The sequence below is a fragment of the Leifsonia sp. ALI-44-B genome, assembly GCF_001984125.1.
In the GTDB taxonomy this organism is placed as follows: domain Bacteria; phylum Actinomycetota; class Actinomycetes; order Actinomycetales; family Microbacteriaceae; genus Okibacterium.
The window spans coordinates 167,954-615,662 of sequence record NZ_MTQL01000007.1; the positions used below are offsets into that span (position 1 = coordinate 167,954).

General features: G+C 68.2%; 436 protein-coding genes and 2 pseudogenes (2 of these 438 cut by a window edge). 211 read left to right on the forward strand and 227 right to left on the reverse strand.

Annotated features, from left to right (window positions below):
- On the forward strand, positions 1 to 1,216 hold the 3' portion of the coding sequence (locus ALI44B_RS07740; protein WP_077054175.1) for a sensor histidine kinase. The gene continues 5 nt to the left of window position 1, outside the view; 1,216 of the gene's 1,221 nt are visible here — the last part of the coding sequence; its start codon lies off the left edge, out of view; its stop codon occupies positions 1,214 to 1,216.
- Positions 1,213 to 1,878, forward strand: a complete 666-nt coding sequence (locus tag ALI44B_RS07745; protein ID WP_077054176.1) for a response regulator — start codon at positions 1,213 to 1,215, stop codon at positions 1,876 to 1,878. The genes ALI44B_RS07740 and ALI44B_RS07745 overlap by 4 nt, the downstream gene beginning before the upstream one ends.
- Positions 1,879 to 1,915: 37 nt before the next feature.
- On the opposite strand, the gene ALI44B_RS07750 is transcribed toward ALI44B_RS07745, so the two are convergent.
- Positions 1,916 to 3,037 (reverse strand): phosphotransferase family protein, encoded by a 1,122-nt coding sequence (locus tag ALI44B_RS07750; RefSeq protein ID WP_083709738.1) that lies wholly within the window; start codon positions 3,035 to 3,037, stop codon positions 1,916 to 1,918.
- Between the two features lie 120 nt (positions 3,038 to 3,157).
- On the opposite strand from ALI44B_RS07750, the gene ALI44B_RS07755 reads away from it, so the two are divergent.
- The 4 genes from ALI44B_RS07755 to ALI44B_RS07770 all read left to right on the forward strand — a co-directional run bounded on the left by ALI44B_RS07755 (position 3,158) and on the right by ALI44B_RS07770 (position 6,358).
- The gene (locus ALI44B_RS07755) at positions 3,158 to 4,270 is read left to right on the forward strand and encodes a hypothetical protein (RefSeq protein ID WP_077054178.1); all 1,113 of its coding nucleotides are present in this window, start codon (positions 3,158 to 3,160) and stop codon (positions 4,268 to 4,270) included.
- A 158-nt stretch (positions 4,271 to 4,428) separates the two neighbouring features.
- Positions 4,429 to 5,187, forward strand: coding sequence for a DeoR/GlpR family DNA-binding transcription regulator (locus ALI44B_RS07760; RefSeq protein WP_077054179.1), 759 nt, complete (start codon positions 4,429 to 4,431; stop codon positions 5,185 to 5,187).
- A gap of 39 nt (positions 5,188 to 5,226) precedes the next feature.
- Positions 5,227 to 5,958 (forward strand): alpha/beta fold hydrolase, encoded by a 732-nt coding sequence (locus ALI44B_RS07765; protein ID WP_077054180.1) that lies wholly within the window; start codon positions 5,227 to 5,229, stop codon positions 5,956 to 5,958.
- Between the two features lie 61 nt (positions 5,959 to 6,019).
- On the forward strand, positions 6,020 to 6,358 hold the full coding sequence (locus tag ALI44B_RS07770; RefSeq protein ID WP_077054181.1) for a helix-turn-helix domain-containing protein: 339 nt from the start codon (positions 6,020 to 6,022) through the stop codon (positions 6,356 to 6,358).
- Between the two features lie 61 nt (positions 6,359 to 6,419).
- Here ALI44B_RS07770 and ALI44B_RS07775 read toward each other — a convergent pair whose 3' ends face one another.
- From ALI44B_RS07775 to ALI44B_RS07785, 3 genes are all read right to left on the reverse strand, one after another.
- Positions 6,420 to 6,758, reverse strand: coding sequence for a sugar phosphate isomerase family (locus ALI44B_RS07775; protein WP_238592160.1), 339 nt, complete (start codon positions 6,756 to 6,758; stop codon positions 6,420 to 6,422).
- Positions 6,755 to 7,042: a type II toxin-antitoxin system Phd/YefM family antitoxin gene (locus ALI44B_RS07780; protein WP_077054182.1), complete on the reverse strand. Its 288-nt coding sequence runs from the start codon at positions 7,040 to 7,042 to the stop codon at positions 6,755 to 6,757. The genes ALI44B_RS07775 and ALI44B_RS07780 overlap by 4 nt, the downstream gene beginning before the upstream one ends.
- Before the next feature lie 333 nt (positions 7,043 to 7,375).
- Positions 7,376 to 8,197 (reverse strand): sulfite exporter TauE/SafE family protein, encoded by an 822-nt coding sequence (locus ALI44B_RS07785; protein ID WP_077054183.1) that lies wholly within the window; start codon positions 8,195 to 8,197, stop codon positions 7,376 to 7,378.
- A 78-nt stretch (positions 8,198 to 8,275) separates the two neighbouring features.
- On the opposite strand from ALI44B_RS07785, the gene ALI44B_RS07790 reads away from it, so the two are divergent.
- Positions 8,276 to 8,653 carry an ArsR/SmtB family transcription factor gene (locus tag ALI44B_RS07790; RefSeq protein WP_077054184.1) on the forward strand — a complete coding sequence of 126 codons (378 nt, stop codon included), beginning with the start codon at positions 8,276 to 8,278 and terminating at the stop codon, positions 8,651 to 8,653.
- A gap of 17 nt (positions 8,654 to 8,670) precedes the next feature.
- On the opposite strand, the gene ALI44B_RS16130 is transcribed toward ALI44B_RS07790, so the two are convergent.
- Positions 8,671 to 8,820 (reverse strand): hypothetical protein, encoded by a 150-nt coding sequence (locus ALI44B_RS16130; protein WP_179100235.1) that lies wholly within the window; start codon positions 8,818 to 8,820, stop codon positions 8,671 to 8,673.
- Here ALI44B_RS16130 and ALI44B_RS07795 point away from each other — a divergent pair.
- From ALI44B_RS07795 to ALI44B_RS07805, 3 genes are all read left to right on the forward strand, one after another.
- Complete coding sequence (locus ALI44B_RS07795) at positions 8,806 to 9,723, forward strand: cation diffusion facilitator family transporter (protein ID WP_143459108.1); 918 nt, start codon at positions 8,806 to 8,808, stop codon at positions 9,721 to 9,723. The genes ALI44B_RS16130 and ALI44B_RS07795 overlap by 15 nt on opposite strands.
- A gap of 81 nt (positions 9,724 to 9,804) precedes the next feature.
- The gene (locus tag ALI44B_RS07800) at positions 9,805 to 11,301 is read left to right on the forward strand and encodes a DHA2 family efflux MFS transporter permease subunit (RefSeq protein ID WP_077054186.1); all 1,497 of its coding nucleotides are present in this window, start codon (positions 9,805 to 9,807) and stop codon (positions 11,299 to 11,301) included.
- A 26-nt stretch (positions 11,302 to 11,327) separates the two neighbouring features.
- Positions 11,328 to 11,717 carry a MerR family transcriptional regulator gene (locus ALI44B_RS07805; RefSeq protein WP_077054187.1) on the forward strand — a complete coding sequence of 130 codons (390 nt, stop codon included), beginning with the start codon at positions 11,328 to 11,330 and terminating at the stop codon, positions 11,715 to 11,717.
- 78 nt (positions 11,718 to 11,795) lie between these two features.
- On the opposite strand, the gene ALI44B_RS07810 is transcribed toward ALI44B_RS07805, so the two are convergent.
- The 5 genes from ALI44B_RS07810 to ALI44B_RS07830 all read right to left on the reverse strand — a co-directional run bounded on the left by ALI44B_RS07810 (position 11,796) and on the right by ALI44B_RS07830 (position 15,694).
- Positions 11,796 to 12,296 carry a hypothetical protein gene (locus ALI44B_RS07810; RefSeq protein ID WP_077054188.1) on the reverse strand — a complete coding sequence of 167 codons (501 nt, stop codon included), beginning with the start codon at positions 12,294 to 12,296 and terminating at the stop codon, positions 11,796 to 11,798.
- Entirely contained in the window at positions 12,296 to 12,655 is a 360-nt protein-coding gene (locus ALI44B_RS07815) for a cupin domain-containing protein (RefSeq protein WP_238592161.1), read from the reverse strand. The genes ALI44B_RS07810 and ALI44B_RS07815 overlap by 1 nt, the downstream gene beginning before the upstream one ends.
- A 70-nt stretch (positions 12,656 to 12,725) precedes the next feature.
- Positions 12,726 to 13,166, reverse strand: a complete 441-nt coding sequence (locus tag ALI44B_RS07820; protein WP_143459110.1) for a hypothetical protein — start codon at positions 13,164 to 13,166, stop codon at positions 12,726 to 12,728.
- Positions 13,167 to 13,333: 167 nt separating this feature from the next.
- On the reverse strand, positions 13,334 to 14,437 hold the full coding sequence (locus ALI44B_RS07825) for an arsenic resistance protein (RefSeq protein WP_238592162.1): 1,104 nt from the start codon (positions 14,435 to 14,437) through the stop codon (positions 13,334 to 13,336).
- A 54-nt stretch (positions 14,438 to 14,491) separates the two neighbouring features.
- Complete coding sequence (locus tag ALI44B_RS07830) at positions 14,492 to 15,694, reverse strand: ROK family transcriptional regulator (RefSeq protein ID WP_077054191.1); 1,203 nt, start codon at positions 15,692 to 15,694, stop codon at positions 14,492 to 14,494.
- A gap of 163 nt (positions 15,695 to 15,857) precedes the next feature.
- Here ALI44B_RS07830 and ALI44B_RS07835 point away from each other — a divergent pair, with 163 nt between their 5' ends.
- The 6 genes from ALI44B_RS07835 (at position 15,858) to ALI44B_RS16390 (ending at position 21,423) form a co-directional block, all read left to right on the forward strand.
- Entirely contained in the window at positions 15,858 to 16,898 is a 1,041-nt protein-coding gene (locus tag ALI44B_RS07835; RefSeq protein WP_083709741.1) for a substrate-binding domain-containing protein, read from the forward strand.
- 151 nt (positions 16,899 to 17,049) lie between these two features.
- Entirely contained in the window at positions 17,050 to 18,030 is a 981-nt protein-coding gene (locus ALI44B_RS07840) for an ABC transporter permease (protein WP_077054192.1), read from the forward strand.
- Positions 18,027 to 18,815: an ATP-binding cassette domain-containing protein gene (locus ALI44B_RS07845; RefSeq protein WP_077054193.1), complete on the forward strand. Its 789-nt coding sequence runs from the start codon at positions 18,027 to 18,029 to the stop codon at positions 18,813 to 18,815. The genes ALI44B_RS07840 and ALI44B_RS07845 overlap by 4 nt, the downstream gene beginning before the upstream one ends.
- A gap of 1 nt (position 18,816) precedes the next feature.
- Positions 18,817 to 19,728, forward strand: coding sequence for a sugar phosphate isomerase/epimerase family protein (locus tag ALI44B_RS07850; protein WP_083709743.1), 912 nt, complete (start codon positions 18,817 to 18,819; stop codon positions 19,726 to 19,728).
- Positions 19,729 to 19,736: 8 nt separating this feature from the next.
- Complete coding sequence (locus tag ALI44B_RS16385) at positions 19,737 to 20,603, forward strand: sugar phosphate isomerase/epimerase family protein (protein ID WP_077054194.1); 867 nt, start codon at positions 19,737 to 19,739, stop codon at positions 20,601 to 20,603.
- Between the two features lie 121 nt (positions 20,604 to 20,724).
- Complete coding sequence (locus ALI44B_RS16390; RefSeq protein WP_238592229.1) at positions 20,725 to 21,423, forward strand: nucleoside/nucleotide kinase family protein; 699 nt, start codon at positions 20,725 to 20,727, stop codon at positions 21,421 to 21,423.
- A 79-nt stretch (positions 21,424 to 21,502) separates the two neighbouring features.
- Here the strand turns inward: ALI44B_RS16390 and ALI44B_RS07865 are convergent, their stop codons facing one another.
- Positions 21,503 to 22,063 (reverse strand): CGNR zinc finger domain-containing protein, encoded by a 561-nt coding sequence (locus tag ALI44B_RS07865; RefSeq protein ID WP_083709744.1) that lies wholly within the window; start codon positions 22,061 to 22,063, stop codon positions 21,503 to 21,505.
- Positions 22,064 to 22,136: 73 nt separating this feature from the next.
- On the opposite strand from ALI44B_RS07865, the gene ALI44B_RS07870 reads away from it, so the two are divergent.
- Positions 22,137 to 23,120: a DMT family transporter gene (locus ALI44B_RS07870; RefSeq protein WP_083709746.1), complete on the forward strand. Its 984-nt coding sequence runs from the start codon at positions 22,137 to 22,139 to the stop codon at positions 23,118 to 23,120.
- Here ALI44B_RS07870 and ALI44B_RS07875 read toward each other — a convergent pair.
- On the reverse strand, positions 23,093 to 23,494 hold the full coding sequence (locus tag ALI44B_RS07875) for a hypothetical protein (protein ID WP_143459112.1): 402 nt from the start codon (positions 23,492 to 23,494) through the stop codon (positions 23,093 to 23,095). The two genes, ALI44B_RS07870 and ALI44B_RS07875, sit on opposite strands and share 28 nt — an antisense overlap.
- Positions 23,495 to 23,568: 74 nt before the next feature.
- On the reverse strand, positions 23,569 to 24,042 hold the full coding sequence (locus tag ALI44B_RS07880; RefSeq protein WP_077054197.1) for a VOC family protein: 474 nt from the start codon (positions 24,040 to 24,042) through the stop codon (positions 23,569 to 23,571).
- 97 nt (positions 24,043 to 24,139) lie between these two features.
- On the opposite strand from ALI44B_RS07880, the gene ALI44B_RS07885 reads away from it, so the two are divergent.
- The gene (locus ALI44B_RS07885) at positions 24,140 to 25,120 is read left to right on the forward strand and encodes a helix-turn-helix transcriptional regulator (RefSeq protein ID WP_077054198.1); all 981 of its coding nucleotides are present in this window, start codon (positions 24,140 to 24,142) and stop codon (positions 25,118 to 25,120) included.
- Between the two features lie 2 nt (positions 25,121 to 25,122).
- Here ALI44B_RS07885 and ALI44B_RS07890 read toward each other — a convergent pair whose 3' ends face one another.
- The 7 genes from ALI44B_RS07890 to ALI44B_RS07920 all read right to left on the reverse strand — a co-directional run bounded on the left by ALI44B_RS07890 (position 25,123) and on the right by ALI44B_RS07920 (position 32,586).
- On the reverse strand, positions 25,123 to 25,455 hold the full coding sequence (locus ALI44B_RS07890) for a hypothetical protein (RefSeq protein WP_077054199.1): 333 nt from the start codon (positions 25,453 to 25,455) through the stop codon (positions 25,123 to 25,125).
- A 182-nt stretch (positions 25,456 to 25,637) separates the two neighbouring features.
- The gene (locus ALI44B_RS07895; protein ID WP_077054200.1) at positions 25,638 to 26,600 is read right to left on the reverse strand and encodes a sugar kinase; all 963 of its coding nucleotides are present in this window, start codon (positions 26,598 to 26,600) and stop codon (positions 25,638 to 25,640) included.
- Positions 26,597 to 27,286 carry a bifunctional 4-hydroxy-2-oxoglutarate aldolase/2-dehydro-3-deoxy-phosphogluconate aldolase gene (eda, locus tag ALI44B_RS07900; protein ID WP_083710128.1) on the reverse strand — a complete coding sequence of 230 codons (690 nt, stop codon included), beginning with the start codon at positions 27,284 to 27,286 and terminating at the stop codon, positions 26,597 to 26,599. The genes ALI44B_RS07895 and eda overlap by 4 nt, the downstream gene beginning before the upstream one ends.
- Entirely contained in the window at positions 27,276 to 28,517 is a 1,242-nt protein-coding gene (gene manD, locus ALI44B_RS07905; protein WP_077054201.1) for a D-mannonate dehydratase ManD, read from the reverse strand. Before manD ends, eda begins: the two co-directional genes overlap by 11 nt.
- 52 nt (positions 28,518 to 28,569) lie before the next feature.
- Complete coding sequence (locus ALI44B_RS07910) at positions 28,570 to 29,961, reverse strand: MFS transporter (RefSeq protein ID WP_077054202.1); 1,392 nt, start codon at positions 29,959 to 29,961, stop codon at positions 28,570 to 28,572.
- Between the two features lie 100 nt (positions 29,962 to 30,061).
- Positions 30,062 to 31,066: a zinc-binding dehydrogenase gene (locus ALI44B_RS07915; RefSeq protein WP_077054203.1), complete on the reverse strand. Its 1,005-nt coding sequence runs from the start codon at positions 31,064 to 31,066 to the stop codon at positions 30,062 to 30,064.
- The gene (locus ALI44B_RS07920; RefSeq protein WP_077054204.1) at positions 31,063 to 32,586 is read right to left on the reverse strand and encodes a mannitol dehydrogenase family protein; all 1,524 of its coding nucleotides are present in this window, start codon (positions 32,584 to 32,586) and stop codon (positions 31,063 to 31,065) included. The genes ALI44B_RS07915 and ALI44B_RS07920 overlap by 4 nt, the downstream gene beginning before the upstream one ends.
- A gap of 96 nt (positions 32,587 to 32,682) precedes the next feature.
- On the opposite strand from ALI44B_RS07920, the gene ALI44B_RS07925 reads away from it, so the two are divergent.
- Complete coding sequence (locus tag ALI44B_RS07925; protein WP_077054205.1) at positions 32,683 to 33,657, forward strand: LacI family DNA-binding transcriptional regulator; 975 nt, start codon at positions 32,683 to 32,685, stop codon at positions 33,655 to 33,657.
- Positions 33,658 to 33,753: 96 nt separating this feature from the next.
- Complete coding sequence (locus ALI44B_RS07930) at positions 33,754 to 34,653, forward strand: hypothetical protein (protein WP_077054206.1); 900 nt, start codon at positions 33,754 to 33,756, stop codon at positions 34,651 to 34,653.
- Positions 34,654 to 34,720: 67 nt separating this feature from the next.
- Here the strand turns inward: ALI44B_RS07930 and ALI44B_RS07935 are convergent, their stop codons facing one another.
- From ALI44B_RS07935 to ALI44B_RS07945, 3 genes are all read right to left on the reverse strand, one after another.
- On the reverse strand, positions 34,721 to 35,020 hold the full coding sequence (locus ALI44B_RS07935; RefSeq protein ID WP_143459114.1) for a hypothetical protein: 300 nt from the start codon (positions 35,018 to 35,020) through the stop codon (positions 34,721 to 34,723).
- 242 nt (positions 35,021 to 35,262) lie between these two features.
- Positions 35,263 to 36,534, reverse strand: a complete 1,272-nt coding sequence (locus ALI44B_RS07940) for a type II toxin-antitoxin system HipA family toxin (protein ID WP_077054208.1) — start codon at positions 36,532 to 36,534, stop codon at positions 35,263 to 35,265.
- Positions 36,524 to 36,760 carry a helix-turn-helix domain-containing protein gene (locus ALI44B_RS07945; protein ID WP_077054209.1) on the reverse strand — a complete coding sequence of 79 codons (237 nt, stop codon included), beginning with the start codon at positions 36,758 to 36,760 and terminating at the stop codon, positions 36,524 to 36,526. The genes ALI44B_RS07940 and ALI44B_RS07945 overlap by 11 nt, the downstream gene beginning before the upstream one ends.
- 171 nt (positions 36,761 to 36,931) lie before the next feature.
- On the opposite strand from ALI44B_RS07945, the gene ALI44B_RS07950 reads away from it, so the two are divergent.
- From ALI44B_RS07950 to ALI44B_RS07990, 9 genes are all read left to right on the forward strand, one after another.
- On the forward strand, positions 36,932 to 38,989 hold the full coding sequence (locus ALI44B_RS07950; RefSeq protein ID WP_077054210.1) for a bifunctional rhamnulose-1-phosphate aldolase/short-chain dehydrogenase: 2,058 nt from the start codon (positions 36,932 to 36,934) through the stop codon (positions 38,987 to 38,989).
- Between the two features lie 10 nt (positions 38,990 to 38,999).
- Positions 39,000 to 40,544: a rhamnulokinase gene (locus tag ALI44B_RS07955; RefSeq protein ID WP_077054211.1), complete on the forward strand. Its 1,545-nt coding sequence runs from the start codon at positions 39,000 to 39,002 to the stop codon at positions 40,542 to 40,544.
- A 9-nt stretch (positions 40,545 to 40,553) separates the two neighbouring features.
- Positions 40,554 to 41,504, forward strand: coding sequence for a 2-hydroxyacid dehydrogenase (locus tag ALI44B_RS07960; protein WP_077054212.1), 951 nt, complete (start codon positions 40,554 to 40,556; stop codon positions 41,502 to 41,504).
- Positions 41,505 to 41,589: 85 nt separating this feature from the next.
- Positions 41,590 to 42,438, forward strand: coding sequence for a FadR/GntR family transcriptional regulator (locus ALI44B_RS07965; RefSeq protein ID WP_077054213.1), 849 nt, complete (start codon positions 41,590 to 41,592; stop codon positions 42,436 to 42,438).
- 66 nt (positions 42,439 to 42,504) lie between these two features.
- Positions 42,505 to 43,761, forward strand: a complete 1,257-nt coding sequence (locus ALI44B_RS07970) for an alpha-hydroxy acid oxidase (RefSeq protein ID WP_077054214.1) — start codon at positions 42,505 to 42,507, stop codon at positions 43,759 to 43,761.
- A 246-nt stretch (positions 43,762 to 44,007) separates the two neighbouring features.
- Positions 44,008 to 45,474 (forward strand): ArnT family glycosyltransferase, encoded by a 1,467-nt coding sequence (locus ALI44B_RS07975; RefSeq protein ID WP_077054215.1) that lies wholly within the window; start codon positions 44,008 to 44,010, stop codon positions 45,472 to 45,474.
- A gap of 155 nt (positions 45,475 to 45,629) precedes the next feature.
- Entirely contained in the window at positions 45,630 to 46,175 is a 546-nt protein-coding gene (locus tag ALI44B_RS07980) for a GNAT family N-acetyltransferase (RefSeq protein WP_353615671.1), read from the forward strand.
- Positions 46,176 to 46,193: 18 nt separating this feature from the next.
- Complete coding sequence (locus tag ALI44B_RS07985) at positions 46,194 to 47,744, forward strand: serine hydrolase domain-containing protein (RefSeq protein ID WP_077054216.1); 1,551 nt, start codon at positions 46,194 to 46,196, stop codon at positions 47,742 to 47,744.
- Between the two features lie 207 nt (positions 47,745 to 47,951).
- The gene (locus ALI44B_RS07990; RefSeq protein WP_238592163.1) at positions 47,952 to 49,247 is read left to right on the forward strand and encodes an AI-2E family transporter; all 1,296 of its coding nucleotides are present in this window, start codon (positions 47,952 to 47,954) and stop codon (positions 49,245 to 49,247) included.
- A 129-nt stretch (positions 49,248 to 49,376) separates the two neighbouring features.
- On the opposite strand, the gene ddaH is transcribed toward ALI44B_RS07990, so the two are convergent.
- Complete coding sequence (gene ddaH / locus ALI44B_RS07995; protein WP_353615672.1) at positions 49,377 to 50,261, reverse strand: dimethylargininase; 885 nt, start codon at positions 50,259 to 50,261, stop codon at positions 49,377 to 49,379.
- A 223-nt stretch (positions 50,262 to 50,484) separates the two neighbouring features.
- On the opposite strand from ddaH, the gene ALI44B_RS08000 reads away from it, so the two are divergent.
- On the forward strand, positions 50,485 to 50,922 hold the full coding sequence (locus ALI44B_RS08000; RefSeq protein ID WP_077054218.1) for an Lrp/AsnC family transcriptional regulator: 438 nt from the start codon (positions 50,485 to 50,487) through the stop codon (positions 50,920 to 50,922).
- A gap of 102 nt (positions 50,923 to 51,024) precedes the next feature.
- Here the strand turns inward: ALI44B_RS08000 and ALI44B_RS08005 are convergent, their stop codons facing one another.
- From ALI44B_RS08005 to ALI44B_RS08030, 6 genes are all read right to left on the reverse strand, one after another.
- Complete coding sequence (locus tag ALI44B_RS08005; protein WP_077054219.1) at positions 51,025 to 51,435, reverse strand: hypothetical protein; 411 nt, start codon at positions 51,433 to 51,435, stop codon at positions 51,025 to 51,027.
- A 143-nt stretch (positions 51,436 to 51,578) separates the two neighbouring features.
- Entirely contained in the window at positions 51,579 to 53,432 is a 1,854-nt protein-coding gene (locus ALI44B_RS08010; RefSeq protein ID WP_077054220.1) for an alpha/beta fold hydrolase, read from the reverse strand.
- Positions 53,429 to 53,764 (reverse strand): hypothetical protein, encoded by a 336-nt coding sequence (locus ALI44B_RS08015; protein ID WP_077054221.1) that lies wholly within the window; start codon positions 53,762 to 53,764, stop codon positions 53,429 to 53,431. The genes ALI44B_RS08010 and ALI44B_RS08015 overlap by 4 nt, the downstream gene beginning before the upstream one ends.
- 109 nt (positions 53,765 to 53,873) lie before the next feature.
- On the reverse strand, positions 53,874 to 54,518 hold the full coding sequence (locus ALI44B_RS08020; RefSeq protein WP_077054222.1) for a response regulator transcription factor: 645 nt from the start codon (positions 54,516 to 54,518) through the stop codon (positions 53,874 to 53,876).
- Between the two features lie 127 nt (positions 54,519 to 54,645).
- Positions 54,646 to 55,959, reverse strand: coding sequence for a sensor histidine kinase (locus ALI44B_RS08025; protein ID WP_077054223.1), 1,314 nt, complete (start codon positions 55,957 to 55,959; stop codon positions 54,646 to 54,648).
- A gap of 136 nt (positions 55,960 to 56,095) precedes the next feature.
- Positions 56,096 to 56,746 (reverse strand): DedA family protein, encoded by a 651-nt coding sequence (locus tag ALI44B_RS08030; protein WP_496507429.1) that lies wholly within the window; start codon positions 56,744 to 56,746, stop codon positions 56,096 to 56,098.
- 143 nt (positions 56,747 to 56,889) lie between these two features.
- On the opposite strand from ALI44B_RS08030, the gene ALI44B_RS08035 reads away from it, so the two are divergent.
- On the forward strand, positions 56,890 to 57,351 hold the full coding sequence (locus ALI44B_RS08035; RefSeq protein WP_077054225.1) for an SRPBCC family protein: 462 nt from the start codon (positions 56,890 to 56,892) through the stop codon (positions 57,349 to 57,351).
- A 23-nt stretch (positions 57,352 to 57,374) separates the two neighbouring features.
- Positions 57,375 to 57,719, forward strand: a complete 345-nt coding sequence (locus ALI44B_RS16135) for a TraR/DksA family transcriptional regulator (protein WP_238592164.1) — start codon at positions 57,375 to 57,377, stop codon at positions 57,717 to 57,719.
- 61 nt (positions 57,720 to 57,780) lie between these two features.
- Here the strand turns inward: ALI44B_RS16135 and ALI44B_RS08045 are convergent, their stop codons facing one another.
- From ALI44B_RS08045 to ALI44B_RS08055, 3 genes are read right to left on the reverse strand one after another with little or no spacing between them, the layout of a single operon-like run.
- Entirely contained in the window at positions 57,781 to 58,587 is an 807-nt protein-coding gene (locus ALI44B_RS08045) for a glycosyltransferase family 2 protein (RefSeq protein WP_083709749.1), read from the reverse strand.
- A complete protein-coding gene (locus ALI44B_RS08050) occupies positions 58,584 to 60,074 on the reverse strand; it encodes a PIG-L family deacetylase (RefSeq protein ID WP_083709751.1) in 1,491 nt (496 codons plus the stop codon). The genes ALI44B_RS08045 and ALI44B_RS08050 overlap by 4 nt, the downstream gene beginning before the upstream one ends.
- A complete protein-coding gene (locus tag ALI44B_RS08055; RefSeq protein ID WP_143459118.1) occupies positions 60,071 to 61,177 on the reverse strand; it encodes an acyl-CoA dehydrogenase family protein in 1,107 nt (368 codons plus the stop codon). The genes ALI44B_RS08050 and ALI44B_RS08055 overlap by 4 nt, the downstream gene beginning before the upstream one ends.
- 96 nt (positions 61,178 to 61,273) lie before the next feature.
- On the opposite strand from ALI44B_RS08055, the gene ALI44B_RS08060 reads away from it, so the two are divergent.
- The 3 genes from ALI44B_RS08060 (at position 61,274) to ALI44B_RS08070 (ending at position 64,039) form a co-directional block, all read left to right on the forward strand.
- Positions 61,274 to 61,468 carry a hypothetical protein gene (locus ALI44B_RS08060; protein WP_077054226.1) on the forward strand — a complete coding sequence of 65 codons (195 nt, stop codon included), beginning with the start codon at positions 61,274 to 61,276 and terminating at the stop codon, positions 61,466 to 61,468.
- 104 nt (positions 61,469 to 61,572) lie between these two features.
- Complete coding sequence (locus tag ALI44B_RS08065; RefSeq protein WP_077054227.1) at positions 61,573 to 62,763, forward strand: zinc-dependent alcohol dehydrogenase; 1,191 nt, start codon at positions 61,573 to 61,575, stop codon at positions 62,761 to 62,763.
- A gap of 232 nt (positions 62,764 to 62,995) precedes the next feature.
- Entirely contained in the window at positions 62,996 to 64,039 is a 1,044-nt protein-coding gene (locus ALI44B_RS08070) for a homocysteine S-methyltransferase family protein (RefSeq protein ID WP_077054228.1), read from the forward strand.
- Between the two features lie 62 nt (positions 64,040 to 64,101).
- Here the strand turns inward: ALI44B_RS08070 and ALI44B_RS08075 are convergent, their stop codons facing one another.
- Positions 64,102 to 64,677, reverse strand: coding sequence for a VanZ family protein (locus tag ALI44B_RS08075; protein ID WP_083709753.1), 576 nt, complete (start codon positions 64,675 to 64,677; stop codon positions 64,102 to 64,104).
- A 127-nt stretch (positions 64,678 to 64,804) separates the two neighbouring features.
- Here ALI44B_RS08075 and ALI44B_RS08080 point away from each other — a divergent pair, with 127 nt between their 5' ends.
- On the forward strand, positions 64,805 to 65,269 hold the full coding sequence (locus tag ALI44B_RS08080; protein WP_077054230.1) for a GNAT family N-acetyltransferase: 465 nt from the start codon (positions 64,805 to 64,807) through the stop codon (positions 65,267 to 65,269).
- A 71-nt stretch (positions 65,270 to 65,340) separates the two neighbouring features.
- On the opposite strand, the gene ALI44B_RS08085 is transcribed toward ALI44B_RS08080, so the two are convergent.
- Entirely contained in the window at positions 65,341 to 66,051 is a 711-nt protein-coding gene (locus tag ALI44B_RS08085; RefSeq protein ID WP_077054231.1) for a TetR/AcrR family transcriptional regulator, read from the reverse strand.
- A 97-nt stretch (positions 66,052 to 66,148) separates the two neighbouring features.
- Between ALI44B_RS08085 and ALI44B_RS08090 the strand changes: the two genes are divergently transcribed.
- Complete coding sequence (locus tag ALI44B_RS08090) at positions 66,149 to 67,177, forward strand: NADP-dependent oxidoreductase (RefSeq protein ID WP_077054232.1); 1,029 nt, start codon at positions 66,149 to 66,151, stop codon at positions 67,175 to 67,177.
- A gap of 196 nt (positions 67,178 to 67,373) precedes the next feature.
- Here the strand turns inward: ALI44B_RS08090 and ALI44B_RS08095 are convergent, their stop codons facing one another.
- Positions 67,374 to 68,228, reverse strand: coding sequence for an SDR family oxidoreductase (locus tag ALI44B_RS08095; protein WP_077054233.1), 855 nt, complete (start codon positions 68,226 to 68,228; stop codon positions 67,374 to 67,376).
- Between the two features lie 170 nt (positions 68,229 to 68,398).
- Between ALI44B_RS08095 and ALI44B_RS08100 the strand changes: the two genes are divergently transcribed.
- The 3 genes from ALI44B_RS08100 to ALI44B_RS08110 are packed head-to-tail and all read left to right on the forward strand — an operon-like array spanning position 68,399 to position 71,594.
- Positions 68,399 to 68,767 (forward strand): winged helix-turn-helix transcriptional regulator, encoded by a 369-nt coding sequence (locus ALI44B_RS08100; protein WP_077055457.1) that lies wholly within the window; start codon positions 68,399 to 68,401, stop codon positions 68,765 to 68,767.
- The gene (locus ALI44B_RS08105; protein ID WP_077054234.1) at positions 68,764 to 69,273 is read left to right on the forward strand and encodes a GNAT family N-acetyltransferase; all 510 of its coding nucleotides are present in this window, start codon (positions 68,764 to 68,766) and stop codon (positions 69,271 to 69,273) included. Before ALI44B_RS08100 ends, ALI44B_RS08105 begins: the two co-directional genes overlap by 4 nt.
- Positions 69,274 to 69,323: 50 nt before the next feature.
- Positions 69,324 to 71,594, forward strand: a complete 2,271-nt coding sequence (locus ALI44B_RS08110; RefSeq protein ID WP_077054235.1) for an ATP-binding cassette domain-containing protein — start codon at positions 69,324 to 69,326, stop codon at positions 71,592 to 71,594.
- Between the two features lie 60 nt (positions 71,595 to 71,654).
- On the opposite strand, the gene ALI44B_RS08115 is transcribed toward ALI44B_RS08110, so the two are convergent.
- Complete coding sequence (locus ALI44B_RS08115; RefSeq protein ID WP_077054236.1) at positions 71,655 to 72,143, reverse strand: hypothetical protein; 489 nt, start codon at positions 72,141 to 72,143, stop codon at positions 71,655 to 71,657.
- A 74-nt stretch (positions 72,144 to 72,217) separates the two neighbouring features.
- Positions 72,218 to 73,528 (reverse strand): serine/threonine-protein kinase, encoded by a 1,311-nt coding sequence (locus ALI44B_RS08120; RefSeq protein ID WP_179100237.1) that lies wholly within the window; start codon positions 73,526 to 73,528, stop codon positions 72,218 to 72,220.
- A gap of 268 nt (positions 73,529 to 73,796) precedes the next feature.
- Here ALI44B_RS08120 and ALI44B_RS08125 point away from each other — a divergent pair, with 268 nt between their 5' ends.
- A complete protein-coding gene (locus ALI44B_RS08125) occupies positions 73,797 to 74,255 on the forward strand; it encodes an Hsp20/alpha crystallin family protein (RefSeq protein WP_077054237.1) in 459 nt (152 codons plus the stop codon).
- 120 nt (positions 74,256 to 74,375) lie between these two features.
- Here ALI44B_RS08125 and ALI44B_RS08130 read toward each other — a convergent pair whose 3' ends face one another.
- Entirely contained in the window at positions 74,376 to 75,053 is a 678-nt protein-coding gene (locus ALI44B_RS08130) for an HAD family hydrolase (RefSeq protein WP_077054238.1), read from the reverse strand.
- 170 nt (positions 75,054 to 75,223) lie between these two features.
- On the opposite strand from ALI44B_RS08130, the gene ALI44B_RS08135 reads away from it, so the two are divergent.
- Positions 75,224 to 75,607, forward strand: a complete 384-nt coding sequence (locus ALI44B_RS08135) for a GntR family transcriptional regulator (RefSeq protein WP_077054239.1) — start codon at positions 75,224 to 75,226, stop codon at positions 75,605 to 75,607.
- 76 nt (positions 75,608 to 75,683) lie between these two features.
- Positions 75,684 to 76,004 (forward strand): DUF7882 family protein, encoded by a 321-nt coding sequence (locus ALI44B_RS08140; RefSeq protein ID WP_077054240.1) that lies wholly within the window; start codon positions 75,684 to 75,686, stop codon positions 76,002 to 76,004.
- A gap of 34 nt (positions 76,005 to 76,038) precedes the next feature.
- Here the strand turns inward: ALI44B_RS08140 and ALI44B_RS08145 are convergent, their stop codons facing one another.
- The 3 genes from ALI44B_RS08145 to ALI44B_RS08155 all read right to left on the reverse strand — a co-directional run bounded on the left by ALI44B_RS08145 (position 76,039) and on the right by ALI44B_RS08155 (position 79,258).
- Complete coding sequence (locus ALI44B_RS08145; protein ID WP_496507434.1) at positions 76,039 to 77,484, reverse strand: DHA2 family efflux MFS transporter permease subunit; 1,446 nt, start codon at positions 77,482 to 77,484, stop codon at positions 76,039 to 76,041.
- Between the two features lie 80 nt (positions 77,485 to 77,564).
- The gene (locus ALI44B_RS08150) at positions 77,565 to 78,572 is read right to left on the reverse strand and encodes a LacI family DNA-binding transcriptional regulator (RefSeq protein WP_077054241.1); all 1,008 of its coding nucleotides are present in this window, start codon (positions 78,570 to 78,572) and stop codon (positions 77,565 to 77,567) included.
- A gap of 23 nt (positions 78,573 to 78,595) precedes the next feature.
- On the reverse strand, positions 78,596 to 79,258 hold the full coding sequence (locus ALI44B_RS08155) for an HAD family hydrolase (protein WP_077054242.1): 663 nt from the start codon (positions 79,256 to 79,258) through the stop codon (positions 78,596 to 78,598).
- Positions 79,259 to 79,507: 249 nt separating this feature from the next.
- Here ALI44B_RS08155 and ALI44B_RS08160 point away from each other — a divergent pair, with 249 nt between their 5' ends.
- From ALI44B_RS08160 to ALI44B_RS08180, 5 genes are all read left to right on the forward strand, one after another.
- Positions 79,508 to 80,803 (forward strand): ABC transporter substrate-binding protein, encoded by a 1,296-nt coding sequence (locus ALI44B_RS08160; protein WP_077054243.1) that lies wholly within the window; start codon positions 79,508 to 79,510, stop codon positions 80,801 to 80,803.
- A 79-nt stretch (positions 80,804 to 80,882) separates the two neighbouring features.
- Positions 80,883 to 81,497 carry a 2'-5' RNA ligase family protein gene (locus ALI44B_RS08165; protein ID WP_077054244.1) on the forward strand — a complete coding sequence of 205 codons (615 nt, stop codon included), beginning with the start codon at positions 80,883 to 80,885 and terminating at the stop codon, positions 81,495 to 81,497.
- Entirely contained in the window at positions 81,494 to 82,420 is a 927-nt protein-coding gene (locus tag ALI44B_RS08170) for a carbohydrate ABC transporter permease (protein ID WP_077054245.1), read from the forward strand. The genes ALI44B_RS08165 and ALI44B_RS08170 overlap by 4 nt, the downstream gene beginning before the upstream one ends.
- Positions 82,417 to 83,343, forward strand: a complete 927-nt coding sequence (locus tag ALI44B_RS08175; RefSeq protein ID WP_077054246.1) for a carbohydrate ABC transporter permease — start codon at positions 82,417 to 82,419, stop codon at positions 83,341 to 83,343. Before ALI44B_RS08170 ends, ALI44B_RS08175 begins: the two co-directional genes overlap by 4 nt.
- Before the next feature lie 69 nt (positions 83,344 to 83,412).
- A complete protein-coding gene (locus ALI44B_RS08180) occupies positions 83,413 to 84,033 on the forward strand; it encodes a hypothetical protein (RefSeq protein WP_077054247.1) in 621 nt (206 codons plus the stop codon).
- Positions 84,034 to 84,046: 13 nt separating this feature from the next.
- Here the strand turns inward: ALI44B_RS08180 and ALI44B_RS08185 are convergent, their stop codons facing one another.
- Both ALI44B_RS08185 and ALI44B_RS08190 read right to left on the reverse strand, forming a co-directional pair.
- Complete coding sequence (locus ALI44B_RS08185) at positions 84,047 to 88,123, reverse strand: proline dehydrogenase family protein (protein WP_077054248.1); 4,077 nt, start codon at positions 88,121 to 88,123, stop codon at positions 84,047 to 84,049.
- 114 nt (positions 88,124 to 88,237) lie between these two features.
- Positions 88,238 to 88,606 (reverse strand): hypothetical protein, encoded by a 369-nt coding sequence (locus tag ALI44B_RS08190; RefSeq protein WP_077054249.1) that lies wholly within the window; start codon positions 88,604 to 88,606, stop codon positions 88,238 to 88,240.
- 151 nt (positions 88,607 to 88,757) lie between these two features.
- Between ALI44B_RS08190 and ALI44B_RS08195 the strand changes: the two genes are divergently transcribed.
- Positions 88,758 to 89,207: a hypothetical protein gene (locus ALI44B_RS08195; RefSeq protein ID WP_077054250.1), complete on the forward strand. Its 450-nt coding sequence runs from the start codon at positions 88,758 to 88,760 to the stop codon at positions 89,205 to 89,207.
- A gap of 28 nt (positions 89,208 to 89,235) precedes the next feature.
- Here the strand turns inward: ALI44B_RS08195 and ALI44B_RS08200 are convergent, their stop codons facing one another.
- From ALI44B_RS08200 to ALI44B_RS08215, 4 genes are all read right to left on the reverse strand, one after another.
- Positions 89,236 to 90,180 carry a DNA-3-methyladenine glycosylase family protein gene (locus ALI44B_RS08200; protein ID WP_077054251.1) on the reverse strand — a complete coding sequence of 315 codons (945 nt, stop codon included), beginning with the start codon at positions 90,178 to 90,180 and terminating at the stop codon, positions 89,236 to 89,238.
- Positions 90,181 to 90,263: 83 nt separating this feature from the next.
- Positions 90,264 to 91,325 carry a hypothetical protein gene (locus tag ALI44B_RS08205; RefSeq protein ID WP_077054252.1) on the reverse strand — a complete coding sequence of 354 codons (1,062 nt, stop codon included), beginning with the start codon at positions 91,323 to 91,325 and terminating at the stop codon, positions 90,264 to 90,266.
- A gap of 119 nt (positions 91,326 to 91,444) precedes the next feature.
- Positions 91,445 to 91,921 (reverse strand): PaaI family thioesterase, encoded by a 477-nt coding sequence (locus tag ALI44B_RS08210; RefSeq protein ID WP_077054253.1) that lies wholly within the window; start codon positions 91,919 to 91,921, stop codon positions 91,445 to 91,447.
- A gap of 37 nt (positions 91,922 to 91,958) precedes the next feature.
- Positions 91,959 to 92,525 carry an acyl-CoA thioesterase gene (locus ALI44B_RS08215; RefSeq protein ID WP_077054254.1) on the reverse strand — a complete coding sequence of 189 codons (567 nt, stop codon included), beginning with the start codon at positions 92,523 to 92,525 and terminating at the stop codon, positions 91,959 to 91,961.
- Positions 92,526 to 92,747: 222 nt separating this feature from the next.
- Here ALI44B_RS08215 and ALI44B_RS08220 point away from each other — a divergent pair, with 222 nt between their 5' ends.
- From ALI44B_RS08220 to ALI44B_RS08265, 10 genes are all read left to right on the forward strand, one after another.
- Positions 92,748 to 93,803 carry an NAD(P)-dependent alcohol dehydrogenase gene (locus ALI44B_RS08220; protein ID WP_077054255.1) on the forward strand — a complete coding sequence of 352 codons (1,056 nt, stop codon included), beginning with the start codon at positions 92,748 to 92,750 and terminating at the stop codon, positions 93,801 to 93,803.
- Positions 93,804 to 93,978: 175 nt separating this feature from the next.
- Positions 93,979 to 94,983 carry an aldo/keto reductase family protein gene (locus ALI44B_RS08225; protein WP_077054256.1) on the forward strand — a complete coding sequence of 335 codons (1,005 nt, stop codon included), beginning with the start codon at positions 93,979 to 93,981 and terminating at the stop codon, positions 94,981 to 94,983.
- Between the two features lie 27 nt (positions 94,984 to 95,010).
- The gene (locus tag ALI44B_RS08230) at positions 95,011 to 95,262 is read left to right on the forward strand and encodes a type II toxin-antitoxin system Phd/YefM family antitoxin (RefSeq protein ID WP_077054257.1); all 252 of its coding nucleotides are present in this window, start codon (positions 95,011 to 95,013) and stop codon (positions 95,260 to 95,262) included.
- A complete protein-coding gene (locus ALI44B_RS08235; RefSeq protein WP_077054258.1) occupies positions 95,247 to 95,651 on the forward strand; it encodes a PIN domain-containing protein in 405 nt (134 codons plus the stop codon). Before ALI44B_RS08230 ends, ALI44B_RS08235 begins: the two co-directional genes overlap by 16 nt.
- A gap of 35 nt (positions 95,652 to 95,686) precedes the next feature.
- A complete protein-coding gene (locus ALI44B_RS08240) occupies positions 95,687 to 96,883 on the forward strand; it encodes a glycosyltransferase (protein WP_143459120.1) in 1,197 nt (398 codons plus the stop codon).
- Positions 96,884 to 96,961: 78 nt separating this feature from the next.
- Positions 96,962 to 97,807, forward strand: coding sequence for a DUF6518 family protein (locus tag ALI44B_RS08245; RefSeq protein WP_143459122.1), 846 nt, complete (start codon positions 96,962 to 96,964; stop codon positions 97,805 to 97,807).
- A gap of 55 nt (positions 97,808 to 97,862) precedes the next feature.
- On the forward strand, positions 97,863 to 98,675 hold the full coding sequence (locus ALI44B_RS08250; protein WP_077054261.1) for a PIG-L deacetylase family protein: 813 nt from the start codon (positions 97,863 to 97,865) through the stop codon (positions 98,673 to 98,675).
- 20 nt (positions 98,676 to 98,695) lie between these two features.
- Positions 98,696 to 99,400: an NUDIX domain-containing protein gene (locus tag ALI44B_RS08255; RefSeq protein WP_077054262.1), complete on the forward strand. Its 705-nt coding sequence runs from the start codon at positions 98,696 to 98,698 to the stop codon at positions 99,398 to 99,400.
- A gap of 147 nt (positions 99,401 to 99,547) precedes the next feature.
- On the forward strand, positions 99,548 to 100,627 hold the full coding sequence (locus ALI44B_RS08260; RefSeq protein WP_077054263.1) for an inositol-3-phosphate synthase: 1,080 nt from the start codon (positions 99,548 to 99,550) through the stop codon (positions 100,625 to 100,627).
- A gap of 155 nt (positions 100,628 to 100,782) precedes the next feature.
- Positions 100,783 to 102,258 (forward strand): anaerobic C4-dicarboxylate transporter family protein, encoded by a 1,476-nt coding sequence (locus tag ALI44B_RS08265; protein ID WP_077054264.1) that lies wholly within the window; start codon positions 100,783 to 100,785, stop codon positions 102,256 to 102,258.
- A 95-nt stretch (positions 102,259 to 102,353) separates the two neighbouring features.
- On the opposite strand, the gene ALI44B_RS08270 is transcribed toward ALI44B_RS08265, so the two are convergent.
- On the reverse strand, positions 102,354 to 103,472 hold the full coding sequence (locus tag ALI44B_RS08270; RefSeq protein WP_238592165.1) for an N-formylglutamate amidohydrolase: 1,119 nt from the start codon (positions 103,470 to 103,472) through the stop codon (positions 102,354 to 102,356).
- A 16-nt stretch (positions 103,473 to 103,488) separates the two neighbouring features.
- Positions 103,489 to 104,598: a bifunctional 2-methylcitrate synthase/citrate synthase gene (locus tag ALI44B_RS08275; protein WP_077054265.1), complete on the reverse strand. Its 1,110-nt coding sequence runs from the start codon at positions 104,596 to 104,598 to the stop codon at positions 103,489 to 103,491.
- A gap of 132 nt (positions 104,599 to 104,730) precedes the next feature.
- Here ALI44B_RS08275 and ALI44B_RS08280 point away from each other — a divergent pair, with 132 nt between their 5' ends.
- Together ALI44B_RS08280 and ALI44B_RS16140 are read left to right on the forward strand one after the other, a co-directional pair.
- The gene (locus tag ALI44B_RS08280; RefSeq protein WP_077054266.1) at positions 104,731 to 105,066 is read left to right on the forward strand and encodes a hypothetical protein; all 336 of its coding nucleotides are present in this window, start codon (positions 104,731 to 104,733) and stop codon (positions 105,064 to 105,066) included.
- Positions 105,067 to 105,140: 74 nt separating this feature from the next.
- Complete coding sequence (locus ALI44B_RS16140) at positions 105,141 to 105,701, forward strand: hypothetical protein (protein WP_083709762.1); 561 nt, start codon at positions 105,141 to 105,143, stop codon at positions 105,699 to 105,701.
- Between the two features lie 86 nt (positions 105,702 to 105,787).
- Here ALI44B_RS16140 and prpB read toward each other — a convergent pair whose 3' ends face one another.
- From prpB to ALI44B_RS08310, 5 genes are all read right to left on the reverse strand, one after another.
- Positions 105,788 to 106,687 (reverse strand): methylisocitrate lyase, encoded by a 900-nt coding sequence (gene prpB / locus ALI44B_RS08290; RefSeq protein ID WP_077054267.1) that lies wholly within the window; start codon positions 106,685 to 106,687, stop codon positions 105,788 to 105,790.
- Positions 106,688 to 106,706: 19 nt separating this feature from the next.
- Positions 106,707 to 108,230 (reverse strand): MmgE/PrpD family protein, encoded by a 1,524-nt coding sequence (locus ALI44B_RS08295; RefSeq protein WP_077054268.1) that lies wholly within the window; start codon positions 108,228 to 108,230, stop codon positions 106,707 to 106,709.
- A gap of 70 nt (positions 108,231 to 108,300) precedes the next feature.
- Entirely contained in the window at positions 108,301 to 109,224 is a 924-nt protein-coding gene (locus ALI44B_RS08300) for an SDR family NAD(P)-dependent oxidoreductase (protein ID WP_077054269.1), read from the reverse strand.
- 2 nt (positions 109,225 to 109,226) lie between these two features.
- The gene (locus ALI44B_RS08305) at positions 109,227 to 110,408 is read right to left on the reverse strand and encodes a thiolase family protein (RefSeq protein ID WP_077054270.1); all 1,182 of its coding nucleotides are present in this window, start codon (positions 110,406 to 110,408) and stop codon (positions 109,227 to 109,229) included.
- Positions 110,409 to 110,410: 2 nt separating this feature from the next.
- On the reverse strand, positions 110,411 to 110,953 hold the full coding sequence (locus ALI44B_RS08310) for a YbhB/YbcL family Raf kinase inhibitor-like protein (protein WP_077054271.1): 543 nt from the start codon (positions 110,951 to 110,953) through the stop codon (positions 110,411 to 110,413).
- A gap of 198 nt (positions 110,954 to 111,151) precedes the next feature.
- Between ALI44B_RS08310 and ALI44B_RS08315 the strand changes: the two genes are divergently transcribed.
- The 8 genes and pseudogenes from ALI44B_RS08315 (at position 111,152) to ALI44B_RS08350 (ending at position 118,027) form a co-directional block, all read left to right on the forward strand.
- Positions 111,152 to 112,309: an AI-2E family transporter gene (locus ALI44B_RS08315; protein WP_143459124.1), complete on the forward strand. Its 1,158-nt coding sequence runs from the start codon at positions 111,152 to 111,154 to the stop codon at positions 112,307 to 112,309.
- A 169-nt stretch (positions 112,310 to 112,478) separates the two neighbouring features.
- Positions 112,479 to 113,207 carry an alpha/beta fold hydrolase gene (locus tag ALI44B_RS08320; RefSeq protein WP_179100238.1) on the forward strand — a complete coding sequence of 243 codons (729 nt, stop codon included), beginning with the start codon at positions 112,479 to 112,481 and terminating at the stop codon, positions 113,205 to 113,207.
- 102 nt (positions 113,208 to 113,309) lie between these two features.
- Positions 113,310 to 114,104, forward strand: a complete 795-nt coding sequence (locus ALI44B_RS08325; protein ID WP_077054273.1) for a hypothetical protein — start codon at positions 113,310 to 113,312, stop codon at positions 114,102 to 114,104.
- Positions 114,101 to 114,520 carry a phage holin family protein gene (locus ALI44B_RS08330; RefSeq protein ID WP_077052955.1) on the forward strand — a complete coding sequence of 140 codons (420 nt, stop codon included), beginning with the start codon at positions 114,101 to 114,103 and terminating at the stop codon, positions 114,518 to 114,520. The genes ALI44B_RS08325 and ALI44B_RS08330 overlap by 4 nt, the downstream gene beginning before the upstream one ends.
- Entirely contained in the window at positions 114,517 to 115,137 is a 621-nt protein-coding gene (locus ALI44B_RS08335; RefSeq protein WP_238591945.1) for a DUF3618 domain-containing protein, read from the forward strand. Before ALI44B_RS08330 ends, ALI44B_RS08335 begins: the two co-directional genes overlap by 4 nt.
- Positions 115,138 to 115,272: 135 nt before the next feature.
- Positions 115,273 to 116,160: a M23 family metallopeptidase gene (locus tag ALI44B_RS08340; protein ID WP_077054274.1), complete on the forward strand. Its 888-nt coding sequence runs from the start codon at positions 115,273 to 115,275 to the stop codon at positions 116,158 to 116,160.
- A 29-nt stretch (positions 116,161 to 116,189) separates the two neighbouring features.
- Positions 116,190 to 117,112: pseudogene (gene trhO / locus ALI44B_RS08345) on the forward strand (oxygen-dependent tRNA uridine(34) hydroxylase TrhO).
- A 267-nt stretch (positions 117,113 to 117,379) separates the two neighbouring features.
- Positions 117,380 to 118,027, forward strand: a complete 648-nt coding sequence (locus ALI44B_RS08350) for a DUF998 domain-containing protein (protein WP_179100239.1) — start codon at positions 117,380 to 117,382, stop codon at positions 118,025 to 118,027.
- Positions 118,028 to 118,039: 12 nt separating this feature from the next.
- Here ALI44B_RS08350 and ALI44B_RS08355 read toward each other — a convergent pair whose 3' ends face one another.
- Positions 118,040 to 118,558 carry a GNAT family N-acetyltransferase gene (locus ALI44B_RS08355; RefSeq protein WP_238592166.1) on the reverse strand — a complete coding sequence of 173 codons (519 nt, stop codon included), beginning with the start codon at positions 118,556 to 118,558 and terminating at the stop codon, positions 118,040 to 118,042.
- A 55-nt stretch (positions 118,559 to 118,613) separates the two neighbouring features.
- Between ALI44B_RS08355 and ALI44B_RS08360 the strand changes: the two genes are divergently transcribed.
- Genes ALI44B_RS08360 through ALI44B_RS08370 form a run of 3 tightly spaced genes read left to right on the forward strand, consistent with a single transcriptional unit; the run spans position 118,614 to position 120,897 of the window.
- Positions 118,614 to 119,003, forward strand: a complete 390-nt coding sequence (locus ALI44B_RS08360) for a hypothetical protein (RefSeq protein ID WP_143459125.1) — start codon at positions 118,614 to 118,616, stop codon at positions 119,001 to 119,003.
- On the forward strand, positions 119,000 to 120,277 hold the full coding sequence (locus ALI44B_RS08365; RefSeq protein WP_077054277.1) for a low temperature requirement protein A: 1,278 nt from the start codon (positions 119,000 to 119,002) through the stop codon (positions 120,275 to 120,277). The genes ALI44B_RS08360 and ALI44B_RS08365 overlap by 4 nt, the downstream gene beginning before the upstream one ends.
- Positions 120,274 to 120,897 (forward strand): hypothetical protein, encoded by a 624-nt coding sequence (locus tag ALI44B_RS08370; RefSeq protein ID WP_353615673.1) that lies wholly within the window; start codon positions 120,274 to 120,276, stop codon positions 120,895 to 120,897. The genes ALI44B_RS08365 and ALI44B_RS08370 overlap by 4 nt, the downstream gene beginning before the upstream one ends.
- Positions 120,898 to 120,912: 15 nt before the next feature.
- Here the strand turns inward: ALI44B_RS08370 and ALI44B_RS08375 are convergent, their stop codons facing one another.
- Positions 120,913 to 122,157 (reverse strand): GTP-binding protein, encoded by a 1,245-nt coding sequence (locus tag ALI44B_RS08375; RefSeq protein ID WP_143459127.1) that lies wholly within the window; start codon positions 122,155 to 122,157, stop codon positions 120,913 to 120,915.
- A gap of 48 nt (positions 122,158 to 122,205) precedes the next feature.
- Here ALI44B_RS08375 and ykgO point away from each other — a divergent pair, with 48 nt between their 5' ends.
- Together ykgO and ALI44B_RS08385 are read left to right on the forward strand one after the other, a co-directional pair.
- A complete protein-coding gene (gene ykgO / locus ALI44B_RS08380; protein ID WP_077055463.1) occupies positions 122,206 to 122,328 on the forward strand; it encodes a type B 50S ribosomal protein L36 in 123 nt (40 codons plus the stop codon).
- Between the two features lie 74 nt (positions 122,329 to 122,402).
- Complete coding sequence (locus tag ALI44B_RS08385) at positions 122,403 to 123,359, forward strand: L-lactate dehydrogenase (protein ID WP_077054280.1); 957 nt, start codon at positions 122,403 to 122,405, stop codon at positions 123,357 to 123,359.
- A 79-nt stretch (positions 123,360 to 123,438) separates the two neighbouring features.
- On the opposite strand, the gene ALI44B_RS08390 is transcribed toward ALI44B_RS08385, so the two are convergent.
- From ALI44B_RS08390 to ALI44B_RS08405, 4 genes are read right to left on the reverse strand one after another with little or no spacing between them, the layout of a single operon-like run.
- Positions 123,439 to 124,368: an SDR family oxidoreductase gene (locus ALI44B_RS08390; RefSeq protein WP_077054281.1), complete on the reverse strand. Its 930-nt coding sequence runs from the start codon at positions 124,366 to 124,368 to the stop codon at positions 123,439 to 123,441.
- 50 nt (positions 124,369 to 124,418) lie between these two features.
- A complete protein-coding gene (locus ALI44B_RS08395; RefSeq protein ID WP_143459129.1) occupies positions 124,419 to 124,913 on the reverse strand; it encodes a hypothetical protein in 495 nt (164 codons plus the stop codon).
- Positions 124,913 to 125,575 carry an Asp23/Gls24 family envelope stress response protein gene (locus ALI44B_RS08400; protein ID WP_143459132.1) on the reverse strand — a complete coding sequence of 221 codons (663 nt, stop codon included), beginning with the start codon at positions 125,573 to 125,575 and terminating at the stop codon, positions 124,913 to 124,915. The genes ALI44B_RS08395 and ALI44B_RS08400 overlap by 1 nt, the downstream gene beginning before the upstream one ends.
- Complete coding sequence (locus ALI44B_RS08405; RefSeq protein WP_238592167.1) at positions 125,572 to 126,171, reverse strand: RNA polymerase sigma factor; 600 nt, start codon at positions 126,169 to 126,171, stop codon at positions 125,572 to 125,574. The genes ALI44B_RS08400 and ALI44B_RS08405 overlap by 4 nt, the downstream gene beginning before the upstream one ends.
- Before the next feature lie 218 nt (positions 126,172 to 126,389).
- Between ALI44B_RS08405 and ALI44B_RS08410 the strand changes: the two genes are divergently transcribed.
- From ALI44B_RS08410 to ALI44B_RS08435, 6 genes are all read left to right on the forward strand, one after another.
- Positions 126,390 to 126,842, forward strand: a complete 453-nt coding sequence (locus ALI44B_RS08410) for an Asp23/Gls24 family envelope stress response protein (protein WP_077054283.1) — start codon at positions 126,390 to 126,392, stop codon at positions 126,840 to 126,842.
- The gene (locus ALI44B_RS08415; RefSeq protein WP_077054284.1) at positions 126,839 to 127,030 is read left to right on the forward strand and encodes a DUF2273 domain-containing protein; all 192 of its coding nucleotides are present in this window, start codon (positions 126,839 to 126,841) and stop codon (positions 127,028 to 127,030) included. Before ALI44B_RS08410 ends, ALI44B_RS08415 begins: the two co-directional genes overlap by 4 nt.
- Positions 127,027 to 127,419 (forward strand): hypothetical protein, encoded by a 393-nt coding sequence (locus tag ALI44B_RS08420; protein WP_077054285.1) that lies wholly within the window; start codon positions 127,027 to 127,029, stop codon positions 127,417 to 127,419. Before ALI44B_RS08415 ends, ALI44B_RS08420 begins: the two co-directional genes overlap by 4 nt.
- Complete coding sequence (locus ALI44B_RS08425; RefSeq protein WP_077054286.1) at positions 127,416 to 127,994, forward strand: hypothetical protein; 579 nt, start codon at positions 127,416 to 127,418, stop codon at positions 127,992 to 127,994. Before ALI44B_RS08420 ends, ALI44B_RS08425 begins: the two co-directional genes overlap by 4 nt.
- Positions 127,994 to 128,605 (forward strand): Asp23/Gls24 family envelope stress response protein, encoded by a 612-nt coding sequence (locus ALI44B_RS08430; protein WP_077054287.1) that lies wholly within the window; start codon positions 127,994 to 127,996, stop codon positions 128,603 to 128,605. The genes ALI44B_RS08425 and ALI44B_RS08430 overlap by 1 nt, the downstream gene beginning before the upstream one ends.
- A gap of 134 nt (positions 128,606 to 128,739) precedes the next feature.
- A complete protein-coding gene (locus tag ALI44B_RS08435; protein ID WP_077054288.1) occupies positions 128,740 to 129,756 on the forward strand; it encodes an MDR family oxidoreductase in 1,017 nt (338 codons plus the stop codon).
- A 40-nt stretch (positions 129,757 to 129,796) separates the two neighbouring features.
- Here ALI44B_RS08435 and ALI44B_RS16145 read toward each other — a convergent pair whose 3' ends face one another.
- From ALI44B_RS16145 to hemE, 12 genes are all read right to left on the reverse strand, one after another.
- A complete protein-coding gene (locus tag ALI44B_RS16145) occupies positions 129,797 to 130,930 on the reverse strand; it encodes a hypothetical protein (RefSeq protein WP_077054289.1) in 1,134 nt (377 codons plus the stop codon).
- A gap of 202 nt (positions 130,931 to 131,132) precedes the next feature.
- The gene (gene hemL / locus ALI44B_RS08445) at positions 131,133 to 132,467 is read right to left on the reverse strand and encodes a glutamate-1-semialdehyde 2,1-aminomutase (RefSeq protein WP_077055466.1); all 1,335 of its coding nucleotides are present in this window, start codon (positions 132,465 to 132,467) and stop codon (positions 131,133 to 131,135) included.
- Between the two features lie 125 nt (positions 132,468 to 132,592).
- Positions 132,593 to 133,567, reverse strand: coding sequence for a porphobilinogen synthase (gene hemB, locus ALI44B_RS08450; RefSeq protein WP_077054290.1), 975 nt, complete (start codon positions 133,565 to 133,567; stop codon positions 132,593 to 132,595).
- Between the two features lie 77 nt (positions 133,568 to 133,644).
- Complete coding sequence (locus ALI44B_RS08455) at positions 133,645 to 134,442, reverse strand: uroporphyrinogen-III synthase (RefSeq protein ID WP_077054291.1); 798 nt, start codon at positions 134,440 to 134,442, stop codon at positions 133,645 to 133,647.
- Positions 134,439 to 135,413 carry a hydroxymethylbilane synthase gene (gene hemC, locus ALI44B_RS08460; protein WP_077054292.1) on the reverse strand — a complete coding sequence of 325 codons (975 nt, stop codon included), beginning with the start codon at positions 135,411 to 135,413 and terminating at the stop codon, positions 134,439 to 134,441. The genes ALI44B_RS08455 and hemC overlap by 4 nt, the downstream gene beginning before the upstream one ends.
- On the reverse strand, positions 135,410 to 136,627 hold the full coding sequence (locus tag ALI44B_RS08465; protein ID WP_077054293.1) for a ferrochelatase: 1,218 nt from the start codon (positions 136,625 to 136,627) through the stop codon (positions 135,410 to 135,412). The genes hemC and ALI44B_RS08465 overlap by 4 nt, the downstream gene beginning before the upstream one ends.
- Positions 136,624 to 137,385, reverse strand: coding sequence for a hydrogen peroxide-dependent heme synthase (gene hemQ, locus ALI44B_RS08470; RefSeq protein ID WP_077054294.1), 762 nt, complete (start codon positions 137,383 to 137,385; stop codon positions 136,624 to 136,626). Before hemQ ends, ALI44B_RS08465 begins: the two co-directional genes overlap by 4 nt.
- Before the next feature lie 171 nt (positions 137,386 to 137,556).
- Positions 137,557 to 137,805, reverse strand: a complete 249-nt coding sequence (locus tag ALI44B_RS08475; protein WP_077054295.1) for a DUF3618 domain-containing protein — start codon at positions 137,803 to 137,805, stop codon at positions 137,557 to 137,559.
- Positions 137,792 to 138,202, reverse strand: coding sequence for a phage holin family protein (locus tag ALI44B_RS08480; RefSeq protein ID WP_077054296.1), 411 nt, complete (start codon positions 138,200 to 138,202; stop codon positions 137,792 to 137,794). The genes ALI44B_RS08475 and ALI44B_RS08480 overlap by 14 nt, the downstream gene beginning before the upstream one ends.
- Positions 138,203 to 138,214: 12 nt before the next feature.
- The gene (locus ALI44B_RS08485; protein ID WP_077054297.1) at positions 138,215 to 138,607 is read right to left on the reverse strand and encodes a hypothetical protein; all 393 of its coding nucleotides are present in this window, start codon (positions 138,605 to 138,607) and stop codon (positions 138,215 to 138,217) included.
- Positions 138,608 to 138,691: 84 nt separating this feature from the next.
- Positions 138,692 to 140,296, reverse strand: a complete 1,605-nt coding sequence (locus tag ALI44B_RS08490) for a protoporphyrinogen/coproporphyrinogen oxidase (RefSeq protein ID WP_077054298.1) — start codon at positions 140,294 to 140,296, stop codon at positions 138,692 to 138,694.
- A complete protein-coding gene (gene hemE / locus ALI44B_RS08495; protein ID WP_077054299.1) occupies positions 140,296 to 141,444 on the reverse strand; it encodes a uroporphyrinogen decarboxylase in 1,149 nt (382 codons plus the stop codon). Before hemE ends, ALI44B_RS08490 begins: the two co-directional genes overlap by 1 nt.
- A gap of 127 nt (positions 141,445 to 141,571) precedes the next feature.
- On the opposite strand from hemE, the gene ALI44B_RS08500 reads away from it, so the two are divergent.
- On the forward strand, positions 141,572 to 143,035 hold the full coding sequence (locus tag ALI44B_RS08500) for a glutamyl-tRNA reductase (protein WP_496507435.1): 1,464 nt from the start codon (positions 141,572 to 141,574) through the stop codon (positions 143,033 to 143,035).
- Between the two features lie 184 nt (positions 143,036 to 143,219).
- On the opposite strand, the gene ALI44B_RS16515 is transcribed toward ALI44B_RS08500, so the two are convergent.
- Both ALI44B_RS16515 and ALI44B_RS08510 read right to left on the reverse strand, forming a co-directional pair.
- Positions 143,220 to 143,753: a DUF4190 domain-containing protein gene (locus ALI44B_RS16515; protein WP_077054301.1), complete on the reverse strand. Its 534-nt coding sequence runs from the start codon at positions 143,751 to 143,753 to the stop codon at positions 143,220 to 143,222.
- Positions 143,754 to 143,879: 126 nt separating this feature from the next.
- Positions 143,880 to 145,262 (reverse strand): glycine--tRNA ligase, encoded by a 1,383-nt coding sequence (locus ALI44B_RS08510; protein WP_077054302.1) that lies wholly within the window; start codon positions 145,260 to 145,262, stop codon positions 143,880 to 143,882.
- Between the two features lie 260 nt (positions 145,263 to 145,522).
- On the opposite strand from ALI44B_RS08510, the gene ALI44B_RS08515 reads away from it, so the two are divergent.
- The 4 genes from ALI44B_RS08515 to ALI44B_RS08530 are packed head-to-tail and all read left to right on the forward strand — an operon-like array spanning position 145,523 to position 148,805.
- Positions 145,523 to 146,758, forward strand: coding sequence for an LPXTG cell wall anchor domain-containing protein (locus ALI44B_RS08515; RefSeq protein WP_143459134.1), 1,236 nt, complete (start codon positions 145,523 to 145,525; stop codon positions 146,756 to 146,758).
- A 9-nt stretch (positions 146,759 to 146,767) separates the two neighbouring features.
- Complete coding sequence (locus tag ALI44B_RS08520) at positions 146,768 to 147,181, forward strand: NUDIX domain-containing protein (RefSeq protein WP_077054304.1); 414 nt, start codon at positions 146,768 to 146,770, stop codon at positions 147,179 to 147,181.
- A 2-nt stretch (positions 147,182 to 147,183) separates the two neighbouring features.
- Positions 147,184 to 147,981, forward strand: coding sequence for an alpha/beta fold hydrolase (locus ALI44B_RS08525; RefSeq protein WP_083709768.1), 798 nt, complete (start codon positions 147,184 to 147,186; stop codon positions 147,979 to 147,981).
- Positions 147,978 to 148,805 (forward strand): esterase/lipase family protein, encoded by an 828-nt coding sequence (locus ALI44B_RS08530; protein WP_143459139.1) that lies wholly within the window; start codon positions 147,978 to 147,980, stop codon positions 148,803 to 148,805. Before ALI44B_RS08525 ends, ALI44B_RS08530 begins: the two co-directional genes overlap by 4 nt.
- Positions 148,806 to 148,874: 69 nt before the next feature.
- On the opposite strand, the gene ALI44B_RS08535 is transcribed toward ALI44B_RS08530, so the two are convergent.
- Both ALI44B_RS08535 and ALI44B_RS08540 read right to left on the reverse strand, forming a co-directional pair.
- The gene (locus ALI44B_RS08535) at positions 148,875 to 149,786 is read right to left on the reverse strand and encodes a serine hydrolase (RefSeq protein ID WP_077054305.1); all 912 of its coding nucleotides are present in this window, start codon (positions 149,784 to 149,786) and stop codon (positions 148,875 to 148,877) included.
- Between the two features lie 13 nt (positions 149,787 to 149,799).
- A complete protein-coding gene (locus ALI44B_RS08540; protein WP_077054306.1) occupies positions 149,800 to 151,824 on the reverse strand; it encodes a M13 family metallopeptidase in 2,025 nt (674 codons plus the stop codon).
- Positions 151,825 to 151,902: 78 nt separating this feature from the next.
- Here ALI44B_RS08540 and ALI44B_RS08545 point away from each other — a divergent pair, with 78 nt between their 5' ends.
- The 3 genes from ALI44B_RS08545 to ALI44B_RS08555 all read left to right on the forward strand — a co-directional run bounded on the left by ALI44B_RS08545 (position 151,903) and on the right by ALI44B_RS08555 (position 155,476).
- Entirely contained in the window at positions 151,903 to 153,231 is a 1,329-nt protein-coding gene (locus ALI44B_RS08545; protein ID WP_077054307.1) for an MATE family efflux transporter, read from the forward strand.
- Between the two features lie 153 nt (positions 153,232 to 153,384).
- Positions 153,385 to 154,491, forward strand: coding sequence for an endo alpha-1,4 polygalactosaminidase (locus tag ALI44B_RS08550; protein WP_202969373.1), 1,107 nt, complete (start codon positions 153,385 to 153,387; stop codon positions 154,489 to 154,491).
- Between the two features lie 40 nt (positions 154,492 to 154,531).
- Positions 154,532 to 155,476: an AraC family transcriptional regulator gene (locus ALI44B_RS08555; protein ID WP_083709769.1), complete on the forward strand. Its 945-nt coding sequence runs from the start codon at positions 154,532 to 154,534 to the stop codon at positions 155,474 to 155,476.
- Positions 155,477 to 155,595: 119 nt separating this feature from the next.
- On the opposite strand, the gene ALI44B_RS08560 is transcribed toward ALI44B_RS08555, so the two are convergent.
- Together ALI44B_RS08560 and ALI44B_RS08565 are read right to left on the reverse strand one after the other, a co-directional pair.
- A complete protein-coding gene (locus ALI44B_RS08560; RefSeq protein ID WP_077054309.1) occupies positions 155,596 to 156,975 on the reverse strand; it encodes a maltokinase N-terminal cap-like domain-containing protein in 1,380 nt (459 codons plus the stop codon).
- A 218-nt stretch (positions 156,976 to 157,193) separates the two neighbouring features.
- Entirely contained in the window at positions 157,194 to 157,823 is a 630-nt protein-coding gene (locus tag ALI44B_RS08565) for a hypothetical protein (protein ID WP_077054310.1), read from the reverse strand.
- A 214-nt stretch (positions 157,824 to 158,037) separates the two neighbouring features.
- Here ALI44B_RS08565 and ALI44B_RS08570 point away from each other — a divergent pair, with 214 nt between their 5' ends.
- Genes ALI44B_RS08570 through ALI44B_RS08590 form a run of 5 tightly spaced genes read left to right on the forward strand, consistent with a single transcriptional unit; the run spans position 158,038 to position 162,678 of the window.
- Positions 158,038 to 158,991: an ABC transporter ATP-binding protein gene (locus tag ALI44B_RS08570; protein WP_077054311.1), complete on the forward strand. Its 954-nt coding sequence runs from the start codon at positions 158,038 to 158,040 to the stop codon at positions 158,989 to 158,991.
- Positions 158,988 to 159,932 (forward strand): ABC transporter permease, encoded by a 945-nt coding sequence (locus ALI44B_RS08575; RefSeq protein ID WP_077054312.1) that lies wholly within the window; start codon positions 158,988 to 158,990, stop codon positions 159,930 to 159,932. Before ALI44B_RS08570 ends, ALI44B_RS08575 begins: the two co-directional genes overlap by 4 nt.
- Positions 159,933 to 159,968: 36 nt before the next feature.
- Entirely contained in the window at positions 159,969 to 161,513 is a 1,545-nt protein-coding gene (locus ALI44B_RS08580) for a sensor histidine kinase (protein ID WP_077054313.1), read from the forward strand.
- Positions 161,510 to 162,169 (forward strand): response regulator, encoded by a 660-nt coding sequence (locus ALI44B_RS08585; protein ID WP_077054314.1) that lies wholly within the window; start codon positions 161,510 to 161,512, stop codon positions 162,167 to 162,169. The genes ALI44B_RS08580 and ALI44B_RS08585 overlap by 4 nt, the downstream gene beginning before the upstream one ends.
- A complete protein-coding gene (locus tag ALI44B_RS08590; RefSeq protein ID WP_077054315.1) occupies positions 162,166 to 162,678 on the forward strand; it encodes a methylated-DNA--[protein]-cysteine S-methyltransferase in 513 nt (170 codons plus the stop codon). Before ALI44B_RS08585 ends, ALI44B_RS08590 begins: the two co-directional genes overlap by 4 nt.
- A gap of 36 nt (positions 162,679 to 162,714) precedes the next feature.
- On the opposite strand, the gene ALI44B_RS08595 is transcribed toward ALI44B_RS08590, so the two are convergent.
- The gene (locus tag ALI44B_RS08595) at positions 162,715 to 163,260 is read right to left on the reverse strand and encodes a hypothetical protein (protein ID WP_077054316.1); all 546 of its coding nucleotides are present in this window, start codon (positions 163,258 to 163,260) and stop codon (positions 162,715 to 162,717) included.
- A gap of 204 nt (positions 163,261 to 163,464) precedes the next feature.
- Here ALI44B_RS08595 and ALI44B_RS08600 point away from each other — a divergent pair, with 204 nt between their 5' ends.
- The 4 genes from ALI44B_RS08600 (at position 163,465) to ALI44B_RS08615 (ending at position 168,379) form a co-directional block, all read left to right on the forward strand.
- Complete coding sequence (locus ALI44B_RS08600) at positions 163,465 to 164,361, forward strand: glucose 1-dehydrogenase (RefSeq protein WP_077054317.1); 897 nt, start codon at positions 163,465 to 163,467, stop codon at positions 164,359 to 164,361.
- A gap of 91 nt (positions 164,362 to 164,452) precedes the next feature.
- The gene (locus ALI44B_RS08605; RefSeq protein ID WP_077054318.1) at positions 164,453 to 165,745 is read left to right on the forward strand and encodes a cytochrome P450; all 1,293 of its coding nucleotides are present in this window, start codon (positions 164,453 to 164,455) and stop codon (positions 165,743 to 165,745) included.
- Positions 165,746 to 165,753: 8 nt separating this feature from the next.
- Positions 165,754 to 166,731 (forward strand): aldo/keto reductase, encoded by a 978-nt coding sequence (locus ALI44B_RS08610; protein ID WP_077054319.1) that lies wholly within the window; start codon positions 165,754 to 165,756, stop codon positions 166,729 to 166,731.
- A gap of 154 nt (positions 166,732 to 166,885) precedes the next feature.
- Positions 166,886 to 168,379, forward strand: coding sequence for an MFS transporter (locus ALI44B_RS08615; protein WP_238592168.1), 1,494 nt, complete (start codon positions 166,886 to 166,888; stop codon positions 168,377 to 168,379).
- Between the two features lie 135 nt (positions 168,380 to 168,514).
- Here the strand turns inward: ALI44B_RS08615 and ALI44B_RS08620 are convergent, their stop codons facing one another.
- The gene (locus ALI44B_RS08620; protein ID WP_077054320.1) at positions 168,515 to 169,294 is read right to left on the reverse strand and encodes an HNH endonuclease family protein; all 780 of its coding nucleotides are present in this window, start codon (positions 169,292 to 169,294) and stop codon (positions 168,515 to 168,517) included.
- A 198-nt stretch (positions 169,295 to 169,492) separates the two neighbouring features.
- Between ALI44B_RS08620 and ALI44B_RS08625 the strand changes: the two genes are divergently transcribed.
- From ALI44B_RS08625 to ALI44B_RS08635, 3 genes are all read left to right on the forward strand, one after another.
- Positions 169,493 to 169,792, forward strand: coding sequence for a hypothetical protein (locus tag ALI44B_RS08625; protein ID WP_077054321.1), 300 nt, complete (start codon positions 169,493 to 169,495; stop codon positions 169,790 to 169,792).
- Positions 169,793 to 169,799: 7 nt separating this feature from the next.
- Positions 169,800 to 171,743 carry an alpha/beta hydrolase gene (locus ALI44B_RS08630; protein WP_077054322.1) on the forward strand — a complete coding sequence of 648 codons (1,944 nt, stop codon included), beginning with the start codon at positions 169,800 to 169,802 and terminating at the stop codon, positions 171,741 to 171,743.
- A 117-nt stretch (positions 171,744 to 171,860) separates the two neighbouring features.
- On the forward strand, positions 171,861 to 172,352 hold the full coding sequence (locus ALI44B_RS08635) for a hypothetical protein (protein ID WP_143459141.1): 492 nt from the start codon (positions 171,861 to 171,863) through the stop codon (positions 172,350 to 172,352).
- A gap of 69 nt (positions 172,353 to 172,421) precedes the next feature.
- Here the strand turns inward: ALI44B_RS08635 and ALI44B_RS08640 are convergent, their stop codons facing one another.
- Positions 172,422 to 173,693, reverse strand: coding sequence for an amidohydrolase (locus ALI44B_RS08640; protein ID WP_077054324.1), 1,272 nt, complete (start codon positions 173,691 to 173,693; stop codon positions 172,422 to 172,424).
- 28 nt (positions 173,694 to 173,721) lie between these two features.
- Positions 173,722 to 174,771 carry a LacI family DNA-binding transcriptional regulator gene (locus tag ALI44B_RS08645; RefSeq protein ID WP_077054325.1) on the reverse strand — a complete coding sequence of 350 codons (1,050 nt, stop codon included), beginning with the start codon at positions 174,769 to 174,771 and terminating at the stop codon, positions 173,722 to 173,724.
- Between the two features lie 69 nt (positions 174,772 to 174,840).
- On the opposite strand from ALI44B_RS08645, the gene ALI44B_RS08650 reads away from it, so the two are divergent.
- The 6 genes from ALI44B_RS08650 to ALI44B_RS08675 all read left to right on the forward strand — a co-directional run bounded on the left by ALI44B_RS08650 (position 174,841) and on the right by ALI44B_RS08675 (position 181,262).
- On the forward strand, positions 174,841 to 176,088 hold the full coding sequence (locus ALI44B_RS08650; protein ID WP_077055471.1) for an MFS transporter: 1,248 nt from the start codon (positions 174,841 to 174,843) through the stop codon (positions 176,086 to 176,088).
- Between the two features lie 279 nt (positions 176,089 to 176,367).
- Positions 176,368 to 178,278, forward strand: coding sequence for an LPXTG cell wall anchor domain-containing protein (locus ALI44B_RS08655; protein WP_077054326.1), 1,911 nt, complete (start codon positions 176,368 to 176,370; stop codon positions 178,276 to 178,278).
- A 203-nt stretch (positions 178,279 to 178,481) separates the two neighbouring features.
- A complete protein-coding gene (gene nucS / locus ALI44B_RS08660; protein ID WP_077054327.1) occupies positions 178,482 to 179,177 on the forward strand; it encodes an endonuclease NucS in 696 nt (231 codons plus the stop codon).
- Positions 179,178 to 179,284: 107 nt separating this feature from the next.
- Positions 179,285 to 179,974: an HAD hydrolase-like protein gene (locus ALI44B_RS08665; RefSeq protein WP_077054328.1), complete on the forward strand. Its 690-nt coding sequence runs from the start codon at positions 179,285 to 179,287 to the stop codon at positions 179,972 to 179,974.
- Between the two features lie 48 nt (positions 179,975 to 180,022).
- On the forward strand, positions 180,023 to 180,574 hold the full coding sequence (locus ALI44B_RS08670; RefSeq protein ID WP_077054329.1) for a cysteine hydrolase family protein: 552 nt from the start codon (positions 180,023 to 180,025) through the stop codon (positions 180,572 to 180,574).
- 16 nt (positions 180,575 to 180,590) lie between these two features.
- Positions 180,591 to 181,262, forward strand: coding sequence for an SIMPL domain-containing protein (locus ALI44B_RS08675; protein ID WP_077054330.1), 672 nt, complete (start codon positions 180,591 to 180,593; stop codon positions 181,260 to 181,262).
- Between the two features lie 126 nt (positions 181,263 to 181,388).
- On the opposite strand, the gene ALI44B_RS08680 is transcribed toward ALI44B_RS08675, so the two are convergent.
- The 4 genes from ALI44B_RS08680 to ALI44B_RS08695 form a co-directional block, all read right to left on the reverse strand.
- A complete protein-coding gene (locus ALI44B_RS08680; RefSeq protein ID WP_077054331.1) occupies positions 181,389 to 181,949 on the reverse strand; it encodes a DUF1990 domain-containing protein in 561 nt (186 codons plus the stop codon).
- 38 nt (positions 181,950 to 181,987) lie between these two features.
- Positions 181,988 to 182,839, reverse strand: coding sequence for a siderophore-interacting protein (locus ALI44B_RS08685; RefSeq protein ID WP_077054332.1), 852 nt, complete (start codon positions 182,837 to 182,839; stop codon positions 181,988 to 181,990).
- Between the two features lie 91 nt (positions 182,840 to 182,930).
- The gene (locus ALI44B_RS08690) at positions 182,931 to 185,693 is read right to left on the reverse strand and encodes an amidase (RefSeq protein ID WP_077054333.1); all 2,763 of its coding nucleotides are present in this window, start codon (positions 185,691 to 185,693) and stop codon (positions 182,931 to 182,933) included.
- A 113-nt stretch (positions 185,694 to 185,806) separates the two neighbouring features.
- The gene (locus ALI44B_RS08695) at positions 185,807 to 186,415 is read right to left on the reverse strand and encodes a TetR/AcrR family transcriptional regulator (RefSeq protein ID WP_077054334.1); all 609 of its coding nucleotides are present in this window, start codon (positions 186,413 to 186,415) and stop codon (positions 185,807 to 185,809) included.
- Positions 186,416 to 186,491: 76 nt separating this feature from the next.
- Here ALI44B_RS08695 and ALI44B_RS08700 point away from each other — a divergent pair, with 76 nt between their 5' ends.
- Positions 186,492 to 188,996, forward strand: a complete 2,505-nt coding sequence (locus ALI44B_RS08700) for an MMPL family transporter (protein WP_077054335.1) — start codon at positions 186,492 to 186,494, stop codon at positions 188,994 to 188,996.
- 54 nt (positions 188,997 to 189,050) lie between these two features.
- On the opposite strand, the gene ALI44B_RS08705 is transcribed toward ALI44B_RS08700, so the two are convergent.
- Positions 189,051 to 190,055 carry an alcohol dehydrogenase catalytic domain-containing protein gene (locus tag ALI44B_RS08705; RefSeq protein WP_083709775.1) on the reverse strand — a complete coding sequence of 335 codons (1,005 nt, stop codon included), beginning with the start codon at positions 190,053 to 190,055 and terminating at the stop codon, positions 189,051 to 189,053.
- 61 nt (positions 190,056 to 190,116) lie between these two features.
- Complete coding sequence (locus ALI44B_RS08710) at positions 190,117 to 191,463, reverse strand: MFS transporter (RefSeq protein WP_202969374.1); 1,347 nt, start codon at positions 191,461 to 191,463, stop codon at positions 190,117 to 190,119.
- A gap of 255 nt (positions 191,464 to 191,718) precedes the next feature.
- On the opposite strand from ALI44B_RS08710, the gene ALI44B_RS08715 reads away from it, so the two are divergent.
- The gene (locus tag ALI44B_RS08715; RefSeq protein ID WP_077054338.1) at positions 191,719 to 192,465 is read left to right on the forward strand and encodes a GntR family transcriptional regulator; all 747 of its coding nucleotides are present in this window, start codon (positions 191,719 to 191,721) and stop codon (positions 192,463 to 192,465) included.
- Positions 192,466 to 192,478: 13 nt separating this feature from the next.
- On the opposite strand, the gene ALI44B_RS08720 is transcribed toward ALI44B_RS08715, so the two are convergent.
- From ALI44B_RS08720 to ALI44B_RS08735, 4 genes are all read right to left on the reverse strand, one after another.
- Positions 192,479 to 193,795 (reverse strand): FGGY-family carbohydrate kinase, encoded by a 1,317-nt coding sequence (locus ALI44B_RS08720; protein WP_077054339.1) that lies wholly within the window; start codon positions 193,793 to 193,795, stop codon positions 192,479 to 192,481.
- Positions 193,796 to 193,883: 88 nt separating this feature from the next.
- A complete protein-coding gene (locus ALI44B_RS08725; RefSeq protein WP_077054340.1) occupies positions 193,884 to 195,323 on the reverse strand; it encodes an FGGY family carbohydrate kinase in 1,440 nt (479 codons plus the stop codon).
- Positions 195,320 to 196,768 (reverse strand): FGGY-family carbohydrate kinase, encoded by a 1,449-nt coding sequence (locus ALI44B_RS08730; protein WP_077054341.1) that lies wholly within the window; start codon positions 196,766 to 196,768, stop codon positions 195,320 to 195,322. The genes ALI44B_RS08725 and ALI44B_RS08730 overlap by 4 nt, the downstream gene beginning before the upstream one ends.
- A 16-nt stretch (positions 196,769 to 196,784) precedes the next feature.
- Complete coding sequence (locus ALI44B_RS08735) at positions 196,785 to 197,624, reverse strand: class II fructose-bisphosphate aldolase (RefSeq protein ID WP_077054342.1); 840 nt, start codon at positions 197,622 to 197,624, stop codon at positions 196,785 to 196,787.
- A 316-nt stretch (positions 197,625 to 197,940) separates the two neighbouring features.
- Between ALI44B_RS08735 and ALI44B_RS08740 the strand changes: the two genes are divergently transcribed.
- Positions 197,941 to 198,507: a dihydrofolate reductase family protein gene (locus ALI44B_RS08740; protein ID WP_077055472.1), complete on the forward strand. Its 567-nt coding sequence runs from the start codon at positions 197,941 to 197,943 to the stop codon at positions 198,505 to 198,507.
- A gap of 44 nt (positions 198,508 to 198,551) precedes the next feature.
- On the opposite strand, the gene ALI44B_RS08745 is transcribed toward ALI44B_RS08740, so the two are convergent.
- A complete protein-coding gene (locus tag ALI44B_RS08745; protein ID WP_077054343.1) occupies positions 198,552 to 199,490 on the reverse strand; it encodes a ketopantoate reductase family protein in 939 nt (312 codons plus the stop codon).
- Positions 199,491 to 199,571: 81 nt separating this feature from the next.
- On the opposite strand from ALI44B_RS08745, the gene ALI44B_RS08750 reads away from it, so the two are divergent.
- The gene (locus tag ALI44B_RS08750; protein ID WP_077054344.1) at positions 199,572 to 200,120 is read left to right on the forward strand and encodes a TetR/AcrR family transcriptional regulator; all 549 of its coding nucleotides are present in this window, start codon (positions 199,572 to 199,574) and stop codon (positions 200,118 to 200,120) included.
- 54 nt (positions 200,121 to 200,174) lie between these two features.
- Here ALI44B_RS08750 and ALI44B_RS08755 read toward each other — a convergent pair whose 3' ends face one another.
- The 5 genes from ALI44B_RS08755 to ALI44B_RS08775 form a co-directional block, all read right to left on the reverse strand.
- Positions 200,175 to 200,618 carry a VOC family protein gene (locus tag ALI44B_RS08755; protein WP_077054345.1) on the reverse strand — a complete coding sequence of 148 codons (444 nt, stop codon included), beginning with the start codon at positions 200,616 to 200,618 and terminating at the stop codon, positions 200,175 to 200,177.
- Between the two features lie 41 nt (positions 200,619 to 200,659).
- A complete protein-coding gene (locus ALI44B_RS08760; RefSeq protein WP_083709778.1) occupies positions 200,660 to 201,403 on the reverse strand; it encodes a D-alanyl-D-alanine carboxypeptidase family protein in 744 nt (247 codons plus the stop codon).
- An 86-nt stretch (positions 201,404 to 201,489) separates the two neighbouring features.
- Positions 201,490 to 202,176: a response regulator gene (locus ALI44B_RS08765; protein WP_077054346.1), complete on the reverse strand. Its 687-nt coding sequence runs from the start codon at positions 202,174 to 202,176 to the stop codon at positions 201,490 to 201,492.
- The gene (locus ALI44B_RS08770; protein ID WP_077054347.1) at positions 202,169 to 203,422 is read right to left on the reverse strand and encodes a sensor histidine kinase; all 1,254 of its coding nucleotides are present in this window, start codon (positions 203,420 to 203,422) and stop codon (positions 202,169 to 202,171) included. The genes ALI44B_RS08765 and ALI44B_RS08770 overlap by 8 nt, the downstream gene beginning before the upstream one ends.
- Positions 203,423 to 203,528: 106 nt before the next feature.
- The gene (locus ALI44B_RS08775) at positions 203,529 to 204,392 is read right to left on the reverse strand and encodes an alpha/beta hydrolase (RefSeq protein WP_077054348.1); all 864 of its coding nucleotides are present in this window, start codon (positions 204,390 to 204,392) and stop codon (positions 203,529 to 203,531) included.
- A gap of 50 nt (positions 204,393 to 204,442) precedes the next feature.
- Between ALI44B_RS08775 and ALI44B_RS08780 the strand changes: the two genes are divergently transcribed.
- Positions 204,443 to 205,333: an alpha/beta hydrolase family protein gene (locus ALI44B_RS08780; RefSeq protein WP_077054349.1), complete on the forward strand. Its 891-nt coding sequence runs from the start codon at positions 204,443 to 204,445 to the stop codon at positions 205,331 to 205,333.
- On the opposite strand, the gene ALI44B_RS08785 is transcribed toward ALI44B_RS08780, so the two are convergent.
- The 7 genes from ALI44B_RS08785 to ALI44B_RS08815 form a co-directional block, all read right to left on the reverse strand.
- Positions 205,256 to 206,347: an ROK family protein gene (locus tag ALI44B_RS08785; protein WP_077054350.1), complete on the reverse strand. Its 1,092-nt coding sequence runs from the start codon at positions 206,345 to 206,347 to the stop codon at positions 205,256 to 205,258. The genes ALI44B_RS08780 and ALI44B_RS08785 overlap by 78 nt on opposite strands.
- A 3-nt stretch (positions 206,348 to 206,350) precedes the next feature.
- On the reverse strand, positions 206,351 to 209,176 hold the full coding sequence (locus tag ALI44B_RS08790; RefSeq protein WP_077054351.1) for a CIA30 family protein: 2,826 nt from the start codon (positions 209,174 to 209,176) through the stop codon (positions 206,351 to 206,353).
- Positions 209,177 to 209,213: 37 nt separating this feature from the next.
- Positions 209,214 to 211,721, reverse strand: coding sequence for a glycoside hydrolase family 2 protein (locus ALI44B_RS08795; protein WP_077054352.1), 2,508 nt, complete (start codon positions 211,719 to 211,721; stop codon positions 209,214 to 209,216).
- Complete coding sequence (locus ALI44B_RS08800; protein ID WP_077054353.1) at positions 211,718 to 212,542, reverse strand: carbohydrate ABC transporter permease; 825 nt, start codon at positions 212,540 to 212,542, stop codon at positions 211,718 to 211,720. The genes ALI44B_RS08795 and ALI44B_RS08800 overlap by 4 nt, the downstream gene beginning before the upstream one ends.
- Positions 212,539 to 213,477, reverse strand: a complete 939-nt coding sequence (locus ALI44B_RS08805) for a carbohydrate ABC transporter permease (protein WP_077054354.1) — start codon at positions 213,475 to 213,477, stop codon at positions 212,539 to 212,541. Before ALI44B_RS08805 ends, ALI44B_RS08800 begins: the two co-directional genes overlap by 4 nt.
- A gap of 80 nt (positions 213,478 to 213,557) precedes the next feature.
- Positions 213,558 to 214,859 (reverse strand): ABC transporter substrate-binding protein, encoded by a 1,302-nt coding sequence (locus ALI44B_RS08810; RefSeq protein WP_238592169.1) that lies wholly within the window; start codon positions 214,857 to 214,859, stop codon positions 213,558 to 213,560.
- A 175-nt stretch (positions 214,860 to 215,034) separates the two neighbouring features.
- Positions 215,035 to 215,904 carry a LacI family DNA-binding transcriptional regulator gene (locus tag ALI44B_RS08815; protein WP_077054355.1) on the reverse strand — a complete coding sequence of 290 codons (870 nt, stop codon included), beginning with the start codon at positions 215,902 to 215,904 and terminating at the stop codon, positions 215,035 to 215,037.
- 138 nt (positions 215,905 to 216,042) lie between these two features.
- Here ALI44B_RS08815 and ALI44B_RS08820 point away from each other — a divergent pair, with 138 nt between their 5' ends.
- Together ALI44B_RS08820 and ALI44B_RS08825 are read left to right on the forward strand one after the other, a co-directional pair.
- Complete coding sequence (locus tag ALI44B_RS08820; RefSeq protein ID WP_179100241.1) at positions 216,043 to 217,272, forward strand: ROK family transcriptional regulator; 1,230 nt, start codon at positions 216,043 to 216,045, stop codon at positions 217,270 to 217,272.
- Positions 217,273 to 217,372: 100 nt separating this feature from the next.
- On the forward strand, positions 217,373 to 218,389 hold the full coding sequence (locus ALI44B_RS08825) for a glycosyl hydrolase (protein WP_077054356.1): 1,017 nt from the start codon (positions 217,373 to 217,375) through the stop codon (positions 218,387 to 218,389).
- 22 nt (positions 218,390 to 218,411) lie between these two features.
- On the opposite strand, the gene ALI44B_RS08830 is transcribed toward ALI44B_RS08825, so the two are convergent.
- From ALI44B_RS08830 to ALI44B_RS08865, 8 genes are all read right to left on the reverse strand, one after another.
- The gene (locus ALI44B_RS08830; protein ID WP_077054357.1) at positions 218,412 to 220,013 is read right to left on the reverse strand and encodes a carboxylesterase/lipase family protein; all 1,602 of its coding nucleotides are present in this window, start codon (positions 220,011 to 220,013) and stop codon (positions 218,412 to 218,414) included.
- 154 nt (positions 220,014 to 220,167) lie between these two features.
- Positions 220,168 to 222,294 carry an RICIN domain-containing protein gene (locus tag ALI44B_RS08835; protein ID WP_083709786.1) on the reverse strand — a complete coding sequence of 709 codons (2,127 nt, stop codon included), beginning with the start codon at positions 222,292 to 222,294 and terminating at the stop codon, positions 220,168 to 220,170.
- Between the two features lie 71 nt (positions 222,295 to 222,365).
- Positions 222,366 to 223,892: an arabinosylfuranosidase ArfA gene (arfA, locus tag ALI44B_RS08840; RefSeq protein ID WP_077054358.1), complete on the reverse strand. Its 1,527-nt coding sequence runs from the start codon at positions 223,890 to 223,892 to the stop codon at positions 222,366 to 222,368.
- Entirely contained in the window at positions 223,885 to 225,264 is a 1,380-nt protein-coding gene (locus ALI44B_RS08845; protein WP_077054359.1) for a family 1 glycosylhydrolase, read from the reverse strand. The genes arfA and ALI44B_RS08845 overlap by 8 nt, the downstream gene beginning before the upstream one ends.
- A 5-nt stretch (positions 225,265 to 225,269) precedes the next feature.
- The gene (locus ALI44B_RS08850) at positions 225,270 to 226,247 is read right to left on the reverse strand and encodes a carbohydrate ABC transporter permease (RefSeq protein ID WP_083709789.1); all 978 of its coding nucleotides are present in this window, start codon (positions 226,245 to 226,247) and stop codon (positions 225,270 to 225,272) included.
- Complete coding sequence (locus ALI44B_RS08855) at positions 226,247 to 227,200, reverse strand: carbohydrate ABC transporter permease (RefSeq protein ID WP_077054360.1); 954 nt, start codon at positions 227,198 to 227,200, stop codon at positions 226,247 to 226,249. The genes ALI44B_RS08850 and ALI44B_RS08855 overlap by 1 nt, the downstream gene beginning before the upstream one ends.
- 126 nt (positions 227,201 to 227,326) lie before the next feature.
- Positions 227,327 to 228,574, reverse strand: a complete 1,248-nt coding sequence (locus ALI44B_RS08860) for an ABC transporter substrate-binding protein (protein ID WP_238592170.1) — start codon at positions 228,572 to 228,574, stop codon at positions 227,327 to 227,329.
- A gap of 344 nt (positions 228,575 to 228,918) precedes the next feature.
- Positions 228,919 to 229,944, reverse strand: coding sequence for a LacI family DNA-binding transcriptional regulator (locus tag ALI44B_RS08865; protein WP_077054362.1), 1,026 nt, complete (start codon positions 229,942 to 229,944; stop codon positions 228,919 to 228,921).
- A gap of 175 nt (positions 229,945 to 230,119) precedes the next feature.
- Here ALI44B_RS08865 and ALI44B_RS08870 point away from each other — a divergent pair, with 175 nt between their 5' ends.
- A complete protein-coding gene (locus ALI44B_RS08870; RefSeq protein ID WP_077054363.1) occupies positions 230,120 to 230,563 on the forward strand; it encodes a helix-turn-helix domain-containing protein in 444 nt (147 codons plus the stop codon).
- A 124-nt stretch (positions 230,564 to 230,687) separates the two neighbouring features.
- On the opposite strand, the gene ALI44B_RS08875 is transcribed toward ALI44B_RS08870, so the two are convergent.
- Complete coding sequence (locus ALI44B_RS08875; RefSeq protein WP_077054364.1) at positions 230,688 to 232,040, reverse strand: MFS transporter; 1,353 nt, start codon at positions 232,038 to 232,040, stop codon at positions 230,688 to 230,690.
- 138 nt (positions 232,041 to 232,178) lie between these two features.
- Here ALI44B_RS08875 and ALI44B_RS08880 point away from each other — a divergent pair, with 138 nt between their 5' ends.
- Positions 232,179 to 234,533, forward strand: coding sequence for an FAD-dependent oxidoreductase (locus tag ALI44B_RS08880; RefSeq protein WP_077054365.1), 2,355 nt, complete (start codon positions 232,179 to 232,181; stop codon positions 234,531 to 234,533).
- A 39-nt stretch (positions 234,534 to 234,572) separates the two neighbouring features.
- Positions 234,573 to 235,355: an IclR family transcriptional regulator gene (locus ALI44B_RS08885; RefSeq protein WP_077054366.1), complete on the forward strand. Its 783-nt coding sequence runs from the start codon at positions 234,573 to 234,575 to the stop codon at positions 235,353 to 235,355.
- Positions 235,356 to 235,384: 29 nt separating this feature from the next.
- On the opposite strand, the gene ALI44B_RS08890 is transcribed toward ALI44B_RS08885, so the two are convergent.
- The 7 genes from ALI44B_RS08890 to ALI44B_RS08920 form a co-directional block, all read right to left on the reverse strand.
- Entirely contained in the window at positions 235,385 to 236,164 is a 780-nt protein-coding gene (locus ALI44B_RS08890; RefSeq protein ID WP_077054367.1) for a glucosamine-6-phosphate deaminase, read from the reverse strand.
- Between the two features lie 44 nt (positions 236,165 to 236,208).
- The gene (locus ALI44B_RS08895; protein WP_077054368.1) at positions 236,209 to 238,074 is read right to left on the reverse strand and encodes a copper homeostasis protein CutC; all 1,866 of its coding nucleotides are present in this window, start codon (positions 238,072 to 238,074) and stop codon (positions 236,209 to 236,211) included.
- Positions 238,071 to 239,105, reverse strand: a complete 1,035-nt coding sequence (locus tag ALI44B_RS08900) for an asparaginase (RefSeq protein ID WP_202969376.1) — start codon at positions 239,103 to 239,105, stop codon at positions 238,071 to 238,073. The genes ALI44B_RS08895 and ALI44B_RS08900 overlap by 4 nt, the downstream gene beginning before the upstream one ends.
- Positions 239,106 to 239,173: 68 nt before the next feature.
- Positions 239,174 to 240,094 carry an amino acid ABC transporter permease gene (locus ALI44B_RS08905; RefSeq protein ID WP_083709792.1) on the reverse strand — a complete coding sequence of 307 codons (921 nt, stop codon included), beginning with the start codon at positions 240,092 to 240,094 and terminating at the stop codon, positions 239,174 to 239,176.
- Positions 240,091 to 240,735, reverse strand: a complete 645-nt coding sequence (locus ALI44B_RS08910) for an amino acid ABC transporter permease (protein WP_077054369.1) — start codon at positions 240,733 to 240,735, stop codon at positions 240,091 to 240,093. Before ALI44B_RS08910 ends, ALI44B_RS08905 begins: the two co-directional genes overlap by 4 nt.
- A 117-nt stretch (positions 240,736 to 240,852) precedes the next feature.
- Positions 240,853 to 241,809, reverse strand: a complete 957-nt coding sequence (locus tag ALI44B_RS08915) for a glutamate ABC transporter substrate-binding protein (protein WP_238592171.1) — start codon at positions 241,807 to 241,809, stop codon at positions 240,853 to 240,855.
- Between the two features lie 53 nt (positions 241,810 to 241,862).
- A complete protein-coding gene (locus ALI44B_RS08920) occupies positions 241,863 to 242,591 on the reverse strand; it encodes an amino acid ABC transporter ATP-binding protein (RefSeq protein WP_143459316.1) in 729 nt (242 codons plus the stop codon).
- A gap of 243 nt (positions 242,592 to 242,834) precedes the next feature.
- On the opposite strand from ALI44B_RS08920, the gene ALI44B_RS08925 reads away from it, so the two are divergent.
- Positions 242,835 to 244,037 carry an ROK family transcriptional regulator gene (locus ALI44B_RS08925; protein WP_077054371.1) on the forward strand — a complete coding sequence of 401 codons (1,203 nt, stop codon included), beginning with the start codon at positions 242,835 to 242,837 and terminating at the stop codon, positions 244,035 to 244,037.
- A 102-nt stretch (positions 244,038 to 244,139) separates the two neighbouring features.
- Positions 244,140 to 244,373 (forward strand): PLDc N-terminal domain-containing protein, encoded by a 234-nt coding sequence (locus ALI44B_RS08930; protein WP_077054372.1) that lies wholly within the window; start codon positions 244,140 to 244,142, stop codon positions 244,371 to 244,373.
- Between the two features lie 68 nt (positions 244,374 to 244,441).
- On the opposite strand, the gene ALI44B_RS08935 is transcribed toward ALI44B_RS08930, so the two are convergent.
- The 4 genes from ALI44B_RS08935 to ALI44B_RS08945 all read right to left on the reverse strand — a co-directional run bounded on the left by ALI44B_RS08935 (position 244,442) and on the right by ALI44B_RS08945 (position 247,097).
- Positions 244,442 to 245,122, reverse strand: a complete 681-nt coding sequence (locus tag ALI44B_RS08935; RefSeq protein WP_179100242.1) for a DUF6584 family protein — start codon at positions 245,120 to 245,122, stop codon at positions 244,442 to 244,444.
- Positions 245,123 to 245,213: 91 nt separating this feature from the next.
- A complete protein-coding gene (locus tag ALI44B_RS16150; protein WP_179100243.1) occupies positions 245,214 to 245,381 on the reverse strand; it encodes a hypothetical protein in 168 nt (55 codons plus the stop codon).
- Between the two features lie 148 nt (positions 245,382 to 245,529).
- On the reverse strand, positions 245,530 to 246,339 hold the full coding sequence (locus ALI44B_RS08940; RefSeq protein ID WP_077054374.1) for an SRPBCC family protein: 810 nt from the start codon (positions 246,337 to 246,339) through the stop codon (positions 245,530 to 245,532).
- Between the two features lie 38 nt (positions 246,340 to 246,377).
- A complete protein-coding gene (locus tag ALI44B_RS08945; protein WP_077054375.1) occupies positions 246,378 to 247,097 on the reverse strand; it encodes a maleylpyruvate isomerase N-terminal domain-containing protein in 720 nt (239 codons plus the stop codon).
- A 79-nt stretch (positions 247,098 to 247,176) separates the two neighbouring features.
- Here ALI44B_RS08945 and ALI44B_RS08950 point away from each other — a divergent pair, with 79 nt between their 5' ends.
- Positions 247,177 to 247,641: a hypothetical protein gene (locus ALI44B_RS08950; RefSeq protein WP_077054376.1), complete on the forward strand. Its 465-nt coding sequence runs from the start codon at positions 247,177 to 247,179 to the stop codon at positions 247,639 to 247,641.
- Between the two features lie 46 nt (positions 247,642 to 247,687).
- On the opposite strand, the gene sigJ is transcribed toward ALI44B_RS08950, so the two are convergent.
- From sigJ to ALI44B_RS08970, 4 genes are all read right to left on the reverse strand, one after another.
- Positions 247,688 to 248,560, reverse strand: coding sequence for an RNA polymerase sigma factor SigJ (sigJ, locus tag ALI44B_RS08955; RefSeq protein ID WP_077054377.1), 873 nt, complete (start codon positions 248,558 to 248,560; stop codon positions 247,688 to 247,690).
- Positions 248,557 to 249,681, reverse strand: coding sequence for an NAD(P)/FAD-dependent oxidoreductase (locus tag ALI44B_RS08960; RefSeq protein ID WP_077054378.1), 1,125 nt, complete (start codon positions 249,679 to 249,681; stop codon positions 248,557 to 248,559). The genes sigJ and ALI44B_RS08960 overlap by 4 nt, the downstream gene beginning before the upstream one ends.
- Positions 249,682 to 249,746: 65 nt before the next feature.
- Entirely contained in the window at positions 249,747 to 250,481 is a 735-nt protein-coding gene (locus tag ALI44B_RS08965; RefSeq protein ID WP_077054379.1) for a hypothetical protein, read from the reverse strand.
- Between the two features lie 97 nt (positions 250,482 to 250,578).
- Positions 250,579 to 251,976 (reverse strand): DUF1254 domain-containing protein, encoded by a 1,398-nt coding sequence (locus tag ALI44B_RS08970; RefSeq protein WP_077054380.1) that lies wholly within the window; start codon positions 251,974 to 251,976, stop codon positions 250,579 to 250,581.
- A gap of 174 nt (positions 251,977 to 252,150) precedes the next feature.
- Between ALI44B_RS08970 and ALI44B_RS08975 the strand changes: the two genes are divergently transcribed.
- A complete protein-coding gene (locus ALI44B_RS08975; protein WP_077054381.1) occupies positions 252,151 to 252,723 on the forward strand; it encodes a hypothetical protein in 573 nt (190 codons plus the stop codon).
- A gap of 119 nt (positions 252,724 to 252,842) precedes the next feature.
- Here ALI44B_RS08975 and ALI44B_RS08980 read toward each other — a convergent pair whose 3' ends face one another.
- The 3 genes from ALI44B_RS08980 to ALI44B_RS08990 form a co-directional block, all read right to left on the reverse strand.
- Complete coding sequence (locus ALI44B_RS08980; protein WP_077054382.1) at positions 252,843 to 253,079, reverse strand: DUF1059 domain-containing protein; 237 nt, start codon at positions 253,077 to 253,079, stop codon at positions 252,843 to 252,845.
- An 81-nt stretch (positions 253,080 to 253,160) separates the two neighbouring features.
- Positions 253,161 to 254,024: a sigma-70 family RNA polymerase sigma factor gene (locus ALI44B_RS08985; protein WP_077054383.1), complete on the reverse strand. Its 864-nt coding sequence runs from the start codon at positions 254,022 to 254,024 to the stop codon at positions 253,161 to 253,163.
- Between the two features lie 68 nt (positions 254,025 to 254,092).
- Positions 254,093 to 255,541 (reverse strand): choice-of-anchor A family protein, encoded by a 1,449-nt coding sequence (locus ALI44B_RS08990; RefSeq protein WP_238592232.1) that lies wholly within the window; start codon positions 255,539 to 255,541, stop codon positions 254,093 to 254,095.
- Positions 255,542 to 255,959: 418 nt separating this feature from the next.
- Between ALI44B_RS08990 and ALI44B_RS08995 the strand changes: the two genes are divergently transcribed.
- The 3 genes from ALI44B_RS08995 to ALI44B_RS09005 all read left to right on the forward strand — a co-directional run bounded on the left by ALI44B_RS08995 (position 255,960) and on the right by ALI44B_RS09005 (position 262,900).
- Positions 255,960 to 260,141, forward strand: coding sequence for a beta strand repeat-containing protein (locus tag ALI44B_RS08995; RefSeq protein WP_077054385.1), 4,182 nt, complete (start codon positions 255,960 to 255,962; stop codon positions 260,139 to 260,141).
- Between the two features lie 116 nt (positions 260,142 to 260,257).
- Positions 260,258 to 261,811, forward strand: a complete 1,554-nt coding sequence (locus ALI44B_RS09000) for a SpaH/EbpB family LPXTG-anchored major pilin (protein WP_077054386.1) — start codon at positions 260,258 to 260,260, stop codon at positions 261,809 to 261,811.
- A gap of 168 nt (positions 261,812 to 261,979) precedes the next feature.
- Positions 261,980 to 262,900, forward strand: a complete 921-nt coding sequence (locus ALI44B_RS09005; protein WP_083709797.1) for a class C sortase — start codon at positions 261,980 to 261,982, stop codon at positions 262,898 to 262,900.
- Positions 262,901 to 262,914: 14 nt separating this feature from the next.
- On the opposite strand, the gene ALI44B_RS09010 is transcribed toward ALI44B_RS09005, so the two are convergent.
- Positions 262,915 to 263,922: a LacI family DNA-binding transcriptional regulator gene (locus tag ALI44B_RS09010; protein ID WP_077054387.1), complete on the reverse strand. Its 1,008-nt coding sequence runs from the start codon at positions 263,920 to 263,922 to the stop codon at positions 262,915 to 262,917.
- Positions 263,923 to 264,200: 278 nt separating this feature from the next.
- On the opposite strand from ALI44B_RS09010, the gene ALI44B_RS09015 reads away from it, so the two are divergent.
- From ALI44B_RS09015 to ALI44B_RS09030, 4 genes are all read left to right on the forward strand, one after another.
- Positions 264,201 to 266,309, forward strand: a complete 2,109-nt coding sequence (locus ALI44B_RS09015; RefSeq protein WP_083709798.1) for a glycoside hydrolase family 127 protein — start codon at positions 264,201 to 264,203, stop codon at positions 266,307 to 266,309.
- Between the two features lie 116 nt (positions 266,310 to 266,425).
- Positions 266,426 to 267,721 carry an ABC transporter substrate-binding protein gene (locus ALI44B_RS09020; protein WP_083709800.1) on the forward strand — a complete coding sequence of 432 codons (1,296 nt, stop codon included), beginning with the start codon at positions 266,426 to 266,428 and terminating at the stop codon, positions 267,719 to 267,721.
- 25 nt (positions 267,722 to 267,746) lie between these two features.
- Positions 267,747 to 268,742, forward strand: a complete 996-nt coding sequence (locus ALI44B_RS09025; protein ID WP_238592172.1) for a carbohydrate ABC transporter permease — start codon at positions 267,747 to 267,749, stop codon at positions 268,740 to 268,742.
- Complete coding sequence (locus ALI44B_RS09030; protein WP_083709801.1) at positions 268,735 to 269,688, forward strand: carbohydrate ABC transporter permease; 954 nt, start codon at positions 268,735 to 268,737, stop codon at positions 269,686 to 269,688. The genes ALI44B_RS09025 and ALI44B_RS09030 overlap by 8 nt, the downstream gene beginning before the upstream one ends.
- Here ALI44B_RS09030 and ALI44B_RS09035 read toward each other — a convergent pair.
- Complete coding sequence (locus tag ALI44B_RS09035; protein WP_077054389.1) at positions 269,669 to 270,130, reverse strand: hypothetical protein; 462 nt, start codon at positions 270,128 to 270,130, stop codon at positions 269,669 to 269,671. The genes ALI44B_RS09030 and ALI44B_RS09035 overlap by 20 nt on opposite strands.
- A 69-nt stretch (positions 270,131 to 270,199) precedes the next feature.
- Positions 270,200 to 270,913 (reverse strand): helix-turn-helix transcriptional regulator, encoded by a 714-nt coding sequence (locus ALI44B_RS09040; protein ID WP_077054390.1) that lies wholly within the window; start codon positions 270,911 to 270,913, stop codon positions 270,200 to 270,202.
- A gap of 103 nt (positions 270,914 to 271,016) precedes the next feature.
- Between ALI44B_RS09040 and ALI44B_RS09045 the strand changes: the two genes are divergently transcribed.
- Together ALI44B_RS09045 and ALI44B_RS09050 are read left to right on the forward strand one after the other, a co-directional pair.
- Entirely contained in the window at positions 271,017 to 271,775 is a 759-nt protein-coding gene (locus ALI44B_RS09045; RefSeq protein ID WP_077054391.1) for an alpha/beta fold hydrolase, read from the forward strand.
- A 295-nt stretch (positions 271,776 to 272,070) separates the two neighbouring features.
- Positions 272,071 to 272,910, forward strand: a complete 840-nt coding sequence (locus ALI44B_RS09050; protein WP_143459148.1) for a hypothetical protein — start codon at positions 272,071 to 272,073, stop codon at positions 272,908 to 272,910.
- Positions 272,911 to 272,922: 12 nt separating this feature from the next.
- Here the strand turns inward: ALI44B_RS09050 and ALI44B_RS09055 are convergent, their stop codons facing one another.
- From ALI44B_RS09055 to ALI44B_RS09065, 4 genes are all read right to left on the reverse strand, one after another.
- On the reverse strand, positions 272,923 to 274,113 hold the full coding sequence (locus ALI44B_RS09055; RefSeq protein ID WP_179100244.1) for a helix-turn-helix domain-containing protein: 1,191 nt from the start codon (positions 274,111 to 274,113) through the stop codon (positions 272,923 to 272,925).
- The gene (locus tag ALI44B_RS15900; RefSeq protein WP_143459150.1) at positions 274,076 to 274,783 is read right to left on the reverse strand and encodes a hypothetical protein; all 708 of its coding nucleotides are present in this window, start codon (positions 274,781 to 274,783) and stop codon (positions 274,076 to 274,078) included. The genes ALI44B_RS09055 and ALI44B_RS15900 overlap by 38 nt, the downstream gene beginning before the upstream one ends.
- 77 nt (positions 274,784 to 274,860) lie before the next feature.
- Complete coding sequence (locus tag ALI44B_RS09060; RefSeq protein ID WP_077054394.1) at positions 274,861 to 276,456, reverse strand: endonuclease NucS domain-containing protein; 1,596 nt, start codon at positions 276,454 to 276,456, stop codon at positions 274,861 to 274,863.
- Positions 276,457 to 276,605: 149 nt separating this feature from the next.
- Positions 276,606 to 276,827, reverse strand: a complete 222-nt coding sequence (locus ALI44B_RS09065) for a hypothetical protein (protein ID WP_077054395.1) — start codon at positions 276,825 to 276,827, stop codon at positions 276,606 to 276,608.
- Positions 276,828 to 277,134: 307 nt separating this feature from the next.
- Here ALI44B_RS09065 and ALI44B_RS09070 point away from each other — a divergent pair, with 307 nt between their 5' ends.
- The 3 genes from ALI44B_RS09070 to ALI44B_RS09080 all read left to right on the forward strand — a co-directional run bounded on the left by ALI44B_RS09070 (position 277,135) and on the right by ALI44B_RS09080 (position 279,691).
- Entirely contained in the window at positions 277,135 to 277,590 is a 456-nt protein-coding gene (locus ALI44B_RS09070; RefSeq protein WP_238592173.1) for a hypothetical protein, read from the forward strand.
- Between the two features lie 170 nt (positions 277,591 to 277,760).
- Entirely contained in the window at positions 277,761 to 278,819 is a 1,059-nt protein-coding gene (locus ALI44B_RS09075; protein ID WP_077054396.1) for a PASTA domain-containing protein, read from the forward strand.
- Positions 278,820 to 279,094: 275 nt separating this feature from the next.
- A complete protein-coding gene (locus ALI44B_RS09080) occupies positions 279,095 to 279,691 on the forward strand; it encodes an SRPBCC domain-containing protein (protein ID WP_077054397.1) in 597 nt (198 codons plus the stop codon).
- Positions 279,692 to 279,785: 94 nt separating this feature from the next.
- Here ALI44B_RS09080 and ALI44B_RS09085 read toward each other — a convergent pair whose 3' ends face one another.
- Positions 279,786 to 280,217, reverse strand: coding sequence for a MepB family protein (locus tag ALI44B_RS09085; RefSeq protein WP_077054398.1), 432 nt, complete (start codon positions 280,215 to 280,217; stop codon positions 279,786 to 279,788).
- A gap of 42 nt (positions 280,218 to 280,259) precedes the next feature.
- The gene (locus ALI44B_RS09090; RefSeq protein ID WP_077054399.1) at positions 280,260 to 281,444 is read right to left on the reverse strand and encodes a zinc-binding alcohol dehydrogenase family protein; all 1,185 of its coding nucleotides are present in this window, start codon (positions 281,442 to 281,444) and stop codon (positions 280,260 to 280,262) included.
- Positions 281,445 to 281,598: 154 nt separating this feature from the next.
- On the opposite strand from ALI44B_RS09090, the gene ALI44B_RS09095 reads away from it, so the two are divergent.
- Positions 281,599 to 282,177, forward strand: a complete 579-nt coding sequence (locus ALI44B_RS09095) for a TetR/AcrR family transcriptional regulator (protein WP_077054400.1) — start codon at positions 281,599 to 281,601, stop codon at positions 282,175 to 282,177.
- A gap of 127 nt (positions 282,178 to 282,304) precedes the next feature.
- Here ALI44B_RS09095 and ALI44B_RS09100 read toward each other — a convergent pair whose 3' ends face one another.
- The 10 genes from ALI44B_RS09100 to ALI44B_RS09145 form a co-directional block, all read right to left on the reverse strand.
- Entirely contained in the window at positions 282,305 to 283,072 is a 768-nt protein-coding gene (locus ALI44B_RS09100) for an SGNH/GDSL hydrolase family protein (protein ID WP_077054401.1), read from the reverse strand.
- A 12-nt stretch (positions 283,073 to 283,084) separates the two neighbouring features.
- Positions 283,085 to 284,050 (reverse strand): universal stress protein, encoded by a 966-nt coding sequence (locus tag ALI44B_RS09105; protein WP_077054402.1) that lies wholly within the window; start codon positions 284,048 to 284,050, stop codon positions 283,085 to 283,087.
- Positions 284,051 to 284,183: 133 nt separating this feature from the next.
- Positions 284,184 to 285,098, reverse strand: a complete 915-nt coding sequence (locus ALI44B_RS09110) for a M23 family metallopeptidase (protein WP_143459152.1) — start codon at positions 285,096 to 285,098, stop codon at positions 284,184 to 284,186.
- A 93-nt stretch (positions 285,099 to 285,191) separates the two neighbouring features.
- Complete coding sequence (locus ALI44B_RS09115) at positions 285,192 to 287,300, reverse strand: glycoside hydrolase family 32 protein (RefSeq protein ID WP_077054404.1); 2,109 nt, start codon at positions 287,298 to 287,300, stop codon at positions 285,192 to 285,194.
- A gap of 28 nt (positions 287,301 to 287,328) precedes the next feature.
- Complete coding sequence (locus tag ALI44B_RS09120) at positions 287,329 to 288,288, reverse strand: carbohydrate kinase family protein (RefSeq protein ID WP_077054405.1); 960 nt, start codon at positions 288,286 to 288,288, stop codon at positions 287,329 to 287,331.
- Complete coding sequence (locus tag ALI44B_RS09125; RefSeq protein WP_083709807.1) at positions 288,285 to 289,343, reverse strand: glycoside hydrolase family protein; 1,059 nt, start codon at positions 289,341 to 289,343, stop codon at positions 288,285 to 288,287. Before ALI44B_RS09125 ends, ALI44B_RS09120 begins: the two co-directional genes overlap by 4 nt.
- Before the next feature lie 8 nt (positions 289,344 to 289,351).
- Complete coding sequence (locus tag ALI44B_RS09130; protein ID WP_083709809.1) at positions 289,352 to 290,374, reverse strand: carbohydrate ABC transporter permease; 1,023 nt, start codon at positions 290,372 to 290,374, stop codon at positions 289,352 to 289,354.
- A gap of 2 nt (positions 290,375 to 290,376) precedes the next feature.
- Positions 290,377 to 291,351, reverse strand: coding sequence for a carbohydrate ABC transporter permease (locus ALI44B_RS09135; RefSeq protein WP_077054406.1), 975 nt, complete (start codon positions 291,349 to 291,351; stop codon positions 290,377 to 290,379).
- A gap of 73 nt (positions 291,352 to 291,424) precedes the next feature.
- Positions 291,425 to 292,717 (reverse strand): sugar ABC transporter substrate-binding protein, encoded by a 1,293-nt coding sequence (locus ALI44B_RS09140; protein WP_077054407.1) that lies wholly within the window; start codon positions 292,715 to 292,717, stop codon positions 291,425 to 291,427.
- 100 nt (positions 292,718 to 292,817) lie between these two features.
- The gene (locus ALI44B_RS09145; protein WP_077054408.1) at positions 292,818 to 293,849 is read right to left on the reverse strand and encodes a LacI family DNA-binding transcriptional regulator; all 1,032 of its coding nucleotides are present in this window, start codon (positions 293,847 to 293,849) and stop codon (positions 292,818 to 292,820) included.
- A gap of 253 nt (positions 293,850 to 294,102) precedes the next feature.
- On the opposite strand from ALI44B_RS09145, the gene ALI44B_RS09150 reads away from it, so the two are divergent.
- The 3 genes from ALI44B_RS09150 to ALI44B_RS09160 all read left to right on the forward strand — a co-directional run bounded on the left by ALI44B_RS09150 (position 294,103) and on the right by ALI44B_RS09160 (position 297,420).
- Positions 294,103 to 294,354 (forward strand): hypothetical protein, encoded by a 252-nt coding sequence (locus ALI44B_RS09150; RefSeq protein WP_077054409.1) that lies wholly within the window; start codon positions 294,103 to 294,105, stop codon positions 294,352 to 294,354.
- A gap of 298 nt (positions 294,355 to 294,652) precedes the next feature.
- Entirely contained in the window at positions 294,653 to 295,885 is a 1,233-nt protein-coding gene (locus tag ALI44B_RS09155) for an LPXTG cell wall anchor domain-containing protein (protein WP_143459154.1), read from the forward strand.
- Positions 295,886 to 296,160: 275 nt separating this feature from the next.
- Positions 296,161 to 297,420 carry an LPXTG cell wall anchor domain-containing protein gene (locus tag ALI44B_RS09160; protein WP_077054411.1) on the forward strand — a complete coding sequence of 420 codons (1,260 nt, stop codon included), beginning with the start codon at positions 296,161 to 296,163 and terminating at the stop codon, positions 297,418 to 297,420.
- A 103-nt stretch (positions 297,421 to 297,523) separates the two neighbouring features.
- Here the strand turns inward: ALI44B_RS09160 and ALI44B_RS09165 are convergent, their stop codons facing one another.
- Positions 297,524 to 298,129 carry a TetR/AcrR family transcriptional regulator gene (locus tag ALI44B_RS09165; protein ID WP_077054412.1) on the reverse strand — a complete coding sequence of 202 codons (606 nt, stop codon included), beginning with the start codon at positions 298,127 to 298,129 and terminating at the stop codon, positions 297,524 to 297,526.
- A 67-nt stretch (positions 298,130 to 298,196) separates the two neighbouring features.
- On the opposite strand from ALI44B_RS09165, the gene ALI44B_RS09170 reads away from it, so the two are divergent.
- Both ALI44B_RS09170 and ALI44B_RS09175 read left to right on the forward strand, forming a co-directional pair.
- Positions 298,197 to 298,754, forward strand: a complete 558-nt coding sequence (locus ALI44B_RS09170; RefSeq protein WP_077054413.1) for a hypothetical protein — start codon at positions 298,197 to 298,199, stop codon at positions 298,752 to 298,754.
- A gap of 55 nt (positions 298,755 to 298,809) precedes the next feature.
- A complete protein-coding gene (locus tag ALI44B_RS09175) occupies positions 298,810 to 299,418 on the forward strand; it encodes a hypothetical protein (protein ID WP_077054414.1) in 609 nt (202 codons plus the stop codon).
- Between the two features lie 12 nt (positions 299,419 to 299,430).
- Here the strand turns inward: ALI44B_RS09175 and ALI44B_RS09180 are convergent, their stop codons facing one another.
- Positions 299,431 to 299,949, reverse strand: a complete 519-nt coding sequence (locus tag ALI44B_RS09180) for a MarR family winged helix-turn-helix transcriptional regulator (RefSeq protein WP_179100245.1) — start codon at positions 299,947 to 299,949, stop codon at positions 299,431 to 299,433.
- A gap of 63 nt (positions 299,950 to 300,012) precedes the next feature.
- Between ALI44B_RS09180 and ALI44B_RS09185 the strand changes: the two genes are divergently transcribed.
- Positions 300,013 to 302,079 carry an MMPL family transporter gene (locus tag ALI44B_RS09185; RefSeq protein WP_077054415.1) on the forward strand — a complete coding sequence of 689 codons (2,067 nt, stop codon included), beginning with the start codon at positions 300,013 to 300,015 and terminating at the stop codon, positions 302,077 to 302,079.
- A 113-nt stretch (positions 302,080 to 302,192) separates the two neighbouring features.
- Here ALI44B_RS09185 and ALI44B_RS09190 read toward each other — a convergent pair whose 3' ends face one another.
- Positions 302,193 to 302,456 (reverse strand): GlsB/YeaQ/YmgE family stress response membrane protein, encoded by a 264-nt coding sequence (locus tag ALI44B_RS09190; RefSeq protein ID WP_077054416.1) that lies wholly within the window; start codon positions 302,454 to 302,456, stop codon positions 302,193 to 302,195.
- Between the two features lie 176 nt (positions 302,457 to 302,632).
- Here ALI44B_RS09190 and ALI44B_RS09195 point away from each other — a divergent pair, with 176 nt between their 5' ends.
- Positions 302,633 to 305,347 carry an excinuclease ABC subunit UvrA gene (locus tag ALI44B_RS09195; protein WP_179100246.1) on the forward strand — a complete coding sequence of 905 codons (2,715 nt, stop codon included), beginning with the start codon at positions 302,633 to 302,635 and terminating at the stop codon, positions 305,345 to 305,347.
- A 10-nt stretch (positions 305,348 to 305,357) separates the two neighbouring features.
- Here ALI44B_RS09195 and ALI44B_RS09200 read toward each other — a convergent pair whose 3' ends face one another.
- Positions 305,358 to 305,672 carry an ArsR/SmtB family transcription factor gene (locus ALI44B_RS09200; protein WP_077055486.1) on the reverse strand — a complete coding sequence of 105 codons (315 nt, stop codon included), beginning with the start codon at positions 305,670 to 305,672 and terminating at the stop codon, positions 305,358 to 305,360.
- Positions 305,673 to 305,765: 93 nt separating this feature from the next.
- Here ALI44B_RS09200 and ALI44B_RS09205 point away from each other — a divergent pair, with 93 nt between their 5' ends.
- Positions 305,766 to 306,839 (forward strand): SDR family oxidoreductase, encoded by a 1,074-nt coding sequence (locus ALI44B_RS09205; RefSeq protein WP_077054417.1) that lies wholly within the window; start codon positions 305,766 to 305,768, stop codon positions 306,837 to 306,839.
- A 20-nt stretch (positions 306,840 to 306,859) separates the two neighbouring features.
- On the opposite strand, the gene ALI44B_RS09210 is transcribed toward ALI44B_RS09205, so the two are convergent.
- A complete protein-coding gene (locus tag ALI44B_RS09210; protein WP_083709812.1) occupies positions 306,860 to 307,291 on the reverse strand; it encodes a GNAT family acetyltransferase in 432 nt (143 codons plus the stop codon).
- A gap of 42 nt (positions 307,292 to 307,333) precedes the next feature.
- Positions 307,334 to 308,527, reverse strand: coding sequence for an Rv1352/Rv1906c domain-containing protein (locus ALI44B_RS15905; RefSeq protein WP_143459156.1), 1,194 nt, complete (start codon positions 308,525 to 308,527; stop codon positions 307,334 to 307,336).
- A 236-nt stretch (positions 308,528 to 308,763) separates the two neighbouring features.
- On the opposite strand from ALI44B_RS15905, the gene ALI44B_RS09220 reads away from it, so the two are divergent.
- Positions 308,764 to 309,861, forward strand: a complete 1,098-nt coding sequence (locus tag ALI44B_RS09220; protein ID WP_077054419.1) for a type I restriction endonuclease — start codon at positions 308,764 to 308,766, stop codon at positions 309,859 to 309,861.
- Between the two features lie 149 nt (positions 309,862 to 310,010).
- Here the strand turns inward: ALI44B_RS09220 and ALI44B_RS09225 are convergent, their stop codons facing one another.
- Positions 310,011 to 310,862: a tetratricopeptide repeat protein gene (locus ALI44B_RS09225; RefSeq protein ID WP_077054420.1), complete on the reverse strand. Its 852-nt coding sequence runs from the start codon at positions 310,860 to 310,862 to the stop codon at positions 310,011 to 310,013.
- Between the two features lie 152 nt (positions 310,863 to 311,014).
- Positions 311,015 to 311,857: an alpha/beta hydrolase family protein gene (locus ALI44B_RS09230; RefSeq protein WP_077054421.1), complete on the reverse strand. Its 843-nt coding sequence runs from the start codon at positions 311,855 to 311,857 to the stop codon at positions 311,015 to 311,017.
- A 119-nt stretch (positions 311,858 to 311,976) separates the two neighbouring features.
- On the opposite strand from ALI44B_RS09230, the gene ALI44B_RS09235 reads away from it, so the two are divergent.
- Together ALI44B_RS09235 and ALI44B_RS09240 are read left to right on the forward strand one after the other, a co-directional pair.
- Positions 311,977 to 312,594 (forward strand): MarR family winged helix-turn-helix transcriptional regulator, encoded by a 618-nt coding sequence (locus ALI44B_RS09235; RefSeq protein ID WP_077054422.1) that lies wholly within the window; start codon positions 311,977 to 311,979, stop codon positions 312,592 to 312,594.
- A gap of 8 nt (positions 312,595 to 312,602) precedes the next feature.
- Positions 312,603 to 313,502 (forward strand): NmrA family NAD(P)-binding protein, encoded by a 900-nt coding sequence (locus ALI44B_RS09240; RefSeq protein WP_077054423.1) that lies wholly within the window; start codon positions 312,603 to 312,605, stop codon positions 313,500 to 313,502.
- Between the two features lie 358 nt (positions 313,503 to 313,860).
- Here the strand turns inward: ALI44B_RS09240 and ALI44B_RS09245 are convergent, their stop codons facing one another.
- Positions 313,861 to 314,493: an isochorismatase family protein gene (locus ALI44B_RS09245; RefSeq protein WP_077054424.1), complete on the reverse strand. Its 633-nt coding sequence runs from the start codon at positions 314,491 to 314,493 to the stop codon at positions 313,861 to 313,863.
- A gap of 177 nt (positions 314,494 to 314,670) precedes the next feature.
- On the opposite strand from ALI44B_RS09245, the gene ALI44B_RS09250 reads away from it, so the two are divergent.
- The 6 genes from ALI44B_RS09250 to ALI44B_RS09275 all read left to right on the forward strand — a co-directional run bounded on the left by ALI44B_RS09250 (position 314,671) and on the right by ALI44B_RS09275 (position 320,852).
- The gene (locus ALI44B_RS09250; protein ID WP_077054425.1) at positions 314,671 to 315,615 is read left to right on the forward strand and encodes a GlxA family transcriptional regulator; all 945 of its coding nucleotides are present in this window, start codon (positions 314,671 to 314,673) and stop codon (positions 315,613 to 315,615) included.
- A 165-nt stretch (positions 315,616 to 315,780) separates the two neighbouring features.
- Entirely contained in the window at positions 315,781 to 317,493 is a 1,713-nt protein-coding gene (locus ALI44B_RS09255; RefSeq protein ID WP_077054426.1) for an amidohydrolase, read from the forward strand.
- A 110-nt stretch (positions 317,494 to 317,603) separates the two neighbouring features.
- The gene (locus tag ALI44B_RS09260; protein WP_077054427.1) at positions 317,604 to 318,500 is read left to right on the forward strand and encodes an ABC transporter substrate-binding protein; all 897 of its coding nucleotides are present in this window, start codon (positions 317,604 to 317,606) and stop codon (positions 318,498 to 318,500) included.
- Positions 318,501 to 318,502: 2 nt separating this feature from the next.
- Complete coding sequence (locus tag ALI44B_RS09265; protein WP_077054428.1) at positions 318,503 to 319,516, forward strand: amino acid ABC transporter permease; 1,014 nt, start codon at positions 318,503 to 318,505, stop codon at positions 319,514 to 319,516.
- An 86-nt stretch (positions 319,517 to 319,602) separates the two neighbouring features.
- Positions 319,603 to 320,355 carry an amino acid ABC transporter ATP-binding protein gene (locus tag ALI44B_RS09270; RefSeq protein WP_077054429.1) on the forward strand — a complete coding sequence of 251 codons (753 nt, stop codon included), beginning with the start codon at positions 319,603 to 319,605 and terminating at the stop codon, positions 320,353 to 320,355.
- 86 nt (positions 320,356 to 320,441) lie between these two features.
- Positions 320,442 to 320,852: a hypothetical protein gene (locus ALI44B_RS09275; protein ID WP_077054430.1), complete on the forward strand. Its 411-nt coding sequence runs from the start codon at positions 320,442 to 320,444 to the stop codon at positions 320,850 to 320,852.
- A gap of 33 nt (positions 320,853 to 320,885) precedes the next feature.
- Here the strand turns inward: ALI44B_RS09275 and ALI44B_RS09280 are convergent, their stop codons facing one another.
- The 3 genes from ALI44B_RS09280 to ALI44B_RS09290 are packed head-to-tail and all read right to left on the reverse strand — an operon-like array spanning position 320,886 to position 323,151.
- Entirely contained in the window at positions 320,886 to 321,314 is a 429-nt protein-coding gene (locus tag ALI44B_RS09280) for a hypothetical protein (RefSeq protein WP_077054431.1), read from the reverse strand.
- 37 nt (positions 321,315 to 321,351) lie between these two features.
- Positions 321,352 to 321,810: a hypothetical protein gene (locus tag ALI44B_RS09285; protein WP_143459158.1), complete on the reverse strand. Its 459-nt coding sequence runs from the start codon at positions 321,808 to 321,810 to the stop codon at positions 321,352 to 321,354.
- 45 nt (positions 321,811 to 321,855) lie between these two features.
- Positions 321,856 to 323,151 carry an MFS transporter gene (locus ALI44B_RS09290; protein ID WP_077054433.1) on the reverse strand — a complete coding sequence of 432 codons (1,296 nt, stop codon included), beginning with the start codon at positions 323,149 to 323,151 and terminating at the stop codon, positions 321,856 to 321,858.
- 100 nt (positions 323,152 to 323,251) lie between these two features.
- Here ALI44B_RS09290 and ALI44B_RS09295 point away from each other — a divergent pair, with 100 nt between their 5' ends.
- Positions 323,252 to 323,857, forward strand: coding sequence for a CGNR zinc finger domain-containing protein (locus ALI44B_RS09295; RefSeq protein ID WP_077054434.1), 606 nt, complete (start codon positions 323,252 to 323,254; stop codon positions 323,855 to 323,857).
- A gap of 10 nt (positions 323,858 to 323,867) precedes the next feature.
- On the opposite strand, the gene ALI44B_RS09300 is transcribed toward ALI44B_RS09295, so the two are convergent.
- Positions 323,868 to 325,244 carry an MFS transporter gene (locus tag ALI44B_RS09300; RefSeq protein WP_083709818.1) on the reverse strand — a complete coding sequence of 459 codons (1,377 nt, stop codon included), beginning with the start codon at positions 325,242 to 325,244 and terminating at the stop codon, positions 323,868 to 323,870.
- Positions 325,241 to 325,849, reverse strand: a complete 609-nt coding sequence (locus ALI44B_RS09305; RefSeq protein WP_077054435.1) for an ArsR/SmtB family transcription factor — start codon at positions 325,847 to 325,849, stop codon at positions 325,241 to 325,243. The genes ALI44B_RS09300 and ALI44B_RS09305 overlap by 4 nt, the downstream gene beginning before the upstream one ends.
- A 71-nt stretch (positions 325,850 to 325,920) precedes the next feature.
- Between ALI44B_RS09305 and ALI44B_RS09310 the strand changes: the two genes are divergently transcribed.
- Genes ALI44B_RS09310 through ALI44B_RS09320 form a run of 3 tightly spaced genes read left to right on the forward strand, consistent with a single transcriptional unit; the run spans position 325,921 to position 327,992 of the window.
- Positions 325,921 to 326,379 carry a hypothetical protein gene (locus ALI44B_RS09310; RefSeq protein WP_077054436.1) on the forward strand — a complete coding sequence of 153 codons (459 nt, stop codon included), beginning with the start codon at positions 325,921 to 325,923 and terminating at the stop codon, positions 326,377 to 326,379.
- The gene (locus ALI44B_RS09315) at positions 326,376 to 326,852 is read left to right on the forward strand and encodes a DUF805 domain-containing protein (protein WP_077054437.1); all 477 of its coding nucleotides are present in this window, start codon (positions 326,376 to 326,378) and stop codon (positions 326,850 to 326,852) included. The genes ALI44B_RS09310 and ALI44B_RS09315 overlap by 4 nt, the downstream gene beginning before the upstream one ends.
- Before the next feature lie 21 nt (positions 326,853 to 326,873).
- A complete protein-coding gene (locus ALI44B_RS09320) occupies positions 326,874 to 327,992 on the forward strand; it encodes a LacI family DNA-binding transcriptional regulator (RefSeq protein ID WP_083709820.1) in 1,119 nt (372 codons plus the stop codon).
- Here ALI44B_RS09320 and ALI44B_RS09325 read toward each other — a convergent pair.
- From ALI44B_RS09325 to ALI44B_RS09340, 4 genes are all read right to left on the reverse strand, one after another.
- Positions 327,989 to 330,775, reverse strand: a complete 2,787-nt coding sequence (locus tag ALI44B_RS09325) for an alpha-L-rhamnosidase (protein ID WP_077054438.1) — start codon at positions 330,773 to 330,775, stop codon at positions 327,989 to 327,991. The genes ALI44B_RS09320 and ALI44B_RS09325 overlap by 4 nt on opposite strands.
- A gap of 2 nt (positions 330,776 to 330,777) precedes the next feature.
- Positions 330,778 to 331,770, reverse strand: coding sequence for a carbohydrate ABC transporter permease (locus tag ALI44B_RS09330; protein WP_083709821.1), 993 nt, complete (start codon positions 331,768 to 331,770; stop codon positions 330,778 to 330,780).
- Between the two features lie 2 nt (positions 331,771 to 331,772).
- The gene (locus ALI44B_RS09335) at positions 331,773 to 332,657 is read right to left on the reverse strand and encodes a carbohydrate ABC transporter permease (protein WP_077054440.1); all 885 of its coding nucleotides are present in this window, start codon (positions 332,655 to 332,657) and stop codon (positions 331,773 to 331,775) included.
- A 128-nt stretch (positions 332,658 to 332,785) separates the two neighbouring features.
- Positions 332,786 to 334,096, reverse strand: coding sequence for an ABC transporter substrate-binding protein (locus tag ALI44B_RS09340; RefSeq protein WP_238592174.1), 1,311 nt, complete (start codon positions 334,094 to 334,096; stop codon positions 332,786 to 332,788).
- 206 nt (positions 334,097 to 334,302) lie between these two features.
- Between ALI44B_RS09340 and ALI44B_RS09345 the strand changes: the two genes are divergently transcribed.
- Both ALI44B_RS09345 and ALI44B_RS09350 read left to right on the forward strand, forming a co-directional pair.
- The gene (locus tag ALI44B_RS09345) at positions 334,303 to 337,539 is read left to right on the forward strand and encodes a discoidin domain-containing protein (protein WP_077054441.1); all 3,237 of its coding nucleotides are present in this window, start codon (positions 334,303 to 334,305) and stop codon (positions 337,537 to 337,539) included.
- A gap of 53 nt (positions 337,540 to 337,592) precedes the next feature.
- On the forward strand, positions 337,593 to 338,639 hold the full coding sequence (locus ALI44B_RS09350; RefSeq protein ID WP_077054442.1) for a family 43 glycosylhydrolase: 1,047 nt from the start codon (positions 337,593 to 337,595) through the stop codon (positions 338,637 to 338,639).
- A 74-nt stretch (positions 338,640 to 338,713) separates the two neighbouring features.
- Here the strand turns inward: ALI44B_RS09350 and ALI44B_RS16520 are convergent, their stop codons facing one another.
- Complete coding sequence (locus ALI44B_RS16520) at positions 338,714 to 341,452, reverse strand: hypothetical protein (protein WP_077054443.1); 2,739 nt, start codon at positions 341,450 to 341,452, stop codon at positions 338,714 to 338,716.
- A 104-nt stretch (positions 341,453 to 341,556) separates the two neighbouring features.
- A complete protein-coding gene (locus ALI44B_RS09360) occupies positions 341,557 to 343,392 on the reverse strand; it encodes a S53 family peptidase (RefSeq protein WP_077054444.1) in 1,836 nt (611 codons plus the stop codon).
- Between the two features lie 259 nt (positions 343,393 to 343,651).
- On the opposite strand from ALI44B_RS09360, the gene ALI44B_RS09365 reads away from it, so the two are divergent.
- The 3 genes from ALI44B_RS09365 to ALI44B_RS09375 all read left to right on the forward strand — a co-directional run bounded on the left by ALI44B_RS09365 (position 343,652) and on the right by ALI44B_RS09375 (position 345,403).
- On the forward strand, positions 343,652 to 344,611 hold the full coding sequence (locus tag ALI44B_RS09365; RefSeq protein ID WP_143459160.1) for a hypothetical protein: 960 nt from the start codon (positions 343,652 to 343,654) through the stop codon (positions 344,609 to 344,611).
- A 116-nt stretch (positions 344,612 to 344,727) separates the two neighbouring features.
- The gene (locus ALI44B_RS09370; RefSeq protein WP_143459162.1) at positions 344,728 to 345,195 is read left to right on the forward strand and encodes a hypothetical protein; all 468 of its coding nucleotides are present in this window, start codon (positions 344,728 to 344,730) and stop codon (positions 345,193 to 345,195) included.
- A gap of 1 nt (position 345,196) precedes the next feature.
- Positions 345,197 to 345,403, forward strand: a complete 207-nt coding sequence (locus ALI44B_RS09375) for a helix-turn-helix transcriptional regulator (protein ID WP_077054447.1) — start codon at positions 345,197 to 345,199, stop codon at positions 345,401 to 345,403.
- A 41-nt stretch (positions 345,404 to 345,444) separates the two neighbouring features.
- On the opposite strand, the gene ALI44B_RS09380 is transcribed toward ALI44B_RS09375, so the two are convergent.
- The 8 genes from ALI44B_RS09380 to ALI44B_RS09415 all read right to left on the reverse strand — a co-directional run bounded on the left by ALI44B_RS09380 (position 345,445) and on the right by ALI44B_RS09415 (position 351,610).
- Positions 345,445 to 346,215, reverse strand: coding sequence for an ABC transporter permease (locus ALI44B_RS09380; RefSeq protein WP_077054448.1), 771 nt, complete (start codon positions 346,213 to 346,215; stop codon positions 345,445 to 345,447).
- A 6-nt stretch (positions 346,216 to 346,221) separates the two neighbouring features.
- Positions 346,222 to 346,980: a hypothetical protein gene (locus tag ALI44B_RS09385; RefSeq protein WP_077054449.1), complete on the reverse strand. Its 759-nt coding sequence runs from the start codon at positions 346,978 to 346,980 to the stop codon at positions 346,222 to 346,224.
- On the reverse strand, positions 346,977 to 347,714 hold the full coding sequence (locus ALI44B_RS09390; RefSeq protein WP_077054450.1) for an ABC transporter ATP-binding protein: 738 nt from the start codon (positions 347,712 to 347,714) through the stop codon (positions 346,977 to 346,979). The genes ALI44B_RS09385 and ALI44B_RS09390 overlap by 4 nt, the downstream gene beginning before the upstream one ends.
- A gap of 63 nt (positions 347,715 to 347,777) precedes the next feature.
- Positions 347,778 to 348,431, reverse strand: coding sequence for a response regulator transcription factor (locus ALI44B_RS09395; RefSeq protein ID WP_143459165.1), 654 nt, complete (start codon positions 348,429 to 348,431; stop codon positions 347,778 to 347,780).
- On the reverse strand, positions 348,428 to 349,600 hold the full coding sequence (locus ALI44B_RS09400; RefSeq protein ID WP_083709824.1) for a sensor histidine kinase: 1,173 nt from the start codon (positions 349,598 to 349,600) through the stop codon (positions 348,428 to 348,430). The genes ALI44B_RS09395 and ALI44B_RS09400 overlap by 4 nt, the downstream gene beginning before the upstream one ends.
- 27 nt (positions 349,601 to 349,627) lie before the next feature.
- A complete protein-coding gene (locus ALI44B_RS09405; protein WP_077054452.1) occupies positions 349,628 to 350,047 on the reverse strand; it encodes a TetR family transcriptional regulator C-terminal domain-containing protein in 420 nt (139 codons plus the stop codon).
- Positions 350,048 to 350,141: 94 nt separating this feature from the next.
- Complete coding sequence (locus tag ALI44B_RS09410; protein WP_077054453.1) at positions 350,142 to 350,576, reverse strand: DoxX family protein; 435 nt, start codon at positions 350,574 to 350,576, stop codon at positions 350,142 to 350,144.
- Positions 350,576 to 351,610: a LacI family DNA-binding transcriptional regulator gene (locus tag ALI44B_RS09415; protein ID WP_077054454.1), complete on the reverse strand. Its 1,035-nt coding sequence runs from the start codon at positions 351,608 to 351,610 to the stop codon at positions 350,576 to 350,578. The genes ALI44B_RS09410 and ALI44B_RS09415 overlap by 1 nt, the downstream gene beginning before the upstream one ends.
- A 102-nt stretch (positions 351,611 to 351,712) precedes the next feature.
- Here ALI44B_RS09415 and ALI44B_RS09420 point away from each other — a divergent pair, with 102 nt between their 5' ends.
- Positions 351,713 to 353,056: an MFS transporter gene (locus ALI44B_RS09420; protein WP_077054455.1), complete on the forward strand. Its 1,344-nt coding sequence runs from the start codon at positions 351,713 to 351,715 to the stop codon at positions 353,054 to 353,056.
- The gene (locus tag ALI44B_RS09425; RefSeq protein WP_077054456.1) at positions 353,053 to 354,297 is read left to right on the forward strand and encodes an enolase C-terminal domain-like protein; all 1,245 of its coding nucleotides are present in this window, start codon (positions 353,053 to 353,055) and stop codon (positions 354,295 to 354,297) included. The genes ALI44B_RS09420 and ALI44B_RS09425 overlap by 4 nt, the downstream gene beginning before the upstream one ends.
- On the opposite strand, the gene ALI44B_RS09430 is transcribed toward ALI44B_RS09425, so the two are convergent.
- Positions 354,282 to 355,115, reverse strand: a complete 834-nt coding sequence (locus tag ALI44B_RS09430; RefSeq protein WP_083709830.1) for a GntR family transcriptional regulator — start codon at positions 355,113 to 355,115, stop codon at positions 354,282 to 354,284. The genes ALI44B_RS09425 and ALI44B_RS09430 overlap by 16 nt on opposite strands.
- 132 nt (positions 355,116 to 355,247) lie before the next feature.
- Here ALI44B_RS09430 and ALI44B_RS09435 point away from each other — a divergent pair, with 132 nt between their 5' ends.
- The 5 genes from ALI44B_RS09435 to ALI44B_RS09455 are packed head-to-tail and all read left to right on the forward strand — an operon-like array spanning position 355,248 to position 358,965.
- Positions 355,248 to 355,691: a PTS sugar transporter subunit IIA gene (locus tag ALI44B_RS09435; RefSeq protein ID WP_083709831.1), complete on the forward strand. Its 444-nt coding sequence runs from the start codon at positions 355,248 to 355,250 to the stop codon at positions 355,689 to 355,691.
- Positions 355,691 to 356,173, forward strand: coding sequence for a PTS sugar transporter subunit IIB (locus ALI44B_RS09440; RefSeq protein ID WP_077054458.1), 483 nt, complete (start codon positions 355,691 to 355,693; stop codon positions 356,171 to 356,173). Before ALI44B_RS09435 ends, ALI44B_RS09440 begins: the two co-directional genes overlap by 1 nt.
- The gene (locus tag ALI44B_RS09445) at positions 356,170 to 356,952 is read left to right on the forward strand and encodes a PTS mannose/fructose/sorbose/N-acetylgalactosamine transporter subunit IIC (protein WP_077054459.1); all 783 of its coding nucleotides are present in this window, start codon (positions 356,170 to 356,172) and stop codon (positions 356,950 to 356,952) included. Before ALI44B_RS09440 ends, ALI44B_RS09445 begins: the two co-directional genes overlap by 4 nt.
- On the forward strand, positions 356,942 to 357,841 hold the full coding sequence (locus ALI44B_RS09450) for a PTS system mannose/fructose/sorbose family transporter subunit IID (RefSeq protein ID WP_083709832.1): 900 nt from the start codon (positions 356,942 to 356,944) through the stop codon (positions 357,839 to 357,841). The genes ALI44B_RS09445 and ALI44B_RS09450 overlap by 11 nt, the downstream gene beginning before the upstream one ends.
- A 50-nt stretch (positions 357,842 to 357,891) precedes the next feature.
- Positions 357,892 to 358,965 (forward strand): SIS domain-containing protein, encoded by a 1,074-nt coding sequence (locus ALI44B_RS09455; RefSeq protein ID WP_179100247.1) that lies wholly within the window; start codon positions 357,892 to 357,894, stop codon positions 358,963 to 358,965.
- 57 nt (positions 358,966 to 359,022) lie between these two features.
- Here ALI44B_RS09455 and ALI44B_RS09460 read toward each other — a convergent pair whose 3' ends face one another.
- The gene (locus tag ALI44B_RS09460; protein ID WP_077054461.1) at positions 359,023 to 359,691 is read right to left on the reverse strand and encodes an SDR family NAD(P)-dependent oxidoreductase; all 669 of its coding nucleotides are present in this window, start codon (positions 359,689 to 359,691) and stop codon (positions 359,023 to 359,025) included.
- Positions 359,692 to 360,059: 368 nt separating this feature from the next.
- Between ALI44B_RS09460 and ALI44B_RS09465 the strand changes: the two genes are divergently transcribed.
- The 3 genes from ALI44B_RS09465 (at position 360,060) to ALI44B_RS09475 (ending at position 362,236) form a co-directional block, all read left to right on the forward strand.
- Positions 360,060 to 361,181 (forward strand): epoxide hydrolase family protein, encoded by a 1,122-nt coding sequence (locus ALI44B_RS09465; RefSeq protein WP_077054462.1) that lies wholly within the window; start codon positions 360,060 to 360,062, stop codon positions 361,179 to 361,181.
- A gap of 63 nt (positions 361,182 to 361,244) precedes the next feature.
- The gene (locus ALI44B_RS09470) at positions 361,245 to 361,760 is read left to right on the forward strand and encodes a tetratricopeptide repeat protein (RefSeq protein ID WP_077054463.1); all 516 of its coding nucleotides are present in this window, start codon (positions 361,245 to 361,247) and stop codon (positions 361,758 to 361,760) included.
- The gene (locus tag ALI44B_RS09475; protein ID WP_143459166.1) at positions 361,757 to 362,236 is read left to right on the forward strand and encodes a hypothetical protein; all 480 of its coding nucleotides are present in this window, start codon (positions 361,757 to 361,759) and stop codon (positions 362,234 to 362,236) included. Before ALI44B_RS09470 ends, ALI44B_RS09475 begins: the two co-directional genes overlap by 4 nt.
- On the opposite strand, the gene ALI44B_RS16155 is transcribed toward ALI44B_RS09475, so the two are convergent.
- Complete coding sequence (locus ALI44B_RS16155) at positions 362,233 to 362,406, reverse strand: hypothetical protein (protein ID WP_179100248.1); 174 nt, start codon at positions 362,404 to 362,406, stop codon at positions 362,233 to 362,235. The genes ALI44B_RS09475 and ALI44B_RS16155 overlap by 4 nt on opposite strands.
- Before the next feature lie 41 nt (positions 362,407 to 362,447).
- Positions 362,448 to 362,858, reverse strand: coding sequence for an NAD(+)--rifampin ADP-ribosyltransferase (gene arr / locus ALI44B_RS09480; protein ID WP_077054465.1), 411 nt, complete (start codon positions 362,856 to 362,858; stop codon positions 362,448 to 362,450).
- A 152-nt stretch (positions 362,859 to 363,010) separates the two neighbouring features.
- On the opposite strand from arr, the gene ALI44B_RS09485 reads away from it, so the two are divergent.
- Positions 363,011 to 364,447: a 3' terminal RNA ribose 2'-O-methyltransferase Hen1 gene (locus ALI44B_RS09485; RefSeq protein WP_077054466.1), complete on the forward strand. Its 1,437-nt coding sequence runs from the start codon at positions 363,011 to 363,013 to the stop codon at positions 364,445 to 364,447.
- Positions 364,444 to 367,014 (forward strand): polynucleotide kinase-phosphatase, encoded by a 2,571-nt coding sequence (locus ALI44B_RS09490; RefSeq protein WP_077054467.1) that lies wholly within the window; start codon positions 364,444 to 364,446, stop codon positions 367,012 to 367,014. The genes ALI44B_RS09485 and ALI44B_RS09490 overlap by 4 nt, the downstream gene beginning before the upstream one ends.
- Positions 367,015 to 367,024: 10 nt before the next feature.
- On the opposite strand, the gene ALI44B_RS09495 is transcribed toward ALI44B_RS09490, so the two are convergent.
- The 3 genes from ALI44B_RS09495 to ALI44B_RS09505 form a co-directional block, all read right to left on the reverse strand.
- Entirely contained in the window at positions 367,025 to 368,314 is a 1,290-nt protein-coding gene (locus ALI44B_RS09495; protein ID WP_077054468.1) for a CPBP family intramembrane glutamic endopeptidase, read from the reverse strand.
- Between the two features lie 125 nt (positions 368,315 to 368,439).
- Positions 368,440 to 369,072: a superoxide dismutase gene (locus ALI44B_RS09500; protein ID WP_077054469.1), complete on the reverse strand. Its 633-nt coding sequence runs from the start codon at positions 369,070 to 369,072 to the stop codon at positions 368,440 to 368,442.
- A gap of 39 nt (positions 369,073 to 369,111) precedes the next feature.
- Positions 369,112 to 369,621 carry a flavin reductase family protein gene (locus ALI44B_RS09505; protein WP_077054470.1) on the reverse strand — a complete coding sequence of 170 codons (510 nt, stop codon included), beginning with the start codon at positions 369,619 to 369,621 and terminating at the stop codon, positions 369,112 to 369,114.
- Positions 369,622 to 369,679: 58 nt separating this feature from the next.
- Here ALI44B_RS09505 and soxR point away from each other — a divergent pair, with 58 nt between their 5' ends.
- Complete coding sequence (soxR, locus tag ALI44B_RS09510) at positions 369,680 to 370,126, forward strand: redox-sensitive transcriptional activator SoxR (protein WP_077054471.1); 447 nt, start codon at positions 369,680 to 369,682, stop codon at positions 370,124 to 370,126.
- 4 nt (positions 370,127 to 370,130) lie between these two features.
- Here soxR and ALI44B_RS09515 read toward each other — a convergent pair whose 3' ends face one another.
- On the reverse strand, positions 370,131 to 370,715 hold the full coding sequence (locus ALI44B_RS09515) for a helix-turn-helix domain-containing protein (RefSeq protein ID WP_202969378.1): 585 nt from the start codon (positions 370,713 to 370,715) through the stop codon (positions 370,131 to 370,133).
- A gap of 47 nt (positions 370,716 to 370,762) precedes the next feature.
- Here ALI44B_RS09515 and ALI44B_RS09520 point away from each other — a divergent pair, with 47 nt between their 5' ends.
- Entirely contained in the window at positions 370,763 to 371,728 is a 966-nt protein-coding gene (locus ALI44B_RS09520; protein ID WP_083709835.1) for a class I SAM-dependent methyltransferase, read from the forward strand.
- Positions 371,729 to 371,736: 8 nt separating this feature from the next.
- On the opposite strand, the gene ALI44B_RS09525 is transcribed toward ALI44B_RS09520, so the two are convergent.
- Positions 371,737 to 372,423: a YitT family protein gene (locus tag ALI44B_RS09525; protein ID WP_077054473.1), complete on the reverse strand. Its 687-nt coding sequence runs from the start codon at positions 372,421 to 372,423 to the stop codon at positions 371,737 to 371,739.
- Between the two features lie 134 nt (positions 372,424 to 372,557).
- Here ALI44B_RS09525 and ALI44B_RS09530 point away from each other — a divergent pair, with 134 nt between their 5' ends.
- On the forward strand, positions 372,558 to 373,121 hold the full coding sequence (locus ALI44B_RS09530; RefSeq protein WP_077054474.1) for a GIY-YIG nuclease family protein: 564 nt from the start codon (positions 372,558 to 372,560) through the stop codon (positions 373,119 to 373,121).
- Between the two features lie 250 nt (positions 373,122 to 373,371).
- Here ALI44B_RS09530 and ALI44B_RS09535 read toward each other — a convergent pair whose 3' ends face one another.
- From ALI44B_RS09535 to ALI44B_RS09550, 4 genes are all read right to left on the reverse strand, one after another.
- Complete coding sequence (locus ALI44B_RS09535) at positions 373,372 to 373,830, reverse strand: hypothetical protein (RefSeq protein ID WP_077055496.1); 459 nt, start codon at positions 373,828 to 373,830, stop codon at positions 373,372 to 373,374.
- Positions 373,831 to 373,935: 105 nt separating this feature from the next.
- The gene (locus ALI44B_RS09540; protein WP_077054475.1) at positions 373,936 to 374,400 is read right to left on the reverse strand and encodes a VOC family protein; all 465 of its coding nucleotides are present in this window, start codon (positions 374,398 to 374,400) and stop codon (positions 373,936 to 373,938) included.
- The gene (locus ALI44B_RS09545) at positions 374,339 to 374,776 is read right to left on the reverse strand and encodes a MerR family transcriptional regulator (protein WP_077054476.1); all 438 of its coding nucleotides are present in this window, start codon (positions 374,774 to 374,776) and stop codon (positions 374,339 to 374,341) included. Before ALI44B_RS09545 ends, ALI44B_RS09540 begins: the two co-directional genes overlap by 62 nt.
- A 363-nt stretch (positions 374,777 to 375,139) precedes the next feature.
- Positions 375,140 to 376,006: a CPBP family intramembrane glutamic endopeptidase gene (locus tag ALI44B_RS09550; RefSeq protein WP_077054477.1), complete on the reverse strand. Its 867-nt coding sequence runs from the start codon at positions 376,004 to 376,006 to the stop codon at positions 375,140 to 375,142.
- Between the two features lie 140 nt (positions 376,007 to 376,146).
- Here ALI44B_RS09550 and ALI44B_RS09555 point away from each other — a divergent pair, with 140 nt between their 5' ends.
- Complete coding sequence (locus ALI44B_RS09555) at positions 376,147 to 376,485, forward strand: cupin domain-containing protein (RefSeq protein ID WP_077054478.1); 339 nt, start codon at positions 376,147 to 376,149, stop codon at positions 376,483 to 376,485.
- Positions 376,486 to 376,609: 124 nt separating this feature from the next.
- Here the strand turns inward: ALI44B_RS09555 and ALI44B_RS09560 are convergent, their stop codons facing one another.
- The 3 genes from ALI44B_RS09560 to ALI44B_RS09570 form a co-directional block, all read right to left on the reverse strand.
- Positions 376,610 to 378,709, reverse strand: coding sequence for a serine hydrolase domain-containing protein (locus ALI44B_RS09560; RefSeq protein WP_083709839.1), 2,100 nt, complete (start codon positions 378,707 to 378,709; stop codon positions 376,610 to 376,612).
- A 163-nt stretch (positions 378,710 to 378,872) separates the two neighbouring features.
- On the reverse strand, positions 378,873 to 379,115 hold the full coding sequence (locus ALI44B_RS09565; protein WP_077054479.1) for a hypothetical protein: 243 nt from the start codon (positions 379,113 to 379,115) through the stop codon (positions 378,873 to 378,875).
- On the reverse strand, positions 379,103 to 379,729 hold the full coding sequence (locus ALI44B_RS09570) for a TetR/AcrR family transcriptional regulator (protein ID WP_083710144.1): 627 nt from the start codon (positions 379,727 to 379,729) through the stop codon (positions 379,103 to 379,105). The genes ALI44B_RS09565 and ALI44B_RS09570 overlap by 13 nt, the downstream gene beginning before the upstream one ends.
- 117 nt (positions 379,730 to 379,846) lie before the next feature.
- On the opposite strand from ALI44B_RS09570, the gene ALI44B_RS09575 reads away from it, so the two are divergent.
- Positions 379,847 to 380,791 carry an alpha/beta hydrolase family protein gene (locus ALI44B_RS09575; protein WP_077054480.1) on the forward strand — a complete coding sequence of 315 codons (945 nt, stop codon included), beginning with the start codon at positions 379,847 to 379,849 and terminating at the stop codon, positions 380,789 to 380,791.
- 137 nt (positions 380,792 to 380,928) lie between these two features.
- Here ALI44B_RS09575 and ALI44B_RS09580 read toward each other — a convergent pair whose 3' ends face one another.
- The 3 genes from ALI44B_RS09580 to ALI44B_RS09590 all read right to left on the reverse strand — a co-directional run bounded on the left by ALI44B_RS09580 (position 380,929) and on the right by ALI44B_RS09590 (position 382,808).
- Positions 380,929 to 381,552, reverse strand: coding sequence for an RNA polymerase sigma factor (locus ALI44B_RS09580; protein WP_202969379.1), 624 nt, complete (start codon positions 381,550 to 381,552; stop codon positions 380,929 to 380,931).
- Positions 381,549 to 382,166 carry a hypothetical protein gene (locus tag ALI44B_RS09585; RefSeq protein WP_143459169.1) on the reverse strand — a complete coding sequence of 206 codons (618 nt, stop codon included), beginning with the start codon at positions 382,164 to 382,166 and terminating at the stop codon, positions 381,549 to 381,551. The genes ALI44B_RS09580 and ALI44B_RS09585 overlap by 4 nt, the downstream gene beginning before the upstream one ends.
- A gap of 108 nt (positions 382,167 to 382,274) precedes the next feature.
- Entirely contained in the window at positions 382,275 to 382,808 is a 534-nt protein-coding gene (locus ALI44B_RS09590) for a helix-turn-helix domain-containing protein (RefSeq protein WP_077054483.1), read from the reverse strand.
- Positions 382,809 to 383,079: 271 nt separating this feature from the next.
- Here ALI44B_RS09590 and ALI44B_RS09595 point away from each other — a divergent pair, with 271 nt between their 5' ends.
- Positions 383,080 to 383,325 carry a hypothetical protein gene (locus ALI44B_RS09595; RefSeq protein WP_077054484.1) on the forward strand — a complete coding sequence of 82 codons (246 nt, stop codon included), beginning with the start codon at positions 383,080 to 383,082 and terminating at the stop codon, positions 383,323 to 383,325.
- Positions 383,322 to 384,320, forward strand: a complete 999-nt coding sequence (locus tag ALI44B_RS09600) for an SRPBCC family protein (RefSeq protein WP_077054485.1) — start codon at positions 383,322 to 383,324, stop codon at positions 384,318 to 384,320. Before ALI44B_RS09595 ends, ALI44B_RS09600 begins: the two co-directional genes overlap by 4 nt.
- Positions 384,321 to 384,382: 62 nt before the next feature.
- On the opposite strand, the gene ALI44B_RS09605 is transcribed toward ALI44B_RS09600, so the two are convergent.
- From ALI44B_RS09605 to ALI44B_RS09615, 3 genes are all read right to left on the reverse strand, one after another.
- Positions 384,383 to 384,757 carry a VOC family protein gene (locus ALI44B_RS09605; protein WP_077054486.1) on the reverse strand — a complete coding sequence of 125 codons (375 nt, stop codon included), beginning with the start codon at positions 384,755 to 384,757 and terminating at the stop codon, positions 384,383 to 384,385.
- 76 nt (positions 384,758 to 384,833) lie between these two features.
- Positions 384,834 to 385,541, reverse strand: coding sequence for a helix-turn-helix transcriptional regulator (locus ALI44B_RS09610; protein ID WP_077054487.1), 708 nt, complete (start codon positions 385,539 to 385,541; stop codon positions 384,834 to 384,836).
- A 162-nt stretch (positions 385,542 to 385,703) separates the two neighbouring features.
- Positions 385,704 to 386,357, reverse strand: coding sequence for an FMN-dependent NADH-azoreductase (locus ALI44B_RS09615; protein WP_077054488.1), 654 nt, complete (start codon positions 386,355 to 386,357; stop codon positions 385,704 to 385,706).
- Positions 386,358 to 386,480: 123 nt separating this feature from the next.
- Between ALI44B_RS09615 and ALI44B_RS09620 the strand changes: the two genes are divergently transcribed.
- Positions 386,481 to 386,975 (forward strand): winged helix-turn-helix transcriptional regulator, encoded by a 495-nt coding sequence (locus tag ALI44B_RS09620; protein WP_238592176.1) that lies wholly within the window; start codon positions 386,481 to 386,483, stop codon positions 386,973 to 386,975.
- 44 nt (positions 386,976 to 387,019) lie between these two features.
- Here ALI44B_RS09620 and ALI44B_RS09625 read toward each other — a convergent pair whose 3' ends face one another.
- Positions 387,020 to 387,646 carry a 2'-5' RNA ligase family protein gene (locus ALI44B_RS09625; protein WP_077054489.1) on the reverse strand — a complete coding sequence of 209 codons (627 nt, stop codon included), beginning with the start codon at positions 387,644 to 387,646 and terminating at the stop codon, positions 387,020 to 387,022.
- Between the two features lie 163 nt (positions 387,647 to 387,809).
- On the opposite strand from ALI44B_RS09625, the gene ALI44B_RS09630 reads away from it, so the two are divergent.
- Entirely contained in the window at positions 387,810 to 388,562 is a 753-nt protein-coding gene (locus ALI44B_RS09630) for a cyclase family protein (RefSeq protein ID WP_083709841.1), read from the forward strand.
- Between the two features lie 84 nt (positions 388,563 to 388,646).
- Here ALI44B_RS09630 and ALI44B_RS09635 read toward each other — a convergent pair whose 3' ends face one another.
- Positions 388,647 to 389,045, reverse strand: coding sequence for a hypothetical protein (locus ALI44B_RS09635; RefSeq protein WP_077054490.1), 399 nt, complete (start codon positions 389,043 to 389,045; stop codon positions 388,647 to 388,649).
- Between the two features lie 194 nt (positions 389,046 to 389,239).
- A complete protein-coding gene (locus ALI44B_RS09640; RefSeq protein ID WP_077054491.1) occupies positions 389,240 to 389,965 on the reverse strand; it encodes a LuxR C-terminal-related transcriptional regulator in 726 nt (241 codons plus the stop codon).
- A gap of 415 nt (positions 389,966 to 390,380) precedes the next feature.
- Here ALI44B_RS09640 and ALI44B_RS09645 point away from each other — a divergent pair, with 415 nt between their 5' ends.
- The 5 genes from ALI44B_RS09645 (at position 390,381) to ALI44B_RS09665 (ending at position 394,332) form a co-directional block, all read left to right on the forward strand.
- A complete protein-coding gene (locus ALI44B_RS09645) occupies positions 390,381 to 390,566 on the forward strand; it encodes a hypothetical protein (protein WP_077054492.1) in 186 nt (61 codons plus the stop codon).
- A gap of 82 nt (positions 390,567 to 390,648) precedes the next feature.
- Complete coding sequence (locus tag ALI44B_RS09650) at positions 390,649 to 391,158, forward strand: PH domain-containing protein (RefSeq protein ID WP_077054493.1); 510 nt, start codon at positions 390,649 to 390,651, stop codon at positions 391,156 to 391,158.
- A gap of 23 nt (positions 391,159 to 391,181) precedes the next feature.
- Positions 391,182 to 392,618, forward strand: coding sequence for a PH domain-containing protein (locus tag ALI44B_RS09655; protein WP_179100249.1), 1,437 nt, complete (start codon positions 391,182 to 391,184; stop codon positions 392,616 to 392,618).
- Positions 392,615 to 393,514, forward strand: coding sequence for an ABC transporter ATP-binding protein (locus ALI44B_RS09660; RefSeq protein WP_077054495.1), 900 nt, complete (start codon positions 392,615 to 392,617; stop codon positions 393,512 to 393,514). The genes ALI44B_RS09655 and ALI44B_RS09660 overlap by 4 nt, the downstream gene beginning before the upstream one ends.
- Complete coding sequence (locus ALI44B_RS09665; RefSeq protein ID WP_077054496.1) at positions 393,511 to 394,332, forward strand: hypothetical protein; 822 nt, start codon at positions 393,511 to 393,513, stop codon at positions 394,330 to 394,332. The genes ALI44B_RS09660 and ALI44B_RS09665 overlap by 4 nt, the downstream gene beginning before the upstream one ends.
- On the opposite strand, the gene ALI44B_RS09670 is transcribed toward ALI44B_RS09665, so the two are convergent.
- Complete coding sequence (locus tag ALI44B_RS09670) at positions 394,333 to 394,548, reverse strand: hypothetical protein (protein ID WP_179100250.1); 216 nt, start codon at positions 394,546 to 394,548, stop codon at positions 394,333 to 394,335. It abuts the gene before it with no gap.
- A 129-nt stretch (positions 394,549 to 394,677) separates the two neighbouring features.
- On the opposite strand from ALI44B_RS09670, the gene ALI44B_RS09675 reads away from it, so the two are divergent.
- Positions 394,678 to 395,526 (forward strand): TetR/AcrR family transcriptional regulator, encoded by an 849-nt coding sequence (locus tag ALI44B_RS09675; RefSeq protein WP_077054498.1) that lies wholly within the window; start codon positions 394,678 to 394,680, stop codon positions 395,524 to 395,526.
- 6 nt (positions 395,527 to 395,532) lie between these two features.
- On the opposite strand, the gene ALI44B_RS09680 is transcribed toward ALI44B_RS09675, so the two are convergent.
- Positions 395,533 to 396,255, reverse strand: coding sequence for a FadR/GntR family transcriptional regulator (locus ALI44B_RS09680; protein ID WP_179100251.1), 723 nt, complete (start codon positions 396,253 to 396,255; stop codon positions 395,533 to 395,535).
- Between the two features lie 193 nt (positions 396,256 to 396,448).
- On the opposite strand from ALI44B_RS09680, the gene ALI44B_RS09685 reads away from it, so the two are divergent.
- The 13 genes from ALI44B_RS09685 (at position 396,449) to ALI44B_RS09745 (ending at position 410,972) form a co-directional block, all read left to right on the forward strand.
- Positions 396,449 to 397,831: a GntP family permease gene (locus tag ALI44B_RS09685; RefSeq protein WP_077054499.1), complete on the forward strand. Its 1,383-nt coding sequence runs from the start codon at positions 396,449 to 396,451 to the stop codon at positions 397,829 to 397,831.
- Positions 397,832 to 397,916: 85 nt separating this feature from the next.
- A complete protein-coding gene (locus ALI44B_RS09690) occupies positions 397,917 to 398,504 on the forward strand; it encodes a gluconokinase (RefSeq protein ID WP_077054500.1) in 588 nt (195 codons plus the stop codon).
- Positions 398,505 to 398,620: 116 nt separating this feature from the next.
- Positions 398,621 to 400,363: a cation:proton antiporter gene (locus ALI44B_RS09695; protein ID WP_077054501.1), complete on the forward strand. Its 1,743-nt coding sequence runs from the start codon at positions 398,621 to 398,623 to the stop codon at positions 400,361 to 400,363.
- Positions 400,364 to 400,582: 219 nt separating this feature from the next.
- Positions 400,583 to 401,608 carry an iron-siderophore ABC transporter substrate-binding protein gene (locus ALI44B_RS09700; RefSeq protein ID WP_077054502.1) on the forward strand — a complete coding sequence of 342 codons (1,026 nt, stop codon included), beginning with the start codon at positions 400,583 to 400,585 and terminating at the stop codon, positions 401,606 to 401,608.
- Positions 401,608 to 402,651 carry a FecCD family ABC transporter permease gene (locus ALI44B_RS09705; protein ID WP_238592177.1) on the forward strand — a complete coding sequence of 348 codons (1,044 nt, stop codon included), beginning with the start codon at positions 401,608 to 401,610 and terminating at the stop codon, positions 402,649 to 402,651. Before ALI44B_RS09700 ends, ALI44B_RS09705 begins: the two co-directional genes overlap by 1 nt.
- Entirely contained in the window at positions 402,648 to 403,739 is a 1,092-nt protein-coding gene (locus ALI44B_RS09710; protein WP_083709852.1) for a FecCD family ABC transporter permease, read from the forward strand. The genes ALI44B_RS09705 and ALI44B_RS09710 overlap by 4 nt, the downstream gene beginning before the upstream one ends.
- On the forward strand, positions 403,736 to 404,539 hold the full coding sequence (locus tag ALI44B_RS09715) for an ABC transporter ATP-binding protein (RefSeq protein WP_077054503.1): 804 nt from the start codon (positions 403,736 to 403,738) through the stop codon (positions 404,537 to 404,539). Before ALI44B_RS09710 ends, ALI44B_RS09715 begins: the two co-directional genes overlap by 4 nt.
- A gap of 199 nt (positions 404,540 to 404,738) precedes the next feature.
- Positions 404,739 to 405,245, forward strand: coding sequence for a hypothetical protein (locus ALI44B_RS09720; protein WP_077054504.1), 507 nt, complete (start codon positions 404,739 to 404,741; stop codon positions 405,243 to 405,245).
- Positions 405,246 to 405,310: 65 nt separating this feature from the next.
- Positions 405,311 to 406,051, forward strand: coding sequence for a TetR/AcrR family transcriptional regulator (locus ALI44B_RS09725; protein WP_077054505.1), 741 nt, complete (start codon positions 405,311 to 405,313; stop codon positions 406,049 to 406,051).
- Entirely contained in the window at positions 406,048 to 406,902 is an 855-nt protein-coding gene (locus ALI44B_RS09730) for a 3-hydroxyacyl-CoA dehydrogenase (protein WP_077054506.1), read from the forward strand. Before ALI44B_RS09725 ends, ALI44B_RS09730 begins: the two co-directional genes overlap by 4 nt.
- A gap of 300 nt (positions 406,903 to 407,202) precedes the next feature.
- On the forward strand, positions 407,203 to 409,407 hold the full coding sequence (locus ALI44B_RS16160) for a DUF7927 domain-containing protein (protein WP_077054507.1): 2,205 nt from the start codon (positions 407,203 to 407,205) through the stop codon (positions 409,405 to 409,407).
- 257 nt (positions 409,408 to 409,664) lie between these two features.
- Positions 409,665 to 410,090: an iron chaperone gene (locus ALI44B_RS09740; RefSeq protein ID WP_077054508.1), complete on the forward strand. Its 426-nt coding sequence runs from the start codon at positions 409,665 to 409,667 to the stop codon at positions 410,088 to 410,090.
- A 9-nt stretch (positions 410,091 to 410,099) separates the two neighbouring features.
- The gene (locus ALI44B_RS09745; RefSeq protein WP_083709854.1) at positions 410,100 to 410,972 is read left to right on the forward strand and encodes an SDR family NAD(P)-dependent oxidoreductase; all 873 of its coding nucleotides are present in this window, start codon (positions 410,100 to 410,102) and stop codon (positions 410,970 to 410,972) included.
- Positions 410,973 to 411,031: 59 nt separating this feature from the next.
- Here the strand turns inward: ALI44B_RS09745 and ALI44B_RS09750 are convergent, their stop codons facing one another.
- Entirely contained in the window at positions 411,032 to 411,823 is a 792-nt protein-coding gene (locus ALI44B_RS09750) for an alpha/beta fold hydrolase (protein ID WP_077054509.1), read from the reverse strand.
- A 37-nt stretch (positions 411,824 to 411,860) separates the two neighbouring features.
- Between ALI44B_RS09750 and ALI44B_RS09755 the strand changes: the two genes are divergently transcribed.
- From ALI44B_RS09755 to ALI44B_RS09770, 4 genes are all read left to right on the forward strand, one after another.
- The gene (locus ALI44B_RS09755; protein WP_077054510.1) at positions 411,861 to 412,475 is read left to right on the forward strand and encodes a TetR/AcrR family transcriptional regulator; all 615 of its coding nucleotides are present in this window, start codon (positions 411,861 to 411,863) and stop codon (positions 412,473 to 412,475) included.
- A gap of 305 nt (positions 412,476 to 412,780) precedes the next feature.
- Entirely contained in the window at positions 412,781 to 414,250 is a 1,470-nt protein-coding gene (locus tag ALI44B_RS09760) for an anthranilate synthase component I family protein (RefSeq protein WP_077054511.1), read from the forward strand.
- 86 nt (positions 414,251 to 414,336) lie between these two features.
- The gene (locus ALI44B_RS09765) at positions 414,337 to 415,056 is read left to right on the forward strand and encodes a GAP family protein (protein WP_077054512.1); all 720 of its coding nucleotides are present in this window, start codon (positions 414,337 to 414,339) and stop codon (positions 415,054 to 415,056) included.
- A 125-nt stretch (positions 415,057 to 415,181) separates the two neighbouring features.
- Positions 415,182 to 415,889, forward strand: coding sequence for a mechanosensitive ion channel family protein (locus ALI44B_RS09770; protein ID WP_077054513.1), 708 nt, complete (start codon positions 415,182 to 415,184; stop codon positions 415,887 to 415,889).
- On the opposite strand, the gene ALI44B_RS09775 is transcribed toward ALI44B_RS09770, so the two are convergent.
- A complete protein-coding gene (locus ALI44B_RS09775) occupies positions 415,867 to 416,760 on the reverse strand; it encodes an EamA family transporter (RefSeq protein ID WP_238592178.1) in 894 nt (297 codons plus the stop codon). The two genes, ALI44B_RS09770 and ALI44B_RS09775, sit on opposite strands and share 23 nt — an antisense overlap.
- Positions 416,761 to 416,828: 68 nt before the next feature.
- Between ALI44B_RS09775 and ALI44B_RS09780 the strand changes: the two genes are divergently transcribed.
- Positions 416,829 to 417,704, forward strand: coding sequence for a LysR family transcriptional regulator (locus ALI44B_RS09780; RefSeq protein WP_077055506.1), 876 nt, complete (start codon positions 416,829 to 416,831; stop codon positions 417,702 to 417,704).
- A gap of 24 nt (positions 417,705 to 417,728) precedes the next feature.
- Here the strand turns inward: ALI44B_RS09780 and ALI44B_RS09785 are convergent, their stop codons facing one another.
- The 7 genes from ALI44B_RS09785 to ALI44B_RS09815 form a co-directional block, all read right to left on the reverse strand.
- The gene (locus ALI44B_RS09785) at positions 417,729 to 419,294 is read right to left on the reverse strand and encodes an aldehyde dehydrogenase (NADP(+)) (protein ID WP_286140769.1); all 1,566 of its coding nucleotides are present in this window, start codon (positions 419,292 to 419,294) and stop codon (positions 417,729 to 417,731) included.
- Positions 419,295 to 419,374: 80 nt separating this feature from the next.
- Positions 419,375 to 420,517 (reverse strand): mandelate racemase/muconate lactonizing enzyme family protein, encoded by a 1,143-nt coding sequence (locus ALI44B_RS09790; RefSeq protein WP_286140770.1) that lies wholly within the window; start codon positions 420,515 to 420,517, stop codon positions 419,375 to 419,377.
- On the reverse strand, positions 420,514 to 421,452 hold the full coding sequence (locus ALI44B_RS09795) for a dihydrodipicolinate synthase family protein (protein WP_077054514.1): 939 nt from the start codon (positions 421,450 to 421,452) through the stop codon (positions 420,514 to 420,516). The genes ALI44B_RS09790 and ALI44B_RS09795 overlap by 4 nt, the downstream gene beginning before the upstream one ends.
- Entirely contained in the window at positions 421,449 to 422,816 is a 1,368-nt protein-coding gene (locus tag ALI44B_RS09800; protein ID WP_077054515.1) for an MFS transporter, read from the reverse strand. Before ALI44B_RS09800 ends, ALI44B_RS09795 begins: the two co-directional genes overlap by 4 nt.
- Positions 422,817 to 422,987: 171 nt before the next feature.
- The gene (locus ALI44B_RS09805) at positions 422,988 to 423,626 is read right to left on the reverse strand and encodes a GntR family transcriptional regulator (RefSeq protein ID WP_077054516.1); all 639 of its coding nucleotides are present in this window, start codon (positions 423,624 to 423,626) and stop codon (positions 422,988 to 422,990) included.
- A gap of 99 nt (positions 423,627 to 423,725) precedes the next feature.
- Positions 423,726 to 424,187, reverse strand: a complete 462-nt coding sequence (locus ALI44B_RS09810) for a hypothetical protein (protein ID WP_143459173.1) — start codon at positions 424,185 to 424,187, stop codon at positions 423,726 to 423,728.
- A 114-nt stretch (positions 424,188 to 424,301) separates the two neighbouring features.
- Positions 424,302 to 425,888 carry a Na+/H+ antiporter gene (locus tag ALI44B_RS09815; protein ID WP_077054518.1) on the reverse strand — a complete coding sequence of 529 codons (1,587 nt, stop codon included), beginning with the start codon at positions 425,886 to 425,888 and terminating at the stop codon, positions 424,302 to 424,304.
- Positions 425,889 to 426,070: 182 nt separating this feature from the next.
- On the opposite strand from ALI44B_RS09815, the pseudogene ALI44B_RS16400 reads away from it, so the two are divergent.
- A pseudogene (locus tag ALI44B_RS16400) lies at positions 426,071 to 427,081 on the forward strand (acyltransferase family protein); the annotation flags it as partial.
- Positions 427,082 to 427,326: 245 nt separating this feature from the next.
- Here ALI44B_RS16400 and ALI44B_RS09825 read toward each other — a convergent pair.
- Entirely contained in the window at positions 427,327 to 428,769 is a 1,443-nt protein-coding gene (locus tag ALI44B_RS09825; RefSeq protein ID WP_077054520.1) for an MATE family efflux transporter, read from the reverse strand.
- Between the two features lie 213 nt (positions 428,770 to 428,982).
- Complete coding sequence (locus ALI44B_RS09830) at positions 428,983 to 429,429, reverse strand: MarR family winged helix-turn-helix transcriptional regulator (RefSeq protein WP_077054521.1); 447 nt, start codon at positions 429,427 to 429,429, stop codon at positions 428,983 to 428,985.
- Between the two features lie 154 nt (positions 429,430 to 429,583).
- Here ALI44B_RS09830 and ALI44B_RS09835 point away from each other — a divergent pair, with 154 nt between their 5' ends.
- Positions 429,584 to 429,811 (forward strand): hypothetical protein, encoded by a 228-nt coding sequence (locus ALI44B_RS09835; RefSeq protein ID WP_077054522.1) that lies wholly within the window; start codon positions 429,584 to 429,586, stop codon positions 429,809 to 429,811.
- Between the two features lie 110 nt (positions 429,812 to 429,921).
- A complete protein-coding gene (locus ALI44B_RS09840; protein ID WP_077054523.1) occupies positions 429,922 to 430,377 on the forward strand; it encodes a MarR family winged helix-turn-helix transcriptional regulator in 456 nt (151 codons plus the stop codon).
- A gap of 18 nt (positions 430,378 to 430,395) precedes the next feature.
- Here ALI44B_RS09840 and ALI44B_RS09845 read toward each other — a convergent pair whose 3' ends face one another.
- From ALI44B_RS09845 to ALI44B_RS09885, 9 genes are all read right to left on the reverse strand, one after another.
- Positions 430,396 to 432,465: an ABC transporter ATP-binding protein gene (locus ALI44B_RS09845; protein WP_286140771.1), complete on the reverse strand. Its 2,070-nt coding sequence runs from the start codon at positions 432,463 to 432,465 to the stop codon at positions 430,396 to 430,398.
- Positions 432,462 to 434,198 carry an ABC transporter ATP-binding protein gene (locus tag ALI44B_RS09850; RefSeq protein WP_077054525.1) on the reverse strand — a complete coding sequence of 579 codons (1,737 nt, stop codon included), beginning with the start codon at positions 434,196 to 434,198 and terminating at the stop codon, positions 432,462 to 432,464. Before ALI44B_RS09850 ends, ALI44B_RS09845 begins: the two co-directional genes overlap by 4 nt.
- A 183-nt stretch (positions 434,199 to 434,381) precedes the next feature.
- On the reverse strand, positions 434,382 to 435,356 hold the full coding sequence (locus ALI44B_RS09855; RefSeq protein ID WP_077054526.1) for an NAD-dependent epimerase/dehydratase family protein: 975 nt from the start codon (positions 435,354 to 435,356) through the stop codon (positions 434,382 to 434,384).
- Positions 435,353 to 438,190, reverse strand: coding sequence for an alpha/beta fold hydrolase (locus tag ALI44B_RS09860; protein WP_077054527.1), 2,838 nt, complete (start codon positions 438,188 to 438,190; stop codon positions 435,353 to 435,355). Before ALI44B_RS09860 ends, ALI44B_RS09855 begins: the two co-directional genes overlap by 4 nt.
- An 8-nt stretch (positions 438,191 to 438,198) precedes the next feature.
- Positions 438,199 to 439,221 (reverse strand): 3-oxoacyl-ACP synthase III, encoded by a 1,023-nt coding sequence (locus ALI44B_RS09865; protein ID WP_077054528.1) that lies wholly within the window; start codon positions 439,219 to 439,221, stop codon positions 438,199 to 438,201.
- A 241-nt stretch (positions 439,222 to 439,462) separates the two neighbouring features.
- Complete coding sequence (locus tag ALI44B_RS16525) at positions 439,463 to 440,080, reverse strand: response regulator (protein ID WP_077054529.1); 618 nt, start codon at positions 440,078 to 440,080, stop codon at positions 439,463 to 439,465.
- Positions 440,077 to 441,384, reverse strand: coding sequence for a sensor histidine kinase (locus tag ALI44B_RS09875; protein WP_077054530.1), 1,308 nt, complete (start codon positions 441,382 to 441,384; stop codon positions 440,077 to 440,079). The genes ALI44B_RS16525 and ALI44B_RS09875 overlap by 4 nt, the downstream gene beginning before the upstream one ends.
- Positions 441,385 to 441,782: 398 nt before the next feature.
- Positions 441,783 to 442,670: an aldo/keto reductase gene (locus tag ALI44B_RS09880; RefSeq protein WP_077054531.1), complete on the reverse strand. Its 888-nt coding sequence runs from the start codon at positions 442,668 to 442,670 to the stop codon at positions 441,783 to 441,785.
- Positions 442,667 to 443,701: an NADPH:quinone reductase gene (locus tag ALI44B_RS09885; RefSeq protein WP_077055509.1), complete on the reverse strand. Its 1,035-nt coding sequence runs from the start codon at positions 443,699 to 443,701 to the stop codon at positions 442,667 to 442,669. Before ALI44B_RS09885 ends, ALI44B_RS09880 begins: the two co-directional genes overlap by 4 nt.
- Before the next feature lie 173 nt (positions 443,702 to 443,874).
- On the opposite strand from ALI44B_RS09885, the gene ALI44B_RS09890 reads away from it, so the two are divergent.
- From ALI44B_RS09890 to ALI44B_RS09905, 4 genes are all read left to right on the forward strand, one after another.
- Positions 443,875 to 444,657 (forward strand): isocitrate lyase/PEP mutase family protein, encoded by a 783-nt coding sequence (locus ALI44B_RS09890; protein WP_077054532.1) that lies wholly within the window; start codon positions 443,875 to 443,877, stop codon positions 444,655 to 444,657.
- 323 nt (positions 444,658 to 444,980) lie between these two features.
- Positions 444,981 to 446,204, forward strand: a complete 1,224-nt coding sequence (gene manA / locus ALI44B_RS09895) for a mannose-6-phosphate isomerase, class I (RefSeq protein ID WP_077054533.1) — start codon at positions 444,981 to 444,983, stop codon at positions 446,202 to 446,204.
- A gap of 197 nt (positions 446,205 to 446,401) precedes the next feature.
- Positions 446,402 to 447,415, forward strand: coding sequence for an SIS domain-containing protein (locus tag ALI44B_RS09900; RefSeq protein WP_077054534.1), 1,014 nt, complete (start codon positions 446,402 to 446,404; stop codon positions 447,413 to 447,415).
- 129 nt (positions 447,416 to 447,544) lie between these two features.
- Positions 447,545 to 447,709, forward strand: partial view of an ABC transporter substrate-binding protein gene (locus ALI44B_RS09905; protein WP_143459175.1) — the 5' portion only. 1,155 nt of this gene lie beyond the right edge of the window; 165 of the gene's 1,320 nt are visible here — the first part of the coding sequence; its start codon is at positions 447,545 to 447,547; its stop codon lies off the right edge, out of view.

Genomic DNA, 447,709 nt, shown 5'->3' on the forward strand with positions numbered 1-447,709 from the left:
CCCATCGCCGCGTCGGCCGAGCGTCACGGATGTCCTCGTGGCGCTCGGCACGGGCGTCGCGACGGTTGCCGCCGTCGCGGCCGCACCCGAACTGCTCGCGCCCGACCATCTCGTCGTCGTCGACCCGGTCTCGTGGTGGGTGACGGGCGCGGCCCTCGTCCTGCAGGCCGTCGCACTGTGCTTCGCCCGCCCCTACCCGCGCTCGGTGCTGCTCGTGACGGCAGCCCTCGCCTTGCTCGTCGGAGTCTTCGCGCCGACGGGCATCGCCAACATCACCGATGCCGCCGTGCTCGTCGCGGTTGTGCGTGCCGCGCTCCTCGTGCCGGCCCGCGAGTTGCGCGTGCTGCTGCCGATCGCGGCCCTCTCCGTCGCCGTCGGGCAGGGCGGCGATATCGTCGGCTCGAGTGCGGTGCCCCTGCCGACCGTGATCGGCGCCGCCATTCTGCAGGCCATCGCGATCGTCGGACTGCCCTCCGTTGGCGTGCTCGCGGTCACGGCCCGCCGCGACGCCCAGCGCGCCCGCACCGGCGAGTCTGCAGCCATCCAGCGGGAACGCGACGCCCTCGTGCAGGCCGCCGTGGCCCAGGAACGCACCGGCATGGCTCGCGAACTGCACGACATCGCGGCGCACCACGTGTCGAGCATCGCGCTCATGTCGGCGGCCATCGAGCGACAGATCGACACCGACCCCGCGCTCGCGAAACGCCAGGTGCGGCAGGTGCGTGAGCAGAGTCGCGTGCTGCTCGACGACCTGCGCCGCCTCGTGGGCCTGCTGCGCCGGGATGCCGACGCCCCCGATGCCATCGAGACGCTGGAGACCATCCCCGCCCTCGTCGACACCGCCCGCTCGACCGGCCGCGAGGTCGACCTGCGTGTCTCGGGTGGCGGCGGCGACATCGGCCCGCTCGCGCAACTGGTCGCCTATCGCATGGTGCAAGAGGCGCTGGCCAACGCGGCCCGACATGCCCCGGATGCCGCCTGCGCTGTCGAGCTCGACGGCAGCGCATCCGACCTGTTCGTGGTGACCGTGCGCAACACCCCGCCCGCCTCGCCGGCCACGCCCACGCGCGAGGGTTTCGGCCTGCTTGGCATGCGCGAGCGAGCTGCCCTCGTCGGCGGCACCCTCGACGCCGGCGCCGACCCCGACGACGGCTGGACCGTGCGTCTCATCCTCCCCTCGGAGCCGCCCGCCGACTCCCGAAAGGACCCCGCATGATCCGAGTGCTCGTCGCCGACGATCAACCGCTGGCCCGCGCCGGGCTCGCCGCGCTGCTCGCCGCCGAACCCGATATCGACGTCGTCGCGACGGCCGCCGACGGCGACGAGGCGCTGGCGCTGGCCCTCGAATTGCGCCCCGACGTGGCCTGCCTCGACATCCGGATGCCGGGCCAGACGGGCATCGACGTCACGCGCTCGCTCACGGCGCTCACCGCCGACCATCCGGTGCCCGTGCTGATTCTGACGACCTTCGACATCGACGACTACGTGTTCAATGCACTGGAGGCCGGGGCATCCGGTTTTCTGTTGAAGGATGCCGAACCCGACGAGATCATCCGCGCCGTGCGGCACGTGGCAGCGGGAAACGGCACCCTCGACCTGGCCGTGACGCGGCGCGTGCTGCAAGAGTTCACGCGGCGCCGCACGCTGCAGGCCGTGTCGACGACGAGCGAGGCGGCCGGCCAGCTCACGCCGCGCGAACGAGAGATTCTGCAACTGCTGGCGCAGGGCATGTCGAACGACGAGATCGCTGCGGCGCTCACCGTCGAGGTAACGACCGTGAAGTCGCATCTGGCGCGCATCCTGCCGAAGTTGGGCGTGCGCTCGCGTTTGCAGGCGGTTGTGTGGGCGTATCAGAACAAGGTGGTGCTGCCGAAGTAGTGGGCCGGGCCTGACCGGGCCCCGTGGCTCGGCGACGTCATTCCGGCAGGCCCTCTCGAGCCCCTGTTCGGAGCGCTTCGAGGTTGAGCGAAATCCAGGCGGCGACGCGTTCGCGATGCGGTTCGACCCAATCACCCTCGTAGGCGCGCGGCACGGTCTCGATGAACATGATGAGGCCGAGGTAGATCGACCAGAGGCGAGCGCGGGCGATGGCCGCGGCGTCGGGCAGAAGGGGGCAGCCAGCCGTCTTCTCATAGGCGTTCACGAACGCGGCGTTGTCAGCCACCCAGGTCTCGACGTCCTCGAGCAGCGCGACGGAGGCGAGGTCGGCCGTCGGGTCGGCGACGAGCGCACGTTCGGCGTCGATGACGGCGGTGAAGTGGCCGCCCGAGACGAGCAGATTGCCCGGCCAGAGGTCGAAGTGGACGAGGGTCGGCTGGGTCACCTCGTCGAAGGCAGCCGCGAACAGGGCGAGTTCGTCGACCAGGGCGAGGGCATCGGATGTTTCGCTGCCCACACCGTCCCGCGCGGGGCCGCCGAAGCCGCCGAGGTCGACCCGCCAACGCTCGGCATCGGCGACCACGTTGCGGATGAGCTTGCCGAACGTTTCGCGCAGGCTCGACGATCTGGTCGACGCCCGAAACGGGTAGCCGAACAGCGAGAGCTCGTCGCGCTCGGACGCCCTCGCCGCCGTGCCGGCCAGATGCAAGCGCGCGAGGAGCGTCCCGTGCTCGGCGGGGCTCGGTCGCTCTGAGGCATGCTCGACCTCGCTGAGGGGAACGCCCGGTTCGTGCGAGAGGACGAGGGCCAGGACATCCGTGTTCGGCACTCGACCGGGCGGCGGGCCACCCAGGACCGTCTCGTCGCTCGTTTCGACCGCGGCGAACTCGCGATGCAGGACGCTCGGAACAGGAAGGCCCGCCGCCCCGAACGCGTCGAGGGCGAGCGCTTCCGTGGCGAGAAGGGCGCGCTCATAGGTCAGGGCCGTCGCGTCGTCGGGGGCACGTTTGGTCACCACCGACCGCGCCGGCTGGATCTCCGTGGCCGCCAGCCACACACGCTCGACGGCGTTCGCCGTGCCCGCCCCGAGGGCTTCGCTCCGGGCGACCCCACCGTGCGCCGCCAACCAATGCTCGACCGTTGCTTCGCCTGCCACCATGCCGACACACTAACGGGCTTGCTCAACCCGACGACCGGAACAGCGCCCGCCGTCCCGCCGCCGATCCGCGGATATTGTTGAGGGCGTCTCATTTCGCACGGATGCCCGAAAGGCCCTGGCATGTCCCTCGATCGTCCCGCCGGCGCATCCCCCTGGCGCGTGAGTGCGTTGCCGAAACCGCTCGACACGACCGCTCTGACCACTCCGCTCCCCCGGCAGGAACGCACGCGGCGCTGGCGCGAACTCGTCGCCGAGCAGCCCAAGATGCGCGACACCATCGGCCGCATGCGCCGACTCACGGCCACGATCGGCGCTCTGGGCGGCCTCGCCGGCGTGCCCCTGATGGGCCTCATCGCCATCCTGGCGTTCGGCGAGGGCGACGAGGAGGGCGCGCGGATCGCCATCGGTCTCGCATCGATGGTCGTCATGACGGCTCTGCTCGCCGTCGTCCTCGTGCGAGTGGCCGTGCGGGTCTGGGCGCGCCGCACGATGCGTCGGACACACATTCGCCTGGCGAACTTCGCTGAAGCCAACGGGTTCGACTACCTCGCCGGCCCCGTGGCCGCACAGCGGGAGATGCCGTGGCGCCGACGCGGTTCGCTCAACCTCCACCGCGTGCTGCGCAGCCGCGAGGAGCGCGGCATCGAGATCGCCGACTACGAGATCCAGGGCAACTCGCAGAACCTCGCCGCACAGTTCGGCGGATTCTGCGCGCTTCGGCTTCCCACTCCGCTGCCCCACATCATGTTGCGCGCGCGGGGCGGTCGCCGCCCGGGCATGAGCTCGGCGGGCGCCCCGCGCGACCTGCAGCACCTCAGCCTCGAGGGCGACTTCGACCGCCACTTCGCGCTGTTCTGCCCGCAAGGTTACGAAGCGGATGCCCTCTACCTCTTCACACCCGACGTCATGGCGCGTCTCATCGACCACGTCCGTGACCTCGACGTCGAGATCGTCGACGACTGGATGATCCTCTCGACTCCCCGTGACCTCGTCACGACCGACCCCGCCGACTGGGCCGCCATCGCAGCCGCTGTCGACGCCGTCGACGACCGCGTCGAGCGCTGGGCTTCCTGGCGCGAGACCCGTCCCGTCTCGGAGGCCGACGCGATAGCGGCCCGCGCGGTCGCCACCCCTGGCCGCCGCCTCAAAACGAGGCCCAGCGTCGACAACATCCTCATCTCCTGCTCCCTCGGCCTCTTCGCCGTTTGCGTCATCGTGGCGTTCTGGCGCTAGCCGCTGCGGATCAGCTGGAGTGTGGCTTGTCCCGCTGAATCACTCTGGCGCGGGCATGCGCTGTGGAACCTCCGCGCGGTGTGTCATTCTGTGGGGGATCACACGAACGGTCCCGGCCGTCGACACCGCGCCCCGCGCATCCGCTGCAGAGGAAGAACATGGCCACCACAGGAACGCTCGGCGCCGAAGAACGTCGAGCCCACCTCACGGCGATCCTCGAACGTGACGGGCAGATCCGGCTGGAGGCCGCGGCATCCGAGCTGGATGTCTCGGCCATGACGGTCCGGCGCGACCTCGCCGATCTCGAGGCCCTCGGGCTCCTGCGCCGCGTGCGGGGAGGCGCGATTCCGACGCTGCAGCCGCGCACGTTCCGCGAGCGCACCGCTACCGGGGCACGCGAGAAGGCGCTCATCGTCGAGAAGGCCCGCACTCTGCTGCCGAGCGACGGCGCCATAGCCATCGACGCGTCCACGACGGCGGGCGGCATGGGGCGACGACTCGAGAACGGGCCACTCACGGTGGCGACGAACTCCTATGACAACTTCCTCACGGCGCGGCAGAACCCGGATGTCACGGCCATCCTGGTCGGCGGCACGGCCGAGGTGCGCACCGACAGCTTCGTCGGGCCCATCGCCTGTCAGGCCGCGGCATCCGTTCTCTATCGCCGGTTCTTCCTCTCGTCGGCTGCGGTCGACCCCGAGCTCGGCACCTCAGAGGTCACGCTGGAGGAAGCGCAGGTCAAGCAGGCGTTCGCCCGGGCCAGCGACGAGACAGTGCTGCTCGTCGCCTCGTCAAAGCTCGGCCAGCGCGCCTTGGCGGTCGGGTTCGGCCTGGATGACATCGACCTGCTCGTCACCGAACTCGACCCGTCCGACCCGTTGCTCGACCCCTACCGCGGGCGCGTCGAACTCCTGTGAACCCGGCCGGCTCCACAGCCGCCGCGACATAATGGCCCCATGCACCTGACCACCTCGACCACGGGCACAGGCCCTCGCCACGTCGCCCTCGTGCACGGCCTCGGCGGCAACGGCGCCACGTGGGCACCCCTGATCGAGCGGATGACCGCGACCGGCCGGTACACCGTGACGACCGTCGATCTGCGCGGCCACGGCAGCAGCGATCGCGCCCCCAGTTACGCCCTCGACGAGCTGGCCGACGACCTGGTCGAGAACCTGCCGCACGGCCTCGACAGCGTGGTCGGGCATTCGCTCGGCGGCTCGGTGCTCGTGCGCGCGGTCGGCCGGCTCGCCCCCGCGCGGGCCATCTACCTCGACCCCGGTTTTCACCTCACGCTGCCGACGACCGGTCTGCGCGGCCGTCTCTTCTGGGCCGCGCCGCTCGTGACGCTCGGCTTCGCGCAGCTGCGACAGTCCCGCCAGAGTGCCGCCGCGAAGGCCCTCTACAAACCCGCCGTGCGGGAATCGATCGCCCGGGCCCAGCGTGAGTTCGACCGGGGCATGGCGATCGGGGTGTTCCGGGATGTCGCGTTCCACCCCCTCGCGCCCGCCGCACCCGAGGTTCCCTCGACGATCGTGCTGTCGGATGACTCCCCCGCCGTCCTGCCCGACACACTCGCCGCCGAGCTCGAAGGCCTGGGCTGGGACATCCGCCGCCTGCCCCGCGTGCACCACGACATGCAGCTCGAAAACCCGGATGGCACGTTCCAGATGATCGAGGACGTGCTCTGATCTGAGCCGCTCGGACGGCTTCGACAGCGGCCCCGCGCCCGGCCTCGGCTACCCTGGGCAGATGGACACCAACGCTCTCCGGCACTTTCTCGCGGTCGCCGACGAGGGCGACTGGTCACGCGCCGCCAACGCCGAACACGTTTCGCGAGCAACCATCCAGGCCTCTGTCGCGTCCCTCGAGGCCGAGCTCGACGAGAAACTCGTCGTCGAGGACGAGAACGGCGCCCTGACTCTCACCGCCCCCGCGCTCGCTTTCCGCGGCCCGGCCCGCGCCCGCGTTGCGGCAGCCCCGGCACCCACACCGAAGGCTGGCGGCAAGGCCAAGGCCTCGAAGGGCCGCGGTCGCGCCCCCATCGTCAAGGGCCAGCCCAAGCCCTACCCTAAGCGCCAGGGCCGCTAGCTTTCAGCGCTCCGCTTGCCTCACGCCAAGCGCCTCGCCCAGAACCGCCCGGACCGATCGCTCACGAACGCTCGAGATTGTTCACCGCTCGGATGTAGGCGTCCAAGCTGTAGCGCTCACCCGTTGACACGGCTTCGACAGTGATCGCGTCGACCTCGGTGGGGAGCAGCCGATAAACCAAGCGATAGTTCGGCCGAGGGTGGTCCGGGCGCTCATCGAAGTAGACCTTTCGGCAATCGCTGAGATCGCCGATGCCCACCCGCTTGTCGAGCGGCCTGCCCTGCAGACGCCCGTCCGCAATATGTGAGAGAAGCTCGAGTACGACGAGCTGGAGTTTCCGGGTGGGCAGCTTGTGCAGGTCGGCTTCGAATCCTCGAAGCGCCCGAAGCCCCAGCCTCACTCGCCAGGAACCTGCAGGCCGAGACGGGCGGCGATGTCGGCGAGAGGCTCACTGTCGCCCGCGTCGATGCGGGCGCGAGCGGTGCGAGCAATCTCGAGGTCTTCGAGCAGAGGAAGCATCTCGCGGTAGAGGCCATACGGGATGACAACAGCTTCGGGTTTACGGTGCGATCCGAAAATCAGCGGCTGAGCATTATCGCTTGCCCGAAACGAGTCGACGGTCTTGCCGAGCAGCTCGCGCGCCTCACGGCTTGTGTGCACGGTCGGCGGCTCGAGAAGGGACATGGGCCCACTATACCGCGCATGCGTCACCAAATGTGTACACGAATGTGCCTCATCTCTTGAGCCCGTCCGAGATTGCCTGCACGGTGGGTGCGTGTTGAGGCAAACGCGAGCAAGCCGGTTAACGCAGCGCCACATCACATCTGCATCACGGATCCCTCAGCTCGGCCACCCGCTCCTCAACGCCTGTTGAAGACCACTACAGTGTGAGAGATGCGAAGACTCTGAGGAGAACTCGCTCTGTGGCGCTGGCCTCCAAGTTATTGGGGTTCGGGGGCGTCTACGAGTGGTGGGGTGTTCCCGGGAAGGCGTGCCCCGCCGCTCTACTCCCTCGCGCTACAGCGAGGTGAACTGCACCACGGTGTCCCACGCGAGCTTGACGATGAGCAGCGACAGAACGACGAGGAAAACCCGGCGCACGAAGCCGCTTCCGTTGCGCGTCGCCATCCGCGCGCCGATGAAGCCGCCAGCCATATTTAGTGCGGCCATTGCGATACCCAGGGCGAGCAGGATCTCGCCGTGCGTCCCATAGACAGCGAGGGCGGCGAGGTTCGTGGTCAGGTTGGCGATCTTGGCGTTGACGCTGGCCTGCAGAAAGCCGTAGCCGAGCACGGCGACGAGCAGGATGACGAAGAACGATCCGGTTCCCGGCCCGAGCAAGCCGTCATAGAAGCCCACCAGCATGCCGATGGCCGCGGAACGCCACGCGATGGACGCGGCGGCCGTGTGTTTCGGCTCGTGATGCAGGCCCATCTTCGGCTTGAGCAGCGTATAGATGGCGACGGCGACCACGGCCACGAGCACCACGGGCGTCAACACCTCGCGCGGAACGAAGCGCGACAAAGATGCCCCGACGGCCGAACCGGCGAACGCGCCGACGATCAGCGGAATCAGGAGCGGCAACTGCACGCGCACCCGCCTCAAGTACACCCAGCTCGCCGACAGCGTTCCGAAAAATGACGAGAGCTTATTGGTGCCGAGCACATACGGCGTCGGGATGTCGGCGGGCACGGCAATCACGAGGGCCGGCAGTTGAATCAACCCACCGCCCCCGACCACGGCATCCACCCACCCGGCGAGGCCGGCCGCGATCAGCAGAAAAGCGAGAGCCGCCGCTGAAACGGGAAGCCATTCGGCGAGCGCAGGACCATCGAACACGTTCCATTCTCTCCCTTTCGGGCACTCGCCGCTTTCACGCACTCAGGCACATCCGCGCCCGAGTGATACTATCTGCGTATGGATGCAGATAAGCAGGTTTGTGGGCGCAATCCCGACAGTCAATTCGTCGAGCTCGCAGTCGAGGTCTTCGCGATGCTCGCCGACGCGACGCGAGTGCGCATGATCCTCGCTCTCCGCGACGGCGAACGATCGGTGAACGAGCTCGCCGAGATCGTCGGGAAGACGCCAGCATCCGTGTCGCAGCATCTGGCAAAACTGCGCCTGGCGCGTTTCGTGGCCACTCGTCAGGACGGCACACGCGTGATCTATCGCCTCGAGAACGAGCACGCGAGCCAGCTCGTCTCCGACGCCATCTTCCAAGCCGAGCACTCGCTCGGCGGCACGCCCCGTCACCACCACGCCGACGCTTCGCCCGAAAGTGAGACACTCGCGTGACCGAGCGCTCGCATCACTCACACGGGCACGACGTGGATGCTCACGAGCACGGGGACGGCTCGAGCGAGGGTGGCCACGGCCACGATCACGGCCCATCCGGGCACACGCATGCGCATCCGACCGGAGTGAAGGGCATCCTCGCCGGCGTCTTCATGCCACACAGCCATGACGCCGCCGACTCCATCGACGATGCACTCGAGGCGAGCACCCAGGGCATCCGCGCGTTGAAAATCAGCTTGTTCATCCTGCTCGGCACGACCGTGTTGCAGCTGGCCGTCGTGTTCATCTCGGGTTCGGTGGCGCTGTTCGCCGACACCATCCACAATTTTTCTGACGCCCTCACGGCCATCCCGTTGTGGGTGGCGTTTATTCTCGGGCGTCGGGCCGCGAGCCGCCGGTATACCTACGGCTACGGTCGCGCAGAAGACCTGGCCGGGTTATTCATCATCGCTGTCGTCGCACTCTCAGCGGTCGTGGCGGCGTGGCAATCGATCGAGCGGCTCATCAACCCGCAGCCCCTGCAGAACCTCTGGTGGGTGGTCGCGGCCGGCGTGATCGGCTTTGCGGGCAACGAGGCCGTCGCCATCTACCGCATCCGCGTGGGCCAGCGCATCGGATCGGCCGCGCTCGTTGCCGACGGGGTGCACGCCCGCACCGACGGTTTCACCTCACTCGCCGTCGTCGTCGGAGCCGTCGGCGTGATGCTGGGCTTCCCCCTCGCCGACCCCATCATCGGCTTGATCATCTCGGCGGCCATCATGGTTCTGCTCTGGGGCACCGTCAAAAGCCTCGGCCGCCGGCTCATGGATGGCATCGAACCCGAACTCGTCGAGAACGCGCAGCGAGCCCTCGACGAGACGCCCGGCGTTCTCGCGGCTCACAGCGTGCAACTGCGCTGGGTGGGCCACAGGCTCCAAGGGGCGGCGACCATCGTCGTGCCTGACGCACCACTTTCCCGCACCGAGATCGTCGTCGACGACGCTCGACACCACCTCCGGCATGCGCTCCCCAACCTGGACGCCATGACCATCAGTGCGACCACCGACAGGGAACCCCTTCCGCGACCGTGAGGATCCACGGCGAGGGAGTGCCCGACGAGGCGCCCTAGCCAATTTGACATTGACATTAGTGTCAATGTTGACGATGGAGGGATGACCTCTTCACCACGCACCCGCGAGCCCCTGGCGACGGCAGATCGATTGGGCCCCGGAGACGCCCTCGTGATCAGCCTCCTCATGGCGTCGACATTCCTCGTCCTCCTCAACGAGATGCTTCTGGGCGTCGCCCTGCCCACACTCATCGCCGACCTCGACATCACCCCATCGGCGGGTCAGTGGTTGACGACCGGATATTTGCTCACCTTGGCCGTGCTGATCCCGGCAACCGGCTTCATCATGCGGCGCTTTCACCTGCGGGCGATCTTCTTGACCGCGCTCTCGGTCTTCATCCTCGGAACGGTGATTGCCGCAGCAGCTCCCGGGTTCGAAGTTCTCCTGACCGGCCGAATCATCCAGGCGGTCGGCACAGCAGTCTTCGTGCCCCTGCTCATGACCACGGCCATTCGATTGATCCCAGAAGCTCGGCGAGGCCGCGTGATGGCACTGGTGACCGCGGTTCCGGCCATTGCCCCCGCCGTCGGACCCGCCGTGTCGGGCCTGATCTTGACCTATCTGCCCTGGCGGTTCCTGTTCATCCTGGTTCTCCCCCTCGCCGTGATCGCCCTGATCGCAGGGGCCCTGAAGCTCCGAAACATCGCGACGCCCGAGCACGCGTCGCTCGACCTGTTGTCGCTGGCATTGTCGGCCATCGGTTTCGGCGCGCTCGTTCTCGGCCTGTCTCTCATCGGCGAGTCCACGTCGGGTCACGCCCCGCTGCCGCCGGTGATCCCCATCCTGATCGGCACGATCGGTGTGGCCGCATTCGTGTGGCGTCAGGTAGCGCTCCGTCGGCACGGCGACCCGTTCCTCGACATGCGCATTTTCCAGAGCCGAACGTTCACCGTCGCCATCCTCGTCATGCTCTTCGTCGCCATGAACGGCTTCGGGGTGGCGCTCGTCCTCCCGTTCATCCTGACCGGCGCGCTCGGGCTCGATACTCTCGCCATCGGACTCTTCCTCCTCCCCGGAGGCGTGATCATATCGGCGGTTTCTGCGCTGGGCGGTCGCGTGTACGACCGGTGGGGCCCTCTGCCCCTCGCCATCCCCGGTGCTGTGATCTGGGCGGCGAGCATCTGGTTCCTCAGCACCCTGAACGGCGACAGCAGCGTCTGGGTGTACCTGGCCGGCTACCTGGTGATGACGGCAGGTCAGGCGATGATTTGGGCGCCGGTCACGACTCTGGCCCTATCGTCGCTCCGCTCCGATCTCTACCCGCACGGGAGCGCCGCGTTCTCCACGGTGCAGCAACTGGCGGGTGCCGCGGGCGGCGCAATCCTCATCTCGGCCTACACGATCGGCTCTCATGCGGCCGATGCGAGCAGGTTGACCGTCGCCGAGACCGTTTCGGCGGGCCACACGGCCCTCGTCACCGCGGGGATCATCGCCATCCTCGGCCTCATCGGCACACTGTTCATCGGTCGGCGCCGACCGGCTGAGACGGCGAAGGCGGGAGAGTCCGCCCCCGAGGAAACTACGTTGACAATAATGTGAGGGTCAACAACAGAGGAAGGAAGAGCATGCGCATCGGAGAGCTTGCGAAGAAGACGGGCGTGCCGCCGCGCATGCTCCGCTACTACGAAGAACAGGGTCTGATCGCACCCGACCGACTCGACAACGGGTACCGGGATTACGCGGACTACCTGGTCGACCGCGTGAACAAGATCAGGGGCCTGGCCGACACGGGCATCCCCTCGCGCATCATCCTCGACATCCTGCCCTGCCTTGACCAGCCGCAAACGATCGTGGTGCGCAATCCGGAACCCGGCCTGCTCGACCTCTTGTCCGACGAACGCGACCGGATGTCGCAGAAGATCGAATTCCTCATCAAGAACCGCGACGCTCTCTCGCAATACGTCGATGCCCTCGAGATCGCGCTGTCCGAATCGCGGCTCGCCAGCGCGAGCTAGACCGACTCCCCGCGCCCTCCGCGGTTTCGGACCCCCGGCTGGTCTCGCAACACGCTTCAGCGAGCCACCGGCCGAAAATCACTGGGCGCTGCACGGGCCCGAGGCGGACAGGATGATGACCGGTCCGCCCTCGGGCGTGGTCGCGAACTCGCCCAGACGCATGTAGTAGTCGTCCGAGAAGAAGGCGACCGCTGTCGTTGCATCCGACGAACCGTCGGCAGCGACCTTCTTCTCGACGCGCCATCCGTCACGATCGGCATACATGGCGGCCGCGTCATCCAACCAGGCACTGCGATCGAAATCCTCGGGAACATGGACGCTCAGGACGCCATCGAACTGAACGACATCCTCACTTTCGCAGTGGATGAGCGTGTAGTCCTCCGTGGCCGTCGAGAGATAAGTGGCGGGCAACGTCTCGGCCATTTCGCTCCGCAATTCGAGGGCTTCCGCCTTCGTGGATTCGAGACTGGGCGCGCTCTGGAAGATTCCGCAGCCCGCGAGCCCGAGCACGACGGCGGCACCGATCGCCCCGGCAGCTGCTCGACGCAGGATGCCGGCCCCCTCATCAATCGGTCGCATCAGCGAAAATCACCCACCTGGCGCTCGAGCGGCACGGTGCGCTCGACCACGACGTCGCCGGTGTGGGCGGTGGTGACGGTCTCGATCAGGACGATCTCGACCTCCTCTTCGGCGACGGGGTTATGCTGCACGCCGCGCGGGACGACGTAGAACTGTCCGGGCGTGAGGACGACCTCCTGATCGTCGGGGAGCTGGATGCGGAGGCGGCCCGATACGACGAGGAACATTTCATCCTCTGCCTCGTGGGCATGCCACACCAGCTCACCCAGCAGCTTCGCGACCTTCACGTATTGGTCGTTCACACGGCCGACCACCCGTGGCGTCCAGTGCGCATGAACCTCTCGCAGTTCGGCAGCCACGTCTATCCCAGAAAGAGCAGTCATAGAGTCATTATCGGCCGTCATCGTTGCCGGAATGGCATTAGCGGATTCAGAGATAACTGCAGGGGCCCGAGACGGACAAGACCATGACCGGCCCCCCTTCGGAGGTGTCCGCGACTCCGTCGACGCGCAAGTAGTAGCCGCCTTCCGAGGCGAAGGCGACTCCCGAGGTCGCATCGGAAGATCCGTCAGCAGCGACCTTCTTCTCAACCCGCCAACCGGGGCGATCCTCGTACATCGCGGCCGCCTCATCCAACCACGCCGTGCGATCGAAATCTTCGGCGACGCTGACGATCAGGACGCCATCGAACTGGGCAGTGTCACTCCCGTCACAAGGGAGGATGTGGTCCTTCACCGTTCCTGCCGCCACATCGGCTGCGGGCAGCATCTCTTCGAATTCACTGCGTAGCTCGAGGGCATCCGCTTTCGTGGATTCGAAACTCGGGCCTTGCGGGACTACTCCGCAACCCGCGGCCGTGAGTACGAGCACGACTCCTCCCAGGCCCAGAGCCGCGGGACGGAGGACGCCGCCGCTCACTCGACCCGCCGCCCGCCGTCGTGGCAGGAGGACTCGGTCGGTCAGGGATCGTTGCCGGAAAGAGGTTCGGGTATCGGTCACTCGGTCACCCTGTCACACCCACGGTCAGCGCTCCAGCGTCATCCGCCGTGCGTGTCCCGATCCCGGCTCGGCGGCTCGACCTGGCGCGCCCGCACCAGGCGCGGCACGAGGCGCACGAGCACGACCATGGCGATGAGTTCGACGAGGGTCTGCGTGACCACGGCGAGCGGGGCGAGATCGAACGCGGCGGGAAGCGCCAGCGCCAGCGGGAGGACGACGAGCGAATTGCGGGTGACCCCGCTGAACGTGAGGGCGCGGGCCGAGGGGACGTCGAGTCGGGCGAGACGGGCGGCCAGGCATCCGAGCGGCGCCATCACCACGACGAACGCGGCGTAGAGCGGGATGAGCCCGGCGAGCCGACCCAGGTTGGCCGCGACCGGCCCGATCTGCGACGCCACCACCACGAAGAGCGTGAGCATCATGAGCGGCACCATCGCCGCCTCGAAAACCGAGAGGATGCCGCGAGCGAACGTTTGCGAAGGACGAGGGGCGCCGATGCTCACGACCGCTGCGGCGGACGCGCTGACCGACGCATCCGCCGATCTCGCCGTGTCGACAGCACCCGTCTGGACACTCACGCTCTCCCCCGACCCCGCAAGCCACTGCACGATCGCGGCGACGATCAGCGGCACCACGATGAGCCACACGAACGCCTCGACGAACGGCCCCGGCTCGATGACCGACACCGCCTCGGGCCCCGCGAAGGCCAGCAGGTAGAGCGGCAGAAGCAACAACTGCGCGAGCACGAGCAACGGCGCCGCGGCCAACAGACGATCGGATGCCCCGCCCGCCAGCCCGGCGAACACGATCACATAATCCACACACGGCGTCAGAAGCACCAGCAGCACCCCGACGAGCAGCGCATCATCAGAAGCGACGAACCGGCTGAGCCCGAACACGACCCCGGGCACGACGACGAAGTTCAGCACGCCGAGCACCGAGACGAAGCGGATGTCGCGGGCGGCGCGCCCCAGCATCCGAAACGGCACGGCGAGGAAGGTCGCGAGAAGCAGCAGCGCGAGAACCGGTGTGACGAGGACATCCAGCGCGCGGGCGGCCGGCACGAGCAGCCCGACCACCACGGCGGCAACGATCGCTGCGAGGTAGAGCAGCACCTGATGTCGCGAAAGCCAGAGGGTCACCCGTTCATCATCGCCCAACCCGCGCACCACAACCGACGGCCTTGGGCAGCATGCTCAGGAGACGGTCGCGGCCTCGATGTCGAGCGGGCGGCCGGCGATGCGTTCGAGCAGGTCGTCGATGTGGTCGGCCGCGAAGATGCGGTCGGCCGTGATGAGCGCGAGGCCGACGACGCCGCCGAATTCGCCCAGGTGCGACACGGCGACGGTCAGGTTGCGCGTGGCGAGCGGCATCGAGCGCTGATAGACGCGCTCGCGCACACCCGACAGCAGGATCTCGCCGCACTCCGACAGCTGCCCCGACACCACGATCGATTCGGGGTTGAGGATGCTGACGAGGTCGGCAACGGCGTCACCGAGAACGCGCCCGGCCCGGCGCATGAGGCGCACCGCGTCGAGGTTGCCCTGTTTGACCAGCGACACGACGCCCGCCACGTCGTCGACCTCGACCCCCGCGGCGTGCAGGTCGCGGATGAGCGCCCAGCCCCCCGCATACGCCTCGACGCAGCCCACGTTGCCGCAGCGGCACGGCAGCTGCTCGGAGGACTCCGCAATGGCGGCACGTGTATGGCCGATATCCCCCGCCGCCCCCTCGCTGCCGCGGATGATCTGGCCGTTGAAGACGAGACCCGAGCCGATGCCCGTGCCCACCTTCAGGCTGATGAGGTTGTCGTGGTGGTGCGGCCGCGCTTCGGCGACGGCGCGCGAGTTGGCGTCGTTCTCGACGATGACGGGCACGCCATAGCCCGAGAACCACCCGGCGATGTCGAAGCCATCCCACCCCGTCATGATGGGCGGGTTGACCACGCGCCCGGCGGCGAATTCGACGGGTCCCGGCACGGCGATGCCGACGCCCCAGACCTCGGCTGGCGCCCGTGTGGCCGGGTCGATCAGCAGCTCGGCGAGCGCAGCATCGACCTCGCCCAGCACGCGTTCGGGGCCGTCCCACACGTTCACCGTGACGCGCGTGTGCCGCAGGGGTTCGCCCCCGAGATCGCAGACGGCGACGACGAGACCGGTCGCCCCGATATCCGCTGTGGCGATGACGGCGCGGTCGCGGTTGAGCACGAAACGGCTGGATGGCCGCCCCCCGGTCGACTCCCCACCCTCCATCGCCGCGATCAGCCCGGCTTCGTGCAGGGCGCCCAGGCGGTGGTTGACGGTCGAGCGCGACAGCCCGGACGTCTCGATGACGTCGACCCGGCTGAGTTCACCGTGCTCGCGAAAGAGCGCCAGTATCTCGCCGATATGGGTTCGCATGTCTTTCACTTTACGCAGAGCTCCGTCGCTGTCCGTGGCCGTCTTTTCCCAGACTAACGGCAACATCGTTAAGTTAGGCAACTTTTGTGTTGCAAAAACTCAAAAGTGAGCGTAGTTTCTCTCAGGAAGGCACACAGTAGTGCTCCTATCCCCAAGGATGACAATGTTCAGCAAAGACGCAACATGGCTCAGGACCGCCCGCATCGCCGTCCCCCTCGGCGTAGCGGCGCTCGTGCTCACCGGCTGCTCGGGTGGCGGGGCCACCGGCGGCGACGGAACCTCCTCGACCAAGGTCGCGGCCGTGATCAAGGGCCTCGACAACCCCTTCTTCCAGTACATGGAGACCGGCATCAACGACACCGCCAAGAGCGATGACGTCAGCGTGCAGGTGCAGGCGGCCGCCGACATCGGCGACACCACGGGTCAGGCCGACAAGCTCACGGCCCTCGTCGGCCAGGACTTCGGCTGCTACATCGTGAACCCCATCTCGGGCACCAACCTCGTGCAGGCGCTCAGCCAGGTTTCGACGGCCGGCAAGACCATCGTCAACATCGACCAGCCCATCGACGCGGATGCCGCCAAGACCGCGAACCTCGACATCGCCACCTACATCGGCACCGACAACGAGGCCGCTGGCGGCAAGGCCGGCGACTTCGTACTCGGACAGATCGACCCCGGTTCAGAGGTCGCCATCATCGGCGGCATCGCGGGAGACGTGACGAGCGCCGCACGCATCGACGGCTTCAAGGCCGCGGTCGGCAGTGACGTCGACGTCATCCAGGAAACCGCCGCCGACTGGAAGCGCGAGATGGCCCTCACGCAGGCCACCGACATCATCGCCGCCAACCCCGACGTCAAGGCGTTCTTCGCCGCGAACGACGACATGGGCCTCGGCATCGTCAAGGCCGTCGAGAACGCCGGCAAGACCGGTGAGATCACGGTCGTGAGCGTCGACGGCAACGAAGACGCGCTTGAATCGGTCAAGGCCGGCGGGCTCTCGGCCACGGTCGCCCAGTACCCCTTCGCTGTCGGACAGCTCGGCGTGCAGGCCTGCGAGGTCGCGACATCCGGTGGCGACTTGCCGAAGAACATCGAGTCCCCCACGGCGCTCGTCACCTCGGCCGAAGCCGACCAGGCGCTCGACGCGTTCCCGCAGCCCTTCGCGCCCTTCGAGAACCCGCTCGAGGACCTGCTCAAGAAGTAACCGATCGCGTGTCGCGGGCCCTCCCCCGGCCCGCGGCACGTGGGGCAGCCCACCATCCGCTGCCCGCTGCCTGCTGCCTGCTTCCCGCTGCCCTCGACGGGCTCACCGACTCATCGACATCGCCCGAGTTAGAACGGAACCCCCACTCCCCATGAGTACAACAACCGAAGCCCGACCCGGAAGGATGCAGGCGGTCGCCGCGCAGACCCGCCAGCTGAGCTTCTGGGCCGAGAACGCGGCACCCATCGGGCTCGTCGCCCTGGTGATCGTGTTCTCGATCCTCAGCCCCACCTTCCTCACCCTCGGCAACATCCGCGCCATGCTCGTTGCCGCCGCGATCCTCGTGATCCTGGCGATCGGTCAGGCATTCGTCATCACGACGGGCGGCATCGACCTGTCCATCTCGGCCACCATGACGCTCGGCGCCATCGGCTTCGGCCTGGCGTTCAGCAACGGGTTCGGGTTCTGGGCATCGGCGCTCGTCGCCATCCTCTCGGCCATGCTGATCGGCCTGATCAACGGGTTGCTGATCGCCAAGGGGAAGGTGACGGACTTCATCGCCACGCTCGGAACCCTGTCGGTCGCGACGGGCCTCGCGCTCATCATCTCGAACGGCAAGCCCATCAACGTGAACAGCCCCGAACTGCTGACGCTCACGTCGGGGTCGCTCGGAATCTTCGGGTACCCGATCATCCTCGCCGCCATCGTGGCCGCCGCCGCGTGGTTCGTCATGTTCCGCACGCGTTTCGGTCTGCACGTGCAGGCCGTCGGCGGCAGCGAAGAGAGCGCCGTGGCCAACGGCATCAGCGCCACCAAGGTGCGCCTCGCCGTCTACCTGATCGCCGCGGGCCTGGCCGGTCTCGCCGCCCTGCTGCTCGTCGCGCGCGTCGGTGCCGCCGAGCCCGCCATCAACACGCAGTTCCTGCTCAACTCGATCGCGGCCGTCGTGCTCGGCGGCGTCAGCCTCACGGGCGGCAAGGCCAAGATCGTCGGACCCGTGATCGGCGCCCTGCTGCTCACGGCCCTCACCAACGGATTGACGCTGCTCGGCGTCTCGCAGTTCTACCAGCCGCTCGCCGTCGGACTCGTCGTAGTTCTGGCCGCCCTACTCACGAGGTTCCAGAAGAAATGACCAACACTCAGCCTTCTCCGCACACGGGCACGACCCCGGCGGGCGATTTCATCCTCACCGCGACCGACATCAAGAAGTCGTTCGGCGGCGTGCACGCCCTGAAGGGCGCGTCGATGACCATGCGTCGCGGCGAGATCACGGCCCTCATCGGCGACAACGGTGCCGGCAAGAGCACCATGGTTCGCTCGCTGTCGGGCATTCACAAACCCGATTCGGGCGAGATCACGCTCGACGGCAAGATCGTGTCGTTCGACAACCCGAACGCCGCCCGCAACCACGGCATCGAGACCGTGCAGCAGAACCTGGCGCTCGTCGAAGACCTCACGGTGTGGCAGAACTTCTTCCTCGGCCGCGAGAAGACACACGGCTTCGGCCCGTTCCGCACGCTCGACCGCCGCGTCATGCGCTCGACCGCCGAGGGCATGCTGAAGGATCTGGCCGTCAACGTGCCGCCCGTCTCGAGCAAGGTGCGCCGCCTCTCGGGCGGTCAGCGCCAGGCCGTGGCCATCGCGCGCGCCGCCGGCTGGGGTTCGAAGATCGTCATCATGGACGAGCCGACCGCCGCCCTGGGCGTGCAAGAGACCGCGCGCGTGGAGGGTGTCATCAACACACTGCGCGACTCGGGCGTGGCAGTGTTGCTCATCAGCCACAACTTCGACCAGGTGATGCGGCTTTCTGACCACATCTGGGTCATGCGCGCGGGCACCGCCGTGGCCGAGCGCCGCACGAGCGAGACGAACGGCGCCGAGCTCGTGGCGCTGATCACCGGCGCGAAGGCGTCCTGAGGTGATCGCCTTCTCGCGGCGGGCGGCGCAGCTCGACACCCCTTTGGGCGTGCACGCCGGAACGTTCGTGAACACCTGGACGCCCGAGGCATCCCGGTTCGCCATCGAGGGCGCCGCGGCATCCGGCTACGATCTGATCGAGATTCCGCTGCCCGGTGCTGATCAGCGTGATGGTTCCGCAACCGTGGCCCTGCTCGATGAGGCCGGGCTGGATGCCGTCGTCTCGCTGGCCCTCGACCCGTCGACCGATATCAACACGGATGATGCGGAGTTGTCGGCCCGCGGCGAACGCAAGCTGCTCGACGCCGTCGACTTCGCCGCGTCCATCGGGGCGGGGTATGTCGGGGGCGTCACGTTCTCGGCCATGACGAAATACAGCCACCCGGCGAGCGCCGCCTCCCGCGAGAACTCGCTCTCGGTGCTCACACGCGTCGCCCAGCACGCTGGCCCCCTCGGCGTGGTCGTCGGCCTCGAATATGTGAACCGCTATGAGAGCAACCTGTTGAACACGGCGGCGCAGACCGCAGAGTTCATCCGCGCCTTGAACGACCGCGGAGCCGAAAACCTGCTGCTGCACATCGACACCTATCACGCCAACAACGAGGAAGTCTCGCAGGCCGCCGCCGTGCGCGACGCGGGACCCCACCTCGGCTATCTGCACATCGCCGAAAACCACCGTGGCCTGCTGGGCACGGGCTCGATCGACTGGGCGGGCCTCTTCGGGGCACTGGCAGCCGCCGACTATCGAGGCCCACTCACCTTCGAGTCCTTCTCGGGGGCCGTCGTCTCGCCCGAAACACGCGACGACATCGGCCTCTGGCGCAGCCTGTGGCACGACCCCGTCGAAGCCGCCGGCCACGCGAACTCTTTCCTGCGAGCCCAGCTCGCGATCCACTCACCGCAACTCACCTAAGGAAACCCATGTCGAACAACAAACTCGGAGTCCACGCCCTCGTCTTCTCGGGCGGCACCACACCGTCCGAGGTCGACCTCATCATCGCCGAGACCAAGAAGGCCGGCTTCGACCTGCTCGAGCTGTCGCTGCACGACGCGGGCAACCTCGACGTTCCCGCCGCGCGCGCCGCCCTCGACGCCGCGGGCCTCGGCATCGTGTGCTCCCGCGGCCTCGCCTTCGACGCGGATGTCTCGAGCGACGACCCCGCCACCGTCAGCCGCGGCGCCGACCTGCTGCAGTACTCGCTGGGCGTCACGCACGACCTCGGCGGAACCCACTTCACGGGCGCGCTCTACAGCGCCCTCGGCAAGTACGGCCACGCGCTGACCACGGCGGGCCGCGCCAACGTCGTCGCCACCCTCAAGGACCTCGCGGTCGAGGCTCAGGGTCGCGGCATGACGCTCGGCCTCGAGATCTGCAACCGCTACGAGACCAACGTCATCAACACGGCCGCCGACGCCCTGCGCCTGGCCGACGACATCGGTCACGACAACGTGCTCATCCACCTCGACACCTACCACATGAACATCGAGGAAGATGATCTCGTTCGCCCCGTTCACCTCGTGGGCGACCGCCTCGGCTACGTGCACATCGGCGAGAACCACCGCGGCTACCTCGGCTCGGGCCACCTCGACTTCACGTCGTTTTTCCACGCCCTCGCCGACATCTCCTACGACGGCCCCATCACGTTCGAGTCGTTCTCCTCGGCCGTGGTCTCGCCCACGCTCTCGAACGACCTGGCGATCTGGCGTAACCTCTGGAACGACGGCCCCGCGCTGGCCGCCCACTCCCACGCTTACCTCACCAACATGCTCGAGGGGACCCGTGTCTAATCTCGTTTCAGACCACTCGGATGCATCCGGCCCGTCAGATGCGCCGAGCCCCGCAGAAGCCGACGAACGCTCGGATGCCGCGGCCGACGCTCTCGACGCCCTCGCCCGCCGCGCGCTCGCACTGGTTCCGGCGGGCGGCGGCCGGGCCGTCGTGGGCATCGCCGGCAGCCCGGGAGCGGGCAAAACCACGCTCGCGGTGCAGCTCGCGGCTCGGGTGAACGCGATCGTCGCTGCTGAGGCCTCCTCGGCTTCCGGGTCGTCCTCGGCATCTTCGTCGGCGTCGGCTTCTGAGGCGGCCTCAGCTGCGGCATCGCCACACTTCGCCGCGCACCTCCCCATGGATGGCTATCACCTCGCCAATTCGACGCTCGACAGCCTCGGCCGCCGTGACCGCAAGGGCGCCATCGACACCTTCGACGGCTGGGGCTTCGTCGCCCTGCTGCGCCGGTTGCACGCCGAGACATCCCACACCGTCTATGCGCCGAGCTTCGACCGCACGGTCGAGGAGCCCATCGCGGGCGAGATCGCGGTCCTGCCCGACACGAAGCTCGTGATCGTCGAGGGCAACTACCTGCTCGTCGACGAGACGCCGTGGGCCGACGTGAAAGGCTTGCTCGCCGAGGCCTGGTTCTGCGAGACCACGGACGACGAGCGCGTGCGGCGCCTCGTCGACCGGCACGAGCGCCACGGCCGCACGCCCGAGGCCGCCAAAGCGTGGGCCGAATCAGTGGATGGCAAGAATGCGATCCTCATCGAATCGACCATGCCGCGCGCCGACCTCGTCGTTTCGGGCGTCACCGCCGCGGTCCTCCCCCGCTGACTGGAGCTGTGGCGCGGGACAACTCGCGCATGACGACACCGCGGCACCGCGGATCCGCCGGCTCCGTCGGCTGGTCTGTTCAGCCGACGGGGTCCGCGGCGCGGCGCTCCCGGAACGCCACCATGTTCATGCGGTTGCCGCAGCGCACGCTGCAGAAGCGTTTCGACCCGTTGCGCGACAGGTCGACCAGCATGCCTTCGCAGTCGAAGGCCGCGCAGTGCCGCAGGCGGCTCGTCTCGTTCGACCGCACCACGTCGATGAGCGCCATGGCGGCCTCGACGAGGAAGCGGTCGGCGAGCGGCGCCTCTTGCGAGGTCGCGTGCACATGCCAGTCGATGCCGTCGTGCCGTTCGAGCCGGGGCACGGCGTTGAGGCGGGCCAGCAGTTCGTTGATGGGCACGATCATGTCGTCGCGGTCGAGGGTCCAGATCTCGCGCAGCCGGGCCCGGGCCGCGCGCATAGCGTCGAGCTCGGCGTCGTCGCGGTCGAATCGCCCCGAGAAGCCGGATTCGGCCATCAGGGCGCTGAGTTGCTCGCGCGTGGACAGCTCGTCCTCGCCCGATCGGCTCGCGCCGGCGACCGTGTTGAGGATGGCGGCGTTGAACTCGAGGACATCCTCGGTGTCAGGGGCAAAAAGCAATTTGACTCCTTATCTCTGACGAGTCTAACGTCAGGAGCGTAAGAACATTCGCTCCTGACGAATCGAGCCCAGCGTGCACCGTCGACACCTCACGACCGGCCTCATCATCGCCGTCGTCGCGGCCGTCTCCTTCGGGGTGTCCGGCCCCTTCGTCAAGCCGCTGCTGCAGGCCGGCTGGAGCCCCGTGGCCGCCGTCGCCCTGCGCGCCTTCATCGGCGGAATCCTGCTCGCCCCCGTAGCGCTCGTCATGCTGCGCGGCAACCTGCGCCCCCTCTGGCGCTCGCGCTGGCGCGTGCTCGGCATGGGCAGCGTGGGCGTCGCCGGGGCCCAGGTCTTCTACTTCTCGGCCGTTCAGCGCATCCCCGTCGGAACCGCCATCCTGCTCGAATACCTGGCGCCCCTGCTGCTCGTCGCCGTGGCCTGGGTCATGACGCGCCGCCGCCCCGCCGTGCCCGTGCTCATCGGCTCGGTCGTCGCCGCGGGGGGCCTCGTGCTCGTGGTCTCGCCGGCCGACGGCGGGCCTCTCGACTTCTTAGGGCTGCTCTTCGGCCTCGGCGCCATGGTGTGCTGCGCCGTCTATTTCGTCATCGCCGCACAAGAGTCGGATGATCTGCCGCCCGTCGCCCTCGCCGCATCCGGCCTGCTCGTCGGCTCGCTTCTGCTCACGCTGCTCGGGCTCACCGGACTCGTGCCCTTCACCGCATCCGCCGCCGACGTCACGGTGCTCGGCAACGTGGTGCCCTGGTGGGTGCCCATGCTCGTGATCGGCGTCGTGGCCACCGCGGTCGCCTATGCCACGAGCATCACGGCGAGCGCCATGCTCGGCTCGCGGCTCGCCTCCTTCGCGGGCCTGCTCGAGGTGGCCGCGGCCGCCGCCTGGGCCTGGCTCCTCCTCGGCGAACAGCTCTCGACGCTGCAACTGCTGGGCGGCGCGCTCATCGTTGCGGGCATCGTTGCGGTGCGCTTCGACGCCAGCAGCGAGGGCGTCAGCGAGCGCGGCAGCGAGCGCGTCGTGAACCAGCGCCCGATTCAGACGGGCGGCAGGATTCCCGGATAGGGGTTCTTCGGCTTCAGCGACTGCAGCCAGAGCAGTTCCTGCCGCGACATCTTGCCGTCGCGCGCCCGGCGGGCGGTCGCCATGATGCGCAGCTGGGGCCGGGCTCTCACCCACCAGACGGGACGCGTCTGCTGCATGACCGCCCACCCGTAGATGAGGCGCTGCTCGGGCGGATAGGCGCGATATTGGCGGCCTACCCACACGAGCAGCGCCACGAAGGGCAGTGCGCACAGCACCATGATGACTCCGAGTCCGCGGTACTCGCGCGACGAGATGCTCAACGCGATGCCGAAGACGGGCAGCAGCACGAGCCCGGCGACGGCCACGCCGAATTGAATCGCCCAGTAGCGGCTTCCCGCGGATGTCGCACTCATCCTCACAATGTAGCGCCGGGTAGCTGGCATGCGATGCGACATCTCGCGCGTGGCCGCCGAGGGCGGCCCGGCGGTTACTCGGCGGAGTAGGCGGCGGCCACGTCGAGGATCCAGGTGACGCCGAAGCGGTCGGTCAGCATGCCGAAGCCCGGGCTCCACGCCGATGCGGCGAGCGCCTCGACGACCGTGGCGTCGGCCGAGAGCGCATTCCAGTAGCGCTCGATCTCGCCGAGGGTCTCGCCCCGAACCGACACGAAGAACGACTGGTCGGTGAGCGTGACCCCGTTTTCCCGGCGGGTGGAGCCGCTCGTCGGGGAGGCGTCGGCGGCGCCGCGGATGTTGGGGATGTCGTATGCCATGACGCGGAAGCCGTCCGCCGTCTCGACCTGGCCGAAGACCACGTTGTCGGCCCCGGGGACATCCTTCGGCATGCCGAAATCGCCGTAGGTGGCGATGGTGGGCTGGCCGCCGAAAACCGAACCATAGAACTCGAGGGCCGCTCGGGCTTCGCCGCGGAAGTTGAGGTGGGTCGTGGTGGTGATACTCATGTCTGCTCCTTAGGTGACGCCGGATTCGCTCCGACACCCGTCACTCTGACAGGCGTCTAGGACAGATTCGGTCCTACACTCGACGTAATATCGACGCATGGCCACCCCCACCTCGCGACTGCTCACGTTGCTCTCGCTGTTGCAGGCGCGACGCGACTGGCCGGGCGCCCTCCTGGCCGAACGCCTCGACATCAGCCACCGTACGGTGCGGCGCGACATCGACCGGCTACGCGAGATGGGCTATCGCATCGAAGCCACTATGGGTCCCGACGGCGGCTACCGGCTCGACGCGGACGAACAGCTTCCTCCGCTGCTCTTCGATGACGACCAGGTGATCGCTTTGGCTGTGGCCTTGCGCTCGGCACCCCTGCTCGGCGCGGGCACCGAAGAGGCCGCGCTGCGGGCGCTCACGACGATCAGGCAGGTCATGCCCTCCCGACTGCGACACCGCGTGGACGCCCTCGACTTCACGACACTCGGCCCGCGCGCCTCGACATCCAACACACGCTCGAACGCGAGCCCCGGCACCGACAGCGTCACACCGGATGTCCTCATCGCGCTCTCGAGCGCCGCGCGCGCCCACGAGGTGCTGCGTTTCGACTACGGCACGGCCACCCCGCGCCGCGTCGAGCCACACCACCTCGTCGCCTCCAACGGTCGCTGGTACCTCGTCGCTTGGGATCTCGACCGGGAGGCCTGGCGCATCTTCCGGGCCGACCGCGTGACCCCGCGCATCCCGACCGGGCCTCGCTTCTCGCCGCGCGAGGTGCCCGGTGGTGATGCCGCGGCCTTCGTCTCGGCGCGTTTCAAGGGGTCGGCCGAGCGCGACGAGTGGCCGTGCACCGGCACCGTCGTGGTGCACCTCCCCGCCTCCGAGGTGGCGCCCTTCGCGGCCGACGGCATCGTCACGGACCTCGGCGACGGCCGCTGCACGCTCGTCTCCGGCTCGTGGTCATGGGTGGCCCTCGCCGCCGCGTTGGGCCGGTTCGACACGCGCATCGATGTGGTCGACCCGCCCGACCTCACGGCGGCCTTCGGCACACTGGCCGCCCGCAATGCCGAGACGGCTGCGGGATAAGGTCAGTCTTCGAGGTGGCCGATGGACTTGCGTTCGAAGAAGTCGCAGAGCGCCGCTGCAACCGCGAGTTCGGCCGACAGCCCGTGCAGGTTCTGGGCGGTGAGGTCGAACGCATCCGAGCGGGCCTCGAACCGGATGATCCAGTGCGGGTCGCCCGCGCTGACGGGTTCCATGACGATAGCGGTGCTCACGTTGGCGAGCGGAACCATGACGAGACCTGTGTCGGCCCCGTCGGCACCGTCCTGGATGATGACGCGGATGAGGTCGCCGTCGTTGCGCACGGAACGAAACTCTTCGAGCCAGGACTCGAGCGTGGACTTACTCCGGAAGGGCATGCGTTCTCGTTTTCGTGCGGTCAGCGGTGGTTATGACACTTTCTCATGCCACTTGCGGGACTCCGACCAAAAAGGCCCTGCGATGACCACCCGTGCACAACTTTCGGCTTTTGTCGGATGCGGGCTCCCCTGGCCCTGCCGCGCGGCGGCCTAGCGCTGAGCAGGATCAGCGCCGGACGTTGCTAGCGCTGGACCGGGTCCGCGCCGGGCAGCGCCAGTGCCGCCACGTCGGCGCGAGTGGGTGCCGCCTCCCAGTCGCCATCCACCGTGCACGCCAGCGCGCCGCACTCAACGGCCGTATCGAGGCGGCGCTCGAGCGAGGCGCCAGCGGCGGTCTCGGCCAGCCAGCCGGCGACGAAGGCATCCCCCGCGCCCACCGTGTCGACGACGTCGACGCGCACGGCATCGCGCGCGCTGACCGCGTGGCCCTCTGAGGCGATGGCGCCGTTCTCGCCCAGCTTGATGACGGCGCAGGCGACCCCGAGTGCGCGGATCACCTCGAGTTGCTCGCGCGGATCGCTGCGGCCCGTGAAGAGTGCGGCCTCGTCGTCGCCCGCGAAGAGGATGTCGGAGCGTGCCGCCAGCTCGCGGTAGGCGGCTCCGGCATCGCGACCGTTACCGTTCCGCCACAGCGCGCTGCGGTGATTGACGTCGAACGACACCGTCACGCCCGCCGCCTTCGCGCGGTCGATGGCCGCGTGCACGGCCGCGAGCGGACCCTCGCCAAGACCGGCCGAGATGCCCGTGACGTGCAAGATGGCCGCGCGTTCGACGACACCATCCGGGATGTCGGCCGCCGTGAGCCTGCTGCCCGCCTGAACGCTGCGGTAATAGGTCACGCGCGAGGAGCCCGGCCGGGGCCGTTCCTTGATCATGAGGGCGGTGGCGGCATCCGGGTCGACGGAGGCGTGCACCTCGACGCCCTCGGCGCGGATGCCCCGCGTGATGAGTTCGCCGAGACCATCGCCGCCGACGCGTCCCACCCACGCGGAACGGCCGCCGAGACGGGCCACGCCGATGGCGACGTTGCTCTCGGCACCGCCGAAACCGAGGCGCAGGTGCGGCACATGGGCGAGGCGGCCGGGGCGGTCGGGAACGAGCAGGCCCAGGCTTTCGCCGATCGCGACGACGTCGAGCGAGGTCATCCGGCGTCGCCACCGTTCGCGACCGCGCCGGCCGATCGGGCTGCCTCGGCAACCGCGGCCGCCCCGCGCCCGGCGACGCCCGTGATCCAGCTGCCCGAGGCCGCGAAGACCGCGGGGTGGGCGAGATGCTCGGCGAGGTTGGCCAGCTTGATGCCGCCCGAGGGCATGAATTTCACCGAGCGGTAGACGTCGGCGTAGGCGCTCAACACCGTGAGCCCGCCGAACACGCCGGCGGGGAACAGCTTGAGCCGCGTGAGGCCGAGGCCGATGGCCGTTTGCACCTCGGAGGGCGTGAGCACGCCCGGCACGATGGGCAGGCCCTCCTGCTGCACGAAGCGCACCACGTCGGGGTCGAGCCCTGGCGTCACGATGAATTGCGCGCCGGCTTCGATCGCCTCGCGGGCCTGATCGACCGAGAGCACGGTCCCGGCACCCACGAGCAGGTCGCCGCGCGCCGCGAGTCGACGCACCGCGCCGAGGCCGTGTTCGCCGCGCAGGGCGACCTCGACCACGGGCAGCCCGCCCGCCACGAGACCGTCGCCGATCGCATCCACGTGAGCCTCGTCCGCGATGGAGGCCAGCGGCACGACCCGGAAGTCGAAGAGGGAGGGCGCGGCATCCGCCTCGCGCGTCTCGAACACGGACGCAGGCACAGGCACCGCCGCGGCGCTCGTCTCACCAGTCATGAACGGTCCCATCGATCAGCCGGTTCACCGGCAGGTAGGCCTTCGTGTATTCGTGCCCAGCGGCGGCCTCCTCGTCGAGCGAGACGCCGAGACCCGGCTCGTCGCCCGGGTGCAGGAACCCGTTGTCGAGCGTGTACGACGTCTGGAAGACATTCAGCGTCGCCTCGTTGTGCGGCATGTACTCCTGAATTCCGAAGTTGTGAATAGCCATGTCGAGGTGCAGCGCCGCCGCCATGCCGATGGGCGAAATGTCGGTCGGCCCGTGAATACCCGAGCGGATGCCATAGATCGCGGCGAAGTCGAGCAACTTCTTCATGGCCGTGATGCCGCCCGTGTGCGTCACGGCCGAGCGCACGTAGTCGATCAAGCGCTCGGTGATGAGCGTCTGGTAGTCGTACACCGTGTTGAACACCTCGCCGATCGCCAGCGGGGTCGTCGAGTGCTGGCGCACGAGGCGTAGCGCCGTCTGGTCCTCGCCCGGCGTGCAGTCCTCGAGCCAGAACAGCTTGTAGGGCTCGATGTCCTTCGCGAAGCGCGCGGCCTCGATGGGCGACATACGGTGGTGCCCGTCGTGCAGAATGCGCAGGTCGGTGCCGAAGTCCTGACGGATGCGGTCGAAAACGCCCGGCATGTGCGCGAGGTAGGCGTTGGTGTCCCACGTCTCCTCGGTCGGGGCCGTGGCGGCTCGACCATCCGCGGCGCGTTTGGCGGGTTCGTAGTCGTAGCGCACACCCGGGCCGGCGGCCGAGACGCCGTAGATCTGGCCGAGGCCGGGCACCCCCGTCTGCACGCGCACGGCCGTGAAACCGAGCTCCTGATAGCCCGTGATGGCGTTCGCGAGTGCCTGATAGTCGGTTCCGGACGCGTGGGCATAGACCCGCACGCCCGAGCGACTCGCGCCGCCGAGCAGCTGATAGAGCGGCATCCCCGCCTTCTTGGCCTTGATGTCCCACAGCGCCATGTCGACCGCGGCGATGGCCGCCATGGTCACGGGGCCGCGGCGCCAATACGGTCCGCGGTAGAGGTACTGCCAGGTGTCCTCGATGCGGTCCTCGTCGCGCCCGATGAGCGTCGAGGCAATGTGGTCGGAGAGATAGGACGCGACGGCCAGTTCGCGGCCGTTGAGAGTGGCGTCACCCCATCCGACCACCCCGTCTGACGTGGTGATCTTCAGGGTGACGAAGTTTCGGCCGGGGCTCGTGACCGAGACGTCGACGCTTTCGATACTCACGGGTGGTTCCTTTCACAGATGACGAGGGGATGCTGCGCGCGGCGTCCGGCGATCAGACGGCGTCGCGGGGGTCGGTCAGGTCACGCCCGGCGACCTCGGGCATGATGATCGAGGCCACGAGGGCGCACAGCGTGAAGAAGCCGAGCATGATGACGATCGGGATGAACGAACCGGTCGCGGCCGAGACCCAGGCGGCGGCCAACACGGGGCCGGCGCCGGTCGCGACGATGGCGGCGATCTCGCGCGCCATGGCCGTGTAGGTGTAGCGGTTGCGCGAACCGAACAGCTCGGGCAGGGTCAGGTTCTCGAGCGACGCGAAGCTCATGACGGCCAGGTTGTGCAGCACGACGTAGCCGACGAACACCTGCACGGTGTCCTTGCTGTTGATCATGAGCATGGTCGGCACGATGACGATGAGCGCGATGATGGCCCACACCATGTACATGCGTTTGCGGCCGAAACGGTCGCCCAGCCATCCGGACAGCGGCACCGTGATGAAGGCCACGAGCGACGACACGATGACGGCGTTGACACCGATGGAGCGGTCGAGCAGCAGCACGACCGTGATGTAGCTGATGAGGTAGGTCTGAATGAGGCCCGAGTTGCCGGCCTGGCCGAAGCGCAGCATGAGCGCGATGATGAACGCCTTGATGGGCTTGCGATTCAGCGCCTCGATGGTGCGCGTGTCGCCGGCCAGCTGGGCCTGCTCGAGGGTCTCCTGCTTGGTGAGCGCCTTGCCCTCGACGACGTCGTCGCGCTCCTCGAAGACGGGGCTCTCCTTGAGGTTGAAGCGCACCCACACGGCGAAGAGCATGATGACGGCGCTGCCGATGAAGGGGATGCGCCACGCCCAGTCAATGACCTCTTGCTCACTGAACGCGACCAGCAGGATGGCCCACAGACCGGATGCCAGCAGGGTTCCGCAGTTGGTTCCGAGGGCCACGAGCGACGCGATGATGCCGCGGCGCTTGGCGGGTGCGTACTCGGCGAGCATGACGCCGGCACCCGAGATCTCGGCGCCGGCCCCGAAGCCCTGCAGCAGGCGCAGGATGACGAGCAGAATGGGCGCGAGGATGCCGACCTGCGAGTAGGTGGGCAGCACGCCGATGAGCGTGGTCGAGAGGCCCATCAACAGGATCGTGTAGAAGAGCACCTTCGTGCGGCCGGTCTTGTCGCCGAGGCGCGCGAAGAAGAAGGCGCCGACCGGGCGGGCCACGTAGCCGACGCCGTAGGTGGCCATGGCGGCGACGACGGCCATGGCGGGGTCGTCGTTCGAGAAGAAGAGGTCGGCGAACACGAGCGCGGCGGCCAGCGAATAGAGCTGGTAGTCCATGAACTCGAGCGCCGTGCCGAGCCAGCCCGAGATGGCGGCGCGCACGAGGTCGCGCGTCGACCGTTTCGCGGTCGGGTCAACGGCTGTGGGCGCCGTCTGCGAGTGTGACATGTGGTACTCCTTCGGACCGGGGATGGGGGGTCTTGCGGTGTTGCGGGGGGGTCGTGCCGTGTTGGGGGCGTGCGATGTAGCGGGTAAGCGGGTGGGTGCGTCAGAGCGCGAGCAGAACCTTCGACGAGACGGATGAATCGCGTGCGACGGCAAACGCTTCGGCGGCGTCGGTCGCGGCGATCACGTGCGTGACGACGGCCGCGAGCACATCGGATTCGGCGAGCATGCGGATGGCCTCGTCGATCTCGTCGGCGAACCGGAACGCCCCGTGGATGGTCAGCTCCTTGGCCAGCAGGGGCGCGAGGTTGACCGCGATATCGGCGTTCGGCAGCATGCCGACCTGCACGAGCGTGCCGGCACGGCGGGCGGCGCGCACGGCCTGCGTGAGAGCGACCGCGACGCCCGAGCATTCGAAGACGACGTCGTAGGATTCGTCGGCGATGGCGTCACGCGGCACGAGGTGGGTTTCGGCGGCGCCGAGGGCCTCGGCGCGTTCGAGCGCTTCGGGCCGCACATCGCTGGCGCCGATGGTGGCTGCTCCCGCGCGGGCCGCGGCGGCCAGCACGAGCAGGCCGATGGGTCCGGCGCCGATGACGAGAACGCGCTTGCCCGTGAGGTCGCCGGCCAGGCTGACGGCGTGCAAGGCGACGGCGAGGGGCTCGGCCAGGGCGGCGCGCTCGAGAGGCAGGCCCTCGGGCAGCACACGCACCATCCCCTCTTCGACGATCAGGTATTCGGCGGCCCCACCCTGGCGGTGCGGCGCGGCGGCCGCGCTGCCCAGGTAGTCGCCACCGGGGCGCAGATGCGGGCGCTGTTCGAGCCCGGCCACATCGCCGCCGAAGCGCGCGGGGTGCACCGTGACGGGCGTGCCGGGCGCGAGGCGGCCCGACGGGTCGAGGTCGACGACGGCCGACAGCTCGTGCCCGGGCGTGAGCGGTTCGCGAATCGTGTATTCGCCGTTCGCGCCGTGGAAGTAGTAGTGCAGGTCGGAGCCGCAGATGCCCACGAACTTCACGCGCAGGCGCACCTCGCCCGCGGCGGGTTCGGGCTGGGCAACGTCTTCCCAACGGATGTCTTCTGCGCCGTGAATGGCCAACTTCATCATCGATGGGCCCCTGTCAGAGTCGTGGTGGTGTCGGATGTGGTTTCAGAGGATGCGTCGGCTTCGGAGGCCGCCAGGCTGTCGCGCAGCGCCGCGTCGACGCCGTGTCGCGCGATGGTATCGACGAGTTCGCCGACGCGCGCGATGAACGCGGGGGCCTCGGCGAGTTCCTGGCCGAAGAGGTGCAGCTCAGCGAAGGCGCGTTGCGCGAGCTCCGTGCCGCTCGCGGCGGACGCGGCGACCTCGGCCAGGCGTTCGCGCGCGGGGTCGGTCATGGCGCGGGCGTGGTCGCCGGGCTCGAAGCCGGGCAGCGGGGCGATGCAGGACAGATACCCGGCCACGGCGAGCGCGATGAGGTGCGGCATCCGACCGTTCGAGAGGCTGAGGAGGACGGGCTCGGGGATGCGCTGACGCAGTTTGACCGAACCATCCGTGCCCACCTGCGCCGTGCGGTGGCCGAGCGCCGTGTTGCCCCAGCGCTCGAACAGCTGCGCTTCGTAGGCGCGGATGTCGACACCGGTCGGCACCTGCACGGAGGGTTCGAACTCGCGCTCGAGCACACCGCGGGCGGCGCGGGCGATCTCGGGCAGCGCGATGGCCTCGGGAATCGTGGCGGCGCCGCGCAGGGCGCCCAGATAGGCGATGAGCGAGTGCGTGCCGTTCAGCAGGCGCACCTTCATCTGCTCGTAGCGGCCGACCTCGTCGGTGAAGACCGCGCCGCCCTCTTCCCACGCGGGGCGGCCGGCGGCGAAGGCGTCTTCGATGGCCCACATGGTGAACGGTTCGGCGGGAACGGGTGAGGCGTCCGGGCCCCCGAGCTGGGCGGCGACGGCGGCGCGCAGCTCGTCGGTCGTGGCGGGAACGATGCGGTCGACCATGCTCGAGGGGAAAGCGACCGAGGCGTCGAGAAAGGCGAGCGCTTCGTCACCCTCGGCACCGGGCAGCTGGCCGAGGAACTCTCGCACGAGGCGTTCGGTGTGCGCACCGTTCTCGCTGAGGTTGTCGCAGCTGAGGATCGTCACGGGCTGGGCGCTTCCGGCGGCGCGCTGCTGCAGGCCGCGGGCGAGCTGGCCGATCGCGGTGCTCGGATATCCGCCCCGAAGGTCGGCGGCGACGCGCGGGTCGGCCAGGTCGAGGTGCCCCGTCGAGGGCGAATAGCTGTAGCCGTTCTCGGTCACGGTCAACGTGACGACGCGGATGGCGGGGTCGGCCAGGTGCGTGACGACGCGGCCGGGTTCGTCGGCCGCCACGAAGACGTCGGTGTGCGATCCGGGAACGCTGAGCGAGGTGCCGGAGGGCGAGATCTCGGCGACCGTGTACTGCAGACCCTGGGCGCGCATGGCATCGACGACGCTGTGCGAGCGGGAGGCGACACCGACAATGCCCCAGTTATCCCCGCCGGCTCGGATGGCGGCCGCCGTGTAGACCGCCTGGTGCGCCCGGTGGAAGTTGCCCAGCCCGAGGTGCAGGATGCCGGCGGAGTGCGGCGTCGCCGGTGAGAAAAGATCTGCATTGATCAGCATGAGAATGATTCTGAATGGTTTGTACAAGCTTGTCAACTATTCTCATCCCCTCTCCATGCACCATCATGAAAGAGAACACTCCATCGAAGGACGACCGTGACCGCCACCCTGACCGACGTCGCTCGCCACGCGGGCGTCTCCCTCGCGACCGCTTCGCGCGCGTTCGGCGAACCGGATCGCCTGGCCGCCGGCACCCTGCAGCGCGTCCTGAGCGCCGCCGCCGAGCTCGGCTACACGGCCAACAACTCCGCCGCCGGCACGGCCGAACGCACCTTCGGCGTGCTCGTGCCCGACGTCGCGAGCCCCGTCTATGCCACGCAGCTCAAGGGCATCCACGCGCAGTCCTGGCACGGCCGCCACCGCCCCGTGCTCTTCGACACCAACGAAGACCTGCGGCGCGAACGCGAACAGATCGCGCTGGCCGGCAAACTCGACGGCATGCTGCTGTGCTCACCGCGGTTGCCGGATGACGAGATCCGCGAGCTAGTGGGCGACACCCCCGTCGTGGTCATCAACCGCATCATCGACGGCATCCCGTGCGTCGTCATGGACACCGAGAACGGTCCGCGCCAGGCCGTCGAGCACCTCGCGGCGCTCGGCCACCGTCACATCGCCTATGCCGCCGGGCCACGCCTGTCGTGGGCCGACATGCGGCGGCACGAGGCCATCGAGAGGGCGTGCGTCGCGCTCGACATCCGCTTCACGAGCCTCAACAACCAGGCCGCGTCGATCCAGGGCGGGTTGGCCGCAGCCGCACCCGTCGTGGCGAGCGGCGCGACGGCCGCCATCGCCTATAACGACCTCGTCGCGCTCGGAATCGACGCCGGCATCACGCACCTCGGCAAGAGCTGCCCCGCCGACATCAGCCTCATCGGCTTCGACGACATCGAGCTGGCCGCCGTGCGCCAGCCCGGGCTCACCACTCTCAAGCTGGCTATCGACCGCTCGGGTTCGCTGGCCGTCGAGATACTGCTGCAGCTCATGGCGGGCGAGACGCCGCATCCGCTCGTCGCGAGCCTCGACTCACAGCTCATCGTGCGCGGGTCGACGGCGGCCCCGCCCCGCGACTGACGCACCGAAACGGGGGTTAGGCTTCGGTCAGGCCTGTTGTCGCGCTCGAGCTGCGACCCGTCGGCCCCTTCTCCAGCGCCGCAGAGGAACACGACCATGACACTCGCAGACACGACCGAGTTCGACGCCTTCGGGCCCTGGATCGACCAGGTCGCCTCCGAATCGGCCATCCCCCGGCTGTTCCGCGGCCACCGTTTCGACCTGAACGCCGCGATCGTCGTTCTGAAGGTTCCTCGCAACATCGCGCGGCGCGATGCCAACCCAGCGATGGACCTCTACGACCTGCTGCTCATCGTCGAACCCCATTCCTTCACCGTGCTGCGGCGAGAGGATGCGTCGTTCACCACGCGCGTCATCCGCTACTCCGACGTCGCCGCATTCGAGGACAGCGTCGAACTGCTCGACGGCCTCTTCATCGTGCACACGATGGATGGCGACAGCGTGCGGGTTCCCTACAACGGCTCGTCGCGCGCGACCATCGCGTCCCTCACCGACGAGCTGCGCCGCCTCGTTGCGCCCACGCTGGTGCCGCATCCCGAGATCGCGTCGCGTGCGCCCCTCGAACGCGGCGAACTCGGGCGCGACGGCAACGGTCTCGTGGCGGCCTACCGCGAGATCGCGGCGAAAGAGCCGTGGCTGCGTGTCGTGGCCGCGCACGCCAACCGGCGCCTCGAGACATCCGGCGGCATCGTCGACCAGCTCGCGCTCTGGGTGCGGCGCGCCACCCTGCAGGGCGCCATCGTGAGCATCAGCGACACCGAACTCTCGATCGTGTCACGCCGCGACTGGGTCGTCCCCGGCAAACGCCCCGCCCTCTCGGAGTCGCGCCGCATCGTGCCGCTCGACCGCCTCGCGGCCGTGTCGGTCGCCCCGCACCCGGGCTTCGTCGGCGCCTCGACCGTCACCCTTGCGGTGGGCCAGGCATCCATTGTCTGCGTCGTGCCGACGGGCTCCCCCGCCGAGGCGGCTCTGGCCGCCCTCGCGCCGCGTCGCTGAGCGAACGGACAAGCGCCCTGACGGAGTCACGCGGTCACGCTTGAACGTCGGCGCTCGGGCAACCCCGCTAATCGTCCGTCGGCGTCTCGACCGGAACCTCGCGGTAGTAGACGTTCTCGCTGATCGCCTCCCAGTCCTCCCCGGGCGACACGCCATCCGCGGCCGACCGGAAGGCGTCTTGCTCAACCTGCAACTCGTTGTAGACAGCCCCGCCGCCTCCCCCGCCGCATCCGACACGACCGTCTGTGCCGTCCGGCCCGGTCAACAGGATGCAATACCCATCGTCCGTCGACTCGCCGAGGTAGACACGGAAGCCAGCCCTTTCTCCGACGAATCGAACCGTCTCGACATCGACCCTCTCGGTCATGTCGGATGTCACCGCCGCGGGAAGCGCATCATCCGCGGAAGCCGCACGCTCGAGATCCGACACCTGCACGGCCGGTGCCGAACATCCCGCTAGCGCCACCCCGAGCACAACGGCCCCAGCCACCCACCCACTCGCGCGAAAACCACTGTGCTTTCTCATCATCGAACCCCCTTCCGGCGAGCGTAGCCAGATTCGCTGCCGGCCGCATCGATCCTGACGACACCGCCACCCGCGGGTGGGCGTCAGAGGCGCGGCATGAGCATGTAGGGCAGGGATGTGCGCAGCCGGGCCGGCTGACCGTCGAGGAGGTTCTGCGCCTGGCTGCGGATGTACCCCGGCACGTGCTTCTCGATCGAAGCGGGTGCCACGACGCGCCGGGTCGCTTCGATGATCTGTTCGAGCGACTCGTCGATGACCTCTCGTGCGCGCGCCGCGCGAACGCCCCAGCTCTTCGCCTCGTCGATGAGGTGATCCCTTGTGATGGCGCCGATCTGAGACTCACCAGCTATCGACAGCGCCATACCCTGCGGTGCTTCATAGGCGAGGGCGAGCGGTGAGGCGTCATAGAACGGGGCCAGCATGGCGCTCCCATCCTCAGGATGCATGAGCGAGAAGTTCTTCATGTGCGCGTCGGTGTTGCCCGAGGCCACGTTCAGCACGGTGTAGCGCAAAAGCCTCTCGCGGTCAGGCTCACTTGCCGAGAAAATCGTGCGGTCCCGATCGAGGATCGCAGCGATCGCGCGCAGATTGGCACCAGGATTCTGACGCTCGAATTTGTCGTCCCCTCCCCAGGGCAGGGCTAAGGCTTGCGCGAAGTCTTCTTGATGGATCCGCTCCGTCCCGCCCGGCACCGCGCGGCGATCGTAACGCTCGATCACCAAGACCGTTCGGGCGCCGATGGTCTCGACCCACGACTCATAGGTGAGAAGCCCCATCTCGCGAGCAAGAGCGAGGACGAAGTTCTCTCCATCCGCCAAGGCCACGTTCTCGGCGTCAACCGGTTTCAGAATATGCGTCGACGGGATGCTGCCTCGCCCGGCGAACCAGGCTCCATCGCGTCGCGTGAGCGTCACCTTGCGCTGGAACCCGGGAAGCGCAGAACCGCCACCTCCGAGCAAGAAGCCGGATGCCCGCGACAGGATCGCATCGAGTTCGGCGGCATCTAGGCGCCGGGGCTCTTCGGGTTCCCGAGCGCGCCCCACGCTGAGCGCACCGGCGAGGTCAGCACCGACCTCGGCCAACATGCCCACGACGTTGTTGCTCGCGACGTGAACCTCGGCGGCCAAGCGTTCCAGCCAGAGCCCCTCGGGAAGCAGCCCACCGAAGAAGGGAGCGGCGTCGGCCGCGTCCACGCCGACCGGAAGAGACTTCGAGAGCGGGGTATCCCGCAACCGCCACCGCTCGGATGCATCATCGGTCCATGCCAGCCGGACGGCCCCGGCTTCGTCGACGCGCAGCGTTCCGATTCGAGTGCCGTAGAGCCGGACCACCAGGCCTTGCTCGTCACCGTCCATCGGTAGGCTCATCGCGGGTCTGGGCCGTGAGGTCGATGCCGAGGCGCGCCAGGAGGTCGAAGTAGCGCTCGTCGGCGCGTTTTGCCTTGCCACTCTCGAGTTCAGAGATGTAGCGCTGCGTGGAGCCCAGGGCATCCGCGAGCTGGGCCTGCGACATCCCGTTCTGCGACCGAATTCGACGCACGAGGTCGCCGAGGTCGGCGGCAGATCTGATCCGGGCTCTCATACCCCTCCTATTACGTATCTGTAATAAGCCTAACTGTTATTACCGTAAAGGTATAGAGCATCCCGTCATTACCGATGTGTAATCACATCCACACTTGCGCCCGTTGTTAAGTGCTGTGATACTTAACACGTTCGCACACTGAGCGCCGCGCGCGCCAACAAGGGAGTTTGCATGTCGCACAGCACCACCGAGCCCACCAACCCGGCCGCCGCCGAGCTCATCGCTCGCAGCAACCGCCTGGGCGCCGACCCCAAGAACACCAACTACGCGGGCGGCAACACATCGGCCAAGGGCACGGCCATCGACCCCGTCACGGGCGAAGAGGTCGAGCTGCTCTGGGTGAAGGGTTCGGGCGGAGACCTCGGCACGCTCACCGAGAAGGGCCTCGCGGTGCTGCGCCTCGACCGCCTGCGCGCCATGCAGAACACCTACCCGGGCGTCGAGCGCGAAGACGAGATGGTCGCCGCCTTCGACTACACGCTGCACGGCAAGGGCGGCGCGGCCCCCTCGATCGACACCCCCATGCACGGCCTCGTCGACGCGAAGCACGTCGACCACTTGCACCCCGACTCCGGCATCGCCATCGCGACGGCGGCCGACGGCGAAGAACTCACCCGCACGATCTTCGGCGACAAGGTCGTCTGGGTGCCCTGGCGCCGCCCCGGTTTCCAGCTCGGCCTCGACATCGCGGCCCTGAAGCGCGAGAACCCGCAGGCCATCGGCTGCATCCTCGGCGGCCACGGCATCACGGCCTGGGGCGAGACGAGCGAAGAGTCCGAGAAGAACTCGCTGTGGATCATCGACACGGCCGCCGCCTACATCGCCGAGAACTCCAAGGCCGAGCCGTTCGGCGCCCCCCTCAAGGGCTATGCGGCCCTCAGCCCCGCCGAACGTCGCGCCAAGGCGGCCGCCCTGGCCCCCGTCATCCGCGGCATCGCCTCGACCGACAAGCCCCAGGTCGGCCACTTCACCGACGCGGATGTCGTGCTCGACTTCTTGGCCAGCAGCGAGCACCCGCGCCTCGCCGCCCTGGGCACCAGCTGCCCCGACCACTTCCTGCGCACCAAGGTCAAGCCGCTCGTGCTCGACCTGCCGTCAGACGCCAGCATCGAGGACAGCATCGCGCGCCTCGAGGAGCTGCACGAGCAGTACCGCGCCGACTACCAGGCCTATTACGACAGGAACAAGAAGGACGGATCGCCCGCCATCCGCGGCGCCGACCCCCTCATCGTCCTGATCCCGGGCGTCGGCATGTTCAGCTACGGCAAGGACAAGCAGACCGCGCGCGTGGCCGGCGAGTTCTACATCAACGCCATCAACGTCATGCGCGGAGCCGAGGGCCTCTCGACCTACGCCCCCATCGACGAGGCCGAAAAGTTCAACATCGAGTACTGGTCGCTCGAAGAGGCCAAGCTGCAGCGCATGCCCAAGCCCAAGCCGCTCGCCACGCGCATCGCGCTCGTCACGGGCGCCGCGTCGGGCATCGGCAAGGCCATCGCCACGCGTCTCGCCGCCGAGGGAGCCGTCGTCGTCATCGCCGACCTATCGCTCGAGAAGGCGCAGGCCGCGGCCGCCGAGATCGGCAACACCGATGTCGCGGTGGGCGTGCAGGCGGATGTCTCGGACGAGGCCGCCGTCGAAGCATCCATCAACGAAACGCTCTTGGCCTTCGGCGGGCTCGACCTCGTGGTCAACAACGCCGGCCTGTCGCTCTCGCGCCCCCTGCTCGAGACGACCGTCGCCGATTGGGACCTGCAGCACAACGTCATGGCCAAGGGCTCGTTCCTCGTGTCGAAGGCCGCCGCGCGCGTGCTCATCGCGCAGAAACTCGGCGGCGACATCGTGTACATCTCGTCGAAGAACTCGGTCTTCGCGGGCCCCAACAACGTCGCCTACTCGGCCACCAAGGCCGACCAGGCCCACCAGGTGCGCCTCTTGGCCGCCGAGCTCGGCGAATACGGCATCAAGGTCAACGGCATCAACCCGGATGGTGTGGTGCGCGGTTCGGGCATCTTCGCCTCGGGCTGGGGCGCCAACCGGGCCAAGACCTACGGCATCGAAGAGGAGGACCTGGGCAAGTTCTACGCCCAGCGCACCATCCTGAAGCGCGAGGTCGTGCCCGAGAACGTGGCCAACGCGGTGTACGTTTTGTGCACGAGCGACCTCTCGCACACGACCGGTTTGCACATCCCGGTCGACGCGGGTGTCGCGGCCGCCTTCCTGCGCTAGGAGCAGCTCGATGACGACACACACGGCGAGGCGGGGCACGGTCGCGGCCGTCGACCTCGGCGCCACGAGCGGGCGCGTCATGCTCGGGCACATCGGGGCGGGCGAGTTGACGCTCATCCCGGTGGCCCGGTTTCCCAACACGCCCGTGCGCACGCCCGACGGCTACCACTGGAACATCCTCGAGCTCTATCGGTCGATCACGGCCGGTTTGACGCATGCGGCGCGTGAGGCACCCGAAGTCGAGAGCATCGGCATCGACTCCTGGGCGGTCGACTACGGGCTATTGCGGGGCGGCCGGTTGCTCGGCATCCCCTATCACTACCGCGACGAGCGCAACCAGCAGGGCGTGGATGACGTGCACGCCGTCGTTCCCTTCGACGAGCTCTATCGGCAGAACGGGTTGCAGTTCTTGCCCTTCAACACCGTCTACCAGCTCGCCGCGGAACAGCGCGCCGGAACCCTGCCGCTCGCCGACGACCTGCTGCTCATCCCCGACCTCATCGCGTACTGGCTGACGGGCGAGAAGGTGGCCGAGGCCACCAACGCGTCGACCACGGGCCTCCTCCGGCCCGCGGGTGCGGCCACGGCACTCGAGGGGGCCGCTCGTGCTGGGCGTCCCGCCTCCTCGAGTGCCGCGGCGGCTCCGCTTGCGCGGCCGGTCTGGAACGACGATCTCATCGCCACGCTCGGCCTGCCCCGCGACATCCTGCCGCCGCTCGTTTCCCCCGGCGAGCGCATCGGGTCGCTGCTGCCCGCCGTGCAGGCCGATACGGGCATCGGGGCGCACGTTCCCGTCACGGCCATCGGGTCGCACGACACCGCGTCCGCCGTGGTCGCCGTGCCCATGCTGACCGACGACGCCGCCTACATCAGCTGCGGAACCTGGGGGCTCGTGGGCGTGGAGCTCGAGCATCCGGTGCTCACCGACGCCAGCCGCGCCGCCAATTTCACGAACGAGGGCGGCGTCGACGGCCGCACGCGTTTCTTGCACAACGTGATGGGCCTGTGGCTGCTGAGCGAATCGGTGCGCTGGTGGGAACGTGACGGCGAGACCATCGACCTGCCCTCCCTGCTCGCGCAGGCGGCGGATGTCTCGGGCGAGATATCGGTCTTCGACGCCGACGACCCGCGCTTCCTGACGCCCGGCGACATGCCCGGTCGCATCGCGTCCTATCTCGGCGAGCGCGGCCTGCGCGTGCCAGCCAGCCGCGCGGAGTTCGTGCGCTCGATCCTCGAGTCCCTGGCCGAGGCGTTCGCACGCGCGGTGCACGCGGCGAGCGAGCTCTCGGGCAAGCGCGTCGGGGTCATCCACGTGGTCGGCGGCGGCTCGCAGAACGCGCTGCTGTGCCAACTCACGGCCGATCGCGCCGGGCTGCCCGTCGAGGCCGGCCCCGTCGAGGCGACCGCGCTCGGCAACGTTCTCGTGCAGGCGCGGGCCGCCGGCATCATCGACGGCGACCTCGAAACGCTGCGGGCGCTCGTGGCACAGACGGTGTCGCCCCGCACGTTCAGCCCGCGTGTCAACCAATCGCGCCCGACCGCGGCCCGGGTCTAGGGTCGAAAGATGTCTGACAACACCTCGTCTTCCGCCGCCCCCGCCCGCCTCGTCGTGAGTGTGCCCGGCGACACGTTGCTCAATCGGCTCACCCCGGCGCCCGAGGGCGTCGACGTCATCGTGTGGGATGTCTCGGGCACTCCGCCGCGCGACCACATCGACATCATCGTGCCGCCCTACATGGGTTCGGTCGACAGCCTCGCGCCGCTCGCGCACGTCACCTCGCAGATCGTGCAGAGCCAGTCGATCGGCTATGACGGCGTGGCCGACATCCTGCCAGCCGGCATCACGTTCGCGAACGCGGCGACGGTGCACGAGACCGCGACGGCTGAGCTCACAGTGGCCTTGATTCTCGCGGCGCTGCGCGAGATCCCCCGCTTCGTGCGCGGTGCCTCGCGCGGCCAGTGGGATCCGGCCCGAGCGACCGGCCTCGCCGACAAGCGCGTGCTGCTCGTCGGCTACGGCGGAGTGGGTGCCGCCATCGCCGACCGCCTCGACCCGTTCGAGGTCACCATCACGCGCGTGGCGAGCCGCGAACGCGACGACGACCGCGGGCACGTGTATGCCCTGTCGAGCCTCGACGAGCTGCTGCCCGACGCGGATGTCGTGGTGCTCGGCGTCCCCCTGACCGACGACACCCGGCACCTGGCCGACGACGCGTTCTTCTCGCGCATGCACGACGGCGCGCTGTTCGTGAACATCGCTCGCGGCCCCGTGGCCGACACCGAGGCGCTGCTCGCGCACACGTCGAACGGTCGCCTGAATGCGGCGCTCGACGTGACCGACCCCGAACCGCTGCCCGACGGGCATCCGCTCTTCGCCCTGCCCAACGTGCTCATCAGCCCCCACGTGGGCGGCGCGACCGACGCCATGATGCCGCGCATGGAGAAGCTGCTGCGCCGCCAGATCGATCACCTGCTGGCCGGCGACGAGCCCGAGAACGTGGTTCTGCGCACATGAGGGGGCTTGCGCGTGGGGGCGCGCCTCTGTATACAATGTGGTCCTACCACACGGCCCGCCACATCAACGACGAGAGGCACACCCCGTGACCGAAGAACGCCGAGCCTGGCAGCAGGTGCTCGAGCACATCGAATCCGACCTTCTGCAGGGTCGTCTGCGCCCCGGAGACCGCCTGCCCGGCGAGCGCGCCCTGGCCACCGACCTGGGCGTCGGCCGCTCGAGCGTGCGCGAGGCCTTCCGCGTGCTCGAGGTGCTGGGGCTCATCCGCACGGCCTCGGGTTCGGGGCCCACCGCTGGCGCCATCATCGTGGCCCTGCCGACGGGCGGCATGACGGCGCTCATGCGCTTACAGGTCGCCGCCAACGGCTTCGCGGTTCAGGATGTCGTGGCCACGCGTCTCGTGCTCGAGACCGCCGTCGTCCACGACCTCGCGGGTGACGGGCAGCGCAATCTCACGCGCCCCGTCGAACTGCTCGACGCCATGGAATCGCGTCAGCTCTCCGAGGCCGAATTCCTGGCCCTCGACGCGCAGTTCCACCTCTCGCTTGCCGAGGCGGCCGGCAACCAAGTCATCACGGCGACCATGGCGGGCCTGCGCGGATCGATCGAGAACTACGTGCTCGCGGGTGTGCCCAACCTGCCGTCGTGGGCCGAGACGTCCGAACGCCTGGCCGTCGAGCACCGCCACATCGTGGCCGCCATCGAAGAGGGGGATGCCGCATCCGCCCGCACCCTCGTGCGCGACCACATCACGGGCTACTACGCCGAGACCGGGTTGGCGGGGCGCACCCCTGTCGCGCGCCCCGACGAGGATGCCGCGGCGCGCGCGTCCTCATCCCACGGCGATCACGCGACCGCAGCAGCCCCGGCATCCGCACCTGCTGCGGCGTCGACGCCCGAACCCGAACCTGTTGCCGCCCCCGCCGCATCCTGACTTTCCCCCTGTCGCCGCGCACACCCGTGGGCCGCGAACCGACCAAACCCCTCGAAAGGACACCCCGTGGTTGAACGCCGTCTGCCCAAACCGCACGACCTCCTCCCCCTCATGCAGTTCAAGAAACCCGAGCTCAACGCGCGCAAGCGTCGCCTGAAGTCGGCCAACACCATCTACGACCTGCGCGCCATCGCCAAGCGCATCACGCCGACGGCCCCGTTCGACTACACGGATGGCGCCGCCGAGGGCGAGATCTCGCTGGCCCGCGCGCGCCAGGCGTTCCAGGACATCGAGTTCCACCCCTCCGTCTTGAAGAACGTCTCGCAGGTTTCCACCGGCTGGGATGTCCTCGGCCAGCACGTCGCCCTCCCGTTCGGCATCGCGCCCACCGGTTTCACACGCATGATGCAGACCGAGGGCGAGCGCGCCGGTGCGAGCGCCGCGGCCGCCGCCGGCATTCCCTTCACACTGTCGACCATGGGCACGACGTCGATCGAGGACGTCAAGGCCGCCGCGCCCGACGGCCGAAACTGGTTCCAGCTCTACATGTGGACCGACCGGGACCGCTCGATGGCGCTCGTCGACCGGGCCGCCAAGGCCGGCTACGACACGCTCGTGGTCACGGTCGACACACCTGTCGGCGGCGCGCGCCTGCGCGATGTGCGCAACGGCATGACCATCCCGCCGTCGCTCACACCCAAGACCGTGATCGACGCCCTGCCCCGCCCGGCCTGGTGGATCAACTTCTTGACCACCGAGCCGCTCGCGTTCGCGTCGCTCGACCGCTGGTCCGGCACCGTCGCGGCCCTCATCGACACCATGTTCGACCCGACCGTCGGGCCCGAAGAGGTCAAGTTCATCCGCTCGCAGTGGAAGGGCAAGCTCGTCGTCAAGGGCATCCAGTCGGTGAAGGATGCTCAGCTCGCCGTCGATCTCGGCGCCGACGCCATCATCCTGTCGAACCACGGCGGCCGCCAGCTCGACCGTGCGCCCATCCCCTTCCACCTGCTGCCCAGCGTGGTGAAAGAGGTCGGAGCGCACACCGAGGTGCACCTCGACACGGGCATCATGAACGGTGCCGACATCGTGGCCTCGGTCGCCATGGGCGCGCGTTTCACGCTCATCGGCCGCGCCTACCTCTACGGCCTCATGGCGGGCGGGCGCGAGGGCGTGGACCGCACCATCCAGATCCTCACCTCCGAGATCACGCGCACCATGAAGTTGCTCGGGGTGTCGTCGCTCGAGGAGCTCGAGCCCGGGCACGTCACGCAGCTGAGCCGCTTCACCACGCTGCAGCCGCTGCAGGCGGGCGATCGGGTGTAGCGCGACACGCCGTTTCGCCGCGCCCCCTCGGGGGTGTTGCGGGCGGCGACCAGCACGACCCAGCGGATGCCGCCGAGACACGTTCTCGGCGGCATCCGTCGTTCGTGCGCGGGAACGGCGCCCGCGCAGGCCTCGGGGCGGTCGCGGAGAGTCGACGCGGTGGGGCGGTTCCGCGGGCCGCGCATCGCGATCGTGAGAGCGGTTTGCGAGACGGGTTTTAACTAAACCCTCTGGTATCGTCCGACTGTGCCGGCCCCCGAACTTTCGTCATCATCTCGCTGGGCCCGCTGGCTTCCCGTCGCCGTCGTCTTCCTCTGGGGCGCCTACCTGTGCCTCTGGAATATCGGCTCGGCCAATCAGAACGCCGACGAGGGCATCTACGTCGAGGCGGGCTGGGACTACGTGCACGGCGACTTCGCGGCCAACCGCGAGCATCCGCCCACCGCCAAGTACCTCTTCGGCGTCGTCCAATTGATCTTCGGCGAGGGCCTGCTCGCGCCCCGCATCTTCATAGGGCTGCTCACCTTGGCCGTCGGCGTGGTCATCTGGCTGTGGCTGCGGCGCGAGATCGGTTTCACCCTCGCCCTCATTCCCGCGGCCCTGTGGCTGCTGCTGCCGCGCGGAGTCACGGGCGGCGCCGAGCGTCTCGACCGATTCGCCCTGCTCGAACCCGTCATGGTCGCGTTCACGGTCTTCGCGATGGCTGCAGCCTGGATGTGGTTCCGCACCGAGCGCTGGACGTGGATCGTCGCCTCGGGCGTGTTCATGGGCCTCGCCATCACGGCAAAGGTGTCGGCGGCCGTCATCCTCGTCGGCTTCCTCGTGCTGCTCGTCGCCCGCCGGCCCCTCGCCCGCGTGCTGCGCGATGTCGCGCTTTTCGTGGTCGCGCTCGTCGTCACGGCCGTGGCGCTCTACCTGCCCATGGGCATGACCGATGCGGTCGGCTACATGCTGCAGATGCAGGCCGAGCACAACGCCGCCGGGCACCTCATCACGGTCGCGGGCATCACGGGGCCGTTCCCGCCGTGGTGGGCCAACCTGTGGTTCACAGTGGTCGGGGTCGGCGTTCCGACGGCCGCCGTACTCGCCGTCGGCCTCGTCGCCGCTGTCGTCGTCGGGCGCCCGCGGCGCCTCGTGGTCTTCATCGGCACGGCCCTCGGCGCACTGCTCGTCTTCCACCTCTTCGGGTCGAACGTGGCGCTGCCCCACTACTACTACGCGTGGTTCTGGATGCTGGCGGTGCTCGCGGGTCTCGGCCTGGCGGGCCTGCTGCGCCCCGGGCCCCGCGGCGTGCTCGTCGTCGCCGGGCGCGTGGTCGGCATCCTGGCGCTGCTGCTCGTCGTCGTGATCGCGGCGCGCCTGTCGGTGCACACCTGGCAGGAGCGGGCCGCGGGTATGGCGCTCGTCGAGGACGCGCTCGACGAGGACCCGGCACCCGACGGGGACGTGCTCGTGGCGGGCATGGCGCCGTGGGAGTACGAGCCCTATATCGAGGAGGACGAGATCGTGGGTGATCTGGCACTCGTCGACGCGGCCGACATCCGAGCCATCGTCGTCAAGCATTCGCCGCGATTCGGCATCGACCCCCGCATCCAGTCGTTCGTCGATCAGGCGCAGCCGGGCGTGCGGCTCGAACAGCTCGACGACACGTATGTCTACATCCTCGACGCGCGGCTCGTCTCGGCGGGCGACACCCTCGTCCTCGAGCGGTGACCGGCACGAGCGAGCCCCCGCACCAGCACCAGCCCCGCCCCCAGCCCCAGCCCCAGCGTGTGCCCCAGCATCAGCGTGAGCACCCCGCCTCGGCTGGCGCAACCCCGCGGTCCCCGTTCGTGACGTGGCCGCGCCCACCGGGTATCGTCGAGCGCGTGCTGCAGCCCATCCCCCTCCGTGCCGGCGTCACTCTGCGCCTGCTCCGCACCGACGACGCCGAGCAACTCGCCGAGGCCTACTCGCGCAACCGCCGCTACCTCGAGCCGTGGGAGCCCGCCCGTAGTGAGGCCTTCTTCACGAAGACGTGGCAGGCGGCTCAGATTCCCTCGCTGCTCGAGACCGTCGCGGCGGGCACGGGGCTGCCCCTCGTGTTGGCCACCGACACGCAGATCATCGGCCGAGTGACCCTGGCGGGCATCACGCGCGGCGTGCTGCAGTCGGGCGGCATGGGCTACTGGATCGACGAGGCATTCGCCGGGCACGGCATCATGAGCGAAGCCGTCGCCCAGGTCACCCGCGTGGCCACCGACGACCTGCGGCTGCACCGCATCCAGGCCGAGACGCTGCTGCACAACCAGGGTTCGCAGAAGGTGCTCGAGCACAACGGTTTCAAGCGCATCGGCATGGCGCCGAAATACATCAAGATCGCCGGGCGCTGGCAAGACCACATCCTGTTCCAGCGCATTCTGCACGACGACTGAGTCGGCCAGAATGGGGGGATGACCTCGCACACCGCCCCGGCCCCGCACCTCCTCGATTCGGTCGACGCGCTCTTCGCCGCGCGGGCCCTGCAGCGCACCGCGCCGAGCGGCGTGTGGGGCGTCTTCGGGCCGGACGGACTCGTGCACGCGGGCGGCCACGGGTCTGTGGTCGACGGGGTCCCCGATGCTCACACCGCTTACCGCATCGCCTCGTGCACCAAGAGCTTCACGGCCGCCGCCCTGTTGGCACTGCGCGACGAGGGCGCTCTGGCGCTCGACGATCCGATCACGCGCTTCCTGCCGGGTTTCGCGGCCGTTCCGCTGCCCAGTGCCGACGCGCCCGTGCCCACCGTGCGCATGCTCATGACCATGTCGGCCGGGCTGCCAACCGACGATCCGTGGGGCGATCGGCAGGAGTCGATCACGAACGAGCAGCTCGACCGGTTGATCGCCGACGGGCTCAGCTTCGACAGCATCCCGGGCACGACGTTCGCCTATTCGAACCTGGGCTATGCGCTGCTCGGCCGCGTGATCGAGGAGGCTTCGGGCCGCACCTACCGCGACGTCGTGCGCGAGCGTTTTCTCGAACCGCTCGGCCTGACCGGCACCGGGTTCGACGTGTCGATCGGCAACAGCGACGACGTGTCGGGCGTGGCGATCGGAAACCGTTTCCTCGACGGCGCCTGGCAGGAGCTTCCGTTCACCGGGCCGGGCGCGTTCTCGCCCATCGGCGGGCTGTTCTCCACGGTCGCCGATCTGTCCCGCTGGGCCGTCTGGCTGGCCGAGGCGATGTTGCCCGAAGATGTGTCGGGCGGCGCGGCAGCGCACGGGACTGTCGATTCGCCACCCGTCACGTCCGAGCCGCGCGCGTTCGATGCGCTCGATGCGCTCGATGCGGCACCCGGGCCGCGTTCGACCCCTCTCTCGCGCGCTTCCCGCCGCGAGATGCAGCAGTTGCAGCGCTACGCGCCCGGCTTCAGCGCGCTGCCGGCCGGCTACGGTTTCGGCCTCGTGGTGGAGCAGCACCCGCGCTTCGGAACCGTCGTCTCGCACTCGGGCGGCTACCCCGGCTTCTCGGCGCACATGCGCTGGATGCCCAGCCGCGGAATCGGCGTCGTCGCCTTCGAGAACGCCACCTACTCGCGGGTATCGGCGGCCGCGACCGCAGCCCTCGATCTCCTGGCCGACTCCATTCCCGAGGTTCTCTCACTCGACGGCCGCCTGTGGCCCGAAACCCGCGCCGCGCAACAGGCCGTCTCGGCCCTCATCCACGACTGGTCGGATGCCGCAGCCGCCCGCCTCTTCGCCGAGAACGTTCCCCTCGACGAGCCGTATGAAAACCGCCGGGCCGCCATCGCGCGCGCCATCGCCGCCATCGACGGACTCCTCCCCCTGACGCCCGAGGTCCAGCAGGCCACGGCCGGTATGGCCCGCGAGGCCTCGGCCACGCCCTCGCACCTCGTCTGGCGCCTGCCCGGCAACCGGGGCGCACTGCGCGTTGAGATCCGTCTCACGCCGCAGAGCCCGCCTCTCGTGCAGACGTTCAGCGTGCGCGCCGAACACCGCTGACTACCGCGAGCACCGGCGTGCCGCCTCCGACGGCTGCTGGCCCTGACGCTGGCCTGGCCCTTGCCAGCCTCACCGGCCGTTGCGACGCGCCGAGGATCGAGTCTGTTTTGGACACCGACGAACCGTTCGGCGCTACTGTGATCCCAACGAGCGCGGGGCGGGCTTTCGGATGTCGGATGCCGCTGCACCGCCAGGAACGGAGCTCCCATGAGGCGCCTACGTATCAGCATCGAACGCACGTCGTCGCGTGACGCGGCGCTGCGGGCAGCGGAAGCCGCCGGGGCCGCAGCCGCAGCGACCACCGCAACCGCCGCGACCACCGATCATTCAGCGTCTGCGTCAACGTCGCCTGCGGGAACCGTCGGGCCGAGAGCAGCCGTCGGCACCGTCCAAACGGGTGGGCCACTCTCGCCCGCGACCCCAGCTGGATCAGGCCCCGCCGGCCTCCTCCGCGGCGGCGAGATGCCCCGCCGCGGTGGTTTCGCGTGGGGCTACGTTGTCACGCTCGGCGTGCTCGCGGCCATCGTCACGGGGCTGGCGCTCTACAACCTGCGCTCCATCGTCTTCTCGATCTTCTTCGCCGGTTTCATCACGGTGGGGCTCGACCCGCTCATCCGGTGGCTGCAGCGCCGACACTTCGCGCGCGGCTGGGCGTTGTTCACGGTCATCCTGCTCGTCGTCGCCGCGATCGTCGCGGTCATCTGGCTGATCGTGCCCATCGCGGTCGAGCAGATCTCGAGCCTGGCGGTGTCGATCCCGTCGCAGATCGAGGCGCTGCAGGCATCCGGATGGTTCGACACCGTCGACGCGGCCACCAACGGCCTGCTCGGCCAAACCCTCTCGTCGATCAACGACATCATCGCCGACCCGAAGACGTGGGCGGCCGTCGGCTCGGGTGTCGTGGGCTTCGGAGCGGCCATCGCCGACGCCGTCTCGACGGGCATCTTCACGGTCATCCTCACGATCTACTTCATCGCGACGTATGACTCGACCAAGGAGGCCGCCTTCCGCATGGTGGCGAAGTCCCACCGAGCCACGTTCGCCAGCTACACGAACCGCATCCTCGAGAACGTCGGAAAATACCTCAGCGGCATGGTGATCCTGGCGTTCATCAACTCGATCTTCAGCACCATCCTGCTCACCATCGTGGGCGTGCCCGGCGCGTTCTTCATCGGCATCGCGGCCTTCTTCATCACGCTCATCCCGCTCGTCGGCACGATCATCACGACGTGCATCATGACGATCGTGGCGTTCTTCCAGTCACCCGTTTCGGCGCTCATCGTGTTGCTCGTCATGCTCGTCTACATGCAGGTCGAGGCTTACCTGTTCACGCCGAAAGTCATGAGCAAGGCCGTTCAGGTTCCGGGCTCGGTCGTGCTGATCTCGGCCCTCGCGGGCGGCACGCTATTCGGGCTGGCGGGTGCGCTCATCGCCATCCCGATCTCAGCTGGAGTCATCCTCATCATTCGCGAGCTCGTGATGCCCCGCAAGGAGCTGTCCTAGCGCCAGGGCCGGACGCCGGCTCTCACCCGCCGCCCGCACCCACCGCCGCGCACGCGAGCGCGCACACGAACGGCCCGACCTCGCTCAGGAGGATGGGCCGTTCGTTCGTTCGTGCGGGTGCGGTGCGACTCAGCGGCGCAGCTCGAGCGTGCAGCACTTGACGCCGCCACCGCCGAGCAGCAGCTCGGAGAGGTCGACGCCGATCGGGTTGTAGCCGCGCTCGCGCAGCTGGCGAGCGAAGTGTTCGGCCTTGGCGGCGATGACCACGTTGTAGCCGTCGGAGATCGAGTTGAGGCCGAGGAACTGCTGGTCGCGCGGGTCGGCGATGATGGCGTCGGGGAACCGGGTCTGCAGGATGGCGAGGCTGCGTTCGTCGAAGGCGCTCGGCAGGTAGGCGATGTTGGCATTGGCGTCGTCGTCGCGCGGGTCGAGCACGGCGATGGCGGTGTCGAGGTGGTAGAAGCTCGGGTCGGTCAGGGTCAGTGTGATGACCTCGCGGCCGAAGATCTCGCCGACCTCGCGGTGGCTGTCGCTGGCGCTGCGGAATCCGGTGCCGGCGAGGATGACGCCGCCGACGAACAGGAAGTCGCCTTCCCCTTCGTTGATCTCTTCGGGGCGGGCCACGGTGAAGCCGTTGTCGCCGAACCAGTCCATGAAGGCGGGGCCTTCGGGCTGGCGCTGTTCGAACGTGAACTTGGCGCCGTAGGCGGTGCCGTCGATTACGAAGCCGCCGTTGGCCGTGTAGACCATGTCGGGCAGGCCTTCGACGGGGTCGATGAGTTCGACGGTGTGGCCGAGACCCACGTAGGTGTCGTACAGCGTCTGCCACTGGTCGACGGCTTTCTGCGTGTCGGTGGGGTTGGACGGTTCCATCCACGGGTTGATCTTGTAGCTCACGGTGAAGTGCTCGGGGCGGCACATCAGGTAGGTGCGGGGCGTGGGCGTGCGGGTGGCGCCGGCGCGGGTGTCGGATGCCTGGGCGTCCGTGTCGGGGGTGGTCGTGGTGTCGGTCACGTGATGCTCCTGGTGCAAGCGGGGCAGCGCCGGTTCGTCGGTGCGATCCGGGCGGGGCTACCCTATCGGGGGCGGACACTGTCCTCGAGGCCCGTTCGCTCTCGCTCCAGGCACGCCGTGAACCCCAGTCTGTCACGCACGCTTGCGCCGATGGGGCTCATTCCGCGCAACATGTGAGCAAAATCTGTCGCGCTGGCGCAAGATTTCCGCGTAGGCTGGCCTGATGGACAATCTCGACCGCGGCATCATCGACCTTCTCCGCCAGAACGCTCGTGCCAGTTATGGCGATATCGGCGTCGAGGTGGGCCTGTCGGCTTCGGCGGTGAAGCGCCGGGTGGACCGCCTGGTGGCCGACAAGGTTATCCGCGGTTTCACGGTGCAGGTCGACCCGAACGTCGACGGCATGCAGACCGAGGCCTATGTGGAGTTGTTCTGCCGCGGCACGGTGGCGCCCGACGAGCTGCGCCGCATCTTGCAGGGTGTTCCCGAGGTGGTGGATGCCGGCACCGTGACGGGCAGTGCCGATGCCATCGTGCGCATCCGTTCGCGCGACATCCCGAGCCTCGAGGCGGCCCTCGAAAAAGTGCGCATCGCCCCGAACGTGGACCACACGCGCAGCGCGATCATCCTGTCGAAGCTCGTCAACCGCTCAGGCGACTAGCCGCCTGCTCGGACCTGAGCCATCCGGCCCCAAGTTGTCCCGACCGGACGAGACTCGACTGAGCCTCTCCCAGGTTCGACCCGAAAAAGTCTCGGCGAATGCCTACGGCGCCGGCGTGTCGAGAAGTTTCGCGCCCTCCTCTTTGTAGATCTTGAGCCAGTCGCCGTCGCGGCACGGGCCGTCGGCGCTCAACAGGATGCGGTCGACCGAGTGGGTGTAGCTGAGGGTTCCACCCTCGGGCGATACGCCCATCAATCCACGGTGGCCCTCGTCGAACTGAGAGGTTCCCACGGTCATGCCGTCGGCCTCCCACGCCTGCTTCAAGGCGGCAGTCACGGCGTCGAGGTCTTCGGCGGGCCGATCGCTGGTGCGCGAGGCATGGTACGTGTAACCGGCTTCGTCATTGCACGGATCGGGCAAGGTATCATCCTGCGCCACCCACTCTCCGCCTAGTACGTGCTGGGCGGCGTCGAGTCGGGCGAGGAGGTCGGCGCGTGCTTCGGTGGGTGTCATGGAGGGTTCCTTCGCGGTGGGCGTGGGCTCAGGTGTGGGGGATGAACATGACGAGAGGGCGAGCAGGGCGACCGCAATACCGAGGGCCGTCACGGAGACCCTGGTTCCCCGTCGGGGCGACCACGCGCGCGCTGAGCGGCCGGTCACAGCGACCCCCCCTCCGTCTGCGAGGCGTCGTATTCGACGGGGGCGCGCCCCTCGGTGATGAGTTCGTCTTGTCCGGTGATGATCTTTCGCACGTTGTACAGACTCTCAGAACCCTCGCCGAGATACTTGCGGTCGTCATCGTCTCTATTGCCGCCGACGGCGTTGTGCATCTCCGCCGGGTCGAGCTCCGTTCCGTCGGCGAGGACGGTGCCGTCCGAGCCGAAGAGGGTCGCTCCCCAGCCGGTGCGCTCCGGGTCCTGGCGCCCGGATACGAAGCGACCGAAGTCGGCGAGGTGATCCTGCTCGGCATCGGTGACGAAGACCTTCTCGGGGTCGACGTGCAGATCATCGATCGAGATGTCGTCGGGGATGCCGGCGGACCCGAGGAACGTGACCGTGTCGACGTGGTGCTCCTTATCGGCGAGCGCGATCGAGATCGTTGTCGTGCCGTAGGAATGCCCGACGAGGTTCAGTTGCGAGGGAAGGTTGGCGGCCTCGCGGTAGGCGTTGTAGCCGTCGAGCGTGCGGCTCAAGCGCTCGGCCCCCGCCTCGGCTCGAGCATTGGACGGCACCTCTAGAGCGTTGGGGCTGTCGTAGTCCACCCACACCACGACCGCGCTCTCGGCATTTTCTTGTTGCATTCTCGTGGCCGCGCGAACGTAGTCGTCGCTCGACGAGACGCTGCTTTCCATGCCGGGCACGAAGAACGTGGCGAATTTCGCCGTGTCGAGATCGCCCACCGAGATGGCGGCAAGGGGCACACCGGGCGCCGAGTTGTCGAGGGAGATGAGGTAGAGCGGGGGAACGCGGGTGGGGCCCAGGCCATCGCCATACCGATCGAGCAGATACTTCAGGCCCTGCATCTTGTCAAAGGCTTCGCCGCCGCCCGGCGCCCCGTCGTAGCTGTAGGGCCCATCGGCGTTGACGATCGCCTCGTAATCGGCTTTCGCCTCGTCGTAGAGCTGTTGTAGGCGTGAAACGTTGGCCCGATCGCGGTCGGTGTAGCTCGCACCCTCGAGGTTGCCGACCACGGCAGGTGCAGCGGCGATGAGCGCCGCCACGAACTCGGGCGGCAGGTTCTGCCACAGCCCGGCCACTTCGGCGGGGCTCATCTTCGAGAGAGCGTCGGCCGCCGCCTGGGGGTCGTCGGCGTAAGCGGCTGCGAACGTGGCCCCGTCGACAGTGGCCCAGGCCGCGATGGCGGTGGCGCCGTCGACCTGCGCGCCGGACACGATCGTCGACACGGGCGTTCCGCTGAGGGCGGCAACGGCGACGCCATCGGCCTCAAGCCGCCGCTCCAGGAGCGCCGCATAGGATTCGCGGTGACCCTCGATCTCGGCGGCCAGCGTGCCCCAGCGACTGACACCGCTGTTGAAGTCGCTCACATCGGTCTCGCTCATGCCGCGCAACAGGCTCGTGGTGTCGGACTCGGGAATGCGCGCCGGCGGGTCATCCCACCCCGTGAACAGCAGGGAGGTGGAGGGCGACAGCTCAGACAACGTGCCCCGCAGCGAACCGATACCGCGTTCGGCCTCGCTGCACGCCGCGCGCAGGAGACCCGCCTCGAGCTTGATCGACTCGACCTCGGTGGCATAGGCGCCGAGCGCGGCGGCGCACGCCTCGTGACTTGCTGCCGTAGTGTCGAGCTTGTCGCCGAGCGCCGTGAGCATGAGGGCCGTCTGGGCCGTGACCTCGGACGTGTTGGACGAGCCGACCGTCGAACCCGCGGCGCGCACGACGGTCTGCAGCGTGCGACCCGTCTGGGCATCGGCGGTGTGCTGCTCGGCGGCCGAGCGGATGGTGGCGACATCCCCCTTGTCGGGTTCGTCGAGGTCGGAGAGGGCGCTCATTGTGCGGCCACCGGCGTCGAACCCGAACCCGAACCCGAGCCGGCGCCCGCGGCCAAAGCAGCATCGGTGGCCTTGAGCGCATCGATGGCTGCGGCCAGGGCCGACGCTACGGCCGTGGCCGAATCACCGAGCGCCGTATCGGCCTGGCCGCAGACATCACGCGCGCTGGCCGCAGCCTGCGCCACCGCGGCTGATCCCACCGAGCTCTCGGACATCTCGCCCGCAGACCCCAACCCCGCGAAGACGAAGCTCGACGCATAGCCCGTAACGCCCAGCGTCACCTGCCCCCGCGCCTGGTCGAGCGAGTCGTAATCAATCAGTAGATCAGCCATCGGAATCCCCCTTCGCATCGAACGCTACCGGCGGTCGCGCACAGACGGAATGGGCACCTCTGCCCTGTGGAGAGAAGGGCGTCGAAGAGGCTTGGGGAGAACGAACCGCTCAGGCGGACAGGTACTTCAGCACCGCCAGGACGCGGCGGTGGTCACCGGCGGATGGCTGCAGCCCGAGTTTCTGGAACACCGAGGCGATGTGCTTCTCGATGGTGCCGGGCGTGAGGAAGAGGGCATCCGCGATGGCCTGGTTGGTGCGTCCCTCGGCCATGAGGCGCAGAACGTCGCGCTCGCGATCGCTTACGGCGGCGAGCGCGTCGACCGCACGTGGCGGCGCGAACAGCTGCGTCACGACCTCGGGGTCGAGCACGGTGTTGCCGGCCGCGATGCTGCGCAGAGCGTCGACGAAGGCCGCGACATCCGCCACCCGGTCCTTGAGCAGGTAGCCGACGCCGCCGTGCCCGGCCGCGAAGAGTTCGCGTGCATACCGCGTTTCGACGTATTGCGAGAAGACGAGCACACCCACGTCGGGTGCCTTGTCGGTGACCTCGAGGGCCACGCGCAGGCCCTCGTCGGTGAAGGTCGGGGGCATGCGCACATCCGTCACGAGCACGTCGGGGCGCAGCTCGAGTGTGGCGTCGACCGCTGCCACGCCATCGCCGACGGCCGCGACCACATTGATGCCGCGACCAGTCAGCAGGGCGACGAGCCCCTCGCGCACGATGGTCGAGTCTTCGGCGATGACGATACGCATCAGATGTTCTCCGGGAGATAGAAGGAGCAGGACGACCGGGACAGGCGCATCAGGGCCGACGGCGCGGACGCAGGTCTCGCGGTGGGACCGGTCGACGACGACGACGACGACAAGGCTGCGTTCCCGCTCACAGCGCCGCCAGGGGCAGGTCGAGCATGATGCGGGTGGGGCCGCCGTCGGGGCTGTCGATGAGCAGCGTGCCATCAACGGTTCCGACGCGTTCGCGCAGGCCACGGAGGCCCGATCCGCGACCCGTGGCCGAGGCATCCTCACCGAAGCCGATGTAGGCACCCCCGCGCCCGTCATCGGCCACGACGACCTCGAGACGATCGTCGCGCTGGCTCAGCATGATCGACGCCGACGATGCCTCGGCGTGCTTGGCGGCATTCGTCAGCAGCTCGAGCACGCTGAAGTAGACGATCGATTCGACCACCGACGACGGCCGTTCGCGCAGGCTGCTGTGAAAAGTGACGGGCAGAGCGGATGTCGCGGCCACGGTCTCGAGCGCCGTCTCGAGTCCCGCGTCCAACGCCGGCGGGTGGATGCCGGCCGCCAGATCGCGCAACTCGACGAGTGCCTGTTTGGTGGCGGCGTGCGCGTTGTCGACGAGCGTGGCGACGGATGCGGCATCCTGCCCGGACGCCAACCGGTCCCGAGCGTCGCCCAGCGTCATGGCCAGACCCACCAAACGGGCCTGCGTGCCGTCGTGCAGGTCGCGCTCGATCTGGCGCAGGCGGGCGTCGGCCGTCGCGACGCTCACGGTGCGCGACGTCGTCACCTCGCGCAGGCGCTCGCGGTTGCTGCGGCCGAGAAGCGCGCGCACCAGCAGCGTGTGCAGCCGCGCGAAACCGTGGTTCATGGCGGGCCACACGAAGAGGAAAACAACGAGCCCCACGACGCCGATGAGCGCGTATTCGCCGGGCGTGTCCACCCAGCCGTCCACGAACTGGATGCCGTTGGGCGCCGGCTGCCCGTCGCGCTCGTTCGGGATGAACGGCGCCCAGAGCGCGGCCGTGACGAGCGAGAGCGACGTGACGAGGAACACGGTCGAGACGATGGTCGCGAACATCGTCGTGATGAACGCGATGGGGAGGAAGGCGAAGGCGCGCCACGTGGCGGCATCCGACAAGCGGGTGAAAGCCCAGCCGAAGAAACCCGTACCGCGCGGGTAGGGCGCGGGGGCGGGCACGTCGACGCCGGCCAGGGCGCGCGACAAACCGCGGGAGGCAGCGCCGACGGCCCGCGAGCCGCTCAGGATGAATGCCGTGCCGAACAGGCCGATGACCGTGACGGCGAGCGGCGCGCCCGCGGCGAAGACGGCCACGAAGACGACCCAGCCGAAGCAGGCCACCCCGAACAGGCCCCAGAGGTAGGCGAACTCGCTCCACGTCGAGGGGCGGAAGGCGGCGGTGAGAAAACGGAGCACGGGCGAGGAGGTCATGGAGTGATTTCTGTGAGGCGGACGGGAAGCCGTCCTCACGGCGAGCCTATCGCTGGCTCACCTGTCGGGCGACGGTTTCCATGGTTCCCGTCGCCGGCCACACGGACAGCGAGGCCCTCCCCCGACCGTATGGGGGTTAACCCGAAGAACGCTCGGCTCGCCCGCGACGAATGCGACGGATGACGAGCCACACGACCACGCCCGCCACGGCCGCGATCACCAGATAGTTGAGAATCGACGAGTACTGGTCGATGAGGTGGTACTGCGTTCCGAGCAACGCCCCCAGGCTGATCAGGAGCGTATTCCACAGGCCGCTGCCCAGCACCGTGAAGAGGCTGAAGGTGACGAGGTTCATGCGTTCGGCACCCGCGGGCAGCGAGATGAGGCTGCGCACGCCGGGGATGAGGCGGCCGAAGAAGACCGCCGAGCGACCGTGGCGGTCGAACCATCCGGCCGCCTTCTCGAAGTCTTCGCGATCGACGAGCGGCAGCTTCGACAACCAGCGGATCGAGCGTTCGAGGCCGAGCGCCGCGCCCAACCAGTAGAGCAGCAGGGCACCGACGTAGGCGCCGAGGGTCGACGTGATGATGACGAGCACGATGTTCATCTCGCCCTGCTGCGAGATAAAGCCCGCGAGCGGCAGGATCACCTCGCTGGGGATGGGCGGGAACACCGTCTCGAGCAGCGTGAACAGCCCGACACCCCACGCTCCCAGCGTGTCGATGAGCTGCGCGGCCCAGCCGACGAGCCCGTCCAGCTGATCGATCGAAGATGAAGAATCACTCACCCTGAAAACGTTATGCGGTGGGCCGGGTCGCGTGCAGGGGCTTGCGTCCATACCGCGCTCTCACGCAGCACATTCACATGATCCTCGGATGCTGTGAGCGCAATCCCTCGAATTACCACCCGCGTCTGCGCCAAAATAGTCGCATGTCAACCACGTATCGCCGCCTCGCGTGCTCGCCGGAACGCGTCTTCGAAGTACTCGCCGACGGCTGGCTCTTTCCCTCGTGGGTGGTCGGTGCATCCCGCATGCGCGACGTCGACGACAACTGGCCCGCCGTCGAATCGAAGCTGCAGCACTCGTTCGGGGTCTGGCCCGTGCTCATCGACGACAGCACCTCGATGATGGAGTGGGACCCGCCCCGCCGCGCCAAGCTGCGTGCCCGCGGATGGCCCATGGGCGAGGCCGAGGTCACGCTCGACGTGAAGCGGCGCGGCGACGGTTGCGTCGTGCGCATCACCGAGAAGGCCGTACGCGGCCCGGGCAAATTCGTGCCGGCGTTCATCATGGATCCGCCGCTGCACCTGCGCAATATCGAGGCCCTGCGCCGGCTCGCCTACTTGGCCGAGGGCGGCGCGGGCGGGGTGTCCGGGGCGGACAAGCTCTGACTGCGCCCCTGACACCCGACGAGGTGCGCGCGCTGCACGATGCCCTCGACGCGCAGCACCGCGAACTTCTCGCGCAACTCGGCACGCTCGACCGCTCGCTGCACGACCTGAGGGATGCTCGATCGGGCGGGGATGCCGACGACGAACACGACCCCGAGGGCCCGACGCTGTCGTCGGAATGGTCGCGGATGTCGGGACTCGACGCATCCTTCCGCGGCCAGCTCACGGCGACGGCGGCGGCGCTCGAACGGATCGCCGACGGCACGTACGGAACCTGCAGCCGCTGCGGCCGACCGATCGGTTTCGACCGGCTCGAGGCGCGGCCCGCCGCCGATCTCTGCATCGATTGTGCGCGGCTGGCGCCCTAGCGGAGGACGTCGCGACAGGAGCAGCTGTAGCGGCAGTTGCAGTTGCAGTTGCAGTTCAGCCTCAGCGCGCCTCGCAGGCCACATCGTCGAGCGTGGACAGGTAGTCGGCGAAGCCCTCGGGCGCGCGGCCCAGGCGGCGGCCCGACGTGTGCACAGGCTGCGTCTGACCCCGGTGTACGTTAGCGCCCGAGGCATCCAGCGCCTCGACCAGGCGCACGTCCTCTCCCGTGGCGATGTCTTCGAAACCGCCGACGGATCGATAAGCGCTCGCGCGCACGCCGAGGTTGGCGCCGAACACGTGCTCATGGTCGCGGCCGAAGGGATGGCGGGCCTTCCAGACCACGAGTTCGCCCGAGGTCAGATCCTCGGCGCGCGGCGAGACGATGCCGACGAGCGCGTCGCAGCCCGAGCGCGCGCGGTGCAGGTGGTGCCGCAACCAGGTCGTCGGCACCGCGGAGTCGGCATCGGTGTTGGCGATCCACACGCGGTCGAGCGGGATGTGGCGGCCGGCCGCCGACGCGGCGAGCGCGCGCTCGATTCCTAGACGCCGGGCGCCTCCGACCCGCCCGATGGTCGATATGACGCACTCGGCTCCGGATGCGCGCGCGAGGTCCTCGGTGCCGTCGGTGCACCGATCGAGCACGACGATCACGCGCACGGGAGGCGCTTCGTCGCCGAGAGCTTCGATGGCCCGGTCGATGGCCGCCAGGCTCGCGGCGATGGTCGTCTCCTCGTTGCGGGCGGGCACGACGACGTAGACCTCGTCGATGCCTGTGCGCTCGGGCGAGAAATCATGCGCCGGCAGCTCGTCGACGCGCCGCACGTCTGTCACGCGATCCGGCACATCGGCGCGTCGCGGTTCGGTCACTCTGCCAACCCCGTCTCCTGGGCGACGGAGCGGCCGGGTGCGGTGCGGAAGACGTCGAGCACGAAGTCGCGTTCGGTGTGTGTCACCAGGAGGTCGAGGGCCGGGCTCAACTTCTCGCGAAAACGCCCGGTGACGGTATCTCCGTCGAGCGGGTACTCCTCGACGGGGTGCCGCCAGTGACACGTCACGACCGTCGCATCGGCGGCGAGCGAACCGAGGATGCGATCAATCAGCACGTCAAGTTCGACGTTCGACAGGTAGTAGCCGACCTCTGAGACGACGATGAGATCGAAGCGGCCGGGGGGCCAGTCGCTGGGCAGGGTGCGCCGCTCGAAAGCCACATTGTCCCGGCCGGCCAGGCGTTCGCGGGCCACCTCGAGCGCCGATTCGGCGATATCGGTGGCGAGAAGCGCGTCGGCCCGGTCGGCGAGCAGCGCCGTCGTCACACCGATCGAGCTGCCGAGCTCGAGCACGTTCGCGTATCGCGCGGCGGGCAGGGAAGCCAGGGTGATGGCGCGTTTGCGCTCCTCGTACCAGCGGGTCTCGAAACCCCACGGGTCGCGTTCGCCCGCGTAGAACTCGGTGAAGAAGTCCGCGCCCAACGAGCCGTCGACCCCGCCCGGCATTTCCGCGGCAGCCACGAGATGTGAGGCGGGAAGGAAGATCTCGACGTCGCGGCGGAAGTGCTCCTGGAACGACTCCGACAGGATGGCCTCATCCCCCGGATGTTCGGACAGCGGAGCGGTCTGCGACGTGTGGCTCGCCATGGCCTGACGTTTGCGCTCACGGTCGTCCTCGGAGAGGGGCAGCACGAGCGCGTCGTTCCAGGGGATGTCGTCGCCCGCGACATCCGACCAGAGCCAGCCCCAGATCGGGTAGGCGGCGGCGCGCAGTCCGTGCCGCTCGGCAACGTGAGCGCTGGCCGCCGCAACCGCCTCGTGGTCGGGGTGGCGGTCGCCGAGCCACGGGCTCAGGATGACGGCATCGGCAGGGGCGTGGACATCGGCGTCGGCGTCAGCGTCAGCGTCAGCGTCAGCGTCAGCGGCGGCGTCGACCGCGGAGTCAGCAACCGCAGTCGAGCCGAGAACGTCGATCACGACATCCTCGATGAGCTCCGCCAGGTCACCGCTCTCGGCGAGCCCGCCATCAGGCAACCCGAGGAAGTGTCGACGCGAGCCGGGCGCCACGATATCGAGCGCCTGAGCGACCTCGTCGCGCCTCCAGGCGGCCAGGGCCTCGCGCGTCGTCGTAGGAGAGTCGGGATGCGACGCCTCGCCGTCACTGGCAATGATCACGGTGACCGGGATGCCGCGGGCGCTCGCCTGCGCCATGACGCCGCCCGCCCCCAACGTCTCGTCGTCGGGGTGGGCCGCCGTCACGAAGAGCTGCGTGACACCGTCGAGCGACCACGCCGGAGTGTGCTGCCAGGGGGAGGCGTCGAGCCAGGCGCTTTCGGGCGTGCCGGCGTCGAGATGAGTGAAGGTCACCAGTCGGCCCCTCCCGCGAGCACGGCCCGCCCGATGGCGGCTTCGTCCCGTTCGGCGTGGTGTTGGCGCACGTAGAGCGAGAGGTCCGCGACGCGGCGGGCATGCCGGGCATCGAGGGCGAGAGGCGCGGGCCCCAGGGCACGAGCCACCTCGCTCAACACGAGTTCCACGACATCCGCGATGATCATGCGGGTTCGGCCGGCCAAGAGCTGCGGGTCGGATGCCGCGAGCCCCGCCCGCGCATCGACGAGTTCTGCCGCATCCCGCAGCGCCAGGCGTCCCGTCGTGAGCGCGGATTCGAGGCGACCCACGTGCATGAGGCCGATCTGGTCGGGTTCGCGACGGCTGGCTGCCTCGAGCACGGCCCGGGCCACGCCCACCGCTCCCCCGAACCAGCAGGCGGCCACGCCGATGCCGCCCCACGCGAAGCCCGGGCGGCGCAGATACCACCCGGCGTCACCGATGGTAGCCGCGGGGACGTCGTCGAAATCGACCGGGCCGGATGCGACATCCGCGAGCCCGACGGCGTGCCACACGCCATCCTGCGCATGTACTCCTCCACGTGTGAGCGGAACCGCGAAGAGTCCGCGCTCGCCCGACGGCAGCCACGCCGTGACCAGGGCATGCGAAAGCCGGTCGGCCAGGGAGCACCACGGCTTCGTGCCCGAGAGGCGCCATCCGCCCTGCCCATCGGGCGTCACCTCGAGTTTCACGCCGGGGCCCTCTGCAGCGAAGACCCCCCAGGTCGCATCGGCGGGGGCGAATCCTTCCGGCACGTCGATGCCGGCGGCACGCGCCTCGGCGAGAATGCCCAGCGCGTCGATATGCGGTTCGACAACTCGAGCCGTCGTTACATCCGCGGCGGCCAGAGTGGCGAGCGCCTCCCAGAGCGCGAGCGTGCCGCCATCCCCCGGTATCGGCATTTCGTTGCCGACCTCGCGGGCCAGATCGAGCGACGCCGACACATCGCCGGCGGCATCATCCGCGGCGCGAGCCAGGTCGTCGAGTGCAGGGGATGCTCCGGAAGCATCCGTCGCAGCGGCAAGGGGGTTGTCGCCCGGACGCCCGAGCGAAACAATCGAAGTAGCACGTAACGCATGCATCGGTATGGAATCTCGCAATCTTCCCTCCGATCTTCGCACCCCCAGCGCACGCCCTGTGACCGTTGACAGATTGCGCACGATCCCCGAAGGAACCCCATGGACAAGGACGCCGCCGAGAAGCGACACGACCAACTGACCACCGCGCCGAACGCCGTCGAAGCGGATGCCGACCCCCGCATCGATGTGACCGAGGAGCCCGGTAAGCCGACGCGCATCGACATCCGCGACGATGCCGCGGTTCGTCCCGGTGAGAGCGACGAGACGAAGGACGACGCGGACGCCGATCGGTAGCCCCCGAATGCTCGTCAAGCGGCGCGGCGGGCGGACGGTAACTCCAGACATCCGCTCGCGCAACCCGGTGTTGTGCGGCATCCGACGCGCGTAGACAAGAGGGTATGAAAGCTCTCACCTGGCAAGCAAACAAGAAAGTCGCCGTCACCGATGTGGCCGACCCCCGGATCGAAGAGCCCACCGACGTGGTCATCCGCGTCACGTCGGCCGCCATCTGCGGATCGGATCTGCACCTCTACGACGTGCTCGGGCCATTCCTGCACAAGGATGACGTCCTCGGTCACGAGACCATGGGTGTTGTAGAAGAGGTGGGTTCCGACGTCTCGAACCTGTCCGTCGGCGACCGCATCGTCGTGCCGTTCGTGATCGCGTGCGGGCATTGCTACATGTGTCAGAAGGGGCTCACCACGCAGTGTGAGACGACCCAGAACACCGACACCGAGACGGGTGCGGACCTCTACGGCTACACCGACCTCTACGGTCGCGTGCCCGGCGGCCAGGCCGAACGCCTGCGCGTGCGCCTCGCCGACTTCAACGCCATCAAAGTGGGCCACGACCTGCCCGATGAGCGCTACCTCTTCTTGAGCGACATCCTTCCGACCGCGTGGCAGGGCGTGAAGTACGCCGACCTGCCCGAGGGCGGTGTGCTCGCGGTGATCGGCCTCGGACCCGTCGGCCAGTTCGCCGCCCGCATCGGTCGACACCTCGGCCACCGCGTCATCGCAGTGGACCCCGTGCCCGAGCGTCGGCTCATGGCCGAGCGTTATGGCGTCGAGACCCTCGATCTCACGGATGACGTGCTCGACAAGCTGCGCGAGCTGACCGATGGCCGCGGACCCGATTCGGTCGTCGACGCCGTCGGCATGGAGGCGCACGGAAACCCCGTGGCCGCCTTCGCGCAGAACGCCGCCGGCATCCTGCCCGACAAGATCGCGCAGAAGGTCATGACCACCGCGGGTGTCGACCGTCTGGGCGCTCTCAACCTCGCGCTCGACGCCGTGCGCCGCGGCGGAACGGTCTCGCTCAGCGGCGTCTATGCCGGTGTCGCCGACCCCATGCCGCTCATGAACATGTTCGACAAGCAGATCGCGCTGCGCATGGGCCAGTGCAACGTGCAGGCGTGGATCGACGACCTCCTGCCCCTCGTCGAAGACCCGGCCGACCCGCTGGGCGTCGAAGACCTCGTGACCCACCGCGTGCCGCTCGACCGCGCCGCCGAGATGTACGACATCTTCAAGGAGAAGAAGGATGGCTGCATCAAGGTCGTCCTGAAACCGCAGGCCGCCGCGGCCTGATTCGGGTTTTTTCGACCCTTTTCCGCCGTTTTCGACCCGTCGAACGGGCGAGCGCCGGCATCACCCATCATGGGGATGTCGGCGCTTTCTCGTGCCCGGCCCGGCTCGGGTTCGCGTCATGCAACGCAACACAAGACCTGCGCGGTGGCCGTTCTGCCAGACTGACCGGCACCTTCCGGGCGTGCGTGTGCGGGCCCGGCATCACCACGATTCACCGACCGATCGAGGCACCATGGCACCCACATCGAAACTCCTGCAGAAGCTTGCCGACGGCCCCGTCGTCGTCGCCGAGGGCTACCTCTTCGAGCTCGAGCGGCGCGGCTATGTGCAGGCGGGCGCCTATGTGCCCGAGGTGGTGCTCGAGCATCCCGAGAAGGTGGCCGAGCTGCACCGCGAGTTCGTGCGCGCGGGGTCCGACGTGGTCGAAGCGTTCACTTATTACGGTCACCGCGAGAAGATGCGCGTCATCGGCAAAGAACACCTGCTCGAGCCGCTCAACCGCGACGCCCTGCGCATCGCCACCGCCATCGCCGCCGAGACGGGCACCATCGCGGCGGGCAACATCTGCAACACGAACCTCTATGTCGGCGGCGACGACGCCGAAGATCGCTTCATCCGCGCCATCTTCGACGAGCAGATCGGCTGGGCCGCCGACGCGGGCGTCGACTACATCGTGGCCGAGACCATGGCCTACGCGGGAGAGGCCCTCATCGCCACGAAGGCGATCGTCGACGCGGGACTCACGGCCGTTGTCACCCTCGCTCCCCACCAGACCGATCTCACGCGCGAAGGCTGGTCGTTCGCCGACGCCGCGCGCCGCATCGAAGACGCGGGCGCGAGCGTCATCGGGCTCAACTGCCACCGCGGGCTGTGGACGATCATGCCGCTCATCGAAGAGATCCGCGCCGCCGTGTCGGTGCCCGTGGCCGCGCTGCCCGTGCCATACCGCACGACCGACGAGCACAAGACGTTCCAGGCCCTCGAAGACCCGCTGGCCGCAGCGGCCGGCAATGGCCGCGCGTTCCCCACCGCGCTCGACCCGTTCACCGTCAACCGCTACGAGGTCGCCGACTGGGGCCGCGCCGCGGTGGCCGCCGGGGTCGACTACGTCGGACTCTGTTGCGGCGCCGGGCCGCACCACATCCGCGCGCTGGCTGAGTCGATCGGTCGCACACCCGACGGAAGCGTCATGAGCCCCGATATGACCAAGCACGCCCTGTTCGGCGACTACGAGGGAATCAAGGCCGAAAACCAGGCGCACGCCACGCGCATGTAGCGGCGGCGCGCTCCGTCATCTCGATGCGGCCATGGCCGAGGCCGAGTCGACGGCCGCGGGCCTCAGCGGCGGGTGCGGAAGAGCGGGGCGAAGGGCAGGGCCAGCAGCGCTCCCACGATCGCGCCGGCACCGTTCGCCAGCAGGTCCCGCGGGTCGCTGACGCGCGACGGCACGAATTCCTGCACCCACTCGATGCCCACGCTCAGCGTGAGTCCCGCGAGGGCGGCGATCCAGAAACCGCGTGCGCCGAAGAGCAGCACGGCGAAGACTCCGAGCGGCGCGAACATGAGCACGTTGAGGGCGAACTCGGCGTCGGCGGTCGTGAAACCGGCCGGCAGGGGCAGACTGCCGATGATGTTGAACGCACGCCCTGACAGTTGGCTCACGGCATCCCCGTGCCCCGCCGGCGTGAGCGTGATGAACCCGACCACCGCCAGGTAGATCACGGCCAGGATGGCGACCACACCGCGGGCGACGCGCTTGCCCCGGGAACGGCCGGCTGTTCGCCGAGGACCGCCCGCTGTCGGTCGCGGTTCTGCTGGGGAAGTCGCAATCCGACGCCCGGATGCACCCTGCGGCACGCCTCGAGCGGGCGTGTGCGACGGCGACGGGTAGGCGAGGGTTCCGGTGTGGGTCATGACTCCACGCTAAGAAACTCGGCGCGCGAGCGGACCGGTCGCACGGTCCATCCGGATCGTCCGAGCGGACCATTCGATGTGGCCGCACAGCTGGGGCTCAGGATGCCGGCGATGCCAGACTGGGCGCATGACGATCGAATTGGTGACGTTCCCCGCTGAGGATCTGCCGGGTTGGCTCGAGAACCAGCGAGCCGAGTATCGCGCACACCGCATCGAAGCGGGGGACGACGAAGAGGCTGCCACCCGCCGAGCGGACGATTCGCAGACGACCTACTTCGCGGGCGGCCGGCCCGCCGCGGGGCACGAAGTTTTCGCGGTGCTGGAGGCCGGCGAACGTATCGGCGTGCTCTGGGTGGGGCCACATCCTGACGGCCTCGACGGTGTGGCCTGGGTATGGGACATCGAGATCGATGCCGCGCAGCGCGGGAAGGGTTTCGGCCGGGACACCATGCGCGCGGCCGAGGACTGGGCGCGCGACGCCGGCTATGCGTCGTTGGCCCTCAACGTTTTCGGCTTCAACACGGTGGCGCGATCGCTCTATGAGTCGATGGGCTTCGAGACCACGTCCCTACAGATGCGCAAGGCGCTCTAGACAGGCACGCCTCTCAACCGACACTCGTGCAAACCGACACGCGTCCAACCGACACCGCGGCGCACGGCGCTCTAGAAGCGCTGCAGGTGGGCCGGCTCGGTCCACTCGGTCGCGAAATCGGCACCCGTATGCAGCAGCACGACGGATTCGCCACGGTCGACCTTTGCCAGGGCGAACGCCGATACGGAGAGCGACGCTAGCAATCGCGCCCGCGACACGGACTTCGGGTCGACCGAGTTCTCGGCATTCGTCGGAAGGCTCTGCGCGGCGGCGACCTGAGCTTCGTCGGCGGCTGACGCGCCGGCGCGCTCGCGGGCCACGGAGAAGACACCGGTGGCGCGCTCGATCGCCGCGGTGAACGCAGCAACGAGTTCGGCGTGGTAGTCGGCGACGACCTGGCGGACGGTCTCGTCGTGGCCCGCTATGCCCGGTGCGGCCGTGACGAGCAGGCAGCCCTGGCGCGGTGAATCGGCCGGCAGGCCGGCCACCGTCTCGGCCAGAGCGGTGAAGTAGCGGATGAGGGCGTCGGCCGCCTCGCTCGGCGAGTTCGACGGGTCGAGCAGGGGTGCAATGCGTGGGCGGATGATGGTCGCGAGGTAGTTCTCGACGGCCACGTCGAACAGGCCGCGCTTGCTGCCGAAGGCGTTGTAGATGCTCGAGCGGTTGAGCCCAGTGGCGCGCTCGAGATCGCTCAGGGACACGGCGTCGTAGCCGAGCTGCCAGAAGAGATCGCGCGCGGCCTCGACGGCGTGCACCGTGTCGAAAGCTTGTTGCCGGCCCATGCCGCCTCATTTCTCGCTCTTGCTTTTTTGTACCGATCGGTTCACTATCGTACTAGCGGTTCACGCCGCACACCACCCCCGTAGCGAAGGAATACCGATGGCTTCACCCCGCACATCCACCCAGATCCAGCTCGTCCGCCGCCCGAGCGGCTGGCCGACGACCGACGATGTGCGCACCGTCACCGTCGAGCTGCCCGACCTCGAAGACGGCCAGGTGCGCGTCGCAAACGAGTTCCTCTCGGTCGACCCCTACATGCGCGGCCGCATGAACGACGTCAAGTCCTACACCCCGCCCTACGCCCTCGGCGAGACCATGACGGGCGGCGCGGTCGGCCGCGTCGTTGAATCCCGATCGGACGATGTGCCCGTGGGCGCCGTCGTGGTGCACCAGGAGGGCTGGCGCGACCTGACACAGGGCGATGCCGCGGGCTTCCGCGTCGTCGAAGAGATCCCCGGCGTGCCCAACTCCGCCTACCTGAGCGTGCTCGGCATGACGGCCTTCACGGCATTCGTCGGCCTGAAGGAGATCGCCCAGCTGATACAGGGGGACGCCGTCTTCGTGTCGGGCGCTGCCGGTGCCGTGGGTTCCATGGTGGGTCAGATCGCCCGCCTCACGGGCGCGTCGCGCGTTATCGGTTCGGCCGGTTCGGCCGAGAAGGTCACCCTGCTCACCGAGAAGTACGGCTTCGATGCGGCCTTCAACTACAAAGACGGCCCCGTGGCCGAGCAGCTGGCCGAGGCGGCCCCTCAGGGCATCGACGTCTACTTCGACAACGTCGGCGGCGAGCACCTCGAGGCCGCCCTCGGCGCCTTCAACGATGGCGGCCGGGGCGCCCTGTGCGGCGCCATTGCCGACTACAACAGCACCGAGACGCCCGTCGGCCCCAAGAACATGGCCAACATCGTCACGCGCGGCCTCACCCTCAAGGGCTTCACGGTCGGCAACTACACGCGCCACTTCCCCGAGTTCATCTCACAGATGAGCACCTGGCTACAGAACGGCGACGTCGTTTTCGACGAGACCGTCGTCGACGGCATCGAGAACACCTTCGACGCCTTCCTGCAGCTGATGCAGGGCGCCAACACGGGCAAGATGGTCGTCCGCGTGGCGGCACCCCAGGCCTAAGCCGAAGAGCCGCCTCAACCAGAGGCGATTCCAGACGAGCGGCCCCGGTGCATGAGCACCGGGGCCGTAAATCGTGGTTCTACGCCGCAGCACCGCGGCTTCCGCTTGCGGCCCAGCGCTCGGCAGAACCGCACAACCGGAGAGCCGCAGAGCCGCAGAGCGACGGGCCCGCAGAGCGGCAGGGCGCCGCGACCGCTTAGAGCGCCGCGCGCAGGCCGTCGATCAGCGGCGTCGTCGGGTGACCGATCAGGCGGCTGAGGTCACCTGAGGTCTCGCCCAACAAACCGTCGCGCGTGTTGGCGTCGAGCGCCACGACGAAGCCCGCGGTGCCGTCATCCAACCCGGCGTCCTTGAGAATCGCGAGGTGCTCTTCCGACGAAACGGACTTCAGTTCGACCGGCTTGCCGAGGATCTCGGCGAACGTGTCGGCCAGCTGCTGCTGGTTCCAGGCGACATCCCCGCTCAGTTCATACACCGAGCCGGCGTGACCGTCTTCGGCGACAACGACCGCGGCCGCCTCGGCGTAGTCGGTGCGGGACGCGCTCGAGACCAGGCCGTCGCCGGCGCTCGTGAGCAGAATGCCCGTGGCATCCGCCTGCTGCAGGGCGCCGACGTAGTTCTCGGTGTACCAGCCGTTGCGCAGGATCGTCGCCGGGATTCCGGAGGCGCGAATGAGCTCCTCGGTCGCCTTGTGCTCGGGCGCCAGGACGAGCTCCGACGTGTCCGCCTTCGGCGCACTGGTGTAGACGAGGTGCGTGACGCCGGCAGCAACGGCCGCATCGATCGCGTTGCGGTGCTGCTCGACGCGCTGGCCCACCTCGCTGCTCGACACCAGAATGAGCGTGTCGGCACCCGTGAGCGCCTCGGTCAGGGTCTCGGGCCGCGTGTAGTCGATGACGGCCGTGCGCACACCGGAATCGGCGAGCGCCTGCAGCTTCTCGGTGCTGCGACCCCCGGCGACGATGTCTGCGGGCGCGACGCCGCGCGCGACGAGGTGCTCGACGATGGATTTTCCGAGGTGCCCGGTTGCTCCGGTAACGACGATGGTCATAGTGTCCTTTCCCGGCCTCCGTGCGGAAGCCTCTGAGTGCTACAACCGAGGCTAGGTCAGAAGCTTCCCAAACGCAGGTACCCACTTTTTGGTAAGTTGGTTGCATGATCGAAAACGACGTCCGCGAGCGCATCCGACAGACCGTGTGGCCCGACTCCCCCGCGGGCGGCATGACCGCTGAACAACAGCTGCTGGGCAACGTCTTCGACGCGCAATGCCCGAGCCGCGCCATCCTCGACCACGTCACCAGCAAATGGGGTGTGCTCGTGCTCGTGGCGCTCGAGACCGAGTCGCTGCGCTGGGGCGAACTGCGGCGGTCGATCGACGGCATCAGCGAGAAGATGCTCGCGCAGACGCTCAAACTGCTCGAGGCCGACGGGTTCGTGCACCGCGCGGCCCAGCCCGTCATCCCCCCGCGCGTCGACTACAGCCTCACGCCGCTCGGCCACGAGCTCGCGGCACACCTCGTGCCCCTGCTGCGCTGGGTCGGCACCAACGCGGGCCGCGTGATGGAACACCAGTCGCAGGGCGCGGCATGAGCGGTTTCGACATCCGCCCCGCCACGGCGGCTGACTGGCCCGCCATTTGGCCGATCTTCCGCGACATCGTCGAGGCCGGCGAAACCTACGCCCTGCCCGAGGGCTTGACCTCAGACGAAGCGCGAGAGCTGTGGATGATCGAGCAGCCCGGCATCGTGGTCGTCGCAGTGTCGACGCGCCCTGGCGACCGCGACGCCGTGCTGGGCACCGCCAAGGTCTTGCCCAACCGGCCCGGACGGGGCGCGCACGTTGCCACCGCCAGTTTCATGGTCGACCCGGCCCAGCACGGCCGCGGTGTGGGCCGCGCACTCGGCGAATGGGCGATCGCCTGGGCCACGGATGCGGGCTACCGCGCCATGCAGTTCAACGCCGTCGTCGAGAGCAACACGCCGGCCGTCGCGCTCTGGCAGAAACTGGGTTTCGAGATCATCGGCACCGTGCCAGCGGCCTACGACCACCGCCGGCTCGGCCCGGTCGGCCTGCACGTCATGCATCGCCCCCTCTGAGCGTCGGTGGTTCGCGCTAGTCTCGCCTCAACGATCCGAGTGAGGCCAGCATGAACAATCCCCGACCACCCGCTGATTCGCATGACCTCATCCACGTGCGCGGCGCGCGCGAGAACAACCTGCAGAACGTGTCGCTCGACATCCCGAAGCGGCGCCTCACGGTGTTCACGGGCGTCTCGGGTTCGGGCAAGTCGAGCCTCGTTTTCGGCACCATCGCGGCCGAATCGCAGCGGCTCATCAACGAGACCTATTCGGCTTTTCTGCAATCGTTCATGCCCAGCCTCGGCCGCCCCGACGTCGACGCGCTGCACAACCTGAGCGCCGCCATCATCGTCGACCAGGAGCGCATGGGCGCCAACTCGCGCTCGACGCTGGGCACCGCCACCGACGTCAACGCCATGCTGCGCATCGTCTTCTCCCGCCTCGGTCAACCCCACATCGGGCCGTCGTTCCGCTTCGGGTTCAACGCCCCAGAGGGCATGTGTCTGCGCTGCGAGGGCCTCGGGCACGTCACCGACATCGACCTCGACGAACTCTTCGACAGCACCAAGAGTCTGAACGAGGGCGCCATCACCATTCCGGGCTACAGCGCCGATGGATGGATGGTGCGCACGTTCGCCGAATCGGGCATCGTCCCGGGCGACGTGCCCATCGGCCGATTCACCGAGCAACAGCGACAAGACTTCCTCTACAAGGAGCCCGTCAAGGTCGCGATCAACGGCATGAACCTCACCTACGAGGGTCTCGTGCCGAAGGTGCAGAGAAGCATCCTGTCGAAAGACAAAGACGCGGTCCAGCCGCATGTGCGCGCCTTCATCGACCGCGCCGTCACCTTTCAGACCTGCCCCGACTGCGACGGCACGCGGCTCAACGAGGCCGCGCGCTCATCCCTGATCGAGGGCAAGAGCATCGCCGACTGCTCACGCATGCAGATCAGCGATCTCGCGGCCTTCGTTCGAAACGTCGTCGACGACGAAGTGGCCCCGCTCATCTCCACACTGCAGCAGACCCTCGACTCGTTGGTCGAAATCGGCCTCGGCTATCTGAGCCTCGACCGCACCGCGGCATCCCTGTCGGGCGGCGAGGCTCAGCGCGTCAAAATGGTCAGGCACCTGGGCTCGAGCCTCACCGACGTCAGCTACATCTTCGATGAGCCCACCGTCGGCCTGCACCCGCACGACATCGAGCGCATGAACGCGCTCCTACTGCGGCTGCGCGACAAAGGCAACACGGTGCTCGTCGTCGAGCACAAGCCCGAGACCATCGCCATCGCCGACCACGTCGTCGATCTCGGGCCGCGCGCCGGCATCAACGGCGGGCGCATCCAGTTCGAGGGCACCGTCGACGAGCTGCGGGCAAGCGACACGCTCACCGGGCGACACCTCGGCGACCGCGTCCAATTGCGCGAGAAGCCCCGGCAGCGCACGGGAATCCTCGAGATTCGCGGCGCGACGAGACACAACCTGAAGAACGTCGACGTCGACATCCCGCTCGGCGTGCTGACGGTCGTCACGGGTGTGGCGGGTTCGGGCAAGAGCTCCCTCATCCACGGCTCCATTCCGCGCGGGGCCGATGTGGTGACGGTCGATCAGGCTCCCATCAAGGGTTCGCGTCGCAGCAACCCCGCCACCTATACGGGTCTGCTCGATCCCATCCGCACGGCCTTCGCCAAGGCGAACGGAGTGAAGCCCGCACTCTTCAGCGCGAACTCGGCGGGTGCTTGCCCGAACTGCAACGGCAACGGCGTCATCTACACCGACCTCGCCATGATGGCCGGCGTGGCGACCATGTGCGAGATGTGTGAGGGCAAGCGGTTCCAGGCATCCGTGCTCGAGTACACGCTCGACGGCAAGAACATCGCCGAGGTGCTGGGCATGTCCGTGGCCGAGGCGCTCGACTACTTCGGTTCCGGCCCGGCGCGCGCCATCCTTCAGCGCCTCTCCGATGTGGGGCTCGGATATCTGGGGCTCGGTCAGCCGCTCACGACGCTGTCGGGTGGCGAGCGCCAACGCCTGAAGCTCGCCATCCACATGGCCGACAAGGGTGGCATCTACGTGCTCGACGAGCCCACGACCGGGCTGCATCTCGCCGATGTGGAGCACATGCTGGGGCTGTTCGACCGGCTCGTCGACAGCGGCAAGACCGTCATCGTCATCGAACACCACCAAGCCGTCATGGCGCACGCCGACTGGATCATCGACATCGGGCCCGGTGCCGGGCACGACGGCGGGCGCATCGTGTTCGAGGGAACGCCCGCCGAGATCGTCGCCGACGCGACCACGCTCACGGGCCAGCACCTCAAGCACTATGTGGGTGCCTGACGGGCCGTGGCCCGATTGCCCAGCGTCGCCGTCAGACGCCCCTCCACGCTCGGGCGCCCGTCAATCCTTATCGTTCTTGCCCTTGTCCGGATTGCCATTCCCGGTGTTGCCGTTGCCCGAGTTCCCGCTCCCCGGAGTGCCCTTCCCGGGTGAATCGCCCTCGTCCTCTGGGACATCGTCATCGACCGGCGGGCTTTCCACTGTGCCGGGCACCGTCTCGACCGGGGCAGGATCGGTCACGGCCGACTCCGTCGGCTCGGGGGTGGGCGTCGTCTGCGCGGCGATCAGAGCCGTCAGGTCGGCGCGCACCACGTCGATGGCTGCCTGGATCTCAATAGAGCGATCGTTCGCGACATCCCCGGCCTCGACGTACTCGGTGAGGCGCGCTTGCAAGACGTCGAGGCTGGCGGCCGCGCCCGCATAATCTCCGGATGCCGCCCGCTCGGCTGTCTGCACGACCGATGCGTCGAGCTTCTCGGTCGCCGCATCGGACGGATCGGTCGGCGAGCAGCCCGACAGCAGCACCGGCCCGGCGAGTGCGAGCACCACGGCACTTCCCGCCGCGAACCCGCCGCGTCGAACTGCGCGATTTCGGCCCGCGGTCCCGTTCACCACACGAACGCTCACTGGTTCACCTCGTCTCGCAGCTGCTGCAGATGCACGCCCAGCGGCCCGGTGACCTCGGGCAGAGGCGTCTGATCGGGGGTCGATCCGTTCGACGAAGCCACGGCTATGGCAATCGCGATGGCCGCGAGCAGCAGCACGGCGAACACCACGATGATGACGACCGCCCGGCGGCCCGAGCGCTTCTCCGGTGCGTCGGCCCGCCCCGCGCTGCGAGGCTGCCCAGAAACAGGCGCAGCGGGCGCCACAACGGTGGGCGCGTCGTCGTTCGGGCGATCCGTGGCTGCCTGCGCCGTGGTCGGCGCGTCGGCTGAAGTACCGACAGCACTGCCAGACGGGTCCGCCCCGAGCGCCGAAGCGGGTGCCGGTGCGGCCACGGTCGACATGGCGGTCGCGTCCGGCACGGCGGCGTGAGCTGGCTGCGTGCCGGTCGTCGAGAACTCGTGGATGGTGCGCGCCACGGCCAAGGCATCCGGCCGCTGTTCGGGGTCGCGGTTGGTCATCGCGACGAGGAGTGCGGCCCAGTCGGCCCCCACACTCTCGGGCACGACCGGGTCGCGCAGTAGGCGCGCGGTCGCGGCCTCGATCATCGAACCGGGGAACGCCCGCACCCCCGTGAGGGCCTCGAGCAAGACGAGCCCGAGCGAGTAGACGTCGCTCGCGGGCGTCGGCGGTTCGCCCTTCGCCTGCTCGGGGCTGAGATAGGCAGCTGTGCCCACGAGGGTGCCCGGCAGCGTGAGCCGCGTCGAATCGACCACGTAGGCGATGCCGAAGTCGGCGAGCTTCACGCGAAACGTGCGGTCGGGCGAGGTCGACTCTTCGAGCAGTACGTTCGACGGTTTGAGGTCCCGGTGCACGATGCCCGCCGCATGCACCACGTGCAGGGCCTCGGCCAGGTCGACACCCATGCGCGCGACCTCGCGGCGATCGAGCGGGCCGGCATCGAGAAGCTGAGAAAGCGTCGGCCCCTCGACCAGTTCCATGGCCATGAAAGCGGGTTCCCCGTCAAGCGCCGACCCGTCGCTGGCGTCATAGAGCGTGACGAGGGCGTGGTGTTTCAGCGAGGCGAGCAAGCGGATCTCGGATGTCTTGCGCCCCTCATCCTTGTCCGACTCCCCGGTTGCGGCGAAGAGTTTGAGGGCGACCGTGCGGCCGAGCGACAGGTCCTGCGCGCGGTAGACCGCCGCCATGCCGCCGCGGCCGATGAGGGTGTCGACGCGATATCGCCCGGCCACGATGTCGTTGCCACCGTCACTGTCGCCGTCACCGTCGCCGGCGGCTCGGGGAGGCCGCGCAGAGTCGAGGGTCATTCGCTTCTCCATCCGGCGTGTCGGGGATGCCGGTCCGATGCGTCCAGAGGGAACACACCGGGGACTCGATGTTAGTGCGCGCCGGTCCCCCACGACTACCGGTTGCGCCGGATCGAAAAATCCGAGTGCCCGAAAACCCCCGACCAGAGTCCTATCTGAAAAGTTGCTGAGCCGACTTGAAGCGACTTTTCCGTCATGGTATTTCTATATCTGCCGGGTCACCCGGACCCGGTCTAGACGGTTTAGACCGAGAGGAGAGTCACTCATTATGGCAATGTCTTTCGATCCTTTCAGCCAGCTCGACCGCTTCGCCGCGAGCGTTCTCGACGCCAAGGCGTCGCCGCGATTCATGCCCGTCGATCTGCACCGCAGCGGCGATCACTACGTGGTGAACGCCGACCTGCCGGGCGTCGACCCGGGTTCCGTCGACGTCGACGTCGACGGTCAGGTGCTGACGATCCGCGCCGAACGCACGGCGCCCGAGACATCCGGCGTCACCTGGTTGTCGCGGGAGCGGCCCTACGGCTCCTACCTGCGCCAATTCAGCCTGGGCGAGGGCGTGGATGTCGAACGCATCACCGCGAGCTACGAAAACGGTGTGCTCAGCATCCTCATCCCGGTGAGCGAGCGGGCAAAGCCCCGCAAGATCCAGATCACCGAGAGGGGTTCGAACACCGAGCAGCCGCGACTCAACGCCACGCCGTCAGCGGCGGCGGCGGCGAGCTAGCCGCGTCCCTGGCGCCCGGCGAGCCCTGAACGTCCGCCGCGGCACCAGTGTCTGCTCTGCCGAAAACGAAAGGGCGGGTCACCCGAGGGTGGCCCGCCCTCTGCGTGTCAGAGGTCAGGGTCAGTCGGTGGCGAGGGCCGCGATCGCGCTCGAATCGAGGTTGGCGAGGATGTCGGCGGCGTCGTCGTAGACCTCGACGGCACCCGCTTCGCGCAGTTCGGCCGAACCGATGCCGCCCGAGCGCACGCCGATCGTCGAGACGCCGGCCTTCGCGGCCGCCTCGACATCCCACACCGTGTCGCCGACGAAGACCGCGTGATCGGCGTCGACCCCGGCCCGCTCGAGGGCGACCTGCACGATGTCGGGCCGCGGCTTGGCCGTTTCGACATCCTCCGACGAGGTCACGGCGAACAGCTGGTCCTCCACGTCGAGGATCTCTCGCAGCATCTTCAGCTCGTCCTCGGGAGCGGACGTGGCGAGCACGACGCGAATGCCCGCTTCGGCGACCGCGCGGATCAGGTCGCGCGCACCAGACAGGGGTTCGAGCCGTTCGGCCAGTTCCTTGTAATACAGCGAGTGCAGATCGGATGCTTTCTCCGCCGTCTCGTCATCCGCCCCGGGCAGGATCGCCTCCATCAGAAGCGACGAGTCCTTGCCGATCGCGGCGTGGATGCGCCAGGAGTCGACCGACCGTCCCACCCCGGCGACGGCCTTCTCCCACGCCTGCACGTGCAGGTAGTTCGAGTCGACGAGCGTCCCGTCGATGTCGAAGAGAACGGCGCGGGGTGAGTTGGACATGAGGCTCCTTCTATCGTGACGGGTCGGTGCCGGGAACGGCCACTATAGGGCGGCCCGTTCGTCGGGCGCTATCCCCTTCCCCCGCGGGTGATGGGTGCCTACCGCCTCTTGCCGCCGCACGTTTTGTGTCGCTACATTGAAGGCACCCAGCATCCACCGAGGGAGAGCGCGTGCCGAGTCCGTTCCGTATCGATCCCGCATCGGTCACCGCGCCGTTCGAACAGCTGCGCACGCAAGTCATCTCGGGGGTCAAGGACGGCACTCTCGTTCCCGGCACGAAGCTGCCGACGGTGCGCAATCTGGCCGACGAACTGGGCCTCGCGCCCAACACCATCGCGCGCGCCTATCGCGAACTCGAACACGACGACGTGATCGAGACCCGCGGGCGCAACGGCACATTCGTCTCATCGACGGGGGACGCCGATCAGAGGCACGCTCAGCAAGCAGCCATCGCCTATGCCGAACGCACCGTACAACTGGGTCTGACACCTGCCGAAGCGTTGGCGATTGTGACGGCCGCCCTGCACGGCACGCAGCCTCGCGTGCATCCGTGATTTAGAATCATCTCGACCCGAGGAGCCTTCGTGTTTTCGACGGTCGATGGACCGACGAACGAAGTAGGGAACCCCTGTGGGAAGAATCATCTACGGCTACGACTCCGCCGAAATCGAATTCGAGGATCGTCTGCTCGCGCACCTCAAAGTGGCCATCGTGACGAAGCTGCGCCGCGATGAGAAGTTCACGCTGTCGTGGGACCACGGCATCGACGGCGGCGGCGGCCGCAGCACCGTATGGATCCACCCGTCCATCCCGCTGCAGTTCATCTTCTCGGGCAGCCGCGAGGCCACACTGAACCGCGACTGGATCGAACAGCTCATGATGTCGGCTAACAGCACGGGCGGCCTGCAGGTCGTTGCCGAACCCCGCGACGGCGCGCAGCACCCCGCCTAACCTCGCGGCGCTTTCTCTGTGGCCCGTCGGCGGCTTAGCCGATCGGCGCCGCACCGTTATCTGCGGGGCTCCCATCCGTGGCCGCGGCGCGGGGGTTGCGGATGCCGAACCACGACACCAGCCCGCCCAGCACCAGCATGGCCGCCGTGGCGATCATGGCCCGGTGCAGGCCGTCGAGGTCGAGACTCTCACCGATGATGAGTGACGCGCACGCGATGGTGATGAGGCCGGCGATGCGCGACACGGCGTTGTTGACGGCCGAACCGATGCCCGCCTGCGAGTCGGCGATGGCCCCGAGGATGGCGCTCGTCAGCGGCGCAACGGTGGCCGAGAGCCCCAGGCCGAAGAGGAGCAGGCCCGGCAAGATCTGCGTCCAATAGTTGAGTTCGGGCGACACGCCGATCAGCAGCAGGAAGCCGACGCCCGCGACGATGGGTCCGACGGTCATGAAGAGGCGCGGCCCGAAGCGGCCCGACAGGGCGCCGAAACGGCTCGACAGGAACAGCATGACGAGCGTCGGCGGCATGAGCGCGAGGCCCGTGAGGAACGCCGAAACACCCGCCACCTGCTGCAGGTAGATGGCGACGATGAAGAACCCGAACGACAGCGCGCCATAAATGAACAGCGTGGCGATGTTGCCGGCCGAGAAGTTGCGCGAGCCGAAGAGGCCGAGGGGCATCATGGGGGCCGGCGCTCGACGCTCCCACGCGATGAACGCCGCCAGACACGCGAGGCCCAGCACGAGGGGCAGCCAGACCACGGGGCTCGACCATCCCAAGCGGCCCTGCTCGATGAGGGCGAAGACCGGTCCCGCCAGGCCCAGCGCGCCCAAGACAGCACCCACCCAGTCGATGCGGGCCGGATGCTCGGGCCGACCCTGGCCGCGCAGGCGGTGCAGCAGCACGAGCGTGAACGCGATGGGCAGAACGTTGATGGCGAAGATGAGGCGCCACGAGACGGTGTCGATGAGGAACCCGCCGAGCAGCGGGCCGATGATCATGGCCGTTCCGGTCCACGCCGTCCAGCTGCCGATGGCCTTCGCCTGCGGCACACCGTGGAAGGTCGAGATGATGAGCGCGAGCGAACTCGGCACGAGCAGAGCCCCGGCGGCGCCCTGGGCGGCACGCGCACCGATCAGGATCTCGGCGGTCGGGGCGATCGCGCAGAGCACCGATGTGACGCCGAACCCCACGAGCCCGACGCTCATCACGCGCACGCGCCCGAAAACATCCGACAACGACCCCGCCAAGAGGATGAGGGCGCCCAGGGTGAGGAGGTAGGCGTCGACCACCCACTGCTGAGTGGCCAGGCCACCACCCAGGTCACGATCGATGGAGGGCAGCGCCACGTTGACGATCGAGCCGTCGAGGAACGCCACAAAAGACGCGAGAATCGCGATGATGAGCACGCGCCGCTCACGCGTCATGCCGCCGGAAGACGCCCCCGCCGCGTTGGCACCCGCCGCCCCCGTCGCAGACATCACAGCGATCGACTCTCGGATGCCGGGGCGCGTTCTTCACTCATCTGCCCAGTATCCCCCGGGCCGCCGGAATGCGCTCGCTAGAGCGGGGGACGCGCAGTTCGCCCGGGCACGACCTCGCCCCGAAGTGCCACGAACCGGTCGTGGCCCGATCGCCCCTCGAGCTGGTCGATCAACAGGTCGATGGCCGTGCGACCGATCTCCTCCTGCGGCGTCTTGAACGTGGTGAGGCCGATGTAGGGGGACGCGAGCGGGCCGTATCCGTCATATCCCGTGACCGAGTACCGTTCGAGCGCGTCCCCTCCCCGCAAACGGATGACATCGAGCACGTCGAGCGCCGCGGCATCCGTGGGGCACATCACCGCGGTGACCCCCGAGTCGCCGAGCAGCGATGCGACGGCCGCCGCCGATTCGAGATCCGTCGGGGACTCGACGACCACGGCCTCAGCACCGGCCGCGGTGATGCTGTCGATCATCGCCGCGCCGCGCGTCTTGTACCGCAACGAGTAATTCTCGTCGACCTGCACGACCGCGATGCGACGGTGGCCGAGGCCGAGCAGGTGATCGGCGAGCGCGTGCCCCCCGTCGGCATCGTCGCACGCGACACTGCTCAACCCGGGCGCCTCTTCCCATCGCCCCGCGACGACGATGGGCGTGCGCTCGAGGAATGGCGCGAACTGGTCCGTCGGCAACCGCGCGGGCGCGATCACCAGCCCGTCTACCTGGAGGGAGATGAGGTTCTTGATCTCCCGGAGCGCGTCTTCGACCTCGAATTCTCCCGCGTTGGTGGTTGCGACGATGCGGTAATCGCGTTTCTCGGCCTGCGCCTGCATGCCCGCTTGGAGGAAGGCGTAATAGGGCTTCTTCACGTCGCGCAGGACGACGCCGATCGTCCGGGTCTGCGACCGGACGAGGCTTCGTGCCATCGCGTTGGCGACGTAGCCCAATCGCGCGGCGGCGTCTTCGATGCGCGCGCGCTTCTCGGCGCTCACGTCTCCCTGCCCGAGCAGCGCGCGGGACACGGCGGACTTCGACACTCCGGCCTCGACCGCGATATCGACTATCGTCGGTGTCCTCGATCGCACCATTCCGCGGCCCCTCGTCGCACTCATTACCCGTCAGAACTATAAGACAGAACCGTGCCGTCGTGCCCGGTCGTTACCGCGAGGCCCTCCAAGTAGGAGCGCAGCGAGATGGCCCCGGTGTAGACATGCCCCGTGATTCCGAGTTCAGCGGCCCCGGCGATGTTGTCCCGCCGGTTGTCGATGAAGACGACGTCGGACGGGGCGACATCCAAACCCGCGAGGAGGGCCCGGAAGATCTTGGCGTCGGGTTTCAGCACGCCGAGTTCGCCGCTCGTGAACACCTGGTCAAAGAATTCGCCGAGCAATCCATTGCGAAAATACGAGGAGAAGTCGAGGCCGGCGTTCGAGAGAAGGGCCATCCTCGTTCCGCCGCGCTGTAAGTCGATGAGCACGTCAAGGGTGTCGGGGTCGATGGCGAGCCAGCTGCGAAAGTCCGCCAACCAGAGTCGATGCAGCTCGACGGTGTCCCACGACAGGCCCAGGTCCGTCGCGATCAACTGCCAATACTCGCGCACCGAAACCGTGGCTTGGTCGATCTTGTCGCGGTGCCGCCAGTACGCCGCCCAAAACGACTCGGTCTCGGCGCCGGCCAACTCGACGAGCGCGGCCTTGTCCGCCGCAGCGGGGTCGATCGAGATGACCTCTCCGTAATCGAAGACGATGACTTTGCCGGGAATCGCGAGTGGCATGAGGCCCCTTTCGGGCAGAGAACGCGAGGAAGAATAACCGGGAACGCTCCCGTTTTGCCTGACACTATCCGCCCGACCTGCCACGTGGCAACTGCACTGTCTGGCCATCTGTTCGCAATGATTTGTTCATCTTTTCGATCATTGTTGCGCGCACAGGGCGTCTGCTAGCGTCGCAAATGACCGGGAACGTGCCCGGTTATCTTCGCGGAGGCCACTTTGTCGCTGCCGCCACATCTCTAGGAGAACTTCATGGTTGGAACGCGCTGGCGTCGTAGCGCATCGACGCTCGTGGCCGTCACGGCGGCCGTCGCCGTCTTGGCCGGCTGCAGTACCGGCACCGCAGAACCCGCGCCGAGCGGCAACCCCGACAACGGCACACAGCTCACGATGTGGGCTCGCAACACCAGCAACAACATCGCGCAGACGATCGTCGATCAGTACAACGCCACCCACGAGAACCAGATCGACCTCACGATCATCCCGAACGAGTCGATCCAGCAGAAGGTGGGGGCGGCCGCTGCTTCGGGCGGGCTTCCCGACATCCTCGCCTCTGACGTCGTCTACGCTCCCAACTACCTCAAACAGGGGCTCTTCGCCGACATGACCGACAAGGTCACATCGCTCCCCTTCTACGACGACCTCGGAAAAGCGCACATCGACGCGGCGACGCTCGACGACAAGATCTATGGCGCCCCGTTCATCGTCGACAGCTCGATCATCCTGTACAACAAGTCGCTTTTCGCGCAGGCCGGCCTCGACCCCGAGTCTCCGCCCCAGAACTACGCCGAGATCCTCGAAGACTCCCGAGCCATTCGCCAGAACATCGGCGGCGATGTGTACGGCTTCTACTTCGGCGGAAACTGCCCCGGCTGCAACGCGTACACGATGTTCGGAAACCTCGCCGCCGCGGGTGAACAACCCTTCACCGACGACGGTGCCACCGCGAACATCGACACCCCCGCCCTCAAGGAGACACTCGACCTCTATAAGCAGCTCTGGGACGAAGGGCTGGTTGCGCCCAGCGCGCAGACCGAAGACGGCGTGAACTGGAACACCCTCTTCAACGAGGGCAAGATCGGAATCCTCCCGCGCGGCACCGGCAACTTCGCCAACCTGAAGGACGCCACGTTCGACTGGGGCGTCGCCCCGCTGCCCGCCCCGGATGGCTCGGGCACGTCGGCCTTCATCGGAGGAGACATCGCGAGCATCACGGCCACGTCGAAGCATCCGGATGAGGCGTGGAACTTCATCGAGTGGTCCCTCGGCGACGAGAACCAGGTCGACGTCGTCGCCAAGAACGGCAGCCTCCCCTCGCGCATCGACCTGGCCGAGAACGAGTACAGCGCCGCCGATCCTCGCCTCGTGACGGCGATCAAGGGCTCCGAGACGGGTTACACCCCGTCGACGACGGTCTACGGAAACGCGATCAACAACGCCAACGGCCCCTGGTTGAAGATGATCCGCGACTACATCTTCGAGAACGATGCCTCCGCACTCGAGGACGGACAGAAGGCCATCCAAGACGAGATCGACGAGGCCCAGTAGGTCGATGGTGGGCCGCCAGGCGTCTCTGGCGGCCCACCTCCCCCTCATCCATCCGACTTACTACCACGCGGAGCCAGTAATGGACGACATCAGATACGGGATCTTCCTCCGACCAGACCCCGCAACATGCTGGGCCGTCACCCGAGTGACGCTCGCCCTGCGTCAGCAATTCGGCATCGTCGCGGCCAGCGCATTTGTGCCGCACGCCACACTGATCGGCAACCTCAAAGTGACGATTCCTGAGAACGACCTGGTCGCCGCCCTCGGGCCCGCCTTTCGCGACACCCCTCCCTTTCCCGTCTACAACGCCGGTGTCCGCACGGCGGGCCATTCGGTCCGCTTCGACATCAATCTCGACGAGCGGGGGCGACGCCCGAACACCCGTCTGCACGATCTCGCCGGGGCGATCCGACAGATCGTCGCTCCCCTGCACGTGAACCACGAGGATGTTCTCGCACCGAACGTCGAGGACTACCGGTTCGGCGCGCATCTCACGCTCGCGGGGTTCGACCTCGACGTCGAACCGCGGCTCCTGGGCGAGGTCGCGGAATTCACGCGCGGCCTGCCGCTGACCCCGCCCGCTTCCTTCGTCGCACGCTGGTTCTCCCTCTTCGAGTTCCGCGCCGATTGGTCCGGGCCCTGGTGGCACGACATGCGATCTCGCCACGTCACGTCCTGGGAGCTGACCACATGACCGCCTCGCCCGACCCCGCCATCCTGCCGCGTCGACGCCCCACCGGGTCGACGCGGCAGGGGTTCCGATTCGCCGGCCAGCTCTTCGTCGCCCCGCTCGCGATCATCGTGATCGTGCTCTTCCTCGTGCCGCTCGGCATCTTGTTCTTCATGGCGACACAGGACTGGCCCCTGCTGGGGAAGCCCACGCCGAGCGGGCTCGACAACTTCACGGCCATCGCGGACAACCAGCTGTTTCTCGGCGCGATCTCGTTCACACTCATCTACACGGCCCTGACGACCATCCTGATCTTCGGCGTCTCGTTCGTCCTGGTCGCGATCTCGAACACCGAGCGTCGGGGTGCGAAGTTCTACCGCACCGCGTTCTTCTTGCCGTATGTGGTGGGCACGGCATCCGCGGCACTGATCTGGCTTGCGGCCGTCAACGACTCGAACGGGATCGCCAACGCGGTTCTGCAGGCGGTCGGCCTGACCGACGGACCTTTCGGTTTTCTCGACACCGGAGAAAAAGCCCTTCTGACGACGCTCACCCTCGTGGTGTGGAAGTTCATCGGTTTTCAAGTGATCGTGCTCTTGGTGGGTTTGCAGTCCGTGCCGGTGGAGTTGTACGAGGCAGCCCGCATGGATGGCGCCCGCACGTGGCAGCGCCTGCGCTACATCACTTTGCCGTTCCTGCGCCCGACCCTCGGCCTGCTCTTCATCCTGTCGATCACGGGTTCCCTCCTCGCGTTCGACCAGTTCCAGGTACTGACGAAGGGAGGCCCCGACCGCTCGACGATCACGCTCGTGATGGCGATCTATGACACCGCGTTCCGAGAGTTCAGCCTCGGCAAGGCCGCCGCCCTGTCCGTCGTGCTGTTGCTCGCGCTCGTGCTGCTCAACGGGTTCCAGATGTTCGTCCTGCGACGCAAGGAAGATTCATGACAACCACCGCCACGCCCGGCACCGTCAGCCGCGATCGCCAGCGCGCCGCGCCCGCGCCCGAACCCGCACCGCGCCGCCGCCGGCGCCCGCGCAAGATCGTCCAGGGAACGGCTTATCACCTGTTCAGCAGTGTGCTCGCCATCGTCTTCCTCCTGCCCATCGTCTGGGTCACGCTCAACTCCTTCAAGAGCAGCGGCGAGGCGAATCAGAGCCCTCCCACGTGGTTTCCCCAGACGTGGTCGCTCGACAACTATCTCAAGCTCTCGGACTTCGGCAGCGGCATCGGCATCTACCTGTGGAACAGCCTGAGCCTGTCCGTGCTCGTCGTCGTCGGCACGGTGATCGTCACGGTTCTGGCCGGCTACGGGTTCGCGCGCTACACATTCCGCGGCAAGGGCCTGCTCTTCGGCTCGACGCTCCTGGTGCTGATGGTGCCATACGCGACCATCCTGATCCCACTCTTCATGGTCATGAGCTGGCTCGGCCTCGCGAACACCACGATCGGCCTCGCGCTCGTCCAGATCATGTTCCACCTGCCGTTCAGCACCTTCCTCATGCGCAACAGTTTCGACAGCATCCCGAGGGAGATCGAGGAGGCCGCACTCGTCGACGGATGCGGAACGTTCAGCTCGTTCCGGCACATCTCGCTGCCACTGGTGGTGCCCGGCATCGTGACGGTGGCGCTCTTCGGCTTCATCGCGTCCTGGAACGAATTCCTCGCGCCCCTGATCTTTCTCAGTGGCGAGAATTCCTACACGCTTCCCGTCATGCTCGTGAACCTCAGCAGCGGTCAATACGGCGAGGTCGACTACGGGGCACTGCAGGCGGGCATCGTCGTCACGATCGTTCCCGTACTCGTCCTCTACCTCTTCTTGCAGCGCTATTACGTGTCGGGGCTCGTCAACGGCGCCCTGCGGGGTTAGGGGCCCCGCCGCCGTGCCCCCAGCAATCGTCGTCTCCCTCGTTCATCCGATCTATGTGAAGGAACTCTCATGACCGACATCCGATATGGCATTTTTCTCCGACCGGACCCGGAGACCTGCTGGGCGATCACGCAGATCACCCTCGCGCTGCGGCAGCAGTACGGTTTCGTCGCCGCCGCTGCCTTCGCCCCGCATGCAACGCTCATCGGCAATATGCAGTCGGGCGTCTCCGAGGAGGAGCTCGTCGCGACTCTCGACCCGCTGTTCTCGGCCGTTCGACCGCTCCCCGTCTACAACAGCGGCGTCCAGCGCACACCCAAGGGCACGTACGAATACAACATCGACCTGGATGCTGCGGGCCAACAGCCCAATCGCGCACTTCGGGCCGTCGCGGCCTCGGTGAAGGATGCCGTGCTGCCGCTGCACGTGCGGCACGACGACTACTTGGCACCCAACGTGCAGGACTACTACTTTGCGGGCCACCTGGGCCTGGCGAGCTTCGAGCTGGCTGTCGACAACCGTTTGAGCGACGAGGTCGGCGAATTCATCGCCGGCCTGCCGATCACCGCGCCGACGTCCTTCGTGGCCCGTTGGTACACGCTCTTCGAGTTCCGCGCCGACTGGTCGGGGCACTGGTGGAACGACATGCCCTGGCGCCACGTGACGTCTTGGGAAGCGACCGACGAGTGACCACGCAGCGCCGTTAGAGCACGTCCTCCGACCACGTGTCGGGGTTGCCGAAACGGTGCGCCGTGATGGTGATCGACTGCTCGCGCAGGAACGGCAGGAGTTCGACGCGTCCCGCCGCCGTGACGGCACCCGAGTAGACCGCGAGGTCGGGGTCGCCATCGACGATCACGGCGAGCGCCCGGTGCAGGGCGGTTCGTTCGGGTTCGGTGCCGACGATGCGCACGCGCGGGGGGCGCGTGACGGCCGGTTCGCCGGTGACGATCAGCGGGGATGCGGCGGGAGCGGCCTCCGTGTCGGCATCCGTCCGAGCGGCGTCTGTCGTCGCGACGGCGGGGGCGCCGGGAGCGGGGTCGGGATCGGGATCGGCAGTCGCGCCGGCCTCTGTTTCACCGACCTCGGCCGCCTCGGCCGCCTCGGTCCCGGCCTGGAACTCGCTGGGACGCGTCGCGGAGTCGTCGTCGTCGAGCGGGATGTCGATGGGCGAGGGCTTGTCGGGTTCGGGGGTCACCTCGGCGACAACGGCAGCCGCGGCACGAACAGCGGCGGCGTTTTCGCCGGCATCCGAATCTGCCCCAGCGGCAGCGCTCGCGCCCGCTCCGGGCTCGGCAGCCGGCGCAAACCGCGCGAGCCACTCCGCATCCGTCTCGACCGCCACCTGCACGCCGATCTCGCCGAGCACGCGTCGCACCGACGTGGGGATGCCGAGCGCCAGGCTCAGCGTGAACGCACTGCGCGAACGCATGGCCGCGATGACGACGCGCAGCACGTCGCCCAGCTCGGCGTCGCGCGTCGACCGGATGGACACCGGGACGGGGCGATAACGCAGCAGGTTGCGCTCGATACCGAGGCCCGAGACATCCGTGGTCTCGCCGAAATCGGTGCCCCAGACGATGGCGTCGGACAAAGCCGACCGCCGCAACACGTCGAAGGCGCGGTAGTCGAGGGCCGGCTGGGCCGCCTCGATGAGCTGCACGATCTTGGGGTCGAGCCCGCGCAGATGCAACGTGGTCGACGCCGAACCGCTGTCGGGCTGCCACGAACCGAGCGCCGCGAGATAGTTGGGGCCACCCGCCTTGGCTCCGGCGCCCACGGCAGAACGCTTCCAGCCGCCGAACGGTTGGCGCTGCACGATGGCGCCCGTGATGCCGCGGTTGACGTAGAGGTTGCCCGCTTCGACGGTGGCCGCCCACACGCGCAGGTCTTCGGGGTCTTGCGTGAAGAGGCCCGACGTCAGCCCGTAGTCGACGTCGTTGACGAGCGCGATGGCGTCGTCGAGGTTTTTGGCGGTCATGATGCCGAGCGACGGCCCGAAGAACTCGGTGCGGTGGAAACGCGAACCCGCGGCCACGCCCGTGCGCACGCCGGGCGACCACAGCACACCGGTCTCGTCGAGCTGTTTGGGCTTGACGAGCCACTGCTCGCCCGCATCCAGCTCGGTCAGCGCCCAGAGTAGCTTCTCGGATGGCTGCTCGATGAACGGCCCCATCTGCGACGCCGGGTCGCTCGGGTATCCGACGCGCAGGCTCGACACGGCGTCGATGAGCTGCCGACGGAATCGCTCGCTCTTGGCGACCGAACCCACCAGGATCACGAGCGAGGCGGCCGAGCATTTCTGCCCCGCGTGCCCGAAGGCGCTCTTGACGATATCGGCCACAGCCAGGTCGAAGTCGGCGCTCGGCGTGACCACGATGGCGTTCTTGCCGCTCGTCTCGGCGAGCAACGGCAGGTCGGGCCGCCAGGAGCGGAACAGCGCCGCCGTCTGCCAGGCACCGGTGAGGATGACTCGGTCAACGGCCTCGTGGGCGATCAAACGCTGCCCGAGCTCGGCCTCGTCGACGTCGGCCAGCACGAGCAGGTCGCGCGGAATGCCGGCCTCCCACAGCGCCTCGCACAGCACGGCCGCCGTGCGACGGGCCTGCGGCGCGGGCTTCAGAATGACACCGGCACCGACGGCGAGCGACGCCAGCACCGAACCGGTCGGGATGGCGACCGGGAAGTTCCACGGTGGCGCGACGACGATGAGCCGCGGCGACACGAACCGCGCCCCGCGCACGGCGTCGAGCTCACGCGCCCGCGCGGCGTAGTAGTGCGCGAAGTCGATGGCCTCCGACACCTCGGGGTCGGCCTCGCCGATGGTCTTACCCGTTTCGGACGCCATCACCTCGAGCAGACGGTCGCGGTTGGCGGCGAGGGCGAGCCCCGCACGGTCGAGGATGGCGGCGCGCACGGCGGCGGGACGCGCACCCCAGGTGGCCCCGGCATCCCGAGCCTTCTCGACCAGGTCTTCGAGGTGGAAGGCGTCGAGCACCCGCGCGGCCTCGATGGTGTCGCTGCCGATGGTGCTGTCGGGCACGCGGGCCAGCAGGCGCGCGGCCCACTCGCGGTTGGCGGGCAGCGACGGGTCGGTGTCGAGCGCGTTGACGAAACCGGGGGCGCCCAACTCGGTCTTGGGCAGGCGGATCTCGGTGTCGGTCGTGTAGACGCGCACGGTGTCGAAGGGCGACTCGGTTTGGTGCCGTTTCGAGAGGCCGAGGACCTGCTCGGTCATGCCGAGTTCGACCGGCTGATCGCCCGCGGGTTCGCGATACAGGGCGGTCGACGACGCCTTGCCGGGCGCCGGGGCAGCCTCGAGGGTCCACTCGGTCTCGCGGTTCTGGCGGCGGCGCGGCTCGGGCGTGAGCGACACGGTGGCCGCGTCATCCCCGTTCGCGTCGGCTTCGGCCACGGCGGCCAACTGCGCCACGGATGCCTCGAACCGCGACTTCTCGCGCTCGAACAACGTCGCATCGGTGCCCAGCTCGAACACGGCCGACAGGAAGTTCTCGTTCGAGGCGTTTTCTTCGAGCCGCCGGATCAGGTAGGAGATGGCGACGTCGAACTCTTTGGGGTCGACGACGGGCGTGTAGAGCAGCAGTTGCCCGACATCGCGCGCCACGGCCTGCGCCTGGCCGGTCGCCATGCCCAGCAGCATCTCGACGTCGACGCGGTCCTGCACCTTGCGCTTCTTGGCGAGCAGATGCGCCCAGGCGATGTCGAAGAGGTTGTGGCCGGCGATGCCGAGCTTCACGGCGGCCGTGCGCTCGCGTGTGAGCGACCAGTCGAGGATGCGCTTGTAGTTGGCGTCGGTGTCCTGTTTGCGGTCGAAGGTGGCGAGCGGCCAGCCGTGCACGGTGGCGTCGACGTGTTCCATGGCGAGGTTGGCGCCCTTGACGAGACGCACCTTGATGGGCGCACCGCCCTCGGCGACCCGGGCGGCCGCCCAGTCCTGCAGCCGCTGCATGGCCGCGAAGGCATCGGGCAGATAGGCCTGCAGCACGATGCCGGCCTCGAGGGCCTTCAGCTGCGGCTGGTCGAGGAGGCGCTGGAACACGGCGATCGTTAGGTCGAGATCGCGGTACTCCTCCATGTCGAGGTTGATGAACTTGGGGCCGTCGGGTCCTCCCGCGAGGGCCAGTTCGTAGAGCGGCGTCAGGCGCTCGACCACGCGCTCGACGGCGTCATCGAAGGCCCACATCGAGAGCTGAGCGGCGATCGCCGACACCTTGATCGAGACGTAGTCGACGTCGTCGCGTGCCAGCAGGGTGCGCGTGCCCTCGAGGCGCCGGTCGGCCTCGTGGTCGCCCAGAACGGCCTCGCCCAGCAGGTTCAGGTTGAGCCGCGAGCCGTCGCCGCGCAGCCGGGCGATGGCGGGGCCGAGCTTCGCGGGGGTGGCATCGACCACGAGGTGGCCGACCATCTGGCGCAGCATCTTGCGCGCGAGCGGGATGACGACGGGTGGGATGACGGGGCCCAGTGTTCCGCCGGCCGCGATCATGGCGCGCAGGGGCACGGGCAGGAACCCGGGCGCGAGCTTCGCCACGCGCTGCAGGTTGTAGCCCGCCACGAACAAATCCTCAGGCCGCATGACGCCGTCGACGAAGCCCACCGCGAAGGCGAGCCCGTTGGGGTCTTTCAGCACACCGGCCAGGCGTTCGGCCGCGGGATCGGCCGGGGCGTCGGCGGATTCGTCGAGCCACCGGCGTGCGAGGACGATCGCTTCGGCGGTGAGTTGATCGGCACTCGAATCGGTGCCCGGCGAGGTCTGCGGCATAGTGCAGAGACTACGCCGAGAGCGCCTCACCATCGGGGCGGCACGCCCCGGAATGTCGGGCCTGTCGGCAGGTTTTCGGTTGAGCCGCGACGTGCACCCGAAAGTCGGGCGCCGCTAGAACACGTACAGCTGCCCGAGCACCACCAGAACGATCACGAGCACGGCCACGGCACCCGCCAGGACCGCCAGCGATCGGCCGTGCAGCTTGGCCACCCCGAAACCGACGACGAACGGCAGCGCCGCGAACAGCAGCGTAAGCAGCCACCAGAACGCCGAGAACCCGCCGCGCGAGGCGTCGGCCAGTTCGCCGCCGAAGAGCCTCTGGCTGAAGGGGTGCGTGGCGAACGCAAACGACGCCGAGAGGGGCAGCGCGATGAGCACACCCGTCACGACACCCGCCAGCAGACCCCACATCCCCTCTTTCCCGGTATAGACGTCGAGCGTCTCGGCGTCGCGCGGACTCTGTCGGCTCTTGGTGCTCATGCGGCGAGCATACTGGGATGCCTTCGCCACCCGCCACGGTTATTTCATCGCCGCTCGCAACCCCTCGACGCCGGTTGACGCCTGCCACTAGCGTTATGGCCAGACGGCTCCGGTGCCCCGACCGCGTCCGTCGGAAGAAGGCTGAAAAGGTATGCAGATTTTTCGTCGGTTCTCACGCCGAAAAGACCCGCGCCGAAACGCTGCTGCACGGCGTGTCGAATCCACGACGCCCACCGAAAACCCCGGCGAGCAGGTCGACGAGGACGTCGATCCCCGCACCGCCGCGCTCTCGCCGGACGTGCCGCCCGCGGATACCCCGCATGCCCTCATCCGCTCGGGTCTGGATGCCGAGGAGGCGCCCCGGGACCCCGCGCTGCGCGGTACCGCGACCGTCGCCCGCCTGACGCCGTCCGGGCCCGACCTCGACGGCGCGCGCGTCTACGACCTGCTGCTCAGCGTCGAACTGCCCGACCGCGAGCCCTATCAATTCCTGCACCGCCAGCTCATCGCCGACGCCTCCCTCGGCTCGTGGAAACCCGGTTCGCAACTGTCGGTGCGCGTGCTGGCCGACAACCCCAACGACCTCATCGTGGTCGGCTGAGAGCGGCCGGAGCCGAGCAACCTCGCGGCTAGTGCCCGCGGTGATCCTGCACGGTCATCTTCGGACCATGACGTTCCTTGTGGATGCCGCTCCGCAGGATGAGGCGGAGGACGCGCTGACGGTGCCCGCGCCAGGGTTCGAGCAGCTCGAGCATCCCGTCGTCGTCGACCGGTGACCCTGTGAGCGCCACGCCGACCGTCGAGGCCAGGTGGTAGTCGCCCACGCTGACCGCATCGGGGTTGCCGTGGGCGCGCAGCGTGACCTCGGCCGCCGTCCAGACGCCGACGCCCGGCAGGCTCATGAGTCGGCGCTCCGCCTCGGCGTGGTCGGTGTCGAGAGTGCGTTCGAGCGCTTCGGCGAGGCGCGCCGACCGCACGACGGTCTGCGAGCGCTGCGGCCCGACACCGGCCTTATGCCAGTCCCAGCTGGGGATGAGGCGCCACCCCTCGGCACTCGGCGCCACCATCATGCCCGCGGGGACCGGGCCCGGCGCGGGCTCGCCGTAGCGGCGCACCAGCAGGCGCCACGCGCGCCACGCCTCGAAAGCCGTCACTTTCTGTTCCATCACGGCGGGCACGAACATCTCGAAGACGAGCCGGTTGCGGCCGATGCGCAGGCCAGGGTTGCGGCGGCGCACCTCGCTGAGCAGGGGGCTGGCCGACACGTCGAGGGCCGACCAGTCGTCGTCGCGGCCGAGCAACTCGGGCACGCCGTCGATGGCCCACTCGGCGCCCGGGCCCCACGCGGCCGCGTCGATCTGCGCGACGCCCGTGGTGCCCCGGGCACCCTGCGTCAACCGCAGCGACGCCGGACCGTGCGGCGTGCGCATCGTGAGCCAGACTCCCCCGGGGATGCGCCGGAAGCAGGGGCCGTCTCCCCCGCGGGCCATGAGCCACACGGCGTCGAGCAGCGCGACCGGTTCGGTCGGCGTGTAGACGGTGCGCACGCAGTCGGCGGCGAGGGTGTCGAACATGATGAGGCCACCTTACGTCGCGACCACCGACATTCGGTCGGGCCGGGTTGTGGCCTTCGGACAGGCGCCGGCCCCGTCCGGCTTCAGCCCGCCGATCTCGCCGACGAGAAACGCAGACCCGTCATGCCGTTCGCGGGCCAGGTCGCAGTCACCCCGGTGATGGTCGATTCCGAGCCATCCTCATCGGCACGGATGGTGATGCTCACGTTCGTGGTCACCTGAACGCCGCCTCGCGCAAACTGGTCGGGCGTCGCGCATCCGGCCGAGTAGCTCGAATCGGGTTGCACGAGCACGACGCAGATCTCGCCCTCGATGTCCTTGGCGGCGTAGACCCGGCCGGTCCAATCGGCTATCGATCCCGTCAGGAGCAGACGGAACGAGTCCGCACGAAAGTGATCGTCGCTCACCGAATCGGGCGGCAGATCGCCCGACAACTGATTACGGCTGAACTCGGCGAGCGCCTGCTGCGAGGCCAGCGCACGCCAATCCGCCGCATCGTCGTCCGCGGCGGGTGTGGCGACATCGGAGGCGCGGATGTCGCTCGCTGCCCGATCGCGTTCGCTCGCCACGTTGGCGCCGATGCCGAAGCCCGCGCCGGCCGCGATGACCACGACGGCGAGCGCGAGCCCGGCCGTCCACGGTGTCAGGCGGGAACGCACATCCCGAAAATGGTGCGCACGCGTCGTCCGATCGAGCGGGACTTTGTCGCCGTCATCACCTTCGCCGCCGTCACCGTCGCCGCCGCCGAAGGGCGCGAACTGGAACTCGCCGGCGAGAGGCGCGGACGCCTCCTCGGCACGACGCGCGCGCGTATTCGCGGCCTGGCGTTCCGCCGCTTCCGACCGCTCCGTCCAGGTGGCTAGTTTGGCTTCGGCGACCGCGGCCAGCCAGGTCGCACTACTCCCGGTCGATGCGGGCGCAGTCGGGGAGGGGAAGCTCGACGTCGGTTCCGTGGCCTCTGCTCTCTTCGGCGAGCGGGTGCCGCCGCGTTGGGTGCCGCCGAGTTGGGCGTCAATGCGGCGCAATTCCTCGGCAGCACGCGCACGGTCGGATTCGGAAGCGCTCGGAGACGCCGCTCCGAACACCAGGGCCTGCAATCGCTCGCGCCGGTCTCGGAGCTGAGCGCGTTCGCGGTCATCGTCCATCGGGAGGTCCTCCTCCGTCGCGTCGTTGCGAGGGTGCAGATATGTGGGCGAAATGCCCGACATCCCCTCACTATGCACCCGCTGACGCGCGCGGAGAACCCCTTGCCTTTCGGGCGCCGCTAGCGCCCTTCGGGCAGCATGACGATCGTGGCCTGAGCCGACGCGCACCGGCGTTCGGTCGGCGCGGCGGCATCCGGGCTCGTCGGCGCATCAGGCGCAGCGGATGCCGGAGCCGCCGTCGTCGCCGCGAAGACGTCGACGTGCACCACGGCCTGACGCCGGGTCGAGTCGACGACGTGGGCGCGGGCCACCAGCTTGTCTCCGATGCCGGGACGCAAGTACGTGATGGTCAAAGCCGACGTGACAACGCGCGGCCCCAACACCGTGGCGCCCGCGAACGTGGCCGTGTTGTCGGCGAGATAAGCGATCACGCCGCCGTGCACATAGCCGTTCTGCTGCAGGTGGTGGGGCAGGATATCGATGGCCATCGACGCGTTTCCGTCGCCGAAGTCGGTCATTTCGGCGCCGATGAACACGCTGAAAGCCTGGGAGGCCAGCACGTCCTCGGCCGGGTTGCGGGAGGAGGTATCAGTCATGGGGTTCCTTCTGTTCAGCGCGGGATCGCCGCGCGTCTTACCTCTTCGACCATACGCTCGGTGCGGGGGTGTGCGTGTTCGGTAGCGCGACATCCGAGCCCCATTGCAGCAGGAATTCGGGCACCTCGAGGCCCGCGGGTGGCTCGCCGATGACCTCGTGCAGCTCGGAGTTCGACACCGTACCGCCGGACTTCTTCTTCAGCCGCCCGCGCACGAAAGCCTGCGTATAGATCTCGCCGTCGACCACCACGCGGTGCTCGATGAAGATGGCCTTGTGGTCGTAGCCGATGACGCGGGACTCGATCACGAACGGCTGCCACAACCGCAACGAGCGTCGAAACGTGATCGTCTCACTCGACACCACGGGATACCAGCCGCGTTTCGAGAACTCGGCCCACAGCCCCGACCGCACGAGCAGGTCGTAACGACCCAGGTCGAAGATCGACAGGTAGACGCCGTTGTTCATGTGGCCGATGACGTCGAGATCGGTGGGCAGGGTGCGCACGCGCAGGTGCCCCACGTCGTAGTGGCCGATGGTGCGGCCCCGGCGCAGTCCCCGGTGCGACCGCAGGAACGTGAACAGGGTGCGGAAGAAGAGATGCATTCGAGGGATGCTACGCCCGCGGCATCCGCGCCTCTGCATGTCTGTGCCGAACCCACAACCGGCCCGAGCGCAAGGCCCCCACCCCTTGAGCGGATGCCACAGAATGCGCGAGTATCCTGACCAAGGCACATCGCCACACTCCCCCACCCCGCACGGCCGGCCGCTCTCTGCCCCCGGCTGAAGCCCGGCTGGCGGGTGACCGTCGACTTAGTGAGGATCCTCATGACGACCACAATCAACGCAATCAAGAAGCCCAACGCCGAGGCTCCCTTCGAATTCGGCACCATCGAACGCCGCGACCCGCTCGAACACGACGTCGTCATCGACATCAAGTTCGCGGGCATCTGCCACAGCGACATCCACCAGGCCCGCGAAGAATGGGGCAAGGCCATCTTCCCGATGGTTCCCGGCCACGAAATCGCCGGCATCGTCACCGAGGTCGGCTCGGGTGTCACCAAATACAAGGTCGGCGACCGCGTGGGCGTCGGATGCTTCGTCGACTCGTGCCGCGAGTGCGAGAACTGCAAGGCCGGCGAAGAGCAGTTCTGCACGAAGGGCAACGTGGCCACCTACAACGGCCGCCAGTACTCGGGCGAAGAGACCTACGGCGGCTACAGCGACACCGTCGTGGTCGACGAGAACTACGTGCTCGGAATTCCCGAGGGCATCGACCTCGACATTGCGGCGCCGCTTTTGTGCGCCGGCATCACCACCTACTCGCCCCTCAAGCACTGGGGTGCCGGCCCCGGCAAGAAGGTCGCCATCGTCGGCATGGGCGGCCTCGGCCACATGGGCGTGAAGATCGCGGCGGCCCTGGGCGCCGAGGTCACCGTGCTCAGCCAGTCGCTCTCGAAGGAAGAGGACGGCAAGGCCTTTGGTGCACACCACTACTACGCCACGAAGGATGCCGAGACCTTCAAGAAGCTGCGCGGCGAGTTCGACCTCATCATCAACACGGTCTCGGCCGATATCGATGTCGACGCCTACCTCTCCACGCTGGCCCTGAACGGCTCGATGGTCTTCGTGGGTGCGCCCGAGAAGCCGCAGTCGTTCCGCGCGTTCTCGCTCATCGGCGGGCGTCGCAGCCTCGCCGGCTCGAACATCGGCGGCATCCGCGAGACGCAGGAGATGCTCGACTTCTGCGCCGAGCACGGCATCGGCGCCACGGTCGAGGTCATTTCGGCCGACCAGGTCGACGAGGCCTATGACCGCGTCGTGAAGAGCGATGTGCGCTACCGCTTCGTGATCGACACGGCCACGATCCCCGCCTCGGCGTAGCAAACACCGCTGAGGCGAACAGCCTCGGTTTTCCCGAATGCCTCGGGCTCGCGCATCCTGTGCGGGCCCGGGGCATTCGTGTTGCCGGATGCCCCGCCCGGCACGCCCTGTCGCGCGCCCGGCTCGTTCGCGCAACCCCTTTGCCGCTCCCTCCACCGAGGAGAAGGATCGGAACATGGAATTCCGTTACCTCGGCCGCAGCGGCCTGAAAATCTCCGAAATCATCTATGGAAACTGGCTCACCCACGGGTCGCAGGTCGAGAACGAGACCTCGCTCAAATGCGTGCGGGCCGCTCTGGATGCCGGCATTACGACGTTCGACACCGCGGACACGTACGCCAACGGCGCGGCCGAGACCGTGCTCGGCCAGGCACTGAAGGACGAGCGCCGAGCATCCCTCGAGATCTTCACCAAGGTGTACTTCCCGACCGGCCCCAAGGGCCCCAACGACACGGGCCTCTCGCGCAAGCACATCCTCGAGTCGATCGACGCCTCGCTCGAGCGCCTCGGCACCGACTACGTCGACCTCTATCAGGCGCACCGTTTCGACCACGAGACCCCGCTCGAAGAGACCATGCAGGCGTTCGCGGATGTCGTCCGCCAGGGTAAGGCGCTCTACATCGGCGTGTCCGAGTGGAACGCCGAGCAGCTGCGCGCCGGCCACGAACTCGCCACCGATCTCGGCATCCAGCTCATCTCGAACCAGCCGCAGTACTCGATGCTGTGGCGTGTGATCGAGGAGGAGGTCGTGCCCACCTCGGCCGAGCTCGGCATCTCGCAGATCGTGTGGTCGCCCATCGCCCAGGGCGTGCTGACGGGCAAGTACAAGCCGGGAGCCGACCTGCCCGAGGGCAGCCGCGCGACCGACGAGAAGGGCGGCGCCGACATGATCAAGCGCTTCCTCAACGACGAGACGCTGACGGCCGTACAGAAGCTGCAACCCGTGGCGGATGGCCTGGGCATCACGATGGCGCAACTCGCCGTGGCCTGGGTGCTCTCGAACGACAACGTCGCGGGAGCCATCGTCGGAGCGTCGCGCCCCGAGCAGATCGAGTCGAACGCCGCCGCCTCGGGCGTGAAGCTCGACGCCGACGTCAAGCAGGCCGTCGACGAGGCGCTCGGGTCGTTGCCCGAAACCGACCCGTCGCAGACGAAGTCCCCGGAGAAGCGCCTGGCATAAATCCGCCGAATCAGATAATCTGATTCCATGCACATGCTCAGCGCAACCGAGGCCAGTCGGTCGTTCGCCGCCGTGCTCGACGATGCCGAGCACGGCGAAACGATCGTCATCACTCGTGGCGGCCGGCGAATCGCCACGATCGGTCCGGCATCCGCAAGTAACGGCGCGGCTTTCCTCGCCCTGCTGAAAGATCACAACGTCGATCCCGATTTCGCCGCCGACGTCGCGTCGGTCGACGAGGTCCTGGCCGAGGAGGGTGACGCATGGCCCGCCGACTGATCATCGATACGGGCGTGCTCGTGCAGGCCGAACGCGACGGCTCGTTCCTCGACGGGGTCGTCACCGACGATGACGACCTCGTCATAGCCGCCGTAACCGTTGCCGAGCTGCTGTTCGGCGTCGAACTCGCGACCGACGAGCGGCGGCCTCGGCGCGAGCGGTTCGTCGAATCGATCATCCGCGAGATCCCCATCGAGGACTACGACGACGACGTGGCCGAAACCCATGCGCAGTTGCTCGCCCACACGCGCCGCGCGGGGAAGAAGCGCTCGGCTCATCATTTGATGGTCGCGGCTACGGCGGCTTCCACGCGTCGAACCGTTGTGACCACCGATCGCGCCGCCCACTTCGGCGACCTGCCGGGCGTGCGCTGCATCGAAGTCGGCTAGACGTGGGTTCGGCCTCCCGGCCCCGCGTCGCCCTCGTGTCACTGCACACATCCCCGCTGGCAACCGCCGGTTCGGGCGATGCGGGCGGCATGAACGTCTATCTGCGCGCCTTGGCCGACGGTCTCGTCGCCGACGGTTTCGAGGTGGATGTCCTCACGCGCCGCACCTCCGCCGATCAACGACCTGTCACCACACCGGGCGGCGCCCGCGTCCTGTTCCTCGACGCCGGGCCCGCTGAGCCGGTGGCGAAGGAAGACCTGCCCGGGTTGGTCGACGCGTTCACGGAAAGCGCCCTCGCCGCCGGTCCCTACGATCTCGTGCACTCCCACTACTGGCTCTCGGGCCTAGCCGGAGAGCGCCTCGCCGCCGCATCCGGGGCCCCGCACCTCGTCACGCTGCACACGCTCGCGGCCCTGAAGAACGAGCTCCTGGCCGAGGGCGATACCCCCGAGCCCGAGGCGCGCGTCGCAGCCGAGCGCGCGCTCCTCGAAAGCGCCCGCGCCGTCATCGCCGTTTCCCAGGCCGAAGCCGACGCGGCCGTCCGCCTGGCCGGGGCCGAACACCAGCGCGTGCGCGTGGTTCTGCCCGGAGTCGACACGCAACTGTTTGGGCCCCCCGCCGCGGGCGAGGACGAAGCACGTCGTGACACGAACATCCACCGTCCGACGGTCGTCGTAGCGGCGCGCGTTCAGCCGTTGAAGGGGCAAGACCTCGCCATTCGAGCGATCGCGGCGCTCCCCCGGGATCGTCGGCCGCAACTCGTCCTCGCCGGCGACGCCACGGCCAGTCACGCCGCCTACGTCGCCGAGTTGCACGAACTCATTGAGGAATCAGAGTTGCGCTCGATGGCTGGCGATGCCGATGCCGACGTCCTCTTCGTCGGGCCGCTCGATCGCGAGCAACTCGCCGAGACGCTGCGCAGAGCCTCGGCCCTCCTCATCCCCTCGCACTCCGAGACATTCGGGCTCGTGGCGCTCGAGGCGGCGGCCAGCGGCATCCCCGTGATCGCCTCGCGCGTCGGCGGCCTGCCCGAAGCCGTGGGCGACAACGGCATCCTGCTCGACGACCGCCGAGCCGAATCGTGGGCGGCCGCCATCGACGCGGTCCTCGCCGAGGCGCACGATGCCGCCGGTCGCACCCGCCTGCGGGCCCGAGCCCTCGCCCACGCCGCACCCTTCCGCTGGGATGCCGTCGCCCACCGCGTCGGCGACATCTACCGCTCGCACCTCTGACCCGAATACATCCTCAGGTCTATGCGCATGCGCCGCAGGGCCGATGTGCGCGGGCCGCATCCTGGCTTGACTGGGAGGATGACCTCCCCCACTCCGCACGTTCCGTCGGTGGCAGCGCCGACCACGGCCCACCCCACCATCGCGCGCGGAAGCCTGACCTATCAGGCCCCTGCACGTCCGGCACGACGCACGGTCGAGACGCCCTCGTCGGTCGAGTCGGCCGACGTCACCCAGCCTGGCGCGCGTGCGGACGAAGCGACCGTTACGTCGACGCCAACGCCAACGCCGTCACTGCCTCGGGTCAGCCGTCTCCCCGGGCCCCGCCCGCTCTCTCGCGCGCTGCTCCTCTCAGCGGCCGCCATCGCGGGCGGTCTCGTCGTCGGCGGCATCACGTCGTTCGGGCAGCTGCTGCCCGGCACGCTCAACTGGCTGGCCAATTCGGTTGCCGGATGGAGCATCCCCATGGTCCTGCTGGTGGCGTGGGCGCGCGGCGGCGTGTTGCGCTCGGCCATCACGGGCGGGCTGGTTTTCGTGGCGATGTCGCAGGGGTATGCGCTCGTCTCGACGCTGCGGGGCTATCCGGACCAGGGCATTCGGTGGGCGCTCATTGGCTTGGTCGCCGGGCCGGTGCTGGGCGCCGCGACGGCCCTGCTCCGTCACGAGAGCCGACGCATCGTGGCGATCGCCGCGGGCGTGCTCGGTGGCGTCATCCTGGGCGATGCCGTGCACGGTTTCGTCGCGACGCCCGCCGGTTGGGGCTCCTGGGTGATCGTTGCGAGCGGCGCCCTCGCCTTCCTCGTGGTCACGGCCGTCGTGCTGCTGCGAGCCTGGCGCCCCACGCTCCTCCTCGCGGCCACGGCTGCGCTCGTCGCCTCGGCCTATGCCCTGCTGCTCGACCCTTTGCTCGGCCTCGTCTTCCGGTAACGGCCGCAACCGCCGCCAGCCATGTCGCGTGCCCGACCTCGGGTAACATCGCCCGGTGACCTCAGAACCCGTCGAGTTGCTCGGCATCCGCCCCACCCGTGTCGCTTTCCTGCACGCCCATCCCGACGACGAGACGCTCGCGACCGGCCACCTGATCGCGTGGCTGACCGAGAACGGATGCGAGGTGCACATCGTCACGGGCAGCCGCGGCGAACGCGGCGAGGTCGTTCCCGGCCCCCTCTCGGCCCTCGAAGGAACGCCAGCCCTGGTCGACGAACGCGAGCACGAACTCGAACGAGCCCTCACCGCTTTGACCGGCGACAGCGCCGCCCTGCACCACGTCTTTCTCGGAGCATCCGGTGCTCGCGCCGACGGCCTGCCCGCGCGGCGCTACCTCGACTCGGGCATGCGCTGGGGTTCCGACGGTTTCGCCGAGGCCGACGGAACCGCAGACGCCCGCTCCTTGAGCCTCGCCCCCCTCGACGAAGTGACGGCAGACCTCGTCGCCGCGCTGGACCGCATCCGGCCCGATCTCGTCGTCGGCTATGACGAGCGCGGGGGCTACGGTCACCCCGATCATGTTCGGATGCGTGAGGCCGGGTTCGCGGCAGCCCGCCGGCTCGAACTGCCCTTCGCCGAGGTCGTCGAGAGCCCCGCCGAGGCGGAGGCGTTCCACTTCGACGCGGCGCCTGAGACCGAGACGGACACCCGCCTCTTTCGCCGGGACTTCGCGGCCCAGCATCCCCGCGTCATGGCGGCGCTCGGCGCGCACCAGAGCCAGCTGCGTGTGGAGGGCGACGACGTGGTGCACTCGGGTGGCCAGCGCCAGCACGTGCCGAGCGTCGAGACGCTGCGCCTCGTGCGCTGACCCGCGCATACGATGGCGGCATGGCTTCTACCCCGCACGACGACTCCGCGACCGCATCCACCGACGCCGCCTCACCCGGGGTGCTGACGCCCGATAGCCGCGGCCGAACGGGACTGCACCTGACGGGCGCCGACCTCGACCGCAACCCCGATGTGCGCGTGCGCAACGTCGAGGTCGTCTCGGATGGCTGGCACGTGCTGCGCCGCACGACACTCGACTATCGCGGGCGCGACGGAGCCTGGGCCACCCAGCAACGTGAAACCTACGACCGGGGCAATGGCGCCACCATCCTGCTCTATGACCTCGAGGCGCGCACCGTCCTGCTCACGCGGCAGTTCCGCTTCCCCGCCTACGTCAACGACCACCCCGACGGCATGCTCATCGAGACGGCCGCGGGGCTGCTCGACGGCGATTCGCCCGAGACGGCAATCCGGCGGGAGGTAGCAGAGGAGCTGGGCGTGACCGTCGGCCCCGTGCGGCCCGTCTTCGAGCTCTACATGAGCCCCGGTTCGGTCACGGAACGCGTGCACTTCTTCGTCGCGCCGTGGACCTCGGCCGATGTGACGGGCCCGGGCGGCGGGGTCGCCGACGAGGGTGAAGAGATCGAGGCGCTCACGATTCCGTTCGACGAGGCGTTGCGCATGACATCCGACGGGCGCATCGCCGACGGGAAGACCGTCATCCTGCTGCAGTGGGCCGCGCTGAATCTCTTCGCCGCGGCCTAGGGCGCAGCGGAGTTATCCACAAGCCCCGTCGTGGGCCCGCCCGCGCCCAGCCCATTGTTCTAGAGTGGGAAGTCGGCGACGAAGCCGCATCACAGAACGTTAACGAGAGTTCAGGCCGCGAGTCGGCCGTTTAAGGATCAGAACCACATGGGTATTCGTGTTGCAATCGCCGGCGTCGGAAACTGTGCGAACTCACTCATCCAGGGCGTCACCTATTACGCCAACGCCGCAGACGACGAGACCGTCCCCGGCCTCATGCACGTCCGTTTCGGGCAGTATCACGTGCGCGACCTCGAGTTCGTGGCCGCCTTCGACGTCGACGCCAAGAAGGTCGGCCTCGACCTCGCCGAGGCCATCTGGGCCAGCGAGAACAACACCATGAAGTTCACGGATGTCGCGACCACCGGTGTTCCCGTCAAACGCGGCCCCACGCTCGACGGCCTGGGCGAGTACTACCGCGAGCTGGTCGACGAGTCCGAGGCCGAGCCCGTCGACGTGGTGCAAGAGCTGCGCGACTCGGGTGCCGACGTGCTCGTCTGCTACCTGCCCGTGGGTTCCGAGGAGGCCGCGAAATTCTACGCGCAGGCCGCCCTCGACGCGGGTGTCGCCTTCGTCAACGCCATCCCCGTGTTCATCGCCAGCGACCCCGCGTGGGCGCAGAAGTTCGTTGATGCGGGCGTGCCCATCGTCGGCGACGACATCAAGAGCCAGCTGGGCGCCACCATCACGCACCGCGTCATGGCCCGCCTGTTCGAGAGCCGCGGCCTGAAGATCGACCGCACCTACCAGCTCAACGTGGGCGGCAACATGGACTTCAAGAACATGCTCGAGCGCCGCCGCCTGCAGTCCAAGAAGATTTCGAAGACGCAAGCCGTGACCTCCAACATCGTCGAGAACCTGCCGGCCAACGATGTGCACATCGGGCCGAGCGACCACGTGCCGTGGCTCGACGACCGCAAATTCGCCTACGTGCGCATCGAGGGCCGCGGCTTCGGCGACGCACCCGTGTCGCTCGAATACAAGCTCGAGGTGTGGGATTCGCCCAACTCGGCCGGCATCATCATCGACGCCGTCCGCGCCGCCAAGCTCGCGCTCGACGCCGGCCAGGGTGGCCCCATCGAGTCGGCATCGGCCTACTTCATGAAGTCGCCGGCCATCCAGCACCCCGACGACGAGGGTCGCGAGCTGCTCGAGGCCTTCATCGCCGAGACGCGCTCCGCCGACTAGCGAGCACAGCACCGACCCCGTCCCCCTGACGACGGGTTTCAGAACCACGCGGCCGTTTCGACCACCCACTGGGTGCGCCGAAACGGCCGCGGGTCTATGTTCTGAGGTAGCGGCGAAACCACCGACGGCTTCGCCCGGATCGGTTGGGGGCAGCCGTGGACACCGCACTCTTCATCCTGCAATTGCTCGTGGTGCTCGGCGCCATCGTCATGGGCACGCGATCGTCGGGTGTGGGCCTCGGCCTCTGGGGCGGCGCGGGCGTCGCCGTGCTCGTCTTCGTCTTCCGCCTGCCGCCCGGCTCGCCGCCCGTCGATGCGCTCCTGATCGTCATCTCGGTCGTCGTCGCGTCGTCCGTCATGCAGGTGGCGGGTGGCATCGACTGGATGGTGTCGGTCGCCGCCAAGCTCATCGCGCGCAACCCCAAGCAGATCACGCTCGTCGCTCCGCTCGTGGCTTTCCTGTTTTCGGTGGGCGCCGGCACCTCGAACATCCTCTACCCGCTGCTGCCCGTCATCCAGGATCTGTCTTATCGCAACGGCATCCGCCCCTCGCGCCCGCTATCGTTGGCGGTCGTCTCGACGGGCGTCGCGCTGGCGTGCAGCCCCGTTTCAGCGGCCATGGCCGCCATGGTGACGCTCACGGATGTCGCACCCTACGACTTCGAGCTCATCGACATCCTGAAGGTGACGATCCCGGCCGCGATCCTCGGCATCGTCGTGTCGAGTTTCGTGGTCGCGCGGCTCGGGAAGAACATCGCCGACGACCCCGAGATCCAGGCGCGCATCGCGGCGGGAACGATCCCCCCGCCCGAGGTCGGCGCGAACCCCGCACCGGGCGCGGCGTCCACTCGGGCGGCGACCGACCACAACCCGCCGACGACGGGCATCGCGGCCGTCGGTGCGCACAGCGTCACGCCCGCCGCGGGCCCGGCCGTCGTGCGCGGTCCCGGCTCGGCGCCGCTACAGCCGGCCGTCACCGTCACCGCGGCCGGTCGCAACGCCGCCCTCATCTTCTTCACGGGCGTTCTCGCCATCGTCGCGTTCGGGCTCTTCAAAGGTCTGCGCCCCCTCGATGGCGAGGGTGAACCGGTTTCGATGACGCCCATCATCGAGATCGTCATGTTCGTGGCGGCGACCATCATCCTGCTCGTCTCGCGCCCGCGCGTGTCCGAGGTGCCCACGACGACCGTGTTCCGCGCCGGCATGGTGTCGGCCGTGGCGCTGTTCGGCCTCGCGTGGCTGACCGACACGTTCCTGAGCGCCCACACGGAAGAGATCGCGGGCAGCGTCGGATCGCTCGTGCAGGCCGTCCCGGCGATCTTCGCGCTGGGCGTGTTCCTCGTGTGCGTGCTGACGACGAGCCAGTCGACCGCCACCCGCACCATCGTGCCCATCGGGCTGGCGGCCGGCATCCCGCTCGGTCTGCTGTCGGGCATGTGGGCGGGAGCCTTTGCGGGCATCTATCTGCTGCCGACCAACGGTTCGCAGATCGCCGCCGCCAACTTCGACGTGTCGGGCAGCACCCGACTCGGCACGAAGCTCGTCGACCACGCGTTCTTCCTGCCCACGCTCATCCTCGCGGTCACGACGATCGCCTTCGGGGCCCTGTTCGGCGTGCTGTGGGGCGGATGATGGGCGTGCTCAACGACGAGTTCGCGGTCTTCACCGGGCACGATCGGGCGAGCGCCGTCGGGCCAGCGTCGTCGGCCCAGCGTCGCCGCCGCGGGCTAGTTCTGCCTGTAGAGGGCCCAGGCGTCGCGACAGGCGTGCGCCAGCCGGTCCACGTGGTCGAGGTCGGGTTCGACCCATCCGACGCCCGGCCGCCGCAGGATCTCGGCGTTGGCCTCACCGAGCAGATACTCGCGCAAGAACTCGGCCTGCACCGCATCCAGTTGGGCACCGGTAGCTGAGGCGGCCCCGGCGAGCTCGCCGAAACGGGCCCCCGCGCGAATGATCTCCTGGCTGCCGAGATAGGGCTTGTTCAGGGCGACATCGCTCGCCGCCCGCACCCCGAAGGCCGCGCGATGGGCCTCGGCCAGAGTGCGAACGCGATCGGGATGCATCGTCACACTCATCGAGGCGTCCTCACCGCGCCGCTCCCCCCGCTCGTCGCCCCGGTTCGAGAGCGCCACGACGGCCGGCAACCGGTCGGCCTCGGCGCGCGGAACGTTCACCGCACCGTCCCGCGTCGTCGTCGTATTCATGGTGTCGTGGAAGGACAGCGTCGTGAAGCGCGTGCCCGCGTCGATCGCGCGCGCGGCGAAACGTTCGAGCAGGTCGTCGCGGGTGCGCTCATAGACGTCGACGCCCCGGGTGCCGGCGTCCTCGAAGGCGCGCGTCAAGCGCTCGATCTCGGCCTCGGTTTCATCGGCCGAGACCCGCAGCAGAGGAAAGAACGAGAACGTAACGGGACGGATGGCATCCACGCCCGTGAGATCGACGCGTTCGAACGGCCCCGCGGCGCGCACCCGCGCCAACGCTTCGGCGAGGGAGGCGCGCAGATCGGCGGGCCGCGCACGGTTGGGGTCGCGCACCAGCCGCGGATGCGGATTCTCGACCACCACGATGCTCTCGTCGATCTCGGCCCAGCGGCGCACCACCGGGCTCGTCGACTGGTCGGTGAAATCGAATTGCAGCCGTCGCGTGAGTTCGGGCGCGAGAAACTCTCGCAATTCGCCCGGGATGAGCGAACCGGCGTGCGGCGCGCTGACGAGCACATCCGCGCGCGCGATCGCCTCGTCGAGCGTCGAGCCGGTGTCCTTGCCGGCCCAGCGCACGATGTCGGCGGGCGCGAAACGCGTGCCCGGTTCGAGGAACAGCGGTTCGGCGTCTGACGCGGCCATCATGATGCCGGGCCGAGCCCTAGAGGTGCCGCTCGTCGGGCCCGTTGTACTCCGACAGGGGGCGGATGAGGGCGTTCGACGCGAGTTGCTCGCGAATATGAGCCGTCCACCCGACCACGCGCGCGGCCACGAAGAGCGGCGTGAACGTGCCCGTGTCGAAACCCATCAAGCGATAGGCCGGACCCGAGGGGTAGTCGAGGTTCGGCTTGATGTTCTTGCGTTCCTGCATGGCCGTCTCGAGCGTCTCGTAGAGGTCCATCAGGTCACGCTCCCCCGACGCCTCGACCAACGTCTCGAGTGAGGCTCGCATGGTGGGAACGCGCGAGTCGCCGTTCTTGTAGACCCGGTGGCCGAAGCCCATGATCTTGCGTTTGGCCGCGAGCGCCTCGTCGAGCCAGGCCGGGGCGGATGCGGCATCCCCGATCTCGTCGAAGACGTGCATGACGGCCTCGTTGGCACCCCCGTGCAGCGGGCCCTTGAGCGCGCCGACCGCGGCCGTGACCGCCGAGTAGAGGTCGGCGAGCGTGGACGTGACGACGCGCGCCGTGAACGTCGACGCGTTGAAGGAATGCTCGGCATACAGAATCATCGACACCGTGAAGGCGTCGACGATCTCGCGCGACGGCACCTCGCCGAAGGTCATGAAGAGGAAGTTCTCGCTGTAGCCGAGGTCGTCGCGCGGCTCGATCAGCGAGTCGCCCCGCCGGCGGCGCTGGTCATAGGCCACGATGGCGGGCAGCTGAGCGAACAGGCGGATGGCCTGGCGCAACGTGTTGGCGTCGCTTAGGTCCTCGGCGCTCGCGTCTGTCGCCCCGATGGCACTCACGGCCGTGCGCACGACATCCATGGGGTGGGCGCTCGTCGGCAGCAGGTCGATGACGGCCCGCACGCGATTGTCGAGGGCCCTCTGCGTGCGCTCGCTCTCTTCGAAATCGGCCAGCTGTTCGAGCGAGGGAAGCTCACCGTGCCACAGCAGATAGGCGACCTGCTCGACGCTGCAGGACGCGGCCAGCTCCTGCACGGGGTAGCCCCGATAGAGCAGCGAATTCGTCTCGGGATTCACCTTCGAGACGGCGGTGTAGTCGACGACGACCCCCGCCAAACCCTTCTTGATCTCGGGCTCGGCCATGTCTGCTCCCTTGCATTCGACCGGGTGGATGCCCACCCACCCCTGCATGCTACCCGCCGCCGCCCTTGCCAGCCCAGGCTGCGAGACGTCAAGGGCCTTCTGCGTTCCGGGGATAGTGCCTAACGTGTGAGCATGAAGCATCTGACCTTCTCTGACAAGTCCCTCTTGATCGACGATGAGACCGCGGACACCCTGGTTGAATATGCGGCCCTGCTGGTCAACCACGACAAAGCGGACAGCGTCGATGTGCACGCCTTCGGCGCGGACGGCGATGAGGTGGAAGCCACCCTGCTGCTGAGCGCCGGGGCGCCGATCATGGTCGAATCCACGCACACGTCGCTGAACGAGCCCGCCAACGAGAAGGCCCTCGAGCATATGCGCCGGGAGATCCGTCGGTTGACGGCGGCGAACCGCGCCCAGCCGGACGACGGCCCGGACACGAGCTACACCGAGCACTTCGAGTCCTGACGACACGACCCAGCGCGGGGAACCCTGCTGTGTAGCCGAACGCACGCTAAGGTCGCACACAGAAAGGGGAATCCATGTCACAGAACGACCCGAACGGCACGCCTTCGAACGAGGGCCACAATTCGCAGCCTCCCGCCTACCCGCAAGGCGACCAGCAGGGCCAGGGCCAGTACGGCCAGCCCGGTCAGGGGCAGCACGGCGAGCAGTACGGCCAGCAGCCCCAATATGGTCAGCAGCCCGCGTACGGCCAGCAGCCGCAGCAGTACGGCGGCCAGCCCAACGCTCCGCAGTACCCGCAGCAGGGCGGTTACCCCGGCCCCGGCCAGAACCAGGTCCAGTCCTCGTCTTACCCGGGCAAGGTCCTCGGCATCGTCGGCCTCATCGTCTCGTTCCTCGGCGCGTTCTCGATCATCGGCCTGATCCTGAGCATTATCGCCTTCGTGCAGTCCAAGAAGGCGGGCCGCAAGAACGGCGTCGCCCTCGCGGGCATCATCGTGGGTTCGATCGTCACGATCCTCGTGATCATCGGCTTCATCGCGATCGGTGGCGCCATCGCGCACGTCGTCGAATACTGCGCCGAGCACGGTAACGGCACGTTCGTCGAAGATGGCGTGACCTACACCTGCGGCAGCTAGCAGCACCCGCACAACGTCGAAACGCCCGCCCCGAGCATCCGGGGGCGGGCGTTTCTGCGTGCAGCGGCCAGAGGTGAGGCGGCCGGCTACTTCTCGATGCGGAACGTGTAGACCGAGTTGTCGAAGTGGTTGTAGCCCTCATAGTCGATGAGGTCGTAGAGGTCGGCGCGGTGCTGCATCTGGCCGAGCTGCGACGTCAAGGCGCCCACGTCGTTGAGCGTGTCGAGCGCGCGTTCGGCCGCGCCGACGGCCATGCGCAGCAGCGACACAGGCCAGATGACGATGTTGACGCCCACCGACGCGAGCTGCTCGGTCGTGAACAGCTCGCTCTTGCCGAACTCGGTCATGTTGGCGAGGATCGGCACGTCGACGGCCCGGCGCACGGCCTCGAACTCGGCGAGGTCGCGCATGGCCTCGGGGAAGATGGCGTCGGCTCCGGCATCCACCAACGCTTTGGCGCGGTCGATGGCGGCATCGAGACCGTCGACGGCGCGGATGTCGGTGCGCGCCATGATGAGGAAGTTGGGGTCGCGGCGCGCATCGACGGCGGCCCGGATGCGCTTGAGCGCCGTCTGCTCGTCGACCACCTGTTTGCCGTCGAGGTGCCCGCAGCGTTTCGGGTTGACCTGGTCTTCGATGTGCGTTCCGGCCAGGCCCGCGTCTTCCAGCTCTTGGATGGTGCGCGCCACGTTCATGGGCTCACCGAATCCGGTGTCGGCATCGACGATGGCGGGCAGCTCGGTCATGCGGGCGATCTGTTTCGAGCGCCCGGCCACCTCACTCAGCGTCGTGAGCCCGATGTCGGGCAGGCCGAGGTCGGCGCTCAGAACCGCGCCCGAGATGTAGACGCCGTCGAAGCCTTTGCGTTCGATCAGGCGCGCGGTCAGAGGGTTGAATGCGCCGGGGAACCGCAGCAACTCACCCGTGGCGAGTCGCTCGCGGAACAGTCGGCGCTTCTCGGCGGGCGATGTGGTGGCGTAGAGCATTGTTCTCCTTCGAGGCCGTCTAGAAGAGGCCGTGCGGCGGTTCGATCGACGCGAGCACGCCGGGGGCGGCCTGGATGGTGAGCTGACCCACCTCGTCGGCCGTGAGTTCGGGCAGCCGCTCGGCGAGCGCGAGGAAACGCTCGATCTCGCTCTCCTCGAGCACGGGGGCGGCGAGCATCCGGAATTTGGCGATGTAGTCGGCGCGACCGAACGGGCGGGCACCGAGGGGGTGCGCGTCGGCCACGGCGATCTCGTCGACGATGCGTGTGCCGTCGGTCAGCTCGATCTCGACGCGGCCGCCGAATGCCTTCTCGGCGCGGTCGGTCGAGTGGTAGCGGCGCGTCCACTCGGGGTCTTCGGCCGTCGTGATCTTGTGCCACAGTTCGACGGTGTCGGGGCGCGCCGCGCGGGCCGGCGTGTAGGAGTCGACGTGGTGCCACGCGCCGTCTTGCAGCGCGACGGCGAAGATGTAGGGCACCGAATGGTCGAGCGTCTCGCGCGTGGCCCGGGGGTCGTACTTCTGCGGGTCGCCCGCACCCGACCCGATCACGTTGTGCGTGTGGTGCGAGGTGTGGATGACGATGCGCTCGACGTTGGCGGGGTCGGCGAGTTCGGGGTGGCTGCCGTGCAACCGGCGGGCCAGGTCGATGAGCGCCTGCGCCTGGTATTCGGCCGAGTGCTCCTTCGTGTAGCTGTCGAGGATGCTGCGCTTCTGCTCGCCCGCATCGGGCAGCCATACCTCGTAGGACGCCTCGGGCCCGCCCAGCAGCCAGGCGATGACACCGTCTTCGCCCTCGTAGATGGGCACGGGCGACGTCTGCCCACGCATGGCCCGGTCGACGGCCTCGATGGCCATCTTGCCGGCGAAGGCGGGGGCGTGTGCCTTCCACGTCGAGATCTCGCCCTTGCGCGATTGGCGCGTTGCCGTGGTGGTGTGCAGCGCCTGGCCGACGGCCTGGAAGATCGTCTCGGCGGGCAGGCCGAGCAGCGTGCCGATGCCCGCGGCGGCCGAGGGGCCCAGGTGCGCGACGTGGTCGATCTTGTGGGCGTGCAGGCTGATGGAGCGCACGAGGTCGATCTGGATCTCGTAGCCCGTGGCGATGCCGCGCACGAGATCGTGCCCCGTGGCGCCCACGTGCTGGGCGACCGCGACGATGGGCGGGATGTTGTCGCCCGGGTGCGAATACTCGGCCGCCAGGAACGTGTCGTGGTAGTCGAGTTCGCGCACCGCGACGCCGTTGGCCCACGCGGCCCACTCGGGCGACACGCGGCGCGAGGCGGCCGGGCCGAATACGGTCGCACCCTGGCCGCCCACCGAAACGGGGTGCGCGAGCGCCTGCGACCGGGCCGAGACGACGGGCGAGCGCGTGAGGGATGCTGCAGCCACCGCCGCATTGTCGATCACGCGGTTGATCACCATCTCGGTGACCTCGTCGCTCACCGCCACATCGTCGACGGCGACCTGGGCGATCTTCCAGGCCAACTGCTCGGAGCGCTCGAGGTTGTCGTCGCTCGGGTGGGTGCGAACGGTGGTCGTAGACATCGGGTGAAGCCTTTCGTGGGAGGAGCGGTGCCGCCCGCGGGCGACCGCGGTGTCGACCCATCCAGCCTACCTAGCGCGGCGCCATGCGGATCGCGCCGTCGAGGCGGATGGTCTCGCCGTTGAGATAGGCGTTCTCGGCGATCGCCTCGACGAGCTGCGCGAACTCGTCGGGCAGGCCGAGCCGCTGCGGGTAGGGCACCTGTTCGCCGAGCGACGCCCGGGCACGTTCGGGCAGCCCCATCATGAGCGGCGTCTCGAAGATGCCCGGCGCGATGGTGTTCACGCGGATGCCGTAGCGCGCGAGTTCGCGGGCCAGGGGAAGCGTGAGCGAGTGGATGGCGCCCTTCGACGCGGCATAGGCCGGTTGGCCGATCTGCCCGTCGAACGCGGCGACGGAGGCTGTGTTGATGATGACGCCGCGGTCGGGGACGCCGCCGTCGGCGGGGCCGTCGGCCATGGCCTGCGCCGCGAGGCGCGTGACGTTCACGGTGCCCAGCACGTTGACGCGCAGGACGCGGTCGAACGCCGCGAGATCGAGCGGCCCGTCCTTGCCGAGCAGCTTGGCGGGTGTCGCAATGCCCGCGCAGTTGACGACCACACGGAGCGGAGCGAGTTCGGTGGCGAGCCCGACGGCCGCCGCGACCTGCTTGTCGTCGGTGACGTCGGCGGGCGCGAATTCGATGCGGGGCAGGTGCTTGTCGGTGCGACGGTCGGTGCGGCGACGGGAGGTGCGTGCGCTGGTCTGAGCGGCCTGAGCGGATGCCGCCGAGGAGGCCGAGCCTGCGCCGGAACCGCCCGCCGCGACATCCGCCCCACCCGCCGCCGAGGCCCCGGGCCGATTCGAGCGCAACTCCTCGGCAACCGCAGCGCCATCGGACGACGGCAGGTCGACGAGCACCACGTGCATGCCGGCCGCCGCGAGCCGTGTCGCCGTCGCGCGCCCGAGCCCGGAAGCGGCCCCCGTGACGATCGCCGACATCTTCGCGTACCTCATGCTCACAGCCTTTCGATGATGGTGGCGTTGGCCATGCCGCCGCCCTCGCACATGGTCTGCAGGCCCCAGCGACCGCCCGTGTCTTCGAGCTGGCCGATCAGCGTGGCCAGCAGTTTGGTGCCCGAGGCGCCGAGCGGATGTCCGAGCGCGATCGCCCCGCCCTTGGGGTTCAGTCGCTCGTCCGAGGCGCCGAGGTCGCGCTGCCAGGCCAGGGGCACGGGCGCGAAGGCCTCGTTCACCTCGAAGGCGTCGATATCGTCGAGGGCCAGCCCCGAGCGCTCGAGGATCTGTCGCGTGGCCGGAATGATGCCCGTGAGCATCTCGATGGGATCGCTGCCCACCACGCGCGAGGCGTGGAAGCGTGCGCGCGGCGTGAACCCGTGCCGAGCCGCGGCCTCTTCGCTCATGATGAGCACGGCCGAGGCGCCGTCGGTGAGCGGCGACGCGTTGCCGGCCGTGATGCTCCAGCGGATCTCGGGAAAGCGCGCGCAGAACTGGGCGTCGCGAAAGGCGGCCGGCAGGGAGGCGAGGCCGTCGGCGGTGGTCGCGGCGCGCACCGTCTCGTCGCGGTCGACGAGGGGGCCGCCCGGCACCTGCACGGGCACGATCTCGCGGTCGAAACTGCCGGAGTCCCGCGCCCGGGCGGCACGTTCGTGCGAGCGGGCCGCGTACTCGTCGAGCTGGCGGCGACTGAAACCCCAGCGCGCGGCGACGAGCTCGGCCGAGATGCCCTGGTGCACCAGGCCGTCGGGGTAGCGTTCGTGCAACAGGGGGCCCGAGGCATCCGCCCCGCCCTGCGCCTGGCCGATGGGCGTGGATGACATGGACTCGACGCCGCCCGCGATGACGATGTCGTAGGCGCCCGCGATCACGCCCTGGGCAGCGAACGCGACGGCCTGCTGGCTCGAACCACACTGCCGGTCGACGGTCGTGGCGGGCACCTCGACGGGGAAACCCGCGGCCAACACGGCGTTGCGCGTGACGTTGACCGATTGCCGACCCGACTGCGTGACGCATCCGCCGATGACGTCGTCGACCAGGGCCGGGTCGAGATCGTTGCGCGACACGAGGCCGCGCAGGGTGCCCGCGAACAGGTCGACGGGGTGCACCTGTGACAGCGCTCCGCCCGGTTTTCCCCGGCCGGAGGGGGTGCGCACGGCGTCGACGATGACTGCGTGCGGCATGGCTACTCCCCGCTGCCCTGACCGAACGAACCCGTGCCGACCAGGATGGCGCGCGCCAGCGTGTGGAAGTGCAGGTTGAATCCCAGCACGGCGGGCGTCGACTCGCGGTCGATGTCGAGCTCCGGCACGTCGACGGCGTGCACGACCACGTAGTAGCGGTGCTCGCCCGTTCCCTCGGGCGGGGCGGCACCCGCGAAGCTCGTCAGGCGCAGCTCGTTGGGCAGCGTGATGGCGGTTTCGGGCAATGCGTCGCTGTCCGGCGCGCCGGCTCCGCGCGGCAGCTCGGTGACGTCGGCCGGGATGTTGAAGACGGCCCAGTGCCAGAAACCGGAACCCGTCGGGGCATCGGGGTCATAGACCGTCACGGCGAAGCTCTTGGTGTCGGCCGGGAACCCCGACCAGCTGAGCTGCGGCGAGACCTCTTCGCCGCCCGAATCGGCCGCATACTGGGCCAGGGCGAGCGGTTCGCCGTCGGTGACATCGGTCGACGTGAGCGTGAACGAGGGCACTTCGTCGAGCCGGGCGTAGGGATCGTAATCGTACATTGACTACTCCGTTCCAGGGATCGTGCGTCGGTAGAGACACCCTACGCCGCCGCCATCCGTCGACTCCGAGAGTTTGTCGGGGAGCGCAACCCCCGGCCGTTTTCGAGCCGTCACGACACGCGCGGCATAGGCTGGCCGTGACCGGACCAGGATGGCCGACGCCGCACGCCGACGCCACGACGCATGAACGAGGACCCGATGATCCGCAAGAAGACCGTGAAGAGCGCGCAGCCGAGCGTTCCCGTCGCGCCCATTCCGAGCGACCCCAAGCCGGGCCTGCGCACCATGTGGACCGACAACCTCGGTCGCACCGCGACCCGCAGCATCCAGATCATCGCGGTTCTGCTGCTCGCCGTCGCCCTGGTCTACGCCCTCATCAACCTGAAGGTCGTCGTCATCCCGGTGATCATCGCCTTGATCCTGGCCTCGGCGCTGCACCCGCTCATCGCGTTCATGCGCAAACGTGGCGTGCCCTCGATCGTGGCCACGTGGGTGGCGCTCGTGCTCGCCATCGTCGTCATCGGCGGCGTCGTCACGCTCATCGTCTTCGCGGTGCAGAACCAGTGGCCCTCGCTCGTGAAGAGTGCGGAGGACGGCGTGAACCAGGTGCAGAACTGGTTGCAGACCACGAACCTGCCCATCGATCAGGCGCATCTGCAAGACCTGCAGAAGACCGCCACCGACTTCCTCACGTCGAGCCAGTTCGGTTCCGGCGCCCTCGCCGGCGTCACGGTCGTGGGCGAGATCGCCACGGCCGTCGCCCTCGGTGTCGTGGTCCTCTTCTTCTTCCTCAAGGATGGCCCCGAGATGTGGGCCTTCCTCATCAAGCCGTTGTCGCCGCACAACCACCAGCGCTTCGAGCGCATCGGCAGCCGCTCGGTATCGGTCTTCGGCGGCTATGTGCGCGGCACCGCGATCGTGGCCCTCGTCGACGCCGTGGGTATCGGCATCGTGCTGTCGATCCTGCAGATCCCGCTCGCCATCCCGCTGGCCGTCATCGTCTTCATCGGCGCGTTCATCCCCATCGTGGGTGCGACCGTCGCCGGAATCCTCGCGGCACTCGTGGCGCTCGTCACCAACGGGCTCTGGGCCGCCGTCTGGGTCGTCGTCGCCGTCGTCGGCGTGAACCAGCTCGAGGGCAACTTCCTGCAGCCCATCGTGATGGGCAAATCGCTCAAGCTGCACCCGCTCGTCATCCTGATCGCTCTGGCCGCCGGCACCATCCTGGGCGGCATCATCGGCGCCATTCTGTCGGTGCCCATCGCGGCCGTGGCGTGGGCGATCATCAAGACGTGGAACGAGAACGACGTTCCCGGTTCGCACCTGCCCGCGATCTCGCGCCGAAAGGATGCCTGAGCTGGCAGCATTCGCTCGGCGGGGTGTGTCTGCTCGGCGGGCAGCCCGGCCCACGGTCGAGATCGTCGAGGTGTGGGGGCAGTCGATAGCGCTGCACACGACCGCAGCGCCGCCGAGGCCCACGACACCGGCACCGACACCGGCATCTTCGGCGGGCTCGCAACTCATTTTGGGCAGGCACGACGGAGCCGTCACAGCCGCTGCACCCGTCGCCGTCCTCATCCACGGCCTCGGAGTCACGCACCGCTACTTCCGACGGCTGCACCGCGAGCTCTCGAGCACTCACACGGTCGTCTCGCTCGACCTGCCCGGCTACGGCGGCCTGCCCCGTCCGCCGCGGCCTCTGTCGGTCGACGACCTCGCGACCATGCTGATCGACCTCTTCGACCGGCGGATGCTGCGCCCCTCGCTCCTCGTCGGCCACTCCATGGGCACCCAGATCGCCACCGAGATCGCCCGCCGCCGACCCGACCTCGCCCGCACCCTCGTGCTGATCGGACCGGTCGTCAACGACCGCCGCCGCACGGCCTGGCAGCAGGGCCTCGACCTCGCGCGCGACACCCTGCTCGAACCGCTCGACGGAAACGTGCTCGTCTTCACCGACTATCTGCGAGCCGGCCCCCGCTGGTATGCCATGGAATTGAAAGAAATGCTCGCCTACCCCTTGCGCGATCGGCTCGAAGGGGTTTCGGTGCCTAGCCTGGTCTTGCGGGGGGAGCATGATCCCGTCGGCAGAGGCGACTGGTGTAAACGGCTTCTCATCAGCAATTCCCGGGCCACGCTAGTGCACGTTCGACGCGGTCGGCACCTCGTGCAACACCGCCAGGCAAGGGCCTGCGCCGAAGCCATCCGTTGGCATGAAACGGAACATGTTAGGGATGAAAAACCCGTCCAGTAAAGGGGATTGCCAGACCCCGTCGGCACCTTCCAGAATCGTCATCACACGTTGCCCTCGACCCCCAGTCGGGGGCCATGCATCAGACGTCACGGAAGGATAACCATGACCGACGTATACACTCCGACGAACCCGCCGGAGGACCACAACTCCACGAGCGGTGTCACCGACACGGCCAAAGAAGTCGCCGGTACCGCCAAGGAACAGGCGAGCCAGGTCGGGCACGACGCCGCAGACTCCGCCAAGAACGTGGCCGGCACGGCCAAGGAGGAAGCATCCAAGGTCGCGGGTGAGACCAAAAAGCAGGCGCAGGCGCTCTACGAGGAGGCTCGCACGCAGCTGCACGAGCAGGCCGGCGTGCAGCAGGGCCGCGTCGCCGAGGGGTTGCGCAGCATCGGCGATGAGCTGAACCGCATGGCTCAGGCATCCGATCAGCCCGGCGTCGCCACGGACCTCGTCTCGCAGGTGGCCTCGCGCACCAGCGGCATTGCCTCCTGGCTCGACGAGCGCGACCCGGGTTCGCTACTCACCGAGGTGAAGAACTACGCCCGCCGCAAGCCCGGCACCTTCATCGCCGTCTCGGCCGTCGCGGGCCTCGTGGCCGGTCGCCTCGTGCGCAGCCTGACGAGCGAAGCGAAGGACGAGAAGGAGGCCGCGGCGTCGAGCGCGTCGAGCACCACCGGCACAGCGGGCGCCTCGACGAGCGCCCCCGCGCACGCCGCTCCGGCCGTGCCCGTGACGCCGGTTCCCCCGGTGCCGCCCGTGCCCGCGTCGCCCGACGACGTCTACGGCGAGGCATCCCCCGCCTACACCGATGGCACGCCCACGCTCGACGGCGACTTCCCGCCCGTCTCGGCGCCCGCCTACGACCCGACCATCGACGACGGGCGCCGGCTATGACGGATCCGCAGCACACCCCCTCGGAAGAGAAAGCGGCGAACACCTCGCTCGGCGATCTGCTCGGTGAGGTGTCGCGCGACATCTCGGCGCTCATGCGCCAGGAAGTCGACCTCGCCAAGGCCGAACTGAAGCAGTCCGCGACGCGTGCCGGCAAGGGCGCTGGACTACTCGGAGGCGCCGGCTACGCAGGACTCATGGCCGTGCTCTTCCTCTCCATTGCACTGTGGTGGGGCCTCGGTCACCTGATCGACAACGGATGGTCTGCCGTGGTCGTCGCCCTCATCTGGGCGATCATCGCGGGCATCCTCTACCTCCAGGGCCGCAAGAAGCTCAAGGACGTACAGGGCATGCCGCAGACCGCCGACTCGCTGAAGAAGATTCCGGACACCCTGAAGAAGAATGAGGAAAACCGATGAGCATGCACTACGACGCCTCTGATCCCGACCAGATTCGGGCCAACATCGAGCGCACCCGTTCCGAACTGGGGAGCGACGTCGACGCCCTCGCCGACAAGGTCACCCCCTCGAAGATCGTCGACCGCGAGAAGGAGAAGCTGCGCGGCCGCGTGGATGGCGTGAAGGACCGCGTGTTCGGTGTCGCCACCGACGCCCGCGACTCGGTCCTCGGCGCCAAGGACTCCGCCGTCGGCTCGGTGTCGGGTGCGGGCAGCAGCCTGTCCGACGCCTCGCACAAGGCCGTCCACAAGGCCGAGGGCAATCCCTTGGCCGTCGGACTGATCGCCTTCGGTGTGGGGTTGCTCGCCGCATCCCTCATTCCCGCGAGCGACAAGGAGAAGGAACTGGCCTCGCAGGCCAAGGATGCCGCGGCACCCGCCCTGCAGGAAGTCCAGGATGTCGCCAAGGGCATCGCCGAGGACCTCAAGGAGCCGGCCCAGGAGGCCGCGCACGCCGTTCAGGAGACCGCCCAGGAGGCCGCCCAGAACGTGAAGGGCACGGCGACCGACGAGGCCGAGAACGTCAAGAGCAGCGCTCAGGACGCTCGCGGCGCGGTGCAGGACCAGGCGAAGCCGTAACGGTGAGGCTGCTGGACCGGGCTTCTTCGGGCCCGCTCCAGCTCACATCTGAGGGGTCGGCCGCTTCGGCGGGCGGCCCCTCTTCCTGCGTGCGCGCCCGCCCCGTCACGGCACGACGCCCCTAGGCTAGACGGGATGTCTCCTCCCGCCTCGCCCAGCATCCCGCCCGCCGCCGCCCCCGAGCCGCGCCCGCGCCCGCATGCTTGGTTGCGCGGATTCGCCCCCACCGCGGGTCTCATCGTCATCGGCTTCGCGCTCCTCCTGCAGGTCGTCATCGTCGCCTCGGGTCTCGATGCGCGACTCGTTCCCGCCGTCCTCGGCATGGTCGGCGCTCTCCTCATCGCCGCGGGCGCCTATTTCGGCAGCGCCTCCCCGATCGAGCGCGAGGGGTCGATCGTCGTCGACTCGCCCGTGCGCGGCCGCTGGCAGGCCGTCAACTCTCCGGCCTCCGCCACGCCCAGCCACGGCCTGCACACGCTCGGGCAGACCTGGGCCATCGACCTCATCGGCATCCCCGACGACCGGCACCGACCCGTCTATGGACGCACCGTCACGGGCTACCTGCCGCCCAGCGATTTTCCGGGCTTCGGCCTGCCGGTGCACGCCGTCGCCGACGCAACCGTCGTCGCGCGACACGACTCCGAGGTCGACCACAAGACGCGCTACTCGTGGGACGCCATCCTCTATATGACCGTCATCGAGGGCTTGGCGCGCAGCGTCGGCGGCCCCCGCAAGATGCTCGGCAATCACGTGGTGCTGCGGCTCGACGACGGCACGTTCTTCACCTACGGGCATCTGCAACACGGTTCGGTGCGCGTGAACGTGGGCGACCGGATGCGCGCGGGCGATGTGCTCGCGGCGTGCGGCAACAGCGGCAACTCGTCCGAGCCGCATCTGCACCTCCAACGTCAGGACCGCTCGGGCGTCACGCTCGCGACCGGCCTCCCCTGGGCCATCCGTGGCGCCGGCCGGGGCGGACGCGACGGTTTTCCCCTGAACGGCGAGAACTGGGTGTCGGAGTGACGCCGCCCGACCGCGCGTAAAATCGTCGGGTGGCCCTCTCCAAGATCCTGCTCTACTACGCGTTCACGCCGCTCGCCGACCCCGAAGCGGTGCGCCTGTGGCAACGCGAGCTGGCGATCGCTGGGGTGTGCGTGGCCGCATCCTGCTGTCGAAGCACGGCATCAACGGCACGGTGGGCGGCGAGATCGATGCCGTGAAACGCTACCTGCGGGGCACACAAGAGTTCGCGCCGTTCAAGAACCTCGACGTGAAGTGGTCAGACGGCTCAGGTCTCGACGCCGAGGGCCGCAGCCTCGACTTCCCCAAGCTGACCGTCAAGGTGCGCGACGAGATCGTGTCGTTCGGGGCGCCCGATGAGCTGGTCGTCGACGAGGGCGGCGTGGTGGGTGGCGGCATCCATCTGCAGCCCGAAGAGCTGCACGAGCTCGTGCAGAACCGAGACGACGTCGTGTTCTTCGACGGCCGCAACAAGTTCGAGGCCGAGATCGGCCGCTTCAAGGATGCCGTCGTGCCCGACGTCTCGAACACGCGCGAGTTCGTCGCCGCCCTCGACTCGGGCGAATACGACCACCTCAAGGGCAAGCCCGTCGTCACGTACTGCACGGGCGGCATCCGCTGCGAAGTGCTGTCGAGCCTCATGACGTCGCGCGGATTCGGCGAGGTCTACCAGCTCGACGGCGGCATCGTGCGCTACGGCGAACAGTTCGGCGACGACGGCCTCTGGCAGGGGTCGCTCTACGTGTTCGACAAGCGCATGTCGCTCGAGTTCAGCGACCACGCGGCCGTCATCGGTGCGTGCGCGGTGTGCGGGGCGTCGACGAAACGCATGCAGAACTGCGCGGATGCCTCCTGCCGCGAGCAGTTGGTCGTGTGCGAGCTGCACGACCCCGCGTCGGTGTTCTGCGGGGCGCACGCGGCGGCGGCCACGACGACGGCAACAACGGACGCGTGAGAAGAGTGCCGCAAGAGCGGTGTCGCCGGTCGGCTGAGCCGCTCGGCGCGCGCCTCGCCTCGGCGGGTCCCGTGCCGCCGGATTCGCCCGCACCAGCCGGGAGGTTTCGCCCGCCGGGGGTTCTGCCGAGCCGGGCCCAGTGAGTACGATCGACGGACGGTCGACCGCTCGGTGGGCGCGAGACGCCGGCCCTGCCGCGCGAGAACGGGGATGTCGGTGGCGAACGATCTGCAGCGGGAAGCGCCCCGGCATCCGCATCGCTTGCGCGTGACCGGAGCAATTCTCATCATCGCGGCCATCGTGACCGTGTGGTCGCTGCGGGTCATGGCCGGTCGGCCCGTCTATGTCAGCGAGCTCGGCGAGACCGGCGCCGCAACGGCCCCCTGGTTCAATGCGTCGCTGCTCGGCATCGCCCTCGGTGGCACGCTCATCGCGTTGGGAACCCGTTCGGTGCGCTCGACGACCCGTTGGTTGAGCGCCTGGCCCGTCGCCGCCACGCTCGTCTTCGCGTGCGTCATGTTCGCGCTCGCGTCGCAAGTCACGTGCACGCCCGGCTGCCCCGTGCCCTTCACCGCGGGAAGCACCGTGCAAGACCTCGTGCACACGTCGAGTGCCGTGCTCGGGTTCGCGGCCGGCGGCTATGCCTGCATCCAGGTGGCGTTCCTGCGCCACCGCCGCCGTCTGGCCCGCATCTCGGCCGTGGCCGGCATCGGCATGCTCCTCGTGGCGAGCGTGGGCGGCCTGCTCTCGGTGGCTCAGCTCGGCACCGATATCGGAGGCCTGCTCGAATTCACGGCCATGACGATCGCGCTTTCCTGGCTCGCCATCTATGGCCTGACGGCGACCGATGCGGATGCAGCGCCCGCCGTCGAACCGTCGATCGAGGTCGCTGGGCTCGCCTCAGAGCCGGCCTAGCCGCGAGTCGGTCTAGACCGCGTCGAGGAACTTCTCGTAGCAGAGCGACCACGGCATGGTCTCGCGGTAGGGCTCATAAACGGGGATCGCGCGGTATCCGATGCGCTCGTAGAGTGCGACTGCCTCGGGCTGCTTCGTGCCCGTCTGCAGGATGATGTGGGTCTCGTTCTCGGCGCGCGCAACGTCTTCGACGGCCTGCATGAGGGCGCGGCCGAGACCCTGCCCACGCTGCCCGCCCGTGACGATGAGGCGTTTGACCTCGAGCACGCCGTTGAGCCAGCGCACGCCCACGTGGCCGATAGGCGTGCCCCCGGCATCCAGAGCCAGGATGGTGCGCACAACGCCCGCGGGATCGACGGCGAGCGCGCGCATCCGAGCCTCGGTGACCTCGACAGGCTCGTCTCCGTGCGACGACCCGTACCGCTCGTCCATCTCGGCCTCCATCTCGGTTCGCAGGGCGACCGCGCGGGGGTCGTTCCAGTCGACGTTCTCGAGGGTGAAGGAGGCGGGGGCGGGGATGGACGTGCTCACCTCCTCACACTAATACAGCGGAAAAGCGGCCCGTGTTGCGCCGACGCCCCGTTCCGTGCGACCGTCAGGTGTGTTCGGCCTCGGTCTCCTCTGCCTCTTCGTCGGTTCAGCGCTCGGCGGCTATTCGGTGCGCCGCACCATCGCGCGCCGCCTCGGCACCGGGCCGCTCGTTCGGCAGGGCATCGTGGACGCGCGGGCGCCGGGTTCGGACATCCCCCACCCGCGCCTGCCCGAGGTCATCGCCCGCACGCTCAACATCCTGCTCGTCGTCGCGGGTGTCGTGTTGCTCTGGTCCACCATCGGCGCGGGCGCGATCGCGCTTGCGGCCCTCATCTTCGGCGTGGATGCCGCGCTCTGGCTGACCTCGCTGTGGCAGGTTCGGCGCGCTCGGCCATCCGCCCGCCCGGGCACCCACCCCGACGCTCCCCGAACGGACGCCCCATGACGGCCACACGCCCCGGCCGGTTCGGCCTCATCCCCATGCGCCCGCGGGACCCGCACGAGGCGCACCGCGTCGCCAGCCCGCTCGAGCTCTTCTTCGACCTGGTGTTCGTCGTCGCCGTCTCGATCGCGTCCACCACCTTGCACCACATCGAGTCGGAGGGCCACGTCGCGTCGGGCGTGCTGTCCTACGTCATGGTGTTCTTCGCCATCTGGTGGGCCTGGATGAATTTCACCTGGTTCGCCTCCTCGTTCGACACCGACGACTGGCTCTACCGCGTCATGACGGTGTTGCAGATGGCGGGCGTGCTCGTGCTGGCGGCGGGTGTCGAGCGCGTCATGGTCGAGGGAGACTACGGCGTGGTGGTGGCGGGTTACATCGTCATGCGCCTCGCAATGGTCGGACAGTGGTTGCGCGCGGCGGCCGGCGATCACGCGCTGCGCGGCACGGCGTTCCGGTATGCCACGGCCATCACGCTCGTGCAGGCGCTCTGGGTGCTCTGGCTCTTCCTGGCTCCGTCGGGCTTCGCCGCTCCGCTGTTCTTCGTGCTGGCGGCGCTCGAGATGGCTGTGCCCGTGTGGGCGCAGTTGCGCGTGCGCACCCCGTCGCATCCGCATCACATCACCGAGCGCTACGGGCTGTTCACGCTCATCCTGCTCGGCGAGAGCCTGCTGGCGTCGGCGAACGCGATCATCCAGGCCATCAACGAGGCCGACCACATCGCGCCGCTCGTGGTGCTCGCGGCCGCGGCGCTCGTCATCGTGGCGGGCATGTGGTGGATCTACTTCTCGCCCGACCAGACCGTGCACATCGCCTCGTTCCGGCGCACGCTCGCCTTCGGCTATCTGCACGGCATCATTTTCGCGGCCGCGGGCGCCCTGTCCTCGGGCATCGAGGTGGCCGTGGATGTAATCACCGACACGTCCGAGCTCGGTGCGATCGCGGCCGCCCTCACCACAACCGTGCCCGTGGGCCTGTTCGTGGCCGGAATCTGGGCGCTCAGCATCCGCCCCACCCTGTCGCGTGCGGCCAATGCGACCATCGTGGTGCTGATCGCGGTGATCTTCGCGAGTGCGCTCGTGCCGCTGGCGCTCGTGGTGGCGGCGCTGGCCGTGGCGGGCATCGTGGTGGTGCTCGAACGTTCGGCGCTGCGGTCGGGCGGCACGCATCGGGTGCTGGCGGTGGCGCGACCGGCGACAGCGACGACGGCGAAACCGGCACGGCCCACGGTGGAGCCCGGTTCGGCGACGGCTCCCCTGGCGACGGAGGAGCCATGATGGCGAGCGACGAATACCGTTTCGAGGGGCGCATCGCAGGTTTCGGCACCACGTCGGGTGTGCGGCTCGTCGTGGGCATGTGGCAGCGGTCGCCGCTCGGCTCGTTCACGGACATCTTCCTCGAAGAGGCCGGCGGCCACCGCATCCTCTTCGCCCCGTCACAGGCCGTCGCGGACTTCGTCTCGAGCACCTACACGTTCGACGAAACCCGCATTGTGCCCGTGCACACGACTCGGGTGGCGGGTGGCCTGCACGTGGTCGCGGCCGACGAACTAGAAGTCACGATCACCATCGGGCCCCTCACGCCGCTCGGCCGCCTGCTGCGCGCCGTGCCCGGTTTTCTGGCCACGCGCCCGGCTTGGCTGCGCCTCATCGACCCCCTCGCGGCGGTTCTCGTGCCCGGCGTGCACACGGCGGGCAGCGCGGGCAACGGCCGCACCGAGTTCTACGGCGTCACAGCCCTGCGAGCCATCACGGCGGTCTCGGGATGCTGGAACGCCGCCGATCTCGGATCCCTCGCGCGCCTCGACCCGCCCGTCTCCTTCGGTTTCGGATCGGCCCCGCCCGAGCCGCAACTCGCCGACGTCGTGACGACCATCCGCGAGCGCCCGCAGCACTGACCGCGCCCCGACCCACTACAACCGACGCTCGGCGCCATCCTCCCAGCGGGGAAGCGGATCGGGCAGTCGCCGCCACAACGCCGGCCCCGCCAAAAATTCGGCGTCGGTCAGCGCGCACGCATCCAACGCCCGACCCAGGCCGGGCTCATCGAGGTAGATCCCCTGGAACACGAGGTCCTGTCCCACCGCGAGCAATTCGCTGCCCGCCGAAACCGCCATCGGGTGAAACGAGATCATGCGCCCGATATGGTCCCAACGCGCCGGGATGCCGGGGCGCGTCGCAAACGAGCAGAAACCGGCCGAGCGCACCACCGCGCCGAACGCGCCCGCCTCGATCTCACCGTCCAGCAGGCGCACGATCCGGTTCGGATGGAAGGGCCGCAGTTGCTGATACCGAAAGGTGCTCACGGCGCGGTCGGTCACGTGCGGGCGGTGCTCCCCGTTCATGGCGTGCACCCAGCCGGGCTGCTGCGTCGTCGCGTCGATCGCGCGTGCGCCCGTCGACGGTCGCCCGAAGCCCCCGCCCGGCGGGTGGTCGGCGGTCTCGGCGCCGGTCGTTCGCTTGGCGCGCGGGCGGGTGCCCGCGGTATCTGCGGCGCTGCTGCCGCGCCCGTTTTTCGCACCACGAGCGAGGCGCATCCGAGCGTCGGGCGCGAGGTGACCGATGACGGCCATCAGGATCGACAGCTCGGCGTGGTCGATATGCGCCCAGTCCACGAGGATGACAGTGCTCGCGAACTCGATCTGCGTCACCGTGAGGAGCGCCCGGGCGGTGTACGTCTCAGCATCCACACCGTGTGCGCCGTGAGGCGCGTCGTAGCGTGCGTCATGGTCGTCGCCAGCGGGTTCGACGAGATAACCGTCATCGCCGAGGTCGGCGCGGAACCGGCCGGCGTCGACGACGGTGACGATGCCCACGATCACGATGTCCTCCGATGCGTCGGGGCCGGCCAGAGCGCCGATGGCCTCCTCGGGGCGGGTGTCGTCGGGCAGGTCGAGGATCACGCGCACCGGTGGTGCGCCATCTTTCGCTGCCGCGTCTAAGGCATCCGCGAGTCTCGTCTCCAGCGGGCCGCCGCTCGTGCGCGGAGCCACGCGAACGCTGACATCGCGGCTTTGCGCGAGGGCGGCAGCCTGCTCGTGCCGGTGGTTGGTGCACCGGCCGAAAACGAGGACTACGTCGGTGCGACCGGCCCGCGCGCCCCTGCCGTGGCTCGATGCCGCGCCGGATGGGTCGTGTGCGTCTCTGTCATCGTGCATGGGTCTACGCTACCTTTATTGATAACTGTTATCAATAAAGGAGTGATCATGAAGGTTCGTGCGTCGATCAAATCGCTGAAGAATCAGCCGGGTTCGCAGGTGGTGCGCCGTCGCGGCCGGGTGTTCGTGATCAACAAGCTCAACCCGCGCTGGAAGGGCCGTCAGGGCTGAAGCTTGCACAAACTCTCAGCTGCGGGCGGGCTCGGGGCCGCCCGCATCGGCCCGCGGCACGGCAGGATGGAGGTATGAGCGTCGTCGAGAACACGAAACTGGCCATCATCGGTGCGGGAAGCGTGGGCAGCTCGCTCGCCTACGCGTCGCTGATCCGCAATAGTGCGCGCGAGGTGGCGCTCTACGATGTGAACACCGCGAAGGCCGAGGCCGAGGTTCTCGATCTGGCGCACGGCACGCCTTTCACGGGTGCGTCTCGCATCACGGGCGGCGGCGATATGGATGTCATCGCGGGTGCCAACGTGGTGGTCATCACGGCGGGTGCCAAGCAGGAGCCCGGCCAGACGCGCATCGATCTGGCGGGCACGAACGCGCGCATTCTCGAAAAGATCATGCCGCAGCTGGTCGAGCGCGCACCGAAGGCCGTCTACATTCTGGTGACGAACCCGTGCGATGTGCTGACGGTGATCGCCCAGCAGATCTCGGGTCTGCCCGCCGGCAAGGTCTTCTCGTCGGGCACCGTGCTCGATTCGGGTCGTCTGCGGTGGCTGTTGGCGGAACGCGCGGGCGTCGCGGCACAGAGCGTCCACGCGTCGATTGTGGGCGAGCATGGCGATAGCGAGTTCCCGCTGTGGTCGCAGGCATCCATCGGTTTGACGCCGCTGCGCGAGTGGACGGATGCCTCGGGCACCCAGGTCTTCACGCGTGACGTTCTCGACGCCCTGCGCGACGATGTCGTCACGGCGGCGTACCGCGTGATCGCGGGCAAGGGCGCCACGAACTATGCCATCGGACTGTCGGGTGCGCGCATCGTCGAGTCGGTGTTGCGCGACGAGCGGGCCGTCTTGCCGGTCAGTTCGGTGCTGTCGGGCTATCGCGGGATCGATGGGGTGGCGCTGAGCGTGCCGTCGATCGTGGGTTCGCGCGGCGTCGAGCGCGTGCTCGATGTGCCCATGGATGATGGCGAGCAGGAGCTGTTGCAGCGCTCGGCCGACGCCCTCTCCCACACAATCAAGACTCTGGGGTACTGACCGGCGGCCGCCCTCTCGTGGGGGCGGTTCGCAGCAGTGCGGCGCGTGCCAGTGCCCGCCGCGCCCGTGCCCGTGCCCGTCAGCTTGCCGGCGTGGGTTGCGGCAGCGCGGTGCCCGTCAGCTTTTCGGCGATGGCCCACAGGCGGGCGGCCGCGTCACTGTCGGCCATGCGCTTGGTCACGCGCGCCGGCGAGACGATGCCCGTGAGCTCGAGTTTTCCGTTCGGACCGTAGTAGCCGCCGTTTTCGGCCGCCGGATCGGCGACGGCGAACAGCATCGGCTCGGCACCGCGGTCGACTTCCTGAATCGGCAGGAACGGCACAGAACCCATGTAGCTCTTGTTGGGCATGGACTTGCCGAGGTAGCGCCCGGTGCGCGTGATGTTGGTGTTGGACAGTCCGGGGTGCGCGGCGTTGCTGATCAACCGCCAGCCCAGTCGGCGCGACGTCTCGGCCAGGTGGCTGGCGAGGTAGTAGTCGGCCAACTTGGTCTGCCCGTAGGCGACCATGGGGATGTAGTGGCCCACCGAATCAAGATCGTCGAAGCGCATGACACCCATCCAGGCCGCGACGCTCGACATGGTGGACACCCGGGGAGCCTCCGAGCGCAGCAACGCGGGCAGCAGCAGGTTGGTGAGCGCGAAGGGCCCGAGGAAGTTCGTGCCCATCTGCATCTCGAAACCGTCGACCGTGACCATCCACTTCGGTGGCGCCATGACACCCGCGTTGTTGACCAGCGCGTCGATGTGGTCGTAGTCGTCGTCGATCCCGGCGGCGAAACGACGCACAGATGCCAGGTCGGCCGTATCGATGAGTCGCATCTCGACCTGGGCGTCGTGGTGCTCGGAACGGATGTCGGCGAGCGCTTGCTCGCCCTTTTCAGGGTTGCGGACAGCCAAGATGACGTTTGCGCCGGCACCGGCCAATCGAGTGGCGGCTTCTTTTCCGATGCCGCCGCTCGCGCCCGTGACAACGATCGTTCGGCCGGTCTGGTCGGGTACTCGATACATTCGAACTCCTCGTTGGTGTGGGTCGCGTTCGGTGGGAAGAGCGACGAGTGTCACGCCTCGGTCTGCGCGCCGGAGTCGATGGCCGCCGGCACATGCGCGGCCCCCGACCGGTCGGCGCTGATGGTGGTCGAACTCGCCACCGATTCGGCGACGTCGACCGACGCTGCGCGCTTCGGGATATCCGTGTGACCGGGAATCGGCCATTCGACCCGGCTCACCTGTATCTCGATCGTGGCCTCGGCGTGGGCGAGAGCGGCGACCACGTCATAGACCGCACGGGCGACGCCGGGTGTCGCGATCGCGGCGTCGGTGCCGATGTGTACGTCGATTGTCTGGTCGGCACCCTCGCCACTCACGGAAACTCGCGGGGGCTCGACCGACGACGAGCCACTTTTGCCTCGTAGTCCGGCTGCGACGTTTTCGACCGTGCCGAGAATGCCACGGCTGATCCGAGCCGCCACGGAGGGATACACCTCGACGACCCCGGGAACGCCCTCCACTGCCTGCGCAATCACTCGGGCCAGCACGTCAGTTTCCTGCGCCATCACAGGTCCTCTCCCGGTCGGCCTGAGCCGTATAGGTCGTCCACACGCACATCTACCGCCGTGACGTTGAGCTCGGTATGCCGGGCGAGATCGGCGAGGATCGCGCTCCTGAGATCTGCAGCGATCTGCACGAGGTTCACACCGTGTCTCGCACTCGCCGTGACGAGAACGGACACCGGCGCACCGGGCTCGGTGACGTCTCCCTCGAAGGAGCTCCGGCCCACGACGATGCCGGGAACCCGGTCGCCGGCATCGCGGATCAGGGCCCGCACCGCGCCCTCGGTGATGCTCAACCGAGCGCGCTCGTCGTCGTGGTGCAGCGGAATCTGCCGGCCCGCACGCACCTCGAGTGCCAACTGCCCCACGAGGCCCTTGAGCCACCCCTCGACGACCTCGTCGGGCGCGTTATCGGCATCATTCTGGACGAGTTCCGCCGTGACCCGGCGCATGCGTTTCAGGGAATCGAGGGCTTGCTGGCATTCGGGGCACTGATCGATGTGCGCGTCGCGCGGCTCGCCCGCGTCGAGGTAATCCTCCAGCTCATCCACAGAGCGACCGCAATCCAGGACGCCGTCGTCTCGAGTTCTCGGGGTCGAACCGTTTTCGGCGAGTGGGCGGATGTCGTCGAATGCGCGGTCGGAGCGGGGATCGGTGTTACTCATCGCCATCCCTCCAACTCTCGCGTCAGCGTCTCTCTGGCCCGAGCAATGCGGCCTCGCACGGTGGGCACGGGAACCGACAGCTGCTCAGCGATGTCGTCATAGCTGAGACCGCCGACCTCCCTGAGTACCCAGCATTCACGCTGTTGCTCCGGCAGGTTCGCGAGCGCCTTCCTGAGCGCATCCATCTGCGAACTCACCTGAGCGGAACTCTCGGGGCCCGATGCTTCGGGCGCCGCAACCTCTACCGTGTCAATGTCATCGTATCGACGCCGTGACCGCAAGCGGTCGACACCTTTTCGACTGACGATACGCATCAGCCAGCTCTTTACCGCGGACCCGTCGGTCAGTGTGTACAGCTGCTGCCAGGCCGTGATGAAGGCCTCTTGGACCACGTCATCTGCCTCGGCAGTCGAGCTCATGAGCCGAATCGCGTAAGCGCGCATGAGAGGCCCGTGCCGGCGGACGATCACCTCGAAGGCTCGCCCGTCGCCATCCGCCGCACGGTCGACGAGAACCCGGTCACCCAGGTCGGCCAGGGGGACTCTGGCGTCGTCGCGAGCGGACATCATCCACCCTTCCGTGTCGTTCGATCTCATGTGCGTTCCCGCAGCCTATCCCCGCATCCTGAGCCATTTCGGGCCTTGCGCCAATCTGTGGACAAACGTAGGAGTGGAGAAAAAAGCAACACCCAAAACGGCCAAACCGCGATCTGTCAAAGTTTTTCTACGTCATCCGTGACGATTCCGCCGCACGTCCCGTCTTATCTCCGTAGACAACGAAACGGGTCCACTCGGGCCCCCACGAAAGGCAGAACATGGCTGAGAAAGTTACCCCCGCGACCATCAGCACCACCGGCACCGGTGCCAACTCCCTCGACAGCGCGATCGACTCGGGTAAGACCGTCATCGCCCCCGAGGTGATCGGCAAGATCGTCGGCCTGGCCGCCCGCGATATCCCCGGCGTCTACGCACTCGGCGGCGGGGCAGCCCGCGCATTCGGCGCTATCCGCGGTGCCGTCGGCGCAACCGATCACGCCCAGGGTGTCAACGTCGAGGTTGGCGAGAAGCAGGTCGCCGTCGACCTCACGCTCGTCGTCGAATACCCCGTCGCGCTGCAGGATGTCGCCGACCAGGTTCGCGACGCCGTCTACCGCGCCATCCACAACCTCGTCGGCATGGAGGTGTCCGAGGTCAACATCTCGATCAACGACGTCCACATCCCCTCTGACGACGACAACGCCGAGGCCGAGGAGTCGCGAGTTCAGTGAGCAACACGACAGTAGGTATTTTCGTCGGCGCGATCCTGGCGGTCGTCGCCCTGTGGTTCGGCTTCTGGGGCTTCCTCCTCGCGGTCGTCCTCATGGCCATCGGCGCTCTCGTCGGTCGCATCCTCGAGGGCAAGCTCGATCTCGGTGCGGTCGCCGACGCGCTGAGGGGCAAGCGGTCCTCGTCATGACAACGGTCACCGCCCCGTCCGGCGTCGATACCCTTCGGGCGGGCACGAATCCCGTGCCCGCCGAGCGCCAGGTCGGCAGCACGCGCATCGCATCGAAGGCCCTGACCGGCCTCGTTCGCGCGGTTGCCGGCGAAGCGCTGGGTGTCCGCGCGTCTGCGGTCTCGGTGAATCTGTCCGACCTCGACGGCAAGCTGGCCATCGAGGTGGCAGGGCCCGTCGCCATCGATCTCGAAAACTCCCTCGCCTCCGGCCCCTCCGTCATCGAGGCCGCGACCACCGCCCAGAGCCGCATCGCCGAGCAGACGACAGCGCTCAGCGGTTCCCTCGTCGGCCGTGTGCGTGTGCGTGTCACCGGATGCGAGTTCATCAACAACCGGAGGGTCCTATGAGCACCACCGACAAGATCGGGCGGCGAGCCGTTCGGCAAGAGCTCCGATCGACTCGATCGGGCACGACGCTGGTCGTGGGCATCATCGCCCTTCTCGTGCTGGCCTATCTCATCACCGAAGTCGTCCTCAACATGCTCGGTCACGCTCCGCTCCTGGCCACCCCCGGTGCGCTCACACTCGGCGCAACGCAGGTCGGTTCCCTCGGACAGCCCGCGCTTTATGCAATCGGCGGCGTGCTCGTCGTGCTGGGCCTCGTGCTGATGGTCCGCGCTCTCCTGCCCGGCATCCGCGGCCTGCACCACACGCCCGATGCGGCCAACCCCACGGTCATCGACGACACCGTCGTGGCGGCGGCACTGGCCAAGGTCATCCGAGACTCGGCGAACCTGCGCGAAGAACAGGTGTCCGTCAGCGTCGGTCGGCGCCGCGCCACGGCGCACGTCCGGCCCACAACGGGCGTGCCCGTCGACCGAGAAACCGTCCAGACGGAAGCGCAGCGCGTTGCCGAATCATATGCGCTCACGCCCCCGCTGAGGGTCAGCGTGGACATCGACAAGAAAGGAATGGTGGGCTGATGACCGGAAAACATGCGGCACTCAACCGCTTCTTCCTCTTCCTCATCGGGCTCGTCCTCGCCGCCATCGGGGCCGCCATCGCATACCTCGGCTTCGCTCCGGCCGCCGAGAAGACGTGGCGCTCAGTTGCCGGTGACAGCGTCGACACCCTCGCCGGTGCCGTTCAGGCGACCGCCATCCCGGGCACGCAGACGCACTGGGTCGCGGCAGCCGCCGTGCTCCTCGGCGTCATCGTCGCCGCACTGTTGATTTCATGGATGATCGCGCAACGTCAGCGCGTTCGTCGGACTGCCGCTCGCGCCGAAGGCGCCAACGGTTTGGGCGAGATCGTCATCGACAATCGGGCCTTCGAGCAGATCGTCGAAGCTCGCCTCGCCGACGAACCCGGCATCATCTCATCCACTGTGCGCAGCGTTCCGACAGGCCGCACGGGGACCGGCGTGCGCGTGCGCATCACGACGCGTCGAGGTGCCTCACCCGCCCGCATCGCCGCCGAGACCAACACCGCCGTCGAGGAAGCCCAAACCATCCTCGGCAAGAAGATTCCCGTGCTGATCACCGTCCGAGCCGGCGCCCGCGCCGCCCTCGGCCACGTTCAGCGCGTGTCCTAGACCTCCTGCCCCGGCCGCGCGTCCCCCAAAAGCGCCGTCGGGGCAGGAGCTTTTCACCGAAGGGCGACACATCTGCCGGTCGTCCGTTCGATCAACATGGGCCACGGCGAGTGCCCCCTGCGTAGAGTGAAGACATGGCTTCAACGACGGAACCCAACGAGACCCCCTTCCGCGCCTGGTGGGCCGAAAACGACAATCCCTCGCGCCCATCCCACCTCGGTACCGCGACTGAGAGCGACCTCGGCGACGGGGACACCACCATCGCCGTCCACTACTCCGGCGTCAATTACAAAGACGCGATGGCCCTCGCCGGCCAGCCCGGCATCATCAAAAACTCCCCACTCATCCCCGGCATCGACCTAGTCGGCGAAATCACGTCGACCACCTCCCCCGACTACCGGGCCGGAGACCTGGTACTCCTCAACGGCACAGGCATTGGCGAGAAGCGTCATGGCGGGCTGGCAGAACGGGCACGAGTCGACGCACGCCACCTCGTCCGAGTGCCCGGCAGCCTTGGCGAACGCCGCGCCGCCGCCATCGGCACCGCCGGCTACACCGCCATGCTGTCCGTCCTCGCGGTCGAGCGACACGGCGTCACCGCGACCGACGGCGAAATCCTCGTCACCGGAGCCGCCGGAGGCGTCGGTAGCATCGCGATTGCCCTCCTCGCCCGCCTCGGCTACACCGTCACCGCCAGCACCGGCAGAGCCGACGAGCACGCCGAGTACCTCACCCAGCTCGGCGCCGCCACCATCATCGATCGCGCAGAACTCAGCGACGCCGGAAAACCGCTCGTCAGCCAGCGCTGGGCCGGAGTTGTCGACGCCGTCGGAAGTCACACACTCGCCAACGCCATCGCCGGCCTGAAATACGGCGGAATCGCCACCGCCTGCGGCCTCGCGCAAGGCTCCGACCTGCCACTCACCGTCATGCCGTTCATCCTGCGCGGCGTCACCCTCGCCGGAATCAACTCCGTCGAAACACCCCAGCCGCTGCGCCAAGAAGCCTGGAACAGGCTCGCCGTCGACCTCGACCCCCGACACGTCGACGCCATCAGTCACACCATCCCGCTCGCCGAAGCCAGAAAGACCGCCGACGACGTCCTCGCCGGGCGCGTCCGCGGCCGAACCATCGTCGACGTCACCGCCTAACTCTGGTCGCTTCGGGCAACACCCTCACGGGCACCAGGGGCTAGTTGCGCTGGTCGTCACCGGCATCACGCTCAGAGGCGCCCGCATCCGCGCCTGGCGCGGCCGCGACAGCCTCAGATGCCGATGTCCGCGACGGCGCGTCGCTCACCTCGGCGGCAGAGGAGTCCCGGGAAGCCAGAACGTCCTTCGGGGTGGGCGCCGTCGACTTCTCGGTCGCAGCGGCATCGACGCCCGAACGCTTCGAGCCAGAGTTCACGCCCGCATCCTTCGAGTTGGACTTCACACCGGCGACGTTCGCGCTCGTCGGCGCGCCCGGCTCCTTCGCGCTCGGCTTGGGAGCCCCTTCCTTTGAGCTCGGCTTGTCGTCCGACGTGGTCGCACTCGCGCTCGCACCGGCAGCCGGCTTGCGCGACGACGCCCGAGGCTGAGTTTTCGACGGGGAAGCGACCGTGCTCGCCTGGGGAATGACAGGCTTCTCGGGCACCGGGTTCGAGTTCCCTGTGCGCTCAGCCGCAGCCGACGACGACCCCTTCGTGGCGGCCTTCACCGTCGGCGACTTCGTGGTCGCCGGCTTCGTCGTTGACGGCTTTGGCGTCGACGACTTTGACGTGGACGGCTTCGACCCCGCGGTCTTCGTACCGGGAGATTTCGATGCAGCCGGCTTCGCCGCGGTCGACTTCGGCGCAGCGGCACGAGACGACGACGGCTTTGCGGAAGCGCGAGAGGCCGACTTCGCGGCCGCCTTCACGGCAGACGGCTTTCTCGCCGCGGCAGCCTTCTTCGCGGCGGCCTTCTGCGCGGGCGGGGCGATCTCGTCGGGCACCGCGGCATCCACCCGCAACGCCGCCACCAGCTCGCTCGCATGCTTCGTCGTGACGACGATGCGCGCGAACTCGTGGTCGTCGAGTTCGAGGACGACCGCCGGGCGCCCACCCTTCAGCACCAAGAAATCCTTGCCGCCGTGGAACTTCCACTGACCGACGGCCAAGGTCAAAGGGATGGCGGCACCGGGCGCGCGGATGCCGCGAACCCAGATCCACGGATCATCCGTGATGATGGCCGACCGGATCTGCGAACGCTTCACCGCGAGGTTCTCGCGCCTCAGCGACAAGGCCTTCTCGGCAGCCGACAGAGTGATCTCGAGACGGTCCGGGTGAAGGTGAAGGGTCGACATGCTTCCAGTCTGCCGGTTATATGCCGCGAATGGGATGGTGACAGTTCACAAAGACATAACGGCCGCGTTGACGGAGAGGCGCAAGGCAGACACGCCGACGCGCGAGGACGATGCGCCTTTCGCGGCGCGGGCGCGTCGCATCCGACAGAACCTCCCCGGGTGCGACGCGCATCGGAACCACGCAGGTCAGGACGCCCGTCGACTAGGCGGGCTGCGCGGCGGCCGCCGCCTTAGCCGCTGCGGGCAGGGCGTCGATGATGCGCTCGAGAGCGACATCGTCGTGAGCCGCCGTGACGAACCACGCCTCGAAGACGCTGGGCGGCAGAGACACCCCCGCCTCGAGCATGGCGTGGAAGAACGGCGGATAGCGGAACGCATCCTGGGCCTGCACCTCGGCGTAGTTCGTGGCCGGCGTGTCGGAGAACAGCACGCTGAACAGGTTGCCCGCGCGCTGGATCGTGTGCGCGACGCCTTCGGCGGCGAGCGCCTGGGAGACGGCGGACTGCAAGCGCGCCGAGACCGCGTCGAGCGTGGCATAGACGTCGAGATCGGCGAGACGCAACGTGGCGAGACCCGCGGCGACGGCCACCGGGTTACCCGACAGCGTGCCCGCCTGATAGACCGGTCCGAGCGGTGCGAGATGATCCATGACTTCGGCTCGTCCACCCAGTGCCGCTAGGGGCATGCCCCCGCCGACGACCTTGCCGAACGTGAACAGGTCGGGAGCATAGGCCGGGCCGTCGGCGAGAGACGCACCCCAGTAACCGGCCGAGCCGACGCGGAAGCCGGTGAGGACCTCGTCGACGATGAGCAGCGCACCCGCCTCGTGCACGATCTCGGTGAGAGCGGCGTTATAACCGGGCTCGGGCGGAACGACACCCATATTGCAGGCCGCCGACTCGACGATGACGGCGGCGATGCGGTCGCCGTGGGTCGCGAAGGCCGTGCGCACGGCATCGAGATCGTTGTAGGGCAGCACGAGGGTCTGCGCGGCGATCGGCGCCGGGACGCCCGCCGAACCGGGCATGGCCAGCGTCGCCAGACCAGAGCCGGCCTCGGCCAGAAGGCCGTCGGAGTGCCCGTGGTAATGCCCCGAGAACTTGATGAGCAGGTCGCGACCCGTGAAGCCACGGGCCAGGCGGATGGCCGTCATGGTGGCCTCGGTGCCCGTCGACACGAGCCGCACCTTCTCGACCGGCGCCAGCACACCGTCCGCCGATTCGGCGGTCATGCGCTCGCGGATCAGCTCGGCGAGCTCGGTTTCGGACGGGGTCGTGGCGCCGAACGAAAGCCCGCGGGCGGCAGCGTCTTGCACCGCGCGAACGACGTCGGGGTGCGCGTGGCCCAGGATGGCGGGGCCCCACGACGCGACCAGGTCGACGTACTCGTGGCCGTCGGCATCCGTGACGTAGGCACCGTGGGCTTCGACGAGGAAACGGGGCGTTCCGCCGACCGATCCATACGCGCGCACGGGCGAGTTCACGCCGCCCGGGATGGAGTGTTTGGCGCGTTCGAACAATTCGGCGTTGTGCTGCACGGGGGCTCCTGTCGAGGATGATTCGGGGATGCTGCCGGTCACGCCGTCTGCGGCCCGGTTATCGCCGGCACCGTTATCGTCGGCGCGGTCGGCGGCGGCACGGCTGGCATGCGCAGAGTCGCTGCTCATCGCAGCCATCCGGCGAGTTCGGTGGCCCAGTAGGTGAGAACGACGTCCGCGCCGGCACGCTTGATGCCCAGAACGGACTCTTCGATGGCGCGGCGGCGGTCGATCCATCCATTGGCCGCGGCGGCCTCGATCATGGCGTACTCGCCCGACACCTGGTAGGCCCACACGGGGATGGTGCTCTCGGCGGCCACATCGGCCAGCACGTCGAGGTAGCTCATAGCCGGCTTCACCATGACGATGTCGGCGCCCTCGGCCTCGTCGAGGATGGCCTCGCGCATGCCCTCGCGGCGGTTGGCGGGGTCGAGCTGGTAGGTGCGGCGGTCGCCCTGCAGCTGAGAATCGACGGCCTCGCGGAACGGCCCGTAGAAGGCCGATGCGTACTTCGCCGAGTAGGCGAGGATGGCGGTGTCGGTGAAGCCCTCGGCGTCGAGCGCCTGGCGCACGACGGCGACCTGGCCGTCCATCATGCCGCTGAGGCCCAGGATGGCCGAACCCGCGCGCGCCTGGGCCAGCGCCATCTCGACGTAGCGTTCGAGCGTCGCATCGTTGTCGACCGCACCCTTCTCGTCGAGCACACCGCAGTGGCCGTGGTCGGTGAACTCGTCGAGGCACAGGTCGGTCTGCACCACGATGTCCGAGCCGAACTCGTCGACCAGCACGCGCGTGGCGCGATTGAGGATGCCGTCGGGGTCACTCGCCTGCGAGCCCACCGCGTCGCGCACCTCGGGCACGCCGAACAGCATGACGCCGCCGACACCGGCGGCGACCGCATCCGCCGTGGCACGTCGCAGCGAATCCATCGAATGCTGCATCACACCCGGCATCGAACCGAGCGGCACGGCCTCGTCGAGACCCTCGCGGATGAAGAGCGGCAACACCAACTCGTTCGGGTGCAGGCGCAGCTCGGTGGTGAGCCGGCGCATAGCCGGTGTGCTGCGAAGACGACGGGGACGAATGCTCGGAAAACTCACCCCTCAAGCCTACGCGCGAAGGCTGAGAGCGGATGCTCGGGCGGCGTCTTTCCGCTCAGCGCTGAACGCGCTCGGGATCAGTTGCCGTGACCGTCGGTGGCTACGGGATGCCCGTCGGTGACCGCACGCACGACGGCGTCGAGCAAGGCCGTCACGGTCTGCTCGCGCGACACGACGTGCACGGTCAGCCCGGCCGCCTCGGCATCCTTCGCCGTGCGCGGACCGATGGCAGCCACGAGCGTCGTCTCGGGAAGAGTGCCGAACTGCTCGACGACCTGATCGGCAACGCTGCCCGAGGTCACCAGGATGGCGTTGATGCGCCCCGACGTGACGTCCTCCACGACCTTGGGCAGGGCGGGCTCGCCCACCGTGCGGTAGGCCACGACCGACTGCACGTTGTGCCCGGCCTCGATAAGCCCCTGCGTGAGGAGCGGTTTGGCGATCTCGGATCGCAACGTGAGAAAACGTCGCGGTTCTGTTTCGAGTGCTGTGAGCTCGTCGACCATGCCGCGCGCCGAGTTGTCCTTTTCGGGCACTAGGTCGACCTGGTAGCCGACGGCTTGCAGCGCCGCCGCCGTCGTCTCGCCGACGGCCGCGATCTTGGTGGATGCCGGCACCCGCACGTTCTGCGAATAGAGCACGTCCACCGTGGTGGCGCTCGTGACCGTCAGCCAGTGGAACTCGCCGCGTTCGAGCGCACCCAACGCGGCCGTGAGAGCCTCGGGATCTTGCGTCGGAGCAAAGTTGATGAGCGGTGCCACGACGGGGGTCGCTCCGCGCACACGCAGGTCGGCGGCGACGCCGTCGCCCCACGGTCCGCCGCGCGGAACGAGGATGCGCCAGCCCTTGAGCGGCTTCGGGTCGCCGGTGGTCACGAGAAAGCTCCTACGGGTGCAAATGAGGCGGCGCCCGCCTCGAGAAGACGTTCGGCCACGCGGGCACCGAGCATCTCTGGTGAGAGTTGCTCGTCGATCTCCGCGTCGGCGCGTTCCGTCACCGAACGGAGTCCGTCGGTGCTGTACACGGTAGCCGATAAGAAGAGGGTTCCGTCTTGCACCACGGCCGTGGCTCCCACGGGGGCGGCGCAACCGGCCTCGAGCGTGGCGAGAACGCCGCGCTCGGCCGTGGCCGTCAGGGCGGCGTCGCGATCGTTGAGGGCGCCGACCGCTGCGGCGATCTGCTCGCCGATTCCCGCGGCGTCGTCGCGGGACGCGGCTTCGAAACCGCCGCCGATATCGCTCGACCGCACCTCGAGTGCGAGCGCTCCTTGGCCCGGGGCCGTCGGCCACCGGTCGAGGTCGAACAGATCGGTGATGGCGTCGCTGCGGCCGATGCGATCGAGGCCCGCGGCCGCGAGCACGATGGCGTCGAGGTCGTCGGGGTTGACGCGGGCCAGACGCGAGTCGATGTTGCCGCGGATGTCGACGATCTGCAGATCGGGGCGTGCGGCCAACAGCTGGGCGACGCGACGGGGCGAACCCGTGCCGACCTTGGCCCCGCGGGGCAGTTCGCCGAGCGACAGGTTGTCGCGCGCGCACAGGGCGTCGCGCGCATCCGCCCGCTGCGGGATGCCGGCAACGACGAGTCCGTCATAGGGCTGCGTCGGCAGGTCTTTCAGCGAGTGCACGAGCAGATCGCATTCATCGGCGACGAGCGCCTCGCGCAGTGCCGAAGCGAAGACGCCCGTTCCGCCGAGTGACGAGAGTGAAGCCCGCGAGACGTCGCCGTGCGAGATCACGGTGACCAGGTCGACAGGGGTGCCGACGGCCGCCGTGATATCGCGTGCGACGTCTCCGGTTTGCGCCAGCGCAAGTGCGCTACCGCGGGTTCCGATGCGAAGGGTCACGGCACCAACCCGGCGGCCGCCGGTTTGAAGCCGAGGCGCGCGTTCTCACAGCATCCGGGGCGGCACACGTCGTACCACGGGCCGAGGGCCGTCACCGAGGGACGGCTGTCGGCGGGCACGCCGTCGCGGCGCTCCAGGACGAGGTCGATGAGGCCGGACACGTAGTCGCGGTGCACACCGGGGGTGGGAACACGGATGGCGAGCAGCGACAGCTCGTCGGCCGTCTCCATGGCCTCGTTGTCGAGGTCCCACATGACCTCCATGTGGTCGCTCACGAAGCCGAGCGGCACGATGACGACGGCCTTGCGACCGGCGGCGGGCAGCTCGCCCATGGCGTCGTTGATGTCGGGCTCGAGCCACGGCACGCTGGGCGGGCCGGAGCGCGACTGGAAGACGAGCTTCCAGGGCACGTCGACGTCGATGCCGGCCTCGCGCTTGGCGGATTCCATGACGACCTCGGCGACCGCGAGGTGCTGCGCCTGGTAGGCGCCACCCTCGCCGAAACCGCGCTCGGCAGGACCCGACTTGCGGGCGTCGGCCGAGGGGATCGAGTGCGTCGTGAAGAGCACCTCGACCTCGGTGGCCAGGTCGATGTCAGGGCGGTCGGTGGCGAGCTGACGGTAAGCATCGCGCACACCGTCGACGAACGGCGTGACGAAACCGGGGTGGTCGAAGAACTGACGCACCTTGTCGATCTGGATCTCGCCGTGCAGATTGGTCTCTTCGAGCGCGATCCAGAAGTCCTCGCGGTACTGGCGGCAGCTCGAGAACGAGGAGTAGGCGCTCGTGGCGATGGCGATGAGCTTGGTGAAACCGCGCTCCTTGGCCTCGAGCACGGCGTCGCGCAGGTACGGGTCCCAGTTGCGGTTGCCCCAGAGAACAGGCAGGTCGATGCCGCGGCGCTCGAGTTCGGCCTCGAGGGCGGCCTTGAGCTCGCGGTTCTGGTCGTTGATGGGGCTCACGCCTCCGAAGTGACGGTAGTGGTGGGCCACCTCTTCGAGACGCTCCTCGGGGATGCCGCGGCCGCGCGTCACATTGCGCAGGAACGGGATGACGTCATCTTGCCCCTCGGGCCCACCGAACGATGCCAGCAGGATGGCGTCGTAGGCGACGGGCTCTTCGATGTGCGGTTTGCCGGTCGCCGCGGCGGGCGTGGCGTCGCGGACGAGCGGCTCTGTGGCGTCGGCCGCGCTCGTGCTGATGGTGTCGGTCATCGCAGTACCTCCGGTACTTCTCGGGACTCGATTCGGCGTCCCGTGAAGAACGGGACCTCTTCGCGAACGTGACGGCGCGCCTCGGTCTGGCGCAGATCGCGCATGAGGTCGACCAGGTCGACCAGGTTGTCGGCTTCGAGCGGCAGCAGCCACTCGTAGTCGCCGAGGGCGAACGAGGCGACCGTGTTGGCCAGCACATCGCGGAACGCGGCGCCCTTTCGGCCGTGTTCCGCGAGCATGGCGCGTCGCTCTTCTTCGGGCAACAGGTACCACTCGTAGCTGCGCACGAACGGGTAGAGGCACAGCCATCCGCGTGCTTCCTTGCCGCGCAGGAAGCCGGGCACGTGGTTGCGGTTGAACTCGGCGTCGCGGTGCACCCCCATGGCGTTCCAGGTGGGCAGGAGCGGGGCGATGAGCGAGGTGCGTCGCAGCTCGCGCAGGGCGGCCTGCAACTCTTCGGCGCTGTTGCCGTGCAGCCAGACCATGAGGTCGGCGTCGGCGCGCAGCCCGGACACGTCGTAGAAGCCGCGCACGACGACGTTCTTCTCGGCCTGCTGGGCGATGAACTTGTCGAGTTGAGCGACCTGGGCGTCTTCGCTCGACGTGATGCCGAACTCGTCGGAGCCCGCGTGGGCGGTTGCGGATGCGTGGGCGTCGGTGTTTCGACGGAACACGGCCCAGAGGGTGAAACCGTCTTGGGGGCTGTGCTCGGAGGGGGTATCAGTGGGGGTCGTCAAGGCCTCGGCCTGGTGGGTCATGTCTCTATCCTCGCTCAGGTCGGCGCATACAGCAAAGCGAACGGATGCGCGACACACGGGGTTCTCAGCGTGTCGGTTCGGGCGGCTCCGAGTGGAGCCGAAACGCGACGACGGCCCGCCCTCGGAGAGGTGCGGGCCGTCGTCGGCGGTGGTGTCAGGCGGTCGTCGTGGTCAGTGCTTCACGATCGAACGCACGATGGAGAAGACGCCCAGGCCGACGAGAGCAGCGGTGCCCGCCACGCCCACGCCGAGGGCGACGGGCTTGGTGCGGCTGACCTCGACGACGCGGCGCTTGGCGCGCTCGGCGGCTCGGTCGATCTGCTTCGGGACGTTGAGCTTCTCTTCGATCGCGTTGAGGGCGGCTGCGAGATCGGCGCGCGCCTGCTCAGGCTTCGGAACGCCGGATTCAGTGTTCGCCATATTCGCCCAACCCCTTCACTGCGTCGACGTCTTTCTTCAGGCTCTCGCCCGTGCTGGGCTCCTGCCCCATCTTCTTGAAGAATCTGAGGCCCAGGAAGGCCAGCACCGCCGCCACGATCACGAAGAAGGCGAAGACGATGAGGGCTGCGAGCCACGGCGGCAGCACGACGGCGAGGCCGAGGATGGCCGCGGCGATGAGCACGCCCACCGCGAAGAACAGGAGGACGGCCGCCGCGACGAAGAGCCCGATGCCGATGCCGGCGAACTTGACCTTGTGCGTGAGCTGCTGCTTGAGCTGCTCGATCTCGGCCTTGATCAGGTTGGTGACGAGCTCGGGCAGCTCACCGATGAGGGTGAAGAGCGACTTGCGCGCCTCTTCTTTGGAGTCGGGTTTCACGGCGAATCGTCCTTACTCGGTCTTGTCGGAGGAGTCTGCCGAGGTGTCGGCGGACGCAGCGGCGGTGGCCGACGCGGAGCGCTTCGTTCCCGCCTTCACCGACTTGCCGATTTCGCTCGCGGTGTCGACGGCAGCCTTCTTGGCGCTCTCGACCTTCTGCTCTTTCGACTGGTCGCTAGTGACGACGTTGACGACCTTCTTGGCGCCGCTCAACAGCACACCGGGAACCTCGCTCGCGCGGGCCTTGGCGAAGTCTTCGACCTTGCCGACCTGCTTCTGCACGGGCTTGGCGTTCCACACCTTCGCCCAGCTCGTCTGGATCTGGCGGTAACGCTCTCGGCCGGCTCGCGTGCCGAGCACGTAACCAGTGGCCAGTCCGGCGACGAAAAGTACTTTGCCTTTCATGGGACTCCGTTCAGGTTGCGGTCAATTACCCCAGCGTAGCCCTGTTGCGACTGTCGCCGCCCAGGGGTTGCGCGCGTATTCGTCTCAGGGCATAGAGGTTTCGGCGACGACAGCGTGTCGCACTCGGGATGCGGCGGCCGCGGCATCCGGAACCACCGACGCCAGCCCCGTTCCGCTCAGCCAGGCGCCCGCCACCTCGAGTCCCTCAAAGAGTTCGACGGCCTCGCGCACCCGCTCGACGGCCTGGCGGTGACCGATCGTCGCGACGGGAACCGTGCCGCGCCAGGGCGTTCGCGCCGCGTCGACGACCTGCTCGGCCGTGAGCGGGGTGCCGAAGAGCGTGGATGCGTCGGCGAGCGCCTGCGCGACCAGTTCGTCGTCGCTCAAAGCTGCCGTCGAATCCGTGTCGCCCTGCCGCCCGTAAGAGAGGCGGATGACGTGGCGGTGCGGGCCGTCCTCGGCGGCGCGTTCGGCCAGCCACGACCACTTGGCGTCGGAGTGCGTCATGGCCTTGGCGCGCACCGAGGAGCCCGGGGCGACCAGGATTCCGGTGCCGCGCGGGTAGGTGTCGAGCGCGGGGGCGTCGAGCACGAGGGTTACCAGCTCGATGGGGGCTGGGCCATCCGGAACCTGGTCGAGCGCATCGCGGAGCGGCTCGGAACCCGGCAGCTCGGATAGCAGGGCGCGCGTGACGCTCTCGGGCGCCGCGAGGACGAGGAAGTCGCTGTCGAGGGTTTCGCCGTCGGCGAGGACCGTGCGCCAGCGGGGAGCCGCGAGAGAGGTGGCGTCAGCGTGGGCAAGGCGATCGGCTTCGGCAGAGCGCGCGGTATCGCCCGGACCCGAGAGCGCGGCCGACGAGGGAGACGATGTCTCGGACTGCGCGGCTTCGTCAGCCCGCAACGACTCGATCGTGGCTACACGCGCGCCCGTGCGCAACTCGCCACCCAAGGTTTCGACACTCTCTACGAGCGCCTCGACGAGGCGGTACATGCCGCCGCGCAGACCCGAGACTGCCGAACCGGGTTTGGCGTCACCGCGCAGAAGTGCGATGGCGCCCGAGAGGGAGCCGGCCCGCGTCAGTGCCTTGTTGAGGCCGGGCGCCGCGAGGTCGACCTCGAGGTCGTAGGGGCTGGCCGAGTAGACGCCGCCGGCGACGGGCCACACGAGGCGCTCGAGCACCTTGCGGCCCATGCGCTTCTCGACGAGCCGGCCAAGGTTGTGCACGCGGCCGATCGCCAGCACGGGCATGACGCGGTCGAGGTAGGCCCGCCAGGCGCCGCCCCAGCCGAGCGCCCGGCGCACATCGTCGGCAAAAGGATTAGAGGGGATGCCGAGCACGCCGCCCTTGGGCATGGGGATGGTCAGCTCGCCGCCGGCCGCATCGGGCAGGCGCAACCACGCACCCTGGGGGTTGGGTTTCACGATCTCGTCGTGGAGTCCGAGGTCGCGCACGAGGGTCGCCACGTGACCGCCGCGCGTGGCATAGCTCTCGGCGCCGCTGTCGACGGTGAGGCCCGCGACCTGCACCTGCGCGAGGGCGCCGCCCGCGGCATCCGTGGCCTCGAGGATGGTGACGCGCACGCCGATCTTGGCGATCTCGCGCGCGGCTACGAGACCCGCGACCCCGCCGCCTACGACGACCGCATGCAGCTCGGAGACATGGCGCTCGGGAACGTGACGCTCGCTCATTAGCGGTAGTCGTGCACGAATTCGACGAGACGCGTGAGCACGGTCGGGTCGGTCTCGGGCGGCACGCCGTGGCCGAGGTTCAGCACATGGGCCGGCGCAACCTTGCCGCGCTCGAGCACGTCGACGACATGAGCCTCGAGCACGGGCCACGGCGCCGACAGGATGGCGGGGTCGACGTTGCCCTGGAGCGTGACGACACCCCCGAGCCGGCGCGACGCCTCGTCGAGCGGCACACGGTAGTCGACGCCCACCACGTCGGCGCCGATGTCGTGCATGGCCTTCAGCAGCTCACCCGTGCCCACGCCGAAGTGCACGATGGGAACGTTGCGGGCGTGCGTGGTCTCCTGAGCCGCGCCCTCGGCATCCAACTCGGATGTCGTCACGTCGTAGTTGAGGTCGCGGACATGTTCGAGGGCCTTCGACGAAGCCGGTGCCACGTGCCGCACGTAGTCGTCGAGCGACAGCGCGCCCGCCCACGAGTCGAACAGCTGTGCGGCGGAGGCACCGGCGAGCACCTGGGCCCGCAGGAAACGCCCCGTGACCTCGGCCGACCAGGCCATGAGCTTGGCCCACGACTCGGGATCGGCGTGCATGAGCGTGCGCGCGCGGATGTGGTCTTTCGACGGACCGCCCTCGACGAGATAGGCCGCCAGCGTGAAGGGGGCCCCCGCGAAACCGATCAACGGCGTGTCGCCGTGCTTCTCGCCCAGCTCGGCGACCGTCATGGCGACGGCCTCGCGCACGGGGGCGAGCGTTTCGTCGAGGACGGCGGGGTCGAGGGAGATGAGCTCGTCGACATCCGCCGCCGTGCGAACGGCCTTGCCAAGCACGGGCCCCTTGCCCGGCACGATGTCGACATCGACACCGACCTGCTTGAGCGGCACGACGATATCGCTGAAGAAGATGCCCGCGTCGACCCCGTGCCGGCGGATGGGCTGCAGCGTGATCTCCGAGGCCATCTCGGGTTTGAGGCACGCGTCGAGCATGGCCGTGCCGATGCGCAGATCGCGGTACTCGGGCAGCGAGCGGCCCGCCTGACGCATGAACCACACGGGCGTGACCGCCTGCCGAACGCCCTGGTAGGTGCGCACGAGACGCGAATCGGTGGTGCGGCCAGAGGCGAGCGGATGCTGCGGGGAGAGTTTCACTCCCCCATTCTCTCAAACCCCGCGTGCTCGGCGGGCCCCGGAACCCTGCCGTGACCCGCACGTTCGTGCAGGGCGAAACCGTGCGGCCCCGAGCACAGCGGCGAGCGCGTAGAATAATCGGGTGCTCATGTGTTTGACGGCGAGTCACAAAAACGCCAGCTTCGACCTCCTCGAGGCCTTGAGCGTACGCACCGACTCGGTCGCGCGCCGCATCACCGAACACACCGAATGCGTCTCGGGCGCCGTGGTCGTCGCCACCTGCAACCGCTTCGAGGCCTACATCGACTTCGACGAGCCGCTCACGAGCGCCCAGGCCGTCGCCCTCGAGGCCACCGCAGACGCCGTCGCGGCCGCGAGTGGCATCGACGCCGCCATTCTGCGCCAGAGCCTCGAGGTTCACTCGGGTCAAGACGCCGCCGAGCACCTGTTCGCCGTCGCCGCCGGGCTCGAATCCGTCGTCGTGGGCGAGGGCGAGATCGCCGGCCAGGTGCGCCGCTCGCTCGAGCGTGCTCGCGAAGAGGGCACCACGTCGAGCGACCTCGAGCGTTTGTTCCAGCGCGCCTCTCAGACGTCCCGCGGCATCAAGAACCGCACCCCGCTCGGCCGCGCCGGGCGCTCCATCGTGCGCCTCGCGCTCGACCTGGCCGAGAGCCGCATCAGCGACTGGTCGACCACCAAGGTCCTCCTCGTCGGCACGGGCGCCTATGCGGGCGCCAGCCTCGCCGCCCTGCGCGACCGCGGCGTCACCGACGTGAGCGTCTACTCCCCCTCGGGCCGCGGAGCGCGCTTCGCCACCAAGCACGATATGGACAACGTGTCGTCGACCGACTTCGCGCGGCTCGCAGCATCCGTCGACGTCATCGTCACCTGCACCACGGCCAACGGGCACGTCATCGACGCCGAGCTTTTGCAGCGCGGCCGCCTCGAGGCACACTCGGCGGGCGCGGATGCCGCAGCCACCGTCACCCCGATCGGCGCCGTCGCCGCAGCCCCCGCTGCTGCCCACTCCGCTGCCACGGCCGGCCTGATCGCGGGAACGGGACTCGACGGCGCGACCCTCGAAGCCGCCAACGGCTGCCCGGTCGACCACGATGCGCGCGCGCAGCTGGTCATCGACATGGGCCTGCCCCGCAACGTCGACCCCGATGTGCAAACCGTGCGCGGCGTCGAACTGCTCGACCTCGAGACCATCCGCATCCACGCGCCCCTCGAAGAGCTGCAGGCCACCGACGAGGCGCGCAAGATCGTGTCGCGTGCGGCCCGCAAGTTCTCCGATGTGACCGATGAACAGAGCGTGTCCGACGCGGTCGTCGCCCTGCGCAGCCACGTCTTCGACCTGCTCGAGGACGAGATCCAGCGCGCGGCGGGTCGCGGCGACGACGGCGAGACCGCCCGCGCCTTGCGCCATCTCACGGGCGTCCTGCTGCACACGCCCACCACGCGCGCCAAGGACTTCGCGCGCGCCGGTGAAGCGCAGAAATACCGCGACGCCATCGAGACGCTGTTCGGCATCTCGGTCGACGGCCTGGCCTCGGCCGCCGAAGACCGCGCGGTCGCCGACGACGCTGCTCGCGGCGAAGCCACGGCCTAGCCCGACCGGCGCGCCGCTTCCCGACTGGCCGCTCGCGGCTCCGGCGCTCCCGCAGCTCGGGCTTCGTCAGGACTTCTTCGTCGCTGGTTCGGCTTCTTCGCTCGCCCGGCGATCTCTCCGACGCTCGCATCGTTAACGCGGAACGCCCCGCCGTTCGAGTCGGCGGGGCGTTCCGTGTCAAGCGTTAGTAGGAGGACGAGTAGTCGCCCGACGAGGCCGCCGCGATGCTGACGATGATCACAAAAATGGTGATCAAGATGATGAGCGCGAGGTAGATGAAACCAATCACGATGCCCGCGATGGCCAAGCCGCGACCCTGCTCGCCCGTCTTTTTGATCTGCGAGAGGGCGATGAAGCCGAGGATGACGGCGATCACGTTGAAACCGATGATCGCGCCCACGAGCGAGATGATCGACAGCACGTTGTACTTCTGGGGCTGCTGACCGTAGCCGCCGTACTGCTGCGCGTCGTACTGCTGCTGGCCGTAGGCGGGCTGCTGACCGTAGGGCTGGTCGGAACCCTGCTGACCGTAAACCGGCTGCTGACCATAGGGCTGCTGCTGGTCGTAAGAGGGCTGCTGGCCGTACTGCTGCTGGTCGTAGGAGGGCTGCTGGCCGTAGCCCTGACCCTGGTCGGAGCCACCCGGCTGCTGACCGGAGTTGTGCGCGTTCTGGTCGCCGTAGGGCGAGGGGTCGTTGTTCGAGTTGTTGTCCGACATGGGGCTCCTTCTAGACGTGGGCGTTCTCATGCTGGCAGCGCGGCCCGAACCGTGTCAATCACATGACACATGGCCTGGCCGCTCTGCGCGACGTGCGTTGCGCGATGTGCGCGGGGCGGCTGCGGGTTAGGCGCCGCGCAGCCGCTCGGCGAGGTAGAGGTAGAGCTCGTCGATGGAGACGCGCTCCTGCTGCATGGTGTCGCGGTCGCGCACGGTCACGGCGTTGTCCTCGAGCGAATCGAAGTCGACCGTGATGCAGAACGGAGTGCCGATCTCATCCTGGCGACGGTAGCGACGGCCGATGGCACCCGCGTCATCGAAGTCGACGTTCCACTGCTCACGCAGCGTCTTGGCCACCTGGCGCGCGAGAGGCGACAGGGCCTCGTTGCGTGACAGCGGCAGCACGGCGGCCTTGATGGGCGCGAGGCGGGGGTCGAGCTTCAGCACGGTGCGCTTGTCGGTGCCGCCCTTCGCGTTGGGCACCTCTTCTTCGTGATAGGCGTCGACGAGGAACGCCATCAACGAGCGGGTCAGGCCGGCCGCGGGCTCGATGACATACGGGGTCCAGCGCTCGTTCTTGGCCTGGTCGAAGTACGAAAGATCCTTGCCGGATGCCTTCGAGTGCGTCGTCAGGTCGTAGTCGGTGCGGTTGGCCACACCCTCGAGCTCACCGAACTCGCCGCCCGTGAAACCGAAACGGTATTCGATGTCGACGGTGCGCTTGGAGTAGTGCGACAGCTTCTCCTGTGCGTGCTCGTAGAGGCGCAGGTTGTCGGGGTTGATGCCGAGGTCGGTGTACCAGCGCAGGCGCTCGTCGATCCAGTACTGGTGCCAGGTCTCGTCGGTGCCGGGCTCGACGAAGAATTCCATCTCCATCTGCTCGAACTCGCGCGTGCGGAAGATGAAGTTTCCGGGCGTGATCTCGTTGCGGAACGACTTGCCGATCTGGCCGATACCGAACGGGGGCTTGATGCGCGCGGCCTGCAGCACGTTGGCGAAGTTCACGAAGATGCCCTGCGCGGTCTCGGGGCGCAGGTAGTGCAGGCCGCTCTCGTCGTCGACGGGGCCCAGGTTGGTCTTCAGCAGGCCCGAGAATGCGCGCGGCTCGGTCCAGTTGCCGCGGTTTCCGGTGTCGGGGTCTGGAACTTCGTCCCAGCTCGACGGCTCGCGGCCGTGCTTCGCCTCGAAGGCCTCCCACAGGTGGTCGGCGCGGTAACGCTTGTGCGTGATCGTGGACTCGACGAGCGGGTCGGTGAACACCTCGACGTGACCGGATGCCTCCCACACCTGCTTCGGCAGGATGACGCTCGAGTCGAGCCCGACCACGTCGTCGCGCGACTGCACCATGGTCTTCCACCACTGGCGCTTGATGTTCTCTTTGAGCTCGACGCCCAAGGGACCGTAGTCCCAGGCGGAGCGAGAACCCCCGTAGATTTCACCCGCCTGGAAGACGAACCCGCGGTGGCGGGCCAGGGCGATGACGGAATCAAGACGGGTCGGTGCGGCCACGATACTCCCAATAAAAACAGAACCCAGGCTGGCTGCCTGGTTGCGAACCATCCTAACGGAAGGCGTTTTGGGGGCAGCCGCCGCGGCGGACGCCCGCCCCGCAAATCCATGCCAGCAACAGATCGATAACGAAAGGCAATCCGGCCAGGTTCAGCCCGTTAAAAAGGAACGGGCGAATGGTAGACATAACTCGTTCGGGGCCTCTGCGCCGAGCAAGCTTTTTTGGGGGCGCAGCAGGCGTCAGAATCGGGGACCAGGCGATGACGCCTTTCACACGCACCACCTTCGCCACCGGCGCGGCGTTTCTTCTTGTCGCGGGGAGCGCTCTGACGCTCGCGGCGCCGGCATGGGGGGCCACTTCGCCGGTCGCTACGCCTGCAGCAACGGATGCGCCAGCCGCCGGTACTCCCGACGCGGGAACCGCCGGCCCGGATGCTCCGTCGACCGACGAGCCGGTCGCGCCGACCACGCCGATTTCGCCGATTACCCCTGTCGCACCGGCATCGCCCGTGCCGACGGTGACTCCGGACGCGCCCGTCCCCACCGACGTCCCGGCGGACGGTTCGGGAGACGTCGAAAACGTTCCCCGCGAGTCATCCTCCTCCGCGACCGTAGCGCCTGCGGCTCGCGCGGACGCCGGCCCCGCGCCCGCACCCGTGCCGGAGGTCGTTCCCGCACCGGACCCGACCGACCCGCCCAACCCCGATGAAACGCAGATCACCCTGCGGAGCATCGACGACCCGGAGCGGTACGAGACCCGGGAACGCTTCTTCATCGTCGGTGAAGCTGCGCCGCTCACCGAGATCCGCGCCTTGGACCCGGCCGGCAATCTGATCGCGTTCGACTATTCCGATACGACCGGCACTTTCTACCTCACTCTCACCTACCCGCAAGACGCCTACACCAAGCAAACTGTCACCGTCACATCAAGCTTCGAAGGCGACCTGATTTCTTCGGTGCAGACCTCCTTCAACCTGACGCCGCCGACGATGGAGATGGTCGGCTTGTCGTCGCCCGCTGCCGGCCAGACCGTTACCGGACCGGGTTCGCTGATCGACGTACCATTCACCGGCACGGGAGTGGTGGGAGCTCGCGTCGTGGTGTTGGGCTATCCGTTCGCCGGCATCCGGGATGCGGACCTCGACGGGGACTACGCGCCCGAGATCGTTCACGAAACGGTCGTCGGCTCTGACGGAACGTGGGCCACCACCCTGCAGCTCGAGCCCGGCGCGTACTCCTTCAAGGCTCGCCAGATGCTGGATGCCCCGGCATCCAGCCCCTACTTCCCTTACCTCGGCTTCGATTGGGGTGTCGAGTACCGCGACCTGTATGTGACGTCATCCACTCCGTCCGGCGCGACCCTTCCCGAAACAGGTGCTGAGTCGGCGGCCCTTCCCACGCTGTCACTGCTCCTGCTGGGCGCGGGAACCGCGGGCATGCTGATCGCCCGACGTCGTTCCGAGCAGGGCGAACGCGGGCAGACGACCCGCGGATAGTCTGGAGGGGTGACTTCGACGCCCCCGCCACCGCTCGATGTGGCCGCGATTGCGCTGGTCCGCGACCGGCGCGTGCTCATGGTGACGGCGCGGGGGCGGGACGTGCACTACATGCCCGGCGGCAAGGTCGATGCGGGTGAGACACCGGCCGAGGCGGCGGCGCGCGAAGCATTCGAAGAGGTGCGACTGGCGCTCGAGGCATCCGATCTGACCGAGTTGTTCGTCGTCGAGACCTTGGCCCACGGGCAGGCCGAGGGGCGGATGGTGCGCATGACGGTTTTCGGCACCGACACGAGCGAGCAGCCGGATCCCTCGAGCGAGGTCAGCGCCCTGCACTGGTGCGACACACGAGATGCCGACCGCTGCCCGCCCGCCGGACGTGAAGTGCTGCGGTTGCTCGCCGCCGCGGGAGCGATCGATTGAGCGTGCTCGACCGGATGAAACGACGGCGGCCGATTGCCGAGCCGCACAGGACGAGCTCGACGCGTGAGTTTCATTCGGAACAGCGCGTGACGCTCGTGACCGAATCGGGACTGCACACGGGGCCGAGTTTCGTGCTCGTGCACGGCATCGGCATGGGGCACCGCTACTGGTCGGGGCTGTCGCAGATTTTGGAGAAGGTGGGGCGCGTGTTTGCGCTCGACCTGCCGGGGTTCGGCGATGCCCCCGAACCCGCCCGGCCGCTCGACATGGTGGCCTCGGGCGAGCTGCTCGCCGAGCTGGTCGAGCGGTGGCGCATCGAGCGGCCCGTGCTCGTCGGGCATTCGATGGGCACGCAGATCGTGGCCGAGGCGGCGGCGCGACATCCCGAACTTTTCGACACGGTCGTATTGATCGCGCCGACCGTGAACCCGGCCGAACGCACCGTGCCGAAGCAGGCACTGCGGTTGGTGCAGGACCTGTCGACGACACATCCGCGCGTTCTGTGGCTGGGGGCATGGTATTACCTGAAGGCCGGGCCGCGGTGGTACATCGAGAAACTCGGCAGCATGATGAACCACCGGGTGGAGGCGACCCTGCCGCGGGTGCAGGCACGCACGCTCGTGATTCGCGGCGAAAAGGACCCGGTGTGCCCGCACGACTGGGCCGTGCGCGTGGCGACGATCATGCCGCACGCGCATCTGGCCGAGGTGCCGGGGCGAGGGCACGAGACCATGATCACGGGGTATCGCCGCGTGGGCGAGTTGATCCTGAAGCACGTGCGGGCGGGGAGTCACCGATGAGCGACGAGGATGCGGTGAGCGAACACGAATTCGGACCACTCGGCGGCCGAGGTGGCCCGGCGCACGCGGGCGAGCAGGCGTCCGGCCGCGTAGGCGCGGACACGGACACCGACACGAACACGAACGCGATTCAGCGGGCGAGGCCGTCGCTGGTTCAGGAGGCCGTGTGGACGACGGCGGACTTCATCGAGTCGGCACGCCTGCACGCGGAGGCGGCGCTGCATCCGGAACCGCCGGAGCGGTATCGGCACGGCGACCCGTCGAAGCCGACCGTGCTGCTGCTGCCGGGAGTCTATGAGACGTGGAACTTCTTGCGCGTCATCGCCGATGCCCTCAACGACGACGGCTATCGCATCGCGGCCGTCGGCGGGCTCGGCTACAACCTGCTGCCCATCGCCGAGACGGCCACGCGGCTGACGCGGGCCCTGCGCGCACTGCCCGTGCCGTCGGGCGGGCGGGCCATTCTGGCGCACAGCAAAGGCGGCCTGATCGGCAAATACCTGCTGCGTGCGCACGGCGCCGAGTTGGGGATCGAGAAACTGACGGCCATCGCGACGCCCTTCGCCGGCTCGCGGCGGGCCAAATACATGCTCGACCCGCGCCTGCGCATCTTCGACCCGGCCGACGAAACCATCGTGCAGCTCGGGGCGGATGCGTCGGTGAACCCGCGCATCACGTCGATCTTCGGCACGTTCGACGCTCAGGTGCCCGACGGCAGCGTGCTCGCGGAGGCACGCAACGTGCAGGTTCCCGTGCACGGGCACTTCAAAGTGCTGCGGGCGCCCGAGACGCTTGCGGCCGTGAAGGAATCGCTCACGGCCTGAACGCGTGGCGTGCTCGCGCGACAAGCGAAGCGCGCGGCCGACGGCCGTGAACCGGTGTGAACCGAGCCGCTAGTCCTGCACGTATTCGACGAGGTCGTAGCCGATGGTGCGCAGCGCGTCGATGACGGCGAGGCGCGCCTGCAGGCTGTCGTCGGTGAAGGTGACGCCGACGGCATAGGAGACGCCGGCCCGGGTGCCCGTGAGCACACCCGCCTCGGCGCGCAGGCCCGGGGCCACACCGGTGCGGTTGAAGAGCCGCAGGCCGTGATCGCCCGAGCGGTGCGAACCGGGGTCGAGGCCGAACGCCGAGGCGACGAGTGAGAGGTCATGGCCGAGGCTGAGCCACGAGACGACGCGCTGGCTCGTGGCCTGGTCGACGACCGTGCCGCGCGCGAGCGACGCGAAGAGCCAGTTGACCTCTTTCATCGAGCCGACCGAGAGGTGCGGCGCGTCGTCGGGGCCCCGTTTGTCGCGCGCTAGGTCGAGCAGCGCCATGCGCCGCAGGCCGAGATCTTCCGTGCGCAGCCGCACGGCGTCGAGCCCCACCTTGCGCAGCAGCACGTTGGTGGCGAGGTTGTCCCCCGTGGCCCCGATGAGCGCAGCCACATCGGCCACCGGCAGCGAGGGCGCTTGCAGGTGCTGCCAGATGCCGCTCTGCGACACGAAGTCGGTCGACTCGCGATCGAGGATGGTGAGCGCCGCGAATTCGGTGTCGTTCAGTTTGGCGGCGACATCGACGAGCAGCAGCGTGGTGCCGATGCCCGCCGTGGGCATGATGACGTAGTCGTCGACCGAGAGCAGCTCTTCACCCGTCGTGAGGTCGCTGATGCGCGCCGACACCTGCACGCCGTTGCGCGCCAGGAAATCGAGCGCCTTGAGGCTGCGCGAAAAGCTCTCGGCGTGCTCGACCGACCGGTGCCGAGCTCGCGGCCGCTGCCGCCGTCGGGCGCGACCGGGGGAAGGCGGAGGTGTTGACGTCACGAAACTCTTTCGGCTACCAGATGGAGACGCGCTGCTCGGGCGGCAGCCAGAGGGCGTCTTTTTCGGTGACGCCAAAAGTAGCGTAGAACTCGTCGATGTTTCTGACAATTTGGTTGCAGCGGAACTCGTTGGGCGAGTGCGGGTCGATGGACAAGAGGCGGATGACCTCGGCATCGCGCCCCTTCTGCTGCCACGCTTGGGCCCACGACAGGAAGAAGCGCTCGGCGCCCGTCAGGCCGTCGATGACGGGCGGCTCGGCGCCGTCGAGCGAGATGACGTAGGCCTTCCACGCGATCGCCAGGCCGCCGAGGTCGCCGATGTTCTCGCCGATGGTGAGCGAGCCGTTGACGTGCTGGTCGGGCACCTGGGCGGGCGCGAGGGCGTCGAACTGCGCGATGAGCGACGCCGTGCGCTGCTCGAAGGCCTGGCGGTCGGCATCCGTCCACCAATTGGTGAGGCGGCCGTCGCCGTCGTACTGCGAACCCTGGTCGTCGAAGCCGTGACCGATCTCGTGCCCGATGACGGCGCCGATGGCTCCGTAGTTGGCGGCCGCATCGCGCGTCTCGTCGAAGAACGGGTACTGCAGGATGGCGGCCGGGAAGACGATCTCGTTGAAGCCGGGGTTGTAGTACGCGTTGATCGTCTGCGGCGTCATGAACCACTCGTCGCGGTCGAGCGGCTGACCGATCTTGCCGAGCTCGCGGTTCAGGTCGAACAGGTTCGAACGGCGCACATTGCCGAACAGGTCGTCAGGGTCGATGACGAGCTCGGAGTAGTCACGCCACTTCACGGGGAAACCGATCTTGGGCGTGAATTTCGACAACTTGTCGAGTGCCTTGAGTCGGGTCTCCTCGCTCATCCACTCGAGGGCCTCGATGGACTGGCGGTAGGCCTCTACCAGGTTGGCGACCAGGACATCCATGCTGTCTTTGGCCTGCGGCGGGAAGTGGCGCGCGACGTAGACCTGGCCGACGGCCTCGCCCAGAGCACCCTCGACGAGGGAGACGGCGCGCTTCCATCGGTCGCGCATATCGGGCGTGCCGGTGAGCGTGCGGGCGTAGAAGTCGAAGTTGGCCTCGACGAAGGCGGCCGGCAGGTAAGGGGCCGCGGAGTGGACGATCTTCCACGCCAACCAATCGCGCCAGGCGGGGAGGCGGTCGTCGGTGAAGAGGCCGCCGACCTGCTCGAAGAAGCTGGGCTCGCGCACGACGACCTCGTCGAAGGCGTGCTCGTGCTCACCCAGGAGAGCGGAGCGCCACACGTCGAGATCGATCGAGGAGTGGGCGTCGGGGTCGGCGTCGGCGCCAGACCCGCCCGCAGCGGACGCGAACTCGTCCCAGGTGCGCAGGTTGTATGTGGCCTGGCTGTCCCGCGTCTTCACGTTGTCCCAGTGCAGGGCCGCAATATCGGTCTCGAGCTGGAACACGCGCTGGGCCCGCTCGGCCGCATCGTCGTCGGATGCCGGCGCACCGGCCCCGGCGGCGAGCTCGAACATGGTCTGCAGGTGGGCGAGGTAGGCCGCGCGCACGCCCTCGAACTTCTCGTCGCGGAAGTAGCTCTCGTCGGGCAGCGTGATGCCGCCCTGCTCGAGGAAGACGAGGTAGCGCTCTGGGTTGCCCGGGTCGTTGTCGACGAAGGGCTGGAAGACGCCGCCGATTCCCTGCCGTTGCAGCTCGCCGATGGTGCGCAGCAGCGCCGGCACCGAATCGACCGCGGATGCCTGGGCCAAATGCCCGAGCACAGGCTCGATGCCCAATTGCTCGATGGCCTCGTCGTTCATGAAGCTCGTGTAGAGGTCACCGATCTTGCGCTCGACGGTGCCCTCGGCGGCGTTCTGCGCGTCGAAGATGATCTGCTGCACGTTCTTCTCGGCGGCCTCGGCGAGCTGATGGAACGAGCCCCAACGCGCCTTGTCGCCCGGGATCTCGGTGCGATCGATCCATTTTCCGTTGACGTGCCGGAACAGGTCGTCTTGCGGGCGAACCGCGGGATCGAGTTCGTCGAGGGCGATGCCGGAGGAGAGCGGAGCGTCAGTCATCCCTCCACCCTAGACGCCTCCACCGACGCTCGGCAGGGTCGAATCCACACCGTCGGTGGCCGCCGCTAGGGTCGGAACATGACCCCGCCAGCGCCTCCAAAGGTCGATCGCCAGATCGTGCGCCTGGCTGTTCCTGCGCTCGGGGCGCTCATCGCCGAGCCGCTCTTCCTTCTGGCCGATTCGGCCATGGTCGGGCACCTCGGCGTCGAACCTCTCGCGGGCCTCGGAATCGCCAGCGCCGTGCTGCAGACGATCATCGGCCTCATGGTTTTCCTGGCCTACGCCACCACCCCGGCCGCCGCGCGACGGTGGGGCGCCGGAGACGAGCGGGGCGCCGTGTCGGTGGGCATCGACGGCGTGTGGCTGGCGCTGCTGCTCGGAGTCGGGCTCACGGTCGCCGGGCTGATTTTCGCACCATCCGTCGTGTCGTTGTTCGGCGCGTCGCCCGCTGTGGCCGAACAAGCGCACACCTACCTGGCCATCTCGATGCTCGGCATCCCGGCCATGCTCGCCATCTTCGCCGGCACGGGGCTCCTGCGCGGTTTGCAAGACACCACCACACCGCTCGTCGTCGCGGGGGCCGGCTTCGGCGCCAACATCCTGCTCAACTTCCTCCTTATCTATGGCGCGGGGTGGGGTATCGCCGGCTCGGCCGTCGGCACCGTGATCGCCCAGTGGGGCATGTTCGCGGCCTACGCCGTGGTGGTGGGGCGGCACGCGCGGCGCACGCAGGCGCGCGTTCGCCCGCACCTCGGCGGCATCGGCGGGTCGGCGAAATCGGGCGGCTGGTTGCTCGTGCGCACCGCGAGCCTGCGAGCAGCCATGCTGCTGGCCGTCGCCATCGCCACATCGCTCGGCACCGACGAATTGGCCGGTTTCCAGGTTGTCATGACGATTTTCGCCACGTTGGCGTTCGCGCTCGACGCCCTGGCCATCGCGGCACAGGCGCTCATCGGCAAAGGGCTCGGCGCGGCCGACATCGCCGGCGTCAAACAGGTCCTGAAACGCTGCCTGCAGTGGGGCCTCCTCTCGGGCGTCGTGCTGGGGCTCGTCGTCGCGCTTCTGAGCGGGGCCATCGGGCTGCTGTTCACGGGCGACCCACGTCTCGCCCAACTCATCCAGCTCAGCCTCGTCATAACCGGTGTGGCTGCACCGCTCGGCGGCGTGGTGTTCGTGCTCGACGGCGTGCTCATCGGGGCGGGCGATGCGCGCTACCTCGCGCTCACGGGGCTCGTCAACCTGGTCGTCTTCGTGCCGCTCGCTCTCGCGGCCGGCGCCTGGGGCGGTTCGGGTGCGGCCGGGCTCGCGACGCTGACGGCCGCCTTCATGTTCGGCTATCTCGGCGCGCGCGGCGTCACATTGTGGATGCGGGCGCGCGGCGACACGTGGATGCGCACAGGCGTCTGACCCCGGCCTGCCGGCGCCGAGAATCCCGCAGAGGGAATGTTCGGCGGCGCGAAACTGAACGGATGGTGACAAGGCGATCACGAATCCATAACCCTGGCCCTTCCTGAGAGAAGCGGCCTCCCGCGGTCCAGTTTCGGCTGTTACTTTCCTGACGTGTCACGCATCCGCCGCCCCCTCTCACCCCGCCTCGGCACCGCCCTGGTCATCGGGGCGGTCGCCACCATCGCCCTCGCCGGGTTCGCCACCACGCATGTCGCGCCGTCGGCCAGCCAGCTTGCAACGTCGAGCGACGTCCCGAGCGTGAGCGCTACGGCGCAGGCCGCCGCGGGAACCAGCCCGCTCGGCGACGCGCCGGCCGACGACGCCGGGGACACAGACGGCGTAGGGCAGCCCGCCGGCACGGGCGCCAGCGCCGAACCCCTGGCCGCGGGCGGTAGCAAATCGACCCCCAGCCCGAGCGCCTCCCGACCCGCCGCCGAATCCGACGAGGCTTTGGCTGCCGGCATCACGCCGTTCCCCGAATCGCCCGTCGCCGACTATCAGGTCGGTGGCGCCTACGATCCGGCCCCGGGCGTGAACCTCGTCGTGCGCACCGCGAAGGCATTCCCCGAGCGCGGGCTCTACAACGTGTGCGCCGTCAACGCGTTCCAGACGCAACGCGCCGACGTTGACTTCTGGTTGAGCAACAACCGCGACCTCCTGCTGTGGGATGCCTCGGGCGCACCCCTCGCCGACCCCGAGGCGCCGGGGGAATACATCCTCGATATTTCGACGTCTGCCAAGCGCGGGCGCATCGCCGAAATCCAGACGCGCGAGTTGCGCGACTGCGCCGCGCGCGGGTTCCAGGCGGTCGAGCTCGACAACCTCGATTCCTACAAGCAGTCGGCGGGCGCCTTCGACCTCGGCGCCGCCTCGGCCTTCGCCGCGCTGTTGACCGCCAAGGCCCACGCGCTCGGCATGCCCATCGGCCAGAAGAACACCCCCGAGCTGGGTTGGGCGGGTTCGGATGAGATCGGCTTCGACTTCGCGGTCGCCGAAGACTGCCTGGCCGACCAGAACTGCTCGGCCTACACGGATGTCTACGGAACCCGTGTCATCGGCCTCGAATACACCGATCGCACCACCGACTTCGCCGCGGTGTGCGCCGACCCGCGCCGACCGAGCAGCACACTCCTCAGGGACCGGGCTCTGCGCATCCCGGGCGTGCCTGGCTATGCCGCCGAACGCTGCACGACGGAGCCGACTGCGCTTTCCGGATAACCCGCTTTGTCCGCGAGAAGCGAGCGGATAATTTGGCCGAATGGACCGAAGGGTGGTCAATTTTCGGTTCAAAACCGCAAGTCCCGACGAGGCGTCTGCGCACCTCACGAAACGGTACTCGCGCTTTCGAATCCAGGCGGCCGACCCCCGCGCCTTCGCGTTCGAACACACGGCCCTCGGTGACGATAATTTCACGATCGAACGCCTCACGTTCCAGGCTCGCGTGACCGCGACCATGGATGTCACGCCGGCATTCGTCGTCGGTCACCTGCTGGGCGGCCGCTGGAGCCTGAGCTCCGGGCAACAGAACATTGACGTGCGTACGCCCGTGCTCTACCCGCACCGCGAGGTCGAGAACACGTGGCACGACCTGCAGCTCGGCGTCGTCACGATCGCCCCCGACGAGGTCATCGAGGTGGCCCGCCTACTGGGCGCCGGACCCCGGTTCGCGTTCACCGGCAACAACCCCGTCGATTCCGAGAGCGCCAGCCTCTGGCAGGCGGCCGTGCAGCACGCCAACCGCGACGTCCTCGGTAATCCCGAATTCGTGGCGAACCCGCTCGTGCGGGACGAGGCCCGCCACACGCTCATCCTGGCGCTTCTGCGCACGTTCCCGAACAGCACGATGGAGAGTCCGCGACGGCCGGATGTCGGCGCGGCACCCGCGTCCGTCAGACGGGCGGTCCAGTACATCGAGGACAATGCGCACGGCGCGGTCGACATCCGGGGTATCGCCGAAGCCTCGGGGCTGAGCGTGCGCGGCATCCAGGCGGCGTTCCGGCGCACATTCGACATGTCGCCGCTGAGCTACCTGCGGATGGTGCGCCTCGAGGCCGTGCGCAAAGAGCTGCGCGCGCTCGAACGGGATGACGAGGCGACCGTGTCGTCGGTCGCGCACAGCTGGGGGTTCGTGCACCTCGGGCGGTTCGCCGCCCAGTATCGCGAACGTTTCGGCGAGCCGCCGAGCACGACGCGGCACCGCTGAGCGGCGTCGCCGCTGACCCGCGTCACCGCTCAACCGCCGACTCGCGTCACCACTCAACCGCCGAACGGCGTCACCGCTGAACAGCTGTACAGAACAGCTGACCGCTGCGCCGCCGTGCCCTATTCGGCGACAGGCGGGGCGGATCGCGCGACGAGTCGCTCGACCGCCGAGGTGGGGATGCTCACCCAGTCGGGGCGGTTGCGCGCCTCATAGACTGCCTCGTAGACGGCCTTGTCGATCTCGAACGCGTCGAGCAGGGCACGTTGCGCGCGGACATCCGTGCCCGAAGCGGCGATGTAGCCGTCGACGAACGAGCGACGGGCCGTCGACGCCCAGGCGGATGCATCCACGGGCGGGTCGCTGTGGGCGAGAGAACCCGCCACATAGTCGAAGGAGCGCAGCATGCCGGCGACGTCGCGCAGCGTGACATCCGGGCGCGAACGCTCGGGCATGGGGCGCAGGGGTTCGCCCTCGAAGTCGAGGAGAACCCACCCGCGCTCGGGCGAGTAGAGGGCCTGGCCCAGGTGCAGGTCGCCGTGGATGCGCTGCAGCCGCGGCCACTCGACCTCGGCCGTGCGGTCATAGAGCGCGAGGATGCGTTCGCCGAACGGGGCGACCGCCGGGGCTTCGGCCGACGCGATGCGCACGCGCCGCCGCATACTCTCGAGCGCGCCCGCGATCTCGTTGGGGCCCGCCTCGACGGTCTCGAGGGTTTCGGCAAGCACCTGATGCACCTCTGCAACCGTGCGCCCGAGTTCGAAGGCCTGCTCGGAGAAGTCTTCGCCGGCCTCGGCGGCACGCAGGGCGACGCGCCAAGCATCCTCGAGACCCGGCAGGAACTCCTGCACGAACGCGAGGTGTCCCGTGGCGGTGCCGCTCTCGCGACCCGGGTCGGGCCAGGTGGCCGTCAGCGAGCCGAAGGAAGTGGGCACGCGACGCGACCCGCCGCTCGTGAGGGCAGCCTGCGTGGTGACATCCGGATTCTCGCCGTGGTGGAGAACGCGGAAGACCTTGGCGATGACGTGGGGAACGGGGCCGCCCTCGACGTCGTAGATGATCGACGTGTTCGACTGCTCGCCGCGCAACACGCGCGACTCGACGCGCACACCGGGGTCGAGAAGCTTGTGGCCGGATGCCGTCGCACCCTCGCCCGAGGTGTCGAGCGCGTGCGTGATCTGGTGCAGCAGAGAGGCGGCATAGGCCGGATCGTGCGGGCCGTCATAGAGGTGACGTCCGTCGACCTCGCCGATGAGGAAGGCCTCGCCACCCTCGAGCGGCGCATCGCGGTGCACGATGGGCACCTGGTAGAGCACGGGCTTCTCGTGCGCCTCGTCGATGAGCAGATAGCTGACGACGGTGGCCCCCTCGGCGTGCGGGTGGCCGTCTGGCACGACCCCCTCGAGGGCTCCGATCACGCGAATGCGGGGCTGCCTGCCCTTGGTCGCATACCAACGTTGGTCAGCAATCCATTCGGCCAGGCGCGAGACGAGAACACTCATGTCGGCACACTACCCGGTGCACCCCAACGGGCGAGAGGGCTTGCATTTGCCGCGGCGACCGTTCGGTGTGACCGAACCGTCGGGCGCCGGGCGACCGTCCGAGCCGAGCGGACACGTGGCGAGGTGGCGTCGGACGCGAAGAAAGGGGCGGCCCCCATGGGACCGCCCCTTCGAGAGGGTGCGCGCAGCCCAGACAGGGCGCGCACGCTCAGGCCGCTTTAGCGACCGAGTCCCAACCCACCGAGGGTGTCGTTGAGGAGGGCGTCGACCGAGTTCGACACGGAGGTGCCGAGGTCGGTGTCGGTGTTGGCGTCGCCGGTCTCGACACCGGTTTCGGTGCCGTTGCCCACGGGGGCGTCGACGGGAGCGTCCACGCTCGTGTCGTTGCCCGAACCGACGGGGGCGTCGACGGGAGCCTCGATCGGGACATCGACGGGTGCGTCGACGTCGTTGCCCGAGCCGACCGGAACGTCGTTGCCGGAGCCGATGGGCGCCTGGACGTCGTTACCCGAGCCGGTCTCGTTGCCCGAGCCCACCTCGTTGCCGTTGCCGGCCTCGTTACCCGAGCCGATGTCCCCGGTCTCGACGATGGGGCCGTTGATGAGGCCGCCGTCGATCAATCCGGTGTCGTTGCCGACGATCCCCGAAGCGGTGTTGCCGCCGAGGATGCCGTTGAGAAGGTCGTTCAGCGTGGTGCTGGTGCTGTCGAACGAGTAGCTGTCCTGGCTGTTGCTCGGCTCGTCGTTCTGAGCCGCGTTCGCGGGGGCGACGATTCCGCCGACCACCAGAGCGGATGCTGCGACGCCGATCGCGCCAGCGGTACCGATCTTCTTCGTGAAGCTATTCATCAGGTGAACTCCTATTCGTTGTTCCGTCGGCTGGAATTTCCCGGCCGACACGAGAGCTTCGGGGGCCTCCCCGAAACCGGATTGGGATGAATGTCCCCCATACAGGGGGTTCTCAGGTTTACTGGCCCCAGCGCCGCCATCCACCGATCGGTTGATGGGGCTTTCCACCGTTCGGGCTCTGTCGCGCGGCGCCCGGAACGCGGAGCATTGCACCATGAGCACATCTGAGACCGTCGTCGAGGTCACCGACCTCCAGAAGCATTACGGATCGTTCCACGCACTGAACGGGGTGTCGTTCGACATCCGCCGCGGTGAAACCTTCGCCCTGTTGGGCCCGAACGGCGCCGGCAAGTCGACCACGATCGAGATTCTCGAGGGCTTTCGCAAGCGTTCGGGCGGGCAGGCGCGCGTCCTGGGGCTCGACCCCGACGACGCCGGTCTCGACTGGAAGGCCCAGCTGGGCATCGTCCTGCAGTCGAGCGCCGAGGCGGCCAACGTCACGGTTCGTGAGCAGGTCTCGCAGTTTGCCGGGTATTACTCACGCCCGCGCGACGTCGACGAGGTGATCGAGGCGGTGGGCCTCACGGCGAAGGCGAAGACGCGCATCGGCCAGCTGTCGGGCGGGCAACGCCGCCGCGTGGATGTCGCCCTCGGCGTCATCGGCCGCCCCCAGCTCCTCTTCCTCGACGAACCGACCACCGGTTTCGACCCGGAGGCACGGCGTCAGTTCTGGAGCCTCATCGAGGGGCTCAAGGCCGACGGCACGAGCATCCTGCTCACCACCCACTACCTCGACGAGGCCGCACACCTGAGCGACCGCGTGGCCGTGATCGCCGGCGGAACCTTGATCGACATCGGCACCGTGGACGAGATCGGCGGCGCCGAGGCGCGCGTTCCGACCGTGCGGTGGCGCGATGCCGCGGGGGTCGAGCACGAGGAGCGCACCACGCGGCCGGCCGAACGAGTCGCCGCGCTCTATGCCCAGCTGGGCGAGCCGACCGAGGTCGAGATCGTGCGACCGAGCCTCGAAGACATCTACCTCGACCTGGTCGAGAGCGACGCCCGCGCCCGAGCGGCCACCGAAACCCAGAACGAGGCCCACGCGATCGGCGCCTCGACCCACTCATCGAACGACACCGCCACACCGGCGACAGGAGAACGCGCATGAGCCTCGAAACCGGAGCGGTCACCGGCACTGCCGCAGCGACGGACATCGACCTCGACCCCGCCCGCACGGCCGCCTTGGCCGCCGTCGCCTCGGTTCCGCCCGACACGGGGGTGCCGAAACTCGCCCGGGGCCGCGGCCTGCGACTCGGCGCGCGCCGCATCGGCTACGAGGTCAAGCAGTACTTCCGCGCGGGCGACCAGGTGTTCTTCACCTTCCTCTTCCCCGTCGTCATGCTGGCCATCTTCTCCGTCGCGTTCAGCGGCACGGGCAACATCGGCACGAATCCGGATGGCTCGGGCGGCATCTCGCAGGCTGCGTTCTACCTGCCGGGCATGATGGCGGCCGGCATCCTGCTTTCGGGCGTTCAGAACCTCGCGGTCGACATCGCCACCGAAAAGAGCGACGGCACCCTCAAACGGTTGAGCGGCTCGCCGTTGCCTGTGATCAGCTATTTCCTCGGCAAGGCGGGCCAGGTGCTCGTGACGTCGATGATGCAGGTCATCCTGTTGCTGCTGTGCGCGCGGTTCCTGTTCAACGTCGCCCTGCCCACGGAACCGTTACGCTGGCTCACCTTCGCCTGGGTGTACCTGCTCGGCATCGTGACGGCGGCCGTTCTCGGTATCGCGCTGTCGGCCGTGCCCCGCACGGGCAAGAGCGCCACGGCCGTCGTCATCCCGGTGGTGCTCGTGCTGCAGTTCATCTCGGGCGTCTACCTGTCCTTCACGATGCTGCCCGAATGGTTGCAGAACGTGGCGAGCCTCTTCCCGCTGAAATGGATGGCGCAGGGCATGCGTTCGGTGTTCCTGCCCGAGTCCTTCGAGGCCGCCGAACAGGGCGGCGAGTGGAATCTGGTCGGCGTCGCCATCGCGCTGCTCGTCTGGGCCGTCATCGGAATGGTGCTGGCGCGTGTCACCTTCCGCTGGATCCGCAAAGATAGCTGACAGGGCGTGCGACGCTCGCGGCGATCGGAGACGGCGATGAAGTGGTGGCATGTGGGCACGGGCACGCTCGTCGTGCTGCTGCTCGGCCTCGTCGGGTGGATGCCGCGCCTCGCGCCCGAGATGCGCCTGCTGGCCGCGGGGGCGCTCGTCGCCTTCGCCGTGCTCTATGCCGTGTGGGGGCAACGCCTGTTGCGGCAGGACTGCCCGCGGGCGACGGCATACCTGGGCGCCAGCATCCTGGTCGTCGCGGTCGGAGTGTTCGCCGAGCCGAACCTGCTCATCATGCAGTGCCTGCTGTTCCCCTTGATCTGGGTGCTGTCGAGCAGCATCCGGCACGCGATCATGCTCAACGTCGTGGCCGCGCCCCTGTTCGTGGTGGCCTATGCCACGGGTCTGGGCGGCAGCGGGCACCTGTGGGTCGAGGCTTTCTTCATCGAGGGGCTCTCGCTCGGTTTCAGCATCGTGCTCGGGTTGTGGATCAACAACATCGCCGAGCTGGGCCGCCAGAAGTCGCAGCTCTATGACGAGTTGGCGGCCGCGCAAGACCAGCTGGCCGGCCTGAGTCGGGATGCCGGGGCGGCGGCCGAGCGGGAACGGATCGCACGCGACATCCACGACACCATCGCGCAGAGCGTGACCGGGATCGTGATGTTGGCGCAGCGCGGGCGGCGCGAACTCGACGAGGTCTCGCGGGATGACGCCTGCGATGGCGACAGCGGCGAGCGAAGCAGCGGTGAGCGAAGCAGCGGCGAGCGAAGCAGCGGCGAGCGAAGCAGCGGCGACGCGAGCAGTGGCGGCAGTGGCGACCGACCTGCGCAGGGGGCGGCCGCCGAGACGTTCGAGATGATCGAGTCGATGGGCCGCGAGGCGCTCGAAGAGGCCCGCGCGCTCGTGGCCACGCTCGCCAAACTGCCCGACAGCGATGCCACGCTCGAGCAGGCGTTGCGGCGCGTGGCCGAGCGATTCGGGCGCGAGACCGCGCTCAGGGTGGATGTCGAAACCGATGCCCTGCCGCCGCTCCCCCGCGAGCTCGAGGTCATGCTGCTGCGGTGCGCTCAAGAGGGGCTCGCCAATGTGCGCAAACATGCACGGGCAACCGCGGCGGTCGTGTCGCTGCGCGTCGAGGACGGCTTCGTCGAGTTGCGCGTGGATGACGACGGGCGCGGGTATCCGGCCGAGGCCGAGACGCGGAGCGCGGCAGAACCAGAGAACGGAACCGAGACCGGGGCCGGGGCCAGAACCGGAACCGGAACCGATACTGACATCGACGCCCTGTCCGCGCGCGGCTTCGGCTTGGCCGGGATGCGCGAGCGTCTCGCTCTGGCGAACGGAACCCTGAGCATCCGCACGCTGCGGACGCCGGGCGGCGAACCCGTCGGCGCGAGCCTGACCGCGCGGGCGCCGCTGCCCACGCGAGCGCCAGCGTCTGCTCCTACTCCTGCTCCTCCGTCTGCGCCCGTGTCCGCGGTCACTGTCTCGCCGACACCTGCGCCACATCCTGCAGCCGCTTCCGCGTCGGCACACACGACCGCCGACTCCCCCGCCGCTTCGCGCAACCCCCACGCCGAGAGGACCTCATGACCGAGCCCATCCGCGTCGTGGTGGCTGACGACCATCCCATCGTGCGCGCCGGAATCGTCGCCCTGCTGAGCGCCACCGACGGCATCGAGGTCGTCGGTCAGGCCGCGACGGGTCGCGCCGCCGTCGACCTCGCGCGCGCCGAGCGGCCCGACCTCGTGCTCATGGACCTGCGCATGCCCGACCCCGCGGCGCCCGCGGGCGAACAGCTCGACGGCAGCCAGGCCACGGCGCGCATCGTCGAGGCGCAGCCGGACACGCGCGTTCTCATCCTCACCACGTACGAGACCGACGACCACATTCTCGGCGCCATCGAGGCGGGGGCGAGCGGCGACCTGCTGAAGGCGGCGCCGCCCGAGGAGATCGTGGCGGGGGTGCGCTCGGTCGTGGCGGGGCAGACCGCTCTCGCACCCGCCATCGCGGCGACGTTGGTGCGGCGCATGCGTGAGCCCCAGACATCCGCGGCCCCGTCTTTGAGCGCTCGCGAGACCCAGGTGTTGCGCCTCGTGGCCGACGGCCTGGGCAACGCGCAGATCGCCACGGCGCTGTTCATCAGTGAGGCCACCGTGAAAACACACCTCATCCACGTGTTCGAGAAGCTCGAGGTGTCGAGCCGCACGCGAGCCGTGACGCGCGCGCAAGAGTGGGGGATGCTGTGACCGCCCGGCACGCCGTCATCGACACGCGCATCGGCGACCTCACGCTCGTCGCCGACGATGCCGCCCTCACGGGCATCTATTTTCCGGGCCACTGGACGAAACCGGACGACACGACGTGGGGCGAGCGCGTGGAAGCCGGCGGCGACCCCGTTTTCACTTCGACACGCACGCAACTCGAGCAATACTTCGACGGCGAGCGCACGACCTTCGACCTGCCCGTCGCGCCCGTCGGCAGCGAGTTCCAGCAGCGTGTGTGGGCGGTGCTCGAGCGCATCCCGTTCGGCCAGACCGTGACCTATGGGCAGATCGCGGTCGAGATCGGCGGGCGCACGGTGGCCCAGATGGTGGGGCAGGCGGTCGGGCGCAACCCGGTGTCGATCGTCATCCCGTGCCACCGGGTCGTGGGCGCAGATGGCTCGCTCACCGGCTATGCGGGCGGCCTCGAGCGCAAGCTCTTCCTGCTGGAGCTCGAGGAGCCGCCCGAGATCGCGGCGAGCAAGCTGTTCTGAGAAAGCGCAGCCCGAGAGCCTGCAGGGGGCGGCAGCTTAGGAGCCGGCGCCCTCGCGCAGCGCGTAGGCCCAGTCGGCGGCGTCGGAGCCCGCGGTCATCATGACCTCGACCCCCTCGGCAGACGAGGAGAACGAGATCGGCACGACGGTCTCGTCACACGTGACCTCCTGGCGAGCGATCTCGGCGTCGTTGCTCGTGACGACGAACGTCACGGGGCCGCCATCCCGGCACACGGCGTTGAGCGTGTAGCCACCCGCGGCCTGCGAGGTGTAGGACTCGTTGCGCGATTCGGAGGCCTCGAGGCGGCCCTGCGAACCCGCGACCATGCCCTCGCCGTCGTCGTAGTCGAGCACGCCTTCGGCCCACTCGAGGATCTCGCCGTTGGCCTCCCGATCACCCTCTTCGTCGTCGGGGATGTTCGTCGACGCGTTGCCGTTGGTCGACGGTGCGGTCGCCGCAGCCGACGGGGTGTCGTTGCCGGCGAAGTCGGTGTTGCCCGTGGCGCAGCCGGTGAGCGCAAGCGTCAGGATCGCGGCCGAGGCGAGCGTGGGGGCACAGAGTCGGTTCGTGAGCTTGTCCATGCATCCACGCTAGCGAGCGCCTCGGGCTTCGGAACCCCCCTTCTGCGCGGCCCGCGGGAGTGTTATACGACACCCCTCGTGCGGGGGACGCGCGTCGAGGCATCCGCGAAATCTGTCAACCCCTGGATGCGTGCGGGGCCCGGTTTATAGCGTGGAAGACGTCGGTGCGACCCACCGACCCGCCAACTTATGGAAGGTAGAACGATGACGAAAGACCAGTACGCATTCGACGACCCGACCACCCGTTACCCCACCATCGAGCCGCCCGAGCAGGAAAAACCCGAGCCCGGCCTCGAGAAGGACATCGAACCGAAACCCGACCTGGGCGAGGACAGCTACCGCGGCACGGGCCGCCTCGAGGGCCGCAAGGCGCTCATCACGGGCGGCGACTCGGGCATCGGCGCGGCGACGGCCATCGCCTATGCCCGCGAGGGCGCCGATGTGGTGCTGTCGTACCTGCCCGAAGAAGAGGCCGACGCGCAGAAGATCGTGGCGCTCATCGAGGCGGCCGGTCGTAAGGCCGTCACCGTGCCGGGCGATCTGAAAGACCCGGAGTACTGCCGCGAACTCGTCTCCACCGCCGTCTCGGAGCTCGGCGGCCTCGACATCGTCGTCAACAACGGCGGCAAGCAGGTCTACCAGGAGAACCTCGAAGACCTGACCGACGAGCAGTTCGATCACACCTTCAAGACCAACGTGTACGCCATGTTCTGGATCACGAAGGCCGCGCTGCCGCACCTGAAGCCCGGGTCGACCATCATCAACACGACGTCGGTCGAGGCCTACAGCCCCGCGCCGATCCTGGTCGACTACGCCACCACCAAGGCATCGATCAACACCTTCTCGAAGTCGCTCGCGCAGCAGCTGGCGCCCCGCGGCATCCGCGTGAACACGGTCGCCCCTGGCCCCGTGTGGACCGCGCTGCAGACCTCCGACGGTCAGCCGACCGAGGATCTGCCCGAGTTCGGCAAGTCCACACCTCTGGGTCGTGCCGGGCAGCCGGCCGAGCTGGCGCCCGCCTACGTGTTCCTCGCGTCGGGCGAGTCGAGCTTCGTCGTCGGCGAGACGCTCAACGTCAACGGCGGTATGCCCACCCCGTAGCAACGATCGGCCGGCGGATGTCTCGCGGCGCGTTTCGACGCGCGGCGGGCACCGCCGGCCGTTTTCGTCTGCCCACCCGCGAAAGGACCCCATGATCCCCCGCACGCGAGAACTCGACTCCACCATCGGCTTCCTGAAGGACGGCTACCTCTTCGGGCGCCGCCGCCTCGACCGGGTGGGCGGAAACGCCTTCCGCGGCCGCCTCATGGGCCGGCCCGTCGTCTTCGGCCAGGGCGTCGACGCCGCGCGATTCTTCTACGAGGGCGGGCGCTTCGGACGCAAGAACGCCATGCCGCGCTCGGTCATGCACCTGCTGCAGGACGAGGGCAGCGTACAGTCGCTCGAGGGCGAGGCGCACCGCGATCGCAAGGCGTTCTTCATCGATGTCTCGTCGTCGGATGACAGCCGCGACGCGCTCGTGGCCGCGTACCGCCGCGCCTGGCTCAGGTCGTTGGGCGAGTGGACGGCGAGCGGGCGCGTGACGTTGCTCGACGCATCCACGCGCGTGCTGACGCGGGCCGTGCTCGACTGGGCGGGCATCGAGGCGGATGACGCATCCATCGACCTGCGCACCGAGGAGTTCGGCGAGATGGTGGCGCGCGCGGGCACGTTCGGCCCCGTGAACTGGCGGGCCCGAGCCATCCGCCGGCGCAGCGAAGAGTGGTCGAACGGGCTCATCGAGGGCGTGCGCTCGCGTGTCGATGCGAACGACTCCCGCGCGGATGCCGCCACCACGCCCCTCGAGAAGGTCGCCCTCTATCGCGACCCCACGACGGGTGAGCGGCTACCGACCGAGGTCGCGACGGTGGAGCTCCTGAATCTGCTGCGACCGACCGTCGCCGTGGCCCGCTTCGTGGTGTTCTGCGCGCTCGCCCTGCATCGGCACCCCGCGTGGCGCGAACGCTTGGAGAACGGCAACGACGACCGGCTGCGCGATTTCGCCAACGAGGTGCGCCGGTTCTACCCGTTCTTCCCCGTGATCGGTGGCACGGCGACGCGCGACCTCGAGTGGGACGGCAGCCGCATCCGCCGTGGGCAGTGGATGATGCTCGATCTGTATGGCACCAACCACTCGCCCGCCGTGTGGGAGGCTCCCGGCCGTTTCGACCCCGACCGTTTCGCGGGAGTGAACATCGAACCGAACACGCTCATCCCGCAGGGCGGCGGCAGCGCACCCGGCGGACACCGGTGCCCGGGCGAACCCGTGACGGTCGACCTGATGGTCGAGACCATCAAGCTGCTCACGCGCGACACCGTCTACACCGTTCCCGATCAAGACCTGCGTGTCAGTTTGCGTCGATTTCCCTCGTCACCGACCGACGGTTTCGTGATGGAATTGGGCACCGGAAGCGTCAGCGACGCCGTCACGCGCACGGCCGACTAGGAGAAGACATGGACTACGTTCGCCTCGGCACGAGCGGACTGCGGGTTTCGGCCGTCACACTCGGATGCATGAGCTACGGCGCGTCGGCCCAGGGCGCGCACGCGTGGACGCTGAGCGAAGACGAGAGCCGTCCCTTCATCCGCCGCGCCCTCGAGCTCGGCATCACCACGTTCGACACGGCCGACGTCTATTCGGCCGGCACGAGCGAGGAGTACGTGGGGCGCGCACTGGCCGACTACGCCACGCGCGAAGAGATCGTGCTCGCCACCAAGGTGCACGGGCGCATGCGGCCCGACCCCAACGGCGCCGGCCTGTCGCGCGGGCACATCATGTCGTCGATCGACGACAGCCTGCGGCGCCTCGGCACCGACTACGTCGACCTCTACCAGATCCACCGCTGGGACCCGGAGACGCCCATCGAAGAGACCATGGAGGCGCTGCACGACGTCGTCAAGGCGGGCAAGGCGCGCTACATCGGGGCGTCGTCGATGTTCGCGTGGCAGTTCGCGAAGGCGCAGTACACGGCCGATCTCGGCGGCTGGACTCGATTCGTCTCGATGCAGGATCAGTACAACCTGATCAACCGCGAAGAGGAGCGGGAGATGCATCCGTTCTGTCTCGATCAGGGCGTCGGTGTGCTGCCGTGGTCGCCGCTCGCGCGCGGCAAGCTCACGCGGGATTGGGACGAGACGACCGACCGCAGCGAGACCGACACGTTCGGCCAGACCCTCTACACGCAGCGCGAAGAGGGCGACAGGGCCATCTCGGATGCCGTGGCCGCCGTCGCCGCCGAGCGCGGGATTCCGCGGGCCCAGGTGGCGCTCGCGTGGGTGCGCCAACAGGATGCGGTGACCTCGCCCATCGTGGGAGCGACCAAGATGAGCCACCTCGAGGATGCCGTCGCCTCCGTCTCGATCACGCTGACGGATGCCGAGCTCGCGCGTCTCGAAGAGCCCTACGTCGTGCGCGCTTCGGAGGGCTTCTAGGTTTCTTGGGCGGGGCTTACGCGAGCCCCCGCGGCTGATAAGATAGAAGATCTGCCCGACCGATCGGTCGGGGTGGTTGATGCCCGTGTTGTGACCGGAGTATCGATCTGGGGCTGAAAACCCCCAGCGCCTGATCCGATCGAAGGGTATTTCTTTGTCTACACACACGTCTCCGTCCGCCTCGGCCACCGGCTCCGCCGCGGGTTCGCGCACGGGTTCCGGCTCCCGCCGCTGGTGGGTGCTCGTCGTCCTCGCGCTGACGCAGCTCATCGTCGTGCTCGACGGCACCATCGTCAACATCGCCCTGCCCGCCGCGCAGCAGGAGCTCGGGCTGACCGACACGCAGCGCCAGTGGGTCATCACGGCCTACGCGCTGGCGTTCGGTGCCCTGCTGTTGCTCGGCGGGCGCATCGCCGACTACTGGGGTCGCAAGCGCACCTATCTCGTCGGCATGGTCGGTTTCGGCGCGGCATCCGCTTTCGGTGGTCTCGCCCAGTCGGGCACCGAGCTCATCATCGCGCGCGGCCTTCAGGGTGTCTTCGCCGCGCTCATGGCCCCTGCGGCCCTGGCGCTGTTGACCGTCACCTTCACGCACGGCCGTGACCGCAACACCGCTTTCGCCGTGTTCGGAACCGTCGCGGGCGCGGGTGCCGCGGTTGGCCTCGTGCTGGGCGGTGTGCTCACCGAGTTCGCCGACTGGCGCTGGTGCCTGCTCGTCAACGTGCCGTTCGTGCTCGTGGGCCTCGTCGCGGGCATGATCCTCGTCACCGAGAGCAAGGCCGAGGGCGACAACAAGTACGACCTCTGGGGCGCGCTCACGGTGGCGCTCGGACTGGGCTCGCTCGTTTACGGCTTCACGCGCGCCGAAGAGGGCTGGGGGTCGGCCGAGACCATCGGCTTCCTGGCGCTCGGCGCCGGCCTGCTCGCGCTGTTCGTGTTCATCGAATCGCGCGTGGCCCAGCCGCTGCTGCCCCTGCGCGTCGTCACCGACCGCGTGCGCGGCGGTGCGTTCCTGATCCAAATGATCGTCGGCAGCGTCATGATCGGCGCCATGCTCTACCTCACCTTCCACCTGCAGATCGTGCTCGGCTTCCCGCCCCTCGAGGCGGGTCTGGCCACGCTGCCCATGACGCTCGCCATCATGGTCACGGCGCCCATCGCCACCAAGCTGCTGCCCAAGATCGGCCCGCGCGTGCTGCTCATCGTTGGACCGCTCATCGCGGCCGTCGGCCTCGTCTACCTCAGCCGCATCACGCCCGACGGCTCCTACCTCGTGCAGGTTCTGCCCGCGCTGCTGATCCTCGGCGTCGGCATGGCCATGCTGTTCGTCCCCATCCAGAACCTGGCGCTGTCGGGCGTCGCCCCGCACGACGCGGGCGCTGCTTCGGCGACCGCCAACGCCGCCATGCAGATCGGCGGCTCGATCGGCCTGTCGGTGTTCACCACGGTGTACGCCGGTGCGGTCGCGGGAGTCGAGGTCGTCGACAAGGCCTCGCAGTTCACGGCGTTCACGACGGGTTATTCGGCGGCGTTCATCGCGACGGCCGTGGCGCTCGTGGTGGCATCCATCCTGGCCGTCGTCTTCATTCGTGGCTCGAAAGAGAGCCTGCTGCCCACGGGTGACGAGAAGGCCGTGCACCTGGGCTAGTCACATCGCGCATCGATGAGGGCGAGGCATTCCGAGAGGATGTCTCGCCCTCGTCGTTTCTGGGGGCGCGTTTTCTCGGCGTGGGTCCCGGCACGTGTTCTCGGGGCGGCGGCGTTTCTGGGGGTCGCGGTTGCCCTACGGGCAGGTGTCGAGGGCCGATTCGATGGCCGAGCGGTCGGCGCGGTCGAGGCCGAGGTCGTATTCCGCCAGGACCACCGTGAAGCGGGCCACGTATTCGCACGCGAACTCGCGGCGGGGCGGCATCCATTCGGCCGGACCCGAATCGGATTTCGACGTATTCGTCGGACCGTCGACCGCCAAGAGGTTGTCGAAGTCGTTGGCGAACCGCTCGCGCTCGTCGGCCGGCCACGCGAAGGCGCCGTGCCGCCACGCCCACGACAGCGGCACGACGTGGTCGATCTGCACGTCGGCACTCGACTGCTCACCCTTCACGAATCGGATGCTGTCACCGCTGTAGAGGTCGTCGAGCACGCCCGACGCGACGACGCAGTTCTGGGTGCCCGGCTGCACGACGAAGGTGGCCAGATCGCGCCGCAGCACGTCGTTGCGCTGATCGCAGCCGTTGCGGTCGAGGTCGGCCCAGCGCTGTCCGAACAGGTCGCGGTCGTAGCGCGCATCACCCGACGACCCGTCGCTCGAGGGGATGCCGCCCAGCAACGTTCGCGCGGCATCCGCGTCGATGCGCTCGACGCCCTCGACCGAGACGACGAGACCGGCCTCGCGCAAACCCGCGTTAGACGCTCCGGGCGACAACGGGTCGGATGCGTGGGGGAAGAGTTTCGGCCACAGTGCGACAGCTGCGGCAATCGCGAGGACGAGGATGAGGGCCGCGAGCGGGAGGCGCGTGCGGCGTCGACGGGAGGGGGTTCGGGGGCGGGTGTAGCGGCTTGGCATGGGTGCTTTCACGCTACCCCACGGGTGGGACACGCCGAGGCGGGCCAACATTTTGGGACGTGATTTGCGCAGGGGGCGAACGACTGCCGAACGCAGTTCCGGGCGCGTCCGGCGATGCGCGTCGATGCAACTGAGGTTCGCTCATATCCGCTGATTTACCGGCCCGCAGATCAGCGTCCGCCCTGGCACAGTTTCTGCATGGACGGGATCACGATATCGGCGGGCGGGCTGGGGGCAGCGGCCACGACCGCGAACGGCGCTGCCTCTGACCTCGCGCTGACGCTGGCCGGTGATGGCGTCCTGGCCGTTGCGGCGCTCGGCGCATCCGGGGCCTTCGCGGCTCCTGGCGTAGCCGGCCGATACGCGTCGGCGCAGTCTCTGACCCGGGCCGCTGCCGACCTCTGCGCCACCGCAGCGACGGGCATTCGCGATGCCATCACCGCGGTCGAGTCCGGGTTCGCCGCGACCGACCGCGAGCTCGCCGAAGCTGCGCGGTGATGCGCTCATGACGACGGTTCCCGGTTTCGGTGCCAGCCCGAGCGATCCCTTCGGCGACCTCGACGACCCCGCGGCGGGCGACCCCGCGACCATCCGCGAGATCGCTGGGCTGCACCGTGCTTCCGCCGCGCGGTGGAATGCCAACGCCCACGCCTTCGCGGCAGCGGAGGTCTGGTTCGACGACGACCAAGCCGAAGCCGTCGACGCGGTAGAAGCGCAGGCGACGCATCTCGCGCCGCCGCTTCAGACCCTGTCCGACACGCACTCTTCCGCCGCGGCGGCGCTCGAGGTGTTCGCCGCGGCTATCGACGACATCGCGGGGCGGAGCGGTCGACTGCGAGCCGATGTCGACTCCTCGCTGGCCGATATTGCGCGCACACGTGAGGCGCTCGGCGATCTGGGCGGCGGACGCTTGCCCTACCTGACCGAACTCCACCCGTCTTCCAGCCTGTACGACTGGCCCGCCGGACCCCCACTTCTTCCGGCTTACCTGATCGATCAGGCCGTCATAGATGGCACGCTGACCGCCGCCGATGTGACCGCCCTGTACGCGGGAGTTCGACGCTGGAGCGCCATTCTCGGCACCATCGACACCTGCCGCGCTTCGTATGCGGCGCTGTCCGACACGCGCGCCTCGGCCAACGACATATGCGCGGCCGCCCTCGAGAACACGCCACTCAATGCGGCCGTGACGGCGGCCCGCGCGGGAGCCCCGCCCGTGAGCGAGGAGGCCGGCGTGGCATCCTGGCTGGCTCTGTCACCGGCACTATTCACAGCCACCTACGCCACCGACCCGGATGCCGCCATCCGCGCGCTCGAGACCGCCACCCCCGACGTCGTCGCGGGTGTCTGGGCGACCCTCCCGGCAGCCTTCATCGCCACGCTCATCTCGCGCAAACCGGCCGCCATCGGCAACCTCGAGGGCGCCCGCTACCGCGACCGGAACACGGCCAATGTCGCTCGCCTGACCGGCGAACGCGATGCCACCGTCCGGCAGATCGCTGAGCGACGCGAGGTCGGCGGCGCCGCCCTACTGAAGGAGCGTCTCGCGGTGCTCGACTACCTCATCGAGACGTACGGGGATGGCCGGGCGGCTGCCAACGACCCACCCGAACTGTTGGTCCATCTGGATACAGCACCCGCGGGGGCACCCTACGTCGTTGTGACGATCGGCGACCCCAGCACGGCCGTCAACACCGGAACCGTCGTTTCGGGAATGGGCTCAGGTTCGGGAGACATCGGGACCTACCGAGCCAACTTCAAGGAAATGGTCCGGGGGGCGGGCAACTCTGCGGTGATGTTGTCGTTCAACTACCCGGCACCGAGTCAGGACCTGTCGGTGCTGGCACCCGAACACGCCCTGGCGGGCGCCCGCCGCCTCGCCGCTGAGCTCGACGGACTTCGCGCGGTCCAGAGCACGGTTGACGGCGCCCGCTCGGTGCTAATCGGTCACTCATATGGCGCGACGACGGGTGCCGCTGCACTCAGCGGGGAATCCCACGGCGTCGACACAATCGTCGCCGTGGGCCCGGCCGGCCTCTTGGCGGGGACCACCATCGCCGACCTGAAGATCCCCTCATCGGAGGTGTTCGTCGCCATTTCGAAGGCCGACCCGTGGGCGTCGTCAGGTCAGATCTGGTCTGGCCGGGTCAACCCCACTCTGGACGATTGGGGCGCAATGCGGTTCGGTACCGACGGCGTCACCCTCGATGACGGAACCGTTCTGACATCCACCACCGAACATGGTTTCGTCGAGGGAGCAGAACGAGAAGGCCAGCGCTCTTACACTCTCCCGGGAACCGAAAGCGCCCACAATCTCCAGGCGATCCTGGCTGGGAGGTCCCAACGTGTCACTCCTGGATCTGCAACGTTCCCCAGTCCCGCTTGGGGCCAACCTCCGCAGCCGGTTGAGCCACCACGAACCCCAGTCGCCACAGGCCGGACGGAGTAGCAGCGTATGCACCGGAATACGAATTCAAACTCGCGAAGCAAGAGCCGTGCGAGGCTCGTGGGCCTCGTCCTGTGCGCAGGTTCCCCTATACTCGCCGGCTGCTCGAGCATGCCGTTCGTGCAACCCGCAGAAAGTCGGCTCGGAACCGAGATCACCACCTTGACACCGCCCGACAGCAAGCGTCTTATGCAGGATGAGCTCTGGAACACGGCCAACCTCATCGGCGGGCAGTGGAAACTCGAGTTCAGTCCCATCCCTTACCGCTGCACCACGGCCGGCGGCGACGAAGGAGCCCGATACGAGGGTGTCTTGCGACTGACGGACGCGGTCTCAGCCGACAACTTCGGAGCTGTCGCAGATGCCATCGCGGCGCGCTTGCGCAGCCAGGGCTTCCATGTCAGACGCGCCGCTTACACGCCCGACAATCGCATCGTCATGGGGGCCGACGCGTTCGGCGCAGAGCTGTCCTACACACGCGAGAGCACGAGCACCGTGCTCATCGGCGGTGGTGCCTGCGTCCCCACCGATTATAAGAAGCTTCGCTACGAAGAGGGCCAGGAGCTCGACCGCACGGGGACACCGCAACCGACGGCACCCGGGACCGGTTGACCGCACGGTAACGGCCAGAAACCGCTCCGCCATGTGACGAGAAGGCCTGGCCCCGACAGGACATGGCCGTCACACCCCCGGTAGCGCCCGCTCGTCGAGCCACTCGAGCGCGGCCGTGGCGAGGGCCGCAACACCCATCGTGAGGGTGGGCTCGATGACGGGGGCGAAGAGCGGCGAATGGTTGGAGGGCAGGGCGTCGAGGCGGCCCGTGGCATAAGCGGCCTGGAACGCTTCGAGTTCAGCTCCTCCGAGCAGCCAGTAGACGAGCGGCACACCCGCCTCGGTCGCGAGCAGGCCGACATCCTCGCTGCCCGTGACGACTCCCGGGTCGATGACCTGCTCGTCTCCGAACACGCGGGCGAAGGCGGCGCGCGTGCGGGCCGAGGCATCCGGGTCGTTGACCAGAACCGGGAACGACTCGGTGGCGACGATCTCGGGCTCGCGGGGCGCGTCAGAAGCCTGCGCCTCGGCGTGCACGATGCGGGTCATGGCCTCGACGACCCGATCGCGCGTGACCGTGTCGTAGCTGCGCACGTTGACGCCGAGGGTGGCGTGGTCGGCGATGATGTTGTTCTTTGTGCCGGCGTGCAGGGTGCCGACGGTGAGGACCGCCGTCTCGGTGCCCGCGATCTCGCGCGAGACCACCGTCTGGAGGCGCATGACCGTGGCGGCGGCGAGCACGACCGGATCGACGGTCAGCTCGGGGCGCGAACCGTGGCCCCCGCGGCCGTGCAGCGTGATCTCGAAGGCATCCGTCGCGGCGAAGGCCGGTCCGGGGTGCAGGCCGATCAGGCCGGCGCCGAGCGGGGCGACGTGCTGGCCGAGCACCACATCGGGGCGCGGAACCTTGTCGAACAGCGCGTCGTCGATCATGGCCTGCGCTCCCCCACCGCCCTCCTCGGCCGGCTGGAAGAGCGCGATCAGGGTGCCGGACCAGTCGTCGCGGCATCCGACGAGCAACTCTGCGGCGCCGAGAAGCGCGGTCACGTGCACGTCGTGGCCGCACGCGTGCATGACGGGCACGTCGGCTCCCGAGGCATCCGTCACCCGATCGGTGGAGGCGTAGTCGAGGCCCGTGCGCTCTTCGACCGGCAGGGCGTCCATGTCGGCGCGCAGCAACACGGTCGGCCCCTCGCCGTTCGTCAGCACGCCGACGACGCCCGTCTGGCCGATGCCCTCGGTGACCTCGAAGCCCAGGTCCATGAGCGTGCGCGCGGCAAGCCCGGCCGTGCGGAACTCTTGGAACGCCAACTCGGGATGCTTGTGCAGATCGCGGTAGGTGGGGGCCAGCTCGGCGGCGATGCGCGCCGCCTCCGGCAGGACCGTTTCAGGGTTCGACATCGAATTCCTCTCGCGTTTGCGCTGCTGCTTACGGCTTCGCGACCGTTCCGCCCGGGTGCAGCCGCACCGGGAAGTTGACTTCTTCGGCGGCTTCTCCGGCGAGCATACTGCGCAAGATGCGACCCGCGGCAACCCCCTTCGGCCGAGACGGCTGCACGACCGTGCTGAGGTCGTGTCCCAGACCCTCGACCCGGATGCCATCGAACCCGATCACGCTGAGATCGCCCGGCACGCTGAGCCCCAACTCCTCGGCCGCTCCGATCACACCGGCCGCGAGCAGGTCGCTCTGCGCCAGGATGGCCGTGGGTCGTTCGTCGGCGGGGACGTCGAGCAGCGCCATCCCCCCGCGGTGTCCTTCTTCGATGCGCGAGCCGCGCGTGGCCCAGGTGCGGATGCCGGGGAAGATCTCATCGGCCCCGATCCACCGCTCGCGGGTGCTCTGCACGGTGACGAGCGAGCGCCACTCGTCGCCGACGAAACCGCGCTCGCCACCCCGCGTGGTTTGCAGCGCGACCTGCGCCACGCGCGTGTGGCCGAGTGAGCGCACGTATTCGGCGGCCATGCGCTCGCCGTCGCGGTTGTCGACGTTGACGGCCACGAAACCGGGCGCCTCGACGCCCTCGATCGAGACGACGGGGATGCCGCGGCGGCCGAGCGCCTCGATCATGGTGGCCGACGAATCGCTGCACCCCATGAGCACGACGGCGTCGACGGGGGCTTGGGCCACGGATTCTTCGCCATCACCCGTGTCGGGGATGAGGAGCAGGCTCGCGCCGATGGTGGTGAGTTCGTCGGCGAGCCCGTCGAGCGTCTGGATCAGCACGGGGTCGAGGAACGAGATGCGGATGCTGTCGGGGATGACGGCCGCGATGATGCCGCTGCGCCCGCGCCGCAGGGACCGGGCGCGCGGGTCGGGCCCGGCGTAACCCAAATCCCGGGCGGCCTGCAGCACTTTGTCACGCGTGGCGTCGGACACGGGGCCCGTGCCGCTGAACGCGAGCGAGGCCGTCGACGGCGAGACTCCCGCCCGCTGCGCGACGGCGGCGAGGGTGGGTCGCGCCCGTGATTCCGGCTCCATGGTCTGCTAGCTTAGTGCACGATCGAATCGATTCGATTGAGACGGAACCGCCACCAGATGCGAGAGACGATGTCAGAGCAGACAACCCTGAAAACCCGCCCGCGCCGCGAACTCTCGGCGTGGAGGAACGCGATCTTCGTGGTCTTCGCGCTCAGTGGCCTGAGCGTGTCGACGTGGGTCGCGCGCCTGCCCGCGATCCGAGATGGACTCGGCCTCTCGACGGGCGAGATCGGCCTGCTCATCCTCGGCATGTCGGCCGGCTCCATCGTCGGTTTGATCGCCGCGCAGCTCATCATGGGCCGTTTCGGGCCCCGCCGCGGCATGGTGTTCTCGCTCGTCACGGTGTCGGTCGGCCTGGCGCTCATCGGATCGGGCGCCGTGCTCTTCGAGGCCCCCGCCGTGGTGCTCGTCGGCCTCATCCTCTTCGGTTTCGGCAACGGTTCGGTCGACGTCATGATGAACGTCGAGGGCGCGGCCGCCGAGAAGGAGATCGGCAAAACCGTCCTGCCCCTCATGCACGCCAGCTTCAGCCTGGGCACGGTCATCGGCGCCGGGATCGGTGCGGGCATGGCGGCGCTCGGCGTCTCGGTGCTGTGGCACACGCTCGGCATGGCGGTGCTCATAGCCGTGGTCATCGTGTTCGCGGTGCGATACGTGCCGGTCAGCGATGAGCTGGGGGACACGGGTGGGGCGGGTGCGGGAGCTGCGACATCCGCTGACCGTATCTCTCTCGGCGAGCGCCTGCGTGCCGGCCTGGTGGTGTGGAAGGACGGGCGCCTGATCATGATCGGCGTCATCATGCTGGGCATGGCTTTTGCCGAGGGAAGCGCGAACGACTGGCTGACCCTGGCGGTAGTCGACGGCTATGACACGACGAATGCCACGGGGGCGTTGGTGTTCAGCGTTTTCGTGGTGGCCATGACGGTGGGTCGTGTGGTCGGCGGTCCGCTCATCGACCGGTTCGGGCGCGTTCCCGTGCTGCGGGTGTCCGCGCTCAGCGCGGTGGTGGGGCTGGCGCTGTTCATCCTGAGCCCCGTGTTGTGGCTGGCGGTCTTCGGCACGGTGCTGTGGGGTCTGGGCTCGGCGCTCGGGTTCCCGGTGGGCATGTCGGCGGCTGCGGATGACTCGCGCAACGCCGCGGCCCGCGTGAGTGCCGTCGCCATGATCGGCTACTTCGCGTTCCTGGTCGGGCCGCCCGTGATCGGGCTCCTGGGCGAGCACATCGGTCTGCTGAACGCGCTCTTCGTGGTGCTCGGGCTCGTGGTCATGGCGGGCCTCGCGTCGCCGGCCGCGCGCGAGCAGAACCCGCGTTCATAGGGGCTCGGAAAGTTCTGCACAGGCAGGTTTCGCGCGGTCTCTCCACCGTTCGCTCGAACCCCCGCCGCCTGACGCCCGTTCGTCATTGGATGGCCTGACAGACGACATCACCCGGATGTCGCGCCAGACCGTCTCGAAAGCGAGCAGCACATGCCCTCCGATCTCATGACCGCCCCGTCCCGCCCCCTACCCGCGCTGCGGCCACTCCTTCGTCCCCCCGCATCCGAAAGCTTTCGTGGCGAACCCTTGCCTCCCCGGCGCTTCAAACGGGGCAGGCGCGTGGTCGGATGCCTGGGGCTCGTCGCCCTGGCCACCACCACGGCTGCCTCCCCGGCGGCCGCGGCGCACAGCCTCTCCGCATCGCCGCCCACGGGCAGCACGAGGACGGCCACCCCGACGACGTTGACCGAGACGCTGCCGGGGGTGCTCGTGCAAGGAGGCATGACCAATCGGCTGAAGACGACCCTCTTCGCCTATACGAAGCCCGGCGATACGGTGCGCGCTGCTTTCCGCCGCAGTTCGGCGCCGCAAGACTCGTGGGCGCCGTCGACGGTGACGATCACGTCGCCGTCCGGTGTGGTCACCGACCGGCTCGCGCTCGATGCATCCACTCCGGTGACGACCATCGTGGGCTCGGAGCGCGTATCGACGGAGGAGGGCGTCTGGTCGATCGCGGTCGAAGACCGCCCGCCCGCGCCCGAGATCCGCGGCGCGAATCTCACGTGGGAGGTGGGCATCCACCGCGACGGCGCACGCGTGGCTGGTCGTGTCTTCACCGAATCGCTGGGCGTGCACACGGGCCCTCCCGCCGACATCACACTCTTCGCGCTGACGCGCACGGGCGGGCTCTATCGGCAGGTGCTTCGGGCGTACGACGGAATCGACTCCACCCTCCAGGTGACCAATAAGGGCAACACGGCGGTCGGCGATCCGCAGTGCGCGCCGACCTACCGCTCCGTCCCGATGCCGACATCGCCCGAGGGGAACGGCATCGGGCGCACGTTCCGGCAGCCATCAGACGCGACGGACTGTGCGGGCCTCGAGCGCTATCGCTTGTTCTTCGAGGCCCCCGCTGCCGACCTCCCGACGACGGCAGCCCGGTGGGCGGATGGCCGCACCTCCGACACCTGGCTCGGCGCGCGCTACTCGGCTCCGCAGGTCACGGGCCTGACGTTCGCTCGCCGAACCGCGGGCGCGAATGCCGGCGTCCTCACGGGAACCCTGCCCACGCAGCCCGGCACCGTCGACATTCAGATCGATGCCGACGGCGACGGGCGTTTCGACGGCCCGGCCGACGTTCGCCTGAGTCGCACGGTCCCGCGCACAGGGGCGTTCACGTTCGATTGGGATGGAAAGAACGGTGCGGGCGTCGCGACGCCCGTCACGGTGCCGGTGTCGATGCGCGCCACCTTGTCGCGCACCAACGAAGCTCACTTCCTTCGGATCGACGCCGAACGGTCGATCGGAGGGATCGAGATCGAGCGGTTGACCGGCGGAACGACAGAGCCACGATCGGTGCACTTCGACGACTCGCTGTTCGCCGCCAGCTCGGCAGCCCGGTACTCGGCGTCGACGCCGTCGACCTCCCCGGTCGGCGGCTTGGACTCTCTCGGAGGCCTGCACCGGTGGGCTCCCGACGACACGGCGGCCGACCGCAATCCGAATATGAACAGCGGGTCGACCGGGTCATGGGGCGATCTGCGCTCGATCGACGACTGGGCATTCGGTGCCGATCGCGCCAGCGCGAATCTCGTGCTGAGCCCGGCCGATCTTCCGACTCCCACACCATCGACCGTTACAACGCCGACAGCCACGCCCACTCCGGTGCCCGTCCCCACTCCGGCGCCGAGCTCGACCCCGACGCCCGCGCCCACGCTTACCCCTGGCCCGAGCCCCACACCGACTCCCGCGCCGAGCGATAGCCCCTCGGACCGTGCGACTCCCCCGCCGGCGCCGGAACCGGCAGGCATCCCGACGCCGCCGCCCTCGCCGGTGACGGGCCGACCGGGAGCGCCCACTCCTCCCTTGCGCACAGCGAGTTCATCCCTCGCGAACACCGGGTCGGAGTCCATTGCGATCGGAATCGGAGCGGCCGGAGCCGTGGCGCTCGGCGCGGCGGCTTTCCTCCTCAGGCGACGCAATCGCCGGGCATCGTCCGATAAAACGACTCCCCCGACGGCGGGCGCATAGTCGGTCCGCGAACGCGTGAACATCTCTGCCGGTCACCCGCGACCCGCTTGAAACATACGGGTACGGGCAGGCCGCGCGAGCGAGACGTGCGGGCAGGGTGTGCGGGGGCGGCGGGACAACCCGTCGGCCCCGCACCCGGCCGGGCTGCAACCCGAGTCCGCCGGCGCAGCCAGGGCACGGTCGGCATCGGCTACTCTCGATGGGTGCGACTGGTTATTGCGAAATGCTCCGTGGACTACGCCGGCCGACTCTCGGCCCACCTGCCTCTGGCAACCCGGCTGCTCATGTTGAAGAGCGACGGGAGCGTCCTCATCCACTCCGACGGCGGCAGCTACAAACCGCTCAACTGGATGAGCCCGCCGTGCACCCTGACCGTTGCCGAACCCGAGCCCGAACAGGCCGAGGCCGGTATCACGCAGGTGTGGAAAGTGACGCACGCCAAGACCGCCGACCTGCTCGTGGTGTCGATCTACGACGTGCTGCACGACTCCGCGCACGACTTGGGCGTTGACCCCGGGCTGCAGAAGGACGGCGTCGAAGCGCACCTGCAGAAGCTGCTCGCCGAGCAGGTCGAGCTACTGGGCGACGGGCACACCCTCGTGCGCCGCGAATACATGACCGCCATCGGGCCCGTCGACATCCTGGCCCGAGACGCTGGCGGCAAGTCGGTGGCCGTCGAGCTGAAGCGGCGCGGCGACATCGACGGCGTTGAACAGCTCACGCGTTACCTGGAGCTCATGAACCGCGACCCGCACCTCGCCCCCGTCACGGGCGTGTTCGCGGCACAGGAGATCAAACCGCAGGCGCGCACCCTGGCCGAAGACCGCGGCATCCGCTGCCTCGTGCTCGACTACGACGCCATGCGCGGGATCGACGACGGCCACAGCCGCCTGTTCTAGGCGATCACGGGCCGACCGCTGACAGATCGCCGGTGAAGCACGGGCCCTATGACCACGCTCTCACCGTTCTCCCGCGTGGCAACGACTGTTCACCAGAGCGGGCTAGCATGGATGACGTGACAATCGAATCCCCGGTCCTGACCCGAAACTGGACATGCATCCTGTTCGACCTCGACGGCACCATCGTCGACTCCGCACCCGGCATCACCGGACGACTCGCCAGCACGCTCACTGAGCTCGGCCTGCCCGTGCCCAGCCAGCAAGAACTGCTGCGCTACGTGGGCCCGCCCATACTCGACTCCTTCCGCGACTTCGCCGGGCTCGACCCCGAACAATCGCAAGAAGCGCTCACCATCTACCGCCGTCAGGTCGCCGAAGTCGGCGCCGCCCACGACAGCGCCATCTTCCCCGGCATCAGCGGGTTGCTCACCAGCCTGAAGAACGCCGGCATCCCCCTGGCCCTCGCCACCAGCAAACCCGAATCGCAAGCCCTCGTGATCCTCGAACACTACGGACTCACCGACAAATTCGACGTCATCACCGGCGCCAGCGAAGACGAAGTGCGCAGCGCCAAAGCCGACGTCGTCGCCGAAGCCGTGCGCCGCCTCACCGACAAAGGCATCGACCTCAGCCAGACCATCATGGTCGGCGACCGACACCACGACGTCACCGGGGCCGCCGCCCACGGCATCCCCACCGTGCTCGTCGAATGGGGCTACGGCTCACCCGCCGAAGCCGACGGCGCCATCGCCGTCGTCCACTCCGTCGACGCGCTGCGCCAACTGCTGCTCGGCTGACACCCCGAAGCACTACCCCCGGCGCGCATGCAGCGGGAGAATGAGCTCATGACCGAGACCATCCCCTCGACGACAGCCCTGCTCGTCATCGACCTGCAAAACGACGTGCTGCCCGGATGCTTCGACACCGAACGCGTCCTGCGCAACACGCGCACGCTCATCGAACGGGCACGCGCCGAAGGAACCCCCGTCGTGTTCGTGCAACACGAAGACGCCGGCATGCCCCGCGACAGCCACGAATGGCAATTCGACCCCGCCATCGAGCCGCTCGACGGCGAACCCCGCGTCTACAAGACCTACCGGGACTCCTTCGCCGACACCGAACTCACCAACATTCTCGACGAACTCGGAACCGAACGACTCGTCATCACGGGCGCGCAGACCGACTATTGCGTCGTCACGACCACGCTCAGCGCCTCGGGCCGCGGCTACGACACCGTGCTCGTCAGCGACGCCCACACCACGAGCGACAGCGACTACGACGGCGTCGTCACCACGGGCGAGCAGATCGTCGCCCACACCAACCAGACCATCGGCACGCTGCGCCAGCCGGGCGTCACCGTCGGCATCGCCACCCACGACGCCGTCGCCCTGCGCTAGCGACTAGCATCGCCGCATGACCGAAACGATCATCACCGTCGAGGGTGTCTTCGAGCACCACCACCCCGCCGAACGCGGAACCGTGAAAATGCGCGTCGGCTTCCAGGGCCCCGACCAGGCCGCCGTCGTCGCCCGCACCACCGAACTGCACGCGCGGCTGAGCGGTGACATCCGCGGCCTGCACGACGGCGCGAACGGCCCCGTCACCTGGTGGTCGACCGACCGCCTGCGCGTGTGGAACGAACGACCCTGGAATAACGAGGGCAAACAGCTGCCCCTCGTGCACCACGCCGCCATCGGCTTCGACGTGAAATTTAGCGACCTCGGGCGCCTCGCCGGCTGGGTCGAAGCGGTCTCACCCGTCGACGGCGTCACCGTGACCAGCATCGAATGGGCGCTCACCGTGATCACGAAGAAGCGACTCACCGACGACGCCCGCGATCGGGCGGTGCGCGACGCCGTCGAGAAGGCGAACGCCTACGCAACCAGCCTGGGGCTGACGAATGTGAGGCCCACGGCCCTCGCCGAACCGGGGATGCTGGGAGACCAGACGCAGCCGTCATCCGGCGTCACCGCCGCGCCCCTCATGCGCGCCGCGGCCGCCACCTCGAACGCACCCACCCTCGAACTCAAACCCGAAGACATCGTCGTCGCGGCCCGCGTGCACGCCCGGTTCGCCGCGTCCTGAACTCGAGACGCCGACGCGGCCGACAGCGCGGCCGAAAACGATCGCAACCGCCGGGCAGGCGGATGTCAGTCCGGCGCGGGGATCAGGCCGTCAAGCGCGTCGATCGCGACAGGCAGCCGGCGGACCTCAGTCCGACGCGGGGAGCAGGCCGTCGAGCGCACGCAGGTTCTTGCTCAGCAGGATGCTGAGGCCGAGCGCGCCGAACGGGCCTGCCGCACGCATCCACCAGGCCGCCGGCTTCCACACCACCCGGATGTCGAGGAAGACCCGGCCATCATCGTCGAGACGGACGAGGTAGCTCTCCCAGCCGCTCTGCGGATGACCCTCGAGCGCTCCGTGGCCGAAACCGCCGATGGTCGGCTCGTCGATCACGCCGAACACGCGGCAGGCCACGCGCGGTCGGAACGGGCCGAACGGGATGCCCCAGACCGACTCGGCATCGTCGGCGACGGCATCCGGCACCTCGAGCGCGACGAAACCCGAACCGTAGTGCACCTGCCAGTGCAGCACGAGACCGACGGCGGCCTCGAAGACGGCCCGGCCCCGCCCGATCTCGCGGCTGCGCACGGTCTCGCGGTAGCCGCTCGGCACCACACCGGCGAAGGTGGGGAAGCCCGGAAAGTTGTAGGCACGGGAAACGGCGCGGTCGTCACCGCTCACGGCATCGCCGGACTGACTGCGCGACATCGATCGCCTCCCTGCGACCATTCCACCACGCGCCACCGTCACCGGGGTGTCGGCGCGGCATCCTCGTCGAAGATCACGCCGACGGGTTCGCGTTTCTCGGCCTGGAAACGGTCTTCGGTGCGGCCGTAGGCCCAGTAACCCGAGAGCGACATGTCCGCGCGGGGCACCTCGCGGGCCGCGAATACCCGCCGCAGGCCCTTCATGGCCTCGCGCTCACCGTGCGCGAAGACACTGACGCGACCGGTCGGCCAGTCGAGCGCGGCGACGGCGTCGACGAGGGCCGTCGATTCACCGGCCGGCACTCCCCCGCGCAGCAACCAGTGCAGCTCGATGCCGACAGGTGCCGTGAGGGGCAGGATGTCGCGATCGGTGTCGACCTCGATGAAGGCGTGGCCCACGGCATCCGCGGGCATGGCCTCGAGCACGGCGCTGATGGCGGGAATGGCGGAGTCGTCCCCCGCGAGGAGGTGCCACTCGGCCGTGGCGTCGGGGTTGAACAGACCGCCCGGGCCCGCGAAGACGAGCGTGTCGCCGGGCTGGGCCGCCGCGGCCCAGGGGCCCGCGAGACCGGCGTCGCCGTGCACCACGAAGTCGATGGCGAGCTCGCGCGCCGCCTGGTCGACCCAATGCACCGTGTAGGTGCGCGTGACCGGGCGGTCGGCCGGCTCGAGCGTCGTGCGCAACTCGGCCAAATCGTAGGGCGGTTCGAGGCCGAGCTCGGGTTTGACGAAGACGATCTTCACGTACTTGTCGGCGAAACCGTTGTCCACGAAATCGTCGAAGTTCTCGCCACCCAGGACGACGCGCACGAGGTGCGGCGACACCCACTCGCTGCGCTGCACCTGCAGCACGCATTGCGGTTTGGGCGGGCGCGGGGAAGCAATTGTCATAGGTCCATTGTCTCGCAGAAGTTAGGGCCTCCTAACACGCGAGAAGGGGACGGGCTGGCGAGCCCGTCCCCTTCGAACTAACGCGCCCTGACTACTCCGACGCGGAGCGACGTCGGCGACGGATGAACGTCGCCGCGGCACCCGCGAACATCAGCGCAAACGCGGCCACGAACCAGGGACCGATCTCACTACCCGTGGTCGACAGCGAACCCGAGGCGCCGGGCTTCGGCGTCGAGCCGGCGTCGGCCGGGATGTTCGGGATGGGCACGGCCGTCGCGCTCGGCTGCGGCTCGACCGGAGGCGTGGTCGGGTCGACGGGAGGCGTGGTCGGGTCGACCGGCGGAACGGGCGGCTCGGTCGGCTCGACAGGAACGGAGGGATCGAGAGCCAGGGCCGGCGCCAGGGTCGAGAGAACCTGAGCCTTCGTCTGCTGCTCGAGTGCGTAACCCATGCCGAGCACCGACGCGTCGCTCCACGAGGGGCCGACGAGCTGCATCGACATCGAGTAACCGTGCGGGTTGAGGCCGACGGGCACGACCACGGTCGGCAGGCCGACGGTGGAAGTGAGAACGCCCGTGGCGCGGTCCGACGACAGCTGCGAGCTCGAGGCGTCGTTGTTGAACACGTCGCTGATGAAGCCCGGGTAGACGACCGCATCGACGCCCTGCTCCGCCATCCACGCATCGATGATGCGCTTGTAGTTGGTGCGGTAGTCGATGTAGGCCTGCACGTTCTCGGGCGTCATGCGGGGAGCGGTCGAGAGCGAACGCTGGTTGTAGGGCAGCACCTTGGGCGATGCGAGGAGCGCGTTGCCGTCGGCGTAGGGGAAGCCGGTCTGCTCTTCGATGTAGAGCGCCCAACCCTCCTGCGAGACGTTGCGGGCGGGGTTCGAGCCACCCGACGGCGGTGCGGGCATCTCGACGACCGTTGCACCCGCGGCGCGCAGATCGGCGAGGTGCGCGAGGGCCGCCTCGCCGGTTCCGTCATCGGCGTAGGACGACACGAACGACGTGGGCAGGTAGCCGATGCGCTTGCCCTGCAGGGCCTGCGTGCTCAGCGCGGTCTTCCAGTCGGCGGGCTTGCGCGCGTCGGCCTGGGCCGTGAGCATGTCGAGCGGGTCGGTTCCCGTGGTGGCGTTCAGCAGCACGGCGAGGTCGCTGACGGTGCGGGCGATGGGGCCCGCGTAGTCCTGACCCCACGTGAGCGGCATGACACCACGGGTCGAGGCCATGCCGTCGGTTCCGCGGAACGTCGTGAGGCTCGAACCCGTGGTGGGCGCGTAGAGCGAGACACCGGTCTGGGTGCCCATGGCGCCCGCGGCCATGCTGGTGGCGACGGCGACGGCCGAACCACCCGACGAACCGAAGGATGTCTTCGAGCCGTAGAGACCGTTCCAGACCTGGCCCCAGCCGGACTCGCTGAAGCTGCCCGAGTTGGCGAACTCGGAGAGGTTGGTCTTGCCGATGAGCACGGCGCCGGCGGCGCGCAGCTTCTCCACCTGGAACGCGTCGCTGTCGGGCTGCCAGCCCTCGAGGGCGCGGGTTCCGCCCGTGGTCGGCTGGTCCTTGGTGTCGTAGAGGTCCTTCAGGGCGATGGGCACGCCGAGCAGGTCACCGGTCGCGCCGGCGGCTCGTGCGGCATCCGCGGCCTTGGCCTGATCGAGCGCGTCGGCGGCCACGTGCAGGAACGCGTTGAAGCCGAACTGCCCGTCGTCGTAGACGTTGATGCGGTCGAGGTAGGCCTGCACGATGGCGACGGATGTGGTGCGACCCGCCGTCATATCGGCCTGCATCTCGGTGATCGTCTTGTTGACGACGTCGTAGCGCGACGTGGTGGTGGGCTTCACGGCGGCGGGCGAGGCGGGCACGTCGAGCTTCGTCGAGGGCGCGCACGCGGCGGCGTCGAAGCCCTGGATGGTGGTGAGATCCCAGTTGCTGACCGTGCAGATCTCGGCGGGCGTGAGGCCCGCGAAGTTCGGCGTAGCGGCGAGCGTCTGCAGCGTGGTGGTGGCCGAGGCCTGGGATGTCGCGGCATCCGGACCGGCGGCGCCGACGTGCACGAAGCGCGCCAACGAACGGGTCTCGCCGGGCTTCACCGTGATGGTGTTGATGAAACCGTAGAAGTTGGCCTCGTTGCCCGCGGTGGCCATGGGGTTGGTGAACGGGCTGCGCTGCTGGTTGCCCGTGCGGTTCATGGCGCCGGCGAACGGGGCGGGGCTGCCGAGCACGACGCCGACGGGACGCTGGGTGGCCTGGGTGTTGGCGACGAGCGCCCACGAGTCGGTCGGGGCGACCGTGGTGTCGCCGTCGGCCGTCGCCCGCACGAGACCCTGGTTGGTCGTGGTGCCGTAGCCGAGCGAACCACCGAACGAGACATCCACCGTGACCGGGGCGTTCGTCGTGTTGGTGAAGGTGTCGAAGTAGCGCGCCGTGCTGTCGGCGTTGCCCATGGTGATGTCGCGCGTGATGTCGATGCCGCCGAGGTCGACCGACTGCGTGGTGTCGTAGGCGGCGCCGTCGGCCGTGGCGGTGAGCCCGAAGCCGCGCATCATCTCGCCGTTGAAGCGCGGGTTGGAGGCGCCCGTCACCGTGACGAAGATGTTGCCGAAGCCGTCGACGCGTGACTGGCTCACGGTGCGGATGCTTCCCGTGTCGAGTCCGGGAGGGGCGGCGTCGTGAATCTGCCACACCGCACCGTTGGCGGCCGTGGTGCTCGAGACGGCGGTGGCGCCCGTCGCGGGGATGATGACACCGGCGGCGAGGATGCCGACGGCGAGGGTGGCGCCGGAGCGGCGGAGCGTTCGTCTCGAGGAGCGGGCAGGGGATGAGGGGGTGGAACGATCGTCGTGTGACATGCGTCCTTTTTCTGCAAGGGAATCTGCCCTGAGGTGGGCATCCCCCGAAATCTACGGGCGCCGTGTATCGATCGTGTTTCAGAGAAGTCTCTGTGTTATTTCATAGGATTGCGTCACTCGGAGACGTCGTCGTGACGAATTCCGTCAGGTGAGACGCGTGGTCCCAGCGCGACGTCCACCAGGCGCGCGGCCACGTCGGCGTCGGCGGGGGCGCGCGTGAGGGTGCGGAAGATCACCGCTCCGAGCAGCGCCTCGCCCATCTGCTGCAGGGGTGCGTCGGGCGGCAGCTGCCCCACCGCTACCGCCTTCTCGAAGCGTTCGACGAGGAACGAGCTGGTGCCGAACGTGTCGCCGAGTCGCCCGCCGACGTCGTCGCTTTCGGCACCGGCCGCGATGAGCGAGCGCATGAGCGCCGGCCCACCCTTGCTCTCGAGCAGCACGAAGATCTTGTGCAGCCAGGTGACCAGATCGGTGCGGATGTCGCCCGTATCGTCTGGCGCTATTCCCTCGGGCAGCAGCAGCCCTTCGAGCAGGCAGTCGGCCACAAGCGCGCCCTTCGACGTCCACCAGCGGTAGATCGTCTGCTTGCCGACGCCGGCCTCGTGTGCGATGCCCTCCATGGTGAGCTGCTCGTACCCACGGTCGGCGAAGAGCCGCGCGGTGGCCTGCAGAATGGCCACGCGTGCCGCCTCGCTGCGGGCCCGTCCGCGCTGATGTTCCATGCCGCCATGCTAGCGTTGACGACAATACGAGACGGTGCGTATTGCAAACTTCCCGGTTCCGAAAGGCACACTCCGCATGGCTGAACTCCTCTACCGCCTGGGCAAACTCTCGGCACGACGCGCCTGGCTCGTCATCGCCGCCTGGGCCGTGATCTTCGCGCTCGCGGTGGGTGGCTACCTGATCGGGTCGAAGGGCCTGACGTCGAGCTTCGACATCCCCGGCACCGCATCGGGCGCCGTGACCGACGAGTTGCAGGAAAAGCTGCCCGACTTCGGCGGAGCATCCGGAACCGTCGTCTTCTCGACCGAGGACGGCAGCGCGCTCACCGACGAGCAGCGCGCGGACATCAGCGCGCTCATCGCCGACTCGGGTGACCTCGAGGATGTCTCGGATGTGATCGACCCCTTCGACACGGAGCAGCAGCGCGCCGACCAGGCCCAGCAGCTCGTCGACGGCCGCCAGCAGATCACCGACGGCGCCGCGCAACTCGACGCCGGTCAGACCCAGTTGGATGCCGGGGCCGCCCAGCTCGAGGCCGCCCAGACACAGCTCGACCAGGCCCGCGCGCAGGCCGAGGCCGCCGGGTTCCCGACCGCCCAGATCGACGCGCAACAGCAGCAGCTCGACGCCTCGAAGGCGCAGCTCGACGCGCAGCAGCAGACGCTCACGGATGGCCGCGACGAACTCGAGACCCAGACGTCGAAGCTCGAACTCGGCGCACGTCTGCTCGACCTGGCCGACGGCATCCGCTTCGTCTCGGAGGACGGCTCGACCGCGCTCGTCAACGTCGCCTTCACCGAACCGCGCCTCGAGCTCTCGGAAGAGGCCAAGCAGGGCGTGATCTCACACTTCGAGTCCGAGCCCATCGACGGCGTCGACGTGAGCTTCTCGACCGATATCGCGCAGGGCGTTCCCCAGATCTTCGGCGTGGGCGAGGTGATCGGCCTCGTCATCGCGGCCATCGTGCTGCTCGTGCTGCTGGGCTCGGTCATCGCCGCGGGCCTGCCGCTCGTGACCGCCATCGTGGGTGTCGGCATCGGCGTGCTGTCCACGCTGTCGTTCTCGGGCGTCGTGCAGATGGCGTCGGTCACGCCCGTGCTCGGCGTCATGCTGGGGCTCGCCGTGGGCATCGACTACTCGCTCTTCATCATCAACCGCCACCGCAAGCAACTGCTGCAGGGCGCCGAGGTGCGCGAGTCGATCGGGCTCGCCAACGGCACCGCCGGTAATGCCGTGATCTTCGCCGGGGCCACCGTCATCGTGGCGCTCCTGGCCCTCAACGTGACGGGCGTGCCGTTCCTCGGCCTCATGGGCACCGCGGGCGCCGTGTGCGTGGCCGTGGCCGTGCTCATCGCCGTCACGCTGACGCCCGCGCTGCTGGGTCTCGTCGGCGAGCGCGTGCTCGCGAAGAAGCCCCGCGCCCGCGCCGCCCAGGCGCGCACGGCCGCGGGTGCCGCCCACCACGCCCGGGTCGAGAAGCCCGTGAAACCCATGTCGACCGTGCGCGCCGTCGTCACGGTTCTCGTGAGCATCGTGGCGCTGCTCGTCGTAGCGATCCCGTCGCTGTCGATGCGCGTTGGCCTGCCCGACGGCTCCTCCGAGCCCGAAGATTCCGCGTCCTACCGCGCCTACACGCTCACGCAGGACGAGTTCGGCGCCGGCACCAACAGCACGCTGCTCGTCACGGCGCAGCTGCCCGCCGGCCTCGACGACGACCAGGTGCTCGAGAAGCAGGTGCTCGTCGCCGAGAAGATCGCCGACCAGGAGGATGTCGTCTCGGTCGCGCCCATCGCCGTTTCGGATGACAACGAGCTCGCCGCTTTCCAGGTCATCCCGGCCGAGGGCCCCAACAGCGTGTCGACCGAACAGCTCGTGCGCGACCTGCGGCTCCTGCCCGCCATCGACGGCGACATCCAGCTGGGCGTAGCGGGCCAGGCCGCCATCAACATCGACATCTCGGAGAGCCTGGCCGCCGTGCTGCCGCTCTACCTCGCGGTGGTCGTTGGCCTGTCGCTGCTCATCATGATCCTCGTGTTCCGTTCGCTGCTGGTGCCGCTGATCGCGACGGGCGGGTTCATCCTGTCGCTCTTCGCCACCTACGGCGCGGTCGTCGCGGTGTTCCAGTGGGGATGGTTCGCCGACGTCATCGGCCTGCACAGCACGGGCCCGATCCTGAGCTTCCTTCCGGTCATCCTGGTCGGAATCCTGTTCGGACTCGCCATGGACTACCAGCTGTTCCTGGCATCCGGCATGCGCGAGGCGTATGTGCACGGGGCGCCCGCACGGCTCGCCGTCATGCAGGGCTTCCGGGCGGGGCGCGCGGTCGTCACGGCCGCGGCGCTCATCATGGTGTCGGTGTTCGGCGGGTTCATCTTCTCCGAGGCCACCATCATCCGCTCGATCGGTTTCGGCCTGGCCTTCGGCGTGCTGCTCGACGCGTTCGTGGTGCGCATGCTGCTCATGCCGGCGCTCATGCACCTGCTGGGGCGCTCAGCCTGGTGGATCCCGCGCTGGCTCGACCGCATCCTGCCCAACGTGGATGTCGAGGGCGCGGCGCTCGAGCGTCGCCACCACGTCTAGCGGGGGCGACGCCCGGGCACGGGCTCTCGGCACGCGGCCTGCGCGCCCGACCGATCAGTTGACGATCTGCACCTTGATCTGGTCGGGGCGTGTGGCGGCAGCCATGGCCTCCGCGTAGTCCTCGATACCGAAGGTCGACGTGACGAGGCCCTCGAGCTCGCCCTGCAACTCGACCATGCGCTCGGCCGATTCGCCGTACTTCTCGGCGAGCGAGTTCGAACCGATGATGCTGAGCTCCTTGGCGAAGACCTCATACGGCAGCAGGGGCACGCTGGCCGTCGGCGCCGCGACCCCCATCTGCACGAGGCGTCCCCGCGGGCCGAGCACCGAGATCGCGTTCTCGATCGCCACGGGATGCCCGCTGGCGTCGAGCGCGAGATCGAACACGTCCCGGTCGAGCTCATCGACCGACGAGACGGCCTGCAGCGCACCGAGCTGGGCTGCGGCCTCGCGACGCGCGGGGTTGGGCTCGACCACGCGGATGCCCGTGGCCCCTTCGGCATTACCGAGGATGACGGCCATGAGCCCGATCGAGCCGGCCCCGAAGATCACGAGCTCCTGGTCTTTCCAGTCGGGCACCCGTTCGAGGGCGTGCAGGACGCACGCGAACGGTTCGATGAGCGGCGCCGCGCGGTGCGTGATGCGCTCGTCGAGGGGGAACGTGATGCGCGCGGGCACGGCCACGAACTCGGCCACCGAACCATCCACGGCCACGCCGACCGGCAGGATGTTGACGCACAGGTTCGTGGCCCCGCGCCGGCACCACGTGCACACGCCGCAGGAGATGTTGGGGTTGACGCCCACGTAGTCGCCCTCGGCGAAGGTCGAGACATCCGACCCGACCGCCGTGACGTAGCCGGCGAACTCGTGTCCGGGCACGACGGGGAAGCGCCCGTGCGGGTACTCCCCCGAGGCCAGGTGCAGATCGGTTCCGCACACACCCGTTCCGACCGGGGCGATGACGACCTCGTCGGCCGCCGGGCGGGGCACGGGCAGGTTGCGGATGTCGATTCCACCCGTTCCGTCGAGGACGGCGGCGCGCATTGTTCGATCGGTCATGTTTTCACTCCACAAAGGTGTTCGATAGGTGAGGGGCGTTGCGGGCCCGCGGCGGGAACCGTCAGCCCCGGGTCTTGGCCGAACGCGTCGCCGCGGCCGGGTCGCCCGCGAAGGCCTGCAGGGTTCCGCCCTCTTCGACCACGCGCTGGGCCTCGTCGGGAACCTGGAGCCAGCGCACCGAGATGCCCGCGAGCACGTACAGCACGGCGAAGATGATCGTGACGCCACCGGCGCCGAGAGGCGCGAGGAAGAGTGCAACGATACCGGGGCCGACGAACGTGGCCGCACCGGCGCCGAGGTTCAATACGGCGATCGAGTTGCCCTTCTGCGCGGGGGCCATGAGCGACATGAGCACCGAGATGGGCGTGAAACCGGCGAGCGTGATGCCGAAGAACGCGGCGCAGAGGGCCGAGACCCAGTACTGGTCGCCGACATACTGCGGCAGGAAGTAGAAGGCGAGCACGGCCACGGCCGAACCGATGCAGCCGAACCACCGCAGCGTGCGGTGCCAGCCGAGGCGGTCGCTCAACACACCGAAGAACAGGTTGGCGAAGATATTCGAGGCGCCGAGGATGAAGACGAGCTGCAGCCATCCGGACGTCCCGAAGCCCAGATCGACCGCGAAGATCGTCGGGAAGAAGACGAAGAGGCCGAATTGCGGCGCCGTGTTGATGACGCGCACGAGGCAGCCGAGCCCCACGCGGGGGTTGGTAAACGCGATGGCCACGCTATCGATGAGGCTGCGACCCGTCGTGATGTGCGGCGCCGCCTGACGGCCGCCGCCCTGCGCGTTGCGCAACCCGACGAGGGCGAAAACGCCGCCGAGGACGACGAGCGAGAGGGCCACCCAGAAGGTCCAATAGGGGCCGATGAATGGCACGGTGCCGCTGGCGACGAGCGAGCCGAGCGTGGGGAGACCGCCCGTGAAGGCGAAGTAGAACCACCCGACCGCGCTGCCGAGGCGGTTGGCCGGGCTGGCACCCAGCACCCACACGAGGAAACCGTAGGCGAAGAGCGGGTAGGCGACGCCGCGCAGGCCGTAGATCACGAGCATGAGCGTGAAGTTCTCGGTGGGCAGGGCCACGGCGAGGAAGAGCACCTGCAGCACGGCCCACAGAGTGAGGCCGATGATCATGACCCGGCGCGGGCCCCACACATCGGAGAGGGCGCCGGACAACCAGGAACCGAGCGTGACCATGAGGCCGTAAACCGTGATGATGACGGCGGCGTTGGTCTCGCCGCCCGCGCCGTTATCCGCGAGGAACGGGGCGATGTAGCCCGATTCGACCCCGTCGCCGATCATGAACAGCAGCAGGCCGACGAAACCCCAGACGAGGGGTTTCGGAATTCCGATCTTTTCGATGAACCCCTGGGCCTTCGGGCCATCGGAGTGGATACTCGTCGTCACTGACATTGATTTTCCCTCGTGTCACGCAGCGCAGCGCTGCGAATACTTGTCGCGAGCCGGGCGGGGCGCCCGTTCTCTCTCACGGTCGTGGCGGCCCGAGTGGTGCCCGGTGGGTCAGCGACCTTGCTGATCGTTCGATCTTGTACGTACAGACAGTACCACCCGGACAGGCGGCCTGACCAGAGGGTCTCGACAATACGAATCGACCGGCGTGCCGGTATCGGGCTATACGATGGCGCTCGAAGGAGTGTGGAAATGTCGCAGACCATCGAACGCACCTCACCCGTGCCCTACTACGAGCAGCTCGCCGAGATCTTGCGCGCGCAGATCCTCGACGGAGCCATCCCGCCGGATGAGCGACTGCCCAGCGAATCCGAGCTCTGCCGCGAATACGGCCTGTCGCGCGCGACCGTGCGACAGACGCTGCAGAAGCTCGAGACCGACGGGTTCGCGCGCCGGGTGCCCCGCCGCGGTGTGTTCGCGAGCACGCCCGTCGAGACATCCGGGTGGACCGTGCAAGAAGGTTTTCTCGAATCCCAGATCCGGCACGGCCGCGTGGGCATCGAAACGCGCGTCATCGATGCGCGCTTCACCCGCCCGCCCCGGCATGTGGCCGACGCGCTGCAGGTCGGCGCCGGCGACGACGTCTTCGCCCTCGAACGCGTGCGCTCGCTCGAGGGGCGCATCGCCATGTTCAGCACGAACTGGTTCCCGGATGCCTCGGGACAGTCGATGTCGACCGCTTCCGAGGTGCTCGACGGATCCGCCTCGGTGAACGAGCGCCTGCGCGCCGCCGGTTTCGTCACGAGCGGCGCGAAACGCGTCATCCACGCCCTGCGCGCCCCCGACACCGTTGCCGCGCACCTGCAGGTCGGCACCGATGAGCCCGTGCTGCGCGTGCGCTCGCTGTCGTGGGACGACCGCGGCACGAAGTTCGACTACTACGAGACGTGGGTGCTCACCGACGTGATCCCGCTCGAGGTGAGCGTTTCCGCGAGCTGAGGCACACGTCACCTCAGCCGAGCATCTCGGTGCTGAAACCGCCCAGGGCGAGCGTGGCATCGGGGGCCCACCCGCGCGCGGCGGCCGCGAGCAGAGCGGCACCGACGGCCGTGACCTCGGGTTCGAGGATGGGGGCCGCCCGGGTTCCGTGCACCGCCGACTTGATCTCGATCCACCCGGGCGAGCGCACCCAGCCGCCCGCCAGCCGCACCCCGCCACCCGGCACACCGACGGCATCGACCGCGTCGCGGCCCGCCCGAGCGAGCGCGCCGAGCACGGCCGACGCGAGCGCCAGAGGGTCTCGCGGTGCATCGGGGGCGAACGCGGGCGTGCCGCCACCCCGCTCGCCCGGCAGGAAGATGCCCGAATCCCAGAGCGGCAGCGGTTCGACGCGGCCCACGAGGATCGCGCGGATCTGATCCGCGACGGCGGCATCCTGCGACGCCCACTGCACGTTGCGCGCCAGTTCCTCGACGCGCAGCAGCGTGAAACCGCTCGAACGGATGCCCGGCCCGACGTCGACGTGCGCCCCGCGCGGCGCGGGCGCGGACGCCTCGGCCACGACCACCTCGGCCGTGCCCATCGAGTCGAGCACCGTGTTCGGGATCATCTGCCGCACACCCCATCCGGCGATCGGGTGGTCGTGCCCACCCGCCACGGTGATCGCATCCGGGGCGACGACGTCGGCCGCACGCAACGTGGCCGAATCGAGCGGCCCGGCAATCTCGCCGGTCGTCAGCACCTCGGGCAGCAGATCGGCCGAGCCGAGCGTGACCTCGACGCGCTCCGACGCCCAGCGCCGGTCCGTCGAGCGCCACGCCGAAGTGCGCGCGGCGAGGGTGTCGCTGAAGAAGGGGCGCCGCGTCCACCGAACGGCCGCCAGATCGGTCAGCGCGAGCCAGTGTCGGGCCGACCCAGCCGCGCGCTGTTCGCGCGCCCACGACCATCCGACGAGCGTGCGCACGGCGTCGGTCTCGGCGTCATACGACTCGTCGTCGTGCAAACGGTCACGTAGCCCGCGGAAGATGTCGCGCCGACGCGGGTCGAACCAGGTGAGCGGCGGCGTCAGCACCCGCAGGTCGTCGTCGACGAGGACGCCGTCCTCCCCCACGCCGGCCACGCAGACGGCGTGGATGGAGTAGACGTCGCCGCAGACCTCGATGAGCATCTCCTCGACGACCGCGAAGAGGGCCTCAGCCTTGACCGAGAGCTCGGCGTCGCGCGGCGTCGGACGGCTCGCGCGGGCGACCACGGCCCCCGAGCGGTCGAGCGCCACGACCTTGGTGTTGGTGCTGCCGAGGTCGACGCCGCAGGCGACGGGGATGCGCAATGTGCGGGTCAGCTCGACACCTCCTCCGTGTGGGTTATGAGGGCCGCTCGGCACCGCGCCCGCACACGACGATAGCGCCCGCGCCGCCTCAGGCCCGGGCGTCGGCGGGATCGATGTAGCCGAGCGCCGCCTGCGCCGCGTGATGCTGCTCCGCGATCTGCGGTTGCAGGGGCGTCTGCGGCAACTCCGTCATGGTGACGGGCCACGAGGGAAAACCCCCGTCGAGCGCGGCCACGGCCTGCATGGCAGTGCCCTTCGTCACGTATTCGTCGAACTCGGGAACCAAGAGCGGTGGCGCGACCATCTGTGCGAGCACCTTCTGCACGGCCGGGTTCTTCGCGGCGCCGCCGATGAGCAACAGCCGGTTGGTCTCGACACCGCACGCGTGCAGCGCATCGAGCATGGCCACCTGGCTGGCCAGCGTGCCCTCCACCACGGCCCGCGCGAAATTGGCGCGCGTGAAGTTCGTCAGCGTCGCCCCGTGCAGCGAACCGCGGGCATGCGGCAGATCGGGTGTGCGTTCACCCTCGAAGTACGGCAGCAGGGTCAGACCCTCCGAGCCTGCGGGGGCGTCGAGCGCGAGATCCGAGAGTTCGGCATACGTGCAGCCGAGCAGACCGGCCCCGAGGTGCAGATTGCGCGCGGCGTTCAGCGTCGCCACGAGCGGCAGGTGGTCTCCCGTCGCGTCGGCATAGCTGCACACGTAGCCGGCGTAGTCCTGCACCGGGTCGGCGGTTCGGGCATAGACCACGCCCGATGTGCCGAGGCTCAGCACGGCGTCACCCTCCTCGAGGCCGAGCGCGAGGGCCGCGGCCGCGTTGTCGCCACTGCCCACGCCGAGGGGGATGCCGGCGGGGATGCCCGGGATGCCCTCGCCGGTGACACCCGCGCGTCCGAGTGGATCGAGCACCTCGGGCAGCACGGCGCTCCTGCCCAGCGCGTGCTCGAACAGGTCGAGGGTGTACTCGCCCGTGACGCCCGACCAATACCCGGTGCCCGAGGCCTCCGACCGGTCCGTCGTCAGCTGATCGATTCCGCCCGTACCGGGGCCGAAGCCCATCAACCGCCACGTGAGCCAGTCGTGCACGATGGCGACGGCGTCGGTGCGTCGCGCGGCCTCGGGGTCGGTGTCGCGCAGCCACCGCAGTTTGGGCGCCGTGTCGGAGAGCGTGAGCGGCAGACCCGTGCGGCGGATCCACTCGTCGCGGCCGAGCTCCTCGTTGAGGGCGAGCATATGCGGGTGTGACCCGGTGTCGTTCCAGAGCGGCGACGGGGCGACCGGTGTGCCCCCGGCATCCAAGAAGATGGGCGTGTGTTGCTGCCCGCTGACCGAGATCGCGGCAACATCGTCGAGCCCACCCGCATGGCGCACGGCCTCGAGCAGGGCGCGCCACCACACCTCGGGGTCGACGATGCTGTCGGGCGGATGGCTCGCCTTGCCCTCGCGCACGCGCACACCCGTTGCGACGTCTCGCACCGTGACCTTGCAGGCCTGCGTCGATGAATCGATTCCTGCGACAAGCGTCATCGCTCCAGGCCCTTCAGGTCATCCCACTGGGGGCGGATGTCGGCGTCCCATTCCGCGAGCCGATCGCGGCGACGGTCGTCGACCTCGACATCGCGGGGGTCGCAGTCGAGCCACGAGCTCGGGGCACCTGACGCAAGCGCCTGGGCGCCCCGGGAGACGACCTCGGAGACCTGAGACACGCTCAGCGGAACTCCCAAAAGGTCGGCCTTGAGCTGCAGCCACAGGGGGTTCGCGCTGGCGGGGCCGATGACCTTGATGACCTCGGCCTGTTGCCCGAAGAGGTCGAGCACGTCTCGGAACTGCAGAGCGAGCCCGAGGAAGCATCCGAAGATCAGGTCCGCGGCCGTCGTGTCGGTGCGGATGCCCGACATCACGCCGCGGGCCGATGCGCGCTTGGTGGGCGGCGGGCTGCCCCGGAACTGCGGCAGCACGAGCGGCATGGCGTCGAGGTCGATATCGCCGGCGGCATACCGTTCGGACAGCTGGGCCACGTGGCCCGACAGCTGCTCTGGGGTCAGCGACAGCAGCGATTGCAGCGTGGCGAAGGCCGAACCACCCGTGGGGATCGACGCGAAGAGCGTGAAATCGTCGCCCGTGCACGCGATGCCGTTGGCGAGCTTGGTGCGGGCGGTCTGCGCGTCGAGGCGGGGTGCGTCGCGCAAGAAGAGGAGCCCCTCGGTGGTGCCCGTCGAGTTGAGCAGCTCGCCCGCGCGCAGGTCGGCACCGACGCCGCCGACAATGTGGTCGTGACCGGCCACGTGCACGCGCACGCCATCAGAGAGCCCGAGGCGCGCGGCGACCGACGGGCTGAGCGGCTCGCCGACCCGGGCCGGGCGCAGTTCGGGGAAGAGTGCGACGTCGAGGCCGAGCAGGGCGGATGCCTCGGCCGACCAGGTGCGGGTCGTCAGATCGAGCGCCATGGTGCGACTGGCGAGCGAGTACTCCGACCAGCGCACGCCCGTCAGGCGTGCCGCCACATATTCGGCCACGTTGAGCCACTGCGCATCCGAGGCGTCGTCGGCGTGCGCGACGGCCCAGGCGGCCTTCGACAGGCCGTAGTTCGCGTTCACCGGCAGGCCCGTGATCTCGTAGATGCGCAAGCGTTCGGCGTCATCGAGAGGCGCGAGCAGATCGGCCCCACGATGGTCGTGCCACAGGATCATGGGCGAGGCGAGGCTGCCGTCCGCGCGTACGAGTCCACCCGATTCGCCCACGCCCGTGACGGCGACGCGCTGCATGCTCGCGCGGTCGGCATCCTCGAGCCCCCGGATGAATCGCTCGATGTAGCCGGTCAAAGCATCCAGGTCGTAGATCTCGCCCCAGGCGTCGCGCACGGTAGGTGTCGCGTGAGTCTCCGAGGCGAGGGGGATGCTCGAGGCGTCGAACGCGCGCAGCTTGACGCTCGTCGTGCCGATGTCGATCGTGATGGTGGGCAGCATGTGCATGCGCGGGGCCGAGTCGTCAGGCGACCGACGGGTTCAGCGTGCGGATGCGGCGCTCGACCACATCGGCGATCGCGGTCACGGCCTCGGTCGAGACGCGGATGAGCGACACCTCGTTGGGATTGGCGTTGAACGATTCGCCGAACGTGCGGATCATGGCGTTGCGCAGGTCGCTGGCCACGTTCACCTTGACCACGTTGAACTCGGCCAGGCGACTCAGCTGCTCGGCGGGCAGACCCGAGCCTCCGTGCACGACCAGGGGGACGGCGCTCGCGTCGCGCACCTGGGCCAGGAGATCAAAATCAATGGCCGCGGTCGGCGAATACCCGTGCACATTGCCCACCGACACAGCGAGCATGTCGGGGTTCACGGCGCGCACGAAGTCCTCGACCTGGGCCGGGTTCGTGGTCGACTCGATCTCGGGACCGTGGTCGTCTTCCTTGCCCCCGATGCTGCCGAGCTCGGCCTCGAGCGCGAGCGTGGCGGGAGTCAGCCCGCGGGCGATCGCCGAGATGCGCACGTTCTCGTCGTAGGGCTCCTCGGATGCGTCGATCATGATCGAGGTGAAGTCAGCGGCCAGGGCGTCTTCGACGGCCTGCAGGTTCTTGCCGTGGTCGAGGTGTAGCGCCACGGGCACGTCGGTGTCTTCGAGGCGGCGGGCGACCATGTCGTAGATGTAGGCGTAGCCCGACAGCGCCACGTTGGTGGGCGCGACCTGAATGAAGGTCGGCACCTTCACGCGGTCGATGGCCGCCACGATGCCCATCGTCGTCTCGAGGTTGGTGGTGTTGAAGGCACCGGCGACGAGGCCGCGCTCCCCACACTCGGTGATGACGTCGAGACCGCTGACCAAAGGCATGACATTCCTTTCGAGTTCGGACGCGCGCGCCCTCGACCTGCGGCCCGGGCGGCTGGCTCAGTGGGCCGAGCCGTCGAAACGCGCTTCGTCGCGCCGAACATCCTTCGCTTCGTTGTGCGGCGCGGGGCGCGCCGCCCCTCGTACTCTAGCCCGGCCAGTACGTATAGTCCAGTCTGTACGTACAACAGGCGACGGGCGCAGACCAATGCATCGCTTCGCCGCCAGTCCAATCGAGAATGCGGAACGGATGTCGGTGGCCATCCCTACGATCGTCAAGACCTCCCCCCTGCCGCCGCTACCCTTCGAAAGGCACGACATGACAGACCCCCGCACATGGACCGGCTGCGTTTTCATCGGCATGAGCCTGGATGGCTTCATCGCGCGGCCCGACGGCGACCTCGACTGGTTGACCGACCCGGCGGTGCGGCCACACACGGCCGAGTCGACCGCCCACCCTGCGCTCGAGTGGGAGACCTTCTTCCCGACGGTCGACACGCTCGTCATGGGGCGGTCGACCTATGAGACGGTGCTCGGGTTCGAGGAGTGGCCGTTCGGGGGCAAGCGTGTGATCGTGCTCAGCACGACCCTCCAGGCGGATGACCGCGTCGCCGTGGCGCGCACGGTGGACGAGGCGCGTGGGCTCCTCGACGCCGAAGCTGCCGCACGGGTCTATATCGATGGGGGAAGAACGATCCAGTCGTTCCTCGCGGCCGGGCTCGTCGACGAGCTGACCGTGTCGATTGCGCCGATCCTGATCGGACAGGGCGCCCGGCTCTTCGGTGAGCTGACCGAGGATGTGCACCTCACGCTGCGTGGCCACCACAGCAGCGAGGGCGACGGGCTCGTGCGCGTGACCTACGACGTGAGCCGCGCGGGTCTCTGACCGCGAAGATGGACCCGCAGGGCGCGCGCGGTGCGGCGGGGTGGTTACGCGCCGCGCAGCGCGTGCTCGAGGCGCGGAACCGCGATGCCGAGCTCGCGGGCGGTGCGCAGGGTGTCGTCGAGGACCGCTCGGGGTTCGGCCGCGTTGGGGTCAGTGTGCGCCGCCAGGCTGGCCCGCGCGATCGGGAGGGCCGCACTGGCCGCGGCCGTCAGCGCGCCGATCAGCAGAGGGAAACGCGTGGGGATCGCCGCCGCGCGGTGCCTCCGGAGATCGACGCCCCGCGCGGCCAGCACGGGGAGCAATTCTCGGCTTGTGAGAAAGGCACCACGGAGCGCCCGGGGGTCACCCACCATCTTCGCCAGCCCGCCGACGCGCAGAGCCTGCGAAAACATACCGGCGTCGAGGGCGACGTGCAGCATCAGCCATCCGCGCATGTCCTCTTCCTCCCTCCCACCGATGCCGGCTTGCGCGAAGGCCGCTCGCGCCACCCGATGAGGTTTTGTGGCCGCCGTATTAGATGCACCCAGGATGACCGAGCCGACCAGCGCGCCCCGCAGGACGCCGTTTTCGTCGAAGCCGCCGCCCGCCTGCGGGAAACCGAAGACGACCTGGTCGGCCGGGAGCGGCGCTATGGCGTCGAGGGGCTCTTGCCAGATGTTGCCGAAGACCAGCACGGGCGCAGCGCCGATTCGCGGGGCGAGAAAGGCGGCCGCCTCGCTCAGGCGATGATGCCCGACACTGAGCACGACGAGGTCGAACTCATCCCCCGGGTCGATCGACTCGCGCAGTCGCGGCGCGAAAGTGGCGCTGGTCTCTCGACCGAGGGGTGCGAGGCGACCATCGATGATCTCCATCTGCACATCGGTTGAATAGTCGGCGGCCCGCCCGGGGCGCACGTAGAAATCGACCTCATGGCCCGCCGCCTGAAACGCCCGACCGTAAATCGTCGCGATGACTCCGCGACCGAACATGAGAATTTTCACGACGTACCCATCCGATAGTGTGGAGGTTGTCTCCACTTAGGACTATATGGAGACTGTCTCCACATGTCAACGGAAAGTGCCATGCCTGAGGAAAAACCGCTGAGAGCCGACGCCCGCCGCAACCGGGACGCGATCATCGCGGCTGCGCGGTCCGTCTTCGAACACGACGAGCAGCTGCGCTTCGACGACTTCGCGGCCCGGGCCGGCGTCGGAGTCGGAACCCTCTACCGACACTTCCCCACGCGCGAGGCGCTGGCGGCCGCGGTCTATCGCGGCGAAGTGGTCGCGCTGTGCGAGCAGGCCCGCGACTCGACGGGACCGGCCGCCGAGAGCCTAGACGCGTTCCTGCGCGCTTTCGTCGACTACGTGGTCGAGCACGCCGCCCTCGCGCGCACACTCGCCACGGTCGTCGACCCCGCCACCCAAGCCGAGGGCGGGAACGAACTCGAACGCACGCTCGCCGACCTCATGGGTCGGGCCGCTGCAGACGGGGTGATCCGAGATGACGTCACCCCGGCATCCGTCATGATCGCGTTACACGGCATCGGCGGCGCCACCGACCGGCCCGAGTGGGTGGCCGAAGCGCGTGCGGTCGCGGCTCTCATCATCCGCGGGCTGAAAGTCGACTAGCGGCCAGGGTTAACCGGCGGCTCGGGTCGATCGGATGCCGGCGCCGCGGTCCATTCAGCCGGCCGGGATGAAGACGCAGAACGGGTGGCCCGCCGGGTCGGCGAAGACGATGAGACGTTCGTCGGCGTCATCCGCACGGTCGTCGAGAACCGTGGCACCCAGATCGAGGGCGCGCTGCCGCACGGCCTGCAGCTCAGCATCTGAGGCGACCTCGAAATCGAGGTGCATCATCTGGGGGCGCGGACCCTCGGGCCAGGTGGGTGGAGGCATGCTGGGCACCTTCTGGAATGCGAGGCGCCGCACACCATCCGCGTCAGTCAAGACGAGGAAGTTTGCATTAGAACCTTCGGGTGCGCCGTCGGTGCGCGGCTCATCCCCCTCGATATAGGGAAGCCCCGTGAGGTGGTGGTAGAACTCGGCGAGCGCCCGCGAATCTTCGGCGTCGAGCACGAACTGGCGCAAGCGCGGGGTCGGCGAAGAAGTGCGAGTCTCGGTCATGCCCCCATGGTGCTCCGCGCTCACCCCGATGTCTAGACCCGTCAGGAGCCGGAGGAGTCCGTGAGGAGGGGCGGGCAGACGCCCTTGTGGGCCGTGAGTTCGAAGTGCCAGTTCTCGTTGGAGTAGACCTGGCAGAGGCCGAAACGGGCGCCGGATGATGTCAGCCACTCCATGGCGTCGACCGTCGCGACATCGGCGGCCTGGCCCGCGAGGTGCTTCGACGTCGTGCCCGGCATAACCCAGCGCGACGCCTCCTGCACGCTGCCGTATCTATGGACGGCCTGCTGGAACAGGTAGCGCTGGTAACGCTCGCTGCGCCATCCCGCCGTGAGCGTGATCTCGGTGCCGTTGTCGGCGCGGGCGGCCGAGGCGGCGCGGCGCAGGGCGTCGAGGAGGGTGGGGTCGAGGTTGGTGACGGCGGGGACGTCGTCGCTCAGCCCGAACCGCTCGCCGTAGACCGGGTAGCCGTCGTCGGCCGTGAGCTCGGACGAGTCGATGTCACCCTCCGCCGATCCGTTATCGGCCGACCCACCGGACGAGTCGTCACCCCAGGTACCGTCGCCCGAACCATCCCCCTCGCCCGGCGCCGCGGCAGAGTCGCCGCCCCGGAGACCGTCGACGAGCGTGTGCCCGGGGTTGTCGAGCGCATTGCGGGCGGCCCCGCAGCCCGTGGCCGACACGAGCACGAGCGCGGCGAGGAGCAGGGCGCCGGCGGCACGGCGGGGCGAATGCGACGGTGACAGCACCGGCGAAAGTAGCGGCGGAGACAGGGTGTTCTTGTTCATACCCTCAGCTTTTCGCGGCAGCTGGGGGCGGGGAACGGCGGGCGGTACCGCGTCGGATCATCCCATCGACGCGTTTCGCCGGTACGTCAGACCCGGTCTTCGGTCAGCCGGTGGTCGTGCGCGAAGACGACGAGCTGCACGCGGTCACGCAGCTGAAGCTTGCTCAGGATGCTGGAGACGTGGCCCTTGACCGTCGACTCGCTGATGAACTGCCGCTCGGCCACCTCGGCGTTAGTTGCACCTTGGGCGACCGCGAAGAAGACCGCCCGCTCGCGCACGCTCAGCTGGCGGAAGATCTCGGGCGCCGGCGTCGGGGCGGCGCGCTGCACATCGGCCGAGAACAGCTGCGACAGCTCGTCGGGTGCCAGGACGGTGTTGCCCGCGTGCACCGTGCGGATGGCCTCGGCCAGGAAGCTCGGCGTCGCATCCTTGAGCAGGAAGCCGCTCGCGCCCAGCCGTATCGCGGTTGCCGCAGCGCGATCGAGCGCGAAGGTGGTGAGCATGATGACGCGCGGTTTCGAGGGGCTTTCACTCCCAGCATCCGCCCCGAAGATCGCGCGCACCGTCTCGACGCCGTCGAGCACAGGCATCCGGATGTCGAGCAGCACCACCTCGGGCCCGAGTTCGTCGATCAGGCGTAACGCCTCGCGCCCGTTCGCCGCCTCACCCACGACCGCGAAATCGGGCTGCGCTTCGAGCGCCACACGCACACCGCCGCGGAACAGCTCCTGATCGTCGACCAGCAGGATGCGGATGGGCGCGCTGTCAGTCATGACGAACCACCCCCGTCGCCGGCGCCGGGGAAGAGGGCGACGCGGTCACAGACGCCGCCGCGGGTGCCGACCTCGGAGCCGACCCGGATGCCGGCGAAGACACCGACTCGGCCGCCGTCACCGGAATGCGGGCCCGCGCGGTATAGACGCCGTCAACGGCCTCGGCCTCCAACATGCCGCCCATCCCTTCGACGCGTGCGCGCATTCCTCGGACTCCCGACCCCGAGCCGGGGTTGCGGGTGAGTCCCACTCGATTCTCTACCTCGATGACGACGTCGTGAGCGCGCCAGGTCTCGCGAAAGGCCACGGGCTGACGGGCATCCCCGTGTCGGATGGCGTTCGTCAGCATCTCCTGAGCCACGCGACGGATGACGAGGCGCAGGCCCGCATCGTGCAGCCGCGGCTGGCCCCGGACGACGCGCTCGATGGCGACGCCCGACTCGCGAACCTGCTCGATCAGGGCATCCAGGTCGATGGTCTCGTCGTCGATGCCCGCGGCCGGGTCGCCGTTCAGCACCTGCCGCACCTCGAGCAGCGACCGCCGGGCCGTTGCCGCGATGGTCGCCGAAACCTGCCGCAACCGAGCCTCGTCGTGGATGAACTCGGTCGAGTCGGCCTGCGCGATGATCACGGCGAGCGAATGCCCCACCACGTCGTGCACGTCGCGCGCCATCGTGGCCCGCAACCGCTCGAACTCGGCGCTGTCGAGCGCCTTCACCATCTCGGTCTCGGCCTCGACGCGGCGGCCGGCCTCGATGCGCTGCGAGCGCAGGGCCCGCACGGCGAACCCCAACAGCCAGGCGGATGCGAGCACGACGACGGGTGCGACCGACGCGGCGATCTGCCCCTCGGTCGAGCCGTAGGCCATCTGGGCGTAGCGCGTTCCCGTCTGCGTCAGGTAGGAGGAGGCCATGATGCCGCCGGCCAGCGCGGAGACGGCTGCGGCGCCCAACTCCCAGCGGGTTCCGCGGCGGGCGCACGCGTAGAGGACGAGGAGGAGCGCGAGGTCGGCGAAACCCGGGCGCTCGCTCAGGACGAGCTGGGCGATGGCGAGCAGCCACACTAGCGCGAGGCTGGCGAGGGGCGAGACGTTGCGGCATCCGATCGCCAGGAAAGCGAGCAGGGCGGTGAGGATGCCGGCGGCGTTGACCTCGAGCGGCGGGAACACGGCCAGCAGCGCGACGACCAGACCGGTGGCGACATCGACGAGGATGAGCCGGCGGCGGTCGCGCAGGAGGTCGATCATGCGGCGCACCGCGGCGGGTGGCCGGGCCGGGTCGCCTCGAATGTGTTCACACGGTTGACCCTATGCCACGGCCGGTCAGACACCCCGAGTGCAGCCGAAGCATTTCTCATTGCGGGTCAATGAGGCTTCGCGCGCGCACCCACTCAGAAATGTGATCGATCGCCGGGCGAAACGCCGGGTCGAGTGGCCGGTTGAGGAAGGCGTGCGCCGTCCCGGCCATCACGCTGTAATCGGTCTCGACACCGGCGGCCACGAGCTCGCGCCCGAACTGCCCGCCCGACGCGCGCATGGTGTCGCGGTCGGCATCCAGCAGGAGGGACGGCGGGAAGCCGCTCAAGTCGTGCCCGCCCGCGAACGCCGTCGGATCACGGAGAACGGCGGGATCGCCGACATAGATGCGGTTCAGGATGTCGAGCAGCGCCGCCGAGTGCGAGTATCGGCGATGGCCCCGCGACCGAGGCCGGTCCTCGCACGGGCCCTTCGGAAGGCGCGCGTGGAAGAACCCGTAGGTGAAGAAAGTGCCGAGAAGCGGAGCGTCACCGTCGGCCACGAGCCGCATGACGGCACCGGCCGAGAGGCACGCGCCGGCGCTCGCACCGCCCAGGATGACGCCCTCGGGGTGCTGCTCCTGGACCTGCCGCACGACCGCGACGACGTCGTCGAGCGGCACCGGGAAGCGGTTGCGCGATCGCGCCCGCCGGTTGTCGGCGGTGTGGGCGGCGCGGCTCAGCGAGGGGCGAACGAGTCGATAGCCCACCGCGGTCGTCGCGATCCCCTCGGCGGCGAGCGCCCGCGCCACCTGATCCGACTCCGGCAGCTCCAGGCTGCCCCGGATGAAACCTCCACCGTGCACCCACACCACGTGCGCGGCCGGGCGCGGATGCCCGGGGTCGACGTATTGCCGAATCGGGACGCCGCCGTGCGGCCCCGGCACGACACTGTCGGTGACCTCGATGCTGTGTTCCCCCATCCGCTCAGCCTATGACGGCGCCGCATTCGACCCCGGCTACCCTTAACAGAATGCAGAAGAACGCGGGATGCCGGTGGGTCGAGGTTCACGACGACGAGACCGGGGCGCCCTTCCCGGTGTTGGTCATGTATCCGACCGATTCGCGCGAGCAGCCGACCCAGCTAGGCCCCTACACGGAGAGCGTCGCCCTCGACGCCGAGGTCGCCCCGCCCGCCGATGGTTCGCGGTATCCGCTCGTCGTCCTGTCGCACGGCAACGGCGGCTCGCCCCTGCTCTACCGTGACCTCGCTGCGGCGCTGGCTCGCGCCGGTTTCGTCGTCGCGGCGCCCACGCATCCGGGCAACAGTATCGGCGACAACGCCTCCTATGGGCGGGTGGCGAACCTGGTCGACCGGCCGCGACATGTGGTCGAGGTCATTCAGTTCATGCTGAGCGACCCTCGTTTCGCGCCGGTGGTGCGCCCCACGGATGTCGGCCTCATCGGGCATTCGATGGGCGGCTACTCGGTGCTGGCCGCCGCGGGCGCCGTGCCGACGGCTTTCGCGCGCGAAACCGAGTCGGGCGAACCCGAGAAGCTGCACCCGCGCACGAGTCGTCGCGTCGGGGCGCTGGTGTTGCTCGCGCCCGCGACGCCGTGGTTCCAGGAGGAGACGGCGCTGCGCAATGTGGAGGTGCCGATTCTGCTGATGTCGGGCGAACACGACAAGCACACCCCCGCGTGGCAGGGCGATATTGTGCTCGACGGCGTGCCCGACCGTGCGCTCGTGCGGCACGAGATCGTCGAGAACGGCGGCCACTTCTCGTTCCTCACCCCGTTCCCCGAGGTGATGCAGAACGCGAGTTTCCCGCCCTCCCAAGACCCGTCAGGCTTCGACCGCGAGGCTTTCCACGCCCGCATGAACGCCGACGTCGTCGCCTTCCTCACGGACACCCTCGGCTAGATCGGGCTGCGCCGACTGCAGCTCGGCCGCACCCCGGGGTGCCACGTCGCACGCCCGGTGCACCAGGGCCGCGGCACCGACCAATGGGCCGTCTCCCGCAAGACCCGTCGGTCGGATCGTGACGGCGGAGGCGTAGGGGAACAGCGCGCTCTCTGCCGCCGCCGCCCGCACCAAGTCGATGTAGTCGGGCGCCACATTCGCGAACCCGCCACCGATGGCGACCGCCTCGAGATCGAGCAGGGTTGTCACATTACTGATCGCCAACCCGACGGCTTCGGCCGACCGCCGCACGGCGGCTCTCGCTATGGGGTCGCCGTCTGCGTACGACGCGGCGAGCTGCTCGCCCGTCCGCCCGAGCCAACCTCGGCTCTGAGCCCATGCCACCGTGCGTGGCCCGGCCGCGATGCCCTCGAGGGTTCCAGAGTCGCTCGGGCCGCCTGCGTCCGCGGGGCGCAGACGCAGCTGGCCGATGTGGCCCGCATTGCCCGACGCACCCGAAACCATGTTCCCATCGAGGATGATGCCGCCGCCGACGCCGGTGGACACGACGATCGCCATCGAATGGCGGGCACCGCGGTTGGCGCCCCGCCACCGTTCCGCCAGCGCGATGCAGGTACCGTCGAGACGCAACACCACCGGCACGTCGCGGCTGTCGTCACCCAGCTCTGCCCGGACCGCCCGCGCGACCACGTCGACGACCGGGAACCGATCCAGAGCGGCCAGATTCTTAGGGGAAACGGCACCCCGCGCCAGGTCGACAGGGCCGGCGGATCCGATGCCGACACCGACGATCCGGGCGCCGCGCGGCGCCGTCCGCAGCACGTCGACCACCACCCCGACGATGTTGCGTGTCAGCCCGGCGGCATTACCGACTCCACCCGTGGCGGCCCGCGCGGTGCTGCCCGGCACGAGGAAGCCCTGGTCGTCGACCAATGCCGCAGCCACCTTCGTGCCACCGATGTCGACGGCGAGCGCGAGAGGACTGCCGTGGTGCGAGGGATGAGTCCCGACCATGTGTCAGCCCGTCCGGCCCCGGCGTCGTCGAGAGGCGGCGATAACGAGGCCCGCTCCGAGAAGGGCTAGTGCGAGGACCCCCAACACTCCCCCGTCCGCACCGGAGTTCGCGAGCCGCGCGTCAAGACCCTTGCCAGCGTTGGGCGCTGCGCCTTCGGCCCCGGCAACGCCGGGATCGACGAGGACGGGCGATTCCGTCGACGGAGGAGGCGTCGGAGAGGGAGACGGAGTGGGCTCGGTCACGGGTGGCACCACGGCCGCCGGTGCGGCCAGTCGCACATCGTCCACCGACAAGGTCCCCGCGCCCGCCCCGCCGAGGTAGAACGAGAACTCGGTCACCTGGGTCGGATCGAGCACGCCCTCACCGGCCCAACTCGGCGGCGCGAAGTCGTCGAAGGGGATCTCGATCTCGGTCCAGTCGGCGCCCGGCATGGGCACCGTCGCCTCCCAGAACGCGCCACCGGCCACGAATTGCACGCTCAGGTCCTGGTCGGAGCTGCCTCCGCGCGCCGTGAAGGCGAGCGAGTCGTATCCCCACCAATCATCGGCCGCCGCGAGTTTGTGTGTGACGCCGGCATAGCCGGGGCCCGCCAGGTCGTAGGTGAACTCCGCAGTCTGCCCGTCCGGGCTGGAGGCATCACCCGCGGGAGCTTCTACCAGCGCACCGGCGATGGCGCCGCCACCCGTGTTGCGCACGTAGGCCGCGTTCACCGACGCGGCGTCGGCATAGGACTCGAAGTCCTCGATGACGCGATCGGTATCGGGCAGCGGAGCCGCCTCGAACGTCGCCGATCGAGGGTCGGAGACCGTCTCGCCCGCGCCGTTCACGGCTACGACCGTCCAGACATACGTGGTTCCCGGCGCGAGTTCCACTGCGGGATCGAGCGTCGTGCCCCGCAAACCGGTCAGGGCGACGAGCGGTTCGGCGGCACCTTCGGCGCTCAACGTGAAGCGGTAGTACGCCGCATCGGGGGCCTCCGTCCAGACGAAGCGTGGGGTCGCACGCACACCCTCGGCGCCGTCGGCGGGAGCACTCAACGCGAAGACTCCCGGTGCCGACGTCGGCACCGCGGCGGCCGAGTGCACCGTGACGGATGCCAGAGCCACTCCGGGCATCAGCGCGACGCGAACGGCGGATGCATCCTCGAACACTCCGGTGTCCACAACGTCGCCCACGCTTGCACCCTGGACGCGCTGCCAACCCGCGTCACCGCGACGAACCTCGAGCGAGATGCCGCCGGCAGGGGCGGCTCCGGCCGCGGAACGCACCTGCACGCGGTTGATCCGCTCTCCGGCCCAGGTGATACTGCCGCCCGATCCGCCGGCGCGGGCGATCGCGCCCCGCGGCGTTCCCTCGAGCACCACGCCGGAGTGTGCGGACGCGAGCGAGAAACTCTGCAGCGGATCCGCGAGCAGGTTGGCGTCGGCCCCCGGCTGCGCGGTCTCGGAAGCCGGCCCGACAGAGCCGTCGGGCTTCACGGGAACGACCCGGTAGCGCGAACCCGGAGCCGGCGCGAGGTCGGTCACGGGTGAGGCTTCGGCCGGGACGGCTCCCGCTCCGAGAGACGTCCACGTGATCCCGTCCGTCGACACCTCGACACGGTAGGTGGCGGCCCCTGCCGTCCCGCGCCACGCGATCTCGTTCACCCCGTTGACGTTGTCGACCGATGTGATGTGGGCCTGCCCAAGGGCCAGCGTGCCCGTCTCGGAGCCGAGCGCGCGGCTGAAGCCCGTGATGGCGGAGACCTGCTCACGCATCTTCCCCGTCGTTCCCGGGTAATGCAGTGTGAAGCCGTCATCGTGGGGCACGAACCCGCCGCGGTCGTCGTGGCCGAAGAGGGACCACAGCATCATTCCCGAGACGTCGTCGTTCGCAACGAGCGGGTCGAGCAGCGCAGGCGACGCCGAGTTCGAGCCGTATTCGCCCGCGATGTAGACCTTTCCCGCTGCCACGACCGCTGCCGCATCCGCTGCCACCTTCTGGGCGGTCGGCGGGTAGTAGTGCACATCGACGATGTCGAGGTCGGCCGAGGCCAACGTATCGGGATCGATGTCGAAGCGGCGGCCGGCCGACACCAGTTGTTCGGGCGCGCGCTCGCGAATGAAGGCGACCTGTTCGTCGATCCAGGGCAGCGTCATCCCCTCGAGTTCGTTGCCGAGCTCCCAGGCCAGGATGGTCGGGTCAGCCGAATACGGCACGCCGGTCAGGGCGTTGGTGCGGCCGACGATACGGTCGACGTACTCCTGATAAGCGTCGATAGCTGCACGATCTGTGTAGAAGTCGGCCGATTTCAGGCCCAGGGGCGTCGTGAAATCCCGGTGCCCGCCGTGGTAGTACTCCCATTCATCGGTCAGAGGCAGAATGAGCCGGATGCCGCGCTCCCCCGCATAGGCGATCGCGAAGTCTATGGTCGCGAACGCTTCTTCGTTGTAATCGCCGAGGGACGGCATGATGGCGAGCGGGTTGGCGCCGTTCTGACCCGTGGACGTCATCATGTGCGACCGCAGAACCGTCAGCCCCATCTCGTCGGCCGTATCGATGGCGTCCTTGATGCGGAAGAAGGTCGGATAGTCGACCCCGCCAACGTTCTCGTCGAGTCCCAACCAGTAAGCGTTCGCCCCGTTGAACCGGAACGGTTGGCCGCCGAGCCGCAGGGCGGCGCCGTCGCGCGTGACGAATTCCGTGTTCTGGGACGTCCAGTCGCCGGTCGCCGCGCTTGCAGGGGACGCGGGCGCCCCCGCAAGGGTCAGCGCCGTGAGCGATGTCAGGGCGATCGCGCCGGTCGCGACCGCGGCGATCGCTCTGGTTGTCAGGGTGGGTGGTGTCATCGTGGGCTCCTTCGTCCAGCGGTGAAAACGTCGGGGCTCAGCGCCAGTCGGCGACGAGCTGGTTGGCCGTGCGCACGACGCGTGGCGAGGCGAGCGCCGAAGCATCCACCTCGGCGTCGAGCAGCACATGGAACGTGTGCGTCTCGCCGGGCAGTAGCGTGACGAGCATGTCGTCGACCACAGCCTCGGGCGACACCTTGTCGACGAGCAGGGCCAGGTCGCGCAGCAACACATCGGCGGTCACCGTCACGGCGTAGCCGTCCGATACGCGCTCGACCTCGACACGCGGGCTGGATGCCTCGATCGACGAGTCCCGGCATTCGGTGTAGAACCAGAATGCGCGGTCGCCGCCGACCGTCGCCATGAGCACCTCGCCCGCGGGGTCGGTGGCCTGCGCGACATCCGTCGGCACCTCGATCGACGTCGAGGAGCGCGGTTCGAGGGCCAGGGCAGCGGTCGAGGTGGCCAGCACGGTGCCGTCGAAAGCGAAACGGGTGATCTCGACCGTGTCCACCCAGGCATCCGGCCCGTCGTTGACCACCGAGACGACAAGCGAGCTACCGTCACGCGGCTGGATGGTGACGAGCCGGTCGGCGTAGACATGCTTCAGGGCATAGAGCAACGGTTTAGCGCGGCCGTAGCCGTCCACCGCAGCCCACGACGTCACAGGCCAGCAGTCGTTCAGTTGCCAGACCACCGTGCCCATGCACCGAGGACTGAGCGACCGGAAGTGTTCGATGGCGTAGGTGACCGCGTTGGCCTGGTTCAGCGACATGGCCCAGTGCCAATCCTCCGTGTCGTCGGGCAACGGCAGGTGCGCGACGAGACCGTCGGTGAGCTTGTCGTTGCCGTCGGTCGCCTTCTGGTGCGCGATCATGCCGGGCGATTCGGGGGTGAGCGGAATGTCCGAGATTGCTCGTTCGATCGTCGACCACGTGGCCGGCCCCTGCCAGCCGAATTCGGCGACGAACCTCGGCGAGACGTCGCGGTACGCCGGATAGTCCACGCGGTTCCAGTGCTCCCACAGGTGCACCGAGCCGTGGTCGGGGTCGTTGGCGGGAATGTCGATGCTGCCCGACCAGGGTGACCCCGCCGTGTAGGCGCGGCCCGGGTCGAGTTCGGAGACCAGCCGCGGGAGGAGGTCGAGGTAATAGCCGAGCCCCCACGTGCGACCCTGCAGACGTTTGCCCCAACCCCACTCCTCGAAGCCCCAGATGTTCTCGTTATTGCCGTTCCAGAGCACGAGGCTCGGATGCGGCATCAATCGGGTGATGTTGTCGCGCGCCTCGGCCTCGACCTCACTCCAGAGCGGCTCCTCCTCGGCGTAGCTCGCGCAGGCGAACAGGAAGTCTTGCCACACCATGATGCCGCGCTCGTCGCACAGCTCGTAGAAGTCGTCGCTTTCGTAGTAGCCACCGCCCCAGATCCGAAGCAGGTTCATATTGGCGGTCTCGGCCTGATCGAGGCGGGCGCTCAGGCGCGCGCGGTCGACGCGCGTCACGAACGCGTCGTCGGGAATCCAGTTCGCACCACGCACCCAGACCGGCTGGCCGTTCACGATGAAGCGGAATGAGGTTCCTTCGGCATCCGGTTCGAGTTCGACGACGACGGTGCGAAAACCGATGCGCAGGGCGCGGATGTCGAGCTCCGTGCCGTCGGCCAGCGCCCCGTCGACAACCCGCACGGTCAGGTCGTAGAGCGGCTGCTCGCCGAAGCCCCGCGGCCACCACAGGTCGACGTCATCCACCACGAGCTCGACGGCAACCGACGACACACCACCCTCGGGGACCGCTCCGGTGATCGGCACCTCGGCGCGGACTCCCGCCACCTCGGCGACGACCGTCACGGCGCGATCATCCGACCGTTCGACATCGACCTGCACCGACACGTGACCACGCGCGGGCGCATCGACCGTCACGATCGGGCGCACGGCCCCCAGACGCGCGCCCTGCCACGACTGCAACGTCACGGCCTTCCAGATGCCGGCCGACGCAGCATCCAGCCCCCAGTCCCACCCGAAATTGCAGGCGGCCTTGCGGATGGCGTTGAACGGGTGAAAGTACGTGTGCGGGCGGTAGCCGATGTCGAGGCTGGCCTGATCGGCGAAGGCGACGGGCGACCCGAAGCGCACGACCAACTCGTTGTCGCCCTCGACCAGCAGGTCCGCGACCGGCAGACGGTAGGTGCGGTGCTGGTTGCGCGTCGACGCGACCTTCTGGCCGTTGAGCAGCACCGTTGCGACCGTGTCGAGGCCCTCGAAAACCAGATCGTGGCGGTCGCGGCCGTCAGCATGCCACTCGAACGTGGTGCGGTACTCCCAATCGCATTCGCCGATCCACGTGACCTTCTGCTCGTTGCGGTCGAGATAGGGGTCGGGGATGAGCCCGGCCTCGAGCAGATCGGTGTGCACGAGACCCGGAACGCGCGCGGGGACCGAGACATCCCTCAGGTCGGCGGGCACCGGGCCCCGCAAAGCCCGCAGCGACCAACCGTCATGCAGGGTGCGCGTGGTCACGGTGGACAGGTCGGCGGTGGTGAGGGTCATTTCGTTGCTCCTGAGGTGAGGCCGTTGTAGATGTAGCGCTGAAGAAAGAGGAAGGCCAAGAGGGTGGGGATGATGACGAGGATCGTTCCGGCGGCGATGACCTGCCACTGCGAGCCGAACGGGCCCATGAAGCGGAAGAGCGAGGTCGAGATCACCCCGAGCTCCTGCGACGGCATATAGAGGAACGGGATGTAGAACTCGTTGTAGATGGCGATGCCCTTGATGATGATCACGGTGGCGATCGCGGGCTTCAAGAGCGGCAGGATGACGCGCCAATAGATGGTGAAACGGTTCGCGCCGTCGAGCATGGCCGCCTCGTCGAGTGAGACGGGGATGGACGACATGAACTGCAGGAAGATGTAGATCGCCACGATGTCGGTGCCGGCGAACAACAGGATGGCGGCGCCGCGCGTGTTAAAGAGGTCGAGCGCCGAGATCACCTGGAACGTGGCCACCTGGGTGGTCACGGACGGCACGAGGGTGGCCAGAAGGAACAGTCCGAGCACGAGCTTGCGGCCGCGGAACCGGAAGCGGTCGACCGCGTAGGCCGCCATCGTGCCGATCAAGATGGTGCCGGCCACCGATACCACCAGGATGATACCGGTGTTGATGAATCCCATCACCATGCCACCCTGCGAGAACGCGGTTGCGAAGTTCTCGAAGTTGAGCCAGTTCGACGGCGGGGTGAGCGGGCCGGTGGTGCGCTGCTCCTGGTCGGTCTTGAAGGCCAGCATGAAGATCGTGACGAGGGGCACGATCGCGAACAGGCTGGCGACGATGAGCGATAGGTACTTGAGGGTCGTGGCGACGGCGCTCTTCACGATTCATCCCCTCTCTCATCGGGGAACACCCGACGCTGGACCGCCGTGATGACGAGGACGATGATGAGCAGGACCACGGCCATGGCCGAGGCGAGGCCGACCTTCGAGAACTTGAACGCCGTATTCACCGTTTGAATCACGAACGTCTCGGAGCCGTTGGCGCCGCCCGTCATGATGTAGGGCATCTCGAAGGCCGAGAGGGCACCGGCGATGGCGAGGATGAACGACAACCCGAGGATGCGTCGGATGCTCGGCAGGATGATGAACCGGAACTTGTGCCACGAGTTAGCTCCGTCGAGATCGGCCGCCTCGTACTGTTCGGCCGGAACGGACTGGATGGCCCCCAGGAAGAGCACGAAGTTGAGGCCCATGTAGCGCCACACCGACGTGCCGGCCAGCGAGATGTTCACGAGCGACGGGTCGCCCAGCCACTGGCCCGGGTCGTGGATGCCGACGGCCGCGAGCAGCGCGTCGAGGGTTCCGCCCGGCCGGAAGAAGTAGAGGAAGACCAGGCCGATCGCCACACCATTGATGAGGTAGGGGAAGAAGATCACGCCCTTGAAAAGGTTGCGGAAGCGGGTCTTGAAGCTCAGAAGGGTGGCGAAGTACAGCGCCAGCACGAGCTGCGCGACGGCGCCCGCCAGGTAGTACAGGCTCACGAAGAAGACCTGGAAGATCTCGGGCTGGGTGAAGATCTGGACGAAGTTGCCGAAACCGACGAACTCCTTCTCGGGGTCGAGGCCGTCCCACGACGTGAGGCTGTACCAGAACATGTTGCCGACGGGGATATAAGTCAGCACGATGAGGAAGGCCAACGGGATGATGAGGAACAGCCAGGGTGTCGTGCCCGAGCCGGTCAGCCGGTTGCGGCGGCGCGACGAGATCGGAGCGAGCGCGCGGGCGGTCAGGGCAAGATCGCCCTTGAGTGTGGACATGCGTCTACCTTCGATTCGTTCGATGGTTGACGCCGTGGCCCCGCCACGCTGCGGGGCCACGGCGCTTCGTGTGGAGGGCGCTACTTCGCGTCGACGGTGGCGCGAGCAGCGGCCCACCGGTCGTTGAGGTCCGCGAAGACGCTCTCCTTGTCACCATCCGCGGCGCCACGCGCCACGTCGATCAGTTTCTGCCGATAGATGTTGCCGAACAGGTCGATCTCGGCCTCGTTCGCGATGTCGTTGATCACGGCTTCCTTGCCCACCGGGTCGGCGGCGAGCTCGATGTAGTTCACGCCGAGCTCCTGGAAGTCCTTCAGCGTGTCGGGGGCGGGGTCGCTCACGACGGGGCTGATGGCGCCCTGGCTGGCGGCGTATCCGGATTCGTTCGTGAACCAGTCGACCCAGGCCTTCGCCGTGGCCTTGTTCTTCGAGTATTTGCTGATCGCCAGGAACTTGTCCGAGGCGGTCACCGACGTGAAACCGGTGTCGGTCTTCCAGGGCATGGGCCAGAAGCCGATGACGTCGCGGGATTCGCCGGCCGCTTCGGCGGCGTCCTGCATCTGGCTCACGGCCCACGAGCCGAGGATCATCGAGCTGACTTCACCCGATGCGAGCAGGTTCTTCGACTCTTCCCAGTTGGTGGTTGTCGGGTCGGGTTCGCTCAGACCGGCCGCGACCGTGTCGAAGAGCAGACCGTCGATGTTGTACTGGTCGTTGCCCTCCGTCCAGGGCGCGTCGTCCTCGATCATCTGCGTGCGCACGGTGTCGCCCTGCACGGTGCCGAGGTTGCCCTCGATCGTTGCGAGCGGCCATCCGTCTTTGTAGTTCGTGTAATAGGGGATGGAACCCGTCGCCTTGATCTTCTCCAGCGCGTCGAGGTACTCCTCCTCCGTGGCGGGCGGCGTCGTGATGCCGGCTTTCGTCCAGACATCCTTGTTGAAGACGTAGCCCATGGCCGAACCGAACGTCGAGACGCCGTAGGCGGTGCCGTCGAACGAGCCCTCATTGGTGAACCGGTACTTCTCGGACAGCTCTTCGGTGCTGCCCATGGGCTCGAAGTAGTCGGCGTACTTGTCTTTGGTCACATTGGACGACGGGATGAGGAGGACGTCGCCGTAGTCGCGGGAGTTGAGCCGGATCTTCGCGTCGCCCTCATAATCGGTGAGCGCTTCGAACTTGACCTCGGTGCCCGGGTATTTCTTGGTGAACTCGGCGGCGTAGTTCTTGAACGTCGTATCGACGAGGTCGGTCCTGTTCGTCAGAACCGTGATGGTGCCGGCCGGCTCGCCGTCGTCGTTGGCGGCGCCACCGGCGCAGCCGCTGAGGAGGAGTGCGGCGATGGCGGCGGTTGCTGCCACGCCGAGGCTCGGTCTGATGGTCACGTGAACTCCTTCGTTCGGTGCGACGGGTGGGGTGGATGCGCCGCCGCTGTGATCGAGTATGGAGGGGAATCGGCGCTCTCGCAATACATACATTAGTAATTTATGTTACGAGCGGATAACGAAAGATTGGGTCGTCGGGGCCTTCAAGCCTGCCGACGAGTTGCAGCGACGACCGCTACGGCTGCGGCACCGGCCCGGTGGTCGCCCGCCGAACGAGCGTCGCGCGCGGCGCCTCCCGGTCGGCGGCTGGGGCACCACTCAGGAGCGCGAGCAGCGATTCCCCCGCCAGCTCGCCGATGCGCTGCACGTCGTGGCTGAGCGCCGAGAGGGCCGGCTCAGACAACTGACATTGCGCGGAATCATCCCAGGCCACGATCGAGACATCGCGCGGGGCGGCCAAGCCTGCCTGCTGCGTGGCGCGCAGGCCGCCAAGCGCCATCTGGTCGCTGTCGAAGACGACGGCGGTCGGCGGTTCCGCACCTGCCAGCAGGGCCGACATCGCCCGCGCGCCCGACTCGAGCGAGTAGTCCCCCTCGATGCTCTGCAGCGTCAACTCGCGCTCGCCTCCCGCGCGCTCGAACGCCTCCTTGCGGGATGCCGTGTGCGCGAGCTCGGACGGGCCCGTGACATGCGCCAGACGCCGGTGACCGAGCGCGACGAGGTGCTGCACGGCCTGGTCCATGGTCTCGGCGTCGTTCGTCCAGATCGCGGGAAGACCCCGCGCGACCGTCGGCGAACCGAGCACGACCGCGGGCACCCCGGCGCGCGCGACCGCCGACAACCGCTCGTCCCGCGCGACCAGGTCGACCAGGATGATGGCGCTCACCGTCTGCTCGCGCACCCACCGCTCGATCGTCTCCAGCTCTTGCTCACGGGTCGGCAGAACGCGGATCAGCACCGAGAGCCCCTGCGGGCGCACAATGCGATCGATGCCGGCGATGACCTCGTGGTAGAACGGTTCGGCGCCGTAGACCTCGGAGGCGCGAACGAGGGTGAGCCCAACCGGGCGGTGGTTGGCGGTAGTGTGGTCGAAATCGAGGCCCATCGGCTGGCGGCCTTTCTTGTCGGGTCTGCGCGTGCGTTTCACGCTCTACGGGTACACGTTATGCCCTCGACAGGCGAAGGCCCTGCCGCCGCATGCGCCGGAGCGCGTCCCCCGATGACCACCCGACGAGGAGGAAAGATGGCCCGCCGCGAATCCATCCTCACCGGACCGGGCAGCCAGGCCCTGATCGTCGATCTCATCCGCTCGTCCGGGCCCATCAGTCGCACCGAGCTGACGGCCGCCACGGGCCTCACGCAGCCATCGATCTCCAACATCGTCCGCCGCCTGATCGACGACGGAATCGTGCGCGAATCGGGTCGCACCCCCTCGCAGGGCGGCAAACCACGCACGCTGCTCGAGATCAATGCGCGGGCCCGCTACGGCATCGGCGTGCAGCTCGGTTTCGAATCCATCACCATCGTCGCCACGGATGTGCGCGGTGGGGTCGTCGGTCGCCAACTCGTCGACGGCGCAGGTGCCGGCCAACCCGACGAGACCGCGGAGCGCATCGTCGACCTCTATCGAGCCTTCCTCGCGGGTCTGGGTCTCGACGCGGCATCGGTCGCTGGCGTCGCCGTCGTGACGCCCGGGCCGATCGCCCTCGCCGAGGGCGCCATTCTCGCGGCGCCGAGCCTGCCGCTCTGGGACGGCTACCCCCTTCGAGATGTGCTCGCCGACGCACTCGGCGTTCCCGTGATCATCGGCAACGATGCCGCGGCCGCCACCATCGGCGAATTCTGGAGTCGCCAGGTGAGCCGGAACGAAGCCTTCGCGTGCGTCTACCTCGGAACGGGTATCGGGGCGGGCGTCGTGCTCGACGGTGCCCTGCTGCGCGGCGCGAGTTCGAATGCGGGCGAGCTCGGGCACGTCACCATCCAGATCGATGGCGAGCCCTGCTACTGCGGCAATCGCGGATGTCTCGAGCGGTATGCCGCGCCCGGCCCCACGATCGCGGCGGCCCGGGTCGCGCGAGAAGAACTCGGCGACGTGAATCTCACTTTCGATCCAGCCTCCCTGTCGCGGGACTTCGACCAACTGGCGCGCGCGGCGGTGGGCGGCCAGACGATTGCGGCCGAGTTGCTTCAGGGCTCGGCCGACCAGATCGCTGCGGCAACCGTCACGCTGGCGAATCTGTTCGATCTCGATCGGATCGTGCTCGCGGGGCCGGGCATGGCCGTGGCGGGGTCGATGTATGCGCGGGCAATTCGCGAGCGTTTGGAGCAAAGTTTCTTCGCGCGGAATGCGCATTCGATCGCGGTCGAGCTGTCGTCGAATCCGCGCGACGCTGCCGCTATCGGGGCGGCGGCCCTCGTGTTGCAGGGTTCGATCGCGCCGGGGCACGGCCCTTCACTCACCCCGGCGGCTTAAATCATTTAATTAATTAAGTCTTGATTTGCGGCGCGACATCCGCGATTCTGGCGTCGAGGGGCACCGTCGCCCCTCGATGAGACAGATTCGGGGAACAACAATGACGTTGAGAAAACGACTGCTCGCGGCCGCGGCCGCTACCGCCGTGCTTGCCGGGCTGAGTGCGGGAGCGGGTGCCACCGTGGCGCCGATCGCCGACGCATCCGCTTTCGGGGCCACGAATAAGGCGCAGGTTCTGACCTACCTGCGCAGCATCACCGGCACGAACATCGTGTCGGGGCAGCACAACAAGGAACCGGCATCCGCGCCCGGCCAGTACACGCAGCAGGTCAAGGACATCACGGGGCAATACCCGGGGCTGTGGGGAGGCGACCTCATGTTCCGAGCCGACGATGCGGCGAACCGCCAACGGGTGATCGACCAGGCGAAGACCGAATGGAGGAACGGTTCGCTCGTGGCACTCACGTGGCATGCCTGCTCGCCGACCGTCGGTGCCACGTGCGAGTTCGAGGGCGGGGTGAAGACGACGATTTCGAACGACCAGTTCACTCAGATCGTCACGGGCGGCACGGCCCTCAACCAAACCTGGCGCCAGCGGATGGCCGCCGTGGTGCCCTATTTGAAGCAGCTGAAGGATGCCGGCGTGCCGGTGTTGTTCCGGCCCTTCCACGAGATGAACGAGACCTGGAACTGGTGGGGCGGGCGCCCGGGCGCGAACGGTGGGTCGAAGATCTTCCAGCAGATGCGCGACTACTTCGACGCGCAGGGCCTCGACAACCTGATCTGGGTCTGGAACGTGCAAGACAACCCGGCTGGCGGTTGGGCGAACTACTACCCCGGCAGCACCTATGTCGACGTCGTATCGCTCGACGCCTGGTACAAGTCCTACCCGTCGGCGGGTGACTACCAACAGCTGCAGAGCATCGCGGGCACGAAACCTATCGCGATCGCCGAGATGGGCAAGGTTCCGGATGCCGCGTTCTTGACCTCCCAGACCCGGTGGAGTTACTTCATGATGTGGTCGGAGCAGCTGCGGGCCAACAACACGAATGCGCAGATTCAGAGCACGTACTTCAACGGTCGCGTCCTGAATCAGGGCGAGGTAGCCCTGGGCTGACGCGTCGCGCGCCGATCGAGCCTCAGCGCACGAACAGCCGGCGCTCCTCGGCGAGCGGGTCGCGGACCACGCGCACCCGGTCGCCGAAGAGCAGCGTGTCCCGCGCGGCGACGTACTCGGGCCAGACAAGGTCGGCGGGGCCCGTGTCCGCGGGGCGGTCGGTGGCGGGCACGTCGGCGGCGGGCACCGATATCGCCGCGGGATCGCCGGTCCGAGCGAAGCTCGACCATGCGGAACCCATCGACGACGCGAGTTCGACCGGAGCATGCTCTCCGAGTTCCGCCCGCGCCCACGCCGTGTCATCCACATGCCCGAAGACGAAGGGGAGTTCGAGCGAGTGTCCGGCGCCTCGCGCCCAGGTTTCGCCGACGCTGCGCGTCCACTCGAAGAGGTAGGAGCGGGTCGAACCCCGTCGCGACGCGACCGGCTCCGCTGGGCCTGGCGCACGGGCGGCTGCCACCACCCGCGCGTCGAGCATCCGCTGCATGGGTTGCCGATAGAGCACATCGGTGAGATACGCCTCGAGTGCCCCTGCGGCGCCGGCTTCGGTGACGCCACGCGACGCCCACGCCTCGACATATTCGTCGGGGGTGAACGTTTCGCGGCGCGCGGCGATCTCGTCACGCAGCGCGCGACGGGCCTCCTCGTCGGTCATCCCGCCGAGGTCGACGTAGGCCGACGCCTCGTTCAGGTTCGTGCCGAAGATGGCGTCGATACCGACCCCTCCCCCGGCCGCGATCGATCGAAGCGGTGTGTCGCGCACAACGCGGCCGTCGACGATCGGCCGAAAAGGCACGCTGGGCCCCCGGCTGAGCCTCGCATGCTTTTCGATGACCCCGGTCTGAGCGTCGGCGAGGGTCTGCGGCGGGATATCGATCAGCTGCTCGGGGTCGGTGCTGCCGCCAGGGAGGGCGCGCAGCAGCTCGTCGGTCACGCCGGCGGCCTCATCCCGCGTGTGCACGCGTTCGGCCGTTGCACTCTGCACGATCACGCGCTGGAACGGCGCTCCGGCGGCACTTTCGGCGAGGAGGGTGGCGACGGCGACACCGCCCGCCGACTGCCCCATGAGTGTCACCGCGGTCGGGTCTCCCCCAAACGCGACGATGTCGTGTCGTATCCATTCGAGGCCGGCCAGGATGTCGGTGAGCGCGAGGTTGTCGGCATCCGCGTAGTCCGCACCCAAAAGGTGCTCGAGGCGCAGATATCCGAATGCGCCTAGGCGGTAGTTGAGCGCGACGACGATGACGCCGTGTGCAGCGGCAAACCGGGCGCCATCGCAGAGAGGGTGCGCGTTCGAGCCGAAGACGTGCGCGCCGCCGTGCACCCAGACGAGCACGGGTCGCGGAGTCGAGGCGGGTTCGGCCGGGATCCAGATGTTGGCGTTGAGGCAGTCGCGTTCGTCTCGGGGCCGGCCGGCATCGGGGTCGTGCGGGTCGTTCCTCTGCCAGGCGCGGGCACCGAGGGCGCTTGCTCGGATTCCCTTCCAAGGCGTCGCGGGTTCGGCCGCGGCGAACCGTCGGGTGACGGCCGCGACGGGCACGCCCAGCACGGCGACCGCCGGGCCGTTGGGCGTCTCGACCGGCAGCCCTTCTACGGTGCCAGCGGTGACGCGGTACGTGACCATGCTTCCCCCCACGGATGAAACGGACACACGGCTCGGCATCCGGCCCGACCGCATCACTAATATATTGCTCCGTGCCGCCGACAAGCGAGGGGCCGGACGGACCTGCAACCCGTTCGACCCCTCGCACTTTTTCCGCGGTTCTTCCCCGCGGAACCTACTGGATGCCCTCTTTCACGAGGCGCCACTGCTGCGTAGCACTCCCGTTGGCGGTGCGCTGCTGCGCGGCCGCACCGTCGGCGGTGGAGGCGCCGGCGATTTCGAGCAACTTGTTGCTGTTGTTGTTCTTGATGGTCCACCAGCCCGATGCGGTTGCGAGCGTCCACACCTGGGTGGCGTTGCCGGTCGGGCCCCATTGCGCGGCCTGCACGGCGTCGCCGGTGGCGGCCCCCGGGATTTCGAGCAGCTTGCCGCTGTTGTTGTTGATCAGCTGCGTTCCACCCGTGACGGGCCGGGCGTTCCATACCTGGGTAGCGTTGCCGGTGTCACCCCACTGGCTGGCGAGCGCGCCGTCGGCCGTCGATGCTCCGGCGATCTCGAGCAGTTTGGAGCTGTTGCGGTTGCTGATGCGGAACTGAGGGTCGGTCGCGGTCGCCGGCCGGTAGACCTGGATCTGGTCGAGCTCGGCGAAACCGGTCCCCTTGGCGAACGCGATGGTGTTGACGCCCGCGTTCAGGGTGACGGTCTTCTGCGCCCACAGGTAGCGACCCCAGTCGAACGTCGCCGGGTAGGAGATGCTCGACGCGGTGCCGCCGTTGACGGACACGTTGTGGGTGCTCGTCGCCCCGGTTCCATTGTCGTAGCGCACGTTGACGGTGTAGGTGCTGGCGGCCGGCGCCCGCACGGTGAAGGTCACCTTGCTCCCGGCGTTGTTGATGTTGCCCACCTTCGACCCGTTGGCCGCGTCGGCGTGGGTCACCAGGGTGGCGTCGACGAGCGCCGCCTTCTCGGCTTCGTACTGTTGGGCGTCGAGCGGCATGGACCCCACGCGCACGTCGTTATATGTGGTGGCAAGGTTTTCGACGTTGGTGGCGTGGTAGAGCGTGCGCCCGTCGACACTCGTGTCGAAGCTCTGCGCGAACCCCGTGAAGGTGCCGCCCTGGACATCGGCGGCGTCGTAGGTGACGCCGAACGGCAGACGCTCCCAGGGGCCTTCGCCCAGGTTGTAGTTCACGTAGAAGTTCTGCCCGCCGTCGATGGCGTTGGATGAATTGAGCGCCCACTTCGAGGCGATCACGACCATGCCTTTCGGGCCACCGGTCGGAACCCAGCGCACGAACGGGGACGATCCGATGCCGCGGCCGTTGGCCAGTTTCACCTGGGTGCCGATGCTCGTCTCGGGCGACCAGGTGAGGCCGTCGGGCGAGTACTTGTAGTAGACGGGCGCGGTGTTCTGCGTCTGACTCGGTCGGTTGACGACCTCGAACGTGGCCATGTAGCGACCGTCGGGCAGGCGCGTGACCGTGATCATGCCGGGTCGGTCGCTCTGGTTGGTGGGCGCGGACACGTTGACGAGCGGACCCCAGGAGAGACCCCCGTCGGTGGAGCGCCGGTAGGAAACGGCCTGCAGCACGCCGTTGGCCTTCTGCCGTTCGTCGGAGAAGTACGCGACGAGCCCGCCGTTGGCGTCGACGGCGAGGGAGGGCTCCCACACGGTCGTCGTCGTGGACGTGGGGCTGGGGTCATAGACGGCGGGGCCACCCGAGTCGATGGTGCTCTGGTAGCTCCAGGTCACGCCGTGGTCGAGGCTCTTGTAGACGACGAGTCGGCTGCTCGAGCGGTCTTCGGGCATGATCATGCCGCTCAATAGCAGGGTGCCGGCGGGCAGGCTGCCCACTTGGGTGGGCACCTCGTAGAGGAACGGCTGGGCGGTGCGCGTGAGAGTGGGGAACTGCACGCTGGGGTTGATGTCGGCCACCTTGGTCCAGCTGGCACCGTCGTTGGTGCTGCGATAGATCGGGTAGACCTGTTTGCCGTTGACCAAAACGAGCTGGTCGAAGGTGGCGATCTGGGTGCCGTTGGCCGTGCCGCTGTTCTTCAGCACGAGGTTCTTGGCATAGGTGGTGCCGGCCGCGCGGCCGCCTTCGGGGTTGAAGGAGCTGCCCGCGGGGGGCGAGTAAACGAGGGCACCGTTGCCGGTGGTGACCGCCTGGGCGGGGGCTGCCCCGGCGAGCTGCCCGAGCAGGAGCAGCGCGATGGTGCCGAGACCGGCGATGGTGAACCGCCGTTTCGCTCGGCGCGGGGTGCGAACGACGTCGTCCACACCCGAAGAGACTGTGCTCATCTTTCCTCCGATATTTGTCACTGAACCGGTGCGGATGTCCCGCCCCGGCGTTCCCCCACCCCCGGCAGTATTCAGTCGGTCGGCGCGAGAAGGATTTCGGTCCATGAGACGGCGGGCAGCACGATCGTGATCGTGTCGCCGTCGCGCTGGACGCTGTCGTTCGCATTCAGTTGCACGCGCTCGGGCTGCTGCAGCGTGTTGGCGGCGTGGATGTCGTCATCGGCGAGCGTGCGGGCCGTCGCGTGCACATTGGCGCCGTTGCGGCGATACGGCGCGAGGTCGATCGTCACGGTTACCTCGTCGTCGGTCGACCGGTTCACCAAGTAGACGGATGCCGCGCCGGTCGTCTCGTCGTGCGTCGCAACCGCGTCGACCACGGGCACCGTTCCGTAATCCGTCGTGTCGTAGGTCGGGCTTTCGACGGCAACGTCGAGCGCCGTGCCCACGGCGTGCTGCGACGTGGCGGCGAACGGGAAGAACGTGGTCTGCTTCCACGCGGGCCCACCGGGCTCGGTCATGATGGGCGCGATGACGTTCACGAGCTGAGCGAGCGAGGCGCTCGTCACGCGGTCGGCGTGCTTCAGCAACGCGATGAGCAGGCTGCCGAACACGACGGCGTCAGCCACCGAATATTGGTCTTCGAGCAGGCGCGGCGCCGTGGGCCAGTTGTCGACGCCCTGGATCTTGTCGACGTTCTCGAACCGCGTGTTGTACCAAATGTTCCACTCGTCGAACGAGATGTTGATGGTCTTGTCGCTGCCGCGCACGGCTTTGACGTGGTCGGCAGTGGCGACGACCGAGTCGATGAAGTGGTCCATGTTCACGCCAGAGGCGAGGTAACTCGGCAGGTCGCCCTTGTCCTCGTAGTAGGCGTGGCACGAGATGTAGTCGACATCGTCGTAGGTGTGGGTGAGCACGACACGTTCCCACTCGCCGAAGGTTGGCATGGTGGCGCTGGACGAGCCGCACACCACGAGTTCGAGGTCGGGGTCGAACGAGCGCATGGCGCGCGCGGTTTGGGCGGCGAGCTTGCCGTAGTCGTCGGCCGAGCGGTGACCGAGCTGCCAGGGCCCGTCCATCTCGTTGCCGAGGCACCACATCTTCACGCCGAAGGCCGACGGCCGGCCGTTCTGCGCGCGTCGGTCGGCGAGGGCTGTTCCATCCGGCAGGTTGGCGTATTCGAGCAGGTCGAGCGCTTCGAGCGTGCCCCGCGTGCCGAGGTTCACGGCCAGCATCAGCTCGCTGCCCACCTTGTCGAGCCACGTCTGAAATTCGTGCAACCCGATCTCGTTGGTCTCGGTGGAGTGCCACGCGAGGTCGAGGCGGCGCGGGCGGTCGGCCACAGGCCCGACGCTGTCCTCCCAGCGGAATCCCGAGACGAAGTTGCCGCCGGGGTAACGGATGGCCGACACCCCGAGCTCCTTCACGAGCTCGATCACATCGGTGCGAAAACCGTCGGCGTCGGCGTTGGGGTGCCCGGGCTCGTAGATGCCGTCGTACACGGAACGTCCGAGGTGCTCGACGAACGAGCCGAAGAGTCGACGGTTGACGGCGCCGATGGTCTGGCGCGGGTTGACGGTGATGCGGGCGTTAAGCATGGTGTTCCTGAACGTGGGGGGCGCCGAAAGCGCGGGCGGATGGGGCGTTGTGCGTGTCTTCTGCGCGGCGGGCCGCCTCGGCGTGCTGCCGGTACCGGTCGGCGACGGGGTTCTTCTGCCGCAGCAAACCCGACGGGCTCTCCACGAGGTCGTAGAGCCCCATGGTGAGCAGGTGGTCGATGCGCGGGTTCTCGGTGTGGCGGTAGGTCCACTCGTACATGTCGAAGAGCGGCCACCACGTGTACCCGACGATCTGCTGCCCCTCGGCGCGCATCGCGTGCACGAGTTCGACGGATGCGTCGAGCCACTCGATGCGCTCGGCCACCGTGCCCGTGACGCACGTCTCGGTCACCATGACGGGTGCGCCGTAACGCGCCGCATACGTCTCGAGCACCTCGCGGAGCCCGTCGGTGCCGGCGTCGAACGAGGGACGCGGGTCGGCGAATCCCCCGCCGTGGTGCACCCCCGGCTCGAAGACCTCGGTGGAGTGCCGCGGGTAGTAGTTGACGCCCATGACGTCGGGGCGCACGGCGTTGTCGAGGAACCAGGTCAGCTCGGCATCCGTGCAACCCTTCTGCCGCAGGGTGTCGATCAGGGCGTGGTCGGGGCCGACACCACCCGTGACGAGGTCTTCGACGAGGAAGCTCTGATGCCGCAGGCGGGTGGCGAGCTCGGCGTGTTCGGTCGCCTCGGCGTCGCCCGTGTAACGCATGCCCGCGTCGACGTGCACGAACGTGGCGCGCTCGCCGATCGAGCGGGCGATGGCCTGCTGTGTGAGGACGAACCCCTTCGACAGGGCCAACGACATCTGCACGAACCCGTCGGCGCCCGTGAGGTAGGGAGGCCAGTAGCCGTATTCACCCGAGAAGAGCGCATGGATGACGGGCTCGTTGACGGGTGTGTAGTCGGTGACGAACGACCCGTATCGATCGGCGAAACGCTCGGCGTATTCGGCGACGTGTTGCGGGTAGTCGGGGTGGGCGAACTGCCGCTCGAGCCACGCGGGCGTGCCGTAGTGCAACAGGTCCACGAGCGGCCGGATGCCGTTCGCCTGCATGTTCTCGACCGCGCGGTCGACGAAGCTCCAGTCCCAGACACCGGGCTCGGGCGCCACCCGGTACCACGGCACACCCCAGCGCAGCATCTCGGCGCCCACCGAGGAGGCGAGCGCGAAGTCGGTGTCGTACTGCTCGTAGTGCTCGGTCAACTCGTATTCGTCGATGGCTCGTTCACCCTCGCGCGTCTGGGGCACGAAGGTGTCCTCGATGCCGAGGGCGAAGTGCAGCGCACCGTCGGCGAACCACGGGGTGGCGGCAGCACCGGGGGTGGCGACAGAAGCGGGAGCAGCGCTGGGCGCGGTCGGGTCAGACACGGGACTCATTTCAGACCGGTGGTGGCGACGCTCTCGATGAAGCGTCGTTGGACGAACAGGAACATGATGGCCAGCGGCAGCACGGCGATGAGCGAGCCGGCCATCATGACGCCGTAGGGGATGATGCCGCCGGGGCCCGTCAGCAGCGTGAGCCCCGACGTGATGGTGCCCATCTCGCTGTCGGTCGTGAACACGAGCGGCCACAGCAGGTCGTTCCAGTTGTTCACGAAGGTGAAGATGGCGAGCGTGAGCAGGGCGGGAACGGCGTTCGGCAGCACGACGCTGCGGAACACCCGCCACTCGGAGGCTCCGTCGATGCGGGCGGCGCTGTCGAGGTCGCGCGGCAGCGAGACGAAGAACTGGCGCAGGAAGAAGATGCCGAAGGCATCCGCGGCCCTCGGGATGATGAGCGCCGCGAACGTGTTGACCCAGCCCAGGTCGCTCACGAGCTGGTAAACGGGGATGAGCGTGGCCTGGAACGGGATCATGAGGCTGGCGATGATCGCGATGAGGAGCACGTTCTTGCCGCGGAAGTCGATGCGGGCGAGCGCATAGGCCACGAGGGAATCGAAGACCAGCGCGCAGATCGTGACGCCGCCGGCGAAGACGAAGCTGTTGGCGATGAGCCGCGCGAAGGGCAGCTCGGTGAAGATGCGCGTGAAGTTGTCGAACGTCCACTCGGTGGGCACGAGCGTGGGCGGGAACGCGTTGACCTCGCTCGTGGGTTTGAAGGCCGTGAACACGATGATGATGATCGGCAACAGCAGGAAGAATGTGGCCGCGAGGAACACCACGAGCGAGACGCCGCGGAGAACCAGGCTGCGCTGACGGGCTTTCTTGCGGGCGGGGGTCTCGACGCGGCCCGATGCCGCACCCGTCTGGCGGGTGGAGCGCGAGCCGCCGCGCACGGAGCGGGCGGGGCGCACGGGGCGGGGCGAGCGGCCGGATGAGGCGTCGGCCGTGGTTTCGAGGGTGTGTGACATCAGCTGGCGTCCTTTTCGCGGCGGCCGGCGAAGCCGAACTGTACGAGCGAGAGAATGAGCGTCGCGATCAGCAGCACATAGGAGAGCGCCGACGCGAAGCCGAGGTCGAGGTCCTTGAAGCCGGACTCGTAGATCTCCATGACGACCGTCTGGGTGCTGCGGTAGGGGCCACCGCCCGTGAGCACGTAGATCTGGTCGAAGGCCTGCAGCGCGGCGATGAGCGCCACGATGCCGACGAATGCGAGCGTGTTGGACAGCTGCGGCAGGGTGATGTTGGTGAAGCGACGCCAGGCGTTGGCGCCATCCATCTTGGCCGCTTCATAGAGGCTGCCCGGGATGTCTTGCAGGCCGGCCAGGAAGATCACCATGTAGAAGCCGAAGTTCTTCCACACCGCCACGAGCACCACGGTGGGCATGGCGAGGGCCGGGTCTTGCAGCACGTTGCCCAGGCTGATGCCGGCGCCGCGCAGCCAATAGTTGAGCAGGCCGATCTGCGGGTCGAGCAGGTATTGCCACGCGAAGGCGGCAACCGCCAGCGAGACGATGAACGGCAGGAACAGCGTGGTGCGGAAGAACCCCCGCCACGGCAGCAGCGGGTTGTTGAGCGCAACGGCGAGCAGCAGGGCCACGATGACCGCGAGCGGCGTGAACAGCACCGAGTAGAGCGCCGTGTTGCCGATCGACTGCAGGATGTCGGGATCGGTGAAGACCCGCGCGTAGTTGGCGAGCCCCACGAAGTTCTCGGCCCCGAACCCCGAGGCGTCGGTGAACGACAGCCGCAGCGCCGACACCATCGGCCACCCCACGAAGACCACGAGGATCGTGAGGCCGGGGATGAGGAACGCGGCGGCCGTGAGGCGGCGTTGCGTGCCGCCCGGCATGGGGCCTCGCCCGCCCAAGGGGGCAGGGGTGCGGAGCCGCTTGCGCGGGCGCTCCCTCGTGGTGCTGGTCATGTCTCAACCTTGTGTGCTGAAGCGGAACCGACGCCTCGTGGCGGCGGCACTGTGGAGAAACTCGTGCGAATTGAGTTGTGGAGAAAGAGTCCGGGGGCGACGCCGTGTGTCGCCGCCCCCGAAGCTTTAGTCCTTCAGGGCCTTCTCGATGGCGGTTGACGCCGATCCGAGGAGCTCCTTCGGGTCACCGCCCGCCATGGCCTTCTGGGTGGCCTCGTCCATCGCGCTCAGGACATCCGTGCTGTTGATCACACCGGGCAAGAGCGCCTTGGTGGTCGACGAGATGTCGGTGAGCGAGGCGACGACGGGGTTGGACGAGACGTCCGCGGCCGCGACATCCGTGCGCAGGGGCGGCCAGCCCGAGCCGAGCGACCATTCGGTGGCAACATCCTTCGAGAAGAAGTAGGAGAAGAAGTCCTGAGCGGCCTTCTGTTCCTCGGTCGAGGCCTGAGCCGTGACGGCCATCGACACGCCGATACCCGAGGATGCCTGGGCGACGGGCCCGGCCGGGATGGCTGCGATGCCGTAGTCGATCTTGTTCTCGGTCGAGACGCTGGCCATCCAGGGTCCGCCGATCGTCATGGCCGCTTTGCCCGACGAGAACAGCTTGTCGGTGGCGACGCCATCCAGGCCCGTTGGGCTGATCTTGTCGTCGTTCAGCGCCTTCGACCAGTACTCGAGCGTCTCGACGTTCTCGGGAGAGTCGATGACCGACTTCGAGTCGTCGACGATCTCGCCGCCGTTGCCCGCGAAGAGCGAGGGCCAGACGCCGTTGCCGACCGTTGCGTGGTCGGCGAGCGCCAGACCGTACTGCTCGGGCGTGCCGTCGCCGTCCTGGTCGACCGTGAGCTTCTTGGCCGCGTCGACCCATTCGTCCCAGGTCTCGGGGAATTCGGTGACGCCGGCCGCCTCGAAGAGCGCCTTGTTGTAGAAGACCGAGAGCGGCACGAAGCCCGTCGGCACGCCGTATTTGGCACCGTCGACCGTTTCCATGGCCGCGGCCTGTTCCGAGATCTCGGCCGCGTTCTTGTCGTCGGCGTAGAAGTCGTCGAGGTTCACGAGCGCCTTCTTCGAGGCGTAGACGGGCAGGCGCTCGGCGGGCATGGCCACGATCTGAGGGCCCTTGTTGGCCGAGAGCGCCGTGAGCAGGGTGTCGTCGATGACATCCCACGTCTTCACCTGCGTCTTGATCGTCACCTTGTCTTGGGACTTGTTGTAGTCGTCGACGATGCCGTCGAGGACTTTGCCGTCTGCCTCGGTGTAGCCGTGCCAGAAGGTGAGGTCGATGTGACCGTTGCTGTCGGTCGACGACGAAGACGTGGAGCAACCGGCCAGGGCCGCCGTGGCCGTGACCGCGACAGCGAGTGTCGCCAAGAGCTTCCTCATTGAATGCCTCTCTTAGCTCGCCGACATCCGTGTCGGGCGAGATCTCTGCAACGCTGCAATTACAACGTTGTAAAAGTGATGATAGGCACGAGCTCATGAGGCTGTCAATTCATTTGCGCCGATACCTCACGCCCAAAACGAGTGACACGACGGATGCCTGAGCGCATCGCTTCAGACGGGCACCCGCCAGTCCCGGCCCCGAGCCCTCTGCGTATCAGCGCGCACCGTCAAGAATGCGCCGAAATGGGCACCTCGCCGCCCTCACAGCCTCAAAGCCTCACAGCCTCACAGCCTCACGGCATCACGGCATCACGCCGTCACGCCGTCACGCGTCACGCCGTCTGGCGCACGGCCGCCGATTCACGCTCGACCACCGCGAACGGCGCGTTGATGCGCCGCGGCTGCCCGATCACACCGCCCCGGTCGGAGATGCGCTCGATCAGCGCCGACACCGCAGCCTCGGCGATCTGCCGCCGCCCCGGGTCGATGGTCGTCAAGCTCGGCAACGAGAACTGCCCCTCGGTCAGGTTGTCGAAACCCACCACCGCCACATCGGTCGGCACGCGCACGCCCTCCTGCTGCAACACGCGCATGGCACCCAGGGCCAACTCGTCGTTGAGCGCGAAAACCGCATCGAACTGGATGCCCCGCGCCAGCAACTCCTGCATCGATCCCGCGCCGTCCATGCGGTGCCAGCCCTCGCGATAGACCACAAGGCTCTCATCGAAGGGGATGCCGTGAGCCGCCAGTGCCTCGCGATAGCCCTGCAGTCGCAACGCCGCCGAACCGACGGTCTCGCGCGCGTGCGCGCCGATTGCCGCAATGTCGCGCCGACCCGACCGGATGAGGTATTCGGTCGCCGCGCGCGCCGCCTCGACGTTCTGAATCGTCACGTGATCGGTGGGGCCGCCGAAGATGCGCTCGCCGAGCAACACCAGCGGGTAGGGCACGTCGAGATGCGAGGCATCCTCGTTGGACATGCCCAGCGGGCTGAAGAGGAGGCCGTCGAGCATGGCGATGCGGGGGCTCTCGAGCACGTCGATCTCGCGGTGACGCTCGCCGCCGGTCTGCTCGATGAGGACCGTGAAGTCCTGGGCGCGCGCGGCCGTCAGCACGAGGTCGGCCAGGTCGGCAAAATAGCTGAAGCTCAGCTCGGGAACGGCGAGGCCGATGACGCCCGTGCGGCCCGTGCGCAGGTTGCGGGCGGCGATATTCGGTTGATAACCGAGCTCCGTCACGGCCGCAGACACCTTCTCGCGCGTCGCCGGCTTCACGAACTCGTAGCCGTTGACCACGTTCGAGACCGTCTTCACCGAGACCCCGGCGAGCGCCGCGACATCCCGCAATGTTGCCGCCATCACGCCCCTCTCCGTCGCACCGATGCTGACGCCATCCTAGCTAGGCACGGGCAAACGGTTGAGCCAGCCGCCCCCACTGCGCACCTTTCACTTATAAGTGCAAGTCAGGTAGGATCAGTGTCACCGCCACGCCAGTTTCGGCCGAAGCTTTCGGCACGTCTTTCGAGGAGCACCCATGCCCGCCACGATCCTCTCGAAGAGCACGATCTTTATAGATCCCGCCCTCACCCGCGAGGCCGACGATATCGCCGCGTCGTCGCCGACGACACCGACGTCGATCACATCGATCACCCTCAGCAACGGCGAAACTGTCACTCCGTCCCCCGAGTTCGGCTCACTTCTTTTCGACCTCATGACGCACCTCCGGCATGGAACCGCATCGGTGAAGACTTTGCCGGAGGAGTTGTCGACGATCTCCGCAGCCGAAATCGTCGGCGTTTCTCGCCCCACCCTCATGAAGTTCATCGCCGACGGCGAGCTACCCGCAACGAAGGTGGGCTCACATACCCGCCTGAGAACCGCGGATGTTCTCGCCCTGCGGGATCAGCGACGAACGAAGCGCGCTCGGGCAATTGCCGACCTCCGACGCCTCGACGACATCATCGACGCCCAGAACTGAGCACCCGTCGACGCGCCCGGTCCCTATCCTTGCGACGTGCCACACCGGGTATTCGTCGACCCCACGTTCTTGTCAGCCGCGCGGGTCGCGCGTCACGTGCACGACCCGCGCAGCGGGAGAAGGCCTAGGACGGCAGCGGGGCCTTCGCGGTCTCACGAGCGCGCAGCACCACGATGAGGCTGATGAGGGCGGCGGCCATCACGTAGAAGGCGGGGGCGAACTTGTTGCCCGTCGAGGCGATGAGGAAGGTGGCGAAGTAGGGCGTGATGCCGCCGAAGACGGCCACCGACATGTTGTAGGCGATCGACATGCTGCCGTAGCGGATGCGGGTGGGGAAGAGTTCGGCCATGGCGGCGCTGGCGGCACCGTCGAACGCGGCCATGAAGACACCCAGGATGACCATAGCCCCGGCGGCGGCCCAGAAGTTGCCGGCGTTCATGAGCATGAGCGTGGGGTAGGTGAGCACGAGGAAGCCCAGGCATCCGGCGATCATGACCGGTTTGCGGCCGATCTTGTCACTGAGCAGACCCATGAAAGGAACGAGCGTGGCGATGGCGAGCAGGCCCACGACGGTGGCGCCGTAGCTGAGGGTCTTGCTGTAGCCCAGGTCGGTTTGCAGGTAGGACGGCATGAAGGTCTGCAGAATCCAGTGACCAACAGCCTTGAGCACCACGAAGCCGACGCAGAACAGCAGCGCGCGCCACGACGTGCGGAACGAGTCGCGCAGCGGAGAGGCGGACACCTCGCCGGCGGCCTTCACGGCCTGGAATTCGGGGGTGTCCTCGAGCTTGTTCCGCAGGTAGAGGCCCACGAGGCCGAGCGGCAACGCCAGCAGGAAGAGCACGCGCCATCCCCAGTCGGTGAGGGCCTCTTCGCCGAGCGTCGTGGTGAACAGCAGCACCAGGCCGGCGCTCACGACGAAGGCCGCGAAGCCGAAGACGTCGATGAAGCTCGTGACGAAGCCGCGGCGGTTGGAGGGCGCGTATTCGGCGAGCAACGTGGTCGCGCCCGAGCTCTCGCCACCGGCCGCGAAGCCCTGCACGAGCCGCACGATCACGAGCAAGAACGGCGCCCATAGCCCCACCATGTCGAAGGTGGGCAGCAGACCCATCACCACCGTGGCGCCCGAGGTGACGAGGATGACGGTGGCGAGCGTGGTCTTGCGGCCGAGCCGGTCGCCGATCGAGCCCCAGAAGAGGCCACCGAGGGGCCGCATGACGAAGCCGGCGCCGAAGACGGCGAAGGCCGAGAGGAGGGCGGCCTGCGTGTTGCCCTGCTGGAAGAACTGCACGCTGATGACGGTGGCGAGGGTGCCGTAGAGGCCGAAGTCGAACCACTCGACGAAGTGCCCGGCGCCCGCGGCGCCGATGACCTTGCGCATGCGCCGGCGGCGTTCCGCATCGTCTAACGGGGTCAGGCTCGTGCGGGCGGCGGCCTCGTCGAGGCCGGCCTGCGGCTGGTTCACTGTCTCGCTCATCGGGAATCCTCACGTCATTGTTGAAGCTGGCGACGATCAACATACCACCAAGCGATCGTTTAATCCCACTGAGCGGAAAGTTAATCCCATTCAGTGATAGTTTGGGCTCGTCATCCCCGGTCAAAGGAGCCCAGCCCCATGCAGAGTCGAACAGAGTCCAGCGATGTCGTCGTCATCGGCGGAGGCCTCGCCGGCGTCTCAGCCGCCGTTGCCGCCGCCCGACTCGGTTCGCGCGTCTCGCTCATAACCAATCGTCCCGTGCTGGGCGGCAACTCGTCGAGCGAGATCCGCGTGTGGGTGGTCGGCGCCACCGCGCACGGCCATCAGCGATTCGCGCGCGAAACCGGCATCATGGGCGAGCTCTTCCTCGAGAACCAATACCGCAACGCCGAGGGCAACCCCTACTACTGGGATCAAACGGTGCTCGACCTCGTGCGCGCCGAACCCAACATCCGCCTGCATCTCAATACGGATGTCCGCACCACTGTCATGCGCGACGCCACGCCCGACGCCTCAGCCGATGCTGCCCCCGCCATCGAAGCCGTCGTCGGCTGGACCATGGGCAGCGAGATCGAGACGCGCTTCGAGGCCCCGATCTTCATCGACTGCACGGGCGACGGCCTGATCGGCGCCCAAGCCGGCGCCACCTACCGCATCGGCCGCGAGGCGCGCTCGGAATACAACGAGCCATGGGCACCCCTCGAGGCCGACGACGAACTCCTCGGCAGCTCCATCTTCTTCTACACGAAGGATGCGGGCCGCCCCGAGCGTTTCGTGCCGCCGAGCATCGCCATCGACATCGCCCGGACCCCCATCCTGGCCAACCGCATCATCCGCACGGGCGACAACGGCTGCAACTACTGGTGGATCGAATGGGGCGGCGAACTCGACACCGTCGGCGACAACGAACGCATCCGCGACGAGCTCTGGGGCGTCGTCTTCGGCATCTGGAACCACATCAAGAACTCGGGCGAATTCGACGCCGACACGCTCACGCTCGAATGGGTCGGTGCCATCCCGGGCAAGCGCGAATACCGCCGTTTCGTGGGCGATCACACGCTCACCCAGCACGACATCCTCGACCAGGTGCGCTTCGACGACGCCGTCGCGTTCGGCGGCTGGTCGATCGACCTGCACCCCGTCGAGGGCGTCTATGCCGACAAACCGGGGGCCCAGCAGCGTTTCAGCGACGGCACCTACGACATCCCGTTCCGCAGCCTCTACTCGCGGGATGTCTCGAATCTGCTGTTCGCCGGGCGCAACATCTCGGCCTCGCACGTGGCCTTCGGGTCGACGCGCGTCATGGCCACGTGCAGCACGCAGGGTCAGGCGGTCGGAACCGCCGCGGCCCTCGCCGCGCGCCTTGGCGTGACCCCGCGTGAGCTCGGTTCGCGGCACCTCGACGTCTTGCAGGGCACGCTCCTGCGGGAAGACGCACCCGTCATCGGCGTGCGGGCTGATGATCCGGAGGACCTGGTTCGGGGCGCGACGCTCACTGCATCGAGCACCCTGACCCACCTGTCGACGGTGCCGCACGCGGGGTCAGCCCATACCGACACCGGCAGCGCCACCGCCACACTCCCCCTCGACCGCGACGTGGCGCTCGTCATCCCGGTCGAGCCCCGCCTCGACGACATCACCTTCCGCGCCGACGCGAGCGCCGACACCACCGTGACGGTCGAGCTCTGGGGCACGGGCAAAGCGCAGAACTACGCCCCCATCGTGCCGCTCGACACCCGCACGGTCGCCGTGACGGCGGGCCGCGGCATCCCGATCACCGCTCGTTTCGACTGGTTGCCCGACGAACCTCAGAATGCCGTCATCGTCGTGCGCGCCAACCCCGACCTCGCGCTGCACCTGGCCGAGGAGCGCCCCTATGGCGTGCTGGCCCTCACCGCCAAGCACGCCTCGGACGAGTCGCTCGACGACCACATCCCCGAAGAGGGCGACCAGCCCGTCACCGACTGGACGGCCCGGATGCTGCGCCGCCGCAGCTTCGTCGCGACCGTGTCGCCCGCGACCACCGCCTACGCCCCCGCCCACCTCTCGGACGGCCTGCAGCGCCCCTTCGGCGGACCCCACCTCTGGTCGTCGGCCCCGCTCGACCCGTCCCGCGACCTCGCCGCCTACCCGGAAATCGTCGAGGCGGCGTGGCCCGAACCCGTGACCATCCGTTCGGTGCGCATCGTGTTCAACGACGACGTCGACGAGGATCTGGTGAACCTGCACCACCACCGCACGGAGTTCGAGGTCATCCCCGAACTGGTGTCCGACTACGCCGTCGAGGCGCGCACCGCGACGGGCGAATGGATGCCGGTGGCCGAGGTCTCGGGCAACCGCCACCGCCACCGCGTGCACGACATCGATGCCGTCACGACCGACGGTCTGCGGCTGGTCGTGCGGGGCACCAACGGTTCGCCGTATGTCACGGTCGTCGCGCTGAAGGCGTACTCGGCGCCGAGCGGCCGGGCCGGAGATGCCTGGGTAGGCTGACAGCTGAGTCCCCGTCCGTCCCGAGCGAAAGAGGTCACCGTGCCCGGCGAAATCCAGCAAGGCATCGGCCGCGCCGCCTCGGTGCTCGAGGCTCTCGGTGCGTCGACGAGCGGTCCGCTGCGGGCATCCGATATCGCCCGCGCGACGGGGCTCGGCGCCTCGACGACCGCCCGGCTGCTCGGCACGCTCGAGGAGCTCGGTTATGTGAGCAAGCTCGCGGCCGGCCCCGCCTACACGATCGGCCCCGCCATCCTGGCTCTGGCGAGCGCCGGGCTCAACCAGAACGCCGTGCACCGCGAGGCCCGCAGCGCCGCGCAAGAGCTGGCCCACCGCACGGGTCTCAGCGTCAACGTCGCCGTGCGCGACGGGGCGAGCTCGGTCTACCTCTGCCACTTCGAGGGCTCGCTCGCGCCCAAGTCGCACACCATGGTCGGGTTGCATCAACCGCTGCACGCCTCGGCGCTCGGCAAATGCCTGCTCTCGGGCCTCGGCGACGACGAGCGCCGCGAGCTGCTCGGCGACGAACCCTACCCGCGCTACACGAAGAACACGCTGGCCACGTTCGATGCGCTGAACGCCGACCTGGCGCGCATCGCCGAACGCGGCACGGCCCTCGAAGACCAGGAACTCGCGCTCGGCCGCCTCTGCGTCGCGGCGCCCATCCGCGACGCCACGGGCTCGGTGGTCGCGGCGATCTCCATCTCGGGCCGCCTCACCGTGATGAACGACCACGACCTCGACGCCCTGTCCGAGGAACTCGTCGAGGTCGCCGACCGCATCAGCGTCGGACTCGGCATGATCTCGGCCATCCCCGTTCGCTGAGGCCCTCTCGCTGAGGTTCTCTCGCTGGGTTACACCAGCTGCCAGTCCGGCTTGTTGTCATAGGTGTAGCGGTAGTAGTCGGCGTGGGCCAGGCGCGAGGCGGCAGCCTCGTCGACCACGACCGTCACGTGTCCGTGTAATTGCACGGCCGAGCCCGGAACGGAAGCCGTGAGGGGCCCTTCGAGCGCGGCCGCCAGCGCCTCGGCCTTGGCCTCGCCGAACGCGAGCAGCACGAGGTGGCGCGCCCGCAGGATGGTGCCGAGACCCTGCGTGATGCAGTGGCGGGGCACGTCGTCGACGCTGTCGAAGAAGCGCGCGTTGTCGCGGCGGGTCTGCTCGGTGAGCGTCTTCACGCGCGTGAGCGACGCAAACGATGAGCCCGGCTCGTTGAAGCCGATGTGGCCGTCGGTGCCGATGCCCAGGATCTGCAGGTCGACGCCGCCGGCAGCCTCGATGGCGGCCTCGTAGTCGCCGCCCGCGTGCTGGATGGTGTCGACATCCCCGTTGGGCGTGTGCACGAGCCGCGGGTCGAGGCCGAGCGGTTCGACGACCTCGCGCGTGATGACCGAACGATACGACTCGGGATGCTCGGCGGGCAGCCCCACGTACTCGTCGAGGGCGAAGGCGCGCACGCGCGAGAGGTCGAGGCCGGCCGAGCGTGCGGCCAGGGAACGGTAGACGGGCAATGGGGTCGAGCCCGTCGCTACGCCGAGCACGGCATCCGGTGTGCTCGTGATGAGACGCACGATGGCGTCAGCCACCAGGTCGCCGGCGGCTTCTTTCGTGGGGAGGATGACGACTTCGGCCATGTCACGTGCCTTTCGATACGGGGATGATGTGGGGTGCACGCCGCTCAGGCGCGGGGCCCGGCGGGCAAAACGTCGGCCACGAGGTCGGCGGATGCGTCAGCGCGAGTGTCGGCCGGCATTTCTGCCAAGACGTCGGCGGTCGTCCAGCGGTCGACGACCTCGCCGTGGCCGCTGGCGCGGAACGCGAGGACCGCGGCGCCGATGCGGCCGCCCGCTGTGCCCAGTTCGGAGACGCGGATCTCGGGGGCCTCCCGCCACACGAGCGACTGCGCGAGTTCGGCACGCAACGGGTCGAGCAGCAGGCCGCCGGCGCGCGATACTCCGCCGGCGAGCACGATGACGGCCGGGTCGATGAGCAGCGTGACCGATTTGAGGCCCAGCGCGAGCGCGTGCACACCGTCGGCCCACACGCGGTCGGCGACCGGGTCATGCCCGAGGCGCGCCGAGATGGCGGCGGCGTCGAGGCCCGGCTCTCCCCCGGCGGCGGCGTAGCGGCGCGCGATTCCGGCGCCCGACAGATAGACCTCGAGACATCCGTGTTGGCCGCACGTGCACGGTTCGCCGTCGGGGATGGCGGGGATGTGCCCGAGTTCGCCGGCCGTGGTGACCGCGCCGACGACCGGATGCCCGCCACTCAAGATCGAGGCCGCGACCCCCGTGCCGATGGCCACGAGCACCGAGTTGGCCACACCCTTCGAGGCGCCGAAGAGGCTCTCGGCGAGCCCGCTCGACCGCACGTCGTGGCCGATCTCGACGGGCACGCCCAGTTCGGCCGAGAGGATGGGGCCGAGGGGAACGTCGGTCCAGTCGAGCGTCGAGGCGTAGCGCACGATGCCGTTCTCGGCCTCGACCATGCCGGGCGTGACGACGCCGATGCCGACCACGTGATGCCCCGACTGTTCGGTGTGGGCGCGCAAACCCTGCAGCAGCTCGATGATGCGGGCGATGGACTCGTCACCGGTAGCGCCGACGCCCACGGAGCGCGACGCGATGGTGCGGCCCGAGGCATCCACGATGGCGCCCTTGAGGTTCGTGCCGCCGATGTCGACGGCGATGACGACGGATGCGTCGGAGAGAAAGGCTGATGCCGGGTCCACAGCCGCAGCCGCAGCCGCAGCCGCAGCGGCCGACTCCGAGGCGGGCGCGGACGACGACGGTGCAAGCGAGGAGTCCTCGAGTGCCGCAAACAATTCGCGCACGACGTCGGGATCGGTCCGCAGCGTCCCGTCCCCGCGAGGCGAAGCGGTCTGCGCGCGCAGGTGCACCTCGGTCGCCCCCGTCGCGTCGAGGATTTCTCGCACATTGGCGGGGCGCACCGATCCGCCGACGAGCACGGTCGGGGCTGCGGGCTCCGCGCGCGACCAGCGCACGAGTTCAGCCAGCACGTCGACACCCTGCAGCGCGGGATGCGGCCCACCCGAGGTCAGCACGCGCTCGACACCGGCCGCGGCCAACACGTCATAGGCGGCCAGCAGATCGGATGTCGCATCGAAGGCTTTGTGAAAAGTGACGGGCAGCGGCGCGGCGGCGTCGATCAGGCGGCGGAGCGCGACGGCATCCACCTCGCCCCCGGCCGTCAGAGCGCCGACGACGACGCCGACGGGAGTGCGCGCGCCGGCTGCGGCAGCCGCGATGGCCCGCAGATCGCGGCACATGACGTCGACCTCGGCCCCGCTATAGACGAAGTCGCCCCCGCGCGGCCGCACGATGATCTGCACGCCGACGCGTTTAACGGCGTCGAGCACCGCCAGGATCGTGCCCATGCTCGGCGTCGTGCCGCCCTCGAGCAGGTCGGCGCACAACTCGATTCGGTCGGCGCCCTCACGGTCGGCGACGAGCGCACCGTCGAGGTCGTCGACACACAGCTCCACGAGCACGCGGTTCGTCTGCGCAGAATCGGATGCGCTCACTGCACGTCACCGCGCGCGGCGATCCAGGCGGTCACATCGGCACCGGCCGCGATCTCGCCGACGGGCACGCCGCCGCCCAGGACCGGCAGGTCGACGAGCGAACCGGCGGCCGCGACATCCACGCCCAGCGCGCCCAGCACCTCGAGCGCGAGCAGGGTCGTCGCGCGGGGGTTGCCGTCGACGATCTTCATGGCGACCGCCTGACCCGTGGCCGCGGCCATGCCGATGACGCCCTCGGCGCCACCCTTGGCGAGCACCCCGGGCACGCGCGTCATGGTGTCGCTGTTGGCGTGGTTGTCACCGCCCACGAAGAAGGGGTGCGCGCGCATGGCGTCGGCGACGAGGCGCTCGGGGGTTCCCTCGGGTGCCGTCACGAGGGCGCGGAACGAGCGCGCCAGACCCTCGACCGTGGTGCTGAAGAGGGGCGCCCCGCATCCGTCGATGGCCGTGTATTCGACGGCAGTGCCCGCCACGCGCTCGACCGTCTGCCGCACGAGCTGCTGCAGCGGGTGCTCGGGGTCGAGGTAGGTGGCCGTGTCCCAGCCGTTGGCGGCGCACGCCAGCAGCATGGCGGCGTGTTTGCCCGAACAGTTCATGCGCACGCGCGAACGGGTCTCGCCGTCGCGGATGAGGCGTTCGCGCGTGGGCTCGTCCTCGGGCCAGTCGACGGGGCAGCCGAGCGCCGATTCGTCGAGACCCGCACGGCCGAGGATGCGGCGCACGGCGTCGACGTGGGCGTCCTCGCCCGTGTGGCTGCCGGCCGCGATCGCCAGCTCTTCGCCGCTGAGGTCGGCGCCGGCGAGGAGACAGGCAAGGGCCTGCAGGGGTTTCGTGGTGGAGCGTGGCAGCACCTGCGTGGACCCGCGACCGAGGTCGGCGACCACGGTTCCGTCGGCGTCGAGCGCGACGAGCCAGCCGAAGTGGCGGCTCTCGATGACGCCCGAGCGCACGATGACGGCGAGCTCGGCCAGCTCGGAGGCGGCGGCGGGCGCGGACGAGGCGTCGAGGTCAGAGGAGGGAAGGGTTGCCACGGTGTTGCTCCTTCGTCGCGGGGGCGACAGTCGATCGGTAGTACGTGAGAGAAGAACGGGACGACAGGTCAGTCGAGCACGGGCGCGCCCACGATGGGCACGGGCGCCGCGGCATCCGGTTTGCGCAGGCTGCGCTTCGAGGGTCGCGTGCGCAGGCGGGCGGCGAGCGTCGAGAGCGCGCCGTTGAAGACCAGGTAGATGAGCGTGACGACGACGAACGTCTGAATCAGCAGGTGGTTGAACGACGACAGCACCTGGCCGCGATAGAGCAGCTCGGTGAAGGCCACGATGTAGCCGAGCGAGGTGTCTTTCACGAGGCTCACGAGCTGCGTTACAAGCGAGGGCGTGGCGAACCGCAGCGCCTGCGGCAGCACGACGAGTCGCGAGGTCTGCGCCTCCGACATGCCGAGGCTCAGGCCGGCTTCGCGCTGACCGCGGGGCAGACCCAGGATGCCGGCGCGGATGATTTCGGCGAACGCGGCCGAGTTGGCCACCGTCAGCGGGATCACGAGCTTCCAGATGAGCGGGAAGTTCAGGCCCAGCTGCGGCAGGCCGAACAGCATCAGGTAGATGAGCAGCAGCACGGGAACCGTGCGCGCGATCTCGATGTAGCCGGTCGACAGCCAGCGGATGATGCGCACCCGGCTCAGGCGTCCGAGCGCCAGGAACAAGCCGAGGAACCCTCCGAGAACGGCCACGAGCGCGGCCGCCTGGATCGTTCCCCACAGGCCGACGAGCAGGTACTCCCACACGGGCCACGACAGGAACGGCGTCCACTTGTCGGCATCCAGCTGCCCCTTCGAGCCGAACTGGATGAGCCCGGCCACGACGATCCCGATCAGAATCAGGATGACGACGGCCGACCAGATGCGAATATTGCGGCGGGTCTTGGGCCCGGGCTCGTCGTACAGCGACACCTTCTGCGTCGCGGCACCCTTGCCCGCGCCAGCACCCGCGCCGGCGCCGGTCGTTTGCGTTGCAGCGCTCATCGGACGATCGCCACCTTTCGCTCGATGCGGCCGGCACTCAGGCCGATGATGAGGGCGAGCAGCATATAGACGAGGCCCGCCGCCGTGAAGATGAGGATGGGTTGCGCCTCGACGAGGTTGAGCTTGTTGGCCGCCGAGGTGAGCTCGACGACGCCTACGGCCGCGGCGAGGGCCGTGTTCATGGTCAGCGCGATCATGACGTTGCCGATGGGTTGCACGGCGGCGCGCAGCGATTGCGGCAGCACCACCAGGCTGAGGGTCTGGCCGAGCGTGAAGCCCAGCGCGCGGCTGGCCTCGATCTGCCCGTTGCCCACGGTGTTCACACCGCTGCGGATCGCCTCGGCCACATACGCAGCCTCATAGAGCGTCAGCACGACGACGGTGGTGGGCGCCAGGGGCATGAGGATGCCGGCATCCGGAAGCGCGAAGACCGCGAGGATGAGCAGCACGAGCAGCGGCACGTTGACGAAGAACTGCACGTAGGCGAAGGCCGCTCCGCGCAGCACCGGGATGGGGCTGATGCGGGCCGCCGCGATGAGCGTTCCGACGATGAGCGAGCCGATACCGGCGACCACCGCCATCACGACCGTCGTTCCGAGCGCGGCGAGGAGCGGGCCGGCGCTGTCGACGAAGATATCCATAACTTCCTTCGGGCGGTTTCGGGGCGGTTCGGGTGGGGCGGGTGAACGGGCGCGAGCCGCCGGAACCGGTTGTCTCTCAGAAACGCGAGGCAACCGGCATCCGGCGTCTAATGCGGCTTAGGAGCCGGGGACCGAACCGATCTTCGGAGCGTCGGGCGTCTCGGACTCGACGGCCGCGCCGAGCGTGGCGTCCCAGACCTTGGCCCAGGTGCCGTCTTCCTGGATCTTGACGAGCCACTCGTTGATGAACGTCTTGAAGTCGTCATCGTCGTGCTTCAGGCCGATGCCGTAAGCCTCGGTGGTGAAGGGCTGGCCGACGACCTTGATCGAGTCATCCGATGCGGCGTTCGAGGCGAGCAACGTGAAGTCCTGCACGTAGGCGTCGCCGCGACCCTGCTTGAGGGCCTGCATGGCCTGCGGGTCGGTGGCGAAGGAGACGAGCGTGGCGGTGGGCTGCTCTTCGGGAACCGCGGTCACGGCCGGCGTGTTTGCGCCCACGATGACGGTCTTGTCGGCGAGGTCTTCGATGCCCTTGATGTCGTCGTTGTCGCTCTTGACGGCGACGGCCAGACCGGACTCGAGGTAGGGGCCGGCGAACGAGACCTGCGCGGCGCGCTCCTCGGTGATCGTGTAGGTGTTGAAGACCACGTCGACGGTGCCGTTCTGCAGCAGCGCCTCACGGGTTTCCGAGGCCGGCGGGATGATCTCGACGTTGGGCTCGCCCAGGATGTAGATCGCGAGCAGCTTGGCCAGGTCGGCGTCGAAGCCCTCGACGTCGTCGGGGTTCGAGGGGTCCTGCTGCGAGAGCAGCGGAGCGTCGAGGGCCTCGCCCACGATGAGCTTGCCGCGCTCCTTGATCTTGGCCATGGTCGAGTCGGGCAGGATATCTGCGGCCTCGGCGACGACGGCGTTCTTGTAGACCTCGTCGAGCGAGGAGGCGGCCGACGAAGCCGTGGGGTCGGCGCCGGGAACGGCGGCGTCTCCGCCCGAGCAGGCCGCGAGGCCGAGCATGGCGGTGAGGGCGACGGCTGCGACGGGGATGGCCCGGCGAAGGGGTGAACGTGAAACGCGCAAGGTGGTGCCTTTCTCGGTGGGGTTCTAGGGCTGTGTGACTGTAGGGCTGCGGGTCAGTGGGTCAAGATCTTGGAGAGAAAGGCGCGGGCGCGTTCCGACTCGGGGTGGTCGAAGAACTCGGCGGGCGTGTTCTGTTCGACGATGCGGCCGTCGTCCATGAAGACGACGCGGTCGGCGGCGCGGCGGGCGAAACCCATCTCGTGCGTGACGACGACCATGGTCATGCCCTCCTTGGCGAGCGAGACCATCACGTCGAGCACCTCGGTGACCATTTCGGGGTCGAGAGCCGAGGTGGGCTCGTCGAACAGCATGACCTTGGGGCGCATGGCGAGCGCGCGGGCGATGGCGGCGCGCTGCTGCTGGCCGCCCGAGAGCTGGGCGGGGAAGCTGTCGGCCTTGTCGGCGATGCCCACGCGGTCGAGCAGTTCGAGGCCGTGCTTCTCGGCCTCCTTCTTCTTCTCGCCGCGCACCTTGATGGGGGCGAGCGTCACGTTCTCGAGGATGGTTCGGTGCGCGAAGAGGTTGAACGACTGGAACACCATGCCCACGTCGGCCCGCAGTTGGGCCAGCGCCTTGCCTTCTTGAGGCAGCGTGACTCCATCGATGCGGATGTCGCCGCTCGTGATCGTCTCGAGCCGGTTGATGCAGCGGCACAGCGTGGATTTGCCCGAGCCGGACGGCCCGACCACGACGACGACCTCTTGCGGCGCAATGCTGAGCGACACGTCTTTCAGCACGTGGTGGTCGCCGAAGTGCTTCTGCACGTCGGTCATGACGACCATGTCGGTCGATGCGCTGCGTGCCGCGGGGGATGCCGCGGGGGTTCCGGGTGCGTGTGCCATAGTGCCGCCTTCTCGTGAAATGCGGCCTTCGGGGGCCGCATCGCCATCCTCGGTCGGATCCCCATCCATGATGACGGGATCAACCTAACAACTGATTGTTACACGTAGATTTCGATAAACTTTATGCAATACTGGAGCAACTGCGGAGGCATCCGCCACCCCGACGCGACCGGAAGAGCCCCGATGAGCACGAGCGAGTTGTTCCGCACACCGCCCCGCCACGCGCCCCAGAACGTCGAGATCCTCGGGCCACTGCGCTCGGGCCGGGCCACGTCGCGCGCGGCCCTCGCCAAGGCCACGGGCCTCTCCCCCTCGACCGTCGCGTCGCGCGTCGAGGACCTCATCGCGCAGGGCCACATCGTCGAGGTCGGGCACGGCGAGTCGCGCGGCGGCCGGCGCCCCCGCCACCTCGAGATCCGCGGCGACGCCGGTCTCGTCGGCTGCATCGACCTGGGCGTCGACCGTGCCACCTTCGGCCTCATCGATTTCGCCGGAAACCTCGTCGGCGAGCGCCACCTCGACCTCGACATCGCGGCCGGCCCGCACGAGGTCCTCTCATTTGCCGTCGCGCAGCTCGTCGACATGGTCGAGCAGGCGGATGTTCCGAGCCACACGCGCCTGCGCGGCATCTCGGTCGGGGTGCCCGGGCCCGTGTCGTCGACCACATCCCGCATCGTCGCGCCGTCGCGCATGCCCGGCTGGAACGGCGTGTCGGTGGCCGAGGTCGTGCAGCGCGACATCCAGCTGCCCGTCGTCGTCAACAACGACGCCAACCTGATGGCCGCGGGCGAACTGCTCGACGCCGACGAGGCCGCCGCGTTCGCCAATCAGGTGTTCGTGAAGGTGGGCTCGGGAATCGGCTGCGGCATCGTGTCGGGCGGCGAGCTCTACACGGGCAGCAACGGCTGGGCGGGCGACATCAGCCACGTCTCGGTACCCGGGGCCGCGGCGGTTCCCTGCTCGTGCGGGCGCACCGGATGCCTCGACGCCCTAGCCTCGGGCAACGCCCTGGTGCGCGAGATGCAACTCGCCGGCCACGACGTGCACACCGTCGAGGCGATGATCGCGCTGGCCCGCGACTCCCACCCCCTCGCCACACGCCTCTTGCGCAACGCGGGCGTCATGACGGGCGGCGTACTCGCCACCATCGTCAACTTCTTCAACCCCGACCGCCTCGTGCTGGGCGGCGTGCTCGCCGATTCGGCCGTCTTCGTCGCGGGCGTGCGCTCCACCCTCTACGCCGACTGCCTACCCATGGCCACCGAGCAGCTCACCGTCGAGGTCACGCGCCACCAGGGCACGGGCGGCCTGCGCGGCGCGGCCCGCATGTTCCTCGACCGCGTCTTCTCCACCGAGGGCCTCCCCCCGCTCACGCCGGCGCCCTGACGCACTCCGCCGCCGTGCACAGCGCTATAGCTCTAGGCGTCTCACAGACCGATCATTAGGCTGGGCGCACGGACCGGCCGGGGTCGGCGGATGGGGGAAATCATGGATGCCCCAATCGCGATCATTCTCGGCGTAGTCTTCGTCGGCGCTTACGTGGCGGTCATCGTCTACGCCATCACTCAGATCCGACGCGAACCGACACTGAACAGCTCGGAACGCGCCCTATGGATCCTGGCGGTCATCTTCTTCCCGCTCATGGCCGGTTTCGTCTGGCTGTTCATGGGGCCGCATCCGCTCGGTCTGCGTATCGACCAAACGCGAGCTCCGCGCAGCTAGCGCGCCCGACGGCCCCTCCGCCGCTAGCCTTCAGCCTTCAGCCTTCACCCTTCAGGCCGCATCAAGCTTCAGGCCGCGACGACCCAGCCGGTGACGCAGGCCGCGGCGACGATTCCGAGCGGGAGGACGGCGAAAGCGAGCCATCCCGACATGACGAGGAATCTTCTCTTCGCGGCCTCGATGATCGCGCAACTGAGGATGGCACAGGCCACGAGGATGACGGGAACGAGCAGAGTGATGCGTGCCAGGACCGGCGGGGCCTCCCAGAAGGTGGCCAGGGCCGAGACGAGGTAGGCGCCGAGCAGGCTGGCGAGGATTGCGAGCAACGTGAAGTTGAGCGGAGCTTCGCTCGACGTGTCGGGTTCGACGGGCGGGGTTACCTTCGTGCGGCGCGGGCGGTTCCGGTACGTCTCCGCTGCCGTTTCGATCTCGGCGATCGCGTCGTCGGAGACCTGATCCGGGGTCACCCTGAGGAACTCTCGGATGCCTGATGACGGCACGCGTCGGGCTGCAATGAGCCGCGCAAGGCGGTCTCGCTCGAGTTCGGTCGTCCAGCCCTCGATGGAGATACCCCAGCGACCGGCGTGGTCGGGATTGCCGAGCTCGCGGTAACGCTCCGCCAGCCGCCCTCGAACGTCGAGTTGCGAGGGGTCGCCGTCGATGAGGGCTCTGAGCTGCTGCAGGGCCCGCTGATGGCGGCCTTCCGCCCACAACTCATCGGCCCTGTCGAGGAGCGCTGGATTATTCACGTGCATAGTCTGGCGCACGTCGGCCCTATGAGTCCCAGCGCCGGGCCCGCCGAATGGCTAGCCCGACGACGCGACCCGGGATTCGAAGAGCTTAGAGAGCTTTCTTCGCCTTGTTGGCGCCGCGACGGACGAAGCCGAAGACGATCGTGCCGACGACGAGGATGATGCCGATGATGCCGAGCCAGAACAGGCCCTCGATGGCGAAGCCGACGACGGCGAGAATCGCCCAGACAATGAGGAGAACAACAATGACGGTCACAGTGGACCTTTCTATAGGGACCCGAACGAACGCAGGTCCTCTGTTGAGGTTACCTCGCGCATCCGCTCAATGACTCGTCGCCCTGATTATTCAAAGCAAGTATGGGATGCGCGTATGCGCCCTTCCCCCGACGTTCACGCTCGCGGCCTCACCTCTCGGCGTGCTCGAGCAGCTGTGACAGGTGGAACCGCCATCCCTCCGCGTGTTCTTCGCGCAGATGGTTCCCGTCGGGAACGCCGAGGAAACCCGTCTCCGATACCGAGACGCGGGTGCCCGTCGCCGTCAACTCGAGCACGAAGGCCACCTGGAGCGGGGAGGGCCACTCGGTTTCGGACCACACGAATGTGAGTGCCCGGCCATCCGTAACCTCGATGACCTGCCCCACGGCTTCGCGCTCGGCCCCCTCTTCGATCCACACCTCGCGCAGCGGCGAGCCGACGATGGTATCGAACTGCATGTCGGGCCACCAGGCGCTGCGCTCTTCGGTGAGCGCCCGCCAGACCGCGTCCGCCGTCACGGCCGTATCGACTGACACGACCAGACCGTCTCGGTTTTCGGCCGCCGCGGCTTGTCGCAGAACCTCGTGCTCCAGGCGCTTGAGGTCGGCGGCGACCAGGTCGATATCGCGCGCGAACTCGTCGTCGGTGAGCTCGATTTGGCGCACCGTGAAGACGATCTCGGCACCGTTCGGATGCGCGAGCACGCGCACGGGATTCGTGACGACGGTCCCGGATGGCAGGGTCACATCGTGGTCGAGGACTCCCAGGTCGTTCCGCTCGACGAATCGAACGGTCACCCGACCCATGGGCGACTCGACGACGAGGACATCGCCCTCGCGAACCACGTCAGACTTCGCGAGACCCGCCGCCCACCGCGGAAGGTTGTCGACATTCGACGCATACTCATACACGGCGTCCGGCGAAGCCGAGATGACCCGACTGACGTGATGGCTTCTCATACTCTCGGTCACTGATCCTCGCCTTTCGGGTTCTTCGGTCACAAGACGTGCAGCGCGTCGGACTCGTCGCGCTCGCGCCGGCTCAACGCGCGCAGCACCGCGAGGTCACCGTGGCGCACACGCGCCGCACCCACGAGAACGTCGACGGCAGCGGCCAGGGCGGCGGGAGGACTCGTGACGGCGGCGCCGATGCTGAGGGACAGGTCATCCGTGTGCACGGCGAATTCGACCAGACGGGTGCGCAGGTAGTCGTCGAGCGAGATGATCTCGCCCGGCCGGTGCGCAACGCCCAGGCGACGGCCGGCTGGTTCCGAAGCGAGGCGCGATCGCAAGCGATCGAGGGTCTCACGGCACTGCGCGACCACAGCCAGAACACCCTTCTCCGCTGATTCCGTTCCACGTCGGATGACGCCGCGACTGACGTCTGACTCGCGATCGGCAATGCCCTCGAAGGTTCCAAAATAGGTGGATGCATCGATAACGGCGATGTCGGTGCCCCCGGGCCCGCCGCCCGCCTCACGACCGCCGTCCGAGTCGGGGCCAGAGCCGACGCCGGAGTCAACCTCGAGGTCGAGGAGGAACTCGACCTGCGTCAGACTGCGCCCGAGATGAGCCGCCAAAACTCCCACGGTCATGCCGGGCAGCACGGATTCCTCGTGCCACCTGCTCGCAACCCGCTCATCGCCGATGAGGTCGACGGCGCTGGCCGCGGCCTCGAGGTAGGTCACGCGAGGGATGCTTAAGGCGCTGTCAGTCATGGGCCCCAGTGTGGCAGCCGCCGACGCCCGCGAACAGGCCCAAGCTTGAGGATTCTTATCGACCGAATAGGCTGGTGCGATGGATCCAGCAGCAGTGAATTCCTGGGGATGGTTCGCTTTAGCCTTGGTCAACGCGGGCCTGGCGGAACAGAAGAACCGATCGCGCCTCAATTGGTTCCTCGTCTCGATCTTCCTCGGACCGATCGCCACCCTGCTCATCGTCGTCTGGAAACCGGCTCCCGTGCGGCCGGACGACGAGGCCCCTCAGCCCATCAGCCTGTCGACCGGTGTCCTGGCCCTCGGCGTGACTTTGGCCGCCGCCGCGATCATCGTGGTGGCCCTGCTGGCGTCGAGCGAGTGGAGCACCGTCGCTTGGATCGTTGCCGCGGCCCTGATGGCCGGTGCCCTCTCGTGTCTCGTCACCTTCATCGTGCGCCGCCCGACCGACCGGGCGCGTTCCCTCGCCGCGACGCGCGCGAGCACTCCAGAAGAGGCGGCGCGGCCGCATGACGTCGAGGTTCGCCATGACCGCGCCTCATCCTGACCGCGCCCCGTCCTGACGGCGCCTCGCCCCTACTGAGCCGAGACGCTCAGCCGCCCGGCTGCAGGCGCTGGAGCTTGTCGGGATTGCGCATGACGTAGATCTCCTCGATGGCCGCGCCCGCGATGGCGAACTGGAAGGATGCGTCAACCGTTCCGGAGTTGAGCGACAGTACGCTCAAACCCCCGTTGAGTTCGTCGCCCCTGATAGTGCCCGCCGGGCCGACCTTGGCCTGCAGGCCGAAGAGGAAGCGCACGATGGCTTCGGCGCCGGTGACCGGGCGGCGCGCCGCCGAAACCTTGCCGCCGCCGTCGACGGTGAGCACGGCATCCGGAGCCAGGGTCGAGATCAAGCCCGTGATGTCCCCCGCCTCGACCGCCGCGATGAAACGCGCGACGACCCGGTCGTGCTGCTCCGTCGTGACCGCGAACCGCTGCCGCCGGGTCTGCACGCGGTCGCGCGCGCGGTGGATCATCTGCCGCGCGCCATCGACCTCCATGTCGAGGATGTGTGCAACCTCGACATAGGAGAAGGCGAAGATTTCTCGAAGGACGAAACCCGCGCGTTCGCGATCCCCCAGCGCGTGCAGGATAACGAGGAACGCAGCCGACACAGCCTCATGTCGCGCGAACTGCTCCTCCGGACCCGGAACTCCACCATCGGCGGGCAGCGGTTCGGGCAGCCACGGCCCGACGTAGTCCACGCGGCGACGCTCCGCCGAACGTAGAACGTCGAGGCACAGGTTCGTGGTCACGCGGGCGAGGTAGGCGCGCGCATGCTCGACGTCGTGGTCGACGGCCAGCCAGCGCTCGTAGACGTCTTGGACGACATCCTCGGCGTCGGCGACCGACCCGAGCAGGTCGTAGGCGAGCGTGAAGATCAGCCCCCGATGGCGCAGAAACGTGTCGGAGGCGTCGGTCACTCGTTCACCCTAGCGGCGGGCCCGGCCGGCCAGCGATACGTGCCGGGGCGGCGGGCCTCCTGACGCATCCACCGCACCGTTTGCCGGCAGATGAGCTCCTTGAAGACGGCGGCCGGTCGGCCTCGCAGCCGAATCCGGCGCGGGGTGTCGTCGGGGTGCACGGCCTGGATCAGGCCACGTGTGCGGCCGAGGCTCACGCACTGGGCAACGAAGCCGGCACTGTGGGCGGCGGGCGCAGCACCGTCGATCAGGGCGCCGACGACATCCGCGACGTGCGCCCCCTGCGGAAGGGCGCTGGCACACCCCATTCTGAGGTGCGTGTTCTGCGCGCCGCCGATGTGGCACCCGTCCCCTGCGCCGACGATGTTCGGATGCTCGCGAACCCGCAGATCGGCCCCCACCTCGAGCTGCCCCCGATCGTTGACCGGCAGGCCGCTCTCGGCAGCCAGTGACGCGCCGACGAACCCGTCCGTGTGCAGCACGAGGGCAGGCGCCGGCACCGCGCCATCCCCGCGGTGGATGCGAACACCGAGGCGAGTCAGCGCCCGTTCAGCCTCCTTGCCACCCGCCGCGCCCAGAGACCGGCCGACGGGCCCCCGCGACACCAGATGCACGTGGATGTCGGGGCGCGCCGCCCGCAGCTCCGACGCGAGTTCGATGCCGGTGTGTCCGGCTCCGCGCACCACGACCGCCGAACCCGGTGCCGCGTTCCGCACGGCTTGCCGGGCCCGCGCGGCATCTTCGTCGGTCGACACCGAGAGGTGAGGCATCCCCGGCTCGTCGTCTGAGTCGGAAGGCATCGGACGCGCCGTCGATCCCGCCGCGTAGACGAGATAGTCGTAGGCCAACGCGTCGCGATCGGCGAAGAGCAAGCGCGACATCCCCGCATCGATCGACGCGACGCGCGCGGTCACGCGGCGAACCGACGCGTGCAGCACCTCGTCGAATGACAGGCGACAAGATTCGCGCACACCGCTCGCAACCTCGTGCAACCGGATGCGTTCGACGAAGTAATCTCGCTCGTTGACGAGCACGACCGTCGCGTCACCCCGCCCTGCTAGCCTGTTCGCCGCCATCACGCCGGCATACCCGCCGCCGACGACCACCACTTGATTACCCATTGCGCTCCTTCATCGTGTGACACTCTGACGAACGAGCGCCCCGAAACGTGACAGCGGCGGGGAAATCACGGAATGGGGATCGGCTCCCAGCTCGCGGAGACCCGCAAATGGAAGAGCTTGTCGGCTTCGGTGGGGCGGAAGGATGTGCCCACGCCGAGTTGCAGTCCACCCGCCGCGGGAAGCGACTCGCCCACGCCGACGGGCTGTGAGTCCACGACCGGGTCGGCGTTCTCGGCGGCAGCGATCTTCGCATCCAGTTCGCCGAGGCTGTCGAGCGGCAGATCCAGCTGCTCGAGCACGTCGCGATAGCCGGCTCGACCGTCATCGGGGCCGTGCTCGATGACGGCATTGACCTGCAAGCCGAAGAGCCGACCGGCGGGAACGAGCACGTCATCGGATGTCGAGCCAGTGATCGCTTCGGCGTTGTCGGTCATATCGAAGATGACCTCGGTCGCGTCGACTTGCACGGTCTTCCCCTCGGGCAGCAGCAGGCGCACGGGCCGGGGCCCCACCGAGGTCGAACTGTAGGCTCCCACGAAGGTCCCCACCGTGGCGCGCACATCGGTCTCGATGCCGAATGCTTCGACACTCGGTTCGACCGTCAGATCCCAGACTTCCACGCCATCCTCATATGTCATGGCGGTGGGCTCTGGCCCCGAGTGCACGACCCCGTATTCGTTGCGCGGGAACCGGTCGGGCGACGACGTAGGCGCGCCGATCACGGGAAAGCACCCGCTGACCGCGAGCACGACCGCGGTCAGCAGCGCCGCGAGCGCGACACGGCGCCCCCGTTTGTTCACGTCGTCCTCCCCCTGCGCCGAGAGGACGGCGGTTTCACCGGAAGCCTACCCACAACGCAGGGCGTGTCGCGCGCGCGGGCGCCCGTCGCCCCCGCCCTTACGCGGGGGTGATGTCCCCGAGTTTCCAACTGCGGTCGAAGTAGGGCTCGAGCGGGCCATAGAGACGGAAATAAGAGAACCAGTGCTTACCCGGGATGGTCTGCACCCAGTTCGCCTCTCCGGCGGCCGGGGCCTCGGGGCCGAAGTACAGGTCCACCGAGCCGTCCTCGTTGACGACGAGCTCGGGGTCGCGCGAGCCGCGGTCTCCGCGCTGCTGCGGGTTGTCGATCAGGCACCGGGTGGCGACGTCGTAGACCGTGGCCGACCAGAAGAGCTTCGCGGGCACGTCGGCGGGCACGTGCAGCGTATAGGCGCCGCCGTCGAGCCACTCGCCCGCGGCATCCGTGTATGACCCGAGGTAGGCCTGCCCGACGCCCGGGGTGGTGCTCTTCATGGCCTCGGAGAAGGTGACCGCCTCGTAGAACCAGGATGCACGCTCGAGCAGCTCGTCATAGCCGTTGCCCCGCTGCGCCGGGTTGTCAATCACGATGGCCTGCTCCCACCGGCGGTCGGGCCAATAGCTGCCCTGCTCGAACCGCTTCGCGAACGTGTTCGCCTGCGCCATCAGTTCACCCGCGGCGGCACCCTGCTCGAGGATGCGGCGTAGGCGCTCGTCGGGCTCGAACGGTTTGCCCTTCTCGATGCCCAACTGCTTCAGCATGGCCAGATAGAACCGGTCGCGTTCATCGACGACCTCGGTCTGGTAGACGCCGTGCAGCACACGCCAATAGTCGAGGCCGCGGGGTTGGTCGCCCGTCCATTCGCGGCCGTCGGGCGACACGATGCGCGTGGGCGTCGGGTTTTCGCGCTCCGAGTAGGGGTAGATGCGCACGGCATCCACGAGGGCCTCGGCACGGGCGGGGTCGGGATCGAGCGTGCGAAAACCGAACATGATGTTGAAACCGGATGGCTGCAGCGTGCGATAGTCGGGGCTCAGGTCATCCGGAGCACTCTCGCCGGGAGGCACGACCACGTACTTGCCTCCCTGGCCGCGGTCGGGGCCCATCTCGCCCATCGCGCCGATCTCGCGCTGCCAGAAGTCGGACACCCCGCCAGCTGTCGGGCCCGCCGGCAGTTCGATCACGAGCGGCCCGGTTTCGGCCAGGGCGAAGAAGTTCAGGATGTAGGGCGTCGTCGCATTCGCCGTGATGATGCCGAGACGGTCGCGGTAGGTGACATAGCGCACGAGGTCGCTGCTCGTCGCGCCGAACACGTCGTAGTGCTGGCCCTTCCACTGCGCATAGGACACGATCGGCAGCGCCCAGAGGTAAGCCTGGCACGCCATCTGGTAGTCGAGTTCGTCGAAGATGGTGGGGATGGCGGAGCGCGCGGGCAGCTCGCCATCCATTGCGACGTGGGCGAGCGGGCCGGGCAGAGCGGGCGTGCTGGATGTCATGGCGGAGCCTTTCTCGGCGATCGGGCGACGGCGGAGAGGTGACGCTGCGGTGCGGAACCCCCCGGATTCCATCTGATCCCGACCATAGGGCCGAGCCGCGCAGAAGGCCAGTGAATATTCAGGGCGGACTCCCACGGCCCCACGGCGTGTCCCGATGCGCGACATACTGACACCATGACCGACTACCCGCAGGCACCCCTTCCGCCGCTCGTCGTCGGCTCCGACCCCGTTCGCACCGAGCGGGCCACGCGACCCTCGTTCGTTCTCACCCTGGTGGCCGCGGCGCTCGTCCCGGTTTTGGCGGTGACCGTCGCGGCTCTCATCGCGTCGTCGAGCGGCTTCGCGATGGGATTCGTGTCGGCTCTGCCGCTGCTGCTCGTGTCGTGGTTCACCCTGTTCCCGGTCGCGCAGGTGGCGTCGGTCCGCGGCGCGCGATCACGCCCGGGCACTGTTCTCACGCTCGACACGGCGGGCCTGCACAGCAGCATCGAACAGGGGGATGTCTTCCTCCCCTGGCCCGCCATCGAGCGCCTCTCGGTGCGCCGCCGCGGCAAGTACCGCATCCTCACGTTCCACCTCGCCCCCGGCGTGACCGCGCAGTCGCCCGGCATCCACTCGACGCTGCCCGCCAAGTCGTTCGCCACCCTGAGCAAACTCGGCTTCCAGCTCGGCGAGGTCGCCATCGACTGCCCGCTCGACACCGTCATCGCGGCCTCGACAGCCTTAACGGGCGGCCGCCTGCGCTAGGCGATCCCAGGCCGACAAGCGGCCGATCCACCCCGGGCAGGCAGGCGCCCTCGATCGCCCCGGTGATTGGCCGCCTGCGCCAAACGATCACAGGCTAGGCGAACATCCGGATGCGTCGGCTACGACGCGGGCAGCTCGGCAAAAGCGCGCTTCACGCCGTTGTACCAGTCGAGGGACTTCTTCGGGTGGCGCCAGCGGCCCTTCATGTCCTCGCGCGCCGGAACGTGAGCCTCGTCGCCGGCCTTGACCGCCTCCTTGAGGTGCCGATCCTGGGCCTGGATGATCTCGTCGGCGGTCTCGGCCCGGTGCTCGAGGCCGCAGGGTCCGCCTAGGTCGGTGCAGGTCATGGTTTTCATCGTGTCTCCGTTCTCGCCGTCGCGTCTGCTGCGGCTCTCACCAGGTTGACGAACGGGCGACGTGGGATGTGACCATCCGCATCATTCCTCGGTCGCCCCGGGCGTGTCGCGCACGACCGGGCGTCGAACGATCGCGGCCAACACCTCGGGTTCGGCGCGGAAGACGATGGCTGTGACCACGCCGTCGGCGACCGTGAAGTCGAAGGCGACCATCGCCTGCCCGCGGTTGAACCAGGCCGCCCCCGGGCGCCCGTCCACGAGCGCGGGTAGGGCAGCGTGCGCGCTGCCGTTGAAGAAACCGGCCACGGCCTCGGGACCTTCGATGCGCGTCGGCGTTCCCGCGGCGATCGCGGCCGCGTCGGCGCTCACGGTCGCGCCCGGGGCGAGAAGGGCCAGAAGCCCCATCAGGTCGCTCCCCCGGGCCGCGGCCATGAACGCGTCGACGACCTGTCGGTCGGTCTCGGGGCCACCCCGCTCGGCGTCCGCGACTTTCGCGCGCGCCCGCGAGGCGAGTTTGCGGGCCGCCGACGGCGTGCGGTCGAGGATCTCGCCGATCGCGTCGAACTCGAACCCGAACGATTCGTGCAGCACCCACGCGACCCGTTCGTTCGACGTGAGGCGGTCGACCACTACGTGCAGGGCCTGCCCCACCGACTCCCGGTGCAGGGCCGCGTCCTCCGGGCCGGGCTCGGCCGAAGCGGCGACGTCACGCACGTCGGCCGTATCGACGGGCTCGGGGATGCGCGCGCGCAATCGGTCGAGGCACAACCGGGTCGTGACGGTCGTCAGCCAGGCAGCGGCGCTGTCGAGCTGGGCGGTGTTCTCGTGCAGGCGGATCCAGGCGAGCTGCACGACATCCTCGGCCTCGTGCGGATCGCCGAGGATGCGGCTGGCGATGTTGGTCAGCCGGCCGCGCTCGCCTTCGAAGACATCCGATGCCACCATGCGCTCACTCTAGGCCCGCCCGGCGTCGTTGCGCCGTGTCAGCGGGGTGCATGTGCCGTTGCGCTAGGTCACCGGCGCGCGCGTCCTGACGACGACCCTCGCAACAGGAACGCGCCGGCTATGACCGCACTCGCGGCAAAGACGGCCAGGGCCGCGGAGAATGGCGCTGCGCTACCTGTTGCAGGCAGTCGGTCGTCCGCTGACGGCCGCGGCGGGATGTCGGCCCCGCCGCCCCCGGGGTCGCTCGCCGGCGGGGAGGAAGGGAGCGCGGCCGGGGCGGATGAGGTCGGAGCAGCAGTCGGGGTGGGTGCAGCCGTTGTCGTCGGCGTGGCGGTGGGCCTGGGCGTCGCGGTGGGCGTGGACGTGGGTGACGGAGCGACGGTCGGCGTGGACGTCGCCGACGGCGATGGTGTCGGCGAGGACCCGTCATCCGCGGTGCAACTCACAAGCGACGCGAACGGGAAGCTGTGCACCTCACGCGTCACGGGGCCGGGCGGCGCCGGCGTTCCGTGCGTGAACCGCGCCGCGATCACATTGCCCTCAATGTTCTGCGTGACCTGCCAGTTGAGGTGGGCGTTGGGCGCGTAGAGCGTTCCCTCGATGCTGTCGCCGCCGGTGACGGTCACGGCGCTCGACTCAGGGAAGTTCCAGAGGATGAACGGCGCCTGATCCGAGCTGATCCCCGCCAGGTTCGGCACCGTTCCCTCGAAGCTGTCGCCGAGCACGTTGACGAGCAGCGGGGTGGTCAGGGTGGGCTGGTTCTGAAACGAGATTTCGGTGAGCGACGCCAGGTCTGCGGCCGGGATGTTGAGCACGTTCGTCTGGCCGGGCGTCAGGGTGAGGCGCCCTCGCGTGCCGGGCGCGATCGGGGTCCCGAGAGCCGCGCCTGAATCGTCGGTCAGCGCAACGGTCGCCGCGCATTGCCCGAGCTGCGCCGTGAGGCTGCGGTATGCGTCGAAAGCCCCGGCGATGTCGATGAGTCCCGCGTCGACGGGAGCGGCGATCTGCGCGGGGCTCTCGGTCACGGTGCCCTCGATACGAGGCACACTGCCATAGGACGCACCCGGGCTCACGATGTTGTAGTTCACGACGGCATTGTTCTGGTCGCGGTCATACGCCGAATACGAGGCGGTGTCGCCGATCTTCGCGTATCCACCGTTGAGGATGCGCAGGATGTTGCCGCCCGCCGTCGAGAAGTCCACGCCGCCCTCGACGTAGAGGTAGGTGGGTGCTGCATCCCCGGGCGCCGTGAACGTGTTGGGGAACCGGCCGGCCGCCGCGACGTTGTAGGTCGAGGCGAAGCTGAGGTCGCCGCCCGCGGCTACCGTGCCCTCGGCTTCGTCGGCGTTCAGCGCGATATCCCCCTCGACGAAGACCGTGAAGCCGCTGTTGGCCGGATGACCGCTCACGGGCACGCGCACGGGATTCACGGGCCCGACAGCGACGGGTGCCGCCCACGCCGCCGGATCACCGGCCGCCAGGGCCGCCGCGGCACCGCCCCCGATGATGCTTCCCACCAAAACGATCCCCGCAATGCGCCGTGACGCCCCCGTTGTCATTTCTCCGGTTTATCAGCCATTTCCGGTCAGGGGAAGGCTCTTGACGGGAGGCCGCCAGCGCGTCATATTGGCTTTCCAGCGACGCCAGCCCGCGCGTGCGTATTTCGCATTCACAGCTCGCCCGACACAGGAACGACATCCCAATCCCAGTAGTCGTGCCGAAAACTTAAGTACTCCTCAGCATTGCTCGTGAGGATGCTTCATTTCTACTCTGTAACTCAGACAGGGGTGAAAAGAGGGTTTCACTCCACGCAGGCAGTCGGCTTTCTCGCCGAAGTGCGCATGTCCCGATCTCGTGGATCGCGTGGTGCCTCTGTAATGCGCCCCGATCTATCTGACCGTGCGATCCAGGGGGCCGCAGGTGGCTTTCCGACGCATGAGCGGCGTTCGTCGCGCTCCAGACAAGCGGGTCTCACGTCTGCGCCGAATCGGCACGGCCGCCGCCGCGACATCCGCCGTCGTTGCGCTGACCCTGGGCCTCATCGCCCCTGGGGCGTCGGCCGCCACCGTGTCAGCCACCGCACAGGCGCGGCCCGCAGCGCCGTCGACGACCCTCAACGCATCCGCTGACGCCACCGTCGCCCAGGCACTCGCGCCGAGCACGGCATCGCAGCAGACGGCGCTGGCGCGCGCGGCATCCACCGTTTCGCTCCTGGCCGCGGGTGTGCCCGAGGCGCCCGCGCAGCTGTGGCTCGAGGACTTCGAGGCGAGCACGCCGCCCGCGCAGCTCGGCACCTACGCCGCGAACCGCTACACGGCGGCCGCGTTCTGGCTGAACTACTCCAACTGCAACGGCGTGCTCCTCAACTACACGGTCACGTTCCCCGCCACCGGATACTGCGGAACGGCCGTCGAGGTCGTCACACGCAACCAGGTGCGCCGCCTGGCCGACGTCCTCGGCCAGTTCCGCCTCGGCGTCGTCGGCAGCACGAGCAACACCGCGCCCGTCAACGGTTCGACCACCGGCACCGCGGGGTCCCAGGCCAACCGCGCGCTCGTCGAGCTCACCACGCTGGGCGGCACCACGACGGCCAACCAGACGCTCATCGAATCGGTCGCGCCCGTCGGACTGTCGGCCACCGCCGAGCGCTACTACGCGGCATCCATCGACGTCGCCGAGGACTCCTGCTCCACGCGCCCGCTCGGTGCCAACAACAACTCCCGGCTGGATGTCGCACTCGTCGTCGGCGCGACGGCGACGAACCTCACCACGGCGCCCATCATCGCGTGCAACACGCCCGCCGGCCGATACACCTCCCCCGCGCTGACCGGCGGTTTCGGCTCGGAGACCGCGGTGCGCGCCGGCCGGTTCTTCACCGACACGGCCGTGCGTCTCACCCCCGCGCAAGCCGCACAGGCACGCATCCGGGTCAGCAATGAGATCTCGGCGTCGGCCGGCAACGACTTCGCGGTCGACAACCTGCGCATCGTCGACGCGACCCCGAGCCTCGACAAGGCGTTCTCGACCGACCTGACCACCACGGGCACGCCGACCACGCTCACCTTCACCGTGACGAACACGTCCGAGCTGGCGGCCAAGAACGACTGGAACTTCACCGACACCCTGCCGCAGGGCCTCGTCGTCGCCCCCACCCCCGCGGTCGGTGGCACGTGCACCAACGTCACGGGCACGGCATTCGGCGTGCAAGCCGCGGCCGGCGCCAGCTCGATCGTCGTCACGGGCGGCGACCTCGCCACCAACGCCGCCAGCTGCACCATCACCGTGGATGTCGTCGCCACCGCCCCCGGAACGTTCACCAACGGCCCCGCCAACGTCGCGACCGTGCTGAACGCCCCCGAGGCCGCCACCCTCGTCGCCGAGGCCCCGGCCCGCATCACCATCCAGAAGAACGTCGCGGGCCGCGCCGTCGTGGGCGACCAGTTCCGCCTCGCCCTGAGCCTCGGCGCCACCGAGGTCGCCAGCGTCACCACGACGGGCGCCAACACGGGGCTGCAATCGGCCCAGATCGGGCCCATCAACGTGACGCGCGGCAGCGTCTACACGATCTCCGAATCCATCGTCTCGACGGCCACGCTTAACACCTATACGACGGGCTATCAATGCCTGCGCGGCACCACCACGATCGCCACCGGCACCTCGATCTCGGGGCCCATCACCATCCCCAACGAGGCCGGTGCCGAGATCGTCTGCACGTTCACCAACACGCCCCAGGCCGCATCCCTTTATTGCGACGGCACCTATTACTACGCGGTGCGCACCAACGGCTCGATCGCCCAGGTCAACGCCACGAGCTCGGCCGCGCCGACGCAGCTCTACGGAGCCGTGACGGGTGCGACCGACATCAACGCCCTGGGCGTGAACGGCGACGGCACGAGCGCCATCGCGATCGACCGCACGGGAACGAACGCGGTCAATGCCAGCGGCGTCGTCAACTACACGATCGTCAGCGGCGCGCTGCAAGGAAACCGTACGGCGTTCACGGGCACGCAGGGGTCGTTCCTCGACCGCTCGGGCGCCGCGCTCGACGGCACCATCATCGCGGGCGCCGTCGACCCGCTGAACGGACGATTCGTCGTCGGCAAATCGGCGGTCGGGTCCGTGCGCCTGTGGGAGTACACGCCCAACGCGCTCAACAACGGCAGCCGCTTCCTCTACCTCGGGCAAGTCTCGACGGGCACGGCGGCCGGCGAGAACGGCGACATCTCGTTCGATGCGCAGGGCAACCTGCACATCGTGCAGACGGCGGCCGACTCGAGCAACGTGGGCATGTTCAGCGTCACGCGGGAGTCGTTGCTCGCGGCATCGGGTGGAACCATCCCCTCGAGCGCCACCACGCGCCGTGCGCTGAGTGGCACCGACACGGGCAACGCGCTGACCGCCGTGAACGGTGTGGCCTTCTCGCCCACGGGAACCGTCTACCTCGGCAACGGCACCACGGCCTACCAATTCGACCCGCTCACCTGGACCCGCGTGCCGAACAGCCCGCGCGCGACCATCGGCACGACCGCGCCGAACACCGCCACCGACCTCGCCGCCTGCACGTCGCCGTCGACGATCTCGCTCGAGAAGAACGTGGTCGGGCGCGTGAACGCGGCCGACCAGTTCCGCATCGCCCTGTCGGCCGGGTCGCCCCTCACCGAATCGACCGTGGCCACGACGACCGGCACCGCGACCGGTGTGCAGAGCGCGCGCATCGGCCCGACACCCGTGCAGATCAACACGTCGGTCACGATCTCCGAGACCATGGCGACGGGTTCGGTCTCGCCGCTGACCGCCTATACGTCGGTCTATGAATGCTGGGCCGACGGCGTGCGCATCTTCACGGGCACCGACAAATCGGCGGCCATCACCATCCCGAACCGTCTGAGTGTGGGCGTGGCCTGCACGTTCTCGAACTCGCCGGCGCCGTTTGCCACCGTGCGCGTGACGAAGGTGGTCGAGGACTGGAACGGCGCCAACCGCACACCCACGGCCGGATGGACCATGACGACGACGGCGGTGGCGAACACCGGAAGCACCGTCAGCGTGCTGCCGTCGCGCAACCCCTCGCAGCAGACGGGAGCCGACGGTTCGGCCACGTGGCAGGTGCTGTTCGGCGCGGCATCCCAGCGCGGGCGCGTGACCGTGGCCGAGACGACGCAGACCGGTTTCCGCTACCAGAGCCTGGTGTGCACCGTGAACGGCGCCGCCGCGGCCACCACCGTGACGACCGTGGGCACGCAGGTGCGCGGCGCCGTGAACGTGGATGTCGCACCCGGCGCGGCCGTCGACTGCACGTACACCAACCGACCGACCGCCACGCTCACGCTCGTCAAGAACGTGTCGTTCGGCGCGGCGGCACCCTCGGCCTGGCAGCTGAGCGCCACGCGCAGCCAGGCCACGGCCCTGGCCGGACCGACCGGGGCGGGCGGAAGCGGCACCCTCAACGCCGTCCCCGTCTCGGCCGACACCCCGTATCGCCTGTCCGAAGCGGGTGGACCCGCCACCTACGTGCAGGTGGGCAACTGGGCGTGCGTCACCGCGACCGGCACAGCCGTTCCCGTCACCGCGGCCGGCGATGTGACCCTGATCCGGGCCTCGGATGTCACGTGCACCGTGACGAATGCGACGGCCGCCATCACGCTGCTGAAGAACGTGCAGAACCCGTCGACCGGATTCCAGCCCTCCACCTGGAACCTGACGGCCACGCCCGCCGCCCTGACGGGGCTCGGCGCGACCACCGTTCCGGGCGCCGACTACTCGGCGGCGAACGGCAACGCGGCGAGCACGTTCGCCGTGCGGCCGGGGCACAGCTACACGCTCAGCGAGGCCCTCGCGCAGAGCGGCACGCGCCTCGCCTACCAGCAGCTGCGCCTCGAGCTGCGGCAGCCGAACGGCACGTGGACCCCCGTGACCTCGCAGACCATCACGGCCCCGGCGGCCGGGCAGACGGCGACCTATCGCTACGTCAACGCGCCCGTCTCGCCCCCCATACTGCCCCTCGCCGGGGGCCCCAGCACGGACGCGTTCGTCATCGGCGGCATAGCCGTTTTGACGCTCGCCCTGGCTCTCGCGGTCTGGCAACGACGCCGCCGCACGCGAAGGAGTGCGATGTGAAGCATTGATCACACTGCCTCGACGCCTTCGTCCCTGACTTTCAATTTCACCTCACGCAATTTGCTTTCCGATTTTCAAGCTTTTACAAGTCACTCTCATCTCTGACAGGAGCAACAATGTCCAGGTCCATCACCCGGCGGGTCACCGCCGCGATCGGCGCCCTCGTCTTGGCGGCCGGCGCGGCGTTCGTGGCCACGGCCCCCGCCCAGGCTGTCACGCAGCCCGGAAACATCAACCCCGACCAGCCCCGCAGCCTCACGGTGCACAAGTTCGCGCTCGGCCCCAACAACGGCCAGAACGCGGGCACCGGCCAGGAGCTGCCCTCCACGACCAACCTCGGCACGCCGTTGTCGGGCGCCGTCTTCACGGCGACGCAGGTCGCCGGTGTCGACCTCACCACGCCCGAAGGCTGGGCGATCGCCAACAGCCTGAGCCCGCAGTCGGCTTCGACGCGCCTCACCGGCACGCCGTACACGTCGACGCCCTCCGCCGCGAACGGCACCGCCACCTTCCCGACGACCATGCCGCTCGGCCTGTTCTACGTGCAGGAGACCGTGCTGCCCGCCGACGCCACCAACCCGACGGCACCGTTCCTCGTGTCGCTGCCGCTGCCCACCGGCCCGTCCGGCGCCCCGGCGAACCAGTGGATCTACGACGTGCACGTCTACCCCAAGAACGCCGTCACCGAGACCACCAAGACGCGCGTCCCGGCTCCGGCCAACTCGGCTGAGGCTCGCAACCCCGACCTCATCCGCTGGGCGATCGCCGCGAGCATCCCCACCCTGGCTGCCGGCGACGCGATCACCGCGTTCTCGCTGACCGACTCGGTGCCGGAAGCGCTCGTGTTCCCGACGACGCCTCCCACGGGCGTCTCGCCGACGACCGTGACGGTCACGAGCCCCGCGGGCGTCGCGCAGAACTTCGCCCTCGGAACCGACTACACGATCACCAACACCGCGGCCACGCCGACGGCCGAGGGCACCTCGGTGCTCACGTTCACGGCATCCGGTCTCACGCGTCTGACCACGCTGCAGGGCGGCCTCGTGTCGTTCAACGTGCTCACGCGCGCCGTGTCGATCCCGCCGAACGGCCTCATCACCAACACCGCAACGGCCAACATCAACGGCGCCACCGAGACCATCTCGGGCACCACCCCGATCGGCCAGCTGACGGTGTCGGCGTTCGAAAGCAACAACGGCGGCCCGCGCACCCCGCTGGCCGGCGCGGTCTACCAGGTCTACCTGAACCAGAACGACGCCAACAACCAGCAGAACCCGATCTCGATCAACGGCAGCACCAACTGGACGACCGATGCAACCGGTTTCGTCGCCATCCCGATCATCACGCCCGGCAACTACTACGTGCGTGAGATCACCCCGCCGGCCGGTTACAACCTGCCGCAGAGCAACCCGGTCCAGGCCGTGGTCGTCGCGGGCCCGACCTCGACGGCACCTCCCGTGCAGAACTACGTCGAGTTCAACCACACCCAGGTGTCGGCAGCGAACTTCCTGCTGCCCTTCACCGGTGGTGACGGTGGCGTCTGGTTCGGCATCGGCGGCGGCGCGCTCCTCGCGATCGCCCTCGGCGCCGCGGTCATCGTGTCTCGTCGCCGCGCCGAAGCCGGTGCCGTCGCCGAGCAGACGCCCGTCGCAACAACGACGTCCGCGTAGTCTGACGTGATGCACACGAAGGCGGGGAGTCCTTCGGGGCCCCCGCCTTCGTCGTCCCCAAATACAGCCCCGGATGCGTCGCTCGACGCGTCTTCCGGTGCCCCTCTGGCCACGCGACGCAGCCTGCGGGCGGCCCGACGCGCGAGTCGCCGTCCCGGCCGCTGGCGGATGTCGTGGGTCTCCCTCGTCATCGCCCTGATCTCGGTGCTGGGCGCAGGCCTTCTCCTGTTCCCCACCGTCGTCTCGTGGTTCAGCCAATACGAGCAATCCCAACGCATCAACGGCCTGACGCAGGATGTCTCGGACCTCGGCACGGCCACCCTGCAACAACAACTCCAGCGCGCCCGCGAGTACAACGAGAACCTCGTCGGCGGAGGCGCCAACCTCCTCGCCAACGAGCGCCTACCGGTCGCGGACGCACCCGACCAGACCGGCCAATACGACGACATCCTCAAGGCCGACAAGGCCGGCCTGATGGCCCGCCTCAAGATCCCGGCCATCAACGTCGACCTCCCCGTCTCGCACGGAACCGGCCCCGATGTGCTCGAACACGGCGTCGGCCACCTCGAGGGCACCGCTTTCCCCGTTGGCGGCGCGTCGACCCGCTCGGTGTTCACGGCCCACCGCGGCCTCGCCACCGCCGAACTCTTCACCCACCTCGACCGCGTCACAGAGGACGACACCTTCACCATCGAGGTCTTCGGCGAGGTGCTCGTCTACCGCGTCATCGACACCCGCATCGTCGAACCGACCGACGGCCAGAGCCTCTTCCCGGTCGACGGCCAAGACCTGGTCACGCTCGTCACCTGCACGCCCCTCGGCGTCAACAGCCACCGCATCCTGGTCACGGGCGAGCGCGTCATCCCCACCCCCCAATCAGACCTCGACGGCGCGGGCCAACGCCCCGACATCCCCTCGTTCCCCTGGTGGGCCCTGATCGCCGCGGGCGTGCTCCTCACGGCCACCGCCTACGTTTGGCACTCGGGCCGCCCGCCGCGCGTGCGCCCGGCTGCGCTATCCGTTGAGGCTGCGGCTGCGGCTGCGGCTGCGGCTGCGGCCCAGGACAACGTCGAGCCCGAGCAAAAGTAGCGACTCGCCTCGCCCTAAGGGATCGTCGTGCCGCGCGCGACGAGCCGGCAGTCCGTGCGCTCGATACCAGTCGGCAGCGGCGACCCGTCGATCGCGGCGAACAGCAGCTCGGATGCGCGGCGGCCCAACAGGTCGAGGTTCATGTCGACACTCGAGATGGGCGGATTGGTATCGGCCGTGATCAACTCCCAGTTGTCGAAGCCGATGAGGGCGACATCCGTCGGCACCCGTCTGCCTCGCGCGTGCAGGGCGTCGAGGGCGCCGCGCGCGATCTGGTCGGAGTCGCAGATGACGGCGTCGATCTCGGGATGGGTGTCGAGCAGCATGAGGGTGGCGCTGCGGCCCCAGCGTTCAGTCCACTCCCCGTAGTCGGTGCGGTGCGCGAGCGGCACCCCCGAAGCCGTCAGCGCGGCATCGATGCCGAGAGCCCGGTCGCGCGCCGCTTGCGCCGTCGGCAGGCCGCGCACGTGCGCGATGCGGCGCCGGCCGGTCGAGAGGAGGTGTTCGGCGGCGATGCGCCCGCCCTGCACATTGTCGGGCGTGAGCGAAAAGTCGGTCGGATCGTCTGAGGGCGTGTAGACGTAGGCGACGGGGAACGGAAGTGCCGATCCGAGCGAGCGACGGGCGTCGGTGAGGCTGCCAACGACCATGAGCGCGTCGACCTGTTTGGCGGCGAGCGTGCGCACGTGTCGCTGCTCGCGGATGGCGTCGCCCCGAGCATCGCTCAGCAGCACCGAAATCTCGTCGGCCCCGAAAGCGTCTTCGGCGGCCATGAGGATGGGCAGGCTGAAACGACCTTCGAGGTCGGATGTCAGCAGGCCGACGGTTCCGCTGCGCCCGCGGGAGAGACTGCGGGCCATCGCGTTGTGCTCGAAAGACAGCGATCGCGCCGCCTCGTGGACGCGCGTCTTGGTCGCTTCGCGGACCTCGGAGCGGTTGTTCAGTGCCTTCGAGGCCGTCGCCACCGACACCCCGGCCAGACGCGCCACATCGACCAGCGTGACCGCTTTGCTGCGCCGCATCCAAAACTCCTCGAAAATGTTTTGTCGCCGTTCGACGGCGCCACATCCCCGCCAGCCCCGTGGGGTTTCCAGAGTAGCGGACCTCTCGCGAGCACCGAAGAACCATCCGCAAAATCTCAACTCTTGAAACCGCTTTCGTTTTACATTACGGTAACCAGATCGACTCATTGCCGACACTGTGGTGGGCTTCGATATGTGACATAGCACAAGAGCGTGCGGTCGCCGTGGGTCGTTCGACTCATCGCATCGCTGCGAATGAACGAACGAAAGGATGCGCGGTGACCCTGACCAGTGCACGATCAACCGGCCCCCTCGCCACACCGCGCCGAGCGCGCCGCCGGCCCCTCGATGCCGACGCTGCGAGCTTCACGTCGGGCCTGCACGCATCCTGGCTGCGTCGCAACGTCGACGCCTCCCTCCCCCACGGCATCGCGATGCTCGAAACCGCCGGCAACCTCGACAACCTGAGGCGCCTCGCCGGTGAGTCCGATGCTCCGTTCCGCGGGCAGCTCTTCGCCGACAGCGACGTGTACAAGACGTTGGAGGCGATCGCGTGGCAGGTGGGCGACGCCGAGGCGCAGCATCCCGAACTCATGCGGTTCTACCGCGACACCGTCGGCCTGCTCGAACGCGCCCAGCGCGACGACGGCTATCTCGACTCGGCCTACCAGCTCGGCGAGGGCGACGCCGGGCCCTGGACGAACTTCACCCACGGCCACGAGCTCTACTGCCTCGGGCACCTGCTGCAGGCGGGCATCGCGGGGTATCGAGCTCTGGGCGACGACCGGTTGCTCGGCGTCGGCATCCGCTTCGTCGACCTCGTGATCGACCTTTATGGCGGGCCCGAATCGGACGTGTACTGCGGACATCCCGAAATCGAGACGGCCCTCGTTGAGCTGTATCGCACGACGGGTGACGAGCGTCACCTCGATCTGGCCGAAGCGTTCATCCGCCGCCGGGGAAGCGGTTTCATCGGCGAAGGCGTCTATGGCGCGCAGTATTACCAGGACGACACGAGTGTTCTCGACACCGACATCATGCGCGGCCACGCCGTGCGCGCGCTCTACCTGAACGCCGGGGTCACCGACCTCTACCTCGAACGCGGCGACGAAGCCCTGCTCAACGCCATGAAGACGCAGTGGGATGACCTGGTCGGAAAACGCCTCTACCTCACGGGCGGCACGGGCTCGCGGCACCGCGACGAGTCGTTCGGCGACGCCTACGAGCTGCCAAGCGAACGCGCCTATGCCGAGACCTGCGCTGGAATCGCCCTCATCAACTGGGCGTGGCGTATGCACGTCGCCACGGGCGAGTCCCGCTACCTCGATGCCGCCGAGAACGCGCTCTACAACGTGGTGTCGGCCGGCATCTCGGTCGACGGCCTGTCCTACTTCTATAGCAACCCGCTGCAGAGGCGGCCCGACCACGGCGCCAGCCAGGAGGAATCGAGCGGTCGCCGCCTGGCTTGGTATAGCTGCGCATGCTGCCCGCCCAACCTCATGCGCACGTTTGCGTCGCTGCAGAACCTGCTCGCGACCTCGGGCGGCGACACCGTGCAGGTGGCCAACTACGCCGCGAGCAGCATCCGTCTGCCGCGCATCGACGCCCCTGGGGCGACCTCAACCGATGAATCCTCGGATGCCGCAGCCGCCGTGCTGCACATCGACACCGATTACCCGGCCTCGGGTTCGGTGACGCTGCGCTTCGACGAGGCCTGGGCGGGAACGCTGGAGCTGCGGGTGCCCGAGTGGTCCCGCACCGGGGGGCGGCGAGCGCGGCTCACCGTCGATGGCGAGCCTCGTGACTCCGCCTCAGCGAACGCCCCCGTCGACTCGGGGTGGCTCCGCGTGGAGGGGCCCTTCGCGGCCGACACCGCGATCCGGCTGGAGCTCGACGTGAGCCCGAGCCTCGTGTTCCCGCATCCGCGCATCGACGGCCTGCGCGGAAGCGTCGCGGTCCGACGCGGGCCGCTCGTCTACTGCGTCGACCAGACCGACAACGCCGTCGACATCGAGACCGTGGATGTCACAACCGACGCGTCGGTCGTCGAGGTCTCGGGCAGCGAGATCGTCGGCGGCTTCGGGCCCTTCCTCGGCATCGACGCGCTGCGCACCCTGCCCGATCCGGCGGCCGTGAGCCTGTATTCGAACACCCCGGAGCCGATTGCCGGGGCATCCCCCGAAGCCGCTGCATCCGGCTCATCCGGCTCATCCGGCTCATCCGGCTCATCCGGCTCAATCCTCCCGTCGCACGCTGAGAAGGCGCGCCTGATCTTGCGCCCCTATGCCCTCTGGGGCAACGGGCCGGCACCCGCCGCCATGCGCGTATGGATGCCCCGCGCCTCGGTCCCCGCACGCCCGATCCCCACAGACCGCACCACCGCATAACCCCGCACGACTATTTCCTGCACCACGACACCCCGCACGACGACTCCCGCTCCACCGCACGACGACCCGACCCCCGCCGGGCCGCTCCCACCTTTCAGAAGGAGAAGTGACGCACCATGAGGCACTCAAGAACAACGCTGTTTCGCCTGATCGCGCTCGGCACCGCAACGGCTGCCGCGTTCTCGTTGTCCGCCTGCAGTTCGGGTGGTGGCGACGCCGACACCCTGACCGTCTGGACCCGTTCCGACGGCGAGGTCTACACCAAGCAGCTCGCCGAGATGTACGAGAAGGCCAACCCCGGTCTCACGGTCGATGTGACCGTGCTGCCGAACTCCGATGTGCAGCAGAAGCTGGGCTCGGCGATCAGCTCGGGCAACCCGCCGGATGTCGTGGCCATCGACGTCGTGAAGGCGCCCTACTTCATCAACGCGGGCGCCTTCCAGGACCTGACCGAGCGCATCGACGGACTCGACTACGCCGACGACCTCCTGCCAGCCCAGGTCGATGCCGGCACCTTCGAGGACAAGAAGTACACGTCGCCGTTCACCGCCGACACCTCGGTGCTCTACTACAACAAGGATCTGTTCCGTCAGGCGGGGCTCGACCCTGAGGCGCCTCCGACCACCTGGCAGGAGTTCGCCACCGCGGCCGACAGCATCGGCGGTCTCGGCGACGACATCACCGGCTACCACTACTCCGCGGGCTGCGGCGGGTGTGCCGCGTTCGCCCTCGCCCCCATGGTGTGGGCGTCCGGCGGCGACTTCATCGACGCCGACAGCGGCGCGTTGAACCCCGACGCCACGTTCACCGACCCGGTCGTCACCGAGTTCATCGAACTGCTCAACGGCATGGTGGCGGATGGCGGCATCACAACGGCCAGCCAGACCGACGGCGGCGAGAACTATGGCGGCGCGTTCGAGAACGGCAAGCTCGGCATGGTCGCGAGTGGTTCGTTCTACCTGAACACGCTGCAGTCGTCCGATCTGCCGTTCGAGATGGGTGTCACGCCGTTGCCCGGCAAGAATGCCGGCGAGATCTCATCCATGGTCGGTGGCGATGTGCTCGCCATTCCCGAGGGCGCCAAGAACGGTGACGCCGCCTGGGACTTCGTGAAGTGGGCGACCGGGGATGACGCGCAGAAGTCCCTGGCCGAGAGTGGTTTCACCCCGGTGCGCACCGACCTCTACGAGTCGGACTACAGCTCGAAGGGACCGGAGCAGGCCGCACTCGTCGAGGCCGCGCTGCAGGGTCAGGTGCCGTACACGGTGTCGTTCAACGCGCTGTTCAGCGACCCGAACGGCCCCATGGTGAGCCTGATGCAGGCCGGTGTGTTCGGTGACGATGTGGATGCCGCATCCGCCGCCGCGCAGAAGACCGCCGAGCAGATCGTCACGCAGAACGCCACGGAATAGCCGACGACGAGTTGATGGAGCAGACATGACCGAGACCCTCAGCACGCCGGTGACGCCGTCGCCGGACACGTCGCGCCGCGCGTCTTCGCGTGTCCGCTCCATCTCTCGTGGGCCTCGACCCGGAGGGGCGGCCGGTCCGTCCCTCCGGGAGCGCCGGCTCTCGCGCACCGGCCTGCTGGCGGTGACACCCGCGCTACTCCTCACGGCCGTGTTCTTCGTCGTGCCCGTCGCGCTCATGGCCTGGATGAGCCTGCACAAGTGGCCTCTTCTCGGCCGCAGCACGTTCATCGGCCTCGACAACTACGTGCGCGCCTTCACAGCCGACGACACGTTTTTGCGTTCGATCGGCTTCACCCTGATCTATACGGTCGTCATCACGCCGATCCTGTTCGTGGCGGGTCTCGCCCTCGCGTTCTTCGTGCGGCGGCCGTCTCGCGCGAGCACGTTCTTCCGCACCATCTTCTTCACGCCCTATGTGATCGGTTTCGCGGCGGCCAGCTTCCTGTGGCTGTGGTTCACCGACCCGAGCGCCGGTTCGGTGAATGCCATCCTCACGAGCCTCGGCACCGAGGTCGATCAAACCTCCTGGTTCGTGGAGCAGTGGCCCGCCCTCATCAACGTCATCGTCATGGTCACGTGGAAGGTCGTCGGCTTTCAGATGATCCTGCTGCTCGGTGGCCTCAACAGCGTTCCGGAGGATGTGCTCGAGGCGGCGCAGATCGACGGGGCCGGGTGGTGGAGGCGCCTCACCGGAATCATCCTGCCGCTCATGAAGCCCACGATCATCCTGGTGTTGGTGTTCTCGATCAGCGGCTCACTGCTCGCCTTCGAGCAGTTCTTCCTCATCACGAAGGGTCGCCCCGACAACGAGACGGTCACGGCCGTCTATTGGATCTACAACGTCTCCTTCACCAAGTTCGAACTGGGCTATGGCGCCGCATTGTCGGTCATCATGCTCGTCCTGTTGCTCATCGTCGCGGCCGCGCAGATCCGCCTTCTGAGAGGACCCAAGAATGGCTGAGCCCCGATCGGATGCGTCAGCTCCGGCCTCGTCGTCCACCGCTGTGGTCGCTCCCCCGGCTGCGGCCATCGCGGCCATCAGCCCGACTCCGGCCGCGTCCCTGCGTCGCAAGCGGGGTCGCGGAGCCGTCGGCGTCTGGTGGTGGGTGGGCGGCATCGTGCTCGTGTCGCTCTTCGCGTTGCCGCTGCTTTCTGCAGTCACGGGCAGCCTCAAGTCCCCCGCCGAATTGCAGCAACGCCCGGCCACGTTCTTTCCGCAGACGCTGAGCGGCGACGCCTGGTCTCGCCTGTTCGACCCCTCGCAGGGCACCCTCACGGGTCTGGCGAACAGCCTGGTCGTCGCGATCGGCACCGTCGCACTCACCGTGGTGTTGTCGACCCTCGCGGGCTACGGTTTCGGCCGCTTCCGTTTTCGTGGAAGCACCCTCCTGTTCGGCGTCGTGCTCGCGGGCATGATGATCCCGTTCAGCGTGCTCCTCACCCCGATCAGCGTGGTGTTGCGCACCCTCGGCGTCAGCAACTCCCTGCTCGGCCTGGTGCTCGTCTACACGACCTACCAGTTGCCGTTCTGCATCTTCATCATGCGCAACGCCTTCGCGGCCATCCCCGACGAGATCGAAGAGGCGGCCATGATCGATGGATGCTCGCGCCGCATTGTCCTGTTGCGCATGTTCGTGCCCCTCGTCGTGCCGGGCATCGTCACGGCCGCGATCTTCGCGTTCCTCAACGCGTGGAACGAGTTCCTCGGCGCCCTCGTCCTCCTGTCGGACCAGGCTCTCTTCACGCTTCCCGTCGTCCTGCAGACCAAGCAGATCGGTCAATTCGGCAAGGTCGACTGGGGCCTGCTCGACGCGGGTGTCGTCGTCTCGATGATCCCCTGCCTGCTCATCTTCTTCCTGCTGCAGCGCTACTACGTCAACGGCATCTTCAGCGGCGCGGCGAAGTAGGGGCCGGGGTAACCTGACCGTCGCGCCGCGCGGCGAGCGCCACGACGTAGAGCGGGAGCAACGCATAGATCGGAGCGAACGCGATCGCACCGAGAATGGCCGGACCCGTCGGCTCGGCATGCCCCAGATTGATGGCGATCAGCGCGACCCCCACCCCTGCGCTAACTGCCGTCAGGAGGGCCGCGGTGAACAAGGTGCCCTTATGTGCGGCTCCTCGATCCCTATCGATCGCCGCCGTGACGGCCAGAACGAGGCCCACGGCGGTCAGCAGGACGACCGGGATGAAGAAGGCCCAGAGAGGCTGCGTGTTGGTCACCTCTGTGCCCGACCATTGCACATCGAGGGCGCTCGGCAGAGGCATCCACGCGATGAGCACCCCCGCGGCGATGAGCGTCGGCACCCCGACGAGGATCGCCGCAACGATGCGCCATGCCTTCACCATGACACCCGAGTCTAGGCGGCTCGCGCACAGCCGCCGACCTGCGCGACCACTTCGATCATCACTGGAACCTCATCTCGCCGTCGGTCCGTCGCCCCGGCCATGCACTGGTCTGGCGTTCGTCGGCGGCTCGCCAACCTCATCCACGGTGTGGCCGGTGCACGCCATCTTGGTCACGCTAGCCCGCTTGATGCGCGACACTGTGAACCAGCGCATCGCGTCGCGCATCCGGCACCACCCGACGAGGTACCACTGGCCGTTCGTGGATGCGAACAGCACGGGCTCGACGTCGCGCGTGGTCGTGACCCCGGACTGCGCGGTGTAGCGCAGGCGGACGACGCGCTGCTCGGCCATCCCCTCCTCCAGCGCCGAACGGATCGCACGCGAGGGCGACGGTGGCGCATCGACCCAGACGCGGCCGGCGAGCTGCTCGGCGCGGGCGCGGGTGCGGGGGTCGAGGACATCCACGATCTTCTGGATGCCCGCTGCCGCCAGATCTGAGTAGGGGGCATCGCGCGCGGCCGACACAGCAGCCATGAGCGCCACCGCCTGCTCTGCCGACAAGCTGACCGGCGGCAGAGATGCACCCACCGCCAGCCCGTAACCACCGCCGGGCCCGGGTCGCGACCAGATGGGCGAGCCGCTGCGTTCGAGGGCGGCGAGGTCCCGTTTGACGGTGCGCACGGACACGTCGAACTCGCGCGCCAACCGTTCGGCGGAGCTGCCGCGCGTTCCGTTGCGGCGCAGCATCTCGGACAGCGCGTGCAACCGCTCGGCGCGCTTCATCGCCGCTGCCGTCGCTGCCGCTGGCGCTGACGCCGAGAAATGTTCGAGTTCATGACAGAAATAGTGACACACACCTGCCCGGAGCGAGCCGGAGGATGGTGTCATGACAACACAGAACAGCACCCCGGCCATCATCCTCATTGCCGGCCACTGGCTGGGCGCGTGGGCTTGGGATGACGTGCTCGAACACCTGCGCACCGACACGTCTCGCGTGGTCGCCCTCACCCTGCCCGGCCTCGACCCCGACGACCCCGACCGCGCCACCCGAACCCTCGACGACCAGGCCGCAGCGATCGAACACACCCTCGCCCACCTTGAGGTCTCGACCGACCAGCCAGCGACGCTCGTCGCTCACAGCGGGGCGAACGGTCCCGTCAGCCTCGTGCTCGACCGCCACCCCGAACTCATCGGCCGGATGATCTGGGTCGACTCGGGCCCGATGGCCAACGGCACCGCCTTCGCGCCCGACTTCCCGGAGGAGCTGACCGAGCTTCCGCTCCCACCGTTCGACGTCCTGGCCCAGCAGGCGAGCCTGGAAGGCCTGACCCCCGAGATGCTCGACCGTTTCCGCTCGCGGGCGGTGCCCGAACCGGCGCCGGTGCTGCACCAGATCGTTGAGCTCACGAACGACGCCCGCCACGCCGTCCCGACCACGCTGGTGTGCTGCTCGATCTCAAGCACGCAGGTGCTGGAAATGGCGCGCGCCGGTCACCCCATGTTCGCCGAGGTCGCGCATCTCGCAATCGTCGACGTCATTGACCTACCGACCGGCCACTGGCCGATGTGGAGCCGTGCCGTCGACCTCACACGCATTATCGACGAAACGGCGCGCGAATCAGCTGATCTACACGACTGCGCGTAGGCACCCCGCACGAGGGCCGAAAGACAGCCCTCTCTCGCAGGTCGGTTATATTCACCCCAGGAGCAGCCGCCTTCGACTGCCATCGATATGTAACTTCCGCGAATGTGTCATTGCTTCACCGCTATCAAGGACCGCTCTCACTCGATTTCCTCAGTCACTTGGCCGAATATTCAACGTCATTGGCAATGCCGTCTTCGTGGACGCCCGATATTGGACGAGCGTGTCGTGTCAAACTTGCAGTCTGATCATCAGCAGAGCCCTTTCAGGCTAAAGGCAGCGAGCCGATAGGAGGAATGTGAACACACCAACCGATCCGACCACCGAACTGCTAGCCGCCATTTTGGTAGCGGTTGTAACTGCAACCCTTAGCCTCTTAGCCTTCTTCGTTCAATCCGTATTCCGAGCTCGAAGTGCCCGAATAGAAACCCAGAGACTTGGCTTCGAATCGATCATGCGCACCGCATACGCGTGGGCCCGCGAGCGTGCCTCATCGCCATCTAACCGTGCGCATTTAGATCTCGGAGTATTGGCAGTGAGCCTTCCGAGCCGGGCCTTCGTCGTAACCGAATGGCTAAAGCTCAGATTTGCTGATCTTGAAAGCCGCTACTCCACTTCGACGCCGTTCGACGAATCGGGACTTCTCGATGATCTGACCAGGATCGGCTCGACACTTCACAGCTGGAACGTCGGCAATATTCGCGACAAAGATCTCGCTATGACAGTCGTTGCGCTGGGATACGACGATTCGTACATGCAAAGCGGGTTCGAACGCTTTCGCTTTGCGCAGAGATTTACCAGATCGCAGCGCCTAGTGTTCCTCCTTCTTTGTATCGACCGATATAGCCAGCGGCTCGTTAGTGCGAGTAACGCTCTTCGATGGTGGGAGGCTTTGGTGATCTACCGGATCAATTCGTTCCTAACCCCGCCCCCCACGTCAATAGTCGGAACTATAGCCCTTGGCTTCCTGCCGAGGCGCTACGTGCAGTGGACTGCTTCCTTCTCCGAGAGCGTTCGCAACCACTTCTTCGACCATGGCTTTCTTCTCAAGCAGAAGATTCTAGACAATGTCGTGGACGGCTCTGAGTATCACGGTGCCGTGTATCTCTATCTAAGGACGCTGGAGTACGACCGCTAGCTCCGCCTGATTTCACCGTCCGAAGATTGGCGTGACATTCGAGGTGGGCTCCGCCCTTTCAGCCAGGCCCAGGCTTTGCAGGCGGCGCTTCGGCTTGCGCTGCCCTTGTAACAGCGGAGAAACGAACTTTGGCGGCCAATAGCCGATTTCGTCGCTGAGGGCTGAAGCCGAGCCCTCGGGCCCATATGCCGTTTCAATCATCTTCCCGACAAGCCACGGAGCTTCAGGCTCGCGTTCAGTGCTTCCCGGTTCCTCAACGCGCCAAGTCTTTCCGGTCTCCGAATTTCGCCTCGCCGACAGTTGCTTATATAGACCCGACCGCAACTCAGCGCCCACCAAGCCCAGACGGTACGCGCGCTCAATCAGAGCCGCGAGCGAAACCCCCCATTTTCGCTTCAGCGGCATCAGGTTCGCCAGAGTCACCCTTCCGGGCCAATCCATCCGGAACCCCCTCGCTGGCATAAGGAAGGCAGATCCAAACGCAAAAGCTTCGTCCTCGGCGTTTTCTGGGACGTGCCAACGGTGCAGCACTAAATGCCCAAGTTCGTGTGCCGCAGACATTCGTATTCGCTCCCACGAGTTTGTTTGCCTAAGAAGCACAAGGGGGCGATCGAACTGCACTCCTGTCCATAACGACACAGCGTCGTGCTTAGCCGCACCACGAACGTCGAATGGCGCACAAAGCACGGGCACCCCGGCTCGCTCAATCGCGCGAATCACGTGAACCACAGGCTCATCGACATCAATTCCAAGCAAACGCCGTACCTCGTCCGCGGATTGCTCTGGGCCCGGCGTTACCTCGAATGTCGGAACAAGAAGCGGGATTGGCTTGATGTGAAGGGAAACCACCTCGAGCAACTCGCTAGCCACGCGCGACCACACTTCGATCGCTTCTTCATCGAATTTCGTCATACTTCGTTGGGCGCGAAAACGAAGACCATTCGAGACGGCATTGGCACTCGGCGCCACCGTGAAAAAACGCGACTCGAATCCGTACAAGGTACCAAGTTGTCTGAGGAGATTCTCATCGATACTCACTGTCGACGACGACGTTTCGAGCCGCGAATACCTCACGCGGGTGATGCCTAGATGATCAGCGGCTTCGCTAGAGCGGAGACCGGCCAACAGCCGTGCATCACGGACTCGAGCGGAAAAGACGTCCAATTCACGCGGACGAAGTTCCTGACTCTGCACTTTCTTCACCCTCAATATCATTGATTTCAGTTACTAGTTCGTGGGAAGAAGCCTCGTTGCGTGGTTCGACGACACCATCGAGAGCATCCTCATCGTTGAGGTCAAGGACGAGAGGAAGGATTCGCTTAACCGGCCCCATCGTGTCTAGCTCCGGAGACTTGCCCGTCACCCTTTCCGCCGAACCATCATAGATTGCGACTTCGTCAATCCATTCGCACGCCCAGCCAAACTTCGCTTCGCTAGTTATGACTTGGGCAACGATTAGTCGAGCAAGCCGACCCTCACGCACCGAATAGAAGATGTACGGCTTTCCCGGCTGGTCGAACAATTCCGCATTTTCGAAGTCAAAGACCCCGGATGCAGCCAGGTGTCCATGAGCAGGGCGGTGCAGGATCTTCGGGCGGAGTGGGCTCCCTTCAATGCAAACCTGCATTGAGTCAGCCTCCCGAACACGAACCGACATGCCCGTCTCGATCAAACTTGGAGCGCCTTCCGCGGTCATCGCCACACGCTCACGCACCATTGCGTGGAAGAGCTGGGGATTTATTCGCCCCTGCACCTTCTCTTCGCGTTCCTGGGTGACAGCCCGAATTGAGCCGTCGATAATGCGAGCCAACGAAGTCAGTCCGCCGCGGGCGTCATTTACGTATGTCGCAAGGTCACTCTGAAAATGTGCCATATGTGAAATATATCACGCGAAATACACATCACTCAAGCACCATCTTTTCTCATCCCTCCGGCACTCGCACCTTCATCTCAATACCAGTCTGAATCCACACGGGCATCGAATAGGATCATTTGGCTCGCTGATGTGGGATCGATCGTTATGTGACCCCGAAGGTAAGCGACGAGCTCATCTAGCTGATCCGCGTGCGCATCGAGAAAATCCGCAACTGCCAACGTCATCAACGGGTTGCTTTGGCGGTCCCCCTTTTTCACGGGGTGCCTCACCAACTCTCCGCGTTCTTCAGTAAGAATTTTGGGTTCCCGGAGGGCCGCGCTCTTTTCGGAGAGTTCGTATGTCAGATGCCAGGCGTCGAGAAGTCTGAGGTTAGCCTCGGCCTGTGCATCCAGAGCACGGAGCGTGCTCCATTCTCCAATGTTTTTATACGCTTTACGGAGGCCCTCAACGAGACGAACAACCGTGCCATCCCAGTGCAAGTACCCCCACAATCCAACGGCATTTCCATCGAGGGCTTCAACGGCGAGACCCAAACTAGGCACTAACTCAAGCCAGCGATCGTCCCTGTATCCATGCACAAGGGACTGCAGAAAGTCGTGGTTATCGTAAACGTTGGTGCTGACGTCCCATCGCGGTGAACTTGACTGCAGTTGATCCAGCCACAATCGGGCCGGTCCAACCCAACCGAGGGAATCGGCAATCACCATCGAGATCGACCCTCGAAAGACAGCCCACTGTGTGTCGTTCGACGTGCGCGCCCGACCGTTGAAAGTGTGGGTTGAGAGACCTCCACTCCATCCTTGGCATGCTTTCAAGAGGTCTGCTTCCGGGAAAAGATCAACATCATTGAACACACCCGAGCGCTCAACGAGATCGATCGCCCAACCATGGCCATCAATTAGCGCGCCGACCTTTTCTGGATAGCAGACAGCAAGCGGTAGACCATCGTGCTCTAGTCCAAGCAGGACAAGGTCTTCCGTGGACAAATCTTCGAGGTCGTCGCGATCGAAGTCTCCCCGCTTCATTAACACATCGCTCATAGGCTGGCGAGGATCCATGGACAGAATTGTGCCGAGCGCGAGGACCACGATGCGAGATTCACCCATAGACAGATGCAAGCCGACGAAGTCATCGACGTGCAGCGCCCGGAGACGAGCCTTCACGTCCTCCCAAGCTAGCGCCAGGTCCCGCGTTGGTGTCGCTTCAATTCGTCGCTGAGAAACAGTGAGGCTACGAGGCGTGGCTGTTTTCAAGGCCTCCACCTTGCGAGCGGAGCTTGGAGTCAGGCCATCCATCTCCAGGTTGAGCTGAAATCCTCCGAGGTCGAAGTCGCTGTGATGAACGTAATAGCTGAATGGAACGAGCAACTCATGCCAGTCAGTGGACACAATGATTGCGCGGACCATTTCCGGCGGGAGGCCCTTGTCCCGTCCCAAGAGATCTACATACTTTCCAATCTCGTGCACCGCCTGGCGGGACGTGGAACTTGCCTTCTTCAACTCAATCACAACAAAGGCACCGGTCGAGTCGCGGGCCAAAATATCGACGAAGCCGTCCGCACCGTGTGGGTTGCGCAAGTGATAGTTATTTGCCACTTTGACAAGACCGGGCTCGATGATCGAAAGGCGCGTTGCTAGCTGGTCCCGAATCGCGTTCTCTGTGATAGTCACGTGTGAACACTACTGACTAGTTAGTTGCATATGCCCCGTCTTTCCTCCGCCTCACCAGCTAGCTAGGAGGTAGTCCCCAGTCCGAAGAAATGCGTCACATGATCAATTCGTTTTCCCACCAAAGGAACCGGGGCTCTCTCCGTGCGGCACTAGTTGAGGCGACGAAAGGCGCGCATGGCCGAGATCGTCATCCAGAGGAAGATCAGGGCGGCGACGAGGCTGAGCCAGCGAAGCGGGATATCGAGGACGCGTGATAGGGCTGTGTCTGGGATAAAGATGGCGCCTGCGATTGCGACCAAAGTGATGAGGCCGCAAAAGACGGCGCGGTTCATCGCCGTCGGCTTGTCGCGGGCGAGGTCGTCTTCGCTCATGGCATCCGCTGGGTTGGTGGGCGGGGCGCCGAGGGGTGAGGCTTAGTAGCGGCTGCTGCGCGCGAGGGCGAGGAGGGCTGCCGCGCCGAGGCCACCGCCGACGAGGGTGATGAGGCCGATGAAGGGGAGTAGGAATTCCGCCATGTTGTGCTCCTTCGAAAAGTTCGTCGAGTCCAGGGTATCCGCAATGTGAGGGATGTTCGGTGGGCGGGGAGGGGGTTGCGGCTGATGTTGAGCGGCTGTTGCGGGACCGCATTCGGAAGATCGTGACGAAACCTCGTTCGAGACCGTCTTAGGGGAGGGCGCATTGGCGCCCGACGACAGGATGATCAGACGGGAGATCACGACCGTGCCACTCTTTTCGCGCGTTTCGACCTCGGGGGCTCGTCGCCCGCGGCCCGCAGCGGTGTGGGCCGCTCTTGTGACCGGGGCCGTTCTCTGCGTCTCGACCGTGGTGTTCGTGCTGCTGCCGGTGCTCGGACTGATCGGTGCGGCGGATGGCAGCACCGTGGGTGCGCTCGATGTTCCCGTCGGGTCGATCGCGGTGGCGCTGGTGACCGGGCTGGGGCTCGCGCTCGTGTTGCTGGCGCTGATCGTTGCAACCCGTAGTGGTGCGGTGGCGTGGGTTTTGGCGGTGGCCGCGGTGATTTCCACGCTGGTGGTGTCGTTGTGGCCGTTGGTGGCGACGGCGTTTGCGGCCGTGGGGCAGGCGGGAGAGGTCATCCCTTTTATTCAGGGGTTGATCGAGCAAGTTGGCCGGTAAACGCACGCGGCGCTGAGGGGGTTGCCCCTGTTAGGCGGTGAACGCCGCGCGGGCGGGCCGCGGGATTGCGAGGATTCGTCGAGGGTCACCCCGAATGAGGGATAGCGCGACAAAGTAGGACGCTCATACTCTTTGGGCGCGCTATGAGGCGCCTAAGTGGGGATGGATTCATGGATGAATCAGGCAAGACGCCCGCGGGATGGTTCCGCGACAACAACGGTCAGCTGCGGTGGTGGGACGGCATGCGCTGGACCGAGAAGACGCAAGGGTTTGATGCGCGCAGCGGGTCGTCGGCTCCGACCGTCGTCATTCCGACATCCGCTCAGAATCGGGCCGCAGGGGCGCGGGGTGTGACCGGGCCTCACGGCGCGACGCCTCAGCGCAAGATCGGCGCCTCGACGTGGATCGTCGGCGCAGTCGTCCTGGCGTTCGCCTTGATCGGGCTCGTGTCGGGCGGCCTCGGAGGATTCCTCATCATGCTCGGCATCGCCGGGCTGCTCACGGGCGTTTACGTCGCCATCACCGGGCGCGCCTCGTGGGCCATGTTGCTGCGTTCGCGCGGGGCGGGCGGCATCACGGCCGGTGTCGCCGTGGCCGCGCTTATTGCCGGTGGCGCGTTGCTGCCGGCCGGAGCGCAGACGTCTGTGGCCGAGACATCCCCCAGCGCTAGCGCTTCGGCCACCCCGACGCGCACTCCGACGCCGACTCCCACCCCCACACCGACCCCCGAGGCGTTCCCGATCGCGGATGTCGTGGGCAAGAGTGCCACCGACGCCGCCACGACCCTCGAAACGGCTGGCTATGTGATCGCCTACGCCGGCGCGGATGGTGTCGATGCGGCGACCCGCGCTTCGTGGAACGTCGTCTCGCAGACGCCCTCGGCCGGTAGCGCGCTCGAGAAGGGGGAGACCGTGACGATCACGGTTGCCGCTCCGGCGCCGGCTCCTGCTCCCGCTCCAGTGCCCGCGCCCGCTCCGAAACCGGCTCCCGCGCCCAAGCCCGCTCCCGCTCCCGCTCCGGCGCCTGCCCCTGCGCCCGCGCCTGCTCCGGCTCCCGCACCTGCCCCCGCTCCCGCACCGGCCCCTGCGCCGGGCGGCGTGATCCCGGGCGCCTTCTGCCCCGACGCCGCGGTCGGCAGCCCGGGCGTCGCCGACAACGGACGCACCTACGTCTGCGGCGGCAAGGGCCCCGACGCCAACGGCCATTACCACTGGAACACCACGGGCTAGCTCCGTTTCACGAAGCGCCTGCGAGGCCGCCGTTGCCCCTTGAGGCGCCGGCGGCCTCGTGTCGCATCAGCGAGCCACGGCCGGCCCCCTCCCCTGGTCGGAGTCCGGCGGAATTCCGAATCAGCGGCGACACCCGGCACTTCGCGGGAGGTATTGAGGCGGCGGCTCATGATCAGCTTGGCCCAGAGCGACGAACCGCGGCTCGGTTGGTATAGCTGCCGCTCTTCCCTTCGGCCCACGCGAGGAGGACGCTGGGGTGAGCGAAAGGGGTGGCGATGGCCGCAGTGCCGACGGGGCGTCGAGAGGCGAGGGATTTTGGCGAGGCGGTCGTGTTCGACCGGCGGTTCGAGGCGGGAATCGACGAGGTGTGGGGGTCGATCACCGAGTCGGCCCAGCTGCAGCAGTGGGTCGGCGAGTGGACGGGCGATCCCGGCAGCGGCTCGGTGAAATTTCGGATGACTGCCGAGGGTGACGATGTCCCGGCCGAGACCGTTTATCTCGATGAATGCTCGGCACCGTCACGGTTGCGGGCGCGGATCTACATGGGCGGCGGACCCGACGGCGACGAGAACGGGCCTGGCGAGAGCGGGCCCGACGCGACCGGCCCGGGCGACGAATGGCACTGGGAGATCACGCTGACCCAGACGGCAGGGGTCACGACGCTGACGTTTGCTCAGTCGGTGGGTGGGAGCATCCCCGTTTCGGATGTGGCGCCCGGGTGGGAGTACTACCTCGATCGGTTGGCCGCCTACCTCGCAGGTGAGGATGTCTCGGCCATCGACTTCGAGCGCGATTACCACCCAGCGCAGTGCGAGTTCTATGCCGCGCTCTTCGCCGAGGCTGGGGGCCGGAACGTTCCCTCCGACGGTTGAACGCCGCAACGCCCCAATCAGCCCGAGCGTGACAACCGCGCGGACCGCATTGGGCCGCAGCAGCCGCCGGTCAGCAGCCGGCGCGCGCAAGAACTCAATACTCCTGGAAGGCGGATGCCTGGGCTCGTTGCGTGCGCGCAGCCTGCTGGTTCAGGGCCGCGCACCAGCTCGGGTAAACGCGGAAACCGCGTTTGCCCGCCCGGCGGCCTGAGGTGATTCCGAGTTCGGCGAGATGCGGAGCGGTGAAACGGAAGACGCCACGGCGGTCCTGTTGCTCGACGAAGACGAGGAGGCCCGCCGCCGAGTCGTCGTCGCCGAAAGGCGCCGTCTCACCGTCGGCGTCGCGCCGCCAGAAGGCGACGAATGCACCCGGCTTCGTGGGGGTGTTACGCCCGGTTCGGATGTGCCAGGCCTCGTCGCCGAAACGCGCGATACCTGATTCGTAGTCGCTGTTCTGCGTTTCGGGGGCGATGGAGGCCACGACCCCGAACTCGGCCGCGTAGGCGTTGAAAGCGCTGAACTGCATCCGGCCAACGTATCCCAGACGGGGCGACAAGTCGCCGCCTGATCAGAGGGTGACGACCGCCTTGCGGGCCGAGACGCCGCGGCGGTTGGCGTCGAAGGCGGCCTGCACCTGGTCGAGGCCATGGCCGATGACGAGGGGTTCGGGGGCGACCGCGAAGGTTTTCGCCGCGAGGGCCTGGGGCAGGAAGTCGGCGTAGATGGCCGTGCTGACGGGGGTGTTCTTGAGCGAGCTGCCGATGACGAACTTCGAGCGGATGCCGCGCACGCTCGCCTTGGCGAAGTAGGCCGCTTGCGACATCCCGATGCGCATGAATGTGAGGGGAAGTCGTTTGCGGCGGCCGGGTTCGACGACGTTGTTGAAGGAGACGGGCGTGCTGAGCAGGGCGATGCGTTTGCGGCCGTCGACCTGGCGGACGATGTCGGAACAGCGTTCGGAGGAGCCGGCTCCGATCGCTGCCGCGCCCATGAAGGTTGTACCGCGCAAGGCCGCGACGATGTCGCCGACCACCGAGGCGCTCGAGTAGTCGAACAACTGCGAGGCGCCGAGCGAGCGCACGTAGTCGAAGTTGCGCGGGGATGCCGTGGCGACGACGTTATAGCCGGCTGCGACCGCGAGCTGCACGGCGTTGCTGCCGACGCTCGTCGACGCGCCCCAGACGAGGATCGTGCCCTTGCTCGCGGGCGCGGCCGAAGCGGCGGCCGGATGTGAGGGGCGTGCCGAGGATTCGCCGCTCGATGCATCCGCCGGGGCGAGACGCGGCTTCGGGTAGTCGAGGGCCAGCTGGTCGGCCTCGAAGAGGGCGCACGCGGCGGTCGAGAGGCCGAGCGGCAGGACGGCGGCGTTCTCGAAGGGCAGGTCGTCGGGGATGGGCGAGGCCAGGCGCTCGAAGACGACGCTGTAGCGCTGGAAGGCTCCGCGCGCCGACGAATTGCTGTCCTTGTCGGTGCCGACCGTCATGCCGAGCACCCGGTCACCGACGGCGAAACGCGTGACAGCCGAGCCGACCTCGACGACGACGCCCGCGACATCCGTGCCGATGATGGCCGGGTACTTCACCCACGGGTAGATGATCGTGCCGACCTCTTGCAGGATCCAGTCGAGGGGGTTGATGGCGACCGCCCGGTTCTCGACCACGATCTCGTCGGCCTCGGGGTGCGTGTAGGGGGCGGGCTCGACGCTGAGGCGAGCATGTTTCGGCGGAAGCCAGGCGGCCTGATTGGTGGGCATGCGATGTCCTCTGTGGATCGACGTCGGGGCAGCGGTGGGCCGGTGACCGAGCGCCCGGTGCGTGCTGCGTATAGGGGTCGGATGCCGTGATGACATCGAATGTCATGACTGTAACACTTCATGACATCCGATGTCATCGCCTACACTTGATTGCATGAGTCGATGGCAACCGGATGCGCGCGGGCGCCTGGAGCGCGCGGCCCTCGAGCTGTTCGCGCGGCAGGGGTTCGCCGAGACGACGGTTCCCGAGATCACGGCCGAGGCGGGGCTCACCACGCGCACCTTCTTCCGGCACTTCGCCGATAAACGCGAGGTTCTCTTCGCAGCCGAGGCCGGGCTGCCCCCGTTCATCGCGCAGCTCATGGCTGAGGCGCCCGCCGAACTCGGCCCCTACGACACGCTCACGCACAGCCTCGAGACGGTGGCCGCAACGCGCTTCGACGGGCTGCTCGACTACTTGATTGCGCGCCGGGCCGTCATCCGATCGGATGCGGGGCTGCGCGAGCGCGAACTGCGTAAACAAGAGGTGTTGGCCGAGGCGATCGAGCAGGGCTTCCTCGCCCGCGGGGTCGACGAGGCGACCTCGAGTCTCGTGGGTCGCATGGCGGCCGTCGTCTTCAACGTCTCGCTCGACCGCTGGCTCGACCTCGGCGGCTCGCGCACGCTGCTCGACCTCATGCGCGAACATCTCGCCATCACGCGGGCGACTTTCGGCGAGGCGAGTGAGCGCTGACGCTGGCCGGACGTGGCGGCGCGACTAACGGCTCGCAGCGCGCGGGGCCACGCGACCCCTGTCCATCGAACTAACGCTCGGCGCATTCACTCAGCGAAACCGCGGCCGCTCCCCCGGCCCACTCCTCTTAACCGTTCGCCACCGCGCCCGGCAGCTCGACCGGCTGCAACGTGGCGAACTTCGGCTCCCGATTGTCCCCCGACGACCGCCCGGTCAGCCGGCGCCCGATCCAGGGCAGCACATACTCCCGCCAGTACGCCGCCGTAGCCGGGCGCGAGACATCCTCATGATCGGGGCCGAATTCGGGGGCCGGCACGTCGAGCGCCACCAGGATGTTCGACGCCACCCGCCGGTGCCCGCGCGGGGCCAGGTGCAGCCGATCGCGCGACCAGTAGCGCAGGTCGGCGAGTTCGGCGTCCGCCCAATTGTCGACGAACGTCATGCCCTCGCGCGGCAGTTGCGCCCGCACCGCCTCGGCCAGCAGGTCGCCTCGCGCCTCGATGCGAGCCCCCATCGGCAGGTGTTTCGTCGGGTTGGCGCCGCTGATCACGAGCACGTGGATGCCCTCAGCCACCGCCCGGTCGGCCGCCGCCACGAGCTGCGACGCCACGTCGTCGATCGACACCTTGGGCCGCATGATGTCGTTGCCGCCGCCGTTGATGCTGATCAGCTGGGGGCGCAGCTCGATCGCGGCATCCATCTGGGGCCCGACGATCGGAGCCAGCAGGCGGCCTCGGATGGCGAGGTTGGCATAGGTGACGGTTTCGGGAGCCGCCGAAAGGGCGAGGCCCTGCGCCACCAGGTCGGCCCAGCCGCGCACGCGACCGTCGGGCAGTTCGTCGCCCACGCCCTCGGTAAAGCTGTCGCCCACGGCCACGAAACTGCGAAAGTCCATGACCCCAGTCCATCACTTCTCGTGGTGCGGCACCACCAGGGTGGGGCACGTGGCGCGGTGCACGCTCTGGGCGCTGACCGATCCGACGACGAGGCCCGCGAGCCGTCCTCGCCCGTGCCGCCCGACCACCAACATGAGCGCTTCTCGTGAGAGGCGCGTCAAAACCTCGGCCGGGTGACCGAGCATCGCTCGATATTCGATCGACACCGACGGGTGGGATGCCGCGTGCGGTGCGACCTGCGTTCCGAGCACCTCGCACACCGCCCGGGAGATCTCGTGGTGCGGAGATACCCCGCCCTCGCCCCACACCGAACCGCGCGGCGCCGTCTCGATGTTCCACGCGCGCACCACCGTCAGGGGCACCGCCAGGTCGTCGGCGAGCGAGAGCGCTTCGAGCAGCGCGCGGTCGGCCTCGGGCGAGCCGTCATGCCCGACGACGATCGACCCGGCGGGGGCGGGCCGTGAGGATGCCGCAGCTTCGGTGCCCGCGGGAACGTCGTGCAGAACATCCGCCGCCGTCTTGGCCGCGTGCTCGGGCGACGGGACGATGAGCACGGGCCCGCGCGACCGCTGCAACAGGTGGATCGTCACCGACCCGAGCGTGAGCCCCCGGAACCCGCCGTGGCCCCGCGCCCCCACGACGAGCAGGCGCGCCCCGTCCGAATTCTCGACCAGCACCTCGGCGGGAGAACCCCGGTGCACCTCGAGCTCGACGGGCACGGCGGGATGCTGGTCGCGCACGCGGGCCGTGTCCGACTCGAGGTCGCGACGCACCGTGGCCGAGACATCCTCATCACTCTGTGAGCGGCCGAGGATCTGCGTGACGGCGGGCAGGTGGGTGTCGAGGCTCCACGTGCGGACGATGTCGAGCGACGCCTTCAGCCGCTCGGCCAACGAGATCGACACCTCGAGAGCGTGATCGGCCCCCGCCGATCCGTCGTGTCCGACAACGATTCGTGCGTGCGCGTTCGTGTCCACCGAAACTCCCTTGTCGAGGTGTACGAGCCATCGGGCCCTCAGGCCCATGCTGGCACTGCGCGACGCGGGCGTCTAGGCCGGACGGCTCGCGGCTAGAACCTTCGCGACGCGGGCGACTAGGCCGGGCGGCGGGCTAGAGCGCGCCGCGCGCCTCGAGGTAGGTCTGCGGGTTGGTGAACTTGCCGTCGAGCTGCACCTTGAGATCGAGGTGGCAGCCGCTGACGACCCCGGTCGCGCCGACGAGCGCGACGATCGTGCCGCCCTCGATGAGGTCACCGACGGCGACCTTGAACGAGCCGGTCTGCACGTGACCGTAAATGGTTTCGACTCCGCCGCCGTGGTCGACGATCACGCGCTGGCCGTAAGACCCGCCGCTGCCCGTGAAGGTGACGCGGCCGGCCGAAACGGCCTTGATGGGGGTGCCGCAGTCGGCGCTGAAGTCCATGCCGTCGTGGAAGCTGTTCGAGCAGCCGGCGCCGTTGCAGATGAGGCCGCGGGGGCCGTAGGGCGACGAGATCGGGCCGGCCACGGGGCGTTGCCAGACCGTGGAGACGGTGTCGAGGTATCCGCTGAGGTCGGCGTCGGTCGAGGCCGAGGACGAGCGGTTGGGGTCGAACGCGCGGGCGGCGGTGCCGGCGGCGGCCTGGGCGGCGAGACGCGCGGCCTCATCGGAGGCCTTCTTGGCGGCGGCGGCCGCGGCGGCACGAGACGCCGTGAGCTCGGCCGTGGTGGTCGCGGAGTAGGTGTCGCGGTTGACGAGAATCGGCAGCGCCTTCTCGTTCACGTTGAGGCTCTGGGCCTCGAGCTGCGAGAAGTTGCTGGCCGGCGGCAGGTTCGACTCGGTGAAGGCGAAGGCCGGCAGGGCCAGCGTTCCGATCAGACCGGGAACGGCCAGCAGCAACATCGCCGAACGGCGAAAGCTCTGCCAGAAACGGCGGCTCTGCGGCGTGCGCCACGGCTCCCGGTTGATGGCCCGCGTAGCGTCGGCTTTCTGCACGGCGGTGCGCGAAGAACGCGACGACGTCGAACGGGTGGAGCGTGAACGCACGGTGACCTTCCGGGGCAAAAGTTCCGAAGTCACCCATTCTAGGGTGGCGCGCGCTTCGATGGGTGATTCTTCCTCGAAGCGCACGCCACGACGTCAGTCGCTCAGCACCACCTGGTCGAGCATAAGGTGGCCCCAGGCGCCGGTCGCGTCATCCAGGATCTGCAGCTGGGCCGTGCGCCCCTGCAGGTCGTCGAGGTTCCAGGTCACGCTGCGCAGAGCCGCCGTATTGTCCCCCGTCGCGGTGCGCACGGGCTGCCCATCGACCAGGAGATTCACGGATGTCGCGGGCTCGACCCCGAGCGCATGATTGCCGCCACCGACCAAGAAGTGCAGGTTCTTGCGGTCGATCGTGAAGCTCGGCGACGTGATGGTGCCCGTCGCCGCGTCACCGCCGGCCGAGGCGAGGTACGTGTCGAGCACCTTCGTGCCGACCTGGCCGCGCAGGGCCGCCGCCGCGGGCGCGGCGCCCACGAAACTGCCCGTCGCCGACCATCCGGTGCCGAACGTGGTGCCCTCGAAGTCGGCGATCGTGCGAGCCGGGCGCTGCGCGAGGTTGCCGAACTCGGTGATCGTCAGGTTCGAGAACGTGGCCGCGCCGCCGTCGGTGAAGAGGCGGATGCCCCCGTCGGCCGGGTTCGCGAACACCTGACTCGAGTGCACGTAGCGTCCGTCATCCACGAAGACCTCGATGGTCGTGCGATCCACGAGAATCCGCAGGTGCACTTTCTTTGCGGCGGGGTCGAAGGGGGTGCGGCTCTCGAGCTTCTGGCCCGAGGCATCCGGATTGCCCGTCGGCCCACGGTTGGAGTAGACGAAATTCGAGAAGACGCCCACATCGGCGTGACGCGTGCCATCGGCCGAGGTGCGCAGCTGCAGGCCGACGTTGTTCAGCTGCGACCAGCTGATGTCGGTCTCGAGCTGATAGGCGGTGCCCGTGTAGGGCAGGGTCGTGCTTCCGTTCACCGCGAACGTGCCGAGGTTCTGCACCGAGGTGGCATGGTTGGCGAGCGCGGCCACGGGCTGCGACAGCAGGCTGTAACCCGCGCCCTTCTTCGCCAACCGGATCTCGCGTGTGATCGAGTCGGTGCCGTTGAAACCGTCGGCGGCCCAGGTGGGCGTCGTGTGCGGGTAAGACCAGTTGTTCATCCAGCCGATCGCGAACCGGCGGTCGTTGGCCGTTGCGGCGGGGTCGGCCCAGGTGACGGCGCCGTACCAGTCGAAGCCGTGGTCGAGCCACTGCGGCGCGGTGCCCGGGTCGGGCGTGAAGGCGCTGCCGTCGAACGAACCCGTCCAATAGGCGTAGGTGTTGGGCTCGTTGGTGGCATAACCGTTGGCGCTGATGCCCAGCACCCACTTCGAGGTGCCGTCGCTCGCCGTGATCTGGAACAGGTCGGGGCATTCGAGCGTGCCCAGGTTGGTGTTCACATAATCGGATGCGTGCGTCCACGTCTTCAGGTCGGGCGACGTGTAGAAGCCGATTTTCTGCCCTTCGGCGATGAGGGCGACCCAGCGGGAGCGCGCGGCATCCCACACCACCTTCGGATCGCGGAAGTCGGCGCGGCCCCCGTTGGCGATCACCGGTTGCTCGCCCGAGGGCGTGAAGTTGCGGCCACCGTCGGTCGAATACCAGAGGAACTGCGCTTGCGGGCCCGACGCGTTGGCGATCTGGGCGGGCGTCGGATGGTCCATCTGCGTGACCATCATGACGACGGCGTTGGCCCCGAAGCCGGCCGTGTTGGCCGTGTCGACGACCGCCGAACCGGACCACAGGTCGTAGTTGGGGTTCGTCCCCTTCTGCGCGGCGACGCCCTGGTCGGCGAAAGCCACGTTGTCGGTCGTGGTGGCGAGCCGCCAGGCGGTGCCGACCTTCTGGTCGTAGTCCGCGTTATAGAGGTAGTAGTAGTTGAACTGGCCGTTGATGAAGACGGGGCGCTGCGGGTCGTTCTTCCAGTGGTCGGGCACCGTGAAGTGGTACTGCGCTCGATAGCTGACGGCGGCGATGGCGGTGCCGGATGTGGCGACGGCGGCGAGCGCGGAGGTGCCGGTTGTCGCGGCGCCGGTCGCCGGGTTCGCCGGGTTCGCTGTGGCCGAGGCGGGCAGGGCGAGGCCCAGGGTGAGCGTGGCGGCGGCGAGCACGGCGCCCCATCGGCGTGCGGCGCTGCGCCGGTTCGACGCGCTCGGTCGGGTGTTCGGTTCAGTCATCGTTGACTCCTTGTGATGGGTGGGTTGATCAGGGGGCGGGCGGGCCGCCCAGTTCGTGCAGCCACGGCGGGTTGGCGCCGCGGCGTGAGACGGTGATGGCGGCGGCGCGGGCGCTGAGGCGCAGCATCCGGTCGACCGTTGCGAGAGAGATGTCGTGCAGGCGCGCGCGGGCCGAGGCGGTTGCGAGGTCGGCGCGCACGAGGCCCTCGACGAGGCCCGCCATGAAGGTGTCGCCGGCGCCGATCGTGTCGACGACGGCCGTGCGTTCCGACGGCACCGTGAGGTCGCCGTGCGATGTGGCGGCCGTGGCCCCCGAGGCGCCGCGCGTGACGACGACGAGCGCGGGGCCCGAGCGCTGCCAGTCGCGGGCGGCGTGGAGGGGGTCGGCTCCGGGCCGCAGCCACTCGAGGTCTTCGTCGCTGAGCTTGACGACGTCGGCCGCTCGGATGAGATCGTCTACGCGGGCACGCACGGCGCCGGCATCCGCGTCGGCGATCAAGGCCGGGCGGATGTTGGGGTCGAACGTGATGAGCGACTGCGGCGAGCGCTCGGCGACGAGAGCTGAGACATCCTCGGCGCCGGGGAGCAGGAATGCGCCCACCGACCCCACATGCAGGATGTCGCTGCGGCCGACCGACCGTCGGTCGAGCTGCCAGCGCAGGTCGAACTCATAGCTGGCGGCACCCGAGGTGTCGAGGCGAGCCGTGGCGACCGAGGTCACGACAGACTCGCCGGGCCCTTCCACTGACGACACGACGGCGACCCCCGACTGGGCGAGCCAGGCGCGCACGGTGTCGCCCGCCGCATCCGCGCCGAGCATCGTGACGAGCTCGGGATGCCGCGCCCACCGGCCGAGCGTCAACGCCACGTTGGCCGGGCTCCCGCCGGGAGCGTCCTCGGACTCGCCGTTCGCGCGCAGCACGCGGTCGATCAGGGCCTCACCCACGACGACGATACGCGGCTGCCCGGGCGACGCCGCCCCGCTCATCGCGCGGCGCTCACCGACAGGTCGGCGTCGTTGTCGACATCATCCCGGTCACGGACATCCGACTCGCCGGCATCCGACACCTCGCCCTCGACCTCGGCCCCGGCGACAGCCCGCGGCACCAACCCGCGCACGGGATCGGCCGTCACCAGCATGGGGTCGCTCAGCGCCCCCACGAACTCGCCGTCGACCATATTCACGAACCCGAGCAGCGCCCACCCGCCATCCGCGGCGCGCACCAGGCGCGAGGCATACAGATCGGTGCGTTCGAACAGCTGCGCCCGCGAGAAGTCGACCTCGGCGAGCCGCTCGTCGACGACGACGCTGTACACGCCGCCCGCCTCCCCCGCGGCCTGCCGCTCGGGCGACAGCTCGGCCCAGCCGCAGCAGAACAGCAGCACGGGCACGCCGTCGACGATCTCGAACTGGAACACCTCGAGCTGCCCGAAACCCTGCCCCGGCTCGCTCAGCGGCGGCTGCACGGCCCAGTCGACGAGGTTCCCGCTCGTGGCGTGACCGAGCACACCGCGCACGCGCGCATCGCCGTGGTTCGCCCGCGCCGTGATGAGCATGTGCCACGTAGCCTCGCCCGGGAAGCGGAAGACCCACGGGTCGCGCCACGCCTGGTCGTGCCAGAGCGAGCGGTCGAGTAGTTCGTACCAGCGCGGGTCGGCCTCGACGAGCGGTGCGCTCGACACCTTCGACCACGTCATCAGGTCGGGCGAGGTGGCGGCGCCGACGCGCTGCACCATGGTGTCCTCGGCGCGAGACGTGCCCGTGTAGAACATCCACCACAGGCCGTCGTCGTCGCGCACCACCGAACCGGTCCAGGTGGTTCCGTCGTCGAACGCGCCGGGTTCCGACACGATGAGCGCATCCTCGACCACGGTCCAGGTGGTCAGATCGTGGCTCACGGCGTGGCCGACGATCGGATGCCGGTGCCGGCGATCGGGATCACCCAGCGCCTTGCTCGCGTGCAGATAGAACGCGTGCGTCACGCCGCCCTCCTGCACATACCAGGAGTCCCAGATCCACTTGTCGGGAAGCTGCAGAGTCATCGGGGGGCCTAACCTTTCACACCGCTGGACGCGATGCTGTTGACGAACGAACGTTGGAACGCGATGAACAGGGCCACGACGGGCAGCGTGATGAGCGACGCATACGCCATCACCTCACCCCACGACACGTTCAGCTGGAAGAAGTACTGCACGCCGACCATCACGGGCCGCAACTCCTCGGTCTGCACCACCATGAGTGGCCACAGATAGGAGTTCCACGCGGGCAGGAACGTGAGGATGGCGACGGTCGCGACGGCGGGACCCGACAACGGCATGACGACCTGACGGTAGATGCGGAACCATCCGGCCCCGTCCATGCGCGCCGCCTCGTCGAGCTCCTTGGGGATCGACTCGAAGTACTGGTGGAAGAGGTAGATCGAGAACGCGTTGGCGATGAACGGGATGATCTGCACCTGATAGGTGTCGATCCATCCCTTGCTGAAGCCCAGGCTGAAACCGTCGAGCGTGAGCGAGGGCAGCTGGTTGACCCACCACACGAGCGGCAGGGCCAGCGTTTCGAACGGCACGATGAGCGTGGCGATGATGAGCGTGAGGATGATCGACTTGCCCCGCATGCTCATGCGCGACAGGGCGAACGCGGCCAGGCTGTTGACGAGGATGCCGAGCAGCACCGTGATGGCAGAGATGCCGATCGAGTTGATCAGAAACCGTGCCGCCGGGACGCGATCGAACACGGCCGCGTAGTTGTCGAACGAGATGTTGCCGATGGGCAGGAACGCCGCGACCGAGGACAGGTCGCCGAAGATCTGCTGATCGGGTTTGAGCGACGACACGAACATGAAGAGCAGCGGGAAGGCGAAGACCACCGCGAGCGCGAGGCGCAGCAGCCATCCGCCGAGGCCCGCGCGTCGGCGACCCGACCAGCGCGACGAGAGACCGTCGGCCCGTCCCCCGCCGGACGTGCCGCCTCGACGGGAACGGCTGCCGCGCCGGCCGGAATTCGCCACCGTGACGACGGCGGGTTGCTCGGGCGATGACGCCGCGGCATCCGGAAGTTGTGTGAGAGCCATGATCAGTTCTTCTCTCTGGTGAGGAACCGTTGAACGAACGAGATGAGCAGCACGAGCACGAAGAACACGAGCGAGATCGCCGACGCATAGCCGGTCTCCTGCTGCACGAAGCCGGACTGCACGGCCTCGTAGACGACCGTCGTGGTCGAATCGAGCGGCCCGCCCTGCGTCATGACGCTGATCTGCGTGAACAGGCTGAGCGCCTGGATGGTGATGGTCACGAGAATGAGGCTGCGCGTGGCCGACAGCCCCGGCCACGTGATGTAGCGGAAGCGCTGCCAGCCCGCGGCCCCGTCGAGGTCGGCCGCCTCATAGAGGTCTGCGGGAATGGTCTGCAGGCCCGAGAGCCAGATGACCATGTGGAACCCCACGCCCTGCCACACCGACATGAGGATGATGGCGGGCATCGACGTCGACGGGTCGTTCAACCAGTCGGGCCCCTGCACCAGGCCGAACGTGACGCGGTCGATGAGCACGTTGATGAGGCCGTCCTGGCGGTACATGAACAGCCACAGCAGCGAGACGACCACCATCGAGGTGACGACGGGCAGGAAGTAGACGGTGCGGAAGAACGTGGTGCCGCACACCTGCTTGTTGATCAGCAGCGCGAGCACGAGCGCCACACCCGCCTGCACGGGCACCACGATCACCGCGAAGTAGGCCACGTTGAGCAGCGCACGGAAGAACGTGGGGTCGGTGAAGAGCCGCGCGAAGTTGTCGAGCCCCACGAAGGTGGCGGGGTAGGGCGAGATGAGCCGCGCGTTGGTGAAGGCCAACACGAAGGCCAGCACGGCGGGGATCAGGATGAAGAGGCCGAGCAGAATCACGGCGGGGGCGAGCATGGCCCAGCCGGTGCGCTGCTCCTTCTTGCCCGACCGCGAGAGCGGCTGCCGCGGGGTGCGGGCGGGGCGGGTGGCCTTGGCGGCACGGGTGGCCGTGCGGGCGTCCGCGCGGGCCGATCGTTCGAGGGTGGTCATGGGTGTTCCTCCCGTCGGGGGTGGGATGCGGCGGCCCCGGCACTCGCGGTGGCCGCCGCATCCACGCCCACGGCTATTTCTGCGTGTAGCCGCCGTTGGACTTGATGTTGCCGTCGATGGCCTTGACCGCCTTGTCGAGCGTGGCCTGGGGATCGCCGCCGTTCAGGATGTCCTGCGTGGCCTTCGTGAACTCGCTCGAGATGAACGGGTAGGCGGGGGTTTCAGGGCGCAGCTCGGCGAACTGCTTCGAGAATTCGCGGAACAGGGCGAGGTCGCCGCCCTCCTCGAATCCGGGCACGAGGGCCGCGGCGGCATCCGTCGCGGGGATGGTGGCCGTGGCCTTGGCGACGTCGGCGATGTTCTCGGGCGACAGGGAGAAGGACAGGTAGTCCATGGCGGCCTCGGGGTCGGCGCAGCCGGAGGTCACGCCCCACTGCCACGAACCGCCGCCGATCTTCACGCCCTCGCCCAGGTCGGGCAGAGGCAGCACCGAGAGGTCGTCGCCGAGCGCGGTGGACAGCTTGCCCGCGGCCCAGCTGCCGCCGAGCATGATGGCGCTCACGTTGTTCTCGAGGTCGAGGGCCGCGTCGGCGCCGCTCTTCGGGGCCACGTAGCCGTCGGTCACGAGGCTTTGCATCCACTCGGCCCATTCGACGGCTTTCTTGCCGTTGAGGGCGCCGTCGGCGCTCTGCATGTCGTCGCGGTTGATGAGGTCACCGCCGAAGGACTGCAGCAGGGGCGAGTAGGCGTAGGGGTACCACTCGCCCACGTCGGCCGTGCCGAGGTCGAGCGGTTTGTCCCACGTGCCGTCGGCCTTCAAGGCCTTGAGGGCGGCGTCGAATTCGTCCTTCGTCCAGGGTTCGTCGATCGTGGCCACGCGGATGCCGGCCTTCTCGAGCACCGACGTGCGGGCGAACAGGGCCAGGGCCACGTCGTAGTAGCCGACCGAGTAGGTGTCGCCGTTCCACTTTCCGAGCGTGCTGGGCAGGTTCTCGTCGAGGTCGACGCTGAGGTCGAGGGGCGTCAGGTATTTCGCCCACGCCCAGTTCGGCACGTTCGGGCCGTCGATGTCGACGATGCACGGCAGCTTGCCCGACGCGGCGGCCGCCACGACCGAGTCGTTGTAGGAGGACTGCGGGAAGGCTTGCACCTTGACGGTCGTCTTGTCCTGGCTGGCGTTGTACTTGTCGACCACGGCCTGCACGGCCGCGAGCTCCTCGGTGTTGCCACCGTTGTGGGTCCACAGCGTGAGTTCGCCGTTCTTGCCGTCGGTGCCCGTGCCGGCACTCGCGCAGCCGGCGAGCGATGCCACGAGACTGGCGGCGAGTACACTCGCTACGATCAGGCGCTTCTTTGCGTGTCGCATTCTTGTTTCCTTCTTCATCGTTGGGGTGGGATGCTCGTCGGCGCAGCGCCGATCACCGCGACCGTTGCAGCGGTCGAGGGGTCTGGCGGTCCGTCGTCGCCTAGTGCGGCGGCGGACCGACCGACTGCCGCGTGACGAGCGGGCAATGCATGCGGATCTGTTGGGGAGCGGGCGCTTCGTCGTCGTCGCCGTCGGCCTGGAGTTCGAGCGCGAGGCGTTCGATGGCCCACTGCCCCATCTCGTAGTGCGGCAGGGCGACCGAGTCGAGCCCGGGGAGCATCGCGTCGGCGAGGATCTCGAAGTTGTCGATGCTGACGATCGAGAGATCGTCCGGAATGCGCAGACCTCTCGTCTGGGCGGCCTGGTAAGCGCCCATGGCGATGCGGTCGTTGAAGCAGAACAGCGCTGTGGGCCGGTCGCTTCGGTCGAGCAGGAGGGCCGCGGCGGCGCGCGCCGACGCGGTAGTCGAATCACTCGCGGTGATGAGCGTCTCGTCGACCTCGAGGCCGTGCGCCCGGAGCGTGGCACGATAGCCGTCGAGGCGGCCGCGCGTGGCCGGGATGTCGTCGACATTCGACAGGTAGCCGATGCGCCGGTGCCCGGCGGCGATGAGGTGTTCGACGGCCGTGCGGGCCGCGCCCTCTTCGTCGGGCACGACGCTCGAGATGTGGTCGTTCCCGGTTGATGCATCGAGCAAGACGGTGGGCACGCCGGCCAGAGCCTCGGGCACCGCGACGGTCTGGTGGTACATGCGGGCATAGATGATGCCGTCGACGCGGTGCTGCAGCAGGGCCTCGATGCTGCGGCCCTCGAAGCGCGGGTCGGCGCTCGTGTTCACGATCATGAGCACCCAGTCGTTCTTCGCGGCGGCCTCTTGGGCCCCGAGCAGCACGCGTCCGGCATACGGAGTCGTCGAAATTTCGTCACTCACGAAGCCGATGATCTGGGAGCGCTTGCTGCGCAGGCCGCTCGCGAGCCGGTTGGGCGCGTAGTTGAGGTCGGCGGCCACGGAGCGAACCCGCTCGCGGGTGGCGTCGCTCAGCTGGCCGGCTCCGCTCAGGGCATGGGAGACGGTGGTGAGGGAAACGCCCGCGGCTGCCGCGACGTCTCTGATTCCCACTCGTTTGCTCATCGTTGAACTTCTCTCCCAAAACGTTTTTGTTCCGTCGGAGGTGACTCTACATAAACGTTTTTGTCCGTGTCAAGAAAAATCCCTCGTGATGGATGTCTGACTGCAAGCGTTTGCGGGTTTGCATGTGGCACAGATGCGTAGCGTGCACATGCATTAACCGCAAGGGCCACCCCTCGAATAGGTGACAGCGCCCTCCCTGAAATACATTCGAAGAACAGCAGACCAGAACACCGAAGTGATGGGAGAAAAGCACATGAGTTTGGCCATTGAAGAGACGTTCGCCCTGCCGGCGCACCCCTCACTCGGCGGAGACGATGTCGTCGTCTCGCTGGTGTCCTCCACGCGCTACTCGATCGCCAAGGACGGCGAAACCGTCGGCTTCGTGGATGTCGAGGGCCCCGTGTTCGTCGCCCTCTCCGGTCTCGTCTACCCCTGGGCAGAAGAGATCTCGCAGCACCGCTCGCTGCTCGTCGCCATCCGCGCCGTGGTGCTCGCCGCATCCTGACGCCCGGCGCTTTTTCGCCAGCGACACCCCGCCCCGAACTGTTTCGACAGATCGGGGTTTTTTCTTGAAGGCCGCCCGTCGCCGCGACCCCCATGCGGGGGCCATTCCCGCACCCCTCAAAAAAGACGAGGTTAGAAGCGAAAACAATGCTCGCTTAAGAAACAAACCATGCGCTAGGTTCTTGGGTGGGCGCGGTGTCGCGCTCCTTGCAATCACCACACGTTTCCCGCCGACCGCATCCGGCCGACGGGTTCGTCATGTCTTCGGCGCCGAAGAGGCGTCGTCTAGGGGGACCTTCGTGAAGAAAAACACTTGGCAGAAAGTGCTGGCCGTTCCGGCCACGCTCTCGATCGGCCTCGGCGGCGCCCTGCTCGCCGTCGCGCCCGCCCACGCCGTCGTGATCGACGGCACTTCGAACACCGCAGAGGTCGCTCCGACCGACGTGCCCACGCCGGCCGTGACCGAGACCCCGGCTCCCGCCGAGACCTCGGCTCCGACCGAGACGCCGGCTCCCGTCGAGTCCGCCGCGCCCACCGAGACGCCCGCTCCCACCGAGACCCAGGCTCCTGTCGAGTCGAGTGCAGACGATTCCGCAGCTGAAGAGCCCGTCGTCGGTCTGCTGCCCACGCCCGTCGTGCAGACGCCCACCACCGGTGCCGCCCTCCAGGGCCCGAAGGTCACCGCGACCGGAACCGGCACCGCCGGCAACTACGTGCTCGTCGAGGCCATGACCGCCGAAGAGTTCGCCGCCCTGCCCAAGCCCACCTCGCGCGCCGCGGCCCCCGTCGACCCCGACCCCTACTTCGGTGGTTCGCTGGTTCGTGCCGACGGCACCTGGACCTTCAGCACGAAGGTCCTCACGTCCGGCGACTACATCCTCGTCGCCGTCGAGTACTCGGTCGACGCCAATGGCGCCATCACGGGCGCATCGGTCCCGACCAGCGGCACCCCCGTCTCGGTGACCGTCGCCGCCCCCGCCGCCCCGGTCGTCACCGCCCCCACCGCCGGTGAGGTCGTCCGCGCCAAGAACGTCACGATCTCGGGAACCGGCAAGCCCGGCGCCAACGTCGCCGTGTTCGTCGCCACGCCGAGCTACTTCGATCAGTACGTCGCCGAACAGCTCGCGCTGCTCGAGGACCCCGCCGCAGCTCCCGCTGCCGGCGCCCGCGTGCAGGCCCTGGCCGCCGAGCCCGAGCCGAGCAACCCCGAAGACCCGATCATCGTCGACGCCGCCGGCAACTGGACCGTCGTGCTGCCCCTCGAGATCGGCGCCTACCGCGTCGGTGCCGTTCAGGCCGCTAACGACGACACCGCGCTCGGCCTGTCCGAGCTGTCGGCCACGGTCGACTTCAGCGTCGCCGCCGTGCTGCCCGCACCCGTCGCCCTGCCCGGCACCTCCCCCGCCGGCAACGGCACCCTGCCCGAGACCGGCTCCGACGCCGGAATCATCGCCGGCATGGGTGCCCTGCTCGTCCTCGGTGGCGGCGCACTGTTGTTCGCCCGCCGTCGCATGACCGCCAGCGCCGAATAACCCTCCCCAGACGGCTCGTCAGAGCCACCGCTCACAGCCCCGCGCAACCCCAAACTGCGCGGGGCTGTGTTGCGCCCGGGCGCACCGCGAGCGGGCGTCCCAAATCGTTATCTGAGAAGCAAATATTCACTCACTTTCGAAACAAACCGCGCGCTAGGTTCAGGATGGGCGCGGTGAAGCGCCCCATCGAAATCGCACGCGAACCCGCCCGCCGTCATGGCCGACGAGTTCGTCATGTCCTTGACGCCGATGTCGCGTCGAGTAGGGGGAAAAACGTGAAGAACAAGACCTGGCAGAAGGTGCTGGCCGTTCCGGCCGCCCTGTCCATCGGCCTCGGCGGCGCACTGCTGACCATCGCACCGGCTCACGCCGTCGGAACGCCCGATGCGCCCGCGACCAGCGAGACAGCCGCGCCCACCGCGCCTGCGACCGACAGCCCGACGGCGGAGCCGACGAGCACGCCCGCCCCCACGGCCGAACCCACGACGGAGCCCGCTCAGGAGCCCGTCGCCGAGACGCCGACCCCCGCGCCGATCACCTCGCCTCTCGCAGCGCCTACGCCCGGTGCCCCCGAGAGCGCCATCGCCCCTCTGGCAGTGATCCCCCAGACGCTCGCGCTGCCTGTCGTCGCCTCGCCCGCCAACGGTTCGAGCGTTCCCGGAGACTCCGTCACCATCACGGGCACGGCCGCCGAAGGTGACTTCATCTTCATCCTGATGTCCAGCCCCGAGCAATACGACGACGTCGCGACGGCCGACCCGGCCACTATCGCGGGGTATCTCGCCAACGACGAAGACGCCGTCCCGATCGTGGATGGGCGCTGGAGTTACACCTTCCCGTCGCCGATGCGCGGAGACATCAAGGTCGGCGGGTTCGCTTATACCGTCGACGCCTCGGGCACTGTGACCGCGACGTCGGACTGGGCAGTCCCATCGACCTTCATTGCCACCGGATCCCCGATCGTCGGCGTGACCGACGCTCCGGTCGTGACGACTCCCACCGCCGGTGAAGTTGTTCGTGCACAGAACGTCACGATCTCGGGAACCGGTCGCCCCGGTGCCAACGTCGCCGTGTTCGTCGCCACGCCGAGCTACTTCGACCAGTACGTCGCCGAACAGCTCGCACTGATCGAGGGCGCATTGGGCTCCACCGACCCCGCGGCCGGCGCCCGCGTGCAGGCCCTGGCCGCCGAACCCGAGCCGAGCAACCCCGAAGACCCGATCATCGTCGACGAGAACGGTAACTGGAGCGTCGTGCTGCCCCTCGAGATCGGCGCCTACCGCGTCGGTGCCATGCAGGTCTTGAACACCCCGACCTTCATCGGCATCTCGGAAGTATCGGCCACGGTCGACTTCAGCGTCGCCGCCGTGCTGCCCGCACCCGTCGCCCTGCCCGGCACCTCCCCCGCCGGCAACGGCACCCTGCCCGAGACCGGCTCCGACGCCGGAATCATCGCCGGCATGGGTGCCCTGCTCGTCCTCGGTGGCGGCGCACTGTTGTTCGCCCGCCGTCGCATGACTGCCAGCGCCGAATAACACACCGCCGGGTTCACTCCCAGCACAGCACAGCACAACACAGCACAACACAAAGCCCCGCGCGATTCCGTATGCGCGGGGCTTTGTCGTGCCGGGGCGCAGATTAGTGGCCGGTCTCGCCCGGGAGACGGTCGAGGTAGTCAGAGAGGATGCGCGAAGCATCCGTGCCGCCGTCGTGCGGGTCGGCGGCGAGGAGGTGGAGCGCGAGGCCGTCGACGAGGGCGTGCAGGGCGGCGGATTCGCGGTCGAGGTCGAGGCTGGCGGCATCCAGATCGCCCGCCCGCATCAGGCGCTCGAGGAAGACCCGGCAGGCCGCGCGTGTATCGGCCAGGATCTGGTCATAGGCGGGACGGAGGGCCGAGGAGGTCAGGGCGAGCGAGCCCATGGCGTGGTAGACCTCCATTTCGACGCGACGGTCGGCGTCGAGGGGCAGCAGCTGCATGAGGCAGGCCTCGGCCGTGGCGCGCGGCGTGGGGCCGGGCTCGAGGGCGAGGATGCGATCACGGGCCCGGCGCTGCACGAGCTGCAGCGAGAAGATGAGCAACGAGTCCTGTGTCGGGAATGACCGGCGCAGTGAACCCGTGGCCAGACCGGCCTCGGCGGCGACGTTGCGCACCGAGATCTTGGTGATGCCGTCGCGCAGCAGAACGCGCCAGGCAGCTTCGGCGACCTCGATCTCGCGGGCGTCGTGGTCGATCAACTTGGGCATGGTCCGAGTTTATACAGTCGTGCTAGCATCGCTTTGTTAGTACAATCGTGTAAACAAGGAGGGGTGCATGATCCTCGGCATCATCGTGGCGTGCGAGATCGGCTTCTGGGTGGCGATCGGGGCGGGGCTCGCGGCCCGCTACCTGCTCAAGGCGCCGCGCCTGGGCGTCGTACTGCTGGCGCTCGCACCCGTCATCGACCTGGTTTTGCTCATCGCCACGGGCCTGCACCTCAAAAGCGGAGCGAATGCATCCTGGGAGCACGGCCTCGCCGCCGTCTACATCGGGTTCTCGGTCGCCTACGGTCACCGCCTCATCGCCTGGGCCGACGCGCGTTTCGCCAGACGGTTCGCGGGCGGCAGCATCCCGGCGCCGCTCACCGGCCGGGCCTACACGCGCAAATGCTGGGGGGATGTCGCGCGCACCCTGCTCGGAGTCGCCATCGCCGCGGGCATCCTGCTCGGCCTCACGTGGTGGGTGGGCGACGCCGCGCGCACGGCCGAGCTGCAGAACTGGTTCGGCATCCTGCTCATCGTGATCGGCATCGACACGGTGTGGGCGGTCAGTTACACCCTGTGGCCGAAGAAGTCCAAGGCAGCACAAGTCGCTGGTGCCACACAACGCTGACGCGCCAGAATAGAGGTGGCACCGATGAGCGGATGCCGCCACGAGGGGAATCAGCATGAGCGACAGTCCGTACGGCCCGCCGTCCACCAACAACGATGGCAACGAGCCCGGGAACGCTCGCAACGACGGCGGTTTCGGGCAGGGCGGCTACCCCCAGCACGGCCAGCATTCCGGCGGCCAGCAGGGCTACTCCTCGAGCACCCAGCCCGGCTACCCCGGCCACCAGCCGAGCGCGCAGCAGGGCTACCAGTCGGGGCAACAGGGTTACCCCTCGGGGCAGCAGGGCGCCTACCCGGCCTCGACGCCCGCGCCGCGCAAGCGCAACAGACTCTTCGACGACGGCGGGGCGCCGAACCAGCTGGGCCTCTACGCGTTCTTCGCGGGCATTGCCGGCATCGCCGTCGGCCTCGTCTTCCAGCTTGTGCAGGCGGGTTTCATCGGCACGCAGGCCTTCGCCATGCTCAGCGTGATCGCACTGGCACGAACCGTTCTCTCCTTCATCCTCGGCGTGCTGGCGGTCGTTCTGGGACTCGCCGCGCTCAACCGGCCGGGGGCATCCAAGACGTTCGCCGCGCTCGGGCTCGGAATCGGAGCAACCTTCCTGCTCGGCGCCATCGGCAACGTTCTCTACAGCCTGCTGGCCAGCGCCGCCTCGGCGCTCTAGAGCCGGCCCTGACTACCCCTGCGCGGCACCCTCGGCGGCGCCGTCTTCGAGCGCGCCCTCGTACACGTCGATGACCGAGGCGAGGAACGCACCCACGATGTCCCGGTGCTCGGCGGGGAGATCGGCCGCAGCATCCGCGACGCCGTTGAGCACGGGCATGAGCGCGTCGAAGGCGCGGGCCACCGACGGCGGCGACGGCACGATCACGGTCTTGCGGCGGTCGGTGGGGTGAGGTTCGCGGCGCGCGTGACCCGAGGCCACGAGGCGATCGACCGAGAACGTCGTGGCGGCATTCGAGATGCCGAGCTTCGGCGCGAGCTCGCTGGGCGTCATGGGACCCGACAGAATCAGGTGCTCCATGGCCTCGAGGTCGGTGTCGTTGACCGCCAGCGTGCGCCCGAGGTGCTGCTCGAAAGCCTTCGACAGCGCGCCGATCGAGCGCAACTGATTGCCGATGGCGCCGGCGGTCGGATGCTCGTGCCCCGCGGTCTTCACCCGACGCGGTCCCTCCGACTTGCGCTCGTCTTCCATGAACGTCATGCTAATGCAGTAGGTCGTTAAGTTGCTTAACTATTAAGTTCCTGGAGGAAAAATATGCGGGCTCTGTGGCGGTTCATCAGCGGGAAGCGCACCGCGTGGGCGGTTCTGGGCGCCACGGTCGTGGCCGTGGGGCTGCTGTTCGCGTTCCTCCCCACGCCCGAGACGGATGCCTACCCCGCATCCGGTCTGCCCGACAGCACGCAGAGCGCGCAGGTCGCCGCGGCGCTCGAAGACTTTCCCTCGGCCGAGCAGACCGCCGCAATTCTCGTGTGGAACCGTGAGGGCAGCTCGCTGACCGACGACGATCGCGCCGCCATCCAGGAGCGCGCGACCGCCCTGGCCACCGATTCGACCGCACCCGAGGCCGTGCGCCCGCAGTTCAGCGACGACGGGGATGCCGCGCTCGTCGTCGTTCCGCTCGACAAGGCCACGGCCGAGGACGACCTCGCGGGCACGGCCGACGCACTGCGCGCCACCGCATCCGAAGACCTGCCCGACGGGCTCGACAGCTATTTGACGGGCGGCGTCGGTTTTCAGGCCGACATCAGCAACGCGTTCGCGGGGGCCGACGTGCGCCTGCTGCTCGTGACCGTCATCGTGGTGGCCGTGCTGCTCATCGTCACCTACCGCAGCCCCGTGCTGTGGATCGTTCCGCTCGCCGTCGTGGGTCTCGCCGACGGTCTGGCCGGCAAGGTGGCGAAGGCCGCGGCAGAGTCGTTCGGGGTGACCGTCGACGCGTCGATCTCGGGCATCCTGTCGGTGCTCGTCTTCGGTGCGGGCACCAACTACGCCCTGCTGCTCGTGGCCCGCTATCGCGAGGAGCTGCTGAAACAGGAGGACCGCTCGGCCGCCATGTTCACGGCCGTGACGAGCGCAGGCCCCGCCATCGCCGCCTCGGGCGGAACCGTGGCGCTCAGCCTCATCACCCTGCTCTTCGCCGAGCTGAGTGGCAACCGCGCGCTCGGCTTCGCGTGCGCCATCGGTGTCGTGATCGCCGTGCTGTTCGCCCTGATCGTGCTGCCCGCGGCGCTCGTGGTGTGCGGCCGCGGACTGTTCTGGCCGTTCATCCCTCGCCACGTCGGCGAGCACGCCGCAACCAAGACGAGCCTGTGGACCAAGCTCGGGCGCGGCGTCTCGCGCAAACCCGTCACGATTCTCGTGGTGTCGGTGCTGGGCCTCGGCGCCCTCTCGGTGGGGCTCGTCGGCGCGAGCGTCGGCCTGTCGCAGACCGAGCAGCTGCTCGGCGAACCCGAGTCCGTGACGGCGCAGAAAATCGTCGACGACTCGTTCTCGGCGGGCCTGACCGGGCAGACGATCGTGCTCGCCCCCGAAGACGCCGTGGCCGAGGCATCCCAAATCGCGGAAGACACGGATGGCGTGGACAGCGTGCGCCCCGGCGAAACGGCCAACGGCCTGGCGCAGCTCTCGGTGTCGCTCACGGCCGCGCCCGACAGCGACGAGGCCTTCGACACCGTCACGGCCCTGCGCGCGAACTATGCCGACGCCTCGGGCGACGTCTCCGAGACGATCGTGGGCGGCACGGATGCGACGGCGCTCGACGAGCGGACCGTCTCGGAACGCGACCAGAACCTCATCATCCCGCTCATCCTGGTGATCGTCTTCGTCATTCTGGCCGTGCTGCTGCGCTCGCTCGTGGCCCCCGTGCTGTTGCTGCTGAGCGTGCTCGCCACGTTCTTCGCGAGCCTGGGCGCCTCGAACCTGCTGTTCCAGAACGTGCTCGGCTTTCCCGCGTTCGACACCAACGTCGTGCTCTTCGCGTTCCTGTTCCTCGTGGCGCTGGGCGTCGATTACAACATCTTCCTCACCACGAGGGCTCGAGAAGAGCGGATGCTGCACGGCACGCGCGAGGGCATGATCCGGGCCCTGGCCTCCACCGGTGCGGTCATCACGAGCGCCGGAATCCTGCTCGCGGCCGTGTTCGCCGTGCTGGGCGTGCTGCCCGTCGTCGCGCTCACGCAGATCGGCGTGATCGTGTGCATCGGCGTGCTGCTCGACACGTTGCTCGTGCGCACCATCCTCGTGCCCGCGCTCGTGTTCCTGACGGGGGATCGCTTCTGGTGGCCGTCGAAGGTGCGGGCCGTCGAGACATCCGACCGCTAGCCGGGCGCCGACGGCTGGCGCCGGTTAACGAGGAAACGCCCGCCAACCGTGAAGGTTGAGCGGGCGTTTCCCGTGCACAAGCCGCCGAAGGGGCGGTCAGGAACAGCCGATCGTTAGGCCTTGCGGCGTCCGACGATCAGGCCGTAGATGAGGAGGACGATGATCGAGCCGGCGATGGCGAGGAGCCACGTCTGGATCGAGAAGAAGTCCTCGAGGGGGGCGTTGAACAAGAGGCCACCGAGCCAGCCGCCGAGCAGTGCGCCGACGACGCCGAGAAGCAGGGTGATGAGCCATCCGCCGCCCTGTTTGCCGGGGAGGATGAGCTTTGCGATGGCACCGGCTGCGAGGCCGAGGATGAGGAAACCGAAGAATCCCATGATGTGTCCCTTCTAAACGGTTTAGCGAGTGCGCGCCGGGGTCTGGCGCATGACTCGTCGGTAACGATGCTCTACCCCGTGCACCGAAACGGCAAGCCAGGACGTACCCCTTGCATTTGCCGCGAATTGCTGCTTCAGCGGTGACGAGCGAGCCACATCATGGTAATGGACATCGGATGCTCGAGCGCAAGGCCGAGCCCTGCTCACGCCCAGCGCCTAGGCTTGAGCAGGTGTCTTCCCGCCGAGAAACCCAGCCGCACGACATCCCCCTCGACCCGGCCGACCCCACCGCGGGCGGCTTCGTGCGGGTGCGCGGGGCGCGCGAGAACAACCTGCGCAACGTGGACGTCGACGTGCCGCGCGACAGCATCGTCGCCTTCACGGGCGTCTCGGGCTCGGGCAAGTCGTCGCTTGCATTCGGCACCATCTTCGCCGAGGCCCAGCGCCGGTTTCTCGAGTCGGTGGCGCCCTACGCGCGCCGCCTGATTGCGCAGGGCAACACCCCGCACGTCGACGAGATCACGGGTCTGCCGCCCGCCGTGGCGCTGCAGCAGAGGCGCGGCGCCCCCAGCTCGCGCTCGACCGTGGGCACGCTCACCACCCTGTCCAACTCGCTGCGCATGCTCTATTCGCGCGCCGGAACCTACCCCGCGGGCGCCACCCGACTCGAGTCCGACTCGTTTTCGCCCAACACGGCGGCCGGCGCGTGCCCCCGCTGCCACGGGCTCGGCATCGCGCACACCGTGACCGAGCGGTCGGCCGTGCACGACGCCACGCTCAGCATCCGCGACGGGGCCATCGCCGCGTGGCCGGGCGCTTGGCAGGGCAAGAACCTGCGCGACGTGACCGCCAAGCTCGGCTACGACATCGACGCCCCCTGGAACACGCTGCCGCGCAAGGACCGCGACTGGCTGCTGTTCACCGACGAGCAGCCCGTGGTCGAGGTCATGCCGCAGCGCGACCGCGTGGCCAAGCCCTACAAGGGCAAATTCTGGAGCGCCAAGGCCTACGTCATGCACACGCTCGCCGACTCGGGCAGCGAGATGGCGCGCAAGCGGGCGCAGCGCTTCGTCGAGTCGGGGCCGTGCGACCTGTGCGGCGGTACGGGCCTCACCCGCGCCGCGCTCGACGTGACCTTCGCGGGCCACACCATCGCCGAGCTCAACGCCCTGCCGCTCGCCGGCCTCGCCGACGCCCTGCGCCCCACCGCCCAGCTGGCCGAAACCACGACGGCCGTGTCGAACGCCTCCTCGGGCGAGACCACCGAGGTGGCCGTGCGCATCGCCGCCGACCTCGTCACGCGCGCCGACGTGCTCATCGGTCTGGGCCTCGGATATCTGAGCCTCGGTCGCGTCACCACCACGCTCTCCCCCGGCGAAATGCAGCGGCTGCGCATCGCCACGCAGCTGCGGTCGGGCCTGTTCGGCGTGGTCTACGTGCTCGACGAGCCGTCCGCCGGCCTGCACCCCGCCGACGCCGAACCCCTGCTCGACGTGCTCTCGCAGCTCAAGGCATCCGGCAACACCGTCTTCGTCGTCGAACACAACATGGATGTCGTGCGCCAGGCCGATTGGCTCGTCGACGTGGGCCCGGCCGCCGGCGCCGGTGGCGGCGACGTGCTCTACAGTGGGCCCGTCGAGGGGCTCGCGGATGTCGCGGAGTCGGTGACGCGGCCGTATCTGCTCGGCGAGCGCTCGACGGGCGGCCGGTCGAACGCGGGCTCGGGCACGGACTCGTCAGCGCCGGGCGACCGTCAGCCCCGCGAACCCCGATCGTGGCTCGGATTGCGCGGCGTCTCGCGCCACAACCTGCGCGACCTCGACGCCGACTTCCCGCTGGGCGTGCTCACGGCGGTCACGGGCGTGTCCGGTTCGGGCAAGTCAACGCTCGTCAGCCGCGTGCTGGCCGACGCCGTGCGGGTCGGGTTGAAACACGGAGGCGAGCTCGCATCCTTCACCGACCTCACGGCCGAGGCCGATGCCGACGGCGCCTCTCGCTCAGCCGCCGACGGTGAACCCGACGCGGATGCCGCAGCCGCCGAAGCGGCCACCGGAACCGCCCCCGCCACGACGACCGTCGACCGCATTACGGGCCTCGACGCCGTCGACCGCCTGGTGCGCGTCGACCAGCGCCCCATAGGCCGCACGCCGCGCTCCAACCTGGCCACGTACACGGGCCTCTTCGACACCGTGCGCTCGGTGTTCGCGGCCACCGACGAGGCGCGCGCCCGCAGCTACACCGCCGGCCGGTTCTCGTTCAACGTCGACGGCGGCCGCTGCGAGACCTGCCTCGGCGAGGGTTTCGTGTCGGTCGAGCTGCTGTTCCTGCCGGGCAGCTATGCGCCCTGCCCCACCTGTCACGGCGCGCGCTACAAAGCCGAGACCCTCGAGGTGACGTATGCCGGGGCATCCATCGCGGATGTCTTGGCCATGACGGTCGACGACGCCGCCGACTTCTGGCGCGAGGTTCCCTCGGCTGCGCGCGCGCTCGACACCCTGCGCCAGGTGGGCCTCGGCTATCTGAGGCTCGGACAGCCCGCCACCGAACTCTCGGGCGGCGAAGCCCAGCGCATCAAACTGGCCACCGAACTGCAGCGCGCCCGCCGCGGCCACACCCTTTATGTGCTCGACGAGCCGACAACGGGCCTGCACCCGGCCGACGTCGAGCTGCTGCTCGCGCAACTGAACCGGCTCGTCGACCAGGACAACACGGTCGTCATCGTCGAACACGACATGTCGGTCGTCGCCTCGGCCGACTGGGTCATCGACCTCGGACCGTCGGGCGGCGACGCGGGCGGCCGCATCCTCGCGACCGGCACCCCGGCCACCGTCGCGGCCTCGCCCGACAGCCGCACGGCACCCTACCTGCGCACCCGCCTCCCCCAGGGCTAGTCGACGGACACTAAATCGCCAGCGAGACCTTCTTGCCGAGGGCCGCGATCGTTTCTTCGTTGCGGCTGTAGTGCGAGAACTGGCCGACGCGCTGGCAGGTGACGAGCCCGGCGCGTTGCAGCGTGGCCATGAACTGAGATGCCGTCGACTGTGAGACGTCGGCCCGCGCCTGAATGTGCTTGAGACACACGCCGACTTCTTGCGCCGGGCGATCTTGCGGCGGGAACGACTCGGGGTCTTCCAACCATCCGAGTATCGCCAAGCGGGTCGGATGCCCGAGCGCCTTGAAGGCGGCCACCACCTCGTCGTCCGTCAATTCGCTCATGACATCCATCTTACATCGTCGTATCGCGATTTACCGATGATGTGCTAAACCTTAGATCGGCAAATCACGATTTAACGATGGAGATGGTTGAGTATGACGAAAACAAACAAAGCGGCAGACCCGAAGACGGCGGTTGTCGTCGGAGCCCGGGGCGTGATCGGGGGCAACCTCATCGCGCACCTCGAACGCGAGGGCGACTGGGACATCGTGGGGCTCTCGCGGCGCGGCCGCGTCGACACGGCCACCACCCGCCACCTAGCCGTCGACCTGCTCGACCGCGAGCAAACCGCCGAGAAGCTCGCCGCCCTTACGCAGACGACCCACATCTTCTACGCGGCCTACCAAGACCGGCCGACCTGGGCCGAGCTCGTGCCGCCCAACCTCGCCATGCTCACCAACGTGGTCGACGCCCTCGAACCCGTCGCGCCGCACCTCGAACACATCAGCCTGATGCAGGGCTACAAGGTCTACGGCGCCCACCTCGGGCCGTTCGCCACACCCGCGAAGGAGAGCGATCCTCCGCACATGCCTCCTGAGTTCAACGTCGATCAGCAGCAGTTTCTCGAGCGACGTCAGCGCGGCGCCACCTGGTCGTGGTCGGCCATCCGCCCGTCTGTCGTGGCCGGGGTGGGCCTCGGCAACCCCATGAACCTGGCCATGGTCATCGCCATCTATGCCTCGATGAGCAAGGAGTTGGGCGTGCCCCTGCGCTTCCCCGGCGCGCCCGGCGCCTACACGAGCCTCATCGAGATGACCGACGCCGACCTGCTCGCACGCGCCACCACGTGGGCGGCGACGTCACCGGGCACGCGCAACGAGGCGTTCAACATCACCAACGGCGACATGTTCCGCTGGTCGAGCATGTGGCCCAAGATCGCGGCATTCTTCGACCTCGAGGTCGCGCCGCCGCTGCCCCTCAGCCTCACCGACGTCATGGCCGACAAGGCCGACCTCTGGCAGCGGATGATCGAGCAACACGACCTCGAGTCCACTCCCTACTCCGACGTCTCATCGTGGCCCTTCGGCGACTTCGTCTTCTCCTGGGACTACGACGTCATCGCGGACACCTCGAAGTCGCGCCGCGCCGGCTTCCACGACTACGTCGACACCGAAGCCATGTTCCTCAGCATCTTCCAGGACCTGCGCGACCGCCGCCTCATCCCCTGAGCGCCGCGGGGCTTGGGCTCTTAGCGCACCCACTTTCCGAGGACGACGACCTCGCCGTCTTCGTAGCCGAGTCGCTCGTAGAAGTCGACGACACCCGCATTGGTCGAGCGCACCATGAGTTGCACCTTGGGTACGTCGCGCTCACGTATCCACTCTTCGGCGGCGTCGTTCAGCTGCCGACCGAGCCCGCTCCCTCGCCGCGTTTCGGCCACGGCCAGGTAGTAGATCCATCCGCGATGACCGTCATGCCCAACCATCGCGGTGCCCACCAGCTCGTCGCCGTCGAAGGCCCCCAACACGGCGGATGTCTCGCCACTCACCGCGCGCGCAAAATCTTCGGCGGGCGGATTCCACGGCCGCGTCAGCCCGGCCTCCTCCCACAACCGCGTCGCCGCCGCGCTCTGCTCAAGCCCCAGCGGGCGAATCGTGACGGCGGCGTTTCTCTCAGACATCCACTCATCTTCTCAGAGCGGCTTGCTGCCTTTGGAAGCTGATCAACCCGCTTTGCGCCACAGCCCGCAACCGCTGACCGAGAAGCCTTCCCCGCTTCGAACTGTCACGGAGACTCCGTCAGGAGCAGCCGTAATGAAGTCATTTGCGAGGATGTCTCCGTTGAGCGTGTGCCGCTCCCAATAGCAGTCTTTGCGATTCTTTGTCGTGACGTAGGTCCCCGGAGCAATGCCGTCACCACCGACTCGGTAGTCGCCATCCTCAAGATATGCGTCAGCTTCAGCTTTCGCCGCGCCTAATTCCGGGCAGTATCCCGCGATCGCGGCTTTCGCATATGGGTCCGCCAACCGGAGCGCGAAGACTGTCGAGACGCGCTCATCGCTGTTGATATCGGAAGCCCAGCCAGGAGCATTGGTTGCGCACCACTCGCGGCCAGCGCTGAACCGCAACTCTTGATCAGGAGCGGCCGACTCGAGTGTCCGGCCTTCGGCTTTCAGCGCTTCTGTGTATTTTCGGTCTTGGCTTTGTTCCAGCGTGCCGAGACCATCGATGGCCTGTGGAAGTTGCGTGGTGAAGAGCCAGGCGTTGGATGCATCTTTGAGTTCGACCGCGGACGCCAGTTTGTCTTTCAACGTCGTCAGTGAGGCCAGTGCTTCCGGGCTCGCCCACGGCGACGAAGCGATTGCGCGTTCTGCATCCGCTATCTTCGCCGGCGCTTCTTGGAGCGCGAGGGCTTCCCGTTCTCGTTTCTCCGCCGCTCGTTCCTTTTCAGCTTCAGCTGCGCGTTCATCGTCCGCTTTCGCCGCTTTCGCTTCCCGGGCCGTTTCAGCATTAGCAAGGGCGAGGTCACGTTGCGCGCGGTTGTTGTCGGCGATGACTACTCCGGCAACAGAGACGGTAGCCACCAACACGACACCAGCCAGTACCGCCATCCATCGCCGCTGTGAAACTTTCCGCACACGGAGTTTAAGTCCGATCCACAGCACACCGAGCTTCGCGAGCAGATCCGATAGATGGTCGTCGGGCTCGACGCTCTTTGTGGTGCTCGACGATGATGGTGCGGGCCTAACCAGCAGCCTCATATCTGGCTGGGGAGCAGACACTTTTCGATGCCAGGAGTCGATGAGTGCATCATCAGCAAGAATCGCCGCAGCCTGACCATCCGTGAGGTCCAGCCCTAGGTCACTCCGCCCTTGTTCGGTTGAGAGCTTCTTGCGAAATTCGTTCCGATCCAACACCGCTGTCCCCATCCCCATACCCGAGCACCCTTGCCGAGGTTGGCTCAGGTTACAGCGAAAGCGACCGAACGCTGCAGGTGTCCGATTTGCGCAATCGAAGGGTAGAAGCTCGTCATCCGCCACGGAGCACCAACATTCACCTCCCCATTACCCCCGGTCTGGGGGGACAAACGTCTCATGAAGGTGAGGGGCCGTTCGGATAGCCTCCAGATAATCGATACTTCCTGGGGGAAACAATGGAGTTCACGGAACGACTCGCTGCTCTCGCACTCAAGGTGCAGAACCAACGCGACGCCATTCAGACAGAAGAGGCGACCAAGAACGCCTTCATCATGCCGTTCATCTCGACGATTCTCGGTTACGACGTCTTCAACCCGCTGGAGGTCGTACCGGAGTTCACGGCCGATGTCGGCGTGAAGCGCGGCGAGAAGATCGACTACGCCATCATGCGCGACGGCGAGGTTCAAATTCTTATCGAGTGCAAGAAGTCGACTGAGCCGCTGAAGATCGAACATGCCTCTCAGCTCTTCCGCTATTTCGCAGTCACAAACGCCCGCATTGCGGTTCTCACAAACGGTGAGACCTATCACTTCTACACCGACCTCGACGCCCCTAACCGCATGGACGACAAACCGTTCCTGGTGCTCGACCTCTCGGATATCGATGAGACGCTCATCCCGGAACTGCTCAAGCTGACCAAGGATGTCTTCGACCTCGACTCTGTGATCAACGCGGCCGAGGAGCTGAAATACATCGGGCAGATCAAGCGAACGATCGCTGGGCAATTCAAGGAGCCCGGCGACGACTGGGTCCGCTTTTTCACAACGCGCGTCTACGAGGGTGCGTTCACGCAGAAGGTGCGCGAGCAGTTCACGTCGCTCGTCACAAAGGCCTCGAAGCAGTTCTTGAACGAGCAGGTCAACGATCGCCTCAAGACAGCCCTCGGATCGCCGACCTTCCCCTCAGCCGCTGTCGTCGCCCCCGCTGAAGCGATCAGCAGCGAGAGCGCTGTCGAAGCGGATCTCGACCGAGACACCGAGATCGAAACAACCCTCGAGGAGCTCGAGGGATACCAGATCGTCAAGGCGATCGCTTGCAGCGAGGTCAAACCCCAGCGCGTCGTGCACCGAGATGCGAAGTCCTACTTCGCCGTTCTGCTCGACGACAACAATCGCAAGCCAATCGCGCGCCTGCACTTCAACGGCAAGAAGCAGAAGTATCTCGGAGTCTTCGACGAGGACAAGAACGAGACTCGTCATGCGATTGAGTCACTAGACGAGATCTACCTCCACGCGGCAACCATCCGTGACTCGGTGAAGAGCTACGTCGACTGAGCCGCGTGAGATCAAACGTCATCTGGCGCGGTCCCGTCACTCCGTCCGGTGGTTCGAGAAAGTGTTAGTAAGACGGGTCCTTACTAACACTTTCGCCCCAAAGTGTTAGTAAGGCCGATTCTTACTTACACTTCCGCGGCCTCGGAGGGCTACTCGTTCCCGTGATCGGCCATCCAGGCTGCCGCCAACTCGTCACTGCGGTCAGCCGCGTACCCAATCCACTGCACAGCCTCTTCTCGTTGGCCCTGGATCTCGAGGAGTAGACCGAGGTTGTAGGCACTGAAGGCATCGCCCCGCGCGATTCCGAGCCGGTATGCAGACGCCGCCCGGTCCGGGGAAGCGAGATGGTCCTGATAAAGGTTGCCGAGCATGATCGGCGCGGCAACACTTCCCGCTTCGGCCGCTCGGCGCAACACATTCTCCGCGTCAACGAGTTCTTCGGCTTCGACGAGCGCGTCGACAAGGGCGACCAGCGCCGCGGGATCGCTCTCAGCCGCCGCCTCGAGCCAGCGCCGGTTCTGATCAGTGAGCCCGTGTAAGTGAAGTGAGGCCTGACCCAGCGTCGACGAGACGTCCAAGTCATCCGCCTCATCCGTTCCGACCCGATAGGTACGGGCCAAACGGTAGGCCTCCTCGTATTTCTCTTCCCAGAGATACGACGAGGCAAGAACCAGAATGGCTGCTTCGGAGCCGACTTCTACCGCTTCGCGCAGACAGCGGATCGCGGGACTCGTGTCGTCGAGATCCCACAGGGTAATCCCCAAGTTCAGCAGACCATCGACAAGGTCCTCACTCATCCCCACCGACTGCCACTTCTCGAAGTCCGTTCCCGGATGCACTCCGTCGTAGCGCAGGAAGGAGTCGGCTAGATCTTCCAGGAACCCATAATCGCCGGCTCGTTCCCGCCACGCCTGAAGATACCGAACCGTCTCACCGAAGGGTCGCGACGAGGCCCCGCTGAGGACATCCTCTCGTCGAGGCAGATCACCAGAAAACGCCATATTTCCCCCCGCTCGACCGCCGCACTCCAAAACCCGCCACCCACCGTGAACCGGCGCGCGCACCTATCCTTCCAAAGACATCCTTACCGCACATGCTTTTCTGCCTCCCCACTTGGAGCTGGCGAGCGACGGGGCTGACTTCGCGTAGCGTGTCACAGGTTCTCGTCGAAGAAGGCAATCACATCCCGCGCCACCGCGTCGCGCACGCCGGTCGGGTCTTCTCGGTCGCCGAGGAAGACGTAGTGGCCGACATCCGAGCCGACGCTGCGCGCCTGCGACCGAGGGAGGGCAGCCGCGTAGAGCTGGGCGTTGCCGGCGGGCGGGGTGATGTCATCCTGATCGCCCCAGCGGATCAAGACCGGCGCATCGATGCGCGCAAGCGAGTCTGGCGTGAGGAGTTCTCCGATTCCGGGGGCGAGAAGGACGCCTGCCCGAAGGCGTGGGTCGGCGACGGGCAGGGCGGTCGATTCGGCGAGGCCCGCCAGCTGCGCATCCGAGTACGACGAACGTAGCGCCGCGATCATGTCGGGGAACTCGGGCACCGCGGGCGCCGGCACGTGGCCGGCGAAGAGGGCCGCGACGACGCGAGCATCTACCTGCGCGCCCAGCAGCGCGGCCACCGTGTAACCACCCAGGGAGAAGCCGGCGCCACCGACGCGATCGAGGTCGACGTCGTATGTGGCGACGAGGTGATCAAGAAGGAAGCTCATATCCCTCGGCCGCTCGGAGACCAGGGTGAAGCCTTCGACCAGATACTCGTCCTGGTAGCTGTTGCCGTGATGGTCGACGGAGGCTACGAGAAAACCTGCGTCGTTCAGCGGCTGCGCCAGCCAGTCGAGGTCCTCGCCCGCTCCCCCGGTCCCGTGCGAGAGGAGGACGGTGGCCGCCGGGCCCGGTTGCGTGCGAGGCCATACCCGGATGCGGAGGGGTCGAGGCCCGTCACCACCCCAGCAGGTGCGCGTGGGGTCATAGAGCAGTGTCGTCTGCGGGTGCACGCTCGAAGCTTATAGCTCTGCCACGCGCCGCGATCCGCGCAGCTCGAGCAGCCCGCGGAGCTCCTGTCAAGGGTCAATCGTCTTTCGCTGAGACGATCTTTTCGGCATACGATCTCGCTATGGATGCTTCACCGACCCTCACCTCGGTGCCCGAGATCGACTGGGGCGCCGGCGGCATCGAAACCGAGCTCGGCTGGGCCCTGCCCGCCATGTATCAGGGGTTCTCGCGCTCGGCGACGGGAGCCGTGGCCGACGTGCCCGGCGGTCCGCGCGGATACCAGGTGCTCGTCGCGGTCACGACCGAGCAGCCCTCGTCGCAGCTCGCGCTCGCCCAGCGCCTCGGCATCGACAAGACCCAGATGACTTATGTCATCGACGCGCTCGAGGACGGCGGTTTCGTCGAACGCCGCCCCGACCCCTCCGATCGCCGCATCCGGCAGGTCCTTCCCACCCGGGCCGGCCGATCCCTGCTCACGAAGGCCCGCATCGCCCTGCGCCAAGTCGAGGGCGTGCTCATGCGCCACCTCAGCGACGACGAACAGACGACCCTGCGCCAGCTTCTCGCCCGCGTGGCGCTCGGCACCGCTGACATGGCGACCTGCGCGATCGACGAACCGACGCCCACGCAAACCCAAGCCGACTCCGAGCCCCGACCCGATATCCAGCCCCCCTTCGAGCATCCCCGCGCCGCGCCCGAACGGTCCCGCAGAACAGCGCCCCAGACCCCAACAGATTGAGACCACCCATGACCAGCACAATCCTCCTCGCGGGCGCCACCGGCGACCTCGGCCAGCGCATCGTGCGCGAGCTGCTGACGCACGACGTGCAGCTGCGCGTGCTCACCCGCCCCGGCAGCCAGACCGCCACCACGCTCTTCGGCCACGAAGAGCGCATCGAGATCGTCACCGCCGCCTACACCGACCACGCCGCGCTGACCCAGGCGATGACGGGCGTGGATGTCGTCGTGTCGGCCGTGAACGGCCTGCGTTCCGTGATCGTCGACGCCCAGCGCGCCCTCCTGAAGGCGACCGTCGCGGCCGGTGTGCCCCGCTTCATCCCGTCGGACTACTCGGCCGACTACCGCCGCATCGCGCCCGACAGCAACCGCAACTTCGAGCTGCGGCGCGAATTCGCGGCCGACGTCGACGCGGCACCCGTGCAGGCCACCTCGATCCTGAACGGCATGTTCACCGACCTGCTCGCGGGCGACGCACCCATGATCTTGTGGGACCGCAAGCGCGTGCTGTTCTGGTCATCCGCCGATCAGATCCTCGACTTCACGACCAAGGATGACGCCGCCCGTGTGACGGCTCTCGCCGCCCTCGACGACAACGCCCCGCGCGTGGTCGAGGTCGCCGGTTCGCAGGTGTCGGCCCGTGAGGTCGCCCGCACCATGACGCGGCTGACGGGCACGCCGTTCAAGCTGCAATGGGCCGGAACCGCCGGAACCCTGCTGGCCATGAGCAAGGCTATGAAGCTGGCCTCACGCTCGTCGGACGAGCCCTTCCCCGCCTGGCAGGGAATGCAGTACTTCGTGAGCATGTTCAGCGGGCAGGCGCAGCTGCACCACGTCGACAACGACCGCTACGGTGCGCACGAGTGGACGACCGTCGAGGATGTCTTGAAGGCGCGCCTGGCTCGCTAGCGACCCGGACGGCTCGCGCGTTCGGCGTGAGCGCGTCGCCGCGCGGCACCCCCCGTCCGAGTTTTGTTTGCGAGAACCGTAGGCTGCGGGCTGCACCAGACGTAGCCTGGCGACGAGGTTGACAGAGTTGGCCTAATGTCCGCGAGCGCGTCTCGCGGTTGAGGCGACTCATCGCGGGTTCGAATCCCGCACCTTCCGCTGAGAAATGCCCCCGCTAATGAGAGCGGGGGCATTTCTGGCATTCACGTTACTACCCGCGTGGCGGCGTCTGCAGGGGGTTGCTCCTCTCCGCAGAACACGCAGTGAGCGTCGGACACGAAGCGCTCATGCTCGGCCGATGTCGCGACGCGCGAGTGCCTCAGACGGCGCGGCTCGCACCCGTCGTCGCCGACTCGATGAGGTTGCTCGCCTCGAGGGGTTGGCCGTCGGCGAGCGCCGCCGTCCACGCTTCGGTCGTCGCGACGGTGGCGAGGTTGGAGTTGAGCAGAGCCATGAGCGTGGTGTGCACGGTCTGGGCGCTGGCGAAACCTGCCGAGTTGGCGATGTTGATGGCGCCCGTGGCATCCGAGAGAACTTCTGTAGTGAAGCCCAGGAACTCGGCCTCGACCGATGACGCCAGAACGCAGTTGTTGGTCATGTAGCCGACGAGCGTCACGGTGTCGAGGTCGCGTTCGCGCAGCCACTCGGCCAGGCCCGTGCCGGCATAGACGGAGCTGTAGGACTTGGTGATGCGCGTCCATTCGTCGGTGGCGCGCGCCTCGATCTCGGGGTGCAGCTCGAATTCGGGCGTGCCGGGCGCGAAGAGGGGTGCACCCTCGCCGCCGCTGTGCTGGAAGGCGACGATGGGGATGCCCGAGGCCTCGGCCGCATCGATGGCCGCGAGAATGCGCGGCTGCGAGTCGGCGTGCGGCGGGTAGTGGATCTCGAGGGTTCCATCGAAGTATTGCTGCTGAACATCGATCAGGATCAGGGCGCGGCGCGGGTTCGTCATGAGGTTTCCTCCAAGTTGTCGGGATGCCGGAGCCACGGTTCTCTCGCCGCGGCAACGGCACCTCACTATCGTCGCCCGGCCGCACTCCCCCGCGTGAGTGGCACGCATGCCGCCTTACAATGGATTCGGGCCAGCGCGGTAACTCGGCGCGAACCGGCCCCACGAACGGAGTGCAGCATGCGCATCGCCATCTACGCATTCGACGACATCACCCTGTTTCACCTCTCGGTGCCGCAGATGGTCTTCGACGAGGTGCGCCGCCTGGGCCTCGCCGACTGGAGCACCGTCGTCTTCTCCGACCACCCCGGTTCGGTGCGCAGCGCCGAGGGGCTCACGATCGGCGGCGTGGCGGGCCCCGAAGCCGCAGCCGACGCCGATCTCGTCGTGGTCCCGTCCTGGCACGACGACGGCCGTCCATCCACCCCCGCGCTGCAACGAGTTCTCGCCGACGCATCCGCCCGCCGCGCGCCCATCGCCGGGTTGTGCCTCGGAACGTTCCCCCTCGCCGAGGCCGGTCTGCTCGCGGGCCGCAGCGCCGTCACGCACTGGCGCGAGTTCGGCCTGCTCACGAGCCTGCACCCCGATATCGCGCTCGACGAGGGCGTGCTCTACATCGATCATGGAGACATCCTCACGTCGGCGGGCACCGCCTCGGGTCTCGACGCCTGCCTCCACGTCGTGCGCACACGCCTCGGTGCGGATGCCGCGAATCAGGTCGCCCGCAACCTCGTCATCGCGCCGCACCGGGAGGGCGGTCAGGCGCAGTACATCGAGCGGCCCATCGCGCACGACCGTTCCGACGACGCGATCGCCACCGTGCTGGACTGGGCGCTCGCGCACCTCGCCGAGCCTCTAACCATCGAAACGCTCGCGGCCCGCGCCCACCAGAGCCGCCGCACCTTCATCCGGGCGTTCCGCGCGGGCACCGGCACCACGCCCGCCGCCTGGGTGCGCGCACGCCGCCTCGACGAGGCCCGCCGCCTGCTCGAAACGGGCACCCTGCCCATCGAACACATCGCCCGCGACTGCGGCTTCGGAAGCGCCGTCACCTTTCGCCAACTCTTCCTCGCCGAGTTCGGCACCACCCCCTCGCGCTACCGCGCCCGCTTCACGACCGCATGAGGGGCTGATTCGACAAGCGTCAGATCAGCGGGCCCTGCCAGGCGCCCCGTAGGGATAATGTAAATACTTGATTACGCAGGCCATCCGGGCAGAGTCGCCGGGATACTATCTGGGAACCGCAACGGAGTGATCCGCTTCGTGGCGGTGACAGGAAACAGGCACCAGATGACAGCACGCGCCGACGTCATTTTCGTCAATGGCACGGTATTCGACGGTCGACGCCTGCTCGCGCCCGGCACCGACGTCGCCGTGCGGGGCGAGACGATCGTCGCGGTCGGCCCGGACGCCCTCAGCCTCCGTGACGCGCACACCGAGGTCGTCGACCTCGACGGCGGCCTGCTGCAGCCCGGGTTCGTCGACGCCCACATCCACCCCATCGAGGGCGGGCTCGAACGCATGCGCTGCGATCTGTCGGTGGGTGCGACATCCGACGACTATTTGAGCATCATTCGCGACTATGCGGCCTCGCACCCCGACGAGCAGTGGATTCGCGGCGGCGGGTGGCAGCTCGCGGCTTTTCCCGGCGGCATCCCTCCGCTCGATGCGCTCGACGCAGCCGTGCCCGACCGACCCGTCTTTCTCGCCAACCGCGACCACCACGGCGCCTGGGTGAACAGCCGCGCCCTCGAGCTTGCCGGCATCGACGCGCACACGCCCGACCCCGCCGACGGCCGCATCGAACGCTTCGCCGACGGCCGCCCCAACGGCGTGCTGCAGGAGGGCGCCCGAGAACTCGTCACCACGTTCATGCCCGCCGACACCGCCGACGACGAATACGCCGCGCTGCTCTCGGCCCAGGCCTACCTCCACTCGCTCGGCGTCACCGGCTGGCAGGACGCCATCGTCGGCAACTACGGCAGCCACACCGACACGGGCGACGTCTACCGACGCGCGGCCGACAACGGCGACCTCACCGCCACCGTGCGGGCAGCCCTCTGGTGGGACCGCGAGCGCGGCCTCGACCAGCTCGACGAACTCGTCGCCCGCCGCGCCGCCCTGCACGGCAACCCGCGCTTCAGCGCCGCATCCGTCAAGGTCATGCAAGACGGCATTCCCGAGAACCAGACCGCCGCGATGATCGCCCCCTACCTCGACCCGACGGGATGCCGGTGCGGCACGCCCAGCACGGGCCACTCCTACATCGACCCCGCCGACCTGCGGCGCTACGTCACGGCCCTCGACGCCGCCGACTTCCAAGTGCACGTCCACGCGATCGGCGACCGGGCGGTGCGCGAGGCCCTCGACGCGCTCGAGGCGGCCCGCACCGAGAACGGCCGCGCAGACGGGGGCCCGAGCAACCGGCACCACATCGCGCACGTGCAGATCGTGCATCCCGAAGACGTGCCGCGCTTCGCCCTGGTCGACGCCGCCGTAAACATGCAGGCGCTGTGGGCCACCTTCGACCCGCAGATGGTCGACCTGAACCTGCCGATCCTGGGCGACGAACGCGCCGCGTGGCAGTACCCGTTCGCGGCGCTCGAACGCGCGGGGGCCCGCCTCGGCGCCGGCTCGGACTGGCCCGTCACGACACCCGACCCGTGGCAGGCGTTGCACGTGGCCGTGAACCGGCGGCTGCCCGCATCCGACCCCGATTTCAACCCGCGCGCGTTCTTCGCCGAGCAGGCGTTGACGCTCGAAACGGCCCTCGCCGCCTACACCTCCGGCTCGGCCCACCTCAACGGCCAAGACGACGCCGGATGTCTCGCCCCCGGTTTCGCCGCCGACCTCGTCGTGCTCGACCGCGACCCGTTCGCCGCGCCCGCCGACGAGATCCACCTGACCCGCACCCGCCAGACCTGGGTGCGCGGCCGACGCATATACGACGCGCCGGCCCCCGACCGCGAATTCGACCTCACCTCATCGACTTCGCTAACCTGACGCACCGACCGCACCACCCGCTCCACCGCACCACCCGCTCCACACCACAGCACCGCACCGCTTCACCCGTTCCACCCGCACCGCCACCACGGCCCGACGAAAGAACCAACATGACAGCGAAATCCCTTGCACCGCTCGCCCTGCTCGCCAGCGCGGCCCTGCTGCTCACCGGTTGTGTGAACAACGAAACCCCCAGCCCCGGCTCCACCGGTTCGGCCGCCGCCGCGAGCGTCGAAAAAGACGACGCCGCCGCGAAGCTGCTGCCCGAAGATGTTGCCTCGTCGGGCAAACTCGTCATCGGCACCGACGCGAGCTACGCCCCCAACGAATTCAAAGACGCCGACGGCAACCCCACGGGCTGGGAGATCGAGCTGGCCGACGCCATGGCCGCCAAGCTCGGACTGAAGACCGAATACACGATCTCCAAGTTCGACAACATCATCCCGGGCATCACGGGTGGCAAGTACGACGTGGGCGTCTCCTCCTTCTTCGACACGGTCGAGCGCCAGCAGCAGGTCGACATGGTCGACTACTACACGGCCGGCATCCAGTGGGCCGTTCCCGCCGGCAAGTCCGTCAACCCCGACGATGCCTGCGGCCTGAAGGTCGCCGTGCAGAACGGCACCACCCAGGCGCTCGAAGACGGCCCCGCCAAGTCGGAGGCCTGCGTCGCCGCCGGCAAGCCCGCCATCGAGCTGCTCGGCTACGACACGCAGGACGACGCCACCGCCGCCGTCACGCTCGGCCGCGCCGACGCCCTCTCGGCCGACTCGCCCGTCACGCAGTACGCGGTCGCCCAGTCCGACGGGAAGCTCGAACTCTCGGGCGACATCTACTCGGTGTTCCTCTACGGCATGCCCATCGCCAAGGACTCGGGCGTCGGCGAGGCCCTGCAGGCCGCGCTGCAGTCGCTGCTCGAAGACGGCACCTACGAAGAAATCCTCAAAAAGTGGGGTGTTGAGAAGGGCGCCATCGACGCCATCGACATCAACGGAGCCACGGAGTAAACATGACCTCCACCACCACCGCTGGGCGCTCCGAGGGGGCGCCCAGCGCGGGCGGGTCGCAGCCCGAACCCATCAAGGCGATCCCGCTCAAGCATCCGATCCGCAACGTCGTCGCCGTCATCCTGGTGCTCGCCGTCGCGGCGTTCATCTGGGATGCCGCCACCAACCGCCCCGCCTATGACTGGCCAGCGGTCGGCAAATATATCTTCGACGTGCGCGTCTCGCAGGCGGCGTTCGTCACCATCCAGCTGACCGTGCTGTCGATGATCATCGCCATCCTGCTGGGCGTGCTACTCGCCGTCATGCGCCTCTCGCCCAACCCGGTGCTCAAAGGCATCGCGTGGATCTACCTCTGGATCTTCCGCGGCACACCCGTCTACGTGCAGCTCGTGTTCTGGGGCCTCATCGCCACCATCTACCGGCAGATCCAGGTGGGCATCCCGTTCACCGACGTGGTGTGGGCCGAATGGACCACGCAGGATGTCATCAGCCTCTTCTGGCTGGCCGTCATCGGTCTGGCCCTCAACGAGGCCGCCTACATGGCCGAGATCGTGCGCGCCGGACTGTTGTCGGTCGACGAAGGACAGTCAGAGGCGGCCACCGCGCTCGGCATGTCGTGGTCGAAGACCATGCGCCGCATCATCCTGCCGCAGGCCATGCGCATCATCATCCCGCCGACGGGCAACGAGGTCATCTCGATGCTCAAGACCACGTCGCTCGTCACGGCCGTGCCGTTCTCGCTCGACCTCTACACGCGCACGCGCGACATCTCGGCCGAGACGTTCAACCCGATCCCGCTGCTCATCGTCGCGTCGATCTGGTACCTCTTCTTCACCAGCATCCTCATGGTCGGCCAGTACTTCCTCGAGCGCCGCTTCGCCCGCGGCACCCGTTTCGTCGACGTGGGGCCGGGTGCGGATGCCGCAGCCACACCGGGTGCCGAAGGATCCGACGCCACGCCCACCGGCGTCACGAGCACCATCCCCGGCGGAAAACGAGACGGAGGCTCAGCATGAGCGCCACGACTGCACACCCCTCGCCCGCCGCATCCGGTCGCCCTGCCGGCGGTTCTGCTGCCGGCTCCGCATCCACGGAAACGCCCATGGTGGTCGCCGACCGCGTCGTGAAATCGTTCGGCTCCCACACCGTGCTGCGCGACATCTCGCTCACCGTGAAGCGCGGCGAGGTGCTGTGCGTGGTCGGGCCCTCGGGTTCGGGCAAGAGCACGTTCCTGCGCTGCATCAACCACCTCGAAAAAGTGGATGGCGGCCGCCTCACCGTCGACGGAACCCTCATCGGTTATCGCCAACGCGGCGACAAGATCTATGAGATGAAGCCGCGGGAGGCCGCCGAGCAGCGCAAGGACATCGGCATGGTGTTCCAGCGCTTCAACCTGTTCCCGCACCTGACGGTGCTCGAGAACATCATCGAGGCGCCGCAGCAGGTCAAGCGCCAGTCGAAGGCGGACGCCTCGAAGCGTGCCTTGGAACTGCTGACGCGTGTCGGGCTGGCCGAGAAGGCGAAGGCCTACCCGGCATCCCTGTCGGGCGGTCAGCAGCAGCGTGTCGCCATTGCCCGGGCCCTGGCCATGGACCCGAAGCTCATGCTGTTCGACGAGCCGACCTCGGCTCTCGACCCCGAGCTCGTGGGTGAGGTGCTCGACGTGATGAAGCAGCTCGCGGCGGATGGCATGACCATGATCGTCGTCACCCACGAGATGGGCTTCGCGCGCGAAGTCGCCGACACGCTCATCTTCATGGACGGCGGCGTCGTCGTCGAGAGCGGCGACCCGCGCGAGGTTCTCGGCAACCCGCAGCACCAGCGCACCAAGGCGTTCCTGTCGAAGGTGCTGTAGCGGCATATGCTGTAGCCACATCGTGGAGGGTCCCGCCTGTCGCATGACGGGCGGGGCCCTGTCACCATCGCTCGAGGGGAATCGCCATGCCCGACAACGCAGCGCGGCGCGAGAAGTTCTACGCGCGCAAGGCCGAGCTGGATGCCGAGCGACAGGGGCTCACCCCCGAGGAGTACGGCGTCTACAAGGGAAGCGTGGGCAGCACGGTTCAGCCCGTGAATTCGGCCAGCGGCCTGCTGATCATGTCGATCGTGCTGACACTGATCTCGATCGGCGTCGCGTACGGCGCCGTCATCATCGTCATGCAAAGCATGGGCCTCGTGCCCGTCGTCGAGGGCGACACCGAGTTCACCCCCGTGATGTGGTTCTTCTTTTTCCTCATGTTCCTAGCCCCCGTCGCATCCTGGGGCTACTACATCAAGGAACGCCGCGCCCAGAAGCTGCGCCTCGCGCGCGGCCTGCCCCGCAACATCACCGAGTCGGGCCCCTCGGCCTAGCTGCGGCCACGATGCGCCACGGCTGTGTCGGGCTTAGAGCGTGGGGCCAGACCAGGTGGGGGTGGGCGGAGCAGGCGGACGTATCGGGTAGGGGTTGCGCGGGTTGAGGTCCTGCAGGTGCTGAAGTTGAGCAGCCGACAGAGCGCCCTTCTGAGCTTGGGTTGCGATTGCCATCATCTCCATATCACCACCGGGGCTGCGAAAGCCGGTGCCTGACATCTGCTGCGCGATCGCCCACGCATAAACCGCCCGCTGCTCTTTCGACATGCGCCGGTACTTACGAACCACAGAGATCAGTGCGACGAAGAACCCCAACCCGGCCAAGAAGCAGATCAGCCCATACCCCTGATCGACGGGGCTGAGCAGCATAAAGGTCATCCCGAACACGCTGAACAGCACTCCGAGCACGGAGTTCAGGATGATCTGCTGCCGAAAGTAGCCGCTCTTGCGCTGTCCGCTCATGGCATCAGTGTGGCAGAGCGGTTCATGATGACGTCGATCAGCAGGTGGCGTCGAGGTAGTCGCGGATGTCGCCTGTCGGGCCCGAAAGTTCCTTGACGATGGCGAAGATGCGGGAGTCCAGGACGGGCGAGCTCTTGTCGGGGACGGCCTCGGCGATCTCGACGCCCTCGGCGTAGAGGCCGCGGGCGGACTGCCAGGCCGACTCGATCTCGGAGGGCGGGGTGACGGCATCCATGACGGCGACGCGACCGGAGAGGTCGGAAATGGTTTCGTCGGCGGGCAGGCCGACCTGGAAGTTGCTGGGGGTGGCGAGGGTGCCGCCCGCGTCGGCGTATTCGGTGCAGAAGTCGCCGCCCGCGGCGGCCGCGGAGGTTTCGGGAGCCGACGACGCGGCCGAGGTGTCGTCGCTCGGCGCCGAGCTGGACGAGCAGCCGACGAGGGCCGTGAGGGAGGCGCACGCGGCCACGGTGAGGGCAAGGGGTCGCAGTTTCATCATGTCCTTCAACCTATCGGGCTGCCCGTGGCCCGGCGATGGGGAGCCCTACCCATGAGGGGTGGCGGATGTCGCGGCCGGCGCCTCGGTCACGTCGAGGCTCTGGGGGTCACGCACCGAACGAAGTGGCGAGAGGGCGACCCAGAGGACCACGAGCAGCAGCCCCGAGCATCCGATGGCGATGCCGAACCGTGTGCCCCACAGTTCACCCGCGAGACCGCCGAGGCCCGCACCCACCGCGACCGTGCCGTAGGTGAGCCAGCGCAGGGTCGCGTTGACACGGCCGAGCACCCGGTCGGGTGTGCGCAGCTGGCGGATGGTGAGGGCCACGACGCTCGAGAGGGCCGTGCCCGCGCCATTGACCGCGAACGCCGCGACGAGCGCGCTCATGATGACGAGCTGCGGCACGGTCGGGTCGAGGATCGGGAGGACCGCGAGCGCGAGGCATTCGGCGACCGCGCACGAGACGAGCACGACGCCCGCACCGCAGTGCCGCACGGCACGGGGTGCGGCAAGCGCCCCCAGCACGGCGCCCACCGCACCGAGGCTGAGCACGAGGCCGACGCCGCCGGCATCCATCCCGAGATCGCGCACGGCGTGCACTGTGAAGAGCACCATGATCCACTGGGCGAAGAGGTTGTAGATGCCGCTGAAACCGGCGAGCGAGACGAGGATCGGGTCGGCGCGGACCACGTTCAAGCCGTCGACCAGGTCGCGCCAGAACCGTCGGCCGGTCGGTGTCGGTGACTCTTCCCGCGTGCGGATGCCGATGAGTGCCAGCGCCGAGGCGCCGTAGGTGAGCGCGTGAGCGAGCACGGCCCAGGGCGCGCCGAGCGCCTGCACGAGCAGACCCGCCAGCCCTGGCCCGCCCACCTGCGCGGCCGACGCCGTGGCCTGCAGACGCCCGTTGGCTCGCTCGAGCGCGGGTCGCCCGACCACAGCCGGCAGGTAGGACTGATAGCTCACCTCGAAGAGCACCGTGAAGATGCCGACACAGAACACGACCACACCGAGTAGCACCAGGTTGAGCACCCCGCACACCGCGAGCACAACGATCATCCCGGTCAGGATGGCGCGAGCCATGTCTGCGCCCACGAGAAGCGGGCGGCGCCGACGCCGGTCGACCAGTACGCCGAGCGGCAGGGCGAGTAGGAGGAACGGGAGCCAGCGCAGCACCGCGAGCAGTCCGACCTCGCCGGCGCTCGCCCCCAGGGTGAGCACGGCGAGAAGAGGGAGGGCCAGGTCTCCGATCTGGGCGCCGAAGGCCGAGGTCGCCTGCGCCGTCCAGAAGCGGGAAAAGTCGCGGCCGAGCCGGCGAGGGGCGGCCGGGGTCGGGCGAGACACCGCCCGGTCTCGGCTAATGGGTGGAACGGGTTGCATGCATTAGACTCTGGCAGATCGAAACCTAATGCCACAAGGCCCGGAAAGGCATTACATTGGAGGCATGTCGTCCGCCGCCGAGTTCAGCTACCCTCAGGTCGCAGGTCACCACGCCCTCGATCTCGTCGACACGGTGCATTGGCGTTTGAGCGAGACCAAACGCATCGACACCCTGCGCTCCTACGATCACGTTGTGGACTGGTGCGAGCAGATGGAGCTGCTGTCGCCCGACGATTGCGCGGCGCTGCGGCGATCGGCCGCGCACGAACCCGACGTGGCCGCGCACGAGCACCGCGCCATCCAGGAGATGCGTGAGGCGATCTTCGCGGCCGTATTCGAGCAGTCAGAGGCCGCCGCCGAGCTTCTGTCCACCGAATATGCCGGGGCTATCGCATCCGCTCGGCTGGAACGCGAAGCCGATTCACCCGACAACCGTTGGGAGTGGCGACTCGACCTCACGCTCGCGACGCCCCGAGCACGCATCGCCTTGCTCGCCGCCGAGCTGCTGACGGGCGATCTCTCGACGGCCCGGCAGTGCGCCGACGACGCCTGCGGCTGGGTCTATCTCGACACCTCGCCGCGGCACAACCGGGTGTGGTGCACGGCGGCCGGATGCGGCAACCGCAACCGCGTGGCCCGCCACCAGTCCAGGCAACGGAACGCCCGCTGACGATCGCGGCCTACACCGCACGACCTCTCTCGACCCTCACCCCGCGCACGCTCCGACTGGATGCGGCGAGCACAGAGACCGCCGCGGTGATCGCCGCGCAGCCGAGCAGGGTGGGGCCGGTGCCGGCGAGATGCGCGAGCGGCCCGACGAGAACCTCGCCGAGCGGGATCGCGACGAATGATCCGACCATGTCGTAGGAGTACACGCGGGAGAGGGCATCGCGCGGGATCTGGGTTTGCAGGGACTGGTCCCAGGCGATGGCGAAGATTTCGAGGGCCACGCCACCCAGGAAGAACGCGCCGAGCAGGACGGGCAGGTGCGGCAGGATGCCGAGCGCTGCGACGGGCACGGCCGTGACGGTCATGAGCGCGACCCCGATCGCGAGGGCTCGGCGCGGCCGCCAGCGCAGGGCGATCACGGCACCCACCGCCAGGCCGACCGTTTGCGCGGCTATGACGAGACCCCAGGCCGCGCGACCGAACGAGGCATCCGCGACGACCGGGCCGAGGATGGTCGTCGCCCCGACGAACGCGGCGTTGAGTATTGCGAACTGAGCGACGACGATCCACACCCAGCGGCGGCTCGAGAACTCGCGCCAGCCCTCGCGCAGGTCGGCGAGCATCGAGGGGCGGCGACCGGCAACCTTTTCGCGAGGCCGGCGCGGCAGGCGCATCCGCGAGAACAGCAGGCCGGCGACGGCGAAACCGGCCGCGTCGATGGCGAGACCCCAACCGGGGCCCACGACGGCGACGAGGCCCGCACCGGCCGAGGCGCCCACGATGCTGCCGCCGTTGAGGCCGAGGCGGAGCAGGGCGTTGGCCGGCCGCAAGAGGTCGGTCGGAACCGTCTCGGGCACCAGGGCGGCCGAGGCCGGCAGGCTCACGGCGGCGACCGCTCCGTTCAACACGCTGAGCAGCACAAGCAACGCGATGGTCGCCGAGCCCGTGATGACCAGGGCCGCGATCACCCCCTGCGTCGCGGCGGCGGCCAGGGAGGTGCCGACGAGCACGACGTCACGAGGAAGCCGGTCGGCGATGACGCCCCCGAAGAGCAGCACCGCGACGTTGGCGAGGGAACGCGCCGCCACGACGAGGCCGAGATCGGCGGCCGAACCCGTCAGGTCGAGCACGGCGAACGCGAGAGCGATCGGCGCGATGGCGTTGCCCAGGATGCTCGTCGTGCGAGCCGCGAGGAGCCAGCGGAACGGGGCGTGACGGAGCGGGTTCGTCGTGGCGCGGCCGTCGCCCGCGGTGTCGGGGCGGCCCGCCGGCGCCTCGATAGGGCTCGAGTCGCTCGGGTCGCCGCTCGGGCAGCGGCTACCCTTGCCCGATACGGCGGACCGGTGCGTCGAATTCGTGCCGGTCCCGGCCGGGGGTTCGTTCGTCATGGTCGTTTGAGCGGGAAGAGTGCCGCCGTCATCGACACGGGCCGCGTGCCCGGGGTGCGCGGGGGTTTCGCGGCCGCGTGAAGGAGGGCGGAAGCATCCCCAACGTGACGAACGACGCGACGCCAGGTTTCGGGGTCGACCCAGAGCTCGGCGTCGGTCGAGACCTGCGGGCCGTCGCCGCGGCGAGCGTTGCGGCGACGCAGTTCGTGAATGAGGGCCTCGACATACTCGGCGCGGTCCTCAGCACTCGAAGCGGTGGGTTTTGGCGCGACGACCTGCGCCCGGGCTGCATCGATCGCGCCGCTCGTGCCGTCACCCGCACCCGCGCTCGCGCTTGCGCTCGCCTGAGCGTCGTCGAACCGGAAGCGTTCGGCCGAGGATTCGTGGCGATACCGTTTCGCCTCCCCGCCCCGCAACCGCACGGTCTCGACCACCCGCACGAGCCCGGCGCGCTCGAGGACGCGCAGGTGATAGCTCGCGGTGGCCTGCGAGTAGCCGAGCTCGCGTCCCGCTTCCGCCGCGCTCATCGCCGCGCCCGTGAGCAACGACAACAAACGCAGGCGGATGGGGTGGGCGGTCGCGCGCAATTCGTCGAGGGAAGACATCCCGCAATCGTCGCCCGCCGAGCCGTCACCGTCAAATGTGTCTTTGGGGGTGAGATGCGAGACTGGTGAGCATGGTTCGCGTCATCTGCCCCGCATCCGAACTCGACGAGGATGGCATCGTGCTGCGAGTCGGCCAGACCGTCAGCCGCTGGGCCGTGCCCAACCCGGGCGCCTTCTTCGGCGACGCGCTCGATACATCCGAGTGGCTGTTCGACCTCTATGCCGAAGGTGGGCCGTCGGAGGGGGCTGTCGTGCTGACCGGCCGCATCGTCCAGATCGAGGCGCTGTTCATACGTGTGACGCTGCAGGGCGGCGACGGCTGGCGTCCGATTGCCGGACAGACGAGGCGACAGGCCATCCCGTCAACCGCCGACACCGTGCGCCCGGAGCCCCGCATCCGGTGGACCCAGACGACCCAGCCGGATGCCGAAGGCGTGTCATATTCGGCCGGCTACGACGACATCCAGGAAGGTGACGAACGTTTCGACGGTTGGCTCATCACCCTCGAAGACGCCAGTATCGAAGCATGAGCCCATCTCGGAGACCTGAGCCCGCCCTCGCATTTCCGTACTACCGCGCGCCCTACTTCGCCGCCATCAAGCGCTTCTTCCTGAAGTACGGCGTCTTCCGCGGCCGCGCCAGCCGCAGCGAATACTGGTGGTGGATGCTGACGTCGTGGATCGTCACCGGCATCCTCAACAACGTCGGCAACTTCACCGGGCGCAGCGACGCTGTCGACCCCTTCCTCGAGTCCCTGCCCTTCGGCCTCTCGATCACGGCGCCCAACCCGATCGCCTTCACGTTCTGGGCGCTGACCATCGTTCCGAGCCTGGCGCTCCTGTGGCGGCGCATCCACGACACCGACCACAGTGGCGCTTGGTTCTTCATCGGCTTCATCCCGATCCTCGGCTGGGTGGCCCTCTTCGTGCTCACGGTGACGCGCCCCGACCCGGAGGGCGCGCGATTCGACCCGCCGCGCTCGGCCCGCGTCCCCCGAACTTGAGCTGGAGAGTAGCATGGCGGGATGGTTCATGAATCGCTTCATCATCCGGCGCGTGGGTCGATCCGGGGGCCCCGCCGTCGCTCCTCGGTGACGATCAGCGACGTCGCCGCGCGGGCCGGGGTGTCGACGGGCACGGTGTCGAACGTGTTGAACCGCCCCAACCACGTCGACGCCGACATGGTGCGCAAGGTGCAGGCCGCCATCAGCGAGCTGGGCTACGTGCGCAACTCGGCCGCCCGGTCGCTCGCGGCGGGAAGCAGCAGCTCGGTCGGCTTCGTGCTCGTCGACCTCGCCAACTCGCTCTTCGCCGATATGGCGCGGGGCGCAGAGGCCGAGGCCGAGCGCGCGGGCTTCTACCTGGTGATCGCGAACTCCGATGTGCGCGCCGAGAAGCAGCGCGCCTATCTCGACCACTTCGCGCAGGAACAGGTCGCGGGCACCCTGCTCACGGCCGTGGGTAACGACGTCTCGGGCCTCTCGGACGCCCGCCGCGCCGGCCAACACGTCGTCCTGCTCGACATCGACCCGCGCGCCGTCGACGACAGCTGCACGGTCGTGACCGACTACGAGGCCGCCGGATATCTGGCCGCCACGCACCTGATCGAACTCGGCCGCCGCCGCATCGCCTTCGCGGGCGGCCCCATCGACGGTTACGCGGTCGGCGGCCGGTGGCGCGGCGTGCAGCGGGCCGTTGCCGAGGCGGGAGACGGCGTCAGCCTCGTGCACTACGACTCCCCCGACGTGCGCGTCGACGACGGGCATCTCATCGGCGAGCGACTCGTAGCGGCCGAGGCATCCGAGCGCCCGGATGGTGTCGTAACGGCGGCCGACCTCGTCGCGTTCGGTCTGATGCAGCGCCTGCTCGACGCCGGCATCCACATCCCCTCGGATGTCGCGATCGTCGCGTGTGACGACAACAAATCCGCCTATGGCAGCGCCGTGCCGATCTCGACCGTCGACCTGCCGGGCTTCGAGATGGGGCGCTCGGGCATGCAGCTGCTGCTCGACGAGCTCGACAACGGCGAACACCACCTGCACCGCACGGTGGTCATCCCGCCACAGCTCACGGTGCGCGAGAGCTCGGTGGGTCGTTCCGGTGGTGCGGCCACCCCGACCGCACCACCGACCGCCGCGAACTAGCCGACCAGGGTGGTGGTCAGGTCGGCGGGGGCGGTTTCGTCGCCGGTCGCCGGAGCGAGGGCGGGTCCATGCAGGCGGCGCGTGAAGCGGTGCGTGCCCGAGCCGATGTGCGCGACATCCGCGGGGGCGCCCGGCAGCACGACCTCGGCCGTCACGCCCACCGGCACGACGACATCGAGCATGAATTCGCCCGCGTCGACGGTCCAGGCGACGGATGCCGCACCATACGGCGTCGTCAGAGCCGCCCGCGCCGATGTGAAAGATGCTCCTGGCTGGGGTGCGATGCGCAGCGCCCGATAACCGGGCGCGGCCGGGGCCAGACCCGCGAGCACGCGGTGCAGGAAGTCGACCACGGCACCCAGGGCGTAGTGGTTGAACGACGTCATCTCGCCCGGGTTCACGGTGCCGTCGGGCAGCATGCTGTCCCAGCGCTCCCAGATCGTGGTGGCGCCCATGGTGACGGGGTAGAGCCACGACGGGCAGCCCTGCTCGAGCAGCAGACGATAGGCGGCCTCGGTGTTTCCGGTCACGGCGAGCGCGTCGCAGATGAGCGGCGTACCCACGAAACCGGTCTGCACCCGATAGTCGCCCTCACGGACGAGGTCGGCCAGACGTGCACCGGCGCGGGCGCGCTGCTCGGCATCCTCGATCAGGTCGAACACCAGAGCCACGGCCAGCGACGTGGCGGTTTCACCGACGAGACGACCGGATGGCGCCACGAACTCGAACCGGAACGCGGAAGCCGTGTCATCGGCCAGGCGCCCATACCGCTCGGCCGCCTCGGCCCGCCCCAACACCTCGGCCGCGCGCGCCGTGAGCCGGGCCGAATGAGCGAGATAGGCCGACGCCACGAGGTACTTGTCGGTCACGCCGGCACCCGGGTCCTCGGGCGGCGCCGCGGGGTCGAGCCAATCACCCAGCTGCATTCCCTCGCGGATGAGCCCCGACGCGTCGGCCATGCCCGCGAGGTGGTCGACCCAGCCGGTCATGCTCGCGAACTGGCGGTCGAGCACGCCGCGGTCGCCGTTGCGCAGGTACATGGTCCACGGCACGATGACGGCCGCATCCCCCCACGCCGCCGAGGATGCCTCGGGAAAACCGCACGCGATCCACGGCACGAAGTTGGGCACGGCTCCCTCGGGCGACTGCTCGGCCTCCACATCGCGCAACCAGCTGGCCAGCACGCCACCGCTCGCATAGAGGAAGCTGGCGGCGGGCGCGAACACCTGGATGTCGCCCGTCCAGCCGAGCCGCTCGTCGCGCTGCGGGCAGTCGGTGGGCAGGTCGACGAAGTTGTCGCGCATGCTCCACACGGTGTTCTCATGAAGTTTGTTCACCAGGGCGTCGCTCGATTCGAACCATCCCGTGCGTTCCATATCCGAATGGATGACCACGGCCACGGCGTCGGCGGGGTCGAACTCGCCCGGCCAGCCCTCGAGCTCGGCAAAGCGGAAGCCATGGATGGTGAAGCGCGGGCTCCACGTCTCGACCCTGTCGCCGCTGCCGTCGCTGCCGTCGCTGCCGTCGCTGCCGCGCAACGTGTAGGAGTCGACCGACGGCGCCGAGCGTAGCGGGCGGATCGCCAACTCGTCGTCCTCGAGCACCTCGGCGTGGTGCAGCGTGACGGTCCGGCCGGCCGGTCCCGCCACGCGGATGCGCAGGCGGCCGGCGATGTTCTGCCCGAAGTCGAGGCGGATGCGGCCGTTCGGGCGGCGCTCCACACTCTGCGGCGCGAGCGTCTCGGTCTCGCGGACGGGCACGCCGATCGGGGCCTCGAGGGCGGCGGGGAAACGCTCGCGCGGGAGGAGGGTCGGCCGGGCCCAGGCGCTGTCGTCGAACCCGGGCTCGTCCCATCCGCTCGGCTCGAGGCGCGCGTCGTAGCGTTCGCCGTCGTAGAGACTCGCCGCGGTGACCGGCCCGGATGACTGCCGCCACGCGTCGTCGAGCGGCACGACGACGAGCGAGCCGTCGGAGTAGCGCAGCTCGAGCTGCAGCAGCAGGGACAGGTCGGCGCCGTAGTTGTCCCAGATGCCGCCGTGAAAACCGATACGGCCTCGATACCAGCCGTCGCTGAGCTCGGCCGCGAGCGCGTTTGCCCCCTCGCGCAGCAGCGCCGTGACGTCGTAGGTCTGGTAACGCAGGCGGTGCTCGTAGCTCGTCCAGCCGGGCGCGAGTTCTTCGTCGCCGACCCGCTGGCCGTTGAGCCGCAGCGTGTAGATGCCGTGCGCGGTCGCGTAGATGCGGGCCGATTCGAGACGGGCCGATTCGAGGCTGGCCGACCTGTCGCCCGCGGAGGCTCTCCTCGCCTCGAACTCCGTCCGCAACAGATACCCGGGCCGCACACCCTCCGCGGGCGCACTCTCCGAGACGCACACGAAGTCGCTCACCCAGTCGCCGGGCTCGAGCAGCGCGGCCTCGAGCACCAGCGGCTCGCTCCATTCCGAGGGCGATTCGTCTGACATCCAGACCCGCACGCTCACGCTGACACGCTCTCGGGATGCCAGGGGCGCGAACGGCCAGTCGACGAAGATCTGCTCGCGGCTCTCGACCCGGCCGGTCGTCTCGGCAGCGCGGCTGGTGTCGGTGTCGATGCGAACCGCGGCCGAACCACTCGGGGCCGACCCATCCGATGCCGACGGGCGCAGGCTCTCGCGACGAATCTCATACGCGACCTGCACGCTCTCGGGCCGCTCGGACTCGACGCGCCACGACAGACGGGGGGCCGCCTGACCGATCCCGAACCCGTCGGGGCGGTACTCGGCGGTGGGGGTGGTGACGAACATCGTCATCCTTTCACGGAGCCTGCGGTCAGGCCCTTCATGATCTGCTGGTTGAGGAAGAGGTAGATGACCAACGTGCCGACCACGCTCACGGCAATGCCGGCGAACGTGGGGCCGTATTGCACCGCACCGTATTGGCCGGTGAAGTTGAGCAGCCCGGCCTGGATCGTGCGCAGGTTCTGCGAGTTCGTGAACGTCAACGCGATGAGCAGGTCGTTCCAGAGGAAGAAGAACTGCACGAGCCCGATCGTGAACAGGGCGTTGCGCACGAGCGGCAGGCCGATCTGCCAGAAGAGCCGGAAGATGTTGGCGCCGTCGATGGTGGCCGCTTCGAAGACATCCCGCGGGATGGCCCGGAAGAACGTTGCCATCATGAACACCGTGAGGGGCATGCCGATGCCGATGTAGGTGAAGAACAGCGGCCAGAGCGTGCCCGTCAGGTGCAGCTTGAAGTAGATCGTGAACAGCGGCAGCAGGATCATCTGGGCGGGCACCATGACGCCCGCGAGGAACCCCAGCAGCACGATGCTGCGGCCCTTCCAGACCATCACCTCGAGCACGAACCCGGCCGCCGTGCCGAGAATCAGGATGACGGCGAGCGAGGGGAACACGACGATGACGCTGTTGAGGATGTATCGGCCGAGGCCGCCGTCGACGAAAGCGGTCGTGTAGTTGTCGAACGACCACGATGCGGGCAGCGACCAGAACGGTTCGTTGAGGAACTCGAGCTGCGTTTTGAACGAGCTGAGAATCAGCCACAGGATCGGATAGATGACGGCCACGAGCAGCAGCACGATCACGATGTTGAGCGGTAGCCGGCCGAAGAAGCGGCGCACCTTGCGGGCACGGCGCGAGCGGTCGGGGCGTCGGGCGGGCGATCCGCCGCGATCAGCGGAGGTCGACGAGCTGGGCGAGGTCGGCGCGTTGCCCCTCGCGGGCCCGGAGGCGAGCGTGGATGCGGCGGACGGGGCGGAGGAGGATCCGGATGCGGTCGTCATGGTCACCCCTTGGTGAGGTCGCGTCGGGTGGAGCGGAAGATCAGCAGCGTGACGAGCAGGCACAGAATCGTCAGCATCATCGCGATGGTGCTGCCGTAGCCGTATTCGCCGTAGCTGAACGAGGTCTGGAACATGTAGAGCGTCAGCGGCGTGGTCGTGTTGCCCGGCCCGCCGTTGGTCAGCGCAACGATGGTGTCGAACACCTTGAGCGTGCCGTTGATGCTGAAGATGAGCGATGACAGCAGCACGGGCAGCGAGAGCGGCAGCACGATCGAGCGCACGAGCTTCCATCCGGATGCCCCGTCGATGCGCGCCGATTCGAGCAACTCTTCGGGGATGTCGACGAGCCCGGCGTAGAGCAGGATCGCGTAGAACCCCATCGAGCGCCACAGGTCGAGCAGGATCACGACCCAGAACGACGAGTCGGCATAACCGAACCAGTCGACCGAGGGCGCGCCCAGGAAGTTGAGGAAACCGTTGACCGGTCCCGTGGTCGGCGCCGCCTCGAACAACTTCTGGAAGAGCAGGCCGACGCCCACGGTCGGCAGCACCACGGGGAAGAAGAAGATGGTGCGGATGAGGCTCGACGCGCGCTTGATGCGGAACGTGTACAGCAGCGCCAGCAGGTAGCCGAAACCGACCTGCAAAACGGTGAGGATGATGGCGTACCGAATGGTGAACCACGTGGCGCTCAGAGCCGTCGGGTCACCGAAGAACTTCGCGAAGTTGTCGAGCCCCACGAACGTGAAGCCCGTGAGCGCGTTGCCGTCGAACACCGTGTAGCCCATCGACCAGAAGATCGGCACGAGCATGACGACGGTGTAGACCAGCAGCGCCGGCCCGAGGAGGAGGAAGATCGCCCGACGATCTCCGAGGACTTTGTTCATGATCTGCTTTCACGTTCGAAGGAGGGTCGCGTCGACCGGCCAGGCCTCGGCCGGTCGACGCGATCACCGTGAGGGCCGGCACCCGGCGCCGCCCGGGGAGGGAGCGGCGGGGGGCGGCCGATTCGGGTCTAGCCCTGGTTGGCGTCCTGCACGAGCTTCATGAACTGCTCGCCCGTGATGGACCCGTTGGCCAGGCCGCCGCCGTTCGACTGGCTGACCGTCGTGGCCTGGGCCGACATGAGCGCCTCGAACCACAGCACGCTCGACGGGGCCTTCTCGATCTGCTCCTGCACGAGCTTCGTGGTGGCGGGCAGGTCGGCGGGCGGGTTGTCGATCTTGAAGCCCGAGACCACGCCGTTGTCCTTCAGCACGGTGTCGCCGTAGTTCTCGACGATGCATCCGAGCCACGCCTTGGTGTCGTCGGTGAAGCCGTTGCTCGCGAACATGGTCGGGATGCCGACGTTGGCGGGCACCTGATCGCTGCTTCCCTTGCCGCCCTCGACGTCGGGGAACGGCACGAAGCCCACGTTGTCGACGCCGATCTGGTTCTGCGCCTCGTCGTTGAACGCCGTGATGGCCCAGCTGCCCATGTAGAGGAACGCGGCCTTGCCCGTGAGGAACAGGTTGATCGAGGTGTCGTAGTCGATCGACGTGGGGGCGTCGCCGAAGTAGCCGGCCGATCCGAGCTTGGCGACCTCGTTGGCGGCCTTCACGTATTCGGGATCGGTGAGCTTGGCGTCGCCATCCGCCACTTTCTGCAGGGCGTCGGGGCCGAGCTCGCGGAACAGGTAGTTGCCGACGAGTCGCGTGATGGGCCATCCCTGTTCGCCCGAGGCCGAGAAGGGCTGGATGCCGGCGGCCTGGAACGTGGCGGCCGCATCGACCAGCTCGTCCCACGTCTTGGGCGGCGTGATGCCGTTGTCTTCGAGCATCTTCTTGTTGAACCAGAAGCCCTCGATGTTGAACTCGGTGGGCAGCGCATAGAGGTCGTCGGTGCCGTGCAGGGCCTTGATGGTGGATGCCGCGGCGGGCAGGATCTTGTCTTCGAGGTCGAGATCTTTGAGCTCGGTGCTCAGGTCTTTCACCTGGTCGCCCTCGATGAACTGCTTCATGAGCGAGGGCGTGCCCGCGGCCATGCTGAAGTTCGAGAGACCGCCCTGACCGGCGAGCAGCTGCAATTGCTGGTCCCACGTGGTGCCGGGGATGGCGTCGGGCGTGAGTTTTGCGGCCGCGTTCTCGGTCTTGCACTGATCGCCCGAGAGCGTCTTCAGCGTGTCGACGATGGTGGTGTTCTCGTTCTGTCCGAGATAGGTGAAGGTGCCGGAGCCCGAAGCCCCGCCCCCTCCGTCGCCGCTGCACGCGGTCATGGCGAGCACGCCGGCACTGACGAGTGCGACGAGGGGGATGACCCGCCGGCCCCGCTTGATTGCTGTAGACACTATTCCTCCTTGAATGTGACAAACCTGGTGAAGCGTTTCATCGTGAATGTACGGGCATGGCGGGCCGTTGTCAAACCAATTTCCGGCTTGCCTTTCGCGAAACAGTGTGGACACACATCAAAACTGGTGTTGACATGGTGAAGCGCTTCACGGCACACTGGCAGCCGTTGATCTAATGGAGGGTCGCCATGCTCAGAACACATCGAATGCGTTCACTACTCGCCTCGGCCGCGGCCGTCGCCCTCGTCGCGACGGGGGTGGGAACGATATCGATCATCGAGACCGCCCAGGCGTCGACCGGCTCGGGAGGAAAAGTCGAGGTGGTCTACAGCGGCTACAACGACGCCTCGACCACGAACCGGTTGACCACGCAGGCACCCAAGACGCTCGCACCGCTCGCGAACGCAGCGGCCGGGACCTCGACCATCGCCGTCGACCCGTCGATCACCTATCAAACCTGGGAGGGCTTCGGGGGCTCCCTCGAGGACACGAGCGTCTACAACCTGGGCCTGCTGGCCCCCGCCAACCGCGAGCGCGCGCTCAACGACCTGTTCAACCCGACCACGGGCAACAACTTCAACCTCATGCGCCTGCCCATCGGCTGCGCGGACTTCTGCCGCGACGCGCCCAACTACTGGACCTATGCCGACAACGGCGGCACGCCCGACCCGTCGCTCGCCACGTTCTCGATCCAGAAGGACATCGACAACGGGCTCATCACGATGCTGAAGCGCATCCTCGAGATCAACCCGCAGGCCAAGTTCTACTCGTCGATGTGGTCGCCGCCCGCGTGGATGAAGACCACGTCGAGCATCACGGGCCCGGCGTCCGGCGGCACGTGCCCCACTGACGGTTCCGCTCCGCGCGTGCACCACGGCGCGTCGACCGGTTCGAGCGTCGACTACTACCCGGTGCTCGCGCAGTATTACGTGAAATACATCCAGGCCTACAAGGCCCAGGGCATCCCGGTGTATGCGGTCACGCTGCAGAACGAGCCCAACATCACCATGCCCTACCCGGCAACGTGCTTCAGCCCGACGCAGCTCGCCGAGTTCGCCGTGGTGCTGAAGAGCGCCTTCACGACCGCGGGCATCGCCACCAAGATCTGGGGACTCGACGACAACGAGCAGAACTCGTTCCCCTACGCCGACGCCCTGCTCGGCAACGCGGCGGCCAACGCGGCCGTCGACGGGCTCGGCTGGCACAACTACGCCGGCACGCAGGTGTGGCAGCCGAGCGCGGTCGAGGCCCTGCACCCCGGTAAGACGGCCCACATCACCGAGATCACGAACGGCGCCGACCGGCTGGTCGAGTACTTCCGCAACAACGTGTCGAGCTACTCCTACTGGATCACGCAGTACCAGTTCATGCCCGGTCCGGGACCCGGATATTGGCAGGGCACGTCGAACACCAACCCCGACTTCTACACGCCATCCGTCGTGTCGTTCGCGGGCAGCAGCACCACCAACCAAGGCGACACGAGCAACTATCAATTGAACGGCTGGTACTACTCGTTCGGCCAGTTCTCGCGCTACGTGCAGCCCGGCGCCGTGCGCATCGACAGCACCGACCGCGTGAACGGCAACCTCACGAACGTGGCGTTCGAGAACCCCGACGGCACCATCGTCACGGTGGTCGTGAACCGCATCCCCACGTCGACCAACAGCGCCGTTCAAAACACGCCCGCCGCCGCCATCCGCGTGGCCACGCCCGACGGGCAGTTCACCGACACCATCCCGGGCGACACCGTCGCGACGTATATCTACACGCCCACCACGGGCGACACGGTGTCGACAGCGGGGGCTGTCGCTTCGGCTTCGGCGACCAGCGGGGCCTTCACCGCCACGCAGGCGATCGACGGCTCGAGCGCGACCGCCTGGACCTCGGGCACGAACCAGGCTGCGGGGCAGACCTTCACGGTGGACCTCGGCCAGGCCAAGACGTTCGACCAGATCACGCTCAACGGCGGATCGCTCGGCGGCGACGCGCCCGCGGGCTACCAGGTGCAGACCTCGGCGAACGGCAGCACGTGGAGCGCGGCCGTGGCATCGGGCGCCGGCACCTCGTCGTTGACCAACATCACGGTGCCCACGACATCCGCGCGCTATCTGCGCATCACGCAGACCGGCAGCGCCGGCCGCTGGTGGAGCATCGCCAACCTGTCGCTCTACAACAGCGCGCAAGGGCTGTTGCCGCTCGCCGGCGCGAGCGTTTCGGGCGCGCCCACTTCGGGCACCGACGTCGCGGCACGGGCCATCGACGGCATCGAGTCGACGCGCTGGTCGAGCGGCGCCGCGCAGACGGCCGGGCAGACCTTCACGCTCGACCTCGGGCAGGCGCGCAGCGTGAACGCGCTCGAGCTCGACAACGCGCGCAGTCCCGGCGATCAGCCGCGCGGCTACAGCGTGTCGACGTCGACGAACGGCACCACGTGGAGCTCGCCCGTCGCCGTCGGCAGCGGTGCGGCCTCGCCCGCAGCGGCCACCGCGAACGGGGCTTCGCCGACCACCAAGATCGCATTCCCCACCACGAATGCGCGTTATGTGCGCATCACCCAGACAGGAGCGGCGGCCGGCAACTACTGGAGCATCGCCGAGCTGCGCGCCTACAACCTGGCGCCGGTCGTGCTTCCCCGCACGGGATGGTCGGCATCGGCCTCCTCGACCGAGGCGGGAACGTCGGCCGCCAACATTCTCGACGGCAACACCGCCACGCGCTGGAGCACGGGCGCCGCCCAGGCATCCGGTCAGTATCTGCAGGTCGACCTCGGCCGCATCACGCAGACCACGGGCATCGACCTCGACGCCGCCGCCTCCACGGGCGACTTCCCGCGCGGCTACACCGTCAGCGCATCGATGGATGGCAGCACCTGGACGCCCGTCGCCCAGGCCACGGGTGTGGCGGCCGACGTGCGGGCGCAGTGGCTCAGCACCGACGCCCGCTACCTGCGCGTCACCCTGACGACCCCGTTCGCGAACGCCTACTGGTCGGCGGCCGAACTGACCGTGTGGGGCACGCCGTCGACGCAGCCGTTCGGCGTGCCGCTCCCCCGCACCGGATGGAGCACCACCGCGTCGGCCACCGCGACCGGGTCGGCCACGGCCAACGCCACCGACGGGCTGCTCGACACCCGCTGGAGCGACGGCGCGGCGCAGAACGGCACCGAGTGGTTCCAGCTCGACCTGGGCAGCGCGCAGGCGTTCACTAAGGTGCAGCTCATCGCCGCGGGAAACCTCGACAACAACAACGGCGACTACCCGCGCGGCTATGAGGTCTACACCTCGAACGGCTCGGGCTGGACACTCGTGGCGGCGGGCAGCGGAACCGGCAACGTGCTCGACATCACGCTGCCCGCCCAGAACGCGCGCTACATCAACGTGCACCAGACCGGCACCGACGGCGGGCACTGGTGGTCCATCGCCGAGATTCAGGTGCTGCGATGAGCGCGGGCCCGAACGCGACCACTACTGTGACAACATCCTCGAGAAAGAAGCCAATGACGCTCACCTCTTTTCACCCCGGCCAGGTCTGGAACGACACCAGTGGCAACCGCATCCAGGCCCACGGCGGCTCGATCATCACGGTCGACGGCGTGTACTACTGGTACGGCGAGAACAAGGAGTTCACCGTTCCCGGGTCGAGCATCTGGCACTGGGGCGTGCGCTGCTACTCGTCGACCGACCTCTACAACTGGGAGGACCGCGGCCTGATCGTGCCGCCCGTCGAGGACGACCCCGAGCATCCGCTGCACCCCGGCCAGGCCGTCGACCGCCCGCACATCATCTACAACGAGCAGACCGGCAAGTTCGTCTGCTGGATCAAGGTGATGAGCAAGGGATCGTTGCAGCGGTCGACGGTGCTCGTGGCCGACGACATCCTCGGGCCGTATGAGATCGTGCAGACCTGGTTGCGGCCGCTGAGCATGAGCGCGGGCGACTTCGATCTGGTCGTCGACCCGCACGATGGCAAGGGGTATTACGTGTTTGAACGCGTGCACTCCGAGTTGATCGTGGCCGATCTCACCGACGACTACACCAACGTGACGGGCTACTACTCGACGCACTTTCCGCAGCCGCAGCCGCCGTTCGTGCGCGAGGCGCCCGCGCACTTCTACCGCGACCGCAAGCACTACCTGTTGACCTCGGGCACCACGGGCTACTACCCCAACCCGTCCGAGGCGGCCGTCTCGCCCACCATCCACGGGCCCTACACGGTGCTGGGCGATCTGCACCCGACGGATGCCTCGCGCACGTCGTTCCACACCCAGATCTCGTCGGTCTTCGAGCATCCGCTCAAGAAGGATCTGTACATCGCGCTCGGCGACCGCTGGCTGCCCACCTATCTCGACGACGGGGATCGCGCCCACCGGGCGTTCGAGGAGCACTTCGCTCCCGGCCGCGACGGCGACGTGCGCATGGAGGAGTTCGCCGAGGTGAACACGTCGCGCGCCGACTATGTGTGGCTGCCGCTGCGCTTCGAGGGCGACAGGCCCGTCATCGACTGGCACGACGAGTGGTCGCTCGACGACTTCGAGGATCGCTGACGCGTGCGCGCAGAGAAATAGAGGAAGGGGACGAGCTGTCGCGCTCGTCCCCTTCCTCTTTTATCCGCCCGGGGTTACTTCCTCGAGGCCGCGGTGCCGCGTCGGCGCTTCGCGAGGGCGAGCGCGCCGAAGCCCGCAACGATCAGGCCCGCCGCCGCCCAGCCGATGGCGATGCCGCTCTCGGCACCGGTCGCCGCGAGACCGCGGTTGTTCGTGCCGCTCGTGCCCGCCGGGCTGTTGCCGTCGGGCGTGAGGGCGCCGGGCATGAGGCCGGAACCCGGGGTGCCCGGGTTTGCGGGCGTGCCGGGCGTCGACGGGTCGGGGCTCGGCGACGGGTCGGGCGCCGGGGCGACCTCGATGGCCGCTGAGGTGATCGCGCCCACGCGCACGTCGGCGCCGAGGCCGGCCGCGTCGCTCACGTGCACGCCGATCACGGTGGCCTCGTCGGCCGTGAGGATCTGCTCATTCAAGACCACGCGCACGTTCGAACCCGGGAGGGCGACGATCGTGTTGGGAGCGATGGGCCCGGCGGCGATGGCCGTGTCGCCGATGGTTCCTCCGAGCGACGAGACCTCGATCGACGAGGGGGTCGTCACGACCGTCAGACCCGCCAGGTCGACCGCGATGGTCGTGCCCGGGTAGAGCGAGATCGGTCCCGTCGTCACCTCGGAGCGAGTCGCGTCGACGCGCGCGCTCGGGGCCACGACGCTCACCTGACCGGCGGCGCCGTCCCCGACCACGAGCCCGTCGGCGGCAGCCGCAGCAGCGTTACCGGCATCCGCGGCAGCCGCGACGGCAACCGGAGCCTGAGTATCGGCAATGGCGAGTTTCGCGCGCTCGACCGACACAGGGTCGGCGGATGCGAGCGGCGCCGCGTCGATGACGCTCGGGCCCGTCGCCTGCACGCCATACGCGTGGCGCGCGGGCAGCTCGGTGCCCCCGTGTCCGGGCGGAGGCGTGGGTTCGGGCGTCGGGTCGGGCGTGGGCTCGGTCGACGCGGGCGTGACCGTGACGATGCCGAGGCGGACATCCGGGTAGGTGCCCGTCAGATCCTCGTAATGCAGGGCCGTGATCGTGGTGCTGCCGTCGGCGTTCTGCACGCGCTCGTTGAGGTGCACGCGCACACGCTCGGCGCCGGCCGCATCGACGCCCGTGTAGAGGTCGGTCGCGGTGTTGATCCAGACGCCGTTGACGAAGACGGCGCTCGACACGTTGTCGAAGGTGACGGTGGAGGAACCATCCGGGGCCACGGCCAGATTGAGGCCGTAGACGCGCAGGGCGCTCCACACGTATTCGCCGATCGCCGAGGTGTCGGGCACCTGCGTGAACTCGTCCAGCGAGACCGCGGCACCTGTCTTGTCGGCCGTGACCGTGACGTTCTTGGCCCGAGCCGGGAACGCCTGGGACGCGGCGACGAGCGCCGACGTGACCGAGCCGCCCGCGGCATCCACGCGCGGTTGGCCGTCGATGAGGGCCTCACCCGTCGGCGAGGTCACGAGAACGCCGACGGTGCTGGCGATGCCCACGCCGGTCGACGGCGGAACGACCACCGGGTCGGGCGCCGGAAGCACGACCGAGCCGAGGCGGACGTCGGGGTTGGCGTGCGTCAGGTCCTCGTAGCGCAGGGCCGTGATCGTGGTGGATCCGTCGGCGTTCTGCACACGTTCGTTGAGGTGCACGCGCACGCGTTCGGCGCCGGCCGCATCGACACCCGTGTAGAGGTCGGTGGCGGTGTTGATCCAGACGCCGTTGACGAAGACGGCGCTCGAGGGGTTGGCGAACGACACGGATGATGTGCCGTCGGCCTTCACGGCCAGCTCGAGGCCGTAGACGCGCAGGGCGTTCCAGCGGTACTCGCCGAGCTCGGTGCGGTCGGGAACCTGCGTGAATTCGCCGACGGACGCGGTGGCCGAGCCATCCGTTCCGGTCGTGACCGTCACGTCGCGGGCCGTTGCCGGGAAGCCGCCGTCGGCCTGCAGCAGGTCGGCCTTCTCGGTCGCGCCGGCGCGAGTCACGCTCGGCTTGCCGTCGATGAGCTCGGTGCCGTCGGGAGCCGTGACGCGCACACCGCTCACCTGGGGCGAGGTCGCCACGGGGTCACTCGGGTAGCCGGGCGTCGGGGCGGGCGTGGGCACCGGCGCGGGAGTCGGCCCCGGTGTCGGCTCTGGGGCCGGAGTGGCGGCGGGCGCGACCCCGCAGGTCACCTGTCCCGCACGAACCCGCCAGATCTCCGACGCACCCGATTCGCCCTCGACCCGCAGGGCCGTCGTGGTCTGTCGTCCGTCGGCCGCGACCGTCCGCTCGCCCACGATGATGCGCGTGGGGCCATAGATCGAATCGGGGAGCGCGTAGCTGAAGCCCGGGGTTGCCAGGGCGGATGCCGTGATGTCGACGCCGTCGACGGTCAGTTTCGAGAAGTCGACCGCCGAGCCACCGCTCGTGTCGCACGTGGCCGACAGCCCCGTGAAGACGACGGGCACGCGGTTGCGCAGCGTGAACTCACCCGAGGCGATCGTGGCGGAGGCTCCGTCGGCGCGCGCCTCGGCCACGAGGCCGCTCGTGCGCGTGGTGTTGATCTTCAACACGTCACCCGTGCTGTCGGCGGTCTGCCGCACGCTCGCGCCCGACGACCAGGTCGCGAGGGGTTTCTTGGCTTGAAGCGTGCCGCCGTCGATGTCGAAGATCTCGACACCGGATGCCTGGGTCAGGGGTGCGGTGTCGGCGGTCGCCGAGAGGGCGCCCCCGATAACGGCGCCACCGGCGAGGAACACCGCGAGCGCGCCCGCGACGATTCCGCGGGCGCTCGGTCGCAACGATCGTACGCTCGAGCCGGAGCCAGAGCCGGATCCGGATCCGAGGCCGGAGCCGGATTGCGGGCGGGTGTTCGGTTGTGGTTCCGAGGAGGGGGTCAGGGTCGTCATTTGAGCTGTCCAAAGTTCTCGATGAAGGAGGAGCCGGTCGGCACGCCGAGGCCCGTCACGTTGTCCCAGCCGCGCGCCGATTGCAGCGACTGCGGTTTGGTGTCCCAGACGAAGATCGTCTCGGGGTAGAGCGCATCCTTCTCGGTGCCGTTCGGCGACCACGTGGCGGCCGAGGCCGGGGTCACGTCGCGCAGGGCATCCGTGCCGGCGAGCGAATAGAGGAAGGGAGTGGCCAGGCCGACTTCGACGCCGGTCTTCGCCTTGGCGAGCGCCACCATCGACGCGACCATGGGTGTCGCGAGGCTCGTGCCGCCGTGGCTCACGTATTGCGTGCTCCCGGCGTGGGGGCCATAGACCGTGAACCCGGTGTTGGGGTCGGCGAGCGAGGCGACATCCGGAAGCAGACGCCCGGTGCCCGTCTGCCCGGGCAGGTCCAGCTGCCAGCTCGGCCGGTCGTAGACGACGGATTCGCCGCCGCCCGACCCGAAGACGAAACCGGGCGGGATGATGGCGCCGTTGCGCGCGAAACGCGTCTGCGTCTCCCAGCCGGCCTCGACCGCGAGCGAGCCGTCCTGGTTCAGGCCCGTGCTCGTGCCGCCGACGGCCGTGATGTAGGGGCTCGATGCGGGCGACGTGACCTCGGCGCCACCCGCGTGGTCGCCGAAGTCGCTGTAGTCGCCGTCGTTTCCGGCCGACGAGAAGACCGAGATGTTACGGGCGGCGGCCTCGACGAGAACGCGGTTCAGCAGGGTGCGGTCGTCGGCCGTGTCGAGCTCTTCGAGGGCTCCGAACGAGAGGGAGATGACATCCGGGTCGCCGTTTTCGACGGCGTCGAGGATGCGCGTGAACATCGACGTGGTGGTGCAATCATCCGACCCCCAGTAGATCACCCGGGCGTCGGGTGCCATGGCGTGAACGGCCTGCACGTCGAGGTGTTGCTCCTCGGTCCACGAGGACGGGCCGCCGCAGCGCGTGGGGTCGGGGTTGGATGGCGAGTGACTCACGTATTGGCCGGGCGCGAAGGGCTGCTCCCCCTGTGCCGTGAAGTACGTGTTGGTGTTCGCCTCGACGTCGAGATCGTCGTAGGCAGCAACGATGGCGATGGTCGCGCCGGCTCCCGTGACGTCGGCGGGAACCTGCTGCACGTCGCGCAGCTGGGCGGGCGTGTAGCCGCAGAGGGAGTTCGAGCGCTTCTCGATGTCGAGGCCTGTCGGCCACCGGTCGCTCAGCTTCTCGCCCCAGTAGGTGGCGCAGTCGGGGCTGACGACGGGTGCGGCGGCGCGGGGTGCGGCCGGTGCTGCGAATGCGGCGGACGGCGCCTGCGCGAGCGAGCGCTCAGCGTCGGAACGCGGCGACGACAGCGTAGGGCGGAAGGTATCCGCCTGGATGAGCCCGGAGACACCGACGACGGCGGGCAACTCGGAGGGCACCGAGAGCACGCTGCGCGGTGCGATGGCGCCGGTGCCGCCCACCTCATACGCCTGGAACGAGGTCGCGAAGGCTGCGCTGACGGCATCGACGGTGCCGGTCGCGGGCAGAATGCCGGCCGAGGCGCGGTAGTCGCCCGGCTCGAGCCCGTTCTGGGTCAGCCACCGGGCGACCTCGCGCACATCGTCGGCGCGCTTCTCGTCGATGATGACGCTGAATCGGATGTCGAGCTCGCGATCGGCGGCCGCCACGGGCGTTCCGGTCCGATCGTCCGACCAGCTGGGCACAGAACCGGGCAGGGCCACCCGGTTCGGGTCTATCGGGGTGCTGTGGGTGGCGATGACGCCTGTGGAGACCAGAACGGCTCCGAGGGCGAAGATCCCCAAGGGAACGCGTGAGCGCATGAAGTTCCTTGCTAGATGAGGGGCGAGTGAAGGCAGCGGGCGCGTCGGTGCCGCCCGGCTGCGATCGAACTCTATCTGATAATGAGAACGTTTATCGTTAAGGGTCGAGGGGGGACCACTCCCCATCGCCCCGGCCCCGCGCATGCCGATAGGGTCGGGCACGGACCTGGTCGATCGTCGAAAGTCGGCGGGAGGACCAGGAGGGGGCGATATGCGCACGGCAAGCGGGGCACATGGTTCGAGCAATCCGGAGATGCGGATGCGTACAAAGGGCAGCGCTTTGGCGGCACTCGCGCTGGCCGGGGCGATCGCGCTGAGCGCGTGCACGACGCCCGAGCCACAATCGACCCCGAACCCGGTGGAGACCTCGAGCTCCGCGCTGCGGGAGAAGCTCCTGCAGGTCGATGGCCTGTCCGACCCGAGTCAGTCGCGCAGCTACCCCGACTACACGCTGGAATTTGCCATCGACGACCCCGACCGCGCCGAGGAGGCGACCCTCGAGGCGCTCGACCTGTTCTACTCTTCGGGTGTTCCCGAGGCCATCACGCAAGACGTCGCGGACACCTACGACTCCACGGCCCGCTTCCAGCTCAGCATCATCGAGACCGGGTCGAAGGGCGGGGGGCCACACCTCGACCTGCCGATGCCCCTGGACGCCGACAAACAGGCCCTTGCCGACGCCGTCGCCACCTGGAGCCGAATGGGCCAGGTCGAGGGCGTCGAGCTGCAGACGAGCAACTTCGACGCCGGCGCCTTCGAGATGACCTATGCGGTCGACTTCGAGGGCCTACTCGCCGGCGTGCGGCCGACGGCGGTCACACCACAGCTGCACCAGATCCTCGCCGACAGCGGCTACGACCCCGCGGCATCCACGATCACCGGGATCATCACCGCCCCCGAGGCGGTCAACACGGTCGGCGGCAAGGAAAAGTATGTGCAGGGCACCCGCTTCGCCCGCATCTTCCTCACGCTCAAGCCCGCGGCCGGCCCGAACTACGGCTCGGTGCTCTATTTCATCCCCGACGACACCATCGTCGACATCTACGTGCTGCCCAAGCTGGCGCCCGACGGCACGCTCCTCCCCCTCGACCTGACCGCCGAAACGGCGCGCACCGCCGGCCAGACGATCCAGACCGACAACCTCAACGACGCCTGGAAGCTCAGGGACATCATCGTGTTCACCCAGGACGGCATGCAAACCTTCCCCGCCGGCGCCTGAGCAGCGGATGCCGGGGCCGTGCGGCACCGCCCCACTATCGGGCATTGATCCACACCCAGCACCCATGTACAGTGAACTTGACACGTAAAGCACACTGTACATCGAGGAGTCGTGACATGAGCGAAAACACCGAGCGCACAAAATGGGGCCGCACGAAGTTTGGGTCGGGTCGACGATCGGCAATGGCAATCGCGATACCGTGCGGGCTCCTCGTGGGCATCGCCATGGGGGTTGTCGGCGCGATGAGCGGCCTGACCGGGCCCGCACCATGGCTGGGGGCCGCGGTGTTCGCGCTGTGCTTGGCCGTGCCCGTCGTCTTGCTGGTGTGGGTGATCATCGTCGACCGGTCCACATTGCAGGGGGCGGCGAAGGATCCCGAGGAGTCGATCGAATCCCGCTGGTACACGCAGGCAGCAGCTGGCGCCCAGACGGATGTCATTCTTGCGGCGTCCCTCGGAGCTTTCGTTCTCACGTTGATGCCGGGGAGCGGCCAGATCGATGCCCGCTTGGTGCTGCTCGGGGTGATCGCCGCCTCATTCCTCAGCTTCTCCCTCCGCTACCAGCTGCTCCGCCGGAAGGCCTGAGGTGCGCAACATCATCGCTGACACACGCAGGTCCCGAGAGTGGTCACAGCAGCGACTCGCCGATGAGCTCGGCGTCTCGCGTCAGACGATCATCTCCATCGAGCGCGGGAAGTTCGACCCATCCCTCCCCCTCGCTTTTCGCCTGTCCGCGGTCTTCGAGCGGCCAATCGAGGAACTGTTCTTCCCCGAGGCGCCTGATCCCGCGTAATAGTCGACCACCAGCCTCCACGGCTCACGAGCTCGATACCGCTAAGACGCGATGTCGCGCATGCGGAATGTGAACCACGCCGCCCCGCCCAGGAGAGCGGCCCAGCCCGCCATCACCGAAGCGCCCGCGACCGGCTCGAGCAGCCCGACGCCCGGGTAGCGGGTGAGGAGTTGGATCCCGGCGAGGTCGGGAAGGTACCTCACCGCCGGGAGAAACCCCAGCAGGGATATGGTCAGGCCGAGCACTGATGGGACGAGCACGACGAGGGTGACGACGACAGTGCGGGCGAGGACGGTGATCGATGCGGCGATGATCGCGATGAGCAGGTAGTTGAGGGCGACGCCGAGCAGATTCCAGCCCATACCGGGCGTGAATTGGTCGATCCTCAGGCCGTGCTCTCCGAGGGCAGCGTGTTTGAGCAGCACGGCCCCGGTCGTGGAGACCAGCCCGATAAGAATGGCGAGGGCCGCGATCACGATGAGCTTCGCGGCAAGCACACGACCGCGGCGAGGGGTGGCGAGAGCGGTGGTGCGTAGTTGACCGTCTACGTACTCCGTGCCGGCGATCAGCGCGGCAAGCAGGATGACGAGAGGCTGCCCAAACCCGGCGGTCTCGAACCCGTGCGTCTCACGGAGAAACCCCGCCGAGAAGGGGGCAGACGGGTCGAACGCGAGTCCCGCAGCGAGGGCTAGGGCCGGCGGTGCAACGAGCGCGGCGAGAAAAGTGACTTGAATACCGCGCAGTGTGACCGCCTTGGTCAGTTCCGCACGGATCGAGTGAGCCAGGTGGGGCTGAGGGGTCGGAGGGGTCATCGAGCTTCACAGATCCCGACAGGCGAAGACGATCCCCGCGATCACGAGCAGGACGAGTGCCCAGGCGGCCTGTACGAGTCCGCCGGACAGGGGGGCGAGAAGGCCGGCAGCGGGATCGCTGTAAAGGGCGGCCCCGGCAGCGATGGGGAGATACTTCGCGCCATCCCAGAATCCGGTGAGGAAATCGCCGACGCCGATCACGAGCGGCGTGATGAGGATGAGGGGCAGGATCGCGCTCCGGGCGAGGCTGCCGAGAGCGAAGGCGATAAGGGCCGTGAAGGTCCAGGCAAGCGCAACGCCACCGATATTCGCCCAGATAGCGGGTGTCAGCGCCAGCGGATCGAGCCCCGTGGATCCTGCGGCGTGAGTGATGACGACGGTGCCGGCCATGGTCAGAAACCCGACCCCCGCGACCGTGGTCGCGAGGAGCAGGACTTTCACGAAGAACACCCGCGGTCGCTGAGGAGTAGCCAGCAGCGTGACCCGGATCTGCTGGCCCGCCCCGTATTCGCTGCCGGCCGACAGGGCCGCGAGGGCGACGACGAGAACGTAGCCGAAACCGGCCATCTCGAAGCCCTGATACTCCAGCGGGATGGGCTCGGCGGCGAACAACCGCGGGTCGTCGGGCGCGATGCCGACGGCCGAGGCGGCGTTGGTCCAGGCCATCGCCCACGTCCCAAGGATCGTGACCAGAGCGAGAATCAACGCCGGTCGAGACGTGACCGACTTGGTCAGCTCCGAACGAATGAGTGCGAAGCCGGTCACCGTTTCCCGCCATCCGGACCGGTGGAGCGGAAATCGGCGCGCTCGTCGGTGAGGGCAAAGAAGGCGTCCTCGAGCGTGCGATGGCTGCCTGTGACGTCGGCCGCAGCGCCGGAGGCGACGACCCGGCCGCGGGCGATGACCACGAAATCATCCGCCGTGTCTTCCATCTCGGTCATGAGATGGCTGGAGACGAGCACCACCTTGCCCTCATCGGCGAGGGAACGCAGCAGTCGGCGCGTCCACCGGATGCCGTCGGGGTCGAGACCGTTCGTCGGTTCATCGAGCACGAGCACCCGCGGGTCGCCCAGCAGCGCGGCCGCAATGCCCAGACGTTGGCTCATGCCGAGGGAGAAACCGCCGATGCGTTGGCGCGCAGCATCCCTCAGACCGGTGTACTCCAACACCTCGTCGACTCGCCGCTCGGGGATCGCGTTCGACTGGGCCACCCAGGTCAGATGGGCGCGCGCGGTGCGACCGGCGTGGGCGCCGGGGCCGCCGAGCATCGCGCCGACACTCAGCAGCGGGCGAGACAGCGAACGATACGGACTGCCGTCGATTGTTGCGACGCCGGAGGTCACCCGGTCGAGGCCAAGCAGGATGCGGAGGGTGGAACTCTTGCCCGCGCCATTCGGGCCGAGAAACCCCGTCACCCGGCCGGGCAGGGCGGTAAAACTGACGTCGTCGACGACCGTGCGGCGGCCGTGACGTTTGACGAGATGGCTGACTTCGATCATCCCTTCACTCAAGCAAGCGCCACGGCATCCGTCAGTCTGCGAGAGTCGACAACCTCAGAGGGATCAGGCGTGCGGATCGGCGCCGACGAGTCCGCTCTCATACGCGGCGACCACCAGTTGCGCCCGGTCTCGGGCCTGAAGTTTCGTCAGGATGCGGCTCACATAAGTGCGGACAGTCGTCGAGGTCACGAATAGTGCGGCCGCGATCTCGGCATTCGACAGCCCTCGCCCGATCAGCACGAGCGTTTCGCGTTCCCGGGCGGTGAGGTGCTCGACCCGCGCATCTCCTCCCCTCGGAGCGAAACGCGCAATCAGCCGCCGGGTCACCTCGGGGGCGAGTAGAGCGTTGCCCTCGTGCGCGACACGGATTGCGCGCAGGATCTCACCCGGCGGGCTGTTCTTCAGCAGGAACCCCGAGGCCCCCGCGCGCAGGGCGTCGTACACATAGTCGTCCCAATCGAACGTCGTCAGAACGAGAACTCGCGGGCCGTCCGCACGCCCGCAGAGCAGGCGGGTCGCTTCGAGCCCGTTCATCCGCGGCATCTGAACGTCCATCAGCACGACATCCGGACTGTGTGCGCTCGAGAGCCGAACCACTTCGTCGCCGTCACCCGCCACCGCGACGACCGACATCTCCGGCTCGTGCTCGACGAGAACGCTCAAGGATGCTCGAATGTCGGGCTCGTCGTCAGCGATCAACACCCGAATGTTGGTCACGACCCGCCGCCTGCCCGTGTGCCGTTGAGCGGCAGGGAGACCGTGACCGTAAAACCGCGCGCGTCGGCTGCGATATCGAGTACACCCCCGACGAGCGCGACCCTCTCGCGCATACCGGTCAAGCCGTGCCCCTCGCGGACACCCGTCGGCGCGCCGCGGCCGTCGTCCTGCACCTCGACATCCACGCGGTCGGCGGATATTCGCACGCTGACGACCAGCGACGAAGCCGCGGCATGACGGAGCGCATTGGTCACGGCCTCCTGCGTGACCCGGTGCACGGTGACGCGCACGGGGGCGGGAAGATCATCGATCGCGCCGAAGAGATCGAGACGGGTTCGAAGCCCCGCGCGCTCTGCGTGCTCGACGGCGTGGGCAAGAAAGGTTGTCAGCTGTGCCGAGGGTGGCGTCAGGCCTTCGGGCGCGTCGGAGCTGCCGGCGCGCTCGCGGTGCAGGAGTGTTTTCAGCTCGGCCAGTGACTCCCGTGCGCCTTGCTCGATGTCCCGGAGGGCGACACGCAGGTCGGCTTCGTCGAGCGAGGTCACGTGCGCGGCAACACCGGCACGCACCCCGATGGTGCCGAGAGAATGGGAGAGCACGTCGTGCACGTCGCGCGCGAGACGGAAGCGCTCCTCTGCTCGAGATCGAGCAGCCGCCTCGACCCGCGCTTGGCGTGTGCGCACCCCCAGGACCCAGGATGCCGAGAGCACTACCGCGCTCAGTAGCAGCCCGCGAAACCTCTCCTCGACGCCCTCGGCGCTGAGCCCTGCGGACGAGATGAGCAGAACTGCCACACCCGCAACCATCCACCAGGGGAACCGGCGGGAACCGCGCTGTTCCGCGAGCGCGAAAACGGTGAAGCCCGTCAGCACGAAAGGATCGGCGGTCAGGCCGAGCAGCACGGCAACGCCGGTGGCGGTGCCCGTGACGGCGACGGCGAGCACTGGCCAGCGGCCACTCGCCACGAGGCCCGCCACAGCAAGCGCCGCGAGCGCCAGTTGAACCCAACGTCCCTCCCCGTCCGTGGGCGCCACGGTGATCCACAACCCGGCGACGACCGCGACCCCGAACGCGAATCTCAGCACCGGTGCTCGCCACGCGCGCGGCGGCCGAGCGGCACGACCCGACGCGGCACCATGCGTTCTCCTCGTCATGCCCAGCGCCGTCTCCATGCACCCATCGTAGGAGCGCGGCCGATGTCAGCCGCGAACGTCGGCGTTGAGGTGGGCGTCGAGAATGCGCTCCGTGCGTTTGCGAGCCGAGGGGCTGTCGTCGATGAGCAGGTGGAGTGCCAACCCGTCGACGAGCGCGTGGAGCGCGGCCGCCGAGTCGTCCAGCTCCCCTTCGGGCCCGTTCGCGCCCAGGCGCTGGAGGAAGTGACGGCACGCCCGTCGCAGCTTCTCAGCCGATTCATCGCGAACCTCGCGGATCGCCTCCACGTGCGCCTCGGCGAACAACGCGACGTTCACCTCCATCTCGGCACGACGGCCCGGGTCGAGCGGAAGGAACTCGAGCAGGGCGGCCCTCACTCGATCGCGGTCGCCGGCACCGGCATCGGCATCGGCATCGGCCATGACCGCAGTCACGCGCGCAGTCACCCGGATGTTGACGAGCTGCATCCGCACAGGCTCGATCCCGTATCGCCCTGCTCGTGACGGAGCTCGACCTGAACTGACTAGCGGCAGGCCATCGGGCCATCGGGCCATCTTTATTTCAGAGGGCGCTCACGACACACGCGGCCAGGAAGACGACCTGGATGACGGATCGGAGCAGGAGCGGCGTGGTGGGGGCCGCGGGGTGAAGACGCGTCCTCGCGGCCCTGATATTCGCCGGGAAGATCAGGATGAGCAGGAGGCCCAAACAGGCTGCCGCGACGACGCGGGTGGGCTCGAAAATGAGACCGACGGCGCCGGCAACCTCCAGGATTCCCGAGATCGTCACTACGAGGCTCGGATGCGGCATCCAGGGCGGCACGATCGCTATCAGCCCCGCCCGCCGCGGTTGCAAGAAATGGGCCGTCGACGCGATCAAGAACGCGGCCGCGAGCCCACAAGCGGTCGCGGCGGGCCACGACGCGAGGTACGGCACCCCCGCGCCGGCCAGCCGAGCCGCCACCGTTACGACGATCAGAACGACGACCGGCACCATCAGAATGCAGCCGACATCGACGAAGGCGCCCCGGCGGGTTCCTCCGCGAAGGTGAGCGGCCACACCTCTTCGGCAGGGCTCGCGGGGGCGCCCGACGCGGCTTCGATGACGAGCTGGCCGAGGCGCGTGCCGAGCGCGTGCAGGTCGAGGTGGAACGTCGAGAGGTGCGGCTGCAGCATCGAGCAGACGGGGTTGTCGCGAAAACCGATGACCGCGAGCTCTGAGCCGATGGCCACGCGGGCCCGCTCGAGCTCCGGATAGAGGCCGAGCGCCAGCGTCTCTTGCAGCAGCATCAACCCGTCGGGCCGCTCACCCGCTGCCGACAGCAATCGTGATGCCAGCTCATTGCCGCCAGCCGCCGAGTCTCGCACGCGGATGACGGTCGATTCGGCCAGCCCGGCGGCGCGCACGGCGTCGTGCCACGCCTCGATGAAGATGTTGGTGCCCGTGATGTCGCGGTCGTCGCTGGCCAGCGCGAGATGTCGCCGCCCCTCCCCCGCGAGTCGCTCGACCGCCTGGCGCGCCACACCCGCGAAGTCGAGGTCGATCGCCGGGTGGTCGCGGCGCTCGGTGCGCCCCAGCGTCACGAACGGCACCGCCGCGTTCTGCAGATAGTCGACGCGCGCATCGATCCAGCTCGTGTTCGTCAGCACGTAGGCATCGGCGATCGAGCGCTCGACCATGCCGCGCACCTGCCGCAGGCCGTCGCCGTCCGATCTCGTGGGCACCATCACGACATCCAGGCCGCTGTCGTGCAGGATGTCTTGCAGCCCGCCCACGAGCGAGAAGTAAAAGGTCTCACCGAGCGAGGTTCGAGCCGTGTCGACGGGAACGAACAGGGCGACCGAACCCGTGGAACCGCGCCGCAGCGCGCGCCCCGCCTGGTTGGGCCGATAGCCGAGGCGCGACGCGGCCTCGCGCACGCGCGCAACCGTCTGCGGGCTGGCCTCTGGATGCCCGCTCATGGCCCGCGAGACCGTGGAAATGGAGAGCCCGAGCGCCTCGGCGACATCGCGTATGCCGACCTGCGCCATGTGGACTCCTTTCGAGGTCATCCAAGAATGCCATACGCGGGGCTCGACTTAACGGAAACGTTTCCGGTAACGTGTCGGCAAGCAACGTCCAAAGGAGGACACGTGGCCATTACGACCCCCACCCAAGAAAAAGCGGTCATCCGCAAACTCGCCTGGCGCGTCATGCCGCTGCTCGTGGCCGGCTATTTCATCGCCATCATCGACCGCGCCAACATCGGCGTCGCGGCCCTCACGATGAACGCCGACCTGGGCATCACACCCGCCATCTTCGGCCTGGCCGCCGGTGTCTTCTTCATCCCCTACGTACTGCTCGAAATCCCGTCCAACCTGGCTCTCGCCCGCTTCAGCGCGCGCGTCTGGCTCGCCCGCATCATGGTCACGTGGGGCATCTTCTCGGCGCTGCACGCCATCGTGTGGGATGGCACGAGCTTCCTCGTCATGCGCGCGTTCCTCGGTGCCGCCGAGGCAGGCTTCTTCCCGGGCGTCATCTTCCTGCTCACGCAGTGGTTCCCGCGCGAATACCGCGGGCGCATGATGGCCATCTTCACCATGGGCATCCCCATCGCCCTCGTCATCGGCACGCCCCTCTCGGGCCTGCTGCTGCACATGGACGGCATCCTGGGCCTGCACGGCTGGCAGTGGCTGTTCATCATCGAGGGCCTGCCCGCCGTCGTGATCGCGTTCATGCTCTTCTTCATGCTGCCCAAGAACCTCGAAACGGCGAAGTTCCTCAACGAGTCCGAGCGCAGCTGGCTCACCACCACCCTCGAGCGTGAGCGCGCCGAAGCCCCCGGCGAGAAGAAGCACCAGAGCATTCTTCGGATGCTGCTGAACCCCCGCATCCTCGTCTTCGCCCTGGCCTACTACGGCCTCACCAACCTCAACGGCGCCATCAGCACGTTCCTGCCCCAGATTCTCGGACCGCTCGGCCTCGACAACACGGGCACCACGTTCGTCGCCGCCGTGCCCTACGCCTTCGGGCTGCTCGGCATGATCCTGCTCGGCCGCTACGCCGACCGGGCCAAGCGTCGATCGGATGCCGTCTACCTCGCGCTCGGCATCGCGGTCGTCGGGCTCGTGGGTGCCGCCCTGGCCCCCACCCCGATCATCCAGTTCGTGGCCCTGTGCATCGCCGCGATCGGCGTCTTCGGCGTGCTGCCCGCCTACTGGGGCGTGCCGACCGCGCTGCTCGGTGGCGCCGCCGCGGCCGGAAGCATCGCGTTCATCAACGCCTTCGGCAACATCTCGAGCGTCGTCAACCCGGCCGTCATCGGCGCCATCAAGGAGTCGACCGGAACGTTCCAGGGCGGCCTGCTGTGGCTGGCGCTCATGGGCGTGCTCGCGGCCGTCGCCCTCACGTTCGCCATCCGCCTCGCGGCGAAGCAGGCCGGCGGCATCGCCCAGGCCAGCGGAACCGCGTTCCGCCCCTCGAAGGAGCTCCGATGACCGACCACGCCGAGACGCCCCCCGAGGCGCGCATCGACACTGACACCGACACCGCGATCGCATCCGTCCGCATCCTGAGCCTCGCCGGAACGCTGCCCACCGAGGGCGACCTCTGGGAGGACTGGCTGGTGCGCCCGGCGCACATCTACCCCGAGATCCGCGACGCGCACTACGCCGAGGGCGGCGAGCAGGGCCCCGACGGGTTCGCCGTGCAGACCTACTTCGTCGAGATCGCGACGCGCTCGGGGGCGGTCGGCCGCGGCGGCCCCATCACGGCGGGCATCGCGCAGATCATCGCCTCCGACCTGCGCCCGCTCCTCGTCGGCGCCGACGGCATCGCGGGCGAGAAGCTGTGGGATGTCATGCACCGCACGCAGGTGCACGGCCGCCAGGGCCAGACGATGCTCGCCATCTCGGCCGTCGACGCCGCCCTGTGGGACCTGCGCGGAAAGTGGATGGATCAGCCCGTCTACCGTCTGCTGGGCGGGCCCACCCGGCCATCCATCCCGGCTTATGCCTCGATGCTGGGCTTCTCGGTGAGCGATCCCGACCTGGTCGCCGCGCGCGCCACCGCCTATCGCGACGCCGGTTACGTGGCCCAGAAGTGGTTCTTCGCCAACGGCCCGTCGAGCGGTTACGAGGGGATGCGCGCCAACGTGCAACTGGTCCGCACGCTGCGCGAAGCCGTCGGGCCCGACTACGACCTCATGTTCGACTGCTGGCAGTCCTTCGATCCGACCTACACGGCCGAGCTGGCCCGCCGCATCGCGCCCTACCAGCCGCGGTGGCTCGAAGAACCGCTCATGCCCGACCGCATCGACGGGTATGCGCGGCTGCGCGATCGGCTCGACATCCCCATCGCCGGCGGGGAGCACGAGTACACGCGGTGGGGCTTCCAACGATTCCTGGATGCCGGAGCGGTCGACGTTCTGCAGCCCGACATCTACTGGTGCGGAGGCCTGAGCGAGACGCTCAAGATCGCTGCGGCCGCGAGCGCGCACGATGTCATGGTGATCCCGCACGGGCATTCGGCCGCGGCCACGTTGCACTTCTCGCTGGCGCAGTCGCCATCATCCACGCCCATGCAGGAAGACCTGATCAAGTGGAACGCCGTGCACCAGCTGTTCCTGCGCAACCCCGTCACGCCCGTGCGCGGGCTGCTGACGCCGAACGACGAGCCCGGCATCGGCATGGAACTCGACCTGTCGCGCGCGACCGCGCAGGCCTACGTCATGGAGTGACGCTCGCCGGCGGCCCGCGGCGCCGTCAGGGTGGCGAGGAACCGGTAGGCGTTCGCCTTGTAGTTGGCCGTGCTGAGCATGAACGGCGACCCGTGTTGGTTGTAGCTCAGCTCCTCACCGACGAGGACGGGCTCCTCGGCCGCGATACCGAGGAGCTCGCCGACGCTGCCCGCGAGCGCCGCCGAGATGACGAAGTCGCTGCGCGAGGGTGCCGTGCCGTGCGCCTCGAGGGCCGCATAGAGCGAACGGTCGGTGAAGTCCTCGTCCTCGATTCCGGGCGCCTGCCAGAGCGCGATGACCGAGCGCTCGACGCAGATCGGTTCGCCCTCGAGTGAGCGGATGCGCTCGAGCTCGAGCACGAGATCGGTGCGTTTGGGCTGCAGGCGTTGACGCTCCTCGTGGCTGGCCAGACGCGTCACCGAGCGCGTGACGCGCGTCTGCACCGACAGCCCGCGCCGCCGGGCCATCTCGGTGAAGCTGAGCAGCTGCCGGGGCGGCGGGCCGTAGGGCACGGCGCTGATGAACCATCCCGATTGCGGCGCCGACGTGACATGACCCTCGGCGGCCAGGTGGGTCAGCGCCTTGCGCAGCGTCGAGCGGCTCACGTCGAACCGTTCGCACAGCACGCGCTCGGGCGGCAGGCGGCCCGCCGACCCCAGGTCTTCGGTTTGGATAAAGAGCAGCAGACGCTCGGCCACCGCCTCCGCGAGGCGTGAAGGATTCGAGCCGTTCGCTCCGGCATTCGTTGCGCCGCTGGGCGCGGCATTCGACACGCTGATCGTCGCGGTGTTCGGCAGGCCTTCATCGGCGGGATACATAGGGCAACCCTACAGACCAGTGCAGTCCAATTGGCCTATTTTTCGTGCGCTCTCTGCGGCAAGGCCCGAGAAGTGCATAAACTCCGAGCTAGTTCAAGACCAAAACAGACCAACGCTGGGAAAGGACCATCAATGGCGAAACGGTTGATCTGCCTCGCGGGCCATGCGGATATCGCGGCGGGAGTCGCCAGCGCGGCGACCCTCATCATGGGTGATTCCGACGAGTTGCGCGCCGCCCCCTCCTACACGGGAGATGTCGACGAGCTGCGGCGCTTCGTCGACGGCCTGCTCGACGAGATCGGCGACGACGGCTCACTCATCCTCGTGACTGACTTGGCCGGCGGCAGCCCGAGCAATACGCTGCTCGCCTACCGCGACGACCCCCGCGTGCTCCAGTTCGCGGGCATGACCCTCTCGCTCGTGATCGAGCTGCTGGCCGACGACCCCCTCGCCGGTGGCGGCACCTTCGACAGCGCTTTCACCGAGCGCATCCGCTCGACCGTCACACCCCTCCCCCGGCCGATCGAGTCGCCCGCCAACTCCGGTCAGTCCCCCACCGAAGAGGAAGACTTCTGATGATCCAATTGCTGCGAGTCGATCACCGACTCATACACGGCCAGGTCGTGATGTCCTGGATGCGCAGCCTCGAGCCCACGGCGATCCTCGTGGCCAACGACAGCGTGCCGAACGACGAGCTGCGCAAGAGCACGCTCAAAATGGCCAAGCCCACCGACGTGAAACTGGTCATCAAGACCGTGGCCGACTCGATCGAGGCCATCAACTCGGGCAAGACCGACTCCTACAAGCTGTTCATCCTGACCGAGAGCGTCGAGGATGCTGTGCGCCTGGCCCGGGAGTGCCCCGCCATCCGCCACATCAACCTCGGCGGCACGAAGCGCCTGCCGGGCACGACACCGCTCACCAACACCGTCAATCTCACGGCCGACGAGGTCAGCGCACTGCGCGAACTCGCAGCCACGGGCGTCGAGGTCGAAGCGCGCGCCGTCGCCACCGATCGCAAGACGGTCGTGACCGCGGACAGCGTGGTGGGGTCATGATCACCGCACTCATCCTGTTCTGCGCGGCCCTGACTCTCGGCCTGATCGACCTCTTCTTCGGCCGCAACCTGGCCATCCGACCGCTCGTGACGGGCACGGTCGTGGGCTTCATCCTGGGCGACCCCGTGAAGGGCATGGCTATCGGCGCCACGCTCGAGCTCGCGTTCATCGGCCTATTCACGGTGGGCGGCGCCATGCCTCCCGAGATCTTGACGGGTGGCATGCTCGCCACGGCGCTGGCCATCACGGCGGATGCGGGGGCCGAAACGGCTCTCGTCCTTGCCTTCCCCATCGCGGCCCTGGGCCTCATCGTGAAGAATCTTCACTTCGTCTTCGTGGCGCCCGCGCTGTTGCATCGGGCCGACACGTTCGTGCAACGCGGTTCCATCCGCGGGGTCAGCGCCATGCACATCCTGTCCGGGTTCCTCTGGGTGTTCTGGTTGGCGCTCGTCGTGGGCATCTCCTACGCCGTGGGCAGCGATGCCATCGGGGCCGTGGTCGCCGCCATCCCCGAGCCCGTCACGGTGGGCCTGCAGGTGGCCACCGGCATCCTGCCCGCCCTCGGTTTCGCGCTTCTCGGCCGGATGCTCATGGGCAAACGCGTCATGCCCTTCTTCTTCCTGGGCTTCCTGATCGTCACCTACAGCGGGTTCCCGATCGTCGGACTCGCGGCCGTCGCGGCCATGGTCGCCTGGATCCTCGTGGACATCGAACGCCGCCGCACCCCCGCGCAGAACCCCGCCCTCGCCCTGAACGGAGCAGCAGACGATGACTTCTGATCTCTCGACCACCGGTCCCGACAGCCCCGAATCGCCCGCCGGCGCGACCGACGCTCCGGGCGCGACGAACGCTCCCGGCGCGATCAGCACGGCCGTGCTCAACCGCATGTACGTGCGCGCCCTGAGTGTCGAAGCATCCTTCAACTACGAGCGCCAGCAGGGTCTGGGCTTCGCCTACTCGATGATCCCCGCGGTCAAGGCGCTCTACGCCAAGGAGGCCGAGCAGGCCGCGGCGCTCAAGAAGCACCTCGAGTTCTTCAACACCACGCCCTACGTGGCCACGGCCATCGTGGGTGTCTCGACGGCCGTCGAGGAGCAGCTGAGCCGCGACCGCACGCTCGACCCCGCGACCGCCAACAGCGTGAAGGCCGCCCTCATGGGCCCGCTCGCGGGCATCGGCGACTCCCTCTATTGGGGCACCATCCGCCTGCTCGTCACCGGCATCGGCGTCTCGCTGGCCATGGCGGGAAACATCCTCGGGCCGATCATCTTCTTCCTCGGGTTCAACATCCCTGTCCAGGTGCTCTCCTACCTCTACCTGCGCTCGGGCTACCGGTTCGGCACCAAACTGCTCGCCCGCATCTCGGGCAGCGATGGGATGGCGAGCCTGACCTATGGTGCGGGCATCGTCGGTCTCATGGTGATCGGCGGGCTCACGGCATCCCTCGTCTCGATTCACGTGCCCATCGAATTCGAGGTGGGCGAGGGCACGAGCTCGATCCAGACGGATGTCCTCGACGGAATCATGCCCGGCATCCTCGCCCTCGGCGCCTTCTGGCTCATCTACTGGCTGCTCGGCAAGGGCTGGAAGACGACATGGCTGCTGCTCGCGATCTTCGGCGTCGGCCTGGTCGGCGCGTTCACGGGCGTGCTGGGCGTCGCATCCTGAGCCACCGCGCATCCGCTCTCTCTTCTCACCGCATCACAGCAAGGACTGACATGACGACAATGCTCGACTGCATCACCGAACAACCCGCGATCTGCGAAACCATCCTGCGCGACGAGGCCCACAGCTTCGGCGACCTCGACCGGCTGCTGGATGGCCGCACGGTCACGCGTGTGCTCGTGCTCGCCACGGGCTCCTCGATGAACGCCGTGCGCGCCACCGAACGGCACTTCGCGGCCGTGGCCGGCGTCAGCACCGTGACCATCGAGCCCTACACGTTCTCGGAGTACGAGACCATCGACACCGCTTTCGACCTCGTCGTCGCCGTCTCGCAGCGCGGCACGAGCACGTCCACGATCGACGCCGTCGCGGCCGCCCGTGCCCGCATCGATGCGCCCATCGTGGCCATCACGGGTGACGTGAACTCTCCTCTCACCGAGCACGTCGACGCATCCGTCAACATCCGGTGCGGGGACGAGGCCGTGCGCTACTCGACCAAGGGCGTCACCTCGACCGTGCTCACGCTGCTGCTGCTGTCGGTGCGCCTGGCCGAGCGCCAGGGGCGCGTGGTCGAACCGCGCGACGGGCGCGAGGGGATGGCCGCGGCCGTCGCCCAGCTGCCCCGCATCATCGAGGATGCCGAACGCTACTACGCCGGGAATGCGGCCGAACTCGACGCGGTCAGCCGCATCTCGGTTCTCGGCTACGGCCCCAACATCGGCACGGCCGTGGAGGCGGAGACGAAGATCATCGAGACCGTGCGCGTGCCCGTGCAGGGCATGGAGCTCGAGGCCTACATGCACGGCCCGCTGTTCGAGCTCAAGCGCGACTACACGCTGTTCCTCACCGAGGTTCCCGGCGTGAGCTCGGCCGCGCGGTTGCGCCAGTTCGCGGAGTTCGCGTCGCGCTACTGCGACTTCGTGCACATCGTGACGCTCGGGGCCCCGACCGGGTGGCCGCGCGAACTGGCGCTCGACCTCGATGTGGCCGAGGTGTTGTCGCCGCTCGCGCTCATCCCCGTCTACCAGGTGTTCGCCTACCGCATGTCGGTGGCGAAGGGCAACGACCTCGTGGCGCCCGCGTTCCCCGACTTCCGGTCGGCGATGCGCACGAAGGTCGCAGGTTAGTTAGTTCGAGACGCCCGCCGGCTGCCTGAGGGCGGTCGGCGGGCGTTTGACTGCCCGTCAGTCGGCGTCGAGCTCGGTGGCGTAGGTGCGGAACTCGCTGCGTTCCTTGTGCATCTTCCAGAGCAGGTCGGCGAGCGCCGCCGGGTTCTTCTGCGGGTGGTTCTCGTCGATCGATCCCGGGATGATGAGCTGCGCGACATGGATGTCGTCACCCGCGAGTTCGTCGTGCAGCATCGTCGCGAAGGCACTCTGTCCCGCAAATGCGATCGAGGTGCCCGCGAGCCGCCCGACGGGTTTCACGGCCGTGCCGCCGTTGACGAACAGGATGCTTCCGCCACCCAGGAAACGCATCCCCGGCACGACCTGGTGCACCGCGGCGACGGGCCCGAAGATCGAGAACTCGACCGGTCCGACGAGGTCGGCGGGTGTGGTCTCGAGCACTGGGCGCATGAAGTCCTTCTGGGGTAGCGGGCTGTACTGCAGCACCTCGATGGGTCCGAGCTTTTCGGTCGCGGCCTCGAGGGCGGCCGCGATGCTGGCGGGCTCGCGCACGTTGGCGACGAAACCGGCGGCGCTGATGCCTTCTGCGGCCAGGTCGGATGCGAGGGCATCCACGTGTTCGCGGTTGCGCGAGATGAGGGCGACGGCGAAACCTTCGCGGGCGAAACGGCGGGCGACGGCGGCACCGAGGCCACGGCCGGCCCCGACGATAGCAAGAGTAGTCATGCCTTCATCCCAGCACCGATCAGCGCATCGCGCAGGGGGCTTGCGGCGCCGCCCGGCCGCCGTCGGTGGTCTGCCTGAGCGCACTGCCGCGCGCATGCCTGGGTAAAACCAGTTGGGCCCGCCAATGACGGGCCCAACTGCGTTTCTGAAGCCGAGTGGTGCCTAACCCGAGACGGGCCAGAGGACTGAGATCCATCGGTGATGCGTCCATCGTCTCATCAGTTAGGCGGCCCCGCTACCCATCATTTGCAACGCCGATCATGCGGCCAGGCACGATCAAGCGAGCATGGCAATGCGTTGGGGGCACACTGGGCTACCCAGTGGTGGCACTGCGACTCGGCGTCGGTGGTCTGCCCTAGCCTGCTGATATGCAGCCTTATCGCCTGACGATCGACGACGACGCGCTCTCCGACCTGCGCACCCGGCTCGAGCGCACGGCGCTTCCGCAGCCGATCGGTGATGCGGCGGTGGAGAGCGGTTTGAGGCTCGAGCGCCTGGGCGGGTTGCTCGATCACTGGAGGGAAGGATTCGACTGGCGGCGGGTCGAGCGCGAGCTGGCGGCGGTGCCGCAGTTCACGGCGACCATCGACGGTCAGCTCATCCACTTCGCCCATGTGCAGGCGCCGGCCGAGGCTCGCGGGCACCGAGTGCCCGTCATCGTCTTTCACGGGTGGCCCTATTCGTTCATCGAGATGCTGCCGTTGGCACGCCTGCTGACCGCGGATGGTGACGCCGACGTCGTCTTCGATGTGGTCGTCGCCTCGCTGCCCGGCTATGGGCCGTCCCCCGCGCTCGTCGACCGCCCCTTCACCGGCCCCGTCGTCGCCGAACTCATGCACTCGCTCATGGTCGACACGCTCGGCTACGACCGCTACATCTGTTACGGCGAAGACGTCGGGTCGACCACGAGCGACTGGATGGCGGCGCTCCACCCCGAATCCGTGCTCGGCCTCTTCGCCACGCACGCCGCGTTCCCGGCGGAATCGCGCGCCCACAACCTCACGGCGGAGGAGGCCGGCTGGGTGGCCGACCACGGTACCGCTTGGAAGCGCTCACTCGCCTACGCGGCCATGCAGTCGACGCGACCCGAGACGCTCGCCGTCGCGCTCAGCGACTCGCCCGCGGGTCTGGCGGCGTGGATCGTCGAGAAGCTGCTCGCCTGGTCGGGCGAGGGCGAGTGGTGGAATGACGACGAACTCCTGACCACGGTGTCCCTCTACTGGTTCACGCGCAGCATCGGCACGTCGTTCGCGCCCTACCGCGACCACCGACTGCAAGCCGAGTTGCCCGAGATCACGGTGCCCGCCGGGGTGGCGGTGCAGCACGGGGAGCGCGGGCTGCCGCGCAGCTATGCGGCGCGCACCTATCGCGACATCCGCCGGTGGACGGACCTCGACCGCGGCGGTCACTTCACGGCCTGGCAGACGCCGCAGCTCGTGGCGGCCGAGCTCACGGCCTTCGTCAGTGGGCTGCACTCAGACGAGCACTGACACCCGACAGCTCGTCGGCTCGTCGGCTCGTCGGCTCGTCGGCTCGTCGGCCAGGATAGGGGCATGACGCCTTCCGCCCTCGACGCCCAATTGGACCGCATCTTCGACGCGCGCAACCGCGACGACATGGGGCCCACGATCGCAGCGCTCCTGCCGATCTACGAAGCGCACCCGTCCGAGCCTCGCGTGCTCTACGAGGTCGGCGGCGCCTATGACACGGCGGGCGAGGAAGAAACCGCCGTCGGGTTCTATGAACGCGCCATGGCCGCAGGGCTGTCGGGAGACATCCGCCGCCGCTGTTATCTGCAATACGGCAGCACCCTGCGCAACCTCGGGCGGCTCGACGAGTCCCTCGACGTCTTCGCGCGAGCCCGCGATGAGTTCCCCGACTCGGTCGCCCTCGGCGCCTTCGAGGCACTCACCCTCCACGCCGCCGGCCGCGCGAACACGGCCCTCGGCAGCCTGCTGACACTCCTCGCGGAGAACGTGCACGCCGACGAGCTCGAACGCTACAAACCCGCCATGCGCGGCAACGCCGACTACCTCGCATCCCTCGATGCCGACGGCGCGCACACGTGAGTGAGCCGACTGCACCCGGACAACACAACGGCGCCGACGAGGCCGAACTACGGGTGCTCGCCGAGCTGGAGGGCTACGCGCGCCTCTGCGCGGGCGACTCGGCCACCTTCAGTCGCGAAGACTTCGTGACCGCTTCCATCACCGAAATCACGGTGACGCCCCACAATCCGGCGAGCCGAACATTCAGCATCGCCGTCGAGCAATTTCTTCACGTCGAGGTCGGCGATCTCGGCGGCCACTTCGAACTCGGCTACACCGACGCGGACATCGCGCTCGCGAAACGCATCGTCGAAGCCGTCATTGCAGGACGCATCTCGGAGACGCGCGCACTCGGGCGATCTCGCGTCGACGTCACGCTCGCCGACGGGATGTCAACGCACGAAACCGGGTACGCCGGATGCCTCCCCGCGCTCATCCCGCTGCCGTTCTGGCGCCGCTGGGGGCGCCGCACCAACTACGAACCGTTCCGCCGCTAAACGCCCGACCCGGCGAAGATGCTCGCAAGGGCGACGTACGCCAGGAACAACAGGACGACCACGCCGCAGGCGATGCCCAGAGCGATACGACCGCCTCGCCCCGAATGGGTAAAGAGGTAGCCGATACCCATGATCACGAACACCATGAATGCAACACCGAGCAAGATCATCGTTCCCCCTGTTGGACGAGTTTGAAGAGTCCGTCGCGACCTCAGTTGATGATCTCGCCGCGCTCGTCAGCGCGGAGTTCGGCGAGGCGTTCGCGCCAGGCGTGAAGTGCCTCGGGAGTGAGGCGCGTCCAGTCGAAGACTTCGGCGACCACGCGAAGCGGCTCACCGCTGCGGTAGGAGCGGGTCGGGTTGCCAGGAAACTTCTTGTCGGTCACGTTGGGGTCGTTCTCGAACGCGCCCAGGGGCTCGACCTCGTACACGCGCGGCTCGGCATCACCCGCGGCGAGCTCGGCGGCGAGGCCGGCCCCGTCGCGCAGCGCCGTGAAGTAGATGTGGTTCATGACGATCTCGGGCCGGTAGTTCGATCGGAACCCTGGCGTCAGCAGGTCCCCAGCTCGCAGATCGGCTTTCGTCCCGTGAAAGAACGGCCCGTCATCCAACACATCGCCCATGTCGGAATCCTACGGATGGCCTCGCCCTCGCGGTAGCTCGCGAAGGCGGCGCGACTCCCGGAGTGGGGGTGCCGCGCGGGGTGGGCGCGGCGCGGGCGCGGCGGGCGGGTTGTTACGGTGAGGGGAGTGTTATCGAGGGGAAGAGGGACACTGTGCTCGTGACGTTGACGTCGACCGCGCCGGAGGCTTCGAACCTGAGCCACCTTTTGCGCAAGCATCCGGGCAAGGCGCAGGTGTTCGACCTGTCGGTCGGGCAGGCGCACGTGTTCTACCCGGAGGCGAACGACGAGCGCTGCACCGTGGCGATGATGCTCGAAGTCGACCCCGTCGGCCTGGTGCGCGACAAACGCTTCCGCGGCGGCGATGCCTCGACCCTCGCGCAGTACGTGAACGACCGACCGTATGCCTCCTCGTCGATGGTCGCCGTGGCCATCGGGCAGGTGTTCCGCACCGCGATGGGCGGGCGCAGCGACGCGTTCCCCGAGCTGGCCGCCGGCACGCTGCCCCTGACCGTGACCGTCGCCGCGGTCTCGGCTCGCGGTGGCGCCGACCTCGTCCGGCAGCTTTTCGAGCCGCTCGGCTGGCAGGTCGGTGCGCGTCCGATCGCGCTCGATCGCGAGTATCCCGAGTGGGGCGACTCGCGCTACGTCGACCTCACGTTGACGGGCGACATCCGGTTGTCGGATGCCCTGAGGCACCTCTATGTGCTGCTGCCCGTGCTCGACGACGCCAAACACTATTGGGTGTCCGACGACGAGATCGGCAAGCTCATGCGCGCCGGCGAGGGATGGCTGGCCGAACACCCCGAGCGCGACCTCATCACACGGCGCTATCTGGCGCATCAGCGCGGCATGGTCGGGGACGCTGAGGCGTTGCTCGACGGCGACGCGAGCGCCACGGATGCGTCAGCGAGCTCGGATGGCGCAGCGGAAGATGTTGCGGCCGACGGCCGCGCGCGAGCCGTTCAAGAACGTTCCCCGTCGCTCGCCCGCCTGCGAGCCGCGGCCGTCCTGCAGGCGCTCTCGGATGTCCGCGCCCACAGCGTCGCCGACGTGGGCTGCGGCCCGGGCGCGCTGCTCGTGCACCTCATGGCCGAGCCCGCGTTCTCGCGCGTCATCGGCACCGACGTGTCGGCGCGCGCGCTCGAGGAGGCGGCCCGCCGCCTGAACCTGCGCGAGGCCAGCGACCGGGTGCGCGACCGCATCCAGCTGCTGCAGTCGTCGGTGACCTACCAGGACTCCCGGCTCGCGGGGCTCGACGCGATCGTGCTCATGGAGGTCATCGAACACGTGGATGCCGCACGCCACGGTGCGCTCGAAGCATCCGTTTTCGGCGCCGCCGCCCCCGCCGCCGTCATCGTGACCACACCGAACAGTGACTACAACGCGTTGTACCCGTCGCTGCCCGCGGGCGAGTTCCGGCACACCGACCACCGGTTCGAGTGGAGCCGGGCGGAGTTCGAGGCGTGGGCCGCGAGCGTGTGCGAACGGTTCGGCTACACGGTCGAATTCCGCACGGTCGGCGACGTCGATGCGGCCCTCGGGTCGCCCACCCAGCTCGCACTCTTCCGAAAGGGCGGCCAGCGATGAGCCAGCACACCGAACCGAACGCCGCGAAGCCGCCGCTGGCGCTGCCCGACATGTCGCTCGTGCTGCTCGTCGGCCCCAGCGGCTCGGGCAAGTCGACGTTCGCCGCGAAACACTTCGGCCGCTTCGAGACCCTGTCGAGCGACTTCTTCCGCGGCCTCGTCTCCAACGACGAGAATGACCAGTCGGCCACCGTGGCTGCCTTCGAGGCGCTCAAGCACGTGGCCGGCCAACGGCTGCGCAAGGGCCTGCTCACCGTGATCGATGCGACCAACGTGCAACCCGAATCGCGGCGGTCCCTCGTGGAGCTGGCCCGCGAACACGATGTGCTGCCCGTGGCGATCGTGCTCGACATCCCCGAGAGCGTGTGCGTCGAGCGCAACGCCCAGCGCACCGACCGCACGTTCGGCGCCTCGGTGATCAAGCGGCAGCACGACCAGCTGCGGCGGTCGCTGAAACACCTGGGCAAGGAGGGGTTCCGCAAGGTGCACCTGCTGTCGAGCGAGGAGGAGGTGGCCGAGGCGCGGTTCGTGCGCGAGCCCCTGCTCAACGACCGGCGCGAGGAACGCGGACCCTTCGACGCCATTGGAGATGTGCACGGCTGTCGCTCCGAACTCGAAACCCTGCTCGGAAAACTCGGTTATGAGCTCGTGCGTGACGCCGAGGGCCGACCCGTCGACGCCATTCACCCCGACGGCCGCCGCGTGATCTTCCTCGGCGACCTCGTCGACCGCGGACCCGATGCCCCCGGCGTGCTGCGCCTCGCGATGGGCATGGTGCGCGCGGGGCACGCCCTCGCCGTGCCGGGCAACCACGAGGCCAAACTGGTGCGCGCCCTGCAGGGCAAGAAGGTGCAGACCAGCCACGGACTCGCCGAGACGCTCTCGCAGCTGGCCGGCGAAACCGACGAGTTCCGCGGCGAGGTCGAACGCTTCTGCCGCGAATTGGTCTCCCACCTCGTGCTCGACGACGGCGCCCTCGTCGTGGCGCACGCCGGCCTGATCGAGAAGTACCAGGGGCGGGCATCCGGGCGCGTGCGCTCCTTCGCGCTCTACGGCGACACGACGGGCGAGACCGACGAATACGGCCTGCCCGTGCGCCTGCCGTGGGCCAACGAATACCGCGGCGACGCCACTGTGCTCTACGGCCATGTGCCCACGCTCGAGGCCGAATGGGTGAACAACACCATGTGCCTCGACACGGGCTGCGTGTTCGGCGGCAAGCTCAGCGCACTGCGGTGGCCCGAACGCGAGGTCGTCGACGTGCCCGCCGAGCAGGTTTGGTATGAACCGGCCGCGCCGCTCGGACGCGCCGCCCAGACATCCGTCGACGAGCGCGACCCCGGCCTGCTGCGCATCGACGACGTGCTCGGCAAACAGATCGTCGAAACGCGCGTCTTCGGCAAGGTCGGCATTCGCGAGGATGCCGCGGCCGGCGCCCTCGAGGTCATGAGCCGTTTTGCCACCGACCCGCGGCACCTCGTCTACCTGCCGCCGACCATGAGCCCGCCAGCCACGTCGAAGCGCGACGACCTGCTGGAACACCCCGCCGAAGCGTTCGAGGCCTACCGCCGGGAGGGGCTCAGCCAGGTGATCTGCGAGGAGAAGCACATGGGTTCGCGAGCCGTCGTGCTGCTGACGCGCGACCCCGGCCGGTTCGACGCGCCCGACGGATGGCGCGGCGTGGTGCACACGCGCACCGGGCGGCCCTTCTTCGACGACGCCCTGACCGACGCGTTCCTCACGCGGCTCGACGCGGCCGTCTCGGCGGCCGGGTTGTGGGACGAGCTCGACACCTCGTGGCTGCTGTTCGATGCCGAGTTGCTGCCGTGGTCACTCAAGGCTGGCCCCATCATCCGCGAGCAATATGCGTCGGTGGGGGCTGCCGCAACGGCCTCGCTGCCCGCCGCGGTGTCGGTGCTCGAGCGCGCGGCAGCAGCCGGAATCGACGTCGGCGACCTGCTCGACCGCACCCGCCGACGATCTGAGGATGCCTCGGCCTACGTCGACGCCTACCGTCGTTATGCTGCACCGTCGAACGGTCTCGAGGGCGTGCAGTTGGCGCCGTTCCAGTTGCTCGCATCCGAGGGCGCCAGCCACCTGGGCCGCGAGCACGCGTGGCACCTCGACATCGCGCTGCGACTTGTCGACGCCGACCCCGCCTTCATCCGCGCCACCCGCTCGATCTCGGTCGACCTCACCGACCCCGCCTCTGAGGATGCCGCGACCCACTGGTGGGAGGAGCTGACGGGCGCGGGCGGCGAGGGCATGGTCGTGAAACCCGTCGCCGGGCTCACGCGCGGCACGAAGTCGCTCGTGCAGCCGGGCATCAAGGTGCGCGGCCGCGAATACCTGCGCATCATCTACGGCCCCGACTACACCGAGCCGCGCAACCTGACCCGGCTGCGCGACCGCGACATCGGCCACAAACGCTCGATGGCGCTGCGCGAATACGCGCTGGGCGTCGAGGCCATCGAGCGCTTCGTGGCCGGCGAACCCACCTGGCGCGTGCACCAGGCCGTCTTCGGTGTGCTCGCCATGGAGTCGGAGCCTATCGACCCTCGCCTGTAGGCGCGTGCGGCTAGACCCGCGGCGGCTGCTCGGGCCCCTGCGGGAAGGGCGGTTCTGTCTGCTGCTGACCCACCTGGGGGTATGCCGGAGATCCAGCCTGCGAAGCGTTCGGCTGCGGCGGCCAGGGCGGCGACGACTGCTCATATCCCGGCTGCGAAGTCTGCTGCGGAAGCGGCCAGGGCTGCAACGGCTGCGGGTACTGCGACAGCTGCGGGCGCTTCTCGTAGGAGGAGTGGGGCAGTGGCGCGCGCGTGACGAGGCCGTAGCGGCGGCCCCACCAGATGCTGAAGAGACCCGCGGCGAGCACGATGGCCATGGGAATCAGCATCCAGGCGTCGGCGACGCCCGCCTCGCGTTCGAAGACCTGGTCGGTCTGGTCGAGCAGGGCGGTGGGGATGAAGAGCAGCACGTTGTTGGTGGCGTGGATGAGCACGGGGGCCTCGAGCCCGCCGGTGCCGCGCGCCGCCAGAGCCATCGACACACCGAAGACGAAGTAGTAGGCCAACAGCCACGGGTCGGACGCCGCGTGCGCCAGCATGAACACGAACGACGAGATGAACGTCGCCGACACGAACGCCGCCGTGGGATGCCCGAACCACGAGCCCACCGACCGCTGAATGAGGCCGCGCGCACCGTATTCTTCGCCGGCCGACTGCAGCGGCGTGGTGAGCAGCACGATGACGAGCATCGAGATGGTGGTGGCGGTGAACTGCAGCTCGTCGGGCGGCGTTCCGATGAACGAGATGGCCACATAGATGAGCCAGACGGGCACGATGACGAGCGCGAGCCGCCCCATCCAGCGCCACCGGAAGCGACCCGTCACCGACGACAGGTTGCCCGGCCGCACGCCGAACAGCAGCCACTGCAGCAGCATCGACACGGGCCACATGGCCCCGAGCGCCAGGTTGTTGGCGAGCATAACGGCGGGCGTCAGGCGCAGCGGGTTCTCGGCCCATTCGTCGAACGTGTATTGGCCGGTGGCGACGTCGAAGAAGACGCCGGCGAGGCTCAGGATGGTCGACAGCACGAAGAAGAGGACGACGAGGGCGACGATCGCGAGCGTTCCGCGCCACCATTGGGGCTTCACCCGTAAGCCCTGGTCGTGCGTCACGACGGGTCGCGGGGCGGGCGGGACGGCCTGCTCGGCCGAAGTGGGCGATGCGAACGCGGGCGTTGTCGCCTGCTGCGGCCATTGGCCTGACGGATCGACATTGGCAGGCCGGGCCTGCCCCGTCGAGAACGGGGGCACGGGCGGCTGATCCGGAACAGCCCATCCGTGGTTCGGCGTGTGGTTCGTCATACTTCCAGCCTAGAGACGGCCGGATTGCCGGGCCTCCCCCTCGCGTCGGACATCGACGGACGGTGACGCTCGTTCCTCCGACGAGGGAGGGACGGGACGCGAGGGGGAAGGCGCGGCGGGGTCAGCTAGACGGCCGACGGAACGATGAGCCCGTTCGTCGCGGTGCGGGCGCGGGTGAGGCGCGCCTCGACATCCGCCCAGTTGACGATGTTCCAGAACGCCTTCACGTAGTCGGCGCGCACGTTCTGGTAGTCGAGGTAGTAAGCGTGCTCCCACACGTCGAGCTGCAGCAGCGGCGTGATGCCGACGGGCACATTGCCCTGCTGGTCGAACAGCTGGAAGATGACGGGACGCGCGCCGATGCTGTCCCAGCCGAGGACCGACCAGCCGGAGCCCTGAACACCGAGCGCCGTGGCCGTGAAGTGGGCCTGGAACTTCTCGAACGAGCCGAAGTTGGCGCCGATCGCCTCGGCCAGGTCGCCCGTGGGCTCTCCGCCGCCCTCGGGCGACAGGTTCTGCCAGAACACGCTGTGGTTGATGTGACCGCCCAGGTTGAAGGCGAGGTCCTTTTCGAGCTTGTTGACGGCGGCGAGGTTGCCGGAGTCGCGGGCCTCGGCCAGCTGCTCGAGGGCCGTGTTGGCGCCCGTGACGTAGGTCTGGTGGTGCTTCGAGTGGTGCAACTCCATGATCTGCGCGGAGATGTGCGGGGCGAGGGCCGAGTAGTCGTAGGGCAGGTCGGGCAGGGTGTAGCTGGGCATCCGATGTTCTCTTTCTGTTGTGGGATGGAGGGAGGCTGATCAGTCGTGACTGAGGCGCAGGAACCGGCGGTCGTGGTAGACGAGCGGTTCGGATGCGGGGCCCGTGATGACGTCGAGCACTTCGGCGACGACGAGCAGCGAGCTGCCAACGGGGACGACCTGGATGGTGCGGCAGCGCAGGGCTTGGCGGGCGTCGGCGAGGAGCGGCTCGCCCGTTGGCAGGGCGGTGAAACCCTGTTCAGGCGTGAAGCGGGGGGCGCCCGAGCGGGCGAAGGCCTCGGCCACGTCGACGTGCTGCGTGCCGAGCAGGTGCACGACGTAGGTGTCGGCTGAGAGGAGCGCGCCGGCCGAACCGGTGGCGCGCGTGACCGAGAACGAGAGCGCGGGCGGGTCGACGGCTACCGAGGCGACGCTCGACGCCGTCAGGCCGACGGGACCCTCTGGCGTGATGGCGGTGATGACGGCCACGCCAGCCGGATGCTCGCGGAAGGCGTTCTTGAAGGATTGGGCCGTGGCCGCCTGGGAGGCCAACGATTCGGTTTCGTGCATGTCCTCACTCTAAAACCTCAAGTATGGTTGAGGTCAAGGGCTGGCGAAAGGTGAGGCGATGTCACAGGCATCCGAAGAATTGCTCACGGTCGCCGAGATGTGTCGGCGCACCGGGGTAGCCGCCTCCGCCCTGCGCTTCTACGAAGATCTCGGGCTCATCGCGTCGCGTCGCACCGTCGGCAATCAGCGGCGTTATCCCCGGCACATGATCAGGCGAGTGTCGCTCATCTCGGTGGCGAAGCGGCTGGGCATTCCACTCAGCGATGTGCAGTCCGCGTTCGACGCGTTGCCGCACGACGAGACGCCGAGCCAAGAGGATTGGCAGCGTGCATCCGTGCGGTGGAAGAAGCAGCTCGAAGAGCGGCGGCTGGGCATCGAGCGGCTCGAGCGCGAGCTGACCGGATGCATCGGCTGCGGCTGCCTGTCGATGAAGGCGTGCGGCCTGCTCAACCCCGACGACGCGCTCGGGCAGCTGGGCGCGGGGGCGCACCGGTTGGGCGAATAAAACCTCAGTCGTCGAGGTGCGCGCGTTCGCCCTCCTGCGTGAAGATCGACAGGATCTCGACGGGGCCGTTGTGGGCGCCGACGGCGTGCGGCGTCATGCACGAGAACTCGGCCGCCGACCCCGCCTCGACCAGGATGTCGCGCTCCCCCAACCGCAGGTGCAACGTTCCCGACAACACCATGAACCAGTCGCGCCCCGGATGCACGCCGCCCTGCGACGCGAACTCCTCGGAGTCGCGCGGCGCCAGGCGCTCCTCGATGAGCATCTTGGCGACCGTCATGTTGTGCGGAGCGCGCTCCTTGGCGAGCGTCCACACGGTGCGGCCGCGCATCTCGTTGCGCTGGGGGCGGATGACGACATCCTCGTCTTCGGTTTCGACGAGCAGGTCGAGCGTGGTCTCGAGGGCGCGCGCGATGGGCACGAGCTGGTCGAGCGCGATGCGGCGGTGACCCGTCTCGATGCGGCTCAGCGTGGAGGGGCTCAGGAAGCAGCGCGCGGCGAGCGTGTCGAGCGACCAGCCGCGCGCCACCCGCAGGGCACGGATGCGTTGGCGGATGACGGCGTCGAGGTCAGGCTCTTCTTGCTTCATGCGCAAGAGTCTATGTCGTTGGCGCATGTGGCGTCTACGGTTGAGGGATGACGCAGCCACACGCCCACCGCACGCAGCAGGTTCCCGCCGACGCCGAGCAGGCCGAGCAGGAGGCCCGGCATGAGCAGGCGACAGGCCTCAAGAGAGCGCACGGCCACGGCCACGATCACACGGGGATCGCGCCGCTGCTCGATCTCGACGCCGAGGTTCTGCACGAGGCACTGTTCGCGATCACGAACGCCGTGCGCTCGGCACGCGACGGGCAGCGCACGCGCCGGGTTCTCGACCTCGGCGCCGGCACGGGAACGGGCACGATGGCCCTCGCCGAGCGTTTTCCGCGCGCCGACGTCTACGCGCTCGACCGCTCGGAGCAGATGCTCGACCTGGTGCGCAGCAAGGCGTTCTTCCGCGGCATCCCCGAGCGCGTTCACACCGTGCGGGCCGACCTCGACGACGTGTGGCCCGCATTCGAACCGTTCGACGTGGCCTGGGCGTCGTTGTCGCTGCACGAGGTGGCCGACCCCGATCGTGTGTTCGACAGCATCCTCGCGGCCCTTGCGCCCGGCGGCGTGCTCGCGGTCGTCGAGATGGACACGCGACCTTTCGTGCTGCCCGACGACCTCGGCCTCGGCGCCCCCGGGCTCGAAGCGCGCATCCACACCGCCGTCGCGCCCGCCCGCGCCCCCATGAACCTGCACCCCGACTGGACCGACGCCCTGGTGCGCGCCGAATTCACGGATGTCGCGCGCCACCGTTTCGAGATCGCACCGTCCCCGCAGGCCCTCGCCCGCTTCGCTTCCGGCCCGACGTCCGGCGAGCGCGCCTCGGTTCTCGCCCGCTACGCGCACACGTCGTTGCTGCGACTGCGCGACGCCGCGTGGCCGGGCCTGAACCCGGAGGACCGAGACACCCTCGACATCCTGCTCGCCGAGGACGGCCCCCACAGCCTGCTCAACCGAAGCGACCTCACCGTCAGTGGCACGCGCAGCCTCTGGCTTGCCCGCCGACCGTAGTCGAAGCGCTAGTGCCCGATGTAGCGGTCGGGCCGGTGGTTGATCGCGAGGACCAGGTTGAGCAGCACTGCGCCCAGCGCCGACAGCAGCACGGTCAGCGGCGAGACGACGGCGAAGGCCGAAGCCACGATGATGACGTCGAAGATCATCTGCACGTAGCCGGCCTTGAAGCCCGTCTTGTCCTGCACGAGCAGCGCGACGATGTTGATGCCGCCCAGGCTGGCGCGGTGACGGAAGATGATGAGCAGGCCGATGCCGACGAGCAGGTTGCCCGTGAGCGTGCCATAGACCGGGCCGATGCTCGAGACATCCAGCTGGGTGGGATGCAGGTAGGCCAGCAACGAGACGATGACCACGGCGATGATGGTGCGCACCGTGAAGACGACGCCCTTCTTCCAGAACGCGAGGGCGATGAAGGGCGCGTTCACGAGCACGAACCAGATGCTGAACGAGACGGGCGTCGAATAGCTGAGGAGGAGGGCGAGCCCGGCGGTTCCACCGGTCACGGCGCCGGACGCCTTCAGCAGGAAGAGGCCAAAGGAGACGACGAAGGCCCCCGTGAAGAGACCGAAGGCGTCTTCGAGGCGGCTGTGTTTGACCTGGCGCTCGCGGGGTGGGCGAGAGGTGCGCGGGGTTCGGGGCTGGCGGGGGGCCAGCGGCTGGCGAGGATCGCTCGCGTTGCTGTCGGGTTGCACCCTGCAACGTTATAGCCAGCGGGGGTCGCCGAAGCACGCGGGGTGATCGGGTCATCGCGCGTCCCCCGTCCGGACAGGCCCCGCCCGCGCAGCCGCCGAGCACGGATGTCGGCCGTGGCGCGTAGCCTTCGGGCATGGACGGTTGCGTCATCCCGCTCTCGACGGGCCTCGCGTGTGGTGAACCGGTAGCGCCGGGCGCGCCGCTCGACCTGTGCCACGACCACCTACTGGTCGCCCACGACTGGGTGGCCGGCGACGCGGGTGTGACCGACCTGCTGCCGTCACCCTGCCTCGCGTGCGGTTCACGCCTCGGCGTCCGCTACCCCTCTGGGTGGATGTGCGCGATCTGCGAGTGGCGGGTCGGTGCCGTCGTCGACCAGGCCGATGTCGTCGCCGTGCGCGTCGATGTCGTCTACTACCTGCGCTTCCGTGACCAGATCAAGATCGGCACGTCGGCCACACCGTGGCATCGGCTCGCGGCCATCCGCCACGACGAGCTGCTGGCGTTCGAGCGCGGCAACCGGTCGCTCGAACAGCGACGCCACGCGCAGTTCGCGGCCCACCGCCTGGGTCGCTCGGAATGGTTCGCGGCCCACCCCGAACTCCTGGCACACATCGACACTCTGCGCCGGGGCGTCGACGACCCGTGGCAGCTCTACGCGCTCTGGCGCAGCGAACAGTTCGCCCTGCGGGGCTGATCGGGAGGTCCTGCAGACCTGCCGAGCACTGGCGCCGGTTTGTCTGTACCGATACATGCTTCCTTGCGGAACAGACCAGTGGACGGGTCATACGGACACGCCAGTCCGCGGATCTCGCACCACGAGAATGGCGTCCGGTCAACGATCCCCAACCGGACAGCCATAAGCGCCTGCGTCTAATGCGGGACGACGGCAACAGCGACCCCTATGAAGCATCCCTTATCGGACGCCACCCAGCCCCACGGTGGCATCACATTACGAGGGGGAACCAGTGTCGATCGCGAAGTTGAGGGTCATCGCTGATATTCACCCAGGCGCCTTCGACGGTAGGCATGTTCTCCGAGACCCATACGCCGAAGTGTGCGTGCGGCGTCGGCCAGGCGTAGTCGTCTTGGCGTGATTCGACGACGTTCCTTACTGCCCCAGCAAAGACGAGGCCAGTCCCGTGGCCGGTTACCTGCTCGGCAAGTTCAGTGATTCCGATCAAGCCGGTGGGATCATTCGGCTCAACCACGCGCATTGGAAGATCGAGCCGTCCCGTTTCCGACCGGGGCACACAGAAGATCTGGTCGGCTTGGCGGAGCAGGAGCCTCGCGACGCACATGGGCGTGGGCGGGATACTTCGACGAACCACTTCGGCCCGGCCGTGGCGGGGAAGCCACGAAGCATCCGGTGTCACGTGGATGACCGTCTCCTCTTCAGCAATCACAACCGCGAGCGTAGCTGAGTCAGGACCGGGCAGGCCCTTCACATCGAACCGGGAAATACTCCGCACGACCGTGTTTCACAGTGAAACCGTGCGGTAGAGGATCCCCTATCGGACGCGTCTATCATCCGTCGTGAAGCCTTCTCGTGTTTCCCGTTGTTCAAGCGATTCGATTTCCTGAAAGAACGTGACCTGCCAACCGGCGGGTCCCTGCACCCGTGCGTTGATTGTTTGGAACGGGGTATCCGTGGGTCGCGCAAGAACCTCCGCGCCTGACTCCTCCGAGGCCGCTACCGCCAGCGCCGTGTCTGCCACTTCGAGCGCAATACGCAGCGTCGCTCCATCAGACGTAGGAGCTTTCTCAATCGCGTCGATCGCACGCACGTGGGTAGGCGTGGCCAGTTCAATCGTGGCAGCGCCTACCTGCAAGATCGACACACGATCATCTCCCTGGGTGGCGAACGCCGGCTGCTCCGGCATCCCTAGAACATCGCGATAGTAGCGAACAGCCTCATCGAAGTCGTCGGTCTCGATGATCAAACGGAGCTGGCGCGGCGGCTGGTGAAGAGTCATGACCACTACCCTGCAGGCTGACACGGGTGTCAGGTGCAAGCCCCAGCCGCAACCGCATATCGTTCAGCGCGAGAAGCTCGGCCTCAATCGACTCTTTCTCGCTCTCGAGCCGGGCCGCGGCCGCATCAAATGCAGAGCGAAGTTCCTCGGCGTCTCGGCGGGACGAGCCGAGAACCGGCAATAGCTCCTGAATCACTGAGCTGCAGAATCCGGCTCGGAACAACTCTTGGATCTGAATCACGAAACCGAGCTGTTCTTCTGAGTAGACACGTTGGCCTCCCGTAGTGCGCTCCGGGCTCAGCAGGCGCTGGGTTTCGTAGTACCGCAGCGACCGAGCGCTCACCCCGCTTCGGGCAGACAGTTCTCCAATTCTCATACGTCGATTTTCGCCTATACCAACGCTTGTAGCTGTTGGCCAGGTATCGCTGACCGCGCCGGGCTTCGCCGACTAGCCTGCGTAATCCCGACTTAACTCCACACGGAGGCGTGCCACGGGAATTCCCGTTTACGCGGCTGCATCTCAGGCCTCGCGGCTCTTTCGCTCGTCGCGATCGGCGCCCAAAATCCTCTGGAACTATCGCAGTAAGTGCCCACTCTGCGTGAATCCCCGCTTGCCCCCATTTCACGTGAAAAGCGTCCGGTGCAGCATCCCCTACCGGACGCCCGGCGCCATGGGAGACAGGAATCACACCGTCAGTCCGTATGATCCTTGCAGCGCTCACTTAAGGAGCGCGCAAAGCTACCCAGCCAGGAGAGCGGCCCCTACTGCCCATCCGTTCGCGAAGACGTGAACGATGACGTTGGCCGTCAGATTCCGGTACCGCCACCACATGATGCCAAGAAATAGCCCGAACGAGCCTTGAATGACTATGACTCTTGCGACATCGATGAGGAAGTCGCCTGTCCCGTGCGAACCGAGATGCATGAGCGCGAAGGCGAGGGATGCGATCACAATTCCCGACCATGCCCCCAGTCCAGCTTCCAGCCGAGTTTGAAGCCACCGCCGGTAGAAGAGTTCCTCCCCCACTCCCGCTGTCAGCGCAGTAGCGACCGCAGCAGTGACAACGAAAACGGGATCCAGGCCCTCGATCGTGAAGTTTGGATTCCACGGAGCGACCTGCGATAAAACTGTCCAGATCACGATGACGATCGCCGGAGCCCACCACCGCGCAGCACTCTTGCGAAAGTCGATTTGCACCCCTCGGCGGACCAGAAGCAGGACCACAGCCGGAAGCATGATGAGCAAGACGAGCTTGCCGAGAATGTACAGCTCACCTCGAAGCGGAATCAGCGCGCAAACTAACGGGAAGAGCACGGCCAGCACCAGCAGAACCACCGTCGTGATGGCAAATGGGCGTCGTTCTCTCACGACCGCGGTGCGCGGACTCGAACGCCGTGGGATCAGAAGAACCAACGCAATTCCCACTACCGATGGAAGCAGTGCCACCCAGTACGCGACTGCCTCCGCGCCCGGATCCGAGGACACCGCTGTACCCAAGGGTGAAACTACAAGCAAAGTTGCAAAACTGACAACCCAGAGAACAGCGCCAGCGATCACCACCCAAAAGCCAAGCGATCGGGACCCTCGAATCGAACTTGTCAGCATTCAACCGACACTAGTAGACACCCAGACTGCGATCGGGGCTGGTGTCGACGCGTTCTTTCAACGATCCCCTATCGGACAGACATAAAGCACATGAGCCTGATGCGGGACGACGGCAACAGCAACCTCAGTAGCATCGAGGGATGATTCGCCCTATCAACACGACCAACGCCGAACACTACGTGTGGGGGGAAATCAGCGACGGCTGGCGCCTGCTCGACGGGGATGATCTCTCGGTAATCGAGGAGCGGGTTCCCGCTGGCGGCGAGGAAGAGTGGCACGCTCACGTGCATGCTCGGCAGTTCTTCTACGTACTGGAAGGAACGGCAGTCATGCGGACCGACAACGGCGATGTGCCGCTGGAGGCTAGGTCCGGCATAGAAATCGCGCCAGGCGTCGGGCATCAGTTCACGAATCCGGGACCGCGGGACGTGCGTTTCCTCGTGATCAGTACGCCCAATTCTCGCGGCGACCGCGCTTAGGGTCTCTGCGCTTCTCTCCCCCTATCGGAAGTGCAACCTTGGGCCGCCGCGCGTTACTCCGCGATCAAGTGGTCGTGTAGCTTCCGGCCCAGTTACTGAAGCTGCCGCGCTGAATAACTTCTCGTTAGTAGCTGAGGCTCGGCTGCAAGATACCGCCGACGAGGCAGAGGTATCCGAGGCCGAGGAAGGCCAGCGTGACGATGACGCGCCCGACGAGCAGCAGCCACCACGACGCCCGGCGAGGGTCACGCGACCGCACGGTCTCGACGACCAGCCAGGCTGACGGAACGACGCCCAGCGCCGCAACCGCCGTGAGCACCTGCGCGCCGCGGATGACGACGGGACCCGGCGAACCCGAGTCGGTCAGGAGCGCTTCGGCCACCATCATCCACAGCGGGACGGCGGCCACGAGCGCGAGCAAGGCCACGTGCACGGCCAGACGCAGCCGCCGCACGAGCGCACGCGATGTCGAAGGTCGGCGTGCATACCGTCGGATGCCGGCACCGACGGGCCACGACACGAGCGCGATCGCCAGCACCACCAGGGTGAACGCCGCGATCAGGGGAACGGCGGCCCGGTCACTCGACATCGGCTGCAGCGTGAACGCGGGGTCGAACGAGATGGCGCGCACCTCTCCCCCGACCACGTCCGCGGCAATGCGCCGCTGACCGTCGCGCTCCTGCCACACCCACGGCTCGACCTCGACGAAGGTGAGGGGCTGACCCGCGGCATCCACGATGGCCGAAACGGTCAGGGAGCCGTCGGGCTGAGGCACGACCTCCGCCGACGACAGGATGAAGAAGAGGCGGATGAAGGTGGACTCGCCGCGCCGCGAGAATTCGTAGGTGCCGGCCAGGGTCTCGGCGTGCGCGGCCGCGGTATCGATCGGGGCGGGCGCCGGGCGCGTGTCGGGGAAGTAACGGTCGGCGAAACCGGTCGTCACGGCATCGCGGATGGCGGTGGTGGCGTCACCGTTCACACCCGTGCTGTTGAGCGAGATGAAGATTCCCGCGTCGTCGGCGGGGAAGATCTCGAGTTGCGCGTGGAACGCTGTGAGGTCGCCCGCGTGACTCAGGATGCGGTGACCGTTGCGGTCGCGTTCGAAGAAGCCGAGCGTCATGCGCGGCCCTTCGGCCAGGCCGCCCAACGTGTCGGCGCCGAGAGCCGGCTCGTGCATGAGCTCGAGCATGCCGGGCGAGAGCACCGGGGAGTGTCCGAGCTGAGCGAGCATGAAGCGACTCATATCGGTCGCGGTCGCCGAGATCGCGCCCGCGGGTGAGGGGGTGACGACCTCGAAGGGCACTTCCTCCGAACCGCGGAAGTCATAGCCCCGGGACATGTCCCTCTGCTGCTCGGCGGAGAGCGGCTGTGCGTAGGTTGCCGTTGCCATGCCGGCCGGCTCGAGGATGTTCTCGGTGGCGTAGGCCTCGAAGTCCTGGCCCGTCACCTGCTCGACCACGTAAGCGGCGAGCCCGTTCGAGTAGTTGGAGTAGGCGGGCGTCGTGCCCGGTTCGAAGATCTGCTCCGGCGGTTCGGAGGCGAGTGCTTCGCGCAGCGTGGGGCGGCCGTTCGCGTCGCCCGTGATGAGGCCGCCGATCTCGTCCTCCAGACCCGCGGTGTGCGACAGCAGGTGTCGCAAGGTGATCGGCCGGTCGAACCGGTTCGGCACCTCGATGTCGACGTAGTTCTGCACGGGCTCGTCGAGGTCGACGCGTCCCTGGTCGACGAGCTGCATGACGGCCGTCGCGGTGACGAGCTTCGACACCGAACCGATGCGGAAGAGCGTCGTGTCGGCGTCGACCGGCCGCGGTTCGGTAGTCGAGGTCCCGGCTTCGGACGAGCCGTAACCCTGCTGCGTCACGACCTCACCGTGCGACACCACCGAGACCACCGCACCCGTGATGCCCTCGCGCTGCAGCATCGAGGGAAGCAGGCCGTCGAGCCAGGCCTCGGCATCCGCGGTCGTCAGTTCGGGTGCGCGGCTGTCGATCCCTGCCTCGCGGGGCGCCGCGGCAGCTATCGCCGTCGACGTCATGCCCGAATGTTGCCCCTCGATGGCGCTTCCGGATGCGTGAGCGACCGTTCCGGCAGTCGCGCCGACACCGGCCGATCCCAGCGGAATGACGACGATCACCGCGCTGGCCAACAGCGCCGTGAGCGCACGGCGGCCGAGGGGCCGGTCAGAGGAACGTCGGATGCGGGGCAGGCGGCGGAAGATCGACACAATTCATACTGGCAGGTTTGTTTTGCCCGCCGGACCAGATAGATCCCCCCGAACGAGCGTCACCGCGCCTGTACAACACCGGTATCGCCCGGCGCGGGCGCCGTCGATGGGCCACAAAGTAATCACAGGAGGTCGCACCCGGCCAAGCATCCGCTACCGGACACTACGTGAACGGGACAGAAGCAGGGGAATCGGGCCCCACATCGATGATTGCGACCTTGCGCCCGAGGAGTTGGCCAACGACCTGCTCCAGCGTCCGGATGTCGCGAAGCCGTCCCAAGTCGTCTCGCCCGAGCACGAATATGCGTTCGTCCTCGCTGGTGACGGGCAGCGTTCGAATCGCCCCTTCGTAGCCGGCGAGAGCGAACGCGCCCTCTACGGCGGTGCGCTGGCCTACGTTGAACACCCTCCGATGGTAATGCCGCGGGGCTGCCCCGAGAGCACGCCGGAGATGAGCAATTGCACGAGACCAGAAGCGTCGTACCGCGCATCGTTTGCAGTACCGATGCACAGATTCCCGATGCCCTTGAGAACGTTGTAGGCATCGACGGGCGGAGCGGAACCCGCGGCTTGGAGCGCTGCTTCGAGAAGCTCGCCGCACACTGGGACGAGACGGCCAACGAAGTAGGCATGAAGAGCGTCGGAGCCGGCACTGTCCCCCTGCAGCGCACCGGCGAGCCCATGTTTAGTGACGAGGAACTCTACAAAGAGGGCCACCCATGCCCGCAGAGCCTCTTCGGGCGTTGGGCGCTCGGCGAGGAGCCGCGGGCCGGCGTCCGCACACGCCTCGACCTGATGCCGATAGACCGCCACCACCAGCTCTGAGCGCGTCGGGAAATGACGGTAGATCGTTCCCACACCAACGCCGGCCTTCGCTGCAATCTCACGCACCGGCGCCTCGACACCAGAGGTCACGAATACCGCTGCCGCAGCATCAAGGAGTGCTTGCTGGCTTCGACGAGGGCGGCCAACGTGCTGGGTCTGCGCAGGATGCGATTGGTCGCTGTGCATCTCTGACATCTGCCCGTCCTCTCCATTTTCTAACACAAGCTTGCCTTTCGGAGCATCGTTCCGTAACGTTACGGAACGACGCTCCGATAACCAGTATTGCAGAGCGCACTTCGAAAAGGAATTGCTATGACCTCGCTTCTTATTGACGCTCTAGACGACATCATCGGAACGGGCGCGCCGGTGGTCTCCGTCGCCCCCGTCACCCTGTCGGCGCCCGGCCGGGCTGTCCCACTCGAGGTGCGCGTATCCGCGCCGGCGACCGGTACGAACCTCCCGGTGGTGCTTTTCTCGCATGGCAATGGCTGGAATCTCGACGGCTATGCCCCGCTCACCGCGTTCTGGGCCTCGCGAGGATTTGTCGTGATTCAGCCCACCCATCTCGATTCGCGCCGAAACGGCTTCGGGTTCGACTCTCCGGTATTTCCGACGATCTGGACCGAGCGGATCGCAGATCTCACACGAATCCTCGACCAGCTCGACACCGTCGAGGATGCCATCCCAGGGCTTGCTGGACGCATCGACCGCAGCCGGATCGCTGCTACCGGTCACTCCTGGGGCGGACAAACGGCGCAGTCGCTCCTGGGCGCCCGGATCTTCACCGAAGCAGGCCAGGTCGGCGAGGACCTGTCCGACAGCCGTGTCACTGCGGGCATCTTGTTGGCCGCTACGGGTATCGGCGGCGATGACCTTCACCCGTTCGCGCGAGCGAATTTCCCGTTCATGCGTCCCTCTTTCCAGCAGCTCACGACACCCACCCTCGTCATCGCAGGCGACCACGACCAGTCCAAGATGTCTAGCCGCGGACCCGACTGGTTCACCGACGCGTACACGTACAGCCCCGGCGCCACCGACCTCCTCACCTTCTATGGCGCGGAACACGCCCTGGGCGGGATCGTCGGCTACGAAGTGGCCGAGACCACCGACGAGAACCCTGAGCGGGTGGCCGTCATCCAGCGAATGAGTACCGCCTACCTTCAGTCCGCTCTGCATGTCGACGAGAACAGCTGGTCCGCAGCCCGCGCCGCTTTCAACAGCAGCGGCGAGTCTGTCGGTCGAGCCGACAGCAAGTAATACGCGGGATCACACACGCCGACACATACGAGTAACCGCTGGCGGGTGAGCGGGTCTGAGCCGGACGTCCGGGTGTTTCACGCTCCGGGCGTCCGGTGAAGCATCCCCTATCGGGGACATCTGATTTTTCGTTGGTTCTATCGGTCAGTAACGCCGGCGGATCGAGCGTGTAGGCGATCGATTTGGCCTGCACCGCCTCCCAATGGCGTTTCGCCTGCGTCGTCCGCGAAGGAAAGGCCGTCCAGCTCGTTGCGGAGCCGGTGGAGCGCGCGGCCGTATCGGGTGCGCGCCGTGGATGCATTCATCGACAGAAGCCGTGCCGCCTGCGCAATGCTGAAACCATCCCAATGGATCAGGATGACGAGCTCCCGAGAGCGCTCATCAAGTCGCCGAACGGCTCGCCGCACCGACTGTGCCTGCAGGTCCGAGTCGAGAACCGTGTCAGCGGATTCGCCCACTGACGCAGAATCGGAAAGGTAATCCCGCAGAGCATTCGCAATCGACGTGCGTTTCGTTGCACTCCGGTAATGCTCGCGAAGCAGGTTGCGTGCGATCCCGAAGCACCACATCCGTGCCGCCTCGTCAGCCGCAGGCACCTTTCGCGCGCTTTCCCACAATGCGAGCAACGTTCGCCCCAAAAGGTCGGCGGCATCCTCCGGCTCATCGACGCGACGACGAAAATAGCGAAGAAGGTCGTCGGCGTTGGTAATGATGACCATTTCGGCCCAGCTGTCGGGGTCTGGGGCGGCGGGTCGAGTCATCGGTGCAGCTCTCCCGTGCAATCTGTCGCCGAACTGTAGACCGTGCCCTCTTCTTCCCCCGCCCCTCGGAGAGAGGCGGGGATTTCCGCCTCGATCAGCCGGCTCGCGGCGGCCGAGAAGGATGCTTGGTCGAAACCCGGTTCCGTGCCACCGTCGCGTTCCGGGATGATCGGAGTGGCGAGGGCGTCTTCGTAGATCCGTTGGCCGATACCCGTCCAGTCATGGGTGCGCATGAATTCAGCGATGCGGACATCCGCCTCGTCGCGTCCGCTCGGTTCGCCGAAGAAGATCTGTTCGCGACAACTCACGTCTACGCCGGTGTCCGTTGTATAGACGATTGGGATCTCAACGTCGGGTTCGACCTCCACGCCGCTGACCGACAGGGTGAGCGGGATGAGTATCGCCCCGCCCGTGAGCGCGACGATGCTCACGACACTGATCGGCAGAAGGGCACGGGGCCGCTTCCACCAGGTCGCCGCCTCCACGGACCTTTCCTCCCCGGCCTGGAGCCGAGCGGCACGCGCCATCTGCCCCACCAGCTCATGAAGCTTGTCGTCGCCGTCGGCTGCGACCGGGTTTGCCGACTCGAGGTCGGACATGTCACGTTCTTTCATCGCTGGTCCCTTCACCATGATCACTCATCAAGAACATGACAAACCCGGGCGAAACCGTCTCAGTGACCGAGAAAAACGCGACAAGCAACCCCGCTTTGTTGGGTGGCCTCAGTCCTCTGTGGAGCGGATTGTCTCAGCGTGCGCCGAGTCATCGCCTCGCGCCTTTTGACGTCGCTCTCGTCGTGTTTCCTGGCGTCGGGACAGGGGATACTTCGCGTCCAGATGGGGTTCGAGGTAGATCCTCCGTATTGCGGCCAGGATGAGATAGCCGCCGGTCCAGTAGCTCAGGAACAGAACAAAGCCCTGAGCAAATGTGAAGCTGAGCAAAGTCAGCACAATGCCGATTCCGACATAGAGCCAGCGCCAGGCAGTTGTGATCCGGTCGCGTGCCGCTTGCTGTTCATCGACGCGGCTTTGCATTGAGTCGACCCGGTTACTGAGGTCTTCACTATCGATCGTAGAGAAGAGACTTCGCACTGGAACCATCAGGGCATCTGCGACGAGGGAAAGTGTTTCCAGGCTCGCGTCCTGCCCTGCCTCGAGTCTTTGAACGGTCCGAAGGCCGACGCCGCTCTCGTTTGCGAGCCGTTCTTGGGTCCACCCCTTAGCCTGTCGGAGTTCGATTATTCGTGTTTGATTCATAGTTCAACCATTGCTTGGCCCTTCATGTCAGCGCCACGTCACCGGGCCGCCAATCGGCCGCCAGCGAGCCGCCATCGAGCCGCCTCCGACCCGCCACCGGTCTTGTGTAGCAGTTCGATGTGGCGAAGCATCCCATATCGATGTTGGCACAGCCGGCGGCTACTCCGTCGCACGTTGGATCGAGAGCGGGTACTTCCGGTCGAGGCTCGGCCCGACAACCCCAGAGCAACCCAGGTTGACAAACCGGTTCTTAGCAACATAGGTTGACGGCATGGAGTCCTCACAGATTGCGGCCGTGGCAGCCGACACCAGCGACCCGAAAGCAGGGTTGCGGGCCGTGGCATCGTTGCGGGTTCTCGCCGACACGTTGGAGCTTCGGCAAGTCGAGGCCGCACTGCGGGCGGGGATGACCTGGCAGGACATCGCTGACGCGCTCGGGGTGACGCGGCAGGCGGCCCATAAGAAGCACTCCAAACGAGTCGACCCCACGATCCCGATCCCCAGGAGGAACGCATGAGCAAGTTCGTTCGCGCCGCTCAGACCAGTCAATCTCTGTCCCTCGCCGCTATGGAGGAAGCATCCCGAGCAGGGCTTCGCGTAGCGGACCTCGAGCACCTGTTCCTCGCCCTCGTCATCAGCGATCAACCCGCTGGAGCCTCACTGCGCAGCATGGGCATCGACATCGAGGGCGCCCGCCGTGCCGTCGAGGAGGCGCATGCGGCCCAGCTGGCATCACTCGGCATCGAGGCTTCATTCCCCGAGGCCGGACGGATCGTGTTTCACGAGACAGACGGATATGAGTGGAGCAAGCGCGCTTCCGACCTCTTCGCGCGCTCCGTCGAGAAGGACAGGAACGGCGACGCCGCCGCCGTGCTGCGAGAACTCGTCTCCGAGCCCAGCGGACTGATCGCCGACATCCTCAACCGCCTCGGCACGACACCTCAGGCTGTGCTCGAACACCTCGAACACCTCGAACAGTTCGACGCGACTGCCGAAAGAACGGCGACCAAGCCCACACAGGTGAAGGGACGGGCGTCAGGGTCGATCGAGGCATTCGTTTCAGCGCCGATCGACGACGTGTGGAAGTTGCTCGCGGACCCGGCACGCATCCCCGATTGGGAGATGAGTGTCGGCTCCATCGACGATGCAGCCCAGGACGTCACGCCCGGTACGGTGTGGCACGGCGTCGCTCCCGCAAGCCGCCCGGATGGCAAGCCGGTGAAGGTGAAGCCCGGGTTCCGCCGCCGCAGCATCGAACTCGTCACAGCGCACCATCCGGGGAGGATCGCGTGGAGCTTCGCCTACCCCGATGCCCCGCACAGCAATGCTGTTCTGACGGAGTTCACCTTGGAGGCCACGACTGGCGGCACCCAGGTGAAGATCATCAAGTCATGGGCGCGACGCCCGGGGTGGAGAAGGCTCGTCGCTTTACCCCTGCGCCCCATTCAAAAGTTCCTCGTGTGGATCACCCTGTTCCAGACGGGCGGCGCGATCAGCCGCGCATTCCGCTGACCCGAGAAGCGACACCTCAGAGGCGACGTGGAGGCGTGACTACTGCCCGCCTCCCCCGCTGATCACAGCGCCGGGCGTGAGAAGAGGTTGACGAGGTTGCCGTCCGGGTCGCGGAAGAGCGTGGACCTGTTGCCCCACGGCATGGTCGTCGGCGGCAATGCCACGTCGTCGAGCACGTCGTGGAGGCGAGCGAATTCGGCGTCGACGTCTGTGACGAGGAATTCGATGATGATCGAGTTATTGCTGGCCGGCTGCGGGGCGCTGTCGCCGAGCATGGCAACCGTCGCCGTGCTGGCTATCGCCACGGTGCCCGAGGTCGTTCGAAGTTCGGCGAATACCGGGGCAGGCCGCGTGGCTGTGACTCCCGTCACCGCCTCGTAGAAGCGGGTGAGGCGGTCGACGTCGTGCGTGATGATGCGGATTGATGCGAGGTCCATGATTATCCTTCCAGCCGCGCCATCCGGCCCGACCTCATCAGTGTGCGGGCCCCGAGCGACAACGTCGTGTCGGTGTTTAGGCCGTATCTTGGCCCGGCCCAATCGCTCGGAGCCGTCCCTCGACGATGCCGAGATCCTCGGCGCGCAGGGTTCGACGCGGTGCCCGCTCACTCAGAGGCTCGGCGTCGGCGATCCGGTCGCCCCGGAACGCGCGAAGACCGTCGCGCAGCCGACACCATGCGATCAGGTACCAATTGTCACCTTTGCCGACGAACCCCATCGGTTCGACATCCCGCTCGGTGGTGCCGCCATCCCGGTCGGTGTACGAGATGCGAAGAACGTGCCCCGTGCGCAATGCTGCAGCGAGACCACTGGGCGCTTCGGTCGGCTTGTCGTCGCCGAGCAGATGGATGCGCGAAGCCAGGTCGGCCGTTTCCCTCAATCTGCGATCGTCCGTGACGGCGACGATCTTGCGCAGAGCCGACGTCGCCGAATCCCGAAACGGGCTCGCGGCCAGGGTGCCCAGGGCAACCATCATGGCGAGCGCCTCGTCGACCGTGAACCCGAGCGGTGCGAGGGTGTGCGTTGTGTCGAGGCAGTATCCGCCTGTGCGGCCGGGTTCTGCCCAGATCGGCACCCCGCTCTGCTGCAGCACCGACAGGTCTCGCTCGATGGTGCGCGAGCTCACCTCGAATCGCTCGGCAAGCCACCGAGCGCTTCTCGGTCGTGGCGCCACGGCCCGCAGCTCCTCCACGAGCGCGTAGAGCCGATCGGTGCGTGTCATACCCCGACCCTAGTTCCCGCTCAACCCCACTGCTCCCAGCGATTCACACCGCGGATGTCTTCAGCTCAGGTGCGCGACGCCGGAAAGTTGCTCAGACTTTGACCACAGGGCTGCTGCGGGGTTGCGGCATTTCCGCCCCGCCGCAGCCCCGCGAGTTCGCGGCTAGGCGGCCGCTCGGCGCGCGGCGAGTTTGCGACCGCTGTCGGCGGCGTTCCGCTCGGCCAGGTCTCTGAGCTCGTCGGCGATGTCGGTGAACTGGTCGAGGGCCGGGTTCACGCCCACGAGGGTGAACGCGCGGGTGACGACCTCGAGGTCGAGCTTCCACACATCCTCGAGGATGCGGCGCATCCAGGAGGTGGCGTGGTCCCAGCCCTCGCGCGGAGTTCCGGCGGCGTAGTTGCCGCCTTGAACGGTGACGAGCACGGCGGGTTTGCCGGCGAGCGCGTCGGGGGCGCCGGGGGCGAGGCGCGGATCGGTGATGAGAAGGTCGACGTAGGCCTTGAAGTGCTGCGAAACCCCGAAGTTGTAGAGGGGCACCGCGAAGAGCAGGGTGTCGGCGCCGATCAGCTCGTCGGCCAGGGTCGCGGCCAGCTGCACGGCGGCGACCTGCTGGGGGGTGCGATCGGTTTCCGGGGTCATCGACGCGGCGACGGCATCGGCCCAGGCGGTGGCGGGGATCGGGTCGACGCCGATGTGACGGCGCGTGATCGCGGCGTCGGGGTGGGCGGCGGTCCACTCAGCCTCTACGACGTCGCCGAGCGCGCGGCTCGTGGAGCCCTCGATGCGGATGCTGGCGTCCAGACGGAACAAAGACATGGTTCTCCTTCTCGGTCTGCCGGACTCGTGATCCGGCATGGGTTACGATTAGTGACTATTCAGCACCGTTGCCCGTTACGGCAACTGAGGCCCTGTTACCGCGGGGTAACCGAGAGGCACGGCGTGACCGATCTGACCGAGCGCGACCTGACCCTCATCAGCGCCATGAACGAGCGGCTCGGCGACACGATGCCCGCCATGGCGCGGCTCTGCACCGGCGAGTCACCAGAGCTGTTCCGATCACTCCTGTCTCGCATCGGCGACAAGTGGACGCTGCTCGTCATCGGCATCCTCGGAACGGACCGCCGGCGGTTCACCGAGATCGCCGAAATGATCCCGGGCATCTCCCGCCGCATGCTCACCGTCACCCTGCGCGCGCTCGAACGCGACGGCCTCATCACCCGCACGGTCTACGCCGAGGTGCCGCCCCGGGTCGAATACGAACTCACCGACATCGGGCGTTCCCTGCAGACGCTCGCACTCTCCCTCGCCGAGTGGGTGAGTGACAATCAGCACCAGATATCCGACCACCGCCGCCGATTCGACGACGCCGCGCAAGGCATCTCCGACGAAGCCGAGCATGGCCAGAGCGCGCCGGCACGAGCGAATGGGTCTTGAAGGCACACCTGCTTCTGAAGTCGCGCCGATCTGATCTGGTCGCGCTAGCCGACGAGCTGAGTGACGGTCTTGGATGCCGCATCCCACCGTCGCAGCGCCGTCACCTGTCCGTGCAGCTCACCGGCAACAAGCGCCCGTGCCGCGGGAATGTCTGACACCCGCAGTCGTCGCGCGAGCGTCACGTGCGGCGTCCACTCCCCCGGCCGCGTGTGCGGGGCATCCTCATCCATAGGCGTATCGTCGCCCTCAAGAGCGCCAGTGCGATCAGAGGCCCGGAGCGGCACATCTTGGCTGCCGCGCGCACCGGCGACCTCACGCCGATCCGGGCCCTCCCCGACCGCAACGCCGGCGTGCAGCATCCGATGCAGTTCCTCCAGCTCGGGCGTGAGCGCGACCGGGCGCACGAAGACGCGACGATCGCCCTCGCCGAACAGGATGGGCTCGCCCAACGTCACCGCGAGCGGCAGGGTGGCGGCGATGCGGGCGAGCAGCGCGGCATCCAGCGGCGCGAGAGTCGGCCGCACGAGCAGCGTCACGTGCGGCCGGTTGCTCGGGGAGGCGTGCGGCGCGAGGCTCGACATGCGCGCATCGGCGAGCGCCGCCCACTCCGCACGCACCGCATCCTCGGTTGCCTGGTCGAGGAGGAGTTCGAGGCTGACGACGTCGCTCATAGCGGGCGAGCCTAGCGCGAAGAATCGCCAACAATCACGAACGCCAGCGGCCCCGCCGGTCACCGCAGCCTCGCGGGAGCGAAGAACGGTCGCGCTCGGACGCTTTTCCGCCAGCTTCTCCCGGCGCATCCCCGCGCGCGCCGTCCTCCTGAATAATGAGCCCATGAGCGACTACGACGGCACCACCCCGATCTCGCACCACTCCGACGACCACAAGGACGGGCCCACCACAAGCGCGCGTCGGGTCATCGACCTGAGCCATGTCATCCGAGAGGGCCTCGTCACCTACCCGGGGCTGCCCGTGCCGACGTTCACCCCGCACCTCACGCGCGAGCACTCGCGCACGGTCTATGCCCCCGGCACCGAGTTCGCCATGGACATCATCACCATGATCGGCAACACGGGCACTTACCTCGACAGCCCCTTCCACCGCTACGGCGACGGCCCCGACCTGGCCGCCCTCGATCTCTCGACCCTCGTCGACCTGCCCACGGCCGTGCTGCACGTTCCGGATGCCGCGAGCCGAGGCATCCCGGCCTCAGATGTCGCCCGCCTCGTCGCCAATTGCAACCTCGACCTCGCGGGTTACGCGTTGCTCGTGCACACGGGTTGGGACACGCGCTTCGGCAGCCCCGAGTATGGTTCGGGCGCGCCGTTCCTGGCCGAGGACGCCGTCGACTACCTCATCGAGGCGGGGGTGGCGCTCGTGGGCATCGACTCGCTCAACATCGACGACACCGAATCGGGCGGCGAACGGCCCGTGCACTCGAAGCTTCTGGCGGCGGGCATCCACGTGGTCGAGCACCTCACCAACCTCGGCTCGGTGCCGACGACGGGCGCCCGCTTCACGGCGGCCCCGCCTTCGGTCGAGGGTTTCGGCACGTTCCCGGTGCGCGCCTACGCCATCGTCTCCTAGCGACGAGAGACGCGGGACGGGCCCTCTCTCGAGAACCGCCCGTCCCGACCGAACGCTCGAGCCCGAACCCCTGGGCCGCCGAACTCAGTGCGCGAGCTGGTGCACGCGCTGCTGCGAGATGCCGAGAAGCGCTGCGGCATCGACCTGCGTGACGCGTTGCTCCGAGACGAGCGAGCGCACGGCCCTCCTGCTGAGCTCGGCGGCCTGCCGGGATGCTTCGTCGGCCTGTTCGCGCAGCCGGCCCGCCTCACGCCACGCCTCGGCAACCTCGCTGGGGAGCTGGACCTCGACGCGGACTTCGATGTCGTCGGGCTCGAGATCGAGCAACGCCGACACCAGACCTGTCGCCATGTCGTCGATTTCGCGCACCGAACGCGCTTGCGTGACGGCCTGCAGTTCGTCGACGGTCACGATCCACCACCGGCCCTCGCGCCGCGCGGTCGCCTCGAAGCGACGCTTCGGCTTCGAATTCGAGCTCGTCATTCCTGCCACCAGTTACCTCCAGCTCTCGGGCGCACTCGGCACGACCTTGATGATCTGCCGCACCACACCGGGCGACACGGTTCCGTGTCTCGGAATCGCCAGCGTGAGCTGACCGCCTTCGCCGTCCGCTGGATCGGCAACCTCGGCCAGCGGCGGATCGCGCGCGACCGGCCAGACGCTCTCCGGCCAGCGCTCTAGGAGACTTCTGACACCGTCGACCCACGCCCGCGAGTCCCGGCAAGGTCGACGCTGCCGAGGCCGGACGAGATGTCAACGAGGTCGTATCGAGCGGCCAGAAGAAGCACCTGGGTGCGATCGCGCACCTGCCACTTGGCCATGACCCTACTGAGATGACTTTTCACGGTCGGTTCCGACAGCCGCAGATCGCGGGAGATCTCGCTGTTCGAACGGCCACCCGCCAGGGAGACCACGACCTGCATCTCGCGCCCCGAAAGTCCGTGCCGGCGCGGATCGGGAGCGGGCTTGCGGGCCGGCTGCTCTCGAACGAACCGGATGACCTCGCGAGACGCTCGAGCCGATAGAACCTCACACCCGGAGGCGACACTACGGATGGCTGTCGTGAGTTCCTCCGGTTCTCCGTCGGCCCACACCACTCCGGCCACGCCCGCACGCAACAGCGCGACCGCGGAAGCACCCCTCGAGAAGATCGCAACGATCCGAGCGTCCGGATCGTTGTCGAGCATCTGTTTTGCAACTTCAGCGCCGTTTGTTTCGGCCAGACACTGGCCGAGGACGATGATGTCGGGGCGAAGCGCTGCGGCCTGACGAACGACAGCTTGCACATCGCGTGCCTCTCCGACGACGGTCGACGCGGAGTCGCTGTTCACGAGCTCTCGCAGAGCGCGTCGCAGAAGAGTTTCTCGCTCCGCCACGAGAACCGTGACTCCGGCGTCAGACATAGCCCCTCCTCGACGACTCGAAGCTACTAGAGGCGCTCACCCTCTCGGGCGCGTGCCAAGCGCTTCGTGTGCCTGATCGCAGGTGCCCCGACCCAGATCGGCCGCTACCGTTCGCGCCCTCGCAGGCAGCTCCGGCCTCTTACTGAGGCTCAGAAGAACGATCTGGAGCCCCAGAAAAGTTACGAATACCGCCAGCTCGACGGCGTGTCGAAATCCTTCGCCGCGCCTCGACAGTCCCGCACCCGCCCGCCTGCCGCACGCCATTCGCCAGGAACCACCGATATAGCCAAAAGGATGACGACCCCCGCTCCATTCGAACGTTGTGACCACAACGAGGGCCACCTAGCGTCGTGAGCGACTTCTGATATTCCAACATCCGATTCAGGAGTCGTCCACCACAACGAGAGGAGCCCATATGGGCGCGGTACTGAGATTCATCATCTGGCTGGGAGCGCAGATCGGCCGATTCACGGCACGCACGATCAACCGGGTCATCGCCTGGGCACGGCGCAACGCGAAAACCGTTCAGCGCTGGATCGAGCGCGGCGTGAACTACGGCACAATCCTCATCTGGATCCTTCAGGCACTGGGAATTCAGTGACCGAAGCGCAAAGCGTGCGGCCCATCTTCTACATGGGCCGCACGCGGTGTGCAACTCTAGCCCACTCCAGATGGATGATTCGATGACGCCTGTGCCCCCTGCTGCCAGGGATCTGCTCGACAAGCACCTTCCTTCGGTTGCCCTTCGCTACCTCACGACCCGCTCGGCGATCGAGCTGGCAGCGGCCCTGCTCATCGGTGTCTCGGCACTCATCGCATTCCTGCCGCCTGCCTGGCTTGCCCCCGCCGTGGGCCTCCTCGCCGCCGCTGCCGCGGGAGGCTTCACCGTCGATTTCCGCGTCATCAACCAGATGCGCATGACCTACACGACCTATAGCGTCTCGGCCGATGTCGTTCTGATCGGCCGCGGGCGCTTCTTCCGGCGAACGACGTTCATCCCGACGGCCCAGATCCTCAATGTCGAGTGCACTCAGGGCCCGCTCCTCCGAGCTTTCGGCCTGATGACTGTCAGATTCGTCAGCATCACGGATGTCGAGCGCCTCGGCCCCCTCTCGGCGCAGGACGCCGAAGCAATCCGCCGCTTCGTGTTGGCCTCTCACGCACGTCACGACGGTGCAGGCGGGACGAGATGACCGTGCTCGGGGGAAAGACGCGAATGCCCCTCACCTATGTGGGGGCCGAACTCCTTCGGCACCTGCCCACCATGGGCGGACTCGTCGTGGGTGGCCTCATCTCCAGCTCTCGCCCGGAATCCTGGCCGGGCACCGCGGTCTGGATCGTCATCGCACCCCTCCTCGCCTTTCGCGTTGCCGAGCCTTTTTACCGGCGCCGGACTTTCAGCTTTGCCCTCTCAGATTCTGGAGTCCTCGTCGAATCGGGTTTGTTAGCCGTCCGCCTGCGTGAGCTGCGGTGGTCCTCCGTCACCGCCATCAACACGCATTCTCCGTGGGCTTTCGCCCAGTTCGGTCTCGTCGAGGTCGATCTCCTCCAAGCCGGCGAGGAGGAAACGCATGTCACGATCCCTGCGGTCACGACGGAGCAAGCCGATGCGTTCTTCGCTGAGTGGCAGCGGCACCGCGACACGCCAGCGGATCTCACGCCCGAACCCACGACACTGACTTCCGGCGACACTCTCGTCTATCGAGCGAGCGTCCTCGATCTGGTCATCGCGAGCGCGATTAACGGGCACCTCATCGCGGGCGGCGCAGCCGTTGCCCTCTCCACCTTCGATGCACTGGATACCGTGGGGCTCGCTCGCGACGCGCTCTCACTAGGGAGGATCGCCTTCGTTTTCGCTATCGCTACGTCGATCGCGCTGATCGCCGCGGGGGCAGTGCTGACCACCATCATCCGATTCGGCGGTTTCACCGTATGGGCAACACCGGAGGGGGCGACGGTTCTCCGATACGGGCTGTTCTCGCACCGAAGCCGTCGCGTCGATGCCGCCGCGATCCTCGGGGTAACGGTGAAGCGAAACCCGATGGAGGTTCTGCTCGGGCGCACCCGGCTGGCGATCGTCACCTCTGATTCGTCGCAGCACCTGGGGACGAATCTCCTACTTCCCTCCCTTCCCACAGCCGTGGTCGCACGCGTGCGCGCGACCGCTTTCCCGGGCTTCGAGGATTCCGAAGGCGCGGGCGCCGGCCGCCAGACGGCAGCGCGCATGGCATCGGTCGCAGCGCTCACGGCCGTCCCTCCCGTCCTCCTCGGTTTCGTCCTGGTTGGGGCGTACGAGTGGCCGCTCCTTCCCGCACTCGGCGCGGCTGCCGCTCTTGCCGCACTGATCGTCCTCGCGAGCCGCCTCGTCGGTCGGCGCTACACCCTGCACCCCGGCCCTCGAACCATCGGGGTGACGACCCGGCACCTCACCACGCGCACGGACACGATCCGTCTCTCGGCGGTGCACGTCGTCGACGACAGGCGCATCGCGGGCCGCCTCACCCTGTCGCGCATAAACATCTATGCGGGAGGACCCCGCACCTTTCGGCTCCTCGGCTGCGGCGCGGCAGACATCCGAGCGATACTCGGCCCGCCTGACGCGCCCGATCACCTTCCGAATGACCCGCCCGCCCAGAAAGGAACCGATCGATGATCGAGGTGAAAGACGTCTCGAAGACCTACGGTGGACGACAAGTTCTCGACGCCGTCTCGCTGGAGGCTCCCGACGGCTGCGTGACGGGTCTCGTCGGGCCGAATGGTGCCGGCAAATCGACCCTCTTGAAGGCCATCGCGGGGGTGTCGATTCCCGACGCGGGCAGTGTGCTCATCGACGGGATGTCGCGCGCGTCCTCCCCGCGTCCGCCACGGCAACTCGGCGCATTTCTCTCGGCCGAGGCCATACCGCCTCATCTCACGGGGCGAGCCTTCCTCCGGTTCGTTTGCGATCTTGCACACGTCCCGGCCGAGCGTGCGCAGGCGCTGCTCCAGGTCGTCGATCTGTTGCCCGCCCAGAACCGCCGCGTGCGCACCTATTCGCTCGGCATGAGGCAACGGCTCGGCATAGCGGCGGCCCTCGTCGCCGACCCGCGCAACCTCATCCTGGACGAGCCCATCAACGGTCTCGATCCCGAGGCGATCCAGTGGCTGCGGCAATTCCTCGTCGACGAGGCGAGACGGGGGCGGGCCATCCTTCTGTCGTCGCACCACATGGCCGAGCTCGCACTCGTCGCCGACCGCATAGCCGTGCTGCAAGACGGGTCGATCGTTCGCCATGGGTCGACGTCTTCCTTTGTCACGGCGACGCAACTCGATGTCTACATCGAGTCCGACCAACTCGCGGGCGCTCTGTCAGCTCTCGAGCGCGCCGGCCACGCCATCGTGGCGCAGGGAAGGGGTGCGGTCGTGCGCGGCGCCCGTCCCGACGAGGTCGGGCGCATCGTCTTCGGCGCGGGGATCGGCCTCAGCCACCTGTCGGCGCTGTCGAAGACGCTCGAGCAGACCTACTTCGAAACCCTCTCGACCCGCGACCCATCGAACGGACCATCGTGACAGCCCTCGCGCCCGACTCCTCGCCACTCGCCGAGAACACCGATGCTCAAACATTCGGTCACATTCTTGCCGCCGAACTGCGGCGAGCGCTGCGGGCCGGTGGTCATCGCGCCGCTGTGATCAGCGCGTGCCTCCTGGGCTTGACCGGGGCCGGGGTGAGTCTCCTGATTCTGACGGCGCTCGGGCCTCAGGTGACGCGCGACCTCGGTCACACGCTGCCGGCCGAGGTGGGGGCATCGTTTGCCGCCGTGGCCTTCGCGATCGCGATATCGGTCTCGGTTGCTCGGGAGAACACGTCCGGACTCGTCGCGACGGCGCTGGTCCTCGTGCCCCGGCGCGGTCGTCTGTTCGGGGCCCGCTGGCTGGCGATCGCGATCATCGGAGCTCTCTCCGCCGCGGCCAGCTCGACGACAGGTTACCTGCTCTCCGGCCTGGTTCTCGGGATGCAGCCACACTCTGGCCTGATTGCCGCGATCGGTGTCGTCACCTCGACGCTCGCTGCGGCATCCGTGATTTCGCTCGTCTTCTTCGGCGCGTCGCTGGCGAAAAATGTCGCCGCATCGAGCCTGGTGACGGTCGCGGTACTCGTCGGGGCGCCGCTCGTCCTCGGCATCGCTCAAGGGATTCCCGGCCTGAACGCGGTAGCCGGTGGCCTCAACGCCATCCTGCCGACCACGCTCTACTCCGCCGCGACCACGATCACCGCCGCTGCGCCATTTGTGCTCGGCCCGCTCGCGCTGGCGCAACTCGGTTTGGCGACCTGGGCCGCCCTCGCAGGTCTGGCGAGTTGGGTGCGTTTCAGTAGGTCAGACGTCTAGTCACTCGACGCGGTCGCGTCCACTGCGGCGCACGACGGAGCTTGCAATCGCGTGGGTGGCTACGGCCGCCGCGACGCCGCTGACCACGGCGATCAGGATGCGGATGATGAAGTGCAGATCGGTCCAGGCGGCCAACGCGATGCTGGCACCGGTTATGACGACAAAGAGCGCTATCGTCCCGAGGCGATCAGGGAGAGATTTCTGCTTTTCGTGCATACGCAACTCTAACATTTCGGTACTGTGCGTTCCGGAATTCGGACGCTCGCGAAGTGGCGGGGCCGTTAACTGGCCTCACCGTCGTCTCCCGTGTTAGTAGCGCTAACCCGCGTGCGTTAGCGTTTGAGGGTGGCGACGCGCGAACAGATCATCCGGGCAACGGCCGAGCTCTTGGCGGCGTCAGAGACGGGGGATGTCTCGACCCGCGAGATCTGCGAGCGCGCCGGCATCCAGGCGCCGACGCTCTATAGGCAGTTCGGCGATAAGGATCGGCTCATCGCGACGGTGGTCGACGAGGCGTTCTCGCGACACCTCGACCCCAAGCGCGTGCCAGCGCCGGACGCCGACCCTGTGCAGATCGTGCGCGACGACTGGGATGCGCACACCGCCTGGGCCCTCGAACATCCCGTGTTCTACCGCCTCATTTTCTCGCCGTTCGTGTCGGGCAGCCGGGCAGCGGCCGACGCGCACGCGTTCCTGCAGCGCGACCTCGAACGAGCTGCGGCCGTGGGCCTCCTGACAGCGTCGGCCTCGGTCGCCGCGCAGATGATCCTCTCGGCCAACGTCGGGGCCTGCCTCATGATCATCAACCGGAGCGCCGAGTTCGACGACCCGTCACTCTCCGGCCGACTGCGCGACGCCATCCACGCCCAGGTCTTCGGCGATTCGGTCTTCACCACACCGACGGGCGCCAACGCCGCGCGCACGGCCGCCGACACCGAGGCTCGACTCGCGGCCGTCGCCTCCACCCTGGCGGCACTCCTGCACGACAGCTCCCCCGCGGCCGAAGACCTCACGCCCGCCCTGTTCGCGACCCCGACCGACACAGACGACCCCACCGCCCGGCGAGCTCGCACGGGCTCGATCACGGCGGCGGGCACCGGAACGGGAAGGATCCTCAGCACCAACGAGCGCGCGCTCCTCCTCGACTGGCTCGAACGCCTCTCCTCGGCCGCGCCCGCCGACAAAAGCGCCTGACCGAGCTCACCCTTCGGCGATGAACTCCTCGAGCGTGGCCGAGAGGAGTTCGAACGACCAGCGGTAGGCAGCCTCGGGTTCGCGGCGGCCCAGGGCGGCGGCGAGCTCGTTGTGGCGGTGCGCCGACGGCGACGTGTATTCCGTGATCGTGCCGCGACGTTCGCGCGGGCGCGTGCGCAGGAGCGCCTCGACCGTGCCCGAGAAGTGGCCCATGACGGCGTTGCCCGACCCCCGCAAGATCAGCGAGTGAAACGCGATATCGGCCTGCAGGAAGCGGCGTTCGTCGCCCGCGGCGTTGGCGTCGACCATGGTGTCGGCGGCGGCCACGATGGCGGATGCCTCAGCATCCGTGATGCGGGCCGCGCACAGCCGCGCGGCCACCGGTTCGATACCCAGCCGCAGCTCGAGCAGTTCGCGCTGCTGCACGAAGTATTCGCGCCCGCGTCCGCGCCACGAAATGATCTGGGGGTCCATCAGGTTCCAGGCGTGGCGGGGCTGAACGAGGGTGCCGACGCGCTGCCGGGGCTCGACCATCCCGAGCGATTGGAGCACACGCAGGGCTTCGCGCAGCACCGAACGGGAGACGCCGAAACGGGCCGTCAGTTCGTCTTGGTTGAGCACCGAGCCGATGGGATAGATGCCGTCGACGATGTCTTCGCCCACGGCCGCGAGCACCTGCGCGTGCAGGCCGCGCTCGGTGGGGGCCGCGCCGCCCGTGTTCAGTGCCATCGCCATTCCTTTGCCGTCGGCCGATCGGGCGCGCGTCTTGACGCACCGCGTTCGGCGTGTAACACTTCCTGAGTCTGATTAATCAGATAAATAGGATCAACCTTTTCAGTTTCTACTATGCCCGACCTCGGTCGACATGTGAGACTGCCCTGACAATGGGGTCGCATCGAAGCGTCCCCGCGGGAGGACGAAGATGTACCCCTTCATTGCACCGATGGCCGACGACGCCATCCAGCCGGCCAGCAGTGAACCGCAGCTCATCATTGCGGCGCTCGTCGGCATTGCCATCATCATCACGCTGATCACCTGGTTGAAGGTGCATCCGTTCTTCGCCCTCACCGTGGGCGCCGTGGGCGTGGGCATCGGGGCGGGTCTCGCCCCGGGCGTGGCCGTCACCAGCTACACCACGGGCTTTGGCTCGACCATGGGCGGCGTCGGCGTGCTCATCGGCCTCGGCGCCATGTTCGGCAAGCTGCTCGCCGACTCGGGCGGAGCCGACCGCATCGTCGACACCCTGATCAAACGCGCCGGCCCCAAGTCGCTGCCGTGGATCATGGGCCTCATCGGCGCCCTCGTCGGCCTGCCGATGTTCTTCGAGGTGGGCCTCGTGCTCCTCATCCCCATCGTCATCCTGGTGGCCCGCCGCAGCGGCATCTCGCTCATCAAGGTGGCCATCCCCGCGCTGGCCGGCCTCTCGGTCATGCACGGCCTCGTTCCCCCGCACCCCGGACCCCTCGTGGCCGTCTCGACGCTCGGCGCCGACCTCGGCCTGACGCTCGCCTTCGGCATCCTCGTCGCCATCCCCACCGTCATCATCGCCGGCCCCGTCTTCGGAAACATCGCCGCCCGCTGGGTGGACGTGCCCGTGCCCGACCTGTTCGTCGCCGCGAAGGATGAGGACGAGAAGCGCCGTCGCCCGAGCTTCGCCGTGGCCGTCGGCGGAATCCTGCTGCCCGTCGTGCTCATGCTCGCGCGCAGCATCGCCGACTCCGTCGCCCCCGGAGACGAGGGCTCGTTCAAGGCATTCCTCGACTTCCTCGGCACCCCGATGGTCGCCCTGTCGATCGCGCTCGTCTACGCCATGATCTTCTTCGGCCGCAGCATGGGCCGCGCGGGCGTGCAGAAGTCGATGGCCTCCTCGCTTCCGGATGTCGCGGGCATCCTGCTCATCGTGGGTGCGGGTGGTGGTTTCAAGCAGGTCTTGATCGACACCGGCATCGGAACCGTCATCGCCAACGCCATCAACGACACGGGCATCTCGGTCGTGCTGCTGGCCTGGGTGGTCGCGGCCCTCATCCGTGTGGCCACCGGTTCGGCCACCGTCGCGACCGTGACCGCCGCCGGCATCCTGGCCCCCGTCGCCGCCAACCTGCAGGGCGCCGAGGTGTCGCTGCTTGTGCTCGCGATCGGCGCCGGATCGCTGTTCCTGTCGCACGTCAACGATGCGGGCTTCTGGCTGGTCAAGGAATACTTGGGCACGACCGTCGGTCAGAACCTGAAGACCTGGACCGTGATGGAGTGCATCATCTCGGTCGTCGGCCTGGGCGGCGTGCTCATCCTCGACATCTTCGTCTAGCCCGCACGCGCCGGCTCACACGCCGGCTCACACGCCGGCACGCACAGACCCGCAGCACCGCCACACGTCAGACTCGGAGGCATCCATGGAACCCATCACGCAGAACATCGACCTGAACGGTCGGCAGCCCGTGCTGGTGGTGATGGGTGTCTCCGGGTCGGGCAAGTCGACCGTGGCGGCGCTGCTCGCGGGGCAGCTGGGCTGGGACTTCGAGGAGGGCGATGACCTGCACCCCGACGCCAACGTCGAGAAGATGGCCGCCGGCACGCCCCTCACCGACGACGACCGGTGGCCGTGGCTCGACACCGTCTCGTCGTGGATCATCGAACACACCATGGCGGATGTTCCCGGCATCATCACGTGCTCGGCGCTGAAGCGTGTCTACCGCGACGTGCTGAGCGAAGACAACGTCATCTTCGTGCACCTGTTGGGGTCGAAGGAGCTCATCGGGACGCGCCTGACGAAACGCATCGACCACTTCATGCCAACGACGCTGCTCGACTCGCAGATGAACACGCTCGAAGCCCTGCAGCCCGACGAGCGCGGCATCCTGATCGACGCGGGTCGCAAACCCGCCGAGGAGGCCGCCGAGATCGTGCGGGCGCTCGGCCTGAAGCCTGCCGCCGGGTCGTCGGCGCTCGGTGCGATCAACCCGGGGCGCTCGACCGTCTGAGCCGACACGGAGGATCGCGGATGGTCCGGCGCCGCGGGTGTAGGCCCGCCCCTCCCGTGTGTCAATCCGCGACACCGCACCCGCCCCGCCCCGACGCGCGCGATTAGGCTTGTTCCATGGAACTCGGCGTCTACGCGGTGGTCGGCATCGCCGTCATCGTGGGGGTCGCGTACTTCTCGCGTCGCCTCGGCGTGGCCGCCCCCATCATCCTCGTCATCGTGGGCGTCGTGCTGTCCTATCTGCCGGGCGTGCCCTTCATCGAGGTGCCGCACGAGATCGTGCTCGACGGCGTCTTGCCGCCCATCCTCTATGCGGCCGCCATCAGCGTTCCCGTCGTCGACTTTCGACGCAACCTCGGCACGATCACGAGTTTGTCGGTCGTGCTCGTCATCGTCACGGCCTTCGCCACGGGTTTCCTGCTCTACTCGCTGCTGCCCGACCTCAACCTCGCGGCCGCCATCGGATTGGGCGCCATCATCAGCCCGCCGGATGCCGTGGCCGCCACCTCGATCGGCCGCCGCCTGGGTCTTCCCCCACGCATCCTGACGATGCTCGAGGGCGAGGGACTCGTCAACGACGCCACCGCCCTGGTGCTGCTGCGCTCGGCCACCGCCGCCGCGGCGGGCGGACTACTCACCCCCTGGGCCACGGTCGCCGACTTCCTCTACGCCGTCGTCATCGCCATCGTCGTGGGCCTCGTGGTCGGTTTCGTCACGGTGTGGGTGCGCACCAAGCTGCACGACCCCGTCTTCGACACCGCGATCTCGTTCGCCGTGCCGTTCGCGGCGTTCATGCCCACCGAATACCTCAACGCCTCGGGCGTCTTGGCCGTCGTCGTCGCGGGCCTCTACACCGGCCACGCGTCGCCGCGCTCGTTCTCGGCGCAGACGCGCATCAGCGACCGCATCAACTGGCGCACCGTGCAGTTCCTGCTCGAGAATGCCGTGTTCCTGCTCATCGGCCTCGAGATCCGCACGCTCATCGAACACGTCGACCCCACGATTCTGGGCGTGTGGGATGCCGTGGGCATCGGCGCCATCGCCACGGTCGCGCTCGTCGGCATCCGTTTCCTGTGGATGGGGCCGCTCGTCATGAGCCTGCAACGCCGCGCGCAACGGGCCGAGAAGCAGACCTATCAGATGTCGCTCGCGCTCATGTATTTCCGCACCGTGCCCCTGCGGAGTTCGTTCGAGGCGCGGCGCCTGAGGCGGGCCGAGCGGCAGTACGACCGGCGGCGATCCGACCTCGAGCAGCTGCGGCGCGAGAGCATCGACTGGCGTGGCGGGCTCGTGCTGAGCTGGTCGGGCATGCGCGGCGTGGTCACACTGGCGGCCGCGCAGTCGCTGCCCGAGGACACGCCCTATCGGGAGCAGCTCATCCTGATCGCCTTCACCGTGGCGGTGCTGACACTCGTCATTCAGGGCGGAACCCTACCCGCGCTCATCCGGTTGTTGCGCATCGAGGGCATCGATCAGGCGCAGGACCACCGCGAGCTGGCCGAGCTGCTCGACGAGATCAGCTATGCGGGGCTGGCGGTGCTCGACGACCCGAACGAGACGCTCGGCAGCACCGAAGAGATCGACCCCGACGTGATCGAGCGCGTGCGGCAGGCGTCTTTTCTGCGGGCCGAATCGGTGTGGGAGCGCACGCACGAGCTCGACTCCCCCGACGAGACGAGTCTGCGCTCCACGCCCCATCACCTCTATCGCACGCTGCGCTTGGCCGTCGTGGATGCCGAACGCGAACGCCTGCTCGAGGCCGCCAGCCGCGGGGCCTACCCGTCACGGGTTCTGCGCGAGGCCCAGTCCATGCTCGACCTCGAGGAAACGCGGCTGCGGCCGGCCCGCCCGAGCCACTGACCCGTCGACGCGTACGACCCCTCGACGCGTAGGGCCCCTCGACGTGCACGACCCCTCGACTTGCACGAAGCCCCGGGATTACGTAACTTTGGTTAGGCAATCCTTACTGCACCTTCCATCCCCACCCTGAGGCGCCGCATCCGAGGCCCGTTCAGCCGCTCGCGCCCTTCCGTGCGACGCCGGCGCCGAGCGGGGATGCGGGCTCTTCGAGAGGAACCCATGTCTCGCGCGTCCCGCTTTCTGACCATCTCCGCCACGGCAGTCCTCGCCGTCGGCCTCAGCGCCTGCAGCTCCGGCGGCGCCACCACCGGCTCCTCGTCGGACGGCGGTGACTTCGAGACCATCACCATCAAGCACGCCCTCGGCACGACGACCATCGACGCCAAGCCCGAGCGCGTTGCCACGGTCAACTGGGCCAACCAGGAAGTGCCGCTGGCGCTCGGCGTCGTGCCCGTCGGCATGGCCGCCGCCACGTTCGGCGACGACGACGACAACGGCATGCTGCCCTGGGTCGAGGACAAGCTGAAGGATCTCGACGCCGAGGCCCCCGTGCTCTTCGACGAGACCGACGGCATCGACTTCGAGGCCGTGGCCGACACCAACCCCGACGTCATCCTCGCCGCCTATTCGGGCCTGACGCAGGAGGACTACGACACGCTCAGCGAGATCGCCCCCACCGTCGCCTACCCCGAGACCGCGTGGGGCACGCCGTGGCGCGAGATGATCGAGATCAACAGCGAGGCCATGGGCATGAAGGCCGAGGGCGAAGAGCTCGTGGGCAAGCTCGAGAAGGAGATCGCCGACACCGCGGCCAAGTTCCCGCAGCTCGAGGGCACGACCGCCATGTTCCTCACGCACGTCGACAGCACCGACCTGAGCGAGGTCAGCTTCTACACGACCCACGACACGCGCGTCGCCTTCTTCGACGACCTGGGCCTCAGCCAGCCGAAGAGCATCGAGGATGCCTCGGCCACGACCGACCTCTTCTCGCTCACGCAGAGCGCCGAGCAGGCGGATGCCTTCAACGACGTCGACGTCATCGTGACCTACGGCGACGACACGCTCGTCGCGGCCCTCGAGGCCGACCCCGTGCTCTCGCAGATGCCCGCCGTGAAGAACAAGGCCATCGTCGCCCTGCCGAGCACGGGCCCGCTCGGCACCGCGGCCAACCCGACGCCGCTGTCCATCTCCTACGTTCTCGGCGAATACACCGAGCTGCTCGCGCAGGCCGCAGACAAGCAGTAGTGGTCCTGACGACGCCTGAACGCGCCGAGGATGCCGCCATCGTGCGGCGTCCTCGGCGTCTTCGTGGTGTCTGGCTGCTGGTCGCGCTCGGCGTCTTGGCCCTGGCCATGTTCGCGTCGCTCACGATCGGCTCGCGCGATGTCGATGTGTCGGATGTCCTCGCAGCGCTCGGAGGAGGCACCGACGGGTTCGCCGAGGCGTCGGTGGCCAAGCGCATCCCCCGCACGTTGCTCGCGGTCGTCGCGGGAGCCGCCCTCGCGGTCTCGGGCGCCGTGATGCAGGGCGTGACGCGCAACCCGCTCGCCGACCCCGGCATCCTGGGCGTCAACATGGGTGCCTCGCTCGCCGTCGTCATCGGCATCTCCTTCTTCGGCCTCACGGCCGCGAGCGGCTACATCTGGCTCGCCCTTGCCGGTGCCGCGATCGCCGCGGTCTTCGTCTATACGATCGGCTCGCTCGGCCGCGACGGAGCCACCCCGCTCAAGCTGGCCCTCGCGGGTGCCGCTACGTCGGCCGCCCTCGCCTCGTTCGTGAGCGCCATCGTCATCCCGCGCGGCGACGTGTCGGCCAGCATCCGCTCGTGGCAGATCGGCGGCGTCGGCGGCGGCACGTTCGCGAGCCTCGAACAGGTGGCGCCGTTCCTGCTCGTCGGTTTCGCCATCTGCATCCTGTCGGCACGCGGCCTCAACTCCCTCGCGCTCGGGGACGATCTGGCCGCCGGTCTCGGCGAACGGGTCGCCCTGGCGCGCGGTTCGGCGGCCCTCGGTGCCGTCATCCTGTGCGGGGCCACGACGGCCATCACGGGTCCGATCGCGTTCGTGGGCCTCGTCGTGCCCCACGCCGTGCGTCTCATCGTGGGTGTCGACCACCGCTGGCTCATCCCGTTCTCGGCCGTCGCCGGCGCCATCCTGCTGACGGTCGCGGATGTCGTGGGCCGCATCATCGCGCGCCCCACCGAGATCGACGTGGGAATCTTGACCGCCCTCATCGGGGCGCCGTTCTTCATCTGGATCGTGCGCCGCCAGAAGATCAGGCAGCTATGACGTCGAATGCCCTGCGCCCCTCCTCGCCGACCTCTGATCTGACCTCGGATGCCGCGGGCCGCCGTCTCGTCGACGAGGTCGCGCGAAACCGCATCCGCCGTGGCCGCCGTCGCCGCACCGTGATGATCGTGCTGGCCCTGGCCGTCGTGGCCGTCTTCGTCCTCAGCCTCATGGTCGGCCAGACCTTCTACACACCCCTCGACGTGTGGCACGTGCTGATCGGCGAACAGGTTCCCGGCGCCAGCTTCACGGTCGGTCGCCTGCGCCTGCCGCGGGCCACCCTCGCGATCGCGGCCGGGCTGTGCTTCGGCCTGGGCGGCGTCACGTTCCAGACCATGCTGCGCAACCCGCTGGCCAGCCCCGACATCATCGGCATCAGCGCCGGTGCGAGCGCCGCGGCGGCCTTCGCCATCGTCACGCTCTCGCTCGACGACGCCCAGGTCTCGGCCTTCGCCATCGTCGCCGGCCTGGCGGTCGCGCTGCTCGTCTACGCGCTGTCCTATCGCGGCGGCGTGGCCGGCACGCGCCTCATCCTCATCGGCATCGGCGTGGCCGCCATGCTCGAGAGCCTGACGACCTGGGTGCTGTCGGGCGCGGCACAGTGGGACCTGCAGGAGGCGACGCGCTGGTTAACGGGCAGCCTCAACGGAGCGAGCTGGCCTCAGATCATCCCCGTGCTCATCGCTCTCGCCGTGCTCGGCCCCGTGCTGCTCGCCCGGTCGCGCGACCTGTCGACCACGCAGCTCGGCGACGACACGGCCGCGGCCCTGGGCGTGCGCGTCAACGTCACGCGCCTGGCGGTCATCGTCACGGCGGTCGGACTCATCTCCTTCGCCACGGCGGCTGCCGGGCCCATCGCCTTCGTAGCCTTCCTGTCGGGCCCCATCGCGGCGCGACTCGTGGGGCCGGGCGGCTCGCTGCTCATCCCCTCGGCCCTCGTGGGCGCGCTGCTCGTGCTGGTCGCCGACTTCGCCGGGCAGTATGCCTTCGGCTCGCGTTTTCCCGTCGGCGTCGTGACGGGCGTGCTCGGGGCGCCCTACCTGATCTGGCTCATCATCCGCTCGAACCGCTCCGGAGGCTCCCTGTGACCGAACAGCACACGCTCGTCGTCGAACGGCTCGTGTTGGGCTACGGCGACCGCGTCGTGATCGACGGCCTCGACCTCGTCATCCCGACCGGCCGCATCACCGCGATCGTCGGTGCCAACGCGTGCGGCAAGTCGACGCTGCTGCGCTCGATGTCGCGGTTGCTCACGCCCCGCGGCGGCTCGGTGCTGCTCGACGGCAAGCAGATCCACAAGATGCCGCCCAAGCAGCTGGCGCAGACGCTCGGCCTGCTGCCGCAGTCGCCCATCGCGCCCGAGGGCATCACGGTGTCGGATCTCGTGGGGCGCGGCCGGCATCCGCACCAGGGCATCTTCTCGCGGTGGAGCACCGACGACGATGCGGCCGTTGCGGCCGCACTCGAGGCCACGGGCATCCTCGATCTCGCCGAGCGTTCGGTGGACGAGCTCTCGGGCGGCCAGCGCCAGCGCGTCTGGATCGCCATGGCCCTGGCGCAACAGACCGACCTGCTGCTGCTCGACGAGCCGACGACGTTTCTCGATGTGAACCACCAGGTCGAGGTGCTCGACCTCCTGACCGATCTCAATCGCGCGCGCGGCACGACCGTCGTGATGGTGCTGCACGACCTCAACCTCGCGGCGCGCTATGCCGACAACCTCGTGGCGATCGCGGATGGCGCGGTGCACGCCGCCGGGCCCGCCGCCGAGGTTCTCACCGAGGATTGCGTGCGCGCGGTCTTCGGCCTGGACAGCCGCGTGATCGTCGACCCCACGTCGGGCGCGCCGCTCATGCTGCCCATCGGCAAGCACCACGTGCAGGCCTGAGGGCGTTTCGGTTTCGTGAGGATGTCGGCGGGTTCCGTTCGAGGGTCGTGAGGGATGCTGCATCCGCTCGTCGACGAGCGTTGACTCGCCCTATGACATCAGCACGAACCGGCGCGGGCTACGACCCCACCGCCGACCCCCGCGCGGGAGACGAACCCGCCGACAGCATCTTCGCGTCACACTGCGGACGGGCCGCCCGATGACCCTCACGACCATCATGCCGTCGCTGCGGCGCAGCATCCCGGACCCGCTCGATGTGAACGCCTGGCCAGAGGCGACCGTCGCGACCATCGACGACGTGGCCGTAGCCGGCGTATCGCTCTGCCGACTCGTCGAACTCTGCGAGACGCCGTGTGTGCACACCGCGGCCGCCGTCATCCCGGGAACCCACGGGCGCCCGTCGCCCGTGCATCAGGCCGCCGTCGTGGTGGTCTCGGTGACCTCCGTCATGCGGCGCCCCGACGGTTCACTCGACGTGCTCGTCGACGCGTGCCTGGATGACCTCGCCGCGACGTGGCGTGAAACGCGCCTGATCGGACGGCCGTCGACAGCAGCTGTCCGCACAGCACAGGTGGCGGCCGATCCGGTTCACCACCGCGGGCCCTGCGCGACCGACGCTCTCGTCGCGCTGCCGGCCGACCTCGCCGAGGGTGATCTGCTGGCGATCCCCTGCGCCGGAACATTGAGCGTGCGTTCCCTGCGCTGATAAAACGGAGTACACTCCCTTTTAGGATCGGTTGATCGGATCGAATCGAATCGGGGAGGTGTGGCATGTCGCCAGAACAAGGCCGGCGCGAGCGCAACAAGCTCGACAAACAGGAGCGCATCTTCGCGGCTGCCTCCGAACTCTTCGGCGCCGACGGCTACGAGGGAGTGACCACACAGCGCATCGCCGAGCGCGCCGGCGTGACGAACGGCACACTGTTCCGCTACGCCGCCAATAAGGCCGAGCTGCTGCTCATGGTCATGAACAGCGAGTTCGCCGCGCGCATCGCCGAGGGGCGTGAGGCAATCGCATCCGAGCCGGCAGCCGAGCCCGCCACGCGCATAGTGGCGCTGCTCGCCCCCATCGCCCGCGGCAGCCGCGATCCCCACGAGAACACGACCCACTACCAACGCGAGCTGCTTTTCGGCGAGCCGACCGAGCGCTATCGCGCCGAGGGCCTGGCGTTGACCGAGACACTGCAGCGGGAGATCGCAGATCTCCTCAGCGGGCGCGTCTCGGGCCGCCCCGGGAACGCCGACACCAACAACCAGCCCGCACGCGCCGATGCCCCGCCGGTGGGCGAAGCGGCTGTCGACGACGACGCCACGCTCGCCGCCCGCGCGATCAGCAACGTTCTGCACCTCGAAATCGCGCGCGCCGCGCTCGAGGGCGCTTCCCCCGACGACCTGACCGCCACGATCGCGCGGCAGGTCGACCTGATCTCGAGCGGCTACCTCCGCTCCCGGCATCCGCTCACCCCGGATGCATCCCTCACAGAATCACCCACGAAAGAGGACAACTCATGACGAAGCTTCAGCGCGTCACCGTGCTGGGAACCGGCGTTCTCGGCTCTCAGATCATCTACCAGACGGCCTATCACGGCTTCGATGTCGTGGCCTACGACATCAGCGACGAGGTGCTCGAGGGCGCCCGCACCCGCACGGCCGGCCTCGCGCAGGTCTACACGCACGAGGTCACGGGCGCCACCGAGGCCAGCACGACCGAGGCACTCGGCCGCATCTCCTACAGCTCCGACCTGGCGGCCGCCGTGGCCGACGCCGACCTCGTGATCGAGGCCGTGCCCGAGAGCCTCGACATCAAGCGCGACACCTACCAGAAGTTGGCCGCCGCGGCCCCCGAGAAGACCATCTTCGCGACCAACTCGAGCACGCTGCTGCCGAGCGATCTGCGGCAGTTCACGGGCCGCCCCGAGAAGTTCCTGGCGCTGCACTTCGCCAACCACGTGTGGGCGCAGAACACGGCCGAGGTCATGGGCACCGACCAGACCGACCCCGCGGTCTTCCAGCAGGTCGTCGAGTTCGCCGGGCAGATCGGCATGGTCCCCATCGAGATCAAGAAGGAGAAGGCCGGATACGTGCTGAACTCGCTTCTGGTGCCGCTGCTCGACGCCGCCGCCGAGCTCTACGTCGACGGTATCGCCGACCCCGAGACGGTCGACAAGACCTGGCGCATCGGCACGGGCGCGCCGCTCGGACCGTTCCAGATCTACGACATCGTCGGTCTCACCACGGCCTACAACATCGCCTCGACGCACGGCGGCAAGCAGGCCGAGTTCGCCCGCCTGCTCAAAGAGAACTTCATCGACCAGGGCAAGCTCGGCACCGCCACGGGTGAGGGTTTCTACAAGTACAACTGATTTCGCACAGCGCACCGGATGCCGTCGCCCCACGTTGGGCGGCGGCATCCGTCGTTTCGTCCCGCGTTTCGACCGCACCAACGGACTCCGACACGCCGCGCGCCGGGCAGAAAGTCGGGACGACTTCGGCGTGCCGATTCCGCGCGAACCCGGCGCAGGCGAGGCATCCCCGTGCTTGCTTTGTATTAATACAGGGCACGGATGCATAGGGCTTGCATACTGTGGCAGGACTCGCACGGCGTTCCCGACCAGCTGGCCCAACAGCCACGGCGGGCGCCACAGGCCACCACGGAGGACGACATGAACACACCGCAACGAACACACCCACGGGCCCACCGCCCACGAATCGCGCGGTTCACCGCGCTCGCGACCGCCGCCTGCCTCGCCTCGGTCTCGCTGCTGGCAACCATGCCCGCCGCGCACGCCGCCGGCGAAGCCGCCACCACGCTGCCCGGCACGATTCTGCACGGCGGCGCGACGAACAACCACAAGACCACGGTGTTCGCCTATGTGAAGGCGGGCGAAGCGTTCGTCGCCACGTTCGGCGAGTACCCGGGCATGAACTCGCGCATGACCGCGACGATCATCGATCCGCTCGGAAAGGTGCGGCAGACGAGCGCACCGGGTGGCCCGGTAGCCATCGACACGCAGATCGTGTCCGACGTCGACGGCGTCTGGGCGGTCACGATCGAAGACCCCGCCGACATCGCCACAAACCGCCCCCAGTTTCCCGGTGTGACGTGGAGCATCGCCGCCGAGAAGAACGGTGTCGCCATCCCCGGCCGCGTCTTCAGCGAATCGCTCGCGTTCAACACGCCGACCGAGACCACCCTCAGCCTGTTCGCGCTCACCAAGACCGGCGGCCTCTACCGCGAGACCCTGCGCGATTACAACGGGGTCGACTCCACCATCCAGGTCACCAACAAGGGCAACGTGCTCGCCGATGACGCGGCCTGCGACCCGGCCTACCTCTCGGTGCCGATGCCCGGGTCCTCGGAGTCCGGCGGTTCGGGCGCGGCATATGAGCAGCCCACGTCCTCAGCCACGTGCGCAGGCCTCGAGCGTTACCGGTTGTTCCTCGATCAGCCGGCCGCGGATCTGCCCTCCTCCAGCACCAACTGGGCGGATGGCCGCACCACCGAGACCTGGGTCGGCGCCACTTACACGCCGCCCAGCATCTCTGGCCTGAGCTTCGCCCGCTCGGGCACGGCCGGCAACGCGGGCACCCTGACGGGAACGCTCGACACGCAGCCCGGCACCGTGAAGCTCGAGATCGACGCCGACGGCGACGGTGTCTTCGACGGGCCGGCCGACGTCACGCAGACCGTGATCGCGCCTCAGACCGGGCCGTTCTCGTTCGACTGGGACGGTAAGAACGCCGCCGGCGAACCGGTCGACGCCTCGGTGGCCAGCGCCTTCCGCGCAACACTCGCCCACACCAATGAGGCGCACTTCCTGCGCACCGACTCCGAGGTCTCGCGCGGTGGCATCGAGCTGCTGCGACTCACGGGCGGGAGCACGAACCCGAGCGTCGTCTACTTCGACGACTCGCGTTTCACCGACACCTCGGCCGAGCGCTACTCGAACACGTCGCTCCTCGCGTCGGGCCCGGGCGGCATCGACAGCACGGGCGGCGTGCACCGCTGGGCGGGCGACGACACGTCGGCGAACCGCTCCCCCAACGCCAACACGGGCACGACGGGCAGCTGGGGCGATCAACGCAGCATCGACGATTGGACCTTCGGCGCCGATAGCGCTGTCGCATCCGTCGCCATCGACCCGCTGACACCGCACCTCAGCATCGAGAAGCACGGCACTGCCAGTTCATCGCCACTCGTCGCGGGGAGCACGATCGATTACACGGTCATCCTGACGAGCGACGGCACGGGCGACTTCACGGAGTCCAACCCCGCCGAGGCGATCGACCACCTCGACCAGGGCGTACTCGACCAGGCCACGCTCGTCGAAGGCAGCATCGCGACCACGACCGGCACGGCCACGATCGACGCGCAGGGCCGCATCGTCTGGAACGCGGGCGCGCTGCCCGTGGGAGCAACTTCGACCCTCACATTCAGCGTGACCGTGTTGCCCAATGACGATCCGGCGCAGGCCGACATCGTGAATACCGCGTGCGTCGCCTCGGCGCCACACCGCCCGTCGGCCTCGGAATACGGCACCGACGAGAACCCGTGCGCCACCGTGCCGTTCACGCCGCCCGTGCCGCCGACCCCGGCGACTCCGCCCGTGACCCCGCCCACGGTTCCGCCGACCACACCATCGGCGACTCCCCCGGCACCGCGCGTCACCCCGCCCGGCTTGGCCGCGACGGGTGCCGACAACCCGCTGATGATGGCCGGCCTCGCGACCGGCACCGTGCTGTTGGGCGCCGCGGTCGTCGGCCTCGTGGCCCTGCGTCGACGCCGATCGGATGCCGCAGCGTCGGCGTCGGCGTCGGCGTCGGCGCCAGCGTCGGGCTCCGGCATCCCCGGGTCTGAGACGCCGTAGGCCCGGCACTGCGCGGGGAGATCCTCGCGCAGCCTCGGCAGGCGCTTCGGTAACTGCTTGAGCAACCGCTTCGGCAACAAACGTGGGCTCGCGTCCGGAAACATCCGGCGCGGGCCCACGGTTATTTCTCCCACCCGGCGGCTGGGAGCGCACCGGGGAGTGCGCTGGGAACGACGCGGCACAGAAGAAACCGAGCGGGAGACGGCGCCGCGGTCGTATGGTCGTGGCAAGCCATCTGACATCGACGAAGGAGCGCCATGACCGAGAACTTCACGCCCGAGGAACGCGCAGCCATGAAGGAGCGCGCCGCCGAGGTGCGCAAACAGGCGAGAAAGGGGGCCAAAGCCGACCCCGAGAAAGACCTGCTCGAGAAGATCGCCGAGATGACCGACGACGACCGGGCCATCGCCGAGCGGCTGCATGCCCTCGTCGCCGAGCACGCACCGACCCTGACGCCGAAGACCTGGTACGGCATGCCGGGCTATGCGCTCGACGGCAAGGTCCTCGTCTTCTTCCAGGCTGCCGCCAAGTTCAAGGTGCGCTACGCGACCATCGGCTTCAATGACACGGCCACGCTCGACGAGGGCACGATGTGGCCGACCGCGTTCGCCGTGACGAAACTGGGCCCCGACGAAGAAGCGTTCATCGCCGATCTGCTGCGCAAGGCGGTTCCGGCACCGTAGCGTGAGGGAATGACATCCACGCCGTCGCCGCCCGCCGCCGAGCCCGCCAACTACTCACGCGAGCTCTTCGGCGGCGCGACCGCCGACAATCTCTCCGGCCGTTCCGACGCCGCCGTCGACCGCCCCGCCGCCCTCGTCACGGGCGCCTCCCGCGGCATCGGTCGAGCGATCGCGATCGCCTTGGCCGCGCGCGGTGACCGCGTGGCCGTGCACTACGGTTCGAGCCGCGCCGACGGCGAAGAAACCCTCGCGCTCCTGGCCGGCGACGGTCACGTCCTCGTCTCGGGCGACCTCGCCGATGCCGACCACGTGCGCGCCCTGATGGATGCCGCGAGCGACGCCCTGGGCGACATCCACACGCTCGTGAACAACGCCGCCGTCGGCCCCTCGGCAACCAACGGTCACCGCGTCGACGAGGTGTCCTACGCCGACTGGCAGCGCGTCTGGACCGACATGATCGACGTCAACCTGCGCGGCGCCGCCAACCTCACCTACGGCTTCGCCAACCACCGCATCGGCGCGGGCGGCGGCGGCACGATCGTGAACATCGGCTCGCGCGGCGTCTTCGTGGGCGAGCCCGACTACCCCGCCTACGCGGCGACGAAGGGCGCCCTGCACGCCTTCGCTCAGTCGATGGCGGTCGCCCTGGCCCCGCACGACATCGCCGTCTCGACCATCGCCCCCGGCTTCGTCTCCACCGACCGCCAATCCGAAAAGCTCTCGGGCCCGGCGGGCGACAGCATCCGAGCCCAGAGCCCCTTCGGCCGCGTCGCGGCGCCGCACGAGATCGCCGCCGCCGTACTCTACCTGTCGTCGCCCGACGCCACCTGGGCCTCTGGCACCATCCTCGACCTCAACGGCGCCTCCCACCTGCGCAGCTGACCGCCAGCCGCGAGCGAGCAGTGGCCGGGGCGCTCATCGCAGCACCCCGGCCATACCGCCTAGTTCGACAGCCGCTCGATCAGATCGGCGAGGTGACCAGGCGCCTCGAGATGCGCCAGGTGGCCTTGCCCCGCCAATTCGTGCACGACACCGCGCGGGGTGCGGGATGCGACATCCTCGAAGCTCGTGCCATAGGGCGCCTGCCCGCGGTTGCGCTCGCCCACGATGAGGCCGATGCTCTCGGCCCGCTGGCCCAGCTCGGCGGGCTGCGGGGCGGAGTTGATCGCCACCGTCTCGGAGAAGATCGGCGAACTCACGGCCGTCAGCCCGGCCCAGACGGCGGAATCGGCCCGCAGGGATTCGACGACCGCGGCGGGCAGACCACTCACCTCGCCGAGCGCGACCTCGACGGTGCGGTCCAGATCGCCGTCACCGTGGGCCCTTTCGAGCGCGGGCAGCGCTCCGGCCCCGAAAGGCGCCGTGATCGGCTCATAGGCGATGAGATGCGGCACGGGCACCTCGTTCGCCAGGTGTAGCGCGATCAGGCCGCCGTAACTCCAGCCGAACAGCGTGCGCACGTCGGAGAATTCGCGCAGAACCGCAGCGGCGTCGTCGACTTCGGTCTGGATGTCGTATCCATCGCCCAGCGGACCGGACGGTTGGCGCCCCCGCCGGTTCACGACGGCAACGGTCTTCCACGCGCTCAGCTGCCGGGCGACCTCGGCCCACCCCGCCGCGTCGGCCATCACTCCGGGCACCAGGATGATCGCGGGCCCGTCCTCCTCGCCATAGACATCCACGGCCACCCAGCTGCCATCGACCTGAATCTGTTTCTGAATCGTTTGCTCCATAACTCCATTCTGGGGCAATTGATCTAGAATCGTCAACATGGCATCCAGACCCGCAGGCCGCCCGCGCGAATTCGACCGCGACGCCGCTCTGCGCCAAGCCGCACACCTGTTTTGGCAGCACGGGTTCTCGGGCACCTCGACTCGCCATCTCACGAGTGCCCTCGGAATCTCGAGTTCCAGCCTCTACGCCGCCTTCGGCACGAAAGCCGAGCTCTTCGCCGAAGCCGTTCGCGTTTATGCCCTGCGCTACAGCGCGATCTACGACCAGGCCCTGCAGGAGGCGTCTGCGGCGGCCGTCATCGAGCGCCTCCTGCGCGAATCGGTGGCCGAATTCACGCGCTCGGACGAAGGCCACCCCGGATGCCTCACCAGCAGCGCGGTCATGTCCGACGCCTCCTCGACGCTCGACGTGCGCACCTACATCGCCGACCTGCAACGCTCCGACGAGGCTCGCCTACGCGCTCGCCTCGAGCAAGAATCCACCGACGGCCCACTCCCGGGCGGCGCAACCGCCGCCGAACTCGCTGAATTCACTCAAACCGTCTGGCAGGGCCTCTCCACGCGCGCCGAGCTGGGCGCATCCCGAGACGAACTCGACGGCGCCGTCGACTTCGCCCTCCGACTCATCTCCGCCGTCCCCGCCTCGGCATAGGTAATACCCGGCCGCGTGACGGCCTTTCGAACACTCCGGCGTAGCTGGTGCTGCCCGCGCATCTGCCGACCCCCTGTTCAGCGAGCGCACCCGGAGGCCGCCCGCCGACACGCCGTCCCCCGAGAGTTTCTCGAAATAGATTGCAACTCCGCGGCGGGCGTGTTGGCCGCGGCCGCGCGTCGCACTCGTAGCGAATGTCCGGTCGATCCTGGGAATGAGCCTGGACAGTCACTCTCTCGGGCGGAGGGGGGCTCCTACATTCGGGGAGAACAAGCATCCCGTCTCCCTCAGGAAAGCAGCGGCCCATGATCGATGTCGAATTACGCCAGGCTCACGTGACTACGGGCAGCGCTGTCACTTGGTACAAGGCTGCGGCCCAGCAGGAGGGCACCGCCAACGTTTTCCTCCTGGAGTCGCTGTCCGGGCCGGCGGCGGATACACGCTCTTCGATGGTCGGCATTTCAGGCTTGCTCGAGGTGGCGATCTATCGCGGCACAGTGGAGATGTCCGGGCAGCCGGCTCTTGTCGATGCGGCCCGTCAAGCACTGGCGGAAGAGGGAGTCATTGTCAACCGAGACGGTCGTGACGTTTTGGCCGAATCGGACTCCCTGTGGCAGCTGGGACGCACGCTTTCGAGAGTCTTCTCCTTCGAGCGCAACTCCGAGGTGTACGACTTCGGCGTCCGTGCCTTCTTCGGTTACGACGCCGTGCGATACATCGAACGCCTACCCCGGACGATTCGTGACCCCGATTACCCGCTTCCCGACGCAGCTTTCAGCCTTATCCATGCCCTGTTCTCGATCGCGCCCGAAACGGAACAGACATCGGTCACCATTGCTGAATGTGAGTTGTGGCCCCGTCTGGATCTCGAAGGCATTTGCACGAACCTCGGGGGCGCGGATGCTGCGCGGCAATTCGACGAGCAGCCCGGTCCCGTGCCGCGTCCAACTGCAGTTCGCGATGAGCTCACACATGACGACTACATCGATAAAGCCGCCGTCTGTCTGCGTCACATCGAACTAGGTGACGTCTTTCAGATACAGCTCGGACACGAGATGACGATCGAGAGCGAGGCCCGGCCGATCGAGGTCTATCGACGCCTCCGCTGGCGCAACCCTTCGCCGTACATGTGCTTAGTTCCCTTACCCGGCAGCACGACAATCGGCGCAAGTCCCGAGCTCTTCGTGCGGACAATCGGGCGGGAAGCGGTCATGCGGCCCATCGCGGGAACTGCTCGAATTGCTGCTCGCGATAATGACGACACAGTTATTCGAGACTTGCGGCTCAACGAAAAGGAGCGGGCGGAGCACATCATGCTCGTAGACCTGTGTCGGAACGACCTTGGTCGAGTCGCAGAGCCACAGAGCATCAACGTCGACGAACTCATGAAAGTCGAAAGCTACTCGCACCTGCACCATCTCGTGTCGAATGTTCGCGCAACGATGGCTGCGGATGTCGACGTGTTCGACGTTATTCGTGCAGGGTTTCCGGCCGGCACCATGACGGGCGCGCCAAAGGTCCGTGCCATGGAAATCATCGAAACGCTGGAGGAAAGTCGCCGCGGTCTCTACGCCGGAGCCTTCGGCGTGATCGGGTTCGGCGGGTGGAGCGTCCTAGCCCTCGGCATCCGAATGGCCGTTCATACGGGGGGCGAATACAGGATCCGAGCGTCGGCGGGCATTGTTTCCGATTCCACGCCAGAGGCAGAGTGGCGCGAGACGTTAACCAAGATGGCCGTTACGTACTGGTCTGTCACGGGCGACGAATTGATCTGAGAGCGAGCCCGTTCGACGTGTCGAATTTTTGGTGGCGGAAGGCGGCCTAGAGGGCCACACTGGGACCACCGACGGGAGGAGAGGGCATGGGCGACCTCGTTCTGTCGTTGCTGCCGCTGGCGCTCGGCATCGTTATGAGCCCGCTCGCCATCATGGCGCTCGTGGCCGTTCTGCTGTCCCGGCGGGCCCGCGTGACGGGCGTGTTCTTCGCGCTGGGGTGGGCGCTCGGAATCGCGATCGGGTTGGGGGCGAGCTATGCCGTTCTGGGGTTGTTCGACCTACAGCCGCGCAGCACTCCGCCCGATTGGGTGTCGACCGTGCGGCTCGTCTTCGCGCTCGTGCTGATACTCGGCGCCGTCTACATCTATCGCAAGGGTCATGCGCGGGCGGTCGCCATGGCCCACGCGCGCACACCGACCGACGTGACCGAGGCGGCCCCGCAGCTGCCCGGATGGCTGCGGTCGGTCGAGACCTTCACGCCCACCCGCAGCCTGCTGCTCGGCGTCGGCATCTTCATCCTGAATCCCGTCGACCTGTCCTGCGCGATCATCGCCGCGCTCGATGTGCGACTGGCGGGATTCGGCGGCGCCACCGACGCGGTCATCCTGATCGTCTTCGGCGTCGTCGGCATTCTGCCGATCCTCATCCCCGTCCTACTCGTGCTCGTGCGCGGTGAGCAGGCCACACCCGTGCTTGCTGCCATCCGCACCTGGATCGCCTCGCACACGAGCGTGCTCAACGCAGCCCTCGTGCTCGTGATCGCGCTCCTCCAATTGCAGAAGGCGGTATCGGCATTCCTGGCATAGACGCAGCGACCCCGCCCGACCTCGACCAGTACTTCACGCCGGCGACCATCAGCGGCTGGGACCTGGGCCTGGCTGCCGGAAGCGTACTCATCGGCTGGATCCTCTCCATCTATGCGCGCAAAGGGGTGCTTGCGGCGCTCCGGCGGCTGCAAGGGATTAGCGAAGGGGCGGCGATTCTCGCGGCGCGCATCGTCCGCTACGCCGTGCTGCTCCTCGGCATCGGAACGGCGTTCGCCTTCCTCGGCGCCTCCATCCAACCGCTGCTCGCCGTGGGGCTCATCGTCGCGGCCGTCATCTTCCTCGCGCTGCGCGGCATCTCGGCCAACTTCGCCGCGGGCATCGTGCTGCAGACGCGCCACCCGCTCAAGGTGGGCGACGAGATCGAGGCGGCCGACTACATCGGCCGGGTGCAAGAGCTGAATGGCCGCAGCGTCGTGATCACCACGCGCGACGGGCGCACCGTGCACGTGCCCAACTCGCTGCTGCTCGAAGAGCCGCTCGTCAACCACTCCGAGTGGGGCCGGCGGCGCTCCGAGGTGCAGGTGCGCTTTCGCTCGACGACACCGCTCGCGGCGGTCACGGATGTCGCGCTCACCGCACTGGGCACGGTGGCCGGGCTGCGGCCCGAGCATCCGCCCGCCGTCATCGTGCGCACAATCGAACCCGAACGCATCAGCATCGCGGTGCAGTTCTGGCATGCACCCGCCGACGACGTCGCGGCAACGAGCCGGGTCGTCGCGGCCCTCGGCGCGGCACTGACCGACGCGGGTGTCGATGCCGTCGTGACCAGCGAGAAACCTGTCGAGCCACTCACACCGCCGCCGCCCCTCTAGAGCGTCGCACAGTCACCCAGACGTTCACGGCGACCACGATCGCGACACCCAGCCACTCGTGCGCCGCCGGAACCTGCGCGAGCACGACGAAACCGGCCACGGCCGCCAGCACCGGGTTCACGCTCATGAACACGCCGAAGGCGGCAGCTGGCACGAAACGCAGGGCCAACAGGTCGAGGGCATAGGGCACGACGGTGCAGAGCAGTCCCGCGACGGCTGCGGCCAGGAGGGCCGGCACCGTGAATAGCCCCTGCACCGCGAAGATTACGATCACCGGCAGAGACATGGCGGCTGCCACCGCGCTCGACGCGGCGGCCCCCTGTAAACCCTCCGTCCGCTGGCCGATCAGCCGGCTCAGCAGAATGTACGAAGCCCAGCATGCCCCGGCGAGGAGGCCGCTCGCGATGCCCCACACATCGCTCGACGGACCTGGCAGCACCAACACATAGACGCCGACGAGTGCGGCGATAGCGGCACCGACGTCGACGAGCCGACGGGATGCGGCGAGCGCCACGCCCAGCGGTCCGAGGAACTCGAGCGTCACCGCCAGTCCCAGGCCGATGCGATCGACGGCCGTATACAGGCTCAGGTTCATGACGACGAAGACTCCGCCGAGCACGATCACGGGCCACCACTGCCGCCGGGTGAAACGACGGAGCGGCGGCCGCACCGTCGTCATGAGCACGGCCGCGCCCACGAACTGCCGCACGGCGACGACACCGAGCGGCCCGATGGTGGCGAAGGCCCCGGCCCCGACCGCGGCACCGAATTGGTTGCTGGCCGCCGAGGCGAGCATCATCGCCACACCCGTGAGGCGGCGGGCTGGCGGCGCGGGTTGCTGAGCGGGTTCTTTAGCGGGTTGATTCTCCACACAGGAAGACTGCCTCGGGTTTGGCGGCGAACGTAATGCGCGAGGACGCGCTGCCATACGCTGAGTGCATGGCTCTCGACATCCGCTCGCTGCGCGTTCTCGTGGCCTGCGATGACGCCGGAACGATCACGGATGCGGCCATAGCCGTCGGACTCTCGCAGGCCGCCGCCTCGCGCACGATCGCGTCGCTCGAACGAGAGCTAGGCGCGCAACTGCTCGTGCGTCGGCCGCGCGGAGTCGAACTGACCGCGCTCGGAATCGCCGTGGTCGCGCAGGCCCGCAAGGTGCTCTCCGAACTCGATGCCGTGCGCGCGCTGGCCGACGGCCATACGTCTCCGCTGCGGGTGGGCTATGCCTGGGCCGCGTTCGGCGAGCACACGGATGAGCTGCGCCGGCGGTGGGGGGTCACGCATCCGGCCCGGCGCCTCGAACTCATGAACGTGAACTCGCGCACCGCGGGGCTGGCCGAGAACCTGGTCGACGTGGCCGTACTGCGGGTCGAGGTGGACGACCGGTTCGAAACCGCGTCGATCGGCAGCGAGCGCCGTTTCGCCGCCGTGCCGTCGGGCGATCCATTGGCCCGGCGCCGCACGCTCACGCTCGACGACCTCGTCGGCCACGTCGTCGTGGGCAACCCCGAGTGGAGCACTACGACGGCGGCGCTCTGGCCTGAGGGCGCGGTCACCATGCGCCGCATCTGGGGCACCGAGGAGTGGCTCGACGAGATCGCCACGGGCGGGGCCGTCGGCACTACGGCCGAGGCGACGGTCGCGCGGCACCCCCGCCGCGGCGTGACCTACCGGCCGCTCACGGGTGCGCCGCGCATTCCGGTGTCGCTCGCTTGGCGGAGGGGCGAGGCCGGACCCGAGGTCGAGGCGCTGGTCGAGCTGGCGCGCGAGCTCTACGGCCCGGATGATGCCGACGGCCGCAGCAGCTCGCACTGAGGCGCTAGTCCGCCGCCGAGTCGCTCACGATCGGCCGAGAACCCCGTCGACCCGGCGCACGATGCCGAGCGGGTTGCCCTCGCACAGTTCGGGCGGAAGTGCCGCCTCGGGCGCCGTCTGGTAGGTCACGGGGCGCAGCCAGCGGCGGATGGCGGTCGCGCCGACGGAGGTGTGCACCGACGTGGTCGAGGGGTAGGGCCCGCCGTGGTGTTGAGCCCACGACACGGCCACGCCCGTCGGCCATCCACCGAAGAGGATGCGGCCGGCGCGCGGTCGCAGCAAAGCCACCAGGTCCCCGATCTCCTCGTCCGGTTCGGCATGGATCGTGGCCGTCAGGCTGCCGTCGAGCGCCGTGAGGGCGCGGGCGAGCTCGTCGTCGTCGGCATAGCGCACGAGCAGCGTCGAGGGGCCGAAGCTCTCCTCGAGCAGCGTGTCGGCGTGTGCCAGAACGGTCGACACATCCGCGCTCAGGATGACGGGGGCGACCTGTCCATCTGCGCTCGCGCCTGCGCCAGCACCCGCGCCTGGAATCCCGACGTCCGAGCCGGCAATCGCGTCCTCCGCTGGGCCCGATTTCGCGCTGGAGGATCCGGCCGAAGCGCCAGCCGAACCGCCGACCGCGATAGCGCCCGCGGCGAGCTGCTCGACCGTGCGCCGGGTGAAACCCTCGGCAATCGACGGCGTCAGCAGCGTCCAGGTCGTGTCGGGCAGCGCCTGAGCGACCGCAGCGGCGAAGGCATCCGAAGCCTGTTCACCCCCGGGTACGAAGACGACACCCGGTTTGGTGCAGAACTGCCCGGCGCCCAGGGTGACCGATTCGGAGAGCCCACGCGCGAGTTCCGCACCGCGCTGGCGCAAGGCGTCTGGCGTGACGACGACGGGGTTTAGGCTGCCCAGCTCGCCATAGAACGGGATGGGCGAGGGCCGACGAGCCGCGATGTCGAACAGCGCCCGGCCGCCCGGAACGGACCCCGTGAAGCCGACGGCCGCCGTGTCCGGATGCTCGACCAACAGGGGGCCCACATCGAAACCGCTGACGAGCGCGAACAGTCCGTCGGGGGCACCCGCCTCGGCAAGGGCCGCGGTTACCGTGCGAGCCGTGCGCGCCGACAGCTCGGGATGCCCGGGGTGCGCCTTCACGACCACGGCATTACCGGCCGCGAGTGCCGACGCCGTGTCGCCGCCCGCCACCGAGAACGCGAACGGGAAGTTCGAGGCCGAGAACACCGCGACAACTCCGAGCGGCACGAGCATGCGCCGCAGGTCGGGCACGGGCGGCGTGGCCGACGGGTCGGGGTGGTCGATCGTCGCCTCGAGATAAGAGCCCTCGTCGAGCACGCGGTCGAACAGCCGCAGCTGCGCGGTCGTGCGCGCGAGTTCCCCCGTCAGCCGCGCCTCGGGCAGGTGGCTCTCGCGCATCGCGATCCGCACCAACTCGGCGGCGTCGGCATCCATCGCGTCGGCCGCCGCGGCTAGCCAGCGCCGGCGCTCAACAGCGGGCACACCCTCGGCCACCCGCGCAGCAGCAACGGCGCGCGCCATGATCACGTCGAGTTCTGCGCCAGAGGTGTCGCCCCGCTCGTCGTCCACCGCCGTCGCTCTCGCAGTTGCTGCCTCTGTCTCCGTCTCCGTGCCGCTCATCGCGGTCGCCTCCGCATCCTTGTCCCGACTCACATCCATGCCGTCGATCCATCCGTCTTCGTTGGCACCACGCGCTGCCAGTGCACCCAGTCGTCCTCGACGAGCGCGCTCTCGTCGATTTCGATCCCCCAGCCCGGCCGGTCGGGCCGCAACTCGAGGTGCCCGTCGACGGGCTCATAGGGGTCGTGGCACCACGACACGGGGTCGGGTTTGTACTCGAGAATCCCGAAGTTCACCGTCGCCGCTGCGAAATGCACATTGGCGGCGGTCGCTAGCGGCCCGAGCGGGTTGTGCGGCGACACGGGCACGTAATGCGCCTCGGCGAGCGCCGCGATCTTCACCATCTGGGTGAGTCCGCCGACGACACAGATGTCGGGCTGGATGATGTCGGCCCCCTGCGCCGTCAGCAACGTCAGGAACTCGTTGGGCGAGTAGAGCGATTCGCCGGTGGCCAGCGGCACGGCCAACTCCTGGCGAATGCGCGCCCACGCCGGAATGTACTCGGGACGAATCGGCTCCTCGAGGAACAGCGGCTGCGAGGGTGCCAGCGCGGCCCCGAGTTCGACGGCCTGGCGCGGCTCCCACAGGCAGGCGTGCGCGTCGAACGCGAACTCCCAGGCGTCCGGATGCCCGCCCCGCACGCTCGCGAAATAGTCGCCCAATTCGCGCACCGCCAGCCCGAAACGCGTGCGGTGGATGTCGCTGCGATACGGGCTGAGCTTGAACGCCGTGAACCCGTTCCGCTCGTTGAGCGCCGCCGTTTGATCCTGCAGGTCGGGCAGGTCGGGCGCCGAATACAGGCCGGCGTACACGCGCACGCGGTCGCGAACCGCCCCGCCGAGCATGCGGTAGACGGGCAACCCCGCCGCCTTGCCCGCAATGTCCCAGAGCGCGTGGTCGATGGCCGCGATGGCCGCAAGACCCATGGCGCCCGGAGGGAAACGCGAGGACTGCAGCAGGTATTGGTTGATGAAGCTCGTGCGCGACGCATCCATGCCCCTGATCTGAGCGAAGAGGTAGTCGAGCATGGGCGGGAACGCCAGGTCGGGGCCGTGGTTGTAGACCTCGGACCAGCCCTCGAGACCGCCGTCGGTCGTGACCTTGACGAGCACGCGCGGCCGGTTGCCCACGCGCTGCAGGAAGGTTTGCAGGCGATCGATGCGCAGGCTCATGCGCGCACCCCCGCGAGGGCGGGCCAGGCGGCGATCGACCGGGCGACCTCGGCGGCGCCTTCAGTCGTGAGGGCCCGGCTCGGCGGCCTGACGCTGGGCAGGCAGAGACCCAGCTGATGCATGGCCTCTTTCACCACCGACACATTGTCGGCCGAGCGGTTGCGCGCGCGCAGCTCCTCGAAGAGGCGGATGTCGCGCCACACGTCGTTGGCCGCCTCGGCGTCGCCGCGGGCCAGGGCGTCGAACATGTCGAGCGAGACGCGCGGCGACACGTTCACGAGGCCGGACGTGAAGGCCCGGGCGCCGGCCGACCAGTAGGCGGGGGCGTAGGACTCGGCGAGGCCCGCGATCCACAGGAGGTCGCCGCCCGCGTGGAAGCGGGTGGTGGCGAAGAAGGCCGGGTCGGGCACCGAATACTTCAGCCCGATGACGTTGGGGGCGCGCTCGACGAGGCTTGCGACATCCGCCCCCGTGATGAGTGTCGAGCTTACGTAGGGAAGCACGCCCAGCTCGGGCACCGCCTGGGCGACCGTGGCCACGTAGTCGACCCAGCCGCCGGGCGACAGGTAGGGCAGCACGGGCTGGTGCACCATGATCGCGTGAGCGCCGGCATCGCGGGCGAACCGGGCGTCCGAGACGGCGGTGTCGAGGTCGAAGCCGACACCCGCGATGATGACCGTCTCGGGTTGCGCCGCCCCGACGACGACCGCGAGCACGTCTCGGCGTTCGCGCGGCGACAGGGCATAGAACTCGCCCGTGTTGCCGTTCGGGGTGAGGGCCGTGACGCCGTTCTGCACGAGACGTCGCGTGAGAGCGGCCGTGAGGTCGAGGTCGACAGCTCCCTCCTCGTCATAGGGCACGACGGGGATGCCGATCACGGTGTTGAGGCGCCGTCGCAGGTCGGCGAGGTCGGGGCTGGCGTTCGTCGGGGTCATGCGTGATTCTCCGTGTTCTCGGGTCGCAGCGCGGCGACCTCGTCGAGCGTCTTGACGGGTTTGATGCGCACCCAGAAGGCATAGATCGACGCGCTGATCAGGCAGCTCACGGCGGCGAAGATCATCGGGCCCAGGTAGGAATTGTTGCTGAAGGTGAGGAACAATCCGATTGCGATGGGGCTGATGAGGTTTCCCACCTGCGAGCCGAAGTTCTGGAAGCCCGCGATCGAACCCACCGTGTCGGGCGAGTCGGCGACCTCGCCGGGCAGGCTCAGGATGGCCGCGCCCGCGAATGAGTGTGCGGCGCTGGACACCGTGAGCACGATCATGAGCACCAGGTTGCTATCGATGAAGGGGCTGAAGCCGATGCACGCGCTCAGCACGAGGCCCGAGATGATGGGCACCTTGCGCGCCACGTTGGTCGAGAGCCCCGCGGCCAGCATGCGGTCGGAGACGATGCCGCCCAGCACCGTGGCGCCGATGGCGATGAGCGCCGGAATCGCGCCCACCAGACCGAAGTCCTCCTCGCTGAAGTTGCGATCGTTCAGAAGATAGCTCGGATACCAGGTGAGGAAGAACGCCCCAGCCAGCGAGCGGAAGATGTAGCCGAACGTGAGCGCCCACACCTGGTTGTTCTTCAGCAGGTCGCGCCACGGCTTCTTCTCGCCCGACAGCTCCTTCTCGACCATCTCGCCCTGATCCGAGCGGATGTAATCGAGCTCCGCCTGCGACACGCGCGGGTGGTTCTCGGGGGCGCGATAGACGGCCACCCAGCCGATGATCCACAGCACACCGACCGCAGCGATGAGCACGAAGGCGAACCGCCAGCCGAACGTGATGGCGAAGAACGTGACGAGCGGAACAGACACCGCCGTGCCGATCTGCTGCCCCATGTCGAACAGGCTCGAGGCGAAGGCGCGCTCCTTGCGCGGGAACCACTTCGAGACGACCTTGACGTTGGCGGGCTGCACGGGCGCCTCACCGATGCCGAGGCCCAGGCGGAACACGATGACGCTCACGACCCCGGTCGAGAAGACGGTGAGCGCGGTCCAGATCGACCACCACCCGACCGCGATCGGATAGATCACGCGCGGGCCGAACTTGTCGAGCAGCCATCCCGAGGGAATCTGGAAGAGGGCGTAGGTCCAGAAGAAGGAGGAGAGGAGCAGACCCTGGATGGCGGGGCTGATCTCGAATTCCTTCGACATGAAGGGCAGGGCCACGCTGAGGGCGGCCCGGTCGAGGTAGGCGATGGCGAGGCCGAGGGCCGAGAATCCGACGATCGTCCAGCGCATATTGCTGCGCTGCGGGCGGGGCCGCGAAGGCCGGTCGGTGGCCTGAGGCCGTGTGTCATGATGAAGCATCGTTGCTCCTAGCTAGTAACGGTGAGCGCTCCCGTCAGGGAACGTGGTGAAGGGGTGCGGCCCGCTTACTTGCCGGTGACCGGGCCGCATCCTGACGCGTGTGCGTGTGTTGCTGGTCGTGCTGACCGCGCTCGCGCGCGGGGGTCTTGTGGGCTGGGGCTGGGGCTTTCGCTACGGCTCCTCTCGGCTCTGCCGACGTGAGAAGTCGTCGATATGCGCGGCCACGAGCGCGGCTGCGTCATCGGCCCGGCCCGCTTCGGCGGCCTCGAGGATGCGCGCGTGCTCGTCGGCCTCCTTCTGCCACGAGGCCGTGCGCGCCCACGCCGACACCGAGACGAGTGCGATCTGGTCGCGCAGGTCGTCGAGCGTCTTCGTGAGGATCGGGTTGCCGCAGGCCGCGAACAGGATGCGGTGAAAGTCGCGGTTGGCCGTGCTGCGGCCCGAGGCATCCGGTGCCGAAGCTGCGCGGTCGAGGGCGGCTCGTGCGGCTGCGACATCCACGCCGTTTCGGATGCTGCGGCGCACCGCCTCGGGCTCGATCAAGAGCCGCATGTCATAGATCGCCTCGACTTCGGCCTCGGTGAGCGAGCGCACGGATGCACCGGCGTAGGGGCGGATGACGACGAGCCCGGCGCCCTCGAGGGTCTTGAGCGCCTCGCGCACGGGAGTCTTGGACACTCCGAGTTCGACCGCGAGCTCGCTTTCGACGAGCGCGCGCCCAGCGGGAAAATCGCCGTTCAGGATGCCGGAGCGTAGGAGTTCGAGCACGAACGTCGTTCGTGACGGGGGTGCCGCCGTGGGGAGCGCCATCGCTCACCGCCCTTCATCGGATCGTATATGAGATACGACCGTAGCAGGCGTGACGGCGCAGGTCTAGACCGGGTTAGCGGTTGCGCTCGTGCAGTTAGCTCAGCAAATGCCGACGAGCTGCTTGATCTGAGCCTCGCTCTGCTCTTGCAGATCTGCCAGGGCCTGCGGGTCGACCGACGTGCCGTCCACGGCGTCGTTGGCCAGGGCGATCAGGTCGTCGACCGTGGACTGTAGACCGGCGATGGCGTCGGCTGTCTCGGACCCTTCGACCGCGGTGGCGCCGGCAGCCGCAAGGGCCGTGCGCGCAGTCTCGAGAGTGTTCAACGCGCCCGACGGGTCGACCTGGATCTGCGCGATCGCGTCGGAGACGTTCGTCGATACCTGGTCGATGACTCCCGATCCGATCGCGCACGTGGCGTTATCGACCTGCTCGGCGACGATGCCCTCGACGGTCGAGCACCCGGTCAGGGCACCAGCCGCCAGCATCCCGCCTGCCAGAGTGGCCGCCAGCCGACCACTGACACGAAAACGAGAAGGGCGCGGGTTCTGAACGAGCGTCATGCCCCCAACCTAAAGCCCCCTCCTCGACAAACACTGTGCCCGTCGCCGAATGCGCACCACCCAAATTGGCCCCGATCGGCGCACAACCTCTCGAGTGCCGACGATCCGTCTGTACTACTCCGCGTGCCCGCGGCCGACGATGCGGACCTCTTCGATGTCGAGGCGGTCCTGGATGTCGCGCAACACGATGTCGTCGATGCGGCCCTCGTCGCGCAGCTGCACGACGGCCGCTCGTTTGCGTCCGATGAGGGCGAGGCGCAACTGGCTGTAATGGTCGTGGCGGGCGAGCGTCTCGGTGCCCTCGGCCTCGTCGGGTTCGGCGCGCAGCACGTCGAGGTGGTCGGCGTATTCGGTGCGCAGGCGTTCGATCACATCATCCGTCGCCCCGCTTTCTCGACCGAGGTCAGGCAGAGCTTCGAGGGCCTTCTCGTTGGCGTAGACCTCGGCGAGCCGGCGCTCGGTGTCGACGCCGGTGTCTGTCGGTAGGTTCGCCCAGCGCACGATGGCCGGCAGCAGCAGGCCGGGGATGACGAGCAGCACGACGATGACGCCCGTCGTGACGAAGACGATCATGTCGCGGTCGGGGAACGGTGCACCCGACGCGACCGTGCGCGGGACGGCCAGCGCGGCGGCCAGCGACACGGCGCCGCGGAAACCCGACATACCGCTGATCACGCGGGCGCCGTGCGTCTGTCGGCGAGCGCGCTGCGAGGGCCGGCGGTCGACGAGCCGGATGAGGTAGGCGCTGCCGAAGAGGAACGCGAACCGCACGGCCACGAGCAGCACCGACACGGCGCCGACCGCCAGAAGCCCGTCGCCGAGCTGAGACATGCTGAGGCCGCGCACGGCCGCCTGCACCTCGATGCCAACGAGCACGAAGAGGGACGCGTTCAGGAGGAAGGTCGACAATCCCCAGAACGACTCGGAGATTTGCCGGCTGTCGGCGCGACCCACGCGCGGCCCCGCCTGGCTCATGATGAGCCCCGCGACGACAACCGCCAGCACGCCCGATGCCCCGATCAGGTCGGCGACGAGGAAGGCCGCGAAGGGCGTGAGCACGATCACGATGTTCTCGGTGAGGGCATCCCCCGTGCGTCGGCGCAGCAGGATCACGAGGCCCGCGACGAGCGCCCCGGCGAGCGCGCCACCGCCGTAGGAGAGGGCGAGCGACCCTGCGAGATAGCCGGGCGACAGCGTGATCTCGCCGACCGTCACGGCCACGGCGATCGAATAGAGCACGAGTGCCGTGCCGTCGTTGACGAGACTCTCGGCGCGCAAGAGTGTGACGTTGCGGCGCGGCAACGATTTGGTGAGCGCGGCGACGGCCGTGGCATCCGTGGGCGCGACGGCCGCACCGAGCACCCAGGCCGGACCCCACGCGAGCCCGAGCTGGTGGGCCACGACGGCGACCGCCGCGGCCGTGACGATCACGAGCAGCGTGGACATGAGCATGATGCCGCGCAGGTTCTTGCGGATCTCACGCAACGACGTGGTGATGCTCTCCCAGTAGAGCAGCGCCGGCAGGAAGAGCAGGAGCACGGCCTCAGGCGGCAGCTGCACGCCGCGCAGGGCCGGGATGAAGCCGAGCAGAACTCCGCAGACGAGCAGCAGGATGGGCGGCGCGACACGGGCGCGGCGGGCCACGACGGTGCAGATCAAAATGGTGACGCCCAGGATGACGACCATCTCGAGTGCGAGCACGGTGACACCTTTCCGTGGATGTGGAGCACGAACAAAGCCGTGTGGGAAGGCTAACGCGCGTCGCCGCATTCGCCATTCCCCCGCCGCCTCGGCCTTCCCCCGCAGTCGCTTGGGGGCTGTCCCCCACCGGGACGGGCGCCCGCACCATGCCGCGCGGAACCGGCCGCTCATAGCGTCGAAACATGAGCATTGGAACAACAAGAAGCGGTCGCGACGGCGCCGTCGACCTCGTTCGCGCAGCCTGCCTCGTCGTCATCGTGGCGCTGCACGCCCTCATGGTGGGCGTCAGCATGGGCGCCGACGGGCCGATCCTCGAGAACGCCCTCGACGCCCAGGCCTGGTTCACCCCCGCCAGCTGGGTCGTGCAGGTCATGCCGCTTTTCTTCATCCTGGGCGGCTTCTCGTCGCTGCGGCACTGGGAGCGTCTGCGAGCCACCGGCCAGCGCCCCGCCGACTACGTGCGCGAGCGCACCGTGAGGCTGCTGAAACCGTCGATCGTGCTCGTCGGCACCGTCGGCCTCGGCCTGGTGGGGCTGCTCGTGGCCGGCGTTCCCACCGAGATCGTGGGCATCGCGGGGTTCCGCATCAGCCAACCGCTGTGGTTCCTGGCCGTCTACCTCGGCTGCTCGGCGCTCGTCCCGCTGCTGGTGCGCGCGCATCGGCGGGCCCCCGCGGCGACGCTCGCCGGCTTGGGGGCGGGCATCGTGGCGGTCGACGTGTTGCGGGCGGCCACCGACATCCCGGCCTTCGGGCTGCTCAACCTGGCGTTCGTGTGGCTGTTCGCGCAGCAACTCGGCTTCTGGCTGGCCGACGGCCACGTCGGGCGGATGTCGCGGCTGCAGCGCTCGGCCCTGGCGGCGGGTTCCTTCGCCGCACTCGTCGGCCTCACGGCATCCGGCCTCTACTCGGCCAACATGTTCACGAACCTCAACCCGCCCACCGTCTGCCTGGCCCTGCTCGCCGTGGCGCAGCTCGCGCTCTTCTCGCTCGCCCGCCCCGCCCTCGAGCGACTGGCCGGCCGCGTGGCCTCTCGCGCCCTCATCCGCACCGTCGGGCCGAACGCCATGACCATCTATCTCTGGCACATGACCGTGCTCATCGTCCTGGCGGGCGCCCTGCTGCTCCTCCCCCTTCCGCTGCCCGCGCCCGGCACCGGCGAGTGGTGGGCGACGCGCCCCCTCTGGCTGATCGCCGCGGCGCTCCTCCTCACACCGGTGGTGCGCGCCCTGGGGCGCTTCGAACGCGGGGCGGTGCGGAAAGCCGGGCGGCAGGCCTCTCCCGCCCACCGCCCGGCGCAGCATTTCTCGACGGCCCGGATGGTCTCAGCCAATGCGCTCGGCATCGTCGGCGTCGTCTCGCTGCTCGTCGTCGGCATCACGCCCGTCACGGCCCTGATCAGCGTGGCCCTCCTGGCCGCGGCCCTCGTCCTCACCCGGCGTCAGGGGTGCGCTTCCTCCAGCATCCGCTCGGCGCGATCGGCGCTGCCCTCGGCGAGCCCGCGGTCGATGGACCGGCGCGAGCCCACGAGCAGCCCGATGCCGACCAGCAGCATCACACCCTCGGTCACGGTGAGCGCCCAGATGATGCCGGGCAGACCGAACCACAGGTTGCCGAGCAGCACGACGGGGATGAAGAGCAGGCCCTGCGTCAGCGACATGGTCGTCGCGGCCACTGCTCGACCCGTCGCCTGGAACGTCGAGGTCAGCAACCCGGTGAACCCGTTCGCGACCATGGCCACGAGCTGCGCGGTGAGGACGGTGGCGCCGAGGGCGAGAACCGAGGCATCCGACACGAACGCGCCGAAGAGCTGCTCGCGGAACACGTAAGCCAGGACCGCCGCAACCAGCCCGATCATCCCCACCGTCACGGCCGAGGTGCGCACCGCGGAGACGAACCGCGCGCGGTCCCCCTTGCCGTAGGAATAGGCGAGCAGCGGCAGCACACCCAGGGTGACGCCCATCAGCAGGAACTCGGGCACCTGGGCGATGCGCACCGCGACCCCCATGGCCGCGAGCGCGCCGTCGCCGTAGTTCGCGGCGAGGTTGTTGAGCACGAGCGCCGTCACGATGAGGAACGACGCCTGGAACAGCTCGCTCACCCCCACCGCGAAAACGGGCTTCACCACGGCGGGCGACAACGTGAACCAGCGCGGCGCCAGGCTCAGGTGCTCGCTGTTGCGGTGCAGCCACACGGCAAAGTAGCCGATCACGACCAGGTTGGCGAGCCCCACGGCGAGCGCCGCCCCCGCAACGCCCCAGTGCAGCACCAGGATGAACAGCACGTCGAAGACGACATTGGCAATCGTGGATGCGATGAGCCCCATCATCACCTGACGCGAGGCACCCTCGGCTCGCACGAGCTGTTCGAGACAGAATGCGGCGGCGAGAACGGGCACGAACGCCAGGGTGACGGCGACGAATCCGGCCGTGGCGGGGGCGGATGCGGCATCCGCGCCGAGCAGCGCGACGAGCGGGTTGAGCAGCAGCAGCCCGATGCCGCCCAGCACGGCCCCGACGATCGCGGCGCCCCACACCGAGAAGGCAGAAACGTGTTTGATCTCGGATGCTTTCGCGGGGTCGTGTTCGGCGGCCCCGAGCAACCGCGAGATGAGCGCTCCGCCGCCCGTTCCGAAGACGCCGCCGACCGCCATGACGAGCGCGAGAAGGGGCGAACCGAGGGTGACGGCCGCGAGCAGTGTGGTGTCGTGCAGCGAACCGATGAACCCCGCGTTGATGACGTTGTAGACGGCGCCGACGATCATGGCGGCGGCCATCGGGATGCAGAGGTGGATGAGGGCGCGCACGATGGGCGCCGAGGAGAGGTACCAGCGGTTGGAGCCGACGGTATCGGCGGACGGGTTGGACGGGTTCTGAATGCTCATGACTGCTCCTTTCTGGGCAGGTCAGAGCGCGCGCCGACGAACGCCGGCACGGCGAGGATGGGTGTGGTGGGCGCGCCGAACACCGCCTTGAGACGGCGGTCGCCTGCGCGATGCGTGCCCCCTGATGGGCATGCCGATGGTCGAGCTGTCGGTGGCGCTTCTCCGACAGCGAGCGGATGTTCGAGCTACACGGCCAGGGCCGCGTATCGCCGGCTACGGCCGGGTCGGTTGGGGCAGTTTCGCGATGATCTTGAGCAGGAGCGCGTCGAGCGCGGCGCGTTCGTCGGCGGTCAGCGGTTCGAGGATGGTTTCATCGACCGCGTTGACCGCGTCTTCGAAACCGGCGACGAGTTCGGCGCCGGCCGGGGTGGCATAGACCCGTTTGCGGCGTTCGTCACCGTTCTCGGTGCGCCGCTCGATGAGCTCGCGTCGCTCGAGACCCTGCAGAAGGCTCGAGACACTGGCCGGGGCCGTGCGACTCACCTGGGCGATGTCGCGCTGGATCGAACCGGGGTTCTGCACCAGATAACCCAGCACGAAACCCTGCTCGTGACTGAGCCCGCGGGTGCGGATCCAGTCTTCGGCAGCCTTGCGCTGCGCCAACCCGATCCACCTCACGAGCCCCAACGTTCCGCCGGGGCCGGTCCACTCTTCGCTCATGGTTAGAACTCTAACAGTTAGATCTCTAACTTTCAAGAATGACGCACACAACGCCCGCGATGGCGACGATGTGCCGTTTACGCCACGTGGTGAGCCGCCGCCATCGGGACATTCGCCCTACGCCGTCCTGCGACCCCGTTTCTAGACTCACCGCATGAACTTCGCCATCCGCCTCACGCTCGCCATCGCACTCCTCGTCATCAGCATCGCCACGCTCGTCGGCTGCCTCATCGCCGATATGGAGGGCGGGCCGTCGTGGCTGCACGCCCTCACCTGGACGGGCGGCGCACTCACGGCGACGGGCGTCTCGCTCATCCGCCTGGCCGTCAACAACCGCGTCACCCCTGTCACCCCGGCCGCGCAGCACCGCACCCGCTCCTGAATCGGGATCGGGCCCTGACCCGGGCCCGTCACTGTGACCGCGGCCAACCCGAAGCCGACACGACCGGCCGGGCGCGCCCGGCGCACAGCCCGATCGGGCATCCTTAACCCATGACCGACGCCACGCCCAGCCGGCAAGACGCCATCAGTTCGCTCGAACAGGATGTCGGGCGCCTCGTGCGCACGGCGCGCCGGGTCGTGGCCAAGAACGCCGACGCCTTCGACCCCGGCATGCAGCCGACCACCTACCTGGTTCTGCGCACGATCGTCCGGCGGCAGCCGGTGCGCCCGGCCGATATCGCGACTGAAACCGGCATGGACAAGAGTTTCGTCAGCCGCCAGCTGAAGCTGCTCGCGGAGGCGGGTTTCGTCGTCAGCGTCGCCAACGATTCGGATGGCCGCGTGCGCGCGTTCAGCGCCACCCCCGAGGCCGAGGCCCGGCTCACCGCCATCCGCTCGGCCACGCACGAACGCTTCGGCCGCGCCCTCGACGCCTGGTCGGACGACGACGTCGTGCGCTTCGCCCAGCTGCTCTCGACCTTCAACGACGAGGTCACGATCCTCTGACCCCCGCCGCGTCTCGCGTCAGCTGTGCAACCCCGCCGCCTCGGCATCGGCCACGAGCTCATCCTGCCCGCCGCGGAACTGCGTGCGGTAGAGCTCGGCATAGGACCCGTTCGCGGCGAGCAGCACGTCGTGCGACCCCTGCTCGACGATGCGCCCGTTCTCCATCACGAGGATGGTGTCGGCATCGCGGATGGTCGACAACCGGTGCGCGATCACGAACGATGTGCGGTCGGTGCGCAGCGCGGCCATGGCGTGCTGCACGAGCAGCTCGGTGCGCGTGTCGACCGACGATGTCGCCTCGTCGAGGATCAGCAGCTTGGGTTGCGCGATGAACGCGCGCGCAATCGTGATGAGCTGTCGCTCACCGGCCGAGATGCTGCCACCGTCGGCATCGATGATGGTGTCGTAGCCGTCGGGCAGCTGGCGCACGAACCGGTCGACCATGGTGGCCTCGGCGGCCGCCGTCACCTCGTCGTCGGTGGCGTCGAGGCGCCCATAACGGATGTTCTCGCGAATCGACCCTTCGAACAGCCACGCGTCTTGCAGCACCATGCCCACCTGCGAGCGCAGCTCGGCCCGCGACAGGGCCGTCACGTCGACACCGTCGAGCAGGATGCGGCCACCCGTCAGCTCGTAGAACCGCATGACCAGGTTGACGAGCGTGGTCTTGCCCGCGCCTGTCGGCCCCACGATGGCAACCGTCTCGCCCGGTTTGGCCGAGAACGACAGGTTCTCGATGAGCGGCTTCTCGGGCGTGTAGCTGAACGAGACACCGTCGAACTCGACGTGCCCGTCGGCGCTCTCAGGCAGGTGCGCCGTGACGGCGTCGGGCTCTTGTTCGTCGGCGTCGAGCAGCTCGAACGTGCGCTCGGCCGAGGCCACGCCGGACTGCAGCTGGTTGGCCATGCCGGCGATCTGGCCGAGCGGCTGCGAGAACTCGCGGGAGTACTGGATGAACGCCGTCGCGTCGCCGAGCGTCATCTGGCCCGAGGCCACGCGCAGCCCGCCGACCACGGCGATGAGCACGTAGGACAGGTAGGACACGAAGGTCATGGCCGGCATGATCATGCCCGAGACGAACTGGGCGCCGAACGCGGCGTTGTAGAGCTTGTCGTTGCGCTCGTCGAACTCCTTCAGCATCTCTTTGTCGCGGCCGAACACGCGCACGAGCTCGAGCCCCGAGAAGGACTCCTCGATGTGCCCGTTGAGCGAACCCGTGTTCTTCCACTGCGCCGAGAACAGCTTCTGCGAGCGCGAACCGATCACACCGGCCACGAGCGCCGAGAGCGGCAGGGCGATGAGCGCGATCAGGGCCAGCTGCCACGACACGATGAACATCATGGCGATGATGCCGATCACGGTGAGAGCCGATTGCACGAGCTGCGAGAACGCCTGCTGCAGCGCGGTCTGGATGTTGTCGACGTCGTTCGTCACGCGCGACATGAGGTCACCGCGCTGGCGGGTGTCGAAGTAGCTGAGCGGCAGGCGGTTGAGCTTCGTCTCGATGTCTTTGCGCAGCTTGTAGACCACGCGCATGACCAGCCCGTTGAGCACGTAGCCCTGCGCCCAGTTCAGTGTCGAGGCGATGACATACATGCCCAGCACGATGATGATGAGGCGGCCGAGCACCATGAAGTCGATGCCCTGACCCGGCACGACACCGGATGCCTCAATCATGTCGGCGTATTGGCCGTTACCGCTCGCGCGGGCACCCGCCGCGACCTCGTCGAGCGAGGCGCCCGCGGGCAACTGCGCGCCGAGCACACCCTTGAAGATGGTGTCCATGGCCTGGCCCAGAATCTTGGGCGCGATCACGGTGAGCACGACCGACACGACGACGAGCGCCACGACGAGCGTCATCTTCGCCTTCTCGGGCCCGAGCAGCCCGATCAGCCGCTTGGCCGATGGCCAGAACTGTTGCGCCTTCTTGGCCGGGGCGCCGCCGAACATGTCGCCGTCGGCCTCGCTCGGCACGAACTCGGGCTCGAGCAGCTCGTCTTCCGCGGCCGTGATCTCGGGCGCCTGCTTCGTATCGGCGGCATCGGATGCGGCGCCGCGACGTTCTTTGCGTGGTGAACGGGCCATCATGCCACCCCTTCCGTAGTCAGCTGCGATTCGACGATCTCGCGGTAGGTGTCGTTGGTCTCGAGCAGTTCGTCGTGCGTGCCGCGGCCCACGATGGCACCGTTGTCGAGCACGAGGATGTGGTCGGCTTCGCGAATAGTGGCGATGCGTTGGGCGACGATGATGACGGTCGCGTCACTCGTGTCTTGCGCGAGCGCTGCACGCAGCCGGGCGTCGGTCGCGACATCCAAGGCCGAGAAGGAGTCGTCGAAGAGGTAGACGCGCGGGCGGGCCACAAGCGCACGCGCGATGCACAGCCGCTGCCGCTGGCCGCCCGACACGTTGGTGCCGCCCTGGGCCACTCGGTCGTCGAGCTGTTTGGGCTTGGCGCGCACGAAGTCGTCGGCCTGGGCCGTGTGCAGTGCGGCCCAGATCTCGTTCTCGTCGGCATCGGGCCGCCCGAAGCGCAGGTTCGACCCGATGGTGCCCGAGAACAGATAGGGCTTCTGCGGCACGATGCCCACGACGCCGGCCATCTGCTGGCGGGTAAGCGCCGAGACGGGCACGCCGTCGATGGTGACCTGACCCTGCTGCGGGTCGTAGAGGCGCGGGATGAGCGACAGCAACGTGGTCTTGCCCGACCCCGTCGAGCCGACGATCGCGGTGGTCTTGCCCGGCGCGGCCGTGAACGTGACGTCGTCGAGCACGGGGCGCTCGGCGCCCGGGTAGCCGAACGTGACGTGGCTGAACTCGACGCGACCGGCCGTGGGGATGCGTACATCCGCATTCGTGGGCACCTCGAGGCTGGGCGAGGTCTCGAGCACCTCGGTGATGCGCTCGGCGCAGACCACGGCGCGCGGAATCATCATGGCCATGAACACGCCCATCATGACGGCCGTGAGGATTTGCAGCAGGTACTGCAGGAACGCCGTCAGCGAGCCGACCTGCATCTCGCCGGCCTCGACGCGCTGGCCGCCGAACCACAGCACGGCCGCGGTGGCCAGGTGCAGCACCATCATGATGACGGGGAACATGAGCACGAAGATGTTGCCGACCTTGACCGACACGCGCGTGAGCGCCTCGTTGGCGCGGTCGTAGCGCTCGGACTCGAACGGCTCGCGCACGAAGGCCCGCACCACGCGGATGCCCACGATCTGCTCGCGCAGCACGCTGTTGATGCCGTCGATGCGGTCTTGCATGAGGCGGAAGAGGGGCAGCAGCAGGTAGACCAGGAACCCGACGATGATGAAGAGCAGCGGAACGCTCACCCACACGAGCCACGACAGACCGGCGTCTTCGCGCAGCGCCATGATGATGCCGCCTACGCACATGATGGGCGCCGACACCATGAAGTTGAGCGCCATGAGCACGAGCATCTGCACCTGCTGCACATCGTTGGTGCCGCGCGTGATGAGGGTGGCGCTGCCGAAGCCGCCCACCTCGAGGGCGCCGAGCGAATCGACCTTGCGGTAGACCTCGCGGCGCAGGTCTCGGCCGATGGCCATGGCGGTCTTGGCCCCGAAGTAGACGCCACCGATGGCCGCGGCCACCTGCACGAGGCAGACCGTGAGCATGGTCATGCCCGTGGCCCAGATGAAGTCGGTGTTGCCCGTCGAGACGCCCTCGTCGATGATCTGGGCGTTGAGGCTCGGCAGGTAGAGCGCGGCGATGGTCGAGATGAGTTGCAGCGCGAAAACCGCGACCAACCAGCCCTTATAGGGTTTGGCCGTGCGCCATGTGAGGGCTAGGAGAGCCACCTGTGCTCCTTCGAGGGTGTCGGCCGGGCGTGCAGCCGGGAGGCTGCCAGCCGGGCCGTATCATTCTCCCCCCGCGGGGCGCGATGCACCATCAAAATGTTCCGAGGGTGCAGTGTGGGGATCCCAGAATGTTACAACAGGCCGCCGACACCGGTGCTCGCGAGACGTCCGGGCACCGCTCCTCTACCGGTAATACGCGGCGAGTCGCCGGAAACCCTCGTCGAGCGACACCTCGGGCGTCCACTCCAGATCGCGACGCGTGCGCCGCTGGTCGAACCAGTGCGCCGTCGAGAGCTGCTCGGCGAGGAAGCGTGTCATGGGCGGCTCGTCGACGCCGGGTTTGACCGACCACACCGCCTCGACGGCCGAACCCGCCGCGCGCGCCACCGAGGCGGGTACGCGCCAGGCGGGAACCGGCACACCCGCGGCCTCGCAAATCGACGCCAGGATGTCGGCGACCGGCCGGGGCTCGCCGTTGGTCACCACGTAGGAGTTGCCGTGCACGGCATCGACGCGGCGCAGGGCGGCGGCGATGGCGGAGGCGGCGTTGTCGACGTAGACGCTGTCGATGAGCGCGGCGCCGTTGTCGAGGATGGGCAGACGACCCGAGCGCGCGCGGTCGACGACCCGCTCGATGAGCTGCGTGTCGCCCGGGCCCCACACGAGGTGCGGCCGCACGACGACGACGCGCAAGGCATCCGAGTCGCGGGAGAGAGCGAGCAGTTCGGCCTCGGCCTTCGTGCGTGCATAGTCGCCGTGCGCACGCTCGGGGTCGGCGGGCAAGGCGTCGTCCCCCACGATCGACGAGCCGGAGTGCGCGACCGACGGCGACGACACGAAGACGAAACGCTCGACACCGGCGATGCGGGCGGCGTTCAGGAGCATGCCCGTTCCGCCCACGTTGACGCGGCGGAAGTCGGCGGGGTCGCCCGCGAGCGAGACCTTGGCCGCCAGGTGCACGATGGCATCGACACCGTCGACGGCGCGGGCGGTGGCTGCGGCATCCGTCACCGAACCGAGGTGGTCTTCGAAACCGGGCTCACCCGCCAGGCCCGAGGGGCGGCGTTGGAACGTGCGCACCGTGTGGCCCTGAGCGGCGATCGCGCGCGCCGTGGCCGAGCCGAGCAGGCCGGACGCTCCCGTGACGAGAACCTTCACGGCTGACGCATCCGTCCGCCCGCGAGCACATCGGCGGCCCAGCGCGACAGTCCGCTGCGGTCGATCTTCGAGTTGTGGCGGATGTCGGTGGGCAGGCGCGGCACCTCGAGCACGGCCGCCACGGGCACACCCGCAACCGCGCGAATGGATGAGGTGAGCTCACGATCGGCCAGAGCCACCCGTCGCGCGGGCGAGGCCGTCTCGACGATCACGACGATCTGCTGCGTGCCGCGCGGTCCGACACCGACGACGGCGGCGCGGGCGACGCGGTCGAGCGATTCGACGCGCTGCTCGGGCGCCACCGGGGTGACGACGCCGTCCGGTGTGGCGATGACGTGGGGCATGCGGCCCTCGACCCACAGGCGGCCGGCCTCGTCGAGATGTCCGACATCGCCCGTGCGGTGCCAGCGGGTGCTGGTGGATGCCGCGGCGGCGGCGGCCGAGAGGGCCCCGGGTGAGGCATCCTCATCGGCGTCGCCGCGGTCGGCGTCACGATGGTCGGCGAACGCGGAGTCGGTGCCCACGCGCGAGGCGCGATCCGTCATCCAGAGTCGGTCGTAGTTGCTCTTCAGGTGCGGCGCCGAGACGACGATCTCACCCGTGACACCGGCCTCGGTCGAGGGCTCGCCGACGGGCTGCCCGAGGTCGTCGAGGGCGCTGATGCGCACCTGCACGGATGCCGCGGGCGTTCCCACGCATACTCCGCCGACCGCTCGAGATGCGGCGGCCTCGCGGATGCCGTCGAGCGAGATGTCGGTCATGAGGAGGCCCTCGGTCATCCCGTAGGGCGTGTGCGCGCTGGCGTTCGGCATAAGGTCGGCAGCCGCGGCGAGGAGCGACTCCGAGACGGGGGCCCCGGCCGACAAGAACGTCTGCACGCCGGCGAGGGCGTCGCGCTGGGCGTCGGTCAAGGCATCCGCCGTGGCGACGACATTGGTGACGGCGGCGGGCGACAGGAAGACGACGGTCGCATCGACGGCCGCGGCGGCCTGGGCGACGGCCGTGGCGGTGAGGGTCTTGGGTGAGGTGACGTCCATGTCGGGCGTGACCGAGCGGGCGCCGAGGGCCGGGCCGAGCAGGGCGAACGGCGCGAATCCGGCGACCAAGCCCGTGCCGACCCCGACGCCGTATTGGGCGGCCAGGGTGTCACGGATGGCCCCGAGCTGGGCGTGGCTGTAGACGACGCCCTTTGCGGGGCCCGTCGAACCCGAAGTGAAAAGGATGGCGGCGGTGTCGCTCGCGGCGGGCGGCTCGGGCAGCGTCTTGCCGCGCCCGTCGCGCACCAGCTCGGCGAGCGTGTGCGAAATGCCGAGCGCCCGGGCGACCGCGCGCGGGAACGTCGCGACCGAGATCTTCTGGCCGGGCCAGCCCAGGGCCCGCGCGGCGGCGAGCCCGGGGGCCGCGCCGATCACGTGGTCGGCCTGGGCGCCCCGCACGGCGCGCGTCAGACCGGGCAGGCCGAGACCCGCGTCAGCGACGACGACGACCGCGCCGAGGCGCAGGCAGGCATACAGAACGGCCGTCAGGTCGGCGCCGGGCTGCACGAGCAGCGAAACCCGGTCGCCCCTCTTCACGCCCACACCGGCCAGGCCGGCGGCGATCTCACGCACGCGCCGCGACAGCAATTTCCAGCTGACGACGCGCGGCTCGGCCCCGTTACCGGGGTTCATCTCGACCAGCGCGGTCTCGTCGCTCTCGCTCAACTCGTCGAGATAGTGCCACAAGGGCCGGGCGGATGTCGCAGCATCCGATTCGGCGTGATCCTGGGCTTTTTCGACCTGACTTGAGTTCGAGCCCGGTGCAACCGTCGCGGCAGACTTGTCGGCCGAGCCCTCGCGAGAATCGCCAGCCGTCACGCGCGACGCGTTGTCGCCGAGCCACGTGAGCAGGGCCCCGGCATAGTCGACGTCCTCGGCGATCAGGTGCCCGGCACCCTCGAAGCGGTGCACATCGGCGTGCGGCAGGCGGTCGATCAGGTCGTCGAGGTAGCGGTCGCTGAAGATCGGGTCGCGCGGGCCCCACAGCATGACGGCGGGCACCGTGAGGCGGCGCAGGGCCGTCGAGATGCGGCTCAGCTCGGCGAAGCTCTGGTGTGAGGCATCCACGGGGATGTCGGCGACGAAACCACCGATGCCGCCGCGTCGAGCGGCGCCGCGATACGGAGCGCGATAGGCATCCTTCACGGCACGGGAAACCGCCGGATGCCCGAGCGCCAACGTGGTCTCGAGGAAGGCGGGGGTCGCTACCGTTGCCTGCCCCAGCACGCCGCGCGCCAATGCGAGGCGGAGCGGAGCGGGAATGGGCGCATCGGACGGCTGGTGGATAGCGGTGTTCAGCAGCATCAGGCCGCTGAGCAGCTCGGGATGATCGACGGCCCAGCCCATCGAGACGACGCCGCCCCAGTCGTGGCCGAGCGTGACGACGGGGCCCTCGAGCCCGATCGCGTGCGTGAAGTCGGCGAGGTCGCGCACGCGCTGCGCGAGCGGACGGTGCACGCCGGCGCGCTCCGAGAAGCCCATGTCGAGCTGGTCGACGGCGATGACGCGCCAGGCGTCGCCCGAGCCCGTGGCCGCGGCATCCGTGGCCTGCTGCACGAGTTCGCGCCACAGGTAGGACCAGGTGGGGTTGCCGTGCACGCACAGGATGGTGCCGACGGGCGTGACGCCCAGGCGCTCGAGCTCGGCGCCGTTGTCGAGCGCATGCCATCCGCGCGTGGTGCCGATGGCGTCGCCCGAATCGGGAACGAGGACGATGCGAGAGAAGCGGGAGTCGAGCCCCGGCAGGCCCTGGGGTGGCATCGACGCGGGCGCCGGGGTGCGTGCGGCACCCGGCATCCGGTCTGTCACCACGCGATTTCCATCATGGCGGTGTTGAGGCCAGAACCCACGCCCATGAGCAGAACGCGGTCGCCCTTCTTCAGGGTGTCTTTCTCGGCCTCGAGCGTGATGGGGATGGAGGCGGGCCCGACGTTGCCGTAGTGCGGATAGGTGACGGGCACCTTGCTGCGGTCGATGTGCGCGGCCTTGACGATGGCGTTGGTGTGCACCTCGCTGACCTGATGCAGGATGTAGCGGTCCATGCTCGACCAGTTCCAGTCGCGCTTCGCTTCTTTCCACGCCGAGACGACGAGTTCCATGCCGCCCTTGAGCAGGGCCTTGGCGTCGGTGAACATGCCGTCGACGCTGCCCACGCACAGCTCGTTGAACTGGGTCGCCGCGCGCGTGACGCCGCCGAGGATGCGGTGACCCTCAGGGTGCAGATCGGCGGGGCCGATGACGGCGGCCGCGGCACCCGAACCGAGCGTGAGGCTGGCGAATTCGCTCATGAACTCTTTGCGGCCGATGCCGCCCTTGCTGAGGCGCTCGATCGTGTTGACCTGGATCTCGTCGGCGTCTTCGCCGTCGACGATCATGGCGTATTTGATCTGACCGGACTCGATGAGCTGTGCGGCCAGCGACATGCCGTTGACGAAGCCGAGGCACGCGTTGGCGATATCGAAGTTGATGGCCGACGACGGCAGGCCGAGCCCGTTGTGGATGCGCACGGCGACCGACGGCTCGAGGTGCTTGCGCGTGACGGACGTGTTGATGATGAGGCCGATCTGCGACGGCTCGATGCCCGCCTCGGCGAGCGCCTTCTTGCCCGCGGCGACCGCGGCGTCGTCGAAGTTCTGACCCTCGTCCCAGTTGCGGCGCTCGAGCACTCCGGCGACCCGCTGCAACAGACCCTGAGGCAGCTTCAGCTTCTTCAGAACCGGCTGCAACCGACTGTCGATGTCTTCACTCGTCGTGATGCGGGGGGCGATCGTGGTCGCCACCGACAGCAATGCGACGTTGCTGTGAGTCGTCGTTGCGTTTCCGTCCAACGGGTAGTCCTATCGAGTTATTGGTCTGGTCGCGGGTGAAAACACACGCCACCGGTCAATTGTTCCGTATTTCCCATGCACCGAGAGGAATGGGGGATTACTCGGGCATCCGCTCATTTTCCCACGTTTCCCTGGGCGCCGGATGCTCGCTGCCTGGGGCTTGCGCCGGGTGCGACGCCGTGGCATCCGCTGCACCCACGGCCGAGGACGGGCCGACGCTGAGCCGACGCCGGGTGGACGCCTAGTCGTCGTGGCCGAGCACGCCCAGCAGCAGGGCCCGGCGCACGGCGTCGATGCGCGAGGTGGCGCCCAGCTTGGCGTAGAGGTTGCTGGTGTGCCGCTTGACCGTGCCCTCGGTGATCGACAGCTCGCGCGCGATCTCGGCGTTGGAGCGTGCCAGCGCGATGAGGCGCAGCACCTCGTATTCGCGCGGCGACACGAGCCCCACATCGACGCCCACGGCGGTCTGGTCGGTGCGCGCGGCGACGGCGTGAACGGCGCGCAGCAGGTCGGCGCTCGGCATGGTCTTCGTCAGGTAGGCGGCCGCGCCGGCCTGGCGCAGCGACTCGGTGAGCATGGCGTCGCGGTGCATCGTGAGCACGACGATGCGGGTTTCGGGCGCGTGCCGGCGGATGCGGCGCACCGTAGTTGCCGCGCCGGGGCCCGGCATCTCGACGTCGAGCAGCAGCACATCCGGGCGGTGGGCGATGGCCACGCGCAGCGCATCGTGGCCGTCCGAGGCCTCGGCGACCACGTCGACCAGGGGGTCATGGCCGAGGATGGCGACGATGCCGTCGCGGAACAGGTCGTGGTCGTCGGCGATGGCGAGCCGGATGACGGGGGCGGCGGGCTTCGTCATCGGACGTCATTCCTCGGGGCCGAGACCGGGTCACCATCGAAGCCGGGGCGGTCGTCGACATCGGGGTGCCCATCGGGCGCGGGGCCGGTCGGTGACCCCGGCTCACGCGGCCGCGTGCAGCGCGACGACTCGGGGGCGGCCGGTTCGGGCGAAGCCGCCCGGGCCGGCGGCGCCGACGGCACAGTCGGAACGTCGATGCGAATGCGGGTGCCGGCCGAACAGCTGTCGATTTCGAGCGTCGCGCCGATGGCATCCGCGCGTTCTTGCATGCCGACGAGCCCCAGGGACCCGCCGCGGCGCACGGCGGGGTCGAAACCCGGACCGTTGTCGGTCACGCGCACGACCACGCTCTCGTCGAGCCACTCGGTCGACACGTGCATGCGGGAGGCGCCGCGCGCGTGTTTGCGCACGTTGCGGATCGCCTCGAGCACGATCGTGAAGGTCTCTTCGCCCACGTCGGGGGCGAGCCGCACGGGAGTGCCCGCGGTGGTGAACTCGGGCGCCGGAGGGATCGACCGCGAGTGGTCGAGGTAGTTCTTGATGGCCTCGTCGAGGAAGGCCGTGCCCACGAGCTGACGGATGTCGAACGCCATGCCCTGCACGTCTTCGAGTGTCGTGCGCAAGATCTCGACGGCGTCGTCGAGGCGGCCGACGTCGCCCGCGATCGAGCTCAGTTCGACGCGCTGCAAGCCCGCCGCGATGCCGTGGGCCACCCGGTCATGCAGCGCGCGCGAGATGCGTTTGCGCGAGTCCTGGTCGGCCTGCGCCAGCTGCACGCGCAAACCCTCGACGTAGGCGATGGCGCCCGGCGGAAAACGACGCCACAAGGCGTGATGCAACGTGTTGGCGATGCGCTGGGTGAGGGCGACGGCATCCGCGGCGGGGGCGGATGTATCGACGTAGAGCTCGACGAGCACGGGCAGCGCGACGAAGTAGATGACCTCGGCCGCCATGAGGTTCTCGGCGGGGTCGGCGTTCTGACGCGCCCGCAGGCGGCCCACGCGGTCGAAGTCGGCGGGGCTGGCATAGTCGACGGCCACGGGTGAGGTGACGGGCGTGCCGTCATCCGGATGCGTGAGCACCAACGATTCGGTCAGGATCGAGCGCGCCTGCTCCTCGAAGATCGGGTCGAGGGCGCCGCTCGTGGCGAGCGAGCTGCCACGCTCCTCGAGGGCCCGGATCAGGTCGCCGACGATACGGTCGATCGTCTCGCGGTGCGGCGGGTGGCTGCTCGATGTCGACGCAGAAGCGGGTTTTGCGGGCGAATCACCGGCGGCGCGCGCACCGTGTTCCGCTTCGCTCATCTCGCCTCCCCCGGTCGTGATCCGTGGGGAACGACACCGTCCCCCTGCTTCGATGATGTCTCAGTCCCGGGAGAAGTGCACATCGAGCGGCGGGGTGGACTACATCTAAAGTCACATTTTGTGAGACGAACGCCCTACTTTTAGGCCGAAACGCCGCCGAAGCGGGACATTCTGCTCCCGAAAGAAGCAGACGCGGTGTTATGTTTCGAGCGCTAGCACCGCCCCGGCCCCGATCGGGCGCGAGACGGCGCCGGCCGTCGGAGATCTATCGATGGGGAATCGATGGGGGGAGCCTCCGATGTGCCGGAACAGCTCCGACTTTGTCGTTGAGCACAGAGAGAGCGGGATCGCCTGGGGAGGCGGGCCCGCTCTCTCTGCGTCTGCCGACGTGTCAGCGTTTAGACGACGGCATCCAGCGTCTCGTATTCGTCGTCGCTCAGCTCGATGAGGGCGCCCTGCAGGTTGTCCTCGAGGTGGGCCACGCTCGACGTTCCAGGAATGGGCAGCATGGCGGGCGAGCGGCGCAGCAGCCAGGCGAGGGCCAGCTGGCTCGGGGTCGAGCCGTGCGAGGCGGCGATCTCGGTGAGCGGACCGCCTTCCTTGGTGAGCTCGCCCGTGGCCAGCGGGAACCAGGGGATGAACCCGATACCGTTCTCGGTGGCGTAGTCGAGCAGCGCTTCGGACTTGCGGTTGGTCAGGTTGAACAGGTTCTGCACCGACACGATGTCGACGACCTTCTGGGCCGCCTGCAGCTCGTCGACACTCACCTCGGACAGGCCGATGTGGCGCACCTTGCCCTCGTCCTGAAGCTTCTTCAGTTCGCCGAGCTGCTCCTCGAGCGGAACCTTCGGGTCGATGCGGTGCAGCTGCAGCAGGTCGATGCGCTCGACGCCCAGGTGGCGCAGGTTGAGTTCGGTCTGCTGGCGCAGGTACTCGGGGCGGCCGACGGGGATCCACTCGCCCGGGCCCTGGCGCGTGAAGCCCACCTTCGTGGCGATGACGAGGTCGTCGGTGTAGGGGTGCAGGGCCTCTCGGATGAGAGCATCCGTCACGTAAGGGCCGTAGGCGTCGGCCGTGTCGATGAGGTTCACGCCGAGTTCGACGGCGCGACGCAGCACGCGGATGGCCTCGTCGCGGTCGCGGGGTTCACCCCAGACGCCGTCGCCCGTGAGCTGCATGGTGCCGTAGCCGAGGCGGTTGACCGTGAGGTCGCCGCCCAGGGTGAAGGTGCCGGATGCCTCGGCGGGGCGTTCGGAGCTCGTGGTGTCGGTGGTGGTGTCGGTCATCGGTTCTCCTTCTGGGTCACGTCGATCAGCACCTTGCCGACCGTGTTGTTCTCGACGGCGTCGTGCGCCTGGGCGGTCTCGGCGAGCGCGAAGCGGTGCAACGGCAGCCCGGCCTCCTCGCCCACCGCGAGCGCGCCGTCGGCGATGGCATCCGAAACGGCGTCGACCGCGTTCTGCTTCTGCGTGCTCGTCGTCGTGTAGGTGAGGATGAATTGGAAGCGGATGTTCTTGACCATGCTTTCCCGGAACGGCACCGCGAGCGGTTCGCTCGAGTCGGTGGCATAGAGGGAGATGGTGCCGGAGGGCGCGATGACCGCGAGGTCGGCCTCGAGGTTGGCGTAGGGGTTCACGTCGACGATGACGTCGACGCCTCCCGCGGCGATGTCACGCACGCGGGCTGCGACATCCTCGGTGCGGTAGTTGATGATGTGGTGAGCGCCGGCCGCACGCGCCAGGGCGGCCTTCTCGTCGCTCGAGACCGTGGTGATGACGGTGGCCCCGGCCCAGGCGGCCAGCTGGATGGCGGCGTGACCGACGGCCCCCGCGCCTCCCGTGACCAGAATCGTGCGGCCGTGCAGGCTCGCGGGGGCGAGGCGGTCGGGCAGGGTTTCGGATGCCGTGAGCGCACGGTGGGCGGTCAGTGCGGGGATCCCGACCGAGGCGCCCACGTCGAGCAGGGCTTCGTCCGGCAGCGGAACCACCTGGTATTCGGGCAGCACCACATACTCCTGGGCGGTGCCGTCGTCGCGCTGCCAGGCGGCGTCCCACACCCACACGGGGTCGCCCACGCGCACGTGTTCGACATCGTCGCCGATCGCGTCGACGAAGCCGGCCCCGTCTTGATTGGGCACCTTCGGGGTGTCGAACTCGTCGCTCGAACCCGAGCCGGCGCGGGACTTCCAGTCGGTGGGGTTCACGCCCGAGACGACGATGCGCACGCGCACCTCGCCCTTCGAGACCTCCGGCACCGGCCTGTCGACCAGCTCGAGGACGCTCGAGTCTCCCGTGCGTCGGTATTGAACAGCCTTCACGTCTTCCTCCTCAACGAAACGATGGGCGGGCGACGGGCCCGTCAGTGTCGGCAACGCGGCACGCCCGGTCACAATTCCGAGCGCCGCGATGTGCACCACCTCTGTCATAGCCCAGGAAGCTGAAGGTTGTTCAGCCCGTTGCCCGCCGAGGCATCCGGGTGTAACGCTGGAGCATGACTACTGAACAGGTGACCAAAGACCGTGCGCTCGCGTTGCAGGCGCTGCACCAGGACGCGAAGATTCTGAGCGTCGTGAACGTGTGGGATGCCGTGAGCGCGAAGGCCGTCGCGGCGCTGCCCCAGACATCCGCCATCGCCACCGCGGGGCACTCGATCGCCGCGAGCTACGGCTATGAAGACGGCGGCATGCCGCTCGACGTGGCCCTCGCTGGCGTGAAGACCGTGGTGGATGCCGTGGACCTCCCCGTCACCGCCGACCTCGACGACGGCTACTCCGACCCCGCCGAGACCATTCGCCGCGCCATCGCGCTGGGCGTCGTCGGCGCCAACGTCGAAGACCGGCTGCGCCCCTTCGACGAGTCGGTGCAGCGCGTCAGCGCCATCATGCGGGCGGCCGAGCAGGAGGGTATCGCCTTCCAGCTGAACGCCCGCACCGACGCCATCGTGCGCGGCGGCGACCGACCGGCCCACGAGAGCATCGAGGATGCGATCGCGCGCGGCAAGGCGTTCCTCGACCAGGGCGCGGCCCTCGTCTTCGTGCCCGGCGCGCTCGACCGCGAGGCCATCGAACGACTCGTCGAGGGGCTCGGAGCGGGCAAGCTGTCCGTCATCGGTGCGCCCGGCGCCCTGCCGGCGCCGGAACTTGAGGCGCTCGGCGTGGCCCGCGTTTCCTACGGCCCGTTCACGCAGCGCGTGGCACTGCGGGCGCTGCAGAACCTCGCGAGCGACCTCTACGGCGGCGGCGTCATCCCCACCGACACGCCGGCGCTCAACTGACGACCGCAACGGCCGGATGACCCCGCAGCACCTCTGTGCGTGCGCGCACGTCTGCGGCGGTCCGGGCAGCGAACCGCTCGCGCGTTGCTGGCGGACGTCGTGGCGTCGCCGCATGCCGTGTCGATAAATCATCCGCGTCCTGGCCGAGTTGGCGACGCCGGGAGGCGGAGCGACTGCCTGTCGCTCCGCCTCCCGTGTGCTCGGCGCCGCGTCGGGCCAGTCCTGTATCGTGCTGAGAATTGGCCGCAGTGGATCGCCCCGTCACGGGCAGCGACCGTTGCGGTGTCCGCGCGAGCGAAGCTCCCCTGAGAGGACCGCAAAACATGTTCGTCCCCCTCGACGCCACACCCCGCGACTATGCGTGGGGGTCGACCACTTTGATGTCCGAGCTGCTGGGCACGACGCCATCCGGGGGGCCCGAGGCCGAACTGTGGTTGGGTGCTCATGACGGCCGGCCCACGCCCATCGCGCAGGGCGCCCCCGTGAGCGAACACGCCGACCTCGCCGACTGGTTCGCGAGCGATCCCCGCACCGCGCTCGGCGACCTCGAGGAGCTTCCGTTCCTGCTGAAGATCCTGGCCGCGGCGCACCCGCTCTCGTTGCAGGCGCACCCGTCGTTGGCGCGTGCCGGTGAAGGGTTCGACGACGAGGAGCGACGCGGCATCCCGATCGATGCCGCCCACCGCAACTACAAGGATCGTCTGCACAAACCCGAGCTCATCGTCGCGTTGCGCGACGGGTTCCAGGCGCTGTGCGGTTTTCGCGAACTCGCGGGCACCGACGCCCTGCTGGCGGATCTCGCGTCGACCGCGCCCGCGGCCGATCATCGCGCCCAGATCGAGGGGCTGCGCGAGAGCCTGGCCGCCCCGGATGGTCTGCGCGCGACGGTTGCGCGCGTGCTCGGCGAGCCGGCGCAGGATCTCGTGAGCGCGGTCGTGGCTGCGGCAGCGGGCGGCGACGCATCCTCCGATTTCGCCGCGGAGCGGGCCCTCGTGACGCGCCTGGCCGAGGAGTACCCGGGCGACCCGGGCATCGTCGTCGCGACGCTCGTCAACCTGGTGACGCTGAGTGAAGGCGAAGCGCTCTACCTGCCCGCCGGAAACATCCATGCGTATTTGGATGGCATCGGCATCGAGCTCATGGCCGCGAGCGACAACGTGCTGCGCGGCGGCCTGACCCCGAAGCACGTCGACGTGCCCGAGTTGCTCGACGTGCTCGACTTCGAGCCCCGGCCCGTGCCACGCCTCGAACCGGCCGTCCTGGCCGAGGGCCTCAGCCTCTTCGTGCCGTGGGATGTGCCCGACTTCGAGCTGCTGCGCGCCGATGTGAGCGATGCCGACGCCGCGTCGACTCCTGAGTTCGAACTGCCCGGCCCGGCCATCGCGATCGTCACCGACGGCCAGGTGACGATCACGGGCGCACACGGATTAACCACTCTCGACCGCGGGCGATACGCCTTCGTCACACCGGATGAGGCGCGCCTGCGCTTCTCGGGCTCGGGCACGGTTTTCGTCGCGACGACGCAGGACGACGCGCCCACGTCGTAGCGCCCGCACGAGCCCACAGGGGCGGTACCGGATCATCCGGTGCCGCCCCTCTGTGTTGCGCCCGTGTAAACAGCTCGTTCCGCTCGTGAGAAAAGCATTGACCGCGGAGAGATCGCGCCCTAGATTATGGGACAGCAGTCAGGTGCCGTCAGATGTCTGACAGCCTGCGCCTATGACCCTTCGACAGAAAGACCGCGATGCTCAACTTCGACCCCGACCGCTTCCTCACCATTCAGAGCGACGCTGTCGCCATCGCTCCCCGGCTCGACGCCGAACTCCGTCGCCTGCTCGACGGCGGCGCGGAGAACCTCTTCTTCCTCGGCGCCGGCGGGGTCATGTTCCTCACCCAACCCGCACTGCAGCTGCTGCAGACGTCGTCCACGTTCCCCACCTTCTATGAGATGGGCGCCGAACTCGTCGAGCGCGGCAATGTGAACCTCGGCCCGACATCCATCGTCGTCATGCCCTCGCTCTCGGGCACGACGAAGGAAGCGATCACGGCTCTCGACTATGCCCGCTCGAAGGGCGCCACCATCATCACGTTCACGGGCCATGCCGACACCCCGCTCGCACAGAACGCCGACATCAACTTCACCACCTTCGCCGAGGACGACACCTCGTCGGAGATGTTCTACCTGCAGACCCTGCTCGTCGCGCTGACGATCCTCGACCACCGCGGCGAGATCACCGACTACTCCTCGATCGTCGCCGAGCTGCAGCAGCTGCCGGCCCTGCTCATCGAGACGAAGAACGACTTCGAGTCGAAGGCCCCCGCCTTTGCCCAGGCCCTCGCCGACAGCGACTACCACCTGATCACGGGCGCCGGCTCGACGTGGCCCGAGGCGCACTACTACGGCATGTGCATCCTCGAAGAGATGCAGTGGATTCGCACGCGCCCCGTGCACGCCTCTGACTTCTTCCACGGCGCGCTCGAACTCGTGGAAGAAAACGTGAGCGTCGTCGTGTTCGCCGGCGAAGACGCCACCCGCGGCCTCACCACGCGCGTGCAGGAATTCGCCCCGCGCTTCACCGAGCGCCTCCTCGTTCTCGATGCGGCGACGCTCTTCCTGCCGGGCATCTCGGACCGCACGCGCAGCCTCATCTCGCCCGTTCTGCTCGCCACGGTGCTCGAGCGCGTCAGCGCCCACCTCGAGGTGCTGCGCGACCACCCCCTGACCACCCGCCGCTACTACAAGAAGCTCGTCTACTGAGCCGAAGGGGCCGCCACTCGGCGGCCCCTTTCCGTCCCGCCCCACCCGAACCCGCCCCACCCGAACCACCAGCACCGCATTTCATCCGCAACGCCCGATCCGGATCTCCGCTCTCGAAAGGTACGTACCGTGAAGAAAACACCACATGCGCTCGTGATCGGCGGTCTCGTCGCTCTGGCGCTGACCGCCTGTAGCTCGGGCGGCACCGGCACCACCGCGCAAAAAGACGTCGACCTCTCCGACGTGGACTACTCCGGCACCGTCAGCGTCATCACGCGTTACGCCGGCGCCTAC

Bases quoted from the DNA above. Each gene is read 5' to 3' on its own strand.
- ALI44B_RS08010 (WP_077054220.1), bottom strand. From the start codon at position 53,432: ATGAGCGCCCTCTCCGACCTCGACGAACCCGACAAGGGGGATGTCGCC.
- ALI44B_RS09760 (WP_077054511.1), top strand. From the start codon at position 412,781: ATGATCGATGTCGAATTACGCCAGGCTCACGTGACTACGGGCAGCGCT.
- ALI44B_RS08295 (WP_077054268.1), bottom strand. From the start codon at position 108,230: ATGTCTACGACCACCGTTCGCACCCACCCGAGCGACGACAACCTCGAG.
- ALI44B_RS09190 (WP_077054416.1), bottom strand. From the start codon at position 302,456: ATGGGATTCTTCGGTTTCCTCATCCTCGGCCTCGCAGCCGGTGCCATC.
- ALI44B_RS07940 (WP_077054208.1), bottom strand. From the start codon at position 36,534: ATGGACGGTGACGAGCAAGGCCTGGTGGTCCGGCTCTACGGCACTCGA.
- ALI44B_RS09745 (WP_083709854.1), top strand. From the start codon at position 410,100: ATGACATCCACGCCGTCGCCGCCCGCCGCCGAGCCCGCCAACTACTCA.
- ALI44B_RS09000 (WP_077054386.1), top strand. From the start codon at position 260,258: ATGTCCAGGTCCATCACCCGGCGGGTCACCGCCGCGATCGGCGCCCTC.
- ALI44B_RS07945 (WP_077054209.1), bottom strand. From the start codon at position 36,760: ATGAGAGCCCGGATCAGATCTGCCGCCGACCTCGGCGACCTCGTGCGT.
- ALI44B_RS09630 (WP_083709841.1), top strand. From the start codon at position 387,810: ATGAGCGACTACGACGGCACCACCCCGATCTCGCACCACTCCGACGAC.
- ALI44B_RS16145 (WP_077054289.1), bottom strand. From the start codon at position 130,930: ATGTCGACCCTTCACCTTCACCCGGACCGTCTCGAGATCACTCTGTCG.
- ALI44B_RS16155 (WP_179100248.1), bottom strand. From the start codon at position 362,406: ATGATCTTGCTCGGTGTTGCATTCATGGTGTTCGTGATCATGGGTATC.
- ALI44B_RS08555 (WP_083709769.1), top strand. From the start codon at position 154,532: ATGGACCGAAGGGTGGTCAATTTTCGGTTCAAAACCGCAAGTCCCGAC.
- hemQ (WP_077054294.1), bottom strand. From the start codon at position 137,385: ATGACCCACCAGGCCGAGGCCTTGACGACCCCCACTGATACCCCCTCC.
- ALI44B_RS08145 (WP_496507434.1), bottom strand. From the start codon at position 77,484: ATGTCTGCGACGGGGGCGGCGGGTGCCAACGCGGCGGGGGCGTCTTCC.
- ALI44B_RS09495 (WP_077054468.1), bottom strand. From the start codon at position 368,314: ATGACGAACCACACGCCGAACCACGGATGGGCTGTTCCGGATCAGCCG.
- ALI44B_RS08580 (WP_077054313.1), top strand. From the start codon at position 159,969: ATGAAGTGGTGGCATGTGGGCACGGGCACGCTCGTCGTGCTGCTGCTC.
- ALI44B_RS08890 (WP_077054367.1), bottom strand. From the start codon at position 236,164: ATGGCCGAAGTCGTCATCCTCCCCACGAAAGAAGCCGCCGGCGACCTG.
- ALI44B_RS08940 (WP_077054374.1), bottom strand. From the start codon at position 246,339: ATGAGAAGCCATCACGTCAGTCGGGTCATCTCGGCTTCGCCGGACGCC.
- ALI44B_RS09440 (WP_077054458.1), top strand. From the start codon at position 355,691: ATGATCCAATTGCTGCGAGTCGATCACCGACTCATACACGGCCAGGTC.
- ALI44B_RS08110 (WP_077054235.1), top strand. From the start codon at position 69,324: ATGAACAATCCCCGACCACCCGCTGATTCGCATGACCTCATCCACGTG.
- ALI44B_RS09655 (WP_179100249.1), top strand. From the start codon at position 391,182: ATGCCCCTCACCTATGTGGGGGCCGAACTCCTTCGGCACCTGCCCACC.
- ALI44B_RS08390 (WP_077054281.1), bottom strand. From the start codon at position 124,368: ATGTATCGAGTACCCGACCAGACCGGCCGAACGATCGTTGTCACGGGC.
- arr (WP_077054465.1), bottom strand. From the start codon at position 362,858: ATGGGCGATGTGTTGGATGACGGGCCGTTCTTTCACGGGACGAAAGCC.
- ALI44B_RS08020 (WP_077054222.1), bottom strand. From the start codon at position 54,518: ATGCGTATCGTCATCGCCGAAGACTCGACCATCGTGCGCGAGGGGCTC.
- ALI44B_RS09300 (WP_083709818.1), bottom strand. From the start codon at position 325,244: ATGACGAACGAACCCCCGGCCGGGACCGGCACGAATTCGACGCACCGG.
- ALI44B_RS07835 (WP_083709741.1), top strand. From the start codon at position 15,858: ATGTTCAGCAAAGACGCAACATGGCTCAGGACCGCCCGCATCGCCGTC.
- ALI44B_RS09695 (WP_077054501.1), top strand. From the start codon at position 398,621: ATGGAACTCGGCGTCTACGCGGTGGTCGGCATCGCCGTCATCGTGGGG.
- ALI44B_RS09255 (WP_077054426.1), top strand. From the start codon at position 315,781: ATGACAGCACGCGCCGACGTCATTTTCGTCAATGGCACGGTATTCGAC.
- ALI44B_RS09295 (WP_077054434.1), top strand. From the start codon at position 323,252: ATGTCGTCCGCCGCCGAGTTCAGCTACCCTCAGGTCGCAGGTCACCAC.
- ALI44B_RS09035 (WP_077054389.1), bottom strand. From the start codon at position 270,130: ATGGTGAAGGCATGGCGCATCGTTGCGGCGATCCTCGTCGGGGTGCCG.
- ALI44B_RS09220 (WP_077054419.1), top strand. From the start codon at position 308,764: ATGGAGTTCACGGAACGACTCGCTGCTCTCGCACTCAAGGTGCAGAAC.
- ALI44B_RS09445 (WP_077054459.1), top strand. From the start codon at position 356,170: ATGATCACCGCACTCATCCTGTTCTGCGCGGCCCTGACTCTCGGCCTG.
- ALI44B_RS08220 (WP_077054255.1), top strand. From the start codon at position 92,748: ATGACGACCACAATCAACGCAATCAAGAAGCCCAACGCCGAGGCTCCC.
- ALI44B_RS07960 (WP_077054212.1), top strand. From the start codon at position 40,554: ATGTCTGACAACACCTCGTCTTCCGCCGCCCCCGCCCGCCTCGTCGTG.
- ALI44B_RS08530 (WP_143459139.1), top strand. From the start codon at position 147,978: ATGAGCGACGAGGATGCGGTGAGCGAACACGAATTCGGACCACTCGGC.
- ALI44B_RS08865 (WP_077054362.1), bottom strand. From the start codon at position 229,944: ATGGCGGCAACATTGCGGGATGTCGCGGCGCTCGCCGGGGTCTCGGTG.
- ALI44B_RS08705 (WP_083709775.1), bottom strand. From the start codon at position 190,055: ATGACCGATCGAACAATGCGCGCCGCCGTCCTCGACGGAACGGGTGGA.
- ALI44B_RS08475 (WP_077054295.1), bottom strand. From the start codon at position 137,805: ATGGCGAACACTGAATCCGGCGTTCCGAAGCCTGAGCAGGCGCGCGCC.
- ALI44B_RS08515 (WP_143459134.1), top strand. From the start codon at position 145,523: ATGACGCCTTTCACACGCACCACCTTCGCCACCGGCGCGGCGTTTCTT.
- ALI44B_RS09860 (WP_077054527.1), bottom strand. From the start codon at position 438,190: ATGCCGGGTGCCGCACGCACCCCGGCGCCCGCGTCGATGCCACCCCAG.
- ALI44B_RS08185 (WP_077054248.1), bottom strand. From the start codon at position 88,123: ATGCCGCAGACCTCGCCGGGCACCGATTCGAGTGCCGATCAACTCACC.
- ALI44B_RS08395 (WP_143459129.1), bottom strand. From the start codon at position 124,913: ATGGCGCAGGAAACTGACGTGCTGGCCCGAGTGATTGCGCAGGCAGTG.
- ALI44B_RS09690 (WP_077054500.1), top strand. From the start codon at position 397,917: ATGGAACCCATCACGCAGAACATCGACCTGAACGGTCGGCAGCCCGTG.
- ALI44B_RS09410 (WP_077054453.1), bottom strand. From the start codon at position 350,576: ATGGTGCCGGTCGTCGTTCTGATCGTCGTAACGGTGGCGGCTCGGCTG.
- ALI44B_RS09030 (WP_083709801.1), top strand. From the start codon at position 268,735: ATGGCTGAGCCCCGATCGGATGCGTCAGCTCCGGCCTCGTCGTCCACC.
- ALI44B_RS08540 (WP_077054306.1), bottom strand. From the start codon at position 151,824: ATGACTGACGCTCCGCTCTCCTCCGGCATCGCCCTCGACGAACTCGAT.
- ALI44B_RS09640 (WP_077054491.1), bottom strand. From the start codon at position 389,965: ATGTCTGACGCCGGAGTCACGGTTCTCGTGGCGGAGCGAGAAACTCTT.
- ALI44B_RS08205 (WP_077054252.1), bottom strand. From the start codon at position 91,325: ATGGACGATGACCGCGAACGCGCTCAGCTCCGAGACCGGCGCGAGCGA.
- ALI44B_RS09520 (WP_083709835.1), top strand. From the start codon at position 370,763: ATGACGCAGCCACACGCCCACCGCACGCAGCAGGTTCCCGCCGACGCC.
- ALI44B_RS07935 (WP_143459114.1), bottom strand. From the start codon at position 35,020: ATGACCGAGAGGGTCGATGTCGAGACGGTTCGATTCGTCGGAGAAAGG.
- ALI44B_RS08485 (WP_077054297.1), bottom strand. From the start codon at position 138,607: ATGAAAGGCAAAGTACTTTTCGTCGCCGGACTGGCCACTGGTTACGTG.
- ALI44B_RS08930 (WP_077054372.1), top strand. From the start codon at position 244,140: ATGGATGCCCCAATCGCGATCATTCTCGGCGTAGTCTTCGTCGGCGCT.
- ALI44B_RS09250 (WP_077054425.1), top strand. From the start codon at position 314,671: ATGCGCATCGCCATCTACGCATTCGACGACATCACCCTGTTTCACCTC.
- ALI44B_RS07790 (WP_077054184.1), top strand. From the start codon at position 8,276: ATGGATGCAGATAAGCAGGTTTGTGGGCGCAATCCCGACAGTCAATTC.
- ALI44B_RS08215 (WP_077054254.1), bottom strand. From the start codon at position 92,525: ATGCATCTCTTCTTCCGCACCCTGTTCACGTTCCTGCGGTCGCACCGG.
- ALI44B_RS07880 (WP_077054197.1), bottom strand. From the start codon at position 24,042: ATGAGTATCACCACCACGACCCACCTCAACTTCCGCGGCGAAGCCCGA.
- ALI44B_RS09285 (WP_143459158.1), bottom strand. From the start codon at position 321,810: ATGATGAAACTGCGACCCCTTGCCCTCACCGTGGCCGCGTGCGCCTCC.
- ALI44B_RS08715 (WP_077054338.1), top strand. From the start codon at position 191,719: ATGTCGCAGACCATCGAACGCACCTCACCCGTGCCCTACTACGAGCAG.
- ALI44B_RS09020 (WP_083709800.1), top strand. From the start codon at position 266,426: ATGAGGCACTCAAGAACAACGCTGTTTCGCCTGATCGCGCTCGGCACC.
- ALI44B_RS09515 (WP_202969378.1), bottom strand. From the start codon at position 370,715: ATGAAGCAAGAAGAGCCTGACCTCGACGCCGTCATCCGCCAACGCATC.
- ALI44B_RS09365 (WP_143459160.1), top strand. From the start codon at position 343,652: ATGCGTACAAAGGGCAGCGCTTTGGCGGCACTCGCGCTGGCCGGGGCG.
- ALI44B_RS08000 (WP_077054218.1), top strand. From the start codon at position 50,485: ATGGACAATCTCGACCGCGGCATCATCGACCTTCTCCGCCAGAACGCT.
- ALI44B_RS09845 (WP_286140771.1), bottom strand. From the start codon at position 432,465: ATGATGGCCCGTTCACCACGCAAAGAACGTCGCGGCGCCGCATCCGAT.
- ALI44B_RS08985 (WP_077054383.1), bottom strand. From the start codon at position 254,024: ATGGTGGCATCGGATGTCTTCGAAGGCGAGCGCGGCCGGCTGACCAAC.
- ALI44B_RS09880 (WP_077054531.1), bottom strand. From the start codon at position 442,670: ATGACCGACACCACCACCGACACCACGAGCTCCGAACGCCCCGCCGAG.
- ALI44B_RS08150 (WP_077054241.1), bottom strand. From the start codon at position 78,572: ATGGTGCGATCGAGGACACCGACGATAGTCGATATCGCGGTCGAGGCC.
- ALI44B_RS16160 (WP_077054507.1), top strand. From the start codon at position 407,203: ATGAACACACCGCAACGAACACACCCACGGGCCCACCGCCCACGAATC.
- ALI44B_RS08340 (WP_077054274.1), top strand. From the start codon at position 115,273: ATGTCTCCTCCCGCCTCGCCCAGCATCCCGCCCGCCGCCGCCCCCGAG.
- ALI44B_RS08575 (WP_077054312.1), top strand. From the start codon at position 158,988: ATGAGCCTCGAAACCGGAGCGGTCACCGGCACTGCCGCAGCGACGGAC.
- ALI44B_RS08970 (WP_077054380.1), bottom strand. From the start codon at position 251,976: ATGACATCCAGCACGCCCGCTCTGCCCGGCCCGCTCGCCCACGTCGCA.
- ALI44B_RS08260 (WP_077054263.1), top strand. From the start codon at position 99,548: ATGGGTATTCGTGTTGCAATCGCCGGCGTCGGAAACTGTGCGAACTCA.
- ALI44B_RS08430 (WP_077054287.1), top strand. From the start codon at position 127,994: ATGACCGGAAAACATGCGGCACTCAACCGCTTCTTCCTCTTCCTCATC.
- ALI44B_RS09615 (WP_077054488.1), bottom strand. From the start codon at position 386,357: ATGTCTTTGTTCCGTCTGGACGCCAGCATCCGCATCGAGGGCTCCACG.
- ALI44B_RS08165 (WP_077054244.1), top strand. From the start codon at position 80,883: ATGGACGACATCAGATACGGGATCTTCCTCCGACCAGACCCCGCAACA.
- ALI44B_RS07910 (WP_077054202.1), bottom strand. From the start codon at position 29,961: ATGTCACACTCGCAGACGGCGCCCACAGCCGTTGACCCGACCGCGAAA.
- ALI44B_RS09235 (WP_077054422.1), top strand. From the start codon at position 311,977: ATGGATGCTTCACCGACCCTCACCTCGGTGCCCGAGATCGACTGGGGC.
- ALI44B_RS09700 (WP_077054502.1), top strand. From the start codon at position 400,583: ATGTCTCGCGCGTCCCGCTTTCTGACCATCTCCGCCACGGCAGTCCTC.
- ALI44B_RS09405 (WP_077054452.1), bottom strand. From the start codon at position 350,047: ATGCAGCTCGTCAACATCCGGGTGACTGCGCGCGTGACTGCGGTCATG.
- ALI44B_RS09590 (WP_077054483.1), bottom strand. From the start codon at position 382,808: ATGAATCAAACACGAATAATCGAACTCCGACAGGCTAAGGGGTGGACC.
- ALI44B_RS08740 (WP_077055472.1), top strand. From the start codon at position 197,941: ATGACAGACCCCCGCACATGGACCGGCTGCGTTTTCATCGGCATGAGC.
- ALI44B_RS09710 (WP_083709852.1), top strand. From the start codon at position 402,648: ATGACGTCGAATGCCCTGCGCCCCTCCTCGCCGACCTCTGATCTGACC.
- ALI44B_RS09210 (WP_083709812.1), bottom strand. From the start codon at position 307,291: ATGTCTGAGAGAAACGCCGCCGTCACGATTCGCCCGCTGGGGCTTGAG.
- ALI44B_RS09025 (WP_238592172.1), top strand. From the start codon at position 267,747: ATGACCGAGACCCTCAGCACGCCGGTGACGCCGTCGCCGGACACGTCG.
- ALI44B_RS09680 (WP_179100251.1), bottom strand. From the start codon at position 396,255: ATGGCACTGAACACGGGCGGCGCGGCCCCCACCGAGCGCGGCCTGCAC.
- ALI44B_RS08945 (WP_077054375.1), bottom strand. From the start codon at position 247,097: ATGACTGACAGCGCCTTAAGCATCCCTCGCGTGACCTACCTCGAGGCC.
- prpB (WP_077054267.1), bottom strand. From the start codon at position 106,687: ATGCTCTACGCCACCACATCGCCCGCCGAGAAGCGCCGACTGTTCCGC.
- ALI44B_RS08435 (WP_077054288.1), top strand. From the start codon at position 128,740: ATGGCTTCAACGACGGAACCCAACGAGACCCCCTTCCGCGCCTGGTGG.
- ALI44B_RS09065 (WP_077054395.1), bottom strand. From the start codon at position 276,827: ATGAGCGAAGACGACCTCGCCCGCGACAAGCCGACGGCGATGAACCGC.
- ALI44B_RS08790 (WP_077054351.1), bottom strand. From the start codon at position 209,176: ATGACACCACCCACCCTGACAACCAGAGCGATCGCCGCGGTCGCGACC.
- ALI44B_RS08195 (WP_077054250.1), top strand. From the start codon at position 88,758: ATGCAGATTTTTCGTCGGTTCTCACGCCGAAAAGACCCGCGCCGAAAC.
- ALI44B_RS09360 (WP_077054444.1), bottom strand. From the start codon at position 343,392: ATGCGCTCACGCGTTCCCTTGGGGATCTTCGCCCTCGGAGCCGTTCTG.
- ALI44B_RS08645 (WP_077054325.1), bottom strand. From the start codon at position 174,771: ATGGAGCCGGAATCACGGGCGCGACCCACCCTCGCCGCCGTCGCGCAG.
- ALI44B_RS07800 (WP_077054186.1), top strand. From the start codon at position 9,805: ATGACCTCTTCACCACGCACCCGCGAGCCCCTGGCGACGGCAGATCGA.
- ALI44B_RS09185 (WP_077054415.1), top strand. From the start codon at position 300,013: ATGCGGGCTCTGTGGCGGTTCATCAGCGGGAAGCGCACCGCGTGGGCG.
- ALI44B_RS08690 (WP_077054333.1), bottom strand. From the start codon at position 185,693: ATGTCACACGACGATCGTTCCACCCCCTCATCCCCTGCCCGCTCCTCG.
- ALI44B_RS08070 (WP_077054228.1), top strand. From the start codon at position 62,996: ATGGCACCCACATCGAAACTCCTGCAGAAGCTTGCCGACGGCCCCGTC.
- ALI44B_RS08735 (WP_077054342.1), bottom strand. From the start codon at position 197,624: ATGCCTTTGGTCAGCGGTCTCGACGTCATCACCGAGTGTGGGGAGCGC.
- ALI44B_RS08425 (WP_077054286.1), top strand. From the start codon at position 127,416: ATGAGCACCACCGACAAGATCGGGCGGCGAGCCGTTCGGCAAGAGCTC.
- ALI44B_RS09780 (WP_077055506.1), top strand. From the start codon at position 416,829: ATGGCTCTCGACATCCGCTCGCTGCGCGTTCTCGTGGCCTGCGATGAC.
- ALI44B_RS09810 (WP_143459173.1), bottom strand. From the start codon at position 424,187: ATGACGCTCGTTCAGAACCCGCGCCCTTCTCGTTTTCGTGTCAGTGGT.
- ALI44B_RS09900 (WP_077054534.1), top strand. From the start codon at position 446,402: ATGCTCAACTTCGACCCCGACCGCTTCCTCACCATTCAGAGCGACGCT.
- ALI44B_RS09425 (WP_077054456.1), top strand. From the start codon at position 353,053: ATGACCGACCACGCCGAGACGCCCCCCGAGGCGCGCATCGACACTGAC.
- ALI44B_RS09740 (WP_077054508.1), top strand. From the start codon at position 409,665: ATGACCGAGAACTTCACGCCCGAGGAACGCGCAGCCATGAAGGAGCGC.
- ALI44B_RS08910 (WP_077054369.1), bottom strand. From the start codon at position 240,735: ATGGATATCTTCGTCGACAGCGCCGGCCCGCTCCTCGCCGCGCTCGGA.
- ALI44B_RS08275 (WP_077054265.1), bottom strand. From the start codon at position 104,598: ATGGCCGAGCCCGAGATCAAGAAGGGTTTGGCGGGGGTCGTCGTCGAC.
- ALI44B_RS09260 (WP_077054427.1), top strand. From the start codon at position 317,604: ATGACAGCGAAATCCCTTGCACCGCTCGCCCTGCTCGCCAGCGCGGCC.
- ALI44B_RS08700 (WP_077054335.1), top strand. From the start codon at position 186,492: ATGGCTGAACTCCTCTACCGCCTGGGCAAACTCTCGGCACGACGCGCC.
- ALI44B_RS08950 (WP_077054376.1), top strand. From the start codon at position 247,177: ATGGATCCAGCAGCAGTGAATTCCTGGGGATGGTTCGCTTTAGCCTTG.
- ALI44B_RS09200 (WP_077055486.1), bottom strand. From the start codon at position 305,672: ATGAGCGAATTGACGGACGACGAGGTGGTGGCCGCCTTCAAGGCGCTC.
- ALI44B_RS08385 (WP_077054280.1), top strand. From the start codon at position 122,403: ATGAGCGTCGTCGAGAACACGAAACTGGCCATCATCGGTGCGGGAAGC.
- ALI44B_RS08025 (WP_077054223.1), bottom strand. From the start codon at position 55,959: ATGACCTCCTCGCCCGTGCTCCGTTTTCTCACCGCCGCCTTCCGCCCC.
- ALI44B_RS09585 (WP_143459169.1), bottom strand. From the start codon at position 382,166: ATGAAAGAACGTGACATGTCCGACCTCGAGTCGGCAAACCCGGTCGCA.
- ALI44B_RS09205 (WP_077054417.1), top strand. From the start codon at position 305,766: ATGACGAAAACAAACAAAGCGGCAGACCCGAAGACGGCGGTTGTCGTC.
- ALI44B_RS08375 (WP_143459127.1), bottom strand. From the start codon at position 122,157: ATGCACGATGACAGAGACGCACACGACCCATCCGGCGCGGCATCGAGC.
- ALI44B_RS16515 (WP_077054301.1), bottom strand. From the start codon at position 143,753: ATGTCGGACAACAACTCGAACAACGACCCCTCGCCCTACGGCGACCAG.
- ALI44B_RS08420 (WP_077054285.1), top strand. From the start codon at position 127,027: ATGACAACGGTCACCGCCCCGTCCGGCGTCGATACCCTTCGGGCGGGC.
- ALI44B_RS09130 (WP_083709809.1), bottom strand. From the start codon at position 290,374: ATGGCTCTCACACAACTTCCGGATGCCGCGGCGTCATCGCCCGAGCAA.
- ALI44B_RS08270 (WP_238592165.1), bottom strand. From the start codon at position 103,472: ATGATGGCCGCGTCAGACGCCGAACCGCTGTTCCTCGAACCGGGCACG.
- ALI44B_RS08855 (WP_077054360.1), bottom strand. From the start codon at position 227,200: ATGACCAGCACCACGAGGGAGCGCCCGCGCAAGCGGCTCCGCACCCCT.
- ALI44B_RS08180 (WP_077054247.1), top strand. From the start codon at position 83,413: ATGACCGACATCCGATATGGCATTTTTCTCCGACCGGACCCGGAGACC.
- ALI44B_RS07760 (WP_077054179.1), top strand. From the start codon at position 4,429: ATGGCCACCACAGGAACGCTCGGCGCCGAAGAACGTCGAGCCCACCTC.
- ALI44B_RS07745 (WP_077054176.1), top strand. From the start codon at position 1,213: ATGATCCGAGTGCTCGTCGCCGACGATCAACCGCTGGCCCGCGCCGGG.
- ALI44B_RS08325 (WP_077054273.1), top strand. From the start codon at position 113,310: ATGACCGACGTATACACTCCGACGAACCCGCCGGAGGACCACAACTCC.
- ALI44B_RS08300 (WP_077054269.1), bottom strand. From the start codon at position 109,224: ATGAGGTACGCGAAGATGTCGGCGATCGTCACGGGGGCCGCTTCCGGG.
- ALI44B_RS07875 (WP_143459112.1), bottom strand. From the start codon at position 23,494: ATGAGTGCGACATCCGCGGGAAGCCGCTACTGGGCGATTCAATTCGGC.
- ALI44B_RS08500 (WP_496507435.1), top strand. From the start codon at position 141,572: ATGTGTTTGACGGCGAGTCACAAAAACGCCAGCTTCGACCTCCTCGAG.
- ALI44B_RS08570 (WP_077054311.1), top strand. From the start codon at position 158,038: ATGAGCACATCTGAGACCGTCGTCGAGGTCACCGACCTCCAGAAGCAT.
- ALI44B_RS08085 (WP_077054231.1), bottom strand. From the start codon at position 66,051: ATGGGCCGGCAACAAGCTTTCGACACGGTGCACGCCGTCGAGGCCGCG.
- ALI44B_RS09045 (WP_077054391.1), top strand. From the start codon at position 271,017: ATGACAACACAGAACAGCACCCCGGCCATCATCCTCATTGCCGGCCAC.
- ALI44B_RS08310 (WP_077054271.1), bottom strand. From the start codon at position 110,953: ATGTACGATTACGATCCCTACGCCCGGCTCGACGAAGTGCCCTCGTTC.
- ALI44B_RS09325 (WP_077054438.1), bottom strand. From the start codon at position 330,775: ATGTTCGTCACCACCCCCACCGCCGAGTACCGCCCCGACGGGTTCGGG.
- ALI44B_RS08155 (WP_077054242.1), bottom strand. From the start codon at position 79,258: ATGCCACTCGCGATTCCCGGCAAAGTCATCGTCTTCGATTACGGAGAG.
- ALI44B_RS08080 (WP_077054230.1), top strand. From the start codon at position 64,805: ATGACGATCGAATTGGTGACGTTCCCCGCTGAGGATCTGCCGGGTTGG.
- ALI44B_RS08685 (WP_077054332.1), bottom strand. From the start codon at position 182,839: ATGACAATTGCTTCCCCGCGCCCGCCCAAACCGCAATGCGTGCTGCAG.
- ALI44B_RS08225 (WP_077054256.1), top strand. From the start codon at position 93,979: ATGGAATTCCGTTACCTCGGCCGCAGCGGCCTGAAAATCTCCGAAATC.
- ALI44B_RS08725 (WP_077054340.1), bottom strand. From the start codon at position 195,323: ATGACGCTTGTCGCAGGAATCGATTCATCGACGCAGGCCTGCAAGGTC.
- ALI44B_RS09750 (WP_077054509.1), bottom strand. From the start codon at position 411,823: ATGGAGCAAACGATTCAGAAACAGATTCAGGTCGATGGCAGCTGGGTG.
- ALI44B_RS08785 (WP_077054350.1), bottom strand. From the start codon at position 206,347: ATGGTCGGGACTCATCCCTCGCACCACGGCAGTCCTCTCGCGCTCGCC.
- ALI44B_RS08100 (WP_077055457.1), top strand. From the start codon at position 68,399: ATGACCGCTGAACAACAGCTGCTGGGCAACGTCTTCGACGCGCAATGC.
- ALI44B_RS07770 (WP_077054181.1), top strand. From the start codon at position 6,020: ATGGACACCAACGCTCTCCGGCACTTTCTCGCGGTCGCCGACGAGGGC.
- ALI44B_RS08805 (WP_077054354.1), bottom strand. From the start codon at position 213,477: ATGTCCACACTCAAGGGCGATCTTGCCCTGACCGCCCGCGCGCTCGCT.
- ALI44B_RS09670 (WP_179100250.1), bottom strand. From the start codon at position 394,548: ATGCACGAAAAGCAGAAATCTCTCCCTGATCGCCTCGGGACGATAGCG.
- ALI44B_RS08625 (WP_077054321.1), top strand. From the start codon at position 169,493: ATGGACGGGATCACGATATCGGCGGGCGGGCTGGGGGCAGCGGCCACG.
- ALI44B_RS09310 (WP_077054436.1), top strand. From the start codon at position 325,921: ATGGTTCGCGTCATCTGCCCCGCATCCGAACTCGACGAGGATGGCATC.
- ALI44B_RS08545 (WP_077054307.1), top strand. From the start codon at position 151,903: ATGACCCCGCCAGCGCCTCCAAAGGTCGATCGCCAGATCGTGCGCCTG.
- ALI44B_RS09460 (WP_077054461.1), bottom strand. From the start codon at position 359,691: ATGACTACTCTTGCTATCGTCGGGGCCGGCCGTGGCCTCGGTGCCGCC.
- ALI44B_RS09280 (WP_077054431.1), bottom strand. From the start codon at position 321,314: ATGAGCGGACAGCGCAAGAGCGGCTACTTTCGGCAGCAGATCATCCTG.
- ALI44B_RS09650 (WP_077054493.1), top strand. From the start codon at position 390,649: ATGACGCCTGTGCCCCCTGCTGCCAGGGATCTGCTCGACAAGCACCTT.
- ALI44B_RS08245 (WP_143459122.1), top strand. From the start codon at position 96,962: ATGACCTCCCCCACTCCGCACGTTCCGTCGGTGGCAGCGCCGACCACG.
- ALI44B_RS08630 (WP_077054322.1), top strand. From the start codon at position 169,800: ATGACGACGGTTCCCGGTTTCGGTGCCAGCCCGAGCGATCCCTTCGGC.
- ALI44B_RS08880 (WP_077054365.1), top strand. From the start codon at position 232,179: ATGCAGAGTCGAACAGAGTCCAGCGATGTCGTCGTCATCGGCGGAGGC.
- ALI44B_RS09685 (WP_077054499.1), top strand. From the start codon at position 396,449: ATGTACCCCTTCATTGCACCGATGGCCGACGACGCCATCCAGCCGGCC.
- ALI44B_RS09135 (WP_077054406.1), bottom strand. From the start codon at position 291,351: ATGACCACCCTCGAACGATCGGCCCGCGCGGACGCCCGCACGGCCACC.
- ALI44B_RS08795 (WP_077054352.1), bottom strand. From the start codon at position 211,721: ATGACCCTCACCACCGCCGACCTGTCCACCGTGACCACGCGCACCCTG.
- ALI44B_RS08005 (WP_077054219.1), bottom strand. From the start codon at position 51,435: ATGACACCCACCGAAGCACGCGCCGACCTCCTCGCCCGACTCGACGCC.
- ALI44B_RS08960 (WP_077054378.1), bottom strand. From the start codon at position 249,681: ATGGGTAATCAAGTGGTGGTCGTCGGCGGCGGGTATGCCGGCGTGATG.
- ALI44B_RS09240 (WP_077054423.1), top strand. From the start codon at position 312,603: ATGACCAGCACAATCCTCCTCGCGGGCGCCACCGGCGACCTCGGCCAG.
- ALI44B_RS08975 (WP_077054381.1), top strand. From the start codon at position 252,151: ATGACCGACTACCCGCAGGCACCCCTTCCGCCGCTCGTCGTCGGCTCC.
- ALI44B_RS07830 (WP_077054191.1), bottom strand. From the start codon at position 15,694: ATGCGAACCCATATCGGCGAGATACTGGCGCTCTTTCGCGAGCACGGT.
- ALI44B_RS08280 (WP_077054266.1), top strand. From the start codon at position 104,731: ATGAAGCATCTGACCTTCTCTGACAAGTCCCTCTTGATCGACGATGAG.
- ALI44B_RS09530 (WP_077054474.1), top strand. From the start codon at position 372,558: ATGGACGGTTGCGTCATCCCGCTCTCGACGGGCCTCGCGTGTGGTGAA.
- ALI44B_RS09800 (WP_077054515.1), bottom strand. From the start codon at position 422,816: ATGCTTCATCATGACACACGGCCTCAGGCCACCGACCGGCCTTCGCGG.
- ALI44B_RS09545 (WP_077054476.1), bottom strand. From the start codon at position 374,776: ATGAGAATTGGAGAACTGTCTGCCCGAAGCGGGGTGAGCGCTCGGTCG.
- ALI44B_RS16130 (WP_179100235.1), bottom strand. From the start codon at position 8,820: ATGGCTGTGTGGCATGAAGACGCCGGCGAGGATGCCCTTCACTCCGGT.
- ALI44B_RS07840 (WP_077054192.1), top strand. From the start codon at position 17,050: ATGAGTACAACAACCGAAGCCCGACCCGGAAGGATGCAGGCGGTCGCC.
- soxR (WP_077054471.1), top strand. From the start codon at position 369,680: ATGTCACAGGCATCCGAAGAATTGCTCACGGTCGCCGAGATGTGTCGG.
- ALI44B_RS09825 (WP_077054520.1), bottom strand. From the start codon at position 428,769: ATGAGCATTCAGAACCCGTCCAACCCGTCCGCCGATACCGTCGGCTCC.
- ALI44B_RS08650 (WP_077055471.1), top strand. From the start codon at position 174,841: ATGTCAGAGCAGACAACCCTGAAAACCCGCCCGCGCCGCGAACTCTCG.
- ALI44B_RS09660 (WP_077054495.1), top strand. From the start codon at position 392,615: ATGATCGAGGTGAAAGACGTCTCGAAGACCTACGGTGGACGACAAGTT.
- ALI44B_RS08055 (WP_143459118.1), bottom strand. From the start codon at position 61,177: ATGCATGCGTTACGTGCTACTTCGATTGTTTCGCTCGGGCGTCCGGGC.
- ALI44B_RS09040 (WP_077054390.1), bottom strand. From the start codon at position 270,913: ATGAAGCGCGCCGAGCGGTTGCACGCGCTGTCCGAGATGCTGCGCCGC.
- ALI44B_RS08980 (WP_077054382.1), bottom strand. From the start codon at position 253,079: ATGAAAACCATGACCTGCACCGACCTAGGCGGACCCTGCGGCCTCGAG.
- ALI44B_RS09570 (WP_083710144.1), bottom strand. From the start codon at position 379,729: ATGTCAGAGATGCACAGCGACCAATCGCATCCTGCGCAGACCCAGCAC.
- ALI44B_RS09490 (WP_077054467.1), top strand. From the start codon at position 364,444: ATGAGCCAGCACACCGAACCGAACGCCGCGAAGCCGCCGCTGGCGCTG.
- ALI44B_RS08905 (WP_083709792.1), bottom strand. From the start codon at position 240,094: ATGAGCGCTGCAACGCAAACGACCGGCGCCGGCGCGGGTGCTGGCGCG.
- ALI44B_RS09415 (WP_077054454.1), bottom strand. From the start codon at position 351,610: ATGGCGCAGGTCGGCATACGCGATGTCGCCGAGGCGCTCGGGCTCTCC.
- ALI44B_RS08315 (WP_143459124.1), top strand. From the start codon at position 111,152: ATGATCCGCAAGAAGACCGTGAAGAGCGCGCAGCCGAGCGTTCCCGTC.
- ALI44B_RS09430 (WP_083709830.1), bottom strand. From the start codon at position 355,115: ATGTATCCCGCCGATGAAGGCCTGCCGAACACCGCGACGATCAGCGTG.
- ALI44B_RS09180 (WP_179100245.1), bottom strand. From the start codon at position 299,949: ATGGAAGACGAGCGCAAGTCGGAGGGACCGCGTCGGGTGAAGACCGCG.
- ALI44B_RS08665 (WP_077054328.1), top strand. From the start codon at position 179,285: ATGGATGACGTGACAATCGAATCCCCGGTCCTGACCCGAAACTGGACA.
- ALI44B_RS09755 (WP_077054510.1), top strand. From the start codon at position 411,861: ATGGCATCCAGACCCGCAGGCCGCCCGCGCGAATTCGACCGCGACGCC.
- ALI44B_RS09805 (WP_077054516.1), bottom strand. From the start codon at position 423,626: ATGGCGCTCCCCACGGCGGCACCCCCGTCACGAACGACGTTCGTGCTC.
- ALI44B_RS09635 (WP_077054490.1), bottom strand. From the start codon at position 389,045: ATGACGAGCTCGAATTCGAAGCCGAAGCGTCGCTTCGAGGCGACCGCG.
- ALI44B_RS07955 (WP_077054211.1), top strand. From the start codon at position 39,000: ATGACGACACACACGGCGAGGCGGGGCACGGTCGCGGCCGTCGACCTC.
- ALI44B_RS09095 (WP_077054400.1), top strand. From the start codon at position 281,599: ATGAGTCGATGGCAACCGGATGCGCGCGGGCGCCTGGAGCGCGCGGCC.
- ALI44B_RS09100 (WP_077054401.1), bottom strand. From the start codon at position 283,072: ATGGACTTTCGCAGTTTCGTGGCCGTGGGCGACAGCTTTACCGAGGGC.
- ALI44B_RS09265 (WP_077054428.1), top strand. From the start codon at position 318,503: ATGACCTCCACCACCACCGCTGGGCGCTCCGAGGGGGCGCCCAGCGCG.
- ALI44B_RS09470 (WP_077054463.1), top strand. From the start codon at position 361,245: ATGACGCCTTCCGCCCTCGACGCCCAATTGGACCGCATCTTCGACGCG.
- ykgO (WP_077055463.1), top strand. From the start codon at position 122,206: ATGAAGGTTCGTGCGTCGATCAAATCGCTGAAGAATCAGCCGGGTTCG.
- ALI44B_RS09085 (WP_077054398.1), bottom strand. From the start codon at position 280,217: ATGCAGTTCAGCGCTTTCAACGCCTACGCGGCCGAGTTCGGGGTCGTG.
- ALI44B_RS08330 (WP_077052955.1), top strand. From the start codon at position 114,101: ATGACGGATCCGCAGCACACCCCCTCGGAAGAGAAAGCGGCGAACACC.
- ALI44B_RS09330 (WP_083709821.1), bottom strand. From the start codon at position 331,770: ATGACGACCGCATCCGGATCCTCCTCCGCCCCGTCCGCCGCATCCACG.
- ALI44B_RS09465 (WP_077054462.1), top strand. From the start codon at position 360,060: ATGCAGCCTTATCGCCTGACGATCGACGACGACGCGCTCTCCGACCTG.
- ALI44B_RS09455 (WP_179100247.1), top strand. From the start codon at position 357,892: ATGACGACAATGCTCGACTGCATCACCGAACAACCCGCGATCTGCGAA.
- ALI44B_RS09500 (WP_077054469.1), bottom strand. From the start codon at position 369,072: ATGCCCAGCTACACCCTGCCCGACCTGCCCTACGACTACTCGGCCCTC.
- ALI44B_RS08755 (WP_077054345.1), bottom strand. From the start codon at position 200,618: ATGACCGAGACTCGCACTTCTTCGCCGACCCCGCGCTTGCGCCAGTTC.
- ALI44B_RS09505 (WP_077054470.1), bottom strand. From the start codon at position 369,621: ATGCACGAAACCGAATCGTTGGCCTCCCAGGCGGCCACGGCCCAATCC.
- ALI44B_RS09370 (WP_143459162.1), top strand. From the start codon at position 344,728: ATGAGCGAAAACACCGAGCGCACAAAATGGGGCCGCACGAAGTTTGGG.
- ALI44B_RS08190 (WP_077054249.1), bottom strand. From the start codon at position 88,606: ATGAGCACCAAGAGCCGACAGAGTCCGCGCGACGCCGAGACGCTCGAC.
- arfA (WP_077054358.1), bottom strand. From the start codon at position 223,892: ATGCTTAACGCCCGCATCACCGTCAACCCGCGCCAGACCATCGGCGCC.
- ALI44B_RS09350 (WP_077054442.1), top strand. From the start codon at position 337,593: ATGACGCTCACCTCTTTTCACCCCGGCCAGGTCTGGAACGACACCAGT.
- ALI44B_RS16385 (WP_077054194.1), top strand. From the start codon at position 19,737: ATGTCGAACAACAAACTCGGAGTCCACGCCCTCGTCTTCTCGGGCGGC.
- ALI44B_RS09435 (WP_083709831.1), top strand. From the start codon at position 355,248: ATGGCGAAACGGTTGATCTGCCTCGCGGGCCATGCGGATATCGCGGCG.
- ALI44B_RS08130 (WP_077054238.1), bottom strand. From the start codon at position 75,053: ATGTCCAACTCACCCCGCGCCGTTCTCTTCGACATCGACGGGACGCTC.
- ALI44B_RS08210 (WP_077054253.1), bottom strand. From the start codon at position 91,921: ATGACTGATACCTCCTCCCGCAACCCGGCCGAGGACGTGCTGGCCTCC.
- ALI44B_RS09645 (WP_077054492.1), top strand. From the start codon at position 390,381: ATGGGCGCGGTACTGAGATTCATCATCTGGCTGGGAGCGCAGATCGGC.
- ALI44B_RS08595 (WP_077054316.1), bottom strand. From the start codon at position 163,260: ATGGACAAGCTCACGAACCGACTCTGTGCCCCCACGCTCGCCTCGGCC.
- ALI44B_RS09175 (WP_077054414.1), top strand. From the start codon at position 298,810: ATGAGCGACAGTCCGTACGGCCCGCCGTCCACCAACAACGATGGCAAC.
- ALI44B_RS09140 (WP_077054407.1), bottom strand. From the start codon at position 292,717: ATGCGACACGCAAAGAAGCGCCTGATCGTAGCGAGTGTACTCGCCGCC.
- ALI44B_RS09595 (WP_077054484.1), top strand. From the start codon at position 383,080: ATGGAGTCCTCACAGATTGCGGCCGTGGCAGCCGACACCAGCGACCCG.
- ALI44B_RS07985 (WP_077054216.1), top strand. From the start codon at position 46,194: ATGACCTCGCACACCGCCCCGGCCCCGCACCTCCTCGATTCGGTCGAC.
- ALI44B_RS08090 (WP_077054232.1), top strand. From the start codon at position 66,149: ATGGCTTCACCCCGCACATCCACCCAGATCCAGCTCGTCCGCCGCCCG.
- ALI44B_RS08820 (WP_179100241.1), top strand. From the start codon at position 216,043: ATGGCCCGCCGCGAATCCATCCTCACCGGACCGGGCAGCCAGGCCCTG.
- ALI44B_RS09165 (WP_077054412.1), bottom strand. From the start codon at position 298,129: ATGCCCAAGTTGATCGACCACGACGCCCGCGAGATCGAGGTCGCCGAA.
- ALI44B_RS08405 (WP_238592167.1), bottom strand. From the start codon at position 126,171: ATGAGATCGAACGACACGGAAGGGTGGATGATGTCCGCTCGCGACGAC.
- ALI44B_RS08565 (WP_077054310.1), bottom strand. From the start codon at position 157,823: ATGAATAGCTTCACGAAGAAGATCGGTACCGCTGGCGCGATCGGCGTC.
- ALI44B_RS09400 (WP_083709824.1), bottom strand. From the start codon at position 349,600: ATGGAGACGGCGCTGGGCATGACGAGGAGAACGCATGGTGCCGCGTCG.
- ALI44B_RS08305 (WP_077054270.1), bottom strand. From the start codon at position 110,408: ATGCCGCACGCAGTCATCGTCGACGCCGTGCGCACCCCCTCCGGCCGG.
- eda (WP_083710128.1), bottom strand. From the start codon at position 27,286: ATGACTGGTGAGACGAGCGCCGCGGCGGTGCCTGTGCCTGCGTCCGTG.
- ALI44B_RS08825 (WP_077054356.1), top strand. From the start codon at position 217,373: ATGACGTTGAGAAAACGACTGCTCGCGGCCGCGGCCGCTACCGCCGTG.
- ALI44B_RS07845 (WP_077054193.1), top strand. From the start codon at position 18,027: ATGACCAACACTCAGCCTTCTCCGCACACGGGCACGACCCCGGCGGGC.
- ALI44B_RS09305 (WP_077054435.1), bottom strand. From the start codon at position 325,849: ATGTCTTCCCTCGACGAATTGCGCGCGACCGCCCACCCCATCCGCCTG.
- ALI44B_RS07895 (WP_077054200.1), bottom strand. From the start codon at position 26,600: ATGACCTCGCTCGACGTCGTCGCGATCGGCGAAAGCCTGGGCCTGCTC.
- ALI44B_RS07755 (WP_077054178.1), top strand. From the start codon at position 3,158: ATGTCCCTCGATCGTCCCGCCGGCGCATCCCCCTGGCGCGTGAGTGCG.
- ALI44B_RS08610 (WP_077054319.1), top strand. From the start codon at position 165,754: ATGGACTACGTTCGCCTCGGCACGAGCGGACTGCGGGTTTCGGCCGTC.
- ALI44B_RS09840 (WP_077054523.1), top strand. From the start codon at position 429,922: ATGACCGACGCCACGCCCAGCCGGCAAGACGCCATCAGTTCGCTCGAA.
- ALI44B_RS09765 (WP_077054512.1), top strand. From the start codon at position 414,337: ATGGGCGACCTCGTTCTGTCGTTGCTGCCGCTGGCGCTCGGCATCGTT.
- ALI44B_RS08600 (WP_077054317.1), top strand. From the start codon at position 163,465: ATGACGAAAGACCAGTACGCATTCGACGACCCGACCACCCGTTACCCC.
- ALI44B_RS09150 (WP_077054409.1), top strand. From the start codon at position 294,103: ATGAGTTTGGCCATTGAAGAGACGTTCGCCCTGCCGGCGCACCCCTCA.
- ALI44B_RS09145 (WP_077054408.1), bottom strand. From the start codon at position 293,849: ATGAGCAAACGAGTGGGAATCAGAGACGTCGCGGCAGCCGCGGGCGTT.
- ALI44B_RS07750 (WP_083709738.1), bottom strand. From the start codon at position 3,037: ATGGTGGCAGGCGAAGCAACGGTCGAGCATTGGTTGGCGGCGCACGGT.
- ALI44B_RS08770 (WP_077054347.1), bottom strand. From the start codon at position 203,422: ATGATCGACCTCCTGCGCGACCGCCGCCGGCTCATCCTCGTCGATGTC.
- ALI44B_RS08465 (WP_077054293.1), bottom strand. From the start codon at position 136,627: ATGACCGACACCATCAGCACGAGCGCGGCCGACGCCACAGAGCCGCTC.
- ALI44B_RS08780 (WP_077054349.1), top strand. From the start codon at position 204,443: ATGCAGAAGAACGCGGGATGCCGGTGGGTCGAGGTTCACGACGACGAG.
- ALI44B_RS07885 (WP_077054198.1), top strand. From the start codon at position 24,140: ATGGCCACCCCCACCTCGCGACTGCTCACGTTGCTCTCGCTGTTGCAG.
- ALI44B_RS07765 (WP_077054180.1), top strand. From the start codon at position 5,227: ATGCACCTGACCACCTCGACCACGGGCACAGGCCCTCGCCACGTCGCC.
- ALI44B_RS07810 (WP_077054188.1), bottom strand. From the start codon at position 12,296: ATGCGACCGATTGATGAGGGGGCCGGCATCCTGCGTCGAGCAGCTGCC.
- ALI44B_RS09005 (WP_083709797.1), top strand. From the start codon at position 261,980: ATGTCGTGGGTCTCCCTCGTCATCGCCCTGATCTCGGTGCTGGGCGCA.
- ALI44B_RS07930 (WP_077054206.1), top strand. From the start codon at position 33,754: ATGACACTCGCAGACACGACCGAGTTCGACGCCTTCGGGCCCTGGATC.
- ALI44B_RS08400 (WP_143459132.1), bottom strand. From the start codon at position 125,575: ATGAGTAACACCGATCCCCGCTCCGACCGCGCATTCGACGACATCCGC.
- ALI44B_RS09730 (WP_077054506.1), top strand. From the start codon at position 406,048: ATGACGAAGCTTCAGCGCGTCACCGTGCTGGGAACCGGCGTTCTCGGC.
- ALI44B_RS08830 (WP_077054357.1), bottom strand. From the start codon at position 220,013: ATGGTCACGTACCGCGTCACCGCTGGCACCGTAGAAGGGCTGCCGGTC.
- ALI44B_RS07795 (WP_143459108.1), top strand. From the start codon at position 8,806: ATGCCACACAGCCATGACGCCGCCGACTCCATCGACGATGCACTCGAG.
- ALI44B_RS08105 (WP_077054234.1), top strand. From the start codon at position 68,764: ATGAGCGGTTTCGACATCCGCCCCGCCACGGCGGCTGACTGGCCCGCC.
- manA (WP_077054533.1), top strand. From the start codon at position 444,981: ATGTTCGTCCCCCTCGACGCCACACCCCGCGACTATGCGTGGGGGTCG.
- ALI44B_RS09625 (WP_077054489.1), bottom strand. From the start codon at position 387,646: ATGAGCGACGTCGTCAGCCTCGAACTCCTCCTCGACCAGGCAACCGAG.
- ALI44B_RS16525 (WP_077054529.1), bottom strand. From the start codon at position 440,080: ATGACGAAGCCCGCCGCCCCCGTCATCCGGCTCGCCATCGCCGACGAC.
- ALI44B_RS09605 (WP_077054486.1), bottom strand. From the start codon at position 384,757: ATGGACCTCGCATCAATCCGCATCATCACGCACGACGTCGACCGCCTC.
- ALI44B_RS08560 (WP_077054309.1), bottom strand. From the start codon at position 156,975: ATGAGTGTTCTCGTCTCGCGCCTGGCCGAATGGATTGCTGACCAACGT.
- ALI44B_RS09120 (WP_077054405.1), bottom strand. From the start codon at position 288,288: ATGAGCGGGGCGGCGTCGCCCGGGCAGCCGCGTATCGTCGTCGTGGGT.
- ALI44B_RS09345 (WP_077054441.1), top strand. From the start codon at position 334,303: ATGCGTTCACTACTCGCCTCGGCCGCGGCCGTCGCCCTCGTCGCGACG.
- ALI44B_RS08835 (WP_083709786.1), bottom strand. From the start codon at position 222,294: ATGAGCACAGTCTCTTCGGGTGTGGACGACGTCGTTCGCACCCCGCGC.
- ALI44B_RS09790 (WP_286140770.1), bottom strand. From the start codon at position 420,517: ATGAGCCTGCGCATCGATCGCCTGCAAACCTTCCTGCAGCGCGTGGGC.
- ALI44B_RS09450 (WP_083709832.1), top strand. From the start codon at position 356,942: ATGACTTCTGATCTCTCGACCACCGGTCCCGACAGCCCCGAATCGCCC.
- ALI44B_RS09115 (WP_077054404.1), bottom strand. From the start codon at position 287,300: ATGACTGAACCGAACACCCGACCGAGCGCGTCGAACCGGCGCAGCGCC.
- ALI44B_RS08095 (WP_077054233.1), bottom strand. From the start codon at position 68,228: ATGACCATCGTCGTTACCGGAGCAACCGGGCACCTCGGAAAATCCATC.
- ALI44B_RS08815 (WP_077054355.1), bottom strand. From the start codon at position 215,904: ATGGGCCTCGATTTCGACCACACTACCGCCAACCACCGCCCGGTTGGG.
- ALI44B_RS16140 (WP_083709762.1), top strand. From the start codon at position 105,141: ATGTCACAGAACGACCCGAACGGCACGCCTTCGAACGAGGGCCACAAT.
- ALI44B_RS09245 (WP_077054424.1), bottom strand. From the start codon at position 314,493: ATGACGAACCCGCGCCGCGCCCTGATCCTGATCGATGTTCAGCAGCAA.
- ALI44B_RS08775 (WP_077054348.1), bottom strand. From the start codon at position 204,392: ATGGGGGAACACAGCATCGAGGTCACCGACAGTGTCGTGCCGGGGCCG.
- ALI44B_RS08175 (WP_077054246.1), top strand. From the start codon at position 82,417: ATGACAACCACCGCCACGCCCGGCACCGTCAGCCGCGATCGCCAGCGC.
- ALI44B_RS09600 (WP_077054485.1), top strand. From the start codon at position 383,322: ATGAGCAAGTTCGTTCGCGCCGCTCAGACCAGTCAATCTCTGTCCCTC.
- ALI44B_RS15900 (WP_143459150.1), bottom strand. From the start codon at position 274,783: ATGGCACATTTTCAGAGTGACCTTGCGACATACGTAAATGACGCCCGC.
- ALI44B_RS09390 (WP_077054450.1), bottom strand. From the start codon at position 347,714: ATGATCGAAGTCAGCCATCTCGTCAAACGTCACGGCCGCCGCACGGTC.
- ALI44B_RS09555 (WP_077054478.1), top strand. From the start codon at position 376,147: ATGATTCGCCCTATCAACACGACCAACGCCGAACACTACGTGTGGGGG.
- ALI44B_RS09795 (WP_077054514.1), bottom strand. From the start codon at position 421,452: ATGACCCCGACGAACGCCAGCCCCGACCTCGCCGACCTGCGACGGCGC.
- ALI44B_RS09275 (WP_077054430.1), top strand. From the start codon at position 320,442: ATGCCCGACAACGCAGCGCGGCGCGAGAAGTTCTACGCGCGCAAGGCC.
- ALI44B_RS08160 (WP_077054243.1), top strand. From the start codon at position 79,508: ATGGTTGGAACGCGCTGGCGTCGTAGCGCATCGACGCTCGTGGCCGTC.
- ALI44B_RS08015 (WP_077054221.1), bottom strand. From the start codon at position 53,764: ATGGCTGATCTACTGATTGATTACGACTCGCTCGACCAGGCGCGGGGG.
- ALI44B_RS08920 (WP_143459316.1), bottom strand. From the start codon at position 242,591: ATGGTCGTCATGACCGACGTGCAGAAGCACTTCGGCGACCACCACGTG.
- ALI44B_RS09225 (WP_077054420.1), bottom strand. From the start codon at position 310,862: ATGGCGTTTTCTGGTGATCTGCCTCGACGAGAGGATGTCCTCAGCGGG.
- ALI44B_RS08170 (WP_077054245.1), top strand. From the start codon at position 81,494: ATGACCGCCTCGCCCGACCCCGCCATCCTGCCGCGTCGACGCCCCACC.
- ALI44B_RS08200 (WP_077054251.1), bottom strand. From the start codon at position 90,180: ATGTTCGACACCCTCGCCGCCGACTGCGTGCGCACCGTCTACACGCCG.
- ALI44B_RS08750 (WP_077054344.1), top strand. From the start codon at position 199,572: ATGCCTGAGGAAAAACCGCTGAGAGCCGACGCCCGCCGCAACCGGGAC.
- ALI44B_RS09125 (WP_083709807.1), bottom strand. From the start codon at position 289,343: ATGACTCTGCAGCTTCCCGACAAGTGGATCTGGGACTCCTGGTATGTG.
- ALI44B_RS08410 (WP_077054283.1), top strand. From the start codon at position 126,390: ATGGCTGAGAAAGTTACCCCCGCGACCATCAGCACCACCGGCACCGGT.
- ALI44B_RS08640 (WP_077054324.1), bottom strand. From the start codon at position 173,693: ATGTCGAACCCTGAAACGGTCCTGCCGGAGGCGGCGCGCATCGCCGCC.
- ALI44B_RS07950 (WP_077054210.1), top strand. From the start codon at position 36,932: ATGTCGCACAGCACCACCGAGCCCACCAACCCGGCCGCCGCCGAGCTC.
- ALI44B_RS09580 (WP_202969379.1), bottom strand. From the start codon at position 381,552: ATGACTCGACCCGCCGCCCCAGACCCCGACAGCTGGGCCGAAATGGTC.
- ALI44B_RS09550 (WP_077054477.1), bottom strand. From the start codon at position 376,006: ATGCTGACAAGTTCGATTCGAGGGTCCCGATCGCTTGGCTTTTGGGTG.
- ALI44B_RS08060 (WP_077054226.1), top strand. From the start codon at position 61,274: ATGGACAAGGACGCCGCCGAGAAGCGACACGACCAACTGACCACCGCG.
- ALI44B_RS08120 (WP_179100237.1), bottom strand. From the start codon at position 73,528: ATGACCCTCGACTCTGCGCGGCCTCCCCGAGCCGCCGGCGACGGTGAC.
- ALI44B_RS08995 (WP_077054385.1), top strand. From the start codon at position 255,960: ATGAGCGGCGTTCGTCGCGCTCCAGACAAGCGGGTCTCACGTCTGCGC.
- ALI44B_RS08125 (WP_077054237.1), top strand. From the start codon at position 73,797: ATGGCAATGTCTTTCGATCCTTTCAGCCAGCTCGACCGCTTCGCCGCG.
- ALI44B_RS08850 (WP_083709789.1), bottom strand. From the start codon at position 226,247: ATGTCACACACCCTCGAAACCACGGCCGACGCCTCATCCGGCCGCTCG.
- ALI44B_RS09830 (WP_077054521.1), bottom strand. From the start codon at position 429,429: ATGAGCGAAGAGTGGACCGGCCCCGGCGGAACGTTGGGGCTCGTGAGG.
- ALI44B_RS08680 (WP_077054331.1), bottom strand. From the start codon at position 181,949: ATGTCGCGCAGTCAGTCCGGCGATGCCGTGAGCGGTGACGACCGCGCC.
- ALI44B_RS08620 (WP_077054320.1), bottom strand. From the start codon at position 169,294: ATGCCAAGCCGCTACACCCGCCCCCGAACCCCCTCCCGTCGACGCCGC.
- ALI44B_RS08065 (WP_077054227.1), top strand. From the start codon at position 61,573: ATGAAAGCTCTCACCTGGCAAGCAAACAAGAAAGTCGCCGTCACCGAT.
- ALI44B_RS07915 (WP_077054203.1), bottom strand. From the start codon at position 31,066: ATGATGAAGTTGGCCATTCACGGCGCAGAAGACATCCGTTGGGAAGAC.
- ALI44B_RS08760 (WP_083709778.1), bottom strand. From the start codon at position 201,403: ATGAACAAGAACACCCTGTCTCCGCCGCTACTTTCGCCGGTGCTGTCA.
- ALI44B_RS07920 (WP_077054204.1), bottom strand. From the start codon at position 32,586: ATGCTGATCAATGCAGATCTTTTCTCACCGGCGACGCCGCACTCCGCC.
- ALI44B_RS08925 (WP_077054371.1), top strand. From the start codon at position 242,835: ATGAGCACGAGCGAGTTGTTCCGCACACCGCCCCGCCACGCGCCCCAG.
- ALI44B_RS07890 (WP_077054199.1), bottom strand. From the start codon at position 25,455: ATGCCCTTCCGGAGTAAGTCCACGCTCGAGTCCTGGCTCGAAGAGTTT.
- ALI44B_RS09170 (WP_077054413.1), top strand. From the start codon at position 298,197: ATGATCCTCGGCATCATCGTGGCGTGCGAGATCGGCTTCTGGGTGGCG.
- ALI44B_RS08370 (WP_353615673.1), top strand. From the start codon at position 120,274: ATGATGGCGAGCGACGAATACCGTTTCGAGGGGCGCATCGCAGGTTTC.
- ALI44B_RS08235 (WP_077054258.1), top strand. From the start codon at position 95,247: ATGGCCCGCCGACTGATCATCGATACGGGCGTGCTCGTGCAGGCCGAA.
- ALI44B_RS08075 (WP_083709753.1), bottom strand. From the start codon at position 64,677: ATGACCCACACCGGAACCCTCGCCTACCCGTCGCCGTCGCACACGCCC.
- ALI44B_RS08675 (WP_077054330.1), top strand. From the start codon at position 180,591: ATGACCGAAACGATCATCACCGTCGAGGGTGTCTTCGAGCACCACCAC.
- ALI44B_RS09575 (WP_077054480.1), top strand. From the start codon at position 379,847: ATGACCTCGCTTCTTATTGACGCTCTAGACGACATCATCGGAACGGGC.
- ALI44B_RS09720 (WP_077054504.1), top strand. From the start codon at position 404,739: ATGACCCTCACGACCATCATGCCGTCGCTGCGGCGCAGCATCCCGGAC.
- ALI44B_RS09725 (WP_077054505.1), top strand. From the start codon at position 405,311: ATGTCGCCAGAACAAGGCCGGCGCGAGCGCAACAAGCTCGACAAACAG.
- ALI44B_RS09835 (WP_077054522.1), top strand. From the start codon at position 429,584: ATGAACTTCGCCATCCGCCTCACGCTCGCCATCGCACTCCTCGTCATC.
- ALI44B_RS07990 (WP_238592163.1), top strand. From the start codon at position 47,952: ATGAGGCGCCTACGTATCAGCATCGAACGCACGTCGTCGCGTGACGCG.
- ALI44B_RS09010 (WP_077054387.1), bottom strand. From the start codon at position 263,922: ATGCGGCGCAGCAAAGCGGTCACGCTGGTCGATGTGGCGCGTCTGGCC.
- ALI44B_RS08695 (WP_077054334.1), bottom strand. From the start codon at position 186,415: ATGGAACATCAGCGCGGACGGGCCCGCAGCGAGGCGGCACGCGTGGCC.
- ALI44B_RS07780 (WP_077054182.1), bottom strand. From the start codon at position 7,042: ATGTCCCTTCTCGAGCCGCCGACCGTGCACACAAGCCGTGAGGCGCGC.
- ALI44B_RS08875 (WP_077054364.1), bottom strand. From the start codon at position 232,040: ATGAGCGAGACAGTGAACCAGCCGCAGGCCGGCCTCGACGAGGCCGCC.
- ALI44B_RS08670 (WP_077054329.1), top strand. From the start codon at position 180,023: ATGACCGAGACCATCCCCTCGACGACAGCCCTGCTCGTCATCGACCTG.
- ALI44B_RS09610 (WP_077054487.1), bottom strand. From the start codon at position 385,541: ATGACACGCACCGATCGGCTCTACGCGCTCGTGGAGGAGCTGCGGGCC.
- ALI44B_RS09540 (WP_077054475.1), bottom strand. From the start codon at position 374,400: ATGACTCTTCACCAGCCGCCGCGCCAGCTCCGTTTGATCATCGAGACC.
- ALI44B_RS09320 (WP_083709820.1), top strand. From the start codon at position 326,874: ATGGTTCATGAATCGCTTCATCATCCGGCGCGTGGGTCGATCCGGGGG.
- ALI44B_RS08605 (WP_077054318.1), top strand. From the start codon at position 164,453: ATGATCCCCCGCACGCGAGAACTCGACTCCACCATCGGCTTCCTGAAG.
- ALI44B_RS09335 (WP_077054440.1), bottom strand. From the start codon at position 332,657: ATGAACAAAGTCCTCGGAGATCGTCGGGCGATCTTCCTCCTCCTCGGG.
- ALI44B_RS08335 (WP_238591945.1), top strand. From the start codon at position 114,517: ATGAGCATGCACTACGACGCCTCTGATCCCGACCAGATTCGGGCCAAC.
- ALI44B_RS08490 (WP_077054298.1), bottom strand. From the start codon at position 140,296: ATGAGCGAGCGTCACGTTCCCGAGCGCCATGTCTCCGAGCTGCATGCG.
- ALI44B_RS08230 (WP_077054257.1), top strand. From the start codon at position 95,011: ATGCACATGCTCAGCGCAACCGAGGCCAGTCGGTCGTTCGCCGCCGTG.
- ALI44B_RS09075 (WP_077054396.1), top strand. From the start codon at position 277,761: ATGGATGAATCAGGCAAGACGCCCGCGGGATGGTTCCGCGACAACAAC.
- ALI44B_RS09270 (WP_077054429.1), top strand. From the start codon at position 319,603: ATGGTGGTCGCCGACCGCGTCGTGAAATCGTTCGGCTCCCACACCGTG.
- ALI44B_RS08765 (WP_077054346.1), bottom strand. From the start codon at position 202,176: ATGACTGACAGCGCGCCCATCCGCATCCTGCTGGTCGACGATCAGGAG.
- ALI44B_RS09080 (WP_077054397.1), top strand. From the start codon at position 279,095: ATGGCCGCAGTGCCGACGGGGCGTCGAGAGGCGAGGGATTTTGGCGAG.
- ALI44B_RS09875 (WP_077054530.1), bottom strand. From the start codon at position 441,384: ATGAGCGAAGCGGAACACGGTGCGCGCGCCGCCGGTGATTCGCCCGCA.
- ALI44B_RS08035 (WP_077054225.1), top strand. From the start codon at position 56,890: ATGTCAACCACGTATCGCCGCCTCGCGTGCTCGCCGGAACGCGTCTTC.
- ALI44B_RS09195 (WP_179100246.1), top strand. From the start codon at position 302,633: ATGCTCGAGCGCAAGGCCGAGCCCTGCTCACGCCCAGCGCCTAGGCTT.
- ALI44B_RS08730 (WP_077054341.1), bottom strand. From the start codon at position 196,768: ATGCACATGCTGCCCACCATCACGATCGACATCGGCACGACGAGCGTC.
- ALI44B_RS09380 (WP_077054448.1), bottom strand. From the start codon at position 346,215: ATGACCCCTCCGACCCCTCAGCCCCACCTGGCTCACTCGATCCGTGCG.
- ALI44B_RS08365 (WP_077054277.1), top strand. From the start codon at position 119,000: ATGACGGCCACACGCCCCGGCCGGTTCGGCCTCATCCCCATGCGCCCG.
- ALI44B_RS08585 (WP_077054314.1), top strand. From the start codon at position 161,510: ATGACCGAGCCCATCCGCGTCGTGGTGGCTGACGACCATCCCATCGTG.
- ALI44B_RS07805 (WP_077054187.1), top strand. From the start codon at position 11,328: ATGCGCATCGGAGAGCTTGCGAAGAAGACGGGCGTGCCGCCGCGCATG.
- ALI44B_RS09090 (WP_077054399.1), bottom strand. From the start codon at position 281,444: ATGCCCACCAATCAGGCCGCCTGGCTTCCGCCGAAACATGCTCGCCTC.
- ALI44B_RS08870 (WP_077054363.1), top strand. From the start codon at position 230,120: ATGCCCGCCACGATCCTCTCGAAGAGCACGATCTTTATAGATCCCGCC.
- ALI44B_RS09315 (WP_077054437.1), top strand. From the start codon at position 326,376: ATGAGCCCATCTCGGAGACCTGAGCCCGCCCTCGCATTTCCGTACTAC.
- ALI44B_RS08255 (WP_077054262.1), top strand. From the start codon at position 98,696: ATGGCTTCTACCCCGCACGACGACTCCGCGACCGCATCCACCGACGCC.
- ALI44B_RS09890 (WP_077054532.1), top strand. From the start codon at position 443,875: ATGACTACTGAACAGGTGACCAAAGACCGTGCGCTCGCGTTGCAGGCG.